This window comes from Pseudomonas sp. Hz4, from assembly GCF_054898165.1.
In genome coordinates, this window is sequence record NZ_CM142719.1 from 4,870,184 (window position 1) to 5,328,904 (window position 458,721).

419 protein-coding genes, 8 tRNA genes, 3 rRNA genes, 1 other RNA gene, 8 pseudogenes and 1 riboswitch (2 of these 440 only partly in view) are annotated in these 458,721 nt (G+C 58.6%); of the genes and pseudogenes, 194 read left to right on the forward strand and 245 right to left on the reverse strand.

Annotated features, from left to right (window positions below; genetic code table 11):
- The 13 genes from lpxA to rpsB all read right to left on the reverse strand — a co-directional run.
- On the reverse strand, positions 1 to 545 hold the 5' portion of the coding sequence (gene lpxA / locus ACYZTR_RS22355) for an acyl-ACP--UDP-N-acetylglucosamine O-acyltransferase (RefSeq protein WP_461973894.1). Its footprint begins 232 nt before the window's first position; the window shows 545 of its 777 coding nt (coding positions 1–545); the start codon lies at positions 543 to 545; its stop codon lies off the left edge, out of view.
- Positions 542 to 982 (reverse strand): 3-hydroxyacyl-ACP dehydratase FabZ, encoded by a 441-nt coding sequence (fabZ, locus tag ACYZTR_RS22360; RefSeq protein WP_017336708.1) that lies wholly within the window; start codon positions 980 to 982, stop codon positions 542 to 544. The genes lpxA and fabZ overlap by 4 nt, the downstream gene beginning before the upstream one ends.
- Before the next feature lie 109 nt (positions 983 to 1,091).
- On the reverse strand, positions 1,092 to 2,147 hold the full coding sequence (gene lpxD, locus ACYZTR_RS22365; protein WP_461973896.1) for a UDP-3-O-(3-hydroxymyristoyl)glucosamine N-acyltransferase: 1,056 nt from the start codon (positions 2,145 to 2,147) through the stop codon (positions 1,092 to 1,094).
- Between the two features lie 2 nt (positions 2,148 to 2,149).
- Positions 2,150 to 2,653 (reverse strand): OmpH/Skp family outer membrane protein, encoded by a 504-nt coding sequence (locus ACYZTR_RS22370; RefSeq protein ID WP_461973898.1) that lies wholly within the window; start codon positions 2,651 to 2,653, stop codon positions 2,150 to 2,152.
- A gap of 45 nt (positions 2,654 to 2,698) precedes the next feature.
- Positions 2,699 to 5,089 (reverse strand): outer membrane protein assembly factor BamA, encoded by a 2,391-nt coding sequence (gene bamA / locus ACYZTR_RS22375; RefSeq protein WP_461973900.1) that lies wholly within the window; start codon positions 5,087 to 5,089, stop codon positions 2,699 to 2,701.
- 74 nt (positions 5,090 to 5,163) lie between these two features.
- Positions 5,164 to 6,516 (reverse strand): sigma E protease regulator RseP, encoded by a 1,353-nt coding sequence (gene rseP, locus ACYZTR_RS22380; protein ID WP_461973902.1) that lies wholly within the window; start codon positions 6,514 to 6,516, stop codon positions 5,164 to 5,166.
- A gap of 53 nt (positions 6,517 to 6,569) precedes the next feature.
- Positions 6,570 to 7,760 carry a 1-deoxy-D-xylulose-5-phosphate reductoisomerase gene (ispC, locus tag ACYZTR_RS22385; protein ID WP_461973904.1) on the reverse strand — a complete coding sequence of 397 codons (1,191 nt, stop codon included), beginning with the start codon at positions 7,758 to 7,760 and terminating at the stop codon, positions 6,570 to 6,572.
- The gene (locus tag ACYZTR_RS22390; RefSeq protein ID WP_461973906.1) at positions 7,757 to 8,563 is read right to left on the reverse strand and encodes a phosphatidate cytidylyltransferase; all 807 of its coding nucleotides are present in this window, start codon (positions 8,561 to 8,563) and stop codon (positions 7,757 to 7,759) included. The genes ispC and ACYZTR_RS22390 overlap by 4 nt, the downstream gene beginning before the upstream one ends.
- Positions 8,563 to 9,318, reverse strand: a complete 756-nt coding sequence (gene uppS / locus ACYZTR_RS22395; protein ID WP_461973908.1) for a polyprenyl diphosphate synthase — start codon at positions 9,316 to 9,318, stop codon at positions 8,563 to 8,565. Before uppS ends, ACYZTR_RS22390 begins: the two co-directional genes overlap by 1 nt.
- Positions 9,319 to 9,331: 13 nt before the next feature.
- Positions 9,332 to 9,889: a ribosome recycling factor gene (frr, locus tag ACYZTR_RS22400; RefSeq protein WP_461973910.1), complete on the reverse strand. Its 558-nt coding sequence runs from the start codon at positions 9,887 to 9,889 to the stop codon at positions 9,332 to 9,334.
- The gene (gene pyrH, locus ACYZTR_RS22405) at positions 9,886 to 10,629 is read right to left on the reverse strand and encodes a UMP kinase (protein ID WP_003172271.1); all 744 of its coding nucleotides are present in this window, start codon (positions 10,627 to 10,629) and stop codon (positions 9,886 to 9,888) included. The genes frr and pyrH overlap by 4 nt, the downstream gene beginning before the upstream one ends.
- A 210-nt stretch (positions 10,630 to 10,839) precedes the next feature.
- The gene (gene tsf / locus ACYZTR_RS22410) at positions 10,840 to 11,703 is read right to left on the reverse strand and encodes a translation elongation factor Ts (protein ID WP_282376972.1); all 864 of its coding nucleotides are present in this window, start codon (positions 11,701 to 11,703) and stop codon (positions 10,840 to 10,842) included.
- Positions 11,704 to 11,894: 191 nt separating this feature from the next.
- Entirely contained in the window at positions 11,895 to 12,632 is a 738-nt protein-coding gene (gene rpsB / locus ACYZTR_RS22415; RefSeq protein ID WP_003219330.1) for a 30S ribosomal protein S2, read from the reverse strand.
- A gap of 373 nt (positions 12,633 to 13,005) precedes the next feature.
- On the opposite strand from rpsB, the gene map reads away from it, so the two are divergent.
- The 3 genes from map to dapC are packed head-to-tail and all read left to right on the forward strand — an operon-like array spanning position 13,006 to position 17,780.
- The gene (gene map / locus ACYZTR_RS22420; RefSeq protein WP_461973913.1) at positions 13,006 to 13,788 is read left to right on the forward strand and encodes a type I methionyl aminopeptidase; all 783 of its coding nucleotides are present in this window, start codon (positions 13,006 to 13,008) and stop codon (positions 13,786 to 13,788) included.
- 46 nt (positions 13,789 to 13,834) lie between these two features.
- Entirely contained in the window at positions 13,835 to 16,537 is a 2,703-nt protein-coding gene (locus tag ACYZTR_RS22425) for a [protein-PII] uridylyltransferase (protein ID WP_461973915.1), read from the forward strand.
- A 43-nt stretch (positions 16,538 to 16,580) separates the two neighbouring features.
- Positions 16,581 to 17,780 (forward strand): succinyldiaminopimelate transaminase, encoded by a 1,200-nt coding sequence (dapC, locus tag ACYZTR_RS22430; protein WP_461973917.1) that lies wholly within the window; start codon positions 16,581 to 16,583, stop codon positions 17,778 to 17,780.
- Between the two features lie 28 nt (positions 17,781 to 17,808).
- Here the strand turns inward: dapC and ACYZTR_RS22435 are convergent, their stop codons facing one another.
- Genes ACYZTR_RS22435 through ACYZTR_RS22445 form a run of 3 tightly spaced genes read right to left on the reverse strand, consistent with a single transcriptional unit; the run spans position 17,809 to position 19,551 of the window.
- Positions 17,809 to 17,970 carry a hypothetical protein gene (locus tag ACYZTR_RS22435; protein WP_282376977.1) on the reverse strand — a complete coding sequence of 54 codons (162 nt, stop codon included), beginning with the start codon at positions 17,968 to 17,970 and terminating at the stop codon, positions 17,809 to 17,811.
- Positions 17,971 to 18,007: 37 nt separating this feature from the next.
- Positions 18,008 to 19,219, reverse strand: a complete 1,212-nt coding sequence (locus ACYZTR_RS22440) for an MFS transporter (protein WP_461973919.1) — start codon at positions 19,217 to 19,219, stop codon at positions 18,008 to 18,010.
- Positions 19,216 to 19,551: a hypothetical protein gene (locus ACYZTR_RS22445; RefSeq protein ID WP_461973921.1), complete on the reverse strand. Its 336-nt coding sequence runs from the start codon at positions 19,549 to 19,551 to the stop codon at positions 19,216 to 19,218. The genes ACYZTR_RS22440 and ACYZTR_RS22445 overlap by 4 nt, the downstream gene beginning before the upstream one ends.
- A 322-nt stretch (positions 19,552 to 19,873) precedes the next feature.
- On the opposite strand from ACYZTR_RS22445, the gene ACYZTR_RS22450 reads away from it, so the two are divergent.
- From ACYZTR_RS22450 to ACYZTR_RS22470, 5 genes are all read left to right on the forward strand, one after another.
- On the forward strand, positions 19,874 to 20,815 hold the full coding sequence (locus ACYZTR_RS22450) for a LysR family transcriptional regulator (protein WP_461973923.1): 942 nt from the start codon (positions 19,874 to 19,876) through the stop codon (positions 20,813 to 20,815).
- Between the two features lie 149 nt (positions 20,816 to 20,964).
- Complete coding sequence (locus tag ACYZTR_RS22455; protein ID WP_461973925.1) at positions 20,965 to 21,327, forward strand: ArsC family reductase; 363 nt, start codon at positions 20,965 to 20,967, stop codon at positions 21,325 to 21,327.
- 33 nt (positions 21,328 to 21,360) lie between these two features.
- Positions 21,361 to 22,395: a 2,3,4,5-tetrahydropyridine-2,6-dicarboxylate N-succinyltransferase gene (dapD, locus tag ACYZTR_RS22460; protein WP_449644911.1), complete on the forward strand. Its 1,035-nt coding sequence runs from the start codon at positions 21,361 to 21,363 to the stop codon at positions 22,393 to 22,395.
- A 170-nt stretch (positions 22,396 to 22,565) separates the two neighbouring features.
- Complete coding sequence (locus ACYZTR_RS22465) at positions 22,566 to 23,771, forward strand: aminotransferase class V-fold PLP-dependent enzyme (protein WP_461973927.1); 1,206 nt, start codon at positions 22,566 to 22,568, stop codon at positions 23,769 to 23,771.
- The gene (locus ACYZTR_RS22470) at positions 23,768 to 24,175 is read left to right on the forward strand and encodes a SufE family protein (protein ID WP_461973930.1); all 408 of its coding nucleotides are present in this window, start codon (positions 23,768 to 23,770) and stop codon (positions 24,173 to 24,175) included. The genes ACYZTR_RS22465 and ACYZTR_RS22470 overlap by 4 nt, the downstream gene beginning before the upstream one ends.
- Positions 24,176 to 24,289: 114 nt before the next feature.
- Here ACYZTR_RS22470 and tcdA read toward each other — a convergent pair whose 3' ends face one another.
- Positions 24,290 to 25,099 carry a tRNA cyclic N6-threonylcarbamoyladenosine(37) synthase TcdA gene (tcdA, locus tag ACYZTR_RS22475; RefSeq protein ID WP_449644908.1) on the reverse strand — a complete coding sequence of 270 codons (810 nt, stop codon included), beginning with the start codon at positions 25,097 to 25,099 and terminating at the stop codon, positions 24,290 to 24,292.
- 230 nt (positions 25,100 to 25,329) lie between these two features.
- Between tcdA and ACYZTR_RS22480 the strand changes: the two genes are divergently transcribed.
- From ACYZTR_RS22480 to ACYZTR_RS22495, 4 genes are all read left to right on the forward strand, one after another.
- Positions 25,330 to 27,921 carry a glycosyltransferase gene (locus tag ACYZTR_RS22480; protein WP_461973932.1) on the forward strand — a complete coding sequence of 864 codons (2,592 nt, stop codon included), beginning with the start codon at positions 25,330 to 25,332 and terminating at the stop codon, positions 27,919 to 27,921.
- A 97-nt stretch (positions 27,922 to 28,018) separates the two neighbouring features.
- Positions 28,019 to 29,170, forward strand: coding sequence for a succinyl-diaminopimelate desuccinylase (gene dapE / locus ACYZTR_RS22485; protein WP_461973934.1), 1,152 nt, complete (start codon positions 28,019 to 28,021; stop codon positions 29,168 to 29,170).
- Positions 29,170 to 29,979, forward strand: coding sequence for a putative RNA methyltransferase (locus ACYZTR_RS22490; protein ID WP_461973936.1), 810 nt, complete (start codon positions 29,170 to 29,172; stop codon positions 29,977 to 29,979). Before dapE ends, ACYZTR_RS22490 begins: the two co-directional genes overlap by 1 nt.
- Positions 29,980 to 30,054: 75 nt before the next feature.
- Positions 30,055 to 30,432, forward strand: a complete 378-nt coding sequence (locus ACYZTR_RS22495; RefSeq protein ID WP_461973938.1) for a hypothetical protein — start codon at positions 30,055 to 30,057, stop codon at positions 30,430 to 30,432.
- A gap of 89 nt (positions 30,433 to 30,521) precedes the next feature.
- Here ACYZTR_RS22495 and ACYZTR_RS22500 read toward each other — a convergent pair whose 3' ends face one another.
- Together ACYZTR_RS22500 and ACYZTR_RS22505 are read right to left on the reverse strand one after the other, a co-directional pair.
- The gene (locus tag ACYZTR_RS22500; RefSeq protein ID WP_461973940.1) at positions 30,522 to 32,102 is read right to left on the reverse strand and encodes a hypothetical protein; all 1,581 of its coding nucleotides are present in this window, start codon (positions 32,100 to 32,102) and stop codon (positions 30,522 to 30,524) included.
- A gap of 368 nt (positions 32,103 to 32,470) precedes the next feature.
- Positions 32,471 to 32,680 (reverse strand): cold-shock protein, encoded by a 210-nt coding sequence (locus ACYZTR_RS22505; protein WP_010462862.1) that lies wholly within the window; start codon positions 32,678 to 32,680, stop codon positions 32,471 to 32,473.
- Between the two features lie 164 nt (positions 32,681 to 32,844).
- Between ACYZTR_RS22505 and plsB the strand changes: the two genes are divergently transcribed.
- On the forward strand, positions 32,845 to 35,349 hold the full coding sequence (gene plsB / locus ACYZTR_RS22510) for a glycerol-3-phosphate 1-O-acyltransferase PlsB (protein WP_461973942.1): 2,505 nt from the start codon (positions 32,845 to 32,847) through the stop codon (positions 35,347 to 35,349).
- Positions 35,350 to 35,446: 97 nt separating this feature from the next.
- A complete protein-coding gene (locus ACYZTR_RS22515; RefSeq protein ID WP_461973944.1) occupies positions 35,447 to 36,136 on the forward strand; it encodes a DUF4197 domain-containing protein in 690 nt (229 codons plus the stop codon).
- 43 nt (positions 36,137 to 36,179) lie between these two features.
- Here the strand turns inward: ACYZTR_RS22515 and ACYZTR_RS22520 are convergent, their stop codons facing one another.
- From ACYZTR_RS22520 to ACYZTR_RS22530, 3 genes are all read right to left on the reverse strand, one after another.
- Positions 36,180 to 37,532: a Fic family protein gene (locus ACYZTR_RS22520; RefSeq protein ID WP_461973946.1), complete on the reverse strand. Its 1,353-nt coding sequence runs from the start codon at positions 37,530 to 37,532 to the stop codon at positions 36,180 to 36,182.
- 96 nt (positions 37,533 to 37,628) lie between these two features.
- A complete protein-coding gene (locus ACYZTR_RS22525) occupies positions 37,629 to 40,700 on the reverse strand; it encodes an efflux RND transporter permease subunit (protein ID WP_461973948.1) in 3,072 nt (1,023 codons plus the stop codon).
- Between the two features lie 6 nt (positions 40,701 to 40,706).
- Complete coding sequence (locus ACYZTR_RS22530) at positions 40,707 to 41,807, reverse strand: efflux RND transporter periplasmic adaptor subunit (RefSeq protein ID WP_461973950.1); 1,101 nt, start codon at positions 41,805 to 41,807, stop codon at positions 40,707 to 40,709.
- A gap of 93 nt (positions 41,808 to 41,900) precedes the next feature.
- Here ACYZTR_RS22530 and ACYZTR_RS22535 point away from each other — a divergent pair, with 93 nt between their 5' ends.
- The gene (locus ACYZTR_RS22535) at positions 41,901 to 42,536 is read left to right on the forward strand and encodes a TetR/AcrR family transcriptional regulator (protein WP_461973952.1); all 636 of its coding nucleotides are present in this window, start codon (positions 41,901 to 41,903) and stop codon (positions 42,534 to 42,536) included.
- A 46-nt stretch (positions 42,537 to 42,582) separates the two neighbouring features.
- On the opposite strand, the gene ACYZTR_RS22540 is transcribed toward ACYZTR_RS22535, so the two are convergent.
- Positions 42,583 to 43,365, reverse strand: coding sequence for a class I SAM-dependent methyltransferase (locus ACYZTR_RS22540; RefSeq protein WP_461973954.1), 783 nt, complete (start codon positions 43,363 to 43,365; stop codon positions 42,583 to 42,585).
- A 94-nt stretch (positions 43,366 to 43,459) separates the two neighbouring features.
- Between ACYZTR_RS22540 and ACYZTR_RS22545 the strand changes: the two genes are divergently transcribed.
- Positions 43,460 to 44,086: an energy transducer TonB gene (locus tag ACYZTR_RS22545; protein WP_461973956.1), complete on the forward strand. Its 627-nt coding sequence runs from the start codon at positions 43,460 to 43,462 to the stop codon at positions 44,084 to 44,086.
- A 17-nt stretch (positions 44,087 to 44,103) separates the two neighbouring features.
- Here ACYZTR_RS22545 and ACYZTR_RS22550 read toward each other — a convergent pair whose 3' ends face one another.
- The 7 genes from ACYZTR_RS22550 to ppc all read right to left on the reverse strand — a co-directional run bounded on the left by ACYZTR_RS22550 (position 44,104) and on the right by ppc (position 51,334).
- Complete coding sequence (locus tag ACYZTR_RS22550) at positions 44,104 to 44,799, reverse strand: extensin-like domain-containing protein (protein WP_461973958.1); 696 nt, start codon at positions 44,797 to 44,799, stop codon at positions 44,104 to 44,106.
- Between the two features lie 2 nt (positions 44,800 to 44,801).
- Positions 44,802 to 45,623: an isocitrate lyase/PEP mutase family protein gene (locus ACYZTR_RS22555; RefSeq protein ID WP_461973960.1), complete on the reverse strand. Its 822-nt coding sequence runs from the start codon at positions 45,621 to 45,623 to the stop codon at positions 44,802 to 44,804.
- A 33-nt stretch (positions 45,624 to 45,656) separates the two neighbouring features.
- Positions 45,657 to 46,517, reverse strand: coding sequence for a DUF72 domain-containing protein (locus ACYZTR_RS22560; protein WP_461973962.1), 861 nt, complete (start codon positions 46,515 to 46,517; stop codon positions 45,657 to 45,659).
- The gene (locus ACYZTR_RS22565; protein ID WP_461973964.1) at positions 46,517 to 46,822 is read right to left on the reverse strand and encodes a hypothetical protein; all 306 of its coding nucleotides are present in this window, start codon (positions 46,820 to 46,822) and stop codon (positions 46,517 to 46,519) included. The genes ACYZTR_RS22560 and ACYZTR_RS22565 overlap by 1 nt, the downstream gene beginning before the upstream one ends.
- A 176-nt stretch (positions 46,823 to 46,998) precedes the next feature.
- Positions 46,999 to 47,673, reverse strand: a complete 675-nt coding sequence (tsaB, locus tag ACYZTR_RS22570) for a tRNA (adenosine(37)-N6)-threonylcarbamoyltransferase complex dimerization subunit type 1 TsaB (protein ID WP_095128123.1) — start codon at positions 47,671 to 47,673, stop codon at positions 46,999 to 47,001.
- Between the two features lie 93 nt (positions 47,674 to 47,766).
- Positions 47,767 to 48,414, reverse strand: a complete 648-nt coding sequence (gene adk, locus ACYZTR_RS22575; RefSeq protein WP_461973966.1) for an adenylate kinase — start codon at positions 48,412 to 48,414, stop codon at positions 47,767 to 47,769.
- Positions 48,415 to 48,703: 289 nt separating this feature from the next.
- Positions 48,704 to 51,334, reverse strand: coding sequence for a phosphoenolpyruvate carboxylase (gene ppc / locus ACYZTR_RS22580; RefSeq protein ID WP_461973968.1), 2,631 nt, complete (start codon positions 51,332 to 51,334; stop codon positions 48,704 to 48,706).
- Positions 51,335 to 51,697: 363 nt separating this feature from the next.
- Between ppc and ACYZTR_RS22585 the strand changes: the two genes are divergently transcribed.
- The 4 genes from ACYZTR_RS22585 (at position 51,698) to ACYZTR_RS22600 (ending at position 54,370) form a co-directional block, all read left to right on the forward strand.
- On the forward strand, positions 51,698 to 51,970 hold the full coding sequence (locus ACYZTR_RS22585; RefSeq protein ID WP_461973970.1) for a hypothetical protein: 273 nt from the start codon (positions 51,698 to 51,700) through the stop codon (positions 51,968 to 51,970).
- 530 nt (positions 51,971 to 52,500) lie between these two features.
- Positions 52,501 to 52,845: a pilin assembly protein gene (locus ACYZTR_RS22590; protein WP_461979840.1), complete on the forward strand. Its 345-nt coding sequence runs from the start codon at positions 52,501 to 52,503 to the stop codon at positions 52,843 to 52,845.
- Positions 52,846 to 53,118: 273 nt separating this feature from the next.
- Entirely contained in the window at positions 53,119 to 53,532 is a 414-nt protein-coding gene (locus ACYZTR_RS22595; RefSeq protein ID WP_461973972.1) for a DUF4398 domain-containing protein, read from the forward strand.
- Positions 53,533 to 53,581: 49 nt separating this feature from the next.
- Complete coding sequence (locus ACYZTR_RS22600) at positions 53,582 to 54,370, forward strand: OmpA family protein (protein WP_461979842.1); 789 nt, start codon at positions 53,582 to 53,584, stop codon at positions 54,368 to 54,370.
- Between the two features lie 76 nt (positions 54,371 to 54,446).
- Here the strand turns inward: ACYZTR_RS22600 and ACYZTR_RS22605 are convergent, their stop codons facing one another.
- The 7 genes from ACYZTR_RS22605 to prfB all read right to left on the reverse strand — a co-directional run bounded on the left by ACYZTR_RS22605 (position 54,447) and on the right by prfB (position 61,237).
- Positions 54,447 to 54,776: a hypothetical protein gene (locus ACYZTR_RS22605; RefSeq protein WP_282377007.1), complete on the reverse strand. Its 330-nt coding sequence runs from the start codon at positions 54,774 to 54,776 to the stop codon at positions 54,447 to 54,449.
- On the reverse strand, positions 54,773 to 55,687 hold the full coding sequence (locus ACYZTR_RS22610) for an alpha/beta hydrolase (protein WP_461973974.1): 915 nt from the start codon (positions 55,685 to 55,687) through the stop codon (positions 54,773 to 54,775). Before ACYZTR_RS22610 ends, ACYZTR_RS22605 begins: the two co-directional genes overlap by 4 nt.
- A gap of 132 nt (positions 55,688 to 55,819) precedes the next feature.
- On the reverse strand, positions 55,820 to 57,097 hold the full coding sequence (locus ACYZTR_RS22615; protein ID WP_282377009.1) for a flavohemoglobin expression-modulating QEGLA motif protein: 1,278 nt from the start codon (positions 57,095 to 57,097) through the stop codon (positions 55,820 to 55,822).
- A 36-nt stretch (positions 57,098 to 57,133) separates the two neighbouring features.
- The gene (locus ACYZTR_RS22620) at positions 57,134 to 57,700 is read right to left on the reverse strand and encodes a hypothetical protein (RefSeq protein WP_461973976.1); all 567 of its coding nucleotides are present in this window, start codon (positions 57,698 to 57,700) and stop codon (positions 57,134 to 57,136) included.
- A 48-nt stretch (positions 57,701 to 57,748) separates the two neighbouring features.
- On the reverse strand, positions 57,749 to 58,465 hold the full coding sequence (locus ACYZTR_RS22625; protein ID WP_461973978.1) for a TetR/AcrR family transcriptional regulator: 717 nt from the start codon (positions 58,463 to 58,465) through the stop codon (positions 57,749 to 57,751).
- Positions 58,466 to 58,567: 102 nt separating this feature from the next.
- Positions 58,568 to 60,070, reverse strand: a complete 1,503-nt coding sequence (lysS, locus tag ACYZTR_RS22630) for a lysine--tRNA ligase (RefSeq protein WP_461973980.1) — start codon at positions 60,068 to 60,070, stop codon at positions 58,568 to 58,570.
- 71 nt (positions 60,071 to 60,141) lie between these two features.
- Positions 60,142 to 61,237, reverse strand: a protein-coding gene (prfB, locus tag ACYZTR_RS22635; RefSeq protein ID WP_282377013.1) for a peptide chain release factor 2 whose coding sequence is annotated in 2 segments (ribosomal slippage) — positions 60,142 to 61,164 and positions 61,166 to 61,237 — 1,095 coding nt in all. Because the reading frame shifts where the segments join, the coding sequence is not laid out codon by codon here.
- 253 nt (positions 61,238 to 61,490) lie between these two features.
- Between prfB and ACYZTR_RS22640 the strand changes: the two genes are divergently transcribed.
- Both ACYZTR_RS22640 and ACYZTR_RS22645 read left to right on the forward strand, forming a co-directional pair.
- On the forward strand, positions 61,491 to 63,557 hold the full coding sequence (locus ACYZTR_RS22640) for a type VI secretion system Vgr family protein (protein ID WP_461973982.1): 2,067 nt from the start codon (positions 61,491 to 61,493) through the stop codon (positions 63,555 to 63,557).
- Positions 63,554 to 64,249 (forward strand): DUF4123 domain-containing protein, encoded by a 696-nt coding sequence (locus ACYZTR_RS22645; protein ID WP_461973984.1) that lies wholly within the window; start codon positions 63,554 to 63,556, stop codon positions 64,247 to 64,249. The genes ACYZTR_RS22640 and ACYZTR_RS22645 overlap by 4 nt, the downstream gene beginning before the upstream one ends.
- A gap of 77 nt (positions 64,250 to 64,326) precedes the next feature.
- On the opposite strand, the gene ACYZTR_RS22650 is transcribed toward ACYZTR_RS22645, so the two are convergent.
- Positions 64,327 to 64,773: a hypothetical protein gene (locus ACYZTR_RS22650; protein WP_461979923.1), complete on the reverse strand. Its 447-nt coding sequence runs from the start codon at positions 64,771 to 64,773 to the stop codon at positions 64,327 to 64,329.
- Between ACYZTR_RS22650 and ACYZTR_RS22655 the strand changes: the two genes are divergently transcribed.
- From ACYZTR_RS22655 to ACYZTR_RS22680, 6 genes are all read left to right on the forward strand, one after another.
- Positions 64,708 to 67,977 (forward strand): hypothetical protein, encoded by a 3,270-nt coding sequence (locus ACYZTR_RS22655; RefSeq protein WP_461979844.1) that lies wholly within the window; start codon positions 64,708 to 64,710, stop codon positions 67,975 to 67,977. The genes ACYZTR_RS22650 and ACYZTR_RS22655 overlap by 66 nt on opposite strands.
- Positions 67,974 to 69,035, forward strand: a complete 1,062-nt coding sequence (locus ACYZTR_RS22660) for a hypothetical protein (RefSeq protein ID WP_461973986.1) — start codon at positions 67,974 to 67,976, stop codon at positions 69,033 to 69,035. Before ACYZTR_RS22655 ends, ACYZTR_RS22660 begins: the two co-directional genes overlap by 4 nt.
- 56 nt (positions 69,036 to 69,091) lie before the next feature.
- Positions 69,092 to 70,156, forward strand: a complete 1,065-nt coding sequence (locus tag ACYZTR_RS22665; protein ID WP_461973988.1) for a hypothetical protein — start codon at positions 69,092 to 69,094, stop codon at positions 70,154 to 70,156.
- Between the two features lie 131 nt (positions 70,157 to 70,287).
- Complete coding sequence (locus ACYZTR_RS22670) at positions 70,288 to 71,352, forward strand: hypothetical protein (RefSeq protein ID WP_461973990.1); 1,065 nt, start codon at positions 70,288 to 70,290, stop codon at positions 71,350 to 71,352.
- Between the two features lie 131 nt (positions 71,353 to 71,483).
- Positions 71,484 to 72,548, forward strand: coding sequence for a hypothetical protein (locus tag ACYZTR_RS22675; RefSeq protein WP_461973990.1), 1,065 nt, complete (start codon positions 71,484 to 71,486; stop codon positions 72,546 to 72,548).
- Positions 72,549 to 72,576: 28 nt separating this feature from the next.
- Positions 72,577 to 73,092, forward strand: a complete 516-nt coding sequence (locus ACYZTR_RS22680; RefSeq protein WP_461973992.1) for an AP2/ERF family transcription factor — start codon at positions 72,577 to 72,579, stop codon at positions 73,090 to 73,092.
- A 395-nt stretch (positions 73,093 to 73,487) separates the two neighbouring features.
- Here the strand turns inward: ACYZTR_RS22680 and ACYZTR_RS22685 are convergent, their stop codons facing one another.
- From ACYZTR_RS22685 to ACYZTR_RS22720, 8 genes are all read right to left on the reverse strand, one after another.
- Positions 73,488 to 74,489, reverse strand: a complete 1,002-nt coding sequence (locus ACYZTR_RS22685; protein WP_461973994.1) for a diguanylate cyclase — start codon at positions 74,487 to 74,489, stop codon at positions 73,488 to 73,490.
- A gap of 48 nt (positions 74,490 to 74,537) precedes the next feature.
- Positions 74,538 to 75,548, reverse strand: a complete 1,011-nt coding sequence (cheB, locus tag ACYZTR_RS22690; protein WP_461973996.1) for a chemotaxis-specific protein-glutamate methyltransferase CheB — start codon at positions 75,546 to 75,548, stop codon at positions 74,538 to 74,540.
- Positions 75,545 to 77,833, reverse strand: a complete 2,289-nt coding sequence (locus ACYZTR_RS22695; protein ID WP_461973998.1) for a response regulator — start codon at positions 77,831 to 77,833, stop codon at positions 75,545 to 75,547. Before ACYZTR_RS22695 ends, cheB begins: the two co-directional genes overlap by 4 nt.
- Positions 77,830 to 78,513: a chemotaxis protein CheW gene (locus ACYZTR_RS22700; RefSeq protein ID WP_461974000.1), complete on the reverse strand. Its 684-nt coding sequence runs from the start codon at positions 78,511 to 78,513 to the stop codon at positions 77,830 to 77,832. Before ACYZTR_RS22700 ends, ACYZTR_RS22695 begins: the two co-directional genes overlap by 4 nt.
- Positions 78,510 to 79,778, reverse strand: coding sequence for a CheR family methyltransferase (locus tag ACYZTR_RS22705; protein ID WP_461974002.1), 1,269 nt, complete (start codon positions 79,776 to 79,778; stop codon positions 78,510 to 78,512). Before ACYZTR_RS22705 ends, ACYZTR_RS22700 begins: the two co-directional genes overlap by 4 nt.
- On the reverse strand, positions 79,775 to 80,311 hold the full coding sequence (locus ACYZTR_RS22710; protein ID WP_461974004.1) for a chemotaxis protein CheW: 537 nt from the start codon (positions 80,309 to 80,311) through the stop codon (positions 79,775 to 79,777). The genes ACYZTR_RS22705 and ACYZTR_RS22710 overlap by 4 nt, the downstream gene beginning before the upstream one ends.
- Positions 80,311 to 81,933, reverse strand: a complete 1,623-nt coding sequence (locus tag ACYZTR_RS22715; protein WP_461974006.1) for a methyl-accepting chemotaxis protein — start codon at positions 81,931 to 81,933, stop codon at positions 80,311 to 80,313. Before ACYZTR_RS22715 ends, ACYZTR_RS22710 begins: the two co-directional genes overlap by 1 nt.
- 233 nt (positions 81,934 to 82,166) lie before the next feature.
- Entirely contained in the window at positions 82,167 to 82,889 is a 723-nt protein-coding gene (locus tag ACYZTR_RS22720; protein ID WP_461974008.1) for a tellurite resistance TerB family protein, read from the reverse strand.
- Positions 82,890 to 83,076: 187 nt separating this feature from the next.
- Here ACYZTR_RS22720 and ACYZTR_RS22725 point away from each other — a divergent pair, with 187 nt between their 5' ends.
- The 8 genes from ACYZTR_RS22725 (at position 83,077) to ACYZTR_RS22760 (ending at position 91,546) form a co-directional block, all read left to right on the forward strand.
- Positions 83,077 to 83,991, forward strand: coding sequence for a LysR family transcriptional regulator (locus ACYZTR_RS22725; RefSeq protein WP_192228470.1), 915 nt, complete (start codon positions 83,077 to 83,079; stop codon positions 83,989 to 83,991).
- A 100-nt stretch (positions 83,992 to 84,091) separates the two neighbouring features.
- A complete protein-coding gene (locus ACYZTR_RS22730; protein ID WP_461974011.1) occupies positions 84,092 to 85,579 on the forward strand; it encodes a gamma-aminobutyraldehyde dehydrogenase in 1,488 nt (495 codons plus the stop codon).
- A gap of 82 nt (positions 85,580 to 85,661) precedes the next feature.
- Positions 85,662 to 86,813, forward strand: a complete 1,152-nt coding sequence (ydcS, locus tag ACYZTR_RS22735; RefSeq protein ID WP_461974013.1) for a putative ABC transporter substrate-binding protein YdcS — start codon at positions 85,662 to 85,664, stop codon at positions 86,811 to 86,813.
- Between the two features lie 159 nt (positions 86,814 to 86,972).
- The gene (locus ACYZTR_RS22740) at positions 86,973 to 88,010 is read left to right on the forward strand and encodes an ABC transporter ATP-binding protein (protein ID WP_461974015.1); all 1,038 of its coding nucleotides are present in this window, start codon (positions 86,973 to 86,975) and stop codon (positions 88,008 to 88,010) included.
- A gap of 1 nt (position 88,011) precedes the next feature.
- Positions 88,012 to 88,959 carry an ABC transporter permease gene (locus tag ACYZTR_RS22745; RefSeq protein ID WP_461974017.1) on the forward strand — a complete coding sequence of 316 codons (948 nt, stop codon included), beginning with the start codon at positions 88,012 to 88,014 and terminating at the stop codon, positions 88,957 to 88,959.
- Positions 88,949 to 89,773: an ABC transporter permease gene (locus tag ACYZTR_RS22750; RefSeq protein ID WP_461974019.1), complete on the forward strand. Its 825-nt coding sequence runs from the start codon at positions 88,949 to 88,951 to the stop codon at positions 89,771 to 89,773. The genes ACYZTR_RS22745 and ACYZTR_RS22750 overlap by 11 nt, the downstream gene beginning before the upstream one ends.
- Positions 89,774 to 89,823: 50 nt before the next feature.
- The gene (locus ACYZTR_RS22755) at positions 89,824 to 91,248 is read left to right on the forward strand and encodes a gamma-aminobutyraldehyde dehydrogenase (protein WP_461974021.1); all 1,425 of its coding nucleotides are present in this window, start codon (positions 89,824 to 89,826) and stop codon (positions 91,246 to 91,248) included.
- 94 nt (positions 91,249 to 91,342) lie between these two features.
- Entirely contained in the window at positions 91,343 to 91,546 is a 204-nt protein-coding gene (locus ACYZTR_RS22760) for a hypothetical protein (RefSeq protein WP_461974023.1), read from the forward strand.
- Between the two features lie 11 nt (positions 91,547 to 91,557).
- On the opposite strand, the gene ACYZTR_RS22765 is transcribed toward ACYZTR_RS22760, so the two are convergent.
- The 3 genes from ACYZTR_RS22765 to ACYZTR_RS22775 all read right to left on the reverse strand — a co-directional run bounded on the left by ACYZTR_RS22765 (position 91,558) and on the right by ACYZTR_RS22775 (position 93,265).
- Positions 91,558 to 92,115 (reverse strand): hypothetical protein, encoded by a 558-nt coding sequence (locus ACYZTR_RS22765; protein ID WP_461974025.1) that lies wholly within the window; start codon positions 92,113 to 92,115, stop codon positions 91,558 to 91,560.
- A 5-nt stretch (positions 92,116 to 92,120) separates the two neighbouring features.
- On the reverse strand, positions 92,121 to 92,702 hold the full coding sequence (locus tag ACYZTR_RS22770) for a ComF family protein (RefSeq protein WP_461974027.1): 582 nt from the start codon (positions 92,700 to 92,702) through the stop codon (positions 92,121 to 92,123).
- A gap of 377 nt (positions 92,703 to 93,079) precedes the next feature.
- Complete coding sequence (locus ACYZTR_RS22775) at positions 93,080 to 93,265, reverse strand: hypothetical protein (RefSeq protein WP_282377029.1); 186 nt, start codon at positions 93,263 to 93,265, stop codon at positions 93,080 to 93,082.
- A gap of 392 nt (positions 93,266 to 93,657) precedes the next feature.
- Here ACYZTR_RS22775 and ACYZTR_RS22780 point away from each other — a divergent pair, with 392 nt between their 5' ends.
- Positions 93,658 to 95,283, forward strand: a complete 1,626-nt coding sequence (locus tag ACYZTR_RS22780) for a glucan biosynthesis protein D (protein ID WP_461974029.1) — start codon at positions 93,658 to 93,660, stop codon at positions 95,281 to 95,283.
- A gap of 63 nt (positions 95,284 to 95,346) precedes the next feature.
- Here the strand turns inward: ACYZTR_RS22780 and ACYZTR_RS22785 are convergent, their stop codons facing one another.
- Together ACYZTR_RS22785 and ACYZTR_RS22790 are read right to left on the reverse strand one after the other, a co-directional pair.
- Positions 95,347 to 96,453 carry an NADH:flavin oxidoreductase/NADH oxidase gene (locus tag ACYZTR_RS22785; protein ID WP_461974031.1) on the reverse strand — a complete coding sequence of 369 codons (1,107 nt, stop codon included), beginning with the start codon at positions 96,451 to 96,453 and terminating at the stop codon, positions 95,347 to 95,349.
- 219 nt (positions 96,454 to 96,672) lie between these two features.
- The gene (locus ACYZTR_RS22790) at positions 96,673 to 97,941 is read right to left on the reverse strand and encodes an IS110 family RNA-guided transposase (RefSeq protein WP_461972154.1); all 1,269 of its coding nucleotides are present in this window, start codon (positions 97,939 to 97,941) and stop codon (positions 96,673 to 96,675) included.
- A gap of 337 nt (positions 97,942 to 98,278) precedes the next feature.
- Between ACYZTR_RS22790 and ACYZTR_RS22795 the strand changes: the two genes are divergently transcribed.
- Positions 98,279 to 98,587 (forward strand): transposase, encoded by a 309-nt coding sequence (locus ACYZTR_RS22795; RefSeq protein WP_461972353.1) that lies wholly within the window; start codon positions 98,279 to 98,281, stop codon positions 98,585 to 98,587.
- Between the two features lie 26 nt (positions 98,588 to 98,613).
- Positions 98,614 to 99,420, forward strand: coding sequence for an IS3 family transposase (locus ACYZTR_RS22800; RefSeq protein ID WP_461979754.1), 807 nt, complete (start codon positions 98,614 to 98,616; stop codon positions 99,418 to 99,420).
- Positions 99,421 to 99,522: 102 nt separating this feature from the next.
- On the opposite strand, the gene recJ is transcribed toward ACYZTR_RS22800, so the two are convergent.
- Both recJ and ACYZTR_RS22810 read right to left on the reverse strand, forming a co-directional pair.
- On the reverse strand, positions 99,523 to 101,232 hold the full coding sequence (gene recJ / locus ACYZTR_RS22805; RefSeq protein WP_461974033.1) for a single-stranded-DNA-specific exonuclease RecJ: 1,710 nt from the start codon (positions 101,230 to 101,232) through the stop codon (positions 99,523 to 99,525).
- Positions 101,233 to 101,298: 66 nt separating this feature from the next.
- Positions 101,299 to 101,841 carry a YaeQ family protein gene (locus ACYZTR_RS22810; protein ID WP_008151638.1) on the reverse strand — a complete coding sequence of 181 codons (543 nt, stop codon included), beginning with the start codon at positions 101,839 to 101,841 and terminating at the stop codon, positions 101,299 to 101,301.
- Positions 101,842 to 101,988: 147 nt separating this feature from the next.
- On the opposite strand from ACYZTR_RS22810, the gene ACYZTR_RS22815 reads away from it, so the two are divergent.
- Both ACYZTR_RS22815 and ACYZTR_RS22820 read left to right on the forward strand, forming a co-directional pair.
- Positions 101,989 to 103,188: a CaiB/BaiF CoA transferase family protein gene (locus ACYZTR_RS22815; RefSeq protein WP_461974035.1), complete on the forward strand. Its 1,200-nt coding sequence runs from the start codon at positions 101,989 to 101,991 to the stop codon at positions 103,186 to 103,188.
- Positions 103,169 to 104,091 (forward strand): annotated as a pseudogene (locus ACYZTR_RS22820) (TIGR02285 family protein). Before ACYZTR_RS22815 ends, ACYZTR_RS22820 begins: the two are co-directional and overlap by 20 nt.
- A gap of 170 nt (positions 104,092 to 104,261) precedes the next feature.
- On the opposite strand, the gene ACYZTR_RS22825 reads toward ACYZTR_RS22820, so the two are convergent.
- The 11 genes from ACYZTR_RS22825 to ffh all read right to left on the reverse strand — a co-directional run bounded on the left by ACYZTR_RS22825 (position 104,262) and on the right by ffh (position 114,612).
- Positions 104,262 to 104,549: a DUF3509 domain-containing protein gene (locus tag ACYZTR_RS22825; RefSeq protein ID WP_461974037.1), complete on the reverse strand. Its 288-nt coding sequence runs from the start codon at positions 104,547 to 104,549 to the stop codon at positions 104,262 to 104,264.
- A gap of 162 nt (positions 104,550 to 104,711) precedes the next feature.
- Positions 104,712 to 106,070 carry a transporter substrate-binding domain-containing protein gene (locus ACYZTR_RS22830; protein ID WP_461979846.1) on the reverse strand — a complete coding sequence of 453 codons (1,359 nt, stop codon included), beginning with the start codon at positions 106,068 to 106,070 and terminating at the stop codon, positions 104,712 to 104,714.
- Positions 106,071 to 106,204: 134 nt separating this feature from the next.
- Positions 106,205 to 107,614: a threonine synthase gene (gene thrC / locus ACYZTR_RS22835; RefSeq protein WP_461974039.1), complete on the reverse strand. Its 1,410-nt coding sequence runs from the start codon at positions 107,612 to 107,614 to the stop codon at positions 106,205 to 106,207.
- A gap of 66 nt (positions 107,615 to 107,680) precedes the next feature.
- Positions 107,681 to 108,985: a homoserine dehydrogenase gene (locus tag ACYZTR_RS22840; RefSeq protein ID WP_461974041.1), complete on the reverse strand. Its 1,305-nt coding sequence runs from the start codon at positions 108,983 to 108,985 to the stop codon at positions 107,681 to 107,683.
- Between the two features lie 134 nt (positions 108,986 to 109,119).
- The gene (gene dsbC, locus ACYZTR_RS22845; protein WP_461974043.1) at positions 109,120 to 109,851 is read right to left on the reverse strand and encodes a bifunctional protein-disulfide isomerase/oxidoreductase DsbC; all 732 of its coding nucleotides are present in this window, start codon (positions 109,849 to 109,851) and stop codon (positions 109,120 to 109,122) included.
- A gap of 191 nt (positions 109,852 to 110,042) precedes the next feature.
- Complete coding sequence (xerD, locus tag ACYZTR_RS22850) at positions 110,043 to 110,939, reverse strand: site-specific tyrosine recombinase XerD (RefSeq protein WP_461974045.1); 897 nt, start codon at positions 110,937 to 110,939, stop codon at positions 110,043 to 110,045.
- Positions 110,940 to 111,038: 99 nt separating this feature from the next.
- Positions 111,039 to 111,389 carry a 50S ribosomal protein L19 gene (gene rplS / locus ACYZTR_RS22855; protein ID WP_063322826.1) on the reverse strand — a complete coding sequence of 117 codons (351 nt, stop codon included), beginning with the start codon at positions 111,387 to 111,389 and terminating at the stop codon, positions 111,039 to 111,041.
- Positions 111,390 to 111,434: 45 nt separating this feature from the next.
- The gene (trmD, locus tag ACYZTR_RS22860; protein ID WP_282377051.1) at positions 111,435 to 112,208 is read right to left on the reverse strand and encodes a tRNA (guanosine(37)-N1)-methyltransferase TrmD; all 774 of its coding nucleotides are present in this window, start codon (positions 112,206 to 112,208) and stop codon (positions 111,435 to 111,437) included.
- The gene (gene rimM, locus ACYZTR_RS22865) at positions 112,190 to 112,729 is read right to left on the reverse strand and encodes a ribosome maturation factor RimM (protein ID WP_461974047.1); all 540 of its coding nucleotides are present in this window, start codon (positions 112,727 to 112,729) and stop codon (positions 112,190 to 112,192) included. The genes trmD and rimM overlap by 19 nt, the downstream gene beginning before the upstream one ends.
- Before the next feature lie 5 nt (positions 112,730 to 112,734).
- A complete protein-coding gene (gene rpsP, locus ACYZTR_RS22870; protein ID WP_007944872.1) occupies positions 112,735 to 112,986 on the reverse strand; it encodes a 30S ribosomal protein S16 in 252 nt (83 codons plus the stop codon).
- A gap of 249 nt (positions 112,987 to 113,235) precedes the next feature.
- The gene (gene ffh, locus ACYZTR_RS22875; protein ID WP_461974049.1) at positions 113,236 to 114,612 is read right to left on the reverse strand and encodes a signal recognition particle protein; all 1,377 of its coding nucleotides are present in this window, start codon (positions 114,610 to 114,612) and stop codon (positions 113,236 to 113,238) included.
- 210 nt (positions 114,613 to 114,822) lie between these two features.
- Between ffh and ACYZTR_RS22880 the strand changes: the two genes are divergently transcribed.
- The 3 genes and pseudogenes from ACYZTR_RS22880 to ACYZTR_RS22890 form a co-directional block, all read left to right on the forward strand.
- Entirely contained in the window at positions 114,823 to 115,635 is an 813-nt protein-coding gene (locus ACYZTR_RS22880) for a cytochrome C assembly family protein (RefSeq protein ID WP_461974051.1), read from the forward strand.
- A 12-nt stretch (positions 115,636 to 115,647) separates the two neighbouring features.
- A complete protein-coding gene (locus ACYZTR_RS22885) occupies positions 115,648 to 116,883 on the forward strand; it encodes a transporter associated domain-containing protein (RefSeq protein WP_461974053.1) in 1,236 nt (411 codons plus the stop codon).
- Positions 116,884 to 117,021: 138 nt separating this feature from the next.
- Positions 117,022 to 117,586: pseudogene (locus tag ACYZTR_RS22890) on the forward strand (MFS transporter); the annotation flags it as partial.
- Between the two features lie 116 nt (positions 117,587 to 117,702).
- Here ACYZTR_RS22890 and purT read toward each other — a convergent pair.
- The 5 genes from purT to ACYZTR_RS22915 all read right to left on the reverse strand — a co-directional run bounded on the left by purT (position 117,703) and on the right by ACYZTR_RS22915 (position 121,057).
- Entirely contained in the window at positions 117,703 to 118,884 is a 1,182-nt protein-coding gene (purT, locus tag ACYZTR_RS22895) for a formate-dependent phosphoribosylglycinamide formyltransferase (protein ID WP_461974055.1), read from the reverse strand.
- 95 nt (positions 118,885 to 118,979) lie between these two features.
- A complete protein-coding gene (locus ACYZTR_RS22900; RefSeq protein WP_461974057.1) occupies positions 118,980 to 119,447 on the reverse strand; it encodes a preQ0 transporter in 468 nt (155 codons plus the stop codon).
- A gap of 206 nt (positions 119,448 to 119,653) precedes the next feature.
- Positions 119,654 to 119,869, reverse strand: a complete 216-nt coding sequence (locus tag ACYZTR_RS22905) for a DUF1289 domain-containing protein (protein ID WP_461974059.1) — start codon at positions 119,867 to 119,869, stop codon at positions 119,654 to 119,656.
- The gene (locus ACYZTR_RS22910; protein WP_003221962.1) at positions 119,866 to 120,390 is read right to left on the reverse strand and encodes a gamma carbonic anhydrase family protein; all 525 of its coding nucleotides are present in this window, start codon (positions 120,388 to 120,390) and stop codon (positions 119,866 to 119,868) included. Before ACYZTR_RS22910 ends, ACYZTR_RS22905 begins: the two co-directional genes overlap by 4 nt.
- 67 nt (positions 120,391 to 120,457) lie before the next feature.
- Positions 120,458 to 121,057: a CoA pyrophosphatase gene (locus ACYZTR_RS22915; protein ID WP_461974062.1), complete on the reverse strand. Its 600-nt coding sequence runs from the start codon at positions 121,055 to 121,057 to the stop codon at positions 120,458 to 120,460.
- A 146-nt stretch (positions 121,058 to 121,203) separates the two neighbouring features.
- On the opposite strand from ACYZTR_RS22915, the gene ACYZTR_RS22920 reads away from it, so the two are divergent.
- From ACYZTR_RS22920 to nagE, 7 genes are all read left to right on the forward strand, one after another.
- Positions 121,204 to 121,755: an NUDIX hydrolase gene (locus ACYZTR_RS22920; protein ID WP_461974064.1), complete on the forward strand. Its 552-nt coding sequence runs from the start codon at positions 121,204 to 121,206 to the stop codon at positions 121,753 to 121,755.
- A gap of 64 nt (positions 121,756 to 121,819) precedes the next feature.
- Positions 121,820 to 122,323, forward strand: a complete 504-nt coding sequence (locus tag ACYZTR_RS22925; RefSeq protein ID WP_461974066.1) for a L,D-transpeptidase family protein — start codon at positions 121,820 to 121,822, stop codon at positions 122,321 to 122,323.
- Positions 122,324 to 122,657: 334 nt separating this feature from the next.
- Positions 122,658 to 123,389, forward strand: a complete 732-nt coding sequence (locus ACYZTR_RS22930) for a GntR family transcriptional regulator (protein WP_461974068.1) — start codon at positions 122,658 to 122,660, stop codon at positions 123,387 to 123,389.
- 31 nt (positions 123,390 to 123,420) lie between these two features.
- The gene (nagA, locus tag ACYZTR_RS22935) at positions 123,421 to 124,527 is read left to right on the forward strand and encodes an N-acetylglucosamine-6-phosphate deacetylase (RefSeq protein WP_461974070.1); all 1,107 of its coding nucleotides are present in this window, start codon (positions 123,421 to 123,423) and stop codon (positions 124,525 to 124,527) included.
- A complete protein-coding gene (locus ACYZTR_RS22940) occupies positions 124,508 to 125,530 on the forward strand; it encodes an SIS domain-containing protein (protein ID WP_461974072.1) in 1,023 nt (340 codons plus the stop codon). The genes nagA and ACYZTR_RS22940 overlap by 20 nt, the downstream gene beginning before the upstream one ends.
- 37 nt (positions 125,531 to 125,567) lie before the next feature.
- Complete coding sequence (gene ptsP / locus ACYZTR_RS22945) at positions 125,568 to 128,084, forward strand: phosphoenolpyruvate--protein phosphotransferase (protein WP_461974074.1); 2,517 nt, start codon at positions 125,568 to 125,570, stop codon at positions 128,082 to 128,084.
- 46 nt (positions 128,085 to 128,130) lie between these two features.
- The gene (gene nagE, locus ACYZTR_RS22950; RefSeq protein WP_461974076.1) at positions 128,131 to 129,846 is read left to right on the forward strand and encodes an N-acetylglucosamine-specific PTS transporter subunit IIBC; all 1,716 of its coding nucleotides are present in this window, start codon (positions 128,131 to 128,133) and stop codon (positions 129,844 to 129,846) included.
- A 74-nt stretch (positions 129,847 to 129,920) separates the two neighbouring features.
- Here nagE and ACYZTR_RS22955 read toward each other — a convergent pair whose 3' ends face one another.
- The 4 genes from ACYZTR_RS22955 to purL all read right to left on the reverse strand — a co-directional run bounded on the left by ACYZTR_RS22955 (position 129,921) and on the right by purL (position 135,396).
- On the reverse strand, positions 129,921 to 130,376 hold the full coding sequence (locus ACYZTR_RS22955) for a hypothetical protein (RefSeq protein WP_461974078.1): 456 nt from the start codon (positions 130,374 to 130,376) through the stop codon (positions 129,921 to 129,923).
- On the reverse strand, positions 130,360 to 130,998 hold the full coding sequence (locus tag ACYZTR_RS22960; protein ID WP_461974080.1) for a DUF6036 family nucleotidyltransferase: 639 nt from the start codon (positions 130,996 to 130,998) through the stop codon (positions 130,360 to 130,362). The genes ACYZTR_RS22955 and ACYZTR_RS22960 overlap by 17 nt, the downstream gene beginning before the upstream one ends.
- Positions 130,999 to 131,182: 184 nt before the next feature.
- On the reverse strand, positions 131,183 to 131,494 hold the full coding sequence (locus ACYZTR_RS22965; RefSeq protein ID WP_461974083.1) for an NGG1p interacting factor NIF3: 312 nt from the start codon (positions 131,492 to 131,494) through the stop codon (positions 131,183 to 131,185).
- A gap of 5 nt (positions 131,495 to 131,499) precedes the next feature.
- Positions 131,500 to 135,396 carry a phosphoribosylformylglycinamidine synthase gene (gene purL / locus ACYZTR_RS22970; RefSeq protein ID WP_461974085.1) on the reverse strand — a complete coding sequence of 1,299 codons (3,897 nt, stop codon included), beginning with the start codon at positions 135,394 to 135,396 and terminating at the stop codon, positions 131,500 to 131,502.
- A gap of 274 nt (positions 135,397 to 135,670) precedes the next feature.
- On the opposite strand from purL, the gene mltF reads away from it, so the two are divergent.
- Positions 135,671 to 137,131 carry a membrane-bound lytic murein transglycosylase MltF gene (mltF, locus tag ACYZTR_RS22975; protein ID WP_461974087.1) on the forward strand — a complete coding sequence of 487 codons (1,461 nt, stop codon included), beginning with the start codon at positions 135,671 to 135,673 and terminating at the stop codon, positions 137,129 to 137,131.
- A gap of 119 nt (positions 137,132 to 137,250) precedes the next feature.
- On the opposite strand, the gene pdxJ is transcribed toward mltF, so the two are convergent.
- The 8 genes from pdxJ to lptF all read right to left on the reverse strand — a co-directional run bounded on the left by pdxJ (position 137,251) and on the right by lptF (position 145,755).
- Complete coding sequence (gene pdxJ / locus ACYZTR_RS22980) at positions 137,251 to 137,997, reverse strand: pyridoxine 5'-phosphate synthase (RefSeq protein ID WP_461974089.1); 747 nt, start codon at positions 137,995 to 137,997, stop codon at positions 137,251 to 137,253.
- 122 nt (positions 137,998 to 138,119) lie between these two features.
- Complete coding sequence (gene recO, locus ACYZTR_RS22985) at positions 138,120 to 138,809, reverse strand: DNA repair protein RecO (protein ID WP_461974091.1); 690 nt, start codon at positions 138,807 to 138,809, stop codon at positions 138,120 to 138,122.
- A 173-nt stretch (positions 138,810 to 138,982) separates the two neighbouring features.
- Positions 138,983 to 139,885, reverse strand: coding sequence for a GTPase Era (era, locus tag ACYZTR_RS22990; protein WP_461974093.1), 903 nt, complete (start codon positions 139,883 to 139,885; stop codon positions 138,983 to 138,985).
- Positions 139,878 to 140,567, reverse strand: coding sequence for a ribonuclease III (gene rnc / locus ACYZTR_RS22995; protein ID WP_282382559.1), 690 nt, complete (start codon positions 140,565 to 140,567; stop codon positions 139,878 to 139,880). Before rnc ends, era begins: the two co-directional genes overlap by 8 nt.
- A 184-nt stretch (positions 140,568 to 140,751) precedes the next feature.
- Complete coding sequence (gene lepB / locus ACYZTR_RS23000; protein ID WP_461974095.1) at positions 140,752 to 141,606, reverse strand: signal peptidase I; 855 nt, start codon at positions 141,604 to 141,606, stop codon at positions 140,752 to 140,754.
- A gap of 5 nt (positions 141,607 to 141,611) precedes the next feature.
- Positions 141,612 to 143,411, reverse strand: coding sequence for a translation elongation factor 4 (gene lepA, locus ACYZTR_RS23005; RefSeq protein WP_461974097.1), 1,800 nt, complete (start codon positions 143,409 to 143,411; stop codon positions 141,612 to 141,614).
- A gap of 171 nt (positions 143,412 to 143,582) precedes the next feature.
- The gene (lptG, locus tag ACYZTR_RS23010) at positions 143,583 to 144,644 is read right to left on the reverse strand and encodes an LPS export ABC transporter permease LptG (protein WP_461974099.1); all 1,062 of its coding nucleotides are present in this window, start codon (positions 144,642 to 144,644) and stop codon (positions 143,583 to 143,585) included.
- Complete coding sequence (gene lptF / locus ACYZTR_RS23015; protein WP_449643005.1) at positions 144,637 to 145,755, reverse strand: LPS export ABC transporter permease LptF; 1,119 nt, start codon at positions 145,753 to 145,755, stop codon at positions 144,637 to 144,639. Before lptF ends, lptG begins: the two co-directional genes overlap by 8 nt.
- A gap of 305 nt (positions 145,756 to 146,060) precedes the next feature.
- On the opposite strand from lptF, the gene ACYZTR_RS23020 reads away from it, so the two are divergent.
- The 5 genes from ACYZTR_RS23020 (at position 146,061) to rlmF (ending at position 152,650) form a co-directional block, all read left to right on the forward strand.
- Positions 146,061 to 147,551, forward strand: coding sequence for a leucyl aminopeptidase (locus ACYZTR_RS23020; RefSeq protein WP_461974101.1), 1,491 nt, complete (start codon positions 146,061 to 146,063; stop codon positions 147,549 to 147,551).
- A gap of 61 nt (positions 147,552 to 147,612) precedes the next feature.
- The gene (locus ACYZTR_RS23025; RefSeq protein ID WP_461974103.1) at positions 147,613 to 148,041 is read left to right on the forward strand and encodes a DNA polymerase III subunit chi; all 429 of its coding nucleotides are present in this window, start codon (positions 147,613 to 147,615) and stop codon (positions 148,039 to 148,041) included.
- Positions 148,042 to 148,049: 8 nt separating this feature from the next.
- The gene (locus tag ACYZTR_RS23030) at positions 148,050 to 148,436 is read left to right on the forward strand and encodes a DNA polymerase III subunit chi (RefSeq protein ID WP_461974105.1); all 387 of its coding nucleotides are present in this window, start codon (positions 148,050 to 148,052) and stop codon (positions 148,434 to 148,436) included.
- A gap of 224 nt (positions 148,437 to 148,660) precedes the next feature.
- Positions 148,661 to 151,507: a valine--tRNA ligase gene (locus ACYZTR_RS23035; protein ID WP_461974107.1), complete on the forward strand. Its 2,847-nt coding sequence runs from the start codon at positions 148,661 to 148,663 to the stop codon at positions 151,505 to 151,507.
- A 120-nt stretch (positions 151,508 to 151,627) separates the two neighbouring features.
- Positions 151,628 to 152,650 (forward strand): 23S rRNA (adenine(1618)-N(6))-methyltransferase RlmF, encoded by a 1,023-nt coding sequence (rlmF, locus tag ACYZTR_RS23040; RefSeq protein WP_461974109.1) that lies wholly within the window; start codon positions 151,628 to 151,630, stop codon positions 152,648 to 152,650.
- Positions 152,651 to 152,752: 102 nt separating this feature from the next.
- On the opposite strand, the gene ACYZTR_RS23045 is transcribed toward rlmF, so the two are convergent.
- On the reverse strand, positions 152,753 to 153,034 hold the full coding sequence (locus ACYZTR_RS23045; protein WP_007905514.1) for an HU family DNA-binding protein: 282 nt from the start codon (positions 153,032 to 153,034) through the stop codon (positions 152,753 to 152,755).
- Between the two features lie 394 nt (positions 153,035 to 153,428).
- Here ACYZTR_RS23045 and yejK point away from each other — a divergent pair, with 394 nt between their 5' ends.
- Positions 153,429 to 154,433 carry a nucleoid-associated protein YejK gene (yejK, locus tag ACYZTR_RS23050; protein WP_461974111.1) on the forward strand — a complete coding sequence of 335 codons (1,005 nt, stop codon included), beginning with the start codon at positions 153,429 to 153,431 and terminating at the stop codon, positions 154,431 to 154,433.
- Positions 154,433 to 154,783 carry a glutaredoxin family protein gene (locus ACYZTR_RS23055; RefSeq protein ID WP_461974113.1) on the forward strand — a complete coding sequence of 117 codons (351 nt, stop codon included), beginning with the start codon at positions 154,433 to 154,435 and terminating at the stop codon, positions 154,781 to 154,783. The genes yejK and ACYZTR_RS23055 overlap by 1 nt, the downstream gene beginning before the upstream one ends.
- Before the next feature lie 26 nt (positions 154,784 to 154,809).
- Here ACYZTR_RS23055 and ACYZTR_RS23060 read toward each other — a convergent pair whose 3' ends face one another.
- The 5 genes from ACYZTR_RS23060 to ACYZTR_RS23080 form a co-directional block, all read right to left on the reverse strand.
- Positions 154,810 to 155,745, reverse strand: coding sequence for a glutathione S-transferase family protein (locus tag ACYZTR_RS23060; protein WP_461974115.1), 936 nt, complete (start codon positions 155,743 to 155,745; stop codon positions 154,810 to 154,812).
- Between the two features lie 87 nt (positions 155,746 to 155,832).
- Complete coding sequence (locus ACYZTR_RS23065; RefSeq protein ID WP_283189063.1) at positions 155,833 to 156,144, reverse strand: GIY-YIG nuclease family protein; 312 nt, start codon at positions 156,142 to 156,144, stop codon at positions 155,833 to 155,835.
- A 39-nt stretch (positions 156,145 to 156,183) separates the two neighbouring features.
- Positions 156,184 to 156,654 carry a nuclear transport factor 2 family protein gene (locus tag ACYZTR_RS23070; RefSeq protein WP_461974118.1) on the reverse strand — a complete coding sequence of 157 codons (471 nt, stop codon included), beginning with the start codon at positions 156,652 to 156,654 and terminating at the stop codon, positions 156,184 to 156,186.
- Positions 156,655 to 156,778: 124 nt separating this feature from the next.
- Positions 156,779 to 158,086 (reverse strand): CynX/NimT family MFS transporter, encoded by a 1,308-nt coding sequence (locus tag ACYZTR_RS23075; RefSeq protein ID WP_461974120.1) that lies wholly within the window; start codon positions 158,084 to 158,086, stop codon positions 156,779 to 156,781.
- A complete protein-coding gene (locus tag ACYZTR_RS23080; protein ID WP_461974122.1) occupies positions 158,076 to 158,735 on the reverse strand; it encodes a FadR/GntR family transcriptional regulator in 660 nt (219 codons plus the stop codon). Before ACYZTR_RS23080 ends, ACYZTR_RS23075 begins: the two co-directional genes overlap by 11 nt.
- A 167-nt stretch (positions 158,736 to 158,902) precedes the next feature.
- On the opposite strand from ACYZTR_RS23080, the pseudogene ACYZTR_RS23085 reads away from it, so the two are divergent.
- A pseudogene (locus tag ACYZTR_RS23085) lies at positions 158,903 to 159,213 on the forward strand (type II toxin-antitoxin system MqsR family toxin).
- The gene (locus ACYZTR_RS23090; RefSeq protein ID WP_461974124.1) at positions 159,210 to 159,698 is read left to right on the forward strand and encodes a type II toxin-antitoxin system MqsA family antitoxin; all 489 of its coding nucleotides are present in this window, start codon (positions 159,210 to 159,212) and stop codon (positions 159,696 to 159,698) included. Before ACYZTR_RS23085 ends, ACYZTR_RS23090 begins: the two are co-directional and overlap by 4 nt.
- Positions 159,699 to 159,762: 64 nt before the next feature.
- Here ACYZTR_RS23090 and ACYZTR_RS23095 read toward each other — a convergent pair whose 3' ends face one another.
- From ACYZTR_RS23095 to ACYZTR_RS23110, 4 genes are all read right to left on the reverse strand, one after another.
- Positions 159,763 to 160,527 (reverse strand): amino acid ABC transporter ATP-binding protein, encoded by a 765-nt coding sequence (locus ACYZTR_RS23095; protein ID WP_461974126.1) that lies wholly within the window; start codon positions 160,525 to 160,527, stop codon positions 159,763 to 159,765.
- 11 nt (positions 160,528 to 160,538) lie between these two features.
- On the reverse strand, positions 160,539 to 161,636 hold the full coding sequence (locus ACYZTR_RS23100; RefSeq protein ID WP_283181585.1) for an amino acid ABC transporter permease: 1,098 nt from the start codon (positions 161,634 to 161,636) through the stop codon (positions 160,539 to 160,541).
- A gap of 10 nt (positions 161,637 to 161,646) precedes the next feature.
- The gene (locus ACYZTR_RS23105) at positions 161,647 to 162,828 is read right to left on the reverse strand and encodes an amino acid ABC transporter permease (RefSeq protein ID WP_461974128.1); all 1,182 of its coding nucleotides are present in this window, start codon (positions 162,826 to 162,828) and stop codon (positions 161,647 to 161,649) included.
- A gap of 65 nt (positions 162,829 to 162,893) precedes the next feature.
- Positions 162,894 to 163,925: an amino acid ABC transporter substrate-binding protein gene (locus ACYZTR_RS23110; protein ID WP_461974130.1), complete on the reverse strand. Its 1,032-nt coding sequence runs from the start codon at positions 163,923 to 163,925 to the stop codon at positions 162,894 to 162,896.
- A 470-nt stretch (positions 163,926 to 164,395) separates the two neighbouring features.
- On the opposite strand from ACYZTR_RS23110, the gene ACYZTR_RS23115 reads away from it, so the two are divergent.
- From ACYZTR_RS23115 to ACYZTR_RS23135, 5 genes are all read left to right on the forward strand, one after another.
- Positions 164,396 to 165,052, forward strand: coding sequence for an alpha/beta hydrolase (locus tag ACYZTR_RS23115; protein WP_461974132.1), 657 nt, complete (start codon positions 164,396 to 164,398; stop codon positions 165,050 to 165,052).
- A gap of 91 nt (positions 165,053 to 165,143) precedes the next feature.
- On the forward strand, positions 165,144 to 166,631 hold the full coding sequence (rhlB, locus tag ACYZTR_RS23120) for an ATP-dependent RNA helicase RhlB (protein ID WP_461974134.1): 1,488 nt from the start codon (positions 165,144 to 165,146) through the stop codon (positions 166,629 to 166,631).
- A gap of 141 nt (positions 166,632 to 166,772) precedes the next feature.
- Entirely contained in the window at positions 166,773 to 167,720 is a 948-nt protein-coding gene (locus ACYZTR_RS23125; RefSeq protein ID WP_461974136.1) for an ornithine cyclodeaminase family protein, read from the forward strand.
- 165 nt (positions 167,721 to 167,885) lie between these two features.
- Entirely contained in the window at positions 167,886 to 169,013 is a 1,128-nt protein-coding gene (locus ACYZTR_RS23130) for an NAD(P)/FAD-dependent oxidoreductase (RefSeq protein WP_461974138.1), read from the forward strand.
- Positions 169,014 to 169,105: 92 nt separating this feature from the next.
- Entirely contained in the window at positions 169,106 to 169,762 is a 657-nt protein-coding gene (locus ACYZTR_RS23135) for a helix-turn-helix transcriptional regulator (protein ID WP_461974140.1), read from the forward strand.
- 151 nt (positions 169,763 to 169,913) lie between these two features.
- On the opposite strand, the gene hmpA is transcribed toward ACYZTR_RS23135, so the two are convergent.
- On the reverse strand, positions 169,914 to 171,095 hold the full coding sequence (hmpA, locus tag ACYZTR_RS23140; protein ID WP_461974142.1) for an NO-inducible flavohemoprotein: 1,182 nt from the start codon (positions 171,093 to 171,095) through the stop codon (positions 169,914 to 169,916).
- 156 nt (positions 171,096 to 171,251) lie between these two features.
- On the opposite strand from hmpA, the gene norR reads away from it, so the two are divergent.
- The 5 genes from norR (at position 171,252) to ACYZTR_RS23165 (ending at position 175,528) form a co-directional block, all read left to right on the forward strand.
- Positions 171,252 to 172,805 carry a nitric oxide reductase transcriptional regulator NorR gene (gene norR, locus ACYZTR_RS23145; protein ID WP_461974144.1) on the forward strand — a complete coding sequence of 518 codons (1,554 nt, stop codon included), beginning with the start codon at positions 171,252 to 171,254 and terminating at the stop codon, positions 172,803 to 172,805.
- A 130-nt stretch (positions 172,806 to 172,935) separates the two neighbouring features.
- Complete coding sequence (locus tag ACYZTR_RS23150) at positions 172,936 to 173,838, forward strand: chemotaxis protein CheV (protein WP_008147551.1); 903 nt, start codon at positions 172,936 to 172,938, stop codon at positions 173,836 to 173,838.
- Positions 173,839 to 173,865: 27 nt separating this feature from the next.
- Complete coding sequence (locus ACYZTR_RS23155; RefSeq protein WP_461974146.1) at positions 173,866 to 174,339, forward strand: GNAT family N-acetyltransferase; 474 nt, start codon at positions 173,866 to 173,868, stop codon at positions 174,337 to 174,339.
- A 28-nt stretch (positions 174,340 to 174,367) separates the two neighbouring features.
- Positions 174,368 to 174,694 (forward strand): hypothetical protein, encoded by a 327-nt coding sequence (locus tag ACYZTR_RS23160; RefSeq protein WP_282379038.1) that lies wholly within the window; start codon positions 174,368 to 174,370, stop codon positions 174,692 to 174,694.
- A gap of 84 nt (positions 174,695 to 174,778) precedes the next feature.
- On the forward strand, positions 174,779 to 175,528 hold the full coding sequence (locus ACYZTR_RS23165; RefSeq protein ID WP_461974148.1) for a YkgJ family cysteine cluster protein: 750 nt from the start codon (positions 174,779 to 174,781) through the stop codon (positions 175,526 to 175,528).
- A gap of 53 nt (positions 175,529 to 175,581) precedes the next feature.
- Here the strand turns inward: ACYZTR_RS23165 and ACYZTR_RS23170 are convergent, their stop codons facing one another.
- The 4 genes from ACYZTR_RS23170 to ACYZTR_RS23185 form a co-directional block, all read right to left on the reverse strand.
- The gene (locus tag ACYZTR_RS23170; protein ID WP_461974150.1) at positions 175,582 to 176,724 is read right to left on the reverse strand and encodes a transporter substrate-binding domain-containing protein; all 1,143 of its coding nucleotides are present in this window, start codon (positions 176,722 to 176,724) and stop codon (positions 175,582 to 175,584) included.
- 142 nt (positions 176,725 to 176,866) lie between these two features.
- Positions 176,867 to 177,124, reverse strand: coding sequence for a hypothetical protein (locus ACYZTR_RS23175; RefSeq protein WP_461974152.1), 258 nt, complete (start codon positions 177,122 to 177,124; stop codon positions 176,867 to 176,869).
- Between the two features lie 185 nt (positions 177,125 to 177,309).
- A complete protein-coding gene (locus tag ACYZTR_RS23180) occupies positions 177,310 to 177,735 on the reverse strand; it encodes a hypothetical protein (RefSeq protein WP_461974154.1) in 426 nt (141 codons plus the stop codon).
- Positions 177,698 to 178,327: a nucleotidyltransferase domain-containing protein gene (locus ACYZTR_RS23185; protein WP_461974156.1), complete on the reverse strand. Its 630-nt coding sequence runs from the start codon at positions 178,325 to 178,327 to the stop codon at positions 177,698 to 177,700. Before ACYZTR_RS23185 ends, ACYZTR_RS23180 begins: the two co-directional genes overlap by 38 nt.
- A 190-nt stretch (positions 178,328 to 178,517) precedes the next feature.
- Here ACYZTR_RS23185 and ACYZTR_RS23190 point away from each other — a divergent pair, with 190 nt between their 5' ends.
- From ACYZTR_RS23190 to ACYZTR_RS23215, 6 genes and pseudogenes are all read left to right on the forward strand, one after another.
- Positions 178,518 to 179,678 (forward strand): efflux RND transporter periplasmic adaptor subunit, encoded by a 1,161-nt coding sequence (locus tag ACYZTR_RS23190; RefSeq protein WP_461974158.1) that lies wholly within the window; start codon positions 178,518 to 178,520, stop codon positions 179,676 to 179,678.
- Positions 179,675 to 182,788: a multidrug efflux RND transporter permease subunit gene (locus ACYZTR_RS23195; protein ID WP_461974160.1), complete on the forward strand. Its 3,114-nt coding sequence runs from the start codon at positions 179,675 to 179,677 to the stop codon at positions 182,786 to 182,788. The genes ACYZTR_RS23190 and ACYZTR_RS23195 overlap by 4 nt, the downstream gene beginning before the upstream one ends.
- A 9-nt stretch (positions 182,789 to 182,797) precedes the next feature.
- Positions 182,798 to 183,475: a heavy metal response regulator transcription factor gene (locus ACYZTR_RS23200; RefSeq protein WP_461974162.1), complete on the forward strand. Its 678-nt coding sequence runs from the start codon at positions 182,798 to 182,800 to the stop codon at positions 183,473 to 183,475.
- Positions 183,465 to 184,829 (forward strand): heavy metal sensor histidine kinase, encoded by a 1,365-nt coding sequence (locus ACYZTR_RS23205; RefSeq protein WP_461974164.1) that lies wholly within the window; start codon positions 183,465 to 183,467, stop codon positions 184,827 to 184,829. Before ACYZTR_RS23200 ends, ACYZTR_RS23205 begins: the two co-directional genes overlap by 11 nt.
- Before the next feature lie 241 nt (positions 184,830 to 185,070).
- Positions 185,071 to 185,294 (forward strand): annotated as a pseudogene (locus ACYZTR_RS23210) (hypothetical protein).
- A gap of 374 nt (positions 185,295 to 185,668) precedes the next feature.
- Entirely contained in the window at positions 185,669 to 187,162 is a 1,494-nt protein-coding gene (locus ACYZTR_RS23215) for a diguanylate cyclase (protein WP_461974166.1), read from the forward strand.
- Positions 187,163 to 187,263: 101 nt separating this feature from the next.
- Here the strand turns inward: ACYZTR_RS23215 and lpxC are convergent, their stop codons facing one another.
- The 18 genes from lpxC to rsmI all read right to left on the reverse strand — a co-directional run bounded on the left by lpxC (position 187,264) and on the right by rsmI (position 206,782).
- A complete protein-coding gene (lpxC, locus tag ACYZTR_RS23220; RefSeq protein WP_282379021.1) occupies positions 187,264 to 188,175 on the reverse strand; it encodes a UDP-3-O-acyl-N-acetylglucosamine deacetylase in 912 nt (303 codons plus the stop codon).
- Positions 188,176 to 188,287: 112 nt separating this feature from the next.
- Positions 188,288 to 189,481 (reverse strand): cell division protein FtsZ, encoded by a 1,194-nt coding sequence (gene ftsZ / locus ACYZTR_RS23225; protein ID WP_461974169.1) that lies wholly within the window; start codon positions 189,479 to 189,481, stop codon positions 188,288 to 188,290.
- A gap of 71 nt (positions 189,482 to 189,552) precedes the next feature.
- Positions 189,553 to 190,812, reverse strand: coding sequence for a cell division protein FtsA (gene ftsA / locus ACYZTR_RS23230; RefSeq protein ID WP_033061341.1), 1,260 nt, complete (start codon positions 190,810 to 190,812; stop codon positions 189,553 to 189,555).
- Positions 190,813 to 190,827: 15 nt separating this feature from the next.
- Complete coding sequence (locus ACYZTR_RS23235; RefSeq protein ID WP_461974171.1) at positions 190,828 to 191,697, reverse strand: cell division protein FtsQ/DivIB; 870 nt, start codon at positions 191,695 to 191,697, stop codon at positions 190,828 to 190,830.
- Between the two features lie 4 nt (positions 191,698 to 191,701).
- Positions 191,702 to 192,682, reverse strand: a complete 981-nt coding sequence (locus tag ACYZTR_RS23240; protein ID WP_461974173.1) for a D-alanine--D-alanine ligase — start codon at positions 192,680 to 192,682, stop codon at positions 191,702 to 191,704.
- Complete coding sequence (murC, locus tag ACYZTR_RS23245) at positions 192,679 to 194,139, reverse strand: UDP-N-acetylmuramate--L-alanine ligase (RefSeq protein ID WP_461974175.1); 1,461 nt, start codon at positions 194,137 to 194,139, stop codon at positions 192,679 to 192,681. Before murC ends, ACYZTR_RS23240 begins: the two co-directional genes overlap by 4 nt.
- Positions 194,132 to 195,202 carry an undecaprenyldiphospho-muramoylpentapeptide beta-N-acetylglucosaminyltransferase gene (gene murG, locus ACYZTR_RS23250; protein WP_461974177.1) on the reverse strand — a complete coding sequence of 357 codons (1,071 nt, stop codon included), beginning with the start codon at positions 195,200 to 195,202 and terminating at the stop codon, positions 194,132 to 194,134. Before murG ends, murC begins: the two co-directional genes overlap by 8 nt.
- Complete coding sequence (gene ftsW / locus ACYZTR_RS23255) at positions 195,192 to 196,409, reverse strand: putative lipid II flippase FtsW (RefSeq protein WP_461974179.1); 1,218 nt, start codon at positions 196,407 to 196,409, stop codon at positions 195,192 to 195,194. The genes murG and ftsW overlap by 11 nt, the downstream gene beginning before the upstream one ends.
- Positions 196,406 to 197,752, reverse strand: a complete 1,347-nt coding sequence (murD, locus tag ACYZTR_RS23260) for a UDP-N-acetylmuramoyl-L-alanine--D-glutamate ligase (protein WP_461974181.1) — start codon at positions 197,750 to 197,752, stop codon at positions 196,406 to 196,408. The genes ftsW and murD overlap by 4 nt, the downstream gene beginning before the upstream one ends.
- 5 nt (positions 197,753 to 197,757) lie before the next feature.
- Positions 197,758 to 198,840, reverse strand: a complete 1,083-nt coding sequence (gene mraY / locus ACYZTR_RS23265) for a phospho-N-acetylmuramoyl-pentapeptide-transferase (protein WP_461974183.1) — start codon at positions 198,838 to 198,840, stop codon at positions 197,758 to 197,760.
- Positions 198,840 to 200,207 (reverse strand): UDP-N-acetylmuramoyl-tripeptide--D-alanyl-D-alanine ligase, encoded by a 1,368-nt coding sequence (locus ACYZTR_RS23270; RefSeq protein WP_461974185.1) that lies wholly within the window; start codon positions 200,205 to 200,207, stop codon positions 198,840 to 198,842. Before ACYZTR_RS23270 ends, mraY begins: the two co-directional genes overlap by 1 nt.
- Positions 200,200 to 201,663, reverse strand: coding sequence for a UDP-N-acetylmuramoyl-L-alanyl-D-glutamate--2,6-diaminopimelate ligase (locus tag ACYZTR_RS23275; protein ID WP_461974186.1), 1,464 nt, complete (start codon positions 201,661 to 201,663; stop codon positions 200,200 to 200,202). The genes ACYZTR_RS23270 and ACYZTR_RS23275 overlap by 8 nt, the downstream gene beginning before the upstream one ends.
- A complete protein-coding gene (locus ACYZTR_RS23280; RefSeq protein WP_461979848.1) occupies positions 201,663 to 203,402 on the reverse strand; it encodes a peptidoglycan D,D-transpeptidase FtsI family protein in 1,740 nt (579 codons plus the stop codon). The genes ACYZTR_RS23275 and ACYZTR_RS23280 overlap by 1 nt, the downstream gene beginning before the upstream one ends.
- On the reverse strand, positions 203,402 to 203,695 hold the full coding sequence (ftsL, locus tag ACYZTR_RS23285; RefSeq protein ID WP_003205353.1) for a cell division protein FtsL: 294 nt from the start codon (positions 203,693 to 203,695) through the stop codon (positions 203,402 to 203,404). The genes ACYZTR_RS23280 and ftsL overlap by 1 nt, the downstream gene beginning before the upstream one ends.
- A complete protein-coding gene (rsmH, locus tag ACYZTR_RS23290) occupies positions 203,692 to 204,639 on the reverse strand; it encodes a 16S rRNA (cytosine(1402)-N(4))-methyltransferase RsmH (protein ID WP_461974188.1) in 948 nt (315 codons plus the stop codon). Before rsmH ends, ftsL begins: the two co-directional genes overlap by 4 nt.
- A complete protein-coding gene (gene mraZ / locus ACYZTR_RS23295) occupies positions 204,636 to 205,091 on the reverse strand; it encodes a division/cell wall cluster transcriptional repressor MraZ (protein WP_201120587.1) in 456 nt (151 codons plus the stop codon). Before mraZ ends, rsmH begins: the two co-directional genes overlap by 4 nt.
- 356 nt (positions 205,092 to 205,447) lie before the next feature.
- An RNA gene (gene rnpB / locus ACYZTR_RS23300) (RNase P RNA component class A) lies at positions 205,448 to 205,801 on the reverse strand.
- 75 nt (positions 205,802 to 205,876) lie between these two features.
- Entirely contained in the window at positions 205,877 to 206,782 is a 906-nt protein-coding gene (gene rsmI, locus ACYZTR_RS23305; protein WP_461974191.1) for a 16S rRNA (cytidine(1402)-2'-O)-methyltransferase, read from the reverse strand.
- 176 nt (positions 206,783 to 206,958) lie between these two features.
- Between rsmI and ACYZTR_RS23310 the strand changes: the two genes are divergently transcribed.
- The 4 genes from ACYZTR_RS23310 (at position 206,959) to ACYZTR_RS23325 (ending at position 210,405) form a co-directional block, all read left to right on the forward strand.
- Positions 206,959 to 208,770, forward strand: a complete 1,812-nt coding sequence (locus ACYZTR_RS23310) for a penicillin-binding protein activator (protein ID WP_461974193.1) — start codon at positions 206,959 to 206,961, stop codon at positions 208,768 to 208,770.
- Entirely contained in the window at positions 208,770 to 209,132 is a 363-nt protein-coding gene (locus ACYZTR_RS23315) for a YraN family protein (RefSeq protein WP_019582357.1), read from the forward strand. The genes ACYZTR_RS23310 and ACYZTR_RS23315 overlap by 1 nt, the downstream gene beginning before the upstream one ends.
- 104 nt (positions 209,133 to 209,236) lie before the next feature.
- Positions 209,237 to 209,830: a phosphoheptose isomerase gene (locus ACYZTR_RS23320; RefSeq protein WP_008025961.1), complete on the forward strand. Its 594-nt coding sequence runs from the start codon at positions 209,237 to 209,239 to the stop codon at positions 209,828 to 209,830.
- On the forward strand, positions 209,827 to 210,405 hold the full coding sequence (locus ACYZTR_RS23325; protein ID WP_461974195.1) for a BON domain-containing protein: 579 nt from the start codon (positions 209,827 to 209,829) through the stop codon (positions 210,403 to 210,405). The genes ACYZTR_RS23320 and ACYZTR_RS23325 overlap by 4 nt, the downstream gene beginning before the upstream one ends.
- Before the next feature lie 50 nt (positions 210,406 to 210,455).
- Here the strand turns inward: ACYZTR_RS23325 and ACYZTR_RS23330 are convergent, their stop codons facing one another.
- The 7 genes from ACYZTR_RS23330 to rplM all read right to left on the reverse strand — a co-directional run bounded on the left by ACYZTR_RS23330 (position 210,456) and on the right by rplM (position 215,343).
- Positions 210,456 to 210,869: a ClpXP protease specificity-enhancing factor gene (locus ACYZTR_RS23330; protein ID WP_008155980.1), complete on the reverse strand. Its 414-nt coding sequence runs from the start codon at positions 210,867 to 210,869 to the stop codon at positions 210,456 to 210,458.
- Positions 210,870 to 210,885: 16 nt separating this feature from the next.
- A complete protein-coding gene (locus ACYZTR_RS23335) occupies positions 210,886 to 211,503 on the reverse strand; it encodes a glutathione S-transferase N-terminal domain-containing protein (RefSeq protein ID WP_027922678.1) in 618 nt (205 codons plus the stop codon).
- A 150-nt stretch (positions 211,504 to 211,653) separates the two neighbouring features.
- Positions 211,654 to 212,436 carry a cytochrome c1 gene (locus ACYZTR_RS23340; protein WP_461974197.1) on the reverse strand — a complete coding sequence of 261 codons (783 nt, stop codon included), beginning with the start codon at positions 212,434 to 212,436 and terminating at the stop codon, positions 211,654 to 211,656.
- Complete coding sequence (locus ACYZTR_RS23345) at positions 212,436 to 213,647, reverse strand: cytochrome b (RefSeq protein ID WP_064675962.1); 1,212 nt, start codon at positions 213,645 to 213,647, stop codon at positions 212,436 to 212,438. The genes ACYZTR_RS23340 and ACYZTR_RS23345 overlap by 1 nt, the downstream gene beginning before the upstream one ends.
- Positions 213,647 to 214,240 (reverse strand): ubiquinol-cytochrome c reductase iron-sulfur subunit, encoded by a 594-nt coding sequence (gene petA, locus ACYZTR_RS23350; protein WP_461974199.1) that lies wholly within the window; start codon positions 214,238 to 214,240, stop codon positions 213,647 to 213,649. The genes ACYZTR_RS23345 and petA overlap by 1 nt, the downstream gene beginning before the upstream one ends.
- Before the next feature lie 267 nt (positions 214,241 to 214,507).
- A complete protein-coding gene (gene rpsI / locus ACYZTR_RS23355) occupies positions 214,508 to 214,900 on the reverse strand; it encodes a 30S ribosomal protein S9 (protein WP_003216038.1) in 393 nt (130 codons plus the stop codon).
- 14 nt (positions 214,901 to 214,914) lie between these two features.
- Positions 214,915 to 215,343 (reverse strand): 50S ribosomal protein L13, encoded by a 429-nt coding sequence (rplM, locus tag ACYZTR_RS23360; protein ID WP_007905295.1) that lies wholly within the window; start codon positions 215,341 to 215,343, stop codon positions 214,915 to 214,917.
- A gap of 245 nt (positions 215,344 to 215,588) precedes the next feature.
- Here rplM and ACYZTR_RS23365 point away from each other — a divergent pair, with 245 nt between their 5' ends.
- Positions 215,589 to 216,629, forward strand: a complete 1,041-nt coding sequence (locus tag ACYZTR_RS23365; RefSeq protein WP_461974202.1) for an NADP(H)-dependent aldo-keto reductase — start codon at positions 215,589 to 215,591, stop codon at positions 216,627 to 216,629.
- Positions 216,630 to 216,965: 336 nt separating this feature from the next.
- Entirely contained in the window at positions 216,966 to 218,234 is a 1,269-nt protein-coding gene (locus ACYZTR_RS23370; RefSeq protein WP_461972154.1) for an IS110 family RNA-guided transposase, read from the forward strand.
- A gap of 44 nt (positions 218,235 to 218,278) precedes the next feature.
- Here ACYZTR_RS23370 and ACYZTR_RS23375 read toward each other — a convergent pair whose 3' ends face one another.
- Entirely contained in the window at positions 218,279 to 219,415 is a 1,137-nt protein-coding gene (locus ACYZTR_RS23375; RefSeq protein ID WP_461974204.1) for an acyl-CoA dehydrogenase family protein, read from the reverse strand.
- 244 nt (positions 219,416 to 219,659) lie between these two features.
- On the opposite strand from ACYZTR_RS23375, the gene ACYZTR_RS23380 reads away from it, so the two are divergent.
- From ACYZTR_RS23380 to ACYZTR_RS23400, 5 genes are all read left to right on the forward strand, one after another.
- On the forward strand, positions 219,660 to 220,556 hold the full coding sequence (locus tag ACYZTR_RS23380; RefSeq protein WP_461979850.1) for a GlxA family transcriptional regulator: 897 nt from the start codon (positions 219,660 to 219,662) through the stop codon (positions 220,554 to 220,556).
- A 155-nt stretch (positions 220,557 to 220,711) separates the two neighbouring features.
- Positions 220,712 to 222,658, forward strand: a complete 1,947-nt coding sequence (locus tag ACYZTR_RS23385; RefSeq protein WP_461974206.1) for a flavin monoamine oxidase family protein — start codon at positions 220,712 to 220,714, stop codon at positions 222,656 to 222,658.
- Positions 222,659 to 222,858: 200 nt separating this feature from the next.
- The gene (locus tag ACYZTR_RS23390) at positions 222,859 to 223,746 is read left to right on the forward strand and encodes a nitrilase family protein (protein WP_461974208.1); all 888 of its coding nucleotides are present in this window, start codon (positions 222,859 to 222,861) and stop codon (positions 223,744 to 223,746) included.
- Positions 223,747 to 223,762: 16 nt separating this feature from the next.
- Positions 223,763 to 224,971 carry a hypothetical protein gene (locus ACYZTR_RS23395; RefSeq protein WP_461974210.1) on the forward strand — a complete coding sequence of 403 codons (1,209 nt, stop codon included), beginning with the start codon at positions 223,763 to 223,765 and terminating at the stop codon, positions 224,969 to 224,971.
- 78 nt (positions 224,972 to 225,049) lie between these two features.
- Positions 225,050 to 226,030, forward strand: a complete 981-nt coding sequence (locus ACYZTR_RS23400; protein ID WP_461974212.1) for an asparaginase — start codon at positions 225,050 to 225,052, stop codon at positions 226,028 to 226,030.
- 73 nt (positions 226,031 to 226,103) lie between these two features.
- On the opposite strand, the gene zapE is transcribed toward ACYZTR_RS23400, so the two are convergent.
- The 3 genes from zapE to ACYZTR_RS23415 form a co-directional block, all read right to left on the reverse strand.
- Entirely contained in the window at positions 226,104 to 227,198 is a 1,095-nt protein-coding gene (zapE, locus tag ACYZTR_RS23405) for a cell division protein ZapE (RefSeq protein WP_461974214.1), read from the reverse strand.
- Between the two features lie 90 nt (positions 227,199 to 227,288).
- The gene (locus ACYZTR_RS23410; protein ID WP_461974216.1) at positions 227,289 to 228,644 is read right to left on the reverse strand and encodes a tryptophan--tRNA ligase; all 1,356 of its coding nucleotides are present in this window, start codon (positions 228,642 to 228,644) and stop codon (positions 227,289 to 227,291) included.
- A gap of 24 nt (positions 228,645 to 228,668) precedes the next feature.
- A complete protein-coding gene (locus tag ACYZTR_RS23415) occupies positions 228,669 to 229,313 on the reverse strand; it encodes an alpha/beta hydrolase (protein ID WP_461974218.1) in 645 nt (214 codons plus the stop codon).
- Positions 229,314 to 229,457: 144 nt separating this feature from the next.
- Here ACYZTR_RS23415 and ACYZTR_RS23420 point away from each other — a divergent pair, with 144 nt between their 5' ends.
- Complete coding sequence (locus ACYZTR_RS23420; protein WP_283181616.1) at positions 229,458 to 229,892, forward strand: Z-ring associated ZapG family protein; 435 nt, start codon at positions 229,458 to 229,460, stop codon at positions 229,890 to 229,892.
- Between the two features lie 84 nt (positions 229,893 to 229,976).
- On the opposite strand, the gene ACYZTR_RS23425 is transcribed toward ACYZTR_RS23420, so the two are convergent.
- Together ACYZTR_RS23425 and ACYZTR_RS23430 are read right to left on the reverse strand one after the other, a co-directional pair.
- Positions 229,977 to 230,693 carry an OmpA family protein gene (locus ACYZTR_RS23425; RefSeq protein ID WP_461974221.1) on the reverse strand — a complete coding sequence of 239 codons (717 nt, stop codon included), beginning with the start codon at positions 230,691 to 230,693 and terminating at the stop codon, positions 229,977 to 229,979.
- A 116-nt stretch (positions 230,694 to 230,809) separates the two neighbouring features.
- The gene (locus tag ACYZTR_RS23430) at positions 230,810 to 231,454 is read right to left on the reverse strand and encodes an MBL fold metallo-hydrolase (protein ID WP_056740859.1); all 645 of its coding nucleotides are present in this window, start codon (positions 231,452 to 231,454) and stop codon (positions 230,810 to 230,812) included.
- A gap of 104 nt (positions 231,455 to 231,558) precedes the next feature.
- On the opposite strand from ACYZTR_RS23430, the gene ACYZTR_RS23435 reads away from it, so the two are divergent.
- Genes ACYZTR_RS23435 through ACYZTR_RS23445 form a run of 3 tightly spaced genes read left to right on the forward strand, consistent with a single transcriptional unit; the run spans position 231,559 to position 234,984 of the window.
- The gene (locus ACYZTR_RS23435; protein WP_461974223.1) at positions 231,559 to 233,448 is read left to right on the forward strand and encodes a protein kinase domain-containing protein; all 1,890 of its coding nucleotides are present in this window, start codon (positions 231,559 to 231,561) and stop codon (positions 233,446 to 233,448) included.
- 24 nt (positions 233,449 to 233,472) lie between these two features.
- On the forward strand, positions 233,473 to 234,147 hold the full coding sequence (locus ACYZTR_RS23440; protein WP_461974225.1) for a vWA domain-containing protein: 675 nt from the start codon (positions 233,473 to 233,475) through the stop codon (positions 234,145 to 234,147).
- Positions 234,148 to 234,150: 3 nt separating this feature from the next.
- Positions 234,151 to 234,984, forward strand: a complete 834-nt coding sequence (locus ACYZTR_RS23445) for a PP2C family serine/threonine-protein phosphatase (RefSeq protein ID WP_461974227.1) — start codon at positions 234,151 to 234,153, stop codon at positions 234,982 to 234,984.
- A 40-nt stretch (positions 234,985 to 235,024) separates the two neighbouring features.
- Here the strand turns inward: ACYZTR_RS23445 and ACYZTR_RS23450 are convergent, their stop codons facing one another.
- The 5 genes from ACYZTR_RS23450 to ACYZTR_RS23470 all read right to left on the reverse strand — a co-directional run bounded on the left by ACYZTR_RS23450 (position 235,025) and on the right by ACYZTR_RS23470 (position 244,156).
- Positions 235,025 to 237,763, reverse strand: coding sequence for a LuxR C-terminal-related transcriptional regulator (locus tag ACYZTR_RS23450; protein WP_461974229.1), 2,739 nt, complete (start codon positions 237,761 to 237,763; stop codon positions 235,025 to 235,027).
- 174 nt (positions 237,764 to 237,937) lie between these two features.
- Positions 237,938 to 239,302, reverse strand: coding sequence for a DUF1329 domain-containing protein (locus tag ACYZTR_RS23455; protein WP_461974231.1), 1,365 nt, complete (start codon positions 239,300 to 239,302; stop codon positions 237,938 to 237,940).
- A gap of 27 nt (positions 239,303 to 239,329) precedes the next feature.
- The gene (locus tag ACYZTR_RS23460; protein WP_461974232.1) at positions 239,330 to 241,267 is read right to left on the reverse strand and encodes a DUF1302 domain-containing protein; all 1,938 of its coding nucleotides are present in this window, start codon (positions 241,265 to 241,267) and stop codon (positions 239,330 to 239,332) included.
- A gap of 335 nt (positions 241,268 to 241,602) precedes the next feature.
- Positions 241,603 to 243,285, reverse strand: a complete 1,683-nt coding sequence (locus tag ACYZTR_RS23465) for a fatty acid--CoA ligase (protein ID WP_461974234.1) — start codon at positions 243,283 to 243,285, stop codon at positions 241,603 to 241,605.
- A gap of 241 nt (positions 243,286 to 243,526) precedes the next feature.
- Positions 243,527 to 244,156 carry a LysE family translocator gene (locus ACYZTR_RS23470; protein WP_461974236.1) on the reverse strand — a complete coding sequence of 210 codons (630 nt, stop codon included), beginning with the start codon at positions 244,154 to 244,156 and terminating at the stop codon, positions 243,527 to 243,529.
- A 92-nt stretch (positions 244,157 to 244,248) separates the two neighbouring features.
- Here ACYZTR_RS23470 and ACYZTR_RS23475 point away from each other — a divergent pair, with 92 nt between their 5' ends.
- The 3 genes from ACYZTR_RS23475 (at position 244,249) to ACYZTR_RS23485 (ending at position 247,094) form a co-directional block, all read left to right on the forward strand.
- On the forward strand, positions 244,249 to 245,214 hold the full coding sequence (locus ACYZTR_RS23475; protein ID WP_461974238.1) for a 2-hydroxyacid dehydrogenase: 966 nt from the start codon (positions 244,249 to 244,251) through the stop codon (positions 245,212 to 245,214).
- Between the two features lie 34 nt (positions 245,215 to 245,248).
- Positions 245,249 to 246,247 (forward strand): methyltransferase, encoded by a 999-nt coding sequence (locus ACYZTR_RS23480; RefSeq protein ID WP_461974240.1) that lies wholly within the window; start codon positions 245,249 to 245,251, stop codon positions 246,245 to 246,247.
- Positions 246,248 to 246,296: 49 nt separating this feature from the next.
- Positions 246,297 to 246,421, forward strand: a riboswitch (yybP-ykoY riboswitch).
- A gap of 88 nt (positions 246,422 to 246,509) precedes the next feature.
- Positions 246,510 to 247,094 (forward strand): TMEM165/GDT1 family protein, encoded by a 585-nt coding sequence (locus ACYZTR_RS23485; protein WP_461974242.1) that lies wholly within the window; start codon positions 246,510 to 246,512, stop codon positions 247,092 to 247,094.
- Positions 247,095 to 247,157: 63 nt separating this feature from the next.
- Here the strand turns inward: ACYZTR_RS23485 and ACYZTR_RS23490 are convergent, their stop codons facing one another.
- On the reverse strand, positions 247,158 to 247,976 hold the full coding sequence (locus tag ACYZTR_RS23490) for a M48 family metallopeptidase (protein ID WP_461974244.1): 819 nt from the start codon (positions 247,974 to 247,976) through the stop codon (positions 247,158 to 247,160).
- 272 nt (positions 247,977 to 248,248) lie between these two features.
- On the opposite strand from ACYZTR_RS23490, the gene ACYZTR_RS23495 reads away from it, so the two are divergent.
- On the forward strand, positions 248,249 to 250,390 hold the full coding sequence (locus ACYZTR_RS23495) for a methyl-accepting chemotaxis protein (protein ID WP_461974246.1): 2,142 nt from the start codon (positions 248,249 to 248,251) through the stop codon (positions 250,388 to 250,390).
- 89 nt (positions 250,391 to 250,479) lie between these two features.
- On the opposite strand, the gene ACYZTR_RS23500 is transcribed toward ACYZTR_RS23495, so the two are convergent.
- From ACYZTR_RS23500 to ACYZTR_RS23510, 3 genes are read right to left on the reverse strand one after another with little or no spacing between them, the layout of a single operon-like run.
- The gene (locus tag ACYZTR_RS23500) at positions 250,480 to 251,103 is read right to left on the reverse strand and encodes an SOS response-associated peptidase (protein WP_461974248.1); all 624 of its coding nucleotides are present in this window, start codon (positions 251,101 to 251,103) and stop codon (positions 250,480 to 250,482) included.
- A gap of 35 nt (positions 251,104 to 251,138) precedes the next feature.
- The gene (locus tag ACYZTR_RS23505; RefSeq protein WP_461974250.1) at positions 251,139 to 251,399 is read right to left on the reverse strand and encodes a putative signal transducing protein; all 261 of its coding nucleotides are present in this window, start codon (positions 251,397 to 251,399) and stop codon (positions 251,139 to 251,141) included.
- A 9-nt stretch (positions 251,400 to 251,408) separates the two neighbouring features.
- The gene (locus ACYZTR_RS23510) at positions 251,409 to 251,591 is read right to left on the reverse strand and encodes a CPXCG motif-containing cysteine-rich protein (protein WP_461966071.1); all 183 of its coding nucleotides are present in this window, start codon (positions 251,589 to 251,591) and stop codon (positions 251,409 to 251,411) included.
- A gap of 142 nt (positions 251,592 to 251,733) precedes the next feature.
- Here ACYZTR_RS23510 and ACYZTR_RS23515 point away from each other — a divergent pair, with 142 nt between their 5' ends.
- Positions 251,734 to 252,897 (forward strand): 1-acyl-sn-glycerol-3-phosphate acyltransferase, encoded by a 1,164-nt coding sequence (locus ACYZTR_RS23515; protein ID WP_449643068.1) that lies wholly within the window; start codon positions 251,734 to 251,736, stop codon positions 252,895 to 252,897.
- Between the two features lie 202 nt (positions 252,898 to 253,099).
- Positions 253,100 to 253,306 (forward strand): hypothetical protein, encoded by a 207-nt coding sequence (locus ACYZTR_RS23520; RefSeq protein WP_282379064.1) that lies wholly within the window; start codon positions 253,100 to 253,102, stop codon positions 253,304 to 253,306.
- Positions 253,307 to 253,383: 77 nt separating this feature from the next.
- On the opposite strand, the gene ACYZTR_RS23525 is transcribed toward ACYZTR_RS23520, so the two are convergent.
- Positions 253,384 to 253,968, reverse strand: a complete 585-nt coding sequence (locus tag ACYZTR_RS23525) for a YajG family lipoprotein (RefSeq protein WP_449643069.1) — start codon at positions 253,966 to 253,968, stop codon at positions 253,384 to 253,386.
- Between the two features lie 205 nt (positions 253,969 to 254,173).
- On the opposite strand from ACYZTR_RS23525, the gene ACYZTR_RS23530 reads away from it, so the two are divergent.
- Together ACYZTR_RS23530 and mqo are read left to right on the forward strand one after the other, a co-directional pair.
- On the forward strand, positions 254,174 to 254,407 hold the full coding sequence (locus ACYZTR_RS23530; RefSeq protein ID WP_461974253.1) for a hypothetical protein: 234 nt from the start codon (positions 254,174 to 254,176) through the stop codon (positions 254,405 to 254,407).
- 739 nt (positions 254,408 to 255,146) lie between these two features.
- A complete protein-coding gene (mqo, locus tag ACYZTR_RS23535; protein WP_461974255.1) occupies positions 255,147 to 256,655 on the forward strand; it encodes a malate dehydrogenase (quinone) in 1,509 nt (502 codons plus the stop codon).
- Between the two features lie 202 nt (positions 256,656 to 256,857).
- On the opposite strand, the gene ACYZTR_RS23540 is transcribed toward mqo, so the two are convergent.
- The 3 genes from ACYZTR_RS23540 to ACYZTR_RS23550 form a co-directional block, all read right to left on the reverse strand.
- Positions 256,858 to 257,148 (reverse strand): PA4642 family protein, encoded by a 291-nt coding sequence (locus ACYZTR_RS23540; RefSeq protein ID WP_461974257.1) that lies wholly within the window; start codon positions 257,146 to 257,148, stop codon positions 256,858 to 256,860.
- Between the two features lie 63 nt (positions 257,149 to 257,211).
- Positions 257,212 to 257,697, reverse strand: a complete 486-nt coding sequence (locus tag ACYZTR_RS23545) for a hypothetical protein (protein WP_461974259.1) — start codon at positions 257,695 to 257,697, stop codon at positions 257,212 to 257,214.
- A gap of 85 nt (positions 257,698 to 257,782) precedes the next feature.
- The gene (locus ACYZTR_RS23550; RefSeq protein WP_461974261.1) at positions 257,783 to 258,340 is read right to left on the reverse strand and encodes a hypoxanthine-guanine phosphoribosyltransferase; all 558 of its coding nucleotides are present in this window, start codon (positions 258,338 to 258,340) and stop codon (positions 257,783 to 257,785) included.
- A gap of 165 nt (positions 258,341 to 258,505) precedes the next feature.
- Between ACYZTR_RS23550 and upp the strand changes: the two genes are divergently transcribed.
- Both upp and ACYZTR_RS23560 read left to right on the forward strand, forming a co-directional pair.
- Positions 258,506 to 259,144, forward strand: coding sequence for a uracil phosphoribosyltransferase (upp, locus tag ACYZTR_RS23555; RefSeq protein WP_131059473.1), 639 nt, complete (start codon positions 258,506 to 258,508; stop codon positions 259,142 to 259,144).
- A gap of 2 nt (positions 259,145 to 259,146) precedes the next feature.
- Entirely contained in the window at positions 259,147 to 260,421 is a 1,275-nt protein-coding gene (locus ACYZTR_RS23560; protein WP_461974263.1) for a uracil-xanthine permease family protein, read from the forward strand.
- A 43-nt stretch (positions 260,422 to 260,464) separates the two neighbouring features.
- Here the strand turns inward: ACYZTR_RS23560 and hemH are convergent, their stop codons facing one another.
- Both hemH and ACYZTR_RS23570 read right to left on the reverse strand, forming a co-directional pair.
- Entirely contained in the window at positions 260,465 to 261,490 is a 1,026-nt protein-coding gene (hemH, locus tag ACYZTR_RS23565; RefSeq protein WP_461974265.1) for a ferrochelatase, read from the reverse strand.
- Between the two features lie 13 nt (positions 261,491 to 261,503).
- Complete coding sequence (locus tag ACYZTR_RS23570; RefSeq protein ID WP_461974267.1) at positions 261,504 to 262,406, reverse strand: TIGR01777 family oxidoreductase; 903 nt, start codon at positions 262,404 to 262,406, stop codon at positions 261,504 to 261,506.
- A gap of 196 nt (positions 262,407 to 262,602) precedes the next feature.
- Between ACYZTR_RS23570 and ACYZTR_RS23575 the strand changes: the two genes are divergently transcribed.
- From ACYZTR_RS23575 to ACYZTR_RS23600, 6 genes are all read left to right on the forward strand, one after another.
- Positions 262,603 to 263,589, forward strand: a complete 987-nt coding sequence (locus ACYZTR_RS23575; RefSeq protein WP_461974269.1) for an NAD(P)/FAD-dependent oxidoreductase — start codon at positions 262,603 to 262,605, stop codon at positions 263,587 to 263,589.
- 128 nt (positions 263,590 to 263,717) lie between these two features.
- A complete protein-coding gene (locus tag ACYZTR_RS23580; protein ID WP_461974271.1) occupies positions 263,718 to 264,677 on the forward strand; it encodes a YbgA family protein in 960 nt (319 codons plus the stop codon).
- Between the two features lie 10 nt (positions 264,678 to 264,687).
- Entirely contained in the window at positions 264,688 to 265,629 is a 942-nt protein-coding gene (locus tag ACYZTR_RS23585; RefSeq protein ID WP_461974273.1) for a MerR family transcriptional regulator, read from the forward strand.
- A 34-nt stretch (positions 265,630 to 265,663) separates the two neighbouring features.
- Positions 265,664 to 267,109, forward strand: coding sequence for a deoxyribodipyrimidine photo-lyase (gene phrB, locus ACYZTR_RS23590; RefSeq protein ID WP_461979852.1), 1,446 nt, complete (start codon positions 265,664 to 265,666; stop codon positions 267,107 to 267,109).
- 14 nt (positions 267,110 to 267,123) lie between these two features.
- On the forward strand, positions 267,124 to 267,903 hold the full coding sequence (locus ACYZTR_RS23595; protein ID WP_461974275.1) for an SDR family NAD(P)-dependent oxidoreductase: 780 nt from the start codon (positions 267,124 to 267,126) through the stop codon (positions 267,901 to 267,903).
- Positions 267,904 to 268,050: 147 nt separating this feature from the next.
- Positions 268,051 to 268,356: a YkgJ family cysteine cluster protein gene (locus tag ACYZTR_RS23600; protein WP_282378837.1), complete on the forward strand. Its 306-nt coding sequence runs from the start codon at positions 268,051 to 268,053 to the stop codon at positions 268,354 to 268,356.
- 68 nt (positions 268,357 to 268,424) lie between these two features.
- On the opposite strand, the gene ACYZTR_RS23605 is transcribed toward ACYZTR_RS23600, so the two are convergent.
- From ACYZTR_RS23605 to hemA, 6 genes are all read right to left on the reverse strand, one after another.
- Positions 268,425 to 268,943, reverse strand: a complete 519-nt coding sequence (locus ACYZTR_RS23605; RefSeq protein ID WP_461974277.1) for an acyloxyacyl hydrolase — start codon at positions 268,941 to 268,943, stop codon at positions 268,425 to 268,427.
- 112 nt (positions 268,944 to 269,055) lie between these two features.
- The gene (murI, locus tag ACYZTR_RS23610) at positions 269,056 to 269,847 is read right to left on the reverse strand and encodes a glutamate racemase (protein ID WP_461974279.1); all 792 of its coding nucleotides are present in this window, start codon (positions 269,845 to 269,847) and stop codon (positions 269,056 to 269,058) included.
- Positions 269,840 to 270,595, reverse strand: a complete 756-nt coding sequence (locus ACYZTR_RS23615; protein WP_461974281.1) for a molybdopterin-synthase adenylyltransferase MoeB — start codon at positions 270,593 to 270,595, stop codon at positions 269,840 to 269,842. The genes murI and ACYZTR_RS23615 overlap by 8 nt, the downstream gene beginning before the upstream one ends.
- Positions 270,589 to 271,419, reverse strand: coding sequence for a peptide chain release factor N(5)-glutamine methyltransferase (prmC, locus tag ACYZTR_RS23620; protein WP_461974283.1), 831 nt, complete (start codon positions 271,417 to 271,419; stop codon positions 270,589 to 270,591). Before prmC ends, ACYZTR_RS23615 begins: the two co-directional genes overlap by 7 nt.
- Positions 271,420 to 272,502 (reverse strand): peptide chain release factor 1, encoded by a 1,083-nt coding sequence (gene prfA / locus ACYZTR_RS23625; RefSeq protein WP_461974285.1) that lies wholly within the window; start codon positions 272,500 to 272,502, stop codon positions 271,420 to 271,422. It lies immediately after the preceding gene.
- Positions 272,499 to 273,788 (reverse strand): glutamyl-tRNA reductase, encoded by a 1,290-nt coding sequence (hemA, locus tag ACYZTR_RS23630; protein WP_282378822.1) that lies wholly within the window; start codon positions 273,786 to 273,788, stop codon positions 272,499 to 272,501. Before hemA ends, prfA begins: the two co-directional genes overlap by 4 nt.
- Before the next feature lie 181 nt (positions 273,789 to 273,969).
- Between hemA and ACYZTR_RS23635 the strand changes: the two genes are divergently transcribed.
- From ACYZTR_RS23635 to ychF, 8 genes are all read left to right on the forward strand, one after another.
- Positions 273,970 to 275,694 (forward strand): tetratricopeptide repeat protein, encoded by a 1,725-nt coding sequence (locus tag ACYZTR_RS23635; protein ID WP_461974287.1) that lies wholly within the window; start codon positions 273,970 to 273,972, stop codon positions 275,692 to 275,694.
- A 4-nt stretch (positions 275,695 to 275,698) separates the two neighbouring features.
- Positions 275,699 to 276,316 (forward strand): lipoprotein insertase outer membrane protein LolB, encoded by a 618-nt coding sequence (gene lolB, locus ACYZTR_RS23640; protein WP_461974289.1) that lies wholly within the window; start codon positions 275,699 to 275,701, stop codon positions 276,314 to 276,316.
- Positions 276,317 to 276,318: 2 nt separating this feature from the next.
- The gene (gene ispE / locus ACYZTR_RS23645; protein WP_461979854.1) at positions 276,319 to 277,170 is read left to right on the forward strand and encodes a 4-(cytidine 5'-diphospho)-2-C-methyl-D-erythritol kinase; all 852 of its coding nucleotides are present in this window, start codon (positions 276,319 to 276,321) and stop codon (positions 277,168 to 277,170) included.
- Between the two features lie 36 nt (positions 277,171 to 277,206).
- Positions 277,207 to 277,281, forward strand: a tRNA-Gln gene (locus ACYZTR_RS23650).
- Positions 277,282 to 277,326: 45 nt separating this feature from the next.
- Positions 277,327 to 278,268, forward strand: coding sequence for a ribose-phosphate pyrophosphokinase (locus ACYZTR_RS23655; protein WP_003208392.1), 942 nt, complete (start codon positions 277,327 to 277,329; stop codon positions 278,266 to 278,268).
- Between the two features lie 141 nt (positions 278,269 to 278,409).
- On the forward strand, positions 278,410 to 279,012 hold the full coding sequence (locus ACYZTR_RS23660) for a 50S ribosomal protein L25/general stress protein Ctc (protein WP_461979856.1): 603 nt from the start codon (positions 278,410 to 278,412) through the stop codon (positions 279,010 to 279,012).
- Between the two features lie 169 nt (positions 279,013 to 279,181).
- Complete coding sequence (pth, locus tag ACYZTR_RS23665; protein WP_010458286.1) at positions 279,182 to 279,766, forward strand: aminoacyl-tRNA hydrolase; 585 nt, start codon at positions 279,182 to 279,184, stop codon at positions 279,764 to 279,766.
- Positions 279,767 to 279,789: 23 nt separating this feature from the next.
- Positions 279,790 to 280,890, forward strand: coding sequence for a redox-regulated ATPase YchF (gene ychF, locus ACYZTR_RS23670; RefSeq protein ID WP_461974291.1), 1,101 nt, complete (start codon positions 279,790 to 279,792; stop codon positions 280,888 to 280,890).
- Between the two features lie 190 nt (positions 280,891 to 281,080).
- On the opposite strand, the gene ACYZTR_RS23675 is transcribed toward ychF, so the two are convergent.
- Positions 281,081 to 281,986, reverse strand: a complete 906-nt coding sequence (locus ACYZTR_RS23675; RefSeq protein ID WP_461974293.1) for a DMT family transporter — start codon at positions 281,984 to 281,986, stop codon at positions 281,081 to 281,083.
- A 173-nt stretch (positions 281,987 to 282,159) separates the two neighbouring features.
- Positions 282,160 to 282,783 carry a glutathione S-transferase family protein gene (locus ACYZTR_RS23680; protein WP_461974295.1) on the reverse strand — a complete coding sequence of 208 codons (624 nt, stop codon included), beginning with the start codon at positions 282,781 to 282,783 and terminating at the stop codon, positions 282,160 to 282,162.
- 83 nt (positions 282,784 to 282,866) lie between these two features.
- Between ACYZTR_RS23680 and ACYZTR_RS23685 the strand changes: the two genes are divergently transcribed.
- Positions 282,867 to 283,712, forward strand: coding sequence for a helix-turn-helix domain-containing protein (locus ACYZTR_RS23685; protein WP_461974297.1), 846 nt, complete (start codon positions 282,867 to 282,869; stop codon positions 283,710 to 283,712).
- 87 nt (positions 283,713 to 283,799) lie between these two features.
- Here the strand turns inward: ACYZTR_RS23685 and ACYZTR_RS23690 are convergent, their stop codons facing one another.
- Positions 283,800 to 285,017, reverse strand: a complete 1,218-nt coding sequence (locus ACYZTR_RS23690) for an MFS transporter (protein WP_461974299.1) — start codon at positions 285,015 to 285,017, stop codon at positions 283,800 to 283,802.
- A 332-nt stretch (positions 285,018 to 285,349) separates the two neighbouring features.
- On the opposite strand from ACYZTR_RS23690, the gene ACYZTR_RS23695 reads away from it, so the two are divergent.
- Positions 285,350 to 287,407: a methyl-accepting chemotaxis protein gene (locus ACYZTR_RS23695; RefSeq protein ID WP_461974301.1), complete on the forward strand. Its 2,058-nt coding sequence runs from the start codon at positions 285,350 to 285,352 to the stop codon at positions 287,405 to 287,407.
- Positions 287,408 to 287,523: 116 nt separating this feature from the next.
- Positions 287,524 to 287,600 (forward strand) — tRNA-Met (locus ACYZTR_RS23700).
- 252 nt (positions 287,601 to 287,852) lie between these two features.
- On the opposite strand, the gene ACYZTR_RS23705 is transcribed toward ACYZTR_RS23700, so the two are convergent.
- From ACYZTR_RS23705 to ACYZTR_RS23715, 3 genes are all read right to left on the reverse strand, one after another.
- Positions 287,853 to 288,155 (reverse strand): hypothetical protein, encoded by a 303-nt coding sequence (locus tag ACYZTR_RS23705; protein ID WP_461974303.1) that lies wholly within the window; start codon positions 288,153 to 288,155, stop codon positions 287,853 to 287,855.
- A 63-nt stretch (positions 288,156 to 288,218) separates the two neighbouring features.
- Complete coding sequence (locus ACYZTR_RS23710; protein WP_461974305.1) at positions 288,219 to 288,923, reverse strand: helix-turn-helix transcriptional regulator; 705 nt, start codon at positions 288,921 to 288,923, stop codon at positions 288,219 to 288,221.
- A 278-nt stretch (positions 288,924 to 289,201) separates the two neighbouring features.
- Positions 289,202 to 290,311, reverse strand: a complete 1,110-nt coding sequence (locus ACYZTR_RS23715; protein WP_461974307.1) for a DUF2817 domain-containing protein — start codon at positions 290,309 to 290,311, stop codon at positions 289,202 to 289,204.
- A 163-nt stretch (positions 290,312 to 290,474) separates the two neighbouring features.
- On the opposite strand from ACYZTR_RS23715, the gene ggt reads away from it, so the two are divergent.
- The 3 genes from ggt (at position 290,475) to ACYZTR_RS23730 (ending at position 293,257) form a co-directional block, all read left to right on the forward strand.
- Positions 290,475 to 292,307 (forward strand): gamma-glutamyltransferase, encoded by a 1,833-nt coding sequence (gene ggt, locus ACYZTR_RS23720; protein ID WP_461974309.1) that lies wholly within the window; start codon positions 290,475 to 290,477, stop codon positions 292,305 to 292,307.
- Between the two features lie 275 nt (positions 292,308 to 292,582).
- A complete protein-coding gene (locus ACYZTR_RS23725) occupies positions 292,583 to 292,882 on the forward strand; it encodes a type II toxin-antitoxin system HigB family toxin (RefSeq protein ID WP_461974311.1) in 300 nt (99 codons plus the stop codon).
- 3 nt (positions 292,883 to 292,885) lie between these two features.
- Positions 292,886 to 293,257 carry a helix-turn-helix domain-containing protein gene (locus ACYZTR_RS23730; RefSeq protein ID WP_461974313.1) on the forward strand — a complete coding sequence of 124 codons (372 nt, stop codon included), beginning with the start codon at positions 292,886 to 292,888 and terminating at the stop codon, positions 293,255 to 293,257.
- 143 nt (positions 293,258 to 293,400) lie between these two features.
- On the opposite strand, the gene ddlA is transcribed toward ACYZTR_RS23730, so the two are convergent.
- Positions 293,401 to 294,495, reverse strand: coding sequence for a D-alanine--D-alanine ligase (gene ddlA / locus ACYZTR_RS23735; protein WP_461974315.1), 1,095 nt, complete (start codon positions 294,493 to 294,495; stop codon positions 293,401 to 293,403).
- A 151-nt stretch (positions 294,496 to 294,646) separates the two neighbouring features.
- Here ddlA and ACYZTR_RS23740 point away from each other — a divergent pair, with 151 nt between their 5' ends.
- Together ACYZTR_RS23740 and ACYZTR_RS23745 are read left to right on the forward strand one after the other, a co-directional pair.
- Positions 294,647 to 295,456 carry an AraC family transcriptional regulator gene (locus tag ACYZTR_RS23740; protein WP_461974317.1) on the forward strand — a complete coding sequence of 270 codons (810 nt, stop codon included), beginning with the start codon at positions 294,647 to 294,649 and terminating at the stop codon, positions 295,454 to 295,456.
- A gap of 76 nt (positions 295,457 to 295,532) precedes the next feature.
- Entirely contained in the window at positions 295,533 to 295,901 is a 369-nt protein-coding gene (locus ACYZTR_RS23745) for a cupin domain-containing protein (protein ID WP_461974319.1), read from the forward strand.
- Positions 295,902 to 296,024: 123 nt separating this feature from the next.
- Here the strand turns inward: ACYZTR_RS23745 and ACYZTR_RS23750 are convergent, their stop codons facing one another.
- From ACYZTR_RS23750 to ACYZTR_RS23760, 3 genes and pseudogenes are all read right to left on the reverse strand, one after another.
- Entirely contained in the window at positions 296,025 to 296,633 is a 609-nt protein-coding gene (locus tag ACYZTR_RS23750) for a methyl-accepting chemotaxis protein (protein WP_461979857.1), read from the reverse strand.
- A pseudogene (locus tag ACYZTR_RS23755) lies at positions 296,613 to 297,341 on the reverse strand (PAS domain-containing protein); the annotation flags it as partial. The pseudogene ACYZTR_RS23755 and the gene ACYZTR_RS23750, both read right to left, overlap by 21 nt.
- Before the next feature lie 129 nt (positions 297,342 to 297,470).
- The gene (locus tag ACYZTR_RS23760; protein WP_461974321.1) at positions 297,471 to 298,784 is read right to left on the reverse strand and encodes an MFS transporter; all 1,314 of its coding nucleotides are present in this window, start codon (positions 298,782 to 298,784) and stop codon (positions 297,471 to 297,473) included.
- 200 nt (positions 298,785 to 298,984) lie between these two features.
- Between ACYZTR_RS23760 and ACYZTR_RS23765 the strand changes: the two genes are divergently transcribed.
- The 3 genes from ACYZTR_RS23765 (at position 298,985) to ACYZTR_RS23775 (ending at position 302,355) form a co-directional block, all read left to right on the forward strand.
- Positions 298,985 to 300,403 carry a short-chain fatty acid transporter gene (locus tag ACYZTR_RS23765; protein ID WP_461974323.1) on the forward strand — a complete coding sequence of 473 codons (1,419 nt, stop codon included), beginning with the start codon at positions 298,985 to 298,987 and terminating at the stop codon, positions 300,401 to 300,403.
- A 111-nt stretch (positions 300,404 to 300,514) separates the two neighbouring features.
- Positions 300,515 to 301,687, forward strand: coding sequence for a hypothetical protein (locus tag ACYZTR_RS23770; RefSeq protein WP_461974325.1), 1,173 nt, complete (start codon positions 300,515 to 300,517; stop codon positions 301,685 to 301,687).
- A gap of 143 nt (positions 301,688 to 301,830) precedes the next feature.
- On the forward strand, positions 301,831 to 302,355 hold the full coding sequence (locus ACYZTR_RS23775; RefSeq protein WP_461974327.1) for an SET domain-containing protein-lysine N-methyltransferase: 525 nt from the start codon (positions 301,831 to 301,833) through the stop codon (positions 302,353 to 302,355).
- 6 nt (positions 302,356 to 302,361) lie between these two features.
- Here ACYZTR_RS23775 and can read toward each other — a convergent pair whose 3' ends face one another.
- Positions 302,362 to 303,006, reverse strand: a complete 645-nt coding sequence (gene can / locus ACYZTR_RS23780; protein WP_449643105.1) for a carbonate dehydratase — start codon at positions 303,004 to 303,006, stop codon at positions 302,362 to 302,364.
- A 153-nt stretch (positions 303,007 to 303,159) separates the two neighbouring features.
- Between can and ACYZTR_RS23785 the strand changes: the two genes are divergently transcribed.
- Complete coding sequence (locus ACYZTR_RS23785) at positions 303,160 to 303,564, forward strand: serine kinase/phosphatase (RefSeq protein ID WP_461974331.1); 405 nt, start codon at positions 303,160 to 303,162, stop codon at positions 303,562 to 303,564.
- A gap of 43 nt (positions 303,565 to 303,607) precedes the next feature.
- On the opposite strand, the gene rimI is transcribed toward ACYZTR_RS23785, so the two are convergent.
- On the reverse strand, positions 303,608 to 304,060 hold the full coding sequence (gene rimI / locus ACYZTR_RS23790; protein ID WP_461974333.1) for a ribosomal protein S18-alanine N-acetyltransferase: 453 nt from the start codon (positions 304,058 to 304,060) through the stop codon (positions 303,608 to 303,610).
- Positions 304,053 to 304,793: an energy transducer TonB gene (locus ACYZTR_RS23795; protein ID WP_461979859.1), complete on the reverse strand. Its 741-nt coding sequence runs from the start codon at positions 304,791 to 304,793 to the stop codon at positions 304,053 to 304,055. The genes rimI and ACYZTR_RS23795 overlap by 8 nt, the downstream gene beginning before the upstream one ends.
- 220 nt (positions 304,794 to 305,013) lie before the next feature.
- On the opposite strand from ACYZTR_RS23795, the gene mksB reads away from it, so the two are divergent.
- From mksB to mksF, 3 genes are read left to right on the forward strand one after another with little or no spacing between them, the layout of a single operon-like run.
- Positions 305,014 to 306,303, forward strand: coding sequence for an Mks condensin complex protein MksB (mksB, locus tag ACYZTR_RS23800; RefSeq protein ID WP_461974335.1), 1,290 nt, complete (start codon positions 305,014 to 305,016; stop codon positions 306,301 to 306,303).
- Positions 306,293 to 306,994 carry an Mks condensin complex protein MksE gene (gene mksE, locus ACYZTR_RS23805; RefSeq protein WP_461974337.1) on the forward strand — a complete coding sequence of 234 codons (702 nt, stop codon included), beginning with the start codon at positions 306,293 to 306,295 and terminating at the stop codon, positions 306,992 to 306,994. The genes mksB and mksE overlap by 11 nt, the downstream gene beginning before the upstream one ends.
- The gene (mksF, locus tag ACYZTR_RS23810) at positions 306,991 to 309,831 is read left to right on the forward strand and encodes an Mks condensin complex protein MksF (protein ID WP_461974339.1); all 2,841 of its coding nucleotides are present in this window, start codon (positions 306,991 to 306,993) and stop codon (positions 309,829 to 309,831) included. Before mksE ends, mksF begins: the two co-directional genes overlap by 4 nt.
- Positions 309,832 to 309,906: 75 nt before the next feature.
- Here mksF and ACYZTR_RS23815 read toward each other — a convergent pair whose 3' ends face one another.
- From ACYZTR_RS23815 to ACYZTR_RS23880, 14 genes are all read right to left on the reverse strand, one after another.
- Complete coding sequence (locus tag ACYZTR_RS23815; RefSeq protein WP_461974341.1) at positions 309,907 to 312,210, reverse strand: PqiB family protein; 2,304 nt, start codon at positions 312,208 to 312,210, stop codon at positions 309,907 to 309,909.
- Complete coding sequence (locus ACYZTR_RS23820) at positions 312,203 to 312,826, reverse strand: paraquat-inducible protein A (RefSeq protein WP_461974343.1); 624 nt, start codon at positions 312,824 to 312,826, stop codon at positions 312,203 to 312,205. The genes ACYZTR_RS23815 and ACYZTR_RS23820 overlap by 8 nt, the downstream gene beginning before the upstream one ends.
- Positions 312,813 to 313,472: a paraquat-inducible protein A gene (locus ACYZTR_RS23825; RefSeq protein WP_461974345.1), complete on the reverse strand. Its 660-nt coding sequence runs from the start codon at positions 313,470 to 313,472 to the stop codon at positions 312,813 to 312,815. The genes ACYZTR_RS23820 and ACYZTR_RS23825 overlap by 14 nt, the downstream gene beginning before the upstream one ends.
- 148 nt (positions 313,473 to 313,620) lie before the next feature.
- A 5S ribosomal RNA gene (gene rrf, locus ACYZTR_RS23830) occupies positions 313,621 to 313,736 on the reverse strand.
- A 168-nt stretch (positions 313,737 to 313,904) separates the two neighbouring features.
- A 23S ribosomal RNA gene (locus ACYZTR_RS23835) occupies positions 313,905 to 316,796 on the reverse strand.
- 250 nt (positions 316,797 to 317,046) lie between these two features.
- Positions 317,047 to 317,122 (reverse strand) — tRNA-Ala (locus ACYZTR_RS23840).
- A 30-nt stretch (positions 317,123 to 317,152) separates the two neighbouring features.
- Positions 317,153 to 317,229, reverse strand: a tRNA-Ile gene (locus ACYZTR_RS23845).
- A gap of 161 nt (positions 317,230 to 317,390) precedes the next feature.
- A 16S ribosomal RNA gene (locus ACYZTR_RS23850) occupies positions 317,391 to 318,929 on the reverse strand.
- Together the 16S, 23S and 5S rRNA genes with 2 tRNA genes alongside form the textbook arrangement of a ribosomal RNA operon.
- A gap of 544 nt (positions 318,930 to 319,473) precedes the next feature.
- A complete protein-coding gene (msrQ, locus tag ACYZTR_RS23855) occupies positions 319,474 to 320,094 on the reverse strand; it encodes a protein-methionine-sulfoxide reductase heme-binding subunit MsrQ (protein ID WP_461974347.1) in 621 nt (206 codons plus the stop codon).
- A complete protein-coding gene (msrP, locus tag ACYZTR_RS23860) occupies positions 320,094 to 321,107 on the reverse strand; it encodes a protein-methionine-sulfoxide reductase catalytic subunit MsrP (RefSeq protein ID WP_461974349.1) in 1,014 nt (337 codons plus the stop codon). Before msrP ends, msrQ begins: the two co-directional genes overlap by 1 nt.
- A 63-nt stretch (positions 321,108 to 321,170) precedes the next feature.
- Entirely contained in the window at positions 321,171 to 322,028 is an 858-nt protein-coding gene (gene pssA / locus ACYZTR_RS23865) for a CDP-diacylglycerol--serine O-phosphatidyltransferase (protein ID WP_461974351.1), read from the reverse strand.
- A 144-nt stretch (positions 322,029 to 322,172) separates the two neighbouring features.
- Positions 322,173 to 323,189, reverse strand: coding sequence for a ketol-acid reductoisomerase (gene ilvC, locus ACYZTR_RS23870; RefSeq protein WP_048724408.1), 1,017 nt, complete (start codon positions 323,187 to 323,189; stop codon positions 322,173 to 322,175).
- Positions 323,190 to 323,237: 48 nt separating this feature from the next.
- Positions 323,238 to 323,729: an acetolactate synthase small subunit gene (gene ilvN, locus ACYZTR_RS23875; RefSeq protein WP_003176102.1), complete on the reverse strand. Its 492-nt coding sequence runs from the start codon at positions 323,727 to 323,729 to the stop codon at positions 323,238 to 323,240.
- 2 nt (positions 323,730 to 323,731) lie between these two features.
- Positions 323,732 to 325,456 carry an acetolactate synthase 3 large subunit gene (locus ACYZTR_RS23880; RefSeq protein ID WP_282381770.1) on the reverse strand — a complete coding sequence of 575 codons (1,725 nt, stop codon included), beginning with the start codon at positions 325,454 to 325,456 and terminating at the stop codon, positions 323,732 to 323,734.
- Between the two features lie 400 nt (positions 325,457 to 325,856).
- Here ACYZTR_RS23880 and ACYZTR_RS23885 point away from each other — a divergent pair, with 400 nt between their 5' ends.
- Positions 325,857 to 326,273 carry a DUF4124 domain-containing protein gene (locus tag ACYZTR_RS23885; protein ID WP_461974354.1) on the forward strand — a complete coding sequence of 139 codons (417 nt, stop codon included), beginning with the start codon at positions 325,857 to 325,859 and terminating at the stop codon, positions 326,271 to 326,273.
- An 18-nt stretch (positions 326,274 to 326,291) separates the two neighbouring features.
- Here the strand turns inward: ACYZTR_RS23885 and ACYZTR_RS23890 are convergent, their stop codons facing one another.
- The 3 genes from ACYZTR_RS23890 to mrcB are packed head-to-tail and all read right to left on the reverse strand — an operon-like array spanning position 326,292 to position 329,702.
- Complete coding sequence (locus ACYZTR_RS23890) at positions 326,292 to 326,627, reverse strand: YqcC family protein (RefSeq protein ID WP_461974356.1); 336 nt, start codon at positions 326,625 to 326,627, stop codon at positions 326,292 to 326,294.
- Positions 326,627 to 327,361, reverse strand: a complete 735-nt coding sequence (locus ACYZTR_RS23895; RefSeq protein ID WP_461974358.1) for a tetratricopeptide repeat protein — start codon at positions 327,359 to 327,361, stop codon at positions 326,627 to 326,629. Before ACYZTR_RS23895 ends, ACYZTR_RS23890 begins: the two co-directional genes overlap by 1 nt.
- A gap of 16 nt (positions 327,362 to 327,377) precedes the next feature.
- Positions 327,378 to 329,702 (reverse strand): penicillin-binding protein 1B, encoded by a 2,325-nt coding sequence (gene mrcB, locus ACYZTR_RS23900; protein WP_461974360.1) that lies wholly within the window; start codon positions 329,700 to 329,702, stop codon positions 327,378 to 327,380.
- Positions 329,703 to 329,820: 118 nt separating this feature from the next.
- Between mrcB and ACYZTR_RS23905 the strand changes: the two genes are divergently transcribed.
- The 4 genes from ACYZTR_RS23905 to ACYZTR_RS23920 all read left to right on the forward strand — a co-directional run bounded on the left by ACYZTR_RS23905 (position 329,821) and on the right by ACYZTR_RS23920 (position 333,142).
- Positions 329,821 to 331,377, forward strand: coding sequence for a bifunctional aminoglycoside phosphotransferase/ATP-binding protein (locus tag ACYZTR_RS23905; protein WP_461974362.1), 1,557 nt, complete (start codon positions 329,821 to 329,823; stop codon positions 331,375 to 331,377).
- 91 nt (positions 331,378 to 331,468) lie between these two features.
- On the forward strand, positions 331,469 to 331,813 hold the full coding sequence (locus ACYZTR_RS23910) for a pentapeptide repeat-containing protein (protein WP_461974364.1): 345 nt from the start codon (positions 331,469 to 331,471) through the stop codon (positions 331,811 to 331,813).
- Between the two features lie 240 nt (positions 331,814 to 332,053).
- Positions 332,054 to 332,326, forward strand: a complete 273-nt coding sequence (locus ACYZTR_RS23915) for a TfoX/Sxy family protein (protein ID WP_007971093.1) — start codon at positions 332,054 to 332,056, stop codon at positions 332,324 to 332,326.
- Between the two features lie 15 nt (positions 332,327 to 332,341).
- Positions 332,342 to 333,142, forward strand: a complete 801-nt coding sequence (locus tag ACYZTR_RS23920) for a Crp/Fnr family transcriptional regulator (RefSeq protein WP_461974367.1) — start codon at positions 332,342 to 332,344, stop codon at positions 333,140 to 333,142.
- A gap of 233 nt (positions 333,143 to 333,375) precedes the next feature.
- On the opposite strand, the gene ACYZTR_RS23925 is transcribed toward ACYZTR_RS23920, so the two are convergent.
- The 4 genes from ACYZTR_RS23925 to ACYZTR_RS23940 are packed head-to-tail and all read right to left on the reverse strand — an operon-like array spanning position 333,376 to position 336,923.
- Positions 333,376 to 334,227 (reverse strand): ChaN family lipoprotein, encoded by an 852-nt coding sequence (locus ACYZTR_RS23925; RefSeq protein ID WP_461974369.1) that lies wholly within the window; start codon positions 334,225 to 334,227, stop codon positions 333,376 to 333,378.
- 22 nt (positions 334,228 to 334,249) lie between these two features.
- Positions 334,250 to 335,017: a heme ABC transporter ATP-binding protein gene (locus tag ACYZTR_RS23930; RefSeq protein WP_461974371.1), complete on the reverse strand. Its 768-nt coding sequence runs from the start codon at positions 335,015 to 335,017 to the stop codon at positions 334,250 to 334,252.
- Positions 335,017 to 336,000: a FecCD family ABC transporter permease gene (locus tag ACYZTR_RS23935; RefSeq protein WP_461979861.1), complete on the reverse strand. Its 984-nt coding sequence runs from the start codon at positions 335,998 to 336,000 to the stop codon at positions 335,017 to 335,019. Before ACYZTR_RS23935 ends, ACYZTR_RS23930 begins: the two co-directional genes overlap by 1 nt.
- A gap of 50 nt (positions 336,001 to 336,050) precedes the next feature.
- On the reverse strand, positions 336,051 to 336,923 hold the full coding sequence (locus ACYZTR_RS23940; protein ID WP_461974373.1) for a heme/hemin ABC transporter substrate-binding protein: 873 nt from the start codon (positions 336,921 to 336,923) through the stop codon (positions 336,051 to 336,053).
- 166 nt (positions 336,924 to 337,089) lie between these two features.
- Between ACYZTR_RS23940 and ACYZTR_RS23945 the strand changes: the two genes are divergently transcribed.
- Positions 337,090 to 337,407, forward strand: coding sequence for a Rieske (2Fe-2S) protein (locus ACYZTR_RS23945; RefSeq protein WP_461974375.1), 318 nt, complete (start codon positions 337,090 to 337,092; stop codon positions 337,405 to 337,407).
- Here ACYZTR_RS23945 and sfsA read toward each other — a convergent pair.
- A complete protein-coding gene (gene sfsA, locus ACYZTR_RS23950) occupies positions 337,404 to 338,117 on the reverse strand; it encodes a DNA/RNA nuclease SfsA (RefSeq protein WP_461974377.1) in 714 nt (237 codons plus the stop codon). The genes ACYZTR_RS23945 and sfsA overlap by 4 nt on opposite strands.
- Positions 338,117 to 339,289, reverse strand: a complete 1,173-nt coding sequence (locus tag ACYZTR_RS23955) for a pyridoxal phosphate-dependent aminotransferase (protein WP_461974379.1) — start codon at positions 339,287 to 339,289, stop codon at positions 338,117 to 338,119. The genes sfsA and ACYZTR_RS23955 overlap by 1 nt, the downstream gene beginning before the upstream one ends.
- 332 nt (positions 339,290 to 339,621) lie before the next feature.
- Here ACYZTR_RS23955 and dksA point away from each other — a divergent pair, with 332 nt between their 5' ends.
- From dksA to ACYZTR_RS24035, 16 genes are all read left to right on the forward strand, one after another.
- Positions 339,622 to 340,062, forward strand: a complete 441-nt coding sequence (gene dksA, locus ACYZTR_RS23960; RefSeq protein WP_461974381.1) for an RNA polymerase-binding protein DksA — start codon at positions 339,622 to 339,624, stop codon at positions 340,060 to 340,062.
- A 77-nt stretch (positions 340,063 to 340,139) separates the two neighbouring features.
- Positions 340,140 to 341,036 carry a tRNA glutamyl-Q(34) synthetase GluQRS gene (gluQRS, locus tag ACYZTR_RS23965; RefSeq protein WP_461974383.1) on the forward strand — a complete coding sequence of 299 codons (897 nt, stop codon included), beginning with the start codon at positions 340,140 to 340,142 and terminating at the stop codon, positions 341,034 to 341,036.
- A gap of 77 nt (positions 341,037 to 341,113) precedes the next feature.
- Positions 341,114 to 341,290, forward strand: coding sequence for a hypothetical protein (locus ACYZTR_RS23970; protein WP_003176118.1), 177 nt, complete (start codon positions 341,114 to 341,116; stop codon positions 341,288 to 341,290).
- Positions 341,274 to 344,228: a sensor histidine kinase gene (locus ACYZTR_RS23975; protein ID WP_461974385.1), complete on the forward strand. Its 2,955-nt coding sequence runs from the start codon at positions 341,274 to 341,276 to the stop codon at positions 344,226 to 344,228. Before ACYZTR_RS23970 ends, ACYZTR_RS23975 begins: the two co-directional genes overlap by 17 nt.
- A 22-nt stretch (positions 344,229 to 344,250) precedes the next feature.
- Positions 344,251 to 345,687, forward strand: coding sequence for a sigma-54-dependent transcriptional regulator (locus ACYZTR_RS23980; RefSeq protein WP_461974387.1), 1,437 nt, complete (start codon positions 344,251 to 344,253; stop codon positions 345,685 to 345,687).
- A gap of 710 nt (positions 345,688 to 346,397) precedes the next feature.
- A complete protein-coding gene (locus ACYZTR_RS23985; protein ID WP_461974389.1) occupies positions 346,398 to 347,798 on the forward strand; it encodes a polynucleotide adenylyltransferase PcnB in 1,401 nt (466 codons plus the stop codon).
- Between the two features lie 3 nt (positions 347,799 to 347,801).
- The gene (folK, locus tag ACYZTR_RS23990) at positions 347,802 to 348,287 is read left to right on the forward strand and encodes a 2-amino-4-hydroxy-6-hydroxymethyldihydropteridine diphosphokinase (protein WP_461974391.1); all 486 of its coding nucleotides are present in this window, start codon (positions 347,802 to 347,804) and stop codon (positions 348,285 to 348,287) included.
- Positions 348,288 to 348,542: 255 nt separating this feature from the next.
- Positions 348,543 to 349,343, forward strand: a complete 801-nt coding sequence (gene panB / locus ACYZTR_RS23995) for a 3-methyl-2-oxobutanoate hydroxymethyltransferase (protein WP_461974393.1) — start codon at positions 348,543 to 348,545, stop codon at positions 349,341 to 349,343.
- Entirely contained in the window at positions 349,340 to 350,200 is an 861-nt protein-coding gene (gene panC, locus ACYZTR_RS24000) for a pantoate--beta-alanine ligase (RefSeq protein WP_461974395.1), read from the forward strand. Before panB ends, panC begins: the two co-directional genes overlap by 4 nt.
- A 197-nt stretch (positions 350,201 to 350,397) precedes the next feature.
- The gene (panD, locus tag ACYZTR_RS24005; RefSeq protein WP_007924662.1) at positions 350,398 to 350,778 is read left to right on the forward strand and encodes an aspartate 1-decarboxylase; all 381 of its coding nucleotides are present in this window, start codon (positions 350,398 to 350,400) and stop codon (positions 350,776 to 350,778) included.
- 229 nt (positions 350,779 to 351,007) lie between these two features.
- The gene (pgi, locus tag ACYZTR_RS24010) at positions 351,008 to 352,672 is read left to right on the forward strand and encodes a glucose-6-phosphate isomerase (protein ID WP_461974398.1); all 1,665 of its coding nucleotides are present in this window, start codon (positions 351,008 to 351,010) and stop codon (positions 352,670 to 352,672) included.
- Positions 352,673 to 352,903: 231 nt separating this feature from the next.
- Positions 352,904 to 354,841, forward strand: a complete 1,938-nt coding sequence (gene acs, locus ACYZTR_RS24015; protein WP_461974400.1) for an acetate--CoA ligase — start codon at positions 352,904 to 352,906, stop codon at positions 354,839 to 354,841.
- A 66-nt stretch (positions 354,842 to 354,907) separates the two neighbouring features.
- Positions 354,908 to 355,780, forward strand: coding sequence for an oxygenase MpaB family protein (locus ACYZTR_RS24020; RefSeq protein WP_461974402.1), 873 nt, complete (start codon positions 354,908 to 354,910; stop codon positions 355,778 to 355,780).
- 116 nt (positions 355,781 to 355,896) lie between these two features.
- Positions 355,897 to 356,913, forward strand: coding sequence for a class I SAM-dependent rRNA methyltransferase (locus tag ACYZTR_RS24025; protein ID WP_461974404.1), 1,017 nt, complete (start codon positions 355,897 to 355,899; stop codon positions 356,911 to 356,913).
- A 93-nt stretch (positions 356,914 to 357,006) separates the two neighbouring features.
- Entirely contained in the window at positions 357,007 to 359,958 is a 2,952-nt protein-coding gene (locus tag ACYZTR_RS24030) for a DUF748 domain-containing protein (RefSeq protein ID WP_461974406.1), read from the forward strand.
- Positions 359,958 to 360,254, forward strand: coding sequence for a DUF2845 domain-containing protein (locus tag ACYZTR_RS24035; protein ID WP_461979863.1), 297 nt, complete (start codon positions 359,958 to 359,960; stop codon positions 360,252 to 360,254). The genes ACYZTR_RS24030 and ACYZTR_RS24035 overlap by 1 nt, the downstream gene beginning before the upstream one ends.
- A 189-nt stretch (positions 360,255 to 360,443) precedes the next feature.
- On the opposite strand, the gene ACYZTR_RS24040 is transcribed toward ACYZTR_RS24035, so the two are convergent.
- Together ACYZTR_RS24040 and ACYZTR_RS24045 are read right to left on the reverse strand one after the other, a co-directional pair.
- Positions 360,444 to 360,797, reverse strand: coding sequence for a BON domain-containing protein (locus ACYZTR_RS24040; RefSeq protein WP_461974409.1), 354 nt, complete (start codon positions 360,795 to 360,797; stop codon positions 360,444 to 360,446).
- Between the two features lie 309 nt (positions 360,798 to 361,106).
- Positions 361,107 to 361,523: a pilin gene (locus ACYZTR_RS24045; protein WP_461974411.1), complete on the reverse strand. Its 417-nt coding sequence runs from the start codon at positions 361,521 to 361,523 to the stop codon at positions 361,107 to 361,109.
- Between the two features lie 225 nt (positions 361,524 to 361,748).
- On the opposite strand from ACYZTR_RS24045, the gene pilB reads away from it, so the two are divergent.
- Genes pilB through yacG form a run of 5 tightly spaced genes read left to right on the forward strand, consistent with a single transcriptional unit; the run spans position 361,749 to position 366,360 of the window.
- Complete coding sequence (pilB, locus tag ACYZTR_RS24050) at positions 361,749 to 363,449, forward strand: type IV-A pilus assembly ATPase PilB (protein ID WP_461974413.1); 1,701 nt, start codon at positions 361,749 to 361,751, stop codon at positions 363,447 to 363,449.
- Positions 363,450 to 363,451: 2 nt separating this feature from the next.
- Positions 363,452 to 364,669: a type II secretion system F family protein gene (locus tag ACYZTR_RS24055; RefSeq protein ID WP_461974415.1), complete on the forward strand. Its 1,218-nt coding sequence runs from the start codon at positions 363,452 to 363,454 to the stop codon at positions 364,667 to 364,669.
- Position 364,670: 1 nt separating this feature from the next.
- Positions 364,671 to 365,543: a prepilin peptidase gene (locus ACYZTR_RS24060; RefSeq protein WP_461974417.1), complete on the forward strand. Its 873-nt coding sequence runs from the start codon at positions 364,671 to 364,673 to the stop codon at positions 365,541 to 365,543.
- A complete protein-coding gene (gene coaE, locus ACYZTR_RS24065) occupies positions 365,540 to 366,163 on the forward strand; it encodes a dephospho-CoA kinase (protein ID WP_461974419.1) in 624 nt (207 codons plus the stop codon). Before ACYZTR_RS24060 ends, coaE begins: the two co-directional genes overlap by 4 nt.
- Positions 366,160 to 366,360, forward strand: a complete 201-nt coding sequence (gene yacG / locus ACYZTR_RS24070; protein WP_223485972.1) for a DNA gyrase inhibitor YacG — start codon at positions 366,160 to 366,162, stop codon at positions 366,358 to 366,360. Before coaE ends, yacG begins: the two co-directional genes overlap by 4 nt.
- A gap of 3 nt (positions 366,361 to 366,363) precedes the next feature.
- Here the strand turns inward: yacG and ACYZTR_RS24075 are convergent, their stop codons facing one another.
- Both ACYZTR_RS24075 and ACYZTR_RS24080 read right to left on the reverse strand, forming a co-directional pair.
- Entirely contained in the window at positions 366,364 to 366,579 is a 216-nt protein-coding gene (locus ACYZTR_RS24075) for a hypothetical protein (protein ID WP_461974422.1), read from the reverse strand.
- 63 nt (positions 366,580 to 366,642) lie between these two features.
- Positions 366,643 to 367,332, reverse strand: a complete 690-nt coding sequence (locus tag ACYZTR_RS24080; RefSeq protein WP_461974424.1) for an energy-coupling factor ABC transporter permease — start codon at positions 367,330 to 367,332, stop codon at positions 366,643 to 366,645.
- A 244-nt stretch (positions 367,333 to 367,576) separates the two neighbouring features.
- Between ACYZTR_RS24080 and ACYZTR_RS24085 the strand changes: the two genes are divergently transcribed.
- Entirely contained in the window at positions 367,577 to 369,031 is a 1,455-nt protein-coding gene (locus tag ACYZTR_RS24085; protein WP_461979865.1) for a TrkH family potassium uptake protein, read from the forward strand.
- Between the two features lie 11 nt (positions 369,032 to 369,042).
- Here the strand turns inward: ACYZTR_RS24085 and ACYZTR_RS24090 are convergent.
- A pseudogene (locus ACYZTR_RS24090) lies at positions 369,043 to 369,219 on the reverse strand (helix-turn-helix domain-containing protein); the annotation flags it as partial.
- Between the two features lie 121 nt (positions 369,220 to 369,340).
- Between ACYZTR_RS24090 and ACYZTR_RS24095 the strand changes: the two are divergent.
- Complete coding sequence (locus ACYZTR_RS24095) at positions 369,341 to 369,583, forward strand: DUF2790 domain-containing protein (protein WP_461974426.1); 243 nt, start codon at positions 369,341 to 369,343, stop codon at positions 369,581 to 369,583.
- Positions 369,584 to 369,591: 8 nt separating this feature from the next.
- Here ACYZTR_RS24095 and ACYZTR_RS24100 read toward each other — a convergent pair whose 3' ends face one another.
- The 3 genes from ACYZTR_RS24100 to ACYZTR_RS24110 are packed head-to-tail and all read right to left on the reverse strand — an operon-like array spanning position 369,592 to position 373,459.
- Positions 369,592 to 370,860, reverse strand: a complete 1,269-nt coding sequence (locus ACYZTR_RS24100; RefSeq protein WP_461979867.1) for an OprD family porin — start codon at positions 370,858 to 370,860, stop codon at positions 369,592 to 369,594.
- A 17-nt stretch (positions 370,861 to 370,877) separates the two neighbouring features.
- The gene (locus tag ACYZTR_RS24105) at positions 370,878 to 372,098 is read right to left on the reverse strand and encodes a benzoate/H(+) symporter BenE family transporter (RefSeq protein ID WP_461974428.1); all 1,221 of its coding nucleotides are present in this window, start codon (positions 372,096 to 372,098) and stop codon (positions 370,878 to 370,880) included.
- On the reverse strand, positions 372,095 to 373,459 hold the full coding sequence (locus ACYZTR_RS24110) for an aromatic acid/H+ symport family MFS transporter (protein ID WP_461974430.1): 1,365 nt from the start codon (positions 373,457 to 373,459) through the stop codon (positions 372,095 to 372,097). The genes ACYZTR_RS24105 and ACYZTR_RS24110 overlap by 4 nt, the downstream gene beginning before the upstream one ends.
- A gap of 386 nt (positions 373,460 to 373,845) precedes the next feature.
- Here ACYZTR_RS24110 and ACYZTR_RS24115 point away from each other — a divergent pair, with 386 nt between their 5' ends.
- The 7 genes from ACYZTR_RS24115 (at position 373,846) to ACYZTR_RS24145 (ending at position 378,859) form a co-directional block, all read left to right on the forward strand.
- Positions 373,846 to 374,103 carry a hypothetical protein gene (locus ACYZTR_RS24115; RefSeq protein ID WP_461974432.1) on the forward strand — a complete coding sequence of 86 codons (258 nt, stop codon included), beginning with the start codon at positions 373,846 to 373,848 and terminating at the stop codon, positions 374,101 to 374,103.
- Positions 374,100 to 375,380, forward strand: coding sequence for an MFS transporter (locus ACYZTR_RS24120; RefSeq protein WP_461974434.1), 1,281 nt, complete (start codon positions 374,100 to 374,102; stop codon positions 375,378 to 375,380). Before ACYZTR_RS24115 ends, ACYZTR_RS24120 begins: the two co-directional genes overlap by 4 nt.
- A gap of 71 nt (positions 375,381 to 375,451) precedes the next feature.
- Positions 375,452 to 376,078 (forward strand): DUF1780 domain-containing protein, encoded by a 627-nt coding sequence (locus ACYZTR_RS24125; RefSeq protein ID WP_008154887.1) that lies wholly within the window; start codon positions 375,452 to 375,454, stop codon positions 376,076 to 376,078.
- Positions 376,075 to 376,602, forward strand: a complete 528-nt coding sequence (locus ACYZTR_RS24130; RefSeq protein ID WP_461974436.1) for an MOSC domain-containing protein — start codon at positions 376,075 to 376,077, stop codon at positions 376,600 to 376,602. The genes ACYZTR_RS24125 and ACYZTR_RS24130 overlap by 4 nt, the downstream gene beginning before the upstream one ends.
- Before the next feature lie 68 nt (positions 376,603 to 376,670).
- Entirely contained in the window at positions 376,671 to 376,844 is a 174-nt protein-coding gene (locus tag ACYZTR_RS24135; RefSeq protein ID WP_461974438.1) for a DUF3094 family protein, read from the forward strand.
- Positions 376,845 to 376,904: 60 nt separating this feature from the next.
- Positions 376,905 to 378,203 (forward strand): NAD(P)/FAD-dependent oxidoreductase, encoded by a 1,299-nt coding sequence (locus tag ACYZTR_RS24140; RefSeq protein ID WP_461974440.1) that lies wholly within the window; start codon positions 376,905 to 376,907, stop codon positions 378,201 to 378,203.
- A gap of 257 nt (positions 378,204 to 378,460) precedes the next feature.
- A complete protein-coding gene (locus ACYZTR_RS24145; RefSeq protein ID WP_461974442.1) occupies positions 378,461 to 378,859 on the forward strand; it encodes an HvfA family oxazolone/thioamide-modified RiPP metallophore in 399 nt (132 codons plus the stop codon).
- Between the two features lie 138 nt (positions 378,860 to 378,997).
- Here the strand turns inward: ACYZTR_RS24145 and ACYZTR_RS24150 are convergent.
- From ACYZTR_RS24150 to rluD, 7 genes are all read right to left on the reverse strand, one after another.
- A tRNA-Pro gene (locus tag ACYZTR_RS24150) sits at positions 378,998 to 379,074 on the reverse strand.
- A gap of 96 nt (positions 379,075 to 379,170) precedes the next feature.
- A tRNA-Lys gene (locus ACYZTR_RS24155) sits at positions 379,171 to 379,246 on the reverse strand.
- A gap of 5 nt (positions 379,247 to 379,251) precedes the next feature.
- Positions 379,252 to 379,328: transfer RNA gene (locus tag ACYZTR_RS24160), tRNA-Pro, on the reverse strand.
- Between the two features lie 9 nt (positions 379,329 to 379,337).
- Positions 379,338 to 379,413, reverse strand: a tRNA-Asn gene (locus ACYZTR_RS24165).
- Between the two features lie 297 nt (positions 379,414 to 379,710).
- Positions 379,711 to 382,275 (reverse strand): ATP-dependent chaperone ClpB, encoded by a 2,565-nt coding sequence (clpB, locus tag ACYZTR_RS24170; protein WP_461974444.1) that lies wholly within the window; start codon positions 382,273 to 382,275, stop codon positions 379,711 to 379,713.
- Between the two features lie 130 nt (positions 382,276 to 382,405).
- Complete coding sequence (pgeF, locus tag ACYZTR_RS24175) at positions 382,406 to 383,131, reverse strand: peptidoglycan editing factor PgeF (protein ID WP_461974446.1); 726 nt, start codon at positions 383,129 to 383,131, stop codon at positions 382,406 to 382,408.
- Positions 383,128 to 384,090, reverse strand: coding sequence for a 23S rRNA pseudouridine(1911/1915/1917) synthase RluD (gene rluD / locus ACYZTR_RS24180; protein WP_461974448.1), 963 nt, complete (start codon positions 384,088 to 384,090; stop codon positions 383,128 to 383,130). The genes pgeF and rluD overlap by 4 nt, the downstream gene beginning before the upstream one ends.
- Positions 384,091 to 384,241: 151 nt before the next feature.
- On the opposite strand from rluD, the gene ACYZTR_RS24185 reads away from it, so the two are divergent.
- The 4 genes from ACYZTR_RS24185 (at position 384,242) to ACYZTR_RS24200 (ending at position 388,542) form a co-directional block, all read left to right on the forward strand.
- Positions 384,242 to 385,264 (forward strand): outer membrane protein assembly factor BamD, encoded by a 1,023-nt coding sequence (locus ACYZTR_RS24185; RefSeq protein ID WP_461974450.1) that lies wholly within the window; start codon positions 384,242 to 384,244, stop codon positions 385,262 to 385,264.
- A 122-nt stretch (positions 385,265 to 385,386) separates the two neighbouring features.
- A complete protein-coding gene (locus ACYZTR_RS24190) occupies positions 385,387 to 385,620 on the forward strand; it encodes a PP0621 family protein (RefSeq protein WP_461974452.1) in 234 nt (77 codons plus the stop codon).
- The gene (locus tag ACYZTR_RS24195; protein WP_461979869.1) at positions 385,610 to 387,199 is read left to right on the forward strand and encodes a sensor histidine kinase; all 1,590 of its coding nucleotides are present in this window, start codon (positions 385,610 to 385,612) and stop codon (positions 387,197 to 387,199) included. The genes ACYZTR_RS24190 and ACYZTR_RS24195 overlap by 11 nt, the downstream gene beginning before the upstream one ends.
- Positions 387,200 to 387,201: 2 nt before the next feature.
- Positions 387,202 to 388,542, forward strand: coding sequence for a sigma-54-dependent transcriptional regulator (locus ACYZTR_RS24200; protein ID WP_461974454.1), 1,341 nt, complete (start codon positions 387,202 to 387,204; stop codon positions 388,540 to 388,542).
- Positions 388,543 to 388,545: 3 nt separating this feature from the next.
- Here ACYZTR_RS24200 and thiO read toward each other — a convergent pair whose 3' ends face one another.
- Genes thiO through ACYZTR_RS24235 form a run of 7 tightly spaced genes read right to left on the reverse strand, consistent with a single transcriptional unit; the run spans position 388,546 to position 395,340 of the window.
- Positions 388,546 to 389,646, reverse strand: a complete 1,101-nt coding sequence (thiO, locus tag ACYZTR_RS24205) for a glycine oxidase ThiO (protein WP_461974456.1) — start codon at positions 389,644 to 389,646, stop codon at positions 388,546 to 388,548.
- A gap of 57 nt (positions 389,647 to 389,703) precedes the next feature.
- On the reverse strand, positions 389,704 to 390,099 hold the full coding sequence (locus ACYZTR_RS24210; protein WP_461974458.1) for a type IV pilin protein: 396 nt from the start codon (positions 390,097 to 390,099) through the stop codon (positions 389,704 to 389,706).
- 14 nt (positions 390,100 to 390,113) lie between these two features.
- The gene (locus ACYZTR_RS24215) at positions 390,114 to 393,233 is read right to left on the reverse strand and encodes a pilus assembly protein (RefSeq protein ID WP_461974460.1); all 3,120 of its coding nucleotides are present in this window, start codon (positions 393,231 to 393,233) and stop codon (positions 390,114 to 390,116) included.
- Entirely contained in the window at positions 393,220 to 393,699 is a 480-nt protein-coding gene (locus ACYZTR_RS24220) for a pilus assembly PilX family protein (RefSeq protein WP_461974462.1), read from the reverse strand. Before ACYZTR_RS24220 ends, ACYZTR_RS24215 begins: the two co-directional genes overlap by 14 nt.
- Before the next feature lie 11 nt (positions 393,700 to 393,710).
- Positions 393,711 to 394,424, reverse strand: coding sequence for a PilW family protein (locus ACYZTR_RS24225; protein WP_461974464.1), 714 nt, complete (start codon positions 394,422 to 394,424; stop codon positions 393,711 to 393,713).
- Entirely contained in the window at positions 394,421 to 394,870 is a 450-nt protein-coding gene (gene pilV / locus ACYZTR_RS24230; RefSeq protein WP_461974466.1) for a type IV pilus modification protein PilV, read from the reverse strand. The genes ACYZTR_RS24225 and pilV overlap by 4 nt, the downstream gene beginning before the upstream one ends.
- Positions 394,867 to 395,340: a GspH/FimT family pseudopilin gene (locus ACYZTR_RS24235; RefSeq protein WP_461974469.1), complete on the reverse strand. Its 474-nt coding sequence runs from the start codon at positions 395,338 to 395,340 to the stop codon at positions 394,867 to 394,869. The genes pilV and ACYZTR_RS24235 overlap by 4 nt, the downstream gene beginning before the upstream one ends.
- 131 nt (positions 395,341 to 395,471) lie before the next feature.
- On the opposite strand from ACYZTR_RS24235, the gene ACYZTR_RS24240 reads away from it, so the two are divergent.
- Entirely contained in the window at positions 395,472 to 396,014 is a 543-nt protein-coding gene (locus tag ACYZTR_RS24240; RefSeq protein WP_461974471.1) for a GspH/FimT family pseudopilin, read from the forward strand.
- Here ACYZTR_RS24240 and ispH read toward each other — a convergent pair.
- The 6 genes from ispH to murJ all read right to left on the reverse strand — a co-directional run bounded on the left by ispH (position 395,991) and on the right by murJ (position 403,422).
- Positions 395,991 to 396,938 (reverse strand): 4-hydroxy-3-methylbut-2-enyl diphosphate reductase, encoded by a 948-nt coding sequence (gene ispH, locus ACYZTR_RS24245; protein WP_461974473.1) that lies wholly within the window; start codon positions 396,936 to 396,938, stop codon positions 395,991 to 395,993. The genes ACYZTR_RS24240 and ispH overlap by 24 nt on opposite strands.
- Positions 396,939 to 397,021: 83 nt before the next feature.
- On the reverse strand, positions 397,022 to 397,459 hold the full coding sequence (fkpB, locus tag ACYZTR_RS24250; protein ID WP_461979871.1) for an FKBP-type peptidyl-prolyl cis-trans isomerase: 438 nt from the start codon (positions 397,457 to 397,459) through the stop codon (positions 397,022 to 397,024).
- Between the two features lie 7 nt (positions 397,460 to 397,466).
- Positions 397,467 to 397,979: a signal peptidase II gene (lspA, locus tag ACYZTR_RS24255; protein WP_461974475.1), complete on the reverse strand. Its 513-nt coding sequence runs from the start codon at positions 397,977 to 397,979 to the stop codon at positions 397,467 to 397,469.
- On the reverse strand, positions 397,972 to 400,803 hold the full coding sequence (ileS, locus tag ACYZTR_RS24260) for an isoleucine--tRNA ligase (RefSeq protein ID WP_461974477.1): 2,832 nt from the start codon (positions 400,801 to 400,803) through the stop codon (positions 397,972 to 397,974). Before ileS ends, lspA begins: the two co-directional genes overlap by 8 nt.
- Positions 400,804 to 401,754, reverse strand: a complete 951-nt coding sequence (gene ribF, locus ACYZTR_RS24265) for a bifunctional riboflavin kinase/FAD synthetase (protein WP_461974479.1) — start codon at positions 401,752 to 401,754, stop codon at positions 400,804 to 400,806.
- 129 nt (positions 401,755 to 401,883) lie between these two features.
- Positions 401,884 to 403,422, reverse strand: a complete 1,539-nt coding sequence (gene murJ / locus ACYZTR_RS24270; protein ID WP_461974481.1) for a murein biosynthesis integral membrane protein MurJ — start codon at positions 403,420 to 403,422, stop codon at positions 401,884 to 401,886.
- Between the two features lie 251 nt (positions 403,423 to 403,673).
- Between murJ and rpsT the strand changes: the two genes are divergently transcribed.
- A complete protein-coding gene (rpsT, locus tag ACYZTR_RS24275; RefSeq protein ID WP_008154937.1) occupies positions 403,674 to 403,952 on the forward strand; it encodes a 30S ribosomal protein S20 in 279 nt (92 codons plus the stop codon).
- Positions 403,953 to 404,071: 119 nt separating this feature from the next.
- Here rpsT and ACYZTR_RS24280 read toward each other — a convergent pair whose 3' ends face one another.
- From ACYZTR_RS24280 to rplU, 5 genes are all read right to left on the reverse strand, one after another.
- The gene (locus tag ACYZTR_RS24280) at positions 404,072 to 404,536 is read right to left on the reverse strand and encodes a CreA family protein (RefSeq protein WP_461974483.1); all 465 of its coding nucleotides are present in this window, start codon (positions 404,534 to 404,536) and stop codon (positions 404,072 to 404,074) included.
- A gap of 12 nt (positions 404,537 to 404,548) precedes the next feature.
- A complete protein-coding gene (gene proB / locus ACYZTR_RS24285) occupies positions 404,549 to 405,667 on the reverse strand; it encodes a glutamate 5-kinase (RefSeq protein ID WP_461979873.1) in 1,119 nt (372 codons plus the stop codon).
- 123 nt (positions 405,668 to 405,790) lie between these two features.
- Entirely contained in the window at positions 405,791 to 407,014 is a 1,224-nt protein-coding gene (gene cgtA / locus ACYZTR_RS24290) for an Obg family GTPase CgtA (RefSeq protein ID WP_461974485.1), read from the reverse strand.
- A gap of 193 nt (positions 407,015 to 407,207) precedes the next feature.
- Positions 407,208 to 407,483, reverse strand: a complete 276-nt coding sequence (gene rpmA / locus ACYZTR_RS24295; protein ID WP_046048788.1) for a 50S ribosomal protein L27 — start codon at positions 407,481 to 407,483, stop codon at positions 407,208 to 407,210.
- Positions 407,484 to 407,517: 34 nt separating this feature from the next.
- Positions 407,518 to 407,832, reverse strand: coding sequence for a 50S ribosomal protein L21 (gene rplU, locus ACYZTR_RS24300; RefSeq protein WP_461974488.1), 315 nt, complete (start codon positions 407,830 to 407,832; stop codon positions 407,518 to 407,520).
- A gap of 240 nt (positions 407,833 to 408,072) precedes the next feature.
- Here rplU and ACYZTR_RS24305 point away from each other — a divergent pair, with 240 nt between their 5' ends.
- From ACYZTR_RS24305 to ACYZTR_RS24315, 3 genes are all read left to right on the forward strand, one after another.
- Positions 408,073 to 409,041, forward strand: a complete 969-nt coding sequence (locus ACYZTR_RS24305) for a polyprenyl synthetase family protein (protein WP_461974490.1) — start codon at positions 408,073 to 408,075, stop codon at positions 409,039 to 409,041.
- A gap of 112 nt (positions 409,042 to 409,153) precedes the next feature.
- Positions 409,154 to 409,495, forward strand: a complete 342-nt coding sequence (locus tag ACYZTR_RS24310; RefSeq protein WP_008154270.1) for a zinc ribbon domain-containing protein YjdM — start codon at positions 409,154 to 409,156, stop codon at positions 409,493 to 409,495.
- A gap of 205 nt (positions 409,496 to 409,700) precedes the next feature.
- On the forward strand, positions 409,701 to 409,958 hold the full coding sequence (locus ACYZTR_RS24315; protein ID WP_008154268.1) for a PA4570 family protein: 258 nt from the start codon (positions 409,701 to 409,703) through the stop codon (positions 409,956 to 409,958).
- A gap of 117 nt (positions 409,959 to 410,075) precedes the next feature.
- On the opposite strand, the gene ACYZTR_RS24320 is transcribed toward ACYZTR_RS24315, so the two are convergent.
- The 3 genes from ACYZTR_RS24320 to ACYZTR_RS24330 form a co-directional block, all read right to left on the reverse strand.
- Complete coding sequence (locus tag ACYZTR_RS24320) at positions 410,076 to 410,693, reverse strand: FKBP-type peptidyl-prolyl cis-trans isomerase (RefSeq protein ID WP_461974493.1); 618 nt, start codon at positions 410,691 to 410,693, stop codon at positions 410,076 to 410,078.
- Positions 410,694 to 410,814: 121 nt separating this feature from the next.
- A complete protein-coding gene (locus ACYZTR_RS24325) occupies positions 410,815 to 411,108 on the reverse strand; it encodes a DUF6482 family protein (RefSeq protein ID WP_282381062.1) in 294 nt (97 codons plus the stop codon).
- A 114-nt stretch (positions 411,109 to 411,222) separates the two neighbouring features.
- The gene (locus tag ACYZTR_RS24330) at positions 411,223 to 411,711 is read right to left on the reverse strand and encodes a TIGR00645 family protein (RefSeq protein WP_461974495.1); all 489 of its coding nucleotides are present in this window, start codon (positions 411,709 to 411,711) and stop codon (positions 411,223 to 411,225) included.
- Between the two features lie 171 nt (positions 411,712 to 411,882).
- On the opposite strand from ACYZTR_RS24330, the gene ACYZTR_RS24335 reads away from it, so the two are divergent.
- Positions 411,883 to 413,712: a hypothetical protein gene (locus tag ACYZTR_RS24335; RefSeq protein ID WP_461974497.1), complete on the forward strand. Its 1,830-nt coding sequence runs from the start codon at positions 411,883 to 411,885 to the stop codon at positions 413,710 to 413,712.
- A gap of 5 nt (positions 413,713 to 413,717) precedes the next feature.
- On the opposite strand, the gene ACYZTR_RS24340 is transcribed toward ACYZTR_RS24335, so the two are convergent.
- On the reverse strand, positions 413,718 to 414,059 hold the full coding sequence (locus tag ACYZTR_RS24340; RefSeq protein WP_046048783.1) for a PA4575 family protein: 342 nt from the start codon (positions 414,057 to 414,059) through the stop codon (positions 413,718 to 413,720).
- Positions 414,060 to 414,272: 213 nt separating this feature from the next.
- Positions 414,273 to 416,711 carry a Lon protease family protein gene (locus tag ACYZTR_RS24345; protein WP_461974499.1) on the reverse strand — a complete coding sequence of 813 codons (2,439 nt, stop codon included), beginning with the start codon at positions 416,709 to 416,711 and terminating at the stop codon, positions 414,273 to 414,275.
- A 275-nt stretch (positions 416,712 to 416,986) separates the two neighbouring features.
- Between ACYZTR_RS24345 and ACYZTR_RS24350 the strand changes: the two genes are divergently transcribed.
- The 4 genes from ACYZTR_RS24350 to ACYZTR_RS24365 all read left to right on the forward strand — a co-directional run bounded on the left by ACYZTR_RS24350 (position 416,987) and on the right by ACYZTR_RS24365 (position 420,427).
- Entirely contained in the window at positions 416,987 to 417,475 is a 489-nt protein-coding gene (locus ACYZTR_RS24350; RefSeq protein WP_461974501.1) for a DUF3015 domain-containing protein, read from the forward strand.
- A 93-nt stretch (positions 417,476 to 417,568) separates the two neighbouring features.
- Entirely contained in the window at positions 417,569 to 419,422 is a 1,854-nt protein-coding gene (locus ACYZTR_RS24355; RefSeq protein ID WP_461974503.1) for an Lnb N-terminal periplasmic domain-containing protein, read from the forward strand.
- Between the two features lie 83 nt (positions 419,423 to 419,505).
- Positions 419,506 to 419,862: a hypothetical protein gene (locus tag ACYZTR_RS24360; RefSeq protein WP_461974505.1), complete on the forward strand. Its 357-nt coding sequence runs from the start codon at positions 419,506 to 419,508 to the stop codon at positions 419,860 to 419,862.
- 70 nt (positions 419,863 to 419,932) lie between these two features.
- Positions 419,933 to 420,427 (forward strand): GreA/GreB family elongation factor, encoded by a 495-nt coding sequence (locus ACYZTR_RS24365; RefSeq protein WP_461974507.1) that lies wholly within the window; start codon positions 419,933 to 419,935, stop codon positions 420,425 to 420,427.
- 93 nt (positions 420,428 to 420,520) lie between these two features.
- Here ACYZTR_RS24365 and ettA read toward each other — a convergent pair whose 3' ends face one another.
- Entirely contained in the window at positions 420,521 to 422,185 is a 1,665-nt protein-coding gene (gene ettA, locus ACYZTR_RS24370; protein ID WP_461974509.1) for an energy-dependent translational throttle protein EttA, read from the reverse strand.
- Positions 422,186 to 422,470: 285 nt separating this feature from the next.
- On the opposite strand from ettA, the gene ACYZTR_RS24375 reads away from it, so the two are divergent.
- The 3 genes from ACYZTR_RS24375 (at position 422,471) to ACYZTR_RS24385 (ending at position 428,539) form a co-directional block, all read left to right on the forward strand.
- Complete coding sequence (locus tag ACYZTR_RS24375; RefSeq protein WP_461974511.1) at positions 422,471 to 426,319, forward strand: sensor domain-containing protein; 3,849 nt, start codon at positions 422,471 to 422,473, stop codon at positions 426,317 to 426,319.
- A gap of 166 nt (positions 426,320 to 426,485) precedes the next feature.
- A complete protein-coding gene (gene glyA / locus ACYZTR_RS24380; protein ID WP_461974514.1) occupies positions 426,486 to 427,739 on the forward strand; it encodes a serine hydroxymethyltransferase in 1,254 nt (417 codons plus the stop codon).
- Between the two features lie 239 nt (positions 427,740 to 427,978).
- The gene (locus ACYZTR_RS24385) at positions 427,979 to 428,539 is read left to right on the forward strand and encodes a hypothetical protein (RefSeq protein ID WP_461974516.1); all 561 of its coding nucleotides are present in this window, start codon (positions 427,979 to 427,981) and stop codon (positions 428,537 to 428,539) included.
- Between the two features lie 141 nt (positions 428,540 to 428,680).
- On the opposite strand, the gene yjiA is transcribed toward ACYZTR_RS24385, so the two are convergent.
- The 3 genes from yjiA to ACYZTR_RS24400 all read right to left on the reverse strand — a co-directional run bounded on the left by yjiA (position 428,681) and on the right by ACYZTR_RS24400 (position 432,099).
- Entirely contained in the window at positions 428,681 to 429,649 is a 969-nt protein-coding gene (gene yjiA / locus ACYZTR_RS24390; protein ID WP_461974518.1) for a GTPase, read from the reverse strand.
- A 171-nt stretch (positions 429,650 to 429,820) separates the two neighbouring features.
- On the reverse strand, positions 429,821 to 430,018 hold the full coding sequence (locus ACYZTR_RS24395) for a YbdD/YjiX family protein (RefSeq protein WP_007895266.1): 198 nt from the start codon (positions 430,016 to 430,018) through the stop codon (positions 429,821 to 429,823).
- Between the two features lie 14 nt (positions 430,019 to 430,032).
- The gene (locus ACYZTR_RS24400) at positions 430,033 to 432,099 is read right to left on the reverse strand and encodes a carbon starvation CstA family protein (RefSeq protein ID WP_461974520.1); all 2,067 of its coding nucleotides are present in this window, start codon (positions 432,097 to 432,099) and stop codon (positions 430,033 to 430,035) included.
- Positions 432,100 to 432,259: 160 nt separating this feature from the next.
- Between ACYZTR_RS24400 and ACYZTR_RS24405 the strand changes: the two genes are divergently transcribed.
- Complete coding sequence (locus ACYZTR_RS24405) at positions 432,260 to 432,628, forward strand: PilZ domain-containing protein (protein ID WP_461974522.1); 369 nt, start codon at positions 432,260 to 432,262, stop codon at positions 432,626 to 432,628.
- Positions 432,629 to 432,698: 70 nt separating this feature from the next.
- Here ACYZTR_RS24405 and radA read toward each other — a convergent pair whose 3' ends face one another.
- From radA to ACYZTR_RS24420, 3 genes are read right to left on the reverse strand one after another with little or no spacing between them, the layout of a single operon-like run.
- On the reverse strand, positions 432,699 to 434,066 hold the full coding sequence (radA, locus tag ACYZTR_RS24410; protein WP_033054257.1) for a DNA repair protein RadA: 1,368 nt from the start codon (positions 434,064 to 434,066) through the stop codon (positions 432,699 to 432,701).
- 46 nt (positions 434,067 to 434,112) lie between these two features.
- A complete protein-coding gene (locus ACYZTR_RS24415) occupies positions 434,113 to 434,667 on the reverse strand; it encodes an ankyrin repeat domain-containing protein (protein WP_461974524.1) in 555 nt (184 codons plus the stop codon).
- 57 nt (positions 434,668 to 434,724) lie between these two features.
- Positions 434,725 to 436,266, reverse strand: a complete 1,542-nt coding sequence (locus ACYZTR_RS24420; protein WP_461974526.1) for a catalase — start codon at positions 436,264 to 436,266, stop codon at positions 434,725 to 434,727.
- Between the two features lie 286 nt (positions 436,267 to 436,552).
- Here ACYZTR_RS24420 and mscL point away from each other — a divergent pair, with 286 nt between their 5' ends.
- Positions 436,553 to 436,966 (forward strand): large-conductance mechanosensitive channel protein MscL, encoded by a 414-nt coding sequence (gene mscL, locus ACYZTR_RS24425; RefSeq protein WP_461974528.1) that lies wholly within the window; start codon positions 436,553 to 436,555, stop codon positions 436,964 to 436,966.
- Positions 436,967 to 437,012: 46 nt separating this feature from the next.
- Here the strand turns inward: mscL and ACYZTR_RS24430 are convergent, their stop codons facing one another.
- Positions 437,013 to 437,789: a ferredoxin--NADP reductase gene (locus ACYZTR_RS24430; RefSeq protein ID WP_461974530.1), complete on the reverse strand. Its 777-nt coding sequence runs from the start codon at positions 437,787 to 437,789 to the stop codon at positions 437,013 to 437,015.
- Between the two features lie 345 nt (positions 437,790 to 438,134).
- Between ACYZTR_RS24430 and ACYZTR_RS24435 the strand changes: the two genes are divergently transcribed.
- Both ACYZTR_RS24435 and ACYZTR_RS24440 read left to right on the forward strand, forming a co-directional pair.
- Positions 438,135 to 438,866, forward strand: coding sequence for a helix-turn-helix transcriptional regulator (locus ACYZTR_RS24435; RefSeq protein ID WP_461974532.1), 732 nt, complete (start codon positions 438,135 to 438,137; stop codon positions 438,864 to 438,866).
- A gap of 175 nt (positions 438,867 to 439,041) precedes the next feature.
- Complete coding sequence (locus ACYZTR_RS24440; RefSeq protein ID WP_461974534.1) at positions 439,042 to 440,166, forward strand: methyltransferase; 1,125 nt, start codon at positions 439,042 to 439,044, stop codon at positions 440,164 to 440,166.
- Between the two features lie 502 nt (positions 440,167 to 440,668).
- On the opposite strand, the gene ACYZTR_RS24445 is transcribed toward ACYZTR_RS24440, so the two are convergent.
- The 3 genes from ACYZTR_RS24445 to ACYZTR_RS24455 are packed head-to-tail and all read right to left on the reverse strand — an operon-like array spanning position 440,669 to position 443,343.
- Positions 440,669 to 440,836, reverse strand: coding sequence for a DUF2474 domain-containing protein (locus ACYZTR_RS24445; RefSeq protein ID WP_461979875.1), 168 nt, complete (start codon positions 440,834 to 440,836; stop codon positions 440,669 to 440,671).
- Between the two features lie 56 nt (positions 440,837 to 440,892).
- Positions 440,893 to 441,900 (reverse strand): cytochrome d ubiquinol oxidase subunit II, encoded by a 1,008-nt coding sequence (gene cydB, locus ACYZTR_RS24450; protein ID WP_461974536.1) that lies wholly within the window; start codon positions 441,898 to 441,900, stop codon positions 440,893 to 440,895.
- A 3-nt stretch (positions 441,901 to 441,903) separates the two neighbouring features.
- Positions 441,904 to 443,343: a cytochrome ubiquinol oxidase subunit I gene (locus ACYZTR_RS24455; protein WP_461974538.1), complete on the reverse strand. Its 1,440-nt coding sequence runs from the start codon at positions 443,341 to 443,343 to the stop codon at positions 441,904 to 441,906.
- 483 nt (positions 443,344 to 443,826) lie between these two features.
- On the opposite strand from ACYZTR_RS24455, the gene ACYZTR_RS24460 reads away from it, so the two are divergent.
- A complete protein-coding gene (locus ACYZTR_RS24460) occupies positions 443,827 to 445,065 on the forward strand; it encodes an MFS transporter (protein WP_461974540.1) in 1,239 nt (412 codons plus the stop codon).
- Here ACYZTR_RS24460 and ACYZTR_RS24465 read toward each other — a convergent pair.
- The 5 genes from ACYZTR_RS24465 to ACYZTR_RS24485 form a co-directional block, all read right to left on the reverse strand.
- Positions 445,062 to 447,263 carry a xanthine dehydrogenase family protein molybdopterin-binding subunit gene (locus tag ACYZTR_RS24465; RefSeq protein WP_461974542.1) on the reverse strand — a complete coding sequence of 734 codons (2,202 nt, stop codon included), beginning with the start codon at positions 447,261 to 447,263 and terminating at the stop codon, positions 445,062 to 445,064. The two genes, ACYZTR_RS24460 and ACYZTR_RS24465, sit on opposite strands and share 4 nt — an antisense overlap.
- Complete coding sequence (locus ACYZTR_RS24470) at positions 447,260 to 448,249, reverse strand: FAD binding domain-containing protein (RefSeq protein ID WP_461974544.1); 990 nt, start codon at positions 448,247 to 448,249, stop codon at positions 447,260 to 447,262. The genes ACYZTR_RS24465 and ACYZTR_RS24470 overlap by 4 nt, the downstream gene beginning before the upstream one ends.
- Positions 448,246 to 448,779, reverse strand: coding sequence for a (2Fe-2S)-binding protein (locus tag ACYZTR_RS24475; RefSeq protein ID WP_461974546.1), 534 nt, complete (start codon positions 448,777 to 448,779; stop codon positions 448,246 to 448,248). The genes ACYZTR_RS24470 and ACYZTR_RS24475 overlap by 4 nt, the downstream gene beginning before the upstream one ends.
- A gap of 111 nt (positions 448,780 to 448,890) precedes the next feature.
- Positions 448,891 to 449,442 carry a DJ-1 family glyoxalase III gene (locus ACYZTR_RS24480; RefSeq protein ID WP_461974548.1) on the reverse strand — a complete coding sequence of 184 codons (552 nt, stop codon included), beginning with the start codon at positions 449,440 to 449,442 and terminating at the stop codon, positions 448,891 to 448,893.
- A gap of 66 nt (positions 449,443 to 449,508) precedes the next feature.
- Positions 449,509 to 449,964 carry a DUF4879 domain-containing protein gene (locus ACYZTR_RS24485; RefSeq protein ID WP_461979877.1) on the reverse strand — a complete coding sequence of 152 codons (456 nt, stop codon included), beginning with the start codon at positions 449,962 to 449,964 and terminating at the stop codon, positions 449,509 to 449,511.
- Between the two features lie 214 nt (positions 449,965 to 450,178).
- Between ACYZTR_RS24485 and ACYZTR_RS24490 the strand changes: the two genes are divergently transcribed.
- Positions 450,179 to 451,474: an NCS2 family permease gene (locus tag ACYZTR_RS24490; RefSeq protein ID WP_461974550.1), complete on the forward strand. Its 1,296-nt coding sequence runs from the start codon at positions 450,179 to 450,181 to the stop codon at positions 451,472 to 451,474.
- The gene (trmA, locus tag ACYZTR_RS24495; protein ID WP_461974552.1) at positions 451,471 to 452,550 is read left to right on the forward strand and encodes a tRNA (uridine(54)-C5)-methyltransferase TrmA; all 1,080 of its coding nucleotides are present in this window, start codon (positions 451,471 to 451,473) and stop codon (positions 452,548 to 452,550) included. Before ACYZTR_RS24490 ends, trmA begins: the two co-directional genes overlap by 4 nt.
- A 54-nt stretch (positions 452,551 to 452,604) precedes the next feature.
- Here the strand turns inward: trmA and ACYZTR_RS24500 are convergent, their stop codons facing one another.
- The 3 genes from ACYZTR_RS24500 to ACYZTR_RS24510 all read right to left on the reverse strand — a co-directional run bounded on the left by ACYZTR_RS24500 (position 452,605) and on the right by ACYZTR_RS24510 (position 453,896).
- Positions 452,605 to 453,051, reverse strand: coding sequence for a DUF2442 domain-containing protein (locus ACYZTR_RS24500; protein WP_461974554.1), 447 nt, complete (start codon positions 453,049 to 453,051; stop codon positions 452,605 to 452,607).
- On the reverse strand, positions 453,048 to 453,476 hold the full coding sequence (locus ACYZTR_RS24505) for a DUF4160 domain-containing protein (RefSeq protein WP_461974556.1): 429 nt from the start codon (positions 453,474 to 453,476) through the stop codon (positions 453,048 to 453,050). Before ACYZTR_RS24505 ends, ACYZTR_RS24500 begins: the two co-directional genes overlap by 4 nt.
- Positions 453,477 to 453,689: 213 nt before the next feature.
- A complete protein-coding gene (locus ACYZTR_RS24510; RefSeq protein ID WP_461974558.1) occupies positions 453,690 to 453,896 on the reverse strand; it encodes a tautomerase family protein in 207 nt (68 codons plus the stop codon).
- 143 nt (positions 453,897 to 454,039) lie between these two features.
- On the opposite strand from ACYZTR_RS24510, the gene ACYZTR_RS24515 reads away from it, so the two are divergent.
- Positions 454,040 to 454,951, forward strand: coding sequence for a LysR family transcriptional regulator (locus tag ACYZTR_RS24515; protein WP_461974560.1), 912 nt, complete (start codon positions 454,040 to 454,042; stop codon positions 454,949 to 454,951).
- A pseudogene (locus ACYZTR_RS24520) lies at positions 454,936 to 455,142 on the forward strand (type II 3-dehydroquinate dehydratase); the annotation flags it as partial. The gene ACYZTR_RS24515 and the pseudogene ACYZTR_RS24520, both read left to right, overlap by 16 nt.
- Here the strand turns inward: ACYZTR_RS24520 and ACYZTR_RS24525 are convergent.
- The 4 genes and pseudogenes from ACYZTR_RS24525 to ACYZTR_RS24540 form a co-directional block, all read right to left on the reverse strand.
- Entirely contained in the window at positions 455,084 to 455,761 is a 678-nt protein-coding gene (locus ACYZTR_RS24525) for a TetR family transcriptional regulator (RefSeq protein WP_461974562.1), read from the reverse strand. The pseudogene ACYZTR_RS24520 and the gene ACYZTR_RS24525 overlap by 59 nt on opposite strands.
- Positions 455,762 to 455,906: 145 nt before the next feature.
- Positions 455,907 to 456,119, reverse strand: a pseudogene (locus tag ACYZTR_RS24530) (VOC family protein); the annotation flags it as partial.
- Between the two features lie 11 nt (positions 456,120 to 456,130).
- On the reverse strand, positions 456,131 to 457,009 hold the full coding sequence (locus ACYZTR_RS24535) for a DMT family transporter (RefSeq protein WP_461974564.1): 879 nt from the start codon (positions 457,007 to 457,009) through the stop codon (positions 456,131 to 456,133).
- A gap of 163 nt (positions 457,010 to 457,172) precedes the next feature.
- Entirely contained in the window at positions 457,173 to 457,949 is a 777-nt protein-coding gene (locus tag ACYZTR_RS24540; RefSeq protein ID WP_461974566.1) for an IclR family transcriptional regulator, read from the reverse strand.
- Positions 457,950 to 458,201: 252 nt separating this feature from the next.
- On the opposite strand from ACYZTR_RS24540, the gene ypfJ reads away from it, so the two are divergent.
- Positions 458,202 to 458,721, forward strand: the 5' portion of a protein-coding gene (ypfJ, locus tag ACYZTR_RS24545; protein WP_461974568.1) for a KPN_02809 family neutral zinc metallopeptidase. 374 nt of this gene lie beyond the right edge of the window; 520 of the gene's 894 nt are visible here — the first part of the coding sequence; it begins with the start codon at positions 458,202 to 458,204; its stop codon lies off the right edge, out of view.

Below are 458,721 nucleotides of genomic sequence, written 5' to 3' on the forward strand. Positions count from 1 at the left end.
GTGACGTACGCCGGGACATCCTTGCCGATGGCGGTGCCCATACCGGAAAAGCTGTGGGCGCCGATATGGCAATACTGATGAACCAGGGTAAAACCGGACAGGATCGCCCAGTCTTGAACGTGCACATGCCCCGCCAGCGCGGTGTTGTTGACCAGGATGCAGTGGTTGCCGATGACACTGTCGTGGCCGATGTGGGCATAGGCCATGATCAGATTGTGATCGCCCAGGGTCGTTTCAGAACGGTCCTGAATGGTCCCACGGTGAATCGTCACGCCTTCACGGATGACGTTGTGGTCACCGATGACCAGACGGGTTTCTTCACCCTTGTATTTCAGATCGGGCGTGTCCTCGCCTACCGAAGAAAACTGGTAGATGTGGTTGTGCTTTCCGATTCGGGTCGGGCCTTTGAGAATCACATGCGGCCCGATCACTGTCCCCTCGCCGATTTCCACACCTGCGCCGATGATCGACCAGGGGCCGACCTCGACGCCGTCAGCCAGGATGGCCGTCGGATCGATGATTGCGCGAGGGTCAATCAAACTCATAGTTTGCGTTCCGCGCAGATAATTTCAGCGGAGCAGACTGGCTTGCCATCGACCGAAGCCTGGCACTCGAACTTCCAGATTTGACGCTTGCAGCTGATGAAGCGGGCTTCGAGGATCAACTGATCGCCTGGGGTGACGGGCTGGCGAAAACGCAGCTTGTCGGAGCCGACGAAGTAGTAAAGCGTGCCGTCGGCGGGCTTCACGTCGAGCATTTTGAAGCCAAGGATACCGGCAGCCTGAGCCATCGCTTCGATGATCAACACGCCCGGCATGATTGGATGCGCAGGGAAGTGACCATTGAAGAACGGTTCGTTGATGCTGACATTCTTGTAGGCGCGAATGCGCTTGCCTTCCACATCCAGTTCCACGACTCGGTCCACCAGCAGGAACGGGTAACGGTGAGGCAGGTATTCGCGAATCTCGTTGATGTCCATCATTTCGGGGGGAAGCCTATTGTAAAGATTGGGAGCGCGCGACTGACGCGCGCCCCTCTAGCAAATCAAGGAGGCAGTCTAGCGGCTGTGCACACTTGATATGGAAATGGTATCAGCCATCTGATGAAGCATTACCGTCAGGGGTCACTTCCCCTACTCGCTTTTCCAGCTGTCGCAGACGCCGCGCGATGTCATCGAGCTGACGGATACGGGCCGCGCTTTTGCGCCATTCGGCTGCTGGTTGCATCGCCGTACCGGAAGAATAGGAACCCTTTTCCGTAATCGAGTGGGTCACCATGGTCATCCCGGTGATAAATACGTTGTCGCAAATTTCGATATGCCCCACCAGCCCTACGCCACCGGCGAGCATGCAATGCTTGCCGATTTTGGTGCTGCCGGAGATCCCCACGCACGCGGCCATGGCGGTGTGATCACCCACCTGGACGTTGTGGGCGATCTGAATCTGATTGTCGAGTTTCACACCGTTACCCAGAACGGTATCGGCCAGTGCACCGCGATCGATAGCGGTATTCACGCCAATTTCCACATCGTCACCGACCAGGACACCACCGATCTGGGCGATCTTCTGCCAGACACCTTTCTCGTTGGCAAAACCGAAACCTTCGCCACCGAGTACGGCACCCGATTGAATCACCACCCGTTTACCGACGCGAACATCGTGGTACAGCGTGACTCGCGGGGCCAGCCAGCCGCCCTCGCCAATCTCGCAGCGGGCACCGATGAAGCAGTGCGCGCCAACGGTCACACCCGCAGCAATACGCACACAGCTTTCGATCACCGCAAAGGCACCAATGCTCGCCGCCGGATCGACCACTGCATCCGCTGCCACAACGGCTGTCGGATGAATACCGGCAGCGGCCTTTGGCTTGGGATCAAACAGATGGGAAACCCGCGCGTAGGCCAGATACGGATCAGGCACCACCAGCGCATTACCTGCAAAACCTTCAGCATCAGCGGCCTTCAGCAACAGGGCTGCGGCCCGGCTGTCAGCCAGGTACTTACGGTATTGGGGGTTTGCGAGAAAGCTCAACTGAGCTGGGCCAGCCTCTTGCAAAGTGGCTAGCCCAGTAATTTCTTTCTCCGGGTCGCCACGCAGTGTGGCGCCGAGGAACTCGGCCAATTGGCCGAGCTTTATAGTCGCTGTCATGGTTACTTCAGCTGATTCATGCGCTCGATAACCTGGCGAGTGATGTCGTACTGAGGTTTGACATCAATCACTGCACCACGCTCGAAGACCAGGTCAAAAGTACCTTTCTTGATGACTTCTTCCACAGCGCTGTCCAGTTTCGGCTTGAGCTGCTTCAGCATTTCACGGTCGGCAACGGCTTTGGCTTCGTTCAGTTCCTTGGACTGGAACTGGAAGTCACGGGCCTTCTGCTTGAACTCAAGTTCCAGGCGTTCACGCTCGCCTTGCTGCATCTTGTCGCCGCCAGCCATCAGACGGTCCTGGATGCCTTTGGCACTGCTTTCCAGAGTCTTGAGTTTGGTCAGCTGAGGGCCGAACTTCTTCTCGGCATCCACAGCGTATTTCTTGGCCGCGTCGGACTCCAGCAGAGCCATCTGATAGTTCAGAACGGCGATTTTCATGTCGGCAAAAGCCGGACCTGCTACCAGTACGGTCGCCAGGAGAACCAATTGAGTCAACTTACGCACGATGCACTCCTACAAAATCCATTGTCGTTATCTTGGGTCAGACACTTAGAACGTCTGGCCGAGGGAGAATTGGAACACTTGAGTCTCAGCTTCATCCGGTTTCTTGATCGGCATGGCCAACGCGAAGCTCAGAGGACCCAACGCGGTGACCCACGTCACGCCTACACCGACGGAGCTGGCCACGTTGCTCAAGCTGATCTCGTTGCACGCTGTTTGAGCGGTTGAACCGACATTCGCGTTCGTGGTTTTTTCGCACTTGGAATCGAATACGTTACCCACATCCCAGAATACCGAAGTACGCAGCGAACGCTGATCCTTGACGAATGGCATCGGGAATAACACCTCGACACCACCCTGGACCAGAACGTTACCACCAAACGGCAGCGGGTCCTGGTCCGGGTCAGCGAGCGTACCGGTGTTACCCGTCACAGCCGCACCGCGACTTGGGGTACTGCGAGGACCGAGGGTGCTGTCCTTGAAGCCACGAACCGAGTTGAAACCACCAGCATAGTAGTTTTCATAGAACGGCAAGCCATCGGTAGAACCATAACCATCGCCGTAGCCCAGCTCGGTGTGCAGGCGCATGGTGTAGTTTTCAGACAATGGCTGGAACAACTGGCCACGGTAATCAAGTTTGAAGAACGACAGGTCACTGCCAGGCGTGGTGGTTTCCAGAGTCAGGCTCTGGGAATGACCACGGGTCGCCAATACGCCTTTGTTCAGTGTGGACTCTGACCAGCCGGCCGAAGCCTTGAAGTTCAGGTAGTTGTCGCCTTCCTTGTTAACGAAGTCGAAGATCTCGTCAACGGTGTATTGACCGGTCTTGATCGTGTCTTGTTGCGCACTCAGGCCGAAGGTCAGACGCGAAGTCTCGCTGATCGGGTAACCCACGCTCACGCCCGCACCCAGGCTGTCTACGGCATAGCTGGACACGTCGGCATCGAGATCGTCGTAGTCGGTGGTGCGGTAGAAAGCGTTGTAGCCCAGGCTCACGCCATCAGCAGTCCAGTACGGGTCGACATAACCGAAGTTATAGCGGCTCTGGTATTCACTGCGGGTCAAGCCGATGCTGACCTTGTTACCCGTACCCAGGAAGTTGTTCTGAGTGATCGAACCACCGAGGATCAGACCGGCGCTCTGGGCAAAACCGACGCTGGCGGTAATCGAGCCGGAGGCCTGTTCTTCAACGCTGTAGTTCACATCAACCTGGTCATCAACACCCGGTACAGCTGGGGTTTCGACGTTGACTTCCTTGAAGAAGCCCAGACGCTCGAGACGAGTCTTGGATTGGTCGATCAGGTAAGTCGAAGCCCAGCCTCCCTCCATCTGACGCATTTCACGGCGCAGCACTTCGTCTTCGGACTTGGTGTTGCCACGGAAGTTGATGCGGTTCACGTAAGCACGCTTGCCTGGGTCAACGGCGAAAGTGATATCGACCGTGTGGTCTTCATCGTGAGGCTGAGGCACGCCATTGACGTTGGCGAAGGTGTAACCCTCGTTACCCAGACGGCGAGTGATCAGCTCGGAAGTGGTAGTCATCAGCTTGCGCGAGAACACCTGGCCTTTCTGAACCAGCAGCAGAGACTTGACCTGGTCTTCAGGAACTTTCAGGTCGCCGCTCAGCTTGACGTCACGGACGGTGTACTTCTCGCCTTCATTGACGTTGACCGTGATGTATACGTGCTTCTTGTCCGGGGTGATGGACACCTGGGTCGAAGCGATATCCATGTTGATATAGCCACGGTCCAGGTAATAGGAGCGCAGACGCTCCAGGTCACCGGAAAGTTTTTCACGAGCGTACTTGTCATCGTTCTTGAAGAACGACAGCCAGTTGGTGGTCTTGAGTTCGAACAGGTCGATCAGGTCTTCATCAGGGAAGACGGTGTTACCCACCACGTTGATGTGCTGGATGGCAGCAACCGTGCCTTCGTTGATATTGACCTTCAGCGCAACGCGGTTACGCGGCTGCGGCACCACTTCGGTGTCGACGGTGGCCGAGTAGCGACCCTGAGCGACGTACTGGCGCTGCAGCTCGTTACGCACACCTTCGAGGGTGGCGCGCTGGAAGATCTCGCCTTCGGCCAGACCGGATTGCTTGAGGCCTTTCATCAGGTCTTCAGTGGAGATCGCCTTGTTACCCTCGATCTCGATACTGGCGACCGACGGGCGCTCGACTACCGTGATGACCAGGACGTTGCCATCTCGGCCCAGCTGGATATCTTGAAAGAAACCGGTTTTGAACAACGCACGAGTGGATTCCACCAGGCGACGATCATCCGCCTGTTCACCGACGTTCAACGGCAAAGCACCAAAGACGCTACCCGCGGAGACCCGCTGGAGGCCATTGACGCGAATATCAGAGATAGTGAAGGACTCGGCGTGAACTTCGGCGATCATCAATACGGTGAGAACCGCAGTTAGCAGCAGACGTTTCATGAAGTCCTTTCTTATTCCAACTGGCAATAAACAAACTGCCGCAAAATGCGGCAGATTCGCAATTCAGCGAAGCGTTACAGTCGACCCAGATCATTGACCAGAGCAAGCAACATCACCCCGACCACCAAACTGATACCGATCTGTATCCCCCAACCCTGCACCCGATCCGACAAGGGGCGACCACGCGCCCACTCGATCAGATAAAACAACAAATGTCCCCCATCCAGTACAGGAATGGGCAACAAATTCAGAACCCCCAAGCTAATACTCAGATAAGCAAGGAAATTCAGGAAATCAGCGACACCCGACTGGGCAGAAGCGCCCGCCACTTTAGCAATGGTTATCGGTCCACTCAAGTTTTTTACCGAGAGCTCACCGAACAACATTTTCTTGAGCGAATCGAGGGTCAGTACACTCATGGTCCAGGTGCGTCGAGCACCCTCCCCAATCGCGGCCACAGGACCGTAACTGACCTCGCGAATCATCTCTGGCGGCCAATCGATTGCTTTCACCCCAGCCCCCAGATAACCATTGGGTGCCTTCTTCTCGCCGCGAGCGGCCAACGTCACAGGGACGTCGATTTGAGCACCATCACGCTCGACGCGCAGCATGATTTTGGTATCAGGGCGCATACGGACCGTGTCCACCACCTGCTGCCAGTCATCGAGCGCCTTGCCATCCAGAGCCAACAGTCGGTCACCGGTCTTCAGGCCTGCAGCCTGTGCCGGGCCTTTCGGGTCAAGTTCGGCGAGGACCGGTGGCAGCGCCGGACGCCAAGGGCGTATACCCAGCGAGCGAATCGGGTCCGGCTCATCGACACTCTTGAGCCATTTATCCAACGCCAGCTCATGGGGCGAATCCGCCGTGGAACCCTGATCACGGACCAGCAACTGGAGGGAACCGCTCTCCCCAAGACGACGGACCAGCTGCAGGTTCACCGCAGCCCAGCCGGACGTTGGCTCGCCATCGATGGCGATGATTTCCTGGCCCGGGCTTAACCCCGCCTTGGCGGCGATACTGCCGGATTCGACCGCACCGATGATCGGGCGCACTTGCTCGCTGCCGAGCATTGCGAGCACCCAGAAAAAAAACATCGCCAATAAAAAGTTGGCAATCGGGCCAGCAGCAACGATAGCGATGCGTTGACGGACGGTTTTTCGATTAAAGGATTGATCAAGCTGATCGGCAGGCACGTCGCCTTCGCGCTCATCGAGCATTTTCACGTAACCGCCCAACGGGATCGCGGCGACGACGAACTCAGTGCCTTTCTTGTCGTGCCAGCGCAGCAACGGCATACCGAAGCCCACGGAGAAACGCAGCACTTTGACCCCACAGCGACGCGCGACCCAAAAATGGCCGAATTCGTGGAAGGTGACCAGCACACCCAAAGCCACCAGGGTGCCGACAATCATATAGAGCGCGCTCATCTACTTTCTCCGCAATCCTATCCAGTGCTGCATGGGCCAACGTATTGCAGCACCTACCGCCCGTGACGGCTCAACCATTGTTCGGCCAGAACTCGCGCTTTCGCGTCGGCCGTGAACACTGCCTCGAGATCATCAACCATAACGACAGGCTCAAGATTCAAGACTTCTTCGATGATACTCGCGATTTCCGGGTAGCGAACCCGCCCGTCGAGAAAGGCCGCGACAGCCACTTCATTCGCCGCATTAAGCATGGCCGGCGCACTATTGCCGGATTCGGCTGCCTGACGCGCAAGGCGCAGACACGGGAATCGCTCTTCATCAGGCGTCTGGAAGTCCAGCCGCGCAATTGCAAACAGGTCCAGCGGCGCAACACCCGAGTCGATTCGCTCCGGCCAGGCCAGCGCGTTGGCGATCGGCGTGCGCATGTCAGGGTTACCTAACTGGGCCAATACCGAACCGTCGATGTAATCGACCAGCGAATGAATCACGCTTTGAGGATGAATGACCACTTCGACCTGGGACGGCTTGGCGTCAAACAGCCAGCAAGCTTCGATTAGCTCAAGCCCCTTGTTCATCATGCTGGCCGAATCCACCGAAATCTTGCGCCCCATGGACCAATTCGGATGGGCACACGCCTGCTCAGGGGAAACATGCACCAGTTCAGCCATAGGTGTCTGTCGGAACGGACCGCCAGAGGCTGTGAGTAAAATCCGACGGACCCCGATTGCACCCAGCCCACGAGCGAAATCCTGTGGCATGCACTGGAAAATTGCGTTGTGCTCGCTGTCAATCGGCAGCAACACCGAACCACTCTTGCGCACTGCCTGCATGAACAGCGCACCGGACATCACCAGTGCTTCTTTGTTGGCCAGGAGGATTTTCTTGCCCGCCTCGACCGCCGCCAGGGTCGGTCGCAAGCCCGCCGCGCCAACGATGGCGGCCATGACCGCATCGACCTCAGGATCGGAGGCAACCTGACACAACCCCTCCTCACCCACCAGCACGCGAGTCGGCAGACCTGCGGCGCGAAGGTCATCCTGCAAGCCTCGGGCAGCACCCGCCTCAGGCACCACGGCAAATCGCGGCGTATGGCGAACGCACAGCGCCAGCAGCTCGTTCAGACGAGTGAAACCGCTCAAGGCGAAAACCTGATAACGCTCAGGATGACGAGCGATGACATCGAGAGTGCTCAGACCAATCGAGCCGGTCGCCCCCAGAACAGTAATCTGCTGTGGGCGGCTCACGGTGCCGCCATCCACAGCAGCACGGCAAACACCGGAATCGCTGCCGTCAGGCTGTCGATACGGTCCAGCACGCCGCCGTGACCCGGCAGCAGATTGCTGCTGTCCTTGATCCCGGACTGACGTTTGAACATGCTTTCAGTGAGATCACCTACCACCGAGATGAACACAATGATGGCAGCACCTATCAGGCCTTTAAATAGCTGAGCCACCGTCCAGTCGCGGACCAGACCGACAACGACAGTGATAACCAGACTCAGCGCCAGGCCGCCGTAGACACCCTCCCAGCTTTTGCCGGGACTGACCTGCGGCGCCAACTTGCGCTTGCCAAAGGCCCGACCGGAAAAATAGGCACCGATATCCGCGCCCCAGACCAACACCATCACCGCCATGATCAGCCAGTTACCCAACGGTTCCTGTTTGATCTGAATCAGACCTTGCCAGGCCGGCAACAGGATCAGCAGACCGATCACCAGCTTGCAGGCAGCGCTGGCCCAATGTTCGCTGGTGCGCGGATAAGTCAGCACCAGGTAGGTTGCGACACCCCACCAAAGCACTGAAGCACCTAACACCCAAGGCGCGAGCCCAGGCAGGATATGCATGAAAAACAGCATCAACGCGACCATTGCCGCATAGGCAACGCGCAGCGGCTGCTCAGTGAAGCCCGCCAGGCGAGCCCACTCCCATGCACCGAGGGTCACGATCAGTCCGATGAACAGCGCAAAACCGGTGCCCTCGAGCAGGAAAAAACCGCACAGGGCAATCGGTAGCAGGATCAGCGCGGTGATGATTCGTTGTTTAAGCATTAAACCCGGGCCCCAGCCTCGACCTGCTCGCTCGTTTTACCGAAGCGGCGCTGGCGAGAAGCAAAATCGGCCAGCGCATTACGCATGGCATCGTGTTTGAAGTCCGGCCAGAACAGGTCGGAGAAGTACAACTCGGCGTAAGCCAGTTGCCACAGCAGGAAGTTGCTGATGCGGTGCTCCCCGCCGGTACGAATGCACAAGTCCGGCAATGGCAAATCGCCGGTCGACAGACAGGTTTGCAACAATTCCGGGGTGATGTCCTCCGGACGCAGGTGCCCGGCCTGAACTTCCCGCGCCAGACGCTGCGCCGCCTGCGCGATGTCCCACTGACCGCCGTAGTTGGCGGCGATCTGCAGAACGAAGCGATTGGCGCCCGCCGTCATTGCCTCAGCTTCACGCATGGCAACTTGAAGCTCTGGATGAAATCGCGAACGGTCGCCAATGATGCGCAAACTGATGTTGTTTTCGTTCAGGCGCTTGGCTTCGCGGCGCAATGCCTTGAAGAACAGATCCATCAAGGCACTGACCTCGTCAGCCGGGCGCTGCCAGTTCTCGCTGGAGAAGGCGAACAGGGTCAATACTTCGACCTTGGCCTCGGCACACACCTCGATCACCGCACGAACTGCATCCACACCCGCTTTATGACCGGCGACACCCGGCATAAAGCGCTTTTTCGCCCAGCGATTATTACCATCCATGATGATCGCGACATGGCGCGGCACCGCGAACGGCGCAGTCTGCTTGGTCTTATCCATTAAAACGCGACCCTTATACGGCCATCAGGTCTTTTTCTTTCTGCGCCAAATTCGCGTCGATTTCAGCCACGTACTTCTTGGTCAAATCGTCGATCTCGCCAGTGGCACGACGCTCTTCGTCTTCGCTGATTTCTTTTTCCTTGACCAGATCCTTCAGCGAGCTGTTGGCATCGCGACGGATGTTGCGCACCGCAACACGGGCATCTTCAGCGACATCGCGAGCCTGCTTGGTGAAACCCTTGCGGGTTTCTTCGGTCAGGGCCGGCATGGAGATCAGTAACAGCTCACCCAGGTTGGTCGGGTTGAGGTTCAGACCCGCGCTACCGATGGCTTTGTCGACGGCACCCAGCATGTTGCGCTCAAAGGCAACGACTTGCAGGGTACGAGCGTCTTTGACGGTGATGTTCGCCACCTGCTTGATCGGAGTGTCGGAACCGTAATACGGCACCATCACGCCTTCAAGAATGCTTGGATGCGCTTGGCCAGTACGAATACGGCTGAAGTTGTGCGCCAGCGACTCCACAGATTTTTTCATGCGCTCTTGAGCGTCTTTCTTGATTTCGTTGATCATTGTTGGCCTTCCTCGATCAGGGTCCCTTCAGCGCCACCATGCACGATGTTCAGCAGGGCGCCGGGCTTGTTCATGTTAAATACGCGCAACGGCATCTTGTGGTCGCGACACAGGCAAATGGCGGTCAGGTCCATCACGCCCAGCTTGCGATCCAGCACTTCATCGTAAGTCAGATGATCGAACTTCTCGGCATGCGGGTCTTTGAATGGGTCAGCAGTGTAAACGCCATCGACCTTGGTCGCCTTGAGCACGACATCGGCATCGATTTCGATTGCACGCAGACACGCTGCCGAATCCGTGGTGAAGAACGGATTGCCAGTACCGGCCGCGAAAATCACGACTTCCTTGGCGTTCAAGTGGCGCATGGCTTTGCGGCGATCATAGTGATCGGTCACGCCAACCATGGAAATGGCCGACATCACGATGGCCGAGATATTGGCACGTTCCAGCGCATCGCGCATGGCCAGGGCGTTCATCACAGTGGCCAGCATGCCCATATGGTCGCCAGTGACCCGATCCATGCCGGCCGCGCTCAGTGCCGCACCGCGGAACAGATTACCGCCACCGATCACCAGACCGACCTGTACACCGATGCCGACCAATTGACCGACTTCCAGCGCCATGCGATCCAGAACTTTCGGATCGATCCCGAACTCTTCCGAGCCCATGAGGGCCTCGCCGCTAAGCTTGAGTAGAATGCGTTTATAGCGAGCCTGATAACCACTGCCCTGCTGAGCCATTGCGAATCTCTCCTGCGGCGTATTTTAAAAAATCTTTGCGAGCTGTTTACAGCTGGCGTTCACTCTAGCTTGGCACTGCTTCAGCGCCATCGGAACATGGCTTTGTAAGCCAGTTCCAAAAGGAAACCAATTAAAAATTGGTGCCCCATCTGAAAAGAGGCTGCGCGCGTGAGCGGGCAGCCTCTTCAGGGCGACAGTTAAAAAACCGTCTTACTTCTTGCTGGCAGCCAGCTGAGCAGCAACTTCTTCAGCGAAGTTGTCTACTGGCTTCTCGATCCCTTCGCCCACTTGGAAACGGGTGAAGGAAACGATTTCAGCGCCGCCTTTCTTGGCCAGATCGCCAACGGTCACTTCAGGGTTCTTGACGAACTGCTGATTAACCAGGCTGGCTTCAGCCAGGAACTTGCTGATACGACCGGCAACCATTTTTTCAACGATTTCGGCTGGCTTGCCTTTGATCTTGTCTTCATTGAGGCTCATGAACACAGCTTTTTCGCGTTCGATGGCTTCAGCAGAAACTTGCGACGGCAGCAGGAACTCAGGGTTGCTGGCAGCTACGTGCATCGCGATGTCTTTGGCCAGTTCAACGTCGCCGCCTTTGAGGGCTACAACAACGCCGATCTTGTTGCCGTGCAGGTAAGAACCTACAACGTCGCCTTCGATACGAGCCAAGCGGCGAATGTTGACGTTCTCGCCTACTTTACCAACCAGTGTTTCGCGAGCCGGCTCTTGAGCGGCGATCAGCGGAGCTGCGTCGGTCAGTTTGTCGGCGAAGGCTTTTTCTACGCTGGCAGCAACAAAAGCTTTGAAGTCGTCTTGCAGAGCCAGGAAGTCGGTTTGCGAGTTAACTTCAATGATGACAGCAGCTTTGCCGTCTTCTTTAATGCTGATCGCGCCTTCAGCGGCAACGTTGCCAGCTTTCTTGGCAGCTTTGATGGCGCCGGAAGCACGCATGTCATCAATGGCTTTCTCGATGTCGCCGCCAGCCTTAGTCAAGGCCTTTTTGCAGTCCATCATGCCTTCGCCAGTACGCTCACGCAGTTCTTTGACCAACGCTGCAGTAATCTCTGCCATTTCAAAATTCCTCTTGGATAGGTTTTCAACCATTCCACCCGATCGAACGGGCGATCAATTCTTCCCGAACCACCCTTGCTGGCTGCTGCAGGCTACAAAGCTGTAACTGCGCCGCCGACAAACGGTTTTCGAGGTGGCAAAAAGGGGGCCAAGCCCCCTTTTTGCTTACTGAGTTAACGCCAAGGCGTCAATTACTCAGCGGCTGCTACCGGAGCTTCTTCAACGAACTGCTCGGTGCCACCAGCAACGTGGTTGCGACCGCGGATTACAGCGTCAGCCATCGAACCCATGTACAACTGGATAGCGCGGATTGCGTCATCGTTGCCTGGGATGATGTAGTCAACGCCTTCCGGGCTGCTGTTGGTATCGACTACGCCGATAACCGGGATGCCCAGCTTGTTGGCTTCGGTGATCGCGATGCGCTCGTGATCAACGTCGATAACGAACAGTGCGTCTGGCAGACCGCCCATGTCCTTGATACCACCCAGGGAACGATCGAGCTTCTCAAGATCACGAGTGCGCATCAGCGCTTCTTTCTTGGTCAGCTTGGCGAAAGTACCGTCTTCGGCTTGCACTTCAAGGTCACGCAGACGCTTGATGGAAGCACGGATGGTTTTGAAGTTGGTCAGCATGCCGCCCAACCAGCGGTGATCGACGTACGGCGAACCGCAACGTGCTGCTTCTTCAGCAACGATCTTGCCAGCGGAACGCTTGGTGCCGACGAACAGAATCTTGTTTTTGCCCTGGGCCAGACGCTCTACGAAAGTCAGAGCTTCGTTGAACATTGGCAGGGTTTTTTCAAGGTTGATGATGTGGATCTTGTTACGCGCGCCGAAAATGTATTTACCCATTTTCGGGTTCCAGTAACGGGTCTGGTGACCGAAGTGCACACCGGCCTTCAGCATATCGCGCATGTTGACTTGGGACATGATAGTTCCTTAATAAGTCGGGTTTGGCCTCCACGTATCCCAATGACCAACCAGCAGCATCAGCTGAAGGCACCCAGGTCATCGTGTCGACACGTGTGTGGATTTAGGCTTTTCAGGGGATCCCCGGAAAGCGGCGCATTTTATATCACAAGGCTGAAAAAAACGGAACCCGGAATGTTAAATCCTGGCGCGCGCCTTGGTTCCGCCCCTTGGAATCCTCCAAGAATGCGCCATTCTATAAGGAGAAGCGATGCACAGAGGCTCAGATTTGCGCTGCTCGTCTGTTAGAATCGCGTTTTTCAGGGCCGTGAAGATCGATCGCGAAACGCCCATTTCGTTTTAGAAAGCGCCATCGAGCGCAGAGAGAGCCTGTATGACCGTCACCCTCAAAACCCCCGAGGACATCGCAAAAATGCGTATCGCCGGCAAACTGGCCGCCGATGTGCTGGAAATGATTGCCGAACATGTCAAGCCGGGCATCACCACTGAAGAACTGGACCGCCTCTGCCACGACTACATTGTCAACGAGCAGAAAGCCATCCCTGCCCCGCTCAACTACAAGGGCTTTCCGAAGTCGATCTGCACCTCGATCAATCACGTGGTCTGCCACGGCATTCCGAACGAGAAGCCATTGAAGGATGGCGATACGCTGAACATCGACGTCACCGTCATCAAGGACGGCTACCACGGCGACACCAGCCGCATGTTCCATGTCGGCACCGTGCCGGTCTGGGCCGAGCGCTTGTCGCAGATCACCCAGGAATGCATGTACAAGGCCATCGAAATCGTCAAACCCGGCTGCCGCTTGGGCGACATCGGTGAAGTCATTCAGAAGCACGCTGAAAAGAACGGCTTTTCCGTGGTTCGCGAATTCTGCGGTCACGGCATCGGCAAGGTGTTCCACGAAGAGCCGCAGATCCTGCACTACGGACGCGCCGGCACCGGCATGGAACTGAAAGCCGGCATGACGTTCACCATCGAGCCGATGATCAACCAGGGCAAGGCCGATACTAAGGTCTTGGGCGACGGCTGGACCGCGATCACCAAGGACCGCAAGCTGTCGGCACAGTGGGAGCACACCCTGCTGGTGACCGACACCGGTTACGAGATCTTCACCCTGCGCGCCGATGACACCATCCCCCGCGTTTCGGCCTGATTCGAACCGCGCAGCTCCTCAGCCTTATAAACAGGAAAGCCAATCGATGCCGCAGGTGGATCCCGAACTCTTCGACCGTGGTCAGTTCCAGGCGGAACTGGCCCTGAAGGCAAGCCCGATCGCGGCCTTCAAGAAAGCGATTCGCCAGGCCCGCGAGGTGCTCGACGGGCGCTTTCGCAGCGGCCGCGACATTCGCCGGTTGATCGAGGATCGTGCCTGGTTCGTCGATAACATCCTGCAAAAGGCCTGGGAGCAATTCAATTGGAGCGAAGACGCCGACATCGCGCTGGTCGCGGTCGGCGGCTACGGTCGCGGCGAGTTGCACCCTTATTCCGATATCGATTTACTGATCCTGCTGGACAGCGCCGATCACGAAGTTTTCCGAGATTCCATCGAGCGTTTTCTGACGCTGTTGTGGGACATCGGCCTTGAAGTGGGCCAGAGCGTTCGCTCGGTGGACGAATGCGTCCAGGAGGCCCGCGCCGACCTGACGGTAGTCACTAACCTGATGGAAAGCCGCACCATCTGCGGCCCCGAGCGCCTGCGCCAACGTATGCTCGACGTCACCAGCACCGCGCACATGTGGCCGAGCAAGGACTTCTTCCTGGCCAAACGCGCCGAGCAGAAGGCTCGTCACCATAAGTACAACGACACCGAATACAACCTGGAACCCAACGTCAAAGGCTCGCCTGGCGGCCTACGGGATATTCAGACGATTCTGTGGGTGGCCCGTCGTGAATACGGCACCCTGAACCTGCGGGCCCTGGCCGGCGAAGGTTTCCTGGTCGAGAGCGAAAACGCCCTGCTGGCCTCCTCCCAGGAATTCCTGTGGAAGGTTCGATACGCCCTGCACATGCTCGCCGGCCGTTCCGAAGACCGCTTGTTGTTTGATCACCAGCGCACCATTGCCGGGCTGCTGGGTTTCAAAGGCGATGACGCCAAGCAAGCCATCGAAAACTTCATGCAGCAGTATTACCGGGTCGTCATGAGCATTGCCCAGCTCAGCGACCTGATCATCCAGCACTTCGAGGAAGTCATCCTCGCGCCGGAAGACGAAGCGCCGCCGCAGCCGATCAACTCGCGATTCCAGCTGCACGACGGTTACATCGAGGCACGCAACGACAACGTGTTCCGCCGCACACCGTTCGCCATGCTGGAAATCTTCGTACTGATGGCCCAGCAGCCGGAAATCAAAGGCGTGCGCGCCGACACCATTCGTCTGCTGCGAGAAAATCGCCACCTGATCGATGACGACTTCCGCAACGACATCCGCAATACCAGCCTGTTTATCGAGCTGTTCAAGTGCAAGATCGGCATCCACCGCAACCTGCGACGGATGAATCGTTACGGCATCCTCGGGCGCTACTTGCCCGAGTTCGGCTTTATTGTCGGGCAGATGCAGCACGATCTGTTTCACATCTATACGGTCGATGCTCACACCCTGAACCTGATCAAACACTTGCGTAAGTTGCAGTACACCCAGGTGTCGGAAAAATTCCCGCTGGCCAGCAAGCTCATGGGCAAACTGCCCAAACCCGAGCTGATCTACCTGGCCGGCCTGTACCACGACATCGGCAAGGGCCGGCACGGCGATCACTCGGAAATTGGTGCGGTGGATGCCGAAGCCTTTTGCCAGCGCCATCAGTTGCCGGTGTGGGACAGCCGCCTGATCGTCTGGCTGGTGCAGAACCATTTGGTGATGTCGACCACCGCCCAGCGCAAGGATTTGTCCGACCCGCAGGTCATCCACGATTTCGCGCAGATCGTCGGCGACGAAACCCACCTCGATTATCTGTACGTGCTGACCGTCGCTGACATCAACGCCACCAACCCGACGCTGTGGAATTCCTGGCGCGCCAGTCTGTTGCGCCAGCTCTACACCGAGACCAAGCGAGCCTTGCGCCGCGGCCTGGAAAACCCGGTGGACCGCGAAGAGCAGATTCGCCAGACCCAGAGCGCCGCACTGGACATTCTGGTGCGCGGCGGTACCGATCCGGATGACGTCGAGCAGCTGTGGGCGCAATTGGGCGATGACTACTTCCTGCGCCACACTGCCGGCGACGTGGCCTGGCACAGTGACGCGATTCTCCAGCAGCCGGCCGACGGCGGGCCGCTGGTACTGATCAAGGAAACTACTCAGCGCGAATTCGAAGGCGGAACGCAGATCTTCATCTACGCGCCGGACCAGCACGACTTCTTCGCCGTGACCGTGGCCGCGATGGACCAGCTCAACCTGAACATTCACGACGCCCGGGTCATCACCTCCAGCAGCCAGTTCACCCTCGACACCTACATCGTGCTCGACACCGACGGCGACTCGATTGGCGACAACCCGGCACGGGTCAAGCAAATCCGCGAAGGCCTGACCGATGCCCTACGCAACCCGGACGATTACCCGACGATCATCCAGCGTCGGGTGCCGCGCCAGCTCAAGCATTTCGCGTTTGCGCCACAGGTGACGATCCACAACGACGCCCAACGCCCGGTAACAGTGCTGGAGCTCAGCGCCCCGGATCGCCCCGGCCTGTTGGCGCGAATCGGCACGATTTTCCTGGAGTTCGACTTGTCGCTGCAAAACGCCAAGATCGCGACCCTCGGCGAACGCGTGGAAGACGTGTTTTTTATTACCGACGCGCACAATCAGCCGCTGTCCGACCCGCTGCTGTGCAGCCGCTTGCAGGATGCGATCGTCAAACAGCTCAGCGTCAGCCACGAACCCGATATCAAACTGTCGCACCTCAGCATCTAGCCGCGCGCCAGGATTCAGCCGCTTTGAACGAGACCCCGTACCGATGAACAACGCTCTGACCCAATTGCAGCCCTACCCGTTCGAGAAACTTCGCGCCCTGCTCGGCAGCGTCACGCCAAACCCGAACAAACGCGCCATCGCCCTGTCCATCGGCGAGCCGAAACACCGTTCGCCAAGCTTTGTCGCCGAAGCCTTGGCCAGCAATCTGGATCAGATGGCCGTGTACCCGACCACCCTCGGCATCCCAGCCCTGCGTGAAGCCATCGCTGCGTGGTGCGAACGTCGTTTCAGCGTTCCGAAGGGCTGGCTCGACCCGGCGCGTCATGTGCTGCCGGTCAACGGCACCCGTGAAGCGCTATTCGCCTTTACCCAGACCGTGGTCAACCGTGGCGACGACGCCCTGGTGGTCAGCCCGAACCCGTTCTATCAGATCTACGAAGGCGCGGCATTCCTTGCCGGGGCCAAGCCGCATTACCTGCCGTGCCTGGATGAAAACGGCTTCAACCCGGATTTCGATGCGGTTTCGCCAGACATCTGGAAACGCTGCCAGATCCTGTTCCTGTGCTCGCCGGGCAACCCGACCGGCGCCTTGATCCCGGTTGAAACCCTGAAGAAGCTGATCGCCCTGGCCGACCAATACGACTTCGTGATCGCCGCCGACGAGTGCTACAGCGAACTGTACTTCGACGAACAAACCCCGCCTGCCGGCTTGCTCAGCGCCTGCGTGGAACTGGGCCGCAAAGACTTCAAGCGTTGCGTGGTGTTCCACAGCCTGTCCAAGCGCTCCAACCTGCCGGGCCTGCGTTCAGGCTTCGTCGCCGGTGATGCGGACATTCTCAAAGGCTTCCTGCTGTATCGCACCTACCACGGCTGCGCGATGCCGGTTCAGACTCAACTGGCCAGCGTTGCTGCGTGGAATGACGAAGTGCACGTGCGCGCCAACCGTGCGTTGTATCGCGAAAAATACGATGCGGTGCTGGAAATCCTCAGCCCGGTGATGGACGTGCAGCGCCCTGACGGTGGTTTCTACTTATGGCCGAGCATTGGCGGTGATGATGAAGCGTTTTGCCGCGACCTGTTTGTCGAAGAGCATGTGACGGTGGTGCCAGGATCTTATTTGTCCCGTGCCGTCGACGGTGCCAACCCGGGTGCCGGTCGAGTACGCATGGCGCTGGTTGCGCCGCTGGCCGAATGTGTTGAAGCCGCAGAGCGAATTCGCGCATTCATACAGCGCCGCAATTAACGCGGACCTGTAGATACTCTGTTCACGGTCAAGCATTCGCGAGATGTTTTTCGCTCAAAAGCTTGGCCGTATTAAATTCTTCTCCAGAGCGCATGAATAGCCGCTTCGCCGGTTTGCGCCAGGCGTCACGCACTTCATTGCGACGCTTGTCGTCCGGGCTTTTCTCATGACCACGCAGCATCAACGGCAAGGCACAAGGCCCGAACCCGCGGTATTAAGATGAATCATCAATCAACCTCTGCGCCGTGACCCATAAAGTAGAAAACACTCGCCAATACAATGCACAAAGACAAAACATAGAACATTACGTGAGGTGCATATAACGATAGCGCGACACCACACAATATGGGTCCGAGCGCAGCTCCAAGATTGGACAAGTTCTGAGCCCCGTAATAAACGCCTCGCATGTCCTCCGGTGCAATGAAATCAATAAATAGGTATTCCGCTGGAATAATGATGATTTCGCCCACGGTAAAAACAATCATGGCTACTATCCAGACGGCATGCATCTGTGCATAGCAAAAGCCCATGAGTCCAACCACAAAGAACAACATCCCCAACATCAACATGCGGAACAGGTTGTTCTGGTTAATCCGAGAGCCGATCAGGTATTGAAGACTGATGACCACACAGGCGTTGGTGGTCACCAGGTAGTTGATAATGCGATAGGTGTTTTCCGGGTCACTCGTCACGATCAGGTATTGCGACAGATAGGCAGTGAACTGCCCGAACACGACTGCACTGAGAATTCCCCCAATCGTAAAGCAGACCAACCGGTAGTTACTCAACAAATGGACCAGCACACTGGCAAAACCGTTACCCGAACGCTCAACGCCCGCCGGGCGGGGGATCTGCCCACCCAACACCCCATACAGCACTACAAAGGCAACCCCGATCAAGGCCGCCGCCGCAAAGGGCAGACTGGGGCTGATTTTCGCGAGCAGCATGCCGAGAAAAGGGCCGATGGCGTAACCGACGTTGGTCAGCGTGTACTTGATAGAGAACACGCCTCCCCTCTTGTCCGGCGCCACCAGGAAACCTATTCCAGATTTCACTGCGATATCGATCACCGCATAGGACAGGTTCACCACCACGATAGCAATGATGAACGGCACCAGGCTGGTTACTTGAAAGGCCAACGCGAAGGCCAGTGCGAACACCGTGGCTGCGCCGAGCATGATCCGATAATTGGAAAACCTGTCCACCAAGAAGCCGCCATATACGCCAAGAATCGAACTGACGATCAGCGACCCGCCAACCGCGAGACCAATATCCGCTACTCCCAGACCGAAGGCCTGGGAGAAGTACACGACCAGATAGGGCAAAGCCAGTGCCCGTGCAATGGTCAATATAAAGGTCGCCAACAGCAGCAAAATCACAGGTCTCTCATAGACCTTGGCCCCGCCTTGAATCGCCAGCCCCCCCGAGACATCCTTCATTCCAGCATTTCCTTGTAGACGTATGGCTCGTGCTCACGCAGCAACTGAATACTGGTCTGAATGGCTACACGGTCGTTGTTCAGAATGAAAACGTGGCCGGGGCAGTTTTCCAGGGAGATAGTTTCCTTGAGGATCCCTTCATCCTGGATTTTTATACTGTGCACGCCAGGGATCGCCTTCCAGGGCGTAATGTCCGGCGTACGCTTGATCGGCCCAGCTTGGCGAGCGATCAGGAACACACAACTGGATTGAAAGTAGAGTTTGTTTCTTGGCCGCTGCCGGTATTCGAGAAACGCTTGCGGGTTAATCAGCGAGTCAATCCAAAGACTCAACTGGTTATGCCCAGGGCTTCGCTGACATAGTGCAGACCGTCGACACTCACGGTGTTGACGCAGTATTCGATGTCCACATCCTTAGACTTGCTAAGCAACAACTCGGATTTGAAATCTGAATTGTCCAGGTATTGCCTCGTGCATCTCGAACTTAACGTCGTCAGCATCCTTGCCTCATCGTTCAATAGGTCATTTATATGGAGTTTGCTAATAGCGTATCGCTGACTGATGCTCGAGTACCAAGCTTACTGTGGAATGGCGTTCTGATTTATGATGGTTTTTACCAGATTGGTGGAACTGAATTCATGAATACAGGATGTCTATGTTTTCCTCCGAACGCTTGAAAGGTATCGATGTGTTTGTCTGCGTCTCGGAATCCGGCAGCTTCAAGGCCGCCGCCGAGAAAATGAATTTGACGGGCTCTGCAATCAGTAAAAGCATTGCTCGGCTGGAGAGCAGGTTGGGGACTCGGCTGTTCCATCGCACGACACGACGCTTGTCGCTGACCGATGCGGGGATTGCTTTCTATCGCACATGCACCAGTGTGCTTGCAGACCTCGAAGAGGCCGAGCTTTCGCTACAGGCCGAAAATACCGAGCCGTGTGGCAGGATTCGAATTGACCTTCCAGGTGCTTTCGGTCGTGCGCAAGTACTTCCAATCATCCTGCGGTTTGTTCAGGATCATCCGTTGCTGATACCGCACATTTCCTTCTCGGACGGATTGATCGACCCTTTCCAGCAAGGTGTGGACGTTGTTATACGCATAGGTGGTTCGGATGTCTGGCCCGATACAGTGGGGCATCGTTACCTGACCAGTGAATGGCATACCTTCTGTGCATCGCCCGCGTATTTGGCCAAGCATGGCATCCCCCTGACTGATCGTGATCTGGAGCATCACCAGTGCATCGCGTATGGCTGGGTGGACGGAAACGTGACCCCGTGGAACTTCGCAGGAGACCACCCCTACGCAACGAAACGCAGGCAGGTACCCGCTCAGTTCGTGGTGGGCAATGGCGAGGGTTTGTTGATGGCGGTAGCAGCGGGCAGCGGTATCGCGCAGTTGCCGTCGTGGTTGATTAAGCGAGAGCTGGAAGAGGGGACATTGGTGGAAGTGCTTCCCCATCTAGCAACCGAGGGAATGGCGATCAATCTCGCCTGGATGAAAAGTCGTCAAGCGCTTCCCAAGGTCAGTGCTTTGCTAGAGGTGCTTGCTGCCAGCTTGACGCCGACGGGAGGTATATCGGGTAGTCCTGGGCGACCGTGACGCTTTGGGCAGTAGTTACACCAATGTCGCAGGCCAACGCCTGAGCGCCATGACCAACGGACAAACCCGACTACGACCGACGCGAAACCGTCCGGTCATGGCATAATCCGTCACCTTTAATTTCCAGCACCTGCAAAGGGGGCAATTCCTTGACCGTTTCAAGCAAAACGTTGCACCTTTTCGGCATCAAAGCCTGCGACACCATGAAAAAGGCGCGCACCTGGCTCGATGAACACGCTGTCAGCTATGACTTTTATGATTACAAGGCGGTCGGAATCGACCGTGAACACCTGACCCAATGGTGCGACGAGCACGGCTGGCAAGTGGTGTTGAACCGTGCAGGCACGACCTTTCGCAAGCTCGACGACGAACGCAAAGCCGATCTCGACCAGCCGAAAGCCATTGAACTGATGCTCGCACAACCCTCGATGATCAAGCGCCCGGTGCTTGATCTCGGTGAACGAACCCTGATTGGCTTCAAGCCAGATATCTACGCGGCAGCGCTCAAGTAAGGCAGCCCGTTCCATTTTGTTAGAGGTATCAACATGTCCACTACTCTGTTCAGCCTGGCCTTTGGTGTCGGCACTCAAAACCGTCAAGGCGCATGGCTGGAAGTGTTTTACGCGCAGCCACTGCTCAACCCGTCGGCCGAACTGGTCGCAGCCATCGCACCTGTTCTGGGCTACACCGAAGGCAATCAGGCCATCGCGTTCAGCACCGCTCAAGCTTCGCAACTGGCCGAAGCCCTGAAAAGCGTCGACGCTGCCCAGGCTGCATTGCTGACTCGTCTGGCCGAGAGCCACAAGCCGCTGGTCGCGACCCTTCTGGCCGAAGACGCTCAGTTGACCTCCACCCCCGAGGCTTACCTGAAGCTGCACCTGCTGTCCCATCGCCTGGTCAAGCCGCATGGCCTGAACCTGGCCGGCGTGTTCCCTCTGCTGCCGAACGTGGCGTGGACCAGCCAGGGCGCGATCGACCTGGCCGAACTGGCCGAGCATCAACTCGAAGCCCGTCTGCGCGGCGAGCTTCTGGAAGTGTTCTCGGTGGACAAGTTCCCGAAAATGACCGACTACGTGGTTCCGGCCGGCGTGCGTATCGCGGACGCGGCACGTATCCGTCTGGGCGCTTACGTCGGCGAAGGCACCACCGTGATGCACGAAGGTTTCGTCAACTTCAACGCCGGCACCGAAGGCCCGGGCATGATCGAAGGTCGCGTGTCGGCTGGCGTGTTCGTCGGCAAGGGTTCGGACCTGGGCGGCGGTTGTTCGACCATGGGCACCCTGTCGGGCGGCGGCAACATCGTGATCAAGGTCGGCGAAGGCTGCCTGATCGGCGCCAACGCCGGTATCGGTATCCCGCTGGGTGACCGCAACACCGTTGAATCGGGCCTGTACGTGACCGCTGGTACCAAAGTGGCGCTGCTGGACGAGCACAACAAGCTGGTCAAAGTCGTGAAGGCCCGTGAACTGGCCGGTCAACCTGACCTGTTGTTCCGTCGCAATTCGGAGACCGGCGCCGTGGAATGCAAAACCCACAAATCGGCCATCGAACTGAACGAAGCGCTGCACGCTCACAACTAAGCAGCGACTCAAACGATCACCTGTGCCCTGCACTTGTAGGAGCGAGCGATGCGGCGACCCGACTTGCCCGCGAAGGCGCCATCACTGACGCCAAAAGCTTCGCGAGCAAGCTTCGCTCCTACAGGGAAGGTCAGGCGTACACCCGCCCATGTTTAACAGGGCCCGATAGCATGATGATTGCCTCCCCCTGGCGCGCCGATTTTCCGGCCATCGCCGCATTGCAACGGCAAGACCAGACGTATCTGGACAACGCCGCCACCACGCAAAAACCTCAAGCCCTGCTGGATGCCTTGGCGCATTACTACGCCAACGGCGCGGCCAACGTGCATCGGGCGCAACATTTGCCCGGCGCCCACGCCACCCAGGCGTTCGAGGCCAGCCGCAGCAAAGTCGCCCATTGGCTCAATGCCGGCGATTGCGGGCAGATCATCTTTACCCATGGCACAACGTCTGCGCTGAACCTCCTGGCTTATGGCCTGGAACATCTTTTCAATCCGGGCGATGAAATTGTCATCAGCGCCCTGGAGCATCACGCCAATCTGTTGCCGTGGCAGCAGCTTGCCCTCCGTTGCGAGCTGAAGCTGGTGATCCTGCCGCTGGATGCCGACGGTTTGATCGACCTTGATGCCGCCGCGCAGTTGATCGGTCCGCAAACCCGTTTGCTGGCGGTCAGTCAGCTGTCCAACGTCCTCGGTGCCTGGCAGCCGTTGCCCGCGCTGTTGGCGATGGCCCAGGCGCACAACGCGCTGACCGTGGTCGATGGCGCTCAAGGCGTGGTCCATGGTCGGCATGACGTGCAGGCGCTGGGTTGCGATTTTTATGTGTTTTCCAGCCACAAGCTCTATGGCCCCGAGGGTCTGGGCGTACTGTTCGGGCGCAATGAAGCGCTTGAGCAACTGAGTCATTGGCAATTCGGCGGTGAAATGGTGCTGGACGCGGATTACCACAGCGCTCGCTTTCGCCCAGCGCCACTGGGGTTCGAGGCAGGAACGCCGCCGATCGCCAGTGTGATCGGTCTGGGCGCGACCCTGGATTATCTGGCGGGGCTCAATCAGGACGCCGTGATTGCCCATGAAGCAGCGCTGCATGACTATCTGCTCAAAGGCCTTGAAGCGCGCAACGGCATTCGGTTGCTGGGCAAGCCGCAGCTGGCGCTGGCCAGTTTTGTCGTCGAGGGTGTGCATAACTCTGATTTGGCGCACTTGCTGACGGAACAGGGGATCGCGGTGCGCGCCGGTCATCATTGCGCTATGCCGTTGCTCAAGCGTTTTGAGCTGGCCGGGGCGATTCGGGTGTCGTTGGCGCTGTACAACGATTCCGAAGACCTGGAGCGATTCTTTGAAGCGCTGGATCAGGCGTTGGAGTTGCTGCGATGAGCTTGCCCGCCGATGCCGCTACGGCGCTGGAAACCTTTCAGAATGCCGCTGGCTGGGAACAGCGGGCGCGTCTGTTGATGCAGTGGGGCGACCGACTGCCGGTGTTGAGCGATGTGGATAAGGTCGACGCCAACCGTGTACATGGCTGCGAAAGTCAGGTGTGGTTGGTGGGCGAGTTGCAGGAAGGCCACTGGCAGTTTGCCGCGAGCAGTGATGCGCGGTTGATTCGCGGGTTGGTGGCGCTGTTGCTGGCGCGGGTTAACGGGTTATCGGCTGTCGAGTTGCAGCAGGTGGATTTGCCGGAGTGGTTTAATCAGCTTGGATTGAGCCGGCAGTTGTCGCCGTCGCGCAGTAATGGCCTGAATGCCGTATTACAGCGAATGCGTGAACTCGCCGCCGACTGATCGTTCCCACGCTCTGCGTGGGAATGCCTCCACGGACGCTCCGCGTTCGGCTTTTGAAGGGACGCGGAGCGTCCCAGGCTGCATTCCCACGCAGAGCGTGGGAACGATCACCGCTCAGACAGGTTTGACCCTATCAGCCGGCCGCCGCACGCCGGCAACGATCTTATCCACAGCCTTGGTCGCCGCGACCATGCCAAATGTCGCCGTCACCATCATCACCGCACCAAACCCTCCAGCACAGTCAAGCTTCACACCATCACCGACAAAACTCTTCTGCAAGCAAATGCTGCCATCCGGTTTCGGATAGCGCAGTTGTTCGGTGGAAAACACACACGGCACGCTGTAATGACGGGTCACGGTACGGGAGAAGTTGTAGTCGCGGCGCAATGTGGAGCGCACTTTCGAGGCCAGTGGATCATTGAATGTCCGGTTCAAGTCGCAGACCTGAATCAGCGTCGGATCAATCTGCCCGCCCGCACCGCCGGTGGTGATGATCTGGATCTTGCGGCGCTTGCACCAGGCGATCAGTGCAGCCTTGGCATTCACACTGTCGATGCAGTCGATCACGCAGTCGATGTTCGGCGTGATGTACTCGGCCATGGTCTCGCGGGTCACGAAATCCGCCACGGCGTGCACCGTGCAGTCCGGGTTGATCCCGCGCAGGCGCTCGGCCATCACGTCGACCTTGGGTTTGCCGACGGTGCTGTCGAGCGCATGCAGTTGACGGTTGGCGTTGCTGACACAGACGTCGTCCAGGTCAAACAGCGAAATCTCGCCCACACCACACCGGGCAACGGCTTCCGCCGCCCAGGAACCGACGCCACCAACGCCGACGATCGCCACGTGGGCCGCGCGCAGGCGCTCCAGGCCGTCGATGCCATACAAACGGGCGATGCCTGCAAACCGCGGATCTTCTGTACTCATGACCATTACCCCAAAAACCGGCGCGCATTATAGGGCTACGCAGCCACAAGTTCTAAGTTACACGCGACAAAGTGAAAGAACTTTAATGAAACCGGATTGCCCAACGTCAAGCTTTTCCCTGCCTGCTGTACGGTAAGTGAAAGCACGGTGTAGGATGCGCGCCCCCGGCCTCTTGGCAACCAGCCGCCGACCGTTCCTTCGTTCTGCAGCCCCTGGAACCTGAAATAGCTATGTCATCGCGTAAATTTGGACTCAACCTGGTCGTGGTGCTCGCCATCGCTGCCTTGTTTACCGGCTTCTGGGCGCTGATCAATCGCCCGGTCACCGCCCCGAACTGGCCTGAACAAATCTCCGGCTTTTCGTACTCGCCGTTCCAGCAAGGCCAGTACCCACAAAAAGAACAGTATCCGACCGACGATGAAATGCGTCGCGATCTGGAGATCATGAGCAAGCTGACGGACAACATCCGTACTTATTCGGTCGACGGCACGTTGGGCGATATTCCCAAGCTCGCCGAAGAGTTCGGTTTGCGCGTGACGCTGGGTATCTGGATCAGCCCGGATCTTGTGCGCAACGAGCGTGAAATCCTGCGCGCCATCGACCTGGCCAATACCTCCCGCAGCGTGGTTCGCGTGGTGGTGGGTAACGAGGCGATCTTCCGTAAGGAAATTACCGCCGCGGAGCTCAGCATTATTCTGGATCGCGTCCGCGCGGCAGTGAAAGTGCCGGTGACCACCTCCGAGCAATGGCACGTCTGGGAAGAAAACCCGAGCCTGGCCAAGCACGTCGACCTGATCGCCGCTCACGTCTTGCCGTACTGGGAACATGTGCCGATGGAGCAGTCCGGGCAGTTCGTACTCGACCGCGCCCGCGACCTGAAAAAGATGTTCCCGAAAAAACCGCTGCTGCTGTCGGAAGTCGGCTGGCCAAGCAACGGTCGCATGCGCGGCGGTGCCGATGCGTCGCCGGCAGACCAGGCGATTTACCTGCGCACACTGGTCAACAAGCTCAACCGCCAGGGTTTCAACTACTTCGTGATCGAAGCGTTTGACCAACCCTGGAAAGCCAGCGACGAAGGCTCGGTAGGCGCCTATTGGGGCGTGTTCAACGCCGCTCGTCAGCAGAAATTCAACTTCGAAGGCCCGGTCGTCGCCATTCCGCAATGGCGCGTGCTCGCCGTCGGTTCGGTGGTGTTGGCCCTGCTCTCCCTGACCTTGCTGATGATCGACGGTTCGGCCCTGCGTCAACGCGGCCGTACCTTCCTGACCTTCATCGCGTTCCTTTGCGGTTCGGTGCTGGTGTGGATCGGTTACGACTACAGCCTCCAATACAGCACCTGGTTCAGCCTGACGGTGGGCTTCCTCCTTGCCCTCGGCGCGCTCGGGGTGTTTATCGTGCTGCTGACCGAGGCCCACGAATTGGCTGAGGCGGTCTGGACCCACAAACGCCGGCGTGAATTCCTGCCGGTGGTGGGCGATTCGGACTACCGACCGAAAGTCTCGATTCACGTACCTTGCTACAACGAGCCGCCGGAGATGGTCAAACAGACCCTCAATGCCTTGGCCAACCTCGACTATCCGGACTTCGAAGTTCTGATCATCGACAACAACACCAAGGACCCGGCGGTCTGGGAACCTGTGCGCGATTATTGCAAAATCCTGGGCCCGCGCTTCAAGTTCTTCCACGTTGCGCCGTTGGCTGGTTTCAAGGGCGGCGCGCTGAATTACCTGATTCCGCACACCGCCAAGGATGCCGAAGTGATTGCGGTCATCGACTCGGACTACTGCGTCGACCCAAACTGGCTCAAGCACATGGTGCCGCACTTCGCCGATCCGAAAATCGCCGTGGTGCAGTCGCCACAGGATTACCGCGACCAGAACGAAAGCACCTTCAAGAAGCTCTGCTACGCGGAATACAAAGGCTTCTTCCACATCGGCATGGTTACCCGTAACGACCGTGACGCAATCATCCAGCACGGCACCATGACCATGACCCGGCGTTCGGTGCTCGAGGAACTCGGCTGGGCTGACTGGTGCATCTGTGAAGACGCCGAGTTGGGTCTGCGCGTGTTCGAAAAAGGTCTGTCGGCGGCGTATTACCACACCAGCTACGGCAAAGGCCTGATGCCCGATACCTTTATCGACTTTAAGAAACAGCGCTTCCGCTGGGCCTATGGCGCGATTCAGATCATCAAGCGTCACACCACCAGCCTGTTGCGCGGCAAGGGTACCGAGCTGACCCGTGGCCAGCGATATCACTTCCTCGCGGGCTGGTTGCCGTGGGTGGCGGACGGCATGAACATCTTCTTCACCGTCGGCGCCCTATTGTGGTCGGCGGCGATGATCATCGTGCCGCAGCGGGTCGATCCGCCGTTGTTGATTTTCGCGATCCCGCCGCTGGCGCTGTTCGTGTTCAAGGTTGGCAAGATCATCTTCCTCTACCGTCGTGCGGTGGGGGTCAACCTGAAGGACGCTTTCTGCGCGGCTTTGGCCGGGTTGGCGTTGTCGCACACCATCGCCAAAGCGGTGCTGTACGGCTTCTTCACCAGCAGCATTCCGTTTTTCCGTACACCGAAGAACGCCGATAATCACGGCTTCTGGGTGGCGATTTCGGAGGCTCGCGAAGAAGTGTTCATCATGCTGCTGTTGTGGGGCGCGGCGCTGGGGATATACCTGGTGAACGGCATGCCGAGCAACGACATGCGTTTCTGGGTGACCATGTTGCTGGTGCAGTCGCTGCCATACCTGGCGGCGCTGATCATGGCGTTCTTGTCTTCTCTGCCAAAACCGGCAGCCGAGGCCGAGACTCTGCCAGCGGTCTAAATCGCGACAGATGTACTAAACGGCGGCCAGTGGCCGCCGTTTTGCTTTAAGATAACCGCCATTTTGCGCGCCTTACCCCCAGCTTTCGGAGTTCCCCATGACGGCCCACGCCGACCTTTCGCCGACCCTTCAACTCGCCATCGACCTGATCCGCCGTCCGTCCGTGACGCCGGTCGACGCCGATTGCCAGAAGCAGATGATGCAGCGCCTGGGCGATGCCGGTTTTGCGCTTGAGCCCATGCGTATCGAAGATGTGGATAACTTCTGGGCGATCCACGGCAAACACGACGGTCCGGTGCTGTGCTTCGCCGGCCACACCGACGTGGTGCCGACCGGCCCGGTGACCGCCTGGCAGATCGACCCGTTCAACGCGGTGATCGACGAACACGGCATGCTCTGCGGCCGTGGTGCGGCGGACATGAAAGGCAGCCTCGCGTCCATGACCGTGGCGGCCGAGCGTTTCGTCACCGACTACCCGGACCACAAGGGCAAGGTCGCTTTCCTGATCACCAGCGACGAAGAAGGCCCGGCGCACCACGGCACCAAGGCTGTGGTTGAACGCCTTGCCGCTCGTAAGGAACGCCTGGACTGGTGCATCGTCGGCGAACCGTCGAGCACCACGTTGGTGGGTGATGTGGTGAAGAACGGCCGTCGCGGTTCCCTCGGCGCCAAGCTGACCGTGCGCGGTGTGCAGGGTCACGTGGCGTATCCGCACCTGGCGAAGAACCCGATCCACCTCACCGCCCCGGCGCTGGCTGAGCTGGCCGCCGAGCATTGGGACCACGGCAACGACTTCTTCCCGCCGACCAGCTTCCAGATTTCCAACGTGAATTCCGGCACCGGTGCGACCAATGTGATTCCGGGTGATTTGGTGGCAGTATTCAACTTCCGCTTCTCCACTGAATCCACCGTCGAAGGCCTGCAAAAGCGCGTTGCCGACATCCTCGACAAACATGGCCTGGACTGGCACATCGACTGGGCGCTGTCCGGCCTGCCGTTCCTGACCGAGCCGGGCGCGTTGCTGGATGCCGTCGCGTCGAGCATCAAGGACATCACTGGTCGCGAAACCAAAGCCTCCACCAGCGGTGGCACCTCCGACGGGCGCTTCATCGCGACCATGGGCACTCAGGTGGTTGAACTGGGCCCGGTCAACGCGACGATCCACCAGGTCAACGAGCGTGTGCTGGCCGCCGACCTCGATGTGCTGACCGAAATCTACTACCAGACCCTGATCAAGTTGCTCGCCTGATGCTCGCCTGCCCGATCTGCAGCGAACCGCTGAACGCGGTGGACAACGGCGTGGCCTGCCCCGCTGGGCATCGTTTCGACCGCGCTCGTCAGGGTTACCTGAACCTGCTGCCGGTGCAGCACAAAAACAGCCGCGACCCTGGGGATAACCTGGCGATGGTCGAAGCCCGGCGAGATTTTCTGAACGCTGGTCATTACGCACCGGTGGCCAAGCGTCTGGCCGAACTGGCTGCGCAATACGCACCCCAGCGCTGGCTGGACATCGGTTGTGGCGAGGGTTACTACACCGCGCAAATCGCCGATGCCGTGCCGAACGCCGACGGTTACGCGCTGGATATTTCCCGGGAAGCCGTCAAACGCGCCTGCAAACGCAACCCGCAACTGACCTGGTTGATCGCCAGCATGGCGCGGGTGCCGTTGGCCTCGGGCAGCTGCCAGTTTCTCGCCAGCGTCTTCAGCCCGCTGGACTGGGAGGAAGCCAAACGCCTGCTCAGCCCCGGCGGCGGTCTGATGAAAGTCGGGCCGACCAGCGGCCATCTGATGGAATTGCGCGAGCGGCTGTACGACGAAGTGCGTGAGTACACCGACGACAAGCACCTGGCTCTGGTGCCGGAAGGCATGACGCTGCAACACAGTGAAACCCTGGAATTCAAACTGACGCTGGAAAAGGGTCAGGATCGCGCCAACCTGCTGGCCATGACGCCACACGGCTGGCGCGCCAGTGCTGAACGCCGGGCGGCGGTCATCGAACAGGTAGAGCCGTTCGAGGTCACTGTATCGATGCGCTACGATTATTTCGTACTTCAATAATTTTTGGTCTTGAGCAACGGCTCAAGGCCGGCTAAATCCGCGAATGGATTTTTCAGACCCGCAGTGAGGACATCCATGCGCCAACCCGATATCGAGATTTACCTGAAAGACGCCGACGTCGACTACAAGGCCATCGCGGCCTGGCTCGGCGAAGCTTTGGGCCCATGCACCGACTGGGTTCAGAAAGGCCAGACCTATAAGTGCAAGGCCGGCAACGTGCCCGTGACCTGGCTACCGAAAGCCGTGGGCAAATGGAACAGCCTGTACCTGGAAAGCGACCAGACCCCGTGGGAAGACGACATCGCCTGCGCCCGCGCTGCGTTTGCTGCGCTGAACGTTGAAGTGCGTTGCGCGCCGGGCAGTTGGGTTGAAGAAGAAGGTGAAGAGACAGCCGATCGCTGGATGCGCATCAGCGCTGATGGTGAAGAAGAAATCACCTGGAAAACCGCGTAATCACAGCATCAGGATCATTGGCGCTGAGCTATTTATCTCTCATTAAAAAACGCCCTTCAAGAAGCATCTTTTAATGAGAGAAGCCAGGATTACTGCTGGATAGCTTGATCTCCCGAATTAAAAGTGAAAGGTTTGCCCTGCAACTGCGCGAAATCAAGCCTCACCACGGGCACCCAAAGACCCGTTTTGTTTTTATACTTGGTCTGGTAAGTCTTTGCCTCCGCTAACGAGGTACTCACCTGGGCGTTGTAGAAAAACGCCTCAATGGGTAATTTCTGCCCTTCGTTCTGCGGCCAAAGATTGATCATCAGTTCGTTCCAGAACTCTTTTATATTGGCCGGACGATTTGCCCGCACGGTAATACTCGTGAGGAACTGAGCAGGATCGGCAGTGCTCAGGGAACATTGATATTGCTCATTGGGTATCGTTTTGGTGAAGGCATACCATTGTGCGGGTGTACGTACGTTCTTACTCGCGCAGGTGCTCAAGTCTCGAGCCACTACGCGCATTGGCTTGAACCCACACCCCTTGTCCAGCCGACCTGGAATCAACGTTGCACCATCCCATGCATAGATACACAGATATTCCATGATTTTCTTTTGAGGAATCGCTTCATCGGGGTTCAAAAAAATGAACCCGCTATTGTGATAGAGCGACTTCACATTGGCGTCTTTTCGCATAAATGAAAACGACACCGCGCCTAATGCGATCGCAGAGGGACTAGGATTCCACGGATCATAATTACCATTTTCAGTCGCACGGATGACTACGCCACTACAGTAATAAGCCGCATTGGCGCCGCAAAAGGCGGGGGTGGACTCATAGCGACGATTAATGTTCTCGACGGTTTTCGCGCCTGCCGACAGTGGCGCGACAATACGGACTGGCAACGCAGAAGAAGTAATCAAACTACCCGCGCCGCCCACCTTGTAGGTGTAGGTCAGGTTCACCGTGCGGTTGAGGTTCTCGGTGATCCACGCCTTGGGCAGGTTGAACGTAAGCACGTCGACAGTAGACACGGTCTGGATCGGCGCATCACGCAACGCCACACCAGTCAGGCGCACGCCGACGGTATCGCGGGTCGCCAACGTCGGGTAACGCACCTGCACAGTGGCATTGGCGCCCAGGGAGTCGGCATTCAACTCACCAGCCGGCGCTTCGACAACTTTGAACACCGTTTGGCCCTGAGCGCCAATCACACGGATGCTCAAGGGTGACGAGGTGATCAGATTGCCGGCGCCGCCCACCTTATAGGTGTAAGTCAAGGTCACCGTGCGATTGAGGTTCTCGGTAATCCACGCCTTGGGCAAGTTGAACGTAAGTACGCCGACCGTAGATACGGTCTGAATCGGTGCATCACGCAACGCCACGCCTGTCAGTCGAACACCGACGGTATCGCGGGTCGCTAGTGTCGGGTAACGCACCTGCACCGTTGCGTTATTACCAAGGGTGTCGACATTCAACTCACCCGCTGGTGCTTCGACCACTTTGAACACTGTGGCTTGCTGGGTAGTGAATACCTCGCTACCGTCCTGCCCCGGCAATGTCATGACCGAAGACATTGCCTGGCCGGAAGTCGGCAGTTCATGGTCGGATTGGATTCCTTGCGAATTGCAACCAGCCACAGTCAGCGCCAGCAAAAAGCCAATGATTCTCCACATGTCGATCACTCCCGACTTTCCTGCGCCAGCAGTTGCGAGCTCAGAGATTATTTACGCCGAGGTTAGGTTGGTGGAAAAAAGCAGTCTACTGTCAGATATGACAGGTGGTTGAGCATCCAGCATCAATGTAAGGATGAAAAATTACACTACGTGGATCGAGGAAGAAGGTGAAGAGACCGCGGATCGCTGGATGCGTATCAGCGCGGATGGTGAAGAAGAAATCACCTGGAAAACTGTTTAAAACCAGTACGCAAAACCTGTGGGAGCGAGCTTGCTCGCGATAGCGAACTGACATTCAACATTGATGTTGACTGAAAGGGCCTCATCGCGAGCAAGCTCGCTCCCACAGTGATTTTCGGTGATCCGTAAGATACGGTTTACAGCCCCACCACATCCTCAGCCTGCAAGCCTTTCTCGCCGGTCACCACCGCATATTCAACCTGCTGGCCTTCAGCCAACGAACGGTGTCCTTCGCCGCGGATCGCGCGGTAGTGCACGAACACGTCCACCCCGTCCTCGCGCTGAATGAAGCCGTAGCCCTTGGCGTCGTTGAACCACTTCACGTTGCCGGTTTCGCGCGTAGCCATGTATCAGTCCCTCTTCTTTTTATTTTGAGCGGCCGAGTATATGACAGCCGTCAAAACTCTCAACTCAACTTTACTTACCGCTTTTTTGCCGATTTTCGGCGAATACGGCACACTATCGCCCGCCCGAGCAAACGCTCGGTTTTATCCACTCACGCAGAAGCCGTATGACCCGTTCCCCGCTCCGCCGTCTTGTGTTTGGCACTCTGCGCCGACTGTTGTATCTCTGGGTTCGCTCGGAGACGATCAATCAGTCTTCGTTCACCCTCAACCTCGACCGCAGTCGTCCGGTGTTCTACGTCCTGCAAAACCCTTCGCTGACCGACCTTGCCGTGGTCGATACCGAGTGCAGCAAGGCCGGCCTGCCGCGCCCGGTGTTGCCGGTATCCGTAGGTACGCTGGTGGAACCCGCCGCGTTCTTTTACCTGACGCCGGAGCCCGACTGGCTCGGCCGCCAGGACAAACGTGGCGCGCCGCCGACCCTGACTCGCCTGGTCAGTGCCCTGAGCCAGAACGCCGCTGAAGATGCGCAGATCATTCCGGTCAGCGTGTTCTGGGGTCAGTCGCCGGACAGCGAATCGAGCCCGTGGAAACTGCTCTTCGCCGACAGCTGGGCGGTCACCGGGCGTCTGCGCCGGTTGCTGAGCATCATCGTTCTGGGACGCAAGACCCGGGTGCAGTTCTCGGCGCCAATTCATCTGCGTGAGCTGATCGATCACAACAAGGGCCACGAGCGCACCGTGCGCATGGCCCAGCGAATTCTGCGGGTGCACTTCCGCAACCTGAAAGCCGCCGTGATCGGCCCGGACATTTCCCACCGTCGCAACCTGGTCAAGGGCCTGCTCAACCAGCCCCTGGTCAAGCAAGCGATCCTTGACGAAGCCGAGCGCGAAAACATCTCCCCGGAGAAAGCCAAGGCCCAGGCCCTGCGCTTTGGCAACGAAATCGCCTCGGACTACACCTACACCGCGATCCGCTTCCTGGAAGTGGTGCTGAGCTGGTTCTGGAACAAGATCTACGACGGGATCAAAGTCAACCACATCGAAGGCGTGCAGAAGGTCGCTCAGGGTCACGAAGTGATCTACGTGCCGTGCCATCGCAGCCACATTGACTACCTGCTGCTGTCCTACCTGCTGTTCCGCAACGGCCTGACCCCGCCGCACATTGCCGCCGGGATCAACCTCAACATGCCAGTCATCGGCAGCCTGCTGCGGCGCGGCGGTGCGTTCTTCATGCGCCGCACCTTCAAGGGCAACCCGCTCTACACCTCGGTGTTCAACGAATACCTGCACACCCTGTTCACCAAAGGCTTCCCGGTGGAGTACTTCGTCGAGGGTGGCCGCTCGCGCACCGGGCGCATGCTGCAACCGAAAACCGGCATGCTCGCGATCACCCTGCGCAGCTTCTTGCGTTCGTCGCGGATGCCGATCGTCTTCATCCCAGTCTACATCGGTTACGAGCGCGTGCTGGAAGGCCGGACCTACCTCGGCGAGCTGCGGGGTGCGAGCAAGAAAAAAGAATCGATCTTCGACATCTTCAAAGTCATCGGCGCCCTCAAGCAGCGCTTCGGCCAAGTGGCGGTGAACTTCGGCGAACCAATCAAACTGGCGGAATTTCTCGACAGCGAACAGCCGGACTGGCGTAAACAGGAACTCGGCCCGCAGTTCCAACCGGCCTGGCTCAACGAAACCACCCACCGCCTCGGCGAGAAAGTCGCACAGCATCTCAACGAAGCCGCGGCAATCAACCCGGTCAACCTCGTGGCCCTGGCGCTGCTGTCCACCAGCCGCCTGGCCCTGGATGATCGCGCCATGGCGCGGGTACTTGATCTGTATTTGGCGTTGTTGCGCAAGGTTCCTTACTCGCCACACACCACGTTGCCGGAAGGCGATGGCCGGGCGCTGATCGAGCACGTGAAGGACATGGATTTGTTGTCCGAGCAGAGCGATGCCCTGGGCAAGATTCTGTATCTGGACGAGCAGAACGCCGTCCTGATGACCTACTACCGCAACAACGTTTTGCACATTTTCGCCCTGCCCGCGCTACTGGCGAGTTTCTTCCAGAGCGCCTCGCGCATGAGCCGCGAACAGATCCTGCGCTACACCCGCGCACTCTATCCGTACCTGCAATCAGAGCTGTTCATTCGCTGGTCGCTGGACGAGCTGGATGCGGTGATCGATCAATGGCTCGAAGCGTTCGTCGAGCAAGGTCTGTTGCGTTTTGAGAATGACGTCTACCTGCGTCCGGCGCCGAGTTCGCGGCACTTTGTGCTGCTGACGCTGCTGTCGAAAAGCATCGCCCAGACCCTGCAACGCTTCTACATGACGGTCTCGCTGCTGCTCAACAGCGGCCAAAACAGCATCAGCGCCGAAGAGCTGGAAGACCTGTGCACGGTCATGGCCCAACGCCTGTCGATCCTCCATGGCCTGAACGCCCCGGAATTCTTCGACAAGAGCCTGTTCCGCCATTTCATCCAGACAATGCTCGACCTCGACGTGCTCAAGCGTGACGAGGCCGGCAAGCTGAGTTATCACGAACTGCTGGGAGAACTGGCGGAAGGTGCGGCCAAACGGGTGTTGTCGGCGGAGATTCGCTTGTCGATTCGTCAGGTTGCGCTGCATCGCAGTGAAGATGCGGCGGACCAAGTCGCAGCACCGGTGCAGACCGATTAAATTCCTACCGGCGCCAGGCTGTTTCTGGCGCCCTCGACCCACTGAAAATCCGCGTCGATGCCGCCCGCTAATTCTCTATTCGAACAAGGAAGCTGCCATGTTCCACCCTACCCTTCGCTTCGCCAGCCTGTGCGCAGGCTTGATGATCTCCGCCAGCGCGCTGGCGTTGTCACTCAGCGACCTGTCGCAAAAAGACGCCACCGGCGGCCTCAAGGATGCCCTGACCCAAGGCGCGCAACTGGCCGTGAAACAACTCGGCACGCCGGGCGGCTTCAGCAACAACCCGGACGTGAAAATCGAATTGCCGGGCAAGCTTGGCAAGGTCGCCAGCAAGATGAAAGCCTTCGGCATGGGCGCTCAGGTCGATCAGCTGGAAACCAGCATGAACAAAGCGGCGGAAACCGCCGTGACCCAGGCCCAGCCGATCCTGGTGGATGCGGTGAAGAAGATGACCGTGGAGGATGCCAAGGGCATTCTCAGCGGCGGTAAGGACTCCGCCACTCAGTACCTGAGCAAAACCAGCCGCGAACAGATCCGCGTGAAATTCCTGCCGATCGTCAAGCAAGCCACCGATCAGGTGGGCCTGGCCAAGCAGTACAACTCATTCGCAGGGCAAGCCGCGACGCTGGGTGTGTTGGACGCGAAGAACGCCAACATCGAAAGCTACGTGACCGAGCAGGCGTTGAACGGTTTGTTCGAGATGATCGGTAAACAGGAAGAAACCCTCCGCCAGAATCCTGCGGCGGCAGCGACCAGTCTGGCGAAGAAGGTGTTTGGTACGCTCTAATACTCTCTCCCGCTGATCGATCCCACGCTCTGCGTGGGATCGATCAGAACGGGGTTGTGTTTTGAGCCCGCAGAAAGAAGACCCACTCGCGACCGATCTTCCTTTTCTCAAACACCTCCAATTCGACCAACCCATTCAACGTGGCCGACGCGGTGTTGTAAGAGCAGTCCAGATTCTCTTTCACATTGACCGCCGTAAACTCCTTGGCCATGCCACTCTCGGCCACTTGGAATACAGCTCGCTGTTTCTCGGTCAATCGGTCAAAAAAACCGGACTCCAACAACCAGCGATCAAAGCTTTCGGCATACACCAGGCTTTTCCGATAAGCCTCGGTAAAACCGCTGACAGCCCGCAGGATGACCGAACACTGGAAATCGATGAAATAGGTCAGGTCCAGGTCATCAGCTTCAGTGTTCAGATACGACCTCCCGTATTTCACCGGCGCATTGCGCAGCAAAATACTGATAGCAATGTAGCGAAAGGCAGAGAAGTCATTCTTGAACATGAACCAATAAAACAACGCCCTTGCGACCCGGCCGTTGCCATCGCGGAACGGATGCTCATAGCCCAGAGCAAAATGCACTGCGATGCCTTTGATCAGTGGATGAAAGTAATCCACTTGATCGGGATCGTCATGGGGCTGATTGATCCACTTCGACAGCACCTGCAATCGTGACACCAGCCCCGCTGCAGGAGGCGGTGTATGAACGGTGTTGCCTTCGCCGTCCTGCACCACCACGTCATCGCTACCCCTGAATTCCCCCGGCGAATATTGCGCGTCATCAATGCCCTCGACGCCAACCCGGTGCATGGCTGAAATCAGCTCGACACTCAGGACCTCATAACGCTTTTCCCAAGCGAAGTTCATCATCTTGTAGTTGCCGATCACCATTCGCTCATCCGGTGTACGCGGCAGGCGTTTGCGCTTGAGCATGTCCTTGGCCACCCGCGTGGTGGTCGCCGCGCCTTCTAGCTGACTGCTGCTAATGGCTTCATCTTCGATCAAGTCATTCAACAAATAACTGAAATGCGCGTGTTCACCGATCTGACTGGTCATGTACTCCAGCGCGGCCGTTGTGCCTTGTCGATCGACGGCGGAAACAGCTTTCTGCGCCAGCGGCGTGAGCACGAAGTTGCCCCACCGTATTGGCTCGCCCAAGGGCAGAAGGCTCGAATACTGCGCTGCCCGGGCTTTCTTCACCAACGCCCAGCACAGATTCGAATCCAGCCCTGGCGCCCAGCGGTAGCGCAACTCATCGAAAGGCAGATAGCGCCCCTGATCGTCCAGCGGCTTCAGCAGGGCGAGGTAGTCCGAGAGGCGTTCCTTGTGGGGCGACTTTCCCAACAGGTCGAACACCGGGTCGGTCCTTCCCGTCAAAATGGGCGGCTTTTTCATAATCGATGTCTCAAAAACTCATGAAACCGAGTTTTGAGTACAGCATTCAGATCCCTCTGACTCAATATCAGAGGGATCTGAAATACACGTAGGAAATCAGACCGACTCTTTCTTGACCCTGAACCAAGCCGCATACAGCGCCGGCAAAAACAGCAACGTCAACGCCGTCGCCACAATCAACCCACCCATGATCGCCACCGCCATCGGCCCGAAGAACACGCTGCGTGACAGCGGAATCATCGCCAGCACCGCCGCGAGCGCAGTCAACACAATCGGCCGGAAACGCCGCACCGTAGCTTCGATAATCGCTTGCCACGGCTTGAGCCCGGCGGCGATGTCCTGCTCGATCTGGTCCACCAGAATCACCGAGTTACGCATGATCATCCCGGACAACGCGATGGTCCCAAGCATCGCCACAAAACCAAATGGCTGACGAAACACCATCAAGAACAGCGTCACACCAATCAAGCCCAGCGGCGCTGTAAGAAACACCATCACCGTGCGTGAGAAACTGCGCAGTTGCAGCATCAGCAACGTCAGCACCACCACGATGAAAAGCGGCACACCGGCCTTCACCGAATTCTGCCCGCGAGCCGAGTCCTCCACCGTGCCACCGACCTCCAGCAGATACCCGTCCGGTAGCTCGGCACGAACCGGATCGAGAGTCGGCATGATCTGCTGCACCAGCGTCGCCGGTTGTTCCTTGCCGTAAATGTCGGCGCGCACCGTCACGTTAGGCAAGCGGTTGCGGTGCCAGATGATGCCTTCTTCGAAACCGTATTCCAGCGTCGCGATCTGCGACAGCGCTACGCTGCGACCGTTGTCAGTCGGTACGGCCAGACTCGGCAGCAACGACAGCTCAGTGCGCTCATGCAACGTGCCGCGCAACAGAATCTCGATCAATTCGTTGTCTTCACGGTACTGGCTGACGCTGGAACCGGTCAGTGAGCTTTGCAGGAACTTCGACAGGTTCGCAGTGCTCACGCCAAGCGCCCGGGCACGGTCCTGATCAACGTTCAGATAAACAACTTTGCTCGGTTCCTCCCAGTCCAGATGGACGTTGGCCACGTGCGGATTCTCGCGAACCTTGGCCGCGACTTTACGAGCCAGCGCGCGGACTTCCTCGATGTGCTCACCGGTGACCCGGAACTGCACCGGATAGCCAACCGGCGGTCCGTTCTCCAGACGCGTAACCCGCGAACGCAGGGCCGGGAATTGTTCATTGAGGGTTTCGATCAGCCAGGTGCGCAGGGTTTCGCGCTCCTCGATGGTCTTGGCCAGGACTACAAACTGCGCGAAGCTCGCCGCAGGAAGTTGTTGATCCAGCGGTAGGTAAAAACGCGGCGAACCGGTGCCAACGTAAGCGACATAGTTATCGATACCGGCGTGATCCTTGAGCAGTGTTTCGAGGCGGTTGACCTCATCGCTGGTGTTGCTCAACGAGGCGCCTTCGGCCAGTTTCAAATCGACCATCAATTCCAGACGACCCGATGCCGGGAAAAACTGCTGTGGCACAAAGCGAAACAGGACGACAGAGCCGATAAACAACACGACCGTCAGGACAATGACCGTCTTGCGTCGCTGCACGCACCACTCCACCAGGCGTCTGACGCGCTGATAGAACGGCGTGTCATAAGGATCGGGCTGGCCGTCGCCGGTGCCGTGTTTGGCGGCATGAATTTTCGCCAGATCCGGCAGGAGCTTTTCCCCCAGATACGGCACAAACACCACGGCGGCAACCCACGAGGCCAGCAGCGCGATGGTCACCACCTGGAAGATCGAACGGGTGTATTCGCCGGTACCCGATTGCGCAGTGGCTATCGGCAGGAAGCCGGCAGCGGTGATCAGCGTACCGGTGAGCATCGGGAATGCGGTGCTGGTCCAGGCGTAACTGGCCGCCTTGATCCGGTCGAAACCCTGCTCCATTTTGATCGCCATCATTTCCACGGCGATGATCGCGTCGTCCACCAACAACCCCAGCGCCAGCACCAACGCCCCGAGGGAAATTTTGTGCAGGCCGATGCCGAGGTAATACATACAGGCGAAGGTCATCGCCAATACCAAAGGAATCGCCAGCGCTACCACCATGCCGGTGCGCACACCGAGGGAGAAAAAGCTCACCAGCAGGACGATTGCCAGCGCTTCCACCAGCACCTGAACAAATTCGCCGACGCTGCTTTTCACTGCGGCTGGCTGGTCGGAGACCTTGCGCAGCTGCATACCGGCAGGGAGATTTTTCTGGATCCGGTCGAACTCGATTTCCAGCGCCTTGCCCAGCACCAGAATGTCGCCACCGTCCTTCATCGCCACGGCCAGACCGATGGCATTTTGCGCCATGAAGCGCATGCGCGGCGCTGGCGGATCGTTGAATCCTCGATGCACATCCGCCACATCGGAGATGCGGAAGGTGCGATCTCCTACGCGAATCGGGAAGCTCTTGATCTCTTCGACTGTCTGAAAATTCCCCGAGACGCGTAGCTGCAAGCGTTCGCTGGTGGTCTCGAAGAACCCGGCGGTGGACATCGCATTCTGCTCTTCAAGGGCTTGCTGCACCGCCGCCAAAGGGAGACCCAGGGTGGCGAGTTTGACGTTGGAGAGTTCGATCCAGATCTTCTCGTCCTGTAACCCGAGCAGATCGACCTTGCCGACATCCTTGACCCGTTGCAGCTGAATCTGGACGCGGTCGGCGTAGTCCTTGAGCACCGCGTAATCAAAACCGTCGCCGGTCAGCGCGTAGATATTGCCAAACGTTGTGCCGAACTCATCATTGAAGAATGGCCCCTGGATGCCCGGTGGCAGGGTCTGGCGGATGTCGCTGATTTTCTTGCGAACCTGGTACCAGAGGGCCGGGATTTCCACCGAGTGCATGGAATCACGGGCGACGAAAGTCACTTGGGATTCACCCGGACGGGAGAACGAAACGATGCGCTCGTACTCGCCGGTTTCCATCAGTTTCTTTTCAATGCGCTCGGTGACCTGGCGCGACACTTCCTGCGCCGTGGCCCCCGGCCAAATGGTACGAATCACCATGGCCTTGAAGGTGAACGGCGGGTCTTCACTTTGGCCGAGTTTGGTGTAGGACAGTGCGCCGACAACTGCCAGCAGGAGCATCAGGAACAGTACGATCTGGCGATTACGCAGCGCCCATTCGGAAAGATTGAAACCCATCGGGGATTACTCCTTGTCCGCCAGATTGACCACGCGGTTGGAGCGATCCACCGGGCGCACTTGCTGCCCGTCATGAAGCACATGAACACCAGCCGCCACCACCCAATCGCTGGCGTTCAGGCCTTCGAGCACCGGCACGGTTTTCTCGCCGAAGGCACCGACCCGGACCGGGGCTTTTTTCAAAGTGTTGTTGGCGCCAAGCACCCAAACGTAGGTGGCACCGTTTTCCGCGGTGACGGCCGACAGTGGTACCGACAGCGACACCACGTCGGCGGTCTGGATAAACACTCGGGCGCTCTGACCGAGCTCTGCGGGGACCTTGCCGGTGGTGAAAGCGATGCGGGCGGCAAAGGTGCGCGATTTCGGATCGGCAGCAGGCGACAGTTCACGGATGCGCCCGGCGAAACGTTGGTCGGGTTGGGTCCAGAGTTCTACCGAGACTGGCTGACCCACCTTGAAACGGCCGAAACTTTGTTCCGGCAGGCTGATCGACACTTCGCGCTCGCCATCGGTGGCGAGGGTAAACACCGTTTGCCCGGCCGCCACGACTTGCCCGACTTCGACCGCACGCTTGGCCACCACGCCATCCTGAGGCGCACGCAGCACGGCGTAACTGGCCTGATTGGTCGAGACGTTGAATTCGGCTTTGATTTGCTTGAGGCGTGCTTCACCGGATCGGTAAAGATTTTCAGAATTGTCGTACTGCGAACGACTGACCATCTGACGGTCCATTAAGGTCTTGTAGCGATCACGCTCGGCACGCACCAGGCTCAGATTGGCCTCGGCAGCGGCGACCTGGGCACGGGTGGCTTCCAGTTGCAGGCGTACATCCTGAGGATCGAGCTCCGCCAACGGTTGGTCGGCCTTGACCCGCTGTCCCTCTTCGACCAGTCGTCGACTGACTTTACCGCCAATGCGAAACGCCAGGTCCGGCTCATACCGTGCGCGGACTTCACCGGGGAAACTTTCCATTGCCTGAACCGAAGGCTCTGGCTGCACGACCATGGCCGGACGAATGGTGACTTGAGGCGCCTCTTCGTGACCACACGCAGACAATAAAAACACCAGACTGACTGGCAACGCGAGGGGCAAGGCATAGCGGAACATGGTGAAGGACCTTTCGCTAATGGTGCTTGGAATAATTATACTGGGCGGTATGTTATTAATAGCAAACTCACCAGTCCAGTAATAAAAGCGCATATGCCTAACAATCTTTCAGCACCCAACGGCCCAGGCCGTCCCAAGGATTTGGCCAAGCGCCGAGCGATCCTTGATGCGGCGAAAATTCTGTTTTTGAGCAAGGGTTATGCGAATACCAGCATGGACGCCGTGGCGGCCGAGGCCGGTGTGTCGAAGCTGACGGTCTATAGCCATTTCGACGACAAGGAGACACTGTTCTCCGCCGCTGTGATGGCCAAGTGCGAAGAGCAGTTGCCGACGCTGTTTTTCGAATTGCCGGACGGCATTGCCGTAGAAACGGTGCTGCTGAACATCGCGCGCGGTTTTCATCAGCTGATCAACAGCGACGAATCGGTCAACCTGCATCGACTGATGATGACGCTGGGCAGCCAGGATCCGAAACTTTCGCTGATCTTCTTCGAGGCTGGGCCTGAGCGCATGCTGCATGGCATGGAGCGGTTGCTGATCAAGGTTGATCAGAGCGGTGCCTTGAGCATCGACAAACCGCGCAATGCGGCCGAGCATTTCTTCTGCTTGCTCAAGGGTGCGGGGAATTTCAGGCTGCTTTACGGGTGTGGCAAGCCGTTGACCGGGGATGCGGCCGAGAGCCATGTGCGGGAAGTGGTGCGGTTGTTTATGCGGGCTTATCGGCCCTAGCGATGATCGTTCCTACGCTCTGCGTGGGAACGATCGGTACACGGTCTTAAGGCTTCAGCGCCTTTTTCGGATAAATGTCATACCGGCTGGATTTGCCATCCAGCGCATGGCTCGGCTTCGGCCCTTCAATGCACGGTGCCTTGCGCGGCCGCTTGACCACCACCCGGTGGCTGGCCAGGGCCAACGCGGCTTCGAGCAACGCCGGCGCATCCGGGTCATCGCCGACCAGCGGCCGGAACAGGCGCATTTCCTTCTTAACCAAGGCAGTTTTCTCACGATGGGGAAACATCGGGTCGAGGTAGATCACCTGCGGCGGCTCGCCCTCCCAATTGCGCATCACCTCGATCGAATTGCCCTTGAGCAAGCGCATCCGCGCCACGATCGGCGCCACATCAAAGTCCTCCGCGCCGCGTGCCAGGCCATCTTCAAGCAAAGCGCCAATCAGCGGCTGACGCTCGATCAGGCTCATCTCGCAGCCCAGGCTCGCCAGCACGAACGCATCTTTGCCCAACCCCGCCGTGGCATCCAGCACCCGCGGACGCACGCCTTGGGCAACCCCGACAGCCTTGGCGATCATCTGACCGCTACCGCCGCCGTACAAACGGCGATGGGCCGCACCGCCCTCGACGAAGTCCACCCGCACCGGCCCCGGCGCGTCCGGGCCCAGTTGCTGCAGCTGTAAACCCTGTTCGCCCACCTGCAAGGCAAACTCGCCGTCATCCACCTGCATGGGCAAGCCCAGGCGCTCGGCCCATTGCTCGGCCTGTGGCTGAAACGCCGGGGCCGAAGCCTCGACATGGATGCGGCAGGCCGCGGGTTGCTCAATCATGGGAAAAGGTGCTCAAAAAATTAATGATCGGCAAAAAACGTCCGATAACAAAACTATCGAGCATTTTGCCAGACCTGAGCGTCGACCGAGAGAAATGTCAGACATTCAAACCACATCCGTAGGCTACCTATCGCGTCATGGCGATTATGGCCTGCAAAACTCCCAAGCACTGAGCGGCGTCAGTCACCTGTGGCAAGATTTCTTTGCCCAGGCCTTGGCCGAACAGTCGAGTGATGTGGTGCCTGCATGCGGGACTTTCCCACCGGTTGATCTTGAGAGCCCGGTCGAGCCGACCGTCGGCAGCGAGCTCTACGCACACATCATTTCCCAGCGCGAATGCGATGTGAAAGAAACCGAGGTCCGTCCGCCAGAGCCACTGTTCCTGCCGATTGCCGAATTCGACATGGACCTGGCCGACAAACCTTTCCCTCCGTTCCCGGCACAAGAAATCGTCGACCAACAGAAGCAACAGGACTTCGAAAGCGGTTGGGTCCGCCCGATCGTGCTCACGGCCGGTCAACCACTGCCAGCGCCTGGCGCCGCACCGCAACCGCAACCGCGCCCGCTGCACCTGCCAATCGCCGAATTCGAACTCGATCTGCTGGACAAGCCATTCCCGCCGTTCTCGCCCGAAGCGCGGGTGGAACAACAGAAACAACTGGATTTCGACAACGGCTGGGCTCGCCCGATCGTCCTGCAGAATCTGCGCATCGCCGCCTGACCTTCAATAACAGGCCCTCAGCGACACACCCACCACGGCCCGACATCCACATGAAAGTGATTGCGATGGGCGGCGTTGTAATCCGGGCTCAATACCACACTGAACATGTCGCAGGCGCCATCGCGGACCTGGCGTAAAAACTGTGCGTCCTGATTATCCTTCGGCCAATCCTTGAGCACGTTGATGGATCGGCCATCGGCCAAGCGGAAACCGGCGATATCCAGTGCATTGGCGCTGGCATGCTGGCTGCGTCTGCCGTTTTCGCGGCTGTAGACGTTGCGGCAGGCAAAGCTGCCGAGATGGTCGACACGCGTAACCGCTTGGCCGTACACCGCCTGTGCCGCCGGTTGCAGGGCGTGGTGTTCGAACAGGGCGAACGACACCGCCAGGCGACAACTGGCGAGGAAACTGCTGCTCAGGGCCACCTCGCCGCCTTGCACACGCAACGTGTTGATCAACGGGCACGTCGCGTCGGGGCTGTCGGCCTGATGGGTCACGCGCAATCCGGAGCTGCTCAGGGCTTGATCGCACAACTGCGGATCATCGCGCAGGCGCATCAGTTTGTAGCGGGTCAGAAAATTCGGCGCGGCCTTCACGTCCAGCGGCGCCCAAGGATTCCACTGGGATGGCAGAGAGATCCAGCCGCGCCAGACGCTCACGGCCGCCGCGCCCATGACCAACAACATTAACAGCAGCCACCACCGAAACCGCATCGTCAGCCTTTGAACAATTGATTGGCCTGGGCGTACGGCATGGATCGCGACGTGAACCCGAACGTGCCGGACGTTTTGATCTCTTCAGCAGCGCGGAAAAACTCGCCATACGCTGCCAGGGCCAGCGCCGAGCCGACGCTGATGCGTTTGACGCCCATTTCGCTCAACTGCTCGACCGTCAACTTCAGTCCGCCAGACATCAACACATTGACCGGCTTCGGCGCCACGGCGCGGACCACCGCCAACACGTCCTCAGCACTGCGCAGACCCGGCGCATAAAGTACGTTGGCACCCGCCTCTGCAAATGCCTGCAAGCGGCGAATGGTATCGGCGAGATCAGGATTGCCGTGCAGAAAGTTTTCGGCCCGGGCTGTCAGCACGAAAGGAAACGGCAAGCTGCGAGCTGCTGCCACGGCAGCCTCGATGCGTGCAACGGCATGCTCGAAGCAGTAAATCGGTGATTCTTCACGACCCGTGGCATCTTCGATCGAGCCGCCGACAGCTCCGGCCTCTGCTGCACGCAAAATACTCTGTGCGCATTCGGCTGGATCGTCAGCGAAGCCGTTTTCCAGATCGACCGCTACTGGCAGATCAGTTGCCGCGACAATCGCCCGAACGTTTGCCAAGGTGTCGTCCAGCGTCAGGCCGCCATCGGGGCGGGCGTTGGAAAAGGCGTAACCGGCACTGGTGGTCGCCAGCGCTTCGAAGCCAAGGCTGGCGAGCATTTTCGCCGAGCCGGCGTCCCACGGGTTGGGAATGACAAAAGCACCCTCGCGTTCGTGCAGTGCTTTGAACGCTTGGGCTCGAAGGGTTTGCGCATCCATTGGCAGGCTCCAGAAAAAGGCAAGGAATCCGCTTCAGAGCAGGCCAAGTTGCTCGGCAGCGGGCTCTCTGTATAGCTCAGGCAGCGGCGGCAGGCCAGGCAAACGCAGCATCAGTTGTGCGTGAAAACGTTGCGCCAGTTTGGCGGCCAGCAGATTGTCGGCGGTGTGCAGGAAGATATAAGGCGTGCGGCCCTCTTCGATCCACACGGCGATTTTCTCGACCCACGGCACCAGGAACGGGTCGTTGGCCTCAAGTTGCGGATGGCCGATGAAGCGCACCTGCGGACATTGCGTGAAGGCTGCCGGACGGGTCGGCACTCTAGGCTTTTTCGATTGGGCGTGAAGTACCGAGGCATCGGTCGATGTGCAGCTGAACAGCGCTCTGGGATCGAGGCAGATACGCTCGACCCCCCGATCCAGCAGCAGACGATTGAGCCTTCTCTCGGCATCGCCCTTGGCGAAAAATTCGCCATGCCGTACCTCAACTGCCAGAGGCCGCTCAAGCGCATCGATGAATCCGGCCAGTTCGGGCAATCGTTGCGGCGTGAAGCTTTTGGACAGTTGCAGCCACAGCGGTGAAACCCGTTCACCGAGGGGGCTGAGCAATTGCAGGAAGGTGTCGGCAGCGGTCAACTGTTCGCGCAGGTCACCGCTGTGGCTGATGTCACCTGGGAACTTGGCAGTGAAGCGAAAGTGTTCCGGCATGGTCTCGGCCCAACGCTGCACGGTGGTCGCAGCCGGGCTCGCGTAGAAGGTCGTATTGCCTTCCACGGCGTTGAACACTTGGGAATAGAGATTCAGAAATTCGGCGGGTTTGGCATCTGCCGGATAAAGATAGTCGCGCCAGGCGTTTTCACTCCAGGACGGGCAGCCCAGGTAGTAAGGCAGCAACATCAGATGTACAGGTCGAGGCCCAGCACATCCGTATCCCAATCGACGAAACCGGCGGTGCTCAGGTAGCTGGCGAGTGCCGTGGCGACGCTTTTGCTCATGGCGCGGTGGTAGATCATGTCTTGCTGACGAGCCGGGAGATTGCTCAGGCGTTGCGCGGAAGCTTTGGCGGCACGGGCGGCCAATTGCTCTTCGGAAGGAATTTCCAGCTCGCCGTCGATATCGACGTAGTCGTCATCCGCCACAGTGCCTTTGCGAGGCTTGCGCTTGATGGGGTAGGACTGGGAGGAAACGCCGTCTATACGCATGAGTACATGTCCGGTATCAGTAATGGCAGTTTAGTGGCACATAACCCACTTCGCAAACCGCCGAGTGATAACTAGAACACAGAAAATGGAAAAGGTTTAAAAGCGGGAGTGTAAATCGACGATTGGTTACATCCTTTAGATCGCCTTCGCGAAGGGGCCGACTCGAACGCTGGGAATTAACGTGCTTTGGGGGTGGCGACTTTATCGCGCAGGTACACCGGCTGCGCCTCATCAGCCACGATCGCTTCGCCGCGCGCCCAGGCAAAACGTGCCAGGGTCAGCAGGTCTTCAGCGTGAGGCAGCATGCCCGCATCCTGCCCGGTCAGGCTCACGGCGATACGCTCGGCATAACCCCAGCCAGTGCCGGCGCCAAACCACTCACCACTGGCATCAGCCGGTAACGCTGCCACTTCCGGCGGCAACACCGCTTCATTGCCGACCAGCCGCATCTCCCCCGCCGTTTCGCGGTAGCAACCCCAATACACTTCATCCATCCGCGCATCGATGGCGGCTGCGACCTGGCTCACGCCGTGTTCGCGATACGCCCGTTGCGCCAACACGGCCAGGTTCGACACCGGCAACACCGGGCGATCCAGCGCAAACGCCAGCCCCTGCACCACGCCGATGGCGATCCGCACACCCGTGAACGCACCCGGACCACGTCCGAAAGCGATGGCATCGACCGCTTGCAGGGTGGTGCCAGCGTCGGCCAGCAATTGCTGAATCATCGGCAGCAACTTCTGCGCATGCAGGCGCGGGATCACCTCGTAATGGCTCGTAACCTTGCCGTCATGCAGCAAGGCAACGGAGCAAGCTTCAGTCGCAGTGTCCAGGGCCAGCAAGGTGCTCATCGATGTTTCCGTAAGAGATGTCAGAAAAAGTGCGTCAGTATAAACAACTACGGCCCGCAAGCGGGCCGTAGAAGATGAAGCGATTCAGACTTTTCAGCTCAGTGCTTCAAGCACCTTGCCAGTGATCACTTCAACCGAGCCGACGCCAACGATGTGGCTGTACTTCGGCTTGCCCTGATCAGCGGCCAGGTTCTGGTAGAACGCTACCAGTGGCTTGGTCTGGGAATGGTAGACCGACAGGCGATGACGCACGGTTTCTTCGGTGTCGTCCTTGCGCTGCACCAGTGCTTCACCGGTGATGTCGTCTTTACCGGCGATTTTCGGCGGGTTGTAGACGGTGTGGTACACGCGGCCGCTGGCTTCGTGAACACGACGACCGGCGATACGCTGCACGATTTCTTCGTCGTCGACGGCGATTTCGACCACGTGATCCAACTCGACGCCGGCTTTCACCAGGGCTTCAGCCTGAGGAATGGTGCGCGGGAAACCGTCGAACAGAAAACCGTTCTCGCAATCGGCCTGGCTGATGCGTTCCTTGACCAGGTTGATGATCAGGTCATCGGAAACCAGACCACCGCTGTCCATGACGCTCTTGGCGATCAGGCCCAGTTCGGTGCCGGCCTTGACCGCGGCACGCAGCATGTCGCCGGTGGAAATTTGCGGGATACCGAATTTTTCGGTGATGAACTTAGCCTGAGTACCTTTACCGGCTCCGGGAGCTCCCAGCAGAATGACGCGCATCGATGTGCTCCTCAATTTTTTATATAGATAACGTCAGATTCGCCTCGTGGGGCCAATCTCAAAAAAAGGGTCGTGACCGCCCAAACGGTCAAAGGCTGATCAAGATACACAGCAGGCCCGGACCACACAAGCCGCCGAAAGTCGGAGAAACCCGCGCCTGATGTGGCCTTTCGTCGGGGTAACCCTAGTCGCAACCCCATCACTAACTGTCGCCTGGCAGCACTTTTCAACCCCTCGCCCACAGGCAACTCGACGCTCGCGCCGAGTGCCTTGACCCACGACGAAAACCTTAGCCGGTATTACGCAAACCGGCGGCAATCCCCGCCACAGACACCAGCAGCGCCTGTTCTACCGGGCTGCCCTGCGCCACTTCCTGTTGTCGCGAACGCGCCAACAACTCGGCCTGCAATAGATGAAGAGGGTCGAGGTAAGTGTTGCGCAAGCGGATGAATTCAAGCGTGGCTGGGCTATGTGCCAGTAGCTGCGACTGACCGGTCAGCCCCAGGACCACCGAACAGGCCTGCGACAATAGGTCGCGTAAATGCGCACCCAAAGGGAGCAGATCCGGCTCGACCAAGCGCTCATCGTAGGATCGGGCGATATCGGCATCGGCCTTGGCCAACACCATTTCCAGCATATCGATGCGCGTGCGGAAGAACGGCCACTGCTCGCGCATCTGCCCCAGCAGCTCGCCTTCACCACGCTCCAGCGCCTTGCTCAACGCTGCTTCCCAACCGAGCCAGGCCGGTAGCATCAGACGCGTCTGGGTCCAGCCGAAGATCCACGGGATCGCCCGCAGGCTTTCAATCCCGCCGGCGCGGCGCTTGGCCGGGCGACTGCCCAGTGGCAAGCGTCCCAGTTCCTGTTCTGGGGTGGACTGGCGGAAATACTCAACGAACTGCGGATTTTCCCGCACCACGGCGCGATAAGCGCTGACACCGTCAGCGGCCAATTCGTCCATCAAATGGCGCCAGGCAGGCTCCGGTGGAGGCGGCGGCAGCAAGGTCGCTTCCAATACCGCCGCCAGGTACAGATTGAGATTCTGCTCGGCGATGTCCGGTAGACCGAATTTGAAACGAATCATTTCCCCCTGCTCGGTGGTACGGAAACGCCCCGCCACCGAACCCGGCGGCTGCGACAGAATCGCCGCGTGCGCCGGACCGCCACCGCGACCCACGGTGCCGCCGCGACCGTGGAACAACAGCAATTCCACTTGCTGCTCGCGACAGATGTCTACCAAGCGCTCCTGCGCCCGATACTGCGCCCAGGCCGCCGCCGTCGTGCCGGCGTCCTTGGCCGAGTCGGAGTAGCCGATCATCACTTCCTGCGGCCCTTGCAGGCGCGCGCGATAACCCGGCAACAGCAACAGCTTTTCGATCACCGGGCCGGCGTTGTCGAGGTCGGCAAGGGTTTCGAACAACGGCACCACGCGCATCGGCCGCAACACGCCAGCCTCTTTGAGCAGCAGTTGCACGGCCAGCACGTCGGAAGCGGCGCCGGCCATGGAGATCACATAAGAACCGAGCGATGCGCCCGGTGCCGCGGCGATTTCCCGGCAGGTCGCCAGCACCTCGGCGGTGTCGGCCGACGGTTTGAAGTACGCCGGCAGCAACGGCCGCCGGTTATTCAGTTCGCGCATCAGGAAGGTGATGCGCTCCTCCTCGCTCCAGTCTTCGTAACGACCGAGGCCGAGGTAGTCAGTGACTTCAGTCATGGCCGCGGTATGTCGTGTCGAGTCCTGTCGCACATCAAGCCGCACCAGGAACAGCCCGAACGTCACCGCCCGGCGCAGGCAATCGAGCAGCGGCCCATCGGCGATCACGCCCATGCCGCACTCATGCAGCGAGTGGTAGCACAGCTCCAGCGGATCGAGCAGCTCGCGGTTGTTTTGCAACACATCGGCCGTTGCTGGCGTGGCCGTTGTCAATGAGGCGTGAGCCCAGTTACGCGTCGCACGCAGGCGCTCACGCAACTGTTTAAGGACCGCGCGGTAGGGTTCCGCGCTGTCCCCGGCCTTGGCCTTCAAATCGTCGCTGGCCTGCTGCATCGACAACTCGGCCGCCAGGCGATCGACATCACGCACGTACAAATCGGCGGCCATCCAACGTGCCAGCAGCAAGACTTCACGGGTGACGGCAGCCGTCACGTTCGGGTTGCCGTCCCGGTCGCCACCCATCCACGAAGCAAAGCGAATCGGTGCCGCTTCCAGCGGCAAATGCAGGCCGGTGGCGTCATGCAGCGCTTTATCGGCCTTGCGCAAATAGTTGGGGATCGCCTGCCACAGCGAATGCTCGATCACCGCGAAACCCCATTTGGCTTCATCGACGGGCGTCGGGCGGGTGCGGCGGATTTCTTCGGTGTGCCAGGCTTCGGCGATCAGGCGCTGCAACTTCGCGTGGATCTGCTCGCGCTCGGCAGTGGTCAGGTCGCGATGGTCCTGGGCGGCCAGCTGCGCGGCAATGGCGTCGTACTTCTGGATCAGCGTGCGGCGCGCCACTTCGGTCGGGTGTGCGGTGAGGACCAGTTCAATCTCCAGCCGCCCCAGTTGCCGGGCCAGGGATTCGGCGCCATGGCCTTCGGCAAGCAGGCGAGCCAGCAATTCCGGCAGTACCCGCGCTTCGAACGGCGCCGGCTGCGACTCTTCGCGACGGTGAATCAGCTGATATTGCTCGGCGATATTGGCCAGGTTGAGAAACTGGTTGAACGCCCGCGCCACCGGCAGCAACTCTTCTTCGCTCAATTGGTTGAGGCTGGCGCTCAGTTCAGCGTCCATCGAACCGCGACGGTCGGCTTTGGCGCCTTTGCGGATCTGCTCGATCTTGTCGAGAAAGCCGTCCCCGTACTGTTCACGAATGGTGTTGCCCAACAGCTCACCCAACAGGTGAACATCCTCGCGCAAGCGTGCATCAATATCGGTCATCAGCAGTTCTCCAGCGAAAATCCGGGTGACTTGGTGTCCATGCTCTTGAGTTAGAGAGTGCCGCTGTAAAGCGGTTCTTACAAGCAGACGAGGAAGGGAATGCTGTTTACCTGAGAAATTTTGGGATTGGGGATTGGGGATTGGGGATTGGGATTGGTGGGGTACATATCCGTTTCTGCGGTAACGGCGGCTAGTGGTTTCGCTTTTACAGCGAGTCACTTTCGAAAAGCGCGAAAGTAACCAAAGCGCTTCTGCCCCGCCATTCGGTGCCTCGCCTAGGCTCGGCATGCCCTCACTCCGGCATTGCTCCGGGGGCCCGCCGCCATCGGCCATCCATGGCCGGGGGCGGCTACCGCGGCATCCTTGCCGCGGTGCCCCCTGCGCAATACCTGCGTTCGGCCTCTGGGAAAGGGGCAACAGATCAAAATCAAAATCAAAAGCCAAAGCAACGGCAACGGCAACGGCAACGGCAACGGCAACGGCAACGGCAACGGCAACGGCAACGGCAACGGCAACGGCAACGGCAACGGCAACGGCAACGGCAACGGCAACGGCAACGGCAACGGCAACGGCAACGGCAACGGCAACGGCAACGGCAAGATCAACAGCTTCGCGAGCAAGCCCGCTCCCACATAAAGCAGATCGGCGTACAACTTTTGCTTCTCACCACTCAACAGGCCGAGCGTTAGCTCGCCTGCAGCTTTTGATCTTGATGCACCGCCCCATCGAGAGGCCGAGTGGAGGTTCTGCGCAGTGGGCAACCCGGCATGGATGCCGGGTTAGCCGCCCCCGGCCATGGATGGCCGATGGCGGCGGGCCCACGGAGCAGGACCGGAGCGAGGGCATGCCGAGCCTAGGCGAGGCACCGAACGAAAGGGGCAAAAGCGTTTGGTTACTTTGCGCTCTTCAAAGTGACTCGCTGTAAAAGCGAAACCGCCAGCAGCCATCACCGAAGAAACGGATATACACCCAATCCCCCAATGAACCCCGCCACAAATCAGTGTAAACGCCTGAAGCACCGAGGCAACGTTCACCATCAGACGACGAAGGGACTTTAAACCTTGGGCGTTAAAGCTAGTCTGAAGAGTAAGCCGTACAACGGCCGCCGCCAGCGATTGCCGGACACTGACACTGCCTGCCACAAGCAGGTGCGCAATGAGGTCACTATGAAAATCCGCGAGCTTGCCCATCACTGGGAAGAAAACGCCAAGGGTCGCCTGACCGATACCGGATACACGATTCATCTGGATGTGGAGGCCGCCGCACGGCTGGCGGCAATTATCGAGATGTACCCCAAACGACACCCCGAAGAACTGCTCGGCGAGCTGATCGGCGCCGCGCTTGAAGAGCTCGAAAAGAGCTTCCCGTATGTGAGGGGCTCAACGGTTGTAGCCACCGACGAAGAAGGTGATCCGCTGTACGAAGACGTCGGTCCAACTCCGCGCTTCCTCGCGTTGTCCCGTCGTCATTTGCACGATTTGTCGGCCGTTGACGACAAACAGAAACACTGATTACCGCGCTTCTTTCCCCCTCCAAAATGCATATTCCCGGGCTCGTTCAGGGCCGGGAGTACTGCTGCATATGATGGTAATACCCGAGTTAGAGCCTTGTCCGTTCGGTCAAAGTTTTTCAGGCAATGGGCCATATTCTCTGAACTTTTGAAAAACGCATCGGGTCACACCCATTAACCACGCCTGGGACGGCCGTTTCAAAACACCCCCGGAAATTGAAGGTTGCGGCTCCTTGCCCAGGATGGATTTTTAAGTTTTTCAGGAGTTATTCCAATGGAGTTGAAGACCATGAAAACCCGAACTGCCAAATCCTCGTTCCCACCTCTGCGTAGCCTGAAACTGGCTGCACTGGCAATCGCCAGCAGCCTCGTTCTGGCCGGATGTGCCGGCAACCCGCCAAGCGAGCAATTCGCCGTGACGGAATCGGCGGTCAACAGTGCCGTCAGTGCCGGCGGTACCGAATTCGCGGCAGTGGAAATGAAGTCCGCCCAGGACAAGCTCAAACAAGCCGAGATCGCCATGCACGACAAGAAGTATGACGAAGCCAAGATTCTGGCCGAACAGGCCGAGTGGGACGCTCGAGTGGCTGAACGCAAAGCCCAGGCGATTAAAGCCGAACTGGCGGTGAAGGACTCTCAGAAAGGGGTTCAGGAACTGCGTCAGGAAAGCCAGCGCACCGTGCAATAAGCGGCGCGGCACGACGTACTTCTTACTCGACTAAAAGGACGAAACCATGATGCGCAAACAATTGATGATCCCTGCCCTGCTGGCCGCAAGCGTTGCACTGGCCGCCTGCTCCACCCCGCCTAACGCGAACCTGGAACAGGCCCGTACCAACTACACCGGCCTGCAAACCAACCCGCAAGCCAGCAAAGTCGCGGCGCTGGAAACCAAAGAAGCCAGCGATTACCTGGACAAGGCCGACAAGGCTTACACGGACAGAGAGGACCAGGGCAAGGTCGACCAACTGGCATACCTGACCAACCAACGTGTTGAAGTGGCCAAGCAGACCATCGCGCTGCGCACCGCCGAAGCCAATCTGAAAAATGCCTCTGCGCAACGTGCCCAGGCCCGTCTGGACGCACGCGACGCGCAGATCAAGCAATTGCAGGACAGCCTGAACGCCAAGCAGACCGATCGCGGCACGCTGGTTACGTTCGGTGACGTGCTGTTCGCCACCAACAAGGCCGAGCTGAAATCCAGCGGTCTGGTGAATATCAACAAACTGGCCCAGTTCCTTCAGGAAAACCCGGACCGTAAAGTGATTATCGAAGGCTACACCGACAGCACGGGAGCGCCGAACTACAACCAGTCGCTGTCCGAACGCCGTGCGACTTCCGTGCAAGTGGCCTTGATCAAGATGGGTGTAGATCCAGCGCGCATCGTGGCCCAAGGTTATGGCAAGGAATACCCGGTGGCCGAGAACACCAGCGTTTCGGGTCGCGCGATGAACCGTCGGGTGGAAGTGACCATTTCCAACGACAACCAGCCGGTGATCCCGCGTTCGGCTATTAGCTCGAACTAAGCTTCGTCTGCTGAAACACAAAAGCCCCGCCTGATCTGATCAGGCGGGGCTTTTGTTTTTAAGATCAAAAGGCGCGTTACGGTTGCAGTTTCTGCGGGGTTTCCTGACCTATGCAGCGCACGGCTTTTTTCTTGTTGTTGACCAATACACCACTCAGGCCTTTCTGTTCGGTGTCGAACATCACCAGCACGCCATCGATGCACTGGGCGACTTGCGGGGCCGGCTCCAGGGAGACTTTGTAGTCTTCGCCCGGAACAGTCTTGAGCAGGGTGAAGTCGCTGAGCAACAGCGCATCTTCGGGTTTGGCGAAGTGCAGGTAGCCGTAGAACCACAGGGCCCCGACAGTGCCGAGGATGCTGCAGATACCGGTGATGATCAGCGGGATGGCGTTACGTTCTTCACTCATTGCGGACTCTCTGGTGGTTCATCTTCAGAATTTTTCGGCGCCGGGTAATTCGGGACTTCACCCAGTCGGCGCAAACCGTTGAAATATTGCGGGTCTTCGAGATAACGCAGCATGACTTTGCGCCAGACCGGGTCGGCGAACGTCTGCACATGACCCCCACGGGTCAGTTGCAGCACTCGCGGCGGCGGCGCAGCTTGATACAGACGGATGCCGTTGGAAAGGGGCACGATCGGATCGTCGATGCTGTGGTAGATCAGTTTGGACACGCCGCCCAGCTGCGCCATGGAATTGACCGCGCTGTCGCCGTCCGGTACCAGCCACGACAACGGCACCTGAAACATCCAAGTCAGCCAGGAATGGCTCAGGGCAAATTGACCGATACTGCGATAACTGGCAGGCACGCCGTCGAGGACGATGGCTTTGAGTCGTTTCTGGCGCTCGGGATGCTGAACCAGGTAATGCACGGCCATCGAACCGCCGAGGCTTTGCCCCAGGAGGATCAACGGCTTGCCCTTGACCTCGGGCGCCTGATCGAGCCATTTGAACGCGGCGTCGATGTCCTGATAGATCGCCGGCAGCGTCGGTTCACCCTCGGACAAACCATAACCGCGATAGTCCACCAGCAGCACTTGATAGCCTTCTTTGGGCAACCACCAACTCCCACCCAGATGCATGGGCAGATTGCCGCCGTTGCCGTGCAGATGCAGCACGGTGCCTTTGACCTCGACACCTTTTTTTGCCGGCAACCACCAGCCGTGCAGCTTAAGTCCGTCGGCGGTGATCAGGGTGACGTCGCGGAATTCGAGTTTGGCTTTTTCCGGGGTGAACAACTGGCCGGGCTCGGGGTAGAACAACAAAGAGCTGCAACCGCCGAGGGTCAGAAGCAGGCAGAAAATGCCGAGGATTCTCATCCGTTGAACCTCATATTTATTGATGATCGTTCCCACGCTCTGCGTGGGAATGCATTCCGTGATGCTCTGCGTCACAGTGGACGCGGAGCGCTCCATGGCGCCATTCCCACCAGAGCGTGGGAACGATCTATATCAAAGGATGTTTGAGTAATCCGCTTCGATCCGGTCCAGGCTCAGGTGATTGAGGAAGTTGGAGAAGCACATCCACGCCGACAGCGCGTTCAGGTCACGGAACTGATCCGGAAGATACTTCGGTGCCACCACTAGCCCTTCATCCACCAACTGGCGCAAGGTCCGCATGTCTTCGAGCGTGGTCTTGCCACAAAACAGCAGCGGGATCTGCTCGAGTTTGCCTTTACGCACGGCCAACTGAATGTAGTTGTAAACCATGATAAAGCCCTTGAGGTAGGACAAGTCTTTGGTAAATGGCAGCCCATTGGGCACCGAGCCGCGGAAAACCCGGCTGGCATTGCCGTAGCTTTCAGCCATTTCGAAACCCTGCTCGCGGAAGAACTCGAAGATTTGCATAAAGTCCGCGCCCTCTTCCACCATGTGGATGGCGCGGGTGCGGTTGGTCAGTTTACGCAGACGACTCGGGTAAGAGGCGAAGGTGATGATTTCCATCAGGATCGCCAGGCCTTCCTGAGTCACCGTCGACGACGGCGGACCTTTGGAGAGGAAGGTGCAGATCGGCTGGTTCAGCCCATTGAGCGTGGTGCCCACATGCACCAGCCCTTCGTGGACTTCCAGAGCGCGCACGTCACGCTCGTTGAACATCGCGTCGGCGCGAATCTTGATGTAGTCGGCACCGGCCGCCGCATCGGCGACGATCCCGTCGGACTCGAACACCCGAATGGTTTCTTCGGCCTCGCCAAACACCTTGTTCAATCGATGTTGCAGCTGGCTGACGGCTTCCTTGGCGGTGAGGGTTTTCGGTTCGTCCTTCAGATCGCCACGGCCGTCGATGTTGTTCAGGTAATCGGAGAGCATCAGCCCCAAGTCGGCCAGGGTCGGGTCGCCAGCGTGGAACGCGTCGGACGCGGCGCCGTACAACTCTTGGGAAATCAGCCCGAAATCCTCGGTGCCGCGCGCTTCGAGCATGCGCACCACCATCCGGTATTCCTTGCACATGCGGCGCATGATCTGGCCGACCGGGTTGAACTGACCCAACTGACGGGTGATGTCGCGCTCGATGTTCTGGAATTCCAGTTTCACTTTGCTGGAGTCAAAAGACAGCGGCCGACTGAGGTAATAGTCACGGTCCACGGCCGGCATTTCCTTGCCCTTGCCCTTGAGGAAACCCTTGCGGATGGAGTCGTCCCACTTGACCGCATCGAGGACGCGAATCGGCGTCTGCGCCAGCACAATGCGATCGGACAAAATGCGTATCGTCTGCTGGTAATCGTCCACCCGAAACTCCTGTAGAAAAACCGTTAGGTGCTGGCTTTATTTAACTTTAGCTTTGGCTTTGGCCAGACGCTGATAGCGCACCGCCTCAACGAAGACATCGGAATTGGCCGGGTCGTCGAGGTAGGCAAACACCTGGTCCAGGTTGTTGTTGATCAACACGCCGTCGCCCTCGTCGGTCTGGAAGCCTTTGCCACTCAGGACGTTCTGCCCCAGGGCCTGGTTGATCTGCTCGAGGTCGAGGTTGTAGACCACCAGTTCGTGCTGATCGGTGAGTTCGAAACCAGCGATGGTGTAATGCCCACCGAACTGCGCTGGCACCTTCGCCGACAAGTACCAGCGACTGCCATGGCGGGTCACCGTGAAGGAATAGGCTTCGCGTTCCTTGGGTTTAGCCTTGAAGTAGCTGACCGCCTGATAGTGATTATCACCCAGGCGCGTCAGCTCCAGATTCTGCGGCTCGCCCCAGGCGTTGGTGCTGGTCCATTTGCCGAGCAACCCTTTGGGCGCGGGCTCACTCGAAGGCAGCGGCTCCTTGAAGGTCACCAGACAGCCACTGAGCAGCAGGATCGACAAGGCGATCACAACGACACGCCAGGCTTTCATTCAACACTCCCTATCGATACACCATGACTTTTGCGCGCTGATCGAGCGTCAGACCGACGCCAATACCAAATGCATGTAGCGGGTCAGGATGCCGAGCATTTCTGCTTCGGCCCCAGGCTCGGCTTCGTTGAGCAGGCCCTGATATTCCATCCGTCCGATAATCGCCGTCAACACTTTGGCATCCTGTTGGGGTTCACGGGAACCCAATACCTCGAAAAGCTGGCAGGTGCCCTGGAGCAAAATCTGCTGATGTGAACGCACCAACAACGCCAGGCGCGGATTGAGCAACGCCTCCTGGCGGAAGGCTTGCTCGGCCATCAAGTGCTCGCGGCGATTGATTAATTGCCGATGAACATAGTCCGCCATCAGCCGCGCAATATCGTCCGCCAGCTGTGAACGGGACTCGGGAGTGCCATCGCCGCTGACAACCATCTCGCGCAACAGGCCTTCATTGCTGGCCCACAGCTTGCCCATGAACGCCGCGCTGCGTTCCACGTATTGGGCAAAGGTATCGGTGAGCAGGTCATCGATATCCTTGAAATAGTAAGTGGTGGCCGACAGCGGCACACCGGCCTCGGCAGCCACCGCGCGATGACGCACGGCCCGCACGCCATCGCGCACGACAATGCGCATCGCCGCATCGAGAATGTCCTGTCGACGCTGCTCGCTGCCCTGTCGGCTGGCCTTGCGGCCCTGGTACTGAACACTTTCAGCGACCGCAGTGGCGACGTCCGCTGCACCCTCTTGAGCAATTGCACGGTTCACGACAGGTATTCCTCTCTTACTTCAAAAGTAACCAATTGATACGTTTGTACCAGACAGGCAATAAAAAGCCGCCTGTTTTAGGCGGCTTTTTAGTTGAAACACTTACGCTTGCGGCCGCATGTGCGGGAACAGGATCACGTCGCGGATCGACGGGGAGTTGGTCAGCAGCATCACCAGACGGTCGATGCCGATACCTTCACCGGCGGTTGGCGGCATGCCGTACTCCAGCGCGCGAACGAAGTCGGCGTCGTAGTGCATGGCTTCGTCATCGCCGGCATCCTTGTCGGCCACCTGAGCCATGAAGCGCTCGGCCTGGTCTTCCGCGTCGTTCAACTCGGAGTAGGCGTTGGCGATTTCGCGGCCACCGATGAACAGTTCGAAACGGTCGGTGACGTTCGGGTTCTCGTCGTTACGACGGGCCAGCGGCGACACTTCGAACGGGTACTGAGTGATGAAGTGCGGCTGTTCCAGCTTGTGCTCGACCAGCTCTTCGAAAATCATCACCTGCAGTTTGCCCAGACCTTCAAAGCCCAGCACCTTGGCGCCGGCCTTCTTGGCGATGGCGCGGGCCTTGTCGATGTCGGTCAGGTCGTCAGCGGTCAGCTCAGGGTTGTACTTGAGGATCGAGTCGAACACCGACAGACGCACGAACGGTTCGCCGAAGTGGAACACCTTGTCGCCGTAAGGGACGTCGGTAGTCCCGAGAACAAGCTGAGCCAGCTCGCGGAACAGTTCTTCGGTCAGGTCCATGTTGTCTTCGTAGTCGGCGTAAGCCTGGTAGAACTCCAACATGGTGAATTCAGGGTTATGACGCGTCGAAACGCCTTCGTTACGGAAGTTGCGGTTGATCTCGAAGACTTTCTCGAAGCCGCCAACAACGAGGCGCTTGAGGTACAGCTCCGGCGCGATACGCAGGAACATTTCCATGTCCAGCGCATTGTGGTGAGTCTCGAACGGCTTGGCCGCAGCACCACCGGGGATGGTTTGCAGCATCGGCGTTTCGACTTCAAGGAAGTCACGCTGCATCAGGAAGCTGCGGATGTGCGCAATCACTTGCGAACGAACGCGGAAGGTCTGGCGCACGTCTTCGTTGACGATCAGGTCGACGTAACGCTGGCGATAGCGCTGCTCGGTGTCGGACAGGCCGTGGTGCTTGTCCGGCAGTGGGCGCAGGGACTTGGTCAGCAGGCGCACGTGGGTCATTTCGACGTACAGGTCGCCCTTGCCGGAACGCGCGAGGGTGCCTTCAGCGGCGATGATGTCGCCCAGGTCCCAGGTTTTCACCGCCGCCAGGGTTTCTTCTGACAGGGTTTTACGGTTGACGTAAACCTGAATCCGCCCGGACATGTCCTGGATCACCATGAACGAACCACGGTTGAGCATGAGACGACCGGCAACCTTGACCGGGATTGCAGCCTCTGCGAGCTCTTCCTTGGTCTTGTCCGCGTACTGTTTCTGCAAGTCTTCGCAGTAGTTGTCGCGGCGGAAGTCGTTCGGGAAGGCATTGCCCTTGGCGCGCTCGGCAGCCAGCTTTTCCTTGCGCAGGGCGATCAGGGAGTTTTCTTCCTGTTGCAGGGCTTGCGGGTCGAGTTCTAGGTCGCTCATGTCTTTAAAAATTCCATCACAGGTTCGTTGCCCCCACCGGTGGCAGGGGACTTAAGGTCTTGACTGGCGGTTTACAGGCCTTGCTTCAGGCTGGCCACCAGGTATTCGTCGATGTCGCCGTCGAGCACCTTGTCGCAGTCACTGCGTTCGACGTTAGTACGCAAATCCTTGATTCGCGACTGGTCGAGCACGTAGGAGCGAATCTGGTGACCCCAGCCGATGTCCGACTTGGTGTCTTCCAGGGCCTGGGAGGCGGCATTGCGTTTCTGCACTTCCTGCTCGTACAAGCGCGCCCGCAACATTTTCATCGCGGTGTCTTTGTTGGCGTGCTGGGAGCGTTCGTTCTGGCAGCAGACCACGGTGTTGGTCGGTACGTGCGTGATACGTACGGCCGAGTCGGTGGTGTTTACGTGCTGACCACCGGCACCGGAGGAGCGGTAGGTGTCGATGCGCAGGTCCGACGGGTTGATGTCGATTTCGATGTTGTCATCGATTTCCGGCGACACGAATACGGCCGAGAACGAGGTGTGGCGACGGTTACCGGAGTCGTACGGGCTCTTGCGCACCAGACGGTGCACGCCGATTTCGGTACGCAACCAGCCAAAGGCGTATTCGCCCTTGATGTGGATCGTGGCGCCCTTGATCCCGGCGACTTCACCGGCCGACAGCTCCATGATGGTCGCGTCGAAACCGCGTTTGTCGGCCCAGCGCAGGTACATGCGCAACAGGATGTTGGCCCAGTCTTGGGCCTCGGTGCCGCCGGAGCCGGCCTGGATGTCCAGGTAGGCGTTGTTGGCGTCCATCTCACCGCTGAACATGCGACGGAATTCGAGTTTTTCCAGGGACTCGCGCAGACGCTCGACTTCGGCAGCAACGTCATCGACGGCGGCCTGGTCTTCTTCTTCGGCGGACATCAGCAGCAGGTCTTTGGCGTCGGCCAGGCCGGTGTGCATTTCGTCGAGGGTTTCGACGATCTGAGCCAGCAGGGACCGCTCGCGGCCCAGCTCCTGAGCGTACGTCGGGTTGTTCCAGACATTCGGATCTTCAAGCTCGCGATTGACTTCAGTCAGACGCTCATGCTTTTGATCGTAGTCAAAGATACCCCCGAATAGTTTCGGAGCGCTCGGACAGGTCCTTGATACTGTTAAGGATCGGGTTGATTTCCATGGCGGGCAGCACTCGTTGGCGAACTTTTGAAAGCCGGCGAGTATAACGTAATCAGGCTGTCACGGCAGCCCGCCTGGCGGACTGAATGCCGTCCAATTCCGTTTTGACAGCCTCAAATGAAAGAAACCTTCTCTAAGAAAAATCCCAACCAGCAAAAGTATTCTTCCTACAACAGAAACAGACTTGCCCTGCATCAAACCTGCATTCACTCATTCACAGTCCCGCCCTTCTAAATCAGCACAAGGGATGTGTGATGTTCAGCCCTGCCAACCAAGCCTCTTTCCTCCTGGACATCGAGGGTTTTACCGACGACCTGCAAGTCCTTGAGTTCACCGGCAAGGAAGCCATCAGTCAACCCTTCCGCTTCGATCTGAAACTGGTCAGCGAACGTCCCGACCTGGATCTGGAAAGCCTTCTGCATCGCCCGGCATTCCTCGGCCTTGATCGCTATGGCACCGGAATTCATGGTCAGGTTTACAGCGTCGGTCAGGGCGACGCAGGCAAGCGACTAACTCAGTATCAGCTCAGCCTGATGCCCAGCCTTGCCTATCTGGGCCACCGTTTCGACCAGAAAATATTTCAGAAACTGAGCGTGCCGCAGATCATCGCCCAGGTACTGCAAGCCCACGGCATCCTCGGCGATGGCTATCGCTTTGCCCTCGGCACGGATTACCGTCCAAGGGACTATTGCGTCCAGTACGGCGAGAGCTGCCTGCATTTCCTGCAGCGACTCTGCGCAGAAGAAGGCCTGCATTACCACTTTGAGCACAGCCGCGAGAGGCATGTGCTGGTGTTCGGCGACGATCAAACGGTATTCCCCAGACTCCACCGCCCCACCGCTTACCTGCAAGACAGCGGACTGGTCCCCGATGAGCCGGTAATCAACGCCTTCACCCTAGCGCTGGAAACCCGCCCCACTGGCGTGACCCGCCGCGACTACGACTTCGAGAAGCCTTTGCTGCAATTGGAGAGTGCCGCGAAAGATCCTTCGCCGCTGCGACTCGAAGACTACGGCTTTCCCGGGCATTTCACCGACCGCGAACACGGCAAGCACCGCGCACGACGAGCACTTGAACGGCACCGCAGCGATTATCGGCAAGCCACTGGACGCAGCGATCAGCCGATGCTGCTCAGTGGCCATTTCCTGCCCCTGACCGGTCACCCGCGCCTGGAATGGAATGACTTATGGCTGCTGACCGAAGTCATCCACACCGGCAAACAACCGCAAGTGCTGCAAGAGTCGATCACCCTTGCCACAAGCGGCGAGTTTTCTCAGGGCTACCGCAACTTTTTTCTTGCCACACCGTGGGACGTGCCCTTCAGACCCGCGCTCGATCACCCCAAAGCCACGATCAATGGCTATCAGCATGCAGTGGTCTGCGGCCCGCCCGGCGAAGAAATCCATTGCGACGAATACGGTCGTGTACGTATTCAGTTTCCCTGGGACCGCGACGGCGACCACAATGATCACTCCAGTTGCTGGGTACGAGTCGCCAGCGGCTGGGCTCACGACCGTTATGGCAGCGTGCTGATCCCCCGCGTCGGCATGGAAGTGATCGTCGGCTTTTACCATGGCGACCCGGACAAACCGTTGATCGTCGCCTGCCTGTCCAATGGCGCCAATCGCCCCCCGCTCGACCTCCCCGCCGAGAAAACCCGCAGCACCTTCAAGACCCAAAGCAGCCCGGGCGCAGAAGGTTTCAACGAGCTGCGCATCGAAGATCGCAAGGGGGCCGAGGAAATTTCCATCCGCGCCCAACGCGATTACGCACAACACGTGTTGAACGACGAACGTGTGCAAGTCGACAACCAGCGCAGCATCGTGGTCGGGGGCAACGTCCGCCATGAACTGCGCGCCGAAGAACAGCACATCACCCACGGCAACCGGCGGACGGAAATCAGGCAGGACGACCATCTCACGGTGCATGGCGACCGTCATATTCGCGCCACCAGCCATCGGTTGAGCGCTCAACAGCAGTTCCACTTCAGTGCCGGCCAAAACATCGTCATCGATGGCGGCGCCAGCGTCACGATTCAGGCTGGCGGCGCGTGGATCACGATCAATGCGGCGGGGATTTTCAGCAGTGTGCCCATTGAGCTGGGAGGCACGCCGATGCCACTCATGGCGGCCGCACCGGTGACGCTCGACGCGAGCGAACCACCACTGCCCGAAACGGTTTCAACCGCGCTACTCAAACAACTACTCGGCGACGAAGCATTGATTGAACTCTGCCAGATGCCCAGCGGTGGTACGCCGATGGACTGCCCGCTGAGCGACTGCCAATGCCGCAAAGCCTTGGGCTATGGAAATCGTTCATGAATACCTGGATTCTGCTGGAGCGCCCCGCCGCGCAGCTCAAAACCCTTTACAGCATGGCGACCCACCCCGACACACAAATGCTGTTCGCCGGCACCCCACTCAGCCGTTTCGCCGAGCAAAGCCCCCTGCTGGTCAGGCTGAACAACCAGCCAACGCTCAATCAGGCGATCGAGCAAAACCCCGCTGAATGGCCAGGGCTGCTGATCGAAAGTACCTGCGACACGCCATTGGTACTCGCTCATTTGCGACAGATTCTAATCGTCAAGTTCGACCAGCAACGCAAAGGTGTCCTGCGCTACAGCAACCCGACCGTCGCCAGCTATTTTTTTGGCGCCTGCTCGGCGCAAGACCTCAGCCTGTGGCTGGGTCCGATCGATCGTCTGCGCTGGTTCGGTGCGACGTGGGCCACCCAAGCGATAGGTGAAGCCGGCTGGCAGCAGCTAAACAACCTTCACGCGACGGACTGGCGCATAGAACGGACACGCGGGGCGATGTTCCTGAGCGCCGCCCAGGAAGACGCCTTGACGCGCCAGCGCAATGAACAGTTTCTCTTTAACTGGTGGCAGCAACATCCACAGCACTCGTTTGTGCATGCCAATCAATTAATGGAACAAGCGCTGACCCAGGACATCAACGACAGTGACGCCATCAGCGAATTCCTGAGCGTCCACTGCACGCAGGCTCAGTCATGAAGCAGCTCGGGAGGTTGACCGATGGCCCCGGCTGCGAGCGCGACAAGCTGATTGTTCAAGTCATTGGCACCGCTCATTCAAAAAGCCAGCGACTGCTGATGTTCGATCAGTCGGGCCTCGAAGCACTCCAAGCCCTGACCGATGAGGTGGTGTGCGAAACCGAGCGTTCGACCGGCGTCCACAGCGAGCTGTTTGTGTGGGATTGGTCCGCACAGCTCAAGCATCAATTGTGGCTGGAAATAGCGACCATCCAAGGGCCGCCCATTCGTCTGCCGTTGCTGGAGGACGTGCGTGTCACCCCGCGTCAACTGGAAGTCCAGTGGAATCAGATCGTACCGATCTTGCCTTTCGCCGCGCTGCCTGGGACTCGAAGCCACTATGACCTCGGCACGCCGGTACTGTGCCGTAGCGGCTACGTGTATGTGTTTTACCGCGATCGCCTCTGGCGTGAACTGGAAGTGCAGCAGGATGGCGAACTCACGACTTACCGCGACATCGAGCTGCAGGCGTATCGCCAGAATCACGAATTGAGCGGCGATTACCGGCAGGCGCGCGGTGTCGATCTCAGTGACATCTGGCTGCCCGCCACCTGGAACCATCAACCTGCCGAAGCCGTGCAACTGTGTTTCAGCGAAATCCAGCTCAGCGCTGCACGCCTCAAACGCCTAGAGGAAGACCCGGCGTTGCGCGCCCAGCGCTGTCAGAGCCCCGCGTTGCAATGCGACAGCCACACGTTCGAACGACTTTTCGACCAACAGCCCGATGGGCAGGCGATGCTGGAGGCCTTCAGTCGCTTCAATGCGTGGGATGCACAAACGTCCGATACCACGACGAAAGCCAGCATCACCTGGCGCAACCTGGCCGAGCGCGCCTTTGCGCTCAGCCAGATTGCCCCACAACGAGCACGCCAAAGCGGTTTCGAATATGTGCTGGAGCATCCGGGGCGTTACGTGTGCGACCTCTCGGGACAATTCGCTGCGCAACGCAACGCCGAAGCCAAGGGCTGCCTTGATCAATGGGAGCAAGGCGCCACACCTTCTTTACCTGCAACCTTCGAAAGCAGCGCCTGGGCCGATTGCCTCGCCACGCTGTTGGATCAACTGCGAGGAAAAACACCGACCGCCGATGAAGCGGATCTCTGGCAACCCCAGCCCACCGTCGTCGATGTGCTGGATGCGGCTCGCCAACGGCGCTTATGCGGCGTGCTGCTTGAAGACCCTCGTTACCGCTTGCGGCATCTGGTTTCACAGATCCAGCAGCAACAGCAATTGCTGACGCTGTATGCCGAACGCGCCAGCCTTCACCCACACCATGCCAGCGCCGTAATGGTCCAGCAACTGATCGTGCCGGCCGCCCTCGGCGGCCAGAAAAACCCGCTGCACGCCTGTTTCGACAAGGTGAAAGAGGCCGGCCGCCGTGACATCAACCGCTTCACCGCCACCGCAGAACGTGCCCTGCTCTGGCAACAACTGAACATGGCGCAGACGCTGCTTGCCGAGTGCCTGCAACAACCGGTCACGCAGCAAACCCTGGCCGATCATTTGAGCCTGGAAGGCTTTGACTACCTCGCCGCGCTGTTCGCCGTCAGCCAGACCTTCGCGGCCCTCGCCACCGTGCCCGCGCAACGCGATCCGCTGGCCAGCAATGGCGACGTCACCAACGCGGTGACCGGTTTGAGCCTCTACAGTCCGCAGGCCAGCGTCGGCCAGACGTTGCTCAACGACATCGCCCACGACCCGGCGCACCCGCTGCACGTGATGCTCTGGCCCGCCGTCAATGACGCGGAACTGGGCGCGCCTTATTTGCCGCCCACCGAGAAAACACTTAACGAGGGCGATGGTCGGTTGCGTGCCGAACACCTCGCCGTATTCGAAAACGATCCGGGGCCTTACTACCCACAGGTCGAACACCTCGACGGCCACTTGCTAGAAGGCCTATTGGCCAGCGGCAGCCTGAACAGCACACTCACCGGCCAATCGAAAGCGGCAGCCGGCACCCTGCTAAGCATCTACGAAAATATTGCAGGCGCCATTGAAACCGCCAGCAGCGCGGTGAACAAACCGTCCGGGACGCAGAGCGCGCACGTTCCCACGAGCGCCTATCTGCACGGCCTCGGCGTGGGGCTGTTGCGCCGCCTGATGCCTAAGACCTTTGGAGAAATGCATTTCATCAATCGTCGTGACGCCGACCCGCAGCGGTATTACATCTTTGGCCTGTTCGATGTGCCGTCCGGCGATCAGCGGCCACGGCGGGTGATGGGTGAGTATCTGGATGCTCAAGGTCGGCCGTTGAAGGTGGGGAATGCTGATGCGTTCGAGATCCCGAGCGCCCCTCGTACGGGTAATTACAAACTGCTGGTGATGCCGGTAGACCATCCGACGGTGCGCAACCTTAGTGCGCTGAATCAGCGGATTAATGTGGTTTATCAGGAGGATGTTGAAGCGCGGGCGGCTGACAAAACGAAAGTGAAGGGCGCGTTGCAACAGGGCGTGGATGAACATGCGGGGTTAGCTAACGGCCGGGTGCATCGCGTGCTGGGCTCGTTGCCGTTTGCGGTGGGGGTTTTGATGTTGGAGGTTTGGAATGTGCGTATGGAGTGGGCAGGTAGAGAGCAAGTCCGGAGAGAAAAAGGACAATACAGATCTCAGCTAGCTGTAGTTGCCGCAGGACTAGATCTAGCTATCGCGCTGGAGATGTTGACGGTAAAACTTTCCGGTACCCAGTCTGTTTTGGTGGTGGGTCGCAAGGTTATTTTCACTATTTCAAATGAAACTGCGAAAGCTTTAGGTTCTCTAGGCAAACGCTTAGCAAAGGAATTTACCGGGCGAATCCTTGCTCAAATTGGTTCTGGGCTGTTTCTTACGGCCATTTGCCTTACAGATGCCTGGTATGCGTGGACATGGGGCGATGACGCCAGTCGGGCTTATCTGATGATGGCAGTGGGCGGCGCTATCAGCGCTCTCAGCAATCTGGTCATTAGTACCGTCACCTTTCTGGGACTGGGTCCGGCAGGTTGGGTAGCGCTGATATTGATCGTGATCGGTGCAGGACTGGCTTGGTGGCTGACCGACAAGCCCATCGAAGAATGGCTGGTCAATGGCCCTTTCGGCACTCAAGTTCATTCAGACAATGCGCACCTGCTGGATCCGCAACGCGGCTTCTACTACCTGATCAGTTTGTTTGCTGACATTCGTATCAACATTGGTATCAACCCTGAATTCATACCCAATGCCAAACATGACGTTCATGCCGAAACGCCTTTTCAAGTTACTTCGTCCAATACCTGCATTCGCATCGAAAGTAACTTACCAGGCTTAATTTCAAACCTGGGCACACTCAATATCAATGCTCACTGCCGACTCAATACATTCGAAGTCAAAGGCGGGCGCATCAAAAGTGAAACCGTGCCGTTCAAAAAACTGATTAATAGTCAACTCGTCTTACCCAAAGCGCAAAGGCTGATACCGCAGGGCCTGGAACTGCTTTTCGAAACCCCACCCAATTACGCCTTTGATTTGGTCACAGGATCATCGGGCATCTCACACCAATGGCAAGTTAGAGCTCAGTGTGTACTGGAACAACAAAATCAACGTTGGCACTTTCCTGCGCCACCGCCAAAGGACGGCACGCCATTTGATGAAACCCACAAAAAACCAAACTTCGACAGCGAAGGCAAACTTTACTGGGCAGACGAAATGACGAATAAATCACGAGACAGTAACAAATGACCATCGAATCGCATTACTCCGAGACTGCCTATGGGGCGAGCGAGGTACCTCAGCAAAAATGTTCGGCTGAACGTCCGTGGATCATGCGTTTTGCTAAGGTCAGGTTGCCTTGGGGCAATGCGGATGACATATGTCCGACCAGCTTTCATGATAAAAACTCACCGAACAACCTTCGCTTCTGGGAGAAATTCAATAAAGAACGCGAAGAGCAAAAAACCACAGGAACCTATTCATCGAGCCCATTCGAACATATTGATTTTCATATAAGGGATGACCACGAACGCTTTAGATACGCCCTTCTCCCCGCAAGCTCCCACTTCTGGATGTACATGCTAGGAGGGGGACGTTTTTTGTTTTTCCTTTTTCTTGCCATCACATTTTTCATTTTCATGGCTGAACTTCTAGATACCAAAAAAATATTACTCAACGTTATATCCGACTACTCCGCGACTCTCTTTACTTTTTTGGGAATCCCTTTAGTGTGTTGGTTGGCTGGCACTGTGGTAATAAAATTCTTCCAAAGCCTCTGGATAAAACCCTCCCGAGGCCCCATCTGGGAACTCAACCGCCGCACCGGCCTGGTCACCGTCTTCGACTACAAAAACAACGGTCAATACAAAAAGAACGGCACCATCGGCGAACTCACTGCGCCGTTCTACGAGTTCGACGCCTACATCGCCACTTCCCCGGACAGTCAGGGCATGCCGATGAACGTGCTCTACCTCGCCCATCGCTACCGCAACATCATGATCAACTTCGGCGCGCTGCTCTGCCCCGGCCCCGGCACGCAAGAGGCGTGTGCCTTGTGGGATTTCATCCAGAACTACATGGACGTCAGCCGCCCGTTACCGGACTTGCCCCAATACGAGGAATACCGCCACCTCGACCCCACCACCGCCGAGCACGACCGCCTCACCGGTCGCCACCCGCGTTACTGGATCGACATGGACGATGCGACGTTCAAGCACGTCATCACTGAAATGCATCAACGCGTCGACACCATCGACACGTTTGAGCGACCGAACTTGATGGCTAGGCATGTTAGCTACGTCGATTGAGCTAAGAAAATTTATTGGGCCGGCGAAATGACAAATAAATCACGGAATAGTAACTAATGACCCATGAATCGTGGTATGCCGAAACTGCCTATGGGGCGAGCGAGGTACCTCAGCAAGAACATTCAACTGAACGCCCGTGGATAATGCGTTTCGCCAAAGCTAGACTGCCTTGGGGCAATGCGGATGACATTACGGCTGTAAGCATACTCGAAAAATTCTCACCAAAAAAACTCCGTCTTCATGAAGGATTCAAGAAAGAACGTGAAGAGAAAACAGCCACAGAAGCTTATTCTCCGAGCCCATACGAACTTATTGATTTTCACATAAAGGATGACCACGAACGCTTTAGGTATGCACTTCTTCCTGCAAGCTCCCACTTCTGGCTATATATGAAATTTTTTGGCAAGTGGTTCTTTTACATACTTTTCATATTTAGCATTCCAAGTCACTTCGTGATGACCTCAGCAACAACAGAACCATTCTGGGAACTAACAAAACGCTCAGCAATCGAGTATTACTCTTGGCTTCTCGGCCTACCACTCCTATCCTGGGCAATCGGTTCATTAGTCATCAAGCACTTCCCCAGCCTCTGGATAAAACCCTCCCGAGGCCCCATCTGGGAACTCAACCGCCGCACCGGCCTGGTCACCGTCTTCGACTACAAAAACAACGGTCAATACAAAAAGAACGGCACCATCGGCGAACTCACCGCGCCGTTCTTTGAGTTCGACGCCTACATCGCCACCTCCCCGGACAGTCAGGGCATGCCGATAAACGTGCTCTATCTCGCCCATCGCTACCGCAACATCATGATCAACTTCGGCGCGCTGCTCTGCCCCGGCCCCGGCACGCAAGAGGCGTGTGCCTTGTGGGATTTCATCCAGAACTACATGGACGTCAGCCGCCCGTTACCGGACTTGCCCCAATACGAGGAATACCGCCACCTCGACCCCACCACCGCCGAGCACGACCGTTTCACCGGTCGCCACCCGCGTTACTGGATCGACATGGACGATGCGACGTTCAAGCACGTCATCAATGAAATGCACCACCGCGTCGACACCATCGACACGTTTGAGCGACCTAACTTGATGGCTAGGCATGTTAACTATGTCGATTGAGCTAAGAAAACTTATTGGTTTCCGTCGTTCAAATGGTTGCCGTCAAACTCTGGTAACAAGCCCCACTTCGACAGAGAGAGTCAAACTTATTGGGCCGGCGAAATGACAAATAAATCCCGAGACAGTAACAAATGACCAATGAACCGCATTACGCCGAAACTGCCTATGGGGCGAGCGAGGTACCTCATCAAAAACGTTCGACTGAACGTCCCTGGATCATGCGTTTCGCAAAAGTCAGATTACCTTGGGGCAACGCAGATGATGTGTGCCCGGTGAGCTTTGTGGAGGATTACTCGCCAAAAGACATTCGACATCAAGAAAAAACCAAAAGACAACGCGACGAACAAATAGCCACTGACAACTATTCCCCGAGCCCATACGAACTTATTGATTTTCACATAAGGGATGACCACGAACGCTTTAGGTATGCACTTCTTCCTGCAAGCTCTCACTTCTGGATATACATGTCAGGAGTAGGACGCGTTTTGTTTTTTCTGCTTTTAATTGTCAGCATCCCCACCTATTTTTTAGAAATCTCAACAGGAAATGAATCTGTATGGGCATCAACAAAAAGCATTTTTATAGAGTTTTTCTCCTGGCTTCTCGGCCTACCACTCCTATCCTGGGCAATCGGTTCACTAGTCATCAAACACTTCCCCAGCCTCTGGATAAAACCCTCCCGAGGCCCCATCTGGGAACTCAACCGCCGTACCGGCCTGGTCACGGTCTTCGACTACAAAAACAACGGTCAATACAAAAAGAACGGCACCCTCGGCGAACTCACCGCGCCGTTCTATGAGTTCGACGCCTACATCGCCACCTCCCCGGACAGTCAGGGCATGCCGATAAACGTGCTCTACCTCGCCCATCGCTACCGCAACATCATGATCAACTTCGGCGCGCTGCTCTGCCCCGGCCCTGGCACGCAAGAGGCGTGCGCCCTGTGGGATTTCATCCAGAACTACATGGACGTCAGCCGCCCGTTGCCGGACTTGCCCCAATACGAGGAATACCGCCACCTCGACCCGACCACCGCCGAGTACGACCGTCTCACCGGTCGCCACCCGCGTTACTGGATCGACATGGACGATGCGACGTTCAAGCACGTCATCAATGAAATGCACCACCGCGTCGACACCATCGACACGTTTGAGCGACCTAACTTGATGGCTAGGCATGTTAACTATGTCGATTGAGCTAAGAAAACTTATTGGTTTCCGTCGTTCAAATGGTTGCCGTCAAACTCTGGTAACAAGCCCCACTTCGACAGAGAGAGTCAAACTTATTGGGCCGGCGAAATGACAAATAAATCCCGAGACAGTAACAAATGACCAATGAACCGCATTACGCCGAAACTGCCTATGGGGCGAGCGAGGTACCTCATCAAAAACGTTCGACTGAACGTCCCTGGATCATGCGTTTCGCAAAAGTCAGATTACCTTGGGGCAACGCAGATGATGTGTGCCCGGTGAGCTTTGTGGAGGATTACTCGCCAAAAGACATTCGACATCAAGAAAAAACCAAAAGACAACGCGACGAACAAATAGCCACTGACAACTATTCCCCGAGCCCATACGAACTTATTGATTTTCACATAAGGGATGACCACGAACGCTTTAGGTATGCACTTCTTCCTGCAAGCTCTCACTTCTGGATATACATGTCAGGAGTAGGACGCGTTTTGTTTTTTCTGCTTTTAATTGTCAGCATCCCCACCTATTTTTTAGAAATCTCAACAGGAAATGAATCTGTATGGGCATCAACAAAAAGCATTTTTATAGAGTTTTTCTCCTGGCTTCTCGGCCTACCACTCCTATCCTGGGCAATCGGTTCACTAGTCATCAAACACTTCCCCAGCCTCTGGATAAAACCCTCCCGAGGCCCCATCTGGGAACTCAACCGCCGTACCGGCCTGGTCACGGTCTTCGACTACAAAAACAACGGTCAATACAAAAAGAACGGCACCCTCGGCGAACTCACCGCGCCGTTCTATGAGTTCGACGCCTACATCGCCACCTCCCCGGACAGTCAGGGCATGCCGATAAACGTGCTCTACCTCGCCCATCGCTACCGCAACATCATGATCAACTTCGGCGCGCTGCTCTGCCCCGGCCCTGGCACGCAAGAGGCGTGCGCCCTGTGGGATTTCATCCAGAACTACATGGACGTCAGCCGCCCGTTGCCGGACTTGCCCCAATACGAGGAATACCGCCACCTCGACCCGACCACCGCCGAGTACGACCGTCTCACCGGCCGCCACCCGCGTTACTGGATCGACATGGACGATGCGACGTTCAAGCACGTCATCAATGAAATGCACCACCGCGTCGACACCATCGACACGTTTGAGCGACCTAACTTGATGGCTAGGCATGTTAACTATGTCGATTGATCAGCCACCACCCGAGAACGGGGCACAGATGTTCACTGATAACCCGGATGCGCCAGCAAGCGCTAACGACTACGCAATCATCCGAGTTCGTCACAAAAAATCGGGAGCAATGGCTTGGCGGGTATCGTTGTACCGGGAAGGCGTCATCAAGGTACACAAGGAATTTACGTTCATTAGCCATGGAGGTGAGCATCCAGCGCGTGCCGCTGCCGAGCAGTTTCGCAATGAACAGATGCTCCGTTTCCCACCACCACTGAGCTGCATTATCCGTAAAAAGCTGCGCGCCAATAACACCAGTGGCCTGGCCGGAATTTCACGCCAGACAAACGGCAAGAATACCTACTGGGTCGCGCAAACGACGACCCGTGATGGCAAAAAACTTTCCCGGTCCTTCAACGTGGAAAAGTTCGGTGAGGAACAGGCGAAACACAAGGCTATCGAGGCGCGAAAGGAGCAGCTAACGACCATCAAGCATCGGACTTTTCGTCATCATGACGGCGAAAAGCTCTACGGTGAATTGCTGCTGGGGGTCCCTACAGCGTAGCAAGAATGAAAGAAGCGCAGTTTCCGCACTCAGCACCAAGGAAGAACGACTTCAAGCGGGGAGGGTTTCAGACTTGGCGGCGGGCCCGTTGGTGCGGCCGTTTGGGGATCTGCGCTGTCCGACTGATCTGGCTTACTGCGTGGTTTATCGGCCGGAATGGGTCGTGAGGTTTAGTTAAAGGAAATAGGCGGCAAACACTAAACCTGTGGCGAGGGGGCTTGCCGGAACACCGCATCCCCGTTCGGCTGCGAAGCAGTCGTGAAACCTGATTGCAGGGTATGAATGAAAGAATGCAACGGGGCCGCTTCGCGACTCAACGGGGCGATGCGGCGTTCCGACAAGCCCCCTCGCCAAAGTGTTTGTGCCAAGCTTGGGAGCTTCACTGAATCCGAAGACTACTCAATCCCCACCTGATTACGCCCATTGTTCTTCGCCAGGTACAGCCCCTTGTCCGCCGCCGAGATCAATTGCCGGCAATCGCCGCCCGGTTGAGGAGTGATGGTCGACAGGCCGATGCTGATGGTCAAACTCGAACCTTCGGCCGGGAAAATGTGCGGGATCCTCAGCGCCGCTATGGTCTGGCGGAGCTTTTCCGCGACCAGTCGCGCGCCGCCCGGCGAAGTATTGGGCAGCACCAGAACAAACTCTTCGCCGCCGTAGCGGGCCGGCAGGTCCGAAGACCGCGCACTGGCATCACGAATCGCCGTGGCCACTTTGCGCAAGGCTTCATCACCTTCAAGGTGGCCGAAGCTGTCGTTGAAGGACTTGAAGTAGTCGACATCGATCATCAGCAACGACAGTTGGGTCTGCTCACGCAGCGCGCGGCGCCACTCCAGCTCCAGGTATTCGTCGAAATGCCGGCGGTTCGACAGCCCGGTCAGGCCGTCGGAGTTCATCAAGCGTTGCAGCACCAGATTGGTGTCGAGCAACTGCTGCTGGCTGACCCGCAACGCGCGGTACGCCGCGTCACGCTGCAGCAAGGTCATGTAGGAGCGCGAGTGGTAGCGAATGCGCGCCACCAGTTCGATGTTGTCCGGCAGCTTGACCAGGTAATCATTGGCCCCGGCCGCAAACGCCGCGCTCTTGATCAGCGGATCTTCCTTGGTCGACAGGACAATGATCGGGATGTCCTTGGTCGCCGGATGGTTGCGGTACTCGCGCACCAGGCTCAAGCCGTCAAGACCGGGCATCACCAGATCCTGAAGGATCACCGTCGGCTTGATGCGTATCGCCTGGGCGATGGCCTGGTGCGGGTCGGCGCAGAAGTGGAAGTCGATATTGTCTTCGTTCGACAACCCGCGGCGCACCGCCTCGCCGATCATCGCCTGATCGTCTACCAACAACACCATGGCGGCGTTGACGTCGGTTTTGAAGTCATCGAGCTGTAAATCATTCATAGGCAGTCACCTGAGTACTACTTGGACCAGGATTGCTGTGAAAATTCTTCATTTGGGGAATATCTCCAGCAATCGTGGCGCTATCTTGTCCAGTGGGCGAATTTCCATCGCGGCATCGATGGCCGCTGCCGCCTTCGGCATTCCGTACACCGCACTGCTGTGTTGATCCTGAGCGATGGTCAGGTAGCCCTGTTGGCGCATGAGTTTAAGCCCCTGCGCGCCATCGCGTCCCATGCCGGTGAGCAAAACACCCACGGCATCGCCGTTCCAGTAATTGGCCACGCTCTCGAAGAACACATCGATCGAGGGCCGGTAGATCTCGTTGACCGGTTCGGCGGTGTAGGCCAGCGTACCGTTTTTCAACAAGCGAATATGGTGATTGGTGCCCGCCAGCAGCACCGTGCCGGCCTGCGGAGGCTCGCCTTCCTGGGCCAGGCGCACGTTCAGGCCACTGGCGCTGCTGAGCCATTCGGCCATGCCGGCGGCGAACACCTGGTCAACATGCTGCACCAGCACGATGGGCGCCGAAAAAACTCGCGGCAGCCCCTTGAGCAAAACTTCCAGCGCGGCCGGCCCTCCTGCCGATGAGCCGATCGCTACCAGACGCTGGCGCGAGGCCGAACTGCGCAGCGGGCTCGGAGCCGATCGCTCCCGATTGCCCTTGTCACCAATCAACCAGCCAATGTTCAGGATCTTGCGCAGCAAGGGCGCCGCTGCCTCTTGGGCATTGCCGGCACCAAGGGCCGGCGTATCCACCACATCCAGCGCTCCGTGCCCCATGGCCTCGAACACCCGATGCACATTTTGCTCACGGTCGACTGTGACGATGACGATCGCGCACGGCGTATCAGCCATAATCCGCCGGGTCGCCTCCACGCCATCCATCACCGGCATGATCAGGTCCATCAGGATCAGGTCTGGCGTGTTTTCGGCACAACGTTGCACCGCCTCGGCCCCATTGCTGGCGACCCAAACCACCTCGTGCGCCGGCTCGAATGCCAGGGCGCGGCGCAGGGCCTCCACCGCCATGGGCATGTCGTTGACGATTGCGATTTTCATGCCCGCGCTCCTCCAATGAGCTCAACCACCGCGTCAAGCAGGGCGTCGTCATGAAAACTGGCTTTGGCTAGATAATAGTCGGCTCCAGCATCCAATCCACGACGACGGTCCTCTTCACGATCTTTGTAGGACACCACCATAACCGGAAGCGATTGCAGGCGATTGTCCCGGCGCAATAAAGACACCAGTTCGATGCCATCCATGCGCGGCATATCAATGTCGGTGATCAGCAGATCGAAATCCTCCGAACGCAAGGCGTTCCAACCATCCATACCGTCCACCGCCACCGCCACGTCGTAGCCCCGATTGAGTAACAACTTGCGTTGCAGCTCGCGCACGGTCAGCGAATCGTCGACCACCAAAATCCGTTTTCGAGCGGCTTCAACCGCCTGGGTGACCTGACGGGCAATGCGCTCAAGACGCCCGGTATTGAGCAGTTTGTCCACCGAACGCAGCATGTCTTCGACGTCGACGATCAGCACCACCGAACCGTCGTCGAGCAAGGCCCCGGCGGAAATGTCCTGCACCTTGCCCAGGCGCTCGTCCAGCGGTAGTACGACCAACGTCCGCTCGCCGATAAAACGCTCGACCGCCACGCCGTAAATCGCCTCGCGCTCGCGAATCACCACGACTTTGAGGGTTTGCTGACTGTTCTGGCTCGCCGGACGCTGCAACAGCTGACTGGCCGCGACCAAACCGACATGCCGGCCTTCGTGCCAGAAATGCTGACGGCCTTCGACCTGGACGATGTCTGCCGGCTGCAGATCGCACATCCGTTCGATGTGGGCCAGCGGGAAGGCATACGCCTCGTCACCGACTTCCACCACCAGACTGCGCACCACCGACAGGGTCAGCGGCACTTCGAGATGGAAGCGACTGCCCTCGCCCACCGCCTGCTCCAGCACGACCGCGCCGTGCAACTGGCGGACCATGTGCTGAACCGCATCCAGACCGACGCCGCGCCCGGAGACCTCGGTGACCGTGTCACGCAAGCTGAAGCCCGGTAGAAACAGGAAGGTCAGCAGCTCTTCTTCACTTAACTGCGCGGCGGTCTCGGCCGGGGACAATTGGCGTTCGATGATGCTGCGGCGGACCTTTTCCAGATCGACGCCATGGCCGTCATCGCTCAGCTCCAGCACCAACAGACCGGCCTGATGGGAGGCGCGCAAACTAATCAGGCCTTCAGCGGGTTTGCCCGCCAATAGCCGTAGCTCCGGGGATTCGATGCCGTGATCAACGGCATTGCGCAGCAGGTGGGTCAGCGGCGCTTCAAGCTTCTCCAGCACGTCGCGGTCGACCTGGGTTTTCTCGCCCTCGATCTCCAGTCGCACGTGCTTGCCAAGGCTGCGGCCGAGGTCGCGGACCATGCGCTCTTGCCCGGCCAACACATCGGCAAACGGCCGCATGCGGCAGGCCAGCGCGGTGTCGTACAACACTTGCGCCCGTTGACTGGCCTGCCAGGCGAACTCATCCAGCTCGGCGTTTTTCTCGACCAGCAATTGCTGGGATTCAGCCAGCAATCGGCGGGCATCGTCGAGGGCTTCCTGGGCCTCCAGGCTCAAGGCGTGTTCCTTGAGGTGGACGTTGAGGTTTTCCAGCGCTCGCAGACCGTTGTTCTGCATGCGCTTGAGGCGCTGCATGGTAGCCAGGTGCGGTTTGAGCCGCAGGGTTTCCACCAGGGATTTGCTCGACAGATCGAGCAGGCTGTTCAGGCGTTCGGCCGTGACTCGCAGCACCCGCTCGCCGTTTTCGGTGGTGCGCTTAATCTTGCGCGGCGGCTCTGCGGTGTGCAGTTCGGCGACCGGGATTGGCGTCTCGACCTTGGGCACCGGTGGTTCGAGCTGAAGCTCTGCCATTACTGGGGCGACAGGTGCAGTGACCGGTGCAGGCGCCGCCATTGGATCAAGCAACAGCGCCATCAAGACCACATAGGCCTCGATTTCCGCCAGTTCAGGGTTGTTGTCCGGCGTCGCAATGCGCATCAGTAAATCGGTGCCTTGTAACAACGCATCGATGTGCTCGGGCCGAAGGTACAGGCGCCCTTCCTGGGCGCTGACCAGACAATCTTCCATCACATGCGCAACGCTGACCCCGGCATCGACGCCGACGATGCGCGCCGCGCCCTTGAGCGAGTGCGCCGCGCGCATGCACGATTCGAGGTGACCAGCCTGGGTCGGGTCGCGTTCCAGCGCCAAAAGACCCGCGCTCAGCACCTGGGTCTGGGCCTCGGCCTCCAGGCTGAACAGCTCCAGCAAAGAGGCGTCACGCATTTGCTCGGGGGTCATGTAAGGCTCCGGGTCACGGCGGACAGCAACTGTTCTTCATCCAGCCAACGCAGGCTGCGACCTTTGAATTGCAACACGCCACGGGTGTATTTGCCGCTGGCCTGAGTGCCGGAGCGGGACGCCGCCTCGAGGAGGTGTTCGTCGATGGCGTGAATCCCGTCCACTTCATCCACCGGCACCACCACCGGCCCGCCGTGGGCGGCGATGATCAGCATCCGCGGCATGACCCGCGCGCCGGACGCCACGCTGCTGGCGCCGTCGAGCCCCAGCAGCTCCACCAGCGACAGGCACGCCACCAGAGCGCCGCGCACATTCGCCACGCCGAGCAAGGCCCGGGAGCGCTGGTGCGGCAAGGAGTGAATCGCTTGCAGCGGCGCCACTTCCACCAGGCTGCGGGTGGCCAGGCCCAGCCATTCTTCGCCGAGACGGAACATCAACAACGAACGGGTTTTCACCTCGCTCTCGACCGCCGTGGAGACTTGCCCGCGGTCTTCCTGCTGCAACGCGTAGCGGTCGAGCAAGCGCGTCGCGGCGGCCGAATACACCGCGCAATTGCGACAGTGAATGTGATCGCTCAGCAGTGGGCAGGACTTGTCGCCGTGGATACCGATGCGGTTCCAGCAGTCGTCGATGGCCTGGGCATCTTCATGGGTGAGGCTAAAGGTGTCGGCGGCGTTCATCGTTTACGCTCACTGTCAGCGGCGCGCTCACTGCGGGCGGCGCGGTTCTGCAATCGTCTGGCACCCGCCGTGTCGCCCAACGATTGCAGCAACGCCGCCAGGTGCATCAACGCGTCGGGATGTTGCGGTTCGAGGTACAACGCCTTGCGATAAAAACCTTGGGCCTCCAGGACGCTGCCGGCGACATCGCTGAGCAAGCCCAGCCAGTAAAAGACTTGGGCCACTGGCTCGTGACTGCGCAAATAGCGCTCGCACGCAACGCGGGCTTCGGCGCTTTTGCCTTCGTTGGCCAGCGCGGCGATGTTCGCCAGCAGCGCGGCGGCGTCCGGGTTGGCGGTTTTCGTCGCAGCAGGTAACGGCGTCACCGTTGCGAATGGCCGGCCACGAACGGGCGGCGTCACGCTGCGCACCGGTTGGCGTAAGGGCAAAGGCGTCGGAGCGAAAGTCGGAAGGGGCGCAGGCTCAGGTGCGCTCTGACGACTGAACGCAAAGGACTGCGCGATGCCGATCGAACGCATGCCGAAACGGCCGAGCAAACTGCCCTCGGCCGGGCCGATAAACAGCACGCCATCGACATGGGTCAGGCGCTTGAGCACTTCGAACACTTGCTGCTGGGTCGCCTGATCGAAATAGATCAGCAGGTTGCGGCAAAACACAAAGTCATAAGGCGGCTCGTTGGCCAGCAACGTCGGATCCAGCAGATTGCCGACCTGCAAACGCACTTGTTCATGCACTCGCCCGCTGAGGCGATAGCCCTCGTCTTCGGCGGTGAAATGCCGCTCGCGAAACGCGATGTCCTGACCACGAAACGAATTCTTGCCGTACAGTGCGCACCGGGCTTTTTCCACAGACAACGGGCTGACGTCCATGCCTTCGACCTTGAACTGGTGCGGCTGGAACCCGGCATCAAGCAACGCCATGGCGATGGAATACGGTTCTTCACCGGTGGAACAGGGCAGGCTGAGAATCCGCAGCGCGCGCATGTTGTTGAGGTCGCTCAGACGCCTGGCAGCCAGTTTCGCCAGGGTGGCGAAGGATTCCGGGTAACGGAAAAACCAGGTCTCGGGGACAATCACCGCTTCGATCAGCGCCTGCTGCTCGTCCCGCGAACCCTGCAAGGTGTGCCAATACTCATCGGCCGTCAGCGCGTTGGACGCCGTGCTGCGCTGACGCACCGCACGCTCGATGATCGCCGGCCCCACCGAGGTCACGTCGAGACCGATGCGCTCTTTGAGGAAATCGAAAAACCGCTGATCGCTGCTCATGGCCGCTCCTCAAACAGCGCCAGGTCCAAAGGCGTCGACGGAAACAGCAACGCGCGAACCTGCTCATCCAGCAGATCGGCGACCCGCACCCATTGCAACAAACCCTGAGCATCTTCGCGCACCGGCCCGAGGTACGGCGCCTGGCGATTGTCCAGGCCATAAGGCTGAAAATCCGCCGGGTTGCAGCGCAAGGTATCGGTGGCCTGTTCCAGAATCAGCCCGAGCAATTGCGCCTCAGCGGTTTCATCCGGGCGGTAATTGACCAGCACCAAGCGTGTGCTGGTGCGGGCCTGGGCCGGTTGGCCGAAGGTCAGCGCACTGAGGTCGATCACCGGCACCACCGCGCCGCGATAGGCGAACACCCCGGCGACCCAGTCCGGCGCGCGGGGAATCGGCTTCAACGGCAGGCGCGGCAGCACTTCCGCCACCTCGATGGCCTGCAAGGCAAAGCGCTCGTTGCCGATGCGGAACACCAGAAACAATGATTGCAGCGCCGGCTTCACGGCGATGCGTTTGGCCGCGAGTTCGCTCATCAGACTTTGAATCGCGAAACGCCGCTGCGCAGCCCTACGGCCACCTGGCTCAGCTCGTCGATAGCGAAACTGGCCTGGCGCAGGGACTCGACGGTCTGGCTGCTGGCATCGCCCAACTGCACCAACGCATGGTTGATCTGTTCGGCGCCCGTGGCCTGGGCCTGCATGCCTTCGTTGACCATCAACACCCGTGGCGCCAGCGCCTGAACCTGATGAATGATCTGCGACAACTGCTCGCCGACCTGCTGCACCTCGGACATGCCGCGGCGCACCTCTTCGGAGAACTTGTCCATGCCCATGACCCCAGCCGACACCGCCGACTGGATCTCGCGCACCATCTGCTCGATGTCGTACGTGGCGACGGCGGTCTGGTCCGCCAGACGCCGCACTTCGGTGGCGACCACGGCAAACCCGCGGCCGTATTCACCGGCCTTTTCGGCCTCGATGGCAGCGTTGAGGGACAAGAGATTGGTCTGGTCGGCGACCTTGACGATGGTCACCACCACCTGGTTGATGTTGCCGGCCTTCTCATTGAGGATTGCCAGTTTGGCGTTGACCAGATCGGCCGCGCCCATCACCGAATGCATGGTCTCTTCCATACGCGCCAAGCCTTGCTGCCCGGAGCCGGCCAACACCGAGGCCTGATCGGCGGCAGTGGAGACTTCGGTCATGGTGCGCACCAGATCACGGGAAGTGGCGGCAATCTCACGGGACGTTGCGCCGATTTCGGTGGTGGTGGCGGCGGTTTCGGTGGCGGTCGCTTGCTGTTGCTTGGAGGTGGCAGCGATCTCGGTTACCGAGGTGGTGACCTGCACTGAGGAGCGCTGCGCCTGCGACACCAGGGACGTCAGCTCGGCCATCATGTCATTGAAGCCGGTTTCCACGGCGCCGAATTCGTCCTTGCGCGCAAGGTTCAGGCGGTTGCTGAGATCACCGGTGCGCATGACGTCGAGAATTTCGACGATCCGGTTCATCGGCGCCATGATCGCGCGCATCAGCAGCAGACCGCAGAGGCTGGCGGCCAGCACCGCGACCAGCAGGGAAATGCCCATGATGACTTGAGCGGTGAGCACGGCGTCATGGATGTCCGCCATGGCCTGATCTGCCCTGGCTTTGTTGTACACAAGAATGTCAGTTAGTTTCAGACGCCCCGCGGTCCACGTCGGGGTCAGCTGTTCGTTGAACAACTTGATGGCGTCGGCTCGCTGGTTGCGCTGATGCAAGTCGAACACCGCGGCCAGCATCTTGCCGTAATCCTGATGGATTTTTTGGAAAACCGCGAACTCAGCTCTGTCTTCTTCGGTAGTCACAGTGCCGCGATAGTTGTTGATCGCTTCCTGCACGCGCGCTTCATAGTTCTTGAGGTCGGCGACATCTTCGGCATTGATACCCTGCCCTTCCTTCAGACCCAGCATCTCCTCGATGTGGAGGAAGCTGTCGACCCAAGCACCACGAATCATCGAACTGTAATAGACCCCGGGAAGCGCGTCTTCACGGACGCTGTCTTCGCTGACCTCGATCTTCAACAGCCGCGAATACGAGACGACGACCATTAGCAACATGATGGCGATAATCACCGCAAAGCTCGCCAAAATGCGTTGGCGCAACGTCCAGTTCTTCACAGTCAGTCCTCGGGGGGCGGTTCAAATGTTGCGGAGTATAGCTGAGGGCGGTGTTTCATTTGTAAGACGGGTGCGCACCACGTCTCATCTCGGCGCAAATTGCTGAAATACCTGTGTGGCGAGGGGCTTGTGTCGTTTCGGAACGCGCTGTTTTGATGCAAAAAATCGCAGGCTCCGCCAGTGCCTACGGTCAATGTAGGCAGTGGCGAAACCTGCGATTTTTTAGGCAACGCTTAAATAGAAGCCTGACGCACCTGCTTCTCCAACTCAGCCTTCAACCCCGGTTCAAGCTTCAGTTGCCGCGCCAGTTCATCGAGGTAGGACTTCTCCATGAAGCTCTCCTCATCCACCAGCATCACACTGGCGATGTACATCTCAGCGGCCATTTCCGGCGTACTGGCAGCGCGGGCGACGTCGGCCGGGTCCAGCGGTTTGTTGAGTTCGGCGTGCAGCCAGTGCTGCAATTCCTGATCGTTATCGAGCTTGGTGAATTCACCTTCAATCAGCGCACGCTCGCGATCGTCGACATGACCATCAGCTTTAGCCGCAGCCACTAACGCTTGGAGGATCGCCTGGCTGTGCTGTTCAACTTGCGCCGCCGGTAAGCGGTCGATGGTTTGCGGTTCAGTCTTCGGCGCAGTGCCCTGCTGGGCCTGCCAGTTGCCATACGCCTTGTAGGCAATCACGCCCAATGCGGCGAGGCCGCCATAAGTCAGGACCTTACCGCCGACATTGCGCCCTTTCTTGCTGCCCAGCAGCAAACCCATGGCGCCGGCCGCCAACGCTCCGCCGCCCGCGCCAGAGAGCAGGCTGCCGAGGCCGCCCGAACCACCGCTGCCGCCGAGCAATCCGCCCAAGCCACCGCCAGCGGTCTTGTTTTGTGAGCCACCGGCCTTGTTCTGCAACATGTCCTGACCGGACTTGAGTAGCTGATCGAGCAATCCACGGGTGTTCATTTGCTACCTCCACGCATTCGGGTTAACCAGATCTTAAGGCCACCAGCCTAGATCGAAAGTGCCCGATGTCCGGGAGCGAGAGTGCTTCGAGATGTTGCGCAGCGTTCTTCAGCTGACCGCAGCCCTTCAGAAAAACAGATATACACTCAGGAAAATCTATAAAAACCGCCCACCGGGTACTTTCCCCATGATGACCTTGCGTCAAATCCGTCATTTCATCGCCGTGGCCGAGACCGGCTCAATCTCCGCCGCCGCGCAAACCGCGTTTATTTCCCAGTCCACCCTGACCCTGGCGATCCAGCAACTGGAGCAGGAAATCGGCGTTGGCCTGTTCAATCGTCACGCCAAGGGCATGACGCTGACCCACCAGGGCCACCAATTCCTACGCCAAGCGCACCTGATTCTGGCGACGGTGGACAACGCCAAACGCAGCCTACAACAGAGCACCGACCAGGTCGCAGGGCAGTTGATCATCGGTGTGACCAGTCTTGTCGCCGGTTACTACCTCGCGGATTTGCTCACCCGTTTCCAGCGCGCCTACCCCAACGTCGAGATCCGGGTGATGGAGGACGAGCGCCCTTACATCGAGCATTTGCTGGTCAGCGGTGAAATCGATGTCGGCGTGCTGATCCTCTCCAACCTAGAAGACCGCCACGCCTTGCAGACCGAAGTGCTGACCCACTCGCCGCACCGGTTATGGCTGCCGGCCCAGCATCCGCTGCTGGAACATGACAGCATCAACCTCGCCGATGTGGCCCGCGAACCGTTGATCCAGCTGAATGTCGATGAAATGGATCGCAATGCGCAACGCATGTGGTCGGCGGCCTCGCTGCAACCGCGCATCACATTAAAAACCGCCTCAACGGAAGCCGTGCGCAGCCTGGTTGCAGCAGGATTAGGCGTGTCGATCCAGCCTGACATGACTTACCGCCCGTGGTCACTGGAGGGCGACATCATCGAAGCGCGACCGATTGCCGACTTGAGCCAGACACTCGACGTCGGCCTGGCCTGGCGTCGCGGCACGGCGCGCCCGGCGTTGGTGGACCCGTTCCTGACCGTCGCCCGCGAACAACCCCACGGCGGGCGCAAGCCATCTATTTAATCGAACGCCACCTTCAGTATTTAGAATTTGTGGACCTCGGGCCTGAGCACTAGTCTTGCTGCATCTATAAGACGGCCGGGCCCCAGTCACAGGGAGCACCATGGCCACACAAGAAAAGAGAACCCGAAAAATGGCTGGCGCGCAGACCCCGTTGTTCACCGCATTGCTGATCGATGGCGAATTGGTCGCGGGCCAGGGGTTTGTCGAACCGATTCTCAACCCGGCCACCGGTGAAGTGCTGACGCACATTGCCGAAGCGAGCACCGAGCAGGTCGAGGCCGCGATCCTCGCCGCTCACCGGGCCTTTGCCGGTTGGTCGCGGACCACGCCGCAACAGCGCTCGAATTTACTGTTGGACATTGCCAACGCCATCGAAAAACAAGCCGACCTCCTCGCCCGCCTCGAATCCCTGAACTGTGGCAAGCCCTTGCACCTGGCCCGCCAGGATGACTTGAGCGCCACAGTCGATGTGTTCCGCTTCTTCGCCGGCGCCGTGCGCTGCCAGACCGGTCAGCTCAGCGGCGAGTACCTGCCGGGCTACACCAGCATGGTTCGTCGCGATCCGATTGGCGTGGTCGCGTCGATTGCGCCGTGGAACTACCCGATCATGATGGCCGCGTGGAAAATCGCTCCGGCCCTGGCCGCTGGCAACACGCTGGTGTTCAAGCCATCCGAACACACACCGCTGTCGATTCTGGCCTTGGCACCGGCGCTGGCCGAGATCCTGCCGCACGGCGTGATCAACATCGTTTGCGGCGGCGGTGAAGGCGTTGGCAGCCATTTGGTCAGCCATCCTAAAGTGCGCATGGTGTCGCTGACAGGCGATATCGTCACCGGGCAAAAAATCCTCCAGGCCGCCGCAAAAACCCTGAAGCGCACCCACCTTGAGCTCGGTGGCAAAGCGCCGGTGATTGTCTGCAACGATGCCGACATTCAAGCCGTGGTCGAAGGCGTGCGCACTTACGGCTATTACAACGCTGGTCAGGATTGCACCGCAGCGTGTCGCATTTATGCACAGGCCGGGATTCATGACCGTTTGGTGGCCGAACTCGGCGCGGCGGTCAGCAGCCTGCGCTTCGCCGGTAAACGCGATGCCGACAACGAGATCGGCCCGCTGATCAGCACCCGCCAACGCGACCGCGTGGCCAGTTTCGTCGAGCGTGCCCTCGGCCAGCCGCACATCGAGCGGGTGACCGGCGCGGCGGTGCATTCCGGCGCCGGCTTCTATTACCAGCCGACCTTGCTGGCCGGTTGCAAGCAGAGCGATGAGATCGTCCAGCGCGAAGTGTTCGGGCCAGTGGTTACCGTGACCCGTTTCGATCAGCTCGAACAAGCCGTGGACTGGGCCAACGACTCGGAATACGGCCTCGCCTCCTCGGTCTGGACCCAGAACCTGGATAAGGCGATGCAGGTCGCGGCGCGATTGCAGTACGGCTGCACCTGGATCAATAGCCATTTCATGCTGGTCAGCGAAATGCCCCACGGCGGCCTGAAGCGTTCGGGCTACGGCAAAGACTTATCCAGCGATTCGCTCCAGGACTACAGCGTGGTGCGGCACATCATGGCGCGCCACGGACAGCATCTCTGACTACGCTAACAACAAGCCGCCAACGGCAGGCTTCACCACGTTCAAAACTGCCCCGACCATCATTAAAGAAGAGGGAAACCCCATGTTCGTGCACAAGACCGCATTGCTCAGTGCAATCACCACGGCGCTGCTGGCCAGCGCCAGCATCCAGGCCGCCGAACCGCTGAAAGCCGTCGGTGCCGGCGAAGGTCAGCTGGATATCGTGGCCTGGCCCGGCTACATCGAACGTGGCGAAAGCGACAAGGCCTACGACTGGGTGACCGGTTTCGAGAAGGAAACCGGCTGCAAGATCAATGTGAAAACCGCCGCCACTTCCGATGAAATGGTCAGCCTGATGGCCAAGGGTGGTTACGACCTGGTGACTGCGTCTGGCGATGCGTCCCTGCGACTGATCGCCGGCAAGCGTGTGCAGCCGATCAACACGGCGTTGATCCCGAACTGGAAGAACATTGACCCTCGTCTCAAGGACGGGCCTTGGTACGTCGTCAATCAGCAAACCTACGGCACCCCGTACCAATGGGGTCCGAACGTGTTGATGTACAACACCAATATCTTCAAAACAGCCCCGGACAGCTGGAGTGTGGTGTTCGAAGAACAGACCCTGCCGGACGGCAAGTCCAACAAGGGCCGAGTCCAGGCCTACGACGGCCCGATCTATATCGCCGATGCGGCGCTTTATCTCAAATCGAAACAGCCGGAACTGGGCATCCAGGACCCGTACCAACTCAACGAAGCGCAATACAAAGCGGCGCTGGACCTGCTTCGCAAGCAACAGCCCTTGATCCACCGCTACTGGCATGACGCAACGGTCCAGATGAGTGACGTCAAAAACGAAGGCGTGGCGGCGTCCAGCAGTTGGGGCTACATGGTCAACGGCCTGGTGGCGGACAAGCAGTCGGTTGCCTCGGTCATTCCAAAAGAAGGTGCAACGGGTTGGGCCGACACCACCATGCTCCACGCCGAAGCCAAGCACCCCAACTGTGCCTACAAGTGGATGGACTGGTCGCTGCAACCGAAAGTCCAGGGGGACCTGGCGGCATGGTTCGGTTCGCTGCCGGCGGTTCCGGCGGGGTGCAAGGAGAGCGAATTGCTGGGTGCCGAAGGCTGCAAGACCAATGGTTTCGACCAGTTCGAGAAAATCGCCTTCTGGAAAACTCCGCAGGCTGAAGGTGGCAAGTTCGTGCCGTACAGCCGCTGGACCCAGGATTACATCGCGATCATGGGCGGTCGCTAACACACCCGTACTGATCGCTCCCACGCTCTGCGTGGGAATGCATCACCGGCTGCTTCGCGTCCATTCGCGCAAAGGTGACGCAGAGCGTCACGGGCTGCGTTCCCACGCAGAGCGTGGGAACGATCATCACCAGCCCTCGCCTTTTTGGAGCACCGCACCATGACGCTTGCAGTCCAGTTCACCAACGTTTCCCGTCAGTTCGGCGAAGTGAAGGCCGTTGACCGGGTTTCCATCGATATCCAGGACGGCGAGTTTTTTTCCATGCTGGGCCCTTCCGGCTCGGGCAAAACTACCTGTCTGCGCCTGATCGCCGGTTTCGAACAACCGAGTGCCGGCTCTATCCGTATTCAGGGCGAAGAAGCCGCCGGGCTGCCGCCATATCAGCGTGACGTGAACACCGTGTTCCAGGATTACGCGCTGTTCCCGCACATGAACGTACTCGACAACGTCGCCTACGGTTTGAAGGTCAAAGGCGTCGGCAAATCCGAACGCCAGAAACGCGCCGAAGAAGCCCTCGACATGGTCGCCCTCGGCGGTTACGGCGAGCGTAAACCGGTGCAACTGTCCGGCGGTCAACGCCAGCGTGTGGCCCTGGCCCGCGCCTTGGTCAATCGTCCGCGAGTGCTGCTGCTCGATGAGCCATTGGGCGCTCTCGACTTGAAGCTGCGCGAGCAAATGCAGGGTGAACTGAAAAAGCTGCAACGCCAGCTCGGCATCACCTTCATCTTCGTCACCCACGACCAGACCGAAGCGCTGTCGATGTCGGATCGCGTGGCGGTGTTCAACAAGGGGCGCATCGAGCAGGTCGACACACCGCGCAACCTGTACATGAAACCGGCGACAACCTTTGTCGCCGAATTTGTCGGCACCTCCAACGTGATTCGCGGCGATCTGGCGAAGCAATTGAGCGGCAATCCACAGCCGTTTTCGATACGCCCGGAACACGTGCGTTTCGCCGAAGGGCCGCTGGCCAGCCATGAAATTGAAGTCAGCGGTTTGCTCCACGACATCCAGTACCAAGGCAGCGCCACCCGCTATGAAGTGAAACTGGAAAACGGCCAGACCTTGAGCATCAGCCAGGCCAACGTCCAGTGGCTGGACGTCAGCGCCCAGCACCAGACCGGCCAACGCATCAGCGCGCGCTGGGCACGGGAAGCGATGATCCCGCTGCACGACACCGTTGTCGGCGGAGTGTGAGATGAACAGCGTGGCGATGACTCAAACCCCGGCCGGCGGCTCGCCGCTGCGCAGGTTTTCCAACCTGCTGTATCGCCGACCGAAACTGTACCTGTCGATGCTGCTGGTACCGCCGCTGCTCTGGTTCGGCGCGATCTACCTCGGCTCACTGCTGGCTCTGCTGTGGCAAGGCTTCTACACCTTCGATGACTTCACCATGGCGGTCACGCCCGACCTGACCCTGGCGAACTTCGCTGCCCTGTTCCAGCCCTCGAACTTCGACATCATCCTGCGCACCTTGAGCATGGCCGTGGTCGTGTCGATCGCCAGTGCCGTGGTCGCGTTCCCGATTGCCTACTACATGGCGCGCTACACCACCGGCAAGACCAAGGCGTTTTTCTACATCGCGGTGATGATGCCGATGTGGGCCAGTTACATCGTCAAGGCGTATGCCTGGACCTTGCTGCTGGCCAAGGGCGGCGTCGCGCAATGGTTCGTTCAACACCTGGGTCTGGAGCTCGTGTTGCAGTTCGTGCTGGGCATTCCCGGGGTGGGCGGCAGCACGTTGTCGACCTCGCACCTGGGCCGTTTCATGGTGTTCGTCTACATCTGGCTGCCGTTCATGATCTTACCGATTCAAGCCTCGCTGGAACGTCTGCCGCCGTCCTTGCTGCAAGCGTCTGCCGACCTTGGCGCCAAGCCGCGCCAGACCTTCATGCAAGTGACTTTGCCGCTGTCGATTCCGGGCATCGCGGCCGGTTCGATCTTCACCTTTTCGCTGACCCTGGGCGACTTCATCGTGCCGCAACTGGTGGGGCCACCGGGCTACTTCGTCGGCAGCATGGTGTACGCCCAGCAAGGCGCGATCGGCAACATGCCGATGGCTGCGGCTTTCACGCTGGTGCCGATCGTACTGATCGCCATTTACCTGTCCGTCGTCAAACGACTGGGGGCCTTCGATGCGCTCTGACGCTTCATCTCAAGATCAGGCTTCTCTGGGCCTGCGCATCGCAGCCTGGGGCGGGTTGGTGTTTCTGCACTTCCCGATCCTGATCATCTTCCTGTACGCCTTCAACACTGAAGACGCAGCGTTCAGTTTTCCGCCGAGGGGCTTCACCCTGAAGTGGATCGGCGTGGCGTTCTCGCGTCCTGACGTACTGGAAGCGATCAAGCTGTCGCTGCAGATTGCGTCCGTCGCAACCTTGATTGCATTAGTCCTCGGCACCCTCGCGTCGGCGGCGTTGTACCGCCGGGATTTCTTCGGCAAGCAAGGCATCTCGCTGATGCTGATCCTGCCGATTGCCTTGCCCGGGATCATCACCGGTATCGCCTTGCTGGCGACTTTCAAGACGCTGGGGATCGAGCCTGGGATGTTCACCATCATCGTCGGTCACGCGACCTTCTGTGTGGTGATTGTCTACAACAACGTCATCGCCCGGTTGCGTCGCACCTCTCACAGTTTGATCGAAGCGTCGATGGACCTTGGCGCCGATGGCTGGCAGACCTTCCGCTACATCATCCTGCCGAACCTCGGCTCGGCGTTGTTGGCCGGCGGCATGTTGGCGTTTGCGCTGTCGTTCGACGAAATCATCGTCACCACTTTCACCGCCGGCCATGAACGCACCCTGCCGCTGTGGCTGCTCAACCAGCTCAGCCGCCCACGGGACGTGCCGGTGACCAACGTCGTCGCGATGCTGGTGATGATGGTGACCATGCTGCCGATCCTCGGCGCCTATTACCTGACCCGGGGCGGCGAAAGCGTTGCGGGCAGTGGCGGCAAGTGAATTTCCTGACCATTCCAATAATGAATTTGCGGTAGAAAGAGGACAACGCCATGCAAACCAAACTCTTGATCAATGGCCAACTGATCGACGGCGAAGGCCCCGCCCAACCCGTGTTCAACCCTGCGTTGGGCAGCGTATTGGTGGAGATTAATGAAGCCAGCGAAGCTCAGGTCGATGCCGCCGTGCGGGCCGCCGACAGCGCCTTCGAAAGCTGGTCGCAAACCACCCCGAAAGAACGCTCGCTGCTGCTGCTTAAACTCGCCGACGCCATCGAAGCCCACGGCGAAGAGCTGGCCAAACTGGAATCGGACAACTGCGGCAAGCCTTACAGCGCTGCGCTGAACGACGAGATCCCGGCCATTGCCGACGTGTTCCGTTTCTTCGCCGGCGCCAGCCGTTGCATGAGCGGTTCGGCGGGCGGTGAATACCTGCACGGCCACACCTCGATGATCCGTCGCGACCCGGTCGGCGTGATCGCCTCCATCGCGCCGTGGAACTATCCGCTAATGATGGTCGCCTGGAAAATCGCCCCAGCCCTCGCGGCGGGTAATACCGTGGTGCTCAAACCATCGGAACAAACCCCGCTGACCGCCCTGCGTCTGGCCGAACTGGCGTCGGAGATTTTCCCGGCTGGCGTGCTCAACCTGGTGTTCGGCCGCGGTCCTACGGTCGGCAGCCCACTGGTCACACACCCGAAAGTGCGCATGGTCTCGTTGACTGGTTCGATCGCCACCGGTTCGAACATCATTTCCAGCACCGCTGACAGCGTCAAACGCATGCACATGGAACTGGGCGGCAAGGCCCCGGTGATCATCTTCGACGACGCCGACATTGATGCTGCCGTGGAAGGCATTCGCACCTTCGGCTTCTACAACGCTGGCCAGGACTGCACCGCCGCCTGCCGCATCTACGCGCAGGAAGGCATCTACGACACGTTCGTCGAGAAGCTCGGCGCGGCGGTCAGCAGCATCAAGTACGGCATGCAGGATGATCCATCGACCGAGCTTGGTCCGTTGATCACCGCACAACATCGCGACCGCGTGGCCGGGTTTGTCGAGCGTGCCGTGGCGCAACCGCACATCCGCTTGGTCACGGGCGGCAAGGCTGTTGAGGGCCATGGCTTCTTCTTCGAACCGACTGTGTTGGCAGATGCTCAGCAGGACGACGAGATTGTTCGTCGCGAAGTATTCGGGCCGGTGGTGTCGGTGACCAAATTCATCGATGAAGCGCAGGTGCTGAGCTGGGCCAACGATTCCGACTACGGCCTGGCGTCTTCGATCTGGACCTCGGACGTCGGTCGCGCACATCGCCTGTCTGCACGCTTGCAGTACGGCTGCACCTGGGTAAATACGCACTTCATGCTGGTCAGCGAAATGCCGCATGGCGGTCAGAAACTGTCCGGTTATGGCAAGGACATGTCCCTGTACGGGCTGGAGGACTACACCGTTGTTCGGCATGTGATGTTCAAGCACTAAAAGCATCGCAACACAAAACAAAAATTACCGATCCGGGCAGCGCCGTCATGGCGCTGCCACGGTTTCGGACATCATCATCGCCCTGTTCCTGACCTTGTTCGCTACCCTGGTCAACCTCAGCGGCACCAAGGTGCTGGCGCGGATCGCCATGTTCGGCTTCCTCTGCCAGCTGATTGGTGCGGTGATCGTCGGCGTTTATTTGCTGATCTTCGCGGGCACCGTTAGTGGTTCCGGCGCTGAAATATTCCCCTTTCTCGCACTCCTAGAGAAAGGGGAATTAATGACAGCTATTGACTGAAGAGAAACCCATCAAAGCAACAGTTCTGCTTGATCGTGCTTCAGCAAAGATATGCGATCGAAAAGCTTGATTTTTTCATCTGCTTTTTGTCTAGCGTAATCCGACATAAACGCAACAAGTTCTTCAAGCTGACTCACATTCCCTACCACCTTAAAGGCTTTTTCTTTATTAACAAAAACGAGCGACTTCTTCTTTCGAGCCAACAGTTCAATCACGTTACTCAGTGTTCCGGTGCTTTTAGCATCCCAAATCATCAAGCCGTAATCGGCGGCTTCAGCCATAACAACATCTTTCGCGGTGAAAAATGCTCTCGACCCTTTGGAGTGTTTGGTTTCCACCGTTCTAGCCGGCCATTCTCCAAGATTGTTCCGAGGGGTCACGCCACTGCAATAAATAGTAGTTTTAGATCGAGCCAAGCTCAATAAATACTCTTGAATAGATGTATCGGCTCCGCCTGCGTCGCCAACCACGACGTCAAACTCTGAATCAACGATATTATTGATACGCTCTTTAACCTTCGGATCAAGGTGTTTGATATTAATAGAGCCCGCAATAAATACAGTTGTCATCTATCTCACTTCCAAGTTAACGCCGCAACGTAGATTTTTCCCACTTTTGGATATCTACGTAAAGCAGCACAGGCGGCATCCATTGACGCCCCACTGTCAAACAAATCATCAACGACCAAAACATTCCAACAGCCTGTATTGGTAATTTCATCATTCACACTGAAGCTAGCTCCTATAGCGGCAACCTTTTCAGCTTTAGAATGCAAATCTTTAAGCGATTGCCCCGTAGCAGCCTTTCGAAGCAAATCCGAAAATACAGGCTTTCCTATTATTCGTCCTAACTCTACGGCAACCTCAGTAACTGGCTGTCGTGCACGTACATTCGAGGCAGGCATAGGAATTACGAACCCTACTTGAGCAAGCTTAGGTAAAACATTCGTCGCTACAGCTTGAGCAAGTGGACTCACCTGACTCCAATCCTTCTGGTATTTGAGCTGGTAGGTCGCTTGTCCAACCTCTGTACGGAGATTATCGAAGCGTGGGTTTCCGTGCTCATCATCCCCTAGAAAGGTACTACTTATCATGTGCTTGTCCAGCACCCATCCCTGGTCCCAGGGACCGTTTATCTGTTTGAGGGATATTTTCAAGGCATTCTCCATTTTTTAACCTGTCCGTTAAGCACCGAAATTTCCTTGGCGCTCTTTGACCATAGGCAATGAAAAACAGAGTTGCCAGTCGACCTCCGCGTGGTGCTGACTTTCATGCAAAAACAGGAAATTCCTACAGACCAAGCCTTCCGGTTAATACACCAATTCCTACAGCATGCGGCGCCAGAACAGGTTTGGCGCCGCGTACACCTGAACGATAGGCTTTACCTCGTCGCTGCCAAATCAGCGACCCGGGGTCGATGCCGGAACATTATCAAGACGGCCGTTCACCACTGGTTGCCGTTGAGTTGATGCACAAAGGGACGAACTTTGCAGTTCGTCCCTTTGGTTACCCAACATGACTCAACCTCCTACCTTCAAAACCGCGAAACACTCCTCATCGCATCCACCAGATACCGCATCGCAATCTGGTCACTTTCCGACAGCTCCCGATAGCGCTCTAACAATTTCATTTCGTCCGAACTGAGCCGACGCCTTCGCCGCCCGGTCGCCAGGCACGGAAAAATTCCTAACAATTCGGTGATGCCTTGTACTTTCGACATGGACGATGTCCTTCTATACGTCAGAGAAAACTTCAAAAACCGCATCGCCCTTTCCTTTTCATTCGCCGCCGGCCTGAAGGGCAGAAACCGGTCATGAACACAGAATAGGAATTAAATCGGCGCTGAAAAGTGGTTTTTAGAGTAATTAGTCAAAAAAAGCAGAAATGCCCTATAAATCAGAAAGTCCTGTCGGAATTGTTAACCGACATTTCTTGTTTCATTGCCGCGCTGTCGCCACGCCATCAATCATTTTTTCTCCGCAACCGAACGGTTTAAGCTATTTGTTATCTGTGTAATGTCCGTTGCGTTTGGCCGAAGGCATGTCCGAACCTCCATTTTTGATCCAGCACGTGCCAGGAACGGCGCGGGATTGTTCACGACAGGTTGTACTTATGCACCGCAGGAATTTGCTCAAAGCATCCATGGCCATCGCTGCCTACACCGGATTATCAGCCACCGGTCTGCTGGCTGCGCGGGCCTGGGCCGGTAACAGCGCGGCGGATGGCGAGGCTCAGGCGTTCGACTTTGAAACGCTGAAGATTCAGGCCAAGCAGCTCGCCGGCAATCGGTATCAGGACACCAAGCAGGTGCTGCCGCCGACCTTGGCGACCATGACGCCGCAAAATTTCAACGCGATCCGCTACGACGGCAACCATTCGCTTTGGAATGACCTCAACGGTCAACTGGATGTGCAGTTTTTCCACGTCGGCATGGGTTTCAAGCAACCGGTGCGCATGTACAGCGTCGATCCCAAGACTCGTCAGGCGCGAGAGGTGCATTTCCGTCCGCCCCTGTTCAACTATGAAAAAACCACGGTCGACACCAAACAGCTCACGGGCGATCTGGGGTTCTCCGGGTTCAAGTTGTTCAAGGCCCCCGAACTGGACCAGCACGACGTGTTGTCCTTCCTCGGCGCCAGCTATTTCCGTGCGGTAGATGCCTCGGGCCAGTACGGTCTGTCGGCTCGCGGTCTGGCGATTGATACGTATGCCAAGAAGCGTGAAGAATTCCCGGACTTCACCAAGTTCTGGTTTGAGACCCCGGACAAGGACAGCACCCGCTTCGTGGTGTACGCCCTGCTGGATTCACCGAGCGCCACCGGCGCTTACCGTTTCGACATTGACTGTCAGGCCAGCCAGGTCGTCATGGGCATCGATGCCCACATCAATGCGCGCACCGCCGTCGAACAACTGGGCATCGCGCCGATGACCAGCATGTTCAGCTGCGGCACCCATGAACGGCGCATGTGTGACACGATTCACCCGCAGATCCACGATTCTGATCGCCTGGCCATGTGGCGCGGCAACGGTGAGTGGATCTGCCGCCCGCTGAACAACCCGGCCACCCTGCAATTCAATGCCTTCGCCGACACTGATCCGAAAGGTTTCGGCCTGGTGCAGACCGATCATGAGTTCGACAGCTATCAAGACACCGTCGACTGGTACAGCAAGCGACCGAGCCTGTGGGTAGAACCGACGACCGCGTGGGGTGAAGGCTCTATCGATCTGATGGAAATTCCTACGACCGGCGAAACCCTCGATAACATCGTCGCGTTCTGGACCCCGAAAAAACCGGTCGCGGCCGGTGATTCACTGAACTACGGCTACAAGCTCTACTGGAGCGCTCTGCCGCCAGTGAGTACGCCGTTGGCGCGGGTCAACGCTACTCGTTCGGGCATGGGCGGCTTCATCGAAGGCTGGGCCCCCGGCGAGCATTACCCGCAGGTTTGGGCTCGACGGTTTGCCGTGGACTTCACGGGCGGCGGCCTGGACCGCCTGCCTGAAGGCGCGGGGATCGAGCCGGTGGTCACCTGCTCGAATGGGCAGGTGAAGGACTTTAACGTGCTGGTGCTGGATGACATCAAGGGATACCGCATTACTTTTGACTGGTTCCCGACCAATGACAGCGTGGAACCGGTGGAGCTGCGGTTGTTCATTCGCACCCACGACCGGACGTTGAGTGAAACCTGGTTGTACCAGTACTTCCCACCGGCACCGGATAAGCGCAAGTACACCTGATAGCTGCAGAAACGCAAAAGCCCCGGTCAACTCGACCGGGGCTTTTTGGTTTTACAACATCAATCAGTCGCGTAAATCCGACTCATGAATCGGCTGTTCACGATGGGTTGCCCGCTGATACTGCGCCGGCCAGATGGCCTTGCGCCCACCCAGGTCATCATCGGCATGCAGCGGCCAGTATGGGTCTCGCAACAACTCACGGGCCAGGAAGATGATGTCAGCCTGGCAGGTACGCAGAATGTGCTCGGCCTGCGCCGGTTCGGTAATCATCCCTACAGTGCCGGTGGCAATGCCTGACTCCTTGCGCACACGTTCGGCGAAGCGGGTCTGATAACCGGGACCTGTAGGAATCTCGGCGTTGGCCGCGGTACCGCCCGACGAGACGTCAATCAGGTCTACGCCCAACGCTTTGAGGCGTCGCGCCAGCTCCACGGTTTCATCCGGGTTCCAGCCGTCTTCCACCCAGTCGGTGGCCGACACCCGAACGAACAGCGGTAGTTCTTCAGGCCACACCGCACGCACCGCTTCGGTGACTTGCAGCACCAGCCGGATTCGATTCTCGAACGAACCACCATATTGATCGCGCCGCTGATTGCTCAGGGGCGAAAGAAACTGATGCAACAGGTAACCGTGGGCGGCGTGTATTTCGACCACTTTGAAACCGGCGGTCAGTGCTCGCTTGGCCGAAGCGACAAAGGCCTGAATGACCTCAGCGATCTCGCCTTCATCGAGCTGCGTGGGGTGCGTGTGCTGCGGGTCGAAGGCGATCGGCGAAGGGCCCACCGGAACCCAGCCACCGTCTTCGGGTTTGACGCTGCCATGTTTGCCGATCCACGGCCGATGGGTGCTGGCCTTACGCCCGGCGTGGGCCAACTGAATGCCGGCCACTGCGCCTTGAGCCGCAATGAAGCGTGTGATGCGTTGCAACGGTTCGATCTGTTCATCGCTCCACAGGCCGAGGTCCTCGGCGGTGATGCGTCCGTCGGCGGTCACCGCCGTGGCTTCGGTAAACACCAGACCGGCCCCGCCGACAGCGCGGCTGCCGAGGTGGACCAGGTGCCAGTCATTGGCCAGTCCATCAACGCTGGAGTACTGGCACATCGGCGACACCACAATGCGGTTGAGCAGGGTCAATTGGCGAAGGGTATAGGGTTCAAGCAGCAGACTCATGGGGCACCTCTCGAATCAGTGGGCAGGCTCCAGGGTTCTGTTTGAAAGTCGACGAGTGACAGGAAAAAGGTGCAGCACCCGCCCCCGCGGGCAAAAATTCGACAAGACGTCACAAGGATAATCAAGCAGTGCTTAGAGCCTAGTCGACATCGGGGGATGAGGGAGGGTTCATAGAAATTCGGTGTGAGGGAAATCGCCTTCACGCCCTGAGCCTTTCCGTCAACACGATGTTGCTGTGTCCGGCTCGCTGATCAAAGGCGAGCCGTGCCGAAGCAAGGTCTGTAAATAAACCTTTTCGTCGTACACGGTGCTGCTCTTCCAGCACTGATAAACGATCCGGATCCACTTGAACGCCAGGGCCCTGAGGGCTGCTTGGTAAGAGCTGCCTTTGGCCCTTTGCTGGCGATAATACGCCTCTGCCCACACCGATTGATTGATGCTGTGGGCAGCCCACTCAACAAAGGTCTGGCGCAAAAAAGTTGCGCATTGATAGCGCCAGTGGACGACTTTTTTCTTGCCACTGCGTTCGGTGACCGGGGCAATTCCGGCATATCGCTGCACCGCACTGGCATCCTTGAAGCGATCACGCTGCTCACCAAAGGCGACCATCAACCGTGGGGCAAGCTGTTGTCCCGCGCCGGGCAAGGCCTTGAAGAGTCGATAGTCGGCCAGGGTGTTGGCAGTTTTTTCGATCTCCCGATCAAAATCTTTGATCGCCGTGATGACCCCTTTCAGTTGCGAGACCAGGGCCAGCACATACAGCGCTGAAGGACTGACCACGCCTGGATCTTCAGTCAACGGCATGGCTTTGGCGATCAATGCCAAACGCTGCTGATTGAGCTCAGCATGGCGAACATTATGCGCGTGAAGGAACTTCAAAACGCTGGCTGGCCGAGCGCGCTTAAGCGTTTCAAAGGTCGACCAGCGCGCCAGAAATTCACAAAAAACCAGCGTGTCATGGTCATGAAACAGCTCCAGGGCCAACGGGTAGTACTGTTTGAGCATGCAGACCAGACGGTTGCTGATCTTGACCCGGTCATCGACCAATCCGCGGCGATGTTCGGTCAGGCTGGCGAGCGAACGCATGGCGGAGCTTTGCTGGACCAGTTGAGGAAACCGTTCGGGATGATTCAGCAACAGCTCAAGCGCCCATTGAGCATCCGTTGGATCATCCTTGGCGCCACTGGGGACGAAGGTTTTACGGTGCCGGGCCAAGGTGCTCGGATTGATCGGAAAGATACAAAAAAACTCATATTTTTGCAGAGCCGCTATCAGTGGGCCTTTGTTCAACTCCACGGCGATCGCGATCGGGCCACCGTAACGTTGATGCAGCGACCTGGCCCAGCGATCAATCGACTCGGGCTCGTGGTCGATGACCTCGAAACTGCGCTGAGCCTCTCCAGCTATCTGCAAACAGATGTCGTGCTTGGCGTCTGCCCAATCAATTCCGATATAAGCAGTGAAACTCTGAGACAGGAGCGTTTGCATGGAACACCTCAACAGGCGCTAAAGTACATGCAGGGACATGCATGCTTGCGTCCAGCGAAGGCGATATAGAGAGCCGTGTCGGGCTTTCCCTGAGAATTCGTTAGAGGGCGCAAGCGCACCTGTGGACTCGAAGGTGAAGGCGTAATCATCGAGTGCTGCGCGAGCAAATTCGTAGCCCACAGGTGCATGTTCCTTCCTCGCCGACAACCGACTTCCAGCGAATATCAGTATGGAAGAGAAAGGAACGGACTACCTATATCGCGAGCAAGCTGATCTGGCCTAATGAATTTGGACACATCAATAGGGCGCTATGATGGCGCCCAAATCTGAGGTGTGCATGATGATGCGAAAATCCTATTCCAATGAGTTCAAACTCAAAGCTGCAAGCATGGTGCTCGATGAGGATCAGCCGATTCCCGAGATCTGTGCCAGCTTGGATATCGGCCCAACAGCCTTGCGCCGCTGGGTCGAGCAGGTGCGAAAAGAGCGCGCCGGATCGACGCTTGCCGGTACCAAGGCGATCACCGTCGACCAGAAGCAAATCCAGGAACTTAAAGCCCTGCTCAGGCAGAAAGACCGGGATATCGAAATCCTAAAAAAGGCCAGTGCTCTCCTGCTTTTGGACTCCAAAGATCATTCCCTCTGATCAGTGAGCTGGGCGAGCAGTACGGCATTACAAACTGCTGCCGCGTGTTTGAAGTCAACCGCAGCAGCTATTACGCCTGGCGTCAGCGCCAAGGTAAAACCAACCCGGAGCGCGAAGCGCTCAAGGTTGTTTTGATTAAATACCACAAGGCATCAAGAGGCTCGGCAGGTGCACGAACCCTCTCCGAAGACCTGCGGGGCGACGGCCATCAGGTGGGCCGCTACATGGCCCGCGGTTTGATGAAGGAAGCTGGGATCGCTAGCCGTCAGCGTAGACCTCACAAATACAAGTCATCGGGCGTTGAGTCGCTGGTGGCTGAGCATGAGTTGGAGCGTGAGTTTTACGTAGCTGATATCAACAAGGTTTGGTGCGCGGATATCACCTATATCCAGCTGGGCAAGCGCTGGCTCTACTTCTCAGTCGTTCTGGATCTGTTTGCGCGACGTGTTGTGGGCTGGTCGTTTTCACTGGTCGCAGACGCGACGCTGGCGCGCGAATCACTGCGAATGGCCGTCGAATTGAGAGGACGACCTAAAGGTGTACTGTTTCATTCTGACCAGGGATGTCAGTACACCAGCCATAAATTCAGGGACGAACTGATGGCGCACGAGCTTAGGCAGAGCATGAGTCGAAAAGGCCAATGCTGGGATAACGCCCCGATGGAGCGTTTTTTTGGAAGTTTGAAGTCAGAATGGGTACCTGAAAATGGGTACAACTCAGAACACGAAGCCCGAGTTGATATAAACCGCTATGTGGCGCGCTACAACAACGTCAGGCGCCATAGTTACAACGGTTACCACTCACCTGTAGCAGCGGAAAAGTTGGCGGCGTGAGAACCGAAAAAAATGTCCAAAATTACTGGACCAGTTCAAGCCCGCTCCCACAGTGGATCTGCGTCGAGCACAAAACCAATGTGGGGCTTGCTCGCGAAGGGTTCAACGCGGTTCGATGTGGGCAATCATCAACTGCACCGTCTCGTTGCCACGGAACTCGTTGAGGTCGAGTTTGTAGGCCAATTCCACCCACTTGATGGTCGGATTCGGCCAGATGTCGCGGTCGATTCCGAAGGCAATGCCATCCAGCTTCACCGAGCCGCATTCGCTTTTCAGCACCACTTTGAGGTGCCGTTCGCCGACGACGCGCTGCTCGACCAACTGGAACACCCCATGAAACAGCGGCTCCGGGAAGTGCTGCCCCCAAGGACCGGCATGGCGCAGGGCGCGAGCCAGTTCCAGGTGGAATTCCTCGACCGCCAGGGTGCCGTCCGTCAGCAGGCGCCCGGTCAGGTCTTCTTCACGCAATTGCCTACGCACTTCAGCGTCAAAGGCTTCGGCGAACAACGGAAAATTCGCTTCCGGCAACGTCAGGCCGGCGGCCATCGCATGGCCGCCGTATTTGCTGATCAGATTCGGATGCTGCGCCGCCACCACGCTCAACGCGTCACGAATATGAAACCCCTGAACCGAACGCCCCGAGCCCTTGAGCAAGCCATCGCCCGCATCGGCAAAGGCGATGGTCGGACGGAAATAGCGATCTTTCATACGCGATGCGAGGATTCCGATGACACCCTGATGCCACTCGGGATCGAACAGGCACAAGCCGAACGGCATCGACTCAACCGGCAAATCTTTCAGTTGAGCCAGCGCTTCACGCTGCATGCCCTGCTCGATGGATTTGCGGTCCTGGTTCATGCCGTCGAGCTGAACCGCCATTTCACGCGCCAGACCGGCGTCTTCAGTGAGCAGGCATTCGATGCCCAGGCTCATGTCATCCAGCCTTCCTGCCGCATTCAGGCGTGGGCCGACAATGAAACCCAGATCAGTGGAAGTGATGCGCGCAGGGTCCCGCTTGGCCACCTCAAGGATTGCCTTGATGCCTGGCCGAGCACGCCCGGCGCGAATCCGTTCCAGGCCTTGGTGCACCAGAATCCGGTTATTGGCATCCAGCGGCACCACGTCGGCGACGCTGCCCAGCGCCACCAGGTCCAGCAATTCGCCGATGTTTGGCTGCGGCTTGCTCTCGTACCAGCCGAGGCTGCGCAAGCGCGCGCGCAGGGCCATCAACACGTAAAAAATTACCCCGACGCCGGCCAGTGCCTTGCTCGGAAACTCGCAACCTGGCTGGTTCGGATTGACGATGGCATCGGCCAGTGGCAGTTCATCGCCGGGCAAGTGGTGATCGGTGACCAGGACGTTCAGCCCGGCCTTTTTCGCCGCCGCCACGCCTTCAACGCTGGAAATACCGTTATCCACGGTGATCAGCAGGTGAGGCTCGCGGGTCAGCGCCACTTCAACGATTTCCGGCGTCAGGCCGTAGCCGTACTCGAAACGGTTCGGCACCAGATAGTCGACGTGAGCCGCGCCCAGCAGGCGCAAACCCAGCATGCCCACCGTACTGGCCGTCGCACCATCGGCGTCGAAGTCGCCGACGATCAGAATCCGCTGACGCTGCTCCAGCGCCGTCACCAGCAAATCCACCGCCGCATCGATACCTTTGAGCCGTTGGAACGGGATCAGTCGCGCCAGGCTCTTGTCCAGTTCAGCCTCGCACAGCACGCCCCGCGCCGCGTACAGACGGGTCAGCAGCGGCGGCAGATCACCGAGGAATGGCAGAGTGTCGGGCAACAGGCGAGGTTCGATGCGCATGGGGTGACAGGTGCTTCTCTTGAATACGTAGGATAAAACCGGATGACGCACATTAGCGGCGAATAATCAGCCGCGTTCGCCGCTCAACCACTGCAACTGGACTTCATGCTGACCACGGTCGTCGGTGACGAAAATCGTCCCTTCGCTGATCATCACGTCCCACTTGATAACGCGGGGCATGTCTTTGGCCAGGGTTTCCAGCACGTCCTGAGGCACGGCCGCGATGTGTACGTTTTTCAGGTTTTTGATCGCCGGGATCACTTTGGTTTCCCAGACGCGCAGGCTGCCGTAGGCCAACAGGCTGGTGCGCTCGGTGCGACGCGAGCACCACGTCAGGCGATCGGCGTCTGGCTGACCGACTTCGATCCAGTGCAGAACGCGATCGTCCAGGCTCTTTTCCCACAGCGCAGGTTCGTCCACGTCTGACAGACCGCGGCCGAACGACAGCTGCTCGTTGTACCAGAAGGCGTAGGCCAGCAGCCGCACGGTCATGCGCTCTTCGGTTTCCGAAGGGTGACGAGCGATGGTCTGCTTCACGCTCTCGTACACGCTGCGGTCGAGGTCGGTAAGGTTCAGTTCAAACTTGTAGGTCGTGGACGGCTGGGCCATGAACGGGCTTCTTGATACGGGGAAAGGCGGCAAGTCTAACCGATGCGGTAGGCAATCCACGAATTGAAGGCGATCAACCTTGGTCGTCTGACGTTCGGCTATGTTAAAACGCTGTATTCGCTCAGCCTCTGTCCTACAGGATTCAGTATGCCGCTCACCGAAAAACCGCTCTCAGGTCTGAAAGTCATTGAATTGGGCACGCTGATCGCCGGGCCGTTTGCCTCGCGGATTTGCGGCGAGTTCGGTGCCGAAGTGATCAAAATCGAGTCCCCCGATGGCGGCGATCCATTGCGCAAATGGCGCAAGCTGTATGAAGGCACTTCGCTGTGGTGGTTCGTTCAGGCACGCAACAAGAAGTCCCTGACGCTGAACCTGAAACACCCCGACGGCCTGGCCATTCTGAAAAAACTGCTCAGCGAAGCGGACATCCTGATAGAGAATTTTCGCCCGGGCGTGCTGGAAAAACTTGGTCTGGGCTGGGAAGTCTTGCACGCACTGAACCCGAAACTGGTGATGGTGCGTCTCTCGGGCTTCGGTCAGACCGGGCCGATGAAGGATCAGCCAGGCTTTGGTGCCGTCGGTGAATCCATGGGAGGTCTGCGCTACATCACCGGCTTCGAAGACCGACCACCGGTGCGCACCGGAATTTCCATCGGCGATTCCATTGCCGCACTTTGGGGCGTGATTGGCGCACTGATGGCTCTGCGTCATCGCGAAGTCAACGGCGGCCTCGGCCAAGTGGTGGATGTGGCGCTGTATGAAGCGATCTTCGCCATGATGGAAAGCATGGTCCCCGAGTTTGACGTGTTCGGTTTCATCCGCGAGCGCAGCGGCAACATCATGCCGGGCATTACGCCCTCCTCGATCCACACCAGTGCCGACGGCAAACATGTGCAGATCGGCGCCAATGGCGACGCGATCTTCAAACGTTTCATGCTGATCATCGGTCGCGACGACCTGGCCAACGACCCTGCGTTGGCGAGTAACGACGGACGCGATAGCCGTCGCGACGAGATTTACGGGGTGATTGATCGCTGGGCCAACTCACTGCCGCTGGACGCCATCATCGAGCAGTTGAATCAGGCCGACGTACCGGCCAGTCGGATCTTCAGCGCTGAAGACATGTTCAGTGATCCACAGTACCTGGCCCGGGAAATGTTCCTGAAAGCCAAGTTGCCGGACGGCAAAGATTTCAAGATGCCGGGAATAGTGCCGAAACTCTCTGATACACCCGGCACTTCGGAATGGGTCGGGCCGCAACTGGGCGAGCACAATGCGCAAGTACTCAACGAGCTTGGTTACGACAAGGAACAGATCGCAAAGCTGCGTGAAGACGGGGCTATCTAAGCTGAAACGCCTGCTCTCATCAGCACTCGACGACGCCCGCTGCGGGTGGGCGTTGGCGATGCTCGTATTTCTGTCGGGCCTGAGCTCATCCGTTTCAGCGCAACCCAAAGAGACGCTGATCTGGTTACTGCGTGATTTGCCGCCAACGATGATTCTGGAAGGTCCGAAAAAAGGTCAGGGGATCATTGATGAATTGCTGCCGCTGTTGATCGCCGGCATGCCGCAATACCAACACACCCTGATGCGGGTCAACCGCGCCCGTGGCATGCAAATGCTTCACGAAGAATCGTTTACGTGCGATCCCTCGTTGGTCTGGACCAAGGAGCGAGAACAATGGATTACTTTCTCGATTCCAGCCTTCCGTGCCGTGAGCAATGGCCTTGTCGTTCGCAAGGAAGATCGAGAGGTGCTGGTACCCTTTCTTGTCGACGGTGAAGTCGATCTGGAGGCGATGCTGGCCAGTGGTCGAAAGAAAGTCGGCGTCGTGGCCGAACGCAGTTATGGCCAGTTCCTCGACACACTGCTGAAACAGGCACCGCCCAACGCGCTGACACCCCATTACGGCAACGACGCGCTTGGCAGTCTGTTACAGATGCAGCGCCTGGGCCGTTTGCAGGTTGTCTTGGGTGGCCGGAAATCCGCTATCAGGCCAATCAGGAACATATTGCCGACGACCAACTGGAGTTCTATCCGGTCAGGGGCACGAGCAAATACCTGTCCGGGCACATCGGCTGCTCCCATTCGCCCCAGGGCCGACAGGCGATCACCGAGATCAACCAGCTCTTGCGCACATTTCCGCGCCAGCGACTGGATCAGTTATACGCCGACTGGCTGGATCCGGAACGCCGCAGCGACTACTTGAAAGAAACCAAGGCGTTTTTCGAGCATCAGGCGCAGCAATGACAAATCGCAGACAAAAAGAAACCCCGAGAAGTGGGGAGACGACTCGGGGTTAAACGTGGCCTACATAAAGACCAGTAACAACAAGCTACAAGCACCGGAGCACAATGCTTGATCCTGCTGTTACAAGGTCTGACTGACATTGGCGCAGGAAGGTTCCCACAAAAAAAAATTCAATTTCGGTTGGCCAGGATCTTGTCCTGAGCCGCATTGCGCAACGCCGCTATGACGCAGGGCTCCAGGCGACCTTCAGCGATCAGCACGTCGCGATGCAACCCGTCGACCACATCCGTCAGTAAACGCTTGCTGGTTAACTGGGCCTGATTGAACGCGCGTTCGACCACGATAGCGCCGGACGCATTCTTCAGTGTCACCAGGCATTCGCCATGAGTCCCTGACGGGGTCAACGTCACCTGATACGGGCTCAGAGCCTCACCGAGCAATAGACTGATACTTTCCATCTCGATCACCACTCAATAGTCCGAAAACAAAGTGCCTGGGGCGTGTGTACAGTAAATGACCTCTGGCCCGAGAAGAAAGTTCTGGATTTCGACTGCAGGAAAACCGGCGCTTCTGGTCGATAGAGCATGCACGGCCAAGATGACAGAGAAAAAACAGCCGCGTCACGCCTGCTTCTTGCGCTTGCCAATATCGGTCCATCCCCCCAGCAGGCCCCGCAATTGTCCATCGGCACTGAAAAAAGGCACTGTCCACTGATAGATATGCCTGACGCCATTGTTGAACATCAATTGACGCTCACTGAAGCGGGTCTTGCGCGTACCGAGCTGGGCCATGAACTCTGCATGCAGCAGTTCGGCAGTCTCTTTGGGCAAGACGTCCAGTTCAATCAACTGTCGTCCCTGGATCTGGTCGAAACGGGTCGACAAGCCCTCTTCATAACTTTTGTTGCACATGATCAAACGCCCTTCCAGATCACGAACAAATATCGGATCGGGCATGGCGTCCATCAACGCATGCTGGAAGGCGAGCTGATCACTCAGATTCTTCTCGGCATCCAGGCGCTGCTGGATCAATACCGTGAGCCGGCGGTTCCAGAGTAGCGACAGCAGGCCGAACAGACTGACGATAAACATTCCCCAGCAGCCCCACTGGGTGAGCCGGTGCCACGTGCCGGGCACTTGAACGGGGGCAATGCCATTGAGCCATTTCAGGCGAATGGCGCGCAATTCGGCAGGAGGAAACGCCTCAAGCGCCTTGTTGAGGATACTCGTCAATTGCGGCTGACCTTTGCGCACGGCCAGGTGGTCCGCCTCCCATTTGCCCTCCACCGCATACCCGACCTTGAGCTGACCGGACGGATAGAGTTGTGCTCCGATTTCATTTTCGATGGTGGCATAGGCCTCACCGCTTTCGACCAACGCCCGGGCCTCCGTATAGGTTTTAACCGAGCGTAGGTCGATGTCCGGATTGTCGCGGCGAATCGTAGCCTCCAGCGCATGCCGCGTCGGCAACACCAGAACCCTTCCCGACAGCTGCTTTAAGGATTGCACCACTGGTGCCCCGGCCCGCCCGACGAACACCCAGCCAGCGCCACCGAACGCATGACTGAAATCCAGAAACGTCTTGCGTTCGTCATTCATCGCCAGCGTCGTGCTCATGTCCGCCGCACCGCTTTCCAGCCGTCCAAGCATCTGTTCGGTAGAAAACGACTCTTCATGAACAAACTGCAATCGCGTCATGGCGCTGATGCGGTTGAGCAGATCATTGTTCAAACCGCTCCAGTGGCCGTGCTCATCCTTGAACAGGTACAGCGGATATTGCACCGAGGTGACGATGACTTGCGAATGTTCGGCAATCCATTTCAACTCCTGAGCATCCAGCTCGATCGTTGGGCTGGCGACCGATCCTTTGGACTGGGAGGCCACCAATTGCGACGCGCTCCCCCATTGAGCAACGCCCAAGGTGCCGGCTAAAAAAAATATCCAGCACACGGCTGGTTTAAATCTACTGAAAAACAGCATTGTCACTTCCTTGGTGATCAACTCGCCCGTCCTTCATGGGGCGACTCTTTATGTACGAATCACAACAAGTGTGACATGCAGAAATGAGAAAGCCCGTCAGGAGACGGGCTTCAAAATGTGACAGTTTTAATTGGTTACAGAGGCTTGCCGCGGTTGCCATGCTGACTGACAAAGGCCTGGACGGCTTTCAGGTCATTTGGCAGCACGGTGCAGCGCTCATCTCGCTCAAACAAATCAGAAAGATGTGCGGGTAGTTCGAGTGCTTTTCCTACGCCGGCTTTCTCCACTGCATCCGGGAATTTGACCGGATGCGCCGTGCCTAGAATCACCATTGGAATATCCAGGTTGCGACGACACTCGCGTGCAGCCTTCACACCGATAGCCGTGTGCGGATCCAGCAGTTCGCCGGTTTGCTCGAAGACTTCGGCGATGGTTTCGCAGGTTTGAGCGTCATCCACGGCCAACGAATCGAACAGTTTGCGAGCTTCTGTCCAGCGCTCCTCTTCGACGCTGAAACCGCCACCCTGCTTGAAGGTATCCATCAAACCGGCAATCGCTGCGCCGTTGCGACCGTGCAGATCGAACAAAAGCCGTTCGAAGTTCGACGAGACCATGATGTCCATCGACGGCGACAGCGTGGCGTGCAGCGTTTCCTTGACGTACTGATTGCCGCTCATGAAGCGGTGCAGGATGTCGTTGCGGTTGGTGGCGACGATCAACTGGTTGATCGGCAGGCCCATGTTGCGTGCCAGGTAACCGGCGAAGATGTCGCCGAAGTTGCCGGTGGGCACCGAGAACGATACCGAACGTGCCGGGCCGCCCAGCTGCAGGGCTGCGTGGAAGTAGTAAACGATCTGGGCCATGATTCGCGCCCAGTTGATCGAGTTCACCGCTACCAGACGCGTGCCTTTGAGGAAACTCTGGTCGGCGAAGCTGGCCTTGACCATTTCCTGGCAGTCATCGAAGTTGCCTTCGATGGCGATGTTATGAATGTTCTCGCCGAAGATCGTGGTCATCTGGCGACGCTGCACTTCGGACACGCGGTTGTGCGGGTGCAGGATGAAGATGTCGACGTTTTCGCAGTGCTTGCAGCCTTCGATGGCGGCCGAACCGGTATCACCGGAGGTCGCACCGACGATCACGACGCGCTCACCGCGCTTTTCCAGCACGTAGTCGAGCAAACGACCGAGCAGTTGCAGGGCGAAGTCTTTGAACGCCAGGGTCGGGCCGTGGAACAGCTCCAATACCCATTCGTTGCCGTTCAGCTGACGCAGCGGTGCGACGGCGTTGTGCGAGAACACAGCGTAGGTTTCTTCGAGGATTTTTTTGAAATCGGCATCGGGGATGCTGCCGGCCACGAATGGGCGCATTACCCGAAAGGCCAGCTCGTGATACGGCAGGCCGGCCCAGGAAGCGATTTCTTCCTGGGTGAAACGTGGCAGGTTTTCTGGCACGTACAGGCCGCCATCAGTGGCCAGACCGGCCAGCAGAACGTCTTCGAAATTCAGGGCCGGTGCCTGGCCGCGGGTACTGATATAACGCATGACTGGCTCCAATAGACAGTGTTCGCAAACCCGGGCCCGCACGCGGACCCGGTGAACGATAACGGCTTAGTTCAGGTGCTCGACGCGGATCCGTACGACCGGACCGACCACGCCCGCCAGGGCTTCCAGGGCGGCGATTGCGTCGTTCATGTGCTGTTCCAGCACGCGATGAGTCAGCAGAATCATCGGCACCAGGCCGTCATGTTCTTCGACTTCTTTCTGCATGATCGATTCGATGTTGATGCCGCGCTCCGACAGGATGCTCGCCACCTGGGCCAACACACCCGGATGGTCCTTGGCCTGGATGCGCAGGTAATAAGAGCTTTCGCAGGCTTCGATCGGCAGGATCGGGTGGGCCGACAGCGAATCTGGCTGGAAGGCCAGGTGCGGCACGCGGTTTTCCGGGTCGGACGTCATGGCGCGAACCACGTCCACCAGGTCGGCGATCACCGACGAAGCGGTTGGCTCCATGCCAGCGCCAGCGCCGTAGAACAGGGTCGAACCGGCGGCATCACCGTTGACCATCACCGCGTTCATCACGCCGTTGACGTTGGCGAGCAGGCGATCGGCCGGGATCAGCGTCGGGTGCACACGCAACTCGATACCGGCAGGCGTGCTGCGAGCCACACCGAGGTGCTTGATGCGATAGCCCAGCGCTTCGGCGTAGTTCACGTCAGCGGTGGTCAGCTTGGTGATGCCTTCGGTGTAGGCCTTGTCGAATTGCAGCGGGATACCGAATGCGATGGACGCCAGGATCGTCAGCTTGTGAGCCGCGTCGATGCCTTCAACGTCGAAGGTCGGATCGGCTTCGGCGTAACCCAGGGCTTGCGCCTCGGCGAGTACGTCTTCGAAGGTCCGGCCCTTTTCGCGCATTTCGGTGAGGATGAAGTTGCCGGTGCCGTTGATGATCCCGGCGACCCAGTTGATACGGTTGGCGGACAAGCCTTCACGGATCGCCTTGATCACCGGAATACCACCGGCCACGGCGGCTTCGAACGCAACGATCACGCCCTTCTCGCGGGCCTTGGCGAAAATTTCGTTACCGTGAACGGCGATCAACGCCTTGTTCGCGGTGACCACATGTTTTCCGTTCTCGATCGCTTTGAGTACCAGCTCACGGGCAACGGTGTAGCCGCCCACCAGCTCTATGACGATGTCGATCTCAGGGTTCGTGGCCACTTCGAAGACATCGTTGGTAATCGCAATACCGGTCGTCTGGAACTGAGGCTTTGGCGTGCGCATGGCAATTTGTGCCACTTCGATTCCACGCCCGGCACGACGAGCAATTTCCTCGGCGTTGCGCTGAAGTACGTTGAAGGTACCGCCACCGACGGTCCCTAACCCACAGATGCCTACTTTGACCGGTTTCACTGTGAACTCCCCATAAAACGGCCGACTCAAGGCCGGCCGTGAAAACAACCGCATGCTCGCGGTTCTCTATTGATGGCCCGGTGAATGTTGCCGCCGGACCCTGATCGTCAATGGCTGACCGTGACGATGCAAATTTATTTCGCGTCCAGCGCCAGTTTGGCGACTTGTGGCGCAGGCTGGTAGCCCGGAATGACTTGGCCATCAGCCAAAACGATGGCCGGTGTGCCGTTCACGCCGATCGACTGACCGAGGGCGAACTGTTTGGAAACCGGGTTATCGCACTTGGCGGCCTTGATTTCCTTGCCGTCGACCATTTTGTCCATGGCGGCTTTTTTGTCTTTCGAGCACCAGACCGCTTGCAGCTGTTCATCACCCGGCGAGCCCAGGCCCTGGCGCGGGAACGCGACGTAACGCACTTCGATGCCGCGCTTGTTCAGCTCAGGCACTTCGGCGTGCAGTTTGTGGCAGTACGGGCAGGTGGTGTCGGTGAACACGGTGATGTGCGATTTGGTTTCGCCGATCGCCGGGTAAACCACGGTTTCCGCAACCGGGATTGCGTTGACCAGTTTGGAAACGCCCAGGCGTTCGGTCTTCTCGGTCAGGTTGATCGGTTTGCCGTCCTTGAGCTGAAACAGGTAGCCCTGAACCACGTACTGGCCATCGGCGCTGGCGTAGAGCACGCGACTGCCTTGAAGCTTGACTTCGTACAGACCTGGCAGAGGACTGGCGGAGATGCTTTCTACCGGAACTTCGAGCTGAAGGTTTTTCAGGCTTTTACGAATGGCTTTGTCGGCCCCGTCATCGGCGACGGCAAAGGTGCTGACCAACGCAATGGCTGCGGCGGCGAAAATCTGGGTCAGACGCATGAGAACTCCTGAAGGCGGACAAATGGGACGATCAGAACGCCCGTGCCGAAACACCGGGTCATAACCGCCCATCGTGCAAACCGGCAAAGCCTACCACATAAGGGCTGCATGGCCGAATGCAGGTGACAAAGACACCACTCTGCTAACTGACACCCTTGCCACAGGTCAGCATTTCAATATCAGGAACTGCGTTAGCCGCGCGGGTGATGTTTGGCGTGCAGATCCTGCAAGCGTGCGCGGGCGACGTGGGTGTAGATCTGCGTGGTCGACAGATCGCTGTGGCCGAGCAGCATTTGCACCACCCGCAGGTCGGCGCCGTGGTTGAGCAAATGCGTGGCGAAGGCATGACGCAGGGTATGCGGCGACAGCGACTTGCCGATCCCGGCGACCTTGGCCTGGTGCTTGATGCGATGCCAGAAGGTCTGCCGAGTCATCTGCTCGCCGCGCAGGCTGGGGAACATGACATCGCTGGGGCGCCCGCCGAGCAGTTCCTGGCGGCCATCGCGCAGGTAACGCTCGACCCAGACAATCGCCTCCTCGCCCATCGGCACCAGCCGCTCCTTGCTGCCCTTGCCCATCACTCGCAGCACACCCTGACGCAGGTTGACCTGCTCCAGCGTCAGGCTGATCAGCTCAGTCACACGCAAGCCGCAGGCATAAAGCACTTCGAGCATGGCGCGGTCGCGCTGGCCGATGGCTTCGCTCAGGTCGGGTGCTTTCAGCAGTGCTTCCACGTCGGCTTCCGACAACGATTTAGGCAATGGCCTACCGAGTTGAGGCATATCGACGCGTAACGTTGGATCGACCGCGATCAACTTTTCCCGCAGCAGATAGCGATAAAAGCCGCGCACACCAGAGAGAAATCTCGCCGTTGAACGGGGTTTGTAGTTCTGCTCCAGGCGCCAGGCCAAGTGATCGAGGATCAACTCGCGGCCGGCGTCGATCAACTCCAACCCTTTCTCCTGCAGCCAGCCGTTGAACAGGGCCAGGTCGCTGCGATAGGCATCACGAGTGTTATCGGAAAGACCTTTCTCCAACCACAGAGCATCGAGGAATTGGTCTATCAGTGGATGATCAATGGCGGGCATAAAGGCTCAGGCAAGACCGGTAATACGGCTAAGGAAGATAAATCGCGGGCAACAAAAAAGCAGCCCGTAGGCTGCTTTTTTCTGCATCGGAAGCTGGACTTAAGCCAGTTTTTCCTTGATGCGAGCTGCTTTACCGGACAGGTCACGCAGGTAGTACAGCTTGGCTTTACGTACGTCACCGCGACGTTTAACGGCCATGCTGTCGATTTGCGGGCTGTAGGTCTGGAAAGTACGCTCTACGCCAACACCGTTGGAGATTTTACGAACGGTGAATGCACTGTTTACGCCGCGGTTACGCTTGGCGATAACAACACCTTCGAACGCTTGCAGACGCGAACGGTCGCCTTCCTTCACTTTCACCTGAACGACAACAGTGTCGCCCGGGGCAAAGGTAGGGATCTCTTTGGTCATCTGCTCTGCTTCGAGTGCAAGGATGATTTTGTTAGTCATGCTGTGCTCCTAAGGTAGATCGTCGGATCTACCATCGATACGTTGTTAACTATCGTCCCGCTCGCGGATGTATTCCTCGAGCAGCTTCTTCTCTTCTCCAGAAAGCGAGCGGCTTTCCAGAAGATCGGCGCGTCGTTCAAAGGTCCTACCAAGGGACTGCTGTAAACGCCAACGCCGGATATGCGCGTGATTGCCACTTAGCAATACGTCGGGAACACGCTGATCCGCATACACCTCCGGTCGGGTGTAGTGCGGGCAATCCAGCAAACCATCCGTAAAGGAATCTTCCTCGGCGGAGTCCGCATGCCCTAAAGCTCCAGGCAGCAGTCGTGTAACCGCATCGATCAGGACCATCGCCGGCAGCTCGCCGCCAGACAGTACATAGTCGCCAATCGACCACTCTTCATCGACATGAGCTTCAATAAAACGCTCGTCAATGCCCTCATAGCGGCCGGCAATCAGGATCAATGCATCCGAATTCGCCAACTCGCGTACCGCCGACTGAGTCAGTTGACGGCCTTGGGGGGACAGGTAAATTACCTTCGCCGCCTCCCCGGCTGCTGCCTTGGCCTGAACCAACGCATCTTCCAGGGGCTTGATCTTCATCACCATGCCCGGACCACCGCCAAATGGGCGATCATCCACAGTGTGATGTCGATCCGTCGTGTAGTCTCGCGGATTCCAACAGGTGAGCTGCAAGAGCCCCTGTTTCACCGCACGACTGGTGATGCCGTACTCGCTGATGGCGGAGAACATCTCGGGAAACAAACTGATCACTTCTACGCGCAAATTAGCCACGCTTAGAAGTCCGCATCCCATTCCACCTTCATCTCGCCCGCGGCGAGGTCGACTACCAACACGCATTGCTCCGTATAGGGCAACAGGCGTTCGCGATCGTCCAGGCTGCCAGCGCAAGGCTTGACCACCATGACATCGTTCGAGCCAGTCTCTAGCAAGTGATCGATTTTCCCGAGCCATTGCCCGAGTTGGTCGATGACCTTGAGACCTTCCAGCTGGTACCAGTAGTACTCGCCGTCGGTCAGATCTGGAAACAGGTTACGCGGCACGCAGATCTCATAACCGGCCAGAAGACGAGCTTCTTCACGATCATCGAGACCCTTGAGCTTTGTGACCAGAAACTTGCCGTTATGTACACGGCCGCTGACCAGCTCTACCTGCCGTACAACGCCTTCGCGCTTGAGCGTCCAGGTTTTGTAGTCCAACAGGTTTCCAATTGGATCAGTAAAGGAAAAGACCTTCACTTCGCCGCGAACACCGTGAATCGAATAGATTTTGCCGATAACGATCAAATCATCAGCAATGGCTGGCGTCGCGTTCATATTGCTCAGGCCGCAGCCTTAGCAGCGTCCTTCAACAACTGAGCAACACGCTCAGAAGGTTGTGCACCAACGCTCAGCCAGTAGGCTACGCGCTCTTGGTTCACGGACAGACGAACTTCTTGACCACGAGCAACAGGGTTGAAGAAACCAACCTGTTCCTTGTGCGAACCGTCGCGCGGGTTGCGGCTGTCGGTTACGGTCAAGTGGTAAAACGGGCGCTTTTTGGAGCCGCCAAGGGCAAGACGGATTGTTAGCATGTGAACATCGTTCCTGTAGTCGGTGCTGCAAATCTAAAGGCACAGCGGGCATAGGTGCCCGAAAGGCCGCATATTCTAAGGAATATCCGGACTTTTGCAAATGTCTTTTTCCGGCGGCCTATCGGTCGCCATCCAGATTTGCTATAGAGCCGTCGTTGAAAACGGCCAGTCAGCTCCCGCCAAGTGCGGGTTTGCTGGAGATCCCACTTCCGTGTGGGCAGCGCAAGAGCAAGCCCCTGCGCAAATTCTTTACATTTTCGGCATGCCGCCGCCGGGCAACATACCGCCCATGCCGCGCATCATTTTGGCCATTCCGCCTTTCGCGGAGAATTTCTTCATCATCTTCTGCATCTGCTTGTGCTGCTTGATCAAGCGACCGATGTCCTGCACCTGGGTGCCCGAACCCATGGCGATCCGGCGTTTGCGCGAACCGCTGATCAGCTCAGGGTCGCGGCGCTCGGCCGGGGTCATGGAATTGATGATGGCTTCCATCTGCTTGAATTGTTTCTCTGCCGCGCCCTGGGCGTTGCCCATCTGCGCCAGGTTCATACCACCGATGTTCGGCAGTTTGTCCATGAGGCCGCCGAGGCCGCCCATGTTTTTCATCTGTTGCAGCTGATCGCGGAAGTCCTCGAGGTCGAAGCCCTTACCCTTCTTCAGCTTCTTGGCCAGTTTGTCGGCCTTGTCCTTGTCGAGGGTCTGTTCGGCCTGCTCGATCAGGCTGAGGACGTCGCCCATGCCGAGGATGCGCGAAGCAATACGCTCCGGGTGGAACGGCTCGAGCGCGTCGCTCTTCTCGCCCATACCGATGAACTTGATCGGCTTGCCGGTGATGGCGCGGACCGACAGCGCAGCACCGCCACGGGCGTCGCCGTCGACCTTGGTCAGGATCACACCGGTCAGCGGCAGTGCATCGCCGAAGGCCTTGGCCGTGTTGGCGGCGTCCTGACCGGTCATGGCGTCGACCACGAACAGCGTTTCGACCGGGTTGATCGCGGCATGCAGCGCCTTGATCTCGCCCATCATCTCTTCATCGATGTGCAGGCGACCGGCGGTATCGACGATGACCACATCAATAAACTTAAGCTTTGCTTCTTTTATAGCCGCTTGCGCGATGTCGACCGGCTTCTGGCTCAGGTCGGACGGGAAGAAGGTAACGCCGACCTCACCCGCGAGCATTTCCAGCTGTTTGATCGCTGCCGGACGGTAAACGTCCGCAGACACAACCATGACCGACTTCTTCTTGCGCTCTTTAAGGAAGCGCGCGAGTTTGCCGACTGTGGTGGTTTTACCCGCGCCCTGCAAACCGGCCATCAGCACGACGGCAGGAGGAACGGCGCTCAGGTTCAGGTCTTCGTTGGCCGCGCCCATCAGGCTTTCGAGTTCGGCCTGGACGATTTTCACGAAAGCCTGGCCTGGCGTCAGGCTGCGCGACACCTCGGTGCCGACGGCGCGCTCCTTGACCGAATTGACGAAGTCTTTCACCACCGGCAAGGCGACGTCAGCTTCGAGCAACGCCATGCGCACTTCACGCAGGGTGTCTTTGATGTTGTCCTCGGTCAGCTTGGCCTTGCCGGTGACATGGCGCAGCGTCTGCGAGAGACGGTCGGTTAAGTTTTCAAACATTGCGCGATCCTTTCAGGCCCTGTGTAGACCGGGATAATGGCGGCCCCGACCGAAATAAATATGTGCTCGGCGAGCCTGCGGCGTGGGCAGGTCGCGGATTATAGCGAAGACTGCGTCTGGCGGACACCTCGTCGTCAGGTTGCATGGTCTTTCGTGCTGCGGGGGTTCTATGCCAAACTCAGCGCCTTTCGGGCTTGCCTAACAGGATTTATGCTCCCCTTGTCACCCAGTTTGCTAACTTCCCTCGCCGCCGCCTGCTTATATGCCGCTGCGACCCTCTATCAGGGCACTCGTCTGGCCACCGGCGCCAAGGCGAACAAGCGCCTGCTGGTCACGCTCGGCGTGCTTGCCGTGCTGGCTCACAGCGCCAGCCTGTTCACCCACCTGCTGACACCGATCGGCCTGGGCCTGGATTTTTTCAGCGCCGCCAGCCTGATTGCCGCCGCTGTCATCGGCCTGACGCTGCTGGCCTGCTTGCGAATTCCGGTGGAGAACCTGCTTATATTGCTGTTCCCGCTCGGTGCCGCCACCGTGCTGCTCGCGCAGTTCGCCCCCGCCGGCACGGTGCAGATCATCGACGAAGAACCGGGCATCCTCGCCCACATCCTGCTGTCGATCCTCGCCTACGGCATGTTCACCATCGCGGTGTTCCAGGCGTTGCTGCTGCTGGTTCAAGACCATCAGCTCAAGCACAAGCATCCGTCCGGCCTGATCAAGAATTTCCCGCCGCTGCAAACCATGGAAAGCCTGCTGTTCGGCTTCCTCTGGGCCGGCTGGACCCTGCTCTCGCTGTCGCTGATCTCCGGCTGGCTGTTCGTCGACAACCTGTTCGCCCAGCACCTGGTGCACAAAACCTTGTTGGCGTGCCTCGCCTGGATCGTTTTCAGCGTGCTGCTCTGGGGCCGGAATCGCCTTGGTTGGCGCGGACACAAGGCCATTCGCTGGACCCTCGCCGGTTTCTGCCTGCTGATGCTGGCGTATTTCGGCAGTAAGCTGGTTCGTGAATACATCCTGCATATCTGACGGGCGGCATTAATGGACGACTTGCCCATAGGGCCGATGCTCGCGGTAGTGGCCCTGCTGATTTTATGGTCGGGGCTGTTTACAGCCATCGAAGTTGCACAACAGCACTTGCTGGCCCAGCGGACCGCTTCGCGCTCGAGCGACAAGCCGGTGGCAAAGCTGAGTTTTGCGCTCAATAGCCTGATCCTCTGCAACACCCTGTGCCGCGCACTGGTCGTGGTCATCAGCACATTGCTGGCGATTTTCACCTGGGCGGAAAACGGTCCATGGGTGGCCTGCCTCGGGGCTGGCGCCGTGCTTCTGGTGTTCGCCGACTACCTGCCGCGCACCCTCGCCGTTCGCTATCCGGACGCCGTCCTGGCCTTGGGCAACACCTTGCTTGGCACGCCACTGAAAATCGTCTATCCCGCCGCCTGGTTGCTCAATGGCATAAGTCAGTTGCTGATGCGACCGTTCGCCCGCAAAGCCAACGTGGTGCAGCAGAGCGAAGACGAGGCACCGAACGATCGCCACAACGATCACGAACACGCCGTCTGCCGCCCGCACCCGCTGTCAGGCATCCATGCGCTGGACAACATCACGGTCAACGATATTCTGGTGCCACGCAGTGACGTCGACGGGATCAACCTGGACGACACCCTCTCAGACATCCTCGAGCAGCTTCGCGTCAATAAACGCACGCGCTTGCCGGTGTTCCACAGCGACATCAATCAGGTGGAGGCGGTGCTCAATACCCGGCAGATCCGTCACTTGTTGCACGATTCCAGCCTGACACTGGAGGCGCTCCTGGCGGCCAGCCACGACCCTTATTTCGTGCCGGAAAGCACCCCGTTGCAGCTGCAACTGTTGAATTTCCACAAACAACAGCGACGCCTCGGCATGGTGGTCGACGAATACGGAGAAGTGCTCGGCATCGTGACATTGGAAGACATTCTCGAAGAAATCGTCGGCGAATTCGAAAGCCAGCACAGCCTGGATAACCCGCACATCCATCCACAGGCTGATGGCCGCTTGGTGATCGAAGGTGCGGCGTCGATTCGCGATTTGAACAAAAGCCTTGGCTGGCACTTGCCCAGCGATGGTCCGAAAACCCTCAACGGGTTGGTGACCGAGGCGCTGGAGACGATTCCGGACAGTGCGGTATGCCTGAAGATCGGGCGTTATCGCCTGGAGATTCTGGAGACGGAAGACAACCGCGTCAGCCGGGTTCTGATCTGGCATACCAGTTCGGTGCCTGTTGTGATCTAAACCCTGGCACATATCCTGTGGCGAGGGGGTTTACCCCCGTTGCGCTGCGCAGCAGTGCTAAAACCTGCGACAGTATTCTTCCTGATACACCGCGCGTGCCGAGCCTACGACTGCTTCGCAGCCGAACGGGGGTAAACGCTGGGGGCCGGGTCGATGGTGGTGTGCTACGCGTTGTTCCACATCTCGACGGTGTTTTCGCTGAGCTATGGCGTATCGACGCTCGGCTACACCCGCGAAACCTTTCTCGCGCTGCTGTACTTCGCTGTACTGTTCATGGCCGCTGCCACCCCGCTGTCGGCCTGGGCCAGTGATCGTTACGAGCGCAAACCGGTGCTGATCATCGGTGGCGTGCTGGCGATTTTGTCCGGATTCCTGATGGAACCGCTGCTGACCCAAGGTTCAACCTGGGGCGTGGCACTGTTCCTGTGTATCGAGCTGTTTCTGATGGGCGTGACGTTTGCACCAATGGGTGCGCTGCTGCCAGAGCTGCTCCCTACTCACGTGCGTTATACGGCGCGTCGGCGGCCTACAATCTGGGCGGCATTGTCGGGGCCTCGGCGGCGCCGTTCTTCGCACAGAAGCTGGTGGCGATGGGGAGTTTGAGTTATGTCGGCGGGTATGTGTCGGGGGCGGCGGTGCTGAGCTTGATTGCTGTGCTGGCCTGAAGGAAACGCGCAATAACGATTTGAATCGGGTCTTATAAGATCGTTCCCACGCTCTGCGTGGGAACGCCTCAACGGACGCTCCGCGTCCGCTTTTGGGACGCGGAGCGTCCCGGGCTGCATTCCCACGCAGAGCGTGGGAACGATCTGTGTAGCCCTATAGTTCTACTTTTACGGCTTGGGATGCGCGGGTGGCTTTAGCACGAGCCGCCTCAATCGACTCATCCCGCGCCAACGCCACGCCCATCCGACGCTGACCATTCACCTCAGGCTTGCCGAACAGACGCAACGCCGTGTCCGGCTCGCTCAACGCAGCCCCCAGATTGGCGAAAGCTGTCTGAGTCGACTGCCCTTCCACCAGAATGACCGCCGAAGCCGAAGGCCCGAACTGACGGATCAACGGAATCGGCAAGCCCAAAATCGCCCGCGCGTGCAGCGCGAACTGCGACAGGTCCTGGGAAATCAACGTCACCAAGCCCGTGTCGTGTGGACGCGGCGAGACTTCGCTGAACCAGACTTGATCACCTTTGATGAACAGCTCAACACCAAACAGACCACGACCACCCAAGGCTTCAGTGACGGCTTCGGCAACGCGCTCGGATTCAGCCAGGGCAATCGGGCTCATGGCTTGTGGCTGCCAGGATTCCTGATAGTCGCCCTTCTCCTGACGGTGACCGACTGGCGCGCAGAACGTAGTGCCGCCGACGTGACGCACGGTCAACAGGGTGATTTCGTAGTCGAAATCGATAAAGCCTTCGACGATCACGCGGCCTTTACCGGCGCGACCGCCTTCTTGCGCGTAATCCCAAGCGGTTTTCACGTCATCGGCACTGCGCAGCAGGCTCTGGCCTTTGCCCGACGAGCTCATCACCGGCTTGACCACGCAAGGAAAACCCAGGTCCTGGACGGCCTTGCTGTAATCCTCGAAGGTGTCGGCGAAGTGGTACGGCGAGGTCGGCAGGTCCAGCTCTTCCGCGGCCAGGCGACGGATGCCTTCGCGGTTCATGGTCAGCTGCGCGGCGCGAGCGGTCGGGATCACGGTGAAGCCTTCGGCTTCCAGTTCCACGAGGGTCGCGGTGGCAATGGCTTCGATTTCCGGCACGATGAAGTGCGGCTTTTCGGCCTCGATCACGGCACGCAGGGCGGCGCCGTCGAGCATGTTGATCACATGGCTGCGATGGGCGACCTGCATGGCCGGCGCATTGGCGTAGCGATCCACGGCAATCACTTCAACGCCCAGGCGTTGCAGCTCGATCACCACTTCCTTGCCCAACTCGCCACAGCCACACAGCAATACGCGGGTCGCGGTTGGCGACAATGGAGTTCCGATACGGGTCATCTCAGGTCCTCAGAAGCGGATCATCGAGGGTCGCGCCTGGCGCGCTTCCCATGGGGAGAAAGCGCGGCATTTTACATGAACCGAGAGGTTTGGCTTCAGCTGGCGACGGCCTGATTGCGCAAGCGCCAGGCCATGATCAGCCACACGGCCGTCACGCCCGCGAACTTGGAGCCCATGGCGGTGAGGATCACGCCCGGGGTGAACACATCGATCATGCCGAAAAAGATGAATGTATCGAGGGGAATACTCAGCGCCGAACTTATCCACAGGCGGTCGTGCAAGGGACGCTTGGTAATGCTGAACACCAGCCAGTCGATGCACTCGGACACCGCGAAGGCCGTGGCGCTGGCCAGCGCGATGGAGGGATCGGAGGTAACGTAGGACAACACCAACGCTGCCAGCATCGCCGCGATCGCGCCATGGCCGAAGCGGGTTTGCACCATGTCGCGCAAAACGAACACCAAACCACCCCAGGCCGACCAGATGATGTCCAGTTGTGGAGCGGTGGAAAAGGCGTAGTTGATCAGCACGACACTGCTGATGTAAGCGATCAGGAAGAGCATGGGCGGGGGGGAACCTGTCAATTTGGCGCACAGGGTACGTTAGAGATGTGCCAGGACCAAGAGAAGTGGCGGGCGCGATGGCCTCTTCGCGAGCAAGCTCGCTCCCACATTGGTTCCGTGTCGATCGCAACTAATGTGGGCAACATCAATCATATGTGGGAGCGAGCTTGCTCGCGATAAAGTGCGCAGCACTTTCAAGGCACAACTCAAATGCCTGGCTTCTGCTCGATCATCCAGAGAAGACCACTCGATTTAGCCCGCTCATGACACAACCCCAACACCTTGCGCCGCTCCTCGTTGCCCATCCGGCTCCAGCGCGTGATCTCTTCCACCGTGCGCTGACACCCGGTGCAAACATCCTCCTCGTCCAGCGCGCAGATATTCACGCAGGGCGATCGAACCGGGCGTTCGGGTGGGTTCATTCTTCCTGCTCAACCAGATCGCGGGCATAACGTTGCGAGTTATGCACATAGTGAGCAGCGCTGGCCTCCAGCATTTTTTTCTGCGGCTCGGTCAGTTCGCGCACCACTTTGCCCGGCGAGCCCATGACCAGCGAACCGTCTGGAATCTCCTTACCCTCACCGATCAGCGAGTTGGCGCCAATGATGCAGTTCTTGCCGATTTTCGCGCCGTTGAGGATCACCGCGTTAATGCCGATCAAGCTGTAATCGCCCACCGTACAACCATGAAGCATGGCGTTATGGCCGATGGTCACGCCGGTGCCGATGGTCAGCGGGTAACCCATGTCGGTGTGCATCACCGTGCCGTCCTGGACGTTGCTGTTCTTGCCGATCAGGATCAACTCGTTGTCGCCCCGCAGCACGGCGTTGAACCAGACGTTGGCGCCCTCTTCCAGTTTGACCTTGCCCACCAGCACGGCATTAGGTGCGACCCAGCTCTGCGGATGGGTGTCGACGCGGGCGTCGCCCAGGCGATATTTCATCTTATTGTCCTCAAGGCCAGGCAGGCTCACTTGAAAAAGCAGGGTTCAGGCCATACGAGCGATGGCTTCAAATATTGGTAAAGCTTTTGGGTGGGTGATGCAGGCTGATTCCGGTGTCATAGAGCAGGTTGATCAACTCGACGATCATAATCGCTGTGAGGCCCCAGATTTTGTACTCGCCATAGCGATAGCTCGGCACGTACCAACTGCGGCCCTGGTAATCGATGCGATGGGTGTGTTCGCGCGGATCCTTGCGGAAAAACTCCAGCGGTACGCTGAAGACTGCGGCAATCTCGGCGTCGTTGGCCTGGTACTCGACAAAGTCCGGAATCACACCGACATAGGGTGTGACCTTGATGCCGTGCAGGGAGATCAACGGGCTCAGCGGGCCGATCACTTCGACCAGCCCCGGCGGCAGGCCAATTTCTTCCTGGGCCTCACGTAGCGCAGTGAAAATCAGGTCAGGGTCTTCAGGGTCACGTCGACCACCGGGAAAGGCCACTTCACCACCATGGGTCGAGAGCCCGCTGGCACGCAGGGTCAGAACCAGTTCAGGTTCGTCACTGCGGGTGATAGGCACTAATACCGCGGCTTCGGGGAAACGTCGGTCGGTTTCCAGGGTTAGCGGCGTGTAGTTGTTTACCCGGTGAAGTAGCTCGTCCAGCATGAGTCTTCTCGATTTATTCGCTACCTCGCATCATGCACCAATCGAACCGACCGCCCAACCCCATAACCGCTGCATGTCGCTAAACGACAACTTGCCGACAGACACCGCCGCACGCCAAGATAGGCGCAGCATTCAGGAACCCAAGCATGAAATTTTGCAGTCAGTGCGGCAACCCGGTAACCCAGCGCATTCCAGAAGGCGATTCACGCCTGCGTTTTGTCTGTGACAGCTGTCAGGCGATTCACTACCAGAACCCCAATATCGTCGCCGGTTGCGTGGCGACCTGGGGCTCCAAGGTCTTGCTGTGCCGACGCGCCATCGAGCCTCGGCTCGGTTATTGGACCCTGCCCGCCGGTTTCATGGAAAACGGTGAAACCATCGAGCAGGCGGCGATTCGCGAGACGGCCGAAGAAGCCTGCGCGCGGGTGCGCAACCTGACCCTCTATACGTTGATCGACGTGCCGCATATTAGCCAGGTGCATGTATTCTTCCGCGCCGAACTGGTGGACCTGGACTTTTGCGCCGGTCCCGAGAGCCTGGAAGTGCAGCTTTTCGAAGAAGCCGACATCCCTTGGTCCGAGCTGGCTTTCCGCACAGTGGGCCGTACCTTAGAATACTTCTTCGCTGACCGGCGGACCGAGGTCTACCCCGTGCGGTCCGAATCGATCCCGCCGCTTGCTCAGCCTGCCATCACATAACGCTCCTGGGTCTAAAATCACCTATAACTTAATAGTCGCGACACCTCTAAGGGATATCGTTTCAATGCGCTGGCTGCTTGCCCTGTTTTGCTTGTCGTTTGTCGCTGTCTCCCAGGCTTCCGTTGCGGAAACCCAGGACGGCAAAGTCATCGAAAAAATCCTGGTTCTCAAATCCGCCCACCAATTGCAATTGATCAATGACGGCAAGCCGCTCAAGACCTATCGCATCTCATTGGGAAAAAGACCCCTCGGCCCGAAACTCATGGAAGGCGACAAACGCACGCCTGAAGGTTTTTATTGGCTGGACTGGCGCAAGACCAGTGACCGTTTCAACCTGTCGATGCACATCTCCTACCCGAATATCAGTGACTCCGCCCGCGCCCGGCGCGAAGGCGTCGAGCCCGGTGGCATGATCATGATCCACGGCACCCCGGACACCGAAGAGAACCCCGAAGACCTGTTCCACACGCTGGACTGGACCGACGGCTGCATCGCCATGCGCAATATGGACATGCGCGAAGTCTGGAATCTGGTACCGGACGGCACAATGATCGAAATCCGCCCGTAACTCCCGCTCTAATCGTTCCCAGACTGCGTGGGAACGATCAATTGGTTACCTTTGGTCGCCATCGAAAAAATAAAATCAAAAGATCGCAGCCTCGGCAGCTCTTACAGGGGTGATACCACTCCCGCCCGTAGGAGCTGCCGAAAGCTGCGATCTTTGCTGTCGAAATCCACACCTCTAATACCACTTAAAACCAAGAACCATAATGCCCATCAATCGGGGCAGGCTTCCCGGCGCCAACGGCAAAGTGGTGGCATTGACATGGTATTTAAGTGGTATTAATTTCTTCTCACCACCGAGCGACAACAAACCTACATCCGCATCGGACCAAACCTACATGAATGACCTCCAGGCCCTACGCCCTGACGACACCCAGCCCACGCCGTTGTACCTGCAACTGGCGCGCAACCTGGAAGCGGCGATCCATGCCGGCCAGTGGAAAGCCGAACAGGCCATGCCGTCGGAGCGCAACCTCAGCGAAATGCTGGGCATCTCCCGCGTCACCGCGCGCAAGGCGTTGGAAGTGCTGTTCGAACAAGGTCTGATCCGGCGCAACCAAGGTTCCGGCACGTTTATCACCCCACGCCTGGAACAACCGCTGTCGCGCCTCTCGGGTTTCAGCGAAATGCTGCGGTTGAAGGGCTTCGTCCCCGGCTCCCAATGGCTGGAACGGGAAATCACTCCGCCGACCCACGAAGAACTGATCCGCCTCGGCCTCTCGCCGAACGACAAGGTCGCGCGGCTCAAACGTCTGCGTAAAGCCGACGACACGGTCATGGCGATCGAGATGAGCACCCTGCCCGCCTCGATCATTCCCAAGCCGCAAGCGGTGGGCGACTCCCTCTACGAATACCTCGACGGCATTGGCAAGCCGATTGTCCGCGTCCTGCAGCACATTCAGGCGATCAACGCCTCGGATGAATTCGCCGCCCTGGTGGGCATCGCCCCCGGCACCGCCATGCTGCTGATGACCCGTGTCGGCTACCTCGAAGACAACACGCCGATCGAAGTCACCGACACCTATTGCCGCAACGACTACTACGACTTTGTTGCAGAGCTGCGCCGCTGATCAGCCACGCTGCTAAACGAGAGAACCGATCATGTCCGAAGACAACATCCTCACCGCCCACGGCTGGGTTCGCGGCCGGCTGATTCATGAACACGGCAAGGTCGTGTCGATCGAAGGCCAACCGTGCGATCCGGCCGACAACGACCTGCCTTACCTGCTGCCGGGTTTTATCGACCTGCACGTTCACGGCGGTGGCGGCAAAGACATCATGGAAGGCGCAACCGCCTTCGAGACCATCACCAAAACCCACGTGCGTTTCGGTACCACGTCGATACTGGCGACCACCATGACCGCGCCGAGCGAAGAGATTTCCAGCGTGCTCAAAGCCCTCGGCGAGTTTTGTGAGTTGCGGCCCAAAGGCAGTGCCCGGGTACTGGGTGTGCACCTGGAAGGCCCCTACATCAACCCCGGAAAACTCGGCGCCCAACCGAACTTCGCCCACACCGCGCTGATGGCCGAAGTCGAAGAATACTTGGCCCTGGCGCCGATCCGGGTGATCACCATCGCCCCGGAAATCGCCGGCCACGATGCGTTGATCCGCGCCCTCAGCGCTCGCGGCGTGCGCATGCAAATCGGCCACACGCTCGGCAGTTACGAGGAAGGCGTGGCTGCGCTTGCGGCCGGCGCCAGCAGTTTCACCCACCTCTACAACGCCATGAGCCCGCTGCATCACCGCGAGCCAGGCATCGTCGGCGCGGCACTGGCTCACGCCACATACGCCGAATTGATTCCGGACTTACTGCACGTACACCCCGGCGCCATCCGTGTGGCCTTGCGCTCGATCCCATGCCTGTATTGCGTCACTGATTCCACCGCCGCCGCCGGCATGCCCGACGGCGTATACAAGCTTGGCAGCCACACCGTGACCAAATGCCTGGGTGGCGTGCGCTTGCCCGACGGCACGCTCGCCGGCAGCACGCTGACTATGGATCAAGCCCTGCGCAATCTGGTGAAGATCGGCTTGCCGATCGCCGAGGCCTCGCAACGTCTTTCGCAATTCCCCGCCGACTACCTCGGCATCACCGAACGCGGGCGCCTGTTACCCGGCAGCTGGGCCGACTGCGTGCGGCTCGATCGCTCACTCACACTGACCGCCGTCATGGTCGAAGGAGAAGACATTGACTTCAAAAATGCTTGAAGAGGCGCTGTCCTCGAGCGAGGCCGTGCACGCCCAATTGCAACAACTCGACCCACAGATGATCGAGATCGCCGGGCGCCTGCGTCGTCAGCCGCCGCAAGTGGCGATGACTGTCGCTCGCGGCAGCTCCGACCATGCTGCCAGTTACTTCGCCTACCTGACCATGCAGCAACTGGGCATTCCGGTGGCGTCGTTGCCGATGTCGGTGGTGACGATGCAGCAAGCGCCGTTGAAGGTCAGCGGCCAAGTGGCGTTCGCTTTCTCGCAGTCCGGGCAAAGTCCCGATCTGGTGAACAGCCTGCGTCTGCTGCGCAAGCGTGGCGCCCTGAGCATTTCGATGGTCAATGCCGAGAGTTCGCCGCTGGAGGCCGCGTGTGAGTTCAGCCTGCCGTTGTGTGCCGGCACCGAAAACAGCGTCGCGGCGACCAAGAGTTTTATCGCCACCCTCAGCGCCAGCGCCCGTCTGATCGCCCATTGGAAAGTGGATGTGGAATTACTGGAGGCCGGCCTCGCGCTGCCGGAAGGTTTGCGCGACGCGGCGAAACAGGACTGGAGCGTGGCCATCGGCGCCCTGCGTGATTGCCAGCACCTGATGGTGATTGGCCGTGGTGCCGGTTTCGCCATCGCCCAGGAAGCCGCACTGAAATTCAAGGAAACCTCGGCGATCCAGGCCGAAGCCTTCAGCAGTGCCGAAGTCCGTCACGGGCCGATGGCGTTGATCAACGAAAATTATCCGCTGCTGATCTTCGCCCCACGCGGTGCCGAGCAGGCCGGTTTGCTGAGCCTCGCCGCCGACATGCGCCAGCGTGGTGCTCGCGTCCTGCTGGCCGCGCCGGATGACGTCGTCGAACGCGACCTCACCCTGAGCCGCGCCGAACACCCGGCCCTCGACCCAATCCTGGCGATCCAGAGTTTCTACGTCATGGCCGCAGGCCTGGCTGTCGCCCGTGGCATGGACCCGGACCAGCCGCGGCACTTGAGCAAAGTCACGCGCACGCACTGAGTCTGACCCGTACATTTTTTCTGATGAGACCGAGCCCATGCACAACAATAATAAAGAGCTGACCCTCAGCGCCCCGCTCAGCGGCCCGGTGCTCATGCTTGCCCAAGTCCCGGACCCGGTGTTTGCCAGCGGCGCCATGGGCGACGGGATCGCCATCGATCCGCTGAACGACACCCTCCACGCACCCTGCGCCGGCGTCGTGATGCACGTCGCCCGCACCGGCCACGCCGTCACCTTGCGTGCGGATAACGGCGCCGAATTGCTATTGCACCTGGGCCTCGACACCGTCGAGTTGCAGGGCGAAGGCTTCTCGATGCTGGTCAAGGAAGGTGCGCGAGTCAGCAACGGCCAACCGCTGTTGCGCTATGACCTGGACAAGGTCGCGCAGCGGTGTAAAAGCCTCGTCAGCTTGATGATCCTGACCAACAGCCAGGACTTTCAGGCGCGGCCTATTACGCTGAAATCAGTGAAGGTTGGCGAGCCATTGCTGCACATCATTCCTCGGCACGCACCCGATGCGCTGGCTGAAATGGAGTTGTCGGGAGAAGAGATTTACGGCCACATTCGCATCGCCCATGGTGGCGGTCTGCACGCCCGGCCGGCGGCGCTGATTCGTCAGACAGCGCAAGGGTTCAAGAGCAAATCGCAGCTGCATTTCGCCGGCAAATCGGCGACCTGTGACAGCTTGATCGGGCTGATGGGTTTAGCCGTTGGCGAGCAGGACGAGGTTCAGGTCAGCTGCCAGGGCCCGGACGCCGAAGCGGCTTTGCAAGCGTTGTTGATCGCCTTGTCCACAGCGCTGGCCGAAGACAGCCACGCCGCGGCGCCGACATCGGTTTCTCAGCGTAAAAGGGCAGCCGAAGCCGGTGTGCTGCACGGCGTCTGCGCCGCTCCCGGTTTGGTGGGGGGGCCGTTGTTTCGCTTGGACGCCATCAGCCTGCCGGTGGACGCCGGCCACCATGATTCCGAGCAACAACTGAAAGCCCTCGCCACTGCACTGACCGCCGTGCGCAGCGAAATCGACCACACACTGGCCCAAGCCAGGAAACATAAAAACACCGACGAAGAAGCGATCTTCGCCGCCCACCTCGCCTTGCTCGAAGACCCGGCGCTGCTGGACGCCGCCAACACTTCCATCGACCAAGGCATGGCCGCGACCCACGCCTGGAGTCAATCGATCGACGTGCAGTGCGAGGTGCTCCAGCAACTCGGCAGCCCGTTGTTGGCCGAACGCGCCAACGATCTTCGCGACCTCAAACAACGCGTGCTGCGCGCCCTGCTCGGCGAAACCTGGCACTACGACGTACCGGCCGGCGCGATCGTCGCCGCGCATGAACTGACGCCGTCCGACTTGCTGCAATTGAGCCAGCAAGGTGTCGCCGGGTTGTGCATGGCGGAGGGCGGCGCAACTTCTCATGTCGCCATTCTCGCGCGAGGCAAAGGCTTGCCGTGCATGGTTGCACTGGGTTCGACGCTGCTGGATCAGCCGCAAGGCCAAGCCGTTGTGCTGGATGCCGATGGCGGTCGTCTCGAACTGATGCCCAGTGCCGAACGGTTGGCCGAAGTGCATCAGGCGCGACTCGATCATCAACAGCGCCGCGCCGAGCAACAGGCTCAGGCTCACACGCCGGCGCTGACGCTCGACGGTTTGCAGATTGAAGTTGCCGCCAACGTGGCCTCCAGCGCTGAAGCGGCAGATGCCCTGGCCAATGGCGCCGACGGCGTCGGCCTGCTGCGCACCGAGTTCCTCTTTGTCGACCGCAACACCGCGCCGGACGAACAGGAACAGCGCATCGCCTACCAGGCCGTGCTCGACGCCATGGGCGACAAGTCGGTGATCATCCGCACCATCGACGTCGGCGGCGACAAGCAACTCGACTACTTGCCGCTGCCGGTTGAGGCCAATCCGGTGCTGGGCTTGCGTGGCATTCGTCTGGCTCAGGTCCGTCCGGAACTGCTCGATCAGCAACTGCGCGCGCTGCTGCACGTCAGCCCGCTCTCCCGGTGTCGGATCCTGTTGCCGATGGTCACCGAAGTCGATGAGCTGCTGCACATCCGCCAGCGCCTCGACGCGTTGTGCACTGAACTCGGTGTGAATGAGCGCCCGGAGCTGGGCGTGATGATCGAAGTCCCCGCCGCCGCATTACTGGCCGAGCAACTGGCCGAACACGCGGACTTCCTGTCCATCGGCACCAACGATTTGTCCCAATACACCCTGGCCATGGACCGCGACCACGCCGGCCTCGCCTCGCGGGTCGACGCCCTGCACCCGGCATTGCTGCGATTGATCGCCCAGACCTGCGCCGGTGCTGCGGTGCATAACCGCTGGGTCGGCGTCTGCGGCGCACTCGCCTCTGATCCGCTGGCCACGCCGGTCCTGATTGGCCTGGGGGTCAGCGAGTTGTCGGTCAGCCCGGTGCAGATCGGTGAAATAAAGGACCGCGTGCGCCGCCTCGACGCCGCCGAATGCCGACGCATCAGCCATGACCTGCTCACGTTGAGCAGCGCCAGTGCGGTGCGTCACGCCTGTCACCAGCAATGGCCTCTGAGCTGAACAACTACAACAGCTCTAAAACAAAAAGAACACAGGGAGAACCGCCATGTACCAATACTTCATCGAAGGCCTGCAGCGCCTCGGCCGCGCGCTGATGCTGCCGATCGCGATCCTGCCGATTGCCGGTCTGTTGCTGCGTTTGGGTGACACCGACCTGCTGAACATCGCGATCATTCACGACGCCGGCCAGGTGATCTTCGCCAACCTGGCGATGATCTTCGCCATCGGCATCGCGGTCGGTTTCGCCAAGGACAACAACGGCACGGCAGGCCTCGCCGGAGTGATTGGCTACCTGGTGATGATCTCCACCCTCAAGGTGCTCGACGCGAGCATCAACATGGGCATGCTTGCCGGCATCGTCAGCGGCCTGATGGCCGGCGCGCTGTACAACCGCTTCAAGGACATCAAGCTTCCGGAATACCTGGCGTTCTTTGGTGGCCGGCGCTTCGTGCCGATTGTCACCGGGTTCGCCGCCGTCGGCCTCGGCGTAATCTTCGGCCTGATCTGGCCACCGATCCAGCACGGCATCAACAGCTTCGGCACGTTGATGATGGAGAGCGGCAGCTTCGGCGCGTTCGTCTTCGGCGTGTTCAACCGCCTGCTGATCGTCACCGGGCTGCATCACATCCTCAACAACATGGCGTGGTTCGTCTTCGGCAACTTCACCGACCCGACCACGGGCGCCATCGTCACCGGCGACCTGTCGCGCTACTTCGCCGGCGACCCGAAGGGCGGCCAGTTCATGACCGGTATGTTCCCGATGATGATCTTTGGTCTGCCCGCCGCGTGCCTGGCGATGTACCGCAATGCCTTGCCGGAGCGCCGCAAGGTCATGGGCGGGATCTTCCTGTCGATGGCGCTGACGTCGTTTTTAACGGGTGTGACGGAACCGATCGAATTCGCCTTCATGTTCCTCGCGCCGCTGCTTTATCTAGTGCATGCGTTGCTGACTGGCCTGTCGATGGCGATCACCAACCTGCTGAACATTCACCTCGGGTTTACGTTTTCCGGTGGCTTCATCGACATGATTCTCGGCTGGGGTAAATCCACCAACGGCTGGTTGGTGATACCGGTCGGGCTGGTGTATGCGGTGATCTACTACGCCGTGTTTGATTTCTGTATCCGCCGCTTCAACCTCAAGACGCCGGGGCGCGAAGAGGTGTCGACGGGCGACAAGGTTGTGATCGCCGAGAATGAGCGAGCCGGGGCTTACATCAAGGCGCTGGGTGGTGCGCAGAATTTGATCACCGTGGGCGCTTGCACTACTCGGCTGCGGTTGGACATGGTGGATCGCAACAAGGCAAACGATACGGAGCTGAAAGCGCTGGGTGCAATGGCGGTTGTGCGGCCGGGCAAGGGCGGGAGTTTGCAGGTGGTGGTCGGGCCGATGGCGGACAGCATTGCGGATGAGATTCGGTTGGCGATGCCGGCTTTGGGCCGCGCAGTCGTGTCCTCCCCCGCGGCGGCTGTCGATGCGCCGCAACCGGCTGCGGTGACAACGCCGCAAGCGCAGCAATGGCTGAATGCGTTGGGCGGTGGCGAGAACGTGCTGCAGATGGATTGCATCGCCATGACCCGGATCCGGCTGCAACTGGCGGATGACAAGGCGTTGTCGGAGTGTGATTTGAAGACGCTGGGTTGCCAGGGTGTCAGCCAGTTGGACGGTGGGGTTTGGCATTTGTTGATTGGCGATAAGGCGCCGAGTTTGAGTGGGGCGCTGGAGGCGTTGGTTAATCGTAGTGAAGTGAGTGCCAAGGTTTAGATCTTGGCTGCCTGACAATCAGTCATCGCGAGCAAGCTCGCTCCCACAATGGTTCGGCGTAGTACCACATAAACTCAAGCAGACGTGGCGTGCTGCTCAGCTTCGTAATGTCGAGTCTGGAAAGGCATGAGAGTCTGAGCCTTAAGACCAAGCCCCTCACTCAGCCCCCAAGAAGCCGCGAGCTCATCGCGGCGCTTGCGAAGCGGAACAGTCGCTACCTGCGACCTCACTTCCAGTCTGGACGTCGAGCGTAAAAAAAGCTTAAGAGCGCCGAAGGCTTCCAAGACACGGCTATCAGAAACACATGCAAAGCGCGTGAACCGCTCGAGCAAATAACCTGCGCGGCGAACTTCGAGCTCGTCAGCGTGAAGACTCAGGAAGGCTTCGACTTCACTCACAAGGTCATCCTTCGAATACCAGACAACTTTAGCTGCGCGCACCAGCACAGCGTCATCTGCTTGATTCAAAGGTTTTTTGACCAAGGTGTCCAAGGCGGATGAGAGGACGTGGCCGCTATGGGGCGTCGCCATCTGTAGTCTCCAGGTAATCTTGCAAGATATTGGTGAGAACGGAGGTCGGTGGCTCTTTGTTGCCAACATATACATCAATTGCCTGCAATGCCAGACGACGGAGTTCAGTGGTCAGTATAAAACCCGCCCGGAGCAGCGCCATGACGTCGCCAATATCCTGGTCTGTCGCTCTACCTAGTTTGGATATTGCGATGTCGACAGGAGCAGCAATATGGACATGCAGCGGTGACTCTACGGAGAAATCTGCAAGGGGAAGACTCCGTTCCCAGTAGTCTTCATGAATTGGACCGAAGCTGGTGTTGTATTGAAGATCGTAGTTCAGCTCCATCAACCGGCCGGATTGCTCATCAACAAATTGTTCAGGTACTTCTGCGAGCAAGGTCTGCAGGTGAAGACTCTGTGGGAGATTTGCATAGTAAATCTCAGCGTCAACATCAGTTGACACGCGGTGATGAGTGTAGAGGTGAACGGCGCACCCTCCGAACACGATAACCTTGACCGCCCCTGGCTCTGCCCGCTCACCGACTAGTTCTAACTCGACGGATTTGAACATCGAAATTAGCGCCTGCCCAAGCGCGGTGTTCGAGTTAACCCTGGGAGTAATTGCGTCCGGCAATTCCATCTTTGAACCTCAAGTGGATTGAAGTGTTTGTGATGGACAAAGGCTGGACTTGGCACTTCCGACGGACAACCTGAAAAGGTTGTCGGACATTTCCTCGAGCGATGTAGCCGTTATTAAATCCCGAACAACAAAAAACCCGCTGAACGCTCATTCAGCGGGTTTCTCATTTCAGCGGTCGGCAAGATCAGAAATCCTCCAACCGCCACACTTCATAAGCCGGCGTCTCGTAGGGATGGCTCTGCTTCAGAGCCACCACCACAGAGCGAATCAACGCATCACTGACCACAAGCTCAACCTTCCATTCCTCAACCTGCTCGACCTGCCCCGCTTCACCCATAAACGGCTGACTGCCATCCAAAGGCCGAAACTGACCCAGACCCAACACCTGCCATGCGCAGTGATCATAAGCCCCGATCCGCCCACCACCCGCGGCGAACACCGCGCTTTTGACCACCTCGACATGACTGGCCGGAACAAAAAAACTGAGTTTATACACAGCGCTTAGTTCACCCACACGCGAGCATTACGGAACATACGCATCCAAGGTGCGTCTTCGTTCCAGTCTTCCGAACGCCACGAGTTCTGCACCGCGCGGAACACACGCTCCGGGTGCGGCATCATGATCGTCACGCGACCGTCGCGGCTGGTCAAACCGGTAATCCCGCGCGGCGAGCCGTTCGGGTTGGCCGGGTAGTTTTCGGTGACCTTGCCATGGTTGTCGACGAAACGCATCGCCACGCAACCCGACAGATCGGCTTCCAGCAACGCTTCTTCGCTGGCGAACTCGGCATGACCTTCACCGTGAGCGATGGCGATCGGCATGCGCGAACCGGCCATGCCCTGCAGGAAGATCGAGTTCGACTCCTGAACCTGAACCATCGCCACACGCGCTTCGAACTGCTCGGAACGGTTACGCACAAAGTGCGGCCAGAACTCGCTGCCCGGAATCAGCTCATGCAGGTTGGACATCATCTGGCAACCGTTGCACACGCCGAGGGTGAAGCTGTCGTTACGTTCGAAGAAGCCCTGGAACGCATCGCGAGCGCGGCTGTTGAACAGCGCGGACTTGGCCCAGCCTTCGCCGGCGCCCAGTACGTCGCCGTAGGAGAAACCGCCGCAGGCCACCAGACCTTTGAACTCGTTCAGGTCGACACGTCCGGCCAGAATGTCGCTCATGTGCACGTCGATCGCATTGAAACCGGCGCGGTCGAACGCGGCCGCCATTTCCACTTGACCGTTGACGCCCTGCTCACGCAATACGGCAACTTGTGGGCGAATGCCTTTCTTGATGTAAGGCGCGGCGACGTCTTGGTTGACGTCGTAGCTCAGCTTGACGCTCAAGCCCGGGTTGTCTTCTTCCAGCAGCACGTCGAATTCTTGCTCGGCGCAGTCGGCGTTATCACGCAGACGCTGGATCTGGTAGCTGGTTTCAGCCCACTGACGTTGCAGCAGGCGACGCTGACCTTCGAACACGGTTTCGCCGTTGAAGGTGATGTTGATCTGGCCGTTGTTCATCGGCTGACCGACCACCGAAACGCAGTCACCCAAACCGGCCGCGCTGAACTGCGCGAGGATGTCCGGGGTGGCGTCTTGGCGAACCTGAATCACGGCGCCCAGTTCTTCGTTGAACAGGATCGCGGCGATGTCGGCGGAGGTTTCTGCCAGACCGTCGAGGTTCAGGCTCAGGCCGCAGTGACCGGCGAAGGCCATTTCCACCACGCTGGTCAGCAGACCACCGTCGGAACGGTCGTGGTAAGCCAGCAGGTGACCGTCGGCGTTGAGGCCCTGGATCACCGCGAAGAAGGCTTTGAGGTCTTCGGAATCGTCAACGTCCGGCGCTTGCGAGCCGAGCTTGCCGTGAACCTGGGCCAGGATCGAGGCGCCCATGCGGTTCTGGCCATGGCCCAGATCGATCAGGATCAGGTCGGTGGTGCCCTTGTCCATGCGCAGCTCCGGCGTCAGGGTCTGACGGATGTCAGCCACAGGCGCGAAACCGGTCACGATCAGGGACATCGGCGACGTCACGGTCTTGTCGACGCCTTCGTCGTTCCATCGGGTGGCCATGGACATGGAGTCCTTGCCCACCGGAATGGTGATGCCCAGCTCAGGGCACAGTTCCATGCCGACCGCTTTCACGGTGTCGTACAGACGCGCGTCTTCACCCGGGTGGCCGGCGGCGGACATCCAGTTCGCCGACAGTTTGATGTCGGAGATCTTGTTAATGCGCGAAGCCGCGATGTTGGTCAGGGTTTCGCCGATGGCCATGCGACCTGACGCCGGAGCGTCCAGCAGTGCCAGCGGAGTGCGCTCGCCCATGGCCATGGCTTCACCGGTGTAAACGTCGAAGCTGGTCGCGGTGACGGCAACGTCGGCCACCGGAACCTGCCACGGGCCGACCATCTGATCACGGGCAACGAGGCCGGTGATGGTGCGGTCGCCGATGGTGATCAGGAAGCTTTTGCTGGCCACGGCCGGGTGATGCAGAACGCGCTCGACGCAGTCTGCAATTTCCAGCGTGCTTGGATCGAAGTCGTCGCCCAGTTCGTTTTCGCGAACGGCCGAACGGTGCATGCGCGGGGCTTTGCCCAGCAGCACTTCGAGTGGCATGTCCACCGGGCTGTTGCCGAAGTGGCTGTCGGTGACCGTCAGTTGCGGCTCGGCAGTGGCTTCGCCGACGACGGCAAACGGGCAACGCTCACGTTCGCAGATCGCCTGGAAGCGTTCGAAGTCAGCCGGGCCGACCGCCAGAACGTAGCGTTCCTGGGATTCGTTACTCCAGATTTCGTGCGGGGCCATGCCCGGCTCGTCGTTTGGAATGTTGCGCAGTTCGAAGCGACCGCCACGGTTGCCGTCGTTGACCAGTTCCGGGAAGGCGTTGGACAGACCGCCCGCGCCCACGTCATGGATGAAGCTGATCGGGTTGTGTTCACCCAACTGCCAGCAACGGTCGATGACTTCCTGGCAGCGACGTTCCATTTCCGGGTTTTCGCGCTGAACCGAAGCGAAGTCCAGGTCCGCCGAGCTGGTGCCGGTGGCCATCGAGGAAGCCGCGCCGCCACCGAGACCGATCAGCATCGCCGGGCCGCCGAGCACGATCAGCTTGGAGCCAACAGTGATCTCGCCTTTCTGCACGTGTTCGGCACGGATGTTACCCATACCGCCGGCCAGCATGATCGGCTTGTGGTAACCGCGAACTTCGTCGCCACGCGGGGTGGTGATCGACTGTTCGAAGGTACGGAAATAACCGGTCAAGGCCGGACGACCGAATTCGTTGTTGAACGCGGCGCCACCCAGTGGGCCTTCGATCATGATGTCCAGCGCGGTAACAATGCGCTCAGGTTTGCCGTATGGCACTTCCCACGGCTGTTCGAAGCCAGGGATCAGCAAGTTCGATACGGTGAAACCGGTCAGGCCAGCTTTTGGCTTGGCGCCGCGACCGGTAGCGCCTTCGTCGCGAATCTCGCCGCCGGAGCCGGTGGACGCGCCCGGGAACGGGGCAATCGCGGTCGGGTGGTTGTGAGTTTCGACTTTCATCAGGATGTGCACCGGTTCCTGCACCGCGCCGTACTGACGGGTTTCAGGGTCCGGGAAGAAACGGCCGGCGATGTTACCGACGATCACCGAAGCGTTGTCCTTGTAAGCCGACAGCACGCCTTCGCTGTGCATCACGTAGGTGTTCTTGATCATGCCGAACAGGCTTTTTTCCTGGCTCTGACCGTCGATGTCCCAACTGGCGTTGAAGATCTTGTGACGGCAGTGCTCGGAGTTCGCCTGGGCGAACATCATCAATTCGATGTCATGCGGGTTGCGCTTCAGGCCGACGAAGGCGTTGACCAGGTAGTCGATTTCGTCTTCGGCCAGGGCCAGGCCCAGCTCGGTGTTGGCCTTTTCCAGCGCGGCGCGGCCGCCACCCAAGATGTCGATCGCGGTCAGCGGCTTCGGCTCGGCGTGGCTGAACAGGCCGGCGGCTTGTTCGAGGTTGCCCAATACGATCTGGGTCATGCGGTCATGCAGCGCATCGCAGATCAGCTGCGCTTGGGCGTCGCTGAACTGGCCGGCGACGTAGAACGCAATGCCGCGTTCCAGGCGCTGGATTTTCGTCAGCCCGCAGTTGCGAGCGATGTCGCTGGCTTTGCTGGACCATGGCGAGATGGTGCCGAAACGAGGCAACACCAGGAACAGACGACCGGTCGGCTCCTGGACTGGAACACTTGGGCCGTACTTCAGAAGGCGCGCGAGCACCTGCTGTTCGTCGCCGGTCAGGACGCCGGTGACTTCGGCGAAGTGAGCGAATTCAGCATACAAGCCGCTGACAGCCGGGACTTTCTGGCTCAGTTGCTCAAGGAGTTTGCTGTGGCGAAAGGCAGAAAGGGCAGGAGCGCCGCGCAGGATCAACATCTTCGGGACAGCCTCGGGAAGGGGTGTGCTTTGAGGCCGTGCATTCTAGCCTAAACAGCCCGCGACATCACCCGAAACGGTACGGGCGGCTACACCCGGGCGTCGGGCCGGGTGTTTGGGCCTGAAACAAGGGAGTGCCAGGGGTTATTTTTGCCGTCACACATTAGCGTCCGAGCCCATTCCTGCGGGCTCCACGCGGGTTTATCGCTCTCTAGCAGACAAGCCCTTCGCTGTCGAGATATGGCGCTCGTGGTCCTTTGCGTATACTGCGCAAATGTTTTCCCCAACGGCTTTGCGTCCGCGGTACGCCAAATGGCTGATCGCAACCGGACTCTTCCTGATGCTCAGTGGCTGTGTTGATAAACCCAACACGCTGGAGCGCGTAAAGGAGGATGGCGTGCTGCGGGTGGTTACCCGTAACAGCCCCGCCACCTACTTTCAGGATCGCAACGGTGAAACCGGCTTCGAATACGAGCTGGTGAAGCGCTTCGCCGACGATCTGGGGGTGGAACTCAAAATCGAAACCGCCGACAACCTCGACGACCTGTTCAATCAGGTGGGCAAACTCAACGGCCCAGTGATCGCTGCTGCCGGCCTGGTCAGCAGCGAAGTACGCAAAAAGCAGGTTCGGTTTTCCCACTCCTATCTCGAAGTCACCCCGCAGATCATCTATCGCAACGGCCAATCGCGGCCCACCGATGCGAAGGATCTGGTGGGCAAGAAGATCATGGTGCTCAAGGGCAGCACCCACGCTGAGCAGTTGGCGGAGCTGAAAAAGAAATACCCCGGCATTGATTACGAAGAGTCCGACGCTGTTGAAGTCGTCGACCTGCTGCGGATGGTCGATGAAGGTCAGATTGATCTGACCCTGGTCGACTCAAACGAAGTGGCGATGAATCAGGTCTACTTCTCCAAGGTGCGGGTAGCCTTCGACCTTGGTGACGCCAGCAACCAGAGCTGGGCCGTGGCCTCTGGCGACGACAACAGCTTGCTCAACGAGATCAACGCCTACCTCGACAAGGTGAAGAAGAACGGCACCCTGCAACGCCTGAAAGACCGCTATTACGGGCACGTCGATGTTCTCGGTTACGTGGGCGCCTATACCTTCGCCCAACACTTGCAGCAACGGCTGCCCAAATACGAACAGCACTTCAAGGCGTACGCCAAGAAAGAGAAAGTCGATTGGCGCCTGCTGGCCGCGGTCGGCTATCAGGAATCGTTATGGCAAGCGGCCGTCACGTCGAAGACCGGCGTGCGCGGCCTGATGATGCTGACCCAGAACACCGCGCAGGCCATGGGCGTCTCCAATCGACTGGACCCCAAACAAAGCATCATGGGCGGCGCCAAATACCTGGCCCAGATGAAGGATCAGCTGGATGAGTCGATTCAGGAACCGGATCGCACATGGTTTGCACTGGCGGCCTACAACGTTGGCAGCGGTCACCTGGATGACGCACGCAAACTGGCGGCCAAGGAAGGATTGAACCCGGACAAGTGGCTGGACGTGAAGAAGATCCTGCCGCGTTTGTCAGAGAAGAAGTGGTACAGCAAAACTCGTTACGGCTACGCCCGTGGCGGCGAACCCGTTCACTTCGTGGCGAACATCCGCCGCTACTACGACATCCTGACGTGGGTAACGCAGCCGCAACTTGAAGGCAATCAGGTCGCTGAGGGCAACTTGCATGTGCCGGGGGTCGACAAGACCAAGCCGAATCAGGAAACCCCACAGCTCTGACACTGATCGTTCCCACGCTCTGCGTGGGAATGCATCCTCTGACGCTCTGCGTCAGCTCTTGAAGCGGAACGCGGAGCGTCCCCGGCGGCATTCCCACGCAGAGCGTGGGAACGATCATCTTAGCCTTTCAAAGCCGCGGCCAGGATCAATGCCTTCATCTCCGAAACAGCCGACTTGAACCCGACAAACAACGCATGCGCCACCAGCGCATGGCCGATGTTCAGTTCGTTGATGCCCTTGATCGCCGCGACCGCTTCAACGTTGTGATAGTGCAAACCATGGCCGGCATTGACGATCAGGCCTTGAGCCAGACCAAACGCAACGCCATCCGCCACACGCTTGAGCTCTTCAGCCACTTCGGTCGGCGTCTCGGCATCGGCGTAACGACCGGTATGGAGCTCGATGGCGGGCGCGCCGACACGACGGGACGCTTCGATCTGCCGCTCGTCAGCATCAATGAACAGCGACACTTCACAGCCGATCTTTGACAGGCGATCCACCGCTGCTCTAATCCGGACTTCCTGCCCCGCCACGTCCAGGCCGCCTTCAGTCGTCAGCTCCTGACGGGTTTCCGGCACCAGGCAAATATGCGCCGGACGAATCCGCTCGGCGAACACCATCATCTCTTCGGTAACGCCCATTTCGAAGTTCATGCGGGTTTGCAGTACATCCTTGAGCAGCAGCACGTCGCGCTCTTGAATGTGCCGACGGTCTTCGCGCAGGTGCACGGTGATGCCGTCAGCGCCCGCCTCTTCCGCGTCCAGTGCTGCCTTGACCGGATCCGGATAGCGCGTGCCCCGGGCCTGACGCAGGGTGGCAACGTGGTCGATGTTCACGCCAAGAAGAATGCGATTGCTGGTGGTCACGGAAGCGCTCCTGAAAATGGAAAAGTTCGGCGCACAGCATACACGGGGAGATAGGGTCTGTTGACGCTTGGTGATGGCCGCGATGGGCGCCCATCGCGGCCACCACCAAGCGTCAACAGACCCTACGGCTTGCGAAACAACTCGCGACTGACCAAGGGACGGCCGCCCAGATGAACGGCCAATGCCTGACGCATCAATCGCTTGGCTGCCGATAGCGCGCCTGGGGCTGACCAATCTGCATCGGCCATGGCCAACAGCTCGGTGCCATTGAACAGTCCGGGTTGCAGCAGGTAGACCCGTTCGAGCCCCGCATCCACTTGCAAACGATAGAGACCGTCCGGCGCGATGGGCTCGTCGTGGACGTCAATGGTCAGGGCAAAGCCGTAACCCAAGTCGTCAAGCAGCCGCCATTCGAAGGAACGCAACAACGGTTCCAGCGGACGGCCCTCGGCCAGCGCAAGCAGGGTCGCGGCGTAGTGATCAAACACGCCAGGGTGCGGGTCTTCGGCGGGCAACAGGCGGATCAGCAGTTCATTGAGGTAGAGGCCGCTGAACAAAGCCTCACCGTTGAGCCAGGTTGAAACACCGGCGGCTTCCATTCGACCAACGTTCTTCAGCTCACCCCGCCCCCGAAACTCCACTTCCAGCGGCACGAACGGTCGGGCCAATGTCCCGGCCTTGCCCCGCGCACTACGCAATACCGCCCGCAGCCGACCTTGCGGCGTGAGGAAATCCACCAACGCGCTGTTTTCGCGGTAGGCGCGGCTGTGAAGCACGAAGGCGGGTTGGCCGATGGGATGGGTTTGGGACATGGAAGTCAGCGTTCTCAATGAGTCAGCACAGATTTATAAACTACCCAAAACCAATGTGGGAGCGAGCTTGCTCGCGATGAGGACCTGACATTCAACATTGATGTTGACTGGCAGACCGGTATCGCGAGCAAGCTCGCTCCCACAGGGTACTTCGGTGTAACAGGAACCGAGTATTACAGGTCGCCGTAACCCAGCGAACGCAAGGCGCGCTCGTCGTCGGACCAGCCGCCTTTCACTTTCACCCAAAGATTGAGCATGATCTTGGAGTCGAACAGCAGTTCCATGTCCTTGCGCGCCTCGGTGCCGATACGTTTGATGCGCTCGCCCTTGTCGCCAATGATGATTTTCTTCTGGCCGTCGCGCTCAACGAGGATCAAGGCATGGATGTGCAGGGTTTTGCCCTGCTGCTTGAACTCTTCGATTTCGACGGTGATCTGGTACGGCAGCTCGGCGCCCATCTGGCGCATGATTTTCTCGCGCACCAGTTCAGCGGCGAGGAAGCGGCTGCTGCGGTCAGTGATCTGGTCTTCCGGGAAGAAGTGATCGTTTTCCGGCAGGTAACCGGCAATCACACGCTCCAGCGCTTCGAGGTTGTGCCCGTGCTGGGCCGAGATCGGCATGATTTGCGCGTTCGGCAACTGTTCCTGCAACCAGGTCAGGTGCGGCATCAGCTCGGATTTGTCTTCGATGCGGTCAGTTTTGTTCAGCGCCACGATCAGCGGGCCGGTCACGTATTGAACGCGTTCGAGGACCATCTGGTCTTCGTCGGTCCACTTGGTGCGGTCAACCACGAAGATCACCACGTCGACGTCTTTCAACGCCGCCGAAGCGGTCTTGTTCATGTAGCGGTTCAGAGCTTTCTCGCCACCTTTGTGCATGCCGGGCGTGTCGACGTAGATCGCCTGCACGGTGCCTTCGGTCTTGATGCCGAGCATGTTGTGACGAGTGGTCTGAGGCTTGCGCGAGGTGATCGCCAGCTTCTGACCGAGGATGTGGTTCAGCAGCGTGGACTTGCCCACGTTGGGACGGCCGACGATGGCGACATAGCCACAGCGAGTTGCAGTTGAATCAGTCATGGCCATTCTCCACGCCCAGGGCAATCAGTGCTGCGGCGGCCGCTACCTGTTCGGCAATACGACGACTCACACCCTGACCTCGGCTTTTTTCATTCAGTAAGGTGATTTCACATTCGACGAAGAACGTCCGGCAATGCGGCTCACCCTGGATATCCACCACTTCGTAACGCGGCAGCTCACAACCCCGCGACTGCAGGAACTCTTGCAGGCGGGTTTTTGGATCTTTGTTGGTGTCGACCAGTGTCAGGCCTTCGAACTCCCCGGTCAGCCAGGCCAGCACGCGTTCGCGTGCCATGTCCATGCCGGCGTCCAGGTAGATCGCACCGATCAGCGCTTCAAGGGCATCGGCCAGAATCGACTCGCGACGGAAACCGCCGCTTTTCAATTCACCGGAACCCAGGCGCAGGTATTCGCCCAGATCGAAACCGCGGGCCAGTACGGCCAGGGTCTCGCCTTTCACCAGGCGTGCGCGCAAACGCGACAACTGGCCTTCGCGGGCCAACGGGAAGCGATCGAACAGCGCCTCGCCAGCGACGAAGTTAAGGATGGCATCACCGAGGAATTCCAGGCGTTCGTTGTTACGCCCGGCAAAGCTGCGGTGAGTCAGGGCCAGGACCATCAGTTCCTGATCCTTGAAGGTGTAGCCGAGCTGACGCTCGAGACGGCTTAAGGAGACGCTCACGGTTTACCCACGCTGAGTTCGTGGTTGGATTCCACCGCCATCGCCGTAATGCGGCGCAGGCTTGGGACAATTAACGCTGTGTTCAAAAATTACGTCCTGAATATCATTGTTTTCATGCTACTGGCGCCGATTGTGTCGACTCCAGAAATGCATTCGGCGCTGTGTTCAACAGCGCCGTGTGTGATTACTTGATCAGGCCAACCCGCGAGAAATTCGGCAGGTGGCTGAGTTTAGGTTCCGGCCAGCTCATCCAGACTGCGAAGGCCTTGCCGACGATATTCTTGTCGGGAACCATGCCCAGCAGATCCTTGGGAATACTCGGATCATCCCAGTAGCGACTGTCGTTCGAGTTGTCGCGGTTGTCGCCCATCATGAAGTAGTGCCCGGCCGGCACGGTCCACGAATGGTCCGGCGTTGCGCGGTAACGGCTCATTTCCTTGCGGATCAGGTGCTCGGCGACGCCAAGTTTTTCCTTGTAGAGCTCAGCGCTGCCCAACGTGCCCGGCTCGGAGCCGACCAGTTGTTGGGCAATCGACTCACCGTTGACGAACAGACGCTTGTCGGCGGTGTAACGAATCTGGTCACCCGGCAGGCCCACCACACGTTTAATGTAGTTGACGTTCGGGTCGCTCGGGAAGCGGAACACCATCACATCGCCGCGCTGTGGATCACCCACTTCGATGACTTTCTTGTCGATCACCGGCAAGCGGATCCCGTAAGAAAACTTGTTCACCAGAATGAAGTCGCCAACGTCCAGGGTCGGTTTCATCGAGCCGGAAGGAATCTGGAACGGTTCCACCAGGAACGAACGCAGTACCAGCACGATGAACAACACCGGGAAGAACGACTTGCCGTATTCGACCAGCAGCGGCTCTTTGTTCAGTTTCTCGACGACCACCATGTCAGCCTGGCTGACACTCCCCTGATAGGAGTTGATGGCAGCCCGGCGCCGTGGCGCCAGGAACAGCAGATCGAGCAACGCCAACAGGCCGCAGACGAACACGGCGATGACCAGCAACAGCGGGAAATTTAGTGACATAGGACCTAACTATCCAACCTGAGCACTGCAAGGAAGGCTTCTTGTGGAATTTCCACGTTACCCACTTGCTTCATGCGTTTTTTACCGGCCTTTTGCTTTTCCAACAGCTTGCGCTTACGGCTAACGTCACCACCGTAGCATTTGGCCAATACGTTCTTTCTGAGCGCCTTGACAGAGGTCCGCGCAATAATCTGCCCGCCAATGGCGGCCTGGATTGCGACGTCGAACATCTGACGTGGAATCAGTTCTTTCATCTTCTCGGTCAACTGGCGACCTTTGTAGTGCGCGTTATCCTTGTGCACGATCAACGCCAGGGCGTCGACCTTGTCACCGTTGATCAGCACATCCAGTTTCACCAGATTAGCCGATTGATAACGATCGAAATGGTAATCCAGCGAAGCATAGCCACGGCTGGTGGATTTCAGACGGTCGAAGAAGTCCAAAACCACTTCGTTCATCGGCAAATCGTAGGTCACTTGAACCTGAGTACCGAGGAACAGCATGTCGTGCTGTAGGCCACGCTTCTCGATGCACAGGGTAATGACGTTGCCCAGGTGCTCTTGCGGCACAAGAATATTGGCCCGCACGATGGGTTCACGCATGTCCTCGATCGAGGACAGGTCTGGAAGCTTCGACGGGTTGTCGACGTAAATCGTTTCACCGGTTTTCAGCAACAGCTCGAAAATTACCGTCGGCGCTGTGGTGATCAGGTCCAGGTCGTACTCGCGCTCCAGGCGCTCCTGGATGATTTCCATGTGCAGCATGCCGAGGAACCCGCAACGAAAACCGAAGCCCAGGGCGTCGGAGCTTTCCGGGGTGTATTGCAGGGACGAGTCGTTGAGCGTGAGCTTTTGCAGGGCTTCACGGAAATCTTCGAAGTCGTCGGAGCTGACCGGGAACAGGCCGGCGTACACCTGCGGCTGGATGCGTTTGAAACCGGGCAACACGTCGACGTCTGGCGTGGTGTTCAAGGTCAGGGTGTCACCCACCGGTGCACCGTGGATGTCCTTGATGCCGGCGATGATGAAGCCCACTTCGCCGGCCTTCAGGTCGACGGTGGCGGTGTGTTTCGGGTTGAACACACCGACGCTGTCCACCAAGTGGATCTTGCCGGTGGATTTAACCAGGATCTTGTCGCCCTTCTTCACACGACCGTGGCGCACGCGCACCAGGGAAACAACGCCCAGGTAGTTGTCGAACCAGGAATCGATGATCAACGCTTGCAGCGGATCTTCATAGTTGCCGGTCGGCGCAGGAATGGTCTTGACCAGGCGCTCGAGCACTTCGTCGACACCCTGGCCGGTCTTGGCACTGCACTCGACCGCGTCGGTGGCATCGATACCGATGATTTTTTCGATTTCTTCTTTGACGCGGTCCGGATCGGCCTGAGGCAGGTCGATCTTGTTCAGGACCGGCATGACTTCCAGGCCCTGCTCAATCGCGGTGTAGCAGTTGGCAACCGACTGCGCTTCAACGCCCTGACCGGCATCGACCACCAGCAACGCACCTTCACAGGCCGCCAGCGACCGGCTGACTTCATAGGTGAAGTCGACGTGGCCCGGGGTGTCAATGAAGTTCAACTGGTACTTGATGCCATCGCGAGCGGTGTAATACAGGGTGACGCTGTGGGCCTTGATGGTGATCCCGCGTTCACGTTCCAGGTCCATGGAGTCCAGAACCTGGGCTTCCATTTCGCGCTCGGCAAGGCCGCCACACATCTGGATGAAGCGATCGGCCAGCGTCGACTTGCCATGGTCAATGTGGGCGATGATGGAGAAATTGCGGATATGACTCAAATCACTCACGGATCAACACTCAAAAAGGCTGCAGGCATAGCCCGCCGAAAAATAGCCGGGAATTGTACCTGATCCACGGCGCAAGCGTCACGTTCGCAGGTCAGACGGCGGATACAAAAACGCCCCGGTCTTGCGACAGGGGCGTTTTGAGTGGCCAGCAAGGTCAGTAGAAACCCGTGATCAACCGGCCCTGCGCAATAACCAGACCCCGGCCAAGGCACAAACGCCCGCCGGAACAAGTACCGCAAACAGTGGCGAGAAACCGAAGACCAGGCTCGAAGGACCGAGCAGATCCTGAACGATGCGGAAAGTGAAGCCCACCAGCACGCCAGTGAACACCCGCTGCCCGAGGGTCACCGAGCGCAGCGGACCGAAGATGAAAGAAATGGCCATCAGTACCAGGGCTGCAGTGACCAACGGCTGCAACACCTTGACCCAAAATGCCAGCCAGTAACGGCCATTGTTCAGGCCCTGGTCAGCCAGGTAGTGGATGTAACCCCACAGACCGCTGATCGACAACGAATCGGGGGACATCACCACAGTGCTGAGTAGCTGCGGGCTCAGCGCTACGTCCCAGCGCTCGACAGGAGTGCTCACCACTTCAGTGCTCTTGTCATGGAACAGCGTGGTCGTGACTTCGCTCAGCTGCCAGTGATCCGTGTCGAACTCCGCACGCTTGGAGAAGCTCGCCGACAGCAGGTGCCGCTCCTTGTCGAAGCGATAACGGGTGACGCCATACAACAGACCATTGGGCTGCACGGAGTTGACGTGAATGAACTCGTCACCCTGACGGTGCCACAGACCGTGCTTGGCACTTTGTGCGTCACCACTGCCCTGAGCCAGCGAGCGGTTGGCCTGAGCGGTGCTTTCGGTCGCCGGCGCCACGTACTCGCCAATCAACACGCCCACCACCATCAGGACCAGCATTGGCTTCATGACCGCCCAGACGATTCGCCCGATCGACACGCCCGCAGCGCGCATGATGGTCAGCTCGCTGTGACTGGCCAGACTGCCGAGGCCGATCAGGCAGCCGATCAGCGCCGCCATCGGCAACATGTCGTAAAGACGTCGCGGGGCCGTCAGCAGAACGTAACTCAACACATCAACCAGGGTGTAGGTATCGCTGACGTCACCCATCTCGTCGATGAAGGCAAACAACGTTGCCAGACCAAGAATGATCCCCAGTACCGCCAGAATCGCCACGAACACGCTGCTACCAATGTAGCGATCGAGCTTATCCACGAGCCACCTCCTGCGCGCTGCGGCGACTCGCCATCTTCAGCTGCAAGGGTTCCCAATAGAGCAAGCCCAGGCCGATGGCCAGGAAGATTGCATGCACCCACCACAACCCAAGAGCAGGCGGGATCTTGCCCTTTTCAAGGGCGCCGCGAGCAGCAATCAGGATGGACAGGTAAGCCATATAAAGAAGAATCGCCGGCAGCAGCTTGAGGAAGCGACCCTGACGCGGGTTGACCCGCGATAACGGCACCGCCATCAAGGTCACGATGAAGACCAGCAATGGCAAGGACAGACGCCATTGCAGTTCGGTACGCGAACGGATGTCGTCACTGCCCAGCAACGAGGCGGTGGTCATTGCGTCACGGTCGGTCACTTCGTCACTGACGTCCGGCTTGGGCAGCAATACGCCGTACTCGTCGTATTTGATCGCCCGATAGTCGGCCTGGCCTGGATTGCCGTCATAGCGATAACCGTTGTCGAGAATCAGGTAACGGTTACCGTCCGGGCGAATTTCCTGACGGCCCCTCTCGGCCACCAGCACGGAAATTCCACGGTCCTTCTTATCGGACGAGACGTTCTTTTGCGAAATGAAGACGCCGCCGAGGTTAACGCGGTCATCCGACAGCGTTTCGGTGTAGGTCACCCGCGTGCCGTCACGCAAAGCCTGGAAGCGTCCCGGTTCCAGGGTGTCGAACTCGGTCAGGGCATCCTGCTTGTTCAACAGCAACTGGAATTGATTGGCGCCTTGTGGCGCCAGGCTCAGGCTCAGCCATGCCACCACCAGTGCAACCAGGGTGGCTGGAAAAAGGGTCATGGTAAACAGACGCTGCTGGCTCATGCCGGTGGCAGACAGCACCGTCATTTCACTTTCAAGGTACAGGCGACCGTAGGCCAGCAGGATTCCGAGAAACAGGCCCAGAGGCAAAATCAGTTGCAGGAAACCCGGCAGACGGAAGCCCATGATCAGGAATAGCGAGCCCGGATCCAGGAGGCCAGAGGCCGCCTGGGCGAGGTACTTGATGAAGCGACCGCTCATGATGATGACCAGCAGCACAGCGCTGACGGCGCTCAAGGTCAACAGGACTTCGCGGGATAGATAACGGAAGACGATCAAACCAGACACTCCAGGGTTGTCAGGCTAAGGCGGCCAAACAAGCAAACGCATCAGCCGGCTCGAAGGGCAGAGCCGCCGAAAAAGATGCGCATTATCCTGTGATTGAGCGCGCCTGTCACTGCGCACGCTCAAGCGGGCGGCTAAAGCGTTGAAGATCGTACAACCGAGGGTTGTCAGGCTCGGGGCACGAGGTTCAAACTGCGGCCTTTGTCGCAGGCCGTGACCTGCGTCTTTCTATCTATAGGCAAGCTCGAACGCATGCCGTCGAACACTTGCGTGTTGACCATTAATTCAGGGACCCGGACATGGAACTGGTTGTAAAAAGCGTTAGCCCAGAAACGTTGAAAACCGCCACTCTGGTCGTCGCCATCGGCGAAGGCCGCAAGCTCGGCGCCGTCGCCAAACAACTCGACGAACTGAGCGGTGGCGCCATCAGCGCTGTGCTCAAGCGTGGCGACCTGCCGGGTAAAGTCGGCCAGAGTCTGTTGCTGCACAGCCTGCCGAACCTGAAGGCCGAACGCGTGCTGCTGGTGGGCGTGGGCAAGGACGAAGAGCTGGGCGACCGCCCGTTCCGTAAAATCATCGCCGGCATCCTCAACAGCCTTAAAGGCCTGGGCGGCAGCGATGCGGTGCTGGCCCTGGACGAAGTCATGGTCAAGGGCCGCGACAGCTACGGCAAAACCCGCCTGCTGGCCGAAACCCTGGTCGACGGCGAATACACCTTCGACCAGTTCAAGAGCCAGAAAGCCGAACCTCGCGCCCTGAAGAAAGTCACCCTGGTGACCATCAAGGCTGCACAGGCTGAAGTCGAGCGTGCCGTGGCCCACGCCACCGCCATCGCCAACGGCATGGCGTTCACCCGCAACCTGGGCAACCTGCCGCCGAACATCTGCCACCCGACGTTCCTGGGTGAGCAGGCCAAAGACCTCGGCAAAGAATTCAAGAGCCTGAAAGTCGAAGTCCTCGATGAGAAGAAGATCAAGGACCTGGGCATGGGCTCGTTCTACGCCGTCGGCCAGGGCAGCGCCCAGCCACCGCGCCTGATCGTGATGCAATACAACGGCGGCAAGAAATCCGAGAAGCCGTATGCACTGGTCGGCAAAGGCATCACCTTTGACACGGGCGGCATCAGCCTGAAACCGGGCGCCGGCATGGATGAAATGAAGTACGACATGGGCGGCGCTGCCAGCGTATTCGGCACCCTGCGTGCCGTGCTCGAGCTGAAACTGCCGATCAACCTGGTGTGCATCCTCGCGTGCGCCGAGAACATGCCAAGCGGCAATGCTTCGCGTCCTGGCGACATCGTCACCACGATGAGCGGCCAGACCGTGGAAATCCTCAACACCGACGCCGAAGGCCGTCTGGTGCTGTGCGACGCCCTGACCTACTCCGAGCGCTTCAAGCCGCAAGCCGTGATCGACATCGCGACCCTGACCGGCGCTTGCGTCGTCGCGCTGGGTTCCCACACGTCCGGCCTGCTGGGTAACAACGACGAGCTGATCGGCCAGTTGCTGAGCGCCGGCCAATCGGCCGATGACCGTGCCTGGCAACTGCCGCTGTTCGACGAGTACCAGGAACAGCTGGACAGCCCGTTCGCCGATATCGCCAACATTGGTGGTCCGAAAGCCGGCACCATCACCGCGGCCTGCTTCCTGTCGCGCTTCACCAAGAACCTCAACTGGGCGCACCTGGACATCGCCGGCACAGCCTGGACCAGCGGCGGCAAGGACAAGGGCGCCACTGGCCGTCCGGTTCCCCTGCTGACCCAATACCTGCTGGATCGCGCCAAAGCCTGAAACTAATGAACCTTGAGCGGCGTCACTGTCGAGTGACGCCGCTAAAGGTTCAGGAACCGCAATGACCAAAGTCGACTTCTATATCCTGCCCAGCGCCGATCCTTCGGCACGGCTGGATTTCGCCTGCAAGCTCACCGAAAAAGCCTGGCGCATGGGCCACCGCATCTATCTGCATTGCAGCGATGCTGCACAGCGCGACGATCTCGATGCGCGTCTGTGGGCCTTCAAAGGCGAAAGCTTCGTGCCTCATGGCCCTGCTGAAAATGAGCCGGACGGTTTGATTGTGCTGGGTCTTGGCGATGACTGCGGTCAGCATCAGGACCTGCTGGTCAACCTCGACTTGAAGGTCCCGGTCTTTGCCCCGCGTTTCGCCCGAGTGGCGGAAGTGGTGGTGGAAGATCCGACCATTCGTACGGCTGCGCGGGAGAGTTTCCGCTTCTACCGCGAACAGGGCTATCCTCTGCAAGATCACCGTTTACAGCGACTCTGAGCATTCCGATGGACACTCCAAAACCGCAACAAAAGTCCGCGCACCTGCTGGACGACCTCGAGTCGATCCGCCAACTGCTCGGCGATGACAACCTGCAACCACCCTTGCTCACCGACACGGTCGAGGAAGGTGATCAGGAACAGATTCCGATGCTGTTCGATACAGTCGGCGTCAGCCCGCCAACCCTCGCACCGGCTGCGTCCGCCCCTGCCGCCCAACCGGCACCCGCCGCCAGCAAGGGTCCCAACGACCTGCTGCACCTGGACACCGAACTGCGCGCCGCCGCGCAATTGATCATGCAAGACGTGATCGACGACTTCGCCCCACACATCGAAACCGAAATCAAACGCCGCCTCAGCGCGCGGATGGATCGGTTGCTCAGCCAATACGAATAACCCTGAGCCGAGCGGGCTTCTGTGGCGAGGGGATTTATCCCCGTTGGGCTGCGAAGCAGCCCCAGCATTTCATTCGCAATACGCATTGACAGGATTGACGACTGCTGCGCAGCCGAACGGGGATAAATCCCCTCGCCACAATCTGCACCTGCTCGCCCTACGCCCCATGCCCCGCTATACTTGCCGGCTTTTCCTGAATAAATGCCAATAGGGTCCCGCCGCGCATGGATAAGACCTACCAGCCGCACGCCATTGAAACTTCCTGGTACAACACCTGGGAGTCAGAGAATTACTTCGCCCCGCAAGGCGCGGGCGAGTCCTACACCATCATGATCCCGCCGCCGAACGTCACCGGCAGCCTGCACATGGGTCACGGCTTCAACAACGCGATCATGGACGCCCTGATCCGTTTCCGTCGCATGCAGGGTCGCAATACCCTGTGGCAACCGGGTACCGACCACGCCGGTATCGCCACGCAAATGCTGGTGGAACGCCAACTCGAAGCTCAGGGCCAGAATCGTCACGATCTGGGCCGTGAGAAATTCCTCGAGAAAGTCTGGGAATGGAAGGATCAGTCCGGCGGCAACATCAGCCGTCAGATCCGCCGCCTCGGCTCGTCCGTGGACTGGAGCCGCGAGCGCTTCACCATGGACGATGGCCTCTCGGAATCGGTGAAAGAAGCCTTTGTGCGTCTGCACGAAGACGGCCTGATCTACCGCGGCAAGCGCCTGGTCAACTGGGACACCAAGCTGCACACGGCGATTTCCGACCTCGAAGTGGAAAACCACGACGAGAAAGGTTTCCTGTGGAACCTGAAATACCCGCTGGCCGACGGTGCCAAGACCGCTGAAGGCAACGATTACCTGATCGTCGCGACCACTCGTCCGGAAACCATGCTCGGCGACGCCGCCGTAGCGGTTAACCCAAACGATGAACGCTACCAAGCCCTGATCGGCAAATTTGTCGAGCTGCCGCTGGTCGGCCGCCGCATTCCGATCATTGCCGACGATTACTGCGATCCAGAATTCGGCACTGGCTGCGTGAAAATCACCCCAGCCCACGATTTCAACGACTACGAAGTTGGCAAGCGCCACCACCTGCCGCTGCTGAATATCTTCGACAAGCACGCCGCCGTATTGCCGGCCTGCCAGGTGTTCAACCTGGATGGCACGCTCAATGAAAGCATCGACGGCAAGATCCCAGTCGAATACGCCGGCCTCGACCGCTTTGAAGCGCGCAAGCAGATCGTTGCTGCGTTCGATGCTGCCGGCCTCTTGGTCAGCGTCAACGATCACGCCCTGAAAGTACCGAAAGGCGACCGTTCCGGGACCATCATCGAGCCGTGGCTGACCGACCAGTGGTACGTGTCGACCAAGCCATTGGCTGAGCCTGCGATTGCCGCCGTTGAAGATGGCCGCATTCAGTTCGTGCCCAAGCAATACGAAAACATGTACTTCTCGTGGATGCGCGACATCCAGGACTGGTGCATCAGCCGTCAGCTGTGGTGGGGCCATCGGATTCCGGCCTGGTACGACGAGTCGGGCAAGGTCTATGTCGGTCGCGATGAAGCCGAAGTCCGTGCCAAGCACAACCTCGGTCCCGACGTTGCCCTGCAACAGGACAACGACGTTCTCGACACTTGGTTCAGTTCCGGCCTGTGGACGTTCTCCACGCTGGGATGGCCTGAGCAGACCGAATTCCTGAAGAAATTCCATTCCACCGACGTGCTGGTCACCGGCTTCGACATCATTTTCTTCTGGGTTGCCCGGATGATCATGCTCACCATGCATTTGGTGAAGAACGAAGACGGCACGCCACAGGTTCCGTTCAAGACCGTTTATGTTCACGGTCTGGTGCGCGACGGCCAAGGCCAGAAGATGTCCAAGTCCAAGGGCAACGTCCTGGACCCGCTGGACATCATCGACGGTATCGAGCTGGAAGATCTGGTGCAGAAACGCACGTCCGGCATGATGCAGCCGAAACTGGCGAAGAAGATCGAGAAGCAGACCCGCGACGAGTTCGCCGACGGCATCGCCAGCTACGGCACTGACGCCCTGCGTTTCACCTTCTGCTCGCTGGCCTCCACCGGTCGCGACATCAAGTTCGACATGGGTCGCGTCGAAGGCTATCGCAACTTCTGTAACAAGATCTGGAACGCCGCACGCTACGTGCTGGACAAGGGCGAAGACTGCGGCCAGAACGGCGAGGCTTACGAGCTGTCGCTGGCGGATCGCTGGATCATTTCGCAGCTGCAACGCACCGAAGCCGAAGTGACCCGTCAACTCGATCAGTTCCGTTTTGACCTGGCCGCACAAGCCTTGTACGAGTTCATCTGGAACCAGTATTGCGACTGGTACCTGGAACTGTCCAAGCCTGTGCTGTGGGACGAAAACGCGCCGGTCGAACGTCAGCGCGGCACCCGCCGCACCCTGGTTCGGGTGCTGGAAGTTGCGCTGCGTCTGGCGCACCCGTTCATGCCGTTCATCACCGAAGAAATCTGGCAGCGCATCGCGCCGCTGGCCGGTATCGAAGGCAAGACGGTCATGCTGCAGCCTTGGCCCGTGGCCAATGACGAGCGCTTCGATCCGGCCGCCGAGAACGACATCGAATGGCTCAAGGCGTTGATGCTCGGCACGCGCAACATCCGTGGCGAAATGAACATCGGTCCAGGCAAGCCGCTGAACCTGTTCCTGAAAAACGTCAGCGCCGAAGATCAGCGTCGTCTCACCGAGAACGAAGCCCTGTTGAAGAAGCTGGCTCGCCTCGAATCGATCACCGTGTTGGCCGCCGGCGAAGAAGCACCGCTGTCCGCCACGGCGTTGGTCGGCGAGATGGAAGTGCTGGTGCCGATGGCTGGCCTGATCGACAAAGATGCCGAACTGGCGCGTCTCGACAAGGAAATCCTGCGTCTGCAGGGCGAAGTTCAGCGCGTGGGCGGCAAGTTGTCCAACGCTGGCTTCGTCGACAAGGCGCCGGCCGAAGTCATCGACAAGGAACGCGCCAAACTGGCCGAAGCTGAACAGGCTTTGGGCAAATTGGCGGAGCAGCATGCGCGGATCGCCAGTTTGTAACGGCGAATCGCAATGAAAACGGGAGGCCAAATGGCCTCCCGTTTTTTTTTGCGCCGAGAATCCTGTGTGGATGTGGGACAATGCCCGCCACTTTCAGCCATACCCGAATCGACAACGCCCATGAACGCCCCCCGCACAACAAGACCTGCGCGCAAGAAGCCTGACACCGCCACCCCGGCCAAAGCCGTGGAGCCGCGTGAGAAGGCCAGCCTGCATCCGCGCAACCGCCATCAGGGTCGTTACGACTTCCCTGCGCTGATCAAAACCACGCCGGAACTGGCGAAGTTCGTGATCCTCAACCCGTACGGCAAGGAAAGTATCGACTTCGCCAGCCCGGACGCGGTGCGTGTGTTCAACCGGGCGCTGCTCAAATCGTTCTATGGCATCGCCCACTGGGACATCCCGGCCGATTACCTCTGCCCACCGGTTCCGGGTCGTGCCGATTACGTGCATTTCCTGGCCGACCTGCTGGCCAGCGTCAACGACGGCGAGATCCCGCGCGGCGCGCCGGTCAAGGTGCTCGATATCGGCATGGGCGCCAACTGCGTCTATCCGTTGATCGGCTACAGCGACTACCGCTGGCACTTCCTCGGCTCGGAAGTCGACCCGACGGCCGTGGCCGCGGCCAAAGCCATCGTGCAGTCCAACGGGCTGAACAAGGCCATCCAGTTGCGTCTGCAAAGCAATCCCAAGCACATACTGCTGGGCTTGCTGGAACCTGGTGAACGCTTTGACCTGACCATGTGCAACCCGCCATTCCACGCCTCGATGGACGAGGCCACCAAGGGCAGCGAGCGCAAATGGCGCGCGCTGGGCCGCGCCGACCCAAAACGCAAACTGCCGGTGTTGAACTTTGGCGGTCAATCGGCCGAACTGTGGTGTGAAGGTGGCGAAGCACGGTTTGTGACGCAACTGATCGCCGAGAGCGCGCACTTTCAACACAAAGTGCTGTGGTTCAGCACCCTGGTGTCGAAGGCCTCCAACCTGCCGGCGATCCAGACGGCGCTGAAAAAGGCCGGCGTACTGGAAAGCCAGGTTGTGGAAATGTCCCAAGGGCAGAAGCAAAGCCGTTTTGTCGCCTGGACCTTCCAGACTAAATCCGAGCAGCAGGTCTGGCGCGAGCGCTGGGCTCGCAAAAGCTGAGTAGCGACTGAAACAGCGATTGACCGCTGGTCAATCGCTGAATCGCAGACGCAAAAAAACCGTGCCCGAATTGCTCCGGAGCACGGTTTTTTTTACTGCGTCTTACTTGTTAACAGCGTCGGTCAGGCCTTTGGCCACAACCAGCTTGATAACTTTCTTGGCAGCGATTTCGATGGCAGCGCCAGTCGAAGGGTTGCGGCCAGTACGGGCAGGACGCTCGGTCACTTTCAGTTTGCCGATACCTGGCAGAGTGATTTCGCCGCCGTTTTCCAGCTGATCGGCAACGATTTGGCCCAGTTGGTCCAAAGCGTTACGCGCGGTGGTTTTTGGCGCGTCGATAGCTTCAGCGATGTCGGCGATCAGTTGGTCTTTAGTAAGAGCCATGTAGTGTTCCTTCCCTATCAAATTCATATGGATTGCAGAGTGCAGTGTCAGCCATCGAGCCCGATCTTCTGGATCTGGCACCCCCGGCCAATAACCACGGGATCGGGGTTATAGATACCGAAATCAGGGTTTGGTTCGACCTGACAAATGCTGAATGCACGCTTAACGCAGTGACTTCGCGTAAGACCGGGCAAAACTAGCACAGAGACGGGGAAATATCCGCCTCTAGCTACCCATTTGGTCAGCTTTATTGCTCTAAAACCGTAAAAAACAGCATAAGCGTCATCGGACACCCGCCAGTCGCCCTTCGTGCCGCGCCAAAACCAGTGGTTGCGGTACACTGAGCGCTTTTTCGGGGAGCATGCCCTCCTCTCTTCAATCATCCGAGAAGCCCATGCCGATCCGTCATTGCATCGTCCACCTGATCGACAAAAAACCCGACGGCACACCAGCGGTTCTCCATGCTCGCGACGAAGAACTGCCCGAGTCGAGCGCTATCGAGTACATGCTTGCCGACCTCAACGAGAGCTACAACGCCAAACAAGGCAAGGCCTGGGGTTTCTTCCATGCAGAGTCCGGGGCGCATCCGTTCAGCGGCTGGCTGAAGGAATACCTCGATGGCGGCAAGGATTTCACCGCGTTTAGCCGTGTGGCGGTGGAACATCTGCAAAAGCTGATGGAAGAGTCGAACCTCTCTGTGGGCGGTCACGTGCTGTTTGCGCATTACCAACAAGGCATGACCGACTACCTGGCGATCGCCCTGCTGCACCACAGTGAAGGCGTTGCAGTGACCGATCAGCTGGACGTGACCCCGTCCCGGCATCTGGATTTGGGCCAACTGCATCTGGCGGCGCGGATCAACGTCTCCGAATGGCAGAACAACAAGCAGTCCAAGCAGTACATTTCGTTCATCAAAGGCAAGAACGGTAAAAAGGTTTCGGAGTATTTTCGCGACTTCATCGGCTGCCAGGAAGGCGTCGACGGCCCAGGCGAAACCCGTACCCTGCTCAAGGCTTTCAGCGACTTCGTCGAAAGCGAAGACCTGCCGGAAGAATCCGCCCGCGAGAAAACCAAGACCCTGGTGGATTACGCCAGCAGCCAGGCAAAAATGGGCGAGCCCATGGGCCTGGAAGAACTCTCGGAGCTGATCGACGAAGAACGCCCGAAAGCCTTCTACGACCACATTCGCAACAAAGACTATGGCCTGTCGCCGGAGATCCCGGCAGATAAGCGCACCCTCAACCAGTTCCGTCGCTTCACCGGTCGCGCCGAAGGCCTGTCGATCAGCTTCGAAGCGCACCTGCTGGGCTCGAAGATCGAATACGACGAAGAAGCCGGCACGCTGATCATCAAAGGTCTGCCGACCCAACTCACCGACCAGCTCAAGCGACGTAACTGATGCTCGGCGGCGTGCTGAAGAAATTCCTGCTGATCTTGCTGGTGGTCGTGGTTTATCAGAACTGGGGCAAGATCGAGCGGGTGTTCCATCCGGCGCAGGTGGTGTCCGAGCAGACTCAGGCCAAGGCCCACGTCGTGCTCTACGCCACCGAATGGTGCGGCTACTGCAAATTGACCCGGCGCTTTCTCGATCAGAAAGGCATTCCGTACAAGGAATTCGATATCGAGAAAGATGCCGAGGCGCGCAGGGCCTATGAGGCGCTGGGTGGCGGCGGGATTCCGATCATTGATGTGAACGGGACGTTGATTCGCGGGTATGACCCGGATGCGATTCTCGCTGCACTGAAATAATTCGATCGGGGTCATTCATACTTGTGTCAGCGTGCCTCGATGCGGAACCCGAACCGCGGAAAATGCACATGCACCAACCCGCCACGCTCGTCTTCACGGCGCAAAATCAATTCCTCACGCCCCGCAAACAGCAGCTCACCGGCCACCGAATCAACGCCGTAGTCAGTGGCCGCAATCACCACCCGTTGGCCCGCCTCAAACCCGTTCGGCTCATCGAACTGCTCATTCGGCAACGCGGCAGGTGTGGCATTGCGCGACACCTCCAGCGCCTCCTCTGCCGTCATCTCGCTGAACGCACCATGACCGAAGCCCATCACGCGCCCGAACCATGCGCTGACCGCGGGATAGGCATCAACCAACGGTGAAGTTACCGGTGTGGCTTTGAGGAACCACAGGCAATGGGCCAGGGCAAAGTCGGCAATCGAGGGCTCTGCAAACAGGAAGTCCCCAGACTCGCGCTGAAGCTGCTGCTCCAGACGTCCCATGATCGTCGGCCATTGATGCTTGGCCTGCTCTGCGGACAAACGTGTAGCGCTGCCTCCACTGAACAGCCCGGCGCGATCGGCCATGAATGCCTTGATCGCTTCTGGCGGTAATGCGCCAAAACGCACGGCCACCGATTCCGGCTGAAACACCAGGCTCACCGCATGCTGAAACACCACAGAATCTGCCCACGCTGCGAACGTCGCGGCGACCATTTCCTGACCTTCCGGGAAGAACGCCGGCAAAGCTTTTTCCTGTTCAAGACGGCGGGCGATCAGCGACGTGTCGCAATAGATATCTGCGCCAATCTGCAACACCGGTGTCTTGCGGTAGCCGCCGGTCAACGCCGTCAGATCAGGTTTTGGCATCACCGGCGAAACTTTCACCGAGCGCCAGGACAACCCCTTGAAACCCAGCAACAGGCGGGCCTTTTCGGCGAAAGGGGACGTCGGGTAGTGATGAAGAATTAACTCGGACATGCTCGGCTCCGCCGCTGGGAAAAGAATCCGCAGCTTAGCGCGCAATCCACTAGCAGCCTACAGATCTGCCTGATGGGTACTGATCATTCAGATTGATAAGCCCGCAGAAAAGGTCGTCACCAGACATTCCTTGGCGCTTTTCTTGAGTTTTTTGATCAAGCGTTCCTGACGCAGCGCTTCGCTTTTATCGCGGCAGACTTCGGTGTAAACCAAGGCCACGGCTGGGCTGGAGAGGAAGAATCGCGCACCCTTGCCGCTCTGGTGAGTAGCGAATCGGCGCACGGGATCATCGCTGATCCCGCAGTAGAGCGAACCATTGGCCGCGCGAACGAGGTAGACGAACCAGGGTTTGCTCACCGGCGTGTCGGCATCGACGGAGATTTCGCTGAGGGTGTTCACGTGACGATCAAGGCTTGTAGGAAACAAGCCGCGATCTTATCAGCGACTGGCCTGGAATGCCTTCAGCCCCTTCAAGGCCTGTGCGCGAACGGCGTTTCTCACCAACGGCGTCCAGCCCAGCAGCAGACCTTTAGTGCCCAGCGCCTGTCGAGACCAAGTCCACATGTCGAAGCTGTCGTGATGCTCGCAGATCTTGCCGTCGCGAAAAACGAAGCGGGCCTGAATGTCGTTGACCACCGTGTTGCCGGTCTGGCTGAACAGGTACGTTGCCACCCAATGGGCACCGCCCGTGCGCTCATCGCTGCGCACGTTATCGAACGTCAGGGAAAATTCCTTGGCCCGGGTGGTGAGCATGCGCCACATGTCGCCGGCATCGCGGCCACGCAGCTCGCCGAACGCTGGATCACTGAACACCACGTCGTCGGTATAGCAGGCACTCATGGCCTCGGCATCCAGCCGCTGGAAGGCTTGGTAGAACTGGGTGATCAATGCGCTGTGGGCATCACTCATGGGCAGGCTCCCTGATGTGCAAATAGAGGTGCAAAGTGGCTTCAAAAGACTGCCTGCACGATAGTCAACAAACGCCTGGAACACTATCGGCATTCGTGGGCCGAATACCGACAGTGCGCGGGGGTCAGACCTTTTCGCTTTCAACCTGGACGTACAGCGAACGTCCGGCACCGAGGCCGGCGATGATCGCCCCGAGGCCAATGATGCCGAAGATCCAGCCCAGGGCGTTCCAGCCGCCGGTCCAGTCATGCACGATACCCACCGCGAACGGCCCCATGGACGCCAGGGTGTAACCAAAGCCCTGGGCCATGCTCGACAGGTTCGCCGCGACATGCGAGTCCCGCGAGCGCAGCACAATCAGCGTCAGCGCCAGACTGAACGTACCACCCTGCCCCAGACCGAGCAGGATCGCCCAGCCCCACAAGCCTTCGATCGGTGCGTAGAGGCAACCGAATAAACCGCCAAGGGTCAGCAGCATGACGATAACGATCGCCAGACGCTGATCCTTGCCGCGGGTCGCCAGCCACGGCGCGGCCAGTGAGCTGGCCAACTGGATAAGGACAGAACCCGAGAGCACCAGGCCGGCCTGGGTAGGGGTCAGGCCGCGGCCAATCAGGATCGATGGCAACCAGCCGAACACGATGTAAGCCAGAGAAGATTGCAGGCCCATGTAGAGCGTCACTTGCCAGGCCAGCGGATCACGCAACAGACCGCGAACCCGATAGGCGACGTTGTGCGCGCCGTGTTTCTGACCGACTTGTGGCAACCAGAAAATCGCTGCGACCAATGTCGGCACCACCCAGAAGCCGAGGCCCAGCGCCCAGCTCTTGTCGAAATGCTCGCTCAACGGCACGGTCGCGCCCGCCGCCATCGCTGCGCCCAGGCACAAGGCCATGGTGTAGACGCCGGTCATGGTCCCGGCATGTTTAGTGAAGTCGCGCTTGACGATGCCCGGCAACAAAACGCCGATCACACCAATGCTGGCGCCGGCCAGCACGCTGCCGGCAAACAGGCCGATTGTGCCGAACGAACTGCGCAGGATGATCCCGCCGGCCAACATCAAAAGAATCCCCAATACCACCCGTTCGGCGCCGAAACGTCGTGCCAGCACGGGCGCCAGCGGTGCAAACAAGCCGAGGCACAGCACCGGCAACGTCGTCAGCAAACCGGCCTGAGCTGCCGACAAACCGAGGGTCTTCGAGATCTCGCTGAGCATCGGCGCCATGCTCGACAGCGCCGGGCGCAGATTCAGCGCCACCAGGATCAAGCCCAGCAACAACAGCCATGGACGACGCAGGATCGGGTGGCTTTGCTGGACTTCTTCGTCATCGGCCTCGGCGTCGATCAGCAGTTCTTCAAGTTCCGCCGTGCGCTTGGGTTGCGTGATGTGGCTGTTATTGGCAGACATGGAATTCTCGGTTTCAAGGTTCATTGATCAACTGCCTCGACAGGGCTTTGGCCCGCTCCGGGTCGCGTTGCTCGACGGCATCAAGCAGTTCGATATGAAGGTCGAACACCTCCTGGCGCCGGGGGCTGATGTTCAGGGTTTCGCGCAAGTGCGCACCGACGACGCTGGAGAAATAGCGATACAGCTCGCTGAGCGTCGGGTTGTGCGCGGCGTCCACCAGACGGCGGTGGAACACCAAGTCGCAGGCGATGTAAGTGTCGAGATCGCCGTGGTAGTGGCTGCCGCTGACGCCCAATGCTTCGCGCAGGGCCGCCAAGTCTTCATCCGTACGCCGCAGTGCGGCCAGGCCGATGGCTTCGACTTCCAGAATGTGCCGAGTCTCGCGGGCTTGCTCGTGGGAGCAGCGGGATAACGCCTTCATGGTGTCGAGCGGATCGATCACCGCCCGCAGGTAGCTGCCATCGCCCTGACGGATTTCGATCAACCCGGAAAACGCCAACACGCGCATGGCTTCGCGCACGGTGTTACGGCTGATGCCTAATTCGGCGGACAGCTCGGGTTCGGTGGGCAAGCGCTGGCCGACCGTCCAGACGCCTTCGGTGATGCGCAGGCGTAACTGGTCTAAGGCCTGGTCGACCAGGGATCGTTTAACGAGCGGAAAAATGTCTGACATAGGCTTCACCCTTTCATCCAATCATAGGATGAATTTTCTGACATGTTAGTCAGCTCCACGTAGGACGGCAACCGCCTACGGTAAAGGAGATGCAAAAGGAGCGGGATTTTCGATTAGTCAAAATTACCCTTTAAGGGTAATTTCAGGGATAGGGTTTCTGGTTTCTTATGGAAAAGAACACACCCCATTACAACTTGGACGTAATAAAGGCTGAGGTAACCAGGTTAGGCGCCAAAGCTTTCACGAACAGTGCATTGCAGTCAGGCCGAGAGATGGGATTGGTCTATCAAAGCATGCAAAAAGTCGTGTATTCGCTGGAGAGAAGGATGCTCTACAAATCAATGACCAGCTATGCAGACCATCGAGCCTGGCAGGACGTGTACCACGCAACATTCAATCATTTGGAGATTTAATCAAAGTGACCTACTGCCCTGGTGGTGGTGCTCCGGTAATCTCCTTCAAGGAGAAAAACTTATGAAGATCCGGCAATGCATGAGTTGCGGCACCCAGGACGGCATGCATCACTTCGTTGGCCGCAGCCTCTCGGTCGACTACAAGCGAATGTCACGAATGGTGCACCAGCTTGCTGGCTGGGAGTGCAAGGTCTGTGGCGAAATAATTTTCGACAATGAGACCGACAGCGCCCAACGATATGTCGATGCTGGCGACAAGTTGCTTGAGGACTGCTTCCAGGTCATGGGGGCCGAAATGAAACGCATCCGCCGCAAACTGCACCTCACACAAAAAGAAGCGGTGAAATTGCTATCGGGCGCCGGGCACAATGCATTTTCACGATACGAGCGCGGCGAACTCCAACCTCCTCAAGCTTTGTTCACGTTGATGCGCCTCCTGGATCGTCATCCCCACCTGCTGGCTGAAATACAAGCGATGAACGAAGGCACTGACTTTAAGCGGCTGCTGGCCGCACGCTTTCCGGAACAGGAAACGGTGCTGGCGTCCTGATCCCGAACAGCAGACAAAAATAAACCCGGATCAAGTCCGGGTTCATTTCAACACCTGCGCAGGATCAATGCAGGATCTGGCTCAGGAACAGCTTCGTACGCTCATTCTGCGGGTTATCGAAGAAGTCGTTCGGCGCGGCCTGTTCGACGATTTCGCCCTTGTCCATGAAGATCACGCGATTGGCCACGGTGCGGGCGAAGCCCATTTCGTGGGTTACGCAGAGCATGGTCATGCCGTCTTCAGCCAGGCCGATCATGGTGTCCAAAACCTCTTTCACCATTTCCGGGTCGAGCGCCGAGGTCGGTTCATCGAACAGCATGATTTTCGGTTTCATGCACAAGGCGCGGGCAATCGCCACACGCTGTTGCTGACCACCGGACAGCTGCCCCGGGAATTTATGCGCCTGCTCCGGAATGCGGACGCGTTCCAGGTAATGCATGGCGATTTCTTCGGCCTTGCGCTTGGGTATCTTGCGCACCCACATCGGCGCCAGCGTGCAGTTCTGCAGGATGGTCAGGTGCGGGAACAAGTTGAAGTGCTGGAACACCATGCCGACTTCACGGCGGACCGTTTCGATCTGCTTGAGGTCGTTGGTCAGCTCCACACCATCGACCACGATGCGGCCCTGCTGGTGTTCTTCCAGACGGTTGAGGCAACGAATGGTGGTGGATTTGCCGGAACCCGACGGACCGCACAGGACGATACGCTCGCCCTGCTTGACGTTCAGGTTGATGTCTTTCAACACGTGGAACTGGCCGTACCACTTGTTCACGCCCTGCATCTGAATAATGCCTTCAGGGCTCACAGGCTGTTTGATCGCTTCACTCATAAACTACGCTCCTAACGCTTGTGGCCAGTGTCCAGCTTACGTTCCAAATGCATGGAATAGCGGGACATACCAAAACAGAAAATCCAGAACACCAGGGCCGCGAACACATAGCCTTCGGTGGCCATGCCCAACCATTTCGGGTCGGCGGCGGCTTGTTTGACGCTGTTGAGCAAGTCGAACAGGCCGATGATGATCACCAGGCTCGTGTCCTTGAACAGCGCAATGAAGGTGTTGACGATGCCAGGGATCACCATCTTCAGGGCTTGCGGCAGAATCACCAGGCCCATGCTGCGCCAGTAACCGAGGCCCATCGCTGCAGCCGCTTCGTACTGACCTTTGGGAATCGCTTGCAGACCACCGCGCACCACTTCGGCCACGTAAGCCGACTGGAACAGGATCACGCCGATCAGCGCCCGCAGCAGTTTGTCGAAGTTCATGCCTTCAGGCAGGAACAACGGCAGCATCACCGAGGACATGAACAGCACCGTGATCAACGGCACGCCGCGCCAGAATTCGATGAAGGTCACGCAGACCACCCGAATCGCCGGCATGTTCGAACGACGGCCCAGGGCCAGGACGATACCCAGCGGCAGCGCGCCGGCAATACCGACGGTGGCGATCACCAGGGTCAGCATCAGGCCGCCCCATTGGCTGGTCGCCACGGCGCTCAGACCGAACACGCCGCCGTGCAGCAGGCACCAGGCAATGATCGGGTACAGCACCAGGAAGCTCAGGCCATACACCGCTTTATGGTGAAAACGCGAGATGAACAACGGTGCCACGCCGATGACCGCCAGCCACACGGTCAGGTCCACGCGCCAGCGCAGGTCCACCGGGTAGTAGCCGTACATGAACTGGCCGAAGCGCTGCTGGATGAACACCCAGCAGGCGCCCTCCTTGGTGCAGTCAGCCTGAGTGGTACCGACCCAGTTGGCATCGAGGATCGCCCAGCTCAGGATGGGCGGCACCACCAGGTAGATCAGGTAGAACGCGAACAGGGTCAGCAGGGTGTTGAGCCAGCTGGAGAACATGTTGGCGCGCATCCACGCCACGACACCGATGCTGCGGCTCGGGGGTGGCATGTCAGGTTTGAAAGTATGAGTACTCATGCGCTTTTCCTTACCGCTCGATCAGCGCAATGCGCTTGTTGTACCAGTTCATCAGCAGGGAAATGCTGATACTGATCGCCAGGTACACGCTCATGGTGATAGCAATCACCTCGATCGCCTGCCCGGTCTGGTTCAGCACCGTACCGGCAAACAACGAGACCATTTCCGGATAACCGATACCGGCTGCCAGCGAGGAGTTCTTCGCCAGGTTCAGGTATTGGCTGGTCAGCGGTGGAATGATCACGCGCAAGGCTTGCGGGATGATCACCTTGCGCAGCGTCGGACCGTTGCGCAAACCCAACGAGTGCGCCGCTTCAGTCTGGCCGTGGCTGACCGACTTGATGCCCGAACGCACGATCTCGGCGATGAACGCCGCGGTGTACACCGTCAGGGCCAGGGTCAGCGCCAGCAGTTCCGGGATCAGCACCCAGCCACCGACGAAGTTGAAGCCCTTGAGCTCCGGCATTTCCCAGTGCAGCGGCGCGCCGAAGATCAGCGCGCACAACGCCGGGATCACCAGCAACAGCGCCAGGCCGGTCCAGAACTTGCGGAACGGAACGCCGGTGGCTTCGAAGCGTTTGTTGGCCCAGCGGCACATCAGCACGATGGCGACAATGGCTACGACGACGCTGACCACAAACGGCCAGAAACCGTCCGACGCCAACGCGGCCGGCATGTTCAGGCCGCGACTGCTGACGAAGAAGGTGTCGCCGAAGTTATGGCTGTTGCGTGGCCCTGGCATGGTCAGGAACACCGCGAAGTACCAGAACAGGATCTGCAGCAGCGGCGGAATGTTGCGGAAGACTTCCACATAAACAGTCGCCAGCTTGGCAATGATCCAGTTCTTCGACAGCCGTGACACACCGACGATGAACCCGAGGATCGTCGCCAGGATCACGCCGATGAAGGTCACCAGCAGCGTGTTGAGCAAGCCGATGACAAACACCCGGGCATAACTGTCCGATTCGGTGTAGTCGATCAGGGTTTGAGCGATGCCGAAACCGGCACTGCGCTCCAGAAAGCTGAAACCGGAGGTGATGCCCCGGTGTTCAAGGTTGGTTTGCGTGTTGTCGAACAGAAACCAGCCCAGCGAGACCACCGCAACAATGGTGATGATCTGAAATAGCCACGCACGCACTTTGGGATCGCTGAGGCTGAGCCTCTGCTTTGGTGCGCCGATTGAATTTTGCATGAAGTGCCCCGGATGTAATGGAACAGAACATCACCCGGCGGTTGGCCCACCGGGTGATAGAACCATCAGCGCACTGGTGGTGCGTATTGAATGCCGCCGTTGTTCCACAGCGCGTTCAGGCCGCGGTCGATTTCCAGCGCAGTGCCCTTGCCAAGGTTCTTCTCGAACACTTCGCCGTAGTTACCGACCTGTTTGATGATCTGTACGACCCAATCCTTCGGCAGCTTCAGATCCTTGCCGTATTCACCGTCAGCCCCGAGCATACGAGCGACGTCCGGGTTCTTGGTGGCCTTGGCTTCGGCTTCGACGTTCTTCGACGTGATGCCCGCTTCTTCAGCGTTGAGCATGGCGTAGCCAGTCCAGCGAACAACGGCCAGCCACTCGTCATCGCCATTACGCACGACCGGGCCCAGTGGCTCCTTGGAGATCGTTTCCGGCAGAACCACGTAGTCCTTCGGCGAAGCCAGCTTGCTGCGCTGGGCGAACAGCTGGGACTTGTCGGAGGTCAGCACGTCGCAACGACCGGATTCCAGCGACTTGGCGCTTTCGTCGGAGGTGTCGAAGGTGATCGGGGTGTATTTCAGACCGTTGCCGCGGAAGTAGTCGGAAACGTTCAGCTCGGTGGTGGTACCGGCCTGGATGCAGATGGTTGCGCCGTCCAGCTCTTTGGCACTCTTGACGCCCAGCTTGTTGTTCACCAGGAAGCCGATACCGTCGTAGTAGGTAATGAAGCCTGGAAACTTCAGGCCCATGCCCGCATCACGCGAACTGGTCATGGTGGTGTTGCGCGACAGAATGTCAATTTCGCCGGACTGCAGCGCGGTGAAGCGCTCCTTGGCGTTCAATTGGCTGAATTTCACTTTGTTCGCGTCGCCGAATACGGCGGCGGCCACAGCGCGGCAGAAGTCGGCATCGATGCCGAGGATCTTGCCAGTGGAATCCGGTACGGAGAAGCCCGGCAGACCGTCACTTACGCCGCACTGTACGAAACCTTTTTTCTGCACTGCATCCAGGGTTGCACCCGCCTGAGCGAACCCACTGACACCGAGTACTGCGGCTGCAGTCACGATAGCCAGGGTGGATTTCAACATCTTCATTCAAACCTCCAGTTTTGCTCTTGTTGTGTCGGAGCTTGAGTCCAGTCGCACCCTTATGAGGCGTTGCTGACCCGTGTTGGCTTTTTTTGGGGTCAACCGACGTAAGACCTGCGCTATGAGTCTATCTAGTAGGAGAAAATCCACATCATGGACAACTCACTTCTCACCAATCGGCCGAACGGGCTGTAGCCCTTTCACGTTCGCGAAGCCCGTAGCGGCCACTGGCGAACATCCATCACCGGATTCTTTGCTATCCCACCACGAACAATGGCCTGATAGTGTTACCGACAGGCGTGGGATTTTTCGTACAGGCTTTCCCATAGCAAAGCCCGTACCAGACCGTTCGCAGAAGCGATTCAGCGACAGGTCAATAGCAAAACTTGTAGTCTTGCGACACTTTCTTAACTGATCAACCAGGCACGCACTCAGATCTCGCACTGAATGAGCGCGCACGCACAGATGGAGCACCCATGACCGAGCCCTTGATTCTTCAACCCGTCAAGCCCGCAGACGCCTGCGTTATATGGCTGCACGGCCTGGGCGCCGACCGCTACGACTTCCTGCCGGTGGCCGAAGCGCTGCAGGAAAGCCTGCTGACCACCCGCTTCGTTCTGCCTCAGGCGCCGACCCGAGCCGTTACCATCAATGGCGGTTACGAGATGCCAAGCTGGTACGACATATTGGCCATGAGCCCGGCACGCGCGATCGACCGCGAGCAGTTGGAAGCGTCGGCGCAAAGGGTCTTTGAGTTGATAGAAGAGCAGCGCGCCAGCGGAATAGACGCCTCGCGGATCTTTCTGGCAGGTTTTTCCCAAGGTGGCGCGGTGGTGTTACACACCGCATTTCTGAAATGGCAGGGGCCGTTGGGTGGCGTACTTGCCCTCTCGACTTATGCACCGACCTTCAGCGATGACCTCGAGCTTTCAGCCAGCCAGCAGCGCATTCCTGTGCTGTCTTTGCACGGCCAGTACGATGACGTGGTGCAAAACGCCATGGGCCGCACCGCTTACGAGTATTTAAAGCAGCATGGTGTCACCGTGGCATGGCAGGAATACCCAATGGGCCACGAAGTGTTACCCGAGGAAATTCGCGACATCGGTGTCTGGCTCGCCGAGCGCTTGCGTTAACTGTTTATGTGAAAAGCAGCCCATTGATCCATCCCACTACGCCGCGCCCGGTTCTTGCATTACACTGGCCGGCACTTAACCAATTGATGAGATGACCGTGCTCAAAGCACTCAAGAAAATGTTCGGTAAAAGCGAGACTGAGCAGCTCGCGCCAGTCTCCAGCGCTCCGTCTCACCATTCCAGCCACCGCACCGACGGTAATCAGTCTGGCCGGACCGCAACCGTAGCGGTACCGAAGCACGAGCCGATGGCCATACCGACCGTCCAACCCGTTGAGGCTCAAGCCTCTGAAGAACCGCACATCGAAGCAGCGAAACCTGTAAAACCGCGTCGCGAACCGAAGCCAAAAGCACCGGTTATTCCCTGGAAACTTGAAGACTTCGCCGTCGAACCCCAGGAAGGCAAAACCCGTTTCCACGATTTCAAACTCGCCCCTGAACTGATGCACGCCATCCAGGACCTGGGCTTCCCGTATTGCACGCCAATTCAGGCACAGGTGCTTGGCTTTACCCTGGCGGGCAAAGACGCCATCGGTCGCGCCCAGACCGGCACCGGCAAAACCGCCGCATTCCTGATTTCGATCATCACCCAACTGCTGCAAACCCCACCGCCGAAAGAGCGTTACATGGGCGAGCCGCGGGCGCTGATCATTGCGCCGACCCGTGAACTGGTGGTGCAGATCGCCAAGGACGCGGCCGACCTGACCAAATACACCGGCCTTAACGTCATGACGTTTGTCGGCGGCATGGACTTCGACAAGCAGCTCAAGCACCTCGAAGCCCGTCATTGCGACATCCTCGTGGCCACCCCGGGCCGTCTGCTGGACTTCAACCAGCGCGGCGACGTGCACCTGGACATGGTCGAAGTCATGGTCCTGGACGAAGCCGACCGGATGCTCGACATGGGTTTCATCCCACAAGTGCGTCAGATCATTCGCCAGACTCCGCCGAAGGACGAGCGTCAGACGCTGCTGTTCTCCGCGACGTTCACCGAAGACGTGATGAACCTGGCCAAGCAATGGACTACCGACCCGTCGATCGTCGAGATCGAGTCGCAGAGCGTGGCCAGCGAAAACGTCGAGCAGCACATTTACGCTGTGGCCGGCGCCGACAAATACAAACTGCTCTACAACCTGGTCAACGACAACGGTTGGGAGCGGGTGATGGTGTTTGCCAACCGCAAGGACGAAGTGCGGCGCATCGAAGAACGCCTGGTACGTGATGGCGTCAATGCCGCGCAACTGTCTGGCGACGTGCCGCAGCACAAGCGCATCAAGACCCTGGAAGGTTTCCGCGAAGGCAAGATCCGCGTACTGGTCGCCACCGATGTGGCCGGCCGCGGCATTCACATCGACGGCATCAGCCACGTGATCAACTTCACCTTGCCGGAAGTCCCGGACGACTACGTGCACCGCATCGGTCGCACCGGTCGTGCTGGCGCCGATGGCGTGTCCATCAGTTTTGCCGGTGAAGACGACTCTTACCAGCTACCGTCCATCGAGGCGCTGCTGGGTCGCAAGATCAGCTGTGAAACGCCACCGACGCATCTACTGCGGGCGGTTGAGCGCAAGCGCCCGTAACGCGGGTCGCATTAAAAAAGGCGCAGCCGGAAACGGACTGCGCTTTTTTTTCGTCCGGATTTTTTTCAACAGGCGCTTGCTCGCGATAACTAAAAGTCCATAATGGACAAATTAGTTTACTTCCAGCTCCCGGAGCCGACCATGTCCAGTACGCCCTACGTGATCACCCAACCTCAGGCCCGCGAGCTGCTGGCGCAGGTCGACGTGCCGCAGATCCTGCGCAAACTGTTCCGCGACCTGGCTGCCGGACAAGCCGTGCAACCGGCGCAGCAACTGGTGGAGTTTCCGCAGGGCGCTGGCGACTTCATCAACTACCTGGGCGTGCTGGCCGAAGACGGCGTTTACGGGGTCAAGACCTCGCCGTACATCGTGCGTGAACAAGGCCCGCTGGTGACCGCCTGGACATTGCTGATGTCGATGCAGACCGGCCAGCCGCTGTTGCTCTGTGATGCCGGCGAACTGACCACGGCGCGCACCGCTGCAACCACGGCCGTGGCGGTCGACACTCTCGCCCCGCTGAAGGCCCGACGCCTGGCGATCATCGGCAGTGGCAAGGTCGCCCAGGCGCACCTGCACTATGTGAAAGAATTGCGCGAATGGCAGAGCATCAGCCTCTACTCGCCGAGCCTGAGCGACAAGAACTCCGAAGTACTGGCGCAGCTCAAAAGCCTCGATCCACGCCTGACCATCGTCGACAGTCGTGAAGCAGCCGTTCACGACGCCGATGTCATCATGCTCTGCACCTCGTCCGCCGGGCCGGTGATCGACCCTTCAAGCTTGAGCAAACCGGCGCTGATCACCTCCATCAGCACCAACGCACCGCGGGCCCATGAAGTACCGCCGCAGAGCCTCAATGACATGCAAGTGTTCTGCGACTATCGTCTGACCACCCCGGGCTCGGCCGGCGAGATGCTGATTGCCGGTGAACAGCATGGCTGGGACAAGAACGCGATCATCGGCGACCTGCCTGATCTGCTCAGCGAAAAAGTCCAGCGCCCCGACTACGACCGTCATGTGTTCTTCCGCTCCATCGGTCTGGGCCTGGAAGACATTGCACTGGCCAATGCCCTTTACCGCTTGCAGCGCTAACACCACGAACCCTTGTAGGAGCGAGGCTTGCCCGCGAAGGCGGTGTGTCAGTAAACATAAATTTAGACTGATACACCGCCTTCGCGGGCAAGTCGGATCGCCGCCCGCTCGCTCCTACAGAGGCCTCCACAATTTCGGCATTTACGCCCCCATCAGGAGATGTTCATGAGCCAGGCAGATTTCATCATCATCGGCGGCGGGATTGCCGGCGCTTCCACCGGTTTCTGGCTGTCGCAGCACGCCCGAGTGATCGTGCTCGAACGCGAATCCCATCCGGCCTACCACTCCACCGGACGTTCGGCCGCGCTGTTCACCGCCGCATACGGTACGCCGCAAGTTCGGGCGCTGACCCAGGCCAGCCGTGATTTCTTCGACGCTCCGCCAGCCGGTTTCTGCGAACACCCGCTGCTGACCCCGCGTGGCGAGATGACCGTGGACTTCACCGGCGACCCGGCCGAACTGAACAATCAATACCTGAGCGCCAAAGCCACGGTGCCGGAAATGCAGCTGCTCAGTGCCGACGAAGCCTGCGTGCGCTTGCCGATTCTGCGCCGGGAAAAAGTCCACGGCGCGATTTACGACCCGACCGCCAGCGACATCGACACCGATGCCCTGCACCAGGGTTACCTGCGCGGTATCCGACGCAACAAGGGCGAAGTTCATACCGACAGTCAAGTCCTGAGCCTGACCCGTGATGCCGAGGGTGCATGGCAAGTACACACCAACGGTCAGACCTTCAGCGCCCCGGTCATCATCAATGCGGCAGGCGCCTGGGCCGACAAAATCGGTGAGCTGGCCGGCGCCAAACCACTGGGCCTGCAACCCAAGCGGCGCGCGGCGTTCATCTTCGCCGGCCCCGAGGGCGTGGACATCCATCATTGGCCAATGCTGGTCAGCCTCGACGAATCCTTCTACATGAAGCCCGACGCGGGGATGTTCCTCGGCTCGCCAGCCAACGCCGACCCGGTAGAACCGCACGACGTGCAGCCCGAAGAGCTGGACATCGCGATGGGCATCTACCAGATCGAAGAAGCCACCACCCTGACCATCCGCCGTCCGACCCGCACTTGGGCCGGTTTGCGCAGTTTCGTGAGCGACGGTGATTTGCTGTCCGGTTTCGATCCGCAGGTACCGGGGCTATTCTGGGTAGCGGCACAAGGCGGTTATGGCATCCAGACCTCGCCGGCCATGGGCCAGGCCAGCGCTGCACTGGTGCGCGGTAAAGCCTTGCCCGAGCAACTGACCCGCTTCGGTCTGAACACCGAGATGCTCTCCCCCGCGCGGCTGGGCTGACGTTCAGACTCAGGTGACGTGTCGACACGATTGCGGCAAACTTCCAGCGCCCCTTTTTGACGGGGCGCTGATGCTGCCTGGAGCTCCACTTTATGAACGCTCAAGAACAAGATCCGGCCCTTGATGACTCTGCATTGAAGCGCTCGCCGCTGGACAACTTTCGAGCGATCGCCGATGCCATCGCCACGTTGTTCTTTCCTCACGCCGAAGTGGTGCTGCACGATCTGCGCACACAGAAGGTCGACTACATCGCCAACAACCTGTCCAAGCGCGAAGTCGGTGACGACTCGGCGCTGGGGGACATGCTCAGCGAAGAGATCAGCGAACGAAACATCGGGCCGTACGAAAAACTCAATTGGGATGGTCAGAAAATTCGCAGCCTGAGCAGCGTGCTGCGCGACAGTGAAGGCCGTCCGCTGGCGGTGCTGTGCATCAATCTGAATATTTCGCTGTTCGAAAATGCCAAGGCCGCTTTGGATCTGTTCCTGTCACCGAGCAAGTTGATTCCGCAACCGGACTCACTGTTTCGCGATGACTGGCAGGAGCGGATCAACACCTTCCTCCACGCCTGGCTGCGCGAACGTCAGCTGAGCCTGAACCTGCTGACCCGCGACCATAAACGTGAACTGGTGCTGGCACTGCACGCCGAAGGTGCCTTCAAAGGTAAAAGCGCCTCCAACTATGTGGCGAACGTGCTGAACATGGGCCGGGCGACGGTGTACAAACATTTGAAGGAATTGAAGGGCTGAAAGACGCGCTAAGTAATCTGTGGCGAGGGAGCTTGCTCCCGCTGGACTGCGCAGCAGTCCCCCTCTTTTTGGGGATAAGGGGGGCCGATTCCCGGCCCAGCGGGAGCAAGCTCCCTCGCCACAATTTCAATTCGAGCTCAACTGACTACGGCTACTCCAGCGACGAAGCCGGTCCGAAGAATTCGTAACGGCTTTGCTTCTCCGGCACACCCAAGGCTTTGAGGTGACGCTTGATCGCCGCCATGAAGCCTTTAGGACCGAGGAAGTAAGCGTCCAGATCGCGCTGTTGCGGCAACCACTCGCCCAGTTGCTCCTGGCTCAACAGGCCAACCTTGTGCGCCGCCGGGCTCACGCCATCATCTTCGTCGTAGCAATAGAAGCGTTTGAGTTGCGGGTGACGCTCGGCCAAGCCATCGATCCAGTCGCGGAAGGCGTGAACGCTACCGTTGCGTGCGCAGTGAATAAAGTGCACCGGCCGCTCGGTCGCGAGCGCCGCTTCGAGCATCGCCAGCGTCGGAGTGATCCCGACGCCGCCGCTGATCAGCACCAACGGTTTGGCGCTTTCGGTCAGGGTGAATTCGCCCGATGGCGGGAACAGCTGGATGCTGGAGCCCACATGCAGCTGATCATGCAGATGGTTGGAGGCGCGGCCACCGGTTTCACGTTTGACGCTGATCCGGTACTGGCCCTTGTTGGCCAAGGCCGACAGTGAATAGTTACGACGAATCTCTTCGCCATCGAGGATCAGTTTCATGCCAATGTACTGGCCTGGCTCTGCCGCCAGAATCGCGCCTTTGTCGGCCGGTTCGAAGTAGAACGAGGTGATTTCCGCGCTTTCGTCGACCTTGTCCACCACGATGAATTCCCGCGCCCCGCGCCAGCCGCCCGGTGCTTGCTCCTTTTGGTCGTAGATGCTGGTTTCGGCGCCGATCAGGATGTCGGCCAATTGACCGTAAGCAGCCCCCCAGGCGGCCATCACTTCAGGTGTGGCGATCTCGTCGCCCAGCACTTCGGAGATGGCTCGCAGCAGGCAGGAGCCGACAATCGGGTAGTGTTCCGGCAGAATTTGCAGGGCCACGTGCTTGTTGATGATCTTGGCCACCAGATCGCCCAACTGGTCGAGCTGATCGATGTGCCGTGCATACATCAAGACACCGTTTGCCAGGGCTCGCGGCTGATCACCGCTGGCCTGGTGAGCCTGGTTGAATAGCGGGCGAACTTCCGGATACTCGGAGAGCATCATGCGGTAGAAATGAGTGATCAACGCTTCGCCACCGCTTTCCAGCAAGGGCACAGTGGATTTGACGATTGCACGGTCTTGAACGCTAAGCATAAGGCGACTCCTGAACTACTTGGATTGCTAACTGACTGCCCTATACTTATCAGTTTCCGTGCCACAAATTAAAACGTTATAAATCAATCACTTGAATTCTTAGTAGTCATATCGACACAGCCTGCTTTATAGTCATACCGACTACACGGAGTCACTATGACTGCAAAATCTCTACTTACCGCCCTGCTGCCACTGGTCTCCGACCTGTCCCGTGAACTCCCCGAAGGCGAGCGCTATCGGCGCCTGCTCGAATCCATGCGCGCCCTGCTCCCCTGCGATGCCGCCGCCCTGCTACGCCTCGATGGCGAATGGCTGGTGCCGCTGGCCGTCGACGGGTTGAGCACCGACACCCTCGGCCGACGCTTCAAAGTCAGCGAACACCCGCGTTTCGAAGCGCTGCTCAGCAGTCACGGCCCGACCCGTTTCGCCGCTGACAGCGACTTGCCCGACCCTTACGACGGCTTGGTCGATGGCCTCGATGATCATCTGGAAGTCCATGACTGTATGGGTTGCCCGTTGTTTATCGACGAGCGTCCGTGGGGTTTGCTGACCCTTGACGCACTCGATCCGGAGCGCTTCGAACCGATCGAACTGGACGCCCTGGAAGCCTTCGCCAGTCTCGCCGCCGCCACCGTCAACGCCGCCGAGCGCATCGAACGCCTGGCCAATCGTGTCGAAGACGAACATCAGCGTGCCGAGGTTTACCGACAAGCCAGCGGCCAGCAGAACCGCGAGATGATTGGTCAGAGCAAAGCCCACAAACGGCTAGTGGAAGAAATCAATCTGGTGGGCGGCAGCGATCTTACCGTGCTGATCACTGGCGAAACCGGGGTCGGCAAGGAACTGGTCGCCCAAGCCATCCACGCCGCATCGCCCCGGGCCGACAAGCCGATCATCAGCCTCAACTGCGCCGCGTTGCCGGACACGCTGGTGGAGAGCGAGTTGTTCGGCCATGTCCGCGGTGCCTTCACCGGCGCAATGAACGATCGGCGCGGCAAGTTCGAACTGGCCAATGGCGGCACGCTGTTTCTCGATGAAGTCGGGGAGCTGTCCCTGACCGTCCAGGCCAAATTGCTGCGAGTCCTGCAAAGCGGTCAATTGCAGCGGTTGGGTTCGGATAAAGAGCATCAGGTCGACGTACGACTGATCGCCGCGACCAACCGCGATCTGGCGGAGGAAGTGCGCAACGGCCGCTACCGTGCCGACTTCTATCACCGCCTGAGCGTTTATCCGTTACTGGTGCCCGCACTGCGTGATCGTGGGCGGGATGTGTTGCTGCTCAGCGGCTATTTCCTGGAGCAAAACCGCTCGCGCATGGGCCTCAACAGCCTGCGCCTGAACAGCGACGCCCAGGCTGCGTTGCTGGCGTATGCATGGCCGGGAAATGTGCGGGAGCTGGAGCACTTGATTGGCCGCAGTGCCTTGAAGGCGCTCGGTAACTGCAAGGAGCGGCCGAAGATTCTCAGTTTGAGTGCGGCGGATCTGGATTTGCCCAATGGCAGTGTTGCGCCTGCAGCCGAGCCAGCCACTGTCAGCCCAGCGGCGTTGGTCTCGGGAGACTTGCGGGCGGCGACCGAGGATTATCAGCGTCGACTGATCAACGCCTGTCTGGAACGGCACCATAACAATTGGGCGAGTGCGGCGCGTGAGCTAGGCTTGGATCGAGCGAATCTTGGGCGGATGGCGAAGCGGTTGGGGATGAAGGATTGAGAGAGTAGGTGGGTTTTAAATCCACCCGATAACTACCCTAAAGCCCACCCCGTTCAGGTCGATAACCCGGCATCGATAGCTGTTGGCGATCTTCGCGATCGCCCATCACCTTTTTCCACAGAAGGTTTTTATGTCCTCAAACAAAGCCCGCGCAGACTCACTTTCGCTTCTGCTGTTTACCTTGCGCAGCGGCAAGCTGATGGCGATCAACCTGCTCAAAGTCAGTGAAATCATTCCCTGCCCGCCGCTGACCAAGCTGCCGGAATCGCATCCCCACGTCAAAGGCATCGCCACCCTGCGCGGTGCGTCGTTGTCGGTGATCGACCTCAGTCGTGCCATCGGTGAACGGCCGCTGGAAGACCCGAACGGGGGCTGCCTGATCGTCACCGATGTCAGCCGCTCCAAGCAGGGTTTGCACGTTCAAGCGGTGAGCAAGATCGTCCACTGCCTGACCACCGACATCCGTCCGCCGCCCTTTGGCTCTGGCGGCGTGCGTTCGTACATCACTGGCGTGACTTCGGTCGACGGCACGTTGGTGCAGGTGCTGGACATCGAAAAAGTGATCCATGGCATCGCCCCCGCGCAGATCGAAACGGCCCCGACCGAACTGAGCATGGAAGACGCCGAAGTCCTCGGCAACGCGCGGATTCTGGTGGTCGATGACAGCCAGGTTGCGCTGCAGCAATCGGTTCACACCCTGCGCAACCTCGGCCTGCAATGCCACACCGCCCGCAGTGCCAAGGAAGCCATCGACTGCCTGCTGGACCTGCAAGGCACGGCACAGCAAATCAACCTGATCGTCTCGGACATCGAAATGTCGGAAATGGACGGCTACGCCTTCACCCGCACCTTGCGTGAAACCCCGGATTTCTCGCACCTCTATGTGCTGCTGCACACCTCTTTGGACAGCGCGATGAACAGCGAAAAGGCCCGTCTTGCCGGCGCGAACGCGGTGCTGACCAAGTTTTCCTCTCCGGAATTGACCAAGTGCCTGATCGAAGCAGCCAAGGCTGTCGCTGAACAAGGTCACTGAGTCTTGGCCAAGGACTTCTGCTTTCTGATGCGGCGCAACCTCGCGGAGGTTGTGCCTGCGATCGCTTGGCCTCAGGGAATCGTCCTCAGCGAATACCGTCCCGATCTGGCAGCAGCCGTTCATCGTTTGATGGAACTGGGCTATCAGGAAGGTGGCGGTCGCGTACCGGCACTGGACATCTGGCAACAGCGTTTTGAAACCGACCCGGAATACGACCCGACCCTGTGCTTCATCGCTCTGGATGCCGAAGGTATTGTGGGTGTTTGCCAGTGCTGGACAAGTGCCTACATCAAAAACCTGGTGGTGCATCCTCGAGCTCAGGGCCTCGGGCTAGGCCGCGCATTGCTGGCACAAGCTTTCAAAGTGTTTCAGGAACGTCGCGAAGGTTTTGTAGATTTGAAGGTGCTTGAGGACAACCTTCGGGCGCAGCGTTTGTATGAAAGTGCCGGGATGCGTGTGATCCGCCGGGAACCGGTTCCGGCCTGGCATACTCAGACCTAGGTCAACACCCACCCACGGATGCCAGAATATGAAAGCCTCAACCCTGACCTTCCTCTGCCTCAGCGCCCTGACCACCCAGGCCTACGCCTCCAGCCCAGACGCCTGGGCCGCCTATGACAAAGCCGTGCTCGCCAGTTGCACCAAGGCCAGCGGCCTGAAGAATGCCAAACCTGTTGGCAACGCCGCACAGTTTGACGACCGGGTTGGCTACACCGCACTTCTGTTGCAAGGCCAATACCCGCAAAAACACATGAAAGGCCAGCAAGGCACCGAACTGTGCCTTTACAACAAGAAAAGCAAAACCGCTTATGTCACCGAATGGGACTCCATCCGCCCAACCGCCAAGGCGCAATGACTGGCGCATAACTTGCTTCGACAGTGGCCTTTGCGGCGGCATTCTGTCGCCGTTTCAATGCCCTCATAGGCGACTGGCCGCTCAATGAATACAACGTTTTCCTGCGTAGGTTGTGGCAAATGCTGCAACGACCACCACGTGCCCCTGACCCTGAGCGAAGCCCGGATGTGGGCGGCCGATGGCGGTCAGGTGATCGTGCTGGTGGAAGGCTTCCTGGGCAATGGCCTGGGCCTGCCTCTGCAGCAACGCGAACACGCCGAACGCCGTTCGGTGATGGTTCGAAGCGGTGCATCCGAGGCGTACATAGCCATCACCTTTGCCGCCTACAACGTCGGTCCTTGCCGGAATCTTGACGAAGACAACCTCTGCCGCATCTATGAACGCCGGCCGCTGGTGTGCCGCATTTATCCGATGGAAATCAATCCGCACATTCCCCTGAACACTTCCGTGAAGGAATGTCCGCCCGAGTCGTGGGAAAAGGGACCGGATTTGATGGTGGGTGGTGAATTAGTGGATCAGGAACTGGTCGGGTTAATCCAGCGCTCCCGTCAGGCTGATCGCGATGACGTTCGGACCAAGGATGCGATTTGCGCGTTGCTAGGAATTCGGACTACAGCGCTGAAGGGCGATGGCTTTACCGCTTATCTGCCGGATATGAGCGCCTTTGCGAGGGTCATTGATCAGGTTGCGGCGCAGCCGCTGGCTGAGTCACACGCTGATTGGTTGTTTCATGTATCGGGTGAGGACATTGCCGGCCAAGTGCAAGCGGCGGGTGCGCACCTGGCAACCGATGCACCGACCCACTATGCGTTCATCTCGCTGCGAGCGTCCTGAAACACCTGACCACCGCGCAGCTCTTGTTGCGCAGTGGCTGATTTAGCGGTGGATTAACGAGCGGAAACCGCCAGGCATTCAATTTCTACCCGTGCATCCACGATCAGTTTTTTAGCTGAAAACGTCGTACGCGCGGGTAGACGGTCTGCCGGGAAATAGCGGCTGTAAACCGCATTCATGGCGGCGAAATCCTTGATGTCGGCAAGTATGACCGTGCATTTGGCCACATGAGCCAGGGACGAGCCGCTACGTTGCAGTTCGGTGCGCAGATTCTCCATGGTCTGGGTCATCTGCGGACCGATGCCGCCCTTCACCAGTTCGCCATCGGCGCCCAGGCGGAGCACACCAGACAGATAGAGGGTCTCTGCGACCTGTACCGCATTGGAAAATGGCAAACCTTCTTCATTAGGAAAGTAGCGTGGTGATTCCGGCGCTGCGGGTGGCAAATAACGCTGGGTAATCGCCAGGTACTGGCCATTCTGCTTAAGACGCTCAAGCGCCGCATTCAGGTCATCGCGCAGCAGGGTATCGGTTTTTCGCACAGCCATGGCCACGCCATCGCCCAGCATGGGGTCTTTGATAGGGGGACCGGCAAAGTCGAAAGCTTGACCTTGGGGCAGACTTAATAATGCTTGGGTAATTTCAATGGAGTCTTGCAGGGTTGCATCGATATCACCCGCCAGCAGGCTGTCGACCAATTGATTGTTGAGGGCGAAACTGCGCACCGTCACTCCCGCCGGAGCCCAACGGGACTTGGCGAACGCTTCACGGCTGGTGCCTGTCAGGACGCCGAGACGCTTGCCCTTGAGCGATTGTACTTGCGGTTGCAGATTCGCCCCTTTGCGCGCCACCAGTCGGCTGCTCAGAGGGTATAGATTATCGGTGAAATCGACCCGCTCACGACGCGCAGATGTGGCAGTCATGGGCATGATCACGTCGAAACGGTTGACTTCAAGGGCATGAATATTGGTGGCGTAATCCTGGTCGACCCAGACACAGCGGGATTTGAGTTCGGCACACAGCGCGTTGCCCAACTCGATGTTTAATCCGACCAGCTCACCGTTGTCGTTACGGCTCTCGAACGGCGGCACCAGCGCTTCGACACCGAAACGGATCTGTGGATCGGGCGCAGACGACATGCAGCCAGTGGTCAGGGCCACCAGCGACAGTAAAGAGAGGGTTTTTACCAGAGTCATTTCGGCGGCCTTCATCAAGAATTCACAGGTATGAATCTTCGACGAGCGGCCACCTTTTTCCCCAGAGGACGAATCGCTCATCCTTGTGGGAACTATCTCAATAACAGGAGGAACAATTACCGGCCAACAAAACGCCTGACAGTCAGCGTTTACCCATCGAGCGACGAGTGCCGGGAGGCGCTACGCCCGGAGTCTTGGTATGGCCGTTTTTGGCGCCGTTCTTATACCAAGGCTGGCTGGCATTCTTCCCTGCGGCCAGGTCGCCCGGCTTGAACGGGAACTTGAACGCCGGGATGGCGGCTTTGGTTTCGCTGTCTGCGCTGGAGTCGACGCTGTCTGGCAGGTCTGCCTGGTCGTCGCTCAAAGCGTCGGCAACCGGCGGTTGTGTCGGGGAAGTCATGAAAGCTCCGGGTGATGCACATAGAGTCGGGCCCGGTCAGCGAGCCGCGAAAGGCGGCAGTATACCTGTGTAGAGAGTTGCAAGCTTCAAGCTGCAAGCGAGTCCGTCGGTTTTTGTGTTGACTGACCTGAGCCTTCGCGAGGCTTGCCCGCGAAGAACGATAAGGCGGTCAACCAGACTGACCGCTACTGACGTCGGCACAGGTGCTGCACACGAACCAACAATTTCGATGTGCTTTCCAGCAACTGCGCCAGTAAAGCCTCATCTTCATCCATATAACCTTCGTACTCCGCCAGATTGCGCCGTTCATGACACAGAGCAAATAGCCGGACCTGTACTTTGTTCACATCAGCGGTATGAACCAGACACTGGAACACCAGATATCGCTTGTCCGAACGGTAGCCACACAACCGCAGCGCCGTGAGTGCTATGGCATGGGCAGCGTTGTAAGCAAGATCAAAACGACTCGCGAAGGACAGCGACGAAGCTTGTGCATCCTTCAGGCGATCCATAGCCGAACGCATCAATCCTTCGCACTCCTTGCGGTCCGGTGGCTCGGCTTTCAGTCCCCCGCTACGTAGCAGGTTTTCCAGATTCTCGTTGCTGCCCATCCTTGGACTCCAAAGGGTTTCCCCCTATCAGATTGATCTTGTCCTGCTGTGCTACCCGCACGACAAAGCTGTTCTGCGTGGCCAGTTTTGCCGCCCAGTCGTCGGGGGTGTAGAGCGTCGGGTTGAGGGTGCGGCCCAATTGTTCCTCCATGGGCATTAGCCGCTCCATCACTTCACTGTAGTGCAGTCCCTCGCCGATCAGCATGAGATCAATGTCACTGGATGCGTTTGCCTGATCCTTGGCGATCGACCCGTACACGAATGCCCAGGTGACCTGTTCTGCAAATGGCTGGAGTGCCTGGCGCAGAGGTTCGGCAATACCGAACGTTTTGCGGGCGATACCCAATAGTTCGGCGTAGATCGGGCAGTCGGGATTGGCCTGATAATGGGTCTGGTTGCCTTGGCGGGTCATGGTCAGAACGCCCGCCCGCTGCAACCGATCCAGTTCACGCATCAGGCTGCCTTTACCCACTTGAGCCCAGCGAGCGATCTCGTTGGCGTAGAAACTTTGGTCAGTTTTGCCAAACAACAAGCCCAATACTTTTTGCTGCGTGACAGTGAACAAGGCTTCGCCGAGGGAAAGATTTTTCACAGTAACGACCGATGAGTCCCAAAAAGGGAACGATAGGTCCCTTTTTGGGACTTTTCAACCTGCAAGCCTCACAACTCCCAAACTGACAGCGCCGTCAGTTACCCGTCACCTTCCTGACCGGCGAACAGGTTTATAAAGGAAGGTATCAGCCAGAAAAAACTCCGACCCCCAGCCCCGGCGTCTCACTCGCATGCGAATTCAGAAAAAGCCCGCCCTGCTCGCAGCCCTTCTGATCGTTCTGGCAGCGCTGGGCCTGTGGTACGTCACCAAACCCGTCACGACAAAACTCGCCGCCCCTACCGCCATCCCCGTGCGGGTCGTCAGCGTCACCGAAAAAGACGTCCCCCGCTACGTCAGCGGCATCGGCTCGGCGCTGTCCTTGCACAGCGTTGTGGTGCGCCCGCAGATCGACGGCATCCTCACCCAATTGCTGGTCAAGGAAGGCCAACGAGTGATCAAAGGCGACCTGCTGGCCACCATCGACGCCCGCTCGGTCCGCGCCAGCCTCGACCAGGCCCAGGCGCAACTCGGCGAAAGCCAGGCGCAGCTGCACGTCGCGCTGGTCAACCTCAAACGCTACAAACTGTTGAGCGTCGATGACGGCGTTTCCAAGCAGACCTACGACCAGCAACAAGCCTTGGTCAATCAACTCAAAGCCACCGCCCAAGGCAACCAAGCGTCGATCGACGCCGCTCAGGTGCAGCTTTCCTACACACAGATTCGTTCTCCGGTCACCGGTCGTGTCGGTATTCGCACGGTGGATGAAGGCAACTTCCTGCGCATGACCGACGCCCAAGGGCTATTCACGGTGACCCAGATCGACCCGATCGCCGTGGAGTTCTCCCTGCCACAACAAATGCTGCCGACCCTGCAGGGTCTGATCGGCGACCCACAACGCGCACAAGTGAAAGCCTACATCGGCGCCGACACTGACGGCGAAACCGGCAATCTGCTCGGCGAAGGTCATTTGACCCTGATCGACAACCAAATCAACGCCAACACCGGGACCATCCGCGCCAAGGCTGAATTCGACAACCCCGGGCAGAAACTCTGGCCGGGCCTGCTGGTGACGGTAAAGATTCAGACAGCCCTGGATAAAGATGCGCTGGTGGTGCCGCCCACGGTCGTACAACGCGGGCTCGATCAACATTTCGTCTACCGGGTCAACGGCGACAAGGTCGAGACCGTGCAAGTGCAGATGGTTTATCAGGGCGGCGGCCAGGACATCATCAAAGGCGTGAAGCCTGGCGACATATTGGTCAGCGACGGCCAGTCGCGACTCAAACCGGGCTCGACCGTCCAGGTACTGACTGACCCGGCGCAAGTGGTCAAATCGGAGCCGAAACCATGAAGGGTCATGGCTCGATCTCTGCCTGGTGCATCGACCATCCGGTGGCGACGATTCTGCTGACCTTTGCGCTGGTGCTGCTCGGTGTCATCGCTTTCCCGCGCCTGCCCATCGCCCCGTTGCCGGAAGCCGAATTCCCCACCATCCAGGTCGCCGCGCAATTGCCCGGTGCCAGTCCGGAAACCATGGCGTCGTCGGTGGCCACGCCGCTAGAAGTGCAATTCAGCGCCATCCCGGGCGTGACCCAAATGACCTCGAGCAGCGCCCTCGGCTCGACCAACCTGACCCTGCAATTCACCCTCGACAAAAGCATCGACACCGCCGCTCAGGAAGTGCAGGCAGCCATCAACACCGCCGCCGGCAAGCTGCCCGAGGACATGCCAACCCTGCCGACCTGGAGGAAGGTCAACCCGGCCGACAGCCCGGTGCTGATCCTCAGCGTCAACTCGACCCAGCTGCCCGGCACCGAACTCAGCGACTTGGTGGAAACCCTGCTCGCCCGTCAGATCAGTCAGATCGACGGCGTAGGACAAATCAACGTCACCGGTCAGCAACGTCCGGCGATCCGCGTACAGGCCTCGGCCGACAAACTGGCGGCCATCGGTCTGACGCTGTCGGACATTCGTCTGGCGATCCAGCAAACCAGCCTCAACCTGGCCAAAGGCGCGTTGTACGGTGAGTCGAGCATCTCGACCCTGTCGACCAACGACCAGTTGTTCCACCCTGAGGAATACGGCGAACTCATCGTTTCCTACCAGGACGGCGCACCAGTTCATCTCAAGGATGTGGCGAAAGTCGTCAACGGTTCAGAAGATGCCTACGTCCAGGCTTGGGCGGGTGATCGGCCAGGGGTGAACCTGGTGATTTCCCGGCAGCCAGGGGCGAACATCGTCGAGACCGTGGATCGCATTCAGGCAGCGCTGCCCGGCCTGGAAGCCATGCTGCCAGCCTCAGTGCAGGTCAACGTACTGGTCGACCGCACCCAGACCATTCGCGCGTCGCTGCATGAAGTCGAAATGACCCTGCTGATCGCAATCATGCTGGTGGTCGCGGTGATGGCAATGTTCCTGCGCCAACTGTCGGCGACCTTGATCGTAACCGCGGTGCTCGGTGTGTCGTTGATCGCCAGTTTCGCCCTGATGTACATCATGGGCTTCAGCCTGAACAACCTGACGCTGGTAGCGATCGTGGTGGCCGTGGGGTTTGTGGTCGACGATGCGATCGTGGTGGTGGAGAACATTCACCGTCACCTGGAGGCCGGCGACGGCATGCGCGAGGCGGCGATCAAAGGCGCCGGCGAGATTGGTTTTACCGTGGTCTCCATCAGCTTCTCGCTGGTGGCGGCGTTCATTCCGCTGCTGTTCATGGGCGGTGTCGTCGGGCGGTTGTTCAAGGAATTCGCGTTGACTGCCACCTCGACCATCATGATTTCGGTGGTGGTGTCCCTGACCTTGGCGCCGACGCTCGCCGCGCTGTTCATGCGCGCACCGGTGCATAACCCCCACGACAAACCGGGTTCCGGCGAGCGCTTGCTGGCGTGGTACGAGAAAGGCCTGCGCCGCGCCCTCGCCCACCAGAAGTTGATGATCGGTGTGTTCGGTCTGTCGCTCGTTCTGGCCATCGCCGGTTACATCTTTATTCCGAAGGGCTTCTTCCCGGTGCAGGACACCGGTTTCGTCCTTGGCACCACCGAAGCAGCCGCCGATATTTCCTACGGCGACATGGTGAAAAAACACCTGGCGATGGCCGAAATCGTCGCGGCGGATCCGGCGGTTCAAGCCTTTTCCCACTCGGTGGGCGTCTCCGGCAGCAACCAGACCATCGCCAACGGCCGCTTCTGGATCTCCCTGAAAAAGCGCGGTGACCGCGACGTGTCAGCCAGCCAGTTCATTGACCGGATTCGTCCGCAACTGATGAAGGTCCCGGGTATCGTGCTGTACCTGCGCGCCGGGCAAGACATCAACCTCAGCTCCGGCCCAAGCCGCGCCCAGTATCAATATGTCCTCAAGAGCAACGACGGCGCGACTCTAAGCACCTGGACCCAGCGCCTCACGGAAAAACTGCGCAGTAACCCGGCGTTCCGTGACATTTCCAACGACCTGCAATTGGGCGGCAGCATCACCCACATCAGCATCGACCGCAGCGCTGCCGCGCGTTTCGGCCTCACCGCCAGCGACGTCGACGAAGCGCTGTACGACGCCTTTGGCCAGCGCCAGATCAATGAATTCCAGACTCAGATCAACCAGTACAACGTGATTCTGGAACTGGACACCCAACAGCGTGGCAAGGCTGAAAGCCTCAACTATTTCTACCTGCGCTCGCCCCTGAGCGGGGAAATGGTGCCGCTGTCGGCGCTGGCGAAATTCGATGCGCCGACCGTGGGTCCGTTGTCCATCGCCCATGACGGCATGTTCCCGGCCGCCAACCTGTCGTTCAACCTGGCGCCCGGTGTGGCGTTGGGCGATGCGGTGATCATGCTCAACCAGGCCAAGGCTGAAATCGGCATGCCGGCGGCCATGAGTGGTAACTTCCAGGGCGCGGCCCAGGCGTTCCAGAGTTCGCTGGCCAGCCAACCGTGGTTGATCCTGGCGGCGCTGGTGGCGGTGTACATCATTCTCGGCGTGCTCTACGAGAGCTTCGTCCATCCGTTGACCATCATCTCGACGCTGCCCTCCGCCGGGCTCGGTGCGGTGATCATGTTGTGGATGTGCGGGCAGGACTTTTCGATCATGGCGCTGATCGGGTTGGTGCTGCTGATCGGGATCGTGAAGAAAAACGGCATCCTGATGATCGACTTCGCCCTCGACGCTCAGCGCAATCGTGGTTTGCCGCCGGAAGAAGCGATTTATGAGGCCTGTATCACGCGGTTTCGGCCGATCATCATGACCACCCTCGCCGCACTGCTCGGCGCGCTGCCGTTAATGCTCGGCTACGGCACCGGCGCCGAACTGCGCCAACCCTTGGGGATCGCGGTGGTCGGCGGCTTGCTGGTGAGCCAGGCACTGACGCTGTTCACCACTCCGGTCATATACTTGTGGCTTGAGCGGCTATTCCATCGGCACACTCTCCCACCAGCATCAGCGCCCGTGCCGACGTTGGCGACCACAGACTGAGGCGGGGTCATGCGCGTTCTGATTATCGAAGACGAAGAAAAAACCGCAGATTATCTGCACCGCGGTCTGACGGAACAGGGTTACACCGTGGACCTGGCGCGCGAAGGCGTCGAAGGCCTGCACCTGGCGCTGGAAAGCGACTACGCGGTGATCGTCCTCGACGTCATGCTGCCGGGCCTCGACGGCTTCGGTGTGTTGCGCGCCTTGCGTGCGCGCAAGCAAACTCCGGTGATCATGCTCACCGCCCGCGAGCGTGTAGAAGATCGCATCAAAGGCCTGCGCGATGGCGCCGACGATTACCTTGGCAAACCGTTTTCCTTTCTCGAACTGGTGGCGCGCCTGCAAGCGCTGACCCGCCGCAGCGGCGGTCACGAACCGGTGCAGGTGAGCATCGCCGACCTGTGGATAGATTTGATCAGCCGCAAAGCCACCCGCGCCGGCACCCGCCTGGACCTGACCGCCAAGGAGTTCTCGCTGCTGAGCGTATTGGCCCGCCGTCAGGGTGAAATTCTTTCGAAAACCGCCATCGCCGAATTGGTCTGGGACATCAATTTCGACAGCGATGCGAACGTCGTCGAAGTCGCGATCAAACGCCTGCGCGCTAAACTCGACGGGCCGTTCGACGAGAAACTGCTGCACACGATTCGTGGCATGGGTTGTGTGCTGGAGAGCCGCGGTGTCCAGTAACTCGATTGCGCTGCGCCTGAGCGGGATGTTCACGCTGGTGGCGCTTTTGGTGTTTCTGTTGATTGGTTGGGCGCTGTATCAACAGGTCGATAAAGGTCTGGGTTTGCTGCCCGAGGCTGAACTGGACGCACGTTACAGCGTGCTCGAATCCACGGTCGGCCGATATGACACACCTGAGCATCGGGTGAAGATCAATAACAAGCTCAAGCTGCTCGGTGAGGAAGACAAACGCATCAGCTTCTGGATCATCAGCGGCGATCCGCACTACGAATACGGCAACCTGACGCCGCAGATCCGCGCCTTCGCCGAAGGGCCGCTGGGCATGCGCAACTTGCAGCTGCCGAATCAATCTTATCCACTCAAAGTACTGGTCAGTCAGTTCCCGGCCAAGGATCAACGTCCACCGCTGCGCTTCATGATCGGCATCGACACCGAGACGTTTTTGCAGACTCAGCACCATTTGCTGATTGCCCTGATCAGCCTGGCGATCATCGGTGTGTTGTTGGCCTCAGCGCTCGGTTACTGGGTGGCGCGGATCGGCCTCAAGCCGCTGATCAAATTGTCCCAGGAAGCCCAGCGGCTGGCACCGCCGTTGTTGTCCGGTCGCCTGCAATTATCGCCGCTGCCGCCGGAACTGAATCAGTTCGCCAATTCGTTTAACTCGACACTGGAGCGGGTTGAACAGGCTTATTCGCGCCTTGAGTCGTTCAATGCGGACGTGGCCCATGAGCTGCGCTCGCCGCTGACCAACCTGATCGGCCAGACCCAGGTGGCGCTGACTCGCGGACGATCCGCCGAACACTATTTTGAAGTGCTGCAATCGAACCTTGAAGAGCTAGAGCGACTGCGCTCGATCATTAATGACATGCTGTTTCTTGCCAGCGCGGATCAGGGCAGCAAGGCCACCAAACTGACCTCCACCTCGCTGGCGGATGAAGTGGCGACGACCCTGGAGTATCTGGATTTCATTCTTGAAGACGCACAGGTTCAGGTGCAGGTGAGTGGCGATGCTCAGGTGCGAATCGAGATCGCGCATTTGCGCCGGGCGTTGATCAACCTTCTGAGCAACGCAGTGCAGCACACCGAGCCCGGGCAGGTGATTCAGGTGCGGATCGAAGTGGAGGAGCATCAAGTCAGCATCGGGGTTGCGAACCCTGGGGCGCCGATTGCCAGCGAGCATTTGCCGCGATTGTTTGAGCGTTTTTATCGGGTGGATGCATCGCGCAGCAACAGTGGGAACAACCATGGGCTGGGGCTGGCGATCGTCAAGGCGATTGCGTTGATGCATGGGGGGGATGTGTTTGTGCGCAGTGATCATGGGATGAATACCTTCGGCATCCACCTCCCGGTTTAACCCCGCCAAATGATCGTTCCCACGCTCCGCGTGAAAATGCAGCCAGGGACGCTTCGCGCCCCATCCCAAGCCGAACGCGGAGCGTCCGTTGAGGCATTCCCACGCAGAGTGTGGGAACGATCCGCGGCCAACTGTTGCCTTAACCGCAACAGTCCTTTCACCAATCCGCTCTTTTTCCCTTCTCCAAACCCCCTTATCGTTGCCGCACCAAACAGCACTTGCCAAGCAAGAAGGTTTTAAGATGTCCAACACTATGGGTATTGCCAGCGCTTTCGTTTTGTCCTCTTTGTTCCTGTCACCGTTCGCCATCGCTGAAGAGTCGCAGGCGTTCGTCGCGCAACAATCCGCACGAGCTGCTGCGCTCGAGCAGTATCAGAGCGAAATGACGGCCAAGGCTCAGGAAGCTGCGCAAACCCCTCAAGCGTCGACACTCAAGCCCAGCCACGGGTTGAGAAAGACAGCTGATTGTTAAGTATCGCTCTGTTTCCCTCGACACTTTTCATCGGCTCTTCCCTTTGAAATGTTGTCTTCAAAGCCGCTGCTATCAGCGGCTTTTTTTCGTTGTGGTTTTAAACGAACTACATGGAACGCAATCGCTGCAGCAAGCGGACGACAGGCATGCGCGGGCCCAAGCTCGACGGCGGTCTGATGAATACGGGGTGATCGTCGACTACCCGCTCAATGTCTTCTAAGCTTCAATAAGTAAAAGGCCAGCACGTTTTGCTGGCCTTTTTTTTATCCGGGATTTATACAGGCGCTCCGAACGAAAACGGTTTCTGGGATTCTGCCCGATTCTTGCAAAAAACGTTCATAACGCCTCATTAGCAGAAGTCAGAACCATGAGTGTGAGCAGCGCAACATCTCACCCACCGGTCCGGTCGACGCGGTCGGAGCGGTTTCTGGTTCTCAGCAGTTTGCTGTTGGTAATTGCGATATTGAGCATCGTGGCGTTCCTGCTCATTCGCGAACGCGCCAATGCTGAACAGTCTGCCACTCGCGCAGCAACCAATATTGTGCAACTGATCGACGCAGACGTGCTGCGCAACGTCGAACTCTATGACCTGTCCTTGCAAGGCTTGATCGCCGCCTCACGCCGCGACGACCTCAAGACCGTTTCTCCCGTCATTCGCCATTTGGCCTTGTTCGACCGAGCCACCGCTGCGCCGTACAAGGGCGACATTTTGTTGCTCGATGCGCGTGGAGAGGTGGTCGCCGACTCGGCGTCGGTGGAGCCACGCCAAGGTAATTTCGCGGACCGTGAATACTTCCAGACCCACGTCAACAACCCGGACCCAGGCATGTTAATCAGTCGGCCCTTCCGGTCCAGACAGGCCGAACATGAATGGCGTATCAGTTTCAGCCGCCGGATCAGCGGTACACGTGGCGAATTTCTCGGCGTAGCTGAAGCGGCCATGCGTTTGAGTTACTTCGATCAGTTGTTCAACAGCTTGAGCATCGGTCGCGACAGCTCGGTCAACCTGATCAGCTCGGACGGTATTCTTCTGGCCCAGGAGCCCCGCCTGGCCGAAGAGCTGATTGGCAAAGACTTCAGCAACCGTCCGAACTTCCAGCGCATCGTCAAAGAAGGTAACGGTAGCTTCACCAGTATTTCAAGCCGCTCCCCGGACAAACGCCTGTACACCTTCTCCAAGGTGGGCAATTTGCCGTTGATCGTCATCGTCGCACTCTCCAGTGATGAAGTGTTTGCGTCGTGGAAGCGCACGGCGGTGGTGGTCAGCGTTGCGACCCTTGCGCTGTGCGTCAGCCTGCTCTGGCTGACCTGGTTGCTCAGCCGGGAATTGCGCCTGCGCCATCACGCCGAGCAGGACCTGGCGGAACTGGCAGCCACCGATGCCTTGACCGGCCTGGCCAACCGCCGAACGCTGGATCAGGTCCTGCGTCATGAGTGGTTCCGCGCTCAACGTTCCGGCCAGCCGTTGTCGCTGCTGATGATTGATGCCGACCACTTCAAGGCGTTCAACGATCGTCATGGGCATCAGGGTGGCGATGATGCCTTGCGCTCTTTGGCCAAGGTGATCTCCGCCAATGTGAGGCGACCAGCGGATTTGGTCGCCCGTTACGGCGGCGAGGAGTTTTCGGTAATTCTCGCGGAAACCGACAGCCAGGGAGCGCAGCAGATTGCCGAACACATCCGTGCGACAGTGGAGCAATTACCGCTGGTGGCGGGTGCCGAGTCGCCGATTACTGTCAGTATCGGTATCAGTACATGGACCACAGCTGCCGAGATCAGCTTGGAACAACTGCTGTTCGCAGCGGACAAGGCGTTGTATCAGGCCAAGGAACGTGGGCGTAACCGGGTGGTCGCAGGATGATCGTTCCCACGCAGACGGTTCGACGCCTCGACGTGGGAACGATCAGGTATAAAAAAAGGCCACCCGAAGGCAGCCTTTAAAAAACTAGAGAGGTTTTTTACTTACACGGCCGCAACAGGGCGCATGTAAGAGATCGGTGCTGTGCTGGCGTCATCGAAAGTCACGACTTCCCAAGCATCTGTCTGCTCAATCAACTTGCGCAGCAGCTGGTTGTTCAATGCATGTCCGGACTTGAAGCCCCTGAACTCACCAATCAGGCTATTGCCCAACAGGTAGAGGTCACCAATTGCATCGAGGATCTTGTGCTTCACGAATTCGTCTTCATAGCGAAGGCCGTCTTCGTTCAGTACACCATCAGCGTCGACCACAATAGCGTTTTCAACGCTGCCGCCGAGTGCGAGGTTGTGCTTGCGCAGGTACTCGATGTCACTCATGAAACCAAAGGTACGGGCGCGGCTGACTTCTTTTACGAACGAAGTGCTGGAAAAATCCACGCTTGCACTTTGTGTGCGGTCACGGAAAACCGGGTGATCGAAATCGATCTCGAAGCTCACTTTGAAGCCTTCGAAAGGGACGAAAGTGGCGCGCTTGTCGCCGTCTTCCACTGTCACTTCCCGCAGGATCCGGATGAACTTCTTGGCGGCGTCCTGTTCTTCCAGGCCAGCCGACTGAATCAGAAATACGAAGGGTCCAGCGCTACCATCCATGATCGGAACTTCGGACGCGGAGAGCTCGACGTAGGCGTTATCGATGCCCAGGCCAGCCATGGCCGAGAGCAAGTGCTCCACCGTATCCACTTTGGTGTCACCACTGACCAACGTGGTCGACATCGTGGTTTCACCAACGTTTTCCGCGCGGGCAGGAATCTGCACCACAGGGTCGAGGTCGGCACGAACAAACACAATGCCGGTGTCGATAGGTGCGGGCTTGAGGGTCAGGTATACCTTCTCCCCGGAGTGCAGGCCTACACCTGTAGCACGGATAATATTTTTCAGTGTGCGTTGTTTAATCATGGCTTGGGCCGCTTCAGCGCAAATTGCGAACTGGTATCAACAAAGGCTGGCGATAATAGCAGACCAGGCCTTTGCTGAACACCAATCACCTTCATAGCCCTGATACATTCCATCAATCAGCCTGACGACGCAGGAAAGCCGGGATGTCCAGGTAGTCCAGATCATCTTGCGGATTCATCTTCGCGGCAGTCGCAGCACCGGCCTGAGCCTGGTTGCGCATGACGGTCGGACGGTCCAGGTCACGGTAGTTTACCGCTGGCTGTTCCTGACGTGCAGGGGCTTGTTGTTGTGGCTGGGAAGCCATGGAGGTATGAACGGTATTGTCGATGACCTTCACAGGTTTCTCGATTTTCGCGCCCAGACCGGTGGCAACCACAGTCACGTGCAGCTCGTCGCGCATGTCCGGATCGATAACGGTACCGACCTTGACCATCGCGTGTTCGGAAGCAAAGGCTTCGATGATGCTACCCACGTCGGAGTACTCACCCAGGGACAGGTCAGGACCGGCGGTGATATTCACCAGGATGCCGCGTGCACCTTGCAGGTTCACGTCTTCCAGCAGTGGGTTGCGAATGGCCGCTTCGGTGGCCTCACGTGCACGGTTCGGACCGGTGGCGCAGCCAGTGCCCATCATCGCCATGCCCATTTCGCTCATCACGGTCCGTACGTCGGCAAAGTCGACGTTGATCATGCCCGGACGCTTGATGATGTCGGAGATACCGCGAACGGCACCGGCCAATACATCGTCGGCCTTGGCGAATGCGGACAGCAGGCTTGCGTCCTTGCCAAGGATGGTCAGCAGCTTCTCGTTGGGAATGGTGATCAACGAGTCGACGCTTTCAGACAGCAGACGGATACCCTCGTCGGCGATCTGCATGCGCTTGCGGCCTTCGAACGGGAACGGACGGGTCACCACCGCAACGGTGAGAATCCCCATTTCCTTGGCCACTTCAGCAATGATCGGCGCAGCACCGGTACCGGTACCACCGCCCATGCCAGTGGTGATGAACACCATATTGGTGCCCTGCAGGACTTCGGCAATGCGCTCACGATCTTCGAGAGCGGCCTGACGACCTACTTCAGGGTTGGCGCCAGCGCCGAGACCTTTGGTCACGCCGGTGCCCAGTTGCAGGATGGTCCGCGCGCCGATACTTTTCAGCGCCTGGGCATCAGTGTTGGCGCAGATGAATTCAACGCCTTCAATGTTGCTCTTGACCATGTGGTTGACGGCGTTGCCGCCGCCTCCGCCAACACCGATAACTTTAATTACCGGGCTTGCGGGGATGTTGTCTACGAGTTCGAACATTTTCCCTCTCCTTTACGTTCTCTAGTTTTTTCGCCTACTGCCTGTATCTACAACGGTGCTGCGGTAAATCTTTAGAAGTTGCCTTGTACCCAGCTCTTGAAGCGATCGAGCAAGGCGACTTTCGGTTCTTCATTGCTGTAACTGTCGCGGCTGCTGATGCCCGAGAACGAAATCCCGTCGGACTGCTTCTGCAGGCCGTACATCAACAGGCCAACGCCGGTGGAATAAATCGGGTTGCGAACCACATCGTCCAGGCCCTTGACGCCATGCGGCACGCCCAGGCGGACCGGCATGTGGAAGATCTCTTCGGCCAGCTCGACCGCGCCTTCCATCTTCGACGTACCGCCGGTCAGCACGATGCCGGCCGGGATCAGGTCTTCGTAGCCGCTGCGACGCAGCTCGGCCTGGATCAGCGTGAACAGCTCGTCGTAACGCGGCTCGACCACTTCGGCCAGGGCCTGACGAGACAGCTCGCGCGGTGGACGGTCGCCGACACTTGGAACCTTGATGGTTTCACCGGCACCGGCCAGTTTGGCCAAGGCGCAGGCGTAGCGAATCTTGATTTCTTCGGCGTACTGGGTCGGGGTGCGCAACGCCATGGCGATGTCGTTGGTCACCTGATCGCCCGCAATCGGGATCACCGCGGTGTGACGGATCGCGCCTTCGGTGAAGATCGCGATATCGGTGGTGCCGCCGCCGATGTCCACCAGGCACACGCCCAGCTCTTTCTCGTCGTCGGTCAGGACCGAATACGCGGAAGCCAGCTGCTCGAGAATGATGTCGTCGATTTCCAGGCCGCAGCGACGCACACATTTTTCAATGTTCTGTGCGGCGTTGACGGCGCAGGTGACCACGTGAACCTTGGCTTCCAGTCGTACGCCGGACATGCCCAGCGGCTCACGAACGCCTTCCTGGTTATCGATCACGTAATCCTGCGGCAAGGTGTGCAGCACGCGCTGGTCAGCCGGGATCGCTACGGCCTGGGCGGCGTCGAGAACGCGCTCAAGGTCGGCGGAGCTGACTTCGCGATCACGAATCGCCACGATGCCGTGGGAGTTCAGGCTGCGGATGTGATTGCCGGCCACGCCGACGAACGCCGAGTGAATGCGGCAACCGGCCATCAGCTGCGCCTCTTCGATCGCGCGCTGGATCGATTGCACGGTGGACTCAATGTTCACCACCACGCCTTTCTTCAGGCCACGGGACGGATGGGTACCGATCCCGACGATTTCCAGCGTGCCGTCGTCCGAGACCTCGCCGACCAGCGCCACCACCTTGGAGGTGCCGATATCGAGACCGACGATCATTTTGCCGCTTTGCACGTTTGCCATGGGTCCTGCCTCTTCTTAATTCTTCGCGACAGCGGGTTGGGCTGCCGTGGGCGCTACAGGTTCCCGCCAGCCAACAACGAGGCCGTTGGCGTAGCGCAGATCGATGCGCGCAATGTTCGTAATCTGTTCTTTAAGCGTCTTGTCGTAGATGGCAATGAAGCGGCGCATCTTTTCCACCAGCTTGCCGCGTCCCAGCAGCAGTTCGATTCCTGGGCCCGCGCTGCCGGCGCCAGTGGTCAGGAACCAGCTGCCTCGTTCACGCAACTCCAGACGTGCAATCGAGAAGCCCATCGGCCTGAGCATCTGGCTCAGCACCTGGTATTGCTGCATTACCTGCTGCTGAGCCCGTTGTGGGCCGAACAGCTGTGGCAAGTGTTCGTAGTTCGCCAGCTCACGCGGGGTAAACGCCTGACCCTGGTTGTTCAACAGCGCTTCGTCGCCCCAACGGGCCACCGGCAGTTGTTCTTCCAGGCGGATCACCACTTGATCCGGCCACACCCGCCGCACTTCGGCGTGGGCAATCCATGGCATCGTTTCAAGCTCGGTACGCATGCCCGCAAGATCGATGGTGAAGAAGCTCGACGCCACGTACGGGGCGATCCGCTGCTGCACCGCTTGCTGGCTGATGTAACTCAAATCGCCCTGCACGTTGATCTTGGTGATCGGCCGGTCGGCGTATGGCAACAAACGCTGCGCGCCTTCGTAAGTGCCGAAACCCAGCGCTACCAGCAGCACTGGCCAGAACAGGCTTTTCAGAAAACCAAAATTGGCTTTCGGCAGGCGCGCGGACATCGGCTCTTTGGCCACCATTCGGCTGGCACCCCGCGGCACCGGCTTGCGGCCGGTCGGTGCGGGGGGCTGATGTCTCAGCTGGGCGCCTTGCATGGTCTTAACCTCGCGGCTCTTGGTGACCGGCAGCGTTGCCGGCAATGCTGGCCGCCAAAATCGCCAGAACCAGTTGCTGGAAATCCAGACCGGCAGCACGGGCCGCCATCGGCACCAGACTGTGGTCGGTCATGCCCGGCGCGGTATTGACTTCCAGGAACCAGAACTGCCCGTCGGCGTCCTGCATCACGTCTGCCCTGCCCCAACCGGCGATACCCAGCGCCTCACAGGCTTTCGCCGTGAGGTCCATCAGTTCTTTTTCTTTGCTGCTGTCGAGACCACACGGGATCCGGTACTGGGTATCGCAAGCCACGTACTTGGCGTCGTAGTCGTAGAAACTGTGCGTCGTGCCCAGGGCAATCGGTGGCAACACCTGGTCACGCAGGGTGGCGATGGTGAACTCCGGACCTTGAATCCATTGCTCGACCAACACTTGCGAATCGTAGGTACTGGCCGCTTTCCACGCGTCGATCAACTCAAGCGCTGAAGACACTTTGGCCATCCCGATACTTGAACCTTCATGGGCCGGTTTGACGATCAAAGGGAAGCCCAGTTCCGTCGCTGCCGAAATACAATCGGCCTCAGAGCTCAGTACCGCGTGGCGTGGCGTCGGAATACCGAGGCTGTGCCAGACCTGTTTGGTGCGCAGTTTGTCCATGGCCAGCGCCGAAGCCAGAATGCCGCTGCCGGTGTACGGAATACCCAGGCATTCGAGCAGGCCCTGCATGCTGCCGTCTTCACCGCCACGACCGTGGAGGATGATGAAGGCGCGGTCGATTTTTTCGTTCAGCAGACGCTGCAAAAGGTCATCGCCCACGTCGAGACCAAACGCGTCCACACCGGCGCTTAGCAGCGCGTCGAGAACCGCGTTACCCGATTTCAGGGACACCTCACGCTCGGCACTCTTGCCGCCGAACAGCACGGCGACGCGACCGAAGTCTTTCGGCGCGAGTGTGGAGACGAGGTTGGCGTAAGCAGCAGTCATTTCAACTTCCCCACGCTTGGCGCGGCAACGGCGCCTGCGAACAACGGACTTTTCAACAGTTTCGGGGCGAGACCGCCGATATCACCGGCGCCCTGGCACAGCAGGATGTCGCCGGCACGCAGCAGCGGTTTGACGATTGGCGCGAGGTCGACACCGCGCTCGATGTAGATCGGGTCGAGCTGACCGCGCTGACGGATGCTGTTGCACAACTTGCGGCTGTCGGCGCCCGGGATCGGTTCTTCACCGGCCGGGTAGACTTCCATCAGCAGCAGAACGTTGGCGTCGGCCAATACATTGACAAAATCGTCGTACAGGTCGCGGGTCCGGCTGTAACGGTGCGGCTGGTAGACCATCACCAGACGGCGTTCCGGCCAGCCACCGCGTACGGCTTTGATGACCGCGGCGACTTCGGTCGGGTGGTGACCGTAGTCGTCGACCAGCATCACATTGCCGCCCTCTACCGGCAGTTCGCCGTAGACCTGGAAGCGTCGGCCGACACCCTGGAACCCGGACAGACCCTGGACAATGGCTTCATCGCTGACGCCCTCGTCGGTGGCGATGCAGATGGTTGCCAGTGCGTTCAACACGTTGTGGTTACCCGGCATGTTCACCGAGACATCCAGCGGATCGCGATCAGGACGCAGCACGGTGAAGAAGGTCTGCATGCCCTGCTGACGGACATTGATCGCACGCACATCGCAGTCGTCGCCGAAGCCGTAAGTGACCGTCGGGCGCTTCACCAGCGGCAGGATTTCACGCACCACCGGATCGTCCAGGCACACCACCGCCAGACCGTAGAACGGCAGGTTGTGCAGGAACTCGACGAAGGTTTTCTTCAGTTTGTTGAAGTCACCGTCGTAGGTCGCCATGTGATCGGCGTCGATGTTGGTGACCACGGCCACCAGCGGCTGCAAATGCAGGAAGCTCGCATCGCTTTCGTCGGCTTCGGCGATCAGGTAACGGCTGGTGCCGAGTTGGGCATTGGTGCCCGCGGCATTCAGACGGCCACCGATGACGAATGTCGGGTCCAGGCCACCGGCGGCAAACACCGAAGCGATCAGACTGGTGGTGGTGGTTTTGCCATGGGTACCGGCGACGGCGATGCCATGGCGGTAGCGCATCAGCTCGGCGAGCATTTCGGCTCGCGGCACCACCGGAATGCGGCGCTCCAGGGCGGTGGCGACTTCCGGGTTGGACGTGTTCACGGCACTGGAGGTGACCAGCACATCGGCGGTCGCGGCGTTCTCGGCACGGTGGCCGATAAAGATCTGGGCACCGAAGGACTCGAGACGCTCGGTCACCGGCGAAGCTTTCAGGTCGGAACCGGACACTTTATAGCCCAGGTTCAACAACACTTCGGCGATGCCACACATGCCCACGCCGCCGATCCCGACGAAGTGGATTTTACGGATACGGCGCATTTCCGGCTGCGGCATGGCTTTCTGATTCTCAACCATGGGCCACCTCCAGACAGGTATCGACCACGTTACGGGTTGCATCGGGTTTGGCCAAGCGGCGTGCGGCGGTGGCCATGTCGGTCAGTCGTTGTGGTTGCATCAGGACCTCTGTCAGGCGTGCGGCAAGATCCGCTGCGCCAGTCGTTCTTTGCGGCATCAGGAAGGCAGCGCCTTCACGGGCCAAATAATCGGCGTTGCGGGTCTGGTGATCGTCGATCGCATGGGGCAAAGGCACCAGCATCGAGGGCAGACCGGCGGCAGCCAGTTCACTGATGGTCAGCGCGCCTGCGCGGCACACCACCAGGTCGGCCCAGCCATAGGCTTGGGCCATGTCTTTGATGAAAGGCTGCACTTGCGCCTCGACGCCAGCCGCGCGATAGCGCTCTGCAGTCACTTCATCGTGGTTTTTGCCGGACTGATGAAACACTTCCGGGCGCAGCTCGGGGGCGACTTGCGACAGGGCTTCAGGCAGCAACTTGTTCAACGGCTCTGCGCCCAGGCTTCCGCCCAGGATCAGCAAACGCGCCTTGCGACCGGCCAGAGCCTGTCGCGGTGTTTCGAGGAACAGCTCGGTGCGCACCGGGTTACCGGTGGTCCGACGGCTGTCCGACAGGGTAAAGGTGTCGGGGAACGCTTCACAGACTCGGGCGGCCAACGGCACCAGCAACCGATTGGCGGTACCGGCCACGGCGTTCTGCTCATGAACGATCACCGGCACGCCGGCCAGTTTGGCTGCAACGCCACCAGGACCGGTTACATAACCACCAAAGCCAACCACACAGACTGGCCGCAGCTGACGAATGATCGCCCGCGCCTGCCAGATCGACTTGAGCAACATGAGCGGTGCCTTGAGCAAGGACAGCTTGCCCTTGCCGCGCAAACCGCTGGCATTGATCCGATGCAGCTCGATTCCGGCCATCGGCACCAGATCGTTCTCGATGCCACGCGGTGTCCCGAGCCAATGCACGGTGTAACCACGGGCCTGGAATTCGCGGGCACACGCCAGCGCCGGGAACACGTGGCCACCGGTGCCGCCCGCCATGATCAATACGTTAGCGCCCATGGGTCGGCTCCTCGGCGAAGTCGCTCTCATGGAACTCCATCTCTTCACTGCCCAAGTGGGTTCGACTTTCCCACTCGATACGCAGCAGCAAGCCGAGACAGGCACAGCAGATCACCAACGAACTACCGCCATAACTGAGAAACGGCAGGGTCAGACCTTTGGTCGGCAGCAGGCCGACGTTCACCCCGATGTTGATCAGGAACTGACCAATCCACAGGAACGACAGGCCGTACGCGATGTAGGCGGCGAAGAATTGCTTGGCCTTCTCGGCCCAATAGCCGATGTACATGCCACGCACACAAACAAAGACGAACAGCGCTACCGTGCACAAGGAACCCACGGCACCCAGCTCCTCGGCCAGGACCGAGAACACGAAGTCGGTGTGGGCTTCCGGCAGGTAGAACTGTTTCTGTACGCTGTTGCCCAGGCCTACGCCCAGCCATTCCCCGCGACCAAAAGCGATCAATGCTTGAGACAATTGGTAGCCAGCACCGAACTGGTCGGCCCACGGATCCGCAAAGTTGGTCAAGCGCGCCATTCGATACGGCTGCATTTGAATCAGCAACACCACGGCCCCGACCGCGAGGATAACCATCAGGGAAAAACGGAACAGCCCGACCCCGCCGAGGAACAGCATCGCCGCCGCAGCCCCCATCATCACGACGGTGGCACCAAAATCCGGTTCCATCAGCAACAGACCCGCCATCGGCAGCAAAACAATGAACGGCTTGAAGAAGCCCATCCAGCTTTCACGCACTTCTTTCTGGCGACGCACCAGATAACCGGCGAGGTAGATCACCACGAACACCTTGGCGATCTCGGAAGGCTGGACGTTGAAGAAGCTGAAGCCGATCCAGCGCATCGAACCGTTCACTTCACGGCCTATCCCCGGGATGATTACCATCACCAGCAAACCGAACGCACCCATCAGCATCAGCCAGCCCAGGCGTTGCCAGGTGGCGATCGGAATCATCATGGTGACAATGCAGGCACCAAGGCCCAGCATCACGTAGATAAGGTGGCGAATCATGTAATACAGGGCACTGCCCGACTGCACCGCTGCTACTTCGGTCGATGCCGATGCAATCATGACCAGCCCGAGGCCGATCAATGCCAGGCAGCCGGCGAGCATCGGGAAGTCGAGGTCGATACCGCGCCCGGTGATGATCGGCGACGGGTATGGCTTGATGATATTTCTCAGGCTCATGCCAGATCCTCCACAGCGCGGACGAACTGGTGACCACGGTCTTCGTAATTCTTGAACATGTCGAAACTGGCGCAGGCTGGCGACAGCAGCACCGCGTCGCCCGGTTCAGCGATGGCGCGGCATTGCGCGACGGCTTCGTCCAGCGAGTTGACGCGAATCAGTGGCACGGCATCGCCGATGGCCTGAGCGATCAGCTCGGAGTCGCGACCCATCAGCACCACGGCGCGGCAGTTAACCGCGACCGGATCACGCAGGTCCTTGAACTCGGCACCCTTGCCATCGCCACCGGCGATCAGCACGAGCTTGCCGTCGATGTCCGCGCCCAGGCCTTCGATGGCAGCCAGTGCGGCGCCGACGTTGGTGGCTTTGGAATCGTTGTAGTAGCCCACGCCATTCAGGTCGCGGACCCATTGGCAGCGATGCTCAAGCCCGGAGAAAGTACGCAGGCTCGACAGCATGGCGTCGAACGGCAAGCCAACAGCATGGCCCAGGGCCAATGCCGCCAGGGCGTTGGACTGGTTATGGGCGCCGCGAATTTTCAACTCGCGCACCGGCATCAGGTTCTGGAACTCGAAGGCCAGGTACTTCTCGCCGTCTTCTTCGCGAATACCGAATGCCTTGAAATCAGGTTTGCTCAAACCGAACGTCCAGCATGGCTGACCTTCGCCCATCAGCGGACGGCTCAGGGCATCCTGACGGTTGACCACAAATTGCTTCGCACCACGGAAGATCCGGTGCTTGGCCAGGTGATAGGCCGGCAGACCGCTGTAGCGGTCCATGTGGTCTTCGCTGACGTTGAGCACGGTCGCCACTTCGGCGTTCAGTTGATCGGTGGTTTCGAGCTGGAAGCTCGACAATTCCATCACGTACAACTCGACGTCGTCGCTGAGCAGGTCCAGCGCCGGCGTACCGAGGTTGCCGCCGACGGCGACACGCTTGCCGGCCGCTGCAGCCATCTCGCCCACCAACGTGGTGACGGTGCTTTTCGCGTTGGAACCGCTGATGGCGACAATCGGCGCTTTCGCGTTACGCGCGAACAGCTCGATGTCCCCGGACAATTTCACGCCACGGAGGGCGGCGGCCTGCAGGGCCGGGGTCGCCAGCGCGAGGCCGGGGCTCACGTAGAGCTCGTCGGCGCGGCACAGGAACTCGACGTCCAGCTCGCCACAACGCACTTCCACGTGCGGATAGTCACGCTTGAGCGTGGCCAGTTCCGGTGGATTTTCCCGCGTATCGGCGACAGCAAACGACGTGCCCCGGTTCGCCAGGAAGCGAACCAGGGACATGCCGCTCTTGCCGAGGCCGACAACGATGCGGAAGTGGTCAGAAGCGATCAGAGACACTCGTTCTACCTCAGCTTCAGGGTGGCAAGGCCAACCAACACGAGAATCACGGTGATGATCCAGAAACGGACGATCACACGTGGCTCGGGCCAGCCCTTGAGTTCAAAGTGGTGGTGAATCGGTGCCATGCGGAACACACGGCGACCGGTGAGCTTAAAGGAAGCAACTTGAATGACGACTGACAGGGTCTCCATCACGAACACACCGCCCATGATGAACAGGACGATTTCCTGACGGACGATCACCGCGATGGTGCCCAGGGCCGCGCCCAGCGCCAGTGCGCCGACGTCGCCCATGAACACCTGAGCCGGATACGTGTTGAACCAGAGAAACCCGAGGCCCGCGCCGATCAAGGCGCCGCAGAACACGATCAACTCGCCTGCGCCCGGTACATACGGGATCAGCAGGTATTCAGCAAATTTCACGTTACCCGAGAGGTAGCAGAAGATCCCCAACCCGCCGCCGACCATTACGGTGGGCATAATCGCCAGACCGTCGAGGCCGTCGGTCAGGTTGACCGCGTTGCTCGAGCCGACGATCACGAAGTACGTCAGGACGATGAAACCTGCGCCCAGCGCAATGCTGTGGTCCTTGAGCATCGGCAGGATCAGGGTGGTTTCCACCGGTGTTGCTGCGGTCATATAAAGGAAGATCGCCGCGCCCAGGCCGAACACCGATTGCCAGAAATACTTCCAGCGGCTCGGCAAGCCACGGGAGTTCTTCTCGATCACTTTGCGGTAATCGTCGACCCAGCCGATGGCGCCGAACAACAAGGTCACCAGCAGCACGGTCCACACGTAACGATTGGACAGGTCAGCCCAAAGCAACGTGCTGACGCCGATGGACGAAAGAATCAGCGCGCCGCCCATGGTCGGGGTGCCAGACTTGGACAAGTGCGATTGTGGACCGTCGTTACGAACGGATTGACCGATCTGACGCTTCTGCAAAGTGCGGATCATCCACGGGCCAAAGCACAGCGACAAAACCAACGCGGTCAGCACACCGAGAATCCCGCGCAGGGTCAGGTACTGAAAGACCGCGAAGCCTTTGTAGAACTGTTGCAGATACTCCGCTAGCAGCAGCAGCATTAATGTTTCTCCAGGCGGGTCCCGCACAAAGCGGCGACGATGTTTTCCATCGCAGCGCTGCGCGAGCCCTTGATCAAAATGGTGGTGTTTGTGTCTTGCTCGGCGCCCAGGGCCTTGATCAGCTCAGCCTGAGTGACGAAGTGAAAAGCCTGCGGACCGAAAGCGTTCACGGCGTGAGCCATCATTGGCCCGACGGCGTAAAGCGCGCAAACCTTGCCGCGGGCGTACTCGCCCACATCGCGATGCCCCTGCTCCGCCCAATCGCCTAGCTCGCCAATATCTCCGAGCACCAGAACGGTGCGGCCGGAAAAGCCGGCGAGAATATCAACGGCGGCGCACATCGAGGTGGGGTTCGCATTGTACGTGTCATCGATCACGCGCATGCCATGGGTGGCCAGTTGCGCGACGGTGCGTCCCTTGACCGGTTGCACCGCGCCCAGGCCTGTGGCGATGCCGAGCAGCGACACGCCCAAGGCATGAGCGGCAGCGGCGGCGGCCATCGCATTGGCAACGTTATGGGTGCCGAGCAGGTTCAGTTGGACGCGTTCCAGACCTTCAGGACTGTGCAGATTGAACGCCGGGCAACCGCGAGCGTCACGGTCCAGATCGCTGGCGTAGAAATCGGCGCTGACATTGCTCAGGGCGAAAGTCAGGACTTTGCGACCGGCCGCGCGGGTCTTCCAGATACCGAACGCCTTGTCGTCCAGATTGAGAACGGCGACGCCATCGGCATCCAGCCCTTCAATAATCTCGCCCTTGGCTTCAACGATTTTTTCCGGCCCGCCGAACTCACCGACGTGGGCGGTGCCGGCGTTGTTGAGCACAGCCACATGAGGTTTGGTCATGCCGACGGTGTAGGCAATTTCGCCGAGCCGCGAAGCACCGAGTTCGATGACTGCGCCGGTGTGTTCCGGCGCGAGTTCGAGCAGGGTCAGCGGAACGCCGAGGTCATTGTTCAGGTTGCCACGGGTCGCCAGCACCGGACCGCGGGTGCGCAGGATGCTCGCGAGCATTTCCTTGACCGTGGTTTTGCCGCTGGAGCCAGTGATGGCCGCGACCGGGTTGGTATACGCAGCACGGTTCATCGCGCCCAGTTGGCCGAGGGCCTGGCGGGTATCTTTGACCAGCAATTGCGGCAGTGCGCTGTCGACGACTTCACGCTCGACCAGCGCCGCTACGGCGCCTTTTGCGGCAACGTCATTAAGATAGTCATGACCATCGAAACGCGGACCGGTCAGGGCAATAAAGAGTTGGCCGGGTTTGATCGCACGGCTGTCGATGCTGACACCGTCGAAGCTGGCATCGGCAGTGATCAAGCGGGCATTCAGCGCGCCGGTCAGTTCGCTCAGTTTCAAGGCTTTAAGCATGAGCCACCTCCCACGCAGTGAGGGCGTGATCAGCTTCGACCAGGTCGGAGAAATCGTGACGCTGGCCGTTGATTTCCTGATAGTCCTCGTGACCTTTACCGGCCAGGACGATCACGTCATCCGCCGAAGCACTGGCGATCAACTGGGCAATCGCCTGGCCACGGCCAGCAACGAAGGTCACTTTATCCACAGCGGTGAAACCGGCGCGGATGTCGTCGAAGATCACTGCCGGGTCTTCGGTACGCGGGTTGTCATCGGTCACCAGCACGCCGTCAGCCAGACGCTCGACCACTTCGGCCATCAACGGACGCTTGCCGCGATCGCGATCACCGCCACAACCGAACAGGCACAGCAACCGGCCTTTGGCGTGAGGACGCAGGGCCATCAAGACTTTTTCCAGCGCATCCGGGGTGTGGGCGTAATCGACCACGACCAGCGGCTGAGTGCCACCGCCGAGGCGCTGCATGCGTCCGGCAGGGCCTTCAAGTTTTGGCAGTACTTTAAGGATTTCATCCAGTGCGTAGTCCAGGCCAAGCAAGGCGCCGACCGCGGCCAGCACGTTGCTCAGGTTGAAGCGACCGAGCAAGGTGCTGCGCAGATGATGCTCGCCCTGAGGGGTGACCAACGTGGCGCGCACGCCTTCGTCATTGAACTGCGCTTCACGGCAATAAAGGTAAGCGCTGGAATCTTCCAGGCTGTAGGTGATCAGCCGCGACTCGCGTTTTTCAGCGGCCAGTTGCCGGCCGAATTCGTCGTCGAGATTGACCACCCGGCATTTCAAATCGTTCCAGGCAAACAGCTTCGACTTGGCTTCGCCGTAGGCTTGCATGGTGCCGTGGTAATCCAGGTGATCGCGGGACAGGTTGGTCATCACCGCCACATCAAACGCCAGTGCGGTCACGCGACCCTGGTCCAGGCCGTGAGACGAGACTTCCATGGCGACCGCTTTAGCGCCGGCCTTTTTCAGGTCAGCAAGGGTCGCTTGCACGGCGATCGGGTTCGGCGTGGTGTGCAGGCCGCTTTCCAGCGCGCCGTAGAAACCTGTGCCCAAGGTGCCGACAATGCCGCAATGCTGGCCGAGTAAATCCAAGGCTTGCGCGACCAATTGGGTCACGCTGGTTTTACCATTGGTGCCGGTCACGCCGACCAGATTCAGGTGGCGGCTCGGGTCGCCGTAAAAGCGCCCGGCGATGTCCGACAGCTGCGCCGCCAGACCTTTGACCGGGATCAACGGCACGTCGGTAATCGGCAACACCGTGGCGCCTTCGACTTCATAGGCGACGGCGGCAGCACCGCGCTGCAAGGCGTCGGCAATGTGCGAACGACCGTCGAATTTGCCGCCAGGGACGGCAAGAAACAGATCGCCAGCCCGCACGCTGCGGCTGTCCAGGGTCAGCTCACGGATCAACAGATCGCGGCCGGCGTGGGCGAAAATTTTGTTCAGACTTAGAGACATCAGCCGCGCCCTCCATTGGCTTTCAGCGGAACGACCGGTATTGCGTTGGCCTGTTGCACCGGTGGCAGGTTGTCCGGCGTGACGTTCATCAGGCGCAAGGTCCCGGACATCACTTTGCTGAACACCGGCGCCGATATCAGACCACCGTAGTAACCGGCCTTGGTCGGTTCATCGATGACCACAACGATTGCGTAACGCGGATCGCTCATCGGGCCAAAGCCGGCGAACAGCGAGCGATAAGAATTTTCGGCGTAGCCTTTGGTGCCGACCGAGGTTTTACGCGCCGTACCGGATTTGCCGCCGACGTGATACGCCGGTACTTGCGCACGGAACACGCCGCGCGGCGCTTCGATCACTTGTTGCAGCATGGTCTGCATGGTTTTCGCCACCGCTTCCGGCAGCACTTGCGTGGTTTGCGGCGCATTGTCGGTTTTGATCAGGGTCAGGGGCGCGAGGCGACCGTTGTTCGCCAACGCGGAGAAAGCGTGGACCAATTGGATCGCGGTCACGGAAATGCCGTAACCGTAGGACAGCGTGGCGGTTTCAGCCTTACGCCATTCGCGGTAGTTAGGGAGGTTGCCCACACGCTCGCCTGGGAAACCCAGGCCGGTGTCCTGGCCGAGGCCGACTTTCTGCGCCAGACGGAAAATGGTTTCGCCGCCGATATCAAACGCGACCTTACTCATGCCGACGTTACTGGAATTGATCAGAATGCCGGTCAGGTCGAGCACCGGGCCTTCAGTCTTGGAGACGTCGCGAATGGTGTATTTGCCGATTTGGAGCGTGCCTGGGTACACCTCGACGGTATCGGTCGGTTTCCAGCGGCCGGTTTCAATCGCGGCGCTCATGGAGATGGCTTTCATGGTCGAACCCGGTTCGAACACGTCGATCATCGCGCGGTTACGCATCATCGCCGGTTGCAGGTTGCGACGGTTGTTCGGGTTGTAGGTCGGCTGGTTGACCATGGCGAGGATCTCGCCGGTCTTCACGTCCATGATCACCAGGCTGCCGGCCTTGGCGCCGTTCTCGATGATCGCGTTACGCAGTTCGCGGTTGGCCAAATATTGCAGACGCAGGTCAATGGACAACGCCAAGGGCTTGCCGGCCTTGGCGTTTTTGGTCACCTGAACATCTTTGATAAGTCGACCGCGCCGGTCCTTGATGACCTGCCGCTTGCCGGGGACACCGGCCAGCCATTCGTCATAAGCCAGCTCGACACCTTCTCGACCATGGTCATCGATGTCGGTGAAGCCGACCATATGGGCGGTGACTTCACCGGCCGGGTAGAAACGGCGGAATTCTTCGATGCCGTAAACGCCCGGCACTTTCAGGTCGAGCACGGACTGGCCTTGCTCAGGCGTCAGCCCGCGCACCAGGTATATGAATTCTTTATTGGCTTGGGCTTCGAGACGTTCGGTCAGGGCTTTCGGATCCTGACCCAACGCCGCCGCCAGTGCTGGCCATTTTTCTTTGGCCAGTTGCATTTCCTTGGCGTTGGCCCACAACGTGGTGACCGGCGTACTGACGGCCAAAGGCTCGCCGTTACGGTCAGTGATCAGACCACGGTGAGCCGGAATCGGAATATGACGAACGCTGCGCGCATCGCCCTGACCTTTAAGGAAGGCACGGTCGACTACTTGCAGGTCGATAATGCGCCAGGCAATCGCCGCGACCATAACGCCGAGCAAACCCAGCACCAGGCGGAACCGCCACGGAAAGAGTGCGCCCTCGAGTTTCATCATGGCGCCACCATCTGCACTTCAGCTGCGCCAGGAATACGCATCTTCAGTTGCTCGGTCGCCAGGACTTCGATACGGCTGTGAGCGGTCCAGGTGCTCTGTTCGAGAATCAAACGGCCCCACTCCGCTTGCGCCTTGTCACGCACGCTCAATTCGTTGTACAGCGAATTCAACAGCTGACGGTTCCAGTGGGCGCTGTAGGAAACGCCGATGGCCGACACGAGCACGCCAATAAACAGCAGCAGCATGAAAAAGCTTCCGCCGGGAAGTGGCTTGGCGAAAAGCTTGCTCACCGCAGCTTCTCCGCGACGCGCATGACGGCGCTACGGGAACGTGGGTTGGCTTTGAGTTCGGCCTCGGAGGCGGACTGCGCTTTGCCATGGACTTTGATTTTCGGTTCGAAGGCGACGTGACGTACCGGCAGATTGCGTGGCAGGTTGTCGGCTTCGCCTTTCACCAGTTTGCGCATGAACAGTTTGACGATGCGGTCTTCCAGCGAGTGGAAGCTGATGACGACCAGACGGCCGCCGACGTCAAGGCATTCCATCGCGGCTTCGAGGCCGGCTTCCAGATCGCCCAGCTCGTTGTTGACGTGAATACGCAAGCCCTGGAATGCACGGGTTGCCGGGTTCTTGCCCTTTTCCCACGCCGGGTTGGCCACTTTCAGGACTTCAGCCAGATCGGCAGTACGCTCGAACGGCTTGATGTCGCGACGCTCGGCCACGGCACGGGCCATGCGACCGGAGAAACGTTCTTCGCCGTATTCCTTGAACACCCGGGCGATTTCTTCCACCGGCGCGGTGTTGACGAATTCGGCAGCGCTGATCCCGCGGGACGGGTCCATGCGCATGTCCAGCGGGCCATCATTGAGAAAACTGAAGCCGCGCTCAGGGTCGTCGAGCTGCGGCGAAGACACGCCGAGGTCGAGCAAAACGCCGCTGACCTTGCCGTCCAGACCCCGTTCGGCGACTTCCGAACCGAGCTCGGCAAAGCTGCGCTGTACAACGACGAAGCGGCCGTCTTCGGCCGCTAGCGTTTGCCCGGTGGCAATCGCTTGAGGGTCTTTATCGAATCCGAGCATCCGACCATCGGGACCGAGCTGACTAAGGATCAACCTGCTGTGTCCGCCGCGCCCGAACGTACCGTCCAGATAGCAGCCATCAGGGCGTACGGCGAGAGCCTCCACGGCTTCGTCAAGCAGTACGGTGATGTGGTTAAAGCCGCTATCAATAGTCACAGGATCAAATCACGCAGTTCATCAGGCATGGCGCCCGGTTGTTGAATAGCAGCCAGGTCAGCGGCAGAAACCGCATCCCAGGCATCCTCGTCCCATAATTGGAACTTGTTCAGTTGGCCTACCAACATCGCGCGCTTATCCAACTTGGCATATTCACGAAGACGCGGCGGAACCAGAAAACGACCACTGCCGTCGAGCTCGAGGTCGACGGCATTACCAATCAGCAAACGTTGCAGGCGGCGGTTCTCTTCGCGAAGCGAAGGCAGTGCGCGCAGTTTGGTTTCAATAATTTCCCACTCATCGAGGGGGTAAACACACAAACACGGATCAACGGCATCGATTGTGATGATTAACTGACCGGAACTACGCGAAACGAGCTCGTCACGGTACCGGCTCGGCATAGCGAGACGGCCCTTTGCGTCGAGACTGATAGCGTTAGCTCCGCGAAACACGTCAGCGTTTCTCCAAATATTAGCGTTTTGAGCTCAAAAAACCCACTTCATGCCACTTTCCGCCACTTGTGCACACTATAGGAATGCGGCCACCGCACCGTCAAGGCACGGATTAAAGGAAAAGCCTTACAGAACTGAGATTTAGGAGTGTATTAGGAGGGGGACGGAGAATCAGACGTGTAATCCTGCGCAATAACTTGAACCCGCACTGATGGCTGCGCTCGAAAGTTAAAGTAATTTATTAAGAGTAAGATTTTTTCGGTCTTACGAAAGTGCTTCTGCCGACGATTATGTAAGGAGGGAAATTGCCATCAGCAGAGCCCTGCTCAATGATTTAAGCAGAGAAAAGAAAAAAGGTGGAGAGTCGATCTGTAAGCCGGGTTCTGTCTTGAACAGTCATTCGTCTACGATGGCCATCACTGGACATCTTTAGCAACCTACCCGGTCCCAGCGCGGGCCACGCCTTGGGACCCTATTTGGTCTTGCTCCAAGTGGGGTTTACCTAGCCACGAACTGTTGCCAGACGTGCGGTGCGCTCTTACCGCACCTTTTCACCCTTACCGGCGCCGAAGCGCTTAGGCGGTTATTTTCTGTGGCACTTTCCGTAGGCTCACGCCTCCCAGGCATTACCTGGCACTTCGCCCTATGGAGCCCGGACTTTCCTCCCCCCCCTAATTTTCATAGAGGGCAGCGACTGTCCGATCGACTCTCCGCCGCGAAGGTTAACGGCACAGCGGCTGAAGAACAAGCGCTAAACGCCTTGAGCCGCTTCTACACGTCGGGTTTTACTCGCCCTTCTGCCTGTCCAGCGCGACCTGATAGAGAACATTTTTGCGTTCCCCGGTAATTTGCGCCGCCAAGGCTGCGGCACGCTTGAGCGGCATTTCTTCAAGCAACAGATTCAGAATGCGCATCGCTTCACTGCTAACGGCGTCCTCGGTCTCGGGGGCAGACCAACCCGCCACCAACACCACGCACTCGCCGCGCTGCTGATTGCTGTCTGACTCGACGAACTCGCGCAACTCGGCCAGCGGCAAGCCTTTAAGGGTTTCGAAAGTCTTGGTCAGCTCGCGCGCCAGCAACGCAGGACGCTCGCCGCCAAATACCAGCTCCATGTCTTGCAGGCACTCAAGGATCCGGTGCGGGGCTTCATAGAAGATCAGCGTGCGCGGCTCCTCCTTTACCAACTCAAGACGAGCGCGCCGACCGACAACCTTGGCCGGCAGGAAACCCTCGAAGATGAAGCGGTCCGACGGCAGCCCCGCCGCCGACAACGCCGCGATCAGAGCGCAGGCGCCCGGAACCGGCACCACATTAATTCCCGCAGCACGGGCCTGACGCACGAGGTGATAACCCGGATCGGAAATCAACGGCGTGCCGGCATCGGAAATCAGCGCCACATCGTCGCCGGCGAGCAAGCGGGTGATAAAGCGGCTACCTTCATCCCGCTCATTGTGTTCATGACAGGCCGCCAGCGGTGTAGGAATGCCAAAATGCTGCATCAATCGCTGGGAATGGCGGGTATCTTCGGCGGCGATCAGGGCGACCTCGCGCAGGATCTTCAGCGCACGCGCACTGATATCGTCCAGGTTGCCGATGGGCGTCGCCACCACATAAAGCGAGCCAGCAGCGGAATTCAAAGCACCTGGAGCAGTCAAAGCGCACACCTCATGATCGGTAAAAACCGCCATTGTAGCGCGTCGTGACGCTCGCGATACGCGCAAGCAGTCCTCGGTTTTGCGGCCTTTTGTGCAGTGCCGCAACATTTGCACGAGCTAAATTGATCGATTCACGCCAGTAACATCGCGCCCCGGCCAGTGCTTGGGTACAATTCCACGCTAATTTGATCGAGTATCAGGAACACTACATGATCGCTTGCCTGCGGCTGTTCACTGCCCTCTGCCTCGCTGCCTTGTTGGCGGCTTGCGCCAGCTCGCCCTCTTCCAGCCTTGGCGAACTTCCACGGACCCCGGATGCCAGTATCGAGCAATTGCTCGCACAGGCCGCCCAAAGCAAAGACCCGGAAAAAGCCGCCTTGTTGCGCCTGAGCGCGGCTGACCTGGCCTATCGTCAGGGGAATGCCGGCCAGTCCGCGCAAATATTGCAACAAGTCCCCGTCGAACAACTCAAGCCTGGCCAACAGGTTTTCGCCAGTACCCTGGCGGCTGAACTGGCGATGACTCGCAATCAGCCCAAAGCGGCGCTGACGGCCTTGAGTCATCCGAGCCTGCAACGCCTGAGCGAACTGCCGGTCGAGCAACAGGTTCGCACCGGCACCGTTCATGCCCGTGCCCTTGAAGCCGACGGCCAGACCCTGGCTGCCGCACGGGAGCGGATCTTCATCGCGCCAATGCTTGAAGGTGAAGCGGCCAGCAAAAACCATGAAGCGATCTGGACCCTGATCGCTTCGCTGCCAACCGATCAATTGCAGCCGACCGCCACCGACGACCTCGGCGGCTGGATGGGCTTGGCGCTGGCGGTGAAAACCGCCGGTACCCTGGAACAGCAGCAAGCCGCGATCGACAACTGGCGCGCGCAGAATCCAAAGCACCCGGCCGCCATTCAACTGCCGTTGCCTCTGACCAAACTCAAGGAACTGGCCAGCCAGCCCCTGGGAAAAATCGCCCTGCTGCTGCCGCAAGACGGCCCGCTGGCGTCGGTCGGCAAAGCACTGCGCGAAGGCTTCATGGCCGCTCACTACCAGGCGCAACAAGCCGGACAGAAGCCGCCAGCCATCGAGTTCTATGACAGCTCGCGCCTGACGTCCCTGGATGAGTTCTATCGCAAGGCCCAGACCGATGGCGTGCAACTGGTCGTCGGCCCGCTGGAGAAGCCGCTGGTCAAACAGCTCAGCGCTCGCCCGCAACTGCCGATTACCACCCTGGCGCTGAATTACAGCGAAGGCGAACAAGGTCCGGCCCAGCTGTTCCAGTTTGGCCTCGCTGCTGAAGACGAAGCTCGCGAAGTGTCGCGTCGTGCTCGCGCCGATGGCCTGCATCGCGCCGCCATCATGGTGCCGAAAGGCGAATGGGGCGATCGTGTACTCAGGGCGTTCAGTCAGGATTGGCAAGCAAACGGTGGCAGCATCGTAGCCACCGAACGCGTCGACCAACCGGTACAACTGGCCCAGCAGATTGCTGACATGTTCCAGCTGCGTCAAAGCGAAGGTCGCGCAAAGAGCCTGCAAAGCACTGTCGGCTCGCAAGTGGCCGCCCAGCCTTCGCGTCGCCAGGACATCGAGTTCATCTTCCTGGCTGCAACGCCTCAGCAAGCCCAGCAGATCAAACCGACCCTGAACTTCCAGTACGCCGGTGACGTGCCAGTTTACGCCACGTCTCACGTATTCAGCGCCAGCGGCGATGTGAATCAGTACAACGACATGAACGGTATTCGCTTCTGCGAAACACCATGGTTGCTGGACGCCAACGATCCACTGCGCAAACAGGTCACGGCTCAATGGCCACAAGCCGGCGGCAGCCTGGGTCGTTTGTACGCAATGGGTGTCGATGCGTATCGCCTGGCACCACGCCTGGGGCAACTCAAGGCTTTGCCGGACAGCCGCATTGAAGGTCAATCGGGCAGCCTGGGCATGACTCAAAACCAACGTGTCGTGCGTCAGTTGCCGTGGGCGCAGTTCGTTAACGGTCAGGTTCAACGCCTGCCGGACACCGCGCGCTGATGCCTGACAGGTCACGCCAGCAAAGCGGTAAAGATGCCGAGCGCCATGCGCTCGAGCACCTTCAACAACAGGGTCTGCGCCTGCTGGCGCAGAACTGGTTGTGTAAGCGCGGCGAGCTTGATCTGGTCATGCTTGATGGCGATACAGTAGTATTCGTCGAAGTCCGCTACAGAAAAAACACTCAATGGGGTGGCGCGCTCGATAGCATCGATGAGCGCAAACGGCAGAAACTGATTTTTGCCGCGCAGTATTTTCTTCAGCGCGAGTCGCGTTGGGCCAATTCCCCTTGCCGTTTCGACGTGGTTGCCATCGACAGCAACCTCGATCAGTTGAACTGGTTGCAGAATGCCTTCGACAGCTGATCGCGGGCGTCCCGAACCGGGCACTTTCACCCAACACTTTTGCTCTTTGCTTTGCGGGCTGCACATTCATGTGCCGAGTAGCCGCGCTAATTAAGGTCACACAGATGGACATGCAATCCCGAATTCGCCAGCTTTTTCAGGCCAGTATCGACACCAAGCAAATGGCGATGGACGTACTTGCACCGCACATCGAGCAAGCCAGCCAGGTGATGGTCAACGCCCTGCTCAACGAAGGCAAAATGCTGTCCTGCGGCAACGGCGGTTCTGCCGGTGACGCCCAGCACTTTTCGTCCGAGCTGCTCAATCGCTTCGAGCGCGAACGTCCGAGCCTGCCAGCCATCGCGCTGACCACCGACAGCTCGACGATCACCTCGATTGCCAACGACTACAGCTACAACGAAATCTTCTCCAAACAGATCCGTGCCCTCGGCCAGCCGGGTGACGTATTGCTGGCGATTTCCACCAGCGGCAACTCGGCGAACATTATTCAAGCGATCCAGGCCGCACATGATCGCGAAATGATTGTCGTAGCATTGACCGGTCGCGATGGCGGCGGCATGGCGTCGCTGCTATTGCCCGAGGACGTCGAGATTCGCGTACCGGCCAACGTCACTGCACGTATTCAGGAAGTCCACCTGCTGGCGATCCATTGCCTTTGCGATTTGATCGACAGCCAACTGTTCGGGAGTGAAGAATGACCCCTAATCGCTTAGGCCTTCTGGCCTTGACCCTGTGCCTCGGTATCAGCGGCTGCACCTCGGTGGTTAACGCCAGCCGTGAAGCGCCGATTGAAGATGACCGCGGCACCCGCACCTTCGGCAGCAAGATCGACGACACTCTGATCGACACCAAGGTCGGCGTGAACATCGCCAAGGCCGATCCGGCCCTGGACAACGACTCGCACATCGTCATCACCAGCTTCAATGGTGTCGTGCTGCTCGCCGGGCAAACCCCGCGAGCAGACCTCAAGGCCAAGGCCGAACAGGCCGCTGCGGCTGTTCAGCGAGTGAAGACGGTTCACAACGAACTGCAGGTCCTGCCACCCTCTGGCTTCCTTGCCCGTCAGAACGACACCTGGCTGACCTCCAAGGTCAAGACCCAGATGCTCACCGACCCGAACATCCCGGGTTCGCGCATCAAGGTTGTGACCGAGAACGGCATCGTCTACCTGCTGGGCCTGCTGACCAAGCAGGAGGCGGCTCAGGCCACCAACCTGGTGCAAGGCGTTTCCGGCGTGCAGAAAATCGTGAAGCTGTTTGAATACATCGACTGACCGCAAACCGCAGGCACAAAAAAGGCGATCCATCCGGATCGCCTTTTTTGTTACTTCACCACTTTCAAACTGGGTCGACCGCTGGGACGCGGCGGCTCGCTGTCGGGTGGCGGAATATCGTCATCCGGCTCGATCTCTTCCTCGTCTTCCATAGGCGATTCCAGATCGAACACCATGCCCTGACCGTTCTCACGAGCGTAAATGCCCAGGATCGATGCGATAGGCACGTACAGGGTGTGCGGCACGCCACCGAAGCGCCCCTCGAAGCTGACCGCTTCGTTGTCCATGTGCAGATGACGCACGGCTGCCGGTGATACGTTCAAGACAATCTGTCCGTCACTGGCAAAACCCTGAGGCACTTGCACCGACGGATACTCGGAATTGACCAGCATGTGCGGGGTGCAATCGTTGTCCACAATCCACTCGTAGAGCGCGCGGACCAGATAAGGTCGACTGGAGTTCATAGCGGCTCCTTAAGCCTTAGCGCATATCGCGTTCGACACCAGACAGACTCGCCTGGAAAGCCTCACGCGCAAACGAGCGCTCCATGTAATCAAGCAGCGGCTTGGCAGGCCGCGGCAGTTCTATACCCAAAATCGGCAATCGCCAAAGTATTGGTAATAGGCAGCAATCCACCAGACTTTGTTCCTCGCTGAGGAAAAACGGTTTGTCGGCAAACAACGGCGACACGCCGGTCAGGCTTTCGCGCAGCTCTTTACGAGCCACAACACGGGCTGCTTCCTTGGTCTTCGAATCCAGGATCAGATCCACCAGACCACACCAGTCACGCTGAATACGATGAATCAGCAGACGGCTGTTGGCACGCGCCACAGGATAAACCGGCAGTAACGGCGGGTGCGGGTAACGCTCATCCAGATATTCCATCACCACGGTCGACTCCCACAACGCCAGGTCGCGATCGACCAGGGTAGGCAGGCTGCCGTAAGGGTTCACTTCAATCAGTTTAGGCGGCTGGCGACCAGCTTCCACGTAAATGATCTCGGCGCTGACACCCTTCTCTGCAAGTACGATACGTACTCGGTGGGAATAGTGGTCGGCGGGGTCGGAGTAACAGGCCAACCGATTGGTCACGCCCATGGCGGTCCTCCTCGCTTGTTGAAATTATCGGAAGCGGAAAAACGCGCGCGCCCAGAGGGCGCCTCCCGTAACGCCTGGATCACCAGGCTCGTTACACCTTCAGAGACGCCCTTGGGCGCGCGCGATTAACAGCAAGTGCTTACAGCTTTATCAATGGACGTCTTTCCAGTATTCACGCTTGAGCAAGTAAGCGAATACGAAGAAGAACGCCAGGTACAGCAACACATAGGTACCGATGCGCTGATGCTGCAGCTTCACCGGGTTGGCCGAGTAGGCCAGGAAGGTCACCAGGTTCTTGACCTTCTCGTCGAACTGCTCTTCGTTCAGCGTGCCGGTTTTCGGCAGTATGGTCAGCTGGTCGCAGGCTTCATGAGTCAAAGCCGTGCCGGTCAGCGGATCGTATTGCTTCTTGCCGTCTTCGACGATTTGAACTTGTTTACAGCCTACCACCTGACGCCCCTGCAGGCCGACCAGAACGTTGGGCATCCCGACGTTCGGGAACACCTTGTTGTTCACGCCCCAAGGACGCGACGGGTCTTCGTAGAAGGACTTCAGGTAACCGTAGAGCCAGTCAGTGCCACGAACGCGGGCGACCAGGGTCAGGTCGGGCGGTGCAGCACCGAACCAGGTCTTGGCGTCCGCCGGCTGCATGCCGATGCTCATGTGATCGCCGATCTTGGCGCCGGTGAGCACCAGCTTCGAGAGCATCAGGTCGTGCGGAATGCCCAGATCATCGGCGACACGCTCGTAACGCTGGAACTTGGCGCTGTGACAGCCCATGCAGTAGTTGGCAAAAGTACGTGCGCCATCCTGCATTGCAGCCTTGTCGGAAACGTCGATGTCGACCTTTTCCAGCTCAGGAGCACCCGCTGTCGACGCGAACGAGAACACAGGCATAGCAGCAAGAATCAGTACAGCAAATAGCTTTTTCATCAGCCAGTCACCCTTTCCGGAACCGGTTTGGTCTTCTCGAGCCTGGTGTAGAACGGCATCAGAATGAAGTAGGCGAAGTACAGGAAGGTACATACCTGCGACAGCAACGTACGACCTGGCGTCGGGGCCAGAACACCCAGAATGCCGAGGATCACGAACGAAACGCAGAACACCACCAGCCAGATTTTGCTCAGCCAGCCTTTGTAGCGCATCGACTTGACCGGGCTTCGGTCCAGCCATGGCAGGACGAACAGCACCGCGATGGCGGCGCCCATGGCGATAACGCCCAGAAGCTTGTCCGGAACCGCCCGCAAAATCGCGTAGAACGGCGTGAAGTACCAGACCGGAGCGATGTGCTCTGGCGTCTTGAAGGCGTTCGCCACTTCAAAGTTCGGCTTCTCGAGGAAGTAGCCGCCCATTTCCGGGAAGAAGAACACGATCGAGCAGAAGATGAACAGGAACACCACCACGCCGACGATATCTTTCACGGTGTAGTACGGATGGAAGGCAATGCCGTCCAGCGGTACGCCGTTTTCGTCTTTGTGTTTCTTGATGTCCACGCCGTCCGGGTTGTTCGAACCGACTTCGTGCAGCGCCAGGACGTGCAGCACCACCAGACCGAGAATCACGATCGGCAAGGCGACTACGTGCAGGGCGAAGAAGCGGTTCAGGGTAATACCCGAAATCAGGTAGTCACCACGAATCCACTGAGTCAGGTCGTCGCCGATGAGCGGGATTGCCCCAAACAGCGAGATGATCACCTGAGCACCCCAGTAGGACATCTGGCCCCACGGCAGCAGGTAACCCATGAAGGCTTCAGCCATCAGCGCCAGATAGATCAGCATGCCGAAGACCCACACCAGCTCACGCGGCTTCTGGTACGAACCGTAGAGCAAGCCACGGAACATGTGCAGATAAACCACGATGAAGAACATCGAAGCGCCGACCGCGTGCAACATACGCAGGATCGAGCCGTACTCGACGTCGCGCATGATGTATTCGACGGAAGCAAACGCTTCTTCCGCCGACGGGGTGTAGCTCATGGTCAGCCAGACACCGGTAACGATCTGGTTGACCAGAACGAGCAGTGCAAGGGAGCCAAAGAAATAGAAGAAGTTGAAGTTCTTCGGGGCGTAGTACTTGCTGAGATGGTCTTCCCACATTTTGGTCGCGGGAAAGCGCGCATCAACCCAATCCATGAACTTGCTCATCACGCTTTCTCCGTATCGACGCCAATGACAATGATGTCATCGGTCTCATAGGAATGCGGGGGAACTGGCAGGTTCAAAGGCGCAGGTTGCGACTTGTAGACGCGACCAGCCAGATCGTAGTGGGAACCGTGGCAAGGGCAGAAATAACCACCTACCCAGTCCTTGCCCAGATCCGCAGGTGCCACTTCTGGACGGAAGGTCGGCGAGCAACCCAGGTGTGTGCAGATACCGATCAGCAGCAGAACCTCTGGCTTGATCGAACGCGTTTCCGGGTCGACATACGTCGGTTGTGTCGAGTTCTTGGAGGCAGGGTCAGCTAGCTGGCCCTCGATCTTTTTCAGATTCCCCAGGATTTCCTCGGTGCGGCGGACAATGAACACCGGCTGACCGCGCCACTCAGCAATCATCTGCTGGCCTGGCTCGATTTTGCTGACATTCACCTTCACCGGTGCACCTGCGGCTTTCGCCTTGGCACTGGGAAACCATGACCCCACGAACGGGACCGCAGCCCCCACCGCTCCTGCAGCACCCACCACGGATGTGGCTGCTACCAAGAAGCGACGCCGGCCTGCATTCACGCCGTCATTGCTCATTCAGTCCTCTCCCATCAGCTTTGTGGCCTGTTAAATCAGGCATCTACTAAGTAAAAATCTGAACTTATAAAAATTTTGCCGAATGGTAATGAAAAGCCCCAATTCTGACAAGGTAATTACCGAGGGGCTCCACTGACAAGCCTTGCAGTATAGGGCTTCTACGGCTGTGGCAAGTTGTCACAGAGCAATTCCCTGGTAAATCGCGCCCATAAAAAAACGCCCAGCTTCGCGAGGAAACTGGGCGTTCTTTTTGAACGCGAAAGCGAATTAACGCTTCGAGTACTGCGGACGCTTACGCGCTTTACGCAGACCAACTTTCTTACGTTCAACTTCACGAGCATCGCGAGTAACGAAGCCAGCTTTGCGCAGAGCGCCACGCAGGGTTTCGTCGTACTGCATCAGTGCGCGAGTGATACCGTGGCGGATTGCGCCAGCTTGACCACTTACACCACCACCGATCACGGTGACGTAGATGTCGAATTTCTCGACAGTCTCAGTCAGTTCCAGCGGCTGACGAACTACCATGCGGGCAGTTTCGCGGCCGAAGAAATTTTCCAGGGTGCGGTTGTTGATGGAGATGTTACCAGTACCCGGACGCAGGAAAACGCGTGCGGTTGCGGTCTTGCGACGGCCAGTGCCGTAATTTTGAGTCGCCGACATAATGAACTATTCCGTTAAAACTTCAGTTCTTGGGGCTGCTGAGCAGTATGAGGGTGTACAGCGCCCGCATAGACTTTCAGCTTACGATACATGTCGCGACCCAGCGGGTTCTTAGGCAGCATGCCTTTGACCGCGGTCTCGATCACGCGCTCAGGGGCTTTAGCGATCAGCTTTTCGAAGTTGATCGACTTGATGCCGCCCGGAAAACCGGAGTGAGAGTAGTAGATTTTGTCGGTGGTTTTAGCACCGGTTACACGAATCTGCTCGGCATTGATAACGACGATGTAATCGCCGGTGTCAACGTGAGGAGTGTACTCAGCTTTATGCTTGCCACGCAGACGGCTCGCGATTTCGGTGGCCAGACGACCCAGGGTCTGACCTGCAGCGTCGACGACAAACCAGTCGCGCTGTACTGTTTCCGGTTTAGCAGTAAAAGTTTTCATTCTTTATAGCCTCAGGGGCCGCCCTGTAAATTAGACGGCGGATCTTACTGAATAGTGCGTACTTTGACAAGTCAAAGGCAGCCGGATACAGACGCTTTCGGGGGCTCGGGTCGGCGCGTCCGTTCAACGGCAAGATTCTTCGGCGGCGGCGCATCACTTCCACTGCAGAAAGAGGTGCGCAATTATGCAGATTGCGAAAAATAATTCAACCTGCTTTTATGATTGTTTTGCCAAGGGAGCACCCGATGGACTATCGCCAGCTAGGCCGAACCAATCTGAACGTGAGTGCAATCTGCCTCGGCACCATGACCTGGGGCGAGCAAAACAGCGAGGCTGAAGCCTTCGCCCAGATTGAACGGGCCAAGAGCGCCGGGATCAATTTCATCGATACCGCCGAGATGTACCCGGTGCCACCCAAGGCCGAAACCTACGCCACCACCGAACGCTACATTGGCAATTACTTCAAAAGCCGTGGCGATCGCGCCGACTGGATCCTGGCGAGCAAGATTGCCGGCCCGGGTAACACCATCGACTACATTCGCGACAAGAACCTGCGGCACAACCGCCAGCACATCACCGAAGCCGTGGACGCCAGCCTCAAGCGCTTGCAGACCGATTACATCGACCTCTACCAGCTGCACTGGCCGGAGCGCAGCACCAATTTCTTCGGTCAGCTGGGCTACAAGCACAAGATCGAAGCCAACCTCACGCCGCTGGAGGACACCCTCGAAGCGCTGGACGAACAGGTCAAGGCCGGTAAGATCCGCCACATCGGCCTGTCCAACGAGACGCCGTGGGGCACCATGCGCTTCCTCGCCCTGGCAGAAGCCCGTGGCTGGCCGCGCGCGGTGTCGATCCAGAATCCGTACAACCTGCTCAATCGCAGCTTCGAAGTCGGTCTGGCGGAAATCGCCATCCGCGAACAGTGCGGCCTGCTCGCCTATTCGCCGCTGGCGTTCGGTTTCCTGTCGGGCAAGTACGAAGGTGGTGCACGTCCGCCTAAAGGTCGCCTGAGCCTCTACAGCCGCTTCAGCCGCTATTTCAACCCGCAGTCGGAAGCAGCGTGTAGCCGCTATGTCGCACTGGCGCGTGAACACGGCCTGGACCCGGCGCAAATGGCATTGGCGTTTGTCACTCAGCAGCCGTTTGTGAGCAGCAACATCATTGGCGCGACGACAATGGAGCAATTGGACAGCAACATTGCCAGCTTCGACTTGAAGCTGTCTGATGAAGTGCTGGCGGGGATCGAGGCGATCCACCAGGATCAGCCGAATCCTGCACCTTGATCGATTTCTAGATCCATTCGCGAGCAGGCTCGCTCCCACAGGAGATTACTTAACCTGTGGGAGCGAGCCTGCTCGCGATATAGGTACTCCGTTCCTTTCTCTTCCATACTGATATTCGCTGGAAGTCGGTTGTCGGCGAGGAAGGAACATGCACCTGTGGGCTACGAATTTGCTCGCGCAGCACTCGATGATTACGCCTTCACCTTCGAGTCCACAGGTGCGCTTGCGCCCTCTAACGAATTCTCAGGGAAAGCCCGACACGGCTCTCTATATCGCCTTCGCTGGACGCAAGCATGCATGTCCCTGCATGTACTTTAGCGCCTGTTGAGGTGTTCCATGCAAACGCTCCTGTCTCAGAGTTTCACTGCTTATATCGGAATTGATTGGGCAGACGCCAAGCACGACATCTGTTTGCAGATAGCTGGAGAGGCTCAGCGCAGTTTCGAGGTCATCGACCACGAGCCCGAGTCGATTGATCGCTGGGCCAGGTCGCTGCATCAACGTTACGGTGGCCCGATCGCGATCGCCGTGGAGTTGAACAAAGGCCCACTGATAGCGGCTCTGCAAAAATATGAGTTTTTTTGTATCTTTCCGATCAATCCGAGCACCTTGGCCCGGCACCGTAAAACCTTCGTCCCCAGTGGCGCCAAGGATGATCCAACGGATGCTCAATGGGCGCTTGAGCTGTTGCTGAATCATCCCGAACGGTTTCCTCAACTGGTCCAGCAAAGCTCCGCCATGCGTTCGCTCGCCAGCCTGACCGAACATCGCCGCGGATTGGTCGATGACCGGGTCAAGATCAGCAACCGTCTGGTCTGCATGCTCAAACAGTACTACCCGTTGGCCCTGGAGCTGTTTCATGACCATGACACGCTGGTTTTTTGTGAATTTCTGGCGCGCTGGTCGACCTTTGAAACGCTTAAGCGCGCTCGGCCAGCCAGCGTTTTGAAGTTCCTTCACGCGCATAATGTTCGCCATGCTGAGCTCAATCAGCAGCGTTTGGCATTGATCGCCAAAGCCATGCCGTTGACTGAAGATCCAGGCGTGGTCAGTCCTTCAGCGCTGTATGTGCTGGCCCTGGTCTCGCAACTGAAAGGGGTCATCACGGCGATCAAAGATTTTGATCGGGAGATCGAAAAAACTGCCAACACCCTGGCCGACTATCGACTCTTCAAGGCCTTGCCCGGCGCGGGACAACAGCTTGCCCCACGGTTGATGGTCGCCTTTGGTGAGCAGCGTGATCGCTTCAAGGATGCCAGTGCGGTGCAGCGATATGCCGGAATTGCCCCGGTCACCGAACGCAGTGGCAAGAAAAAAGTCGTCCACTGGCGCTATCAATGCGCAACTTTTTTGCGCCAGACCTTTGTTGAGTGGGCTGCCCACAGCATCAATCAATCGGTGTGGGCAGAGGCGTATTATCGCCAGCAAAGGGCCAAAGGCAGCTCTTACCAAGCAGCCCTCAGGGCCCTGGCGTTCAAGTGGATCCGGATCGTTTATCAGTGCTGGAAGAGCAGCACCGTGTACGACGAAAAGGTTTATTTACAGACCTTGCTTCGGCACGGCTCGCCTTTGATCAGCGAGCCGGACACAGCAACATCGTGTTGACGGAAAGGCTCAGGGCGTGAAGGCGGTCTAACGATCACGCTGCATTACAGCGACCGCGCAATAATCTCCTTCATGATTTCGTTGGTGCCGGCATAGATCCGCTGCACCCGCGCATCCGCCCACGCTCGCGCGATCGGGTACTCCCACATGAACCCGTAACCGCCATGCAACTGCACGCACTCGTCGAGCACCTTGCATTGCAAGTCCGTGCCCCAATACTTGGCCATCGCCGCTGTCGGCACGTCGAGCTTGCCTTGCAGGTGCAGCTCCAGACAACGATCGACAAAGACCCGACCGATCTGAATCTCGGTCGCCATCTCGGCCAGTTTGAAGCGGGTGTTCTGGAAGTCAGCGATCGCCTTGCCGAATGCCTTGCGTTCACGGGTGTAGTCGAGCGTCCATTGCAGCGCAGCTTCAGCCGAAGCAAGCCCGCCAATGGCAACGGTGAGACGCTCCTGCGGCAACTCCTGCATCAGGTAGGCGAACCCCATCCCGGCCTGACCCAGCAGGTTTTCCTTTGGCACACGCACGTCCTGGAAGAACAGCTCCGACGTGTCCTGGGCTTTCATGCCGACTTTTTCCAGGCGCTTGCCCTTGGCGAAACCAGGCGTGTTCGCTTCCACCAGAAACAGACTGGTGCCCTTGGCGCCGGCCTTCGGATCGGTCTTCGCCACGACGATCACCAGGTCAGCGAGAAAGCCGTTGGTGATGAAGGTTTTCGAACCGTTGATCACGTACTCGTCGCCATCCAGCACCGCAGTGGTTTTCACCCCTTGCAGGTCGGAACCGGCGCCTGGCTCGGTCATGGCAATGGCGGTGACCATCTCCCCGGAGATCAGTTTCGGCAGGTATTTGTGCTTCAGCGCTTCACTGCCGTAATGCAGGATGTAAGGCGCGACAATGTCCGAATGCAGGGAAAAACCGATACCGGTCAAGCCCAGACGCCCCACCTCTTCGATCACCACGGCGCTGTAGAGAAAGTCCGCTGCCAACCCGCCGTACGCTTCCGGCAGGTGCGAACAGAGCATTCCCGCCTCCCCTGCCTTGTTCCAGAGTTTGCGGTCGATATAGCCCTGCTTCTCCCATTGCCCGTGAAACGGCACGGCTTCTCTTTCGAGGAACGTTCGCACGCTGTCGCGGAAAAGTTCGTGCTCGGAACTGAACAAGGTTCTGGGGATCATGCGGCACCTGTCGTTATTGTTAGAAGGGATTGCCCTTCAGAGACTAAGCCTCACATCCGATACAGGACACTGGACACATCAGACAAAAAATAAGACGATCCAGCCGTCTGGTGACCACTTTCCCCTATAAGAATAAAGTTGAATTATGTCTAACCAAGTCTCCACGCCCTTGCGGCGCGTCAGCATCCTGGCTATCGACCGGGTTTTCGCCTCCACCCTCATGCAAGCCAAGGATTTCTTCCACCTGGCCAGCCTGCGTTACGGCAAACAATTGGGCCACGGCCTGACTCCGGCGTTCGAAACCCGACTGGTCAGCCCCGATGGCAAACCGGTGAACAGCTTCAGTGACGTGATCATGCCGGTGGACGGAGGGCTGGAAAACGCCGACATCATTGTCCTTCCAGCCTTCTGGGACGATTTCGACACCCTTTGCCAACGTTATCCACAGGTCCTGCCCTGGCTGCGCCAGCAACATGCTCGCGGCGCCGTGCTCTGCGGCGAAGCCACCGGGGTGTTCTGGCTGGCCGAGGCCGGGCTGCTCGACGGCAAGGAAGCGACCACTTACTGGCGCTTCTTCAATGCGTTTGCCGAACGCTTTCCACGGGTTCAGCTCAATCAGGACAAGCACCTGACCGACGCCGACAATCTGTATTGCGCTGGCGGCACCACCTCGGCCTGCGACCTTTACATCTACCTGATCGAACGCTTCTGCGGCGCCAACGTGTCCCAAGCCGTGGCGCGGGACATTCTCTATGAAGTGCAGCGCAGCTACTCGCCGGGACGCATCGGTTTCGGCGGTCAAAAGCTGCACCAGGACGTGATCATCCTGCAGATCCAGCACTGGCTCGAAGAACACTTCGCCGACAAATTCCGCTTCGAAGACGTGGCTCGCGAACACGGCATGAGCATCCGCAATTTCATGCGGCGCTTCCAGACCGCCACCGGCGACAAGCCGCTGCATTACCTGCAACGACTGCGCATCGAAACCGCCAAGGGCTTGCTGTCCGCCAGCCGCAAGAGCATCAAGACCATCAGCTATGAAGTCGGTTACGACGATGCGAGCTTCTTCGCGCGGTTGTTTCGCCAGCACACCGAGCTGTCACCGAACCAGTATCGGCAGCAGTTTCAGCAAGCAGCGTAGCCCAATACCGCAGGGATCCTTAGCCGGAGCCCTGCTGGTCTTTTCCCACGCTAAAAAACGAATAAAGAGTATCTGCGAGCCTTACTTGTCTCCTATACGCTGCGCGTTCAGAACCTCAACATCGTCCCTGAAAACACCTTCAGGGAAGATCAACAGTGACTATCGGATCAAGCTACAACTACCCCTCCTATGCCACGAAGGATGCCGCTCGCCCAAAACGCTCGGCGGAAAACAAGTGGAAGGCCCGTTTCCCCAACCCGCCAGATTTGTGCTTCGACTATCGAGCATTGGTTGAACAGGAAAACGGCATCGCCAAGGCAACTGACCCACAACATAAAATTTGCATTATTGGCGCCGGCGTCACCGGACTGACTGCCGCCAGAGAACTTTATCGTTGCGGGTTCACCCATATCACCCTCATAGAACAATCCAGACGCATAGGCGGCAGACACCTGACCGTCCCTGGAAGCCCGAACTCGGCGATAAGTCATACACCGTTTGAAATGGGGGCCATGCGCATGCCCTTCTTCAACCGGGCGGACGAGTCACCGACAGAGGGCCGGTCGCTGATGGCTTACTACGCCAAGGCGTTCGACCTGGCGTTTTCAGATTTTGCCAATCCCGGAAGCCAATGGGTCACTTCGACCGGGATCTATCTGCGAGAGGGCAGCATGGGTGGCGGACCGGCTCCGCAGATGCTGATCTGGAAAAATGAAGATGGCCAGACACCACCTCCCGGTGAAGAATTGCAAAAGGTTTATGCAAAGTGGAAGGCCTTTGCTGATCGCATGACCCGGCACGTCGCAGAGGTTTACGCCAGTCAGGAATGGGAAGCCATGTGGGCCGCTATCGTCGAAAAATACGAGAGCGTTTCGTTTCGCGACCTGGTCAGCATGCCCGCCCTGCAAGCTTGGGATGAACGCTCACCGGGGGACTTTGGCGGAATGGGAATGTCTGCGCAGGAGTCCGCGATCTTCTATGCCATAGGCATCGGCGACGGTAGCTGGGGGGCCTTTTACGATGTCTGCTCCCTTTATCCCCTGCGCACTGCCATTTTTGGATTCAGCAGCCAGCTGCAACTGATCCATGGTCGGGTCGACTCAACTGGCGATCCGCTGGATTCACCCTGCCTGCACAACGAAGCCGTTTTTGACTCGAGGGGGCTGAGTTTCGACAGGCCACGCTACATCGGACTCGCAGCGCTGGACGAATGCCTGCTGTTCATGAAAACCGACGAAACCGGAAAGTCCTTTTACGAACACTGTCGGGAAAGAAACAACGGTTTGCTCATGGACTCATCCGTTACAAAACTTAAAAAACTGACGAACCAGAAAACACGCGTCTACCACAACTCGAAACATAGCCAACCCGAGCAAATCCTGGAGCACTACGATGACTTTGATTCGGTCATCATGACCCTTCCCTCCTGGCTGATCGAAACTCGCATCAGCCTTGAAAACTTCACACCACAGATGCTGCCGTTCGAGACGATCAATGCCTATAAAACCGCGCACTGGGAAACCAGTTGCAAAGTCTTCGCACCGCTAAAAAAATCCTTCCTTTCGAAAAACAGCAAAATCCCGCAGGCCATCGTCACTGACAGCTTCATTCACGACGTCTACACCTACCGCTACAACGAAAACTACAGCTATGACTGCATCCTTTTAAGTTACACATGGGAGGATGACGCCACCAAACTGGCTTCTTTCACCGACAAGGAACTGGTGAACAAGTGTGCCAAAGAGCTGGACCGGATCCTTATGCATTCCGCCAATATCCAGGAGAAAATCACTCCCTACATTGCCCTGGATCAAGCCGTGGTCCAACGCTGGATCACCGATAAAAATGCGCTGGGTTGTGCAAAGTTATACCGACCCGGCACCTACGACGACGCCGTCAGCCTGATGAAGTACAACCGGGACTTCGCGCATGTTTCAGGTCTGTATTTTTCCGGGGAGTCGTTTTCAGTCGATGCTGGCTGGACCGAGCCCTGCTTTCGGGGCGCCGTCGATGCGGTCATTCATATCTGCAACAAAACCGGCGCAGCTTTCCATGGCGGTTTTTCCATGAGCGACTATCCGCACTATAACGTCAGAACCTGATCAACTTCCTTGCCCTGGAGCCATGCACGACGTGCATTGGCTCTACGTTGGCGACCCTCCTGCCAAGCGTCTCGCGCAGTCATCTTGGGATACGGACTACACCCTAAACGGAATTAGCTGACTTACACGCTCTCGCCGATTCGACTCTCATAAGCACGCAATTAAACAGCGTGAATAACAATAAAAAGAGGTCATCGGGAATGAGCGAGTCAACGAGCCCTGTTCGTGTAGCAGTCGTGCAATTCGATCCACAAGTCGGCATGCAAAATCGCGAAGCAAATCTGCGTAACAGCCTGGAGTTAGCGTTGGAAGCGGCAAATGACGGTGCGAATCTCATCGTCCTGCCCGAGCTTTCAAGCACAGGTTACTTCTTCAAAACCCGACAGGATGCGTTCGATCATTCGGAGGCCGTTCCGAGCGGGCCGAGCGTGCAGAGCTGGATGGACTTTGCCCGCCAGCACAACGTTTATCTGGTCGCCGGTTTGACGGAGCGCGACGGCATGCAGCTGTTCAACACCGGCGTTCTTGTCGGGCCTGACGGCTTCATCGGCAAGTACCGAAAAGCACATTTATGGAATCTGGAAAAATTGTGGTTCACGCCGGGCGATCTGGGCTTCCCGGTTTTCGACACGCCAATCGGTCGCATAGGGTTGTTGATCTGCTGGGATATCTGGTTCCCGGAAGTACCGCGCATTTTGAGCCAGCAAGGCGCCGACATTATTTGCAGCCTGAACAACTGGGTCTGGACCCCGCCGCCCCTGTTCGATGACGCCGGCAAGTGCATGGCGTCGTACCTGACGATGACGGCGGCTCACGTCAACAATGTGTTTATTGCGGCGGCGAGCCGGATCGGCGAAGAGCGAGGTGCACGTTACCTGGGTTGCTCGCTGATCGCGGGCACCAACGGTTGGCCGATTGGCCAGGTGGCTTCAGCGGACAAGCAGGAGATCCTGTTTGCCGACATCGACCTGACCAGCTCGCGCAGCGCGCCGATCTGGAACAACTTGAACGATTTGCATCGAGATCGTCGAGCCGATCTCTACGATCAAATGCTCGGTTACACCCAGCACCCTTGTCTGCCGCGCTGATAAGGGGGGATGAGTGATGGAAACTGCAAACGAAAAACCGCAAAACCGGCTTGCCGCCAGGTCACCGCTGGATACGGCGATCATCTGGCTGATGCTCGGCACGGCACTGTTGATCATCTGGCTTTCATTCACCTACCGGGCATCCTGGTCAGCCCATTGGCCAGACTACAGTCACATGGTATCGAGCCTCCCGGAACCGAGCGCCTGGGTGCGTTGGGTCCTGGGAGACATCAGCGAGGTGGCGTTCTACAAGCATGAGTTCGCTTCGATCGGGCTGCTGGCAGGCGCCTATCTGGCCTACTGGGCGAATCGAACGGGAAAAACCTGGCAAGGTTTTACTATTTGCTACGGCAGCGGACTATGGCCGTGGCTCATCACCAGCTCGTTGCTTGGCCTGTTGCTGAGCAACCTCCTGTGGGGCTGGACGGTGACGGCCACCCGTTGGCAACCCACGTTTGCCGCCTTTGTTTCATTGCCGGCGGCGATGGTGCTGATGTTTGGCGGCGGCTGGAAGGTCACAATCAATGGCGCAATCATGGGCGCCGTGTTCGTCACTCCGATGTGCTTGTTGATCGTCAATTACGTCTGCAATCCCCTCGGATTGCCAGCTGTAATCGGCAACGTCACGGGAATGGCAGTCGCCAGCGTCGGCGCTTTTCTGCTCTGCCGTTACCTGCCGAGCCTGGTGAAGTCCGACCCACTCAAGAAGCCGCCCGCCCCTGTGTCCGCACCCGTCATCACCAAGACGCCGGACTATGGCGTCGTGTGGAGTCTACGCCGAGTGCTGGCCGATTTTTCGGAAGCGCCGTTCTTCGGCAATGAATGGGCCAGTCTCGGCTTGATCGCGGGCGCCTTGCTGGCTTACACCTTGAACCCGACGAGCCCGGTGTATGGCACGGGCTTGCTGCCCCAACTGATCGCCGCGCAGGCGTTGACCTCGGCAATAGGAGTAGTGATCTGGCGTCGGCAATGGATATTGCGCGGCTGGTATCCCACCTATGTTCCATTGGTGTCAGTCGTGCCGGCGGCCGTTCTGACGTACGGTGGCAACTGGCAGGTCATCGCCTCAAGCGCACTGCTGGGGGCACTGATTGCGCCACCGCTGGCGTGCGCGATTGCCAAGCGGTTGCCGGCCGACATGCACGGTTTCATCGGCAATGTACTGGCCATGGCCATCAGTACGTTGCTGATCATTCCGTTTGTCGGACTGCTAGTAGCCAGCTGACGAACGTCGCGATTGGGCTGTATCTCGGACTCAAATCCGGATACAGCCACTTCTCATCACAAGCAAATGAGGTATCACATGGACCTGCCCAAACTGGCCATTGCGGCGCTCGGCGGCACTGTGAGCATGCAAGCCAGGAACGCCGGCGAAGGGGTAATCCCGACCGTCAGCGGCGAAACCCTGCTGGCCTCGGTGCCAGAGTTGGCGACCTTGGCACGGGTCACCGTAGAAACGCTCGGACTGTTGCCCAGTGCCTCACTGGATTTCGACTTTTTGCTGAGCGTCCTTTCCTGGGCGAAGTTTCAAATCCGGCAAGGTGCGGTGGGTGTTGTCATCACTCAAGGCACGGACACCCTCGAAGAAACGGCCGCATTTTTCGACTATTTGTGGGACCACGACGAGCCGTTGGTCCTGACCGGCGCCATGCGTTCGGCAGCCCAGGCAGGGGCCGATGGCCCGGCGAATCTGCTGGATGCTTGCCGGGTGGCACTGGCTGACAGCAGCCGTCAACGAGGCGTTCACGTGGTGATGAACGGACAGATTCATTCAGCGAACGCCGTCCGCAAAACCGATTCATTGGCATTGCAGGCGTTTTCCTCAGCCATCGTCGGTCCTATCGGCATGCTGATGGAAAACACCGTCAACTATCTGCGCCTGCCAGTCCAGCGCAGGATCCTGCCGTTGCCACAGCTGACCACACAGAAGATTGCCCTGCTGGAAGCGTCGCTTTGCGCCGATACCCTGTTAATCGAGAACATCCTCGAACTGGGTTACGACGGGCTGGTGATTGCGGGTTTCGGTGCAGGACACGTTGGCGCGAGCTGGGCGGATGTCATTGAAACCATCGCCAGAAAAATCCCTGTCATCGTTGCCACCCGGACAGGTTCCGGCTCCACGGCTCAATCGACCTACGGATTTATTGGCAGCGAGATGGACTTGATCAGTAAAGGTGCATTGATGGCTGGATTTCTCTGTCCACGCAAAGCCAGAATCCTGCTGTGGCTGCTCGTCGGCTGCCAGCGACAAGATGAACTGGCACGCTTTCTCGTTCAAAACTGATTCAGCGCACAAAAAAAGGGCCTGCAATGCAGGCCCTTTTTCATTTTCAAAATGTCCTACTTTTTTTATTGCTCTATGGTCTGTGCGCCCGGGACAGGAACTCGTGGGACTGCATTTCCAAGAGACGGCTGAGGGTGCGCTGGAACTCGAAGTTCAGGCGCCCGCCGGTGTAGAGGTCTTTGAGCTCGACCTCAGCGGAAATGATCAGCTTAACGTTGCGGTCGTAGAACTCGTCGACCATGTTGATAAAGCGCCGGGCGATGTCGTCGGTGGTGACGCTCATCTGCTCGACACCGCTGAGCAACACGGCGTGGAAAATCTTGCCCAACTCGATGTAATCGTTCTGGCTGCGCGGGCCATCACAGAGTTCGCGGAAGTCGAACCAGGCCACGTCATCACAGGTGCGCAAGGCACGGATTTCGCGGTTCTCGATCATCAGCACGTCGTTTTCGATGGCTGCCGTGCATTCCGGCGTCAGGGCGCGGAAGCTCTTGCGCAAGCTTTCGTGGGACTCGTCGTCGAGCGGGAAGTGAAACAGCTCCGCTTGTTCAAGGTGGCGCAGACGATAATCGACGCCGCTGTCGACATTGACGATGTCGGTGTTCTGCTTGATCAGCGCAATGGCCGGCAGGAAGCGCGCACGTTGCAGGCCGTCCTTGTACAGACCGTCCGGCACGATGTTCGAGGTCGCGACCAGGGTCACGCCGTTCTTGAACAGCTCTTCCATCAGCGTGCCGAGGATCATCGCGTCAGTGATGTCGGACACGAAGAACTCATCGAAACAAATCACCCGGGCTTCGTCGGAGAAGCGCTTGGCGATGATGGTCAGCGGGTTTTTTTCGCCGCTGAGGGTCTTCATCTCTTCGTGCACGCGCTTCATGAACCGGTGGAAGTGAGTGCGGACCTTTTCCTTGAACGGCAGCGCTTCGAAGAAGGTGTCGACCAGATAGGTCTTGCCGCGACCGACGCCACCCCAGAAGTACAGACCCTTGACCGGCGCTGCGTCTTTCTTGCCAAACAGTTTGCCGAACAGACCCGGCTTGCTGTGCGAGGCCGCGACCAGATCGTCGTACAGGCGCTGCAAATGGCGCACCGCAGTTTCCTGCGAAGCGTCATGGAAGAATTCCGGGCGTTTCAGATCAGCTTGATATCGTTCTAGGGGCGTCATAATTCGTTAGCAAAGCAACAAAAACGGGCCGTCACTGTAGCGACGGCCCGTGGGAATGGCAATCGGCCCTTGGTCGGACCGAGCCGTTGATTATTCCTGAACCGGGGTCAGGGCGACCCGCAAGGTGTCGATGGCGACGTCGCGAGCGGCGTTGTCAGCAAAGGTCGGGCTGTCGGCCACGCACTCGCCTTCCAGCCAGACGCTGAAACTGCGGTCTTCACTGCGCACCTCCAACGGCTGACCCGATTGCAATTGCTTGGTCACTTGACCTGCGGTTTTGCCGTCGGCGAAGTTGCGCGACAACAGCAGCTGCTCGCCATCGGCCGCCAGCAGACGGAAACGGAAACTGCTGTCTTCTTCGCGGAAACTGACAAAACGCGCGGCTTTCGCGGTTTTCTTCTTGGTGGTGGTCGCGACTTGGGTCTGAGCGACGAAAGAGCGCAGGCCCACCGCTTCACGCAGTTCGTGGAGGAACGGTGTCGCCACCGAGCGGGCCTTTTTGGCGCCGATTTGCAGGATGTCTTCCAGGTCTGCGGGGCGTTCGATCAGTTGGTAATAGCGATCGCGGGACTCGCCCAATTCGTTGTCCAGCAGCTGGAAAAGACGATTCTTCGCCTCGCCCCAACCCAGACCCTGCAGCAGTTCGCTGCGGAATTCGTCGGACTGCGCTGGGGTGGCGAAGGCCTGGAACAAGGTGAACAGGTGCGAATTGTCTGGATCTTTCGCCTCGCCCGGCGCGCGGGAGTCAGTGACAATCCGTGAAATCGCGTCCTTCATTTCCTTGGCGCTGCTGAACAACGGAATGGTGTTGTCGTAGCTCTTCGACATTTTACGACCGTCGAGGCCTGGCAGCGTGGCGACGCTTTCTTCGATCAGCGCCTCGGGCATGGTGAAGAATTCTTTGCCCTGACCGAACAGGTGGTTGAAGCGCTGGCCGATGTCACGGGCCATTTCCACGTGCTGGATCTGGTCACGACCGACCGGCACCTTATGGGCGTTGAACATCAGAATGTCCGCCGCCATCAGCACCGGGTAGCTGTACAAGCCCATGGTGATGCCGGCGTCCGGGTCTTCGCCGGTTTCGACGTTCTTGTCCACCGACGCCTTGTAGGCGTGGGCACGGTTGAGCAGGCCCTTGGCGGCGACGCAGGTCAGCAACCAGGTCAGCTCGGGAATTTCCGGTATGTCGGACTGGCGATAGAAGGTTACGCGGTCCACGTCCAGGCCACCGGCCAACCAGGTCGCGGCGATTTCCAGACGCGAGCGCTGGATGCGCAGCGGGTCATCGCATTTGATCAGGGCGTGGTAGTCGGCCAGGAAGTAGAACGAATCGGCATTGCTGTCACGGCTGGCAAGGATCGCCGGGCGGATGGCCCCGGCGTAGTTGCCCAGGTGCGGCGTGCCGGTGGTGGTGATGCCGGTGAGGATACGGGTACGAGTCGTCATGGGTAATCGCTTGTCAGACTGCAATCAATTCGAAAGACGCGGCAGGATCAGATCCTTGAGATCGGTCAGCTTGCCATGAAAAAAGTGTCCGCATTCTGCCACTTTCAGCAGCTCATGGGGGCGCTCGAGTTTCGAGGACCAGTCATAGACAGCTTGTGGATCGATGACTTCGTCGGTTTCCGGCTGGATCAGGGTCAACTCGCCGTGCTGCGGCAGTTGATCCTGATCGCCCAGGCGCATGACCGCTGGCGCAATCATGAACAAATGCTTGAGCTGTTCGCCCTTGGCTTCCAGTCGTCCGCCGAGACTTGCTGCAACAAAACCACCGAAGGAGAAACCGAACAGGGTCAGCGGCAAATCTGGATGTTTGGCCCGCAGCCATTCGGCGACCGCTTGAGCATCGTCAACTTCACCCGTGCCCATATCGTGGGTGCCTTCGCTGGCACCGACGCCGCGATAATTGAAGCGCACAGTAATCAAACCGGCATCGCGCGCGGTGCGCTGCAAGGTCGAGACGACTTTGTTGAGCATGGTGCCGCCCTGCACCGGATTAGGATGGCAGATCAGCGCCAGGCCGCGGGGCTGCTCGTTATCCAGGCTCTCGTTATTTAAGTACAGGGCTTCCAATTGGCCGACCGGGCCATCAATCACTACAGGGGTTTCGCGCATAAGCAAGGAAGGAACTCCGTGACCTCTAATCGGGTCGACTCGTCTAGCAAATTGTCTGTGCCAATCTATTGCGAGTGAATCGCGGTATACAGCGCAGGTTCGAGCCGTTAACGTAAAGCAAAGCCGTTTATAGAGGAAGGACTCGTGGAACACTCGCTCTTAGTTTGGTTGTTACCGACTCTTGCCCTGGTTGTGGGTGTCGCCATTGGATTCCTGATCGCTCGCCTGGTGCCGAATGCCGCTCCGAGCAGCACACAACGTCAGCTGGATGACGTTCAGGAACGTTTCGACAGTTATCAGAACGAGGTGGTCACCCACTTCAACAGCACTGCAACCCTGGTCAAGAAACTGACTCAGAGCTATCAGGAAGTGCAGGATCATCTCGCCGAGGGTGCCAACCGCCTGGCCCTGGACGAGCAGACCCGTCAACGCTTGCTGGCCTCCCTGCACGCCGATGCGGCAGTGGCCCCACGGGAACGCCTGACGCCACCGCGCAATCAGGAGCCGCCTCGCGATTACGCCCCCAAAGCCCCGAACGCGCCGGGCATGCTCGATGAGCATTACGGCCTGAAGAAGTAATCAGGTTTCGCGCGATACAAAAAAGCCCGCCCGATCTGTTAAGGATCGGGCGGGCTTTTTTACGCCTGGGGTTCAGTCAGGCTGTTACTGGTACTGCTGAGTCGGCTGCTGATATTGCTGACCCGGAATCGCCTTCAGGTTGACCTCGACCCGACGGTTCTGCGCCCGGCCATTGACGTCGCCGTTATTGGCAATCGGGTTATCCGGCCCGGCACCGCGAGCCGACAGGTTGGCACCGCTCACGCCTTGCGACGTCAGGTAAGTCGCCACGCTCTGGGCGCGACGCTGGGACAGGTCCATGTTGTGCTGGCGGCTGCCGGTGCTGTCGGTGAAACCGACGATCTCGATCTGGTTCTGACTGAACTCCTTGAGCGAGCCTGCCAGATTGTTCAGCGGCTGGTAGAAGCTCGACGCGATATTCGCCGAATCGGTAGCGAAGGTGATGTTGCCCGGCATGATCAGTTTGATCTGATCGCCCTGGCGCTGCACTTCCACCCCGGTGTTGGCCATGCTGGCGCGCAGCTTCTTCTCCTGCTGGTCGGCGTAATACCCGTAACCAGCGGCGGAAGCACCGACCACGGCAGCGCCAATCAGCGCGCCCTTGCCACGGTTGTCGTGACCGATGGCGGCACCGGCCAACGCACCGGCCAGAGCGCCGAGGCCGCCGTATTTGGCGGTTTTACTCATGCCCGTGGAGCCACCGTCGGCCTGCCCCTGATTGTCGTAAGGGTTAGGCGAGGCGCAGCCAGACAACAAGGCCACGGCAGTAGCGACAATAATCAAACGACGCTTGGTGAACATGAAGAGCTCCTGATTTTTGCATTCTGTGGTGCAACGGACCAAGGCATTAAACCTTTGCGGGCGTTGGATCATTGCGGATGAAAAAAATTCCGCGACGCCCCTTACAACAGCAGAAATCATGCCCGCACAAAAGGGTTCTCGCGCATTTCATCGCCCAGACGCGTGTCCGGACCATGCCCGGTCACCACCGTCGCCTCTTCATCGAGGGTGTACAGCCGCTGCTTGATCGACCGCACGATGGTCGCCTGATCGCCACCCCACAAATCCGTGCGCCCTACCCCGCGACGAAACAACGTGTCACCGGCAATCAGCAGCTTAGCCTCTGAAAACCAAAAGCTCATGGAGCCCGGCGTATGACCCGGCGTGTGCAACGCGACGCCGCACCCGCACGCCAGTTCTTCATCATCGGCCAACCAGCGATCCGGCGACGGCACCGGCGTGTAAGGCACACCGAACATCTGGCACTGCATCTCCAGGTTGTCCCAGAGAAATTGATCTTCTTTATGCAAATGCAGGGTTGCGCCGGTTTTCTCCTTCAACTGACCAGAAGCCAGGAAGTGATCGAGGTGCGCGTGGGTGTGAATGATGCTGACCACCTTCAGGCCCAGTGCGTCGAGGCGCGCGAGGATCAGTTCGTGATTGCCTCCAGGATCGACCACGATGGCCTTCTTGGTGATCGGATCGCCGATGATCGTGCAGTTGCACTGCAGAGGGCCGACGGGGAAGGTTTCGCGGATGAGGGCTGTATTCGGGGTTTGCATGGGTTTAATCCTGGTGCCAAGGCTGGGTACTGCGGTTGTGATCCGCAAAATTGATAGGTTATCCTCGCGCCGCGCCTATTTTGAAACAAGACGGCAGGAAGCCAATGCCCCCTTCAATGGAACACGTGCTCGTCGATAAAAGCGTCCTTTTTCTGGACCCGGACATTATCAACCGCATTCGCGGCAAGAAGGGTCTGCCCTTTATCGCTCACTCCGATCTTCTGGAGCTTCAGTCCCTGACAAAGGGGCACGAGCAGGTCCACAAAAACGCTCGACAATTTTTCCAGCTTTTCGCCGGCCAGCCTTCGCGACCGCACCGCGCGCTCCCCAAAGGTACAGCACTGCGTCCCGGCGATTTACTGGCCGAATGCGCTTTCGATGGCCAACCGATCTTCGCGCTCAAGCGAACGACGGCGCCACAGGACCAGACCAAGTCGGGTGACGCCGTCGACTTGTGCCGTCACTACGACCTGCTATTACTGACTTGCGATGAGGCGCAACTCATTCAGTGCAAAGCCGCTGATGCCAGAGCCATACGCTGGATCGGCCGCGCGCCGATCGTGCCTTTCGACCAGCCCATGACGCCCCTCGCCACGGCCGATCGTCTTATCCAGAATAAAGGCGCAAGTGTCACGGAAGGTTCGGTGGTAACGACGTCAAGCGGCCGCCGATTAACGCTTGGCAAGTCCATCAGCTCCGGTGGCGAAGGGACGATCTATGCCGTGGCGGGCAACGCAGAAGTGTGCAAGATCTATCACACAGGAAAGCTCAGTATCCGGCGCCGCGAGAAGATCGAGCTCATGGTGACACGCCGAATCGTTGCGCCTGGCATTTGTTGGCCGACCGAGTTGGTTTTCAATGCTGATCAAGAGTTTGTTGGCTATGTGATGCCTCGGGCGGAAGGGAAAACCCTTCAGACCTCGGTATTCGTCAAACCGTTATTGGCGAAAACGTTCCCGCGCTGGACGCGACGAGATCTGGTGAATGTCGCGATTGCGTTTCTGAAACAGGTGCAATACCTGCATTCGCTGAACATCATTGTGGGCGACATCAACCCCATGAACCTGCTCGTCACTCCGGACAGCAACAAGGTCTGGATGGTCGATACAGACAGCTTTCAGATCGATCATTTTCCCTGCGAAGTTGGCACCGTGCCATTCACCGCGCCTGAGATCCAGGGAAACAAATATGGCAAATACCTGCGTACAAAAGATCACGAGCTGTTCGCCATCGCCACCATGCTGTTCATGATCCTGCTGCCAGGCAAACCACCCTATTCCCAACAAGGTGGCGGAACGGCGTCCGACAACATCAAGAACATGAACTTCCCCTATCGATTCAAAAAGGACAGCGGCAAAGGCAAGGTAAGCGTCACGCCGGTGGGTACCTGGCAAAATATCTGGAGTCATTTGCCGTACCTGCTCAAACAGGCGTTCAGCAACACATTCGAAGATAACCAGCGTCGACCGATAGGTGACTGGTTGACGCTACTGGCTCAGTACGGCGAAGAGTTGCGCAAGGGCAAGCATTGCGATGAGCTGTTCCCCGCCGCTTTTCGTATCACCGACCCGGTTGAGGCTGTCTGCGGTAGCTGCAAAAAAACCTACACCGAATCCAGGGCCTGGCTTAAGAAAATGCAGGACTCGGGTAAATCGACTCGATGCGCAGACTGTCAAAAGGCGTCCAAACTGAAACACCTGGCCAGTGAAAGCCAAAAGAAAACCGAGCAGGCAGAGCAGCGAGCGGCGTCACCTCCGGCGGCGGCCATGTCTCGTCCCAATCCGCCGCCGGTACGTATGACAGCACCTGCACCTAAACGCGCCGTGCCTGCTTCTGCGCCAGCGCCTGCCCCCGTGCGCCGGACGCCGACACAACCGCAGCAGCAACCGACTTCCGCCCGACCGCAACCATATCGATCCGCGCCAGCACGCCCGCTCAACCAAGAGAGCATCGTTGTGCGCTGGTTCAAACGACTCTTGAAGCGTTTTTTGTAACGCTCAGCTCAAAAGGATAATCCCATGCAAGAAGACTATCTCCTTCGTCAGGAAGACCTCGCCGAAAACCCGACCACACGCGTGCCCGTTTGCCTCGTGCTGGACGTCAGCGGATCAATGGAAGGCGAACCCATCGCGGAACTGCATTCCGGCGTTCAGATGTTTTTCGAGGCAATTCGTGACGATGAGGTGGCGCAGTATGCCGCTGAAATCTGCATCGTGACCTTCGGTGGGACGGCGCAAAAAGTGCTGGATTTCGGCTCCATCAGTCGTCAGGACGTCCCTGCGTTGGTGGCATCGGGCATGACACCGATGGGGCACGCCGTGAGCATCGCTTTGGACTTGCTGGAAGCACGCAAGGAAGATTATCAACGTGCCGGCGTTGATTATTTCCAGCCCTGGATGGTCCTTATGACCGATGGCGAACCGACAGATGATATTAGCGAGGCGGCCGCTCGCGTGGCCAGCATGATCAGCAAACGCAAACTGACCGTTTTCCCGATCGCGATCGGTGCGGCGGCGAACATACAGTCGCTGGCACAGTTTTCCCCTACACGCCCGCCCCTGCGCCTCAAAGGTTTGCACTTCAGTGAATTCTTTGACTGGTTGAGCCGAAGTGTTTCGCGTGCGTCTCAGTCGACGCCTGGTGACGCGGTGGCGCTGGATATTAAAGGTATCGAAGCCTGGGCAAAGGTCTGAACCATGCCCGAGATCCCGGTAGATTTCAGCTGTAAAACGGCCTGCGCGTTTGTGGCAGGACGCTCGCACCTCAAGACTCATACGCCTTGCCAGGACTATGTCGCGGCCAGAGAGTCCAACGAGGTGACCTGCATTTCATTGGCCGATGGGGCTGGCTCAAAAGCCAGATCCGACATCGGCGCCCAAGTAGCGGTTACGGCTACCCTGGCCTTTGTCTGCAAAAACTTTGAAAGCCTCTGGCAAAACATGGACAAACACAATGCGAAGGCAGCCCAGCGACTGGTTAATCGCTGCCTGGACGCGTTCAGACGCAAATCTGCAAAGCTCGGCGGCGATATCAACGACCTGGCCTGTACCTTGTCGTTTGTCGCTTACTCACGAGGCCGCTACCTGGCAGGCCACTTGGGCGATGGCGTCATCGCAAGCGTTGATGCGGACGGACAACTTCAGGCCCTTTCTCATCCAGAAAATGGCGAGTTCGCTAATACCACCCTGTTTCTGACTGACCATAAAGCGGCATCGCGGCTCAGGTTGTACCGTGGGCAAATCGAAGCCCTGACTGGCTTCGCGATCATGAGCGACGGGACCGCAGAAAGCCTCTATCACAAATCCAGCGGTGTCCTCGCCTCGGCGGTCCAGAAGCTGCTGGAGTGGAATGCAACGTTGCCCAGAAAAAAAATGAGGGAAGTGTTGGGTGACAATCTACAACACTCCATTGCCAGTAAAACCGGAGATGACTGCTCCATAGGCTTACTGTCAATTCTGAAGCACTCCATCGACGTGGGGCAGACATCCGGATGTGACTGTCTCAACGGAGAAATGACCGAAAACCTCTGACCGCAAGACCCAACTTGTTTCGGAGGTCTTCAAACGGCGATTACTGCAATACGCCCAACTCTTTCGCCCTGGCCACCGCCTGCGTACGCCGTTCCACCCCAAGCTTGCTGTTGATATGGCTGGCATGGGTTTTCACCGTGTGCAGCGAAATAAACAGTTGATCGCTGATTTCCTGATTCGAACAGCCTTGGGCGATCAGTCTCAGGACGGCCATTTCCCGCGCACTGAGTTGTTCCGCCGCGGCGGATGACTCTGCTGCGGGACGGGCTGTCACTGCCGGAAGTTTTTCTGAAAGGCTCAATGAAACGGGAGTCGGCACACCGAGTTGAAGCTGGTTACGCAGCCAGTCCGGATGTTCAGCCAACAACCCGTCAAACGGTTGCAGCCCCCCACCGGCCGCCGCCTCCAGGGCTTGAGCCAGCACTTTGCGGGCCTCGGGTTCGCGCCCGCCCCCCAGCAACAACGTCACTTTCTGAGTCAACGCCATCACGCAGAGCATCTGCCTGCCGGTTTGCTGCCCATGCTCAAGCAACGTATTCAATCGTCCTTCGGCCAGCATCGGCTGCCCTTGAATAACCTCCAGCAAGGCCTGCTGCAACTCGATATGCAGCGGCAGTTGCGGATGGAACTCAGGAGGCGCTGCAGCGTGTTCGCCGTTATAGGTCTGGCCCAAGCGAGCGAGCCAGGCTTCGGCCAGATCGGTACGACCCTGGGCTAGCCAGAGCTCGCATTTGACCAGCGTAATCATCGCCAGGTAGTAAATCGGCGGTACGTCCCAGATGTGCATCAAACGCTCGGCTTCCGCGAGTTCGGCAAAGGCTTTGGCAAATTCGCCACTGCTGCCCTCAAGCCTGGCAATCACGCAGTGACCGATCAATACGCTGATGTCGCGACAGGCTCGCGCTTCACTCAAACCGGCTTGCAAACGTGCCCGTGCAGCTTGCGGTTGCAAGCGCAGGGCCAGTAAAAAGCCCTCGTACAAGGTCAGTCGGGCGCGCACCGCATAGAGCCGTTGCGGGGATAACTGTTGCAGGCGTTGCAGGCCCTGACGCACTTCATCCAGCGAACGAAGAATTTCCCCTCGCGCTTGCAGCACGCGAGCGCGGTCGTAATGGGCCAGCGCTTCGAACAGCGGGTTGCCAACCCGTTGCGCCAACTCCAGAGACTCACGGTTCAACCCGCGTGCGCGCCACAAGTCGCCGTCGGCAATGGCCAGGTTGGACAGGGTCGAGAGGCACATCAGGCGTTGCCCGTAGCGTTTGGCCGGCAGGCTCTCCTGCGCTTCGGTGCAATAGAGCAACGTCAGTTCGCGATTGCCGCGCCCGCGAGCGATGATTCCGCTCAGGGCCAGCCATTGCGCCAGCATGGATTTCTGCGCAGTGGCTGACGGGGCCGGCAGGAAGCGGCTCAAATGACTGGACAGTTCCTCGGCGGCGTCCAGCTGACAAGCCAGCCCCAATGCCCAGCTGTACAGCACGATCAGCCGTGGCGTGCTGACCAGCAGGCTGTCGGGCAAGTCCATTTTCCAGCGCAGCAACATGCCAACGTTCTGTTCGGCCAGCAGTTGTTCTTCGGAGAGGTTCTGGACCAGGTTCGCCGCGACATCCAGGTGCCCGGCACGCAACGCCTGCTCGACCGCCTCATCGAGCAGCCCCTGGGCATTGAACCATCGACAGGCGCGCAGGTGCAGGGTGGCCGCCGGCACGATCGCCTGAGCGGTAGGCCGGGTGCGCAGCAGGTCGGAAAACAAATGGTGGTAGCGATACCAGTGACCCTGTTCGTCCAGCGGCACCAGGAACACCTGATGGGCCAGCAGAAAACGCAGGATCTCGGCACTGTCATGGGCTTCGCGAACGGCGTCGCACAGTTCGCTGCAAAAGCGTTCCTGGGGGGCGGTGTCGTAAAGGAATGACTGCACCTCGGCGGGCAGACAATCGATGACTTCTTCGAGCAGGTAATCGCGGATCAGCCCTTCCCCGCCATGCAGCGTCTGCGGCAAAGCACCCTGGGTGCCCGCTTCGGACGCCGCCAACAGCCAGAAACGCAGTCCGGCAACCCAACCTTCGCTGCGCTGGATGAGGCTCTCCAGCGCTTCGCCGCGCAAGGAACTGCTATGACGATCAAGCAGGGTCAAGGCTTCATCGTGAGTCAGGCGCAAGTCCTGTTCATTCAACTCGAGCAGTTGCCGTGACAGCCGCAGGCGCGCCAGATGCCAGTCCGGCCGCTGCCGACTGGTGACCATGACCAGCAAGCCGTCAGGCAGGTGATTGAGGAAAAATTGCAGGCAGCGATCGAGAACCGGGCCCTGAGCCAGATGGTAGTCATCAAGCACCAACAGCAGAGGCGTACTCGATGCCAGGTGCACGGCCAGCTCATCGAGCAAACCGTCCAGCCATTCTTCAAAAGCAAACGGCTGATGCCGCTGCCGCATTTTCAGCAGCCCCAGGGACTGGCTGCCGAGTTGCGGATAATAGTCCTGGAGGCCTTCGAGCAACCGCTCAAGAAAACGCCCTGGATCGCTGTCTCGCGGACTCAACCCCAGCCACAGACTTTGCCAGTGAGCCGGCAAGCCCTGACAGAACTCCACGGCCAACGAACTTTTGCCAAACCCCGCCGGTGCGCTGACCAGCAACAGCCTGCCACCAAGCCCCGCACTCAGGCGCTCGCACAGACGAGGCCGCAGCACATGGCCGTCGGGCAACGGAGGCCGAAAAAAGCGCCCGGCCAGTGCCGCGACGGCAACGCTTGCAGGGCCCGGGTGTGGGGACAGATCAGTCATGGCCGGCTCTTGTTTGAATGGCGGTTGGCGGCGTTGCAGATGTCCGCAGCCTAGCGGTAAACGAAGAGGGAATGAAGGTTATTGCTACAAATGGCTACAAAAAGCCTACGAACAAAAAAACGCCCCGAACCAGTCGGGGCGTTTTTCGAGGATGCGGCCTCTGTTCAGTTCCGCTTAGCGAACACCCTCTTGGCGCAGCGCAGCCGGAGTGAAGTCGCTGGTGGTGGTGGTGAAGCCGAAGTCATACGCCGATTTCTCTTCGTTCTTCATGCCCAATGCCAGGTAGCGGCCCGATTGCAGGTCGTACAAGGTTTCCAGGGTGTACCACGGCACCTGAACGTTGTAGTAGTTCTGGGAGTGAGCTTCCGCCACACGCCACAGTTGATTACGACCGTCGTAGTGGTCGATCACGGCCGCCTGCCAGGTGTCTTCGTCGATGTAGAAGTCACGCTTGGCGTAGATGTGACGCTGACCTTCCTTCAGGGTCGCAACCACATGCCAGACCCGGCGCAGCTCGTAACGAGCCAGGTCCTGGTTGATGTGGCCGGCCTTGATGATGTCGTCGTACTTGAGTTGAGGCGAGTCGAGCTTGTAGCTGTCGGAGGCGATGTACATCTCTTTCTTGCCTTCGAGCTTCCAGTCGTAACGATCCGGCGCGCCGTTGTACATGTCCAGGTTGTCGGAGGTACGCAGGCCATCCGCCGCAGTACCCGGCCCGTCATAGGACACTTGCGGTGCGCGACGCACGCGACGTTGACCGGCGTTGTAGACCCACGCCGAACGCGGCTCCTTCACCTGGTCGAGGGTTTCGTGTACCAGCAGCACACCACCGGCCAGACGTGCCGGCGCGGTCACTTTCTGCTTGAAGTAGAACAGGATGTTGCCCGGGTTCGCCGGATCGTAATCCTTCATCTTGTCGCGGAACACGAACTGGTCCTGGAAGTACACCAGGCTGTACGAGCCATTCGGTTGTGGCGTGGCCTGGGTTACCAGGCGGGTCACGCTGCCGCCGCGATAGCGGGTGATGTGGTTCCAGATGACTTCAACGCCGGTCTTCGGGATCGGAAACGGAACTGCGGTTTCGAAGTTTTCCAGGCCGTTGCCGCCAGACACCAGGTTGGTGCTGGTGGCGTTTTTCTTGATGGAGGCAAACACGGCATCCGGCACGGTGGCGCCGCGATGGGACGGGTAGACCGGAATCTTGAAGGTTTCCGGGTAGCGCTTGAACATCGCGTACTGGCCCGGTGCGAGCTTGTCCTTGTACTGGTCGACGTTCTGCGCAGTGATGGTGAGCAGTGGTTTTTCACTGGAAAACGGGTCAGACAGGAAACCTTTGCCGTCGACAGCGCCGGCGTTTTTCGGCAATGGTTTCCAGGCCGGAATCGAACCGTCAGCATTGCCGGCCATTTCGGCGCCCATCGGGGTCAGGCTCTTGCCCAGTTTGTCCGCTTCGGCCGCAGGGACCGCCGCCATCACGCCGGTCGCCAGCAGCGAAAGTCCCAGAACACCGACTTGGAACAGACTCTTGGTTATTTTCATAGGTGTGTTCGTCCTGATAATCAGTGCTTAGAAGTTCACGCCGAAGCTGAGCGCAACGAAGTCGCGGTCATCCACGGTGGTGTACTTGCCGTCGAAGAAGTTGGTGTACGCCAGGCTTGCGGTGTAGGTGTTCTGGTATTCGGCATCAACGCCCAGGCTGACCGCTTTGCGACCTTCCTCGAAGTTGCCGCCAGGGCCTGGCGAGTAACCGCTCACGTCATGGGACCAGGCCACGTTCGGCTTGAGGTTCACACCGGCGAACACGTCGTTGTAGTCCCAGATGGCACGACCGCGGTAGCCCCAGGAGTTTGCGGTGGTGAATCCGTCGTTTTCACAATAGCGGCTCACGTTGTTTTGTGGTCCACCGGCCAGGGTGCCGCTGTTCAATGTCTGGCACTGACCACCTGGCAACGGGCCCGGGCCGTAGCTCGGGTCACGACCGTAACGCGCTTTGGAAGTGCTTTCCAGACCGCCAACGTGAGTAAAGCCGACCTCGCCCACCAGGATCAGTCGCTCGGCGCCCATCACCTGGTCGAAGAAGTGAGTAAGGGTCGTCTGGAGCTGGGTCACTTCCTTGCGGCGATAGCCTTGTTGATCCTGCCCTGGCGTACCCTGGAGCACGGAAACGTTAGGGTTCAGAGGCGTCAGACCGGAAAAGAGAATGTCGGTGGTGTTGAGCTGAACCGGCGCATTCGGCCGGTAGCTGACTTCACCACTCCACGCAGTACCTGTCGGTAACGTGGTGGAGAAGCTCAAGCCATACAGGCGAATATCTTCAGGGTACTCGACGTAGTAGCTGGAGTTACCGGCCACTGCCAATGGCAACAAAGTCGGTGCCAGGTTACGCGCGACAGCGAGAGGAACACCCCTGGCCACCAGCGAGCCCACCAGGCCCGCCGCGCTGTAAGCGCTCGCCGGAGCACCTTTGCCGCTGAAAATCGGCGCACGGCTGTGGTAGTTCATGAAGTAGGCGCCGAACTCGGTGTCCAGCGGATCGAACATGTATTTGAAGGACACGCCAAATTGACCGCTGTCACGGGCATCGCGATCCGGACCGCGACGAACGATGACACCTTCATCCGGGTCACCCCAGGTCACGCCCCTGGCAGCCAGGGTGTTGATGCTGGCATTACGCAGCGAAGCCGGCAGCCTCGCAGCCGTCAATGCGTTGTTGAGCCCGTTACGGGTGCGCAGTACCGCCAGGTTGTTGTCACAACCATCCGAAATCACGTCCGGTTGCGAGAAGAAGGTGCCGCAGTTGTCGGTAACGGTCTGGTCCCATTCAAGCTGGTAGAAGGCTTCGGTCGAGAGGTTCTCGGTGAGGCTCTGGGACACGTAGAACATGTTGACCGGGATCAGACCTTCCTTGATCTCGGCACCTGGTCGACGGAACGCGGACACGTCGATCGGGTTGATCGAGTTGATGCCGCCGCCGATGAAGGTACTTTCACCCCAACTCACTACTTGCTTGCCCAGACGCACGGAGCCCGGCTGATCGGCAACGGAGTAGTTGTGGTAGACGAAAGCGTCGAGGATCTGGCCGCCGGAGGACTGGGCGCCTTCCTTGCGGTTGCTGTCGCTGATGTCCTTGAAAGGACGGCTTTCGTCCTTGAGTTCGAAGTCGTACCAGTATTTGCCACGGACGAAAACGCCAGTGTCGCCGTATTTCAATTCAAGGTCATGGATGCCCTTGAAGATCTTCGAGAAGGTTTTCCCGCTCTCGAAGTTCAAGTGACCGTCATCGGAAGTCTGGGAGAGGCCGCGACCACCGTTGTTGACGCCGATGAGGTTCTTGTTGGCACTCTCGGTAGACCAACTGGCACCGATCGACAGGGATGAATCGAACTGACCTTCGATTTCACCAACGTTGAAACTGACGCCGAATGCTGGCCCGGCGAGCGTAGAGGCAAGACTGACCGCCAGGGGCAGTTTCGCCCGGCGCCAGAACTGGTTTACTGATGTCATCGACGCTACTCCATGTGCATTATTGTTTTGGCAGTGAGTACTTCTAAAAACGCTGTGGATGACTGGAAGCCAAAGGGTCCCTAAGTCATTCCAAAGATGCATCGCCCCGTTTTGTGCGTTTGCCCCGTTCTTAAAAATCCTTGAGCGGACTATAGCCAGCAGGTAGTACTGCTTGATCCCTCTAAAGTGTGATTTGCAGCTGCCAGCCACTCTGGAACAGTCCTTTGCCAAGCCGACGCCCGTCGGCCCGGCAAGGATGGCTGAAAATTCAGATTAAACAAGCCAAGCGCTTGCTTGGTGGGGCTGGCGTGCCTTTCGGGCACGCCAAATGACGCTTAAAGCGTCGAGAGGAACGTGCTGTTGTTGGCTTGCCATTCGGTGATGTCGACGCGAATACGCTTCTTGTCGAGCTTGCCGACACTGGTCTTGGGAATTTCAGTAACAAGAGCGATCTGGCTCGGGATGGCCCACTTGCTCAGGTGCCCCAATTCCACGAATGGCTTGAGGTGCTCCTTCAACTCCTTCGCCCCGATCACATGGCCTTCGCGGACCACCAGCAGTGCAAACGGGCGCTCGCCCCACTGCGGATCGGCAATCCCCACCACTGCTACTTCGCGTACCGCCACGTGGCGACTGATCAGGTCTTCCAGGTCCAGTGAGGAGATCCACTCGCCGCCGGTCTTGATCACGTCTTTGATCCGGTCGCGAATATCAATCACACCCATGCTGTCCAGGGTCGCCACGTCACCGGTATGCAGCCAGCCCCCAGCCCAGAGCTCGGCGCCCTTTTGCGGTTCGTTGAAATAACCCTCGGTGAGCCACGGCGCACGCAGCACCAGTTCGCCTTGGGTCTCGCCATCGGCGGGCAGGAAGTTGCCATCGGTGTCGACGATCGCCGCTTCCACCAATGGCCCCGGCACACCGGCCTTGATCCGATACGTGGTGCGTTCGTCTTCGGTGCCGGCCATCAGCTCGTCGTTGAGGTGCGCGCACGAGATCAGCGGTCCGGTTTCCGACATGCCGTAAGCGGCGGTCAACTGAATGCCATTGGCCTTGGCGGCTTCGTACAACGTGCGGTTCAACGCACTGCCGCCGATCACAATTTTCCAGCCACCAAAGTCGGTACCTTGCGCGGCCTTGGAATTAAGGAGCATTTGCAGAATGGTTGGCACGCAATGGGAAAAAGTGACCTTCTCCTTGCGCCACAGTTCCACCAGATATTCCGGGTCGTAACGGCCGGGATAGACCTGCTTGAGCCCGAGCATGGTCGCCACATACGGCAGGCCCCAGGCGTGCACATGGAACATCGGGGTGATCGGCATGTAGACGTCGTTGGTGCCCAGCAAACGTACGCTGTCGATGGCACCCATGATGGTCGACACGCCCATGGTGTGCAGCACCAGTTGCCGATGGGTGAAGTACACGCCTTTGGGATTACCGGTGGTGCCGGTGGTGTAGAACGTGGTCGCGACCGAGTTTTCGTCGAAGTCCCGGAAGTCATACTGAGTGCTGGCAGCCGCCAGCAACTGTTCGTACTCGCCGATCAGGTTCGGCAAGTCGGCGGTTTTTTCCGGGAGGTCAGTCAGTAGCAGGGTTTTTTCCACCGTGGTCAGGTGCCCGGCAATGGCCTGGTACAACCCGACGAACTCGCTGTTGACCAGCACAAAGCGGTCCTCGGCGTGGTTCATGGTGTAGAGGATCTGTTCCGGCGACAGGCGCACGTTAATGGTGTGGATCACCGCGCCGATCATCGGGATGGCGAACATGCATTCCAGATAACGATGGCTGTCCCAGTCCATCACCGCCACGGTATCACCAGCCTTGACGCCGGCGGCCGTCAGCACGTTGGCCAGCCTTGCAACCCGTTCAATCAGGGTCGGATAGCTGTAGCGCAACTGGTCGCGGTAAATGATCTCGCGGGTTTTCTCATAGCGAGCGCCGGACATCAGCAGCCGTTTAATCAGCAGCGGATACTGGTAAGCGCCTTCGGCTGGGGGGATAACGCGAGTCTGCAACATAAGTGTCCCTTTTCTGACTGCACGGTCGTGGCTGAAAGTAAGCACTCTAGTGCCCTTGGTCGCCCGCCAAATCAGCCAAAGGAATGATTTGTAACCTCGGACAAATGCTAGCGTTGCGCCGGCATTTGCACGAATCGCCGAACTCACTCCTTTTTAGGAGCCTGCTGCTGGCGAATAAGACGACGCGGTTCGCCAGACACACCGCCTTCGCTGGCACGCCAGCTCCTAGGGCTGCGATCGATCAATGCATCTCGGTGAACGCGAGTTTTACACCGATGGCGATCAGCACGGCGCCCATGGTCCGGTCGAACCAGTGACCCATGCGGGCGAAACCGGCGCGTACGCGTTGCTGGCTGAACAGCATCGCCACCAGGCAGAACCAGAAAGCCGTGGCCGCCGCGAGGTAAACCCCGTAACCCGCCTGCACCGCCAACGGCGTATGCGGATTGATCACCACGGTGAACAACGACAGGAAGAACAGCGTGGCTTTCGGGTTCAGACCGTTGGTCACGAAACCCGACGTGAAGGCGCCGCGAGCCGTGCGCTCACCCGCTTCCTTGTGCAGATCGTCAGCCGCAGATTGGGCCGGTTGCGCGCGCAGGGCCTTGAAGCCGATGTACAGCAAATAAGCGGCAGCCGCCCATTTCAAGGCATTAAACAACACGATCGACTGGGACACGATCAGGCCGATGCCGAGCAGCGAATAGCCAACGTGCAGGAAAATCGCCGTGCCGACACCCAGCGCCGTCCAGGTACCCGCTTGACGACCATGGGTCACGCTCTCTCGCACCACCACGGCAAAGTCCGGGCCGGGGCTGGCCACGGCCAGCAAGTGAATCAGGGCAACGGTCAAAAACTCTGTCCAGTACATGGGGGGATCCTTTTGGCCAAGCGGAACTGTTTGTTTCATCTGTTAGGCTCGGCAGATTACGCCTACAGTTCACTGCACAAAAGGTACAGTTGATGACGACCACTCACCGCGCCGTTTTCCTCGACCACCCGTCCCTGGACCTGGGTGACCTCGACCTCAGCCCGCTGCAGGAGTGTTTCAGCGACTTACAACTATTCGCCCAGACCACGCAAGACCAGGTGATCGAACGCCTCAAGGGCGCCACCGTCGCCATCAGCAACAAGATTCTGATCGACGCCGCCGCCATCGCTGCCAGCCCCGAGCTGAAGCTGATCCTGATCACCGCCACCGGCACCAACAACGTTGACCTCGCGGCTGCCCGCGCCCACGGGATTACCGTCTGCAACTGCCAGGGTTACGGCACGCCATCGGTGGCGCAGCACACGATCATGTTGCTGCTCAACCTGGCCACGCGCCTGGCCGATTATCAGAAAGCCGTCGGTGAAGGCCGCTGGCAGCAAGCGAAACAGTTCTGCCTGCTGGATTACCCGATTGTCGAACTGGAAGGCAAAACCCTCGGTCTGCTCGGTCATGGCGAACTGGGCGGCGCGGTCGCACAACTGGCCGAAGCCTTCGGTATGCGCGTATTGCTCGGCCAGATTCCCGGGCGCCCTGCCCGGCCGGATCGTTTGCCACTGAATGAGCTGCTGCCGCAGATTGATGCGCTGACCCTGCACTGTCCGCTCAACGAACACACCCGCCACTTCATCGGAGCCCGTGAGCTGGCTTCGATGAAACCCGGTGCGTTCGTGGTCAACACCGCACGCGGTGGTTTGATCGACGAACAGGCGCTGGCCGATGCCTTGCGCAACGGTCACCTGGGTGGTGCGGCCACCGATGTGTTGAGTGTCGAGCCGCCGACCGCTGGCAATCCGCTGCTGGCCCATGACATTCCACGGCTGATTGTCACCCCGCACAACGCCTGGGGCAGTCGCGAGGCTCGGCAGCGAATCGTAGGCCAGTTGACCGAAAACGCTCAGGGATACTTCAGCGGTAAAGCGCTGCGGGTCGTCAGTTGATAAACTGCGGCACTTTTTTTCACAGGAGCAGAGTATGGATCCGCGCAGTGAAGTACTGCTTCGTCAGGCCGAGTTATTCCAGGGTTCGGTGCTGCTGGCCGGTTTGCCCGCCGATGACCTGCTGGGCCGTCTGCCCGACGCTCATGGCTGGTGCTGGCATGCCGGCGATCAAGCAGCGCTGGATGCCCGCTTCGCCGAGCGCAGCCATTTCGGTGTAACTGTACCGGAGCGCGCGTTCGACACCGCCGTGGTGTTTCTGCCCAAGTCCAAGGACCTGACCGACTACATCCTCAATGCCCTCGCCTCAAAACTGGCCGGTCGTGAACTGTATCTGGTGGGTGAAAAACGCAGCGGCATCGAAGGCGCGGCCAAGCAACTGAACCCCTTCGGCAAACCGCGCAAGCTCGACAGCGCGCGGCATTGCCAGCTCTGGCAGGTCACCGTGGCCACTGCACCAGAAGCCAAATCGCTGGAAAGCCTGGCCGAGACGTATGAGTTGCCGCTGGCCGAAGGTCCGCTGAAAGTCATCAGCCTGCCGGGCGTGTTCAGCCACGGGCGGCTGGATCGCGGTAGCGCGTTGCTGCTGGAACATCTCGACAAGTTACCGAGTGGCCATTTGCTCGACTTCGGTTGCGGCGCGGGCGTGTTGGGTGCGGCGGTCAAGCGGCGTTATCCACACAACCAGGTCACCTTGCTAGATGTGGATGCGTTTGCCGCTGCCAGCAGTCGATTGACATTGGCTGCCAACGGGCTGGAAGCAGACGTCATCACCGGTGACGGAATCGACGCCGCGCCCATGGGTTTGAGCGCGATTTTGAGCAACCCACCGTTCCATGTCGGCGTTCACACCGACTACTTCGCTACCGAGAACTTGCTGCGAAAAGCAGCAAAACATCTGAAAAACGGTGGCGAACTGCGCTTGGTGGCGAACAGCTTCCTGAAGTACCAGCCGCTGATCGAAGAGCACCTCGGGGTGTGCGCAATCAAGGCTGAGGGACAGGGTTTCAGAATCTATCGGGCCAAACGCGGCTAGGCCTTCTTTAAAAAAGAGGCTTGCCCAATCGGATTTGCCTAGGCAGAATCCGCTCCGTCCTAGGGGAGTAGTCTCCCACGAGCGCCATGCTCGTCCGGCATACGTCAACATACTTGGTCAACAGACCATGGCGTATGCGACCCAAGCGTCCGCATCAGACGGATCGCAGGGTTTGACAAGACCTATGACACGAACACCTTACCCGGGGCGGGAAGGCTGTACGTGTCATAGCCGTGTCGACCCGCCCCTTAGGAAAACCCTGATGCTGGATTCATTTCTCGTTCCCACCGCAATCGTTGCCTTGGCCGAAATCGGCGACAAGACGCAACTGCTCGCGCTCATTCTCGCCGCTCGCTTTCGCAAACCCTGGCCGATCATCGCCGGCATCGTTGCTGCAACCCTGGCCAACCATGCGGCAGCCGGTGCGGTAGGCGCCTGGGTTGGTAGTTTCTTCTCGAATGCGATGCTGCACTGGATCCTCGCCGCGAGTTTCACCGCGACGGCGTTGTGGACCCTGGTGCCGGACAAGCTGGACGACGACGAAGCCAGCACCGCCCGCAAGTTCGGACCGTTCCTGACCACGTTGATCGCGTTTTTCCTTGCGGAGATGGGCGACAAGACCCAGGTCGCCACCGTGATGCTCGCTGCGCAATACCCGGAACTGTGGCTGGTGATTATCGGCACCACCGTCGGGATGTTGATTGCCAACGTGCCGGTGGTTTTGGCGGGTAACTTTGCCGCGGATAAATTGCCGCTCACCCTGATCCGTCGCCTGGCGGCGTCGGCGTTCTTCATCCTCGCCATTGTCGCGGTGTACAAGGCGATGCAGAGCAGCGGCTGGGTTTAACTCGGGACACTGATCGTTCCCACGTCGAGGCGTCGAACCGTCCGCGTGGGATCGATCAGAGACTCAGGACTTTTTGGCTTTCTCGTACAGCGGCATGACTTTCGGAATCGCCGCTTGCAACGAAGCAACCCGACTGGCCGACGCCGGGTGCGTGCTCATGAACTCTGGCGACGAACCTTGCGAAGCCTTGCTCATCTTGTTCCACAAGGTGATCGCCGCGTTCGGGTTGTAGCCGGCGCGAGCGGCCAGTTCCAGGCCGATCAGGTCCGCCTCGTTTTCATTGGAACGACTGTTGGGCAAGGTCATGCCGTAGTTGGCCACGGTGTCCGCCAGCGCCAGGCTGCCCTGACCCAGACCGAACAAGGCACCGGCGCCCTGCTTGGCCATTTCGATGCCGTACGCTTTGGACATTGCTTCACGACCGTGCTCGCGCAGGGCGTGGGCGATTTCGTGGCCCATGATCGCGGCGATTTCATCGTCGGTCAGTTTCAGGCTGTCGATCAGGCCGGTGTAGAAAATGATCTTGCCGCCAGGCCCGCAGTTGGCATTGAGTTCGTCGCTCTTGATCAGGTTGACCTCCCACTTCCACTGGGCCGAATCCGGTCGGAAAATCGGCGCCTGGGCAATCAGCCGGTCGGCAATGGCCTGGACACGCTTGGCCTCGCTACTGGTCTTGTCCAGCACGCCTTTACTGCTCGCCTCGCCGACGGTCTTTTGATAAGACTGGGCGTACATCTGATTGACCTGATCGGTCGACAGCATGCTGAACATGTACTGTTTGCGCTCAACGCCCACTGCGCCACCGCTGGTGGTGTTGACCGACTGACAACCCGCGAGCAGCAGACCTGCGCTCAGCGCACACAAAACCAATGTCTTATTCATCAAAAATTTCTCTGAAAACATGCGGGGTATCCTAGGCGGTGAATTGTATCGGCGCCAGATACAACTGAGGTGTAGACGCACATTTCAGACAAAGCTCTCACGACTGTAGGAAAAACTCACCTAACAGCGCCCACCGCGGTCGATAACGGCCCGCAATGATTCATTTGCGACATCAACGCCTATAAAACAGCCAATTCGCCAAACCTCGCTCATGACCATCGACACTCCTGCCGATACAGCACCGCAGACGTCCTCTTGCGTGCGGAGCACCCATGAAATTCAAGTCGATCCAGTTTTCCGTGGCAGCCCTCGCCGGCGCCATCGTTCTTAGTGTCGTGGCTGCCCTGGTGCTGTACGCGCTGTTTTCCGGCGCCCGGACACAAGACATGGTCCAGGAGCGGACCCAGGCACAATTCGAACAAGTCATCGAACAGCGCCTGACGTCATTGGCGCAAACCCAGGTCAGCCAGATTCAGCGTGAGCTCGAAGCGCCCCTGCTGATTGCCGGCGGATTGGTGCGGGTCAACGCATTGATCGGCACACCGGGCGCCGATGGCCAGCCACAGTTGAGCCTGAGCCGTGAGCAATTGATCAGCCTGATCAAGGAAAACGTCACCAAGAACCCAAAAATTCTCGGCACCTACGTCGGTTGGGAAAAAAACGCTCTCGATCACAACGATGCGGCCTACGTCGACACCAAGGTGCTCGGCATCGACGCCAGCAACGGCCGCTTCCTGCCGTGGTGGTTCCGCAACGAAGATGGCAGCCTTGGCCTGGACAAACTGGTGGACGTCGACGACCAGAAAACCCTGTCCACCGGCGTGCGCGCCAGCGAGTACTACCTATGCTCGAAAGAAACCAAAAAATCCTGCGTGATCGATCCGGCGCCCTACAAGGTCGGCGACAAGATCGTCATGCTCGCCTCCTTTATTGAACCGATCATGCTCAACGGGGCCTTTCAAGGCATCGTCGGCGCCGACTTGTCGGTGAACTTCATTCAGGAAATGCTCCTCGGCGCGAACCAGAAATTGTACAGCGGCTCAGGTGTTATGGCCTTGATCGGCGGCAACGGCCGGATCGTTGCCTACACCAAGGACCCGAGCAAATTCGGCGAGAAAGTCAGCGACATCCTCGACAGCCAGCAGATCGCCAACATGGCCAATCTCAAGCGCGGCGAAGTCACCTATACCGTCGACAAGGCCCAGGGCCGGATCGAGTTGTACCTGCCGTTTGGCATCGGCCAGACCGACGCTCGCTGGACCCTCATGCTGCAACTGCCGTTGAACGCGGTGATGGCCGACCTGCAAACACTTCAGGGCGATCTGGACGCTCAGCGCAAGTCCGACACCTTTGGTATGGCCATGGTCGGTTTATTGATCGCGGGTATCGGTTTGCTGGTGATCTGGCTGGTGGGCCACGGCATTGCCCGGCCGCTGAAGCAGATGGTCGCCATGCTCGACGACATCGCTCAGGGCGAAGGCGACCTGACTCGCCGCCTGACCAGCGACCGCGCCGATGAACTGGGCTCGATTGCCAAAGGCTTCAACACCTTCCTGGCCAAGTTGCAGGCGATGATCACTCAGGTGGTGACGTCGGTGCAGAGCGTCAGCGACTCATCGGAACACACCGCCGACATCGCCATCCGCACCAACATTGGCGTGCATAAACAGATGGCCGAGATCGATCAGGTGGCCACGGCGGTGCAGGAAATGACCGCCACTGCCCAGGACGTGGCGCGCAACGCGACCCAGGCTGCGCAAGCCGCCAGCCATGCGGATAAGGCGGCGGCCCAGGGCATGCAGATTGTGCGCGATACGTCGAACTCGATCGGCGTACTGGCGGTGGAAATTGGCAAGGCCGTCAGCGTGGTACAGACCCTGGCCAAGGACAGCGAGAACATCAACGCAATCCTCACCGCCATTCGCGGAATCGCAGAACAGACCAACCTGCTGGCCTTGAACGCGGCCATTGAAGCGGCCCGTGCCGGTGAGCAGGGACGTGGTTTTGCGGTGGTGGCCGATGAAGTGCGCAATCTGGCGCAGAAAACTCAGAAAGCCACTGAAGAAATTCAGACCATGATTCAGCAGCTGCAACAAGGCACGCGCGATGTGGTGCGGGTGATGGAAGACAGCCAGAACCGCACCGACGAAAGCGTGCAGCATGCGGCGAAAGCGGCCGAGGCGCTGGAGACGATTACTCAGGCGGTGTCGGTGATCAACGACATGAACACGCAGATTGCCAGTGCAGCCGAGGAACAGAGCGCGGTGGCTGACGACATTAATCGAAATGTGATCAACATTGGGCAAGTGGCCAATGAAGTGGCTGGCGGAGCGGATGAATCGAGTGCGGCGAGTGCGGATTTGACCAAGTTGGCGGAACAGCAGCGGCGCTTGATTAATCAGTTCAAGGTCTGAGGCTCATGATCGTTCCCACGCTCTGCGTCACAGTGACGCGGAGCGTCCATGGCGGCATTCCCACGCGGAGCGTGGGAACGATCATTTGGTCAACCCGGAGTCAAACACTCCGGCGCATTCAGCTTCGGATCATTCACCAGATTCGCCAGCACCCGCTCGCGCAACGCCGCGGGCTCACTGGCGAGCAACGCCTGCAACGCATGCAATGGTGTTTCAGGATTCAGCCACGCCTCCTGCCCCATCGCATCGAGAATCAACGGCCGGCGCTGGCTCGCCGCCGGCTGCGTGATCACCGCTGTGCTAAGCCACACCTGCTCCTGCACCGGATACGCTTCCCAGATCGCTGCAAAGAACAGCGTCGAGCCCTCCCCTGGCGTCAACCAATACGGACGCTTACGAGTCGTGCCGCGCCACTCGTAAAAACCATTGGCTGGCAGCAGGCAGCGGCGTTCGCGCAGGGCCTGGCGAAACATCGGTTGTTCGGCGACGGTCTCGGCCCGGGCATGGGCTGGCGTGCGGGACAAATCGGTCAGCCACGGCGGCGTCAAACCCCAACGCGCCCGAGCCAACTCGCGCTGACCGTCAACGCCTGCACGCAGCATCAGCACCGAATCGTTGGGAGAAATATTCCACTGGGCCTGCTGATCGGCGGGGAAGCCAGGCAGGGCCGCGAAGGCGGGGTTCCAGCGAAACAGGGCATAACGTCCACACATGGGGCAACACGGCTCTCAATAAAACGAACGCCAGCCTAACAGACCAGCGTGCCGGGAAAACTGTCCGGTTCGTCGCCGGGCAGTGGCAGCGCGGCATTGTACGCGGTGATCAGCTCCCGGGCGTATTCGGCCTGGTCGTTATCCACCGACAAGCCCAGCAAGCCGTAAATCGGCAGTTCGCCGCTTCCACCGAGCAAATCACGCCCCACCAGATGCGCCTCGATGCCCTCGCTGGCCAGCATGCCTTGCAGCAACTCACCTTCCATCAGGTTTTCAGGCTCGTAGATTCGCTGCATAGACGCCCCTCACTCATTTTCGCTGAACACTTCGAGATGCCATTCCTCTCCGTGAACCTGCAACACAAACGTTATCGGCCGACAGCACACCTGACAGTCCTCGATATAGGTCTGATCGCCCCCGGACAGATCCACAGTTGTCTCAACCTCCTCACCACAATACGGACATTCATACTGCGCAGTTTCCAGCATCGCGGTCTCCCAGGTGACTTGTGCGTATAATCGCCGGTCTATTTGCAGGGCCATTTTTGTCTGGCTACCGCTTCAGACCGTGCCCTGTTGGTTTTCTATCAAAACCTTTACTTACCCTAGCCGTTTCTAACAAGAGAGCATGATGGGCGAATTCGATGCCATCCGACCGTACGACGACAGCGAAGTCCCAGCGGTGCTGGACCGGCTGCTCGGCGACAAGGCGTTTCTAGATATCCTCATCCACTTCCGCTTCCCGCGTTTTGCCGGTGCTTTCGGCTGGGCGCTCAAACCTCTTATAGCTCATCGGCTGCGCCGTGAGTTCGCTGGCATCACCTCCGTGGCCACGCTGCAGGATAAAGTCGAGATGTACGTCGACCACACCATCGAGCGCGCCACGGACGGTGTGACGTACACCGGCGTCGAGCAGTTCAAGTCCGGCAGCGCCTACCTGTTCATCGCCAACCACCGCGACATCGTGATGGACCCGGCCTTCGTCAACTACGCCGTATACCACGCCGGCCTGCCGACACCGCGCATCGCGATCGGCGACAACCTGCTGCAAAAGCCCTTCGTCAGCGATCTGATGCGCCTGAACAAAAGTTTCATCGTGCACCGTTCGATCACCGGTCGCCGCGAGAAAATGGCGGCGTATCAACTGCTGTCGGCCTACATCAACCACTCGATCCGCAACGATTGCGCCTCGATCTGGATCGCCCAGGCCGAAGGCCGGGCCAAGGACGGCGACGATCGCACCGAGTCGGCCATCCTCAAGATGTTCCACATGAGCCGCAAGGACGAGCCGTTCGGCGAGGTCATCCGCTCGCTGAACGTCACCCCGGTGTCGATCAGCTACGAATATGACCCGTGCGATCAAGCCAAGGCTCGCGAGCTGTTCATCCGCGCCAGCACCGGCAGCTACTGCAAAGTGCCGGGCGAGGACGACGTGAGCATCGCCAAGGGCATCACCGGCTACAAGGGCCGGGTCCACGTAAACTTCGCCTCGCCGATCACCGAGCTGTTCGACGACACCAAGCAATTGGCGATCGAAATGGACCGGCAGATCCTCGGCGGCTACCGCCTGTTCCCGGTGCACTACCTGGCCTATGCCCAATGGAAAGACGCCGACCCGCAATTGCAGGTCCCGAAAGCTGCTGAGGTGTTTGCGGCCGACGAACTGGCCAAAGCTCAGGAGCAATGGCAACAGCGTCTTGACGCTTGCCCGGAGGAACATCGTCCGTTCCTGGTGCTGCAATACGCGACGCCGGTGCGCAATCAATACCGGGTGAAAGCAGGTTTACCGCTGTAAAGTTTTCTAGCTGGATACGACAACGGCGCCTTGGGGTGCCGTTTTTATTGCTGCGATTTTCGCGAATTCTACCGAAAGCCTGCCCAGCTGCCCTGCCTTTGCGACAAATAACGAAACATCTGGCCAAATGCTGCCCTGTGTCACGGCTCCGTCATCTGTATACGCCAGTCTGGCGCCCCTCGAAACCGACACGGATACCGTCATGCTGCACGCCGAAAACCAGGATCGCCTCTACCTCATCGCCCAGAGCGACGAACAACAAAACCTTGTTGGCAGCCTCGCCTTTAACGTTCAGGACCGCCACTGGCTGGTGTATTGCGCGTTGAGTGGGCATCAACATGCGGATTTGCCGGAGACGGATTTGTTGACTGGGGTGAGCGTGCTGGATTTTTATTCGCAAGCGGCCTGACACCGCTGAACCCCTGTGCAGACATGAAAAAACCCGGGGCCATTGCTGGCACCGGGCTTTTTGAATCCAGCGAACGTTTATTCGCCGAGAATCTGACCAATCGTCGGGTCCTTGAACAGACGCGTCAACGCATCACTCAACACATCACTGACCAGCTTGGTATTGGTCTCCTGATTCGGTGCCATACCAAAACGCTGATCCAGGGACGCACCGTAACGACCGCTGTAACGACGGTTGGCATTCTGCACATCGGAGCGGAAGGTTGCGCCGATGGTCGCTTCCGTCACGTACATGCCTTCTTTAGGCGACTGATACTTCAGCTCGGCCAGGGTCACGGTCAACTGCGGTGCATTCATCCCGTTGGACACCGGGGTGAAACCCAGCAAACGCACGGCTGCCTCAGCCTGAGCCTGCAACTTCGGCAGGATCTGCGCGCCCTGCACGGTGATCGCGCTGGTCTCAGGGTACAGACCGCCACGGGTCCCCAGGGTTGGCGACGGACGACCGTCCACCACCCGCACCACAACCTGCTGGCCATGGCCAACCGGCGCCAGCTGAGTCGTCAGCTTGGGTTCCGGATTCAGTTGTTGCGGGCTGTGGGCGCAGCCGACAAGGGTCAAACTGGTCACAGTGATCAAACCGAACAACAGGCGTTGCAACATGCGCTTCTCTCCAGAATCAGGCACAAACAGGCCAGCAGTATAGCGGTGGGCCACTGCGGGTAACTAGCACCTCACAGTGAATACTGAAATCTCTGACAAACCCATCAGACCGCGGTTCCTGTCACACATCTGTCACCACCCATACACTTTCAAGTCACGGTCCACTGGCAACCTTCACAGCAGTCACCCCACAAGGTACTTTGCCATGCGCTACCTGAGCTTGCTGTTCACCCCACGCCCTCTGCATCGCTGCTTCGCCCTGCTCGACCGCTATGGCCACTGCCAGGCTTTCAAACAGTGCAGCCTCCAGCCCATGGGCGATAGCTGGGTCGAAATCGAAGAAATCCGTCTCACTTGGTTGCACCATCCCCTGCCCCCTGGCGCCCGTGTCAGCCAGCGCCAGCCACGTGCGCGGGCTCATCAGTGGTTGACCACCTGACCGAACGCCTAATAAAAGTCATTAAACACAACCATTTCCCTGCGTTTCTTCGCTACAATCTCCCCCCGATTATAAGGACGTCTCCTGATCGGGCCTCGCAGCATCGTCAATGCGCTTGTATTGACACCCCGCACCGCCCACAGAGAGCCGCCCACACAGATCGAGTGAAGCTGGCGCGCTTGCTGTTTCTTGAGCAAAACCCCCACTTTGCGCGAATCTGCAGAGCTGTCATTACGCTCGGTTACTGAGCTGTTTGCCCGTTTTGCCTGTCATGTATTCCATGGCGGCAATCCATCCGGGCACGGTGCCAGGCTGGGACAGCCCTTTTTTGAGGTTCACGTCTTCAAAAGAGCGTGAAAAAAACGGGTTTTCACAACTTCACAAGAGTGTGGCGAGCAAATGAATAGTTTTGCGTCTGAATATGCACCATTAGCGTCTGAAACAGCCCAACGACACAGGACCGAGTACGCCTCGAACACCGGCGCCTGAAGCCTGTCCGCTACGGATTTGGTTGCACAAACGGATGTATCGACCATAAGTCGAATTGCCAGCCGCGCGTTGAAGTGAGTTCATGTAACTCTTTTAGACCCGGTCGGTAGCGTCCGTCGAAGTTGCGAAAAATTGCGAAGATTCGGACGTGGCGATACTGCCATGGGTACCTGGGGCATCACTGACACGCCCCTGAACGCCTGGCAGCCATGCCGACAATTTGGTGCTGCAGATTTTGGAGACGCGTTAAATGGCGCATAACGAAGCAGTCGACGTAGTACTGGTTGGGGCCGGCATCATGAGTGCCACCCTCGCTGTACTGCTCAAAGAGCTCGACCCCGCGATCAAGCTGGAAGTCGTCGAGCTGATGGATTCCGGTGCCGCGGAGAGTTCGAACCCGTGGAACAACGCCGGTACCGGTCACGCCGGGCTGTGTGAGCTCAACTACACGCCGCAGGCCACCGACGGCACCGTCGACATCAAGAAAGCCGCGCACATCAACACCCAGTTCGAGGTGTCGAAGCAGTTCTGGTCCTATCTGACCAAGAAAAGCACGTTCGGCTCGTGCAAGACGTTCATCAGCCCGGTGCCGCACCTGAGCTTCGTGCAGGGCGACGATGGCGTTTCCTTCCTCAAGGAACGCTTCAAGACGCTGAGCAAGCACCACGCCTTCTCGGACATGGAATACACCGAAGACAAGGCCACCATGGCCGAGTGGATGCCACTGATGATGCCTGGCCGGCCGGCCGACGAAGTCGTCGCCGCCACCCGCGTGATGAACGGCACCGACGTCAACTTCGGCGCCCTGACCAATCAACTGCTCAAGCACTTGACCAGCGCACCTGATGCCCAGGTCAAGTACTGCAAGCGCGTGACCGGCCTCAAGCGTAACGACAGCGGCTGGACCGTCAGCATCAAGGACGTCAACAGCGGCAGCTCGCGTGACGTCGACGCGAAATTCGTGTTCCTCGGCGCCGGTGGCGCGGCATTGCCGCTGCTGCAAGCTTCGGGCATCGAAGAAAGCAAAGGCTTCGGCGGCTTCCCGATCAGTGGCCAGTGGCTGCGTTGCGACAACCCGGAAGTGGTCAAACACCACCAGGCCAAGGTTTACAGCCAGGCTGCGGTGGGTTCGCCGCCGATGTCGGTGCCGCACCTGGACACCCGCGTGGTCGACGGCAATAAGTCCCTGTTGTTCGGGCCTTATGCCGGCTTCACCACCAAGTTCCTCAAGCACGGTTCCTTCATGGACCTGCCGATGTCGGTTCGCGCCGGCAACATCGGCCCGATGCTGGCCGTGGCGAAAAACAACATGGACCTGACCAAGTACCTGGTCAGCGAAGTGATGCAGTCGATGGAACAGCGTCTGGACTCGCTGCGTCGCTTCTACCCTGAAGCGAAAGCCGAAGATTGGCGCCTGGAAGTGGCCGGCCAACGGGTGCAGATCATCAAGAAAGACCCGAAAAAGGGCGGCATTCTGCAGTTCGGTACCGAACTGGTCGCGGCCAAGGACGGCAGTCTTGCCGCCCTGCTCGGCGCTTCGCCAGGCGCGTCGGTGACCGTTTCGATCATGCTGGAACTGATCGAAAAGTGCTTCCCGAACAAAGCGTCTGGTGAGTGGGCTGCCAAGCTCGCGGAAATCTTCCCGGCTCGCGAAAAAGTTCTGGAAACCGATGCTGCGCTGTATCGCAAGCTCAACGTGCAGAACAACGTCGCGCTGGAACTGGTTGAAGCCAGCAACGAGACCGAAAGCTACGCTTGATTCGGCCGCATAAAAAACGCCCCGTTCTCATTGAGAGCGGGGCGTTTTTTTATGGGCGGTGAAACAATTTTTGTGGCGAGGGGATTTATCCCCGTTCGGCTGCGAAGCAGTCGCCAACCGATTCAACAGACTGGTCACAAGTGCGGGGCCGCTTCGCGACCCAACGGGGATAAATCCCCTCGCCACAGAGACCTGGATCACCTCAAATACTGCGAGCCTTTTCAATCAGTTGGATGTACTCGGCCGCGTTGCGCTGGTCCTTGATCAGGGCGACGAAGTCTTTGCCGTGCTCATCCTTGCCATCCAGATCAAACCCGGCCTCGACAAAGAACGTCAGAAAACGCTCGAAGTCATCGATGCGCAGGCCACGGTAGGCCTTGATCAGTTTGTGCAGCGACGGCGACGTGGCGTCGACCGGTTCGAAATCGAGGAACAGCTTGATCTGCTCATCGCCGATCTCGTCACCAATCACTTGCTTCTTATCTTTACGCATTGCCGACTCCAGCTCGCAGACATTTCACGGGGCGGGCAGTTTACCCCTCCCCGGGCACAGGGCTCAACGCGGACGAACGCTGCCTGTGTGCAGATCGGCCCAGATATGGCCGTTGGCGTAGCTGAGGAACTGGCAATACACCGTGTCATTGCGCAACAAGTCGATCACCACCCGGTACTGGGCCATCGGGTAGAAGAGCGTCAGGGTTTTGCTCTTATCGTCGTAAATCGGCTTTTTCAGGCTTTTGCTTTCGCCATCGAAGTTGACCAGCACCTGGGTGATGGTCGCGCCCTTGTTCAAGGATTTGCCCTTGAGACGGATCTGCAACGGTGACGTAACCGGAATCGGCTGCTGGTTGGACTGGCGTTGACTGCCGACCACCACCGAGTACTCGGTGACCTGCAACAGCTGTTGCTGCTCGGGTTCGGCGTCACGCAGGGTCAGGTCATCCGAAGGCAGGAACTGCGCGTGCATCGGCGCTGGCGCGGCAGCCAGAGGCAGGCTAAGAGTCAGCAACAGGGCGGCGCAGCTGCGGATCAAAAGACTCATGACAGGCTCCGGAGGGCGGGGCCGAGCACTCTAGCATGGGCGCTCCCACATGGATCTGTGAACACAGTTCCATGTGGGAGCGGGCTTACATGCCTTTAACGGCAAAAATCCCGTTGGCGTTACGCCAGTAGCCTTTGTAGTCCATGCCATAACCGAAGATGTAACGGTCGATGCATGGCAGGCCGACGAAATCGGCTTTCAGGTCCGGGCGAGCCTTGCGGTCGTGGTCCTTGTCGATCAGCACGGCGGTGCGCACTTTGCGGGCGCCCGCGTGTTTGCAGTAGTCGATGATCGCGCCCAGGGTGTGACCTTCATCGAGGATGTCGTCGATGATCAGCACATCACGGTCGAGGAACGAGACTTCCGGCTTGGCTTTCCAGAACAGGTCGCCGCCGCTGGTTTCGTTGCGATAACGGGTGGCGTGCAGGTAGGACGCTTCCAGCGGGAAGTTCAGATGGGTCAGCAGCTTGCCGGAGAAAATCAGCCCGCCGTTCATCACACAGAACACCACCGGATTGCTTTCCGCCATCTGATCGTTGATATGTGCACCGACACGGGCGATGGCCGCCTCGACTTCAGCTTCGGTGTACAGGCAGTCAGCCTCTCGCATGATTTGACGGATATGCTCGAGATCAGCAGGCATGGCGCTCTCCAGGGGGGTGACGGACTGAGGAAAAGCGGGCAAAGGTACGCATCCCTCACGGCCAGATCAAGCGTTTGTGGACTAACGTACTGTATGTCTATAGGACAACACCCTCGGATAGATTAATCTAGGCCGGTTTTTTTGCCCGCCGCCGGAGCCTTTCCCATGCCCATCCTCGAGATCCGCCATCCGCTGATCCGTCATAAACTTGGCCTAATGCGCCGCGCCGACATCAGCACAAAGAATTTTCGTGAGCTCGCTCAGGAAGTCGGCGCCCTGCTGACCTATGAAGCCACCAAAGACCTGCCGCTGGAATCCTACGATATCGAAGGTTGGTGCGGCACTGTGTCAGTCGAGAAAATCGCCGGCAAGAAAATTACCGTGGTGCCAATTCTGCGCGCCGGCATCGGCATGCTCGAAGGCGTGCTGAGCCTGATCCCGGGCGCCAAAGTCAGCGCCGTCGGTGTGGCCCGCAACGAGCAAACCTTGCAGGCCCACACCTACCTGGAAAAACTGGTTCCGGAAATCAACGAACGCCTGGCGATGATCATCGACCCGATGCTCGCCACTGGCAGCTCCATGGTCGCTACCATCGACCTGCTGAAAAAGGCCGGTTGCCGGGACATCCGCGCGATGGTGCTGGTTGCCGCGCCTGAAGGCATCGCTGCTGTAGGGAAAGCTCACCCGGACGTGATGATCTACACCGCCTCCATTGACGAGAAACTCAACGAACACGGTTACATCATCCCAGGCCTGGGCGATGCCGGTGACAAGATCTTCGGCACCAAGCAGAAGGACGCTTGAGCATGCAGGATGAGTTCAACGATCCGCTCTGGCGTACGGTACTGTCGGGTGCGCAGATGCTGTTCGTGGCCTTCGGCGCCCTGGTGTTGATGCCGCTGATTACCGGTCTCGACCCGAACGTGGCGCTGTTCACCGCCGGCTTGGGGACAATTCTGTTCCAGATCATCACCGGGCGTCAGGTGCCGGTGTTCCTGGCATCGAGCTTTGCCTTCATCACCCCGATCATCCTCGCCAAGGGCCAGTTCGGCCTCGCGGCGACCATGGGCGGCGTGATGGCGGCGGGTTTCGTCTACACCTTCCTCGGCCTTGCGGTGAAGATCAAAGGCACCGGTTTCATCGACCGTCTGCTGCCACCCGTGGTGATTGGCCCGGTGATCATCTCCATCGGCCTGGCCATGGCGCCGATTGCCGCTAACATGGCGATGGGCAAGGCGGACGATGGCACTGAGCTGATTCATTACCAAACGGCAATGTTGATCTCGATGCCAGCGCTGCTGACCACCCTGATCGTCGCGGTGTTCGGTAAAGGCATTTTCCGCCTGGTGCCGATCATCTCTGGCGTACTGGTGGGTTTTGCGATGGCGTTCTATTTTGGCGTAGTTGACACCGCAAAGATTGCCGCCGCTCCGTGGTTTGCCATTCCGCAATTCACCGCGCCTGAATTCAACTGGCAGGCGATTCTGTTCATCGTTCCGGTCGCCCTGGCGCCGGCTATCGAGCACATCGGCGGCGTGATTGCAGTCGGTAGCGTGACCGGTCGCGATTACCTGAAGAAACCCGGCCTGCATCGCACCCTGCTCGGCGATGGCATTGCCACCACCGCGGCGGGACTGTTTGGCGGTCCACCCAACACCACCTACGCCGAAGTGACGGGCGCGGTGATGCTGACCAAGAACTACAACCCGAAGATCATGACCTGGGCGGCGATTTTCGCCATCAGCCTGGCGTTCGTCGGTAAGTTCGGCGCGCTGCTGCAAAGCATTCCGGTGCCGGTGATGGGCGGGATCCTGTGCCTGTTGTTTGGCTCGATCGCCGCGGTGGGCATGAACACGCTGATACGCCACAAGATCGACCTGGGCGAAGCGCGCAATCTGGTGATCGTGTCGGTGACCCTGGTGTTCGGGATTGGCGGCGTACTGGTCGGCACTGGCACAGGGCCGGACGACTTCGGCCTCAAAGGCATCGCGCTGTGCGCGGTGACAGCGATTGCGCTGAACCTGTTGCTGCCGGGTAATGACAGCTGGAAGCACAAAAAAGCGAATGAATCGTTGCTGTAACAGGCGACTCTGATCCTTCCCACGCTCTGCGTGGGAACGATCATCAGAGGGCCAACGGGGCCCTTTCGCACAAGATGTTCAACGCCCGCGCCCACTGCAGATCATCGTTAAGGCACGGCACCAGCACCAACTCCTCCCCTCCGGCTTCGCGAAACAGCTCCAACCCGCGATCACCGATCTCTTCCAGCGTCTCAATGCAATCGGCGACGAATGCCGGGCACATCACCAGCACTTTCTTCACGCCCATTCCAGCCAACTCATCGAGGCGTGCTTCGGTGTAGGGTTCGATCCATTTAGCTCGACCCAGTCGCGACTGAAATGACACCGACCACTTGCCGTCTGCCAAGCCCATGCGCTTGGCAAACTCGGAGGCGGTGCGCAGGCACTGGGCGCGGTAACAGGTGGCCAACACTTCGGGGGATGCGTTCTTGCAGCAGTCTTCATTCTTGAAGCAATGCTGCCCGGTCGGATCGAGCTTGGTCAGGTGCCTTTCCGGCAAACCGTGAAAACTCAGCAGCAGGTGATCGTGATCCTGCTCCAAATAAGGCCTGGCACTGGCGACCAGCGCATCGAGGTATTCCGGCTGATCGTAGAACGGCTGGAGAATTGAGAACTGTACGTCGAGCTTCTTCTCGCGCACCACTCGTTTGGCTTCTTCGATCACCGTCGTCACGGTGCTGTCAGCGAACTGTGGATAAAGCGGCGCGAGAGTGATTTTTTTGTGGCCCAGGGCGGCCAGCTGCACCAATTTCGACTCAATCGACGGTTCACCGTAACGCATCGCCAACTCCACCGGACCGTGGGTCCACTGGGCAGTCGTGGCCTGTTGCAGGCGACGGCTGAGCACCACCAGTGGCGAGCCCTCCTTCCACCAGATCGAGGCGTAGGCGTGGGCTGACTGCTCCGGGCGTTTGAACAGGATCAGCGACACCAACAAACGTCGCACCGGCCATGGCAGGTCGATCACATACGGGTCCATCAGAAACTGATTGAGGTAACTGCGCACATCCGCCACCGAGGTGGAGGCCGGTGAGCCCAGATTGACCAGAAGCAATGCGTGATCGGTCATGCAACGTCCTATTTCAAAGGCGGCTGGAAAGGTCGTCCAGGGCCGCGCGCAAATCAGTGAATTGGAAAGAGAAACCCGCTTCCAGCAAGCGATCCGGTACGGCCTTCTGGCCGCCCAGCAACAGCAATGACAATTCGCCCAGGCACACCTTTAAAGCCAGGGCGGGCATGGGCATGAACGTCGGGCGGTTCAGCACGCTGCCCAACGTCTTGGCGAACTCGCGATTGCGCACCGGCGTGGGCGCGCAGGCATTATAAGGACCGCTGGCGTCTTTCTGATGCAGAAGAAAATCAATCAGGGCGATTTGATCGTTGATATGGATCCACGGCATCCACTGCCGGCCATTGCCGATAGGCCCGCCCAGTCCCAGTTTGAACGGCAGCAACAGCCGCGACAAAAAGCCGCCCTCGGCCGACAACACCAGCCCGGTACGAATAAGGATCACGCGAATGCCCAAGGCTTCGGCACGCTGGGCGGTTTCCTCCCACGCGATGCACAACTGGCTGGCGAAATCATCGATGACCGGTGGAGATTTCTCGGTCAATTCCCGCTCGCCCCCATCGCCGTACCAACCAATGGCAGATCCGGAGATCAATACCTGCGGTTTTTGCTCGCGGGTTTCGAGCCAGGCCAGCAGCGTTTCGGTCAGGGCGATTCGGCTACTCCACAACAGCGCTTTGCGTTTGGTTGTCCAAGGCCGATCGGCAATCGGTGCGCCCGCCAGATTTACAATCGCATCGATCGGTTCCGGGCCGAGGTCTTCAAGCCGGGCAACACCACGCACCTGGGTACCGCCTATTTTCGCGACTTTTTCAGGACTTCGACTCCAGACCGCCAGACGATGGCCCTGACTCAACCAGTGTCGGCAGAGCTGACGTCCTATCAAACCAGTACCGCCGGTCAGCAATATGTGCATGACTTCTTCCTCGCGTGGCGTTTTACCTTGATCACTAGTCTATTTTTATAAGCAGGGATCTTTGGTATCGGGCAGGCTCTGTGTTTAACAATAGGCCAAGCTGTCAGAATGAGAACGCTAAAAGTTATACCAAAAAACAATATTGTACAGGTTTCATCCACGGCGTAGTCTGTACAGAAAGGTAAACGAGGCCCCTATGACTGTACCTATCGCAATCATCGGCACCGGCATCGCCGGGCTCTCAGCCGCCCAGGCCCTGACAGAAGTCGGGCACATCGTTCAACTTTTCGATAAAAGCCGTGGCAGCGGTGGACGCATGTCGAGCAATCGCAGCGATGCGGGTGCCCTGGACATGGGCGCCCAGTATTTCACTGCCCGCGACCGTCGCTTCGTCACCGAGGTCCAGCGCTGGCAAACCAACGGATGGGTCGCTGAGTGGACGCCGCAGCTCTACACCTACCACGGTGGCCAGCTCAACCTATCGCCGGACGAACAGACTCGCTGGGTCGGCACGCCACGTATGAGCGCGATTACCCGCGGCCTGCTCGGCGATCTGGAAGTGCATTTCGCCTGCCGGATCACCGAAGTCTATCGTGGCGAAGAGCACTGGCATTTGCAGGACGCCGAAGGTTTCACCCACGGCCCGTTCAGTCATGTAGTGATCGCCACGCCGGCGCCACAGGCGACTGCACTGCTGGCCTCGGCATCGAAACTCGCCGGTGCCGCCGCCGGGGTAAAAATGGACCCGACCTGGGCTGTCGCGCTGGCGTTCGAGACACCGCTGGATACACCCATGGAAGGCTGCTTCGTGCAGGACAGCCCGCTCGACTGGCTGGCTCGCAACCGCAGCAAACCAGGACGTGACAACAGGCTGGACACCTGGGTCCTGCACGCCACCAGCGCTTGGAGCCGGCAACATATCGACCTGTCCAAAGAAGCCGTGATCGAGCAATTGCACGGTGCATTTGCCGAACTGCTGCACAGCGCCATGCCTGCTCCGACCTTCAGCCTTGCTCACCGCTGGCTCTATGCCCGACCCGCCAGCAGCCATGAATGGGGAGCCCTGGCCGATGCCGATCTGGGCTTGTATGTGTGTGGCGACTGGTGCTTGTCCGGACGCGTCGAAGGCGCGTGGCTCAGCGGCCAGGAAGCCGCCCGCCGCTTGCATGCGCATCTGCAGTGAACTGCAGCGCCTACAGGGGCGACGATAAAACTTATACAAATAATTTGACTTGTACACCTTTGAATCTATGATGAAACCATGTTGTACAGAATCAACACTCTGTACAGGTCTAGACTCGAGGTACTCCGATGCCACACGCCCCCGTGAAACCGAAAATCGCCATCAGCGCCTGCCTGATGGGCGCAGAAGTGCGTTACAACGGCGGGCACAAGGCGTCGCGGCTGTGTAGTCGCACCCTCACTGACTATTTTGATTTCGTCCCGGTATGCCCCGAAGTCGCCATCGGCCTCGGCATTCCTCGGGAGCCAATCCGGCTGGTTGGCGATCCTGAACATCCCGAGGCTGTCGGCACGGTCACCCCTGAGCTCAATGTCACCGTGCCGCTGGCCGAGTATGGTCAGAAAATGGCCGCGGAACTGACCGATATCTGCGGTTACATCTTCATGCAGAAATCCCCGTCATGCGGCCTGGATCGGGTCAAGGTCTACCACGCCAACGGCGCGCCGGTTGACGGGGGTGGCCGTGGCATCTACGCCCAAGCGTTCTGCGCGCTGCATCCGGATTTACCGGTGGAAGAAGACGGCCGGCTCAACGACCCGGTGCTGCGAGAAAACTTCCTCACCCGCGTGTTCGCCTACAGCGCCTGGCAGCAGTTGTTGAATGAAGGCCTGACCCGCCGTGGCCTCACGGACTTTCACTCGCGCTACAAATACCTGCTGATGGCCCACAACCCGGTGCAATACAAAACCCTGGGTAACCTGCTGGGCAACATGGGCCAGACCGACCCGAACGAACTCGGTCCACACTATTTCAGCGAGCTGATGGCGGCCTTGAAAAAATGCGCCACGCGCCGCACCCACACCAATGTCTTGCAACACATCAGCGGCTATCTCAAACAGACGATCAGCCCTGAAGACAAACAGGAGGTGCAGCACGTCATCGGCCAGTACCGCCACGGCATCGTACCGCTGGTGGTGCCTTTGACGCTGCTCAAACACTACTTCCGTCACCACCCGGATCCGTACATTGCGCAACAGGTTTACCTGCAGCCGCATCCGGAAAATCTCAGTCTGCGAAACGCGATCTAATGACAATCTAATGAAAAGCCCACTCGACACCAGCGCCAGTGAAGACCTCGGCGACGACTTTAAAAAGGCTCTGGATGAAGGCTGGCTACCGATCCGTGAAGTGGCCCGGCAGACCGGCGTCAACGCCGTCACCCTGCGCGCCTGGGAACGGCGTTATGGCCTGATCGTGCCGCAACGCACGCCCAAAGGTCATCGGCTGTTCTCGGCCGAACACGTTCAACGCATTCTGACGATCCTTACCTGGCTCAACCGTGGCGTGGCCGTCAGCCAGGTCAAGCAACTGCTCGACACCCCGCAGGCCTTTACCGAATCCTTCGAAAACGATTGGCAAGTGCTGTGCAATACGCTGCTGCAAGCAGTCACTCAACTGAACGAACGCACCCTCGATGACACCGTCAATCAGGCCATGGCGCTGTATCCACCGCGCACCTTGTGCCGACAACTGCTGATGCCGTTGCTGGCTGAACTGGAGCAACGCTGGCAAGGCCAGTTCGGCGCGCAGATGGAGCGGGTGTTTTTTTACTCCTGGTTACGCAGCAAATTTGGCGCGCGCATCTACCATAACAACCGTCAGTTACGTACCGCGCCACTGTTGTTGATCAATCACTCAGACCTGCCACTTGAACCTCACCTGTGGCTGACCGCCTGGCTGATCAGCAGCGCCGATTGCCCGGTGGAGGTTTTCGACTGGCCACTCCCCGCAGGCGAACTCGCGCTGGCGGTCGATCACCTGCAAGCTCGCGGCGTACTGCTGTATTCCAGCAAAGCCATGAATCTTTCGCAGCTGCCGAAACTTTTGAATGGTGTCAGTTGCCCAAAAATGATTGCCGGCCCAACGGTATGCATCCACCACGCCGAGTTGTCCGCACGAACGGTCAAGATTACTGATTTGTTCCTGGCTGAAGATCCGTTAGCGGCTCATCAGGACCTGGTTCAGCGCGGGCTTATTTAATGGCGATTTTTTTATGAATAGTGCGGATACCACCCTGCAATTGATCTGGCTGCGCAGCGACTTGCGCCTACACGACAACACCGCCCTCTCGGCCGCTGCAGCCCGCGGCCCGACTGTGGCGGTGTATCTGCTGAGCCCTGAACAATGGCTGGAGCACGATGACGCGCCATGCAAAGTGGATTTCTGGCTGCGCAACCTGAACGAGTTAAGCCGCGCGTTGGGCGAGTTGAACATTCCCCTGTTGATCCGTAAGGCACCTCGCTGGGATGAAGCACCCCAGGTCGTGCTCGATCTGTGCCAGCAGTTGAACATCGACGCGGTACACGTCAACGAGGAATACGGCATTCATGAAAGTCGTCGTGACACAGCCGTGGCCGAAACGCTGAAAGCCAATGGCATAGAATTTTATAGCTACCTTGATCAACTGCTGTTCAAACCGGGCAGCGTGCTGACTAAGACGGGTACTTACTTTCAGGTGTTCAGCCAGTTCCGCAAGGTGTGCTACGACCGCCTGCGTGGGTCGTTACCGAGGCGGGTCTCAGCACCCGCCGTGCAGGCGCCGCTGGCGATCAGCAGCGACAGGATCCCATTAAACGTTGAAGGTTTCGCAACGCCCAGCGACAGCTTGCGCAGTCTTTGGCCTGCCGGTGAAGCCTGCGCCCGACGCCGCCTCGACACCTTCGCCGATGCCCAGATCGACTACTACAAAAACGAACGCGACTTCCCGGCCAAACCCGGCACCAGTCAGCTTTCGGCTTATCTCGCCGCCGGCATAATTTCCCCCCGTCAGTGTCTGCACGCCGCGCTGCAAAGCAATCAGGGCGAGTTCGAAAGTGGCAAGGTCGGCGCCGTCACCTGGGTCAACGAATTGCTGTGGCGCGAGTTCTACAAACACATTCTGGTGGGTTACCCACGGGTCTCCCGTCACCGCGCGTTCCGCCCGGAAACCGAAGCCCTGGCCTGGCGCGATGCACCGGACGAACTCGCGGCCTGGCAGGAGGCTCGCACCGGTTTGCCGATTATCGACGCGGCGATGCGCCAATTGCTCGAAACCGGCTGGATGCACAACCGCCTGCGCATGGTCGTGGCGATGTTCCTGACCAAGAATCTGCTGATCGACTGGCGTGAAGGCGAGCGCTTTTTCATGCGTCATCTGATCGATGGCGACCTGGCGGCGAACAACGGTGGCTGGCAGTGGAGTTCTTCCACCGGCACCGATTCAGCGCCCTACTTCCGGATTTTCAACCCGCAGAGCCAGTCGGAAAAATTCGACAGCGAAGGGCTGTTCATCAAGCACTGGCTGCCGGAACTGGCCGGGCTGAATCAGAAGGAAGTGCACAACCCGGCGAACGTCGGCGGGTTGTTCGGCGCGGTGGATTATCCATCGCCGATCGTCAATCTGAGCACCTCTCGCCAACGGGCCCTGGCCGCGTTCAAGAACCTGCCATCGAGACAAAATACCGGGCGATTGCCTGAATGAATAGGAGAATGGGATTGAGTTTTACACCTCCACGGCGATACTGGTTGACTGGCGCCAGCAACGGCATTGGTGCCTCGCTGGCCGAAGAAATACTGAAAACCGGCGCTCACCTCGCGGTGAGTTCTCGCTCGGTGGCTTCACTCAAAGTCTTGTCCCAGCGTTATCCGGGGCAAGTGCTGGTGGTGGCCGGTGACCTGACCAACAGCCAGACCGTGCGAGAAATCGGCGAGCAGATTGCGCAGCACTGGGGAACGCTGGACACGGTGATCCTCAACGCCGGCACCTGCGAATACGTCGACGTTCAGCAGTTCGATTCGTCGATCGTCGAACACGTGGTGCGCACCAACCTGCTTGCCAGCAGCTATTGCATCGAAGCCGCCCTGCCACTATTACGCGCCGGCATTACGCCGCATCTGGTGGGTGTCGCCAGCTCGGTAACCTACCTGCCGCTGCCGCGGGCCGAGGCCCATGGTGCCTCAAAGCCCGGGCTGCGATACCTGTTCGAGTCGTTGCGTATTGATCTTGCACCTGAAGGCATCGAAGTCACCGTGGTCAGCCCAGGGTTTGTCGAGACGCCGCTGGCGGCGGAAAACGTCTCCATGCCACTCAGCTGGCCGGCGGACAAAGCTGCGCGACACATTTTCGCCGAACTCAAGAACCGTCAGCCGGAGATAGCCTTGCCGGCGTTGTTCATGGCCGCTCTCTGGCCACTGCCGACAATATCCAACCGGGGGAAACTGGCGATCGGCAAACGCATGGTGCGCAGCAATCCGCCGATCAAGGATCAGCCGTAAAAATCGCCAATGTCGGTAGCGGCAGCTCGGGGCTGACCGCACCTGCCTGCTGAATCGCAGCCATGCGATCACCCTGTTCGAACCCGGCGACTAAGCGTCCGTCAGGCCTTTCACACAGTCGCGGCCCACTGCCTTACACTGCGAGCCATGAAAACCATTCCCCACACGCAAATCGCCGAACCGGTGGTCACTTGCTCGACCTGCGCAGCCTGCTGCTGTCAGCTCGAAGTCATGCTGATCACCGACACAGGCGTGCCCGAACGTTTTATCGATACCGATGACTGGGGTGGGGAAGTCATGTTGCGTCTGGATGACGGCTGGTGTGCTGCGCTGGATCGCAACACCATGATGTGCACCATCTACGAGAAACGCCCGCTGATCTGCAGGGAGTTCGAGATGGGCGCACCGGAATGCATCGACGAACGCCAGGGGATTACTACGGCGTATCGCTGAAGTCGACGTTATCGGAGTACAAATAGATGTGGGAGCGAGCTGGCTCCCACATTGATTGTGCAGTGTGCTTAGAGCGGCATCGTGTAATGCAGCGCGTAGCTTTCTACACCATTGTTCGGGCTGCTGAGCCCGGCATTGGAATAGTGCGTCGCACGAATCCCGACTTCATGTCCGCCCGCAAAGCGCAGCCCAAAACCGAACCGGTCTTCGAACTGAAAGGCATTGCCCAGGTTGTTGTTTTCGACTTCGGTATTGGCGAACACTGCCACGCCAACCCCCAACTCCAGGTAGGGTTTGACGGTCTGCCCGGCAAACTCGTAAACCAGCACCGGCGAGAACGAAAGGCTGTGGTTGCTGGTGGTCTTGTCACCTTCCCAATAGGTGTAGGCACCGCTCCAGTAACCGGTCAAACGACCAACATCACTCTGCAACCAGCTCTTGTCCCAATCGAATTGCATGCCCAGTCGATAAGTCATGGTCGACTCGCTGGTCTGACCGACCGCGAACTCCACACCTGCCGCCTGTGCGGTAAAACTGTGCCCCATCAATGTGGCCGCAATCGCGGCCAAGCAGAATAGTCGCTTCATTAGAAACATCCTTTTCCGAACAATTTCGTATGGTTTTTTTTTGCGTATCGCTATAGAAGTCGACGCTTAATCGCAAGTCCACCCCAATTATTCATTTGCCCCGGGATTTTGTTTACTCCTTGAAGCTTTGAACATCGCCAGCGGTATTCCACAGAATCGGCAAGATATTTCTGAAATGCTCCGGATCGGAACTCGTCCAGAACTGCGCAGCACGTGCAGGCCCCTCGGCGAGCAAATCTCGCTCGGCCAACAGACGCTGAAGTTGCCGCGCTACAGCGGCGCCGGTGTCGATCAGGCTGATGTCTTCAGGGATCATCTGCTTAAGCAACGGCTTTAGGAAGGGGTAATGCGTGCAGCCGAGAATTATTGTGTCGCACCCGGCGCCGAGCAGCGGTTCGACATACCTGGCAAGCAACTGGCGCAGTGCAGGACTGTGCAGATCGCCGTTTTCAATCAGCTCCACCAGGCCGGGGCACGGCTGAGTGAGGACGCGCACATCAGTGGCGAAACGGTCGAGCAACGCGGCGAACTTGGCACTTTGCAAGGTGCCGGTGGTGGCGAGTACGCCGACCACGCCGCTACGGGTGGCGGCAGCGGCCGGTTTGACCGCCGGCTCCATGCCAACGATGGGCCACTCGGGATATTCACGCCGCAAGTCTGCAACGCCAGCGACCGTCGCGGTGTTACAGGCCAGCACCAACGCCTTGGCGCCTTGCTGCTGAAAAAAACCGGCCATCGCACTGCAACGATGACGGATGAATTCCGGGGTTTTCTCGCCGTAGGGAATATTCCCGCAATCGGCGACGTACAGCAGTGACTCGTTGGGCAGCAAACGCTGGATCTCGGCCAGCACCGAAAGCCCACCAACGCCGGAGTCGAACACGCCAATCGGCGCTTCACGCATGCGTCGAACCACAGACGCTGCAGCCCGGATCACGCTTGACCCGTAATTCGCGAAAGCGCGAGCCCAAGGCATCGACCAACAACAGACGCCCCACCAGCGGCTCGCCGAAACCCACCAGCAATTTCATGGCTTCCAGCGCCTGGAGGCTGCCGACCAGCCCCACCAAAGGCCCCACGACGCCGGCTTCGCTGCACGTCAGTTCGGCTTCGCTGCCGTGACCATATAAACAGTGATAGCACGGACTCTCCGGACGGCGCGGGTCGAACACCGACAGCTGCCCTTCCAGCCGAATCGCCGCGCCACTGACCAGAGGTTTGCAGCCGGCGACACACGCAGCGTTGACCGCTTCGCGGGTGGAGAAATTGTCGGAACAGTCAAGCACCAGATCCACCGCGCCCACGGCGGCAGCCAGGGAATCTTCGTCCAGCGCGGTGCGATGGGCGATCAACTGAATCTGGGGATTGATCGCGCTCAGTCGGCGAATGGCCGAATCGACCTTGCTCAGGCCGACGCTGTCGGTGTCGTGAACAATCTGGCGTTGCAGATTGGTCAGGTCGACGGTGTCGAAGTCTGCCAAATGCAACTCACCGACGCCGGCCGCTGCCAGATACAGCGCAACAGGGGAGCCGAGACCGCCGAGACCGACGATCAACACGCGGCTTTCTTTCAGTCGCAACTGGCCGTCAATGTCGACGTGCTGCAATAGAATCTGCCGACTGTAGCGCAACAATTCCTGATCATTCAGCACGGCAGGCGCCCCAGGCTGATACGTTCGTGACCGCCCAGATCGGTGCGGCTGTGGACTTCTTCAAAGCCACGGGTCAGTAGCAAATCGCGTACTGCATGGGCTTGATCGTAACCGTGTTCGAGCATCAACCAACCGCCCGCCTCAAGGTAATCGGGCGCCTGGGCGACGATCAGACGCAGATCGTCGAGCCCGTCGACGCCGGCCACCAAGGCACTGGCCGGTTCGAAGCGCACATCACCTTCCGCCAGATGCGGGTCGGCGGAGGCGATGTAAGGCGGGTTGCTGATGATCAGTTGAAAACGCTGACCTTCCAGGGCGCTGAACCAATGACTGCTCAGCACGGCGGCGTTGTTCAGGTGCAAGCGCTGGCGATTGCGCTCGGCCAGGGCCACGGCTTCGAGCACGCGATCCACGGCGGTGACCTTCCAGGCCGGACGTTCGCTGGCCAGGGCCAATGCAATGGCGCCGCTGCCGGTGCCCAAATCAAGAACCTTAGCCGGTGTGGCCGGCAGCAATTCAAGTGCGGCTTCGACCAGCAACTCGGTGTCCGGGCGCGGGATCAGCGTGTGCGGCGCGACTTCCAGATCGAGCTTCCAGAAACCTTGCTGGCCGAGGATGTACGCCACCGGCTCACCGCCACGACGGCGTTGCAGGTACTCGGCGAACTTCAGCGCCGCCTCGCTCGGAACGATGCGCTCGGGCCAGGTGTGCAGAAAACTGCGGGGCTTGCCCAACGCAGCGGCCAGCAACAATTCGGCATCCAGGCGCGCGGACGGCGAATCCGGCAGGTCGGCGGCGCGTAACAAACTGGCAATGATCGTCATTTACTCACCTATCGCTGCCAATTGGTCAGCCTGGTATTCGGCCAGCAACGGCTCGATCACCGCGTCGACACCCCCCGCGAGGATTTCGTCGAGGGAATACAGCGTCAAGTTGACCCGGTGGTCGGTGACCCGGCCCTGGGCAAAGTTGTAAGTGCGGATCCGCTCGGAGCGATCGCCCGAACCCACCAGCAATTTACGCTCGCTGGCGATGGCATTGGCGGCGGCGCTGGTCTGCTGGTCGTTGAGCTTGGCCGACAGCCAGGACATCGCCCGCGCGCGGTTCTTGTGCTGGGAACGTTCTTCCTGGCACTCGACGACAATACCGGACGGCAAGTGAGTAATACGGATCGCCGAGTCGGTCTTGTTGACGTGCTGACCGCCGGCACCGGAGGATTTGTAGGTATCGACCCGCAAATCCGAAGGGTTGATCTCGATCGCTTCCTGCTCGTCCGGCTCGGGCAACACCGCCACCGTGCAGGCCGAGGTGTGGATGCGACCCTGGGATTCAGTGGCCGGAACCCGTTGTACGCGGTGCGCACCGGATTCGAATTTCAACTTGCCGTAGACACTGTCGCCTTCGACTCGAGCGATGACTTCTTTATAGCCGCCGTGCTCGCCGATGTTCTCAGAGAGAATCTCCACCCGCCAGCCGCGACGTTCGGCGTAACGCGAATACATGCGGAACAGGTCGCCGGAGAAAATCGCCGCCTCGTCACCGCCGGTGCCTGCGCGAATTTCGAGGAACACGTTGCGCCCATCATTCGGATCCTTGGGCAGCAGCATGCGTTGCAGGCTGGCTTCGATGTCGATCAGTTGTTCTTTGGCTTCGCGGACTTCTTCCACGGCCATTTCGCGCATGTCCGGGTCGCTGTCCTTGAGCAGCGCCTGGGCGCCTTCAAGGTCGCTTTGCACTTTGAGCAACTGTTTATAGGCATCGACAATCGGCTCGACTTCCGCGTATTCCTTGGAGTAGGTGCGGAATTTGTTCTGATCGGAAATGACTTCGCCGTCGCCAAGCAAGGCAGTCAATTCCTCGAAACGGTCCTGGAGGATGTCCAGCTTATTGAGCAGTGACGCTTTCATTGCGGTTTCTTATCCGAAAAGCTATCCGATGAGCCCTCATTCAGGGCAAAGAGTTCCTGGGCCATGGCCAGCGCATCGAGGCGACCTTCGGCAGAGAGCTTTTTCAACTGCACGCTCGGTGCGTGCAAGAGTTTATTAGTCAGGCCCCGCGCCAGTTGCACCAGCACGTCTTCGGCGCTGCTGCCGTTGGCCAGCATGCGCTGGGCCTTCTGCAATTCTTCGTCGCGCATGCGCTCGCTTTGTTGGCGATAGGCCTTGAGCACATCCACCGCCGCCAGTTCACGCAGGCGGACCATGAAATCTTCGGCACCGACCGAAACCATCTCTTCTGCCGCTTGGGCTGCGCCCTGGCGGCTTTTGAGGTTCTCGGCGACCACTTCGTGGAGATCGTCAACGCTATACAGGTAAACGTCGTCCAGTTCGCCGACTTCCGGCTCGATATCCCGGGGGACGGCGATGTCTACCATGAAGATCGGCTTGTGCTTGCGCAGTTTCAAGGCGCTTTCCACCGCGCCTTTGCCAAGGATCGGCAACTGGCTGGCGGTGGAACTGATAACGATGTCGCTGCGCACCAGTTCGGCCGGGATCTCCGATAGCAACACCGCATGGGCACCGAACTGCTCGGCCAGAATGCTCGCGCGCTCCAGGGTGCGGTTGGCGACCACGATGCGCTTCACACCCAATTCGTGCAGATGGCGGGCGACCAGGGTAATGGTCTCACCGGCGCCGATCAGCAAGGCCTGGCTGCGTTGCAGGTCACTGAAAATCTGTTTCGCCAGGCTGACCGCGGCAAACGCCACGGACACCGGGTTCTCGCCGATGGCGGTGTCGGTGCGCACCTGTTTGGCCGCGTTGAACGTGGCCTGAAACAGCCGCCCGAGCAACGGACCGATGGTGCCGGCTTCGCGGGCCACGGCGTAAGCCGATTTCATCTGACCGAGAATCTGCGGTTCGCCCAACACCAGCGAATCGAGCCCGGAGGCCACCCGCATCATGTGACGAACTGCCGCATCATCTTCGTGCACATAAGCGCTCGCGCGCAGCTCTTCGAGGCTCAAATGATGATAATCGGCCAGCCAGCGCAGGATGACGTCCGCCGAAAGGTGATCCTGTTCTATATAGAGTTCACTGCGATTGCAGGTGGAGAGGATCGCAGCTTCGCGGCTGTCGGTGAGTCGGCAGAGCTGCTGCAAAGCCTCCACCAGCTGCTCAGGGGTAAAGGCCACGCGCTCGCGGACGTCTACTGAAGCAGTCTTGTGGTTAATACCGAGTGCAAGGAAGGCCATTCAAGGTCGCTGATGGTGACGTGAAGCCGGCAATTGTCCTACTTCGACAGAGCCAGAACAACTACTGCTGACTATTGTCCCCATGACCTGCCCCTATAAAGGCATCAACGAGACTCGGTTATGTTTGGCCGAAGGCTTGTGTCATGATGATCCGACCGCAGGTTAGTCGTCCTCTTCCTATATGAATAGATCTTCCGCGTTGCTCCTCGCTTTTGTCTTCCTCAGCGGCTGCCAGGTCTTGGCACCCGTTTCGTCGGACGGTACGCCGCCGGTCGAAGACAGCACTCCGGCCCCTGAAAAGCCCAAGGTATACGGCTCATTCAGTGAAGAAACCGTCTTCAGCCTGCTGAGCGCCGAACTGGCTGGCCAGCGCAATCGTTTCGACATTGCCCTGGACAACTACGTCACCCAGGCTATTAACACCCAGGATCCGGGCATCTCCGAACGGGCATTTCGCATCGCCGAATACCTGGGCGCCGATCAGGCTGCCCTGGATACCGCGCTGATCTGGGCGAAAAACGCCCCGGACGACCTCGAGGCGCAACGAGCTGCTGCCGTGCAACTGGCTCGCGCCGGGCGTTATGACGACTCCATGGTCTATATGGAGAAAGTCCTGCAAGGCAAGGGCGACACGCATTTCGACTTCCTCGCCCTGTCTGCGGCCGATACCGACCAGGACACGCGCAACGGCTTGATGAAAAGTTTTGATCGCTTATTGCAGCGCCATCCAAACAACAGCCAACTGATTTTCGGCAAAGCCTTGCTACTGCAACAGGACGGTGACGCCAAGGGTGCGCTGGGCCTGCTGGAAGACAATCCACCGGATGACGGCGAAATCGCACCGATCCTGCTGCGCGCGCGCCTGCTGCAAACGCTCGATCGTGGCGATGAAGCCTTGCCGCTGCTGCAAAAAAGCATCAAGAAGTACCCGGACGACAAACGCTTGCGCCTGACTTACGCGCGCATGCTGGTTGAACAGGATCGCATGGACGATGCCAAAGTCGAGTTCTCGAGCCTGGTACAGCAATACCCGGAAGACGACGATCTGCGTTACTCCCTGGCGCTGGTCTGCCTGGAAGCCAAGGCCTGGGATGAGGCCAAGGGCTATCTGGAAGACCTGATCGCCCGTGAAAGCCACGTCGATTCGGCGCACCTGAACCTCGGTCGTATCGCTGAAGAACGTAACGACCCTCAAGGCGCACTGATCGAGTACGCCCAGGTCGGCGCGGGCAACGATTACCTGCCGGCGCAATTGCGTCAGGCCGATATCCTGATGAACAACGGCAAGACCACCGAGGCCCAAAGCCGTCTGGCGGCGGAGCGCGACGAGCAGCCCGACTACGCCATTCAGTTGTATTTGATCGAAGCCGAAACCTTGTCCGCCAATAAACAGCCCGACAAGGCCTGGAATGTATTGCAGCAAGCCTTGCAGAAGTACCCCGACGATCTGAATCTGCTGTACACCCGCGCCATGCAAGCGGAAAAACGCAATGACTTGGCGCAGATGGAAAAAGACCTGCGGTTGATCATCAAACGCGATCCAGACAACGCGATGGCCTTGAACGCCCTCGGTTACACCTTGTCCGACCGTACAACGCGTTACGTCGAAGCCAAGACCTTGATCGAACAGGCACACCAGATCAATCCGGAAGACCCGGCGGTACTCGACAGCCTCGGCTGGGTGAATTTCCGCCTGGGCAATCTCGATGAGGCCGAACGTTACTTGCGCCAGGCCCTGGAGCGCTTTCCCGATCAGGAAGTCGCCGCTCATCTGGGTGAGGTCCTGTGGGCCAACGGCAAGCAACGCGAAGCCAAGCAAATCTGGAGCAAGTTCCTCAAGGAACAGCCCGACAGCCCTATCCTGCGCAGCACCATCAAGCGCCTGACCGGATCAGAGACTCTTTAAGATTATGTTTTTGCGCCACATCATCGTTTTCAGTTTCATCGCCCTGCTTACCGGTTGCGCCGGCTTCGGCGCCCGCGAATCGGTCCAGGGTCAAGGCGACCCGGCCCAATGGCGCCAGTACAAACAGCAATTGACCAGCCTCGACGGCTGGCAGATCAACGGCAAAATCGGGATTCGCGCCCCGAAAGACTCCGGCAGCGGCACGTTGTTCTGGCTGCAGCGACAGGACTACTACGACATTCGCCTCTCCGGCCCCCTGGGTCGCGGTGCAGCACGCTTGACCGGTCGCCCCGGCAAAGTCTCGCTGGAAGTCGCCAACCAGGGTCGCTATGAAGCGCCGACGCCTGAAGTGCTGGTCGAAGAACAGCTGGGCTGGAAGTTGCCGGTGTCCAATCTGGCCTGGTGGGTTCGCGGGCTCCCGGCTCCGGACAGCAAAAGCCGTCTGACGCTCGATGCCGACAGCCGACTGGCCAATCTGGAGCAGGATGGCTGGCAAGTCGAATACTTCAGCTATGCCGAGCAAAACGGCATTTGGCTACCCGAGCGGATCAAACTGCACGGCACCGACCTTGACGTCACGCTGGTGATCAAGGAATGGCAACCTCGCAAACTGGGGCAGTGAACATGACGGCTCTGCGCTTGACGCTGCCCTCCCCGGCCAAACTCAATCTGATGCTGCACATCCTCGGTCGCCGCGAAGACGGTTACCACGAACTGCAGACTATTTTTCAGTTTCTCGATTACGGCGATGAAATTACCTTCGCCGTTCGTGATGACGGTGTGATTCGGTTGCACACCGAATTCGATGGCGTTCCTCACGACAGTAATTTAATCGTCAAGGCCGCAAAAAAACTTCAGGAGCAATCCGGTTGTTCGCTCGGGATTGATATCTGGATCGAAAAAATTCTGCCCATGGGTGGTGGCATCGGTGGTGGCAGCTCAAATGCCGCGACCACTTTGCTGGGCCTCAATCATCTCTGGCAACTGGGTTGGGATGAGGATCGGCTGGCCACTTTAGGCTTGACGCTCGGCGCGGACGTCCCGGTTTTCGTGCGTGGGCACGCGGCTTTCGCCGAGGGCGTGGGGGAGAAACTGACCCCTGTTTACCCCGCCGAGCCGTGGTATCTCGTGCTTGTGCCGCAAGTCTCTGTAAGTACAGCAGAAATTTTTTCAGATCCGTTGTTGACACGTAACTCTTCTCCCATTAAAGTGCGCCCCGTTCCCAAGGGAAACAGTCGAAATGACTGCTTACCGGTGGTAGCAAGGCGTTATCCAGATGTACGTAACGCATTGAATTTGTTAGGTAAATTTACCGAAGCAAAACTCACCGGAACTGGAAGTTGTGTGTTTGGGGGCTTCCCAAGCAAAGCTGAAGCTGATAAAGTCTCGGCCCTTCTTACAGAGACCCTTACAGGGTTTGTAGCAAAGGGAAGCAACGTTTCGATGTTGCATCGCAAGTTGCAAAGTCTGCTCTAAAAGAACCGATTACTGGGTAATCGTTGCAACAGATACAGGGGCGTCGCCAAGCGGTAAGGCAGCAGGTTTTGATCCTGCCATGCGTTGGTTCGAATCCAGCCGCCCCTGCCATTTTCTATACTCATCCAGGTTACCCTCAGCCTCTAGGTACTGCGCGTGTCCAAGATGATGGTCTTTACGGGGAACGCTAACCCCGATCTGGCTCGGCGTGTTGTACGTCAGCTGCATATCCCTCTCGGTGACATCTCTGTCGGTAAGTTCTCCGACGGCGAAATTACTGCCGAGATCAATGAAAACGTCCGCGGTAAAGATGTCTTCATTATTCAGCCGACTTGCGCTCCGACCAACGATAACCTGATGGAACTGGTAGTGATGGCTGATGCCTTCCGCCGCTCCTCGGCTACTCGTATCACTGCTGTAATTCCTTACTTTGGTTATGCCCGTCAGGATCGCCGTCCGCGTTCCGCACGTGTGGCTATCAGCGCGAAAGTCGTGGCTGACATGCTTACCGTAGTCGGCATCGACCGTGTTCTCACGGTTGATCTGCATGCTGACCAAATCCAGGGCTTCTTCGATATTCCGGTAGATAACATCTACGGCTCCCCGGTATTGGTGGATGACATTGAAGATCAGCGCTTCGAAAACCTGATGATCGTGTCCCCGGACATTGGTGGCGTCGTGCGTGCACGTGCTGTTGCCAAATCCCTGGGCGTGGATCTCGGGATCATCGACAAACGCCGTGAAAAAGCCAATCACTCTGAAGTGATGCATATCATCGGTGATGTCGAAGGGCGTACCTGTATTCTGGTCGATGACATGGTCGATACCGCCGGCACTCTGTGCCACGCGGCCAAGGCCCTGAAAGAGCATGGCGCTGCCAAGGTTTTCGCCTACTGCACACACCCTGTGCTGTCCGGTCGGGCGATCGAAAACATCGAAAATTCCATGCTGGACGAACTGGTGGTGACTAACACCATCCCGTTGTCCGCTGCTGCTCAAGCCTGCTCGCGTATCCGTCAACTGGATATCGCGCCGGTAGTTGCCGAAGCGGTCCGCCGCATCAGCAACGAAGAATCGATCAGCGCGATGTTCCGTTAAGGGCCCTGCCCTTCTCGAACATTTCGCTGACGAAAAGCGCCCCGCCCCGGCATTCCTGTCGGGGCGGGGCTTTTTTGCCCATATCGCCTTTAGCGCTGGTCGCAAACGCTGGGGCGAATGTGGTTATTTTGGAGATACAACATGAACGATTTTACTCTGAATGCTGAAGTGCGTTCCGACCTGGGGAAAGGTGCGAGCCGCCGCCTGCGTCGTCTCGCAAGCCTGGTACCTGCTGTAGTTTACGGTGGCGAAAAAGCCCCTGAATCCATCAGCATGCTGGCTAAAGAAGTTGCCAAACTGCTCGAAAACGAAGCGGCTTACAGCCACATCATCGAGCTGAACGTTGGCGGCACCAAGCAAAACGTAATCATCAAAGCTCTGCAGCGTCACCCGGCCAAAGGCCACGTGATGCACGCTGACTTCGTACGCGTTGTAGCTGGCCAGAAACTGACCGCTATCGTGCCTGTACACTTTGTTGGTGAAGAAGCTCCGATCAAGAAAGGCGGCGAAATTTCGCACGTTGTTTCGGACATCGAAGTGACCTGCCTGCCGAAAGACCTGCCTGAATTCATCGAAGTTGACTTGGCTAACGCCGAAATCGGCTCGATCATTCACCTGTCTGACCTCAAAGCCCCTAAAGGCGTTGAGTTTGTTGCTCTGGCACACGGTGATGACAAGGCTGTTGCCAACGTTCACGCTCCACGTGTTGCTCCAGAAGCTACTGAAGAAGGCGCAGCAGAGTAATTTCACTCTGTTCGCCGGAGTGAACGGAAACATCGCGGACTAGAGCGTAGCGAGAAAGCGGGCGAGAACGCGGAGTTTACATAATGGTAAATGAGCACGTGTCGTCCACTTTCGCCGCACTCCCTGAATGCGGCGATGTTATCCACCACTCCAAGGAAGGGCCCCTATCGTGACTGCCATCAAACTGATCGTTGGCCTGGGAAATCCAGGCGCTGAATACGAACAGACCCGGCATAACGCAGGGGCCCTTTTTGTTGAGCGCATCGCGAACGCACAAGGCGTAAACCTTGTGGCGGATCGCAAATATTTCGGCCTGACCGGGCGCTATTCGCATCAGGGTCAGGATGTTCGTCTATTAATTCCCACCACGTACATGAACCGCAGCGGCCAGGCCGTAGCGGCACTCGCTGGTTTCTTCCGCATCACGCCTGAAGAAATCCTCGTGGCGCACGACGAACTTGACCTGCCACCCGGCGTTGCCAAGCTCAAACAGGGCGGCGGCCATGGCGGTCACAACGGGTTGCGCGACATCATTGCGCAACTGGGCAATCAGAATACCTTTTACCGCTTGCGGCTTGGCATTGGCCACCCGGGCGTTGCCAGTATGGTTTCAAATTTCGTCCTGGGTCGTGCGCCACGCGCCGAACAGGAAAAACTCGATGCCAGCATCGACTTTGCCCTCGGCGTGCTGCCGGATATCCTCGCCGGTGAATGGAACCGCGCGATGAAAAACCTGCACAGCCAGAAGGCCTGACTCTACTCCTCGGGGAAAACACCATGGGATTCAATTGCGGCATCGTCGGCCTGCCTAACGTCGGCAAGTCCACCCTGTTCAACGCCCTGACCAAATCCGGGATCGCGGCCGAAAACTTCCCCTTCTGCACCATCGAACCGAACACCGGTATCGTGCCGATGCCGGACAGCCGTCTGGAAGCCCTGGCGGCCATCGTCAATCCCAAGCGCATCCTGCCGACTACCATGGAGTTCGTCGACATCGCAGGCCTGGTGGCTGGCGCCTCGAAAGGTGAAGGCCTTGGCAACAAGTTCCTCGCCAATATCCGTGAAACCGATGCCATCGCGCACGTGGTCCGCTGCTTCGAAGACGAGAACGTGATTCACGTTTCCAACAGCGTCGACCCGAAACGCGACATCGAAATCATCGACCTGGAATTGATCTTCGCCGACCTCGACAGCTGCGAGAAGCAACTGCAGAAAGTCGCTCGCAACGCCAAGGGCGGTGACAAGGACGCAGTAGTCCAGAAAGGCCTGCTGGAGCAACTGATCGCTCACTTCACTCTCGGCAAGCCTGCGCGCACCCTGATGAAAACCATGAATGCCGACGAGAAAGCGGTGATTCGTGGCTTCCACCTGCTGACCACCAAGCCGGTCATGTACATCGCCAACGTCGCTGAAGACGGCTTCCAGAACAACCCGCTGCTGGACATCGTCAAGGCCATTGCCGAAGAAGAAGGCGCCATGGTGGTTCCGGTCTGCAACAAGATCGAAGCCGAAATCGCCGAACTGGATGACGGCGAAGAGAAAGACATGTTCCTCGAAGCCTTAGGACTAGAAGAACCTGGCCTGAACCGCGTGATCCGCGCCGGCTACGAAATGCTGCACCTGCAGACCTACTTCACCGCCGGTGTCGAAGAAGTCCGCGCCTGGACCGTCCGCGTCGGTGCCACCGCACCACAAGCCGCGGGTGTGATCCACACCGACTTCGAAAAAGGCTTCATCCGCGCCGAAGTCATCGCCTATGACGACTTCATCCAGTACAAGGGCGAAGCCGGCACCAAAGAAGCCGGTAAATGGCGCCTGGAAGGCAAGGACTACATCGTTAAAGACGGCGACGTGATGCACTTCCGTTTCAACGTGTAACGGTGACCGTGGATTTACACGGATCTCGATAGACACAAAATCCCCGTAATCACTCGCTGATACGGGGATTTTTGCGTCTTGGGATCACCATCCTCCTCGACTACATGCAGACCTTGCGGGCCTGCGCGTAACGTATTGGCCAGGGTCACGGCAGCCCGTCGTTCACGATACCGCCGTGATACACCTTCTGTCAGGTCGCTTCGGGTAAAGGCTGCGCTTTCTCAGGCGGTTTGATTGAGCCGATGTAAACCGCAAAGATAGTCACCAGCGCACCGCAAATCTGCAGCGTGGAGCTGGCCTTGCCGAGAAAGGTGACATCAATGAAATACGTGATCACCGGCTCCAGTAACAGGATCAGTCCGGCCAACCCCAGGCTCATGGCTCCGATCGAACGGTTGACCAGCAACCAGCCGACAAACTGCACCAGTACCCCGTATATGATCAGCATCAGCAAGGTTTGCCCATCCACGATGGCCAAGCTTTCCCCAGTTGCCAGCGCGTATGTCAGCAGAACCAGTGCCGCCCAAAGACTCAAATTGAGCATCTGTGCGATCTTGTCACCCCCGCCGTCAGGCAACTGGGTGTTGATCTTCAGGAAGTACACGCAGATGGCATACGCCAGCCCCGACAACACGCCATACACCACGCCCTTGATCCCTACCGCACTGGTCATCTCGGGTAGCAACAACAGATAGAGCCCAACAAATGCCAAAGTAATGGATACCAGGAAGTAGATCGAAGGTTTTTCCTTCAACAGGTACAACCCCAGTAGGGTCATGAAGAACACCTGACAGTTGGTCAGGATCGACCCGATGCCCGGGCCGACGATATAGATGCTCTGGTGCCAGAGCACCAGGTCGATGGCCAAAAACACCCCAGCCAACGCGGTGTACAGCTGCGCCTTGGCGCTTTTGAGCAGCACCGGTGTTTTGCGCACCTTCAGCAGCAGGAAGAACAGGATCGAGGCGAACACCATCCGATAGAACCCTGCACCACCCGCGCCGATATGGGCGAAAGCGACGGCTAGAGCAGACAGACTGAGCATCAGTCCACCGATGGTCAATTCAATGATTGCCCGATGGTTATTAGTTGACATGAGAAACCTCACTGATAAAGACCGGTATTAATTTTATGAACACTCACAACTCCCCCCGGGCAACAAACATCAGACTCGACAAAGCAGAAAAGCCCCAAAGGTCTTTTCTGCCACGAGCCTAAAAAACAACTAATTTTTAATAGGCTTTAATAGTTAGCAGCAACACAGCTCTTTTAAATTTCTTGCGCGGCCAACTTCAACCATTGTTGTACCGGTGCATAACCTAGAATGTTTTCGACATAGCCCTGCAGTTGCGTAGGGATGGCAATACCATAACGACGGAAGCGGAACACCACCGGAACAAACATCGCATCAACAATGCCGAAGTCACCGCAGAGGAACTGTGTTGAACCACTCACCTCACGGAGCTGATTCCAGATAGCGAATACCCGCATGATTTCCTCTCGGGTCTCGGCGGTCAGGCTTTCTGGGATGTCACCGGTGTTCAGGCCAAACGACATCTGCGTGCGCAGGTGGGTGAAACCGGAGTGCATCTCTGCCGCAGCGGCTCGTGCCAGGGCCTTGACCCGTGAATCTTGGGGCCAAAGGTTGGCGGCCGGATATGTGCCGGCAATGTATTCGCTAATGGCTAGGCTGTCGTTGATGACGACATCATCGAGCAGCAGCGCCGGCACCTTGCCGGAAGGCGAGTGCTCCAGAATGCGCTGGCGGGTGTCGCTTTGTTCCAGTTTGATCTGAAGGGTTTCAAATGCAACATCTGCTGTCACAAGAACCAGCCACGCACGAAATGACCATGAAGACTTATTAAAATCCCCAACTACCAGTTTTGTAGACATCGCATCCCCTAGCTTGTGTGATGAAATAGGTGCTAAATTTAGCGGCCTTTTTTTCATACGTATTGCACAAAACTGGACAATTCATGGACGAGAATCGCCGTAACAAAGCCCCTCAAAAAGACAAGGACTTTGTTCAATTCTGGCGTATACCCGAAGGCGACTGTGAGTTGCTATCTGCGCGTTACAGTACTCAATCTTTCGGCCGACATTCACATGACCGATACGCTATCGGCGTTATAAGTAGCGGTGTTGAAAAACTTTTTTATCGCGGCAGTAACTACATGGGGGTCGCTGGCAGTGTGGTCACCATTACCCCCGGGGAGATCCACGACGGCTTGCCAGGCCATGATGAGGGCTGGATGTATCGAATGCTCTATATCGACCCCGAATGGGTCAACCGGATGGTGTTTCAAGGGCGTTTTTCAGACGATCATATTCATCTTTTTCAAACAGCTCTGAGCCAGGCCCCCGACTTCGCCCGGACCTTTTTGCAGCAACATCAACTCATTGAAAAATCCCCCTCCAGCCTTGAACGGGAAACTATCCTGCTGGATCTGGTGACGCAGCTCTTCGAGCGCAGCGGAGCGCCCATCGAACCAGTCAGTGCGGCTGAGCAGCACGCAGTGCAAAAGATCAAGAGGAAGCTCGAAGACGAGTTCGACAAACATCTGTCTCTGGAAGAACTGGCGCAATGGGTGAACCTTGACCCTCTTTACCTGATCCGGGTGTTCAAAAAAAGCGTTGGCGTCTCCCCCCACAGCTTTCAAATCCAGAAAAGAATCGCCCAGGTCCAAAAACTGCTGCGCACCGGGTCCAGTCTCGCAGAAGCGTCATTCACTTGCGGCTTCTTCGATCAAAGCCACATGACCCGAGCCTTCAAAAAAGTAGTGGGCATCACACCCGGCAGTTTCCGCAACAGCAGTGCCTGAGCCTGTAACCCAGTGATTTGCGCATATGGCATCACGGCTATTGACGCCCGTTTTAACATTACTCGTTTCTATACCGGTCGGTCCGGGTCAGACTTTTTTGGTCCGTGGCAAGAAGATCGCCAACACCCCGAACAACGGCAAGAACGAACACAGGAAGTACACGTATTCGATTCCGTGTATGTCCGCCAAATACCCGAGCAACGCCGCACCAATCCCGCCAAAGCCGAACATCAATCCAAAGAACACCCCGGCAATCATTCCGACATTGCCCGGCACCAGTTCCTGCGCATACACCACGATGGCTGAAAAGGCCGAAGCCAGGATGAAGCCGATCACGACGCTCAGAATGCTGGTCCAGAACAGGTCAACATGAGGCAGGATCAGGGTGAACGGTGCAACGCCGAGGATCGAGAACCAGATCACCGCCTTACGCCCGATCTTGTCGCCAATCGGCCCACCAAAGAACGTCCCCGCCGCTACCGCTCCGAGAAACAGGAACAGGTGCAGCTGCGAACTGGCCACCGACAGGTCGAATCTCTCGATCAGGTAGAAAGTGAAATAACTGGTGAAGCTGGCCATGTAGAAATACTTGGAAAACACCAGCAGCCCGAGCACCACCAGTGCACTGATCACTCGGTTCTTCGACAAACCATGCGTCGCCGCCTGGCCTTGCTTGAGTTTGAACAGGCTCAAGTGGTTGGCGTACCAGCGGCTAATCCGATAGAGCACGAACAGCGCAAACACCGCGAATAATCCGAACCAGGCCACCTGGCCCTGACCGTAAGGAATAATGATCGCTGCAGCGAGCAACGGCCCAAAGGCCGAGCCCGCGTTACCACCGACCTGAAAGGTCGACTGCGCCAAACCGAAGCGCCCACCTGAGGCCAACCGCGCCACGCGAGAAGCTTCCGGGTGAAAGGTCGAGGAGCCGATACCGATCAACCCGGCCGCCAGCAGTATCATCGGAAAGCTGCCCACCACGGACATCATCAGAATGCCGATCAACGTGCAGACTGTCCCGGCCGGTAGTAGCCAGGGTTTAGGGTGCCGATCGGTGTGATAACCCACCCATGGCTGCAACAGCGAAGCCGTCAGCTGGAACGTCAAAGTGATCAAGCCAACCTGGGTGAAGGTCAGGCCATAGTTGGCCTTGAGCATCGGATAGATCGACGGCAGCACCGACTGGATCAGGTCGTTGATCAAATGCGCCAGCGCCACGGCGCCGATGATGCGCATGACCAATGGGTTGCTTTGTGAAGCCGCGGATGCCGGCGCTGTGCCGGTCTGGGCATTGCTGATAGCCATAAGAGTTTCCGTACAACAGAGGGGTGCACACAGGCAGGTGCGTCAATGTGCCATTTTTCAGTGCATCAGCGCCATCCCCTTAGCCTGCTAACGACCCCCATTTTCATCGCTGAAAAGGTGATAGCGTAACGCCATGGTCTGAATCTTGCGTCTGTAATCCGCTTCAACGCGGCCCCTTACAAAGGGGACCGAGAATGGGAAGTTTCGCCACAGAGTCGGCCTACAGAGCTGACGAGGGTGAACTTTCGAGGCCTTTTAAAAGGGCACACGTCGCGGCCGCAACGGTCTCGACGCACGCCGATGGTGCGTGGTGTCCAGAGGAGTTTTGGGGCATGCAGGCTTTTTTATCACCGGGGATAGGGTTGCTGGGGCGTTTTGGTTTCGCACGCAAATTTCAGCTATTGTTCCTGCTGTTTATCCTGCCGCTGACGGGCAGTCTATGGATGATCGGTCAGGACTATCGCGACAAACTGAACCTGATCTCCGGCGAACGTGCCGGAGTTCGGCAACTGCTTGCTTTGGATACACTCGATAACCTGCTCGCCGCCCAGCGTGACCGCGCGGCTCGCTGGCGCGCCACGGAAACCAATCGCCAGCCGACGCCAGCGACGATCGCGGCGATGGCCGCGTTCGATGCGGTTCAGCCAGCCCTCGCCCAAGCCACCTCAGACCTCGGCAACGCACTGCATACCGAAGGCGCCGAGGGCGAAACCCTGGCCCGTTATCAAACCTTGCAAACCGCCCTCAACGGCCTGGACTCGAAAAGCTTGAGCAGCGTCGGTTGGTGGCCAGACGGTTACGATCGGTTCACCAATGCTTTGAGTGCCCTGCAAGCCTTGCGCGAGCAGATCGCCATGGATACTCGCCTGACCCTCGCGCCGTGGCTGGAAACTTATCTGCTGACCCAGATCTCCACCCAGCACGCACCAGACTTGATTGAACGAGTCGGCCGCCTCGCCAGCGTCGGTCAGGCATCAGTGGTGTCTGGACAGTTCACTCTGCAAAGCCGTCTGCAATTGCGCGACTTGCGCAGCCGCATCGGCGATGCCCGGGAGCAGCTTGTCAAAACCGCGAGCCTGCTGGAGGCGCGGCTGCCCAGCGCGCTGCAAGCCTGGTCCGGGCAATACCATGACAGCCTCAAGCACCTGGACGCAGCGTTGAAAGCCCTCGATGACGGCGTGTTCGGCGGCAGCATCAAGCTCAAGCCGGAAGAGTTCGAACGCAATCTCGACGCCCTGCTCTCCGATTTCGCTTCGTTGCGTCAGCAGTCGTTGGTGTCGCTGGATCAGCGTCTGGATGACTACCACGGTTCGGCCATTCGCCAGTTCATCCTCGTTGCGACAATGTTTGGGTGTCTGCTCTTGGCCGCGCTGTACCTGTTCATCTGCTTGCAAGCCTCGATCCGTCGCAGCGCCAGCGGCATCACCCTGCTGGCCGAAGCCTTGCGTGACGGCAATCTGAGCCTTCAAGTACCAGTGCAGGGCCGCGACGAACTGGCCGCCATCAGCACCGCCCTCAATGTTGCGGTAGTGCAGCTGCGCAATAGTCTGTTGGGGGTCGATCATGAAACCTTGCAACTGAGCAACGCGGTGCGCACCCTCAACCATCACTCCAGCGGTGCCTTGGGGGAAGTCGAAGCTCAGCAGTTGCAGATCAGCCAGATCGCCGCGGCCGCCACGCAATTGGCCGCCACCTCGCAAGGGGTTGCCCAGAGTTGCGAACAGGCCTCCGGCAGCGCTCAGCACACCCAGCGCATCGCCGCCGACAGCAGCCGTGACAGCCAGCGCACGACGGCAAGCATTCAACAACTCAATCAGCGTTTGAACGACACCGCTGCAGCACTGGGCCGGGTCAGTGAGCAGGGGCAGCAGATTCAATTGGTGGTGGACACCATCCGCGGGGTTGCCGAGCAGACGAACCTGTTGGCACTTAACGCCGCTATCGAGGCCGCTCGCGCGGGTGAGCAAGGGCGCGGTTTTGCGGTGGTGGCCGATGAGGTGCGCAGCCTGTCGCAACGTACCCAGTCCTCCACCGCGCAGATTGCCGGCACCGTCGACAGCCTGCGCAACACGGTGAACGAAGCGGTAAGTTTGATGGAAGCCGCCTGCGGTCAGGCTCAATCCGACGCCCAAGCCGTCACTGGCCTGGGCGAACGGTTGGGGGAAATTGCCCATGCCGTGCAAAGCGTTACCGACACGCTGGCGCAGATCGCCACTGCGGTCGACGAGCAAGCGACCACCGCCGACGAAGTCAGCGGCAACATCCAGCAAGTCGATCAGGCGGCGGTACGCTTGCTCGAAGGCGCGCGGGCGGTGAACCTGGCGGCGGACACCTTGAGCCAAGGCAGCAAGGCCTTGAGTGCCAATACCGGGAGATTTCAGCTCAGTTGACGCCCTCCCCTCGCCCGGTTTTTCGGGTCAGGTGGATAAGCGGTTGAAAGCGTAGAGAAATATTTTAGATTTACGCTTGACACATCATCATTACGAGCCAATAATGCGCGCCACTTGGCTACATAGCTCAGTTGGTTAGAGCATAGCATTCATAATGCTGGGGTCCGGGGTTCAAGTCCCTGTGTAGCCACCAAGTACCTGTTTACAGATGTCCCCATGAGTCTCTAAACAACCTCAAGAAGCCCGCCTAGTGCGGGCTTTCTTGTTTCTGGCCATCTCTCCCTGTATCTCTCTATACCTTCCCTCCGTGTATCCCCTGTGTATCCTCGACAAATAATTGAACCGAGGGGGTACAAGCCCAAATGAAGCGATCCGAGATAAAACGCCGCCCCCTTTCCGATACCGCATTGGCGCGAAGGGAGCCTAAGAGTAGGGCGCTGAGCTTCTACTCAGGGTAAAAATGTCCCATGAACGTAAGCGCTTCAATCGCCTGGGCGTAAGGGGCAAACCTCGGATCTCCACCCTCGAATGCCTGTGCGACTTTCTGAGCATTTTCAAGGTTGTCCCATTTAGCCAAGTCAGCGAAAACACGGCCTTGTGGATCGGGACAATAACCTGAGAACTCAATCAACCCATCAAAGCCTTTGAGGGTTTCCCGAAGCATCAACCGCAACTCAGGCATTTGGCTTTCGAAGCCTTCCTTGACGGTAAAGATTGCTAGCTCGAGTACATGGCTGTTCTGCGTCATATGTCACTCCAATTGTGTGGTGAGGAGCGACCAGTATCTTGGGGTCGTACTGACACCGTACTGTCAGTGCTTGAGAGGTTGTTGGGCCGTCCATTGATCAGACTGAAACTGCATGTATGACCGCAGGTTCCATTGCGCCTCAAGCTTCTGTCCATCCGTCATGATCTGCAGGCTTCGTATCCGGTCAACTCGAAAGTCTCTGTATGCCTTTCTGGACATACACCATGTTCCGACAGTCCACTTTCCTCCCCAGTAGAAAAGGCCCAAGGGGAACACCGTCCTGTCCGAGATCTCTTCACTCAAGCTGAAATATGAAAAGTGGACGGCTCTCGCCTGCTGAATAGCGCAGTGGAGATCGTCCAAATATCGTTGGTCTGGTGTGACGGGCTTAGCCCTCAACGCGCGGATAGTGGAGAGTGATGGTTCTGTATTGCGAAACGGCAATACGGCAGCAACTTTGCTCAACAGCGTCCTTGCAGAAGAAGCGAGTTCAGTGCCTGCGGAATTTGAAAGCATCTCAACGCCCAACATCAGCGCGTCGAGTTCATCTTGGGTGAGTGTCAGAGGCGGTAACTCAAACCCTTCGTGCAGAGCATACCCAACGCCAGCGACGCCATAGAGAGGAATACCGCTCACAGACAGGTCGTCGATATACCGATAAATCGTGCGGACTGAGACCCCGATACGCCCTGCCAAGTCTTCCGCTGTAATCGGCTGATGTACCCGGATCAGGTTTACTACCTGGAATAGCCGATCTGATTTACGCATGTACTGAAGGACCAATGTGCTCGATTTTAGGAAGGGCGTTGCCATCGCCTCCGACGCATCCCATGTGTCGGGCGCATCTCGTCTGCGGGGCACGGGAGTGAATCAAAAACTGCTCTACTCAGAGCTGAAGTGTTCATTCTCCCCCATTTGGGGAAACAACCCCATGGAAGGCTCGCGTCAAGTAAGTACTAAAAACGGCTTACCGAAAGGTAGGCCGTTTTTTTATGCCTCGAAAAAGTGCCCCTAATAAACAGCGCCGAGCGACCCAAGAAGTCGCGTCAGGAACGAATCGCCGGCAACGCTGACAACGCCCGCTCCCATATTTGCCAAGTGCGCAGCCAGACCATCGCCTGCCAGTCGCTGTCAGCGGGATAGAACTGCTCAAGCAAATTCAATTTGATCCCACGTCCCACGCCATCACTTGGGTCGCCGTGCAGGTGCAGCCAGTGATCGTCGCGCAGATGACGATGAACCTCGGCGCCGGGATACGTCCCGCACTCAATCACAAACGGCATCAACCGCACGTGCGGCAGCGCATTGATCAACGCCTGCGAGGTGTAGCCGGTGGCGGTGGCCGCAACACCGGTTTCGCTCAGCGTGTCGGCGCCGGTCAGCAGCGCGTAGAGCCACGGGCCGTAAATGGCCTGCGCATCCGCAAGCGCTGGATAGGCTGCTTCGGTAATAGTCAGCAACATCGGATGACCATACTCCCCCGCGCCGGTGTGCAAGTCGAAACACATGGCCACTTCGGCATGGGAGACATGCTTTTGAAGGATCTGATGCAACGTGCGGTTCGACCAGCTCGGTGCCCGTCCGCCGTAAAACAAACCATCGGGATAACAGTGCTGGCCGCCTTCGACAATCGACATCACCGCTGGCCAGCCATGTTCGCCGATCTGCGCATTAAGCAAGGCATCGGCGCGATCTCGCTCCGGGCCTTGCAACTCCGTGCAGGCGTAGATTTCATGCAGCGCTGCATAGGCTTGGTTATCCGGCAATGCGTGGTCGAAGTTCAGGTGATTGCGATTCAGGTCGATGTTGTCTTCGTTGACTCGACGCAGCCACGCAGTGCCCCAGGGATTTATCAGGTGGATCATCACCACCGCGACATCGGCCGGCAGCGAACGCTTGCCCAACGCCTGCAACCACTTGATCTGACATCCCGAACCATAGAAGCCTTCAACGCCGTGAGTGCCGCTCAGCGCAATCAGCAAACGCTTCGCGCCCGGATCGCCAAGTACCGCCACATCGGTGCTCAGTGACTCACCGAATGGCCCGTTGAGTGGATGCGGGTACTCGGTCAGCGTCGCACCGGCCGCGGTCGCAGCGGCCAGGAATTGATCACGCTGAGTGCGGTAACTCGGCTGGGTGGGGAACTCGGTCTGCATGTCTGCCTCTTGTTGATCTTCTGGTCAGTCTATTGCCTCGACCCTACAGAGAATCCACTACTTCATGAAGGACAAAAGTGTCTTTGCTGTAGGCCTTGGTTTGCGTCACTCCCTGTCGGCCGATAGAGTCCTCTGATCTTTCCCACGGACGGAGTGCCCCCACGTGTTCTCAGCCTTCCACTTGAGCCTCTATCGCCTGTCAGCCTTTTCGCTGATCGCCACGGCTTTAACCCTCGCAGCCTGTAGTGCCCCGACCTCTTCGACGTTGTCTGTTGCGCCGGAAATCGCTTCGGGTTATCGCGCCGATCTGCAGACCCAACACGCTGCAAAACACATGGCGGCCGCGGCCAATCCGCTGGCCGCCGAGGCCGGACGGGAGATGTTGCGTCAGGGCGGTTCGGCAATCGATGCCGCGATTGCGATGCAGGCCGTACTGACGCTGGTCGAGCCGCAATCCTCGGGCATTGGCGGTGGCGCGTTGATCGTGCTGTGGGATGGCAAGGCCGTGCGAACCTATGACGGTCGCGAAACCGCTCCGGCCGGCGCCACCGAGAAGCTTTTCCTGCAAGCCGATGGCAAACCGATGCCGTTCACCCAGGCGCAGATTGGTGGTCGTTCGGTGGGGACACCGGGCGTGTTGCGGGCACTTGAGTTGGCCCATCAGAACCACGGTCGCCTGCCGTGGGCGCAGCTGTTCGAACCGGCCATCAAACTCGCGGAGCAAGGCTTCGGCATCTCGCCACGCCTTCACCAGTTGATCGCCTCGGACTCGTCCGTGCGCAGCTCACCGGACATGGCGGCCTACTTCCTGAATGCCGATGGCAGCCCGAAAGCCGTCGGCACGGCGCTGAAAAACTTGGCACTGGCCGCTGTGTTCAAACGCATCGCCAAGGAAGGACCGGATGCGTTGTACAAAGGCCCCATCGCACAAGAGATCGTCGCCAAGGTTCAGGGCCACGCCAACCCCGGCAGCCTGTCGCTGAACGACCTCAATGGCTACAGCGCCAAGGAGCGCGCGCCGCTGTGCACCGACTACAAACGCTGGCAGGTCTGCGGCATGCCGCCACCGTCTTCGGGTGGGATCGCCATGGCGCAGATCCTCGGCACCTTGCAGGCCTTGGAAACCCGTGACCCGCGTTTTGCCCTCGCATCGTTCAAGCCGGTCAAGACAAATAAGCCTGCGGGCATTGAACCGACGCCTGAAGCCGTGCACCTGATCTCCGAGGCCGAGCGCCTGGCCTACGCCGACCGCGCGCTGTACGTGGCCGACGCCGACTTCGTGCCCGTCCCCGTCAAAGGTCTGGTGGACCCGAGTTACCTGGCCAGCCGCGCCGCGCTGATTGGGGATCGCAGCATGGGCACAGCCAAACCCGGCACCCCGCCGGGCATTCAGGTCGCCTATGCGCCGGACCGCTCACCGCTGCGTATTTCCACCTCGCAAGTGGTGGCGGTCGATGACGAAGGCGGCGCCGTGTCCATGACCACCACCGTGGAATCGGCTTTCGGCTCACACCTGATGGTTCAAGGCTTCCTGCTCAACAACCAGATGACCGACTTCTCGTTCATCCCCGAAGAGAACGGCCAGAAGATCGCCAACCGCGTCGAACCCGGCAAACGCCCGCGCTCGTCCATGGCCCCAACCCTGATCTTCGACCGCCAGAGCGGCGAATTCCTCGCCAGCGTCGGTTCCCCCGGCGGCTCGCAGATCATCCAATACGTCGCCAAATCCACCATCGGTATGCTCGACTGGAACCTTGATCCGCAAACCGCCATCAGCCTGCCCAACTTCGGCAGCCGCAACGGCCCGACAGAACTGGAACAGGGGCAGTTCAGCCCGGCGCTGATTCAGGCGCTGAAGGACAAAGGGCACAGCGTCAACGAAATCGACATGACCAGCGGGATCCAGGCGATTGTTCGGGTGAAGGATGCTCAGGGGAGAACGTCGTTGGCGGGAGGGGCCGACCCGCGACGTGAGGGAGCCGCGTTGGGGGATTGAGTCTTACGCAGGAAAGAGCAAGGGCTTACCGAGAGGTAGGCCCTTTTTAAAGGTAACGAATACTGATCGGCCATCTTGCGCCGCCTTTTCCTACCCACAGATGACTGCTTCTTGGATAGAGTTTAAAGATCAGTTTTCCCCAGTTCCGCGTCTGCCCCAACTCATCAAATCAGCTGTCGGCAGTGCTTGATTACAGAAGTCGAACTCACTCCTCCGCACATCGGATGCGCCTCCAAAGACTTGTATCAGTCCCACGACGGGACTAGGATCACTCCATGAGAATCATCGCTATCAGTCAGCTGAAAAGGTTTTGGGAGAAATACCCAGACTCGGAACAATCCTTTCTGGCCTGGATTGATGAGGCAAAAAATGCTGAGTGGAAAGCGCCAACGGACATAAAGGCGCACTTTGCTACCGCCAGTATTCTCAAAAGCCGCAGAGTCGTGTTCAACATCAAGGGCAACTTTCGGTTGGTAGTCGCTGTGGCCTATCGCTTCGGCGCCGTGTACATAAAATTTGTCGGCACTCACAAGCAGTACGACACGGTCGACGCTAATACCGTCGAGATGGAGTAACCCATGAACATTCGCCCAATTCACACCGACGAGGACTACCGTGCAGCCATCAAGAACGTGTCAGTGCTGTTCGACAACGAACCAGAGCCTGGCACCCCCGAGGGTGATTACTTCGACATTATGATCACGCTGATCGAAGCCTATGAATCGAAGCGGTTTCCCGTGGACCTGCCCAATCCAATCGATGCGATTAAGTTTCGTATGGAGCAGTCCGGCCTGTCTGCTGCAGACCTCGCACCCGCCATTGGTCGCACAAACCGAGTATATGAAGTGCTCAATGGCAAACGTGCATTGACGCTTCCGATGATCTGGAAACTTCACGATCTGTTCGGGATACCCGCGCAGAGCCTGATCAAGCCGGTAAAGCAGGCTTGATCAGGTGCCAGTCGACTCTTGAAAATGCATCAACATGACCCAGGGTGCCTTCACCAGCGCGATCGCGTCACTGCCGACAGCCAGACGTTACGTGCACTGACCTTCATGACGTGTCTCCTCGAGTAATTATTATTGTATTCAGCCTAGCGAGAGATCTTCAGCGCCTGCCGCGCCTTATGCTTCTCCAGCGCCAGCTCGATCAACCGACTGACCAGCTCGCTGTAAGTCATACCGGTGGCCTGCCATAGCTTGGGGTACATGCTGATGCGGGTGAAGCCGGGCAACGAGTTGATCTCATTGATCAGCACTTCGCCGCTGTCGGTCAGGAACACGTCGACCCGCGCCAGCCCCGAACAGCCCAACACCTGAAACGCCTCGACAGCCAGGGCACGAATGCGTTCGCTGGCCTCGATGCTGATGTCAGCCGGCACCACAACTTGCGCCGCTTGAGCGTCGATGTATTTGCTGTCGTAGGAATAGAACCCGCTGCGCACCACGATCTCGCCACAACCGCTGGCGATGGCGTCTTCATTGCCGAGCACCGCGCACTCAATCTCGCGGCCACTGACGGCGGACTCGACCAAGACTTTCTCATCGAAACCCAGTGCCAGTTCTACCGCTGCCGCGTACTCGGCTTCGTCATTCACCTTGCTCACGCCCACGGAAGATCCCTGGTTCGCCGGTTTGACGAACAACGGCAAACCGAGTTTGCCTTGCACCTCGGCGAACCCGGTGCGCGCCGCGGTGGTGCGGGTCAGGGTGACGAACGGCGTGACCGCCAACCCGGCGTCACGCAACAGGCGTTTGCTGATGTCCTTGTCCATGCAGACGGCCGAACCGAGCACGTCGGAACCGACAAACGGCAGATCGGCCATGCGCAGCAGCCCTTGCAGGCAACCGTCTTCGCCCAAGGTGCCGTGGACGATCGGGAAAATCACATCGACGTGACCCAGCAGTTCCTGACTGGAAGTTTCCACCAATTGCTGACTGACCTTGCCCGGCACGACGGCCAGCTCGCGGTTGGACCGGTTGAGGGCGATCAGCGCCGGGTTTTCCTGATTGAGCAGGAAGTTTGAAGGGTCGTTAAGGTGCCAGTGGCCTTGCTTGTCGATGCCGATCAGCACCGGCTCGAAACGCGAACGATCCAGCGCATCGACGATGTTTTTCGCCGATTGCAGCGACACTTCGTGTTCAGCCGAACGGCCGCCAAAAATAATGCCTACCCGCAGTTTGTTCATTACCTGACCCACCTTTATGGCTTCAGCGAATGTTCAGCACCTTGCAACATTAGTCCGGGATTTTCTACCCGCCGGTAGATCCGATCGGCAGCAGACAGGCGGCTGGTCAGTGGGGTAACGTATCGCGCAACGAGCTCAAGACAACAACACCATGGCCAAGCACACGCCTCCCATCGACTGGTTCCACCGCGCGCCCGACGTCGGCGGGCTTCAGCGTTTCGAAGCGTTTTTTGCAGGCCACGGTTACAACCTTCACCGCCACGACACCTATGCCATCGGCCATACCTTGGCCGGTGTGCAGAGCTTTCAGTACCGCAGTGGCTGGCGCCACAGTCTGCCAGGCGGGACCATGGTGCTGCACCCGGACGAAGTTCACGATGGCGAAGCCGGCACTGAGACCGGGTTCCAATACCGAATGATGTACATCGAACCGGCGCTGATCCAGCAGATGCTCGGCGGGCAGCCGTTGCCGTTTATCAAGACCGGATTGTCGACCGATCCACGTTTATTCGCCGCCACCGCCGTGCTGCTGCGAAGCCTCGATTGTCCCCTCGATCCTCTGGAAGAACAGGATGCGCTGTTCGATCTGGCCCAAGCCTTGAACAGCGTTTCCGGCGTGTCTGCCACCCGCCAGAGCTTCGACTACGTGGCCGCCGAACGCGCGCGGGAATTCATTCACTGCGCCATGGATCGCACCGTGACGCTGGAAGAACTGGCGCAACACAGTGGTCGCGATCGCTGGAGCCTGTCGCGGGATTTTCGCCTGTTGTTCGGCACCAGCCCTTATCGATACCTGACCATGCGCCGCCTCGACCTGGTCCGTTCGCTGCTGATCCAGGGCCAGTCACTGGTCAGCGCCGCGCTGATCGCCGGCTTCACCGATCAAAGCCACATGACCCGGCAGTTCAGCAAAACCTACGGCCTGTCGCCGGCCCGCTGGATGAAAATGCACCGCCGCTGAGCCACGCACAATCGTTCAAGAAGCACACCGATACGCGGGCTATCGTGGATTTACGATCCACCACGAGCGCTGCTTCATGAAAGCTTACGAAAGCCTGAATTTCGCTGAAAAAATCGCCAAGATCGGCCCGTACTGGACGCCCAGGGTCATCGCCGAAATGAACGACTACCAGTTCAAGGTGGTGAAACTGCTGGGGAATTTCATCTGGCACGACCACCTTGATACCGACGAAACCTTCATCGTGCTCGAAGGGCAATTACGCATCGACTTTCGCGATGGCCACGTGTTGGTGAACGCCGGCGAAATGTATGTGGTGTCAAAAGGTGTCGAGCACAAACCGTTTGCCGAGCAGGAGGTAAAACTCCTGCTGATCGAACCCAAGGGTGTGCTGAACACTGGCAACGAAGGTGGCGAGCGCACTGCGCAGAATGATGTTTGGGTGTGAAAGGCCAGCTGCTTACGGCTGCAGAGCCTTGGCCAAGGGAACCGGACGGCGGTGAGAAACGCTCATGATGGCGGCTCCTGGGGAAAACGCCGACTGTAGCGATTTCCACCGGGAGGGCAGGCATCAAGTCGCCAGCTGATTGGCAAACTGCCCGACCGCGTTCACCACTTTCTGTGCACCGTCCTGAATCTCGACAATCACCGTACCCGCCTCTGCCGCCAGCGCCAGCCCCTGCTCCGCCTGGAGTTTGCCCTCGGTCATCAGCGCCACGGCGGTACGCGCCATGTCCTGGTTCTGACGCACCACGCCGACGATTTCATCGGTTGCCTGGCTGGTGCGCGAAGCCAATTGCCGGACTTCATCTGCCACCACCGCAAAACCACGACCCTGCTCGCCGGCCCGAGCGGCTTCGATGGCCGCGTTGAGCGCCAGCAGGTTGGTCTGTTCGGCAATCCCGCTGATGGTTTTGACAATGGTGCCAATCACCAGCGACTGCTCGTTCAGCGCTTCGATACCTTCGCCGGCGGTCTGCATGTGTTTGGCCAAATCACGCATCACGCTCACTGCCTGAGTCACCACGGCGTTACCGCGCTGCGCGCTGCTGTCGGTTTGCTGCGAGGTGCTGTAGGCAATGTTCGCCGCTTCGGCGACGGCTTGCTCCTGATTGACTTGATCGGTAATCACCGTGGCGAACTTCACCACTTTGTAGAGCTTGTTGTTGGCATCGACCACCGGGTTGTAGGAAGCCTCCAGCCAGACCTCGCGGCCGTGGCTGTCGATGCGTTTGAAACGGCCAGCGACGAACTCGCCTGCATTCAGACGGCGCCAGAAGTCCTGGTACGCGGCGCTGTTGTAATCCTCCGGTTGGCAGAAAGTGCGGTGATGTTTGCCCTTGATCTGCGCCAAGCTGTAGCCCATGCCGCTGAGAAACCGGTCGTTGGCTGCAAGCACATTGCCATTGAGGTCGAACTCGATCACCGCCGTGGAGCGCACGAGCGCGCCGATCAGGTTCTCATGCTCACGGGACGCCTCGATGGTGCGGGTCAGGTCACTGGAGTAAATCGAGAAGTGCTTGATCCGGCCGTCCGGGGACCGAACCGGCTGCACGATCGAGCGCAGCCAGGCTTCCTGGCCATTGCCGCGCAGCAAGCGCACCGCGCCGGCAAAGTGCTCGCCACGGGTCAGGGCGGCTTTGAAACGGTGGTGGAATTCGTCCGATTTCACATGGGCCGGGACGATGTCTTCGATGTGTCGACCCATCAAGTCGTTGCTGTTGTAGAGCATCTCGCCGATGAAGTTCTGGTTGACCGATTGAATCCGCCCATCGGTATCGAGGGTCAGGACCAGCATCTCGCTTTCCAGACTTTCCTTCACTTGCTGGAGGCTGAAGAGTTCTTCGCGAAGAGCCGACAGCTCCTGCTTCAAGCGTTTGTTGAACATGGGGATACACCGATGGACAGGGATAGAAAGCGGTATGCAGCCTAACCATCGGCCTTGGGGATATTTTCTGAAGAGTGTTTCAGAGTTGTCCTACAAAAATAGTTGCTACACGAACGGTCCTGCCTTCGATTAGATCGCGCCAGCAGGCGAACAGCTTCCAACTTTTGGCATCCTCGTCCCGAAATACGCGGCACTGCTCACACCCACAGCCCCCATCACCGCGCAGAAGATCACGCAGATCCACGGGCTCCACGGCATCAGACCGATCAGCAACAACGGTGTGATACTCGCCCAGGCGGCGTAGGCGATGTTGTAAGTGAAGGAAATGCCCGAGACACGAATCCGCGCCGGAAACAGGCTGACCATCACCGACGGCACCGCGCCGACCACCCCACAACTGAGACCGGCCACCGCGTACGCCAGGCCAATCCAGTTGCCACCGATGATCAGGCAGGTATAGAGCACGCCGATGCCCAGTGGCAGCAGCAGGCTATAGAGCATCACCGTGCGCCAGGCCCCAATGCGGTCGACCAGCAGGCCGGCGAGTACGCAGCCGATATTCAGAAAAACAATGCCCAAGGCACTCAAGGCGAAGGTGTGGCTGGCGGTCATGCCGAAGGTTTTTTGCATCATGGTCGGGGTGATCACCACGAACACCACCACCGCTGAGGTCAGTACGCAGGTGAGGATCATCGCTGGCAGCATGGCCTGACGATGCTCACGCAAGACCGTGCGCAGCGGCAGCTCGACGGCTGCATCGCGTTGGGCCTGCATGGCCATAAACACCGGAGTTTCGCTGAGCCAGCGGCGTAGCCAGACGCCGATTACGCCGAACACGCCGCCCAGCAGGAACGGGTAACGCCAAGCGTAATCAAGGATTTCTGCCGGGGTGAAGGCCTGTGCCAGAAACGTCGCCGTCAGGGCGCCGATCAGGTAACCAAAGGTCAACCCGGCCTGCAGGAATCCGAGGGCATAACCGCGATGCCCGGCCGGTGCATGCTCGGCGACGAACACCCAGGCGCTCGGTACTTCACCGCCCACCGCCGCGCCCTGGAGGATTCGCAGGGCCAACAGCAGCAGCGGGGCGAAATAACCGATCTGGGCGTAGGTCGGCATGATGCCAATCAACAGGCACGGCAGCGCCATCATCAGGATGCTCAGGCTGAAGACCTTCTTGCGGCCCAGTCGGTCGGCGAAATGCGCCATCAGAATCCCGCCCAACGGCCGCGCCAAATAACCAGTGGCGAAGATCCCGAAGCTTTGCAGCAGACGCAGCCACTCCGGCATTTCTGGCGGGAAGAACAGCTGGCTGAGGGTCAGTGCGAAAAAAACGAAAATGATGAAATCGTAGATTTCCAGCGCGCCACCTAACGCCGCAAGGCCCAGGGTCTTGTAGTCCGAACGGTTGAACGACGCCGGGCGCGAATCGGTATTGGCAGTCATGAAAAGAACTCTGGCATAGGCAAAAACCAAGGCGCCCATGGTCTACGCAAACGCGCCAACGGACAACCCGTTAGACCAAAGTCTCAGCCTCGCAAAACCTGATCACAAAAAAGGACCGATTGATTTACTGTTGGCACCTGTCTGGACGGGCCTTTGCGGCCCTGAAGACCACAACAAACATAAAAATTCGAGGTATACCCGTGGCCGCTGATATCGAAGATACCCGCTCTGCCCGCTTTGCCCTGCGCTGCTCAAGCTTTGCCGAACGCTGGTTCCCCGATTCCTGGGTGTTTGCCGCACTGGCGGTGATTATCGTCGCCGTGGCCACCCTGTTTATGGGCGCCAAGCCCACCGACGCAGCCATGGCCTTCGGTGACGGTTTCTGGAGCCTGATCCCATTCACCATGCAAATGGCTTTCGTGGTGATCGGCGGTTATGTGGTCGCTAGCTCGCCACCGGCGGTGAAATTGATCGATCGGCTGGCGCGGATTCCGAAAAACGGTCGCTCGGCCGTGGCCTGGGTTGCGTTGATCTCCATGGTCGCTTCGCTGCTGAACTGGGGGCTGTCACTGGTGTTTGGCGGTTTGCTGGTGCGCGCCCTCGCCCGCCGTACCGATCTGAAAATGGACTACCGTGCCGCCGGTGCCGCCGCCTATCTGGGCCTCGGGGCAGTGTGGGCCTTGGGCCTGTCCTCGTCCGCCGCGCAATTGCAGGCCAACCCGGCCAGCCTGCCGCCGTCGATTCTGTCGATCACCGGCGTGATTCCTTTCACGCAAACAATCTTTCTCTGGCAGTCCGGCGTGATGTTGCTGGCACTGATCGTGATCTCGCTGATCATCGCCTACGCCACTGCACCCGGCCCGAACTCGGCCCGGGATGCCAAGGCCTGCGGAATCGATCCGAGCTTTAATATGCCGCCATTGCAACCGCGCACCCGCCCCGGCGAATGGCTGGAGCACAGCCCGCTGCTGACGATTTTGCTGGTGCTGCTGGCGGCCGGGTGGCTGTTCCATGAGTTCTCGACTAAACCTGCGATCAGTGCGATTTCCGGGCTGAACACCTACAACTTCCTGTTCATCATGCTCGGTGCCCTGCTGCACTGGCGCCCGCGCAGCTTCCTTGACGCGGTGTCCCGCGCGGTACCGACCACCACGGGTGTCCTGATTCAGTTCCCGTTGTACGGCTCGATCGCCGCGCTGATGACCACCGTCAAAGGCACTGATGCTCAGACGCTGGCTCACCACATCTCGACGTTTTTCGTACAAATCGCGTCCCACGACACCTACGCGCTGCTGATGGGCGTGTACTCAGCGATCCTCGGTTTCTTCATCCCGTCCGGCGGGGGCAAGTGGATCATCGAAGCGCCGTACGTCATGCAAGTGGCCACCGACCTGAACTACCACCTGGGCTGGGCCGTGCAGATCTACAACGCCGCCGAAGCCCTGCCGAACCTGATCAACCCGTTCTACATGCTGCCGTTGCTGGGTGTGCTCGGGTTGAAGGCGCGGGACTTGATCGGGTTTTCGTTCGTGCAACTGCTGGTGCACACGCCGCTGGTGCTGTTTCTGCTGTGGGCGTTGGGGACGACGCTGACGTATACGGCGCCGGTGATGCCATAACGCAAAAAAGGGTCGATATATCTATCGGCCCCTACTTCTTGTTCGGTCCAGTCTGTTTCAGTATGTAGGCGCCCCCGAAGCTAAGGGCCCACACGCTGATTAGGATTGAGCATGTTCAAATTCGCAGGACTCACCTTCGCGGCCCTCACCTTGAGTGCCGCCGCCCATGCCGATGTCGACCTGAAGCTGGGCAGCACCGAACGCGTCACCCGGTTGTTCGCTTATCCCAACAACTGCAATGTAATTTGTTTTCGCAACTGGACGCTGGAGCAAACTGTCGAGCATTACCTGACCCAAAGCGTGCAGCGCGATGGCTACAACGCGGCGAAAGTGCGGGTCAAAACCGATAACGATCAGCTCTACGCCGAAATCAGCGGTGTACCCAATGGCTATGAAAAACCGTTGGCGGCGTTGCTCGATGCCGGCGATCTGGCCTACACCGGCGCCAGCAAGCTGAATGCCGATGGCAAGTGGGCTTATAGCTGGTATCTGTTCCTGCCACTGGGTATGGCCTTGGAAAACCGCAAAAGCGTCGAGTTGCTGCACTTCCCACCGGATTACTCGTTGACCCAGGCTCAGGATTACCTGAAATCGGCCACCACCGATCGTTGGGCCACGCTGCTGACTGAAAACGGCATTCCCGCCGAACAGACACCCGGTTATCAGACCATAATCGACATCGCACCGATTGCCGCACCTTCCAGCGCCGGCAAAGATCTGGAAGGTGTCTACGACTACTTCAAGGACTACCAGACCACGATGGTCAAGCAACTCAGCCAGAACGCCAGTGGTGCGGCGTTGCCGATGGTCGCCTTCGGCGCGCCGGTACGTAACTGGATCAAGCAGCAATACGGGCCGACCGTGAACGTGCTGGGCCTGGTCAGCATCAGTCCGAGCGACGGCGTGAAAGTGCCAGTGCTGGGTTCCAACCACCCAAGCTATATCTGGTACGCCGCCGACCCTGACACTTATACCGGCAACGATGCCCAGGCCAAGGCCGACGCGGCTGGCCTTAAAGTCATGGGCCAGGATTTGAGTGCCGCGTGCTGGCAGGCCGCCATGGGCCGCCAACCGGACAGTAATCCCGACGTTGAACTGAAAAGTTGCACCCAAACCTGGCAAGTGGCCCAGTCAGAAAAAACCTGCGAGCTGTTCTATACCTCGATCCGCGACCTGACGCCCGAAAAAGCCGTGGCCAAGTGCGCGACGACTCCGATCAAATCTCAGCTCAAACAGCTGAAAGCCCCGGTACCCGCGACTGCGATCCCTGCCCCGCATCTGTAAAACGATGAACGGCGGGTCTACTGTCAGTTATGACAGTAGACCCGCCGTTTCATTTGCGAGAGGCTTGAGACGAACCCAGCGTTGCAGGGCTGACAAGGTCGTCAGCTGACGGAGGTCGCAGCACCTAGCCGACAAGGAACGTTATGAAAACCCACTCCCCGCTCCGGAATCTTGCACCACCACTCGATGGGGTTTACCCATTTGCAGAGTTACCCGTTCGCCTTGGATTCCCCTCCAGGGCTGACTTCGACATTATCGACAACGCCAACGGATCGGCGGCGGCCGTCGTAGCACTTCGGGACTTTCCACGCATCAGCCGAATTTGTCGGGCTTCGGGGCACCTGCTGCCCTATCGCTGTCGGCATACCCGGCAACTGGCCCGTGGCATCCATGTCTACGATCCGCGCTTCTGCGGGCTGCTGCGTCACTCCTGCGACCCTAACGTATTTCTCGACATGAGCGAGCTGTGGTTATGGGCGCTGAAGGACATCAAAAAAGGCGAACAGCTGACGATGGACTATGCCGCCACAGAAGACAAACTCCTGCGTCAGTTCGCCTGCCGGTGTGGATCGTCCGACTGCCGAGGCTGGATCACCGGCTACGATGAACCGCCGAACGCCGACGGCCAGTTGTTTTTGCAGCACTGGCGTCGGCGAACGCTCTGTTGAAGGGCGTTACAACGCCTCGACCGGACGCAAACGGTATTGCGGCGGCAGTTGCTCGAAACCACTGATGGTCGCGTTCAGGCTTTTCCAACGACCGTCCTTGATGCCATAAATACAGCCGTGAATCGACAGGTTCTGTCCGCGGTGCCAAGCGTTTTGTACGATGCTGGTGTGCCCGACGTTGGCCACTTGCTGGATCACGTTGAGTTCGCAGAGACGATCGACCTGCTCTTCTTCGGTGGGCAACTTGGCGAGTTCTTCGCGTTTTTCATAATAGAGGTCGCGAATCGAGCGCAACCAGCCGTCGATCAGGCCCAGCTGACGGTCCTGCATCGAGGCGCGCACGCCGCCGCAGCCATAGTGGCCGGTAACGAGGATGTGTTTGACCTTGAGCACGTCGACTGCGTACTGAATCACCGACAGGCAGTTGAGGTCGGTGTGCAGCACCACGTTGGCCACGTTGCGGTGGACGAACAGGTCGCCGGGCAGCATGCCGACGATCTCGTTGGCCGGCACGCGAGCGTCGGAACAGCCAATCCACAGGTATTCCGGTGTCTGCTGGCGGGCCAGCTTGGAGAAGAAGTCCGGATCTTCCTGCTTGATCGCTTCGGCCCAGCGTTCGTTGTTATCAATCAGATCTTGTAATTCGTTCATGCTGTGAAGCCTCGATAATGATGCGCTGGTTTGACAGACAACCGTCCATCGGGGTCACGTGCGCGATGCATATTTTCCGGTGTTGCGAGTCGTTGGAATTCTCAGCAGCCCAACGGGTCCACCTTAGTAAGGCCCACAGTATGAGGAATTGCCATGACTGAATCACGACGTCCATACGATGCGGTGCAACCCGAGCCCATCGATGACAACGAAGACCGCATGGGATCGATGCATGAGCTGGATTTCGACGAGGAAACACCCAGCGGCAAAATCGGCGACGAGCTACCGGAAACGGAGCGCGAGCGGCTGATGCCGCGGGATCGAGTGCGTGAAGCCGGCATGACCGGGGCCTCGACCGAGGACCATGAATCCACAGACGACGACATGAGCCCGGAAAACCTGATCCGTGAAGACGGCGCACGCGATGCTCATGAAGCCGGCGAAGGCGAACAGGCCGATTGGGATTTGAGCATTGTCGATGAAGACGACATTGGCGGTGGTAATGGGCTGGACGAGGCGGAAATGGCGCAACGCGATCCGATAGACGGTAATCGTTGATCTGTGGCGAGGGAGCAAGCTCCCTCGCCACAATAGCAGTACATCAGTCGACCAGGGTGCAAGCCATAACGACGGCGTCTTCGCGACCACCAACGGCAGGATAGTAATCGCGCCGCCGACCGATCTCGTTAAACCCATAACGCTCATACAACTTAAACGCGCCACGGTTGCTGTCTCGTACTTCCAGGAAACACTCCCGGGCTTTGGCGTCATACGCCCGGGACATTAAATGCTCCAGCAACGTCAAGCCCAGGCCACGGCCCTGGTTTTCCGGTTTGACGGTGATGTTCAGCAGATGCGCTTCATCCAGAATGATCTGCACCACGCCATGACCGACCTGCTGCTGGCCTTCGAACATCAACCAGATCTGGTACTTGTTTAAGCCATCGAGATAAATTCCGCGGGTCCACGGGTGGCTATAGGCCGCGTATTCGATATTCAGTACAGCGTCCATGTCCGCCTCGATCATTGGGCGGAACGATACAGCGTCACTCATTAGATTCTTTCCAGCGCGCCATCAGCCGACGCATGGCTTGCCAGACATCAGCCTTACGCTGTGGCTCTTCCATTAATAATTCCAGACCCGGCAGGGCCCAGACCGAGCCCAAGCCATCGACCTGGAGTTCACGATTGAAGGATTCGGCGTTTGCTTCACCGGCGAAACGCACCGCCGGCAGGCCAATCAGCCACACGCAGACACACGGAGCGTCTTCCAGCCGGGCCGATAGAAAACCTTGAACGAAGTCGCGAGCCGCTTCCGGGCCTTGATCCATGGTGCCCCGAACCAGCAACGGCCAGCGCACCGGCTCACCGACGATTTGCGGGCTGTCCGGAAGACCGGCGGCACGCAGCATGTCCTTGAGCAACAGATAGGCGGGGTCGCGGGTCTGGAACGATTCGCCTGTGGGTAACTCGACCAACAGCAGGCAGCGCCCGGCCCGCAGCAATTGCAGGGCAAAGCGCGGCGGCGGCACGACCGGCGCCTTGACCGCAACCGGAACCGCCTCTTCTTCGACCTTGGCGTTCGTGCGCGTGCTGGCCAACGATGGCCGTGGCACCTCGATTTTCACCCGTTCAGCCGGTTTGGCCACAGGTTCCACGAGCGCCTCAGCCACAGGTGCCGGCGTCACCGGGGCGACGACCACCGGCTCGGGCATCTCCAGCAGTTCAGGGCGCGAGGGCGCAGCAAAGGGCAATTCGGTGCGCGGCAGCCAGTTGACCACCTGCATGGCGGTCAAATAAGCGCGACGACGGGACTCGATAAGCAAAGGTCGGCCACTTGTGGATAACTAAAGTGCGGTGATTCTACCGCCCTTCGCTCAAGATCGCCCACGCTTGATCGATAGACTTCACCGATAGAAAAAGCGACAGCCCGCCCCGGGAGTGAATCGACACGCCTGCGATGCAGTACAATCGCGGCTTTTAATTGCCAACCAGCCGGCCATTCCGATGATCGAACCCAAGCGCGTCTTGCGCGCCCTCGCTGAACACTGGGCACTTCTGGAGCCACTGTGCGAGCACTTCGACCAAGGCACCTTGAGCCTAAACGAACTGCGTTCACAGTTGGCCGCCCAGCAACTCGACAGTACGCCGCAGGACATCACCAGCCTGCTGGACGTGTGGATCCGTCTCGACATTCTGGTTCCCGTGGCGAAAAGCCCGAACCGTTTCGAGCTCAACGCGCAGATCCATGACTTCCTCGCTTACCTGCGCCGTGAGCACCGTCTGGGCCTGTGCCTGGAAATCGAAGCCTATTTGCGCCATCTCGAACGTCTGGCCGGTTACATCCAGGACGCCTTCGACATCCGTGACGGCCACGACCTGGCGCGCCAGTTGCGCCTGCTCGACATGCGCGTGCGCGACGTTTTGAAGAAACTCGCCAACGACGAACAGGCGCTGGTGGCCGTCGCCGAACGCGCCAAGACCAGCGACCGGCAGATCCCGCTGCGTCAACGTTATGCCGAAGTACTGGCGACGTGGGACGAATACGTCGAGCCGATGATTCAGTTGGTGAACGCCGACGGCGCCTTCGAACAAGGCGTGCGCAAGGTCGAGAACGTCCTGCTGAAGATGCTCACCGAGCAACAGCGCCTCGGCCATCTGGTCGATGACGACATGCTGCTGCGTACCCACGCGCGCATCCTCGAAATGCAGACCAGCGCCCAGTTGACCCTGCGTCATGCCCGAGAACTGCTGCTGCCGCTGCGTGAAGAAGCCCGCCGCCACAACGCCGTGACCCGAGGCGCGGCGCTGGCTTTGTCGGCCATCCGCCGTAAAGGCATTGACGCCGTGCCGCAAGCCGCCATGCCGATGTTCACCCGACCGCAAAGCACGTTCCTCGGCAGCGCCAGCCAGGTCGAAGCCTACGTTTATGCGTTGGCCCGTTTCGAGCCAAAACCGGCGCGCTTCCCCAAAGCCCACAAGACGCAGAAAGGCGAAGCACCGCGCGCGCCACGCACGGTTCGGGAAATGCTCGAACGTTGCGAAGACGCCCTGCCGATGCCGGATTTGATGACTTGGCTGCTGGAGCAGGAGCCGGACGGCGCTACCGACGAATTGCTCTACTGGTTCTCGCGACTGTCGCGGGAAAAACGCTTCAACCGCGAGCGTCTGGAACGCCGCGATTATCACACTCATGAGCACCAGGTCAGCCTGCGCTCCTTCGCCCTGCTCTCGGCCCGCGACAGCGCCGAGGATTCTGCGAGCACACCCCATGCAAGTACTCCCCATGCAACTTGATCTATCCGAACTGTCCCAGCTGGCACCGATCTTTCGCGAGCTGTTCAAGGGCTACCACGTCAGCCGCCGCGACCCGGAGCTGTACGCGCAACTGTCGAATTTCCAGGACCAGTACCGCACGCTGTTCAGGGCGTTGGGCTTTGAACTGGTTTGCGACACCCGTGGTTTCTACTACTTTGTACCGGACCTCGCTGCGGCCGCGGTGAACAAAACGGCGCAACGTCTGGCGCTGTTCACCTTCATCCTCGTCGAGCACCTGGCTGATCAGGGCCGCGACCCGGTCGCCGTGCTCGACGGCGGCAGCCTCGGTCGCGATGAATTGCCATCGTTGCTGGAGAAGTACCGCGACCTGTTCATTCAGGCTGAAGTGCAGACCGTCGAAGAACTCGAAGAAAAAATCATGCGCCGAATGAGTCAGCTCGGTTTCGCTGGCGAAGAAAACGGCATCTATCGTTTCCTGCCGCCGATGCACCGTTTCCTCGATGTCTGCCTCTCGGTCCAGCAGGACCGTGATCTGGCCGCCAGCCTGCACAGCGTGTTGCCATTGCCGGTGCCAGTGCTGATCGATGACGACAGCGACGAAAAGCTATTGGAAACCGATGATCCGCTCGACCTGAGCGACTTCGAGGAAGAAAGCGAAGAAGACGCCATGGCCCGCGCTATCGCCGAAGAACAGGAGACCGATGCATGAGCAAGGAACGCTACGGCATTCGCCGCTTTGCCCTTTTGAACACCGCCGGTTACAGCCTCGGCCTGTTCCCGTTGGAAGAACCGTTGTCGGTTTACGGCGCCAACAACCTCGGTAAATCCGCCTCGATCAACGCCTTGCAGTTCCCGATCCTGGCGCGCATGTCGGACATGAGTTTCGGCAAATACAGCCTGGAACAATCCCGGCGCTTCTACTTCGCCTCGGACACCAGCTACATCCTGGTCGAAGTCTCGCTGCCCCACGGTCCGCACGTAATCGGTGTGGTCGGTCGCGGCCCGGGCGGTGGTTTCGGTCACCAGTTTTTTGCCTACGCCGGCAAGCTGGATTTGGCCCACTACCAGAAAAACGACACCTGCCTGCGTCAGAAAGAATTGTTCACCAACCTTGAGCGCGAAGGCCTGAAAGCCTACGAGCTCAAACCTGATGAGCTGCGTCGTTTGCTGGTGGGCGGGCACACGTCGATCCCGCTCGACTTGACGCTGATCCCGTTGCGCTCCACCAGCGAACAGAGCCTGAAGACGTTCCGCGCACTGTTCATCAACCTGCTGCACATGCGCGAAATTACGGCGGCAAAGCTCAAGCAACTGTTTCTCGATGCATTCGAACACAGCCTGCGTTCCGGCAGCGTCGACTACATCGCCGCGTGCGAAGAAGCGTTCCGCGATGTACGACGCATGGAGCAGGACTACAACTCGCTGGTCATTGCTGGCCCATTGGTCGAAGCCCTTGCGGCAGGCGTGACCCAGCGAAATATCCTGCGCGGCAAATTGCACCGGATCTCGCCGCTGCTCGATTCCCTGCTCGGCACCTGGTCGGACTACGCCAGTGCGCGCAAGGAAGAGCTGACGATTCAGGCCGAGCACTACCGCAACGAGCAAGACGCGCTGCAAAACGATCAGCGCGGCGGCACTCAGGAGCTGATGCGTCTGGAGCGGGAAATCACCGGCATCCAGCGCTGGCTCGGCGAATTGTCGGTGCTCAAGCATCGCTTCGCGTTGGTTACTGACGTCAAAGTCCTTGAGCAGCAACTGCTCGCGGCCAAGGACGCACACGATGAATTGGCCGGTGCGTTGGCGCAGTCGCGGCAGTTCAGCGCCGAAGATTTGGAAGAGCGTCTGCGGGATCTGGAAAAACGCCTGAAGTCGGTCAAGCAGCAACTCGATCACGCCGACAACAACAGCTACGCCCGTTTGCGCGAGGAATTCTCGCAACAGGATGTCGAGCGCCTGATGCGTCTGTTCAACAGCGCGCTGTTCAGCCTGCCGCTGGGCGAGCATGGCATCACGCTGGACGAGGACGGTCAGTGGGTCAAATCCATGGAGCTGATCCTCGATGGCTTCAAAGGCGAGCGTTTCGAAGTGCCGGGGCTGTCCATCGACATCTCGCACATCGAGCCTCCAGCGCTGCAAGCCTTGGCTGACCGCGCGGCGTTGCGCGATCAGAAAGAGCGTCTGGATAAAGAACTCAAGCAACTGAAAACTCAAGCTGCCGTGGCGGCTGACCGCGCTGCGAGCAAAACCCAGACCGAAGCGCTGTACCAGCAAGTGCTGGATGCGCAGAAAGCGTTGGAAGATTTCCGCCGCGCGCAAACCCTGAGTGCCGAGGAAAGCGACAAGCTGGAACAGCTAGCGCAGATGGAAGCGGCCCAGGACGAGTTGAAGCGTTCCAGCGACGCCTTCACCGAACGCGTCCAGCAATTGTCGGCCAAGCTGCAACTGGTCGGCCGGCAGATCGGCGACATGGAAGCCAAACAACGCACCCTCGACGACGCCTTGCGCCGCCGTCAGCTGTTGCCGGCAGACCTGCCGTTCGGGACGCCATTCATGGACCCGATCGACGATTCCATGGACAACCTGCTGCCGCTGCTCAATGACTATCAGGACAGCTGGCAAGGTTTGCAGCGCAGCGATGGTCAGATCGAGGCGCTGTACGCTCAGGTTCGCCTCAAGGGCGTAGCCAAGTTCGACAGCGAAGACGATATGGAGCGTCGTCTGCAGTTGCTGATCAACGCCTATGCGCACCGCACCGACGAAGCCCTGACCCTTGGCAAGGCACGTCGTGCGGCCGTTACCGACATCGCTCGGACCCTGCGTAACATCCGCAGCGACTACGACAGCCTCGAGCATCAACTGGCGCTGTTCAACCGCGAGATCAACAAGCGTCAGGTCTCCAACCTGCAGAGTTTCCGCATCGTGCTGGCGCCGAACAAGGAAGCGCTCAAGCACATCGACCAGATCATCCACAGCGCCGGCCAGTACGAAGAAGGCGAAACCCTTTCGGTCTTCGACCTGAGCCAAAGCGCTGATCAGGACAACAAGAACGAAGAAGCCAAGGAGTACCTGGCGCGACTGGTGGCGGCGAACCATAACCAGCTCGGCCTCAAGGACTTGTTCGAACTGGCGTTCGAGATCACCAAGGTCAACGGATCGCCGGTTATCCACACCGACATCGATGGCGCCGCCTCCAACGGCACGACCATGACCATCAAGGCGCTGACCAACATGTACTTGTTGCTGCACTTGATGGACCGCGATCAGGCCGGTCGCGTGCGCCTGCCGTACTACCTCGACGAGGCGGCGGACATCGACGAAAAGAACCAGGCAGCGCTGTTGGAAACCAGCTTGCAACTGGGCTTCGTGCCGATCCTGGCGAGTGTGAAGCCGCAGGTCTGCGCCAGTGTCGCCATCGACCTGGAAGGCGGCAGCGGCCCGAACGGTATTTACATCGACGAGGCGGACTGGAAGTACATCCGTCGTCACGATGAAGTGAAGGCTGCCGTTAATGTTGAAGCGGACGAGCCTGAGCTGGATGCCGTCTGATTTGCGTTAATCGAAGGCAATAAAAAAGGCCGCGATCTAATGGATCGCGGCCTTTTTCATGTCTGCTGTTTAAGCTTACTTGCCGATCGAAATCTTCGGCGCCCAAGTCAGCCATTCGTCTTCGAACTTGTCGAATAGTGGGAACGTCTGTTCGGGTCGCGCCGGACTGCCCATACGCTCACCGTCCGGCGTGGCGAAAGCGATGCCGCCCTGAATCAGCGTCTCCAGCGATTCGGTTCGTACCGTCGCGCCTTTGAACAAGCCGTAATCAAAGCCGAAACCACTGGAGTTCCAGAAACGCGTGCCGCTGCGCACCAACGGCGCGTACTTCGGCTCGATCAGGATGTGCACCAACACTCGATCGGCGGTCTGGCCGAGTTCATAGCCCGTCACTTTGCCCACGGTGATTTCGCGATAGGTGACCGGCACACCGGTTTTCAGCGAACCACGGCGGGCAGCACTCAACACCAGACTCAAACCAGCTTCTTGTTTAGCGGTTTCCGGCGGATTGGTCAGGGCGACGAAGTTCTTCTGCGGACCGAGGTTTTTCGCGGCCGGCTGCACTTCGATGTATTGGCCAGTGACCAGCGTTTCGAGGTTGGACGTCTTGATCAGACCCAGCTCAGGTTTGACTACCCAGAACTGACTACCAACCTGAGCGATACGCTCCGGCACTTCTGTGATTCGTGCGGTGAGCATCACCGATTGCAGGTCATCACTGAGGTCGACGTCTTCAATCTTGCCGACATCCAGGCCTTTGAATCTCACTGGTGTGCCGTTGCGTAAGCCATCAGCGCGATCAACCTTGATCGTGACCACAGTGCCTTTCTGGTTGGCCTCGTCATGGCTGGCGAACAGACGGAAACGCGGAATCCGCTTCCGCAACGGTGCTGTCGCTTGCGGGGTTTCGAAGGCGATACCGCCAGCCATCAGGCTTTGCAGCGACTCACTTTTGACTTGGATTCCACCGGTCAGCCCACCCGTCAGCGTAATGCCGCTGGCATTCCAGAAGCGTGTCGAGGCATTGACCAATCCTTCGTATTCCTTCTCGATGTGTACACCGACCACCAGCTGTTTTTTGGTCCGAGAGAACTGATAACTCTGGACCGAACCGACCTTGACCTGTTTGTAGAGAATCGGGCTGCCGACTTCCAGTGAACCCAGATTCTCGGTGAACAGCACCAGATGCAAACCCGGAGAGCGCAGATCCAGCGGCGGCGCCTTGGGTCGTGCCACGAATTCGCGTTGCGGCGCTGCGCCTTTGTCGCCAGGACGCACGGCGATGTAGTTACCTTTGACCAGGGCTTCCAGGCCGGTGATCCCCGCCAGCGAGATCGACGGTTTGACCACCCAGAACTGAGTGCCTTCGACCAGGTAATCTTCGGCTAATGGATCGAGGGTCAACTCGGCGGTTGCGCCGGACAGATCCGGATCGACCTTCAGCGTTTTCAGATTGCCGACCTGGATACCTTTGTACATCACCGGTGTGCGACCGGCCTGCAGGCCTTCGAAATCGCTGAGTTTGACCTTGACCCGAATCCCGGCAGCGGCCGCATCGAAATCTTCGTAGAGACGGAACGGCAGACTCGGGTCGGTGGGCGGACTGTCCTTACGGTTCTCCGGCGTGGCGAACGCGATACCGCCGGCGACGATGCTGGCCAGGGACTCGCTGCGCACTTTTACACCCGACAGGTTGGCGTCGATGCTGATGCCGCTGGCGTTCCAGAAACGCGTGTGTTTGCGCACCAGCTTGGCGTAGGTGGGTTCGATGAACACTTTGAGTTCAACCGTGCTCTGGTCCTCGGAGAGCAAGTAGCTTTTGACCTGGCCAACCTTGATCTGCTTGTAGAACACCGGACTGCCGCGGTTTAACGAGCCGAGGCGATCAGCCTTGATGGTCAGGTGCAAACCGGGCTGGGCGTCCGACAGCGGCGGCTCTTCGGCCAGGGCTTTGAACTTGCGAGTCGGCTCACCCTCGCCCGGGCTTATCGCGACGTAGTTACCCGAGACCAGCGTCTCCAGGCCAGTGATGCCTGCCAGGGTCACGCTTGGCTTGACCAGCCAGAAACGGGTGCTGGTCCGCAGGTATTGCTCCACATCCTTGTTCATTTCGACGGTGGCGATCACGCCTTTAGCGCTGCCTTCGTCATCAAGTGTGAGGGTCTTCACCTTACCCACCGACATGCCTTTGTAGACAACTTCGGTCTTGTTGGCCTGAATGCCTTCACCACTTTCGAAACGCACCTGAATCTCGATGCCGGTCTCGTTGTAGGCACGCCAGCCGAGCCAGCCGCCGATGATCAGGGCGATCAGGGGCAACACCCAAATTGCTGACCAGTTCGAGGCCGGTCGGGTTTTTGCTGTAGGCAAATCAGTCATGGTCGTCGTCCGACTCCGTGTTATCCCAAATCAGTCGGGGATCGAAAGTTACTGCGGCAAGCATCGTCAGAATCACCACACTGGCGAAAGCGATGGCGCCAAGATTGGCTTCGACGCTGGCAAGCCGTCCGAAATTCACAACCGCCACCAGGATGGCGATCACAAAAATATCGAGCATTGACCAGCGGCCAATGAACTCAATAAAGCGGTACATCCAAATGCGTTGGCGAGCTGACAGTGGCTGGCGGCGCTGCACGGAAAACAGCAGCAGTGCAATGCCCACCAATTTGAACGTTGGTACCAAAATACTGGCGATAAAAACCACGGCGGCGATGGGAATCATGCCGTGCTGAACCAGTTGGATCACACCGGACATGATGGTGCTGGGATCGCCCTGCCCCAGTGAACTGACGGTCATGATCGGCAGCAGGTTGGCCGGGATGTAGAGAACCCCGGCGGTCACCAGCAGCGCCCAGGTGCGCGCCACACTGTTCGGACGACGGGCGTGAACCAGCGCACCGCAACGGGTGCAGACCTGCTCGTTGGTATCGGCTTCCTGCTTGTTCAATTCATGGCATTCGGTGCAAATAAGAATGCCTGCATCAATCGCCCGCATGGGCATCCTCTCCTGATAAAGCCTGCCAGATCTGATGAGGCGACATCACAACCTCCAACCAGACCTGAACTAATAACAAACCGATAAAGCACGCCAGGCCAAGACCGACGGTAATTGCTGCCATATCTGCCAGTTTGACGATCGCCACCAGTACGCCCATGAGGTAAACCTCGAGCATCCCCCAATCGCGTAAATGGTGATAAATGCGGTAGAGCAACAGGCCGTAACTGCGTCCGATATCAAAACGAATACTCAGCAGTACAACTAATTGGCAAAGCAGCTTGAGCAGCGGGATTCCCATACTGCAGAGAAACACCACGACTGCTACGCCCTGCATTCCTGTACTGAACAGGCCAACAACGCCGGTCCAGACAGTGTCATGCGATGACTGCCCGAGTAGATGGAGCTGCATGATGGGTAAAAAATTCGCCGGGATATACAACAACAGAGCGGCGAGAACCAAGGCGAGACTACGCTGTACGACGTTATGCCGATGGGCGTAGAGCTCGTAACCGCAGCGCGGACAGATGGCTTTCTCGCCATGGGCGAGCTTGGGTTTGCGCATCAGCAAGTCGCACTCATGACACGCTACCAAGTCGTCCAACGGTAATTCTGACAGCCCAGGGGCGTCAACCGGATGTGACATAGAGGCACTGGCTCCGAAAAAGTTGGACCTATTCTAGTGTCATGGATCGAAAATAACTGTGCAAATTTGTGCTGTAACTGGAAAGCTACTTTCCTGCGGACAAACAAAACCCCTACCTGCATACGCAGATAGGGGTTTCGGAATTTAATCTTGACGATGACCTACTCTCACATGGGGAAACCCCACACTACCATCGGCGATGCATCGTTTCACTGCTGAGTTCGGGATGGGATCAGGTGGTTCCAATGCTCTATGGTCGTCAAGAAATTCGGTAGCCAGGTCGTGGGCCTTTGCAGGTTCACGCTCCAGCGAATGGGTAAGTGATAGATTTGTGTGTTGCATTGCGAATTTTCGACTGTGTCGTCTTCACACACCGCAATCTGGTGCTCTTTCGCTTTTCAGCTCGAAGCCTGCAAATTGCTTGGGTGTTATATGGTCAAGCCTCACGGGCAATTAGTATTGGTTAGCTCAACGCCTCACAGCGCTTACACACCCAACCTATCAACGTCGTAGTCTTCGACGGCCCTTCAGGGGACTCAAGGTCCCAGTGAGATCTCATCTTGAGGCTAGTTTCCCGCTTAGATGCTTTCAGCGGTTATCTATTCCGAACATAGCTACCCGGCAATGCCACTGGCGTGACAACCGGAACACCAGAGGTTCGTCCACTCCGGTCCTCTCGTACTAGGAGCAGCCCCTCTCAAATCTCAAACGTCCACGGCAGATAGGGACCGAACTGTCTCACGACGTTCTAAACCCAGCTCGCGTACCACTTTAAATGGCGAACAGCCATACCCTTGGGACCGGCTTCAGCCCCAGGATGTGATGAGCCGACATCGAGGTGCCAAACACCGCCGTCGATATGAACTCTTGGGCGGTATCAGCCTGTTATCCCCGGAGTACCTTTTATCCGTTGAGCGATGGCCCTTCCATACAGAACCACCGGATCACTAAGACCTACTTTCGTACCTGCTCGACGTGTCTGTCTCGCAGTCAAGCGCGCTTTTGCCTTTATACTCTACGACCGATTTCCGACCGGTCTGAGCGCACCTTCGTACTCCTCCGTTACTCTTTAGGAGGAGACCGCCCCAGTCAAACTACCCACCATACACTGTCCTCGATCCGGATAACGGACCTGAGTTAGAACCTCAAAGTTGCCAGGGTGGTATTTCAAGGTTGGCTCCACGCGAACTGGCGTCCACGCTTCAAAGCCTCCCACCTATCCTACACAAGCAAATTCAAAGTCCAGTGCAAAGCTATAGTAAAGGTTCACGGGGTCTTTCCGTCTAGCCGCGGATACACTGCATCTTCACAGCGATTTCAATTTCACTGAGTCTCGGGTGGAGACAGCGCCGCCATCGTTACGCCATTCGTGCAGGTCGGAACTTACCCGACAAGGAATTTCGCTACCTTAGGACCGTTATAGTTACGGCCGCCGTTTACCGGGGCTTCGATCAAGAGCTTCGCGTTAGCTAACCCCATCAATTAACCTTCCGGCACCGGGCAGGCGTCACACCCTATACGTCCACTTTCGTGTTTGCAGAGTGCTGTGTTTTTAATAAACAGTCGCAGCGGCCTGGTATCTTCGACCGGCATGGGCTTACGCAGTAAATGCTTCACCCTCACCGGCGCACCTTCTCCCGAAGTTACGGTGCCATTTTGCCTAGTTCCTTCACCCGAGTTCTCTCAAGCGCCTTGGTATTCTCTACCCAACCACCTGTGTCGGTTTGGGGTACGGTTCCTGGTTACCTGAAGCTTAGAAGCTTTTCTTGGAAGCATGGCATCAACCACTTCGTCACCCAAAGGGTAACTCGTCATCAGCTCTCGGCCTTAAGATCCCGGATTTACCTAAGATCTCAGCCTACCACCTTAAACTTGGACAACCAACGCCAAGCTGGCCTAGCCTTCTCCGTCCCTCCATCGCAATAACCAGAAGTACAGGAATATTAACCTGTTTTCCATCGACTACGCTTTTCAGCCTCGCCTTAGGGACCGACTAACCCTGCGTCGATTAACGTTGCGCAGGAAACCTTGGTCTTTCGGCGTGGGTGTTTTTCACACCCATTGTCGTTACTCATGTCAGCATTCGCACTTCTGATACCTCCAGCAAGCTTCTCAACTCACCTTCACAGGCTTACAGAACGCTCCTCTACCGCATCACCTAAGTGATACCCGTAGCTTCGGTGTATGGTTTGAGCCCCGTTACATCTTCCGCGCAGGCCGACTCGACTAGTGAGCTATTACGCTTTCTTTAAAGGGTGGCTGCTTCTAAGCCAACCTCCTAGCTGTCTAAGCCTTCCCACATCGTTTCCCACTTAACCATAACTTTGGGACCTTAGCTGACGGTCTGGGTTGTTTCCCTTTTCACGACGGACGTTAGCACCCGCCGTGTGTCTCCCATGCTCGGCACTTGTAGGTATTCGGAGTTTGCATCGGTTTGGTAAGTCGGGATGACCCCCTAGCCGAAACAGTGCTCTACCCCCTACAGTGATACATGAGGCGCTACCTAAATAGCTTTCGAGGAGAACCAGCTATCTCCGAGCTTGATTAGCCTTTCACTCCGATCCACAGGTCATCCGCTAACTTTTCAACGGTAGTCGGTTCGGTCCTCCAGTTAGTGTTACCCAACCTTCAACCTGCCCATGGATAGATCGCCCGGTTTCGGGTCTATTCCCAGCGACTAGACGCCCTATTAAGACTCGCTTTCGCTACGCCTCCCCTATTCGGTTAAGCTCGCCACTGAAAATAAGTCGCTGACCCATTATACAAAAGGTACGCAGTCACCCAACAAAGTGGGCTCCCACTGCTTGTACGCATACGGTTTCAGGATCTATTTCACTCCCCTCTCCGGGGTTCTTTTCGCCTTTCCCTCACGGTACTAGTTCACTATCGGTCAGTCAGTAGTATTTAGCCTTGGAGGATGGTCCCCCCATATTCAGACAAAGTTTCTCGTGCTCCGTCCTACTCGATTTCATGACTAAGAGATTTTCGCGTACAGGGCTATCACCCACTATGGCCGTACTTTCCAGAACGTTCCGCTAATCTCAAAGCCACTTAAGGGCTAGTCCCCGTTCGCTCGCCACTACTAAGGGAATCTCGGTTGATTTCTTTTCCTCAGGGTACTTAGATGTTTCAGTTCCCCTGGTTCGCCTCTTAAGCCTATGTATTCAGCTTAAGATAACCATCTTATGATGGCTGGGTTCCCCCATTCAGACATCTCCGGATCAAAGTCTGTTTGCCGACTCCCCGAAGCTTTTCGCAGGCTACCACGTCTTTCATCGCCTCTGACTGCCAAGGCATCCACCGTATGCGCTTCTTCACTTGACCATATAACCCCAAGCAATCTGGTTATACTGTGAAGACGACATTCGCCGAAAATTCGCATTCTTACTCATTAAGAGCAACTCACAAATTTTACCTTAGCCTGTAACAACACCAGTGAAAGTGTTGCCCAGTCTATCTTTCTATCACATACCCAAATTTTTAAAGAACGATCTAGCCAAAGACTAGAAATCAACATTCACCATCGTCACGATGGAATGCTCATTTCTAAGCTTTCAACAACAGAAGCAGTTAGTGGTGGAGCCAAACGGGATCGAACCGTTGACCTCCTGCGTGCAAGGCAGGCGCTCTCCCAGCTGAGCTATGGCCCCGTATTTCTACAGGCGTTTCCCACACAAAATTGGTGGGTCTGGGCAGATTCGAACTGCCGACCTCACCCTTATCAGGGGTGCGCTCTAACCAACTGAGCTACAGACCCAATTTCGAGCTATAAGGCCGACCTCACCCTGCTCTCTACCACCGAGCATCGGGTGCGCTCTAACCAACCAAGCTACAACCCCTTAGGGCTGCTTCTTATCGTCTTCTTCAATGAATCAAGCAATTCGTGTGGGAACTTATGGAGCAGCTGATGTCGTCGATTAAGGAGGTGATCCAGCCGCAGGTTCCCCTACGGCTACCTTGTTACGACTTCACCCCAGTCATGAATCACACCGTGGTAACCGTCCTCCCGAAGGTTAGACTAGCTACTTCTGGTGCAACCCACTCCCATGGTGTGACGGGCGGTGTGTACAAGGCCCGGGAACGTATTCACCGCGACATTCTGATTCGCGATTACTAGCGATTCCGACTTCACGCAGTCGAGTTGCAGACTGCGATCCGGACTACGATCGGTTTTCTGGGATTAGCTCCACCTCGCGGCTTGGCAACCCTCTGTACCGACCATTGTAGCACGTGTGTAGCCCAGGCCGTAAGGGCCATGATGACTTGACGTCATCCCCACCTTCCTCCGGTTTGTCACCGGCAGTCTCCTTAGAGTGCCCACCATCACGTGCTGGTAACTAAGGACAAGGGTTGCGCTCGTTACGGGACTTAACCCAACATCTCACGACACGAGCTGACGACAGCCATGCAGCACCTGTCTCAATGTTCCCGAAGGCACTCCGCTATCTCTAGCAGATTCATTGGATGTCAAGGCCTGGTAAGGTTCTTCGCGTTGCTTCGAATTAAACCACATGCTCCACCGCTTGTGCGGGCCCCCGTCAATTCATTTGAGTTTTAACCTTGCGGCCGTACTCCCCAGGCGGTCAACTTAATGCGTTAGCTGCGCCACTAAGAGCTCAAGGCTCCCAACGGCTAGTTGACATCGTTTACGGCGTGGACTACCAGGGTATCTAATCCTGTTTGCTCCCCACGCTTTCGCACCTCAGTGTCAGTATCAGTCCAGGTGGTCGCCTTCGCCACTGGTGTTCCTTCCTATATCTACGCATTTCACCGCTACACAGGAAATTCCACCACCCTCTACCATACTCTAGCTCGACAGTTTTGAATGCAGTTCCCAGGTTGAGCCCGGGGATTTCACATCCAACTTAACGAACCACCTACGCGCGCTTTACGCCCAGTAATTCCGATTAACGCTTGCACCCTCTGTATTACCGCGGCTGCTGGCACAGAGTTAGCCGGTGCTTATTCTGTCGGTAACGTCAAAACACTTACGTATTAGGTAAATGCCCTTCCTCCCAACTTAAAGTGCTTTACAATCCGAAGACCTTCTTCACACACGCGGCATGGCTGGATCAGGCTTTCGCCCATTGTCCAATATTCCCCACTGCTGCCTCCCGTAGGAGTCTGGACCGTGTCTCAGTTCCAGTGTGACTGATCATCCTCTCAGACCAGTTACGGATCGTCGCCTTGGTGAGCCATTACCTCACCAACTAGCTAATCCGACCTAGGCTCATCTGATAGCGCAAGGCCCGAAGGTCCCCTGCTTTCTCCCGTAGGACGTATGCGGTATTAGCGTCCGTTTCCGAGCGTTATCCCCCACTACCAGGCAGATTCCTAGGCATTACTCACCCGTCCGCCGCTCGCCACCAGGTACAAGTACCCGTGCTGCCGCTCGACTTGCATGTGTTAGGCCTGCCGCCAGCGTTCAATCTGAGCCATGATCAAACTCTTCAGTTCAAACATCTTTGGGTTTTTAAGAAACCCTAAACTTGGCTCAGCAATCGTTGGTTACATCTTTGATTTCTCGCGGAGTAACTTGTGATGCTGATAATCTTGTTGACTATCAGTCTGACTCCACAAGCACCCACACGAATTGCTTGATTCAGTTGTTAAAGAGCGGTTGGTTAAGATCTTTCGTCTCAACCGAGGCGCGCATTCTACAGCAGCCCCTGTTACTGTCAAGCGATTATTTTAAGAAGTTTTCAAAGTTTCCTTTGTAACTTCAACCACTTGCGCTTTCGATCTCTCGTTAGCGGGAGGCGAATTCTACAGCGTTACTCGCTGCTGTCAACACCTCTTTTACACCGCTTTCGACCGAGAAGATCGAACCGTTAAAAGAGCCAAACAACCCCGCTCTTTCAACTCCTTCTGGGCTTCGATGACCTGAAGCTACTCACTGTCGAAAACTGCGTAACTCATTGTTTACCAAGGAGTTTTCCGTTTCGACTGCGCCGGAAGTGGGGCGAATTATAGACGTCCAGAATCTGCCGTCAACACCTAATTACGCTTTTCTCGCAGAAGGTGCCTTTTTAGCAATTAAACGGGGGATTCGGCGGGTTACAGACGGTATCCGCAACACCAATAGTAATGCACCTATAGAGGCGTAGACCGCCCACTCCTTTAGATCGGCGCGAACAATCCACAACATGTGCAGCAAACCAAGCCCGAGAACCACGTAGGAAAGACGATGCAATTTCTTCCAGCGAGAACCCAACCGCCGCTGACTATAGCGATTTGAGGTCACCGCCAACGCCAATAAACAGAGAAACCCCAGCGTCCCGACAATAATGTATGGCCGCTTACGCAACTCGACACCCAACTGCGACCAATCAAAGCCAAGGATGAATGCGGTATACCCACTCAAATGCAAAACCACATAAGCGAAGCACCACAACCCCAATTGCCGTCGGACCGCAATCCACCCCGCCCAACCGGTAAGCTTCTGCAGAGGTGTCATGCTCAAAGTAATGAGCAGCAGGACAAGTGTCCCCTGCCCCAACCGGTCAACCAGCACCTTGCCCGGGTCAGGCCCGAGCACATCCTCCCAGGCCTGGTACAGCCAAAGCAGCGGCCACACCCCTGCCGCTATAAAGACACCAATTCGCCAAAACGGAAATCGCATCAATAGTTCTTCCGCAAATCGAGCCCTGTGTATAGAGAGGCGACTTCATCCGAGTAGCCATTGAACATCTGCGTGTCCCGCACATTGGGCTTGAACAGCCCACTCGGCAAACGCCGCTCACGTGCCTGAGTCCAACGAGGATGGTCGACCGTAGGATTCACGTTCGCATAAAAACCATACTCATCCGAAGCAATGCTCTGCCAAGTGGTTTTCGGCTGCTCGCTCACCAGACTGATCCGCACGATAGATTTAACGCTCTTGAAACCATACTTCCAAGGCACCACCAAACGCAGAGGCGCGCCGTTCTGATTAGGCAACTCCCGCCCATACATACCCACAGCAAGAATCGCCAACGGATTCATCGCCTCATCCAGACGTAGCCCTTCCACATAAGGCCAGTCGATCAAGGCAAAACCGGAACGCTGCCCGGGCATGCTCTTGGGGTCCTCCAGGGTTTCGAAGCGTATGAATTTGGCTTTGGAAGTTGGTTCGACCTCCCTGAGTAACGCCGAGATGGGAAAACCGATCCATGGAATGACCATCGACCAAGCCTCTACACAGCGAAGACGGTAAATGCGCTCCTCCAACTGATAAGGCTTCATGAAGTCTTCCAGTGCGTACCGTCCCGGCTTGCCTACCTCCCCGTCCACCACCACGCTCCAAGGCTCGGTTTTCAGCGCGCCAGCGTTGGCAGCGGGATCACCTTTATCGGTGCCGAACTCATAGAAGTTGTTGTAATGGGTGGCGTCCTTGAATGGCGTGATCGCCTCATCCTTGACGTTGACCGCGCCCCACTTCGTAGAAGGAAGTTTTTCGGCAAACCAGGAAGGCGCCTTGCCAGGCTCGACATCAGCATAACGCGCAGCATCGTCGGCAGAGGCCCAACGCGGCAGGCTGCTCACGGCCAGACCGGCAACGGCGGCGCCAAGAACATCGCGACGAGATAGATAGAAGGATTCAGGCGTGACGTCCGACTCATGGCAGTCAGACGCTTTGGAGACTTTGATCAGCATGGCAACTCCGCAGCATTGGAGGACAGATGTACCAATAGACTGCGGAGTATGAGGGAAATTACATCACTCGGCGCTTTTGTGCCGACGAAGACGCAATAGATACTGCACCGGACCAGAAGCCGCATAGGCAAGGAAAACCAGCAGCAGAATGCGCGGCGGATCACTGAAAACCACGGCAAACACCAGCACCACGACGAGAATCGCCACGAATGGTACGCGCCCTTTCAAATCCAGCTCTTTGAAGCTGTTGTACTTGATGTTGCTGACCATCAGCATGCCGGCAGCTGCGACCATTAGCGCAACCAGGAAGGACATCTTGGAGCCCTGAATACCGTAATCACTGAATGCCCAGACTATGCCTGCGACCACACCAGCAGCAGCCGGACTGGCCAGGCCGATGAAGTAGCGCTTGTCCGCGGTGCCGACCTGGGTATTGAAACGCGCCAAGCGCAACGCCGCGCCAGCGACATAAATGAAGGCGACCATCCAGCCGACCTTACCCATGTCGCCCAATGCCCAACCGAACGCCAACAAGGCCGGCGCAACACCAAAGGCGACCATGTCCGACAGCGAGTCGTACTCGGCACCGAAGGCACTCTGGGTATTGGTCATACGGGCAACGCGACCATCGAGGCCGTCGAGCACCATCGCGACAAAAATCGCAATCGCTGCAAATGCAAAATACTTGCTCGCACCAATCGAATCACCGGCACTCAAGGCGCTCTGGGCGCTCATCGAGTTGATGATGGAATAAAACCCTGCGAACAGATTCGCAGTGGTGAACAAATTCGGCAGAAGATAGATACCACGATGCCGGACTTTACGACCTTCAGCGTCATGCCCTTCCTCGATGTGTTCATCGATGGGCAGCAGACTTTCGGCGTCAGAAGCCTGGTTTGGCTCTTCGGGACGTTCGCTCATGGACATTACCTTGCAACGGGGTGGAAAGTTTGGACAGGTGTCTGGGACGACGGTTCGGCCGCAGACGATGCAGCTTTATACCAGAACCGGTGACCCAAACGAAAAAACGCGGCCTAAGCCGCGTTTTCCGTACAAGTGCGCGACTTAGTTTTTAGCTTTGTCGACGATCTTGTTGGCACCGATCCACGGCATCATGGAGCGCAATTGCTCACCGATGATTTCGATACCGTGAGCGGCGTTGTTACGACGCTTGGCGGTCATCGAAGGATAGCCGGTTGCGCCTTCGCTGATGAACATCTTGGCGTATTCGCCGTCCTGAATACGTTTCAGGGCGTTGCGCATGGCCTGACGGGATTCGGCGTTAATCACTTCCGGACCGGTCACGTACTCGCCGTATTCAGCGTTGTTGGAGATCGAGTAGTTCATGTTGGCGATACCGCCTTCGTACATGAGGTCAACGATCAGCTTCAGTTCGTGCAGGCACTCGAAGTAGGCCATTTCTGGCGCGTAGCCAGCTTCAACCAGGGTTTCGAAACCGGCTTTGACCAGCTCAACGGTACCGCCGCACAGAACGGCTTGTTCACCGAACAGGTCGGTTTCGGTCTCGTCCTTGAAGGTGGTTTCGATGATGCCGGTACGACCGCCACCAACGCCAGCGGCGTACGACAGCGCAACGTTCTTGGCGTTGCCCGAGGCGTCCTGATAGATAGCGATCAGATCAGGAATACCGCCGCCCTTCACGAATTCGGAACGCACGGTGTGGCCCGGAGCTTTCGGCGCGATCATGATCACGTCGAGGTCAGCGCGCGGCACAACCTGGTTGTAGTGGATCGCGAAACCGTGGGAGAAGGCCAGGGTGGCGCCTTTCTTGATGTTCGGCTCGATTTCGTTCTTGTACAGAGCGGACTGGAACTCGTCCGGGGTCAGGATCATGACCACGTCGGCAGCTGCAACAGCGGAAGCAACGTCAGTCACTTTCAGGCCGTGGGCTTCTGCTTTGGCAACAGTGGCCGAACCTTTACGCAGGCCAACGGTAACGTCAACGCCGGAGTCTTTCAGGTTGCACGCTTGAGCGTGACCTTGGGAGCCGTAACCGATGATGGCAACTTTCTTGCCCTGGATGATCGACAGGTCGCAGTCTTTTTCGTAATAAACTTTCATGAATTTCCCCTATATATCCAGGCCGTTCAGGCCATTCGCTAATTTGGTTTAGATGCTGAGTACTTTGTCGCCGCGGGCGATACCGGTTACGCCGCTGCGGACGGTTTCCAGAATCGAGGCGGTGCCAATGGACTGAATGAAGCTGTCGAGCTTGTCGCTGGTACCGGTCAATTGAACGGTATACACGCTAGCGCTGACATCGACGATCTGCCCACGATAAATATCGGTCGTACGCTTGATCTCGGCGCGCTGGGCGCCGGTGGCCTTGACCTTGACCAGCATCAGTTCGCGCTCGATGTGAGCACTCTCCGACAGGTCGACCAATTTGACCACTTCGATCAGCTTGTTCAGGTTCTTGGTGATCTGCTCAATCACTTCATCATGACCGACCGTGGTCAACGTCAGACGCGACAGGGTCGGGTCCTCGGTAGGTGCCACGGTCAGGCTTTCGATGTTGTAGTTGCGCTGCGAGAACAGGCCGACTACACGAGACAGAGCGCCCGGTTCGTTTTCCAGAAGCAAGGAAATAATGTGCCGCATGATTAAGTACGCTCCGTCTTGCTCAGCCACATATCGCGCATGGAGCCGTCTTTGATCTGCATCGGGTAGACGTGCTCGCTGGTGTCGACCGAAACATCGATGATCACCAGACGATCTTTCATGGCGAACGCTTCCTCCATCTTCGACTTCAAATCTTTCGAGTCGGTGATGCGCATGCCGACGTGACCATAGGCCTCCGCCAACTTGACGAAGTCAGGCAGCGACTCCATGTAGGAATGCGAGTGACGGCTGCCATAGCTCATGTCTTGCCACTGGCGAACCATACCCAGAACACCGTTGTTCAGGATCACGATTTTCACCGGCAAGCCATATTGCAGACAGGTGGACAGTTCCTGAATGTTCATCTGGATGCTGCCCTCGCCCGTTACGCAGGCGACGTCGGCATCCGGGAAGCTCAACTTAATGCCCATGGCCGCCGGAAAACCGAAGCCCATGGTGCCCAAGCCACCGGAGTTGATCCAGCGGTTCGGCTTGTTGAACGTGTAGTACTGCGCCGCGAACATTTGGTGCTGGCCCACGTCGGAGGCCACAAAAGCATCGCCCTTGGTCACTTCGCACAGGGTTTCGATCACGGTCTGCGGCTTGATGACGCTGCCGTCGCCCTTGTCGTAAGGGAACAGGCCGCGATCACCGCGCCACTCATCAACCTGCTTCCACCAACTGGCAACGGACTCCTTGTTCGGGGTCTCGCCAATTTCCTTGAGGATCGCGACCATTTCGGTCAGGACACTTTCCACCGGGCCAACAATAGGAACGTCGGCCTTGATGGTCTTGGAGATCGAAGCCGGGTCGATGTCGATGTGAATGATCTTGGCGTTCGGGCAGAACTTCGCCGGGCCGTTGATCACGCGGTCATCGAAACGCGCACCGACTGCGAGGATCACGTCAGCATGGTGCATCGCCAGGTTGGCGGTGTAGCTGCCGTGCATGCCGAGCATGCCGATGAACTGACGGTCGGTGCCAGGGTAGGCACCCAGGCCCATCAGGGTATTGGTCACTGGCAGGTTGAGCATCTTCGCCAATTCGGTCAGCGGCGCGGAGCCACCACCGAGGATCACACCGCCGCCTGCGTACATCACAGGACGCTTGGCCGCCAGGAGCATTTCTGCTGCCTTGCGGATTTGCCCGGAGTGACCGCGAACGGCTGGGCTGTAGGAACGCAGCTTGGCTTTTTTCGGGAAGATGTATTCGAACTTCTCGGCCGGGTTGGTCATGTCTTTCGGGATATCGACCACGACCGGACCCGGACGACCGGATTGCGCCAGGTAGAACGCTTTCTTCATGACTTCCGGGATTTCCGAGGCGTGCTTGATCATGAAGCTGTGCTTCACGATCGGCCGGGAGATACCGATCATGTCGGTTTCCTGAAACGCGTCAGTGCCTACCATGTTGCTAGGCACCTGGCCGGAAATGATCACCATCGGAATGGAGTCCATGTAGGCCGTGGCAATACCGGTGATGGCGTTGGTTGCGCCCGGGCCGGAGGTGACCAGTACCACACCGGCTTTACCGGTGGCACGAGCATAACCGTCAGCCATATGGGTCGCAGCCTGTTCGTGACGAACGAGGATGTGGGTTACTTCCGGTTCTTTGAACAGGGCATCGTAAACATGAAGCAGAGCACCACCCGGGTACCCGTAGATATATTTGACGCCTTCGTCACGCAAAAAGCGGACGAGCATCTCACCGCCAGATAAAAGCTCCACGTTGTTCACCTCTAAAACGCCAGAATACCGCCCACATAAAAGAAGACGGGTCTTAATAGGTTTACTTCTCAGCAGAGCATGAGCGACGGTGGTCGCCGACTACGTCAGCACTGACTGAGCAAGTATTGGGATCGTCCCAAGTGTTGCGGGCCTTTCCCACCCAGCGCGAGGTAACGCGTTGCGGGTGTAACAGGTCGGCGCGGATGTGCGCCTCATGATCTGCCGAGCGGGCCTGCTTCTGGCAGTCCCTCTACAGCGGACTTTGGATTCTTCTGTTTCGTCCTCTCCAAGTCAAGTCGTCTATGTGCTTTATTGAACTAAGCACATGAGAAAGCAAGAAAAAACCGCTAAACAGCAACTGTGTTAGCTTCAATTGCGCAACCCATGACAAGGAAAAGGCATGCGAACGATCTTCTTCATGGTCACTCTGCTGATCAGCCCTTTATGCATGGCAGGCCAGATCTACAAATGGGTCGACGCCCAGGGCGTTACCCACTTCGACGCCCAGCCGCCCCAAGGCCGGGAAGCCACCACTGTGGTCACGCCCTCGCCCCCTGCCGGCATCCAGGCCCCACCCCCACGCAGCGGCGCCATTGGCGATCAACAGGCCATCGACAAAAAAGTAAAAAAGCAGGTCACCGATCAGCAGGCTCAGCTGAAGGTGTTCTGCGAACAGGCGCGAACGAACCTGGCTCAACTGCAGAATAATCCGCGAATACGGGAGGATGTCGACGGTGAGATGCGCCGCCTGACCGACCAGCAACGTCAGGAGCGCATCACCGAAGCACAGCAACAGATTGCGGGTAACTGCCAGTAGACGCTGGCAGCTTCCGGCTCAACGGGAGGCGGTAATCAGTCGATCAAACTCTTTGAGCAGCACCTGCAGCTGCCGATCCTTGCCATGGACATTACGGGCGGCGAAGACCATTTCGGCCATCTCCTGAATTCCCGAAGCATTTGGCAAGGGCAGATCCTGCTCGAGGATCACCTTCATCCGCGCAAGGAAGATCCATTGCAGCCACTGCTCGAAATCCAGCGTGTCGACCGAGAAAGGCTCGACGCTGGAAAGCGCTTCAGCGGATGGTGAGACTTCGTCCCACCACCCCTGAACCCGCAGCTCACGCTCGATCAACAGCAACTGCTCGGCAATTTTCGGAAAGCGTGCATCCATCACAGCGAAACCTTGGCCTTCTGACGGGCCAATGCTGCGCCAGCGGAATCACCCTGTTTCTCACGCGCCTGAGCGATCAATCCCCACAGGCTGGCCTGAAGCGCCGGACGACCATTGGCGAAGGTCAGGCCACGCCGAGCAAACTGTTCGGCTTGTGGCGCATCGCCTTGAGCCATGCGCACCTGAGCCAGACGATAAAGCACTTGTGGCTCACGCGGTGCGACACGCTGGGCGCGCTCAAGACTGGAGGACGCACCGTTGAGATCACCGCTCGCCTGTTGCTGCTGAGCGGTAGTCAGCAAGGCCAGAACCGGACCGTCCAATTGCTCGTCGGCAGACAAGCCACCGGCGTTCGCCGAAGGAATCCCGCTCGGCGTCGACGGCATGCTGTAGCTGCCCTGATTGACCGGTGCCGACTGGACCGGCGCGGTATCGATCGGCCCCGGGGTAATTGGGCCTGGCGTGATTGGCGAAGAGCTGATCGGTGCGGACGCCACTGCGCCGCCACCTGGCACCATCACGACGACGCCGGTATCACCTTGTGGAATTGCCTGAGTCTGGGCTTGCGCAGGACGTTTTGTCGTCGTCTGACGGAAACCGCCATTGGCCGACACTCGCTCATTGTTGGAGACAGCGCTGCCAGAATCCACAACAGGAATCGAACCGCGTTGTACGGAGGAGCAACCGCTGAGCAAAGCCACGGCGGTAACCGCTGGAATTAACCACTTGTTCACTTGAAACCCTCTTTGCTTAATTCATCCAGCCTTTGACCCAATCCATCACCGTTTCGCCGGAAACAGGGCTTTCGCCACCGCAAGCGGCACCGGGAGGCGGTTCGCTGCCGCGAATATACGGCATCTGCACGGCACCTGGGCAGTTGGCATCAGAGCCTTGTCCAGTGCGTGAATCAACCCAGGCCTGAACAATGTTATCTGGCTGCGGCATGTCCAGCGGCAACGGATCGGCCTTGCGCATGAAACTGGTCCAGACTTGCAATGCACCGGTAGCACCGGTGAACGGTGTCTTGCCGTTGTCATCGCGACCCAGCCAGACCACTGCCAGCAGGTCCTGACTGAAACCGGCAAACCAGCTGTCTCGCGAATCGTTACTGGTACCGGTCTTGCCGGCCAGCGTCAGGGTTCTCGGCAACACGTTGTAAACCGAACTGCCGGTACCTTCACGCATGACCCGCTGCATGGCGCTCTGGATCAGGTAAATGGAGGCCGGATCGAAGCGCTGCTGAATCTGGAACGGATAACGCTTGAGCGGTTCGCCTTCAGCGGTCAATACGCTACGGATCCCGCGCATCGGCGTATTGAAACCACCGTTGGCCAACGTCTGGTACATGGCCGCCACTTCGATCGGGGTCAGACCGCCAGCGCCCAGCAACATCGACGGGAATGCCGGGAATTCGCGACTCACACCGAGACGTGCCAGGGTCTTCAGGACATTCGGTACACCCACCGCCAACCCGAGACGCGCGGTCGACAGGTTGTAGGAATGCGCCAGGCCCTGATACAGAAATACGGTGCCATGGGATCGGCGGTCGTAGTTCTGCGGTTTCCAGACTTGACCGTCCGCGCCTTTGACAGAGAAGGAGTCGTCCGATAGCCAACTGGTCAAGGTGTACTGGCTCGGTTTCTCCAGGGCTGTCAGATAAACCGCCGGTTTGATCAAGGAGCCGATTGGTCGTACAGCATCCAGCGCACGGTTGAAGCCGGCAAAACCTGCCTGACGACTGCCAATCATGGCCTGCACTTCACCGGTTTCCGGGTTGGTCACGACCATGGCCGCTTCAACCTCATCGGAACCCTTGCGCCCGGACAGGCGCTTGAAGGTGTCGTTGACCGACGCTTCAGCTTTCATCTGCAGGATCGGGTCGAAACTGGTAAAGATCCGCAAACCTTCTTCGGTCAAGTCTTCGTCGCGATAGTCTTCGCGCAGCTGACGTTTAACCAGGTCGAGGAATCCCGGGAACGAGCTGTCCGCCAGGCTGCCGCGCTTGGTCACGCCCAACGGCATCTTCTTCGCGGCTTCGACTTGTTCGGCAGTGGCGACGCCTTGCTCCTGCAACACGTCGAGTACCAGATTGCGCCGCTCAAGGGCACGTTCCGGATAACGGCGTGGGTTGTAGGAAGACGGCCCTTTGACCATGCCCACCAGCAACGCCACTTGATGCAGCTTCAGTTCGGCCAACGGCTGGCTGAAGAAGAACTGACTGGCCAGACCAAAACCGTGCACCGCGCGCTGACCGTCCTGACCGACAAACACTTCATTGAGGTAAGCCTCAAGGATTTCGGGTTTGTCGTAATGCAGCTCAAGCAGCAGCGCCATCATCGCTTCGGTGAGCTTGCGGCTCAGGCTGCGTTCATTGGTCAGGTAGAAGTTTTTGACCAACTGTTGAGTCAGGGTACTACCGCCCTGGCGCATCCGGCCGGACGAACCGTTGACCCAGATCGCCCGAGCGATCGACTTCGGTGAAACGCCAAAGTGGTGATAGAAGTCGCGGTCTTCAACAGCCACCAGAGTCTCGAGCAAGTACGGCGGCACCTGATCGATTTTGATCAGGATCCGGTCTTCAAGGTTTTTCGGGTACAGACCACCGATCAGCAGTGGCTCAAGACGCACGACCGAAAGCTTCGAACCGTTGGTCGCCGAAAGTTCGGCCACGTAGTCGCCAGAGAACCGCACCCGTACCGGCTGCGCTTGCTCCATGCCTTCATAGAACTGAAAGCCACGGGTATTCAGATCGACGGTATTGCCATTGACCGAGGCGGCGCCAGGGCCGTTGGCCGCGCTTTCGCGCCGATAGCCCAAGGCATCGAGCTCGGTTAGAAAGTCGTTCTTACTGAGCTTTTGTCCGACGAACAGCTCGAGCGGGCGCGCATACACTTTCGCCGGGATGGTCCAGCGCTTGCCGGAGAACTTCTCCTGGACGATGGCGTCGAGGTAAACCGCGAACCCGGCGAGCACCACAAGGCCAACCAGACTGAGTTTAAGGGCCCAGCCCAGCCAGGGGCGCAAGCCCTTGGAAGGTGGTTTTTTTGGGGTGCGGGAGGATCGAGTACGAGTCATGGCGGCGGATTATACGCACTTTACTCATACTCAACAGGAGCCCTCCGAGGTTTGCGTCAGACGGACTTACGGCCATAATGGCGGCCGTGAATTTTCCCCAGACTCTGAAGGATCGCTTGTGAGCCAGTCCCTGATCGCTGCCCTGCAAAACCCGGCCCTCTACCCGCATACCGTAGACGGGTTCCAGGTCATCGAAACCCACATCTCCTGGGTAATCCTCACCGGCCCCTTTGCTTATAAAGTGAAGAAACCGGTGAACTTCGGTTTCCTGGATTTCACCAGCCTCGACGCTCGCGAGCATTTTTGCGGCGAAGAGCTGCGTTTGAACCAGCGTCTGACCCAAGATTTGTATCTTGAAGTGTTGCCGATCACCGGCAGCGCCGAAGCCCCACAACTTGCCGGCGAAGGTCCGGTCATCGATTACGCGCTGAAGATGCGTCAATTCCCACAAAGCGGGTTACTCAGCACCCTACAAGCCAATGGCGAATTGACCACCGCACACATCGACGAGATGGCCGCGCAGATCGCCCAATTCCACCTCAGCGCACCGAAAGTGCCTGCCGAACACGAAGCCGGTACGCCGGACAGCGTGATGGCGCCGGTACGCCAGAACTTCGAACAGATCCGCCCATTCCTCAGCGACAAGGCCGATCTGCTGCAACTTGACGCCTTGCAAGCCTGGGCCGAAAGCAGCTTCGAACGCCTCAAGCCGCTGTTCGCCCAGCGCAAGGCCGAAGGCTTCATCCGCGAATGCCACGGTGACATCCACTTGGGCAACGCCACCGAGATCGACGGCGAGGTCGTGATCTTCGACTGCATCGAGTTCAACGAACCGTTCCGCTTCACCGACGTTTACGCGGACACCGGTTTCCTGGCGATGGACCTGGAAGACCGTGGACTGAAGAGTCTGGCGCGTCGCTTCATCAGCCAGTATCTGGAACTGACCGGCGATTACCAGGGCCTTGAGTTGCTGAACTTCTATAAAGCCTACCGCGCACTGGTTCGCGCCAAGGTCAGCCTGTTCAGCATGCCGGCCGAGGCCGACCCGGTGCAGCGCGCCACCACCCTGCGCCAGTACCGCAACTACGCCAACCTGGCGGAAAGCTACAGCACCATTCCTTCGCGCTTCATGGCCATCACCCACGGTGTTTCTGCCGTCGGTAAAAGCCTCGTGGCCATGCGTCTGGTGGAAGCGTTGGGCGCTATTCGCCTACGTTCCGATGTGGAGCGCAAACGTCTGTTCGGCGAGCAAACCGTACCCAATGCCCCCCAGGCCGGCATCTATAGTGCCGACGCCAGCGCCGCCACTTACACCCACCTGCATGAAATTGCCGCGGTGATCCTGCGTGCTGGTTTCCCGGTGGTTGTCGATGCGACTTACCTTAAGCGTGACCAGCGTGACGGCGCAGCGAAAATCGCCGAAGCCACCGGCGCGCCATTCCTGATCCTCGATTGCAATGCGCCGCAGGCGGTTATCGAGAGCTGGCTGGCCCTGCGTCAGGCAGACAAAAAGGATCCGTCCGACGCCAACCTGACCGTTATCGAAGCACAGCAAGCCACGCGTGAAGCCCTGACGCCAGCAGAGATTCTCTGCAGCAAACGCGTTCAGACCAATGAAAGCGGAACCCTCGACACAGTCGTTGCACAGATTCGCCAGCGCTTGCCGGGTCTGTAAGAAACTATTTCAGCCGTGAAGCCTTTGCCGGCTTCACGGCTGCCAAATAGTGGCACTATACTGGCGCCATAAAACCAACAGGTGATGTGACATGAGCCAGCCGAAACTACTCGACACCCCGCTTTTTGCTTTGTTGCACAAAGACGACATCACAGGTTTCAACAACGAGCGCCCCCAAGACGGACCTATCGACATGGTCGGTGGCGATTTCCGGGGTTTGGACCTGCGTGAGCTCAACGCCGACGGTGTCGACTTTACCGATGCCTATTTCCGCTCCGCCGACTTGCGCGGCATCGACTTTCGCAACGCCTCCCTGGAAGGCGCGAGCCTTGCTCACGCACAGATCTCCGGCGCCTACTTCCCGCCAGAGCTGAGTGCTGACGAGATCCTGATGTCTATGAATTTCGGTACACGCCTGCGCTACCGCACCCGCTAAATGCGACCTTTGACTGACACGTTCGGCGCCCCCGCTTTGCGCTGAACGTGGGATTTTTGCCTGGAAACCTGATTCCACCGTCCTCTCTTCCCACCGCGTTTGCGGACTTTCACGTCGCTTGAGACCTTGTCTCTTAGAAGCTTTTGCGTCGAAACCGACCAAACAATCACGCTTTTCCTACTGATGGCTACACTCCTGAGAAGCTCGCCCACGCACCGTTCGGCGTCGCAAGGAGGCTTGATGAATGATGAACTGCAGCACCTGAAGAATCTTGGCAAGACGTCGGCGCAGTGGCTGCATGCCGTGGGCATCCACAGCGCCTCGGACTTGCGTCGCCTGGGGGCGGTGGATGCTTATCGGGCCGTGCGCACACGCGGGTTTCGGGCGTCCAAGGTGTTGTTGTATGCCATCGAAGGTGCCCTGATGGATGTGCACTGGAACGACATTCCCGCCGAGCGCAAGGAAGCCTTGAACAAACAGCTGGAAGCTATCTCGTCACGTCACAAAAACTGAACGGACGCAGCAACCATGTACCTACTTGGAGAACAACCCGCTTACGCCGACGCGTTGATTAACCGACTGCAACATATTCCCGTCCGGCTGCTGGAAGGTCTGATGCCTTGCGGACCGACCCTGGAGTTTTCAACCGTCGAGGATCTGGCAGCCCTGTTACCCGGCAATCAACTGTTTGTGCTGGATAACGGCCTGCTGCATGGATGCATCGACGAGCGGGCACTGTTTTACTTACACGAGGGAGATCTGATCGGCTTGCGCCGGGGCTCGGAACTGCCGCGCTGCCACTTTCGCAGCGACAGCTCACTGGCATTGACGCCTTACCTGCGATCCGAGGTTTTTCAGCATATCTATGCTGACCCGGAGCGTTCTGAGCTGTTCCTTCAATACATGGCCGGTCAGTCCGCCCTGCTGTCCGACGCCGTCGCCCGCCTGAAACAACCCGAGTTTCGAAGCACCAATGGCTTTCAGCGCGTGGCCAGTGGCGAAGTGTTGATCCGTCAGGGCGATGAAGCGGATCAGGTATTCGTCATCATTGATGGTCACGCCGAAGCCTTTGTTGACGGGCATAAAGTCGGCGATGTACCCAAGGACGAGATTTTCGGCGCCATGGCGGTGTTCACCGGCGAGAAGCGTAATGCCAGCGTGATCACCAGCGAACCGAGCACCGTCATGCTGATCCCCAAGGACCAGTTTCTCAGTCTGACCCAAAGCAACCCGAAGATCGCCCACAGCCTGATCGAGAGCATGGCCCGACGCATCGACCTGCTGAACAAGCAGATCACTCAGCTGAGTTCACTCAACCGCACAAGCTGAAACCCAATGATTACGGACGTTTCCCGCCCGTGGGCAGCGTAATCCAAATAAGTGAGGAATCAGCGGTTGACTTGGTAATGAGAATCGCTATGATTACCACAACTGGTCGCGAGACTGGTCGATATTTGAAAAGCCCTTGGTTCGGACTCTCAGATATCTCCTCATCAGGCTAATCACGGTTATTTGACCCGGCTCTTGCCGGGTCTTTTTTTGCCTGGAGAAAAGTCGTTCGATCACTTGCCAAATTGCTTACGCATTTGCGCGCAGTAATCCCGGGGCGGTGTGGCTGGCGTGTACCAGACGTAATCAGCCATGGCCGGGGTGACCTCGCGACCCTGCTCCGCCAGCATCAACACTGCAGGCGCCTGGGGTTCTCCCAGATCAAGCACATGAATCGGCACGCCGACATCCTTGCGCGCATGGTAACCGCCGGCAAACAGCAGTGAAGGCGTAGGCGCCGCCAGCAGGCGCTCGGCCATCCGTCGATCACGTTGCTGTTGGACCGCCAGCATCGCCGGCATTTGCGATTCAGGCAGCAGGCCACAGTGGGAGTCGCTGATTTGCTCCAGCAACTCGCCCTTGACTGAAGCAGCGTTGGAGCGCGTTCCGCTCAATGTCGGCGGATTGACGTAAAAGGTACGGACTTCAAGCGTGTCCAGATTGGCTGCCAGCAGCGGGTATGACTGGGCCAGTGCGAAACGAACGACCGGCCCGTACACACTCCAGTCCCAGCCAGACTGCCAGGCCAATGCACCGGGCAAATCCGCCGGTGGCGGCGAGGCGCGACGAACGTCGTCGACGCGCAGCTGTTGATCCGGCGTGAGCATTTCCAGCAACAGACTGCCTTGAGCTCGCCGCTCACCCAGCGACTGCAATAACCACAATTGCAGTTGATGGTGATCGCGATTGTCATGCTGCTCACCCACGATCAGCCGTGATGGCTTCTCCAACCGCGCAATCAGCTCCTGAGCCGTCAAGGCCTGGCCGCTGCGCAAATCCCGAATCCCGCCGACAACCGGCGGCGGAGTCGAAACATGCTGGCAGGCACTCAGCATCAGCAAAGCCAGCATCAAAAATCCACGCATGTGTTCACCCCCATAAAAACGCTCAGCGGGCGATGATCAGCGGATGCCCACGCTCCGGGTGCTGCTGCACCAGCACTTCCAGCCCGAACACTGCCTTGAGTGGTTCCGGGCGCAACACCTGCTCCGGGACATCGAGCGCCACCGGGCGTCCACTTTCGAGCAGTAACAGGCGATCACAATAGCGCGCCGCCAGGTTCAGATCATGCAGGATCACCAGCACCGCCGCGCCGCGATTGGCGAACTCGCGCACGGCTTGCAAAGTGGTGTGCTGATGAAGCGGATCGAGCATTGATGTGGGCTCATCGAGTAACAACGTTTGCCCTGCTCCGCCCGGCCAGAGCTGCGCCAAAACCCGAGCCAGATGCACCCGTTGACGTTCGCCACCGGACAAGGCCAGATAGCTACGGCCACTCAAATGCCCGGCATCGGCAGCGTGCAACGCGGCGGCGACGATCTCGTCATCGCGGACCCGGCCGCTTTGATGGGGCAAGCGGCCCATGCCGACCACTTCTTCGACACGAAAGGCGAAATCCAGGGTCGACACCTGCGGCAATACCGCCAAACGCTGCGCTCGCGCCGTCCCGGTCCAATCGCTCAACTCGCGCTCGTCGAGCCAGACGCTGCCGTGATCAGCCTTCAATTCACCGCACAAGGCGCCGAGCAAGGTGCTTTTACCGGCACCGTTAGGTCCCAGCACACCGAGGACTTCGCCCGGTTTGAGCTCAAGCGTGATGTCTGTCAGGACAATCTTTCGATCCCGACGGATTTGCAGATTTTGCGTTCGCAACATCAGGCACGCCCTCGGAGCAACAAATACAGAAAGAACGGCGCACCGATAAAAGCCGTGACGATCCCGATTGGCAATTCGGCCGGCGCCAGGGCCAGTCGCGCCACCAGATCGGCAAACAACAACAGACTGGCACCCGCCAAGACTGACGCTGGCAACAGAACCCGATGATCGGGACCGGCCAATAGTCGCACCAGATGTGGCACCACCAGACCGACAAACCCGATCATCCCCGCGGCGGCCACCGCCGCACCGACACCCAGCGCCGTACAGAACACCAGTTCACGCTTGAGCCTTTCGACGTCGATGCCCAAGTGACCGGCCTCCGACTCACCCAGCAACAACGCATTCAAGGCCTTGGCCCGGCGCGGCAGCCACAGTGCCACGCCGGCACTGATCAGCAGCAACGGCCAGAGGCGCGAATAGCTGGCGCCATTGAGGCTGCCCAGGTTCCAGAACGTTAGGGTGCGCAACGTCGCGTCATCCGCCAGATAGGTGAACAGCCCCACGGCGGAGCCGGCCAGCGCAGTCAACGCAATACCGGCCAGCAACATGGTCGCGACGTTGGTCTGCCCGTTGCGCCGGCCCAGTCGATACACCAGCGCCGTCACGCCGAGCCCGCCGAGAAACGCACACAGCGATAACAGATAAGGCCCGAAGACTTCAGGCAGACCGCCGAACACAGAACCACCGACGATCGCAATGGCCGCGCCCAATGCCGCCCCGCTGGAGACACCGACCAGCCCCGGATCGGCCAGGGGATTACGAAACAGCCCCTGCATCGCCACGCCGGACAGTGCCAACACACCCCCCACGGCCAAGCCCAACAGGGTTCGCGGCAAGCGAATCTGCCCGAGGATCAGCTCGGCCTGTTCCAGTCCGTCGGGCGCGATCGGTACTCCCACCAGCCGCAGGGCTGCACGCAAGGTGTCGAGCAACGGCAAGCTCACTGGCCCAAGCGCCAACGACAGCCAGATGGCCAACAAACACAGCAGGATCAGACCAATGAATAAAGCGCGGGGTTTAACCAGAATGGTCATTGGCCGGCAGTACCGGGGTAAAAAGCGTCAGACAGTTTTTTCAGCGCATCGGGTAGCCGCGGCCCCAAGCCCCCGACCAACAACGTCGGATCAAGCTCCATGACTCGCCCGTCCTTGGCTGCGCGGGTCGAGGACAGCATCGGGTTCTCCTTGAACAACGCCGCACGTGCCGCATCACCGGTCAGTGCACGATCGGCAAACACCAGCACCTCAGGGTCCAGACTGACCAGGGATTCGACAGAAAAAGGTTTGTAGCCGGTATGCGTGGCCAGATTGTGCCCACCGGCCTGTTGCAGCAACCAATCGGCGGCGGTGTCCTTGCCGGCGATGAGCGGTTTGCCCCCCGCGTTGCCAACCAACAACAGCACACCCGGCGACTTTTGCTTCAACTGTGCCCGCGTGACCCGGACCTGTTGCTGATCAAGTTGCTGTTGATACCTCTGAAACAATTGTGAGGCCTGATCTTCAGCGCCGAGCAACGTGCCCAGGTGCTGCAAATTGCCCTGCAAGGTCGGCAGATCCGGCTGCGCCGAGAACAGTTCGATTTGCACACCCGCGCTGCGAATCTGCGAAAGCACCGGTGGCGGCCCCATTTCCTCGGTGCCGACCAGAATCTGCGGGCGTAAGCTCAAGATGCCCTCCGCCGACAACTGCCGCTGATACCCGATGCTCGGCAATGCCTTGAGCGATTCCGGGTGCTGACTGGTGGTATCGACACCGATCAGTTTCGATTCACCACCCAGTGCGCTGATCCACTCCGACAAAGCACCACCGGCACTGACCCAACGTTGTGGCAACTCGGCCGCTACGGCATGGTGGCTGACGAGGAGTCCGACACAGAGCGCAGCAACGCGGGTACTCAGGCGCATAAACGGCTTCCTTTAAGGGTTTTCCCGGGCATCGAGATGACAGGCCAAGTATCCTCGGCCTCTGGCACCTGAACCCGACAGGCAAGGCGGCCATTTGATAATTGTTTGCATTTGAACGTCAAGCTCGGACATATCCAGTCACGAGCCGCCGGACTTGAGGATAGACATGAAGTTTCTTTGTGCAGGCGTTGAACTGGCCGATGCCAGCAGTCGCGGTTTCGACATCGACGGCCAGAAGCTCTTCGCCGTGCGCCGTGGCGGTCAGGCTTACGTCTACATCAATCGCTGCCCGCACCGTGGCGTCGGACTGGAATGGAAGCCCGACCAGTTTCTCGACCCCAGCAACAGCCTGATCCAGTGCGCGACCCACGGCGCACTGTTTCTGATCGAAGACGGGGAATGCGTCGCCGGCCCTTGCGCCGGGCAGTCCCTGACCACCGTCGTTTGCCGCGAAGACGAACAAGGAATCTGGGTCAGTCTTTAGCCGTTCAGCAACACCTCCAGACGCCGATCGACCACCATCTCTTCGTGGGTCAAGTGCACGCCATAGGCCAGCACCTCGACCCCGCACGACACCGCCTCACGCAAGGCTGCGGCGTAGGCCGAATCGATTTCTTCTGCAGGACGCACGGCGTCGATGCCGGTGAGATTGACGCAATACAACTGCACCGCACGAATTCCGTCCCGAGCCAAATGCGCCAATTCGCGCAAATGCTTGGCCCCACGCAGGGTCACAGCATCGGGAAAGGCCGCCACTGAAGAACCCTCGAAGCCCAGAGTAACGCTTTTGACTTCCACATAAGCCGGCCCGGTCGGGTAATCGAGACGAAAATCGATGCGGCTGCTTTCCTGACCGTAGGCCACTTCACGCTTCAGCTCGGTAAAGCCGTTCAGTTCGGTGATGACGCTGGCTCGCAGCGCTTCTTCGATTAAACCGTTGGCCCGCCCGGTGTTCACGCAAAACAAGCGTCCCTGCGGCGTTTCGCCGATTTCCCAGGTGCCGGGCAACTTGCGCTTAGGGTCATTGGAACGGCTGAACCAGACCGGCCCGCCTTCGACTTGGCAATTGAGCATCGAGCCGGTGTTCGGGCAGTGAATGGTCAGCAATTCGCCGCTAACGGTTTCGATATCGGCAAGAAAACGCTTGTAGCGACGAATCAAACGGCCTTCTTCGAGGGGAGGATGAAAACGCATCAGCCTTGCCAGCTCTTCAAGCCGCGAGCAATCCTCTCGACCGCTTCCTGCAAGCGCGGCAGGCTTTGGGTGTAGGCAAACCGCACGTGATGCCCAGCCTGATAACGGCCAAAGTCCAGACCGGGGGTAATCGCCACATGCTCGGTTTCGAGGAAATGCCGACAGAACGCGAAGGCATCGCCGCCGAACTTGCTGATATCGGCGTACAAGTAGAAAGCCCCTTCGGGTTCCACAGCGATAACGAAGCCAAGCTCCCGTAGAGCTGGCAGGAGGAAATCACGACGACGACCGAATTCGGCGCGACGCTCTTCGAGTATGGCAATGGTCGAGGGTTCGAAGCACGCCAACGCGGCGTGTTGGGCCATGCTCGGGGCGCTGATGTAGAGGTTCTGGGCAAGTTTTTCCAGCTCACCGACCGCCGCTTCCGGCGCCACCAGCCAACCCAGGCGCCAGCCGGTCATGCCGAAATACTTTGAAAAACTATTCAGCACAAAGGCGCTGTCATCGACTTCCAGCACGCTGGCCGCATCAGTGCCATAAGTCAGACCGTGATAGATCTCGTCCACCACCAGATGACCGTGACGCGCCTTGATCGCGGCAGACAGTCCTGCCAATTCATCGCGGGTCAGGATCGTCCCGGTCGGGTTCGCCGGCGATGCCACCAACGCCCCGACGCTATCCTGATCCCAATGGCGGGCCACTAGATCCGGCGTCAGCTGATAGCGTACGTCCGGACCAACAGGGACAAGCTGCGCCGCGCCTTCCACCAGCCGCAGGAAATGCCGGTTGCACGGGTAACCCGGGTCCGCCAGCAGCCAGTGTTTGCCCGGATCCACCAGCAAAGCGCTGGCCAGCAGCAACGCGCCAGAACCGCCGGGCGTAATGAGAATTCGCTGCGGATCGATGATCAAACCATAACGCTGCTGATAAAAGCCCGAAATGGCCTCACGCAATTCGGGGATACCCCGAGCGGCGGTGTAACGGGTCTTCCCCGCCGTCAATGCGGCCTGGCCGGCCTGAATGATCGGATCGGCGGTGGTGAAGTCCGGCTCGCCGATTTCCAGGTGGATCACGTCGTGGCCAGCCGCTTGCAGTTCATTGGCCCGCGCCAGCAGCGCCATGACATGGAACGGTTCGATCGCGCGACTGCGGGCACTGTAGGGCTGAGCCATTAGCCTTCCTTAACGGGGAAAAAAATTGATTCTACCCATGCGCAGGAACGAGCGAGAACCTAAAGCGGTCAGACGCGTTATAACCCTGGCCACAAACGACTCAAGCGTGTGCCCCAGCTTTGACTAAAATCAATATTTGATCAGGTCTCCAGCACCGCCAGACAAGGCTTGGCAATCATTTGCAAGCACAGTGGGCCACTACCTCGACATCTGGGAGTAGCGCGGTCCGATTTGATCTGGTAAGTTCGCCCGCTTGCAGCCGCAGGGCCGGCAGGTGTCGGTGATGGAGCAATCCTGCGCAATGGATTACAAGAGTAGAGGCGGTCCATTTCATGCCCACCCAAGCAAAGCAGCAAAACCAGTCGATCAGCGGCTTCGAACCCTACCAGGCAGTAAAGGGCGAGGAGTACATGGGCAAACCCATGCGTGGTCACTTCACCAAGATCCTGAATAAGTGGAAACAGGACTTGATGCAGGAGGTCGACCGTACGGTTGATCACATGAAAGACGAAGCGGCCAACTTCCCGGACCCGGCAGACCGTGCCAGCCAGGAAGAAGAATTCAGCCTTGAGCTGCGTGCCCGCGACCGCGAGCGCAAGTTGATCAAGAAGATCGACAAGACGCTGCAACTGATCGAAGACGAAGAATATGGCTGGTGCGAGTCCTGCGGCGTCGAAATTGGCGTCAAGCGACTGGAAGCCCGCCCTACCGCCGACATGTGCGTTGACTGCAAGACACTGGCGGAAATCAAGGAAAAGCAAGTCGGTAAGTAATGTCGACTTGAACGAAAAACGGAGCGTGCGAACGCTCCGTTTTTGTTTCTGATGTTTTTTGACTTGAAATAGCCGCCATGACCGCCATCGCTTCCCCCACCTACATCGGGCGCTTCGCCCCCACGCCCAGTGGACATCTGCATTTCGGTTCGCTGGTCGCAGCGCTGGCCTCGTACCTCGACGCACGCTCGGTGGGGGGCCGCTGGCTGATGCGCATGGAGGATCTCGATCCGCCACGGGAAGAACCCGGTGCTCAAGCGGCAATCCTTAACGCCCTGGAAAGCTACGGCTTCGAGTGGGATGGCGATTGGGTCCGACAGAGCGACCGGCACGATGCCTACGCCGAAGTGCTCAATCGCCTGTTCAATCACGGTCTGGCCTACGCGTGCACCTGCTCGCGCAAACAATTGGCGCCGTATCACGGGATTTATCCGGGCCTGTGCCGCAATGCCGGGTATGGCACTGAAGATGCCGCGATTCGCCTGCGCGTCCCCGAGCTTGAATACCACTTCATCGACCGGGTGCAAGGCGAATACCGCCAACACCTGGGCCGGGAGGTCGGCGATTTCGTGATCCGCCGCCGCGACGGGCTCTACGCCTATCAACTGGCGGTGGTGCTGGACGATGCCTGGCAAGGCATCACCGACATTGTTCGTGGCGCCGACCTGCTCGACTCCACACCGCGCCAGCTCTACCTGCAGGAACTACTCGGCCTGCCACAACCGCGCTACCTGCATATCCCGCTGATTACCCAGCCCGATGGCAACAAGCTCGGTAAGTCCTACCGTTCGCCGCCGTTGACCGTAGCTCAGGCGACCCCCTTGCTGCTGCGTGCATTGCGCGCGCTGGGGCAGAACCCCGGTGCCGAGCTGGCTTACGCCACACCACGGGAAGTACTGAACTGGGGGATTGCCCACTGGGATGCATTGTTGATCCCGCGCACACTCAACCTGCCCGAAGCGCAACTGCAGTGATCACACTTGCAGTGGCGCGCCCATCCGTTACCATCGCCGCACGTTTTCGGGCACGCACATAAAAAAGAGAGGCCGAGATGTACATCTATCGCTTGGTCCTGCTCCTGGTAGTGGGGATTTATCTGTTCTCCCCGGCCATCATGGATTGGTGGATCGACGCCACTGGCGCCTGGTATCGCCCTTATCTGCTCTGGCTGATTCTGATCGTCGTGACCTTCATCCTGCAGAGCCAAAAAGATGCCGATGAGCTTTAGCCTGACCCAGATGATCCTGATCAGCGCCGCGTACCTGGCGGTGCTGTTCGGCGTAGCCTGGGTCAGCGAACGGGGCATGATCCCCCGGGCGATCATTCGCCACCCGCTGACGTACACCCTGTCGCTGGGGGTTTATGCCAGTGCCTGGGCGTTTTACGGCACGGTGGGCCTGGCCTATCAATACGGCTACGGCTTTTTGTCCAGTTACCTCGGGGTGTCCGGTGCGTTCCTGCTGGCGCCGGTGCTTTTGTATCCGATCCTGAAAATCACCCGCACGTATCAGCTGTCGTCGCTGGCCGATCTGTTCGCCTTCCGCTTTCGCAGCACCTGGGCCGGTGCACTGACCACGATCTTCATGCTGATCGGCGTGCTGCCGCTGCTGGCCTTGCAAATTCAGGCGGTTGCCGACTCCATCGGCATCCTCACCCGTGAGCCGGTGCAGCATCGCGTGGCGCTGAGCTTCTGCGCACTGATTACGCTGTTCACGATTTTTTTCGGCTCCCGCCACATTGCCACCCGCGAGAAACACGAAGGCCTGGTGTTCGCGATTGCTTTCGAGTCGGTGATCAAATTGATCGCCATTGGCGGCGTCGGCCTCTATGCCCTTTATGGCGTGTTCGACGGCCCGCAACAGCTGGAATTGTGGCTGCTGCAAAACCAGACCGCCCTCGCCGCCCTGCACACACCGTTGCAAGAAGGTCCTTGGCGTACGTTGCTGCTGGTGTTCTTCGCATCGGCGATCGTGATGCCGCACATGTACCACATGACGTTTACCGAAAACCTCAACCCGCGCTCACTGGTCAGTGCGAGCTGGGGCTTGCCGCTGTTCCTGCTGCTGATGAGCCTGGCGGTACCGCTGATTCTCTGGGCCGGACTGAAACTTGGCGCCACCACCAACCCTGAATACTTCACGCTAGGCATCGGCATCGCGGCCAACAGCAAGGCCCTGGCGCTATTGGCCTATATCGGTGGATTGTCGGCGGCCAGCGGGTTGATCATTGTCACCACCCTGGCACTGTCCGGGATGGCGCTGAACCACCTGGTGCTGCCGCTCTATCAGCCGCCGGCCGAAGGCAACATCTATCGCTGGTTGAAGTGGACCCGTCGGGCGCTGATCGTTGCGATCATCATGGCCGGTTACGGCTTCTACCTGCTGCTGGGTGCGGAACAGGATCTGGCGAATCTGGGCATTGTCGCCTTCGTCGCCACCCTGCAATTTTTGCCGGGCGTGCTCTCGGTACTGTATTGGCCGGCCGCCAACCGCCGCGGCTTCATCGCCGGTTTGCTCGCGGGGATTCTGGTGTGGCTGGTGACCATGCTGCTGCCGCTGGTGGGCAATCTGCAAGGGTTCTACATTCCGCTGTTGAACATGATCTACGTGCTGGACGACACCAGTTGGCACATGGCGGCGATTGCCTCTCTGGCCGCCAACGTACTGATGTTCACCCTGATCTCGCTGTTCACCAACGCCAGCAGCGAAGAGGCCAGCGCGGCGGAAGCCTGCGCCGTGGACAACGTGCGCCGGCCGCAACGCCGCGAACTGCACGCCGCCTCACCCCAGGAGTTCGCTACGCAGCTTGCAAAACCATTGGGCGCGAAAGCAGCACAGAAAGAAGTCGAACAGGCCCTGCGCGACCTCTATCTGCCGTTCGATGAGCGCCGGCCTTACGCCTTGCGCCGATTGCGCGACCGCATCGAAGCCAACCTTTCCGGCCTGATGGGGCCGAGCGTGGCTCAGGACATGGTCGAGACCTTCTTGCCTTATAAGGCCGGTGGCGAAAACTACGTCACCGAAGACATCCACTTCATCGAAAGTCGCCTCGAGGACTACCACTCGCGCCTGACCGGGCTTGCCGCCGAACTCGATGCCCTGCGCCGCTATCACCGCCAGACCTTGCAGGAATTGCCGATGGGCGTTTGCTCGCTGGCCAAGGATCAGGAAATCCTCATGTGGAACAAAGCCATGGAGGAGCTGACCGGGATCGCCGCGCAGCGTGTGGTCGGTTCGCGCTTGAGCACCATCGCCGATCCGTGGAAAGAGCTGCTGCAAGGGTTCATCAATCTGCCGGATGAACATTTGCACAAACAGCACCTGGCCCTCGACGGCCAGACCCGCTGGTTGAACCTGCACAAAGCGGCGATCGATGAACCGCTCGCACCGGGTAACAGCGGCTTGGTGTTGCTGGTAGAAGACCTGACCGAAACCCAGATGCTCGAAGACAAACTGGTGCATTCCGAGCGTTTGGCCAGTATCGGCCGACTGGCCGCCGGCGTGGCCCATGAAATCGGCAACCCGATCACCGGCATCGCCTGCCTGGCGCAGAACCTTCGCGAAGAGCGCGAAGAAGACAGCGAACTGAAGGAAATCAGCGGGCAGATCCTGGAGCAGACCAAACGCGTGTCGCGTATCGTTCAGTCGCTGATGAGCTTCGCCCACGCTGGCAGTCATCAGCACAGCGACGAGCCCGTCTGTCTGGCGGAAGTGGCCCAGGATGCGATAGGCCTGCTGGCGCTGAACCGACGTAATTTCGAGGTGCAGTTCTACAACCTGTGCGACCCCGATCACTGGGTCGAAGGCGACCCGCAGCGCCTCGCGCAAGTACTGATCAACCTGCTCTCAAACGCCCGCGATGCCTCGCCTCCCGGCAGTGCGGTGCGCGTCAAAAGCGAAGCCGGCGAGCACACGGTCGACTTGATCGTGGAAGACGAAGGCAGCGGTATTCCGAAGAACATCATGGATAGATTGTTCGAACCTTTCTTCACCACCAAGGACCCTGGCGAAGGCACCGGTCTGGGCCTTGCACTGGTCTATTCCATCGTTGAAGAGCATTATGGACAAATCACCATCGACAGCCCGGCTGATGTTCAAAGCCAACGCGGCACCCGTATCCGGGTGACCTTGCCGCGTCATGTCGAAGCGACGTCCGCTGTGAACTGAGACCGTCGAGAGTATCGAATCAATGCCGCACATTTTGATCGTCGAAGACGAAACAATTATCCGCTCCGCCTTGCGCCGCCTGCTGGAACGTAACCAGTACCAGGTGAGCGAAGCCGGTTCAGTGCAGGAAGCACAAGAACGCTTCACCATTCCCACGTTCGACCTGATCGTCAGCGACCTGCGCCTGCCTGGCGCGCCGGGCACCGAGTTGATCAAACTCGGCCAGGGCACTCCGGTGCTGATCATGACCAGCTACGCCAGCCTGCGTTCGGCCGTCGACTCGATGAAGATGGGCGCGGTCGATTACATCGCCAAGCCTTTTGATCACGACGAGATGCTCCAGGCCGTCGCGCGAATCCTGCGCGACCGGCAGTCAGTGCAAGCCAGTGGTGAACCGGTCGCCGGCAAAGCCGGCAATGGCGCCGCGAAACCGGGTGCCAATAACAGCAATGGCGAAATCGGTATCATCGGCTCCTGCCCACCTATGCAGGATCTGTACAGCAAGATCCGCAAAGTCGCGCCAACCGACTCCAATGTCCTGATCCAGGGCGAATCCGGCACCGGTAAAGAACTGGTCGCGCGCGCCCTGCACAATCTGTCCAAACGCGCCAAGGCGCCGATGATTTCGGTGAACTGTGCAGCCATTCCGGAAAGCCTGATCGAGTCCGAACTGTTCGGCCACGAAAAAGGCGCGTTCACGGGCGCCAGCGCCGGGCGTGCCGGTCTGGTGGAAGCGGCCGACGGTGGCACCTTGTTCCTCGACGAAATCGGCGAACTGCCACTGGAAGCCCAGGCCCGCCTGCTGCGCGTGCTGCAGGAAGGTGAAATTCGTCGTGTGGGTTCGGTGCAGTCCCAGAAAGTCGATGTACGCCTGATCGCCGCGACTCACCGCGACCTCAAGAGCCTGGCGAAGATCGGCCAGTTCCGTGAAGACTTGTATTACCGCCTTCACGTGATCGCCCTGAAACTGCCGGCCCTGCGCGAGCGCGGCGCGGACGTCAACGAAATTGCCACCGCGTTCCTGGCGCGCCAGAGCGCGCGGGTCAACCGCACCGACCTGAAGTTCGCCCCGGATGCTGAGCAGGCGATTCGTCATTACGCCTGGCCGGGTAACGTTCGAGAGCTGGAAAATGCAGTGGAACGTGCGGTCATCCTGTGCGAGAGCCCGGAGATTTCCGCCGAGCTGCTGGGTATCGACATCGAACTGAGCGATCTGGACGACGATGACTTCATCGGCCTGGCGCCCCAACAGGGCAACAACGCAAGCAACACCAGCCACGAGCCGACTGAGGACCTGTCACTGGAAGACTACTTCCAGCACTTCGTTCTCGAGCATCAGGACCACATGACCGAAACCGAGTTGGCACGCAAACTCGGTGTCAGTCGCAAATGCCTGTGGGAACGCCGTCAGCGCCTGGGCATTCCACGACGCAAGACCGGGGTGGCCAGCGAGAGCTGAACCTCGCCTGTCTGACGCGCGGGTAACACGTGACAGTGTGAAAAAACTGTTACCTCAGCTTTTTCACGTAACAGAAGCCGGGGCTTACGGTAACGAAGCCCCGGTTTTTTTTGGCCTCCGAAAACCTCATCAGCTGGCCTGCCCCCTAGTTTTACTGGGCCTAACAAAAGTTGGCACGCACCCTGCTATATGTTTGGTACAAGAACAATAACAAGCAATGCAAAAGACAATAAAAATAAGACGAATCGACTCACGCACAATAAAAACAAGACGGCGAGAGGCGCAGCTAACTGATTCTTTTGGAGAGGCGTTGTAATTGGGGCTTGCCCCACGACCAGGCCGAGAACAATAAAAACTGTCATAAGACAGAGCCTGCACTGGTTGGATCGCAAGATCACTGCAACACAGCGACCAAAGCAATCCGTTTGCTCTTGGCTCCCGATTGGGAGGGCCATGAAGGAAAAACTTCATGGCGAGGGCACTCAACAAAAACAAGAAGCCCGAACTAAAAATAAAAATAGAGCATGCAACTACTTTCTTGGGGAGCTTCGGCTCCCCTTGTAGTTTCTGGCGTTTAGACACGCCAATCGACATCCCCTTTATGCGCTTGCGCAGCTTCCTACACCATCCCCCGACTAAATGCTAGAATCCCCGCCCATCATGCGGTCATTCTTCGTTTTGGCCGAACATTCCTTCAAACAGTGCATCCCATGCTGAAGAAGCTGTTCCAGTCATTCCGTTCTCCCAAGCGTCATACGCAACACATTCGCAGTACGCCTGAAGTGCTCAACAGCGGCCAACATTCGCTGCAAAAGGCCCAATTCAGTCGCTACGCGGTGAACATCGTCGAACGCCTGCAGAACGCCGGTTATCAGGCTTACCTGGTCGGCGGCTGTGTGCGTGACATGCTGCTCGGCATCACGCCAAAAGATTTCGACGTCGCCACCAGTGCCACGCCTGAACAGGTTCGGGCCGAATTCCGCAACGCGCGGATCATCGGTCGACGCTTCAAGCTGGTGCACATCCACTTTGGCCGCGAAATCATTGAAGTCGCGACCTTCCGCGCCAATCACCCGCAAAACGATGAAGAGGAAGACAGCAACCAGTCCTCGCGCAACGAGAGCGGGCGCATCCTGCGCGATAACGTCTACGGCACGCTGGAAGAAGACGCGCAACGCCGCGACTTCACCATCAACGCCTTGTATTACGATCCGGTCAGCGAGCGCATCCTCGACTACGCCAACGGCGTACACGACATTCGCAATCACCTGATCCGCCTGATCGGCGATCCAAAGCAACGCTACCAGGAAGACCCGGTACGGATGCTGCGAGCCGTGCGCTTCGCCGCCAAGCTGAATTTCGGCATCGAAAAGCACAGCGCCGCGCCAATCCGCGACCTGGCGTCGATGCTGCGCGAGATTCCGTCGGCCCGCCTGTTCGAAGAAGTGCTCAAGCTGTTCCTCTCCGGCCATGCCGCGGACACCTTTGAGATGCTGGTCGACCTGCAGCTGTTCGATCCGCTGTTCCCGGCCAGTGCCGAGGCCCTGGAATACAACCCGACGTACACCCACACGCTGATCAGCGAAGCGTTGATCAACACTGACCTGCGGATCAAACAGAACAAACCGGTGACCCCGGCGTTCCTGTTTGCTGCCCTGCTCTGGCCTGCCCTGCCGGCTCGCGTACTGCGCCTGCAAGAACGTGGCATGCCGCCGATTCCGGCCATGCAGGAAGCCGCTCATGAGCTGATCGCCGAACAGTGCCAGCGCATCGCGATCCCGAAACGCTTCACCCTGCCGATCCGCGAGATCTGGGACATGCAAGAGCGTCTGCCACGCCGCAGCGGCAAACGCGCCGACCTGTTGCTGGACAACCCGCGGTTCCGTGCCGGTTACGACTTCCTGCTGCTGCGCGAAAGCGCCGGTGAGCAGACCGATGGCCTGGGCGAATGGTGGACGGACTATCAGGATGCCAACGACAGCGAACGTCGCGACATGATCCGCGACCTCAGCGGCAAGGATGACGGCACCGGCGCTCCACGCAAACGTCGCCGCAGCGGTGGCGCCAAGCGCAAACGCACCGCAGGCGCACCGAGCACCACGGGCGAGTAATCCATGGAACGCATCTACATCGGCATGGGCAGCAATCTGGCTGACCCCGCCGAACAATTGCGCAGCGCCGTCGAGGCGCTGGCGCAGTTGCCGCAGACCGAACTGATCGGGGTTTCCGGGTTTTACCAGAGCGACTCGCTGCTGCCCGGCCAACCGCGTTACACCAACGCGGTTGCCGCCCTCGACAGCACGCTTGCGCCATTGGACCTGCTTGATGCGCTGCAAGTAATCGAGAACGGACAGGGCCGCGAGCGTGTTGAACGCTGGGGGCCGCGTACGCTGGATCTCGACATCGTGCTGTTCGGTAATCGGCTGCTCGACGTACCTCGCCTCAAAGTGCCTCACTACCATCTGCAGGAACGAGCTTTCGTTCTCTATCCACTGGCCGAGCTGGCGCCTGCGGATTTGCGTCTGGCCGATGGTCGCTGCCTGAGGGATTTGCTCGCCGCCTGCCCGTTCGTCGGGTTGGAGCGCCTTCCGGCGTCATGAGTGGGCACCGTCACAAATCCTGCTGAATCGCATCAGTTAATCCGGTAACACCCCTGGCGTAACAACGCGGTAACACACGCAATTGACTTCCCGAGTTCTCCTCACGACTATAGGCGTCCCGCTGCCGCCAACACGGCGCTGAAGGGCGCAATCCAGGCCTTAAAAGTACGACAACGGACCGTGCGCCTGTATTTAACGAAGAATCACGCGCGTTACTCGCAGTAGTTTCCACAGCGCCTGAATGAGGAACTTTTCATGCCAGCCATCACCCTGACCACTCTGCAAGGTCTCAAGCAAAAAGGTGAAAAAATCACCATGCTGACCTGCTATGACGCGACCTTCGCCCACGCCTGCAATGAAGCGGGCGTCGAAGTGTTGCTGGTGGGCGACTCCCTTGGCATGGTTTTGCAAGGTCACGACAGCACCCTGCCGGTCACCACCGCGGAAATGGCTTACCACGTGGCGGCCGTCAAACGCGGCAACACCGACGCTTTGATCCTCGCCGACCTGCCCTTCATGGCCTACGCCACCACCGAACAAGCCATGACCAACAGCGCCCTGTTGATGCAGGCCGGTGCGCACATGGTCAAAGTTGAAGGTGCACTGTGGCTGGCGGACTCGATCCGTCTGCTGGCCGAACGCGGTATCCCGGTGTGCGCGCACATGGGGCTGACACCGCAATCGGTGAACATTCTGGGCGGTTACAAAGTCCAGGGTCGCAGCGAGAACCAGGCGCGGCAAATGCGTGCCGACGCCATCGCACTGGAGCAGGCCGGTGCATCCATGTTGCTGCTCGAGTGCGTACCGAGCGAACTGGCTGAGGAAATTACCCAGGCGGTGGGCATTCCGGTAATCGGCATCGGCGCCGGCAGTGGCACGGACGGCCAGGTATTGGTTCTGCATGACATGCTCGGCCTGTCGATCACTGGCCGTGTGCCAAAGTTCGTGAAGAACTTCATGGCCGGGCAACAAAACATTCAAGCGGCGATTGGCGCTTACGTCACTGAAGTCAAAGCGGTGACTTTCCCAGGTATCGAACACGGATTCTCTGCATGAACACCGTAAAAACCGTACGCGAATTGCGGGCCGCCGTGGCCCGCGCCCGTGGCGAAGGCAAGCGAATCGGCTTTGTGCCGACCATGGGCAACCTGCACAGCGGTCATGTTGCACTGGTTACCAAAGCCACCCACCGGGTGGATTTCGTGGTCGCGAGCATTTTCGTCAACCCGTTGCAGTTCGGCGCCGGCGAAGACCTCGACAAGTACCCGCGCACCCTCGCGGCCGATCAGGAGAAACTGCTCCAGGCCGGTTGCCACTTGCTGTTCGCGCCAACCGTTGAAGAAATGTACCCCGACGGCATGGCCGGCCAGACCCGCGTCAGCGTTCCGCAACTCTGCGAAGGCCTCTGCGGCGCCAGCCGTCCCGGGCATTTCGAAGGTGTGGCGACGGTGGTCACCAAGCTGTTCAACATGGTCCAGCCAGACTTGGCAATCTTCGGCCAGAAAGACTTCCAGCAACTGGCAGTGATCCGCGCCCTGGTGCATGACCTGAACATGCCGATCCAGATCATCGGCGAACCGACGGTACGTGCAGCCGATGGCTTGGCGCTGTCGTCGCGCAATGGTTTCCTCAGCGAAGAACAGCGGGCTGTTGCGCCGGTTGTGTACCGCGGTTTAAATCAGATTGCTGACGCGATCAAACAGGGCGAGCGAGATTTCCCGGCCTTGATCGGCGCGCAGATCAAGCAGCTTGAAGCGGCTGGTTTGCATCCTGACTATCTGGAGATTTGTCATGCGCTGACGTTGCGTCCGGCCACCCCGGTGGATCGGGACCTGGTGATTCTGGTGGCGGCGTTCCTGGGTACTACGCGGTTGATCGATAACCTGCACCTGACTCTCGACGCCCCCGCCTAAACACCACAAATCCCCTGTAGGAGCGAAGCTTGCTCGCGAAGGCGTCGCGTCATTCGACATCTGCATCGACCGACATGACGCCTTCGCGAGCAAGCTTCGCTCCTACAGGGAGTTGCGTTGCCTCGCACCCTGTATTGCTGCCCACATTGGCTTTGGGCACAATGCCCGCCGTTCGATTCCGACCTGGGAAAACACTCATGCACGCCATCATGCTCAAGGCCAAGCTGCATCGCGCCGAAGTCACCCACGCTGTACTCGATTACGAAGGTTCTTGCGCCATCGACGGCGAATGGCTGGACCTGTCCGGCATCCGTGAATACGAGCAGATCCAGATCTACAACGTCGACAATGGCGAACGCTTCACTACATACGCGATTCGTGGTGAAGAAGGTTCACGCATGATCTCGGTCAACGGTGCAGCCGCACACAAGGCCAAGGTTGGTGACCGCGTGATCATCTGCGCCTACGCCCACTACAGCGAAGCCGAACTGCTCAACTTCAAGCCACGCATGCTCTACATGGCGCCGGGTAATGAACTGAGCCACACCAGCCATGCCATTCCGGTTCAGGTCGCCTGATCCCGTCTTAGTCCATTTCCCTTCCGTTTGTCGGACCGTTCCCTGCTCGATGTATAAAAAAGTACCGGGAACGGGTCAGACAAAGCCAAGACAGATCGCAGCGCGAGGTTTACTGTATTCGCCCTGTGTCATGAAATCGTGTCGACGCAGTTGACCGGACGCCCACCCACAGCGCACCGGGATTTTTTGTGTTCAAAAGGCCGTTCAAGTAAAAAGGAAACCCGCAGCGATGGCGTATTACCGCACCCCTCACGACGTTACCGCTCTGCCCGCCTGGCAAGCGTTGAATGATCACCGCCAAGCCATGCAAGATTTCAGCATGCGCGAAGCCTTTAATGCCGATCCGCAGCGCTTTACCCAATTCACCCTCAGCAGCTGCGGCCTGTTTCTCGATTATTCGAAGAACCTGATCAACGCCGAGACCCGCGATCTGCTGGTGGACCTGGCCAACGAAGTCGATCTCCAGGGCGCGATCAAAGCGCTGTTCGAAGGCGAAATCGTCAACTCTTCCGAAGGCCGCCCCGCCTTGCATACCGCGCTACGCCGTCCGGTTGGCGACAAGCTGTCGGTGAACGGCGTCAACGTGATGCCGGAAGTGCACAAGGTCCTGAACCAGATCACTGACCTCGTGGGCCGTATCCACGATGGTCTGTGGCGCGGTTACACCGAGAAGCCGATCACTGACGTGGTGAACATCGGCATCGGTGGCTCGTTCCTCGGCCCGGAGCTGGTCTCTGAAGCACTGTTGTCCTACGCCCAGAAGGGCGTGCGCTGCCATTACCTGGCGAACATCGACGGCAGTGAGTTCCACGAGCTGACCCTGAAACTGCGCGCCGAAACCACGCTGTTCATCGTTTCGTCGAAATCCTTCAACACCCTCGAAACCCTGAAAAATGCCCAGGCCGCACGCGCCTGGTACCTGGCTCAGGGGGGATCGGAAGCCGAGCTGTATCGTCACTTCATCGCCGTCTCCAGCAACAATGCAGCGGCGGTGGCATTCGGGATCCGCGAAGAAAACATCTTCCCGATGTGGGACTGGGTTGGCGGCCGTTACTCGTTGTGGTCGGCCATCGGTTTGCCGATTGCCCTGGCCATCGGCATGTCGAACTTCAAGGAACTGCTGTCCGGTGCCTACACCATGGACCAGCACTTCCAGAGCACGCCTTTCGATCAGAACATGCCGGTGCTGCTGGCCTTGCTCGGCATCTGGTATGGCAACTTCTGGGGCGCGCAGAGCCACGCGATCCTGCCGTACGACCATTACCTGCGCAACATCACCAAGCACTTGCAACAATTGGACATGGAATCCAACGGCAAGAGCGTGCGCCAGGACGGCACTCCGGTGTCCACCGACACGGGTCCTGTGATCTGGGGTGGCGTTGGCTGCAACGGTCAGCATGCGTATCACCAGTTGCTGCATCAGGGCACTCAACTGATCCCGGCCGACTTCATCGTGCCGATCGTCAGCTTCAACCCGGTGTCCGACCACCACCAGTGGCTGTACGCCAACTGCCTGTCGCAAAGCCAGGCGCTGATGCTGGGCAAGACCCTTGCCGAGGCCGAAGCCGAGTTACGCGATAAAGGCATGAGCGAAGAAGACGTGCAGAAACTCGCGTCACACAAGGTGATCCCGGGCAACCGTCCGAGCAATACGTTGGTGGTCGAACGCATCAGCCCGCGTCGTCTCGGCGCATTGGTGGCGATGTACGAACACAAAGTCTTCGTGCAAAGCGTGATCTGGGGCATCAACGCCTTCGACCAGTGGGGCGTGGAGTTGGGCAAAGAGCTGGGCAAAGGCGTCTACAACCGCCTGGTCGGCAGCGAAGAAAGCCCGGCTGACGATGCGTCAACCCAAGGCCTGATTAACTACTTCCGCGGTCGTCACCGCGGTTGATCTGACGCCACACCCACAGAATTTGTGAAAACACATATTCTGTGGGAAACAACAATTCCCTGTGGGAGCGAGCTTGCTCGCGATAGCGGACTGTCAGTCGACATCTTTGTTGAATGTCATGCCCTCATCGCGAGCAAGCTCGCTCCCACATTGGTTTTGTGTCTGACTTGAACCCATTCGTTACTCGGCGCATCTTTGTTACTTGTCGCAAAACAAGAATAAGGAACCGTCATGTTCGATATCAGCACGTTCCCCCAAGCCGATGCCGTCCGCCGGGCTGCACAATTAAGTCAAGACGACTACAAGCGCCTGTACCGCCAATCCATCGACCACCCCAGCACCTTCTGGGCCGAACAGGCCACACGTTTTCTCGACTGGAGTACGCCGTGGGATACCGTCCAGCGCTATAACCTGAAAACCGGTGAGGCGAGCTGGTTCGCCGGCGGAACGTTGAATGTCAGTTACAACTGCATCGACCGTCACCTGGAAAAGCGCGGCGATCAAATCGCGATCATCTGGGAAGGCGACGATCCTGCCGAATCCGCGCAGATCACCTACAAAAAACTCCATCACAACGTCTGTCGCCTGGCCAACGTGCTCAAAAGCCGTGGCGTGAAGAAAGGCGATCGCGTGTGCATCTACATGCCGATGATCCCCGAAGCCGCCTACGCCATGCTCGCTTGCACGCGCATAGGTGCGGTGCATTCGGTGGTGTTCGGGGGTTTCTCTCCGGACTCCGTGCGTGACCGGATTCTCGACGCCGACTGCCGCACCGTGATCACCGCCGATGAAGGCGTGCGCGGCGGTAAATTCGTGCCGCTCAAGCAGAAAGTCGACAAGGCACTGGAAAGTTGTCCGAACGTCAGCACCGTCATCGTGGTCGAGCGCACTCAGGGCGAAGTGGACTGGATCGAGGGCCGAGACATCTGGTATCACCAGGCGCTACGCGACGTCAGCGACGATTGCCCGCCTGAGCCGATGGACGCCGAAGACCCTCTGTTTATCCTCTACACCTCCGGCAGCACCGGCAAACCCAAAGGTGTGCTGCACACCACCGGCGGCTACCTGCTGCAAGCGGCGATGACCTTCAAGTACGTGCTCGACTACCGCGACGATGAAGTCTTTTGGTGCACCGCGGATGTCGGCTGGGTCACCGGCCACAGCTACATCGTCTACGGCCCGTTGGCCAACGGCGCGACCACGCTGATCTTCGAAGGCGTGCCGAGCTACCCGAGCAGCTCGCGCTTCTGGCAGGTGATCGACAAGCACCAGGTGAACATTTTCTATACCGCCCCGACCGCCCTGCGTTCCCTGATGCGTGAAGGCCCCGAACCGTTGAAGGAAACCTCCCGCGCGAGCCTCAGATTACTCGGCAGCGTCGGCGAACCGATCAACCCGGAAGCGTGGGATTGGTACTTCAACGTCGTCGGTCAGCAGCGTTGCCCGATCGTCGATACCTGGTGGCAGACCGAAACCGGCGGCATCATGCTCAGCCCGCTGGTCAGCGCTCACCGGATCAAACCCGGCTGCGCCACCCAACCGATGTTCGGCGTGCAACCGGTGCTGCTCGATGAAACGGGCAAGGAAATCAAAGGCGCCGGCAGCGGCGTGCTGGCGATCAAGTCCAGCTGGCCGGCGCAGATCCGCAGCGTCTACGGCGACCCGCAACGAATGGTCGACACCTACTTCAAACCTTACCCCGGTTATTACTTCACCGGCGACGGCGCCAGGCGCGACGAGGACGGCGATTACTGGATCACCGGACGCATCGACGACGTGATCAACGTCTCCGGCCACCGCATCGGCACCGCCGAAGTGGAAAGCGCGCTGGTGCTGCACGACAGCATTGCCGAAGCGGCCGTGGTCGGTTACCCCCACGATGTCAAAGGCCAGGGCATCTACGCCTTCGTCACCCCCATGAACGGCACCGAGCCCAATGACGAATTGAAGAAAGAACTGCTGGCCCACGTCAGCGAGGAAATCGGCAGCTTCGCCAAACCGGACCTGATCCAGTGGGCGCCGGCCTTGCCGAAAACCCGCTCGGGCAAGATCATGCGGCGCATTCTGCGCAAGATCGCCTGCAACGAACTGGACAGCCTGGGCGATACGTCGACACTGGCTGACCCAAGCGTGGTCCAGGACTTGGTCGATAAACGCCTGAACCAATAAGCTCATGCTTTAAACTTCCCAGCGCGGCCCATAACGGCCGCGCCTCTTTTTCACCACTGAGTCGCCATGGAATTCATTCGAACCCGCATCGAAACTCAGATCATGAGCCTGACCGGTCTGTCCCTGGGTAAGCTCGACCTGGAAAACCCCAAGGGCGATCCCGGCCTGTTCGGGCCGGATTCGGTGAGCTGGCAAGTTCACGGCGACTTCAGCAGCATGCTGATCGGCGGCATCAGCGCCCTGATGCTGCAAGCCCTGCATCCACTGGCCCTGGCCGGGGTCTGGGACCATTCGAATTTTCGCGAGGACATGATTGGCCGACTGCGCCGCACCGGGCAGTTCATTTCCGGCACCACGTTCGGTTCGCGAAAGGACGCCGACTGGCTGATCGATAAAGTCCGCACCATCCACCTGCAAGTAACCGGCACTGCACCGGATGGGCGGCCTTACGCCGCCAGCGATCCTGACTTGCTGACCTGGGTGCATGTGGCCGAAGTCAGCAACTTCCTCGCTGCGCACTTGCGTTACCGCAATCCCAACCTGTCCCTCGCCGACCAGGACCGTTATTACGCGGAAATCGCGCTGGTCGCCGAACGGCTTGGCGCCCGTGACGTGCCGCGTTCACGGCAGGAAATGGCCGATTACCTTGAACGAATTCGCCCGCAACTGCTGTGCGACGAGCGCAGTCGCGAAGTGTTGCGATTGTTGCTGAACGCCCCCTCCCCCAGTCGTTTGGCCAGGCCTTTCGGCGGTTTGATGATGAAGGCCGGGATCGACCTGCTGCCGGACTGGGCCAGTGACATGCTGGGTGTCCAACAGAGCCCGCTGCAACGCAAGCTGATCCGCGCCGGCGTCAACCGCAGCACGCCGATGCTGCGTTGGGCGGTGCGTAACGGCTCGGTGCACCGGGCCAAACGCCGGATGGGCTTACTGACCTGAGCCCTGCATATTGATCGTTCCAACGCTCCGCGTGGGAACGATCAGTGAGGAGCAAGTTGTTCTCTGCTCAAGCTGTTAAACTCCCGCGCCAAATTCCCTCCTGCAAGGCGCCCAGCATGTCTTCCTTGAATCAGGCGCTGCGCGCCGCCCTCGAACATCGCCAGGACCTGCTCGCCGAACTGCATCAGCAAGGCACCGATTGCTACCGCCTGTTCCATGGCAGCCAGGAAGGCGCCGGCGGCCTGACGATCGACCGCTACGGCTCGCAATTGCTGGTGCAAAGCTTTCACCAGTCGCTGGAACGTGATGCGTTGCTGCATTTGCACGAAACCATCAATCAACACCTGGGCCTCGAAACGCTGCTGGTCTACAACGATCGCTCCCGTGGCAACTCGCGCATCGACCGTGAAGACACCGTCTACCGCGCCGACGAGGCCGCCCTGCAAGACCTGATCGGCCACGAATGGGGGCTCAATTACCGGGTTCGCGGTCGCCATGCCGGCCAGGATCCGCTGCTGTTCCTCGACCTGCGCAACACGCGCGGCTGGGTCAAGCAGCACAGTAAAAACAAAAGTGTATTGAACCTGTTCGCCTACACCTGTGGCGTCGGCCTCAGTGCGGCGGCCGGTGGCGCTAGCGAGGTCTGCAACCTCGATTTCGCTGAGGGCAACCTGGCCGTCGGCCGCGAGAACGGTCTGCTCAATCCCCAGTTGCCGACCATGGACTTCGTCCAGTCCGACTACTTCCCGGCCATCCGCCAATTGGCCGGCCTGCCGATCAGCCAGCGTCGCGGGCAGAAACTGCCCAGCTATCAACGTCTGGAACAGCGTCAGTACGACCTGGTGCTACTGGATCCGCCAGCCTGGGCCAAGAGTGCTTTCGGCACCGTCGACTTGCTGCGCGACTATCAAAGCCTGCTGAAGCCGGCGCTGCTGACCACCGCCGACAATGGCGTGCTGATCTGCTGCAACAACCTGGCAAAAGTCAGCATGGACGACTGGCGCGAGCAAGTTTTGCGCTGTGCCGAGAAAGCCGGGCGGCCGGTGCGTGAGTGGACCGTAATGAAACCGGGCGGCGATTTTCCGTCGTTGGACCAACAACCGCCGCTGAAAACGCTGATTCTGCAGCTCTGAGATTCGTCCGAAAAATCAGATAAATCCTATAAAGCTTGATCACTTCGGAACCGGAAACGCGTGCCATACTCCAACGCACTCCGATTCAGACAGATGAAGCCGCACATGCCCAAAGGATTGATTCGCGCTATTGGCGCTCTGTTGACCGCTCTAGCCCTCTACAGCCTGCTGGGGTTTCTGATTTTACCGGGCATCGCGTTGCGGGTAGTCAACCAACAATTGGCCAGTTACGCGACGACGCCCGCCACGATTTCGCGGATCGAACTCAACCCGTTCAGCCTGGAAGTGACCCTGTGGGGCTTGATCATCGGCGATCCGGGCAAGGAGCAGGTCGGCTTCGAGCGGCTGTATGCCAATCTCCAGATCGACAGCCTCTGGACCAACGCGCTGCACCTGTCCGATATCGAAATAGACAAACCCAAGACCGAAATCCTCTTCGGCAAGGACGGCAAACTCAATCTGCTCGGCCTGTTCAAAATACCTGCCAGCGAGCCGACCCCGGTCGACCCGAACGCCAAGCCGTTTCCGCTGCGCGTCGAGCGCATCAAACTGGCCGACGGCTATGTGCACTTCCAGGATGCACGGCCCAGCGAGCCGATCGAATTCCTCTACGACAAACTCGATTTCGAGCTGAAGAACCTCAGCACCCTGCCAGAAGATAACGCCGACATGACCCTGGTGGCCGTCGGCCCTTCCGGTGGGCAGATCGACTGGACCGGTAATTTCAGCCTGATCCCGATCGCCTCCGAAGGTAAATTGAAAGTCACCGATGCCAACATGAAAGTCTGGTGGCCTTACGTGCGCGACTCGGTGCCGCTGGACCTGGAAAACGGCACCCTGAACCTGAGCACTGATTACAAGCTGAACCTGTCCAAAGAAACCGACCTGCTGCTGAGCAATGTTGCCGTCAGCATCGCCCCCTTCAACATCAAGGCTCCAGACGGTCAACCGCTAGTAAAGCTCAAGCGGCTGGACATCAGTGAAACGACCGTAGACCTGGCCAAGCAGCAAGTGATCGTCGGCAAAATCCGCAGCCAGAAACTGGAAACCTGGGCTGCCCTCGAACCCGATGGGCAACTCGATTGGCAGAAACTATTCGCCAGCCAACCGTCCAAACCGGCCGCCAAAGCCAACGCCGAACCGGCCAGCACCCCGGCAGCCGCCGACTCACCAAAGCCTGAACCGGCGCCGCCAAGCACACCTTGGCAGGTGCTGCTCAAAGACGTGCAACTGCGTGATTACCAGATGCATCTGGCCGACCGCAAGGCGCAACCCGCCGTGGCGCTGGACGTCGGCCCGCTGAACCTGGACCTGCAGAATTTCGACAGCCTCAATGGCTCGCCTTTTAACCTCAGGCTAGACACCGGTCTGGGCAAGCAAGGCAAGATCACGGCAGAAGGCGTCGTCAATCTCGCCCCCGTCAGCGCCAAGTTAAACGTGCAGACCAAGGACATCGACCTGCGCGTTTCCCAGTCCTACATCAACCCGTTCATTCGCCTGGAACTGCGCAGCGGCATGCTCGGCAGTGATCTGGCGGTCGACCTGAAAAGCACCGAGCCACTGGCGTTCAGCGTCACAGGGCGCGCCCAGGTCGATCAACTGCATACCCTCGACACCCTCAAAACCCGCGACTTTCTCAAGTGGCAGCAGTTGGTGCTCGAAGGCCTGAATTACCAACACGGCGACAGTCTGTCGATCAACAAGGTCACCCTGTTCCAGCCTTATGCGCGCTTCATGATCAATGATGACCGCACCACTAACGTCGATGACTTGCTGATCCCGCAACCGGCCGATTCCGGGGCCAAGACCGCGGCGGCCAAACCTGCCAGCAAGGAAAAACCGCTGGGCATCCACATTGGCGGTATCGCCATCAATGACGGCTCCGCCAACTTCGCCGACTTCAGCCTGACCCCGAACTTCGCCACTGCTGTTCAACAGCTCAACGGGCAGATCGGCACCATCGACAACCGTCAGGCGAAACCTGCGACCGTGGACATCAAAGGCAAGGTCGACCGCTATGCGCCGGTGACCATCAAGGGCTCGGTCAATCCGTTCGACCCGATGGCCAGCCTCGACATCACCACCAGCTTCAAACGGGTGGAACTGACCACGCTGACGCCCTACTCCGGCAAGTTCGCCGGCTACCGCATCCGCAAGGGCCGACTCAATGTCGACCTGCATTACCTGATCACCAAGGGCCAGCTCAAGGCCGAAAACAAAGTGGTGGTCGAGCAGTTGCAGCTGGGTGAGAAAGTCGACAGTCCGGACGCCGTGAGCCTGCCGCTGAAACTGGCGATCGCGTTGCTCAAGGACGTCGACGGCAAGATTTCCATTGAGCTGCCGGTGACCGGCGACCTGAACAACCCGCAGTTCAGCATCATGCCGATTGTCTGGCAGACCCTGCGCAACCTGATCGTCAAAGCCGCCGCCGCGCCGTTCAAAATGATTGGCGGGCTGGTCAGTGGCGGTGGTTCGCAAGATTTGGGCACTGTCTCGTTTGCGCCAGGGTCAAGCGACCTGAGCCAGGAGACTGAGGGTTCATTGGTCAAACTGTCCCAGGCCCTCAAGGAACGTCCGGCCTTGCGCCTGGAAATCGAAGGCACGGCTGCCGCCAGCAGCGATGGCCCACCGATCGCCGAGCAACGTCTGGAACGGGAATACCAGTACAACTACTACAAAATGCTCCAGCGCCGCGGTGACAAAGTGCCGGCTCAGGCTTCGTTGGTGCAAGTGCCGGACGGCGAGAAAGGTTCGCTGCTGGAAGGGATCTACCGCACGCGCCTGAAGACGCAGCCGCCCGCTGAATGGAAGGACCTGGGCAAGGAGGAACGCACCGCGAAAATGCGTGAGGGCGTGATCAAGTTCTGGAGTTCCAGCGACGTTCTCTTACGCCAGCTGGGTCAGGAACGCGCCAGCAGCATCAAGGACTATCTGGTCGACAAGGGTCAGTTGGCCGATGACCGCGTGTACTTCATCGACGCTAACCTTGGCGTAGCGGAAAGTGACGGCAGGGTGGTTACGCCGCTGCATCTGGATGCCGAGTGATCGGCGCGAAATGGCTGATGAGCCTGGCACTGGCAATGATCGCCAGTCAGGCCTCGGCAGCCGATACCCTGCGTTGCGGCAGTCAATTGGTCAGTGTCGGGGACAGGTCCAGTGAAGTGCTGCACAAATGCGGTGAGCCGGTCAGCCGTGATCTGTTGGGCTACAAGCGCAGCGCTAACCGACGGGAAGAATTTCAAGTCGAGGAATGGACCTACGGACCCAACGGCGGGATGTATCAGTACCTGCGATTTGAAGGTAATCGTTTGAAGCAGATCACCAGCAAGCGCGGTAACTGAGAATTAACCATCACCTGCCAGCGGCTACAGAGGTTTTTACCCATCCACAATAGAACAAGCCCCGACACGAATGCCGGGGCCTGTAATGGCCACATCCTTATGGCCTTCGCATGAACTCTCCAGAGGCGGCAGACGTATTGCTCGGCCCGCCTGCCGCGCCTTCTCCCAGTCCAGGCGAGAAGTCTTGCCTTAATCGGCTTTCAGGCCGTCTGCGGAAACCGCTTTGACGCCTTTGATTTTCTTGGTGATGGCCACAGCAGTGGTTTTCTGAGCGTCAGTCACCGCAATGGTAGACGACAGGGACACAACGCCTTTGTTGGTTTCGACTTTGATATCGGTACCAGGAATGCCTTTTTCAGTCACCAGGTCACTTTTGACTTTGGTGGTGATCCAAGTATCGGAAACATCCTCTTTCGCTTCAGTGACCTCACCAGCAGCCAGCATCATAGGTGCTTGAGTGGCTTGGGTTTGAGCAAATGCAGCGTTGGCCATGGTCAGGGTCAGCGCGGTAGCAGCAGCGGCAGCGATAGCGAACTTCTTCATACGAGTAACTCCTGTTTTTCATAAAGTCTGCTGCGTGTCTTGTCAGCAGGGTTACCAGAGATATTGCGAACGCTGTGCCAACTTCGAGACATGAAATAAATCCTTATAAATCATCAGCTTAGTAAGATGGCCAATTTTCGGAATCATGCAAATTGCATGACCCCGCTGTTATCGACATGCAAGTTGCGGGTTTTAACGCAGGTCTAAAGCCATGAATTGTCGGGATTTTTTGCCGGCGTGATGACCAGCAAATTCCAGACAAAAAAATACCCCGCCATTAAGGCGAGGTAGGGCGCAGCGGGCGCTAAATCAAACGCCTGGGCAGCCAGTAGTCGAATAATCCTTGGCGGCATTGGTTACGCAAGTCCAACCGGCAGTCGCGCTACGAGAAAGGGTAACGGTCTTGCCCAGTACAGGTGCCGGGGCATTGATCAGCGTACATACAATGGTTCCGGTACCAGCAGCAACAGTCCCCGTCACCGTAAGGTTGCAGTTCTGAGTAGCAGCAACAGCCGCATTGACGTTGGCAATGGTCGGATCAGCGGACCCTGAGTTGATGACATCTTCATAAGGCACTTTCAGCGCCGAAACTTCGGCAATACCCGCCGTCACTTTGGCCCGCGCCTGGTACTTGGAATATTGCGGCAACGCAAACGTCGCGAGAATCCCGATGATCGCCACCACGATCAACAGCTCGATCAGGGTAAAACCTTTTTGAGTATTCATAGACAAGCCCCATGCATGAGTCGAAATCTCATGATCTGAACTAGCCGCAGCACAGCCCATGCCAAGCCCTACGCCCCGTGTTGGCGGGGCGTGCGATTGATACAACCCCCTTTTCCACCCCCAGAATCCGCACTATCTGACACTTTTTGTCACCTGAACGTCGCTGGTTTGGTTCATCCGCTTGACTAGGCTATAAGTCATGAACTGTCTGCGTCCGGTATCCCAATGAATGACATCGCCCTTAGCGGTCTGGCCAAGCAATTGGTCCTGGCCGAGCTGCTCACTGACAAAAGCGCGCAACAGGCGTATCAGCAAGCCCAACGTGATAAATCCCCCTTGGTCAGCTACCTGGTGCAGAACAAGCTGGTGAAAAGCCGCCAGGTCGCCGAGATCGCGTCGGAACACTTCGGCATGGCACTGCTTGATCTCAACTGCCTGGACAAGGACACCCAACCCAAGGGTCTGGTCAGCGAGAAACTGATCCGCCAGCACCGCGCCCTGCCCCTCTGGCGGCGCGGCAACAAGTTGTTCGTGGGTGTTTCCGACCCGACCAATCATCAAGCCATCAATGACATCCAGTTCAGCACCGGGCTGAACACTGAAGCCATCCTAGTGGAGGAGGATAAACTCAGCGACGCCATCGAAAAATTCTTCGATACCCCAAGTACCGGCCTGGAAGACATGGCCGACGTTGACCTCGATGGCGTGGACATCGAGTCGATCGATGACAACAGACAGGACGCCATCGCCGGCCAGGATGCCGACGATGCGCCCGTCGTGCGCTTCGTCCACAAAATGTTGCTGGACGCGATCAAAAGCGGCTCTTCCGACCTGCATTTCGAACCTTATGAAAAAACCTACCGCGTGCGGATGCGTACCGACGGTATTTTGCGTGAAGTCGCCAAACCACCGATTCAACTGGCCAATCGCATCGCCGCGCGGCTGAAAGTCATGGCCAGCCTCGACATCTCCGAACGGCGCCGGCCCCAGGACGGGCGGATCAAGATGCGGCTATCCAAGAGCAAATCCATAGACTTTAGGGTCAACACCTTGCCGACCCTGTGGGGCGAGAAAGTGGTGATCCGGATCCTCGACCCGTCCAGCGCTCAAATGGGCATCGACGCCCTCGGCTATGAGCCCGATCAGAAAGAACTGTACATGGCCGCCCTCAAGCAGCCACAGGGGATGATTCTGGTGACCGGGCCCACCGGTTCGGGCAAAACCGTGTCGCTCTACACCGGGCTGAACATTCTCAATACCGTGGACATCAACATCTCCACCGCCGAAGACCCGGTGGAGATCAACATGGAAGGCATCAACCAGGTCAACGTCAATCCCAAGCAGGGACTGGGCTTTGCCCAGGCGCTGCGCTCATTTCTGCGACAGGACCCGGACGTGATCATGGTCGGCGAGATCCGCGACCTCGAAACCGCCGAAATCGCCATCAAAGCCGCCCAGACCGGGCATCTGGTGCTGTCGACCCTGCACACCAACAGCGCCGCCGAAACCCTGACCCGCCTGCACAACATGGGCATTCAGGGGTTCAACATTGCCACCTCGGTCAGCCTGATCATTGCCCAGCGCCTTGCGCGCAAATTGTGCAGCCATTGCAAGAAACCCATCGAAATTCCCCGGGAGGCGCTGCTCAAGGAAGGCTTCCCCGAGGAACGCATCGGCTCATTCACGATCTATGAGCCAGTCGGTTGCGATCACTGCAACAACGGCTACAAAGGCCGAATCGGGATTTATGAAGTGGTGAAGAACACACCGGACCTGCAACGGCTGATCATGGCCGAAGGCAATTCACTGGAAATCGACATCCAGATGCGTAAGGACGGTTTTAACGACCTGCGTACGTCGGGCCTGCTCAAGGCCATGCAAGGCATCACCAGCCTTGAAGAAATCAATCGGGTCACCAAGGACTGAATATGGCGGTCAAAGCAGTAAAAATCGGCGTCTACACCTGGGAAGGTACAGACCGCAAAGGCACCAAAATAACGGGCGAGTTGAGCGGTCAGAACCCGGCGTTGATCAAGGCCCAGTTGCGCAAGCAGGGCATCAATCCTGGCAAGGTACGCAAAAAATCGACCTCGATTTTCAACATGGGCAAGCGCATCAAGGCCCAGGACATTGCCCTGTTCACCCGGCAGATGGCGACCATGATGAAAGCCGGTGTACCGCTGTTGCAGTCCTTCGACATCATCGGTGAAGGCTTCGATAACCCGGCCATGCGCACACTGGTAGACGAGGTAAAACAGGAAGTCGCGGCGGGTAACAGCTTCGCCGCTTCCCTGCGCAAAAAGCCCCAATACTTCGATGAGCTCTACTGCAACCTGGTCGATGCCGGCGAGCAGGCCGGAGCTCTCGATACCCTGTTGGAGAGAGTGGCGACCTATAAGGAAAAGAGCGAAAGCCTCAAGGCCAAGATCAAAAAGGCCATGACCTACCCGCTGGCGGTGGTGTTTGTTGCGATCATTGTGACCGGGATTCTGCTGGTCAAAGTGGTGCCGCAGTTCGAGTCGGTGTTCAAAGGGTTTGGTGCTGAATTGCCGGCCTTCACCGTGATGGTCATCGGCCTGTCGGAGTTCATGCAGCAATGGTGGTGGGCGATGCTCGGCGTGCTGATCGCGTTGATCTTCGGCGTGCGCCACGCCTTTAAAACGTCGCAGGGCTTCCGGGACTGGATGGACACCTGGTTACTGAAACTGCCGTTGATTGGCACGCTGATGTACAAGTCTGCCGTGGCCCGTTACGCCCGCACACTGTCGACCACCTTCGCCGCCGGGGTGCCGCTGGTGGAGGCACTGAATTCGGTGGCCGGCGCGACGGGCAACATCGTATTCAAGCGTGCGGTGCTGCGTATAAAGCAGGACGTATCCACCGGTATGCAGCTGAATTTTTCCATGCGCACCTCCGGCATTTTTCCCAACATGGCGATTCAGATGACCGCCATTGGCGAAGAGTCCGGCGCACTGGACGACATGCTCGACAAAGTCGCGAGCTTCTACGAGGACGAAGTGGACAACATGGTTGATAACCTCACCAGCCTGATGGAGCCGTTCATCATGGTAGTGCTGGGTGTTATCGTCGGTGGCCTGGTGGTTGCGATGTACTTGCCCATCTTCCAACTCGGCGCAGCGATCTGACATGCCCTTGAACGACCTTCTGACCCTCTACCCGCCGGTTTTCGTGATCGCAGCCATGTTGGTCGGCCTGCTGATTGGCAGCTTTCTCAACGTGGTGGTCTGGCGCCTGCCAAAAATGCTCGACCGCGAATGGCGTCAGGAGGCTCATGACGTGTTGGGCTTGCCAAGCGAGACACCGCTGCCGACCTTCAACCTGATGCTGCCCCATTCCCAGTGCCCTCATTGCGCCCATCGAATCCGCGCGTGGGAAAACATTCCGCTGCTCAGTTATCTGTTTTTACGGGGTCGGTGCTCGAACTGCGCGGCAGCGATCAGCAAACGCTACCCGCTGACCGAACTGGCGTGCGGTCTGCTCTCGGTGCTCATCGCGTGGCATTTCGGTTTCGGCTGGCAGGCCTGCATGGCGCTAGTCCTGAGCTGGGGGTTGCTGACGATGAGCCTGATCGATGCCGAGCATCAACTGCTGCCGGATGTGCTGGTGCTGCCACTGCTGTGGCTGGGACTGATCGTCAACAGCTTCGAGCTCTTCGTGTCCCTGCATGACGCATTGTGGGGCGCGGTGGCCGGTTATATGGCGTTGTGGTCAGTGTTCTGGCTGTTCAAGCTGATCACCGGCAAGGACGGCATCGGCCATGGCGATTTCAAATTATTGGCAATGCTCGGCGCCTGGGGTGGCTGGCAGATTTTGCCCCTGACTATCCTGCTGTCATCGCTCGTGGGGGCGATCATTGGGGTGATTTTACTGCGCCTGCGCAACGAGAAAACGTCGACACCGATCCCCTTCGGACCCTTTCTGGCGATTGCCGGCTGGATTGCCTTGCTCTGGGGTGGTCAAATAACCGACTTCTATTGGCAGTTTGTCGGTTTGAAATGAATACCCCTGTGGAAAAACCCTGGATTCTCGGCCTGACCGGCGGCATCGGCAGCGGCAAAAGCGCGGCGACTCAGCACTTCATCGACCTCGGCGTGCACGTAGTGGACGCTGATCATGCGGCGCGTTGGGTGGTGGAACCGGGGCGTCCGGCGCTGGCAGAGATCGCCGAACACTTCGGCCCCGGCGTCTTGCAAGCCGACGGGCAACTGGATCGCGCTGCGCTGCGCAAACTGATCTTCGAAGTCGCAGAGGAACGCCGCTGGCTCGAAGCGCTGCTTCATCCGCTGATCGCCAAGGAAATCGCCGATCATCTGGCCAAGGCACAATCACCTTACGCGATTCTGGTTTCGCCGCTGCTGATCGAGTCCGGGCAGTACGCCATGGTCCAACGGGTCCTGGTGATCGATGCCCCGGAACAGCTACAGATCGAGCGCACCCTGCAGCGTGACCAGATCAGCGAGCAACAGGTCCAGGCGATCCTCAAGGCCCAGTCCAGCCGGCAGGACCGCGTGAGCCACGCCGACGAGGTGGTGGTCAACGACCGCGACCTCGCCTGGCTGCACAGCGAGGTCGAACGCCTGCATCACTTTTACCTTACTTTGCGTGGAGGCCAGTCATGAGCCAAACCCCAACCGTCGAATGCCCAACCTGCGGCGCCCCTGTTGAATGGAGCCCCGAGAGCAAATTCCGGCCTTTCTGTTCGGACCGTTGCAAGCTGATTGACCTGGGCGCCTGGGCGTCGGAAGAACACAAGATTCCAGTCAGCCCGGATGCCGAAGACGAACTGTTCAGCGAAGACTTCGACCCGCGTCACTGATCTTCAAGGCCGCATAAAACCGTAGTCCTGGCTGTCATCGAGGTTTTCCGCAAGAAAACGCAACTCATCGGCCAGGTCTTCGGCGCTGCGCACCGCCTTGCTCTGTTGCACCACGGCACTGAGCAAGGCGCGCAGGCTCAACCCCGGATCAAACCCCACTTCCTGCGCCCCAGCCAGACTCTGGCGCAACTCCTGCTTTGCCCATTCGTAGACACTCATTTCGATGCTCCTGAAGGTTTTCCCGAGCATGGATTCGTGAGCAGTTTTTGCATTTGATATGGATCAAGATTTGGGATCGTCGTCTTTCCAGGGCGCCGAAAGGTAGCGCGTGCGATTGAACGTCTCCAGCCACTCGGGGCAAAACACCACCAGCGCGCTGACTACCATGCCGTTGATAAACGCTTCCGGGAAAATCAGCAGCCACAGATAACCGACAAAATCTTCCAGCCAATACGGCATGGCGAAACGTTCGTTGAACCACAGCAACCACAGTGCCAACAGCAGGCATAGCAACGCCGACAGCGCCGCCGAAAAGAAACCGGACACGAAGATATACACGAAGGGATTACGCGGCTGCGCTCGCTCCACCAGGATCGCGCAGCACTCGGTGACCAGCACCGGCAGCAGAATCAGCAGCGCCCCGTTGACCCCCATCGCCGCCAGATCCTGTCGCCCGAGCAGCACTAATCCCGCTTGCGCGACCAACCCGCCGACAATTGCCAGCGGCCAGTCGAGCAACAGGGTGACGGCGGTCATGCCGATAAAGTGGTAGGACACGCCGGTGTCGAAGTCTTGTCGCACCAGCCAGAGCATGAACAGCGCGAACACCGTGCCGAACAACAGATGCTGGCGGCGGCTGTCGCTGAACAATTCGACCCACGGTGCTCGCGCAACGGCCCAGATCAGCACCGGCACGTAAATCAGCCAACCCACTGTGAGGCTTTGCGGTGACAGCAGTTCGGCGCCGATCATGGGCGAACCTTCTCCGGCGCCTGGCCCGATATAAGCGCAAGACTGAGCAACAATACTGTTCTATATTTCACGCTTTTCTCCCCTCGTGACTGCCCTCAGTCTACACCGGGGATTCTGACTGCCCGTGTCGCTCTTCTACACGGACGTGCTGAGATTCGGAGAAAGGAAAAAGTTACGCAATCTTTACGAGACAGAATTAAAAGCCGATCGATACTGCGCGGCGCTACCAAGACAGGCGTTATTTATGTCCATTGCGGCACTGCGGTTTATCGGGTTCATCCTGGGTATTTTTCTGATCACGCTGGCGGTGAGCATGGCGATACCCATGCTCACGCTGGTGATCTATGAGCGCAAAGACGATATGTCGGCCTTCCTCTGGTCGGGCCTGATCACAGTGGTGTCCGGGCTGCTGTTGATTAACAAGGGGCGCCCTGAAAACGCTCAGTTGCGTCCCCGCGATATGTACTTGCTGACGACCGCCAGTTGGGTAGTCGTCTGCATGTTCGCCGCATTGCCCATGGTCCTTATCCAAGACATCAGTTACACCGACGCGTTTTTTGAAACGATGTCCGGCATCACCACCACCGGCTCGACCATCCTGACCGGTCTGGACACCGCCTCTCCCGGATTGCTGGTCTGGCGTTCAATGCTGCATTGGTTGGGCGGGATTGGCTTCATCGGCATGGCCGTGGCCATCCTGCCGCTATTGCGGGTCGGGGGCATGCGACTGTTTCAGACCGAATCATCCGACTGGTCGGAGAAAGTCACACCACGCTCCCACGTCGCCGCCAAATATATTCTGGGGCTGTATATCGGGCTTACCGGTCTCTCCACGCTAGCCTTGTGGATGGCAGGGATGACGCCATTCGAAGCGGTTAATCACGCGATGTCATTGATTTCCACGGGAGGATTTTCCACCTCCGATGCTTCTCTGGCGCACTGGACGCAACCGGCCATTCATTGGGTGGCGGTGGTTGTCATGATTCTGGGCAGCCTGCCTTTTACGCTGTATGTGAGCCTGTTGCGCGGGAATAAACGCGCCCTGCTCAAAGATCAACAGGTACGCGGGTTCATTGGCTTTTTGCTCATTACCTGGCTGCTGTTCGGCACATGGTTATGCTGGCACAGCGAGTACGGTTGGTGGGAGGCGTTTCGGATCGTGGCGGTCAACGTGACTTCGGTGGTCACGACAACCGGTGTGGCGCTGGGGGATTACACGTTATGGGGCAGTTTCTCCGTGTTGCTGTTCTTTTATCTGACCTTTGTCGGCGGCTGCTCCGGCTCCACCGCCGGCGGTCTTAAAATCTTCCGCTTTCAAGTGGCTGGCGCTCTGCTTATGGGCAGCCTGAAACAATTGATCCATCCTCGCGCCGTCATCCGAAAAAAATACAACAACCATCCCATCGACGAGGATATTGCCCGCTCGCTCCTGACGTTTTCATTCTTTTTCACCATCACCATCGGGGCGATCGCCATGGGCTTGGCGCTCATCGGCCTGGACTGGACGACGGCATTGAGTGGCGCGGCCACTGCCGTCTGCAACGTGGGGCCTGGGGTTGGTTCGATCATTGGCCCGGCAGGAAACTTCTCGACACTGCCCGATGCCGCCAAATGGCTGCTGACCGTTGGCATGCTGCTGGGAAGACTGGAGATCCTCACCGTTCTGGTGCTGTTCATACCGGTTTTCTGGAAATACTAGTACCAACGACCGGTCAGGCTCAATCGCCGCGTGGTGCGTTGCAGCAAGCGTGCTTGCACATGCTGCTCCAGATCTGCCACCAGTCGCGACACTTGCGCGGTCGACAGGTCCAGCGCATCGGCGGCGGCGGTGAAACTTGCGCAGTCCACCACGCGGACGAACACCCGCATGTTATTGAGCAGATCCATAGGCCCTCCGGGGGCGGTGACTGTTACGTTTCATGTAAGGCTGCATCAGGCGCTGGCCCCTTTATCGGTCGCGGGCAAAGACTAGAATTCAGGTATCGAAATCAACACGGAGCACGGAAAAATGAAAACCCTGATCAGCCTGTTTCTGACCGTTGTCGCCACCTCGGCCATGGCCGCCGGCAACGAGCCAGCTGCCACCCGTTACAACCCGGCACAGCCGCTGGACATCGCCGAAGTGGTTTCAGTGACAGACACCGCAACGGCCTGCGACGTTGTGCCAGCGACCATGGTCTACATCGATCATCAGGGCCAGACTCATCGCGTGACGTATCAGGTGATGGGTCACTGCATGAGCAATCTGTGATCGCTGCTTCATAGCAACGTCCACGTATAGCTGAGGATCAAACGGTTCTCGTCGATATCACTGCGGTAATTGGAGCGCGCCATCACGTTGCGCACGCGAATCCCGAGGCCCTTGAGGCTGCCGCTCTGCAGCACATAGCCGAGATCGAGATCACGCTCGCGGTCCTTGCCTTCGAACCCTTGGCCGGTATCGACATTGTTGCCGGTGATGTATCGCACGGTGCTGGTCAGCCCCGGCACGCCGAGCGCCGCGAAATCGTAGTCGTAACGCGCCTGCCAGGAGCGCTCGTCGGTGTAGGCGAACTCGTAGGTCGGCACTTCGTTACCCAGCGGTGAGATGTTGGCAAACACTCGCGGGAAGGCGTTGTCGCCGAACATCCCCTGATAGCCGAGATAAAACGTGTGGCCGCCGCGCTTGGCCGACAGCAAGGAGAAGAACGCCTGATTGTCGATGTTGCCGAGCAATTTTTTGCCGTCTTCGCGCGAATCGTAATAACCCAGGTTGGCGCCCAGGGTCCAGTTGCCCAACGGCTGGCTGTGCTTGAGGCCGAGAAAGCGCTGGTTGTAGATATCTTCCAGTTGCCCGAACCAGGCGCTGACCGAGCTGCGTTTATCGTTGAAGGCGTAATCGGCGCCGGCAAAGTTGAAGCCATCACTGCTGACCTGACGCTGCGGCACATGACCGAGCATCGCTTGCATCTTTTCGTCGCCGGCCTCGTTGCGCAGGCTGGCCGAACTCAAGTGACCGCCCTGCACCGTCAGGCCATTGATCTCGTTCGAGCTGACGCTAGCGCCCTGATAGCTGGGCGGCAGCAGCCGGATATCGCTGAAGGCCAACACCGGCAGATTGGGTTGCAGCTCACCCACCTTCAGCTCGGTTTTGGAGTAACGCACCTTCAACGCGCCCTCCAGCCGGCTGTAATCATTCGCCGCACGCCCATCATCCTGCACCGGCAGCAAACCGGTATTGACCCGATCCGGGCTGCTGTCGAGTTTGAGGCCGAGCAGGCCAATGACATCCACACCAAAACCGACGGGGCCTTGGGTGTAACCGGATTTGACGTTGAGAATGAAGCCCTGTGCCCACTCTTCAGCCTTCGACTGTTTGTTCGCACCGACGATGTCGGAAAAGTCCCGGCTGAAGTAATAATTGCGCGCTTGCAAGGTGGCCGTGGTGTCTTCAATGAAGCCGCCCTCGGCCGCCATCGCACCGGCGGAGAAACTTGAGACGACCGCCATGGACAACACTGAACCGGTTGTTGGAAGAATCTGTTTCATCATTTTTTCTCTTGTTTTTATTGATCGACAGGTTGAAGTGCTTCAGCCACAGCGGATTCGCGACGAGGAACGGGACGGCGGGCGTTTAACAACAAGTGGGTGACCATGCCGAAAATCAGCCCCCAAAAAGCGGCGGACAAACCAAACAGCGACATGCCCGATGCGGTGGTCAGAAAGGTCACCAACGCGGCTTCGCGATCACTCGGTATGGCCATTGCGCCGGCCAGCGCCCCGGCAATCGCGGCGAACAGCGCCAGCCCGGCCAGGGCCGCGATCAATTCTTTGGGGAACGCCGAAAACAGTGAAACCAAAGTGGCACCGAAGACTCCCAGCACCAGGTAACACAGCCCGCCCACCACCCCGGCCACATAGCGTTTGCCAGGATTTTCATGGGCCTCGCGGCCGGTACAAATGGCCGCGGTGATCGCTGCCAGATTCAGCCCGTGACAACCGAACGGTGCCAACAGCGCCGTGCCCAAGGCGCTGCTGGCGATGATCGGCCCGGCCGGCGTCGAGTAACCGCTGGCACGCAGCACCGCCATGCCGGGCACAAACTGGCCGGTCAGCGCCACCATCACCAGCGGCAAGGCGATATTCAGGGTCGCGCTCAGGCTGAACGCGGGCGTGATCCATACCGGCGTGGCCAAGCCGATCACCAGCGCTTCGCGGTGCAAATCACCGGTGAAAAAGGCAATGGAGCAGCCCACCAGCAACACCATCAGCACCGCATAACGCGGCATCAGCCGCTTGCAGATCAGGTACGTGACGAACATCGCCAGCACCAGCAGCGGCTTGCCCTGCAACGAGACGAATAGCCCGGTGCCGAAGCTGAACAGAATCCCCGCCAGCATCGCCGCCGCAATGGTCGCGGGCAGTTTGCTGATGATCCGGTCAAAGGCCCCCGATACCCCGATCAGAAAGATAATCAGGCTGCTGACCAGATAAGCACCCACCGCCTCCGGCATGGAGATTCCCGGCAACAACGCCACCAGCAACGCCGAACCTGGCGCCGACCACGCGATGATCACCGGGACGCGGTAACGCAGGCTCAGACCGATGCCGAGCACGGCGCTGCCGATGGAAATCGCCCACACCCAGGACGACAACAGTTCCCGTGGGAGGTGCGCGGTCTCGGCGGCCTGAAAGATGATGACCAATGGGCCTGCGTAGGAAATCACCGTGGCGATAAATCCGGCGACTGCCGCAGACAGGGAAAAGTCCTTGAATAACGTTTTCATGAAATGTCGCCGACAGCCCCGTCAGGCGATCCGTGCAAGCCCGGTAATTGTTGTTTGGCACGGCGCCGACTGCTGATGGCGAACACGGTCATGGCAATCGCGGCCACCGCACCCGGCAAGGCAAACGCCATGAAATTCAGTTGCAGTGGCAGGCTAATCCCGAGTAACGCACCGCCCAGCAGCGGTCCGACGATGGCGCCGTTGCGCCCGATGCCCGACGCCCAGCCCAGACCGGTAGAGCGAATGGTCATGGAGTAGAACTGCGCGGCGCAGGCATACAACAGGATCTGCGAACCGATGGTGGTGGCGCCGGCAATGGCGATCAGCAGGTACAACAGCGGCATCGGGCTGTTGAACCCCAGCAACGTGATCGACACAGCAGCCATGGCAAAGAACACCGCCAACACCCGCGGCAGGTTGAGTTTGTCCCCCAGCACACCGCCGCCGACTGCGCCGAAAATGGCACCGAAGTTGAGCACCAGCAGGAACGACAAACTCGAGCCCAGGCTGTAACCGGCGTTGGCCATCAGTTTTGGCAGCCAGGAACTCAAGGCGTAGACCATCAGCAGGCAGCAGAAAAACGCCAGCCATAACATCAGCGTGCGCAGCGCACGACCCTCGCGGAACAGTTGCAGCACCGGGGTGCCGGTGCCCTTCACTTCGCTCATGAGCAACTGATCGCTGGCGTGTGCGACGTAAGCCGGATCAATCCGTTCCAGAATATTGCGCGCCTCTTCATTACGTCCCTGACGCAGCATGAAACCCACCGACTCGGGCAGGAAGTACATGATCAACGGCAACAACAGCAAAGGCAGCACCGCCACGTAAAACACCGATTGCCAGCCAAAACTCGGGATCAGCACGATACCGAGCCCCGCCGAGAGCATGCCGCCCACCGAGTAGCCGCTGAACATGATCGCCACCAGCGTGCTGCGGATCTTCTTCGGCGCGTACTCATTCATCAGCGCCACGACGTTGGGCATCACCCCGCCGATGCCCAGACCGGCAATGAACCGACAGAGGCCAAACTCGGTGGGGTTACGGGCAAAACCATTGAGCACGGTAAAACCGCTGAAGAGCATCACGCAGATCGTGATGGCTTTTTTGCGGCCGATCTTGTCCGACAACGGGCCGAAAAACAGCGCACCGAACATCATGCCGAACAGTGCATAACTGCCCAGTGCGCCCGCTTGCAAGGGACTGAGCCCCCACTCTTTCATCAGCATCGGCAACACCACGCCGTAGATCACCAAATCGTAACCGTCGAAGATGATGATCAGGGCACACCAGAACAGCACCCTCCAGTGGAAGCGGTTGAATCGTGCATTGTCGATAACCTCATGTACGTCAATCTTGCGCATGGCATCTATCTCTTGTTGTTGTTTTTTTAAGAGCGTCGGTAACGCGGCGAACGTCCGTACAGCCGAGGGTAGTGTCGCCAGACACGGGGCAATATCCGCTTTGCGCAGATCGCTATCCGTTTTGTGCACGGCCCTGAACCGGGCGCGGGATGAGGATTGTCGCGGGCATGGCACGCCGCAAATAAACTGTCTTCTTCGCGATCTCAGTTGATCTTGAAGAAAAAATTAGTCGCGACCGGCCCCTGAAACCATTGATTTTCGTGAGATCCACCCATCGACAACTTCTTCGGAACGTCTGTCGTTGATACTCTTAGGCAAATTCTGGAGATACTTCTGAGAGTAAAGTTTGTCACTCGTATGAGAGGGACCCGGTGGGTAGGCGGCTGATGCCAACTACACCGCCTTGGCAGACGCTCGCATGCGGTGCCTTCGTCAAGATCGATACCGAACCCAAACCGTTGCTCCTCGACTTCGATAACCCGTTGTCCTTCGACGGCATCACCAACGCGTTGAAGAACGCCGGTCACGTAAAGTTCTCGGAAATGCGACCGTGCCCCGATGAGCTTTGCCTCGAAGAAGAGCGGGGTCGCTTCTGCTGTGAAATACGCACAACCTTTTCCACTGGCGAGGCTCTTGCGACATGAGCAACGAAAATACAGGCTCTTGCATCAAGGCCGAGCAGGAAGTCAAACACACGTTTTTGTACCTGTTTTTGACCATATTCATCCCCTTTGGCCTCGGGCATTTCGTGTCGTATCTGTTTCGCACGGTCAATGCCTTGATCTATGTGGACCTGGAACGGGAACTGCACCTGCCCGCCAGCAGCCTGGGCCTCCTGACCGGCGTGTACTTTCTGACCTTCGCCGCGGCGCAGATTCCGCTCGGCGTCATGCTCGACCGCTACGGTCCGCGCAGCGTGCAGGCTCCCATGCTGCTGTTCGCTGTATTGGGCTCGCTGATTTTCAGCTTCTCCCATACCGAACTGGGCCTGATCATTGGTCGCGGTCTGATCGGTCTGGGTGTTGCTGGTTCCCTGATGAGTGCGATCAAGGCGTGCGCCATCTGGCTGCCGGTCGAACGCCTGCCGCTGAGTACGGCTTGCCTGTTATCGGTAGGCGGCCTAGGCGCCATGGCGTCCACCACGCCGTTGCACGAACTGCTCAAGTGGATCTCATGGCGTGAAGCATTCTTGATTCTGGCGCTACTGACATTGTTCGTCTGCGTGGTCATTCATCTCAGCGTGCCGCGCACCTACAAACCCAAACACACCACTCTCGCCGAAATGTCCAAGGCCGTGGGGACGCTTTACTCCTCGTGGGTATTCTGGCGACTGGCGTTGTACTCGGTATGTGCCCATGCGATCTATATGTCGGTGCTGTCGCTGTGGATGGGACCGTGGCTACGCGATGTCGCCCAGTTGAGCGAGTCCAGCATGGCCAATACCCTGCTCTGGGGTACCGTGGCGATGGTTGCAGGCTCGCTGGCCTTCGGCTCGATCACCGACTACCTGCGGCGCTTTGGCGTGCAACCGATCATGGTGTGCGGCGCCGGGGTTTCGATCTTCATCGTATTTCAATCGCTGATGATCAGCGGACTGCCTGTATCGCCGCTGCTGATTGCTATGGGTTTCAGCTTCTTCGGTACCTCCACTACCATGAACTACGCGATCGTAGCTCAGTCGGTATCGCCTGAACTGGCCGGGCGGGTCAGCTCGTCGTTCAACCTGGTGGTGTTCGTGCTGGCGTTCGTCTTGCAATGGTTAATGGGGGAAATTCTGAACCTGTGGCCGGCAAATGGGCAAGGGCACCCGGTGGAGGCTTATCAGTGGTCGCTGGGAGTGATGATTGCGTTGCAGGTACCGGGGGTGTTGCTGTGGCTGAGTTTTAAACCGTGGGAATTGAAAACAGCGGCGGCGCGGTAAAACTATGACTGTCAGGTCGTTTTCGCTCACTGCCTTTATTAAGATCACATTTGAACGCTAAGCTTGGGCCTATGGATGACTCAGATTATTTACGCTTGCTGACCATCGCGGCCGAGCAAGCCAACGCGTTCCTGTCCAATGCCCGCAAATGGGAGCGTGAGCGTTGGGTCTGTCAGCGCCTGCTGCAAGGCCTGAACATTCCCTATCGCGCCGACGAATTCGCCCCGGCCGGGGAGCCGCCGGACGTGCTGTTTCGTGACGCCAGTTTCGAAGTGTTTTTCGTACTCGATGAAGGCCGGCGCCTCAACGATGAATGGCGCGATGAGCTGCAACGTCGGCGCAGCGCATTTTCCCTGAGTTCGCTGGTGCGCCGCGAGGCGAAGCCCCGGCGCATTCCGGCCAATGAGTTTTTGTTGAGACTGGCGCCGACCTTGCGCAAAAAAGCCCACAACTACAAAGAACGCGGCATGGACCTGGGGGAACTGGACATCATCGCCTTCGCCAGCCTCAAGCGCGAAGTGCTGGACCTCAACAGCCATTTCCCACCGCCGACCGAATATTTGCGCCAGGGCTGGCGCTCATTGTCGCTGGTCGGTCCGACCTTCGCCCGTGTGCTGTTCGCGCACCCGGATGCACCGGATTTCCTGCGCAGCAACCTGGGCCGCAGCATTGTTTTCGACGTCGGGATCAGCCTGTGAGTCCATTGCAGGAATTGATTGCCGTAGTGCCGCAAACGGGACGTGTCCGCTGGATCGGCGTACGCCCGGAGCGACACACGCCGATGATCGAACTCGATGCCGTGGAAGCGCGCCTTGAGGCTGGCTTGACCGGTGATCGCGCCCGCCCCGGCGTACGCAATGCGCGCCAGGTAACGCTGATTCAATGGGAACATCTCGCTGTGATCAGTTCGCTGATGGGACGCTCGGATGACCAGCCAGTGTTACCTGAGGAGTTGCGGCGCAATATCGTTGTCAGCGGAATTAATTTGTTCAGCCTCAAAGGCCGACGCTTCAGGATTGGACAGGCAATTTTCGAAACCACAGGTTGGTGTCAGCCCTGCGCGCGTCTGCAAAACAACCTGGGCCCCGGGACCTTTCAGGCCGTTCGCGGACATGGCGGAATCACCGCCCGGGTGTTACAAAGTGGAATCATTCGCCTGGACGATACAGTGAGCGTCGAGCCCATTCCGGCCAGCGGCTATGCTCCGTTCGATGCGGGCTAACGTGTTACACAGCAGCTCGCTTGTAGCTTCTACACATTTAGCAACGTCTACCCCTGACGAGGCCCAATATGACCAGCCGCCTGAACCCCAACGACCAAAAGCATGTCGAAGAGTACCTGCACCTGTCCCAGCACCGAGTCGAGCGCCGGCCTTTTCGGCCGTGGATGCTCCTGGTGGTGGTGTTGGCAGTGACCATTGGTTTAGGCCTGTTGAGCCGACTTATCAGTTACCTGACGCTATGAGCTGCCTCGCGCTCGCTCGGTTGACTGCACCGATTTCTTTTAGCCTTGCGAGATATCCCCATGACTCATCGTATTGTCATCGTTGGCGGCGGCGCCGGCGGTCTGGAGTTGGCTACCCGTCTGGGTAAGACTCTGGGCAAGCGCGGCACGGCCAGTGTGATGCTGGTCGACGCGAACCTGACCCACATCTGGAAACCGCTGTTGCATGAAGTGGCGGCCGGCTCGCTGAACTCTTCCGAAGACGAACTCAACTATGTTGCCCAAGCGAAATGGAACCACTTCGAGTTCCAGCTGGGGCGCATGAGCGGGCTTGATCGCGCACAAAAGAAAATCCAGTTGGCGGCCACCTACGACGAAGCCGGCCTGGAACTGGTTCCAGCCCGTGAGGTGGGTTACGACTCGCTGGTGATCGCGGTCGGCAGCACCACCAACGATTTCGGCACTCAGGGCGCGGCGCAACACTGCCTGTTCCTCGACACTCGCAAACAGGCCGAGCGCTTCCATCAGCAATTGCTCAACCACTACCTACGCGCGCACGCCGGGCAGACCGACAAGGTCGAGCAGATCAGCGTGGCCATCGTGGGTGCCGGTGCCACCGGGGTCGAACTGGCCGCCGAACTGCACAACGCCGCCCATGAACTGGCGGCTTACGGCCTGGACCGGATCAAACCGGAAAACATGCACATTACCTTGATCGAAGCCGGGCCACGAGTGCTGCCAGCGCTGCCGGAACGTATCGGCGGCCCTGTGCATAAAACCCTGGAGAAGCTTGGGGTTAACGTCATGACCAATGCCGCGGTGAGTGAAGTGACGGCCGACAGCCTGATTACCGCCGATGGCAAAGTCATCAACGCCAGCCTGAAAGTCTGGGCGGCCGGGATTCGTGCACCGGGGTTCCTCAAGGACATCGATGGTCTGGAGACCAACCGCATCAATCAGCTGCAAGTGCTGCCGACCCTGCAAACCACCCGCGACGAGAACATCTTTGCCTTCGGTGACTGCGCGGCCTGCCCGCAACCTGGCACCGATCGCAATGTACCGCCGCGCGCCCAAGCGGCGCATCAGCAAGCTTCGCTGTTGGCCAAATCGCTGAAGCTGCGGATCGAAGGCAAGCCTCTGCCTGCGTACAAATACACCGACTATGGCTCGCTGATCTCGCTGTCGCGTTTTTCGGCTGTGGGTAACTTGATGGGCAACCTCACCGGCAGCGTGATGCTCGAAGGCTGGCTGGCGCGCATGTTTTACGTGTCGCTGTATCGCATGCACCAGATGGCGCTGTATGGCGCGTTCCGCACGGCGATGCTGATGTTGGGCAGCAAGATCGGGCGCGGGACTGAGCCGCGACTCAAACTGCACTAACTCGGTCTAGTGTGGGAGCGGGCTTGCTCGCTCCCACATTTGTTCTGCATCGACTCTTGGATCTGTGTCTCACTGTATCTCTCTAACCGTTTCATCCCCTTCGCTTACAAACTCCCCTTTGCGCGACACAGTAGCGATACACCACGCCCGCTAAATGGCCACACCCGAGCAAGGCACCTCGCCTGCACAGGTTTGTCGCCGCACTTACGTGGCGTCCTTTATCGAACGGTTGTGTCGTGCAACCCAGGAGAGTTGAAATGTCCCGTACCACCAAAAACACTATCGGTCTGCTCGGCGCTGTTTTGGCTGGTGGCATGACGTTGTCCGGCTCCGTGTTCGCTTCGCAGCCTCTGACTCAGGGCTACCTGCTGGCCTCGGCCGAACAGGTGGTGAAAACCGCTGAAGGTAAATGTGGCGAAGGCAAGTGTGGCGATGCCTCGATGGCAAAAACCGACACTGATGGCGACGGCAAGGTATCCCGTGCCGAATTCCAGAAAGTCGCGCCGAAGTCCAATTTCGACAAGATCGACACCAACCATGACGGCTTCATCGACGAACAAGAGGCTTTCGATAACGTGAAAGCCAACTTCGAAGCCAATGGCAAGAAAATGCCAAAAGGCCTGTTCGAGCATTTGAAAGACCAAGACGGCGCCTAAGCATCCGAGAACCTGCCGCGTTTCTCCATTCAGAAAGCGCGGCTTTTTTTCGTCTGGAAAATCTAATAACTTGAAGAAAATCACGTTTTCGGCAGACAAAAAAAATCCCCGTATCTTTCGATACGAGGATTTTTAATATGGTCGGGGTAAGGGGATTCGAACTCCTGACATCCTGCTCCCAAAGCAGGCGCGCTACCGGACTGCGCTATACCCCGGTAAAAAAAAGGCGACCTTTACAAGTCGCCTTCTTCGATCAGTGCTTTTGGCCTCTGATCTTAAGATCTGATCCCAGCGTTAACTGGTTTCAAAAATGGTGGGTCGTGTGGGATTCGAACCTACGACCAATTGGTTAAAAGCCAACTGCTCTACCAACTGAGCTAACGACCCAAAAATGGTCGGGGTAAGGGGATTCGAACTCCTGACATCCTGCTCCCAAAGCAGGCGCGCTACCGGACTGCGCTATACCCCGGTTTGAAATTGGCTCCGTGACCAGGACTCGAACCTGGGACCCAATGATTAACAGTCATTTGCTCTACCGACTGAGCTATCACGGAACTACATATTTCAATTACAACTGTGAAGCTTGCTTCACCTCTTCGACCCGTTCGCATCACTGCGTTCGTGTGTCTGAGGCGCGCTATTCTACAATCTTAAGCACCTCTGTCAACCCCTTAAATTGCTTTCAAGTTAATGATTTGCAACTTATTTCAGATTCCTGCTTGGGGAGCAGAAACCCTTCAGGGCGACTTACTGCGGGGCGCACTTTACAAGCCTTTTCCTTTCAGTTCAACAGCCTAACGAAAAAAAGGCCTCGCAATGCGAGGCCTCTTCATATTTGCCGCCGCCCTGGATCAGACGAATACGATTTCGTCGTTTTCCACGACACCTTTCGCGGTCTCGCCGGGCATGAAACGGCCCGACAGAATCAGCTGCGCCAGCGGGTTCTCGATCCAGCGCTGGATTGCTCGCTTGAGCGGCCGCGCACCGTAAACCGGGTCGTAACCCACCGCGATCAGCTTATCCATGGCCTCAGGGCTGAGATCAAGCTTCAGCTCGCGCTCGGTCAGGCGACTGCGCAGTCGACCCAACTGGATCTCGGTAATGCCCGCGATCTGATCCCGAGCCAACGGTTCGAAGATCACCACTTCGTCGACCCGGTTGATGAACTCCGGCCGGAAGTGCATGGAAATCGCATCCATCACCGCCGCACGCTGCGCCTCACGATCACCGACCAGCTCCTGGATCTGTACCGAGCCCAGGTTGGAGGTCATGACGATCACGGTATTTTTGAAATCCACCGTGCGGCCATGACTGTCGGTCAGTCGGCCATCTTCCAGCACTTGCAGCAAGATATTGAAGACGTCCGGGTGGGCCTTCTCGACCTCGTCCAGGAGGATCACTGAATAAGGCTTGCGACGCACCGCCTCGGTCAGGTAACCGCCCTCTTCATAGCCTACGTAGCCTGGTGGCGCGCCGATCAGTCGGGAGACGGAATGTTTCTCCATGAACTCGGACATGTCGATCCGCACCATCGCCTCTTCAGTATCAAAGAGGAACTCGGCCAGTGCCTTGCACAGCTCGGTTTTACCGACACCGGTCGGGCCGAGGAACATGAACGAACCGCTCGGGCGATTCGGATCGGACAACCCGGCACGAGAGCGCCGCACTGCGTTGGAAACGGCAATGACCGCTTCGTCCTGGCCGATCACACGTTGGTGCAACAAGCTTTCCATCTTCATCAGTTTGTCGCGCTCGCCTTCGAGCATTTTCGACACCGGAATGCCGGTCCACTTGGACACTACTTCGGCGATCTCTTCTTCGGTCACCTTGCTGCGCAGTAACTGGTTTTCAGTTTTGCCGTGCTGATCGACCATTTGCAGGCTGCGCTCCAGGTCCGGGATGATCCCGTACTGCAGCTCGGCCATGCGGTTCAAGTCGCCTTTGCGGCGGGCCGCTTCCAGTTCCTGTCGGGACTGCTCGATTTTCTGCTGGATCTGCGCAGAACCCTGAACTTCGGCTTTTTCCGCGTTCCAGATTTCTTCCAGGTCCGAATACTCTCGCTCGAGACGGACGATTTCTTCCTGGAGTTTTTCCAGACGTTTTATGGCCGCTTCGTCGCTTTCTTTTTTCAGTGCCTGGGATTCGACTTTCAACTGAATCAGACGGCGCTCAAGACGATCCAACACTTCCGGTTTGGAGTCGATCTCCATGCGGATGCGGCTGGCCGCTTCGTCGATCAGGTCGATGGCCTTGTCCGGCAGCTGACGATCGGTAATGTAGCGGTGACTGAGCTTGGCCGCGGCGATGATCGCGCCGTCGGTGATCGCCACCTTGTGGTGAACCTCGTAGCGCTCTTTCAGGCCACGCAGGATAGCGATGGTGTCTTCTTCGCTTGGCTCGTCCACCAAGACTTTCTGGAAGCGCCGTTCGAGGGCTGCGTCCTTCTCAATATATTGGCGATACTCGTTGAGCGTGGTTGCACCAACGCAGTGCAGCTCACCGCGAGCCAACGCCGGTTTGAGCATGTTGCCCGCATCCATCGAGCCTTCGCCCTTACCGGCGCCGACCATGGTGTGCAGTTCGTCGATGAACAGAATGATCTGTCCTTCCTGCTTCGACAGTTCGTTGAGCAGGGATTTGAGGCGCTCTTCGAACTCTCCACGGTACTTGGCACCGGCAATCAGCGAGCCCATGTCCAGGGACAACAGGCGCTTGCCTTTGAGTCCATCCGGCACTTCACCGTTGATGATGCGCTGAGCCAGGCCTTCGGCGATGGCGGTTTTACCCACGCCAGGCTCACCGATCAGCACCGGGTTGTTCTTGGTACGGCGCTGCAGCACCTGAATGGTCCGACGAATTTCGTCGTCACGGCCGATCACCGGATCGAGCTTGCCTTCTTCGGCACGCTTGGTCAGGTCGACGGTGTATTTATCCAGTGCCTGGCGCGACTCTTCGTGGTTGGCGTCATTGACGGCCTCCCCACCGCGCAGGTTATTGATTGCATTTTCCAGGGCTTTCTTGCTGACGCCCTGGCCGAGCAACAATTTGCCGAGCTTGCTGTTCTCGTCCATCGCGGCGAGCAGCACCAGTTCGCTGGAGATAAACTGGTCGCCCTTCTGCTGGGCCAAGCGATCGGCCTGGTTGAGCAGGCGCGCCAAATCCTGCGACATGTTGACGTCGCCGGTTGGGTTCTGGATTTTCGGTAGCTGGTCGAGCTCTTTGGTCAGCTCTTTGCGCAGGCTGTTGACGTCAAAGCCCACTTGCATCAGCAAGGGTTTGATCGAACCACCCTGCTGTTCAAGCATGGCTTGCATCAAGTGCGCCGGCTCAATGCCGGGATGGTCAAGGCCGACGGCCAGCGATTGGGCGTCGGATAGAGCTAACTGCAATTTGCTGGTTAAACGGTCTATACGCATGGGTCACCTTCCTTTTGAGCAGGCCGGACCGATAAAACATCCTGAATGAAGAAACCTGCCAGATATCGCTATAGATGCGGTCGATTCTGGAAGATTCAAGCGTCAAGCAGTTGATGTAGATCAGCGAAGTTTAGCGTTCGAGCCATACAAGAGAGGCAAACCGACCCGTTTGAGGACTGCGGCGGTAAGAAAAGAAGCGTGGATCGGTCACGGTGCAGAAGCCGCCACCATAAACAGCGGTGACACCGCGAGCAGCCAGGCGTAAACGCGCCAGCTCATAGATGTCGGCCATGAACTTACCGGCATTTTGGCTAGAGACGAAGGCTTTAGCGGCTTCAGGCAGCTGCTGAATAAAGACGTCGCGCACTTCCGGGCCGACTTCAAAGGCTTGCGGGCCAATGGCGGGGCCCAACCAGACGAGCACTTTTTCTGGCGGCACCGCCAGCGTGTCCAGCGTCGCTTCCAGCACACCCGCCGCCAACCCGCGCCAACCGGCATGGGCCGCCGCGACGTGAGTGCCTGCACGGTCACAAAACAGCGCCGGCAGGCAATCAGCGGTCATCGCCGTGCAGGCAATACCGGGCGTTGCCGTCCAGCTGGCATCGGCAGTGGCCACCTGGCTTGGGTCTGCGTGGGCCACGGCGATGCCGTGAACCTGCTTTAACCAGGCCGGTTGAATAGAGAAATGATCGGTGAGGCGACGGCGGTTTTCGACAACGGCTTCGGGGCTGTCGTCGACGTGATCACCGAGATTGAGGCTGTCGAACGGCGCCAGGCTGACGCCGCCCGCACGGGTGGTAACGCAGGCTTTCACCCCGGCAGGCGCAGGCCAGTCGGGAATCAGCCAGTCACTCATCCGATGAACGCCTCGCGATCTTGCTTGAGCAGCGTCAGCAACCAGACGAAGTCGTCCGGCAGTGGCGATTCCCAGCTCATGCGTTTACCGGTGGTCGGATGATCGAGCTCCAGGAACCGCGCATGCAGCGCCTGACGCGGGAACGCCTTCAACGATTCGATCATGGTCACACTGGCTGCCGGCGGAATGCGGAAACGACCGCCGTAGGCAGGATCTCCGACCAACGGGAAGTTGATGTGGGCCATGTGCACACGAATCTGGTGCGTACGACCGGTTTCCAGCTTCACCCGCACGTGAGTGTGGGAGCGGAAACGCTCGAGCACGCGGTAATGGCTGACGGCTTGCTTGCCACCTTCCATCACCGCCATGCGCTGGCGTTGCTGACCGTGACGACCGATCGGCGCGTTGATCTTGCCGCCGGCCGTCACCACACCGATCACGATGCACTCGTAGATCCGGCTTACGCTACGGCTCTGCAATTGCGTGACAAGCTGTGTCTGCGCTTGAATGGTCTTGGCCACCACCATCAGACCGGTGGTGTCCTTGTCCAGGCGGTGCACGATACCGGCGCGGGGCACATTGATGATGTCCGGCACGTGGTGCAGCAAGGCATTGAGCAAGGTGCCATCGGCGTGACCGGCGGCGGGATGCACCACCAGACCCGCGGGTTTGTTGATCACCAGGATGTCGTCGTCTTCATAGACGATATCCAGTTCGATGTCTTGAGCGATCCATTCGCCCTGAGCTTCCTGCTCGGCAATGAGCTCAAGAATGGCACCACCATGAACGATGTCTCGCGGGCGGATAACCGTCCCATCCACAGTCAGGCGGCCGTCTTTGATCCAGGCGGAAAGGCGCGAGCGCGAGTGCTCAGCGAATAATTGTGCGGCGACTTGATCGAGGCGTTGGCCGCCCAATTCGGACGGCACCTCTGCGCTAAGTTCAATTTTATCGGACATGCTCGGACTAGGCGTCGGCACAGCCTTTGGTTTCGGCTGCGCGCTTGTGGTTAAATACGGCGTCTTTTGCCCCGAGGCTATTCAACGGGGCGCTCATCATAACAGGACGGCCCCGCCCAAGACAGCGGCCGTCATAGGGACGCAAGCCGCCATGCAAGTGAAACACCTGCTGCTGATCGCCATCCTCGCATTGACCGCTGCTTGCTCATCGAAGGAAGTCGTAGACGAAAACCTGAGCGAAGTCGAGCTGTACCAGCAGGCTCAGACCGACCTGGACAACAACAGCTACACCAGCGCCACAGCCAAGCTGAAGGCCCTGGAGTCGCGTTATCCGTTCGGGCGCTACGCCGATCAGGCTCAACTCGAGCTCATCTACGCCAACTACAAGAACGCCGAGCCTGAAGCTGCAAAGTCCGCCGCCGAGCGCTTCATTCGCCTGCACCCGCAGCACCCGAACGTGGATTACGCGTATTACCTCAAGGGCCTGACTTCTTTCGACCAGGACGTCGGCCTGCTGTCGCGCTTCCTGCCGTTGGACATGACCAAGCGTGACCCGGGCGCTGCTCGCGACTCCTACAACGAGTTCGCCCAGCTGACCAGCCGCTTCCCTAACAGCCGCTACTCGCCGGACGCCAAGCAGCGCATGATCTACTTGCGCAACCTGCTGGCGGCCTACGAGATTCACGTTGCCGACTACTACCTGACCCGTCAGGCCTATGTCGCCGCCGCGAACCGTGGTCGTTACGTGGTGGAAAACTTCCAGGAAACCCCTTCGGTCGGTGACGGCCTGGCGGTGATGACAGAGGCTTACCAGCGTCTGCGTCTGGACGATCTGGCCAACACAAGCCTCGAAACCCTGAAGCTCAACTACCCGAACCATCCAACCCTGGTCGACGGTCAGTTCAAGCCTTCGGTAGACGAAGCCGACAACCGCTCGTGGTTGAGCAAAGCGACGCTAGGCCTGATCGAATCCCGTCCACCGCTGCCGCCGGGCGAAACGCGCGCCAACCAGGACGTGCAGAAGCAGTTCCAGGACGCCAAGGACGCGATTCCGAGCGATCTCAAGCCTAAAGATGCAGATGGCGATGTGATCGAGGAAGAGGAACACGAAGCGCAAGGCAACAACAGCGACCGCTCGTGGTTCAGCTACATGACCTTCGGCGTGTTTGACTGACACGTCGGACGGTACAAAAAGGAGCCTTTCGAGGCTCCTTTTTTATGGGCTCGATTATTACGCTGTGCGCTGGTCATGTCCTTGGCTAAACTGGCTCATCACTCGTCAAGTAGCAACTCATCATGCTTCGTTTACTGTTCTGGATCGCCCTGATTGCCGCTGCAGTATGGTTCTGGCGCAAGTTCAAGGGATCGTCTACAAATCCCAAGTCCCCTACCGAGCTGGAAGCGGCCCCGATGGTCCGCTGCGCCCATTGCGGCGTACACCTGCCACGCGACCGCGCGCTGAGCCTTCAACAACAGTGGTATTGCAGCCAGGCTCATCTTGAGCAAGGCCCGGGCTCAAGTGATCGCTGAGACGTCCAGTCCCGGCAACAAACAGGCCCAGCGACTGCTGCGCCTCTATCATCTTTACCGTTTGAGCATCGGCATTACCCTGGCACTGTTGATCTCCAGCGACATGGACAACCAGCTGCTGACGTTCACCAATGACGACCTGCTGCGCAGTGGCAGCTGGGTGTACCTGGTGCTGAATATCCTGCTGGTGGTGTTCTTCGAGAACACCCGGCGCCCGGTGCGATTGTTCAGCCTGGCGCTGACCGACGTCCTGCTGCTGTGCGGTCTGTTCTACGCCGCCGGTGGTGTGGCCAGTGCCATCGGCAACCTGCTGATCGTATCGGTAGCCATCAGCAACACTTTGTTGCGAGGGCGCATAGGCCTGTTGATTGCCGCCGTCGGCGCGCTCGGTATCGTGGGGCTGAGCTTCCTCCTGAGTTTCAGCCATCCAGCCACCCCCAATGATTACTTGCAAGCCGGCACGCTCGGCGCCCTGTGTTTTGCTGCGGCATTGCTGGTGCAAGGTCTGGTCCGACGCCTGGAAGTCAGCGAAACCCTGGCCGAACAACGGGCCAGCGAAGTCGTCGGTCTCGAAGCCCTCAACGCACTGATCCTGCAACGTATGCGTACCGGCATCCTGGTACTCGACGACCAGCGGCGGGTTCAATTGGCCAACCACAGCGCCTTGAGCTTGTTAGGCAGGGAAAGTCTTGAAGGCCAGCTGATCGACGACTACTCACCCACCCTGGTTGAACGCCTGCAATTGTGGCTCAACAACCCGACGATGCGCCCCCAGAGCCTGAAAGTCGCCAGCAGTGGCCTGGAGTTGCAACCGAGCTTCATTGCCCTGGACCAAAGCCCACACCACCAGACCCTGGTCTTTCTCGAAGACCTCGCACAAATCGCCCAACAAGCCCAACAACTGAAGCTGGCTGCGCTCGGTCACTTGACCGCCGGTATCGCCCATGAAATCCGCAATCCACTGGGCGCCATTAGTCATGCCGCGCAGCTGTTGCAGGAATCTGAGGAACTGAACAGCGCGGATCGACGTCTGACACAGATTATTCAAGACCACTCTCAGCGAATGAATCGGGTAATCGAAAACGTCCTGCAACTGTCCCGCCGCCAGCAAACCGTGGCGCAACGGCTCGATCTGAAGCCGTGGCTGGAACAGTTCGTCAACGACACCCGCGAGGGGGCGACCGAGCCTCAGCAGATTCATCTGCGCATCGGCTCAGGAGAATTCAAAACCCTGATGGACCCAAACCAGCTGACCCAGATTCTCGACAATCTGTTGCGCAACGCCTGGCGCCATAGCGCCTTGAATCACGACCCGGCGCAGGTCTGGCTCGAGTTGTTTGTCGACCCGGATAGCCAACTGCCGATCCTCGATGTCCTGGATAATGGCCCCGGCGTGATTCCGGAGCATCAAGCGCACTTGTTCGAACCGTTCTTCACCACGAGCACCCAAGGCACCGGCCTTGGGCTTTATCTGTCCCGTGAGCTGTGCGAAAGCAACCAGGCCCGCCTAGACTTCAAACCACGCCAAGGCGGCTGCTGCTTTCGCATCACCTTTGCTCACGGACGGAAACAAGGTTGAACATGAGCCCACAGCAAAAAGTCCTGATCGTCGACGACGAACCGGATATCCGCGAACTCCTGGAAATCACTCTGGGACGGATGAAACTCGACACCTTCAGTGCCCGCAACCTCGGCGAAGCCCAGGCCCTGCTGACGCGGGAGACGTTCGACCTGTGCCTGACCGACATGCGCCTGCCGGACGGCACCGGCCTTGAGCTGGTGCAATACATCCAGCAACGCCACCCACAAGTACCGGTGGCAATGATCACCGCTTACGGCAACCTGGAAACCGCGATCAACGCTCTCAAGGCCGGCGCCTTTGACTTCTTGACCAAACCGGTGGACCTCACCCGCCTTCGAGAGCTGGTCAGCAGCGCGCTGCGTTTGCCTGCGTCGGGGGGCGCCAGCACCGCCATCGATCGCCGGCTGCTGGGTGACTCACTGCCCATGCGCGCCCTGCGCAAACACATCGACAAACTGGCCCGCAGCCAAGCGCCGGTGTACATCAGCGGCGAATCCGGCAGCGGCAAGGAATTGGTCGCGCGACTGATCCACGAGCAAGGACCACGCGCCAGCCAACCGTTTATTCCGATCAACTGCGGGGCAATTCCGTCGGAATTGATGGAGAGCGAATTTTTCGGCCATCGCAAAGGCAGTTTCAGCGGTGCCATCGAAGACAAACCCGGACTGTTCCAGGCCGCCCATGGTGGCACCCTGTTCCTCGACGAAGTGGCTGATTTGCCGCTGGCGATGCAGGTCAAGTTGCTACGGGCCATACAGGAAAAAGCCGTTCGCGGTGTCGGCGAGCAGCAGGAAACAGTGGTCGATGTGCGTATCCTTTGCGCCACCCACAAGGACCTCGACGCCGAAGTCGCCGCCGAACGCTTTCGCCAGGATTTGTACTACCGGTTGAACGTGATTGAACTACGGGTGCCGCCCTTGCGCGAACGCCGTGACGACATCGAATCGCTCGCCAGCCATGTGCTCAAACGCCTGGCCATCAGCACCGGCCAACCCGCCGTAAAACTCCACCCGGATGCCCTCGACGCGCTGAAAAGTTATCGCTTCCCCGGCAACGTGCGGGAGCTGGAGAACGTGCTCGAACGGGCTCACACCTTGTGCGAAAACAAGCAGATCGAAGCCAGCGACCTGCGGCTGGCCGAAGGCAACTGCAACCCGGAAGGTGGTGTGCCGGACCTGACGCAGATCGACAACCTGGAAGACTACCTGGAAAACGTCGAACGCAAACTGATCCTCCAGGCCCTGGAAGAAACCCGCTGGAACCGCACGGCGGCGGCTCAGCGGTTGAGCCTTTCATTCAGGTCGATGCGCTACAGGCTCAAAAAACTGGGACTCGATTGAGTCTCAGATTCGTCCTACCGGCGCATACGGTGCCGGATCAATGATCGGCTCACGCCCCAACATCACATCCGCAAACAACTGACACGACGCCGGCGCCAGCACCAAGCCGTTACGGTAATGCCCGCAGTTGAGCCAAAGCCCTTCGAACCCCGGCACCCGACCGATGTAGGGAATGCCTTCCGGCGAGCCCGGTCGCAACCCGGCCCAGTGCCCCACGACCTCGGCATCCGCCAGTGCAGGAATCAACTCCACCGCCGACGCCTTCAGGCTCTCCAGGGCAGATTCGGTCGGTGTCTTGTCGAAGCCTTCGTGTTCCAGCGTACTGCCAATCAGAATGTGCCCATCGCGCCGAGGAATCGCATAACGCCCCTTGGCCAGAACCATGCTCGGCAGGAAATCCGCGGCGCATTTGTAGAGAATCATCTGCCCTTTCACCGGCTCGACCGGCAGGTCCAGGCCCAGGCTTTTGAGTAAATCACCGCTCCAGGCACCCGCAGTCAGTACCACCTGATCGCCATGAATAGCACCCGCTGAGGTCTGCACTCCAACCACCGAAGCGCCTTCATGGATAAACCCGCTGACCTCACACTGCTCATGAATCGTCACGTTTGGCAGCGCCAGCAACGCAGCCTTGAGCGATTTGACTAGCCGCGGATTGCGCACATTGGCCACATCGGCCATGTAGATTGCCCGCGAAAAACCCGCGCCCAATACCGGCACCGCATCATGAGCCGCCGAGATATCCACAGCCCGCAACGGACGGTTTTCCCGCTCGGCCCAGGCCAGGGCCTCGGCCTCATCATCCAGGTCCAGCCAATACAACCCGGTGGTATGCACCTCGGGATCGACGCCGGTTGCTGCGAACAACCGCTCACCCAACTGCGGATAAAAGTCCTGGGACCAGTGAGCCAACGCAGTGACCGCCGGGCTGTAGCGCCACGGGTAAAGCGGCGAAACGATCCCTCCACCCGCCCAGGACGATTCCTGACCAACGTTCGAGCGATCCAGCAGCACGACGCTTTGCACTTCGGACGCGAGGTTGAACGCTGTCAGCAGGCCAATCACTCCGCCGCCGACAATCACCACTTGCTGTTGCCTGGTCATGTTCTGATTCAATCCTTAAATAGACAGAGGGCGCAAAAAGACGCCCGAAAAAGGAACTCAGCGCCCCCAACAATCCTTGGTCGCGGCCGTCGCATTGACCATGCTTCTGATGCCGGTGTTGGTGATGGTGAAATCACCGCACTTGTCAGCTGCCATGGCCTTTCCGGCCTTGCGCACCGCCGTCAGCAGGAAGGTCTGATCGGTCAGGGTCGGGGTGATGGTGTAGAAGTCATTGCCGGCGCTCAGGCCGGTGGCATTGGTGTAGATATTATTCTTGGAATAGTAGCGTTCAAGGATCTGCGCCTGCTCGGAGAGCAGCCCGGCGACTTCAGTTCTACGCCCCTTTTTCACGTACTCGGTGAGGCTTGGGTAGCCAAAGGTGATGACGATCCCGATGATCGCAATCACGATCATGATTTCGATCAGGGTAAAACCTCGATTGGATCTGCGCATGCCTCAACTCTCACTTACTGTATTTGTCGCCACATGATGCGACGGCTGCCGCCGCCGCCGGGCTTTTCCACCAGCGAGTTCACGCCGCCACCGGAGTCGCTCACGATCTTGCGGGACGCATTGTTGACGATCGCGTTGAGCGTCGGAATACCACCGGTGAAAAACACCCCACTGGAAATCGAATCCTTGATGTCGACCAGCCCGTCGCCATTGGTGTCGAGCACCGCGTAGTTGAGCATCTTACCGCTGAATGCATCAAGCTCGACCAGTTTGCCGGTACCGGAACTGGCGCAAGGATCGGTGGTGTCCACGCTGGCCGTGGTAAACACGATCCGTCCGAACACCAGATTGGCCTGATTGATCACCCGCTCACCGGTCAACACGTTGTTGTAAACCAATGGCAGATACCAGCCCTTCTTTGCCGGATAGGTCACCTCATTCTGGCTGGTGGTGATGAATTGTCCGCTGCTGCCCGAGAACACACCGGTCACCGCTTGGGCCTGCAAACTGGACGTTGTGATTTGCCCGGAGCCACCTTCCGCATCCCACACTGCATAGAACGCCTGGAGGTCTTTGTTGGTCTTGTCGGCCGTCTCGTTGAATTTACCGGTGCCGAAAAACACTTCCTTCCCTCCCAACGAATTGTCCGCCAGCAATGGTTGCGCGGTGATCGGCTGGGTGACGCCACCCGCGGTGGTAAACAGCGGTTTGCGGGAAAACGCCAGGTCCCACGATTCCGGGGCGGTAGCGCTCAAATCAAACTTCCACAGCCGCCCCTTCAAATCGCCGCCATAAGCGGCCTGCACCACATTCTGCGAGTTGACCCGAAGTTTTACCGATGACAAGCCGTTGGTAGTTTCAGCGCCGTCGACCACTATTTTCTTGATCAGCGAGCCGTCACGAATGTCGACCACGTACAACGCTGCCACCCCGGAGTTGCTGCCATAACCGTTGGAGATGAATGCGGCCCATCGACCGTCGGCCAAGCGTGCCACTTCCGGTCGTGCGTAGGCATAACCCAGATCATTGAAAACGTTCGCCGTATTTGCTGTGGACGGTGCGCTGATCTCCCACAACGCCTTGGTCACGTTACCGGCCGAGGCGTCGAACAACTGCAACGCGTAGAAGGTCCTGCCCCCCGCCCCTGTTCCACCCAATGCCAGGGTCTTCCAGGCGCTGTTGAGTTGCGCATCGAATACCGCGACCTGACCGTCAACCAGAAATTTGTGGCTGACGCCGTTGATGTAATTGGTGTCGGCGATCAAACCCAGCGAAGGCAACACACTGGAAGGCATGTAGGCATAACGCCTGACACCGTTGGCCGAGTTGACGACGTTCACAAAACCGTCGTTGGCGTTCACCACCAGGCTGGCATTCATGTTGGCGGCTTTGGTGGCCAGGTAGGTGCTGTAGGCAGTATCCCCCACGAGATCGGACGCGGTTTGGTCCGTGGGCGCGGCCAGCACGAGTGGCGAATTGATAATGTCGCCGAGCAACACGCTACGCACTTTCAACCCGGTTTTGTTGGTGCCCTTGCTCCACTCCACCAGATCGATGCCCGTGATCCCGATGGGCAAGTTCTGGCTGAGGGAAATTTGCTGGACCGGGGAAAAATTGCCGTAGGCCAGAGTGACAGCGGAGTTGGTCAAGGTGTTCCAGGACTGGTAGGTCGGCGCAGTAGCACCGGGCACGATAGTGGCATCGGTCGTCCATAGCACCGCAGCCATGTTAACCGCGCCCGCCGATGTGAAGCCAAGGGATTTGATGGTGCCCCGCCAGTCCTTGGGGTCGTAGGTGGTCTGGAAGTAGGTTGAGTTGCTGGCAAGAGTGGTGCCGCTGGCAACGCCGCTGCCACCTGAGCCGGCCTTGGCGGTGAGGTCGCTCAAGGCTGCAGCCAGTGCACTGACGAGTTCCGCGCTATCGCTCGCCTGGTAGTACCGGCCCTGTCCGTAGGTCGCTGCATCCAACAACATCTGGTTAGCGACAGCAAAACCCACGGTGTAGGTGTTCATGTTCTGCTTGGGAAAATCCACCTCGTTCCAGCTTTTACCCGCGGCATCTGTCCCTGTGGAGCGCATGTCGATGTCGAAGGCAAATTTGGCAATGTCATCCAGGTACAGGGTGTCGCCCTCACCGTCGCCGGAGAGGTTGTCGCCATCGTTACTGCTGATCCCGTCCCAGTTCGGTAACCGGCTGGCACCCAGCGGATCGTTGGTCGGAAAGGTTCGGTCGTAGGTCGGCAGACCATCGGTAATCACCACCCCGTAATTTTTCTGGCAACGGTACTGAATCGGACTGGTATAGGTGGTGGGCGTCGAGTTGTTGTATGGCGCCATGCCACGGAAATAGCGGGTGATTTCGTAATAGGCTTCTGCCAACGGTGTATTGGCTTCCGCGCTCAGTTCATCGATCGAGTCGATCAGTGCGTTGTAGTTGGTATTGGCCTGAGCCTGGGTCACGGTGCCGCTGACCGCTGACAAATCAGTGACCGAACGGGCAATGTAACCGCCGTCATTCTTGTGGTTGCCGACCGCCAGATTGAACGTCGACAGGCCGATGCGCAGCGCGCGGTTACCGGCCACCAACACCTTGGAAACGTTGCGCGCCACGTTTATCCGGTAATCATTGGGGATCGAGCCATCAGTGAAATCCCGATCTGAATGGTTGGCCAGACTTATCAGATAGGACAAGTAATTTGCCGTATACCGCGTGTTCTCGCTCCCCACCGGATCGGGAAGTTTGAGGCAAAGCGAATCCGGACCGGAAGAGCTGTTGTTATAAAAGCCGTACCATTCTTTCGAACATTTTCCTCGAGTCAAACTCGACAAAGCAATATTGGTATCGGTCATATCAAGCTCGCGGCCTTTCGAGCACGAACCATTCGAGAGGCAAATAATCACTGTGGGGCGTGCGACCGTCGGGTCGAAGCCTGCCGCCCAGATAATGTTGTTCATACTCCCCGAGTCGTCGAGTAACAGCATCACATTGGGTGCGACGGCGGCGGCACTCAACAGCGGCGAATCCGAGGGCGTGAAGGCGTAAGTCGGGGCGGCCAGATACAGGCTCGACGCCGCGCCGCAGAACAGCTGAAACAACCAACGGCGCCAGCCTGTGCGGGCCTCAGTACTTTGCATAGATACTCTCCACCACACTGTGCGAGTGGCCTACGATACCCACCGCGGTCACCCGGTACAGCGTTGCCGACGTGTTGCTCGGCACGTTCACGGCCGTCAGGGTGGTGCCAATGTTCTGCACCCCATAAAAGCCGTTGCCGGAGGCGATCCAGGTCACCCCCGAGGTGGAATTGTACCCGGCGACGGTGAGGACCGACGCCTCGGCCGGCGGCGCGCATTGGCTGGTACCGCTGCAAACCGGCAATGAATAGGTGTCCAGTTGCACCGCGCTTTCGCCGACGCGCAACGCCGCTTCCGCGCCCTGGAACGACTGGTTGCTCAGGATCACGCTGCCGGCCATTTTTTCCTGCAGGGTGGCGTTTTGCATCGATGAAAGGCCGATCAGTGTCAGCAACAGAAGAAACACCAGGCTGACCAACAGCGCCATGCCGCGCTGAGAGTGAGGGGTCTCGAAAGAAATACTCATCGGCCCTCCCCTCATGGCAAGCGGTTGCGCAGAGCGGCAACCACGTTAAAGGTTTGATTGCGTACCCGGTTGTTCGGGTCGGTGAGAGTCAACGTCAGGCGTACGCTGCGGATTCGAGCCGGGTCGGAGGGGTTGGTGCTGTAACTGGAGGCGGACGCATCGGTGGCCGAACTGGCGAGGCCGAAACTCACATTGAAGGCGCTGACGTTGTCTACCAGCACGTACTGCGTCGGCGTACCGCTGCCGACGCCCATCGTCAGCTGACCGTTTTTCAAGCTGTAGATCAGTCGGCGGATCGGAAACGCCTGCTGCCCTGACGCAGGAGCCCGCACGCCGGTATAAGCCGTCGCAGTGTTTCGACAGTCCGAAACCACCGTCCAGGTCGGCGCCCCGCCACTGCCACCCACATCGGCGCTCACCAGTGTGAGCTTGAGGTTGGCGTTGTCCCAACTGACGGGCGCTGTCTGGCTGGCATTGAAGTCACTTGCCGAGCTGGAGTCGGTGATAGCCCCCAGACAACCGAACATGCCGACCATGCGAATTTCCTGAATCAGTTTGCTCAGTGCAAAACGCGCATCTTCCTGCATCGCGGCAGCGGTGTTCTGGCTCACGTAGGTGTTCTTGGCCGCGATGAAAATCTGCGCAACGCCCAGCACCACGACCAAACTCAATGCCAGGGCGATCAGTAATTCGATCAGGCCGAAACCCCTGCTGGAGCGATTCATGGGGTCACCATCGGGTCGACAGCAGCGCGACTGGTCAGCACAAAGCTGCGACGCGAATCGGCGGTATTGGCAGCCCGTGAGTCATCCCAAGTGATGGTGATGGTGTACACCCGTTTATTGAGCGTAACGCTGCCAGTAGCCGTGGCGCCGCCGAAATTGACGATGTTGGTCGTGAAATCGTAGAGGTCTTGATCCCGGGCGACGCTCAAGTTGCCCGAGGTCGGTGGCGTGACGGTGTAGTCGTCGCCGGAGTTGGCGCGAATGCGGTCCATCATGTCATAGGCGATAAAACTCGCCTGGCTGGTCATCCGCGAGCTGTCAGTGTACTTCAGTGCATTGAGCTGAATCGCCGCCGCCCCCAACAGCCCCACACCCAGAATCAACAACGCAACCAAAACCTCGATCAGCGTCATGCCCTCCTGTGCACGCTTGCTCCATCCCCTCATCCGCAACTTCCACCCAATAAAATTCGTCCGTTCAAACACACATTCAGCGTCCTGCTTTGCGCCCCCAGTACATAGCTGATCACTACCGCCGTGGACGGTGCCGACAACCCACCCAGATTGTTGAAATCGATGGCGGTCACTCCTGAGGTTAGCGTCAGAGTCGCCCCGCTGCTCATCGCGGGAACAACCCGCAATACTTTGGCCAATTTGCCAGTACCGTCATAGACCGACACCTCCCCGGTCCAGGCACCGCCTTCTGCCGTTGGGCGAACCCGGGTAGTGACACCCCGATTGATCGCCTCGATCCGGGCGAAATTCAAACCCCGTTGCAGATCGCCGATTTCGGTGTCGGCCTTGGTGATTTGCACCGAACGGGTAAACGCCGGTACGGCCAAAGTGATCAGGACCAGAAATACCGCGAGCGCGACCAGCAACTCGATCAGCGTGAAACCTTTTGTACGATGATCCATCGGTGCCCTCCGTTGCCGTCGGCTATACCTGCTTCTACACGCTAGAACATTCGACCAGCAGATGTTCGGTTGTTTTGCCATTACTCGCGCAGGGATCGCGCGGGCCGCCGCACTCCAGGGAGGGAGATGACATGCATCAGCGAGGTTTCAGCCTGATCGAACTGCTCATGGGACTGGCAATTGTCGGGATTGTTCTGCAACTGGTCAGTCCAGCATTCGCAGCACTGACTGAATCGAACCATCGCGAGGAGGCGGCGAAGTCTCTGGTCAGCGGTATACGCAGCGCCAGAAGCGAAGCGATTACGCGAAATAAGACCGTCGTCATTCACGGGATAAACGACGACTGGAGCCAGGGCTGGCGGATCATTCTGGATGTCAGCGGTAAGGGACATGAGGACATCAGCAATCCGCTGCTGGTCGAGCGCCGGAGTGACACTCGGGTGCCGATTTTCGGCAATCAGTATGTCAGAACTTCCATACGATTCAGCCATCTGGGCGAACCGCTGTACGGTGGCTTTCAATCGGGGACATTGCACATTTGCGCAGCCCGCGAACCGGTGAGTCAGCTCCAGGTGGTGCTGGCATCGAGCGGTCGCGTCAGCCTGCGCAGCAACAAGACTGCACAGGCACTTTGCGTGGGAGGAGAAAACCTAGAGCAGCGAACGGACGCGTAGCTCTTTTGGCATGGAGAAGGTGATGTTCTCCTCGCGACCGGCCAATTCATCGGCGCCGGTAGCGCCCCACGCCTGCAATTGCTGGATCACGCCACGCACCAGGACTTCCGGCGCGGAGGCGCCAGCGGTAATGCCGATTCGCTCGACACCCTCGAACCAGCTCTTTTGCAGGTCTTCGGCACCGTCGATCAGGTAGGCCGGAGTGGCCATGCGTTCGGCCAGTTCACGCAAGCGATTGGAGTTGGAGCTATTCGGGCTGCCGACCACCAACACCACGTCGCATTCGTTGGCCAGTTGTTTGACCGCGTCCTGACGGTTTTGCGTGGCGTAGCAGATGTCGTCCTTGCGCGGGCCACCGATCGCCGGGAAGCGCGTACGCAGTGCGTCGATGACGCGGCTGGTATCGTCCATGGACAGGGTGGTCTGGGTCACGAACGCCAGTTTTTCAGGGTTGTTCACCTGCAAGGCGGCGACGTCTTTCTCGTCTTCGACCAGATAGATCGCGCCACCGTTGCTGCCATCGTACTGGCCCATGGTGCCTTCGACTTCCGGGTGACCGGCGTGGCCGATGAGGATGCATTCACGGCCGTCGCGGCTGTAGCGCGCCACTTCGATGTGCACCTTGGTCACCAGCGGACAGGTAGCGTCGAACACCTTCAGACCACGGCCGGCAGCTTCGGTACGTACCGCCTGGGAAACACCGTGGGCACTGAAGATCACGATGACGTCGTCCGGCACCTGATCCAGCTCTTCGACGAAGATCGCTCCACGAGCACGCAGGTCTTCGACGACGAATTTGTTGTGGACCACTTCGTGGCGCACGTAGATCGGCGGCCCAAAGACTTCCAGGGCTCGGTTGACGATTTCGATCGCCCGGTCCACACCGGCGCAGAAGCCACGGGGGTTGGCGAGTTTGATTTGCATGCTGTGCCTCGTGTCTTGCGCGCAAGAAAATTAAACCTGTAGGAGCAGAGCTTCGCTCCTACATTCGACCCGTGTTGGGTCAGTTACAGCGATTTGACGCTGAAAATTTCGACGTCAAAGGTCAATGTCTTGCCGGCCAGCGGGTGGTTGAAGTCGATGGTCACTTGCTCGTCATCGAATTCCTTCACTACACCGGGCAACTCAGTATTCGCCGCATCGTTAAAGATCACCAGCAAGCCAGGCGACAGGTCCATGTCCTTGAACTGCGAGCGCGGGATGATCTGTACGTTCTGCGGGTTGGGTTGGCCAAAAGCGTTTTCCGGCGCAATCGTCAGCGTACGCTTATCGCCAGCCTTGAAGCCGAACAGCGCTGCTTCGAAACCTGGCAACAGGTTACCGTCGCCGACCTTGAAGGTCGCCGGGGCTTTGTCGAAGGTGCTGTCGACGGTGTCGCCGTTCTCCAGGCGCAGTGCAAAGTGCAAGGTGACTTCCGTGTTCTGGCGGATGCGTTGCTCAGCCAATACCTGTTCAGTCATGAACGGCTTCTCCAGTCTTTTTACTTTTGAACATATCCAGCGCAAGCATCACGGCACCGACAGTAATTGCACTGTCGGCAACGTTGAACGCCGGGAAATACCAGCGGTTCTGCCAATGCACCAGGATGAAATCGATCACATGGCCATAGGCAATGCGGTCATACAAATTGCCCAGCGCGCCACCCAGCACCAGCGCCAAAGCGACGGCCAGCCAGGTTTCGTTGCGCCCCAAACGCTTGAGCCAGACCACCAGCACTGCACTGACCACCACAGCGATCAGGGCAAACAACCAGCGCTGCCAGCCAGAGCTGTCAGCTAGAAAACTGAACGCCGCGCCTGTGTTGTAGGCCAGTGTCCAGCTGAACAGATCGGGGATCACCACGATTTGCTGGTACATCTCGAGCTTGTCTTCGAAGTAGAACTTGCTGGCCTGGTCGATAACCAGGACCAACAAACTCAACCAGAGCCAGCTCAGCCGTCCGAAACGGCCAGCCGCATTAGGCATAGTGACGAACCTCGCCCGCGCCGCTGATGTTGTCGACGCAACGACCGCAGATTTCCGGATGCTCCGGGTTCACGCCGACGTCTTCACGGCAGTGCCAGCAACGGGCGCACTTGGCGAAGGCCGACTTGACGATTTTCAGCTTCAGGCCGCTGACTTCGGTGACTACAGCGTCCTCTGGTGCCTGAACAAAAGGCGCAACGCTGGCGGTCGAAGTGATCAGAACGAAGCGCAGTTCGTTGCTCAGCTTGGCCAGGTCGGCGCTCAGCGCCTCTTCGGCGAACAGCGTCACTTCGGCTTGCAGGTTGCCGCCGACGGCCTTGGCCGCGCGCTGGATTTCCATTTCCTTGTTGACCGCGACCTTCACCGCCATGATCCGCTCCCAGTAGGCGCGGCCCAGTTCGACGTTTTCCGGCAGCTCGGTCAGGCCTTCGTACCAGGTGTTGAGCATCACCGACTCATTGCGCTCGCCCGGCAGGTATTCCCACAGTTCGTCGGCGGTGAAGGCGAGGATCGGCGCGATCCAGCGCACCAGCGCTTCACTGATGTGGTACAGCGCGGTTTGCGCCGAACGGCGGGCCTTGCTGTTGGCGCCAGTGGTGTACTGACGGTCCTTGATGATGTCCAGGTAAAAACCGCCCAACTCCTGCACGCAGAAATTGTGGATCTTGGAGTAGACGTTCCAGAAGCGGTACTCACCGTAGTGCTCTTGCAACTCGCGTTGCAGCAGCAGGGTGCGGTCCACGGCCCAACGGTCCAGCGCGAGCATTTCGTCGGCCGGCAGGATGTCGGTGGCCGGGTTGAAACCGGTCAGGTTGGAGAGCAGGAAGCGCGCGGTGTTACGGATGCGCCGGTAGGCGTCCGCACTGCGTTGCAGGATCTGCTCGGAAACCGCCATCTCACCCGAGTAATCGGTGGAAGCGACCCACAGACGCATGATGTCGGCGCCCAGCGTGTCGTTGACCTTCTGTGGCGCGATCACGTTGCCCAAGGACTTGGACATCTTGCGACCGGACTCGTCGACGGTGAAGCCGTGAGTCAGCAGCTCGCGGTACGGCGCGTGATTGTCGATGGCGCAACCGGTCAACAGCGAGGAGTGGAACCAGCCACGGTGTTGGTCCGAGCCTTCCAGGTACAAGTCGGCACGCGGGCCGGTCTCGTGGCCCATCGGGTGCGAACCGCGCAGGACATGCCAGTGCGTGGTGCCCGAATCGAACCAGACGTCCAGGGTGTCGCTGATCTTGTCGTACTGCGGCGCTTCGTCACCGAGCAACTCGGCGGCGTCCATTTTGAACCAGGCTTCGATGCCTTCGACTTCGACGCGCTTGGCGACTTCTTCCATCAGCTCGGCGGTACGTGGGTGCAGCTCGCCGCTTTCCTTGTTCAGGAAGAACGGGATCGGCACACCCCAGTTGCGCTGACGGGAGATGCACCAGTCCGGACGGTTGGCAATCATCGAGTGCAGGCGCGCCTGGCCCCAGGCCGGGACGAACTTGGTCTCTTCGATGGCTTTGATCGCGCGCTTGCGCAGGGTGTCGCCGGTCGCAGGTTCTTTGTCCATGCCGATGAACCACTGCGCGGTGGCGCGGTAGATCAGCGGGGTCTTGTGACGCCAGCAGTGCATGTAACTGTGTTCGATGGTTTCGGTGTGCAGCAGCGCGCCGACTTCCGACAGCTTGTCGACGATGGCCGGGTTGGCCTTCCAGATGAACTGGCCACCGAATAACTCCAGCGACGTCGCGTAGACGCCGTTGCTCTGTACCGGATTGAGGATGTCGTCATTGACCATGCCGTACTTCTTGCAGGTCACGAAGTCGTCCACGCCGTAAGCCGGTGCGGAGTGAACCACGCCGGTGCCGGCGCCCAGTTCGACATACTCGGCCAGGTAAACCGGCGACAAGCGATCGTAGAACGGGTGACGGAAGTTGATCAGTTCCAGCTCTTTACCGGTGGTGGTCGCGATGACCGAGCCTTCCAACTTGTAGCGCGCCAGGCACGACTCGACCAGCTCTTCAGCCAGCACCAACAGTTTGTCGCCGACGTCGACCAGGGCGTAGTTGAACTCCGGGTGAACGTTCAGCGCCTGGTTGGCCGGAATGGTCCACGGGGTGGTGGTCCAGATCACGATCGAAGCAGGTTTGCCCAGCGACGGCAGACCGAAAGCGGCAGCCAGCTTGGCTTCGTCGGCAATCGGGAAGGCCACGTCGATGGTCGAGGACTTTTTGTTCTCGTACTCGACTTCCGCTTCAGCCAGGGCCGAACCACAGTCGAAGCACCAGTTCACAGGCTTGAGGCCCTTGAACACAAAACCGCCTTTGACGATTTCAGCCAGGGCGCGGATTTCACCGGCCTCGTTTTTGAATTCCATTGTCTTGTACGGGTTGGCAAAGTCGCCCAACACACCCAGACGGATGAATTCGGACTTCTGACCTTCGATCTGCTCGGTGGCATACGCACGGCACAGTTCGCGGGTCTTGTCCGCGCCCAGGTTCTTGCCGTGGGTCACTTCGACTTTGTGCTCGATCGGCAGACCGTGGCAGTCCCAGCCCGGAACATAAGGCGCGTCGAAACCCGACAGGGTTTTCGAGCGGATGATCATGTCCTTGAGAATCTTGTTCAGCGCATGACCGATGTGAATCGTGCCGTTGGCGTACGGAGGACCGTCGTGAAGTACGAACTTCGGACGATCCTTGCCAATCTCGCGCAACTTACCGTACAGGCCAATGCTGTCCCAGCGCTGCAGAATCTGCGGTTCGCGCTGAGGCAGGCCGGCCTTCATTGGGAAGGCGGTGTCCGGAAGGTTTAGCGTGGCTTTATAGTCGGTCATTTAAGGCTCTTCATTAGCGATTGGCGCTAGGTGCGACAGGGCACGGGCGGCGGCAACATCCGCATTGATCGCCGTCTTAAGCGCCTCCAGAGAGGCGAAACGCTGCTCTTCACGCAGCTTGTGGTGGAAAACCACCGTCAAACGCCGGTCATACAGATCGCCGGCAAAATCTAAAAGGTGCACTTCGAGGTGGGCTTTGCCATCACCTTGTACCGTGGGCCGCACGCCAATGTTGGCGACGCCTGGCCAGGTCTTGCCGTCAATGTCGACGTTGACCAGGTAAACCCCGGTCAGCGGCACGCGACGACGCTTGAGTTGTATGTTGGCGGTCGGCGTGCCCAGTTGCCGTGCCAGCTTCTGGCCATGCAGGACCCGCCCGGTGATCTGGAAAGGACGACCGAGCAGCCGTTCGGCCAAGTCGAAATCGGCGGCGGCCAAGGCATTTCGCACCTGAGTGCTGCTGACGCGAATGCCGTCCAGCTCAACGGTTTGCGCCGCTTCGACGGTGAAGCCCTGTATCACGCCGGCCTGTTGCAGGAAATCGAAATCCCCTACCCGGTCACAGCCGAAACGGAAGTCGTCACCGACCTCCAGATGCTGGACCCTGAGGCCGTCCACCAGAATGGTGTCGACGAATTCGCTGGCGCTGAGCTTGCTCAAGCGCTGATTGAAGGCCAGGCACAGGACCCGGTCGACACCTTCCTCAGCCAACAGCTGCAGTTTGTCCCGTAGCCGGGCCAGACGGGCCGGAGCCGCGTCAGGGGCGAAGAACTCTCGCGGCTGCGGCTCGAAAATCACTACGCAGCTGGGCACGCCCAACTCGAGCGCTCGCTCACGCAGCCTCGCCAGGATCGCCTGGTGGCCACGGTGAACACCGTCAAAGTTGCCAATAGTGGCGACACAGCCCCGATGCTGGGGGCGCAGATTGTGGAGGCCTCGAACCAGCTGCATAACGCGCTTCTTGCTCATAAAGTGGTCGATTATAACCACACCCGGCGGCCGACGACAGGCAACACCGTATCCCAAAGTGATCGAGCCGACAAAACCGTCGATTCGCCCGTGTTTATCAAGGCAAGGACCTCAGCTCAACGCCTTGCGATTGAAGTCGCGCAAACGGAAGCCCATCAACAGCAACATGCCGAAATAAGCGACCACACCGGCAACAACCAGTGCGCCCAGACGCAGGAACCGTTCAAGCATATGGCCCTGATCCCACGTCGGCATGAAATGCATCCCGACCAGTAGCACAACAGACATCACCAACACCGCGATCACTAGTTTGGCAGCGAACTTCGCCCAACCCGGTTGCGGCTGATACATCTGCTGCTTGCGCAGTTGATAGAACAGCAGGCTGGCGTTAATGCACGCACCGATGCTGATGGCCAAAGCCAGACCGGCATGGGCCAGCGGGCCGATCAACACCAGGTTGAACAATTGGGTAACGATCAGGGTGAAAATAGCGATTTTTACCGGCGTGCGGATGTTTTGTTGCGCATAAAAGCCCGGCGCCAGCACTTTGATCACGATAATCCCGAGCAAACCGACCGAATAAGCGATCAGCGCCCGTTGCGTCATGGAGGCGTCAAACGCGCTGAACTGACCGTACTGAAACAGCGAAACCGTCAGCGGCTCAGCCAAAATACCCAACGCCAGCGAGCACGGCAGCACCAGCACGAAGCACAGGCGCAAACCCCAATCGAGGATCCGCGAATATTCCTGGCGATCCTTGCTGGCATAGGTCTTGGCCAGGGTCGGCAGGAGAATCGTACCCAGCGCCACACCCAGAACGCCGGAGGGCAATTCCATCAAACGGTCGGCGTAGTACATCCAGGACACGGAACCGGCGACCAGGAACGAGGCAAAAATGGTGTTGATGATCAGCGAAATCTGGCTCACGGACACGCCGAGAATCGCCGGAAGCATTTGTTTCATGACCCGCCAGACGCCGCTGTCACGCAGGTTCAGACGTGGCAACACCAGCAGGCCGATCTTCTTCAGGTGCGGCAACTGATAGAGCAATTGCGCCAGGCCGCCCACCAGTACTGCCCAGCCCAACGCCATGACCGGCGGATCGAAATACGGCGTCAGAAACAACGAAAAGATGATCATGCTGACATTGAGCAGGGTCGGTACGAAGGCCGGCACCGAGAAGCGGTTATACGTATTGAGGATCGCCCCGGCCAATGAAGACAGGGAGATCAGCAATATATAAGGAAAGGTCACCCGCAGCAGATCGGATGTCAGCTCGAATTTTTCCGGCGTATCGGTGAAACCCGGCGCGGTCGCCCAGATGACCCACGGCGCGGCGATCATGCCCAAAGCGGTGACCAGCGCCAGCACCAGCGTCAGCAGACCCGATATGTAAGCAATGAAGGTTCGCGTCGCCTCCTCGCCCTTCTGGCTTTTGTATTCAGCAAGAATCGGCACGAACGCCTGGGAAAATGCCCCTTCAGCGAAGATCCGCCGCAGCAGATTGGGCAGTTTGAAGGCGATAAAGAAGGCGTCGGTCGCCATCCCCGCGCCAAATATACGCGCGATAAGGGTGTCACGTACGAACCCCAGAACCCGGGAAAGCATCGTGATAGAGCTGACGGCGGCCAACGATTTGAGCAGATTCATTGAAAGAGTTTGTGCCTGTCGATAAACAGCAGGCGAACAAAGCGCCTACTTATGCGATACTCCGCGCCGCAGCAGCACAGAGCCAAAGCTCGCGAGTTTACAGGTCAAGCGCCGGAAATAAATATCCCGCCTCTTATACCTACCACTTAGCGGAACGTCTCAACCGCCCTTGACAAGACATCAACTCATCGGCATGATTCGCGGCCTATTTTGTTTGCTATTTCCTAAAAAGTCTTTCGAGGAGCTCGACGGTGGCCAACACACCTTCCGCCAAAAAACGTGCAAAACAGGCTGAGAAGCGTCGCAGCCACAACGCCAGCCTGCGTTCCATGGTTCGTACCTACATCAAGAATGTAGTTAAAGCCATTGACGCAAAAGACGCTGAAAAAGCTCAAGCTGCTTACGTTCTGGCCGTGCCAGTTATCGACCGTATGGCCGATAAAGGCATCATCCACAAGAACAAGGCTGCTCGTCATAAGAGCCGCCTGAACGGTCACGTCAAGGCTCTGAACCTTGCTGTTGCCGCATAAGCGATAAGCTTGTTAAAAAACCGACCCTGAGGTCGGTTTTTTATTGCCTGCGATTTGAGTAAACGCAGCGCAAAAAATGGGAAGGGCCAGGCCCCTCCCCTATTTTGATCTTCCTCAAATTACTGAGTGTGCGCCCACGGCAAAATTGGAATCGCCGTCACCGCATTCTGCGGACTGCCTTCGATCACCCGATCGCTGTAGACCAGGTACACCAGCGTATTGCGCTTCTTGTCGAGGAATCGCACCACCTGCATGGTCTTGAACACCAGCGACGTGCGCTCCTTGAACACCTCATCGCCATCCTTCAACTCGCCTTTGAAGCTGATCGGCCCGACCTGACGGCAAGCGATAGAGGCTTCAGCACGATCTTCAGCCAGCCCCAAACTACCCTTCACGCCGCCCGTCTTGGCTCGCGACAGGTAGCAGGTCACGCCCTCGACCTTTGGATCATCAAACGCCTCAACGACAATACGGTCGTTCGGACCGACGAACTTGAACACCGTCGACACCTGACCAATCTCCTCGGCCGAGGCCAGCAGCGGCATCGCCAACAGCAGACCCAACAATCCTTTTGCAACGCGCATTCAGGTATTCCTTCAGACCAGGATCAGGTTATCGCGGTGAACCAGTTCCGGCTCCGCCATGTAACCCAACAGACCGACAATCGCCTCAGACGACTGACCGATGATTTTTTGTGCTTCCAGCGCGCTGTAGTTGGCCAGTCCTCGGGCGATTTCACGACCGTCCGGCGCCACGCAAACCACCATCTCGCCACGACGGAAGCTACCCTGGACCCGCTTGACACCTACGGGCAGCAAACTTTTGTTGCCTTGGGACAGCGCCGTCACCGCACCGGCATCCAGCACGAGCGTGCCGCGGGTTTGCAGGTGCCCGGCCAGCCATTGCTTGCGCGCCGCCAGCATGCCGCGCTCAGGTGACAGCAAGGTGCCGATGCGCTCGCCCGCCTTGAGGCGATCCAGCACGCGCTCAATCCGCCCGCCGACGATGATGGTATGCGCACCGGAACGCGCCGCCAGCCGCGCAGCACGCAATTTGGTCTGCATGCCACCCCGCCCCAGCGCACCACCTGTGCTGCCCGCCACCGCATCCAGCGCCGGATCATCGGCGCGCGCTTCGTAAATCAGATTGGCGTTAGGGTTGTTGCGCGGATCGGCGTCGAACATGCCATCGCGATCGGTGAGGATCACCAGCAAGTCAGCTTCGACCAGGTTGGCCACCAGCGCCGCCAAAGTGTCGTTATCGCCGAAACGGATTTCGTCAGTGACCACGGTGTCGTTTTCGTTGATCACCGGAATAACTTTCAGCTCAACCAACGCTCGCAAGGTGCTGCGGGCGTTCAGGTAGCGCTTGCGGTCGGACAAGTCGTCGTGAGTCAGGAGAATCTGCGCGGTATGCCGGCCATGCTCGGCAAAGCTCGACTCCCAGGCCTGCACCAGCCCCATCTGACCGATGGCGGCGGCGGCCTGCAACTCGTGCATCGCACTGGGTCGTACGGTCCAGCCCAAGCGGCTCATACCGGCCGCCACCGCCCCGGAGGACACCAGCACCAGCTCGACGCCAGCCTCATGCAAAGCCACCATCTGCTCGACCCAAACACCCATTGCCGCGCGATCCAGGCCCTTGCCGTCCGCTGTCAGCAAAGCGCTGCCGATCTTCACGACCCAACGCTGCGCACCTGTCACCTTGCTCCGCATCATCTTCAACCTTAGCTTGAGGACAGCGCGACCCAGCGCTGCCCGTGACGTTATTCGTGACTACCGATTTCCAGATACTAAAACGCCGCTCGATTGAGCGGCGTTTAAGTTTACTGCAACGAATCAGTCACGCACGTAAATGATTTCCGGACCGTCTTCGTCATCCACATCTTCTTCATCCCAATCATCGTCGCCGATGTCGTGGACCGACTTCACGCCGCTACGGCGCAGGGCACGCTGGTCATCCAGGGCCTGCAGCTGAGCACGGGCTTCGTCTTCGATGCGCTGATCGAGTTCGGCCAACTCTTCTTTGTAGACGGGGTCGTTAGCCAGGCGATCGGCACGATCTTCCATGTAACGCATGATGTCGTGGCACAGACGCTCAGTGCCGAGCTTGGAGATAGCCGAGATCACGTAGACCGGACCGGTCCATTCCAGGCGATCAACGATCTCCTTGACGCGCTCATCGTGCTCTTCTTCAAGGATCTGGTCGCACTTGTTCAGCACCAGCCAACGATCACGCTCAGCCAGGGACGGGCTGAACTTGGTCAGTTCGCTGACGATCACTTCAGCAGCATCCGGCGCGCTGGCGTCATCGAGCGGCGCCATGTCCACCAGGTGCAGCAGCAAACGGGTACGCGACAAGTGCTTGAGGAAACGAATCCCCAGGCCCGCGCCGTCGGAAGCGCCTTCGATCAGACCCGGAATGTCCGCGACCACGAAGCTTTTCCAGCGATCGACACTGACCACGCCCAGGTTCGGCACCAACGTGGTGAACGGGTAGTCGGCGACTTTCGGCTTGGCGGCCGACACCGAACGAATGAAAGTACTCTTGCCAGCATTCGGCAAGCCCAGCAGACCGACGTCAGCCAACACCTTCATTTCCAGCTTCAGATCACGCGCTTCACCCGGCTTGCCCGGAGTGGTCTGACGCGGAGCACGGTTGGTACTGGACTTGAATCGGGTGTTACCCAGACCATGCCAGCCGCCGTGAGCAACCAACAGACGCTGACCAGCTTTTGTCAGGTCGCCAATCACTTCCTGAGTAGCGGAGTCGATGACGGTGGTGCCGACCGGGACACGCAGCACCAGCTCTTCACCTTTCTTGCCGGTGCAGTCAGTGCTGCCGCCGTTGGAACCGCGCTCGGCATCGAAGTGCCGGGTGTAACGGTAGTCCACCAGGGTGTTGAGGTTTTCGTCGGCGATCATATAGACCGAGCCGCCATCACCACCGTCACCGCCGTTCGGGCCGCCGTTTTCAATGAATTTCTCGCGACGGAAGCTCATGCAACCGTTGCCGCCGTCACCGGCCTTTACTCGAATCGATACTTCATCAACAAACTTCATAACACAACGCCTCTCGCCATACGGACGAGCCGAAAAAACCTAGACATAAGACTCTTGCAAAAATGAGCGCAGCGACCTCAATCAACGACCGCAAATCCAGCGCTGGAGCCCATCACAAACAGCTTTGCAAGAGACTCACCCCACAAACGAAAAAGCCCCGTCGCAAGACAGGGCTTTTCCAGCATCTACGTAATTATGCCGCGACGACTGCAGTCTTCGGAACAATGCTTACGTAACGGCGATTGAAAGCGCCTTTTACTTCGAACTTGATCACGCCGTCGATTTTAGCGAACAGAGTGTGATCTTTACCCATGCCAACACCGTAACCGGCGTGGAATTGGGTGCCGCGCTGACGCACGATGATGTTGCCCGGAATGATAACCTGGCCGCCATACATCTTCACGCCAAGGCGTTTGGCTTCTGAGTCGCGACCGTTACGGGTACTACCACCAGCTTTTTTGTGTGCCATGAGTCAATTCTCCTAGTGAGGAATTAGGCTGAAATTAAGCCTGAATACCGGTGATTTTGATCTCGGTGTACCACTGGCGGTGGCCCATACGCTTCATGTGGTGCTTACGACGACGGAACTTGATGATGCGGACTTTATCGTGACGACCTTGGGAGATCACTTCAGCCACAACGGTAGCGCCAACAACAACTGGAGCGCCGATGTTCACGTCATCGCCATTGGCAACCAACAGAACGCGATCAAAAGTAACGGATTCGCCAGTAGCGATTTCCAGTTTTTCGATCTTCAGGTATTCACCTGGGGCGACCTTGTATTGCTTGCCACCAGTAACAATTACTGCGTACGACATGGTATTTCTCCGATAATCCTGCTCACCCAGCTCTTTATAAGAAGAGGTATTGGCTGGCATGGCTGCATAAGGCTGGAAGGCCTGTTTGCAATTGCGTAAGGCAGGTGCTGCCCAGGAAGTTCAGGGTGCGCGATTGTACGCAAGCTGCCGGGACGTTGCAAGAGGCCGTCCATCGTACCTTGACACCCGCCGACGTGGGTCCTAGCATGCCGCGCAACCCTTCTGGAGCAACTGTCGCTGATGCAACCCCAAGCTTTCTACCGCGCGGTGGCGGACGATTTTAGCGCCGTCGACGGCATCATCAAGAAGCAGCTGACTTCCCGAGTGCCGCTGGTATCGAAAATCGGCGACTACATTACCTCGGCTGGCGGTAAACGCCTGCGTCCATTATTAGTGCTGCTGTGTGGCAAGGCCCTGGGCCGCGAAGGCGATGACCTGCGCTTGCTGGCCGCGACCATCGAGTTCCTGCACACCGCGACCCTGCTGCATGACGACGTGGTCGACATGTCCGGCATGCGTCGTGGCCGCTCGACTGCCAACGCCATGTGGGGCAACGCTCCGAGCGTACTGGTGGGCGACTTCCTGTATTCGCGGTCCTTCGAAATGATGGTCGAACTGGGCTCCATGCCGGTCATGAAGATCCTTTCGCAAGCCACGCGCATCATCGCCGAAGGCGAAGTGTTGCAGCTGTCCAAGGTTCGTGACGCCAGCACCACTGAAGAAACCTACATGGAGGTCATCCGCGGCAAGACCGCGATGCTCTTCGAAGCGTCGACCCACAGCGCCGCAGCCCTGTGCGAAGCCACGCCGGAGCAGAGCGAAGCGCTACGTACCTTCGGCGACCACCTGGGCGTAGCCTTCCAACTGGTGGACGACCTGCTGGACTACAAAGGTGACGCTGAAACCCTGGGCAAGAACGTCGGTGACGACCTGGCTGAAGGCAAGCCGACCCTGCCGTTGATCTATACCATGCGTGAAGGTACGCCGGAGCAGGCTGCACTGGTTCGCAAGGCGATCCAGAAAGGCGGTATCGAAGACCTGGAAAGCATCCGCGAAGCCGTGGAAGCGTCAGGCTCGCTGGAGTACACCGCCCAACTGGCTCGCGACTACGTGGCCCGCGCAATCAAATGCCTCGATGCGCTGCCAGCCAGCGAGTATCGCGATGCGCTGGTCGAATTGAGCGAGTTTGCGGTCGCACGCACGCACTGACAGACCTCAACCTGTGGGAGCCCTCTCCCACAGGTTTGCTCCCTCACCCTCCTGCGCCTAAAAACCCTATACAATGTGCGACTTTTAGCGACCCTGACTCCAAGGAGCTTTAGTGAGCACGTTGCCACCCTGCCCAAAATGCAATTCCGAATACACCTACGAAGACGGCGCCCAGCTGATCTGCCCTGAGTGCGCCCACGAGTGGTCCGCCAGCGGCGAAGCCGAAGCAGTGTCCGATGACACCGTAAAAAAGGATTCGGTGGGCAATGTCCTGCAGGACGGCGACACCATCACCGTGATCAAGGACCTCAAGGTCAAAGGCACGTCGCTGGTGGTCAAGGTCGGCACCAAGGTCAAGAACATCCGCCTGTGCGATGGCGATCACGACATCGATTGCAAGATCGACGGCATCGGCCCGATGAAGCTCAAATCCGAGTTCGTCAGAAAAGTCTGAACCTGTTGTCTTCCATCCTGCGCCCTGCGTGGGATGGTGTTTAACCTCCCCCGCTTTACCCAACAACCCTTCGCAATAGCCAAACGCCAGCCGTTCTGACCTTACGCAATCTTTACCCGGAAAAATACTCAAACCGCCAATAGGCCCTTGCTATTTATTGAATAGGAATTATTCTCATCGGAACCAATCAATGGAGATGAGACCCATGACTTATTTGATCGATGCCTGGCTGGACCGGCCACACCCTTACCTCAGGATTCTCCATCGGGAAACCGGGGAAGTCTGTGCGGTGCTTGAAGAAGAAGCCTTGAACGAGCTGCAGGATCAGGGTGATCTGGACGTCAACGGCTTGAGTTCCAGCGAGCCGGTGGTGCTCAAGGAACTGGTGCGCAATCTGTTTCTGTTCTGCTATGCCCGGGCATTGCGCCCGACAAGCGAACTGCACCACAAGATCGAGATATGAGAAACGCGACAAAACCTTGTAGGAGCAAAGCTTGCTCGCGATGCAGACAACTCGGTTCAAACTTGAAACCGAGGTGATGCATTCGCGAGCAAGCTTCGCTCCTACAGGATCAAGGGATTACAGAACGTCGAGCAGTTCGACGTCGAATACCAGTACGCTGTGCGGTGGAATGCTACCAACGCCTTGAGCGCCGTAAGCCAGTTCGCTCGGCACGTACAGACGCCATTTGCTACCGGCGTTCATCAGTTGCAGGGCTTCGGTCCAGCCAGCGATCACGCCGCCGACCGGGAATTCTGCAGGCTGACCACGATCGTAGGAGCTGTCGAACACAGTGCCGTCGATCAGGGTGCCGTGGTAGTGAGTACGCACTTGATCTTCACGGGTTGGCTTGGCGCCTTCACCGGCGGTCAGCACTTCGAATTGCAGGCCGGAAGCCAGGGTGGTGATGCCGTCACGCTTGGCGTTATCAGCCAGGAATGCCAGGCCTTCGCCAGCAGCTGCTTCAGCTTTGGCGGCTGCTTCAGCTTGCATGATTTCGCGGATAACCTTGAAACTTGCGGACATTTCTTCCTGACCCACACGGCTTTCCTTGCCGGCGAATGCGTCGGTCAGACCCGCCAGGATCGCGTCCAGGTTAACGCCCGGCGGCGGGTTGTCGCGCAGTTGGTCGCCCAGCTGACGGCCAATACCGTAGCTGACGCGGGTTTCGTCGGTGGACAGATTTACTTCGGACATGACACTGCTCCGCTGTGCGGACGGCTCTGGAACTTGCCGTGCGTGCACAGCGCATCCCGGAGCGCCCGGAACCAAAAGGGCCAGCAGACTAGCACAGATGCCATCGCGTTGATGAGCGCCGTCAGTGCTGCCACGCGATTGGTACCTTCAGGCTTTCCTCGATGCCGAGTCCACACATCTCGTCATGAACCGAAACATGTACAAGATTGAATGGCAAGCTGGGAAAGGCGTGAAGCACTTCACGCGCATGCTCGACCGAGCGCAGATGAAACATCTGGCCGCGGGCATCACTCAATGGATACGCCGCGCCATGCATCCGCGCTTCCAACAGGTAGATCCCACCTTCCATCGAGATCAGGTTGAGCTCATCGATCTTCCCGGCGATGGCATAGGCATTCAACTCTTGCAGGTCCATGAACACACCTCACACAGTGGCGAGCCAAGATCCTTATAGGCATAAGCCTCGGCGCATCAAAGTACAAGCCACAAACGACACCGCCCGTCTGTTTCACAACTCTGTGTCTAGCTATCAGTGTTTGGTCAGCTTATCCAGATAACCCATGGCAAACGCGGAAATCACGAAGGTCATGTGGATGATCACGTACCACTTCAAATGCTCGGGATCGACGTTCTTGGCGTCCATGAAAACCCGCAGCAGGTGGATGGACGAAATCGCCACGATGGAAGCGGCCACCTTCATCTTCAATGAAGAGGAGTCCATGGTGCCCAACCAGTTGAGCTTCTCCTTGCCTTCGTCGATATCCAGTTGGGAAACGAAGTTCTCGTACCCGGAGATCATCACCATCACCAGCAGGCCGCCCACCAGCGCCATGTCGATCAGCGACAGCAGCACCAAAATCAGATCCGACTCGGCCATCGAGAACACGTTAGGGATGACGTGAAACACTTCCTGGAAGAATTTCAGCGCCAGCGCCAGCAGCCCCAGGGACAGACCGAAGTAGATCGGCGCCAGCAGCCAGCGGGAGGCGTACATTGCATTTTCGATAAAGCGTTCCATTAAATCTCACAGGTGGGGTTGAAAATGGCCACGAGTATACCAGCCACCTGTCTATACCCAGAAGCAGCCAGAAACCGTCGGGAAATCCGCAACCTGCGCGTGTGTGACAAGGTTTTTCTGCTAGTGTCCAAAGCATTGACAGCTCAGCGACATCGGACAGGAAGACGGGAAATGGATGTGCGATTGCCTCTAACGAGCGCCGGAATTTGCCTGGCTTTGCTGATGAGCGCCTGTTCTCCCAGCGATGAGAAACGCCAGGTCAGCCTCGAGGAAAAGACTGCGCAGTTCGAGAAGTCTCTGGATGCGATACAGGATCCGAAACTCAAGGATGCCGTGGCTGAACTCGGTGGCTCACTGTTGTTGCTCGAGCGCGCGCAACTCAAGCTCGACAGCAAACCGGTGGAAACAGAATACGGCGAAGACGCCCTCGCCGTGCTCAAGCACTACCCCACGCCACAAGCCTTGGTCGACACGTACATCAACGGTCTGTTCGTGCTGCACAAAGACTCCAGTTCCGACTACCTGACCGATCTGCAACCGGTGTTCCCTTTTAACTTCAACATTCCGGCTGCGTTTCTCTTTCCCCATGGCCTGGAATGGCAATCAGTGACCCTGAGCAACAAACGCGTCATCGCGTTTCAGCCGGAATGGTCGGAAACCGATCCAGGTATACAGTTAAGCCCGTCGAGCTCAAACCTGACCCACCCCGACGACCTGACGGTGACCTACCCCTTCATCGATGGCCTGGACGTCGACAACAAGCACCAGCCACAACCGGTGAGCCTGCAAGGCAAGGTGGAAGTGATCGCACCGCGCCGGCTCTACAGCTTCGACCTGACAAAAAAGGACGTTGGCCAGACTCGCACCAACGACAACCTCAGCGTCACCCTGCTGAACCTTGCCAACAACTACGCCGAAATCGAATTCAACAACAGCGCACCACTGGCCCCCGAGGTCAGCGAAACACCGTTGAACCCGCTGATCGTTCAGGCCAAGGACAGCACCGGGCAATTTCTCTCGCGCTCAGGCTCGATCAATGAAACCGCAGCACAAATTGCTTTCTATCAACAGCAACTGGCGAAAATGCAGCAGCAGAAAGCCTGGAGCGAGCACTTCGAAAAACAGATCGATGAAGAGCAGCGCGCGTTTGAGAAGCAACAGAGCCACCATTATTCCAAGGTGTACTTCAACGGGCCGATCCAGACCCTCGATGTCAGCGTACTGGACTTTTCAACCGCCACAGTGACCCGCAAGGACCTGGACCTGTCAGTCCGACGCTTCGACTCACACACCACGGAAAAGACCATCCAGCCACTGACTTTGCCGGTGGTGGTGTACGACGACCAGGCCCCGATCTGGCTCAAAGGCGCAACGCTCGGTGAGGAACAACTGAAAAAGAATGTCAGTATCAGTCAGTCGGTCGAAGACCCCAGCGCCGCGCGTATCGAGTTCTATCATTCCAAAAGCTTCAATGACGAGTTGCTCGGCACCTCCTTCAACCCCGGCGAGAGTCCGGTCAGCTTCTTTACCGAGGACGGTAATGGCAAACGCGATGAACCGATTGAATTGCCGCCAGAGGCTTACCAGGTTGATCCTCTGCGCGGCACCATTACCTACGACTTGAACTTGTTTGCGCAAACCCCGGCTTACGCGGTGGGCTCCATGCCGCTGTTCCTCGCCACCGTCGAAAAGAAAACCATCGACGCCCACCAGTTGCCCAAAGGCCTGGTGCTCAAAGGCAATGCGCTGGTGGTTGATCTGAAGCTGTTTCCCGCCCAGGACTGGCGTTTCTTCGCCCAGGACGACAGCGGCAGTTATCTGAAGGAGATTCTTTCGGTCATTCACGATGCGAGCGCAGAAGGCCCGGCATTATTGGGCGTGCATTACTTCTACGGGCAGCCTGCCCGACTGGAAACCTATCAACGAACCGACCTCGCCACCGTGCAATATGGTTTCGAGGTCAAACTCGACAAGGCGGACACGTCCCACCTTGCCCAATAACCTGTTCAGTGCTCGGGGCGAAACTCGAAACCTCCAGGATTTCGGCAACGACCACCATTGATTTCCCGCAGCTGAGCTTGCAGGTGCAGGCACCAGATTTGCGGATCATCGGCCAGCTCATAGCCGTGTAGAGTGAGGCTTTCAACGATGGTGTCGAGGATCGACTCAGCCACAAACGGACCATGAAAAGGGCCCTGAGCCTTAATGGCAGAAGGTTGTTCGCCGGCCATTCCGGCGGCAAAGAGTAAGGTCCACATGCCCGTATCTCCCGCCAATGGGCGGATGGCACACTCGATACGGGTCACAAGGCCCAGGCATTGACGGGTGAGGCAGAGGTTGCGCGACATGGCGGCGACCCTCGGTAGATCCGGTATTCAGCCCCCACGGGAGGGCTGTCTCGATCCAGTGATTACTGTCGATATCCTTGAGCTGAGAATAGAAGAAAAGTTTGACTTGTACGTCAGGTGAGACCGAAAGGCGCCGAATGGTCATTGTGTGAATATTGACGCCAGAGCGATGGCACTGATCGTTCCCACGCTCCGCGTGGGAACGACCACCGTTTAGGCCGGTTTAGCCTCGACCAGTGCCTCCTGCGCAGCTTCTTTTTCGGCTTCCTTGAGGTCTTCTTCGCTGATCATTTCTGCGATGACCCGCAGGCGTTCTACCACCCGCGCGTTAACGCTGCCTTCAGGGAACTGGCCATCGGCGTCTGGCGCACCGGCCGGCTCGCCAACCAACAGGCTCAGCGCCTCATCGGCCTGGCGCACGGCGTAGACGTGGAACTGCCCCGCGCGCACCGCCGCCAGCACTTTCTCGTCGAGCATCAGCGTGGCAACGTTGGCCTGAGGAATGATCGCCCCTTGCTCCCCGGTCAACCCGCGCGCTTCGCAGAGTCGGAAGAAGCCTTCGATCTTCTCGTTGACCCCACCCACCGCCTGCACTTCACCGAACTGGTTGATCGAGCCGGTGATCGCAAAACACTGCTTGAGCGGGGTTTTCGACAAGGCCGAAATCAAGGTGCAAGCCTCGCCCAGCGACGCACTGTCGCCATCGACGTAACCGTAGGACTGCTCCAGGGCGATACTCGCGGAAATCGCCAGCGGGAATTCCTGGGCGTAACGGCTGCCCAGATACCCGGTGAGGATCATCACGCCTTTGGAGTGAATGGGCTGGCCGAGGTTGACCTCGCGTTCGATGTCGACGATGCCGCTACCGCCCGGATACACCGTGGCGGAAATCCGCGCCGGCACACCAAACGCCGAGTCGCCGACCTCCAGCACTGTCAGCCCGTTACATTTACCCACCGCCGCGCCATCCGTGTCGATCAGGATGATTCCCGCCAGCATGTCATCAAGAATCCGCGCCGAGACGCGCCCGGTGCGCGTGGCCTTGGCCTTGAGCGCACGTTCGATGTGCCCGGCGTCGGTCATTTCATCACCGGCCAGTTGGCGAATGAAATCCGCCTCGCTGACCAGTTGGAACAGATCACCGATCCGCGCCGACAAGCGCCCCTGGTGCTCAGCCAGGCGAGCACTGTAAGTCGCCAGACGCGCCACCGCATCAGCGGTCAGCGGCGCCATGCCTTCTTCGGAGGTGCGGGTTTTGAGCAACTGGGCGAACTGCTCGAGGCTTTCGTCAACCATCGGGATGTCTTCGTCGAAGTCCACCAGGACGCGGAACATCTCCTGGAAGTCCGGATCGAGGTCTTGCAGCGTGTAATAGAGCTGGCGGGCACCGATGATGACGACTTTGACCTGCAACGGGATATGTTGCGGAGTCAGGGTCACGGTGGCGAAACGGCCCATCTCGCCCAGCGGCGATTCCATTTTCAGCTTGCGCGATTGCAAGGCGCGCTTGAGCGCATCCCATACGAACGGTTCGCTGAGCATTTTCTCTGCTTCGAGGATCAGGAAACCGCCATTGGCGCGGTGCAGCGCACCCGGACGCAACTGGCGATACGTGGTGTAGAGCGCACCCTGATCGGTGGTGTACTCGATGCGGCCGAACAGGTTTTCGTAAGTCGGGTGTGGCTCGAAGACCACTGGCGCACCACCGCTGAACGGATGACCGACCACCAGGCTCGGCGCGTATTGCTCTTCCAGCAGCTTGCGGGCGACGGCGTCAGTTTTGCTGTCGTCCACCAGTTGCTCGACCACCGTCTTGAGCAGGTACACCTGCATCGCTTGCAGGTAACCGCAGACACCGGCGTTTTCCGCGTACTTTTCCGACAGCGGTGCGAGCAATGGCTGCAAGGCCAGGGTGATGGTTTCTTCGTTGAGCTGACGCATTTGATTGCTCGACTCACGCTTCCACTGCGGCAGGCTGGCGAGCTCTTCGTTCAGCCGCTCTTCCAGCCACGCAATGTCGTCGTGAAAACGTTCGCGATCGGCTTCCGGCAATTGGGCAAATTCGGCTTCGTCCACAGCCTTGCCTTCGCTCATCGGGGTGAAGGCGATATTGGTGCTGTCGCGGTACAGCGCAACTTCCTTTTCCAGCGCCAGGCGCTCGATCACATCCAGCGCGCGGTCATAGCGCTGATTGAAGGCGCGGTCGATGGCGCTTTTCTTCTGCTGGTAGGACGGGTGCTCGAACACCGCCGGAAAAATCGCCAGCAGGTTGTCGATCAAGCCGTTGATGTCATCGATAAAGGCACCGGCAGTGCCCGAGGGCAATTCCAGAGTGCGAGGTTCGCGAGGATCATCGAAATTGTTGACATAGACCCAGTCCGCCGGAGTCTGCAGGCGTTTGCCTTCGGCTTTCAGGTAGCGTTTGACGAACGAGAACCGGCCAGTGCCGGGCTCACCCATGACGAAGACGTTGTAACCGGGGCGTGGCATGGCCACACCGAACTGCAAGGCTTCGACCGCACGTTCCTGGCCAAGCACACCGCGGAAGGGCTCCAAATCATTGGTGGTAGAGAAGCTGAACTGTTCAGCGGAAAACGGACGGGTCAGCGCGTCGGGCGCTAAACGCAAGCTGGCAGCTACAGGATCAGGCATCGGGCTTCCTTACATCAGGCGGGGCAGATAGCGGCATTCTGGCGCTGCCCATACCTTACTTGCAAGGCGCGCCTCTAGCCAAAGCATAGACAAAGCGGCATCGCTAAGCGGGCCGGGTTTAAATCAATGTTTTCAACGAATGTTATGCAAAAAATAACGGAACCTCAGGAACGTGCCTAAACTCCAAATTGCGCGGCTGGAACAATAACCGGCCCACTGGCGCCAGATCGGGCCAGACCCCTTGTCCATTGGTATGCACATAAGAGAACAAAGCTATGAAACGGATTCTTCTCGGTACTCTCTTCACCGCTGTATCCCTCAACGCCATGGCTCAGGCGCCAGGCGGCCCGGATTGCGGTTGGGGCAACATGCTGTTCGAAGGTCAGCGTGGCACCCCGGCTCACTTCCTGGCATCCACCACCAACGGCACTTCCGGCAACGCAACATTTGGTATGACTTCTGGTACCAACGGTTGCTCGACTAATGCGTCGCTGACCTACGGCGGCAAATCCTGGATTGCCATGAATGGCATGATGAACGAGCTGTCCGAAGACATGGCTAAGGGTCAGGGCGAAGCGCTGACCACTTACGCCGTGGTAATGGGCGTGGCGCCGGAAGACCGTGCGCACTTCGCCGCCGTCACTCATGAGCACTTCCAGCAGATCTTCAGCAAGGCTGACGTGACCGCTGACGACGTGCATACCAACACCCTGGCCGTTCTGAAGAACGATCCTCGTCTGGCTAAGTACGCTACTCAAGCTTAAGCTCGACCCGCCCGTTCCTTTCGGGGAACGGGTTTTATTTTTTGGACCTGACCCTTTTTGGTCTTTGTATTCTTCGAGTTTAAGTAGCCCACTATGCTCAAACGCCTTGCCTGGCTGGCGCTCTGTGTCTGCGCCCCGCTGACCGCCGCGCCTCACATAGACAATCAACGTTTGCAGCAACTGGCCAACGACCCCTTCTGGATTTCCCTGGGCCATTACGAAACCGCCAAACTCGGCGGCTGGCGCAGCTATGTCAGCGACAAGAAATTCTTCCTCGCCACCGACGGCAATGAACACCCTGACCGTGAGCTGGCGGCGACCGTGCAAGCGCTGTACGCCCCGGCCAGTGCCGGCGAAAAACATGCGCAATGCGTCTACCCCGCGCGCACCCGCTGGCTGAAGGCACAGCTCAACCTGAGCGATCTGCCGAAGCTTCCCTGCACTGAATTCAAGCAATGGTTCAAGGATGTTTCGCCTCACAGTGCGGTGATGATTTTCCCGGCGGCCTATCTGAACAGCCCGTCATCGATGTTCGGCCACACGCTGCTGCGCATCGACCAGGCCAATGTGCAGAGCGATCAAACCGCCCTGCTCAGTTATGCGATCAACTTCGGCGCGTACATTGAAGGTTCCGACAACAGCATCCTGTATGCCTGGAAAGGCTTGATGGGCGGCTATCCTGGTTTGTTCGCGCTGGTGCCTTATCAGGAAAAGCTCTCGGAATACCGCAGTCTGGAGAACCGCGATCTGTGGGAATACCGCCTGAACCTGACCCAGGCAGAAACCGAGCGCATGGTCGAGCACGTCTGGGAACTGAAACAGATCCAGTTCGACTATTTCTTCTTCGACGAAAACTGCTCCTATCGCCTGCTGGAACTGCTGCAAGTGGCCCGCCCGAGCCTGCGTTTGACCGAACAATTCCCGCTGACCGCGATTCCTACGGACACCGTGAAAGCGGTGAAAGAAGCCGGGCTGGTGGAATCCATTCAGTATCGACCGTCTCGCGAACGTGAACTGCTGAGCCGCGCCGAGCCGTTGACCGATGAAGAACAGGATTGGGTGCTGAACGTCAGCGCAGACCAGAAGCAGTTGCAGGCGCCGGCGTTCAAGGCTCAACCACGCGAGCGTCAGGCGCTGATCATCGACGCGGCCTATCGCCTGGAGCGCTACCGCGCCAACGGTCAGGAACGTGACCCGCAACGGGCGCAGCGCAGTTTCGAACTGCTGCGGGCGATCAACCAGAACCCGGCACCGGAACTGGACATCCCGCAACCCGGCCTGCCCGAGGATGGCCATGAATCGCGAACCTGGCAGGCCGGCATCGGCACTCGGGGCGACAAGGCTTTTGGCGAATATGGCCTGCGCATGGCGTATCACGATCTCAACGACAACGCCGATAGTTTCCCCCTCGGTGCACAGATCGAAATCCTGCAAATGAAACTGCGCCAGTACGAAGGCAATCACTGGCAGTTGCAGCAATTGGACCTGGCGACCATCCGTTCCCTGACCCCGCGCAATGAGTTGCTGCAACCGCTCTCATGGCAGGTCACCGGCGGCCTGGAGCGAGTGCCCGGCAAACATGATGACGAAACCCTGGTCAGCCACGTCAATGGCGGTGGCGGCGGTACCTGGCAACTGGGCGACGACATGCTCGGCTTTGCCTTGGGCACGGTGCGCGTGGAGCACAACAATGACTTCGCCGCTTTTATCGCTCCGGCGGCGGGTTTCAATACGGGCCTGCTGTGGGACAACCCGCTGGGCAACTTCAGCCTGGAGGCCAAAGGTGATTACTTCACCAATGGCGAAGTGCGCCGTAGCGTGAGTCTGACTCAGCAGTGGGAATTGTCGCGCAACCTGGGTGTGCGCCTGAGTGCCCAGCGCGAATTCAGCCACCTGGCTTCGCCCGAGAACGAAGTAATGCTTGAGGTGAAGTGGTATCACTACTGATCTTTTGATCTTTCTTTCACATCCCGCTCACGAATCCACTCCTAGACTTCTCATATAGGCCGTTGACGGCTTGGGAGTCTGAGATGTGGCGTTGCGTGGGTGTGGTGGGTTTGCTGATGTTGATCGCGGGTTGCCAGACGACCCACGAGGATCTGATCGCCAAGGGCTATCCACCAGCGTTCGCCGATGGCTTCGATGACGGGTGCAGCAGTGGCCGGCAAGCCGCTGGCGCAATCACGGGTGAGTTTCGCAAAAACGTCTCGCGTTACCTCAAGGACAAGCAGTACGCCGAGGGCTGGAGCGATGGCTTCCGCCAGTGCCAGGCCATGCGCGAAAGCGAGGATCGCGACGAGTATCGCCGCCACCATTGGGACGACCGGGACAAAGCCTGGCAACAGCACAAAGATCAAGACGCCGCCCGTGCCTATCGCTCGCAATGAGTCGCTGACAGACATCCCTCGAAACTAAAAGCCTGCGACCATGGCCCAAACCCTATAACGGGAGAAAACCATGAGTCGCGCTTTCGTCAATGAAGATAACGTCGCCGCGCAAGCCGATCAGCCAGTCGAACGGCAGGTCAGTGCGCAGCCCAATTACGTCACGCCCACGGGGCTTACGCAGCTTCAGGCGAAAGTCGCCGAGGTGCAAAACCTGCTCAATGAACAGAGTTCGAGGGGTGAACTGGCGGACAAACAGCGTCAGGCCGACCTTGAGCGCGACTGGCGGTATTTCAATCAACGCCTGCAAAGCGCTCAGTTAGTCGTACCGGCCTCCTCGACCCACAAAGTGCAGATGGGGGCCTGGGTGACCTTTGCCGATGAACAGGGCAACGAACAACGCGTGCAGTTGGTGGGCGAGGATCAGGCGGATGCCGCGAGCGGGTTGATCAACTGGGGCTCGCCGCTGGGGCGGGCGTTGCTGGGCGCGCAGGTCGGGGATGAAGTGCTGTGGAAACGGCCGGCGGGGGATTTGTTGATTGAGGTGTTGGGCATAGAAATCGGGTGACCTTTAGGCCGCCTTCGCGACGCGGTCTACCTGAAAAACACCCATAAAAAAACGGAGCCCGAGGCTCCGTTTTTTTCATGCGCCAACCTGAAATCAGGCCAGTTTTTTGTGCCGTACACGATGCGGCTGGGCAGCGGCTTCGCCAAGACGTTTGCGCCGATCGGCTTCGTACTCGGTGTAGTTGCCTTCGAAGAACACCGCTTGCGAGTCGTCTTCGTACGCCAGGATGTGAGTCGCGACGCGGTCAAGGAACCACCGATCGTGAGAGATCACAATGGCAGCGCCCGGGAAGTCCAGCAGGGCTTCTTCCAGGGAACGCAGGGTTTCAACGTCGAGGTCGTTGGACGGTTCGTCGAGCAGCAGGACGTTGCCGCCCTCTTTCAAGGTCAGGGCCAGGTGCAAGCGACCGCGCTCACCACCGGACAGGTCCTTGACGAACTTCTGTTGATCGCCGCCCTTGAAGTTGAAGCGGCCGACGTAGGTGCGCGACGGGATCTCGTAGTTGCCAATGCGGATCTGGTCGGAACCGTCGGAGATTTGCTGGAATACAGTCTTGCTGCCGTCCAGGTCTTCGCGGCTCTGATCGACGCATGCCAGTTGCACGGTTTCGCCGACTTCGATGCTGCCAGAATCCGGAGTTTCCTTGCCCATCAGCATGCGGAACAGGGTCGATTTACCGGCACCGTTACCGCCGATCACGCCAACGATGGCGCCTTTAGGCATGGAGAACGACAGGTTGTCGATCAACACGCGATCGCCATAGCCCTTGGAGACGTTCTTGAATTCAATGACCTTGTCGCCCAGGCGCGGACCGGCCGGGATGTAGATCTCGTTGGTTTCGCTGCGCTTCTGGAATTCCTGCGATTGCATTTCTTCGAAGCGTTGCAGACGAGCCTTGGATTTGGACTGGCGGGCCTTGGCGCCTTTGCGCACCCACTCCAGCTCTTCCTTCATGGCTTTTTCATGGGCCGACTGCTGCTTGGATTCGGCAGCCAGACGATTGGACTTGGCTTCAAGCCAGCCCGAATAATTGCCCTCGTACGGGATACCGGCGCCGCGGTCGAGCTCGAGGATCCAGCCGGCGACGTTGTCCAGGAAGTAACGGTCGTGCGTGATCGCTACCACGGTACCCGGGAAATCGTGGAGGAAATGCTCCAGCCAGGCGACGGAATCGGCGTCCAGGTGGTTGGTCGGTTCGTCGAGCAGCAGCATGTCGGGGGCGGACAGCAGCAGGCGGCACAGGGCCACACGACGCTTTTCACCACCGGACAGGAATTCGACCTTGGCATCCCACGCTGGCAGGCGCAACGCATCGGCGGCGACTTCCAGTTGGCGATCCAGGTTGTGACCGTCGCTGGCCTGCAGGATGGCTTCGAGTTTGGCTTGTTCAGCGGCCAGTTTGTCGAAGTCGGCGTCCTCATCAGCGTAAGCCGCGTAGACCTCGTCCAGGCGCGCCTGGGCGTTCTTGATCACGCTGACCGCTTCCTCGACCACTTCACGCACAGTCTTGGTCGGGTCCAGGATCGGTTCTTGCGGCAGGTAGCCGATGTTCAGGTCCGGCATCGGACGAGCTTCGCCGTCGAACTCGGTGTCGACGCCTGCCATGATTTTCAACAGCGTGGATTTACCCGAACCGTTAAGGCCGAGTACGCCAATCTTGGCGCCCGGGAAGAAGGACAGAGAAATGTTTTTCAGGATTTCCCGCTTCGGCGGAACAACTTTACCCAGCCGATGCATGGTGAATACGTATTGAGCCATGGAGAACCTAGGGTCAGTGAACGATGAATGAGTGGGGCGCGGGCGATGCCCGGCCAGGCCGTGCGCGTCGTCCGATTGATGGGTATCAATGCGTGCGCGCTAAAAAAGCCTGAGTCTAGGAGCTGGAACGCTCCCGCTTAACCGGCAAAGCTACCTGATTGACAGAAGGCAGTCCAGCCGAGCGGGACTGGCACTTTGCCACAACTCAAGGCATGCTAGCCGCCCTTCGGGCGTCCGGCTTATAGTGCACGTCGCGCCAGTCCAGCCAAACCGCAGGATTACAGTTTGTCTAATGTCACTCCCTCATCGTCCGTGAGCGCACTCAATCCTGCGACCGGTTCACCCCTGCGTGGATCGTTGAAGGGCGCGCTGGCGACGCTCGTCTTGTTGCTGCTCGCGCTGCTGTTCTGGCAGTTGCTGGATCAGCTTCGCGATACCCAAAAACACCAGCGTCAGTACGCCATCGATTACACCGCCGATCTGGCCTCGCAAGTCAGCCTGAACATGGCGCTTAACGCCCAGATCGCCCTCAACCTGCTACCGATTGTCGAACAACCGCAAAGCGCCGACGAACTGCAGGCGCTGCTGCGCAAGCTGCAAAAGGCATTGCCCGACCTGCGCAGTCTCGCGTTGCTCAGCCCTTCCGGTAAAGTCCTCAGCGACAGTGCCGACGACAGCGACGATACCGACTACCTGAGCGAACTGGTCCGGCGCAGTCACGCCCAGGCCCATTATTTCAGCAACGCCAATGACGGTTCGGTGGTGCATTTGCTGCTGCATCAAGCCAGCGGTAGCACTCGCGGCTACTGGGTCCTGCGCCTGAGGCCGACATTTTTCTCGTCGCTGACCAAACCAATCGAAGCCGGTATTCGCCCGCTATGGGTGGTGGAAAACCGCGTCAATCATCAGATCATCAGCCGCGACGATGGGCAACCCTCGGCCACACCGGCGGTGATGACACCGGATGAACTGGCCAACAGCGTGCTGACAGTGCCCCTGAGCAGCAGCGACTGGCAAATGCGCGGGCTGTTCGACCGGCAACGGATGATCGAACACCTGTTGCCGGCGTTCATCGGCAAATGCCTTCTGGGCCTGGCCTTTTCCCTGCTGCCGTTCATCGCCCTGCTGAAGATGCGCCGCCGCCAGCGCCAAGTCCACGAAGGCCGTCGACGCTATCAGGATATTTTCGAAGGCACCGGCGTCGCCCTGTGTGTGCTCGACGTGTCCGGGCTTAAAAGCCTCTTCGACAAGGCTCAGTTGCACAGCAGCGAACAACTGAAGGCCTGGCTCGAAACGCCGCAACAACGCCAGCACCTGCTGCAGGAACTGCGCATCACCGAGGTCAACCTGGTCGCCCTGCAACTGCTCAACGTCAACGCTTGCGATCAAGCCTGGAAACTGCTGATCGACGGCAATTCGCAGGACGGCACCGCCATCGGCAATCAAGTGCTCGAAGCGGTGCTCAACCAGCAGAGACAGCTTGAACTGGAAATCAAACTGCAGGACGCCAATGGCCGCGACCAGCACTTGTGGCTGGTTCTGCGGTTGCCGGAAGACCTGGACGACTATAAAGCGGTGATCCTGAGCATCACGGACATCACCAGCCGCAAGCTCGTCGAACTGTCGCTGCTGGAGCGTGAAGGATTCTGGTCCGACGTGGTGCGCACCGTGCCGGATCATCTGTACGTGCAAGACGTGATCAGCCTGCGAATGATTTTCAGCAACCACCACCTGGGCCAGACGCTCGGTTACAACCGTACCGAACTGCACCAGATGGGCGAGTATTTCTGGGAAATCCTCCTGCATCCCGAAGATGCCGACTTCTACCACCGCTCGCGCCAAATCCAGCGGCAGGCCGGCTACAGGCAATTGCTGCAATGCCAACTGCGCTTTCGCCACCGGGACGGTCAATGGCGGCGTTTCGATATCCGCGAACAGGCGCTGGCGCGGGACAAGCACGATCAGGTCACGCGGATCATCGGCGTGGCCAAGGACATCACCGAACAGATCGAAGCCAGTGAGTCCCTGCGCGACAGCGAGCAGCGTTACCGGATGCTCGCCGAGAGCATCAGCGACGTGATTTTCTCAACCGACAGCAAGATGGCGCTCAACTACGTCAGCCCGTCGGTGCAAGCCGTACTGGGCTACGACGCCGACTGGATTTTCCAGAACGGCTGGCAATCGACCATCGCCAACCCGCAACAACTGACCGGCATTTACAACCTGATGGACCGGGTCAGCAAAGCGCTGAACAAGCCCGACCAACTGGCGCTGTTGCGCAGTCAAGTGCAGACCCAACTGTTTTTGTTCGACTGCCTGCGGGCCGACGGGCGCAAGATTCCCATCGAACTGCGGCTGGTGCTGGTCTGGGACGAACGCGGTGCATTCGAAGGCGTGCTGGGCGTCGGTCGCGACATCAGCCAGCAGCGCCGGGCCGAAAAAGACCTGCGCATGGCCGCGACAGTATTTGAGCACTCGACCTCGGCGATCCTGATCACCGACCCGGCCGGTTACATCGTCCAGGCCAACGAAGCCTTCAGTCGCGTCAGCGGCTATGCGGTGGAGCAGGTGCTCGACCAGTTGCCGAACATGCTGACGGTCGATGAGGAGCAGGAATCCCATCTGCGTTACGTGCTCAAGCAGCTGCATCAGCACAGCACGTGGGAAGGCGAAGTCTGGCTCAAACGACGCAATGGCGAGCATTACCCGGCCTGGGTCGGGATTACGGCGGTGCTGGATGACGAAGGCGATCTAGCCAGCTACGTGTGCTTCTTCAGCGACATCAGTGAGCGCAAGGCCAGTGAGCAGCGGATTCACCGCCTGGCCTATTACGACGCCCTGACCCATCTGCCGAACCGCACGCTGTTCCAGGATCGCCTGCACACCGCGCTGCAATCAGCCGAACGGCAGAAGTCCTGGGTAGTGCTGATGTTCCTCGACCTGGATCGTTTCAAACCGATCAACGACTCCCTGGGCCACGCCGCCGGCGATCGCATGCTCAAGGAAATGGCCACGCGCCTGCTCGGTTGTGTCGACGATGACGACACCGTGGCGCGCATGGGTGGGGATGAATTCACCTTGCTGCTGCAACCGCGGCCCACCCGTGAACTCGCCTTGAACCGGGCGATTCATGTGGCCGAACAGATTCTCGCCAGCCTGGTAAAACCGTTCGTGCTCGAAGGTCGCGAGTTCTTCGTCACCGCCAGTATCGGGATCGCCCTGAGCCCTCAGGACGGCAACGAACTCAGCCAATTGATGAAAAACGCCGACACCGCGATGTATCACGCCAAGGAGCGTGGCAAGAACAATTTCCAGTTCTATCAGGCCGACATGAACGCCAGCGCCCTGGAGCGTCTGGAGCTGGAAAGCGACTTGCGTCACGCCCTGGAGCAGAACGAATTCGTCCTCTACTACCAACCGCAGTTCAGCGGCGATGGCAAACGCCTGACCGGCGCCGAAGCCTTGCTGCGCTGGCGCCATCCACGACGCGGTCTGGTGCCGCCGGGAGACTTCATCCCGGTGCTCGAAGAGCTCGGTCTGGTGGTGGATGTCGGCGACTGGGTGATCAGCGAGGCCTGCCGTCAGCTCAAGACCTGGCATCAGGCCAAGGTCCGGGTGCCCAAGGTGTCGGTGAACATTTCGGCCCGGCAATTCTCCGACGGCCAACTCGGGACGCGGATCGCCACCATCCTCATGGAAACCGGCCTGCCGCCGGCGTGCCTGGAGCTGGAACTGACCGAAAGTATCCTGATGCGTGAAGTCAGCGAAGCGATGCAGATTCTCGCCGGGCTGAAAAATCTCGGCCTGAGCATTGCGGTCGACGACTTCGGCACCGGCTACTCATCGCTGAACTACCTCAAGCAGTTCCCGATCGATGTGCTGAAAATCGACCGCACCTTCGTTGATGGCCTGCCGTCGGGTGAGCAGGATGCGCAGATTGCCCGCGCGATCATCGCCATGGCCCACAGCCTCAATCTAGCGGTCATCGCCGAGGGCGTGGAAACCCACGAGCAGCTCGACTTCCTGCGTGAGCATGGTTGCGATGAGGTTCAGGGGTATCTGTTCGGGCGGCCGATGCCGGCGAGCCGGTTTGAAGCGCAGTTCAGCAATGATGCGTTGTTCATGTTTGACTGAGACCTTTGATCGTTCGTGGGAACGATCACCTATCACCGCGGGACACGATCACCGCTGATCCCAGCATGAACGCCACTTGTCTGCGACATGATGTCCTTTCATATGCCATCTAAAACCCATTGGGTTAGAATGCCCCCCTTTTCTGCCCCGATCCTTGAGGACCGCCATGTTCAGCCGTGATTTGACTATTGCCAAGTACGACGCCGATCTTTTTGCCGCCATGGAGCAAGAAGCTCAGCGCCAGGAAGATCACATTGAGCTGATCGCTTCGGAAAACTACACCAGCCCTGCGGTGATGGAAGCTCAAGGCTCGGTATTGACCAACAAGTACGCCGAAGGCTACCCAGGCAAGCGCTACTACGGTGGTTGCGAGTTTGTCGACGTGGTCGAGCAACTGGCCATCGATCGTGCAAAAGAACTGTTTGGCGCCGATTACGCCAACGTTCAGCCGCACGCCGGTTCGCAAGCCAACAGCGCCGTTTACCTGGCTCTGCTGCAAGCGGGCGACACCCTCCTGGGCATGAGCCTGGCTCATGGCGGTCACCTGACCCACGGCGCCAGCGTTTCCTCCTCAGGCAAGCTGTACAACGCCGTTCAGTACGGCATCGACGGCAACGGCCTGATCGACTACGACGAAGTCGAGCGTCTGGCCGTTGAGCACAAGCCAAAAATGATCGTGGCCGGTTTCTCTGCTTACTCGCAGATCCTGGACTTCCCGCGTTTCCGCGAGATCGCTGACAAAGTCGGCGCCTACCTGTTCGTCGACATGGCCCACGTGGCCGGTCTGGTCGCCGCTGGCGTCTACCCGAACCCGGTGCCGTTCGCTGACGTCGTGACCACCACCACGCACAAGACCCTGCGCGGTCCACGTGGCGGTTTGATCCTGGCTCGCGCCAACGCCGACATCGAGAAGAAGCTGAACTCCGCGGTATTCCCGGGCGCCCAGGGTGGCCCGCTGGAGCACGTGATCGCCGCCAAAGCGATCTGCTTCAAGGAAGCGCTGCAGCCTGAGTTCAAGACTTACCAGCAACAAGTGGTGAAGAACGCCAAGGCCATGGCCGGCGTGTTCATCGAGCGCGGTTTCGACGTGGTATCGGGCGGTACTGAAAACCACCTGTTCCTGCTGTCGCTGATCAAGCAGGAAATCTCCGGTAAAGACGCCGACGCCGCTCTGGGCAAGGCTTTCATCACCGTGAACAAGAACTCCGTGCCAAACGATCCACGCTCCCCGTTCGTCACATCCGGCCTGCGCTTCGGCACTCCGGCCGTGACCACTCGTGGCTTCAAGGAAGCAGAGTGCAAAGAGCTGGCCGGCTGGATCTGCGACATCCTGGCTGACCTTTCCAACGAAGCGGTGATCGACGCCGTTCGCGAGAAAGTCAAAGTCATCTGCAAGAAGCTGCCGGTGTACGGCGCTTAATAAGCCGGGCGAAAGACTGTAATCAGTTGATCGATAAAAAATGCCTACATCAAACGATGTGGGCATTTTTTTGCGCTGATTATCGCCACAACATAACAACAGCCGAAACGTTCACCTCTAATACAGTTACACTTTCACCCTTCAAACCTTGCAACAAATGCAGCACTACACGGCAACTAAAAAAATCTAACATCAATCCTGCGATATTTAACTACCCCATAAAAAACAAAGGATTGTTTATGAACATCAATATTGAAAAATCGTTTACCGCCAAACTCAGGATGATTGACCACGATGTAAACGTTCTTGAGGTGCTGTACGGCGAACCCATCATGGTCACAGTGACCTTGTTCAGCGGAGGATTTTTCGCCGGAGCACCCCAGACCAGTGATCACTCTAGCCTGCTCGGCATGCGCCCGAAAGGCCAAGGCAAAACCATCGAATCCTTAAAGCTGCATTTTGGACATACGGATGACGGCTATATTATTTCCATCAACAATAAAGGCATCTATCACAACAAGATAATATGCGCAGGCGCATTGGATCTTCTTGGCGCGAAAGATCCCGACACGACTGACCCTACAATATTTACCCTCACCGACCATCGCAACAACGTCATTACGCTTGACGACATTTCCGCGCCCCATCTACCCATCTCAATCAAGTCAGGGGAAAAAAAATATGTTGGAGGATCCAGAATAAGAGGTTCGCGTTATATATACCTCGCCGAAACCGAAGAACAATCAAAGGTAACTTTTGCTTTGAGTATTCTAAAAAAAGGTGTGGCATTGAATTCCTGATTGGTGCGATCGCCAGGCCGGTCATGCCAATTTATCGATTTTCACACAGTGATCTTTGGAGTTACCGGCTCCTGTGTCCACCACGGACCCTGTGGGAGCGGGCTTGCCCGCGATGGCGTCATCCCTGACGCCAACGGTGTTTTAGCCAGCCGCTACCCGCGCAAACCCGTCACGGATTTTCTCTTCCGGCAAATCATCGGCGATGAACACGATCACGCTTTCGCGCGGTTCATCGTCCGCCCATTCGGTGTCCCAATCGAATCCGTATAACTTCAATACGCCCTGAAACACCATGCGCCGCGGCTCACCCTGGATGTTCAACACGCCTTTGTAGCGCAGCAATTGCTTGCCATGGTCTTCCAGCAGTTCGTTCATGAACTCGCTGAGTTTGTCGATATCCAGTGGCTTGTCGGTGCGCAGCACCAGGCTGGAAATACGGTCGATGGACGGCGCTTTGTTGACCGGGCGCAGGCTGACGCCGCCGAGGTCAGCATTGAGATTGAAACCGCGCACATCAAGCAATTCGGCCAGGTCAATCTTGCCGTGCTCGACCACGCGAATCGGTGCGCGACGGTTGATCCGGGTCAGCCGCTCGCTGAGGGCGTTGAACGTCGCCTCGTCCACCAGATCGCGCTTGCTCACCAGTAAGCGGTCGGCGAAACCGATCTGCGCCTGGGCGATGGTTTGAGTCAGATGAGTGTCAGCGTGCGCCGCGTCGACGAGGGTGATGATGCCGTCGAGGATGTAACGCTCGCGCAGCTCTTCATCGATGAAGAACGTTTGCGCCACCGGTGCCGGGTCGGCCAGGCCGGTGCATTCGATCACCAGGCGGTCGAAGACGATTTCGCCGCTGTCCAGGCGCTCGAGCAGCAAGTACAGAGCCTTGGTCAGGTCAGTGTGGATGGTGCAGCAGACGCATCCGTTGGACAGCGTCATCACTTGAACCGGTTCGTCGCCCAGCAGTTGGGTATCGATTCCGGCGTCGCTGAATTCGTTCTCGATCACGGCGATTTTCAGGCCGTGTTCGGCTTTGAGCAGGTGGCGCAACAGCGTAGTTTTTCCCGCGCCAAGGAAGCCACTGAGGATCGTGACGGGAATGGGAGAGGACAAACTGGATCTCCTTCTAATACACAAAAAAATGGGAGCGGTCCTGTGGGAGCGAGCTTGCTCGCGATGGCATCACCACGGTTTTAACGATAAACCGAGTTGCCTGCATCGCGAGCAAGCTCGCTCCCACAAAAAACCGCTCCACATCACATCTGATAACACGCCGTTAGAGGTTCAACAGCACTTCGGCCCACCCTTGCCACCGTAACGAGCTTCTTGGCGTTCCCGGAAGAACATCTCGTAGCTCATCACCGGTTTGTCCGGGTGTTTGGTTTGCATATGCTCGACGTAATTGTCGTAGTCGGGCATCCCGACCATCAGGCGCGCGGCCTGACCGAGGTATTTACCGAGGCGACTCAGGTCATTGAACATGCTGCAATCCTCGATCAAGCGTCCGGCAGAGCCTGGAATGGCGATTCTTTATCCGTACGTTCTTTGGTGCCCCAGGCGGCGATACCGACCTTCAGCGCATAGAACAGGATACTGAATACCACGAACAGGAACAGCGCCGTCAGCGTTGCGTTGGTGTAAGCATTGAAGATCACGTGCTGCATCTGGGTGATGTCCTTGGCCGGGGCGAGGATCTGACCGTTGGCCAGCGCGTCACTGTACTTCTTGGCCAGCGACAGGAAGCCGATCGCCGGGTTGGCATCGAACAGCTTGATGAAACCGGCGGTGGTGGTGCAGATCAGCAACCACACCGCGGGCAGCATGGTGACCCAGACATAGCGTTGGCGTTTCATTTTGATCAGCACAACGGTTGCCAACATCAGTGCGATACCGGCGAGCATCTGGTTGGATATACCGAACAGCGGCCACAAGGTGTTGATGCCACCCAACGGATCAATCACGCCCTGGTACAGCAACCAACCCCACATCGCCACGCAACCAGCAGTCGCGATCAGGTTGGCGGTCCAGGATTCGGTGCGTTTCAGCGCCGGCACGAAGGAACCGAGCAAGTCCTGCAGCATGAAACGGCCGGCACGGGTACCGGCGTCGACGGCGGTCAGGATGAACAACGCTTCGAACAGGATCGCGAAGTGGTACCAGAACGCCATGGTGTTTTCACCCGGCAGGACACTGTGCAGGATCTGCGCGATACCGACCGCCAGGGTCGGCGCACCGCCGGCACGGGCCAGGATGGTGGTTTCACCGATGTCCTTGGCCACCGCCTGCAGCGCTTCCGGCGTAATTGCAAAGCCCCAGCTGCTGACCATCTGCGCGACCGAAACCACGTCACTGCCGACGATGGCCGCCGGGCTGTTCATGGCGAAGTACACGCCTGGCTCGATCACCGACGCGGCAACCATGGCCATGATGGCGACGAAGGATTCCATCAGCATGCCGCCGTAACCGATGTAACGGGCGTTGACTTCGTTATCCAACATTTTCGGTGTGGTACCCGAAGCAATCAGCGAGTGAAAACCCGAGACCGCGCCACAGGCGATGGTAATAAACAGGAACGGGAACAGACCGCCCTTCCACACCGGCCCGGTGCCGTCGATGAACTGGGTCAGCGCCGGCATTTTCAAGTCAGGCATGGTGATCAGGATGCCGATCGCCAACGCCACGATGGTGCCGATTTTGAGAAACGTGGACAGGTAATCACGCGGTGCCAGAATCAGCCAGATCGGCAACACTGCGGCAACAAAACCGTAGCCGATCAGCATCCAGGTGATCTGGATGCCGGTGAAGGTGAACGCTTTGGCCCATACCGGATCGGCAGCCACTTGCCCGCCCAGCCAGATCGAACCCAGCAACAGCAATACGCCAATCACCGAGATTTCACCGATGCGGCCCGGACGGATGTAGCGCATGTAGATGCCCATGAACATCGCGATCGGGATGGTCGCCATGACCGTGAAAATCCCCCAAGGGCTTTCAGCCAGGGCTTTCACGACGATCAGCGCCAGCACCGCGAGGATGATGACCATGATCAGGAAGCAGCCAAACAGCGCGATGGTGCCGGGGATGCGGCCCATTTCTTCACGAACCATGTCGCCGAGGGAACGGCCGTTGCGGCGGGTGGACATGAACAGGACCATGAAGTCCTGAACGGCACCGGCCAGCACCACGCCGGCAATCAGCCACAGCGTACCGGGCAAATAACCCATCTGCGCCGCCAGGACCGGACCGACCAGCGGCCCCGCGCCAGCGATGGCTGCAAAGTGGTGACCGAAGAGGATGTGTTTGTTGGTGGGGACGTAGTCCAGACCATCATTGTTGAGTACGGCGGGGGTGGCACGATTGGGGTCGAGTTGCATCACCTTGTTGGCGATGAACAGGCTGTAGTAACGATAGGCAACCAGATAAATGGCCACGGCAGCGACCACAATCCACAAGGCGTTGATCGCCTCACCTCGGCGCAATGCCACCACACCAAGGGCGCACGCACCTACGATTGCCAGCAGCAGCCAGGGTAAGTGGCGTAGCAGGCTATTATTGTTTTTCATTTTATGATTCCAGCCAGGGTGGACAAGAAAGACAGCCATCCCGAGTTTAGCTCGCCTGACGGCAAAGGCCATACCCCCGACATTGATCCAGACACTGTCTTGGCTGGCAGGTTTTGCCAATGCGGGTCTATAGTCAGCGAACCTTTTCGAGGATTGCGCCATGAGCGAGCACCCTGCCGATCGCCGCCGCTTCAAACGTATTGCGTTCGATGCCCGAACCGAGCTGAGCCAGGGGGAGTTCATCTGGCCGGTGAAGCTGATTGACCTGTCGCTCAAGGGACTGTTGATCGAGAAGCCCGAGCCTTGGCTGGGTAATCGGGAGTGGCATTTCCTGGTCGATATTCATCTCAACGAAGACGTCGAGATCAAGATGGATGTGATGTTGACCCACGATGACCATGGCCAGCTCGGATTTGTCTGCAAACACATCAGCCTGGAATCCATCGAACGCCTGCGGCGGTTGATTGAGTTCAACCTGGGGGATCCCGAGGAACTGGAACGCGAACTGGGCGCCCTGATCGAAATCTGAATACCGGCGCCATGCCAAATAGATGGGGGAGCGAGCTCCGCTATCGCGAGCAAGCTCGCTCCCACAGGACTTATTCGAACAACGCGTCCAACGCCTGTTCCAGCCGGGTTACGGCAATAATCTGCAACCCCGGCGGCGCTTCTTTCGGCGCATTGCCCTTGGGCACGATGGCGCGTTTGAAGCCGTGTTTAGCGGCTTCTTTCAAGCGTTCCTGGCCACTTGGCACCGGGCGTACCTCGCCGGAAAGCCCGACTTCGCCGAACACCAGTAGATCATGGGGCAGTGGCCGGTTGCGCAAACTGGACATGACCGCTGCCATCAGCGCCAGGTCGGATGCTGTTTCCAGCACCTTCACCCCGCCAACCACATTGAGAAACACGTCCTGATCGTGGGTCGGAATGCCGCCGTGACGGTGCAATACCGCCAGCAACATGGCCAAGCGGTTCTGATCCAGCCCCAGGGTGACCCGACGCGGGTTGGCCAGATGACTGTCATCGACCAATGCCTGCACCTCGACCAACATCGGCCGCGTGCCTTCCCACGTTGCCATGACCACACTGCCCGGCACTTCTTCCTGCGCACGGGTGAGAAAAATCGCCGACGGATTAGAGACTTCTTTCAGGCCCTTGTCGGTCATGCCGAACACACCCAGCTCGTTCACCGCGCCGAAACGGTTCTTCACCGCCCGCAGCAGACGCAAACGCCCATCGGACTCGCCTTCGAAATACAGCACGGTATCAACCATGTGCTCCAGCACTCGCGGCCCCGCCAATGCGCCTTCTTTGGTCACGTGGCCGACCAGGAAAATCGCTGTGCCGCTCTGCTTGGCATAGCGCACCAGCAACGCCGCACTTTCCCGAACCTGCGACACGCCGCCCGGTGCAGATTGCAGCTGCTCGGTGAAGATCGTCTGGATCGAATCGATCACCATCACCTTGGGTTTTTCCTGCCGGGCGGTGGCGATGATGGTTTCGATGCAGGTTTCGGTCATCACCCGCAGTTGATCCTGAGGCAAGCCGAGACGGCGGGCGCGCATGGCCACTTGCTGCTGGGATTCTTCGCCGGTGACGTACAGGGCCGGCATGACTTTGGCGAGGTTGCACAAGGTTTGCAGCAGAATGGTCGATTTGCCGATGCCGGGATCACCGCCGATCAGCACCACCGAGCCGTCTACCAGACCACCGCCCAGCACCCGATCGAGCTCGCTGGAGGCCGTGGAAAAACGCGGGATTTCTTCGACGCTGACTTCAGCCAGGGTCCTGATCTGTGCCTGCTGGCCGGTCCAACCGGTGCGACCGCTGGGTGCTGCGGCACCACCACTCTCCACCATGGTTTCGGTCAGCGTGTTCCAGGCCCCACACTCGCCGCACTGGCCAGCCCACTTGGGGAAGGTTGAGCCGCACTCGGTGCAGCCGTACATGCGCTTGGCCTTGGCCATCTGAACTCCCGGCAAAAAAACGCGATGATAGCTCAGCTGGAGCGGATCAGCGCGGCGCCGCGTTGCGGATTTGACCGCTGGCCAGACGCGCGGCGCTGTTGCCCAGCGGATCCTCGGCGTAAAGGTCCGCCCCCTTGGCTTTGAGCGCGTCGAGCAACTCAAATCGCTTGAACAATCCGGCGTACATCGCTGCGGTCTGCCCGGCGCCATTACGTTGATCGGGGCTGCAATTGGCCGCTAACAAGGTTCGAGCAATCTGTACTTCGCCCTTGAAAATCGCGCCCATTAGCGCCGTGTTGCCACGCAGGTCCTGAGCACAAGCGTCCGCCCTGGCAGCGAGCAATTGGTCCACTGCCGCACTCTGCCCGTGATAAGCCGCCAGAATCAGTGCGGTGTAACCTTTGCTATCGCGAGTATCGAGGGAGTATCCAGCCTCGATGAAGGTCTCGAGCATCGGCACATCGCCGCGACGGGCAGCATCGAAGTAGTAGTCCTGCAATTGGGCTTTCAGCGCAGCAGGATCTTTCGTGATTTGCGTGGCCGGCCCGGCGAACACGCCGAACGGCAGACACACCAGAAAAAAAGACAGATAGAAACGCATGACAAGGCTCCCTGGCCAGACGGGACCTCGCATGAGGCCCCGCTTCAGGTTGAAAAATCAGTCGACCAGTTTGGCCGCCAGCGCCTTGACCCGGCTCAGATCCCCCATGGCAACCTTGGTCACCCCGGTCCCGTACTCCGGGTCGGCCTTATAGAGGAAGGACAGCATGATGTGTTTGCTCTCATCATCGCTGGTGACCAGCGAACCACCGAAGCTCTCAATCAGGTCCTTGCGTTCTTTCTTGCTGAAGGAGCGATACAGATCGCCGGCTTGCTTGAAGTTTTGTTCACGCTGAATCTTCGCCTGCTGCGTGCTGCCCGACAGCGCCGATTGGCTGTAGCGTGCGGTTTGCAGCTCTTCACGAGGCAGCAAACGGCTTGGCTGGTAATTCACCCCAGTGCTGCTGTGGCCGATGTTCATTGCGCCGTCCTGATTGCCGTTGTTTACCGCAATCTTTGGAGCATTGATCGGCAACTGCATCGCATTGGCCCCCAGGCGATACAGTTGCGTATCGGCATAAGAGAACACTCTACCCTGCAACAATCGGTCTTCCGAAGGTTCGATACCGGGAACAAGATTGGTCGGCGCCATGGCAACTTGTTCCGTTTCCTGGAAGACATTCGCAGGATTACGGTTCAAGACCATCTGTCCAACTTTTCGCTCTGGAACGCCGGGCCAAATCTTGGTCGCGTCCAATGGATCGAAATCAGACTTGTACAAATCCTGAGGATTTAAAACCTGGACGTACAAATCCCACTTCGGAAAGTCACCTTTATTAATATGAGCCACCAAGTCGTTTGTCATATGACTGTAGTCTTTACCTTGAACCTTGGTCACCGCTTTCGGATCTAGATTATTAATTCCCTGCAAACTTTTCCAGTGGAACTTCACGTAGTGAACGTCACCCTTGGCGCTAATTAACTTATAGGCGTGAACACCATTACCATCCATTTCCCGATAACTGGCCGGCGTACCGGAGTTAGAGTACAACTCGGTCAGGGTACGAGTCGCTTCCGGAACATGCGAGAAGAAATCGAAACGACGGGCGTCGTCGTCGAGGTTGGTACGCGGGTCAGGCTTGAAGGCATGGACCATGTCCGGAAACTTGATGGCGTCACGGATGAAGAAAGTCGGGAAATTGTTGCCGACCAGGTCCCAATTGCCGTCCGCAGTGTAGAACTTGGTGGCGAAACCGCGAGGATCACGCAGGGTTTCCGGCGAATGGTTGCCGTGGACCACCGCCGAAAAGCGTACAAACACCGGAGTGTTCTGGCCAGCAGCGAATACCTTGGCCTTGGTCAGATCGCTGAGGTCGTCAATCACGCTGAAGGTGCCATGGGCGCCGGTGCCGCGGGCATGCACTACTCGCTCAGGAATGCGTTCACGGTCAAAGCGCTGGAGCTTCTGGATCAATTGCACGTCTTGCAGCAACACTGGGCCAGTCGCGCCAGCGGTTTGCGAGTTCTGATTGTCGCCCACCGCGGCACCGTTATCGCGCGTCAGGGTTGCTGCGTTGACGGAGAAGGACAGCAGACTGGCGGTCAAAACGCCAAGGGTGCGCCGATGTGAAAAAGCCCCGAGGCCAATGGTCGAATTCATTTCAGGTTCCTCTGTTTTTTAAGGCGCAATCCAAGTGCGCTTTTCAGAGGTTAGAGGGCGAAGCCGCAGAACATAAATAGAAAGAACGTAACGCTATGATTTAGAATTTTATGTGGATAATCAGCTGGTTAACGCGTATTTCGCGCGCGATTGATGCCACTTTGCAAACTAATTACCGACAAATGTGTCGATAACAACGAGCATTGTAAGAAGGTGTTTCGAGCAAGACCCGTTTTGCTGATTTACACTGCGCCCACCAACCTCATCTGTAACAAGGAAATAACCTATGGGCGTGATAACTGAGTTCAAGGCCTTCGCGGTCAAAGGTAACGTGGTCGACATGGCCGTCGGCATCATCATCGGTGCCGCCTTCGGCAAAATCGTTTCATCGTTTGTCGGCGATGTGGTGATGCCACCCCTCGGCCTGCTGATCGGAGGGGTGGATTTCAGTGACCTGGCCATCACGCTCAAGGCCGCCAACGGCGATATCCCGGCGGTAATGGTGGCGTACGGTAAATTCATCCAGAGCATGATTGACTTCATCATCGTCGCCTTCGCGATCTTCATGGGCGTCAAAGCCATCAACCGTCTGAAACGCGAAGAGGCCGTTGCGCCAACGCTACCGCCGGTTCCGACCAAAGAAGAGGTGCTGTTGGAAGAGATCCGCGATCTGCTCAAGGCCCAGAACAATCGGCCCTGAACGCTTTTGTGAAACAAGAATCGGCGCCCTTGAGGCGCCGCTTTTTTTACCAGTAGTTTTCCACCGCCACTTGCCCGGGCCGTCGGCTGAGGCTCAAGTGCATGTGGCGCTGTTTGAGCAACTTGCGCGTGTCATCGATCATCTGCGGATTGCCGCAGAGCATGATCCGCGAATGCTCGGCCGTCAGCACCACACCTGCCGTCTGCTCCAGCTCGCCATTTTCGATCAGCGTCGTAATCCGGCCACTCAGGGCCCCAGGATGCTGCTCGCGAGTGACGGTAGTGATGAACTGCAGCTTGTGAGCAAACTCCGCTAAATAGTCGCGCTGCGCCAACCCGCTGATGAGCTCCTGATACGCCAGCTCCCCGGCTTCGCGCACGCTGTAGACCAAGATGATTCGTTCGAATTTCTCCCAAACCTCGAAGTCCTGCAGGATCGACAGAAACGGCGCCAGACCGGTGCCTGTGGATAACAGCCAGAGATCACGGCCGTCGACAAAGCGATCGAGCGTCAGATAGCCAAAGGCCTGGCGTTCGACCAGTAGCGTATCGCCGACGCCCAGCCGACTCAGCTCACTGGTGAACTCCCCCTCCGGCACCACAATGGAAAAGAATTCGAGGAATTCGTCATAGGGCGACGACACCATGGAATAGGCGCGCCATACCGTGCTGCCGTCAGCCTTGGTAACGCCCAACCGGGCGAATTGCCCGGCACGAAAACGAAAACCCGGATCCCGGGTGGTGCGCAGGGTGAACAGGCTGGGGGTCAGCGGCTGGACGTCGAGCAAGGTCTGACGAGTGAACTTTTCTGCACTGGCGGTCATGGGGCGCTCCATTCAACAGATAGCTACAGTGTCCCGCAAAGCGGCTGGCTTAAACACCGATGATTTGTAGTGGCTTTAACCAAGTACGCTCACTCTCAATAACCTCATATAAACGATTTAATACTAACCGCTCAGTTAACTCAAAATTACAAAGCCAATGATATGAAGCCGCGACAACCTGCTATCCATCCCCGTGCCGCTAAACGTTAGAACCAGAAACTTGTTTAACAAACGCAAGCAACGCGAAAAATTCTCAACACTTATGTAGGAATCATCCTACACTCGCTTCGTGCCGGATTGGATCCAATACCCCCCCCCAGGCAATTTCACAAATGGAGAGACAAGATGGAGAGGTGGAAGGAATCACAACTCAACCAATTATCGCGTGCAACGGAGATTGATACCGCCTACCGGATTTCACTTGGATTCGCGAAAAATATAGGCTTTAAATTTTTCGCCTTTTCAACAACATACCAAACAAAAGCTGACCAGTTTAATACTGTTCAGCTCAACAACTACCCTACAGACTGGAACATTGAATATGAACAAAAAAAATTCAGCGCGATAGATCCAGTAGTGGCTCATTGCAATCGCTCCAGATTGCCTGTTCTTTGGAGTGAAGAACTGTTTTCCAAAACTCCGTGGTTATGGGACGCGCTCGAAAAACAAGGATTGCAGCACGGCTGGTCACAATCCATCCATGACGAGGAAAGCGATCATTGCAGCATTCTGAGCCTGGCCAGAAGCCATTGCCCGATCACTGCGTTTGAGCTGTACGAAAATCTCGGTTTTTCAGTGTTCATCGGGCGCCATCTTCATGCGTTGATCACGCAGACACTGCCCAAGAAATCTGCAAAGCCCTGCGCACCGCATTTGACCCCCCGCGAAATCGATGTATTGAAACTGGCGGCTGTGGGTAAGACTGCGTATGAGAGTGCGATAATCCTCAACCTCAGTGCACGCACGGTCAATTTCCATGTGCAAAGCGCGATTCTGAAACTGGGGGTCTTTAACAAGATTTCGGCAGTGCTCGCCGCCACCAAGGAAGGCTTCCTCAACACCAGCGCGATACGTTGACCCAAAAAACCTACAAGTAATCCAAAAGAAAAAAACGTACCATTTGCGGTCTTTCTTGAGTGATGACGTGTGAACCTTCACGACGCAGTACACTCGGACGGTCTCGCCCGCTACAACGCCCCCGGGGCGCGGGACACCCGTTGATGACCCCTGTTGATTATCCAGAGCCCGCCTCATGCCCTTGCTCGAAACACCCTTCGCTCGACTTGACCTGATCCGCCAGCCCGACCAGCAGAACGAACCGCTGCAGGCGTTTGATGCCGCAGACGAATACCTGCTCAATCATCTGGCTGACCAACAGCCCTCGGCCGACACTCGGGTTCTGGTACTCAACGACAGTTTTGGCGCATTGGCCGCCAGTCTGGTCGGCAAGGTTCAAGTGACCAGCAGCGGCGACTCCTTCCTGGCCTTTCAGGGGCTGGAAAAGAATCTGGTCCGTAACGGCCAGGCGTTTGATGCGGTGCCAAGCGTACCGGCCAGCGAAGCCATTTCAGGCCCCTTTGACCGGGTACTGATCCGGGTCCCGAAAACCCTCGCCTTGCTGGAAGAGCAATTGATTCGTTTGCAGGAGCAACTCGCGCCGGGTGCTCAGGTGATTGCTGCCGCGATGATCAAGCATTTACCCCGAGCCGCGGGCGATCTGCTGGAACGCTACATCGGCCCGGTGCAAGCGTCGTTGGCGGTGAAGAAGGCTCGGCTTTTGATCGCGACCGCTGACGTCAAAGCGCCCGTCGTGTCCCCCTACCCGACCCGTTATCGACTCGATACACCTGAGATCGAACTGCTCAATCACGCCAATGTGTTCTGCCGCGAAGGGCTGGATATCGGCACGCGAGCGTTTTTGCCGCACCTGCCAAAGAACCTCGGCTCGGCAAGGGTCGCCGACCTCGGTTGCGGTAACGGGGTTTTGGCCATCGCCAGCGCCCTACAAAACCCTGATGCCCATTACACCATGGTGGACGAGTCGTTCATGGCCGTGCAATCGGCCGCCGAAAACTGGCGTGCGGCGCTGGGTGACCGGGAAGTGGCTGTACGTGCCGACGATGGTTTGGCGGGTCAGGAACCTCAGTCCCTGGACGTGGTGCTGTGCAATCCACCGTTTCATCAGCAACAAGTCGTCGGCGACTTCCTGGCCTGGCGCATGTTCCAGCAAGCCCGAGAGGCTCTGGTGGTAGGCGGCTCGCTATACATCGTCGGCAACCGTCATCTGGGTTATCACAGCAAGCTCGCGCGGTTGTTCCGCGGCGTCGAGCAAGTGGCGGCCACACCCAAGTTCGTGATCGTTAAAGCCCGCAAGTGACGGGTAAAAAAACCCTTCAATCGGGTAATGCTGTTCATTTAAGAAAATGGATGGCGGCCTGAGAGCCGACCGGGTTTTGATTGTGTACATATCCGTTGCTGCGGTCACGGCCGCCTATGGTTCCGCTTTTACAGCGAGTCACTTGGAAAAACCCCAAGTAACCAAGGGTTCTTGCCCCGCCATTCGGTGCCTCGCCTAGGCTCGACACCGAACGTCAGGGGCAAGAGCCCTTGGTTACTTGGGGTTGGGCGGCATTCCGTATTTCCAAGTGACCCGCCGTAAGGGCGGAACCCTAAGCCGCCGTGACTGCAGAAACGGATATGTACACGATCAACAAAATACAAGCCGGCCGGCTCTTTAATGACCCGCCCCCTCGCTACGCCTGTGTGTGTGTGTGTGTGTGTGTGCCTGAAACCTCGAGCTTAAGTGAACAGCATCACTCCCATCAGGAGGGTTGTAAATCCGTGCCGCAAGGCAACGGGATGGGATTAGGTGTCAAACATCAGTGGGTCGTCAGGCCCGCGGCATTCATGAACATGCGCATCAGGCTGGCTACGATGAACAGCGCCACAACGCTGCCGGTCCAGATCATCGCCAGCCAGCCGAGTCGCTGCCAGAGCGGCTTTTTCTCTGCTGCTTCGATTTCCTGCAAGGAATGTTTACGCGCCATCATCGCAATCTCCTCTGAAATGGCGCAGGTATCATCACTGCGCCGCTGTCGCGTGTTTAGTGGTAACCGTCTTCGTGGGTCACCTTGCCGCGGAACACGTAGTAGCTCCAGAAGGTGTAACCCAGGATGAACGGGATGATGAACAGCGTGCCCACCAGCATGAAGCCCTGGCTTTGCGGCGGTGCGGCGGCGTCCCAAATCGAGATCGACGGCGGCACGATGTTTGGCCACAAGCTGATGCCCAGGCCGCTGTAGCCCAGGAAGATCAGCACCAGCGTCAGCAGGAACGGCGTGTAGTTCGCATGGCGAGCCACCGCGCGGATCAAGCCGTACATGGTCACCAGCACCAGAATCGGCACCGGCAGGAACCAGAACAGATTCGGCAGGGTAAACCAGCGAGACGCGATGTCAGCGTGGGCCAGGGGAGTCCAGATGCTGATGATACCGATCACCGCCAGCACCACGAAGGCCAGTGGTCGTGCCAGGTCATGCATCTGCTCCTGCAACTTGCCTTCGGTCTTCATGATCAGCCAGGTGCAGCCAAGCAGCGCGTAAGCCACCACCAGCGCTGCGCCACAGAACATTGTGAACGGCGTGAACCAGTCCAGTGAGCCGCCGGCAAACTGACGGTTGACCACTGGAAATCCATCGATGAACGCCCCCAACGCCACGCCCTGGAAGAAGGTGGCGGCGATTGAGCCACCGATGAACGCCTTGTCCCAGAGATGGCGTTTGTCGTCCTTGGCCTTGAAGCGGAACTCGAAGGCCACGCCGCGGAAGATCAGCCCGATCAGCATAAAAATCAGCGGCAGGTACAACGCCGAGAGCACCACCGAATACGCCAACGGGAAGGCACCGAACAACGCCGCACCACCCAGTACCAGCCAGGTTTCGTTACCGTCCCAGACCGGCGCGACGGTGTTCATCATCACGTCACGGTCGGTCTTGCCCGGGATGAACGGGAAAAGAATCCCGATCCCCAAGTCGAAACCGTCCATGACCACGTACATCATGATGCCGAAGATGATGATCACGGCCCAGATCAGCGGAAGATCAATACCCATGATTCAAATCTCCTTGGTCAGGCTGGGGCTGTGATCGCCGTCACCGTTGTCATCGGCGGCGGACAGCGGCCGGGCCGGTGTGCGTTTCTTGCCTGGACCGCCCTCGGGCGTTTCCTTGCCTTCGTCGATCTTCGGCCCTTTGCGCACCAGGCGCATCATGTAGCCCAGACCGGCACCGAACAGCGCAAAATAGACCACGACGAACATGATCAACGTGATGCTCATCTGCATGAAGCTGTGATTGGACGACGCATCCGCCGTACGCATCAAGCCGTACACCACCCATGGCTGACGACCGATTTCAGTGGTGAACCAACCGGCGAGAATCGCGATCAGGCCGGACGGGCCCATCCACAATGCCAGGTACAGGAATGGCCGCGAGGTATAGAGCTTGTCGCGTTTGCGCAGCCACAGGCTCCACAACCCGGTAAAAATCATCAGGAAACCCAGGCCGACCATGATCCGGAACGACCAGAACACGATGGTCGAATTAGGTCGGTCTTCAGGCGGGAAGTCCTTGAGCGCCGGCACCTGCTTGTCCAGCGAGTGCGTGAGGATCAGGCTGCCCAGATACGGAATCTCTACCGCGAATTTGGTCCGCTCTTCTTTCATGTCCGGCCAGCCGAACAGGATCAGTGGGGTCGGTTCATCACCGTGGTTTTCCCAGTGCCCTTCAATCGCGGCGATTTTTGCAGGCTGATGCTCAAGCGTATTCAGCCCGTGAAAGTCACCGATGACTGCCTGAATCGGCGCCACGATCAACGCCATCCACATGGCCATCGAGAGCATGGTGCGGATCGCCGGGTTGTCCTTGCCGCGCAGCAAATGCCAGGCCGCCGAGGAACCGACGAAGAAGGCGGTCGCGACGAACGCCGCCGTCGACATGTGCAACAGGCGGTAAGGAAACGACGGGTTGAAGATCACCGCCAGCCAGTCCACCGGAATCACCTGGCCATTGACGATTTCGTAGCCCTGCGGGGTCTGCATCCAGCTGTTGGAGGCAAGAATCCAGAAGGTCGAGATCAGGGTGCCGATGGCCACCATCACCGTGGCGAAGAAGTGCAGATTGCGCCCGACCTTGTTCCAGCCGAACAGCATGACGCCGAGGAAACCGGCTTCGAGGAAGAAAGCAGTCAGTACTTCATACGTCAGCAACGGCCCGGTCACCGAGCCGGCGAAGTCCGAGAAGCGGCTCCAGTTGGTGCCGAACTGATAGGCCATGACGAGCCCGGAAACCACACCCATTCCGAAGTTGACGGCAAAGATCTTCGACCAGAAGTGGTACAGATCGCGGTACGTGTCGTTATTGGTTTTCAGCCACAGGCCTTCGAGCACCGCCAGGTAACTCGCCAGGCCAATGGTGATGGCGGGAAATAGAATGTGAAACGAAATAGTGAACGCGAACTGAATCCGGGCGAGATCAAGTGCCTCCAAACCGAACATAAGTCTTCCTCTGTCAGGTAATACCGGCTGAAGGCTTGTGGCCTACACCCACTGCCCCCACGGATATGGAGTGTGGCGAATTTGAATTCGTTCTTTTTTTACAAACATCACAACGTAGGGAGTCTGGCCAACTGGCCTGCGGATCATTTCCACGAACGGTCTTGATCTGGATCAAGCAACGCTAAAAGAGTAGTCCCATTTTTGACGATGGACGGTGTGGTCTTTTGCCGCGTGACAGGTTGCCTCACGGGTATGGCAATCACTGGCAACACATCCCCCTGTGGGAGCGGGCTTGCTCGCGAAGCGGTGTGTCAGGCAACAGATTAGTGACTGATACGCCGCCATCGCGAGCAAGCTCGCTCCCACAAGGTGATTCTCCGTTTCGCGATCGGTGTCTAGCTAACGAAATTTCCCGACCCTGCAACTTTTGGTTACAGCTTGGTGATAATCTCGACCCTCCCCTCGCTCAAGACCTGCCTTCAGATGCCCAGCCAAGCGCCCTTGCTGTTACGTCATCACCGCCCGTTTATCGCGTTCTGGCTGGCTCGGGTGTTTACCGCCAGCGGTTTTCAGATGCTCACGGTGGCCATTGGCTGGAACCTCTACCAACTGACCGGCAATGTGCTCGATCTGGGCCTGGTCGGTTTGGTGGAGTTCGCCCCGCGAGTGCTGTTCATGCTGCACACCGGGCATGTCGCCGACCGCTATGACCGACGCAAGGTCGCGGCGATCTGTCAGGCGCTGCAAGCGCTGATCGCCTTGGCGCTGGCCATCGGCAGCGCAACCGACCATGTCACCCGGGAAATGATCTTCATCCTCGCGTTTCTGCTCGGTGCCGCGCGCTCCTTCGAGATGCCGACCACTCAGGCCCTGCTGCCGAGCATCGTGCCCAGCGCACTGTTTCCGCGCGCCGTCGCCGCCGCCCAATCCGCACAGCAATCAGCGACCATCGTCGCCCCGGCGTTGGGCGGTTTGCTTTACGCCTTTGGCGGCGTCTGGGTCTATGGCCCGACGGTGATCCTCTACATCATCGCCTGCATGCTGATGCTCAACCTGCCCGCCCGGCAAACACCGTTGAACAAGGGCAAGGCCACCCTGGACTCGTTGCTGGCGGGCATCCGTTTCATTCGCAGTCGCCCGGACATTCTCGGGGCGATTTCCCTGGATCTGTTTGCCGTCCTGCTCGGTGGCGCGACGGCGTTGCTGCCGGTGTTCGCCAAGGACATTCTGCTGACCGGCCCCTGGGGACTGGGCCTGTTGCGTTCGGCGCCGGCAGTCGGTGCGCTGCTGATGTCGCTGTACCTGGCGAGATTTGCCGTGGAGCGCAAAGTCGGACGGGTCATGTTCACCGCTGTGGGCGTTTTCGGCGTCGCGACCATTGCGTTCGGCCTGTCAACCTCGTTCTGGTTTTCCCTGGCGGTGTTAGTGGTGTTGGGCGCGGCGGACATGATCAGCATGGTGATCCGCGCCTCCTTCGTGCAACTGGAAACCCCGGATGAAATGCGCGGCCGGGTCAGCGCCGTAAACGGTCTGTTCATCGGCGCATCGAACCAGTTGGGCGAGTTTGAATCCGGCTTGACCGCCCATTGGTTCGGCACCGTGCCGGCGGTGGTCATGGGCGGCATCGGCACGCTGGTGGTCACCGGAGCCTGGATCAAACTGTTCCCGACCCTGGCCAACCGCGACCGCATGCATGTGCCGGCGGAAGAAGCCAGGGTCTAAAGGAGTTTGTCCAAGGTGATGGGGAAGTCCCGCACCCGCTTTCCGGTGGCGTGATAAATGGCATTGGCCACCGCCGCCGCGACCCCGACGATACCTATTTCACCCACGCCCTTGGAACCCAGGGCGTTGACGATCTCATCGTATTCTTCGACAAACAGCACATCAATGTCGCCGACGTCGGCGTTTACCGGAATGTGATACTCGGCCAGGCTGTGGTTCATATGACGGCCCAGCGCGTGGTCAGTTTGTGTTTCTTCGTGTAACGCCATGCCGATGCCCCAGACCACACCGCCAAGGATCTGGCTACGAGCCATTTTCGGGTTGACCACTCGCCCCGCGGCGATGGCGCTGACCACCCGACGGACCTTCACCGTCCCCAAATCCTCGTCCACTGATACCTCGACGAACACCGCCGAATGAGTCGCAGTGGCGTAGGCTTCGCGTTTTTTGTCAGGCTCGGCGTCCACCTGAACATCGAGCGTTTCTTCGTTGCTGTCTCGGGCCAGGTCAGCCAGCGATACCTGCACTTCGCCGAAGGACAGTTGGCCGTCTTCGAAAACCGCCTGCTCCGAGGTCACGCCACTGAATGCCGGTTGCGTCTGCCGCGCTACGGTGATCAACTTTTCCTTTAATGCCTCGCAGGCCTGCTGGACTGCGGTGCCTACCGACGAAACAGTGAACGAACCGCCCTGCAATGGCGCGGTCGGTAATGAAGAATCGCCGAGAACAAAAGTGACATCCTTCAGCGAAACGCCCGACGCCTGGGCGGCGATTTGCGTCATCACCGTGTAGGTTCCAGTGCCGATGTCTGTCGTCGCGCTGCTGACTGTCAGTTTGCCGTTGTGATCGAGGCTGGCCTTGGCGCTGGCCTTCTGTTGCATCGCCTCCCAGACACCGCCGGCCATGCCCCAACCGACCAACTGCCGGCCCTGGCGCATGCTGCGGGGCTCGGCATTGCGTTTTTCCCAGCCGAAGCGTTTCGCGCCTTGGGCATAACACTCGCGCAGCGCCTTGCTGGAATACGGTTTGTCTTCGTTCTGATTGCGCTCGGCATAGTTGATCAAGCGCAGTTGCACCGGATCGATCGCCAACGCACAGGCCAGTTCGTCCATCGCACATTCGAGGCCGATCAACCCCAGCGCTGCGCCGGGGGCACGCATGTCCAGTGGCGTGAAAACGTCCAAGGGCAGCAGTTTGTAGGTCAGCAGTACGTTGTCGCAGTGATAGAGCATGCCGCTCCACTCGACGACATGCTCGGTGAAATCTTCAAAACGCGAGGTCTGGCCGATGGCGGTATGAGCGACCGCCAGCAAGCGGCCGCTGGCGGCCGCGCCCAATTGCAGACGCTGCAAGGTGCGTGGCCGATAGCCGAACGTGAACATCTGCTGACGCGTCAGGGTCACCCGCACCGAGCGCTTGAGCGCCAGTGCCGCCATCACCGCCAGGGGTAATTGATACTGTGGACGCAGGCCAGAGCCGAATGCGCCGCCGACATAAGCAGCGAAAATCCGGACGTGCTCTTTATCCAGACCGAAGACCTTTTGCACGTACGACTGACAGTTCTGCGTGCCCTGAGTCTTGTCATGGATATGCAAACTGCCATCGGCCTGATACAGCACCGTACTGGCGTGAGGCTCCATCGGGTTGTGGTGTTCGATCGGCGTGCTGTAGTTCAGATCCAGGCTGATGGCCGCGCTGGCAAATTCAGCCTGAAAATTCCCACGGGGTTTGGGGAGTTCGGCGGGTGCCGGACGGGCTTCGCCTTGCAGGGTCAGCAAATCGGTCTGATGAGATTCGGCTTCGTATTCGATCACGACCAACGAACCGGCATACCGCGCCAACTCAAGATTGTCGGCAACGATCAAGGCCAATGGCTGACCGTTGAATAGGACCCGGTCGTTGTACAACGGGCGAAACGGCGAGCCTTTGGCCGAGTCGGCGTCTTCATAGTCTTTGTCATAACTGGCGATTTTCGGCCGGCTCGTGTGATCGATCACCGCGACCACGCCAGGCAGCGCCAGGGCCTGGGACGCATCAATGCGAGTCACCCGACCGCAGGCGATACGACTGGAAACCACGCTACCGTGAAGCAGCCCTTCCTCGGGAAACTCTGCGGCATAACGAGCCTGGCCGGTCACTTTGAGCTGACCGTCGACGCGATCCAGCGGCTGCCCAATTGGCTTGGTATCAGTATTCATGACGCTTGCCCTCCCAGCGCGGCATCGCTCAGTGCGCGGATGATGGCCCGGCGCGCCAGTTTGACTTTAAAAGCGTTGTGTTCGAGAGGTTCGGCGTTTTGCAGCAGGGCATCGGCGGCGGCGCTGAAGGTTTCGTGGCTGACCGCCTTACCGGCCAGCCAACTCTCCACCGCCTTGTCGCGCCAGGGTTTGTGTGCCACGCCGCCGAGGACCAGCCGCGCCTCGCGAATGATCGGCCCGGTCATGTCGAGCGCCGCAGCCACCGAGACCAATGCAAAAGCATAAGACGCGCGATCACGGATCTTCAGGTAATGGCTGTGCGCGGGAAAACCCGTGGCGGGCAACTCGATGGCGGTAATCAGTTCATCGTCGGCCAGTTGGTTGTCGCGCTCGGGAGCATCGCCAGGCAAACGGTGGAAATCGGCGAACTCGATGGCACGCGCTCCACCGCGACCTTGCACATGGACCACGGCCTCCAGAGCAGCCAAGGCCACACACATGTCGGAGGGATGCGTGGCGACGCACTGCGCACTGGCGCCGAAGATGGCGTGGATTCGGTTCAGGCCGTCCCGCGCCGGACAACCGCTCCCAGGCTCGCGTTTGTTACACGGCACATTGGCGTCGTAGAAGTAGTAGCAGCGAGTGCGTTGCAGCACGTTGCCGCCAGTGCTGGCCATATTGCGCAGTTGCGGCGACGCGCCGGCCAGGATTGCCTGGGACAACAGCGGATAGCGCTGTTCGATCAGCGGGTGCCAGGCCAGGTCCGCGTTGCTGACCAGAGCGCCGATCAGCAGCCCACCCTTGGTTGTTTCAGTGACCTCACGCAACGGCAGACCGGTGATGTCGATCAAGTGCTCGGGGCGGGTGACATTTTCCTTCATCAAATCCAGCAGATTCGTACCGCCGGCAATGAACCGCGACGCCGGGCCGGCGAGATGAACCGCATCCTGCACCGACTCGGGCTTGCTGTAATGGAAAGGGTTCATTGGCCACCTCCTTGCCCGGCTCGTTGACGGCAGGCAGGCAGGGCCTCTTCGATGGCATCGCGGATGTTGCTGTAGGCACCGCAGCGGCAAAGATTGCCGCTCATCAACTCCTGAATCTGCTCGGTGGTTTGCGCCCGACCTTCGTTGACCAGCCCGACCGCCGAGCAGATCTGACCGGGCGTGCAGTACCCGCATTGAAAGGCATCGTGCTTGATAAAGGCCTGCTGCATCGGGTGCAGCTCGTCACCATTGGCCAAGCCTTCGATCGTGGTCAATTGAGCACCGTCACACATCACCGCCAGCGTCAGGCAGGCATTCACTCGTTTGCCGTTGAGCAATACCGTGCAGGCGCCACACTGACCGTGATCGCAACCTTTTTTCGTACCGATCAGGTCCAGTTGCTCACGCAGCAAGTCCAGCAACGTGGTCCAGGGCAACACCTCAAGCTGACACTCCTGACCGTTGAGGTTCAGGCCTAGCGGATGGCGGACGAATGACGGCTGCGCAGCATCGGGAGTCGTAGCGCTCATAAACACCTCACGGTTGATCGTACGTTCGCGGCGTTTTGGCAAACCGCCGTCATAAGGGGTACGACTTCGGGGTGTAGTGAGCGTTCAAGGGAATTGATTTGTGGCGCGGCGCTACACCACCAACTCCCCCGCCACCGCCGCTCGCGTGGCCTTACCGCAGAGTTGTTCCACCAGCGTCAGGGCGAATTGCAACACCGCCCCTGAACCCTGCGCGGTGATGCAGTTGCCATCGACCACCACCGGTTGATCGACGAAGTTGCAGCCCAACAGTTGATGGCTGGCCGATGGCAGGCAGGTCATACGCCGCTGACGCAGTACGCCAAAGGCTTGCAACGCCAGCGCCGGGGCCTCGGCGATGCCGGCGAACAGGCGTCCGGCCGCGGCCTGATCCTTGAGCAATTGTCGCAGGGGTTGATGGTTCGCCAGATGTTGCGCCCCCACGGCACCGCCGGGCAGGACAATCAGGTCGAACGCCTGGGCCAGCACGTCCACCAGCATCGCATCGGACGTCACACGGGTGCCGCGCGCGCAGGTGAGCATGCGCCGCCGCTCGATGCTGGCTACCACCAGTTCAACCTTGGCGCGGCGCAACACATCAATCAGGGTCACTGATTGCAGGTCATCGATGCCCTCGGCGAGGGTAATCAGAGCTCTAAAGGTCATGGGCGCAGTCCACTGGATGATCTTTAAAGCGTAGTCAGCTTTCCTGCCCCTTGTTCGAACCCGCCGTTACTTGATGTAAAGCTGCGTCGACAGCGTATTGCCTGGCGCGTTGATCGACGTGTTGCTGAAGGTAAATGTGCCTTCCTGCTTGCCGGCCAGATCGAAGACATACAAATAGCCGACGGTTTTTCTCCCGACGGTGCACTCAGTCAGGTTGCCATTATCAAAAGCACAGACCGGGGTGCGGGTGCCGTTCACGTCAAAACCATCCAACCCGACATGTGCCCCGCGGCCGTAGCCGACTTCCAGTACGTAGATTCTGATGTTCGGTCCACTGTGATCGCAGCGTGTTTTCTCCTGCCCCGACGCGATGTCTTCAAAACCGCAGACCGGCGACTCGACCTTGAGTACCTTCACCTGACTCAACGGCGCCGCCGATGCAGCCGAGGCGGTGTGTGCCCCCAGGAACAAGGCGATTGACACTGCGCATACGGCAATCAGACGTCTATTCATGCAATACATAAGTACCCCCAAAACCAGCGCGCAGTATGGCTCACTTCGCTTTAGCGCAAAACATCGACGACGATCGCAGCCATAAGCAGCCATAGCCTCACGCTGCTGGTATGATGCGCGGCTTTTTCCGACCCACAGAAAATGACCAGGCGCCTGCAGCGGTCTGTGCTTTGCTGTTGAGGTCGATACATTCACGGCGCCGGGCGCGCCACGGGGAGCAGACATGCTGGAAAGGCTGTTTCAACTCAAGGCACACAACACCAACGTGCGAACCGAGATTCTGGCGGGCGTCACGACCTTTTTGGCCATGGCCTACATCCTGTTCGTCAACCCGAGCATTCTCGGCGAGACCGGCATGGACAAGGGCGCGGTGTTCGTCGCCACGTGTCTGGCAGCCGCCATCGGCTCCACGGTGATGGGCCTGATCGCCAACTACCCGATCGCCCTCGCGCCGGGCATGGGCCTGAACGCCTTCTTTACCTACACCGTGGTCCTGCACATGGGCCATACCTGGCAAGTGGCGCTTGGGGCGGTGTTCATCTCGGCGGTGCTGTTTTTCCTGCTGTCGATCTTCCGCATCCGCGAATGGATCATCAACAGCATCCCGTTGCCGCTGCGTTCAGCGATTGCCGCCGGTATCGGCCTGTTCCTGGCCCTGATCGCCCTGCATAACGCGGGCATCGTGGTGAGCAACCCGGCAACCATGGTCGGCCTCGGCGATCTGAAACAACCGGCCCCGATCCTCGCGACCCTCGGCTTTGCCCTGATCGTTGCCCTCGAAGCGCTGAAGATTCGCGGCGCGGTACTGATCGGCATTCTGGTGGTGACCATCGTTTCGATCGTGATGGGCTTCACCCCGTTTGGCGGCGTGATGTCGATGCCGCCGTCCCTGGCCCCGACGTTCCTGCAACTGGACATCAAAGGTGCCCTGGACATCGGCCTGGTCAGCGTGATTTTCGCCTTCCTGTTCGTCGATCTGTTCGACAACTCCGGCACCCTGATCGGCGTCGCCAAGCGCGCAGGCCTGATGGGCAAGGACGGTCATATGCCGAAAATGGGCCGCGCCCTGATCGCAGACAGCACCGCGGCCATGGCCGGTTCGCTGCTGGGCACTTCGACCACCACCAGTTACATCGAATCCGCCGCCGGCGTGAGTGCCGGTGGCCGCACCGGCCTGACCGCCGTTGTCGTAGCGATTCTGTTCCTGTTGGCGCTGTTTTTCTCGCCATTGGCGGCCAGCGTTCCAGCCTTTGCTACCGCGCCTGCACTGCTGTTCGTCGCGGTACTGATGACATCCGGCCTGGCCGAAATAGACTGGGACGACATCACCGTCGCCGCACCGGTCGTGGTCACCACCCTGGCCATGCCGTTCACTTATTCCATCGCCAACGGCATCGCCTTCGGTTTCATCTCCTGGACCGCGATCAAGTTGCTGTCCGGCCGCGCCCGTGAGCTCAACTCGGCGCTGGTGATTCTGTCGATTCTGTTCGTGATCAAGTTGGGTTGGTTCAACGCATGACTTTTGATTCCCAGGCTTACGCCGTTCAGCTCGAAGAAAAGGTCACGCGCCTGCGTGACCTGCTGGCCCCGTTCGGTGCGCCAGAACCTGCAGTGTTCGACTCACCGCTGCAAAATTTCCGCCTGCGCGCCGAATTCCGCTTGTGGCGCGAAGCCGGCGAGCGTCACTACGCGATGTTTTCCCAGGAAGATAAACGCACACCGATCCTGATCGAAGAGTTCCCGATCGCAAGCACGCGTATCAATCAGTTGATGCCGCAGCTGAAGGCAGCGTGGCAAGCGAGTGCGGCCCTGAGCCACAAGCTGTTTCAGGTGGAGTTCCTGACCACGCTGGCCGGCGATGCGTTGATCACGCTGTGCTATCACCGCCCGCTGGATGAGCACTGGCACGCGGCGGCCTCGAAACTGGCCGCCGACCTGAACGTCAGCATCATCGGCCGTTCCAAGGGCAAACGCGAAGTGATCGGTCACGATTACGTGGTCGAGCAGATGGACGTCAGCGGTCGCACCTTCAGCTACCGCCAGCCGGAAGGCGCGTTCACCCAGCCCAACGGCACCGTGAACCAGAAGATGCTCAACTGGGCCTACGACTCACTTGGTGATCGCTCCGACGATTTGCTGGAGCTGTATTGCGGCAACGGCAACTTTACCCTGCCGCTCGCGACGCGCGTGCGCAAAGTGCTGGCCACCGAAATCAGCAAGGCCTCGGTCAACGCAGCGTTGAGCAATCTCAGCGAAAACGCTGTGGATAACGTCACGTTGGTGCGTTTGTCCGCCGAGGAGCTGACCGAAGCCCTGAACGAAGTTCGTCCGTTCCGTCGTCTGCACGGCATCGATCTGAAGAGCTACGAGTTTGGCAGTGTCTTCGTCGATCCGCCTCGCGCCGGTATGGACCCGGACACCTGCGAGTTGACCCGTCGCTTCGACAACATCCTCTATATTTCCTGCAACCCGGAAACCCTGGCGGCCAACATCGCCCAACTGCACGACACCCACCGCATCACCCGATGCGCAATGTTCGACCAGTTCCCGTGGACCCATCACATGGAATCCGGGGTGTTGCTGACTCGCCGGTAATTGCTGCGACCTCATACAAATCAGCCGTCATCACGACGGCTTTTTTGTGCGTGCTTAAAGGATGACATCTGCCTTGCGCGGACGCCCGCCCTTACGGCCATTCGCCCGCGCAGCCTCTGCTTTGGCGGCGCTGCTTTGGCGACCATTACGCGAGGCGATGACTGACGCGGCCATATCCATCAGCGGCTTGCTGGCCGAAATCATCCCGGCAATGGAGACCTGCAGATCCTTACCCTCATGGCAAAGGGCTGTCCCGGAAAAACCGACGTTCAGGTCTGCGAAATCCTCGACGTCGAAATCATCGAATTCCGGATAGTGCTGCACGGGCAACAGCACGCCACTGCCATCAATGAAACCGACCGCCAGGCACGGTTCCACAAAGGTCACCGAAGTCGCCTGCAGACCGCCTTTGTGCCGCACTTGCCCACGCTGGATGGCTTCATCCAGCACGGCCTCGGTTACGGGCCGATCCACCAACATTTTTGCTGTTATCGTTTTCATAGTTCGATCTCCACACCCTCCGGAACGCCCATCAGCGCCAGTAGGGTCTTGTTCGTCTCGGGCTCATAACAAGCCGAGCCAATCATGCAGGTCGTACTGGCGACCCTTTTTACCACCACGACTTCGCTGGTTTGCCAGTCCCATATCTGATGATCGAGGCAGACCGTGTGCAGCTTGTCCCACCAGATACACCGAGCGCGGCGCAAGTGAGCGGGTTGTCCGAGCGCGTGACGTAATCCTTCCAGCACCGCCACAGGTGGCCTGCGAGAATGAGGAACCACGTCCCACAGCTCGACACTGTTATGCCAGAAGCTGAATTTGAAGCGCGCACTCCAGGTTCCGGCATCCTCATGTGCATGCGGCGGGCAATGCTCATCGCGCAACATGATCACCATTGAAAACCCTTTGTAGCTGAATAATTTCATGCTAACCCATCCGTTAGGTTAATGAGTCCGAAGACTCGACATTCCTTGGAAAACCCGATAACTGGCGGTGAGCATTCGATCAGCCATCCGCCATTGAGCCTAGCGCTCAGGCCCTCGTCAGCCCGGCGGATAACGGCGCAAATTGGTAAGCAATCCTTTCACCGCATCCAAAAAAAAGCCGTCACGAGGACGGCTTTTCGGTTTTCTACACACTCACCCTGGCTGATTTTTTCGATACTCGGTCGTGGTCATCCCGGCATAACCCCAATTATCCGTGTCGACCTCCTCGATCACGATGTGGGTCAACTCCGCAGGCTTGCCGAGGACGCGCTGCAAGGTGTCGGTGATTTCGGCGATGACCTGGGCTTTCTGCTCCCGGGTCACGCCATCACGGGTAATACGTACGCTGACGAAAGGCATGACGTTTCTCCTGTCCGGTGATTAAAAAAAGACCGACCACTTGCCGGTGATGAAGTCGGCGCAGTCAAGTAAAGCACCGCTTCGGTGATTTCATCTACAGTGGCGAAATCCAGCACTTCATTTGATCCCCGGTGTAATCAATCATGCCGCGACAATTCGACGATCTTCAACTGGGCAGCATCGAACTGTTTTGTCTGGCCGCCGAGGCTGGCAGCTTTACCGCCGCCGCGCTGGTGGCTGGCGTGACGCCGGCAGCCGTGAGCCGCTCGGTGTCGCGCATGGAAGAGCGCCTGGGCGTGCGGTTGTTCGCCCGCACCACCCGCAGCGTCAATCTGACCGACAGTGGTCGGCGGTATTACGAGGAATGCCGTCAGGCGCTGGCGCAACTGGTCGAGGCCCAGCGCGAGGTCATGGGCCAGCAGCAACAACCTTCCGGCACTTTGCGCATCAGCATTCCCACCACCTATGCCCATCACCGAATCCTGCCATTGCTACCGGCTTTTCGGGCACGCTTTCCCGCGGTGAAGGTCGAGTCGCACATCAGCAATCGCAATATCGATTTTGTCGGCGAGGGCTATGACATGGCGATCCGCGTGCGGGCGATTCCTGATTCCGGCCTGATCGCCCGGCACTTGGAGGATGCGGCATTGGTGATGATTGCCAGTCCCGATTATCTGAAGCGCGCTGGCGTCCCGCACACCCTGGACGACCTCCAGCAGCACGAATGCATTCAGTACGAACTGCCTAGCAGCGGCCGACGCATTGCCTGGTTGTTCAACGACAATGGCGCGCCGCGGGAAATTCTGGCCGAGGGCAATCTCAGTTGTTCCGACGATGTGCTAGGGGGTGTGACCCTGGCAAAACATGGAGCAGGGTTGTTTCAGACTTATCGCTTCATTGTCGAAAAAGAACTGGCCGATGGCTCGCTGGTGGAAGTACTCAAGCCTTATGGCGGACGCTCGCGGCCGTTCACTTTGCTCTATCCGCAAACTCGCCATATGCCGCTGCGGTTGAGGGCGTTTATCGATTTTCTGGTTGAACATCTGCCGCGCTAAAAACCGCCAGCGAATTGCCGGTGATCGAAGTCCACCTGTCCAACGTTCACGCCCGCGAGCCATTCCGCCACCGTGCCGGTGGCGCCGGCGCGGCAGTGGCGGGTCGCGAGGGGTTAATCCCCTCACCCCACATCAGGCCTTCAGATACCGCAGAACCGACTCGCAAATCATCTCGCGATGACGCTCTTTGATGCTTTCGTCCGGCAGGTCGATCTGAAAAATCTCACCGAATGTATGGCGGTTCGACACGCGATAGAAGCAGAACGAACTGATCAGCAGGTGCACATCCAGCGGCTCAAGCCCCGCGCGAAACACGCCTTCCTCGGCACCGCGACGCAAAATCTCGCCCAGTGAATCGAGAATCGTGTTGTTCATCGCCTTGATCGCATCGGAACGTTTCACGTATTCAGCGTTGTGAATGTTCTCGATGCTGACAATCCGCACAAAGTCGACGTTGCGATCATGGTGGTCGAACGTGAATTCAACCAGCCGACGAATCGCTTCCACCGGCGCCAGTTCGGTCAGGTGCAGACGGTTTTCGGTGCTGCGGATATCGCCGTAGAGCTTCTCCAGCACCTCGACGTAGAGCTGTTCCTTACTGCCGAAGTAGTAATAGATCATGCGTTTTGAGGTGTGGATACGTTCGGCGATCGCATCGACGCGAGCGCCGGAAAGCCCCTGCTGGACGAACTCGACAATGGCTTCTTGAAGGATGTTCTCGCGGGTCTTTTCCGGGTTGTTCTTGCGACTCTTGCGGGGCTCGGCCATGGGTTCGCCAGGCGCTGGGGAGCGTTCTGAAATTATTGTCATTGCGGGCTCGCGGCCATCACTGCACAGGCTGGCGATTATGGGCCGCGCCGCACAGTGAAGGAAGCCGCGCCCCGGCAGTTTGTACCCGTGTTTACGATTTTCCTACAACTTTGCCTGACGTACGGCACCACTGCGGGATTTAGTCATTGAGCGGGATATCCCACAACGGTACGCCCGCCTCCTTGGCCCGGCTGACTTCGGCAAAGATGTCGTCGCAATCGAAGGCGATGTGATGCACACCGGAGCCGCGATAACTCGACAGCGCAGGTGAGATCGCGGTGTTGCGGTTCTCGGAAATGTTCAGCGGCAAGCGGATCGAACTGCAACGGCTGCGCAGCGCCCGGCTCTTCACCAAGCCCTCCCCCGGCATCACCGACGGCTTTGCTGCCAGGCTGCTGCCAACCCGCTGCAGCAAATCACCGCGATCCCGACCACCGTCGTCAGGGTCGGCGTGTGAGAAAACAGCAACCAGCCCAGCAAACCGGCAAAGACAATCTGGCAATAACCGAACGGCGCCAACAGCGCCGGGGCGGCGTGACGGAAGGCTTGCGTCAGAAACAGGTGAGCCGTCATCCCGCAGGCGCCCAGCGCCACCATCATAAGTCCATGCCCCAGGCTGGGTACTTGCCAGAAGAATGGCACCAGCGCGCTCATCACCAGCGTGTTACACAGCCCGGCGAAGAAGTTGCTGGTGGTCGGACTGTCGATGTTGCTGAGCTTGCGGGTGAGCAACTGATAGAAGCAGAAAAACAGCGCCGAGCAGAGCGGCAGCAACACCGCAGGGGTAAAGAGTTCTCCGCCGGGATGGACGATGATCAACACGCCGATAAATCCGCAAATCACCGCGATCCATTGGCCACGGGTGACGCGCTCACCCAGCAGCGGCACCGACAGCGCGGTCACCAAAACCGGCGCAAGAAAGTTGACTGCCGTCGCTTCAGCCAACGGGATGTACTGGAGGCCGGTGGTAAAAAACAAACTGGTGCCCAACAGGCAAAACGCCCTCACCGACTGCAGCATCGGGCGCTTGGTCCGTAGGACGCGCAACCCGGACTGCGGCAGAAAAATCCCGGCCATCAACACGGTGTGAACCACATAGCGAGCCCAGACCACCATCACGATCGGATAGAATCCCGAGAGGTATTTCGAAAAAGCGTCATGGGTGGAAAACAGGAACGTCGCAACGACGATCAGCAAAATCCCTTTGAAGGGTTGGTTTACGCCGGAGAGCGGGGTGCTTGCTGGCATGGGAATCCCTTGCGATGTGAAACGTGTCGCGGACGGCGCGCTTCAATAATTTAGAACGTGGTTCCAGATTCCGATAAAAGAATAGGCCGAATGTGTTCGAACACCGCACAGTTCTACGGTCGAAAAAAATTCGAATGTGGGAGAGGGCTGGCGGCGCACAGGGTTAACTGAACAACTCCGACGCCAGACTCGCCGCCGATAATTCCTCGGTATACCTCAACAGCAGCGGCGCCAACTCATGCAACCGTGCGCCCGGCATGCGCGCACTCGGCCCGGCGATGCTCAGCACACCGATCACCCGCCCCTCGCTTGGGTGCCGCACCGCCGCTGCGATCGCCGAGGTGCCCACCGCCGAACTTTCCTCGACCCAGGCGTAGCCCTGCTCCCGCGCAAGACGCAAACGCTCAAGCAGTTCAATGTTGGAACGCGGTGCATTCGGCCCGAGGTCTTTAGGTCGCTCGCCGCCCTGGCGTTCCACCAGCGACAACGCCTCGGCATCACTCATGCACGCTAGCCACGCATGGCCCGACGCGGTATAGAACAACGGCGCATCGCGGCCCATTTCCGGGTCGTAACGCAGGCCGGAACGAGCCCCCTGAGACTTGGCGATCCAGATTTGCCGCTCGCCTTCAATCAACCCAAGACGTACCAGCTCCCCGGTTTCCTGGGCCAGGCGATCCAGCACGGGCTGAACGATATCGGCACCGCTGCCCGATAGGTAACGGAAACCCATCGCCACCAGTTTGGTGGACAAGTGATACCGCAGGTTCTCCGGATTCTGCCGCACATAACCCAGCCGGATCAGTTCCGCGAGCAGGCGGTGAGTGGCGCTTTTAGGGATGTCCAGCTGCTCCGCGAGCATCTGCATCGGCAGGCCGCGAGGATCACTGGTGAGGCTTTCGAGCACGTTGAAGACACGTTCGATCTGACTGCCGGCCATGGGAGGTTCCGAATACAATTTGCATGATTCTAGAAGACGAACAGTGTAATTCGAAATCTGGAACCCGATGCTCGATAGACGCAGCGACTTGCCTACTCGATAAAAACCCGTCCCCTGACGGAATTCGATGGGTGATCCATGTTCCTACAGTCTGCAAGGCTACCGGCCGCGCGAAAAAGCCGGACAGCCGGACTGGCGCCGCTCCCACTCAGCAGCAACACTCATCCCCACGGACAATCAGAGGATTCCCAGATGCTATGGAAAAAAGGCCGACGCAGCGACAACGTGGTCGATGCCCGTGGAGATAATGTCGGCGGTGGTGGTCGCGGGATGCGCTTCGGTGGCGGCAAGGGCCTGAGCCTGACGGCGATTATATTGATCGTCGGGATCGGCTGGATCACCGGCCAGGACCCGATGCAGATCCTCGGACAACTCACCGGGCAGATGAGTGAGCAATCGGCACCCGCACCGACCGAAACCCGCAAGGCACCGCCGGCCAATGATGAAGGGGCCGAATTCGTGCGCTCGATCCTCGGCGACACCGAAGACACTTGGGGCCAGATCTTCCAGCAGGCCGGTCGGCAGTATAAGAACCCGACCCTGGTGCTGTTCAGTAGCCGTGTCAACTCGGCCTGTGGCCTGGCGACATCGGCGACCGGTCCGTTCTACTGCCCGGCGGACCAGAAGGTCTATCTGGACACGAGTTTCTTCCAGGAAATGTCCCAACGCTTTGCCGCCGCGGGTGACTTCGCGCAGGCCTACGTCATCGCTC

Bases quoted from the DNA above. Each gene is read 5' to 3' on its own strand.
- fabZ (WP_017336708.1), bottom strand. From the start codon at position 982: ATGATGGACATCAACGAGATTCGCGAATACCTGCCTCACCGTTACCCG.
- lpxD (WP_461973896.1), bottom strand. From the start codon at position 2,147: ATGACAGCGACTATAAAGCTCGGCCAATTGGCCGAGTTCCTCGGCGCC.
- bamA (WP_461973900.1), bottom strand. From the start codon at position 5,089: ATGAAACGTCTGCTGCTAACTGCGGTTCTCACCGTATTGATGATCGCC.
- rseP (WP_461973902.1), bottom strand. From the start codon at position 6,516: ATGAGCGCGCTCTATATGATTGTCGGCACCCTGGTGGCTTTGGGTGTG.
- ACYZTR_RS22390 (WP_461973906.1), bottom strand. From the start codon at position 8,563: ATGCTTAAACAACGAATCATCACCGCGCTGATCCTGCTACCGATTGCC.
- uppS (WP_461973908.1), bottom strand. From the start codon at position 9,318: ATGGATAAGACCAAGCAGACTGCGCCGTTCGCGGTGCCGCGCCATGTC.
- frr (WP_461973910.1), bottom strand. From the start codon at position 9,889: ATGATCAACGAAATCAAGAAAGACGCTCAAGAGCGCATGAAAAAATCT.
- pyrH (WP_003172271.1), bottom strand. From the start codon at position 10,629: ATGGCTCAGCAGGGCAGTGGTTATCAGGCTCGCTATAAACGCATTCTA.
- tsf (WP_282376972.1), bottom strand. From the start codon at position 11,703: ATGGCAGAGATTACTGCAGCGTTGGTCAAAGAACTGCGTGAGCGTACT.
- rpsB (WP_003219330.1), bottom strand. From the start codon at position 12,632: ATGTCCCAAGTCAACATGCGCGATATGCTGAAGGCCGGTGTGCACTTC.
- map (WP_461973913.1), top strand. From the start codon at position 13,006: ATGACCGTCACCCTCAAAACCCCCGAGGACATCGCAAAAATGCGTATC.
- ACYZTR_RS22425 (WP_461973915.1), top strand. From the start codon at position 13,835: ATGCCGCAGGTGGATCCCGAACTCTTCGACCGTGGTCAGTTCCAGGCG.
- dapC (WP_461973917.1), top strand. From the start codon at position 16,581: ATGAACAACGCTCTGACCCAATTGCAGCCCTACCCGTTCGAGAAACTT.
- ACYZTR_RS22440 (WP_461973919.1), bottom strand. From the start codon at position 19,219: ATGAAGGATGTCTCGGGGGGGCTGGCGATTCAAGGCGGGGCCAAGGTC.
- ACYZTR_RS22450 (WP_461973923.1), top strand. From the start codon at position 19,874: ATGTTTTCCTCCGAACGCTTGAAAGGTATCGATGTGTTTGTCTGCGTC.
- dapD (WP_449644911.1), top strand. From the start codon at position 21,361: ATGTCCACTACTCTGTTCAGCCTGGCCTTTGGTGTCGGCACTCAAAAC.
- ACYZTR_RS22465 (WP_461973927.1), top strand. From the start codon at position 22,566: ATGATGATTGCCTCCCCCTGGCGCGCCGATTTTCCGGCCATCGCCGCA.
- ACYZTR_RS22470 (WP_461973930.1), top strand. From the start codon at position 23,768: ATGAGCTTGCCCGCCGATGCCGCTACGGCGCTGGAAACCTTTCAGAAT.
- tcdA (WP_449644908.1), bottom strand. From the start codon at position 25,099: ATGAGTACAGAAGATCCGCGGTTTGCAGGCATCGCCCGTTTGTATGGC.
- ACYZTR_RS22480 (WP_461973932.1), top strand. From the start codon at position 25,330: ATGTCATCGCGTAAATTTGGACTCAACCTGGTCGTGGTGCTCGCCATC.
- dapE (WP_461973934.1), top strand. From the start codon at position 28,019: ATGACGGCCCACGCCGACCTTTCGCCGACCCTTCAACTCGCCATCGAC.
- ACYZTR_RS22490 (WP_461973936.1), top strand. From the start codon at position 29,170: ATGCTCGCCTGCCCGATCTGCAGCGAACCGCTGAACGCGGTGGACAAC.
- ACYZTR_RS22495 (WP_461973938.1), top strand. From the start codon at position 30,055: ATGCGCCAACCCGATATCGAGATTTACCTGAAAGACGCCGACGTCGAC.
- ACYZTR_RS22505 (WP_010462862.1), bottom strand. From the start codon at position 32,680: ATGGCTACGCGCGAAACCGGCAACGTGAAGTGGTTCAACGACGCCAAG.
- plsB (WP_461973942.1), top strand. From the start codon at position 32,845: ATGACCCGTTCCCCGCTCCGCCGTCTTGTGTTTGGCACTCTGCGCCGA.
- ACYZTR_RS22515 (WP_461973944.1), top strand. From the start codon at position 35,447: ATGTTCCACCCTACCCTTCGCTTCGCCAGCCTGTGCGCAGGCTTGATG.
- ACYZTR_RS22520 (WP_461973946.1), bottom strand. From the start codon at position 37,532: ATGAAAAAGCCGCCCATTTTGACGGGAAGGACCGACCCGGTGTTCGAC.
- ACYZTR_RS22525 (WP_461973948.1), bottom strand. From the start codon at position 40,700: ATGGGTTTCAATCTTTCCGAATGGGCGCTGCGTAATCGCCAGATCGTA.
- ACYZTR_RS22530 (WP_461973950.1), bottom strand. From the start codon at position 41,807: ATGTTCCGCTATGCCTTGCCCCTCGCGTTGCCAGTCAGTCTGGTGTTT.
- ACYZTR_RS22535 (WP_461973952.1), top strand. From the start codon at position 41,901: ATGCCTAACAATCTTTCAGCACCCAACGGCCCAGGCCGTCCCAAGGAT.
- ACYZTR_RS22540 (WP_461973954.1), bottom strand. From the start codon at position 43,365: ATGATTGAGCAACCCGCGGCCTGCCGCATCCATGTCGAGGCTTCGGCC.
- ACYZTR_RS22545 (WP_461973956.1), top strand. From the start codon at position 43,460: ATGTCAGACATTCAAACCACATCCGTAGGCTACCTATCGCGTCATGGC.
- ACYZTR_RS22550 (WP_461973958.1), bottom strand. From the start codon at position 44,799: ATGCGGTTTCGGTGGTGGCTGCTGTTAATGTTGTTGGTCATGGGCGCG.
- ACYZTR_RS22555 (WP_461973960.1), bottom strand. From the start codon at position 45,623: ATGGATGCGCAAACCCTTCGAGCCCAAGCGTTCAAAGCACTGCACGAA.
- ACYZTR_RS22560 (WP_461973962.1), bottom strand. From the start codon at position 46,517: ATGTTGCTGCCTTACTACCTGGGCTGCCCGTCCTGGAGTGAAAACGCC.
- ACYZTR_RS22565 (WP_461973964.1), bottom strand. From the start codon at position 46,822: ATGCGTATAGACGGCGTTTCCTCCCAGTCCTACCCCATCAAGCGCAAG.
- tsaB (WP_095128123.1), bottom strand. From the start codon at position 47,673: ATGAGCACCTTGCTGGCCCTGGACACTGCGACTGAAGCTTGCTCCGTT.
- adk (WP_461973966.1), bottom strand. From the start codon at position 48,414: ATGCGCGTCATTCTGCTGGGAGCTCCCGGAGCCGGTAAAGGTACTCAG.
- ppc (WP_461973968.1), bottom strand. From the start codon at position 51,334: ATGACCGATATTGATGCACGCTTGCGCGAGGATGTTCACCTGTTGGGT.
- ACYZTR_RS22590 (WP_461979840.1), top strand. From the start codon at position 52,501: ATGAAAATCCGCGAGCTTGCCCATCACTGGGAAGAAAACGCCAAGGGT.
- ACYZTR_RS22595 (WP_461973972.1), top strand. From the start codon at position 53,119: ATGGAGTTGAAGACCATGAAAACCCGAACTGCCAAATCCTCGTTCCCA.
- ACYZTR_RS22600 (WP_461979842.1), top strand. From the start codon at position 53,582: ATGCGCAAACAATTGATGATCCCTGCCCTGCTGGCCGCAAGCGTTGCA.
- ACYZTR_RS22605 (WP_282377007.1), bottom strand. From the start codon at position 54,776: ATGAGTGAAGAACGTAACGCCATCCCGCTGATCATCACCGGTATCTGC.
- ACYZTR_RS22610 (WP_461973974.1), bottom strand. From the start codon at position 55,687: ATGAGAATCCTCGGCATTTTCTGCCTGCTTCTGACCCTCGGCGGTTGC.
- ACYZTR_RS22620 (WP_461973976.1), bottom strand. From the start codon at position 57,700: ATGAAAGCCTGGCGTGTCGTTGTGATCGCCTTGTCGATCCTGCTGCTC.
- lysS (WP_461973980.1), bottom strand. From the start codon at position 60,070: ATGAGCGACCTAGAACTCGACCCGCAAGCCCTGCAACAGGAAGAAAAC.
- ACYZTR_RS22640 (WP_461973982.1), top strand. From the start codon at position 61,491: ATGTTCAGCCCTGCCAACCAAGCCTCTTTCCTCCTGGACATCGAGGGT.
- ACYZTR_RS22645 (WP_461973984.1), top strand. From the start codon at position 63,554: ATGAATACCTGGATTCTGCTGGAGCGCCCCGCCGCGCAGCTCAAAACC.
- ACYZTR_RS22660 (WP_461973986.1), top strand. From the start codon at position 67,974: ATGACCATCGAATCGCATTACTCCGAGACTGCCTATGGGGCGAGCGAG.
- ACYZTR_RS22665 (WP_461973988.1), top strand. From the start codon at position 69,092: ATGACCCATGAATCGTGGTATGCCGAAACTGCCTATGGGGCGAGCGAG.
- ACYZTR_RS22670 (WP_461973990.1), top strand. From the start codon at position 70,288: ATGACCAATGAACCGCATTACGCCGAAACTGCCTATGGGGCGAGCGAG.
- ACYZTR_RS22675 (WP_461973990.1), top strand. From the start codon at position 71,484: ATGACCAATGAACCGCATTACGCCGAAACTGCCTATGGGGCGAGCGAG.
- ACYZTR_RS22680 (WP_461973992.1), top strand. From the start codon at position 72,577: ATGTTCACTGATAACCCGGATGCGCCAGCAAGCGCTAACGACTACGCA.
- ACYZTR_RS22685 (WP_461973994.1), bottom strand. From the start codon at position 74,489: ATGAATGATTTACAGCTCGATGACTTCAAAACCGACGTCAACGCCGCC.
- cheB (WP_461973996.1), bottom strand. From the start codon at position 75,548: ATGAAAATCGCAATCGTCAACGACATGCCCATGGCGGTGGAGGCCCTG.
- ACYZTR_RS22695 (WP_461973998.1), bottom strand. From the start codon at position 77,833: ATGACCCCCGAGCAAATGCGTGACGCCTCTTTGCTGGAGCTGTTCAGC.
- ACYZTR_RS22700 (WP_461974000.1), bottom strand. From the start codon at position 78,513: ATGAACGCCGCCGACACCTTTAGCCTCACCCATGAAGATGCCCAGGCC.
- ACYZTR_RS22705 (WP_461974002.1), bottom strand. From the start codon at position 79,778: ATGAGCAGCGATCAGCGGTTTTTCGATTTCCTCAAAGAGCGCATCGGT.
- ACYZTR_RS22710 (WP_461974004.1), bottom strand. From the start codon at position 80,311: ATGAGCGAACTCGCGGCCAAACGCATCGCCGTGAAGCCGGCGCTGCAA.
- ACYZTR_RS22720 (WP_461974008.1), bottom strand. From the start codon at position 82,889: ATGAACACCCGTGGATTGCTCGATCAGCTACTCAAGTCCGGTCAGGAC.
- ACYZTR_RS22725 (WP_192228470.1), top strand. From the start codon at position 83,077: ATGATGACCTTGCGTCAAATCCGTCATTTCATCGCCGTGGCCGAGACC.
- ACYZTR_RS22730 (WP_461974011.1), top strand. From the start codon at position 84,092: ATGGCCACACAAGAAAAGAGAACCCGAAAAATGGCTGGCGCGCAGACC.
- ydcS (WP_461974013.1), top strand. From the start codon at position 85,662: ATGTTCGTGCACAAGACCGCATTGCTCAGTGCAATCACCACGGCGCTG.
- ACYZTR_RS22740 (WP_461974015.1), top strand. From the start codon at position 86,973: ATGACGCTTGCAGTCCAGTTCACCAACGTTTCCCGTCAGTTCGGCGAA.
- ACYZTR_RS22745 (WP_461974017.1), top strand. From the start codon at position 88,012: ATGAACAGCGTGGCGATGACTCAAACCCCGGCCGGCGGCTCGCCGCTG.
- ACYZTR_RS22750 (WP_461974019.1), top strand. From the start codon at position 88,949: ATGCGCTCTGACGCTTCATCTCAAGATCAGGCTTCTCTGGGCCTGCGC.
- ACYZTR_RS22755 (WP_461974021.1), top strand. From the start codon at position 89,824: ATGCAAACCAAACTCTTGATCAATGGCCAACTGATCGACGGCGAAGGC.
- ACYZTR_RS22765 (WP_461974025.1), bottom strand. From the start codon at position 92,115: ATGACAACTGTATTTATTGCGGGCTCTATTAATATCAAACACCTTGAT.
- ACYZTR_RS22775 (WP_282377029.1), bottom strand. From the start codon at position 93,265: ATGTCGAAAGTACAAGGCATCACCGAATTGTTAGGAATTTTTCCGTGC.
- ACYZTR_RS22780 (WP_461974029.1), top strand. From the start codon at position 93,658: ATGCACCGCAGGAATTTGCTCAAAGCATCCATGGCCATCGCTGCCTAC.
- ACYZTR_RS22785 (WP_461974031.1), bottom strand. From the start codon at position 96,453: ATGAGTCTGCTGCTTGAACCCTATACCCTTCGCCAATTGACCCTGCTC.
- ACYZTR_RS22790 (WP_461972154.1), bottom strand. From the start codon at position 97,941: ATGCAAACGCTCCTGTCTCAGAGTTTCACTGCTTATATCGGAATTGAT.
- ACYZTR_RS22795 (WP_461972353.1), top strand. From the start codon at position 98,279: ATGATGATGCGAAAATCCTATTCCAATGAGTTCAAACTCAAAGCTGCA.
- recJ (WP_461974033.1), bottom strand. From the start codon at position 101,232: ATGCGCATCGAACCTCGCCTGTTGCCCGACACTCTGCCATTCCTCGGT.
- ACYZTR_RS22810 (WP_008151638.1), bottom strand. From the start codon at position 101,841: ATGGCCCAGCCGTCCACGACCTACAAGTTTGAACTGAACCTTACCGAC.
- ACYZTR_RS22815 (WP_461974035.1), top strand. From the start codon at position 101,989: ATGCCGCTCACCGAAAAACCGCTCTCAGGTCTGAAAGTCATTGAATTG.
- ACYZTR_RS22825 (WP_461974037.1), bottom strand. From the start codon at position 104,549: ATGGAAAGTATCAGTCTATTGCTCGGTGAGGCTCTGAGCCCGTATCAG.
- ACYZTR_RS22830 (WP_461979846.1), bottom strand. From the start codon at position 106,070: ATGCTGTTTTTCAGTAGATTTAAACCAGCCGTGTGCTGGATATTTTTT.
- thrC (WP_461974039.1), bottom strand. From the start codon at position 107,614: ATGCGTTATATCAGTACCCGCGGCCAGGCACCGGCCCTGAATTTCGAA.
- dsbC (WP_461974043.1), bottom strand. From the start codon at position 109,851: ATGCGTCTGACCCAGATTTTCGCCGCCGCAGCCATTGCGTTGGTCAGC.
- xerD (WP_461974045.1), bottom strand. From the start codon at position 110,939: ATGCCCGCCATTGATCATCCACTGATAGACCAATTCCTCGATGCTCTG.
- rplS (WP_063322826.1), bottom strand. From the start codon at position 111,389: ATGACTAACAAAATCATCCTTGCACTCGAAGCAGAGCAGATGACCAAA.
- trmD (WP_282377051.1), bottom strand. From the start codon at position 112,208: ATGGGATGCGGACTTCTAAGCGTGGCTAATTTGCGCGTAGAAGTGATC.
- rimM (WP_461974047.1), bottom strand. From the start codon at position 112,729: ATGAACGCGACGCCAGCCATTGCTGATGATTTGATCGTTATCGGCAAA.
- rpsP (WP_007944872.1), bottom strand. From the start codon at position 112,986: ATGCTAACAATCCGTCTTGCCCTTGGCGGCTCCAAAAAGCGCCCGTTT.
- ffh (WP_461974049.1), bottom strand. From the start codon at position 114,612: ATGTTTGAAAACTTAACCGACCGTCTCTCGCAGACGCTGCGCCATGTC.
- ACYZTR_RS22880 (WP_461974051.1), top strand. From the start codon at position 114,823: ATGCTCCCCTTGTCACCCAGTTTGCTAACTTCCCTCGCCGCCGCCTGC.
- ACYZTR_RS22885 (WP_461974053.1), top strand. From the start codon at position 115,648: ATGGACGACTTGCCCATAGGGCCGATGCTCGCGGTAGTGGCCCTGCTG.
- purT (WP_461974055.1), bottom strand. From the start codon at position 118,884: ATGACCCGTATCGGAACTCCATTGTCGCCAACCGCGACCCGCGTATTG.
- ACYZTR_RS22900 (WP_461974057.1), bottom strand. From the start codon at position 119,447: ATGCTCTTCCTGATCGCTTACATCAGCAGTGTCGTGCTGATCAACTAC.
- ACYZTR_RS22905 (WP_461974059.1), bottom strand. From the start codon at position 119,869: ATGAACCCACCCGAACGCCCGGTTCGATCGCCCTGCGTGAATATCTGC.
- ACYZTR_RS22910 (WP_003221962.1), bottom strand. From the start codon at position 120,390: ATGAAATATCGCCTGGGCGACGCCCGCGTCGACACCCATCCGCAGAGC.
- ACYZTR_RS22915 (WP_461974062.1), bottom strand. From the start codon at position 121,057: ATGCTGGACGAGCTACTTCACCGGGTAAACAACTACACGCCGCTAACC.
- ACYZTR_RS22920 (WP_461974064.1), top strand. From the start codon at position 121,204: ATGAAATTTTGCAGTCAGTGCGGCAACCCGGTAACCCAGCGCATTCCA.
- ACYZTR_RS22925 (WP_461974066.1), top strand. From the start codon at position 121,820: ATGCGCTGGCTGCTTGCCCTGTTTTGCTTGTCGTTTGTCGCTGTCTCC.
- ACYZTR_RS22930 (WP_461974068.1), top strand. From the start codon at position 122,658: ATGAATGACCTCCAGGCCCTACGCCCTGACGACACCCAGCCCACGCCG.
- nagA (WP_461974070.1), top strand. From the start codon at position 123,421: ATGTCCGAAGACAACATCCTCACCGCCCACGGCTGGGTTCGCGGCCGG.
- ptsP (WP_461974074.1), top strand. From the start codon at position 125,568: ATGCACAACAATAATAAAGAGCTGACCCTCAGCGCCCCGCTCAGCGGC.
- nagE (WP_461974076.1), top strand. From the start codon at position 128,131: ATGTACCAATACTTCATCGAAGGCCTGCAGCGCCTCGGCCGCGCGCTG.
- ACYZTR_RS22955 (WP_461974078.1), bottom strand. From the start codon at position 130,376: ATGGCGACGCCCCATAGCGGCCACGTCCTCTCATCCGCCTTGGACACC.
- ACYZTR_RS22960 (WP_461974080.1), bottom strand. From the start codon at position 130,998: ATGGAATTGCCGGACGCAATTACTCCCAGGGTTAACTCGAACACCGCG.
- purL (WP_461974085.1), bottom strand. From the start codon at position 135,396: ATGTTGATCCTGCGCGGCGCTCCTGCCCTTTCTGCCTTTCGCCACAGC.
- mltF (WP_461974087.1), top strand. From the start codon at position 135,671: ATGTTTTCCCCAACGGCTTTGCGTCCGCGGTACGCCAAATGGCTGATC.
- recO (WP_461974091.1), bottom strand. From the start codon at position 138,809: ATGTCCCAAACCCATCCCATCGGCCAACCCGCCTTCGTGCTTCACAGC.
- era (WP_461974093.1), bottom strand. From the start codon at position 139,885: ATGACTGATTCAACTGCAACTCGCTGTGGCTATGTCGCCATCGTCGGC.
- lepB (WP_461974095.1), bottom strand. From the start codon at position 141,606: ATGTCACTAAATTTCCCGCTGTTGCTGGTCATCGCCGTGTTCGTCTGC.
- ACYZTR_RS23020 (WP_461974101.1), top strand. From the start codon at position 146,061: ATGGAACTGGTTGTAAAAAGCGTTAGCCCAGAAACGTTGAAAACCGCC.
- ACYZTR_RS23025 (WP_461974103.1), top strand. From the start codon at position 147,613: ATGACCAAAGTCGACTTCTATATCCTGCCCAGCGCCGATCCTTCGGCA.
- ACYZTR_RS23030 (WP_461974105.1), top strand. From the start codon at position 148,050: ATGGACACTCCAAAACCGCAACAAAAGTCCGCGCACCTGCTGGACGAC.
- ACYZTR_RS23035 (WP_461974107.1), top strand. From the start codon at position 148,661: ATGGATAAGACCTACCAGCCGCACGCCATTGAAACTTCCTGGTACAAC.
- rlmF (WP_461974109.1), top strand. From the start codon at position 151,628: ATGAACGCCCCCCGCACAACAAGACCTGCGCGCAAGAAGCCTGACACC.
- ACYZTR_RS23045 (WP_007905514.1), bottom strand. From the start codon at position 153,034: ATGGCTCTTACTAAAGACCAACTGATCGCCGACATCGCTGAAGCTATC.
- yejK (WP_461974111.1), top strand. From the start codon at position 153,429: ATGCCGATCCGTCATTGCATCGTCCACCTGATCGACAAAAAACCCGAC.
- ACYZTR_RS23055 (WP_461974113.1), top strand. From the start codon at position 154,433: ATGCTCGGCGGCGTGCTGAAGAAATTCCTGCTGATCTTGCTGGTGGTC.
- ACYZTR_RS23060 (WP_461974115.1), bottom strand. From the start codon at position 155,745: ATGTCCGAGTTAATTCTTCATCACTACCCGACGTCCCCTTTCGCCGAA.
- ACYZTR_RS23070 (WP_461974118.1), bottom strand. From the start codon at position 156,654: ATGAGTGATGCCCACAGCGCATTGATCACCCAGTTCTACCAAGCCTTC.
- ACYZTR_RS23075 (WP_461974120.1), bottom strand. From the start codon at position 158,086: ATGAACCTTGAAACCGAGAATTCCATGTCTGCCAATAACAGCCACATC.
- ACYZTR_RS23080 (WP_461974122.1), bottom strand. From the start codon at position 158,735: ATGTCAGACATTTTTCCGCTCGTTAAACGATCCCTGGTCGACCAGGCC.
- ACYZTR_RS23090 (WP_461974124.1), top strand. From the start codon at position 159,210: ATGAAGATCCGGCAATGCATGAGTTGCGGCACCCAGGACGGCATGCAT.
- ACYZTR_RS23095 (WP_461974126.1), bottom strand. From the start codon at position 160,527: ATGAGTGAAGCGATCAAACAGCCTGTGAGCCCTGAAGGCATTATTCAG.
- ACYZTR_RS23100 (WP_283181585.1), bottom strand. From the start codon at position 161,636: ATGAGTACTCATACTTTCAAACCTGACATGCCACCCCCGAGCCGCAGC.
- ACYZTR_RS23105 (WP_461974128.1), bottom strand. From the start codon at position 162,828: ATGCAAAATTCAATCGGCGCACCAAAGCAGAGGCTCAGCCTCAGCGAT.
- ACYZTR_RS23110 (WP_461974130.1), bottom strand. From the start codon at position 163,925: ATGAAGATGTTGAAATCCACCCTGGCTATCGTGACTGCAGCCGCAGTA.
- ACYZTR_RS23115 (WP_461974132.1), top strand. From the start codon at position 164,396: ATGACCGAGCCCTTGATTCTTCAACCCGTCAAGCCCGCAGACGCCTGC.
- rhlB (WP_461974134.1), top strand. From the start codon at position 165,144: ATGACCGTGCTCAAAGCACTCAAGAAAATGTTCGGTAAAAGCGAGACT.
- ACYZTR_RS23125 (WP_461974136.1), top strand. From the start codon at position 166,773: ATGTCCAGTACGCCCTACGTGATCACCCAACCTCAGGCCCGCGAGCTG.
- ACYZTR_RS23130 (WP_461974138.1), top strand. From the start codon at position 167,886: ATGAGCCAGGCAGATTTCATCATCATCGGCGGCGGGATTGCCGGCGCT.
- ACYZTR_RS23135 (WP_461974140.1), top strand. From the start codon at position 169,106: ATGAACGCTCAAGAACAAGATCCGGCCCTTGATGACTCTGCATTGAAG.
- hmpA (WP_461974142.1), bottom strand. From the start codon at position 171,095: ATGCTTAGCGTTCAAGACCGTGCAATCGTCAAATCCACTGTGCCCTTG.
- norR (WP_461974144.1), top strand. From the start codon at position 171,252: ATGACTGCAAAATCTCTACTTACCGCCCTGCTGCCACTGGTCTCCGAC.
- ACYZTR_RS23150 (WP_008147551.1), top strand. From the start codon at position 172,936: ATGTCCTCAAACAAAGCCCGCGCAGACTCACTTTCGCTTCTGCTGTTT.
- ACYZTR_RS23155 (WP_461974146.1), top strand. From the start codon at position 173,866: ATGCGGCGCAACCTCGCGGAGGTTGTGCCTGCGATCGCTTGGCCTCAG.
- ACYZTR_RS23160 (WP_282379038.1), top strand. From the start codon at position 174,368: ATGAAAGCCTCAACCCTGACCTTCCTCTGCCTCAGCGCCCTGACCACC.
- ACYZTR_RS23165 (WP_461974148.1), top strand. From the start codon at position 174,779: ATGAATACAACGTTTTCCTGCGTAGGTTGTGGCAAATGCTGCAACGAC.
- ACYZTR_RS23170 (WP_461974150.1), bottom strand. From the start codon at position 176,724: ATGACTCTGGTAAAAACCCTCTCTTTACTGTCGCTGGTGGCCCTGACC.
- ACYZTR_RS23175 (WP_461974152.1), bottom strand. From the start codon at position 177,124: ATGACTTCCCCGACACAACCGCCGGTTGCCGACGCTTTGAGCGACGAC.
- ACYZTR_RS23180 (WP_461974154.1), bottom strand. From the start codon at position 177,735: ATGGGCAGCAACGAGAATCTGGAAAACCTGCTACGTAGCGGGGGACTG.
- ACYZTR_RS23190 (WP_461974158.1), top strand. From the start codon at position 178,518: ATGCGAATTCAGAAAAAGCCCGCCCTGCTCGCAGCCCTTCTGATCGTT.
- ACYZTR_RS23195 (WP_461974160.1), top strand. From the start codon at position 179,675: ATGAAGGGTCATGGCTCGATCTCTGCCTGGTGCATCGACCATCCGGTG.
- ACYZTR_RS23200 (WP_461974162.1), top strand. From the start codon at position 182,798: ATGCGCGTTCTGATTATCGAAGACGAAGAAAAAACCGCAGATTATCTG.
- ACYZTR_RS23215 (WP_461974166.1), top strand. From the start codon at position 185,669: ATGAGTGTGAGCAGCGCAACATCTCACCCACCGGTCCGGTCGACGCGG.
- lpxC (WP_282379021.1), bottom strand. From the start codon at position 188,175: ATGATTAAACAACGCACACTGAAAAATATTATCCGTGCTACAGGTGTA.
- ftsZ (WP_461974169.1), bottom strand. From the start codon at position 189,481: ATGTTCGAACTCGTAGACAACATCCCCGCAAGCCCGGTAATTAAAGTT.
- ftsA (WP_033061341.1), bottom strand. From the start codon at position 190,812: ATGGCAAACGTGCAAAGCGGCAAAATGATCGTCGGTCTCGATATCGGC.
- ACYZTR_RS23235 (WP_461974171.1), bottom strand. From the start codon at position 191,697: ATGCAAGGCGCCCAGCTGAGACATCAGCCCCCCGCACCGACCGGCCGC.
- ACYZTR_RS23240 (WP_461974173.1), bottom strand. From the start codon at position 192,682: ATGACTGCTGCTTACGCCAACCTCGTCTCCACACTCGCGCCGAAAGAC.
- murC (WP_461974175.1), bottom strand. From the start codon at position 194,139: ATGGTTGAGAATCAGAAAGCCATGCCGCAGCCGGAAATGCGCCGTATC.
- murG (WP_461974177.1), bottom strand. From the start codon at position 195,202: ATGGGCGCTAACGTATTGATCATGGCGGGCGGCACCGGTGGCCACGTG.
- ftsW (WP_461974179.1), bottom strand. From the start codon at position 196,409: ATGAGCCTGAGAAATATCATCAAGCCATACCCGTCGCCGATCATCACC.
- mraY (WP_461974183.1), bottom strand. From the start codon at position 198,840: ATGCTGCTGCTGCTAGCGGAGTATCTGCAACAGTTCTACAAAGGCTTC.
- ACYZTR_RS23270 (WP_461974185.1), bottom strand. From the start codon at position 200,207: ATGCTTAAAGCCTTGAAACTGAGCGAACTGACCGGCGCGCTGAATGCC.
- ACYZTR_RS23275 (WP_461974186.1), bottom strand. From the start codon at position 201,663: ATGTCTCTAAGTCTGAACAAAATTTTCGCCCACGCCGGCCGCGATCTG.
- ACYZTR_RS23280 (WP_461979848.1), bottom strand. From the start codon at position 203,402: ATGAAACTCGAGGGCGCACTCTTTCCGTGGCGGTTCCGCCTGGTGCTG.
- rsmI (WP_461974191.1), bottom strand. From the start codon at position 206,782: ATGGCGGTTTTTACCGATCATGAGGTGTGCGCTTTGACTGCTCCAGGT.
- ACYZTR_RS23310 (WP_461974193.1), top strand. From the start codon at position 206,959: ATGATCGCTTGCCTGCGGCTGTTCACTGCCCTCTGCCTCGCTGCCTTG.
- ACYZTR_RS23315 (WP_019582357.1), top strand. From the start codon at position 208,770: ATGCCTGACAGGTCACGCCAGCAAAGCGGTAAAGATGCCGAGCGCCAT.
- ACYZTR_RS23320 (WP_008025961.1), top strand. From the start codon at position 209,237: ATGGACATGCAATCCCGAATTCGCCAGCTTTTTCAGGCCAGTATCGAC.
- ACYZTR_RS23325 (WP_461974195.1), top strand. From the start codon at position 209,827: ATGACCCCTAATCGCTTAGGCCTTCTGGCCTTGACCCTGTGCCTCGGT.
- ACYZTR_RS23330 (WP_008155980.1), bottom strand. From the start codon at position 210,869: ATGAACTCCAGTCGACCTTATCTGGTCCGCGCGCTCTACGAGTGGATT.
- ACYZTR_RS23335 (WP_027922678.1), bottom strand. From the start codon at position 211,503: ATGGGCGTGACCAATCGGTTGGCCTGTTACTCCGACCCCGCCGACCAC.
- ACYZTR_RS23340 (WP_461974197.1), bottom strand. From the start codon at position 212,436: ATGAAAAAGCTATTTGCTGTACTGATTCTTGCTGCTATGCCTGTGTTC.
- ACYZTR_RS23345 (WP_064675962.1), bottom strand. From the start codon at position 213,647: ATGAGCAAGTTCATGGATTGGGTTGATGCGCGCTTTCCCGCGACCAAA.
- petA (WP_461974199.1), bottom strand. From the start codon at position 214,240: ATGAGCAATGACGGCGTGAATGCAGGCCGGCGTCGCTTCTTGGTAGCA.
- rpsI (WP_003216038.1), bottom strand. From the start codon at position 214,900: ATGTCGGCGACTCAAAATTACGGCACTGGCCGTCGCAAGACCGCAACC.
- rplM (WP_007905295.1), bottom strand. From the start codon at position 215,343: ATGAAAACTTTTACTGCTAAACCGGAAACAGTACAGCGCGACTGGTTT.
- ACYZTR_RS23365 (WP_461974202.1), top strand. From the start codon at position 215,589: ATGGACTATCGCCAGCTAGGCCGAACCAATCTGAACGTGAGTGCAATC.
- ACYZTR_RS23370 (WP_461972154.1), top strand. From the start codon at position 216,966: ATGCAAACGCTCCTGTCTCAGAGTTTCACTGCTTATATCGGAATTGAT.
- ACYZTR_RS23375 (WP_461974204.1), bottom strand. From the start codon at position 219,415: ATGATCCCCAGAACCTTGTTCAGTTCCGAGCACGAACTTTTCCGCGAC.
- ACYZTR_RS23390 (WP_461974208.1), top strand. From the start codon at position 222,859: ATGAGCGAGTCAACGAGCCCTGTTCGTGTAGCAGTCGTGCAATTCGAT.
- ACYZTR_RS23395 (WP_461974210.1), top strand. From the start codon at position 223,763: ATGGAAACTGCAAACGAAAAACCGCAAAACCGGCTTGCCGCCAGGTCA.
- ACYZTR_RS23400 (WP_461974212.1), top strand. From the start codon at position 225,050: ATGGACCTGCCCAAACTGGCCATTGCGGCGCTCGGCGGCACTGTGAGC.
- zapE (WP_461974214.1), bottom strand. From the start codon at position 227,198: ATGACGCCCCTAGAACGATATCAAGCTGATCTGAAACGCCCGGAATTC.
- ACYZTR_RS23410 (WP_461974216.1), bottom strand. From the start codon at position 228,644: ATGACGACTCGTACCCGTATCCTCACCGGCATCACCACCACCGGCACG.
- ACYZTR_RS23415 (WP_461974218.1), bottom strand. From the start codon at position 229,313: ATGCGCGAAACCCCTGTAGTGATTGATGGCCCGGTCGGCCAATTGGAA.
- ACYZTR_RS23425 (WP_461974221.1), bottom strand. From the start codon at position 230,693: ATGTTCACCAAGCGTCGTTTGATTATTGTCGCTACTGCCGTGGCCTTG.
- ACYZTR_RS23430 (WP_056740859.1), bottom strand. From the start codon at position 231,454: ATGCAAACCCCGAATACAGCCCTCATCCGCGAAACCTTCCCCGTCGGC.
- ACYZTR_RS23435 (WP_461974223.1), top strand. From the start codon at position 231,559: ATGCCCCCTTCAATGGAACACGTGCTCGTCGATAAAAGCGTCCTTTTT.
- ACYZTR_RS23440 (WP_461974225.1), top strand. From the start codon at position 233,473: ATGCAAGAAGACTATCTCCTTCGTCAGGAAGACCTCGCCGAAAACCCG.
- ACYZTR_RS23445 (WP_461974227.1), top strand. From the start codon at position 234,151: ATGCCCGAGATCCCGGTAGATTTCAGCTGTAAAACGGCCTGCGCGTTT.
- ACYZTR_RS23450 (WP_461974229.1), bottom strand. From the start codon at position 237,763: ATGACTGATCTGTCCCCACACCCGGGCCCTGCAAGCGTTGCCGTCGCG.
- ACYZTR_RS23455 (WP_461974231.1), bottom strand. From the start codon at position 239,302: ATGAAAATAACCAAGAGTCTGTTCCAAGTCGGTGTTCTGGGACTTTCG.
- ACYZTR_RS23460 (WP_461974232.1), bottom strand. From the start codon at position 241,267: ATGACATCAGTAAACCAGTTCTGGCGCCGGGCGAAACTGCCCCTGGCG.
- ACYZTR_RS23465 (WP_461974234.1), bottom strand. From the start codon at position 243,285: ATGTTGCAGACTCGCGTTATCCCCCCAGCCGAAGGCGCTTACCAGTAT.
- ACYZTR_RS23470 (WP_461974236.1), bottom strand. From the start codon at position 244,156: ATGTACTGGACAGAGTTTTTGACCGTTGCCCTGATTCACTTGCTGGCC.
- ACYZTR_RS23475 (WP_461974238.1), top strand. From the start codon at position 244,249: ATGACGACCACTCACCGCGCCGTTTTCCTCGACCACCCGTCCCTGGAC.
- ACYZTR_RS23480 (WP_461974240.1), top strand. From the start codon at position 245,249: ATGGATCCGCGCAGTGAAGTACTGCTTCGTCAGGCCGAGTTATTCCAG.
- ACYZTR_RS23485 (WP_461974242.1), top strand. From the start codon at position 246,510: ATGCTGGATTCATTTCTCGTTCCCACCGCAATCGTTGCCTTGGCCGAA.
- ACYZTR_RS23490 (WP_461974244.1), bottom strand. From the start codon at position 247,976: ATGAATAAGACATTGGTTTTGTGTGCGCTGAGCGCAGGTCTGCTGCTC.
- ACYZTR_RS23495 (WP_461974246.1), top strand. From the start codon at position 248,249: ATGAAATTCAAGTCGATCCAGTTTTCCGTGGCAGCCCTCGCCGGCGCC.
- ACYZTR_RS23500 (WP_461974248.1), bottom strand. From the start codon at position 251,103: ATGTGTGGACGTTATGCCCTGTTTCGCTGGAACCCCGCCTTCGCGGCC.
- ACYZTR_RS23505 (WP_461974250.1), bottom strand. From the start codon at position 251,399: ATGCAGCGAATCTACGAGCCTGAAAACCTGATGGAAGGTGAGTTGCTG.
- ACYZTR_RS23510 (WP_461966071.1), bottom strand. From the start codon at position 251,591: ATGCTGGAAACTGCGCAGTATGAATGTCCGTATTGTGGTGAGGAGGTT.
- ACYZTR_RS23515 (WP_449643068.1), top strand. From the start codon at position 251,734: ATGGGCGAATTCGATGCCATCCGACCGTACGACGACAGCGAAGTCCCA.
- ACYZTR_RS23520 (WP_282379064.1), top strand. From the start codon at position 253,100: ATGCTGCACGCCGAAAACCAGGATCGCCTCTACCTCATCGCCCAGAGC.
- ACYZTR_RS23525 (WP_449643069.1), bottom strand. From the start codon at position 253,968: ATGTTGCAACGCCTGTTGTTCGGTTTGATCACTGTGACCAGTTTGACC.
- ACYZTR_RS23530 (WP_461974253.1), top strand. From the start codon at position 254,174: ATGCGCTACCTGAGCTTGCTGTTCACCCCACGCCCTCTGCATCGCTGC.
- mqo (WP_461974255.1), top strand. From the start codon at position 255,147: ATGGCGCATAACGAAGCAGTCGACGTAGTACTGGTTGGGGCCGGCATC.
- ACYZTR_RS23540 (WP_461974257.1), bottom strand. From the start codon at position 257,148: ATGCGTAAAGATAAGAAGCAAGTGATTGGTGACGAGATCGGCGATGAG.
- ACYZTR_RS23545 (WP_461974259.1), bottom strand. From the start codon at position 257,697: ATGAGTCTTTTGATCCGCAGCTGCGCCGCCCTGTTGCTGACTCTTAGC.
- ACYZTR_RS23550 (WP_461974261.1), bottom strand. From the start codon at position 258,340: ATGCCTGCTGATCTCGAGCATATCCGTCAAATCATGCGAGAGGCTGAC.
- upp (WP_131059473.1), top strand. From the start codon at position 258,506: ATGCCCATCCTCGAGATCCGCCATCCGCTGATCCGTCATAAACTTGGC.
- ACYZTR_RS23560 (WP_461974263.1), top strand. From the start codon at position 259,147: ATGCAGGATGAGTTCAACGATCCGCTCTGGCGTACGGTACTGTCGGGT.
- hemH (WP_461974265.1), bottom strand. From the start codon at position 261,490: ATGACCGATCACGCATTGCTTCTGGTCAATCTGGGCTCACCGGCCTCC.
- ACYZTR_RS23570 (WP_461974267.1), bottom strand. From the start codon at position 262,406: ATGCACATATTGCTGACCGGCGGTACTGGTTTGATAGGACGTCAGCTC.
- ACYZTR_RS23575 (WP_461974269.1), top strand. From the start codon at position 262,603: ATGACTGTACCTATCGCAATCATCGGCACCGGCATCGCCGGGCTCTCA.
- ACYZTR_RS23580 (WP_461974271.1), top strand. From the start codon at position 263,718: ATGCCACACGCCCCCGTGAAACCGAAAATCGCCATCAGCGCCTGCCTG.
- ACYZTR_RS23585 (WP_461974273.1), top strand. From the start codon at position 264,688: ATGAAAAGCCCACTCGACACCAGCGCCAGTGAAGACCTCGGCGACGAC.
- ACYZTR_RS23600 (WP_282378837.1), top strand. From the start codon at position 268,051: ATGAAAACCATTCCCCACACGCAAATCGCCGAACCGGTGGTCACTTGC.
- ACYZTR_RS23605 (WP_461974277.1), bottom strand. From the start codon at position 268,943: ATGAAGCGACTATTCTGCTTGGCCGCGATTGCGGCCACATTGATGGGG.
- murI (WP_461974279.1), bottom strand. From the start codon at position 269,847: ATGCGTGAAGCGCCGATTGGCGTGTTCGACTCCGGCGTTGGTGGGCTT.
- prmC (WP_461974283.1), bottom strand. From the start codon at position 271,419: ATGACGATCATTGCCAGTTTGTTACGCGCCGCCGACCTGCCGGATTCG.
- prfA (WP_461974285.1), bottom strand. From the start codon at position 272,502: ATGAAAGCGTCACTGCTCAATAAGCTGGACATCCTCCAGGACCGTTTC.
- hemA (WP_282378822.1), bottom strand. From the start codon at position 273,788: ATGGCCTTCCTTGCACTCGGTATTAACCACAAGACTGCTTCAGTAGAC.
- ACYZTR_RS23635 (WP_461974287.1), top strand. From the start codon at position 273,970: ATGAATAGATCTTCCGCGTTGCTCCTCGCTTTTGTCTTCCTCAGCGGC.
- lolB (WP_461974289.1), top strand. From the start codon at position 275,699: ATGTTTTTGCGCCACATCATCGTTTTCAGTTTCATCGCCCTGCTTACC.
- ispE (WP_461979854.1), top strand. From the start codon at position 276,319: ATGACGGCTCTGCGCTTGACGCTGCCCTCCCCGGCCAAACTCAATCTG.
- ACYZTR_RS23660 (WP_461979856.1), top strand. From the start codon at position 278,410: ATGAACGATTTTACTCTGAATGCTGAAGTGCGTTCCGACCTGGGGAAA.
- ychF (WP_461974291.1), top strand. From the start codon at position 279,790: ATGGGATTCAATTGCGGCATCGTCGGCCTGCCTAACGTCGGCAAGTCC.
- ACYZTR_RS23675 (WP_461974293.1), bottom strand. From the start codon at position 281,986: ATGTCAACTAATAACCATCGGGCAATCATTGAATTGACCATCGGTGGA.
- ACYZTR_RS23680 (WP_461974295.1), bottom strand. From the start codon at position 282,783: ATGTCTACAAAACTGGTAGTTGGGGATTTTAATAAGTCTTCATGGTCA.
- ACYZTR_RS23685 (WP_461974297.1), top strand. From the start codon at position 282,867: ATGGACGAGAATCGCCGTAACAAAGCCCCTCAAAAAGACAAGGACTTT.
- ACYZTR_RS23690 (WP_461974299.1), bottom strand. From the start codon at position 285,017: ATGGCTATCAGCAATGCCCAGACCGGCACAGCGCCGGCATCCGCGGCT.
- ACYZTR_RS23695 (WP_461974301.1), top strand. From the start codon at position 285,350: ATGCAGGCTTTTTTATCACCGGGGATAGGGTTGCTGGGGCGTTTTGGT.
- ACYZTR_RS23705 (WP_461974303.1), bottom strand. From the start codon at position 288,155: ATGACGCAGAACAGCCATGTACTCGAGCTAGCAATCTTTACCGTCAAG.
- ACYZTR_RS23710 (WP_461974305.1), bottom strand. From the start codon at position 288,923: ATGCGTAAATCAGATCGGCTATTCCAGGTAGTAAACCTGATCCGGGTA.
- ACYZTR_RS23715 (WP_461974307.1), bottom strand. From the start codon at position 290,311: ATGCAGACCGAGTTCCCCACCCAGCCGAGTTACCGCACTCAGCGTGAT.
- ACYZTR_RS23725 (WP_461974311.1), top strand. From the start codon at position 292,583: ATGAGAATCATCGCTATCAGTCAGCTGAAAAGGTTTTGGGAGAAATAC.
- ACYZTR_RS23730 (WP_461974313.1), top strand. From the start codon at position 292,886: ATGAACATTCGCCCAATTCACACCGACGAGGACTACCGTGCAGCCATC.
- ddlA (WP_461974315.1), bottom strand. From the start codon at position 294,495: ATGAACAAACTGCGGGTAGGCATTATTTTTGGCGGCCGTTCGGCTGAA.
- ACYZTR_RS23740 (WP_461974317.1), top strand. From the start codon at position 294,647: ATGGCCAAGCACACGCCTCCCATCGACTGGTTCCACCGCGCGCCCGAC.
- ACYZTR_RS23745 (WP_461974319.1), top strand. From the start codon at position 295,533: ATGAAAGCTTACGAAAGCCTGAATTTCGCTGAAAAAATCGCCAAGATC.
- ACYZTR_RS23760 (WP_461974321.1), bottom strand. From the start codon at position 298,784: ATGACTGCCAATACCGATTCGCGCCCGGCGTCGTTCAACCGTTCGGAC.
- ACYZTR_RS23770 (WP_461974325.1), top strand. From the start codon at position 300,515: ATGTTCAAATTCGCAGGACTCACCTTCGCGGCCCTCACCTTGAGTGCC.
- ACYZTR_RS23775 (WP_461974327.1), top strand. From the start codon at position 301,831: ATGAAAACCCACTCCCCGCTCCGGAATCTTGCACCACCACTCGATGGG.
- can (WP_449643105.1), bottom strand. From the start codon at position 303,006: ATGAACGAATTACAAGATCTGATTGATAACAACGAACGCTGGGCCGAA.
- ACYZTR_RS23785 (WP_461974331.1), top strand. From the start codon at position 303,160: ATGACTGAATCACGACGTCCATACGATGCGGTGCAACCCGAGCCCATC.
- rimI (WP_461974333.1), bottom strand. From the start codon at position 304,060: ATGAGTGACGCTGTATCGTTCCGCCCAATGATCGAGGCGGACATGGAC.
- ACYZTR_RS23795 (WP_461979859.1), bottom strand. From the start codon at position 304,793: ATGCAGGTGGTCAACTGGCTGCCGCGCACCGAATTGCCCTTTGCTGCG.
- mksB (WP_461974335.1), top strand. From the start codon at position 305,014: ATGATCGAACCCAAGCGCGTCTTGCGCGCCCTCGCTGAACACTGGGCA.
- mksE (WP_461974337.1), top strand. From the start codon at position 306,293: ATGCAACTTGATCTATCCGAACTGTCCCAGCTGGCACCGATCTTTCGC.
- mksF (WP_461974339.1), top strand. From the start codon at position 306,991: ATGAGCAAGGAACGCTACGGCATTCGCCGCTTTGCCCTTTTGAACACC.
- ACYZTR_RS23815 (WP_461974341.1), bottom strand. From the start codon at position 312,210: ATGACTGATTTGCCTACAGCAAAAACCCGACCGGCCTCGAACTGGTCA.
- ACYZTR_RS23820 (WP_461974343.1), bottom strand. From the start codon at position 312,826: ATGCGGGCGATTGATGCAGGCATTCTTATTTGCACCGAATGCCATGAA.
- ACYZTR_RS23825 (WP_461974345.1), bottom strand. From the start codon at position 313,472: ATGTCACATCCGGTTGACGCCCCTGGGCTGTCAGAATTACCGTTGGAC.
- msrQ (WP_461974347.1), bottom strand. From the start codon at position 320,094: ATGCGATTTCCGTTTTGGCGAATTGGTGTCTTTATAGCGGCAGGGGTG.
- msrP (WP_461974349.1), bottom strand. From the start codon at position 321,107: ATGCTGATCAAAGTCTCCAAAGCGTCTGACTGCCATGAGTCGGACGTC.
- pssA (WP_461974351.1), bottom strand. From the start codon at position 322,028: ATGAGCGAACGTCCCGAAGAGCCAAACCAGGCTTCTGACGCCGAAAGT.
- ilvC (WP_048724408.1), bottom strand. From the start codon at position 323,189: ATGAAAGTTTATTACGAAAAAGACTGCGACCTGTCGATCATCCAGGGC.
- ilvN (WP_003176102.1), bottom strand. From the start codon at position 323,729: ATGCGGCACATTATTTCCTTGCTTCTGGAAAACGAACCGGGCGCTCTG.
- ACYZTR_RS23885 (WP_461974354.1), top strand. From the start codon at position 325,857: ATGCGAACGATCTTCTTCATGGTCACTCTGCTGATCAGCCCTTTATGC.
- ACYZTR_RS23890 (WP_461974356.1), bottom strand. From the start codon at position 326,627: ATGGATGCACGCTTTCCGAAAATTGCCGAGCAGTTGCTGTTGATCGAG.
- mrcB (WP_461974360.1), bottom strand. From the start codon at position 329,702: ATGACTCGTACTCGATCCTCCCGCACCCCAAAAAAACCACCTTCCAAG.
- ACYZTR_RS23910 (WP_461974364.1), top strand. From the start codon at position 331,469: ATGAGCCAGCCGAAACTACTCGACACCCCGCTTTTTGCTTTGTTGCAC.
- ACYZTR_RS23915 (WP_007971093.1), top strand. From the start codon at position 332,054: ATGAATGATGAACTGCAGCACCTGAAGAATCTTGGCAAGACGTCGGCG.
- ACYZTR_RS23920 (WP_461974367.1), top strand. From the start codon at position 332,342: ATGTACCTACTTGGAGAACAACCCGCTTACGCCGACGCGTTGATTAAC.
- ACYZTR_RS23925 (WP_461974369.1), bottom strand. From the start codon at position 334,227: ATGCGTGGATTTTTGATGCTGGCTTTGCTGATGCTGAGTGCCTGCCAG.
- ACYZTR_RS23930 (WP_461974371.1), bottom strand. From the start codon at position 335,017: ATGTTGCGAACGCAAAATCTGCAAATCCGTCGGGATCGAAAGATTGTC.
- ACYZTR_RS23940 (WP_461974373.1), bottom strand. From the start codon at position 336,923: ATGCGCCTGAGTACCCGCGTTGCTGCGCTCTGTGTCGGACTCCTCGTC.
- ACYZTR_RS23945 (WP_461974375.1), top strand. From the start codon at position 337,090: ATGAAGTTTCTTTGTGCAGGCGTTGAACTGGCCGATGCCAGCAGTCGC.
- sfsA (WP_461974377.1), bottom strand. From the start codon at position 338,117: ATGCGTTTTCATCCTCCCCTCGAAGAAGGCCGTTTGATTCGTCGCTAC.
- ACYZTR_RS23955 (WP_461974379.1), bottom strand. From the start codon at position 339,289: ATGGCTCAGCCCTACAGTGCCCGCAGTCGCGCGATCGAACCGTTCCAT.
- dksA (WP_461974381.1), top strand. From the start codon at position 339,622: ATGCCCACCCAAGCAAAGCAGCAAAACCAGTCGATCAGCGGCTTCGAA.
- gluQRS (WP_461974383.1), top strand. From the start codon at position 340,140: ATGACCGCCATCGCTTCCCCCACCTACATCGGGCGCTTCGCCCCCACG.
- ACYZTR_RS23970 (WP_003176118.1), top strand. From the start codon at position 341,114: ATGTACATCTATCGCTTGGTCCTGCTCCTGGTAGTGGGGATTTATCTG.
- ACYZTR_RS23975 (WP_461974385.1), top strand. From the start codon at position 341,274: ATGCCGATGAGCTTTAGCCTGACCCAGATGATCCTGATCAGCGCCGCG.
- ACYZTR_RS23980 (WP_461974387.1), top strand. From the start codon at position 344,251: ATGCCGCACATTTTGATCGTCGAAGACGAAACAATTATCCGCTCCGCC.
- ACYZTR_RS23985 (WP_461974389.1), top strand. From the start codon at position 346,398: ATGCTGAAGAAGCTGTTCCAGTCATTCCGTTCTCCCAAGCGTCATACG.
- folK (WP_461974391.1), top strand. From the start codon at position 347,802: ATGGAACGCATCTACATCGGCATGGGCAGCAATCTGGCTGACCCCGCC.
- panB (WP_461974393.1), top strand. From the start codon at position 348,543: ATGCCAGCCATCACCCTGACCACTCTGCAAGGTCTCAAGCAAAAAGGT.
- panC (WP_461974395.1), top strand. From the start codon at position 349,340: ATGAACACCGTAAAAACCGTACGCGAATTGCGGGCCGCCGTGGCCCGC.
- panD (WP_007924662.1), top strand. From the start codon at position 350,398: ATGCACGCCATCATGCTCAAGGCCAAGCTGCATCGCGCCGAAGTCACC.
- pgi (WP_461974398.1), top strand. From the start codon at position 351,008: ATGGCGTATTACCGCACCCCTCACGACGTTACCGCTCTGCCCGCCTGG.
- acs (WP_461974400.1), top strand. From the start codon at position 352,904: ATGTTCGATATCAGCACGTTCCCCCAAGCCGATGCCGTCCGCCGGGCT.
- ACYZTR_RS24020 (WP_461974402.1), top strand. From the start codon at position 354,908: ATGGAATTCATTCGAACCCGCATCGAAACTCAGATCATGAGCCTGACC.
- ACYZTR_RS24025 (WP_461974404.1), top strand. From the start codon at position 355,897: ATGTCTTCCTTGAATCAGGCGCTGCGCGCCGCCCTCGAACATCGCCAG.
- ACYZTR_RS24030 (WP_461974406.1), top strand. From the start codon at position 357,007: ATGAAGCCGCACATGCCCAAAGGATTGATTCGCGCTATTGGCGCTCTG.
- ACYZTR_RS24040 (WP_461974409.1), bottom strand. From the start codon at position 360,797: ATGAAGAAGTTCGCTATCGCTGCCGCTGCTGCTACCGCGCTGACCCTG.
- ACYZTR_RS24045 (WP_461974411.1), bottom strand. From the start codon at position 361,523: ATGAATACTCAAAAAGGTTTTACCCTGATCGAGCTGTTGATCGTGGTG.
- pilB (WP_461974413.1), top strand. From the start codon at position 361,749: ATGAATGACATCGCCCTTAGCGGTCTGGCCAAGCAATTGGTCCTGGCC.
- ACYZTR_RS24055 (WP_461974415.1), top strand. From the start codon at position 363,452: ATGGCGGTCAAAGCAGTAAAAATCGGCGTCTACACCTGGGAAGGTACA.
- ACYZTR_RS24060 (WP_461974417.1), top strand. From the start codon at position 364,671: ATGCCCTTGAACGACCTTCTGACCCTCTACCCGCCGGTTTTCGTGATC.
- coaE (WP_461974419.1), top strand. From the start codon at position 365,540: ATGAATACCCCTGTGGAAAAACCCTGGATTCTCGGCCTGACCGGCGGC.
- yacG (WP_223485972.1), top strand. From the start codon at position 366,160: ATGAGCCAAACCCCAACCGTCGAATGCCCAACCTGCGGCGCCCCTGTT.
- ACYZTR_RS24075 (WP_461974422.1), bottom strand. From the start codon at position 366,579: ATGAGTGTCTACGAATGGGCAAAGCAGGAGTTGCGCCAGAGTCTGGCT.
- ACYZTR_RS24080 (WP_461974424.1), bottom strand. From the start codon at position 367,332: ATGATCGGCGCCGAACTGCTGTCACCGCAAAGCCTCACAGTGGGTTGG.
- ACYZTR_RS24085 (WP_461979865.1), top strand. From the start codon at position 367,577: ATGTCCATTGCGGCACTGCGGTTTATCGGGTTCATCCTGGGTATTTTT.
- ACYZTR_RS24095 (WP_461974426.1), top strand. From the start codon at position 369,341: ATGAAAACCCTGATCAGCCTGTTTCTGACCGTTGTCGCCACCTCGGCC.
- ACYZTR_RS24100 (WP_461979867.1), bottom strand. From the start codon at position 370,860: ATGAAACAGATTCTTCCAACAACCGGTTCAGTGTTGTCCATGGCGGTC.
- ACYZTR_RS24105 (WP_461974428.1), bottom strand. From the start codon at position 372,098: ATGAAAACGTTATTCAAGGACTTTTCCCTGTCTGCGGCAGTCGCCGGA.
- ACYZTR_RS24110 (WP_461974430.1), bottom strand. From the start codon at position 373,459: ATGCGCAAGATTGACGTACATGAGGTTATCGACAATGCACGATTCAAC.
- ACYZTR_RS24115 (WP_461974432.1), top strand. From the start codon at position 373,846: ATGCCAACTACACCGCCTTGGCAGACGCTCGCATGCGGTGCCTTCGTC.
- ACYZTR_RS24120 (WP_461974434.1), top strand. From the start codon at position 374,100: ATGAGCAACGAAAATACAGGCTCTTGCATCAAGGCCGAGCAGGAAGTC.
- ACYZTR_RS24125 (WP_008154887.1), top strand. From the start codon at position 375,452: ATGGATGACTCAGATTATTTACGCTTGCTGACCATCGCGGCCGAGCAA.
- ACYZTR_RS24135 (WP_461974438.1), top strand. From the start codon at position 376,671: ATGACCAGCCGCCTGAACCCCAACGACCAAAAGCATGTCGAAGAGTAC.
- ACYZTR_RS24140 (WP_461974440.1), top strand. From the start codon at position 376,905: ATGACTCATCGTATTGTCATCGTTGGCGGCGGCGCCGGCGGTCTGGAG.
- ACYZTR_RS24145 (WP_461974442.1), top strand. From the start codon at position 378,461: ATGTCCCGTACCACCAAAAACACTATCGGTCTGCTCGGCGCTGTTTTG.
- clpB (WP_461974444.1), bottom strand. From the start codon at position 382,275: ATGCGTATAGACCGTTTAACCAGCAAATTGCAGTTAGCTCTATCCGAC.
- pgeF (WP_461974446.1), bottom strand. From the start codon at position 383,131: ATGAGTGACTGGCTGATTCCCGACTGGCCTGCGCCTGCCGGGGTGAAA.
- rluD (WP_461974448.1), bottom strand. From the start codon at position 384,090: ATGTCCGATAAAATTGAACTTAGCGCAGAGGTGCCGTCCGAATTGGGC.
- ACYZTR_RS24185 (WP_461974450.1), top strand. From the start codon at position 384,242: ATGCAAGTGAAACACCTGCTGCTGATCGCCATCCTCGCATTGACCGCT.
- ACYZTR_RS24190 (WP_461974452.1), top strand. From the start codon at position 385,387: ATGCTTCGTTTACTGTTCTGGATCGCCCTGATTGCCGCTGCAGTATGG.
- ACYZTR_RS24200 (WP_461974454.1), top strand. From the start codon at position 387,202: ATGAGCCCACAGCAAAAAGTCCTGATCGTCGACGACGAACCGGATATC.
- thiO (WP_461974456.1), bottom strand. From the start codon at position 389,646: ATGACCAGGCAACAGCAAGTGGTGATTGTCGGCGGCGGAGTGATTGGC.
- ACYZTR_RS24210 (WP_461974458.1), bottom strand. From the start codon at position 390,099: ATGCGCAGATCCAATCGAGGTTTTACCCTGATCGAAATCATGATCGTG.
- ACYZTR_RS24215 (WP_461974460.1), bottom strand. From the start codon at position 393,233: ATGCAAAGTACTGAGGCCCGCACAGGCTGGCGCCGTTGGTTGTTTCAG.
- ACYZTR_RS24220 (WP_461974462.1), bottom strand. From the start codon at position 393,699: ATGAGTATTTCTTTCGAGACCCCTCACTCTCAGCGCGGCATGGCGCTG.
- ACYZTR_RS24225 (WP_461974464.1), bottom strand. From the start codon at position 394,424: ATGAATCGCTCCAGCAGGGGTTTCGGCCTGATCGAATTACTGATCGCC.
- pilV (WP_461974466.1), bottom strand. From the start codon at position 394,870: ATGAGGGGATGGAGCAAGCGTGCACAGGAGGGCATGACGCTGATCGAG.
- ACYZTR_RS24235 (WP_461974469.1), bottom strand. From the start codon at position 395,340: ATGGATCATCGTACAAAAGGTTTCACGCTGATCGAGTTGCTGGTCGCG.
- ACYZTR_RS24240 (WP_461974471.1), top strand. From the start codon at position 395,472: ATGCATCAGCGAGGTTTCAGCCTGATCGAACTGCTCATGGGACTGGCA.
- ispH (WP_461974473.1), bottom strand. From the start codon at position 396,938: ATGCAAATCAAACTCGCCAACCCCCGTGGCTTCTGCGCCGGTGTGGAC.
- lspA (WP_461974475.1), bottom strand. From the start codon at position 397,979: ATGCCTAATGCGGCTGGCCGTTTCGGACGGCTGAGCTGGCTCTGGTTG.
- ileS (WP_461974477.1), bottom strand. From the start codon at position 400,803: ATGACCGACTATAAAGCCACGCTAAACCTTCCGGACACCGCCTTCCCA.
- ribF (WP_461974479.1), bottom strand. From the start codon at position 401,754: ATGCAGCTGGTTCGAGGCCTCCACAATCTGCGCCCCCAGCATCGGGGC.
- murJ (WP_461974481.1), bottom strand. From the start codon at position 403,422: ATGAATCTGCTCAAATCGTTGGCCGCCGTCAGCTCTATCACGATGCTT.
- ACYZTR_RS24280 (WP_461974483.1), bottom strand. From the start codon at position 404,536: ATGCGCGTTGCAAAAGGATTGTTGGGTCTGCTGTTGGCGATGCCGCTG.
- proB (WP_461979873.1), bottom strand. From the start codon at position 405,667: ATGCGGAGCAAGGTGACAGGTGCGCAGCGTTGGGTCGTGAAGATCGGC.
- cgtA (WP_461974485.1), bottom strand. From the start codon at position 407,014: ATGAAGTTTGTTGATGAAGTATCGATTCGAGTAAAGGCCGGTGACGGC.
- rpmA (WP_046048788.1), bottom strand. From the start codon at position 407,483: ATGGCACACAAAAAAGCTGGTGGTAGTACCCGTAACGGTCGCGACTCA.
- rplU (WP_461974488.1), bottom strand. From the start codon at position 407,832: ATGTCGTACGCAGTAATTGTTACTGGTGGCAAGCAATACAAGGTCGCC.
- ACYZTR_RS24305 (WP_461974490.1), top strand. From the start codon at position 408,073: ATGCAACCCCAAGCTTTCTACCGCGCGGTGGCGGACGATTTTAGCGCC.
- ACYZTR_RS24315 (WP_008154268.1), top strand. From the start codon at position 409,701: ATGACTTATTTGATCGATGCCTGGCTGGACCGGCCACACCCTTACCTC.
- ACYZTR_RS24320 (WP_461974493.1), bottom strand. From the start codon at position 410,693: ATGTCCGAAGTAAATCTGTCCACCGACGAAACCCGCGTCAGCTACGGT.
- ACYZTR_RS24325 (WP_282381062.1), bottom strand. From the start codon at position 411,108: ATGGACCTGCAAGAGTTGAATGCCTATGCCATCGCCGGGAAGATCGAT.
- ACYZTR_RS24330 (WP_461974495.1), bottom strand. From the start codon at position 411,711: ATGGAACGCTTTATCGAAAATGCAATGTACGCCTCCCGCTGGCTGCTG.
- ACYZTR_RS24335 (WP_461974497.1), top strand. From the start codon at position 411,883: ATGGATGTGCGATTGCCTCTAACGAGCGCCGGAATTTGCCTGGCTTTG.
- ACYZTR_RS24340 (WP_046048783.1), bottom strand. From the start codon at position 414,059: ATGTCGCGCAACCTCTGCCTCACCCGTCAATGCCTGGGCCTTGTGACC.
- ACYZTR_RS24345 (WP_461974499.1), bottom strand. From the start codon at position 416,711: ATGCCTGATCCTGTAGCTGCCAGCTTGCGTTTAGCGCCCGACGCGCTG.
- ACYZTR_RS24350 (WP_461974501.1), top strand. From the start codon at position 416,987: ATGAAACGGATTCTTCTCGGTACTCTCTTCACCGCTGTATCCCTCAAC.
- ACYZTR_RS24355 (WP_461974503.1), top strand. From the start codon at position 417,569: ATGCTCAAACGCCTTGCCTGGCTGGCGCTCTGTGTCTGCGCCCCGCTG.
- ACYZTR_RS24360 (WP_461974505.1), top strand. From the start codon at position 419,506: ATGTGGCGTTGCGTGGGTGTGGTGGGTTTGCTGATGTTGATCGCGGGT.
- ACYZTR_RS24365 (WP_461974507.1), top strand. From the start codon at position 419,933: ATGAGTCGCGCTTTCGTCAATGAAGATAACGTCGCCGCGCAAGCCGAT.
- ettA (WP_461974509.1), bottom strand. From the start codon at position 422,185: ATGGCTCAATACGTATTCACCATGCATCGGCTGGGTAAAGTTGTTCCG.
- glyA (WP_461974514.1), top strand. From the start codon at position 426,486: ATGTTCAGCCGTGATTTGACTATTGCCAAGTACGACGCCGATCTTTTT.
- ACYZTR_RS24385 (WP_461974516.1), top strand. From the start codon at position 427,979: ATGAACATCAATATTGAAAAATCGTTTACCGCCAAACTCAGGATGATT.
- ACYZTR_RS24395 (WP_007895266.1), bottom strand. From the start codon at position 430,018: ATGTTCAATGACCTGAGTCGCCTCGGTAAATACCTCGGTCAGGCCGCG.
- ACYZTR_RS24400 (WP_461974520.1), bottom strand. From the start codon at position 432,099: ATGAAAAACAATAATAGCCTGCTACGCCACTTACCCTGGCTGCTGCTG.
- ACYZTR_RS24405 (WP_461974522.1), top strand. From the start codon at position 432,260: ATGAGCGAGCACCCTGCCGATCGCCGCCGCTTCAAACGTATTGCGTTC.
- radA (WP_033054257.1), bottom strand. From the start codon at position 434,066: ATGGCCAAGGCCAAGCGCATGTACGGCTGCACCGAGTGCGGCTCAACC.
- ACYZTR_RS24415 (WP_461974524.1), bottom strand. From the start codon at position 434,667: ATGCGTTTCTATCTGTCTTTTTTTCTGGTGTGTCTGCCGTTCGGCGTG.
- ACYZTR_RS24420 (WP_461974526.1), bottom strand. From the start codon at position 436,266: ATGAATTCGACCATTGGCCTCGGGGCTTTTTCACATCGGCGCACCCTT.
- mscL (WP_461974528.1), top strand. From the start codon at position 436,553: ATGGGCGTGATAACTGAGTTCAAGGCCTTCGCGGTCAAAGGTAACGTG.
- ACYZTR_RS24430 (WP_461974530.1), bottom strand. From the start codon at position 437,789: ATGACCGCCAGTGCAGAAAAGTTCACTCGTCAGACCTTGCTCGACGTC.
- ACYZTR_RS24435 (WP_461974532.1), top strand. From the start codon at position 438,135: ATGGAGAGGTGGAAGGAATCACAACTCAACCAATTATCGCGTGCAACG.
- ACYZTR_RS24440 (WP_461974534.1), top strand. From the start codon at position 439,042: ATGCCCTTGCTCGAAACACCCTTCGCTCGACTTGACCTGATCCGCCAG.
- ACYZTR_RS24445 (WP_461979875.1), bottom strand. From the start codon at position 440,836: ATGGCGCGTAAACATTCCTTGCAGGAAATCGAAGCAGCAGAGAAAAAG.
- cydB (WP_461974536.1), bottom strand. From the start codon at position 441,900: ATGGGTATTGATCTTCCGCTGATCTGGGCCGTGATCATCATCTTCGGC.
- ACYZTR_RS24455 (WP_461974538.1), bottom strand. From the start codon at position 443,343: ATGTTCGGTTTGGAGGCACTTGATCTCGCCCGGATTCAGTTCGCGTTC.
- ACYZTR_RS24460 (WP_461974540.1), top strand. From the start codon at position 443,827: ATGCCCAGCCAAGCGCCCTTGCTGTTACGTCATCACCGCCCGTTTATC.
- ACYZTR_RS24465 (WP_461974542.1), bottom strand. From the start codon at position 447,263: ATGAATACTGATACCAAGCCAATTGGGCAGCCGCTGGATCGCGTCGAC.
- ACYZTR_RS24470 (WP_461974544.1), bottom strand. From the start codon at position 448,249: ATGAACCCTTTCCATTACAGCAAGCCCGAGTCGGTGCAGGATGCGGTT.
- ACYZTR_RS24475 (WP_461974546.1), bottom strand. From the start codon at position 448,779: ATGAGCGCTACGACTCCCGATGCTGCGCAGCCGTCATTCGTCCGCCAT.
- ACYZTR_RS24480 (WP_461974548.1), bottom strand. From the start codon at position 449,442: ATGACCTTTAGAGCTCTGATTACCCTCGCCGAGGGCATCGATGACCTG.
- ACYZTR_RS24485 (WP_461979877.1), bottom strand. From the start codon at position 449,964: ATGTATTGCATGAATAGACGTCTGATTGCCGTATGCGCAGTGTCAATC.
- ACYZTR_RS24490 (WP_461974550.1), top strand. From the start codon at position 450,179: ATGCTGGAAAGGCTGTTTCAACTCAAGGCACACAACACCAACGTGCGA.
- trmA (WP_461974552.1), top strand. From the start codon at position 451,471: ATGACTTTTGATTCCCAGGCTTACGCCGTTCAGCTCGAAGAAAAGGTC.
- ACYZTR_RS24500 (WP_461974554.1), bottom strand. From the start codon at position 453,051: ATGAAAACGATAACAGCAAAAATGTTGGTGGATCGGCCCGTAACCGAG.
- ACYZTR_RS24505 (WP_461974556.1), bottom strand. From the start codon at position 453,476: ATGAAATTATTCAGCTACAAAGGGTTTTCAATGGTGATCATGTTGCGC.
- ACYZTR_RS24510 (WP_461974558.1), bottom strand. From the start codon at position 453,896: ATGCCTTTCGTCAGCGTACGTATTACCCGTGATGGCGTGACCCGGGAG.
- ACYZTR_RS24515 (WP_461974560.1), top strand. From the start codon at position 454,040: ATGCCGCGACAATTCGACGATCTTCAACTGGGCAGCATCGAACTGTTT.
- ACYZTR_RS24525 (WP_461974562.1), bottom strand. From the start codon at position 455,761: ATGACAATAATTTCAGAACGCTCCCCAGCGCCTGGCGAACCCATGGCC.
- ACYZTR_RS24535 (WP_461974564.1), bottom strand. From the start codon at position 457,009: ATGCCAGCAAGCACCCCGCTCTCCGGCGTAAACCAACCCTTCAAAGGG.
- ACYZTR_RS24540 (WP_461974566.1), bottom strand. From the start codon at position 457,949: ATGGCCGGCAGTCAGATCGAACGTGTCTTCAACGTGCTCGAAAGCCTC.